The sequence below is a fragment of the Yoonia sp. JB2-21 genome, from assembly GCF_055693545.1.
Map to the genome: position 1 here is coordinate 1,020,712 of NZ_JBVFUC010000001.1, position 459,644 is coordinate 1,480,355.

The 459,644-nt window shown below is 56.0% G+C and carries 442 protein-coding genes, 5 tRNA genes, 13 pseudogenes and 1 riboswitch (2 of these 461 only partly in view); of the genes and pseudogenes, 186 read left to right on the forward strand and 274 right to left on the reverse strand.

Translation table 11 applies throughout. From position 1 onward, the window contains the following. The 6 genes from ACZ1G5_RS05120 to ACZ1G5_RS05145 form a co-directional block, all read left to right on the forward strand. Positions 1-280 carry the final stretch of a rod shape-determining protein gene (locus ACZ1G5_RS05120; RefSeq protein WP_100367661.1) on the forward strand. The gene continues 758 nt to the left of window position 1, outside the view, so only the last 280 of its 1,038 coding nucleotides appear in the window; the start codon falls outside the window, past its left edge; its stop codon occupies positions 278-280. A 25-nt stretch (positions 281-305) separates the two neighbouring features. Beyond that, positions 306-1,229 (forward strand): rod shape-determining protein MreC, encoded by a 924-nt coding sequence (mreC, locus tag ACZ1G5_RS05125; RefSeq protein WP_472731825.1) that lies wholly within the window; start codon positions 306-308, stop codon positions 1,227-1,229. A gap of 121 nt (positions 1,230-1,350) precedes the next feature. Beyond that, positions 1,351-1,761, forward strand: coding sequence for a rod shape-determining protein MreD (locus tag ACZ1G5_RS05130; protein ID WP_472731826.1), 411 nt, complete (start codon positions 1,351-1,353; stop codon positions 1,759-1,761). Continuing rightward, positions 1,758-3,698, forward strand: coding sequence for a penicillin-binding protein 2 (gene mrdA / locus ACZ1G5_RS05135; protein ID WP_472731827.1), 1,941 nt, complete (start codon positions 1,758-1,760; stop codon positions 3,696-3,698). The genes ACZ1G5_RS05130 and mrdA overlap by 4 nt, the downstream gene beginning before the upstream one ends. Beyond that, complete coding sequence (rodA, locus tag ACZ1G5_RS05140) at positions 3,695-4,834, forward strand: rod shape-determining protein RodA (protein WP_472731828.1); 1,140 nt, start codon at positions 3,695-3,697, stop codon at positions 4,832-4,834. Before mrdA ends, rodA begins: the two co-directional genes overlap by 4 nt. Next, positions 4,834-5,766 (forward strand): 2-hydroxyacid dehydrogenase, encoded by a 933-nt coding sequence (locus ACZ1G5_RS05145; RefSeq protein ID WP_472731829.1) that lies wholly within the window; start codon positions 4,834-4,836, stop codon positions 5,764-5,766. Before rodA ends, ACZ1G5_RS05145 begins: the two co-directional genes overlap by 1 nt. Positions 5,767-5,768: 2 nt before the next feature. On the opposite strand, the gene ACZ1G5_RS05150 is transcribed toward ACZ1G5_RS05145, so the two are convergent. From ACZ1G5_RS05150 to ACZ1G5_RS05235, 18 genes and pseudogenes are all read right to left on the reverse strand, one after another. Then, positions 5,769-6,545, reverse strand: a complete 777-nt coding sequence (locus tag ACZ1G5_RS05150) for an SseB family protein (protein WP_472731830.1) — start codon at positions 6,543-6,545, stop codon at positions 5,769-5,771. 441 nt (positions 6,546-6,986) lie between these two features. Continuing rightward, the gene (locus ACZ1G5_RS05155) at positions 6,987-7,583 is read right to left on the reverse strand and encodes a uracil-DNA glycosylase family protein (protein ID WP_472731831.1); all 597 of its coding nucleotides are present in this window, start codon (positions 7,581-7,583) and stop codon (positions 6,987-6,989) included. A gap of 244 nt (positions 7,584-7,827) precedes the next feature. Then, positions 7,828-7,961: pseudogene (locus ACZ1G5_RS05160) on the reverse strand (IS5/IS1182 family transposase); the annotation flags it as partial. Between the two features lie 172 nt (positions 7,962-8,133). Beyond that, a complete protein-coding gene (locus tag ACZ1G5_RS05165; protein WP_472731832.1) occupies positions 8,134-9,168 on the reverse strand; it encodes an alginate lyase family protein in 1,035 nt (344 codons plus the stop codon). Continuing rightward, on the reverse strand, positions 9,165-11,924 hold the full coding sequence (locus ACZ1G5_RS05170) for a hypothetical protein (protein WP_472731833.1): 2,760 nt from the start codon (positions 11,922-11,924) through the stop codon (positions 9,165-9,167). The genes ACZ1G5_RS05165 and ACZ1G5_RS05170 overlap by 4 nt, the downstream gene beginning before the upstream one ends. A gap of 18 nt (positions 11,925-11,942) precedes the next feature. Continuing rightward, positions 11,943-12,566, reverse strand: coding sequence for an alginate O-acetyltransferase AlgF (locus ACZ1G5_RS05175; protein ID WP_472731834.1), 624 nt, complete (start codon positions 12,564-12,566; stop codon positions 11,943-11,945). Next, positions 12,563-13,891 carry an alginate O-acetyltransferase AlgX-related protein gene (locus tag ACZ1G5_RS05180; RefSeq protein WP_472731835.1) on the reverse strand — a complete coding sequence of 443 codons (1,329 nt, stop codon included), beginning with the start codon at positions 13,889-13,891 and terminating at the stop codon, positions 12,563-12,565. Before ACZ1G5_RS05180 ends, ACZ1G5_RS05175 begins: the two co-directional genes overlap by 4 nt. Continuing rightward, entirely contained in the window at positions 13,888-14,646 is a 759-nt protein-coding gene (locus ACZ1G5_RS05185; protein WP_472731836.1) for a hypothetical protein, read from the reverse strand. The genes ACZ1G5_RS05180 and ACZ1G5_RS05185 overlap by 4 nt, the downstream gene beginning before the upstream one ends. Further along, entirely contained in the window at positions 14,639-15,700 is a 1,062-nt protein-coding gene (locus tag ACZ1G5_RS05190) for an alginate O-acetyltransferase AlgX-related protein (RefSeq protein WP_472731837.1), read from the reverse strand. Before ACZ1G5_RS05190 ends, ACZ1G5_RS05185 begins: the two co-directional genes overlap by 8 nt. Before the next feature lie 31 nt (positions 15,701-15,731). Then, complete coding sequence (locus tag ACZ1G5_RS05195; RefSeq protein WP_472731838.1) at positions 15,732-17,180, reverse strand: MBOAT family O-acyltransferase; 1,449 nt, start codon at positions 17,178-17,180, stop codon at positions 15,732-15,734. Beyond that, a complete protein-coding gene (locus ACZ1G5_RS05200) occupies positions 17,167-18,654 on the reverse strand; it encodes a NosD domain-containing protein (RefSeq protein WP_472731839.1) in 1,488 nt (495 codons plus the stop codon). Before ACZ1G5_RS05200 ends, ACZ1G5_RS05195 begins: the two co-directional genes overlap by 14 nt. After that, on the reverse strand, positions 18,647-20,047 hold the full coding sequence (locus tag ACZ1G5_RS05205; protein WP_472731840.1) for a mannose-1-phosphate guanylyltransferase: 1,401 nt from the start codon (positions 20,045-20,047) through the stop codon (positions 18,647-18,649). The genes ACZ1G5_RS05200 and ACZ1G5_RS05205 overlap by 8 nt, the downstream gene beginning before the upstream one ends. Positions 20,048-20,135: 88 nt before the next feature. Further along, positions 20,136-21,209, reverse strand: a complete 1,074-nt coding sequence (locus ACZ1G5_RS05210; protein WP_472731841.1) for a hypothetical protein — start codon at positions 21,207-21,209, stop codon at positions 20,136-20,138. Between the two features lie 25 nt (positions 21,210-21,234). After that, positions 21,235-22,698, reverse strand: a complete 1,464-nt coding sequence (locus ACZ1G5_RS05215; RefSeq protein WP_472731842.1) for a glycosyltransferase — start codon at positions 22,696-22,698, stop codon at positions 21,235-21,237. After that, entirely contained in the window at positions 22,695-24,014 is a 1,320-nt protein-coding gene (locus tag ACZ1G5_RS05220) for a nucleotide sugar dehydrogenase (protein WP_472731843.1), read from the reverse strand. Before ACZ1G5_RS05220 ends, ACZ1G5_RS05215 begins: the two co-directional genes overlap by 4 nt. A gap of 249 nt (positions 24,015-24,263) precedes the next feature. Next, positions 24,264-24,968: a helix-turn-helix transcriptional regulator gene (locus ACZ1G5_RS05225; RefSeq protein WP_472731844.1), complete on the reverse strand. Its 705-nt coding sequence runs from the start codon at positions 24,966-24,968 to the stop codon at positions 24,264-24,266. A 511-nt stretch (positions 24,969-25,479) separates the two neighbouring features. After that, positions 25,480-25,947 carry a hypothetical protein gene (locus tag ACZ1G5_RS05230; protein WP_472731845.1) on the reverse strand — a complete coding sequence of 156 codons (468 nt, stop codon included), beginning with the start codon at positions 25,945-25,947 and terminating at the stop codon, positions 25,480-25,482. A 460-nt stretch (positions 25,948-26,407) separates the two neighbouring features. Further along, a pseudogene (locus ACZ1G5_RS05235) lies at positions 26,408-26,677 on the reverse strand (uracil-DNA glycosylase family protein); the annotation flags it as partial. Positions 26,678-26,814: 137 nt separating this feature from the next. Between ACZ1G5_RS05235 and ACZ1G5_RS05240 the strand changes: the two are divergent. From ACZ1G5_RS05240 to ACZ1G5_RS05260, 5 genes are all read left to right on the forward strand, one after another. Further along, the gene (locus ACZ1G5_RS05240) at positions 26,815-27,474 is read left to right on the forward strand and encodes an ABC transporter ATP-binding protein (RefSeq protein ID WP_472734277.1); all 660 of its coding nucleotides are present in this window, start codon (positions 26,815-26,817) and stop codon (positions 27,472-27,474) included. After that, on the forward strand, positions 27,452-28,999 hold the full coding sequence (locus tag ACZ1G5_RS05245) for a KpsE/RkpR family capsule polysaccharide export protein (RefSeq protein ID WP_472731846.1): 1,548 nt from the start codon (positions 27,452-27,454) through the stop codon (positions 28,997-28,999). Before ACZ1G5_RS05240 ends, ACZ1G5_RS05245 begins: the two co-directional genes overlap by 23 nt. After that, the gene (gene kdsA, locus ACZ1G5_RS05250) at positions 28,999-29,832 is read left to right on the forward strand and encodes a 3-deoxy-8-phosphooctulonate synthase (protein ID WP_472731847.1); all 834 of its coding nucleotides are present in this window, start codon (positions 28,999-29,001) and stop codon (positions 29,830-29,832) included. Before ACZ1G5_RS05245 ends, kdsA begins: the two co-directional genes overlap by 1 nt. Positions 29,833-29,882: 50 nt before the next feature. Continuing rightward, positions 29,883-31,169 carry a mechanosensitive ion channel domain-containing protein gene (locus ACZ1G5_RS05255; protein WP_472731848.1) on the forward strand — a complete coding sequence of 429 codons (1,287 nt, stop codon included), beginning with the start codon at positions 29,883-29,885 and terminating at the stop codon, positions 31,167-31,169. Between the two features lie 65 nt (positions 31,170-31,234). Further along, positions 31,235-31,309: transfer RNA gene (locus tag ACZ1G5_RS05260), tRNA-Gln, on the forward strand. Positions 31,310-32,323: 1,014 nt separating this feature from the next. Here ACZ1G5_RS05260 and ACZ1G5_RS05265 read toward each other — a convergent pair. The 6 genes and pseudogenes from ACZ1G5_RS05265 to ACZ1G5_RS05290 form a co-directional block, all read right to left on the reverse strand. Beyond that, positions 32,324-32,950, reverse strand: a complete 627-nt coding sequence (locus ACZ1G5_RS05265; protein ID WP_472731849.1) for a hypothetical protein — start codon at positions 32,948-32,950, stop codon at positions 32,324-32,326. Between the two features lie 74 nt (positions 32,951-33,024). Beyond that, entirely contained in the window at positions 33,025-33,879 is an 855-nt protein-coding gene (locus ACZ1G5_RS05270) for an IS3 family transposase (RefSeq protein WP_472731850.1), read from the reverse strand. Beyond that, a pseudogene (locus ACZ1G5_RS05275) lies at positions 33,876-34,156 on the reverse strand (transposase). Before ACZ1G5_RS05275 ends, ACZ1G5_RS05270 begins: the two are co-directional and overlap by 4 nt. Before the next feature lie 75 nt (positions 34,157-34,231). Beyond that, positions 34,232-34,619 (reverse strand): annotated as a pseudogene (gene cueR, locus ACZ1G5_RS05280) (Cu(I)-responsive transcriptional regulator). After that, positions 34,616-37,072: a heavy metal translocating P-type ATPase gene (locus ACZ1G5_RS05285; RefSeq protein WP_472731851.1), complete on the reverse strand. Its 2,457-nt coding sequence runs from the start codon at positions 37,070-37,072 to the stop codon at positions 34,616-34,618. Before ACZ1G5_RS05285 ends, cueR begins: the two are co-directional and overlap by 4 nt. A gap of 69 nt (positions 37,073-37,141) precedes the next feature. After that, a complete protein-coding gene (locus ACZ1G5_RS05290; RefSeq protein ID WP_472731852.1) occupies positions 37,142-37,861 on the reverse strand; it encodes a DsbA family protein in 720 nt (239 codons plus the stop codon). A 194-nt stretch (positions 37,862-38,055) separates the two neighbouring features. On the opposite strand from ACZ1G5_RS05290, the gene ACZ1G5_RS05295 reads away from it, so the two are divergent. Beyond that, complete coding sequence (locus tag ACZ1G5_RS05295) at positions 38,056-39,690, forward strand: ABC transporter permease (RefSeq protein ID WP_472731853.1); 1,635 nt, start codon at positions 38,056-38,058, stop codon at positions 39,688-39,690. Between the two features lie 2 nt (positions 39,691-39,692). On the opposite strand, the gene ACZ1G5_RS05300 is transcribed toward ACZ1G5_RS05295, so the two are convergent. The 3 genes from ACZ1G5_RS05300 to ACZ1G5_RS05310 are packed head-to-tail and all read right to left on the reverse strand — an operon-like array spanning position 39,693 to position 43,658. Next, positions 39,693-40,478, reverse strand: a complete 786-nt coding sequence (locus tag ACZ1G5_RS05300) for a carnitinyl-CoA dehydratase (RefSeq protein WP_472731854.1) — start codon at positions 40,476-40,478, stop codon at positions 39,693-39,695. Beyond that, positions 40,471-42,498, reverse strand: coding sequence for an acetate--CoA ligase family protein (locus tag ACZ1G5_RS05305; RefSeq protein ID WP_472731855.1), 2,028 nt, complete (start codon positions 42,496-42,498; stop codon positions 40,471-40,473). Before ACZ1G5_RS05305 ends, ACZ1G5_RS05300 begins: the two co-directional genes overlap by 8 nt. Further along, positions 42,498-43,658, reverse strand: a complete 1,161-nt coding sequence (locus ACZ1G5_RS05310) for an acyl-CoA dehydrogenase family protein (RefSeq protein WP_472731856.1) — start codon at positions 43,656-43,658, stop codon at positions 42,498-42,500. The genes ACZ1G5_RS05305 and ACZ1G5_RS05310 overlap by 1 nt, the downstream gene beginning before the upstream one ends. Before the next feature lie 159 nt (positions 43,659-43,817). On the opposite strand from ACZ1G5_RS05310, the gene ACZ1G5_RS05315 reads away from it, so the two are divergent. Continuing rightward, positions 43,818-44,111, forward strand: a complete 294-nt coding sequence (locus ACZ1G5_RS05315) for a hypothetical protein (RefSeq protein ID WP_472731857.1) — start codon at positions 43,818-43,820, stop codon at positions 44,109-44,111. Here ACZ1G5_RS05315 and bhcR read toward each other — a convergent pair. Further along, positions 44,108-44,935 (reverse strand): HTH-type transcriptional regulator BhcR, encoded by an 828-nt coding sequence (gene bhcR / locus ACZ1G5_RS05320; protein WP_472731858.1) that lies wholly within the window; start codon positions 44,933-44,935, stop codon positions 44,108-44,110. The two genes, ACZ1G5_RS05315 and bhcR, sit on opposite strands and share 4 nt — an antisense overlap. Positions 44,936-45,100: 165 nt before the next feature. Between bhcR and bhcA the strand changes: the two genes are divergently transcribed. The 4 genes from bhcA (at position 45,101) to bhcD (ending at position 49,507) form a co-directional block, all read left to right on the forward strand. After that, a complete protein-coding gene (bhcA, locus tag ACZ1G5_RS05325; protein ID WP_472731859.1) occupies positions 45,101-46,291 on the forward strand; it encodes an L-aspartate--glyoxylate aminotransferase BhcA in 1,191 nt (396 codons plus the stop codon). Continuing rightward, positions 46,291-47,277, forward strand: a complete 987-nt coding sequence (gene bhcB, locus ACZ1G5_RS05330) for a beta-hydroxyaspartate dehydratase BhcB (RefSeq protein WP_472731860.1) — start codon at positions 46,291-46,293, stop codon at positions 47,275-47,277. The genes bhcA and bhcB overlap by 1 nt, the downstream gene beginning before the upstream one ends. A 12-nt stretch (positions 47,278-47,289) precedes the next feature. Then, positions 47,290-48,453 carry a 3-hydroxy-D-aspartate aldolase BhcC gene (bhcC, locus tag ACZ1G5_RS05335; RefSeq protein ID WP_472731861.1) on the forward strand — a complete coding sequence of 388 codons (1,164 nt, stop codon included), beginning with the start codon at positions 47,290-47,292 and terminating at the stop codon, positions 48,451-48,453. A gap of 88 nt (positions 48,454-48,541) precedes the next feature. Next, the gene (bhcD, locus tag ACZ1G5_RS05340; protein WP_472731862.1) at positions 48,542-49,507 is read left to right on the forward strand and encodes an iminosuccinate reductase BhcD; all 966 of its coding nucleotides are present in this window, start codon (positions 48,542-48,544) and stop codon (positions 49,505-49,507) included. Here the strand turns inward: bhcD and ACZ1G5_RS05345 are convergent. The 4 genes from ACZ1G5_RS05345 to rpe all read right to left on the reverse strand — a co-directional run bounded on the left by ACZ1G5_RS05345 (position 49,504) and on the right by rpe (position 53,301). After that, positions 49,504-50,436 carry a sensor histidine kinase gene (locus tag ACZ1G5_RS05345; RefSeq protein ID WP_472731863.1) on the reverse strand — a complete coding sequence of 311 codons (933 nt, stop codon included), beginning with the start codon at positions 50,434-50,436 and terminating at the stop codon, positions 49,504-49,506. The two genes, bhcD and ACZ1G5_RS05345, sit on opposite strands and share 4 nt — an antisense overlap. After that, positions 50,421-51,101, reverse strand: coding sequence for a response regulator transcription factor (locus ACZ1G5_RS05350; protein WP_472731864.1), 681 nt, complete (start codon positions 51,099-51,101; stop codon positions 50,421-50,423). The genes ACZ1G5_RS05345 and ACZ1G5_RS05350 overlap by 16 nt, the downstream gene beginning before the upstream one ends. Next, entirely contained in the window at positions 51,098-52,534 is a 1,437-nt protein-coding gene (locus ACZ1G5_RS05355; RefSeq protein ID WP_472731865.1) for a DUF4153 domain-containing protein, read from the reverse strand. The genes ACZ1G5_RS05350 and ACZ1G5_RS05355 overlap by 4 nt, the downstream gene beginning before the upstream one ends. 89 nt (positions 52,535-52,623) lie before the next feature. Continuing rightward, positions 52,624-53,301 carry a ribulose-phosphate 3-epimerase gene (rpe, locus tag ACZ1G5_RS05360; protein WP_472731866.1) on the reverse strand — a complete coding sequence of 226 codons (678 nt, stop codon included), beginning with the start codon at positions 53,299-53,301 and terminating at the stop codon, positions 52,624-52,626. Between the two features lie 120 nt (positions 53,302-53,421). On the opposite strand from rpe, the gene ACZ1G5_RS05365 reads away from it, so the two are divergent. The 5 genes from ACZ1G5_RS05365 to ACZ1G5_RS05385 all read left to right on the forward strand — a co-directional run bounded on the left by ACZ1G5_RS05365 (position 53,422) and on the right by ACZ1G5_RS05385 (position 58,390). Beyond that, on the forward strand, positions 53,422-53,868 hold the full coding sequence (locus ACZ1G5_RS05365; RefSeq protein ID WP_472731867.1) for a DMT family transporter: 447 nt from the start codon (positions 53,422-53,424) through the stop codon (positions 53,866-53,868). Positions 53,869-53,909: 41 nt separating this feature from the next. Continuing rightward, positions 53,910-54,743: a helix-turn-helix transcriptional regulator gene (locus tag ACZ1G5_RS05370; RefSeq protein ID WP_472731868.1), complete on the forward strand. Its 834-nt coding sequence runs from the start codon at positions 53,910-53,912 to the stop codon at positions 54,741-54,743. Positions 54,744-54,914: 171 nt separating this feature from the next. Further along, entirely contained in the window at positions 54,915-55,814 is a 900-nt protein-coding gene (gene deoC / locus ACZ1G5_RS05375) for a deoxyribose-phosphate aldolase (protein WP_472734278.1), read from the forward strand. Positions 55,815-55,925: 111 nt separating this feature from the next. Beyond that, positions 55,926-56,075: a hypothetical protein gene (locus ACZ1G5_RS05380; RefSeq protein ID WP_472731869.1), complete on the forward strand. Its 150-nt coding sequence runs from the start codon at positions 55,926-55,928 to the stop codon at positions 56,073-56,075. Beyond that, positions 56,072-58,390 carry an aldehyde dehydrogenase family protein gene (locus tag ACZ1G5_RS05385; RefSeq protein ID WP_472731870.1) on the forward strand — a complete coding sequence of 773 codons (2,319 nt, stop codon included), beginning with the start codon at positions 56,072-56,074 and terminating at the stop codon, positions 58,388-58,390. The genes ACZ1G5_RS05380 and ACZ1G5_RS05385 overlap by 4 nt, the downstream gene beginning before the upstream one ends. Positions 58,391-58,460: 70 nt before the next feature. On the opposite strand, the gene ACZ1G5_RS05390 is transcribed toward ACZ1G5_RS05385, so the two are convergent. From ACZ1G5_RS05390 to def (ACZ1G5_RS05470), 17 genes and pseudogenes are all read right to left on the reverse strand, one after another. Beyond that, entirely contained in the window at positions 58,461-59,168 is a 708-nt protein-coding gene (locus ACZ1G5_RS05390) for a DUF1523 family protein (protein ID WP_472731871.1), read from the reverse strand. 10 nt (positions 59,169-59,178) lie between these two features. Beyond that, complete coding sequence (locus tag ACZ1G5_RS05395; protein ID WP_472731872.1) at positions 59,179-59,454, reverse strand: hypothetical protein; 276 nt, start codon at positions 59,452-59,454, stop codon at positions 59,179-59,181. Next, positions 59,454-60,806, reverse strand: coding sequence for a DUF6638 family protein (locus ACZ1G5_RS05400; RefSeq protein WP_472731873.1), 1,353 nt, complete (start codon positions 60,804-60,806; stop codon positions 59,454-59,456). The genes ACZ1G5_RS05395 and ACZ1G5_RS05400 overlap by 1 nt, the downstream gene beginning before the upstream one ends. Before the next feature lies 1 nt (position 60,807). Next, a complete protein-coding gene (locus ACZ1G5_RS05405; RefSeq protein WP_472731874.1) occupies positions 60,808-61,152 on the reverse strand; it encodes a hypothetical protein in 345 nt (114 codons plus the stop codon). Further along, a complete protein-coding gene (locus tag ACZ1G5_RS05410) occupies positions 61,152-61,430 on the reverse strand; it encodes a hypothetical protein (RefSeq protein WP_472731875.1) in 279 nt (92 codons plus the stop codon). The genes ACZ1G5_RS05405 and ACZ1G5_RS05410 overlap by 1 nt, the downstream gene beginning before the upstream one ends. 41 nt (positions 61,431-61,471) lie before the next feature. Next, a complete protein-coding gene (locus ACZ1G5_RS05415) occupies positions 61,472-63,412 on the reverse strand; it encodes an AAA family ATPase (RefSeq protein ID WP_472731876.1) in 1,941 nt (646 codons plus the stop codon). Between the two features lie 3 nt (positions 63,413-63,415). Further along, the gene (locus tag ACZ1G5_RS05420) at positions 63,416-63,676 is read right to left on the reverse strand and encodes a hypothetical protein (RefSeq protein ID WP_472731877.1); all 261 of its coding nucleotides are present in this window, start codon (positions 63,674-63,676) and stop codon (positions 63,416-63,418) included. A gap of 190 nt (positions 63,677-63,866) precedes the next feature. Then, positions 63,867-64,988: a hypothetical protein gene (locus ACZ1G5_RS05425; protein ID WP_472731878.1), complete on the reverse strand. Its 1,122-nt coding sequence runs from the start codon at positions 64,986-64,988 to the stop codon at positions 63,867-63,869. Between the two features lie 67 nt (positions 64,989-65,055). Further along, a complete protein-coding gene (locus tag ACZ1G5_RS05430) occupies positions 65,056-65,259 on the reverse strand; it encodes a hypothetical protein (RefSeq protein ID WP_472731879.1) in 204 nt (67 codons plus the stop codon). Further along, positions 65,256-66,335, reverse strand: a complete 1,080-nt coding sequence (locus tag ACZ1G5_RS05435) for a hypothetical protein (RefSeq protein WP_472731880.1) — start codon at positions 66,333-66,335, stop codon at positions 65,256-65,258. The genes ACZ1G5_RS05430 and ACZ1G5_RS05435 overlap by 4 nt, the downstream gene beginning before the upstream one ends. Before the next feature lie 130 nt (positions 66,336-66,465). Continuing rightward, the gene (locus tag ACZ1G5_RS05440) at positions 66,466-67,266 is read right to left on the reverse strand and encodes a L,D-transpeptidase (RefSeq protein WP_472731881.1); all 801 of its coding nucleotides are present in this window, start codon (positions 67,264-67,266) and stop codon (positions 66,466-66,468) included. A 63-nt stretch (positions 67,267-67,329) separates the two neighbouring features. Next, entirely contained in the window at positions 67,330-67,710 is a 381-nt protein-coding gene (locus tag ACZ1G5_RS05445; protein ID WP_472731882.1) for a VOC family protein, read from the reverse strand. Between the two features lie 214 nt (positions 67,711-67,924). Continuing rightward, positions 67,925-68,314 carry a methionyl-tRNA formyltransferase gene (locus tag ACZ1G5_RS05450; protein WP_472734279.1) on the reverse strand — a complete coding sequence of 130 codons (390 nt, stop codon included), beginning with the start codon at positions 68,312-68,314 and terminating at the stop codon, positions 67,925-67,927. A 30-nt stretch (positions 68,315-68,344) separates the two neighbouring features. After that, a pseudogene (locus tag ACZ1G5_RS05455) lies at positions 68,345-68,823 on the reverse strand (methionyl-tRNA formyltransferase); the annotation flags it as partial. A 50-nt stretch (positions 68,824-68,873) separates the two neighbouring features. Further along, complete coding sequence (gene def, locus ACZ1G5_RS05460) at positions 68,874-69,374, reverse strand: peptide deformylase (protein ID WP_472731883.1); 501 nt, start codon at positions 69,372-69,374, stop codon at positions 68,874-68,876. Continuing rightward, on the reverse strand, positions 69,371-69,832 hold the full coding sequence (def, locus tag ACZ1G5_RS05465) for a peptide deformylase (RefSeq protein WP_472731884.1): 462 nt from the start codon (positions 69,830-69,832) through the stop codon (positions 69,371-69,373). Before def (ACZ1G5_RS05465) ends, def (ACZ1G5_RS05460) begins: the two co-directional genes overlap by 4 nt. Before the next feature lie 3 nt (positions 69,833-69,835). After that, positions 69,836-70,357 (reverse strand): peptide deformylase, encoded by a 522-nt coding sequence (def, locus tag ACZ1G5_RS05470; protein ID WP_472731885.1) that lies wholly within the window; start codon positions 70,355-70,357, stop codon positions 69,836-69,838. Positions 70,358-70,476: 119 nt separating this feature from the next. On the opposite strand from def (ACZ1G5_RS05470), the gene ACZ1G5_RS05475 reads away from it, so the two are divergent. Genes ACZ1G5_RS05475 through ACZ1G5_RS05485 form a run of 3 tightly spaced genes read left to right on the forward strand, consistent with a single transcriptional unit; the run spans position 70,477 to position 72,313 of the window. Further along, positions 70,477-70,884 (forward strand): hypothetical protein, encoded by a 408-nt coding sequence (locus tag ACZ1G5_RS05475; protein WP_472731886.1) that lies wholly within the window; start codon positions 70,477-70,479, stop codon positions 70,882-70,884. Next, entirely contained in the window at positions 70,881-71,087 is a 207-nt protein-coding gene (locus tag ACZ1G5_RS05480) for a helix-turn-helix transcriptional regulator (protein ID WP_472731887.1), read from the forward strand. Before ACZ1G5_RS05475 ends, ACZ1G5_RS05480 begins: the two co-directional genes overlap by 4 nt. Before the next feature lie 56 nt (positions 71,088-71,143). Then, a complete protein-coding gene (locus ACZ1G5_RS05485; protein ID WP_472731888.1) occupies positions 71,144-72,313 on the forward strand; it encodes a MalY/PatB family protein in 1,170 nt (389 codons plus the stop codon). Positions 72,314-72,319: 6 nt separating this feature from the next. Here the strand turns inward: ACZ1G5_RS05485 and ACZ1G5_RS05490 are convergent, their stop codons facing one another. The 8 genes from ACZ1G5_RS05490 to ACZ1G5_RS05525 form a co-directional block, all read right to left on the reverse strand. Next, a complete protein-coding gene (locus ACZ1G5_RS05490) occupies positions 72,320-72,667 on the reverse strand; it encodes a hypothetical protein (RefSeq protein ID WP_472731889.1) in 348 nt (115 codons plus the stop codon). An 89-nt stretch (positions 72,668-72,756) separates the two neighbouring features. Further along, positions 72,757-73,524, reverse strand: a complete 768-nt coding sequence (cobM, locus tag ACZ1G5_RS05495; RefSeq protein WP_472731890.1) for a precorrin-4 C(11)-methyltransferase — start codon at positions 73,522-73,524, stop codon at positions 72,757-72,759. 91 nt (positions 73,525-73,615) lie between these two features. Further along, entirely contained in the window at positions 73,616-75,424 is a 1,809-nt protein-coding gene (gene cobJ / locus ACZ1G5_RS05500) for a precorrin-3B C(17)-methyltransferase (protein WP_472731891.1), read from the reverse strand. Next, positions 75,415-76,116 carry a precorrin-2 C(20)-methyltransferase gene (gene cobI / locus ACZ1G5_RS05505; RefSeq protein WP_472731892.1) on the reverse strand — a complete coding sequence of 234 codons (702 nt, stop codon included), beginning with the start codon at positions 76,114-76,116 and terminating at the stop codon, positions 75,415-75,417. Before cobI ends, cobJ begins: the two co-directional genes overlap by 10 nt. Next, positions 76,113-77,315 (reverse strand): precorrin-6y C5,15-methyltransferase (decarboxylating) subunit CbiE, encoded by a 1,203-nt coding sequence (gene cbiE / locus ACZ1G5_RS05510; protein ID WP_472731893.1) that lies wholly within the window; start codon positions 77,313-77,315, stop codon positions 76,113-76,115. The genes cobI and cbiE overlap by 4 nt, the downstream gene beginning before the upstream one ends. Continuing rightward, positions 77,308-77,943 (reverse strand): precorrin-8X methylmutase, encoded by a 636-nt coding sequence (locus ACZ1G5_RS05515; RefSeq protein ID WP_472734280.1) that lies wholly within the window; start codon positions 77,941-77,943, stop codon positions 77,308-77,310. Before ACZ1G5_RS05515 ends, cbiE begins: the two co-directional genes overlap by 8 nt. A gap of 26 nt (positions 77,944-77,969) precedes the next feature. Beyond that, positions 77,970-79,169: a sirohydrochlorin chelatase gene (locus ACZ1G5_RS05520; protein WP_472731894.1), complete on the reverse strand. Its 1,200-nt coding sequence runs from the start codon at positions 79,167-79,169 to the stop codon at positions 77,970-77,972. After that, positions 79,166-79,582 carry a DUF6732 family protein gene (locus ACZ1G5_RS05525; protein ID WP_472731895.1) on the reverse strand — a complete coding sequence of 139 codons (417 nt, stop codon included), beginning with the start codon at positions 79,580-79,582 and terminating at the stop codon, positions 79,166-79,168. Before ACZ1G5_RS05525 ends, ACZ1G5_RS05520 begins: the two co-directional genes overlap by 4 nt. A gap of 101 nt (positions 79,583-79,683) precedes the next feature. On the opposite strand from ACZ1G5_RS05525, the gene ACZ1G5_RS05530 reads away from it, so the two are divergent. Further along, positions 79,684-80,661: a glutathione S-transferase family protein gene (locus ACZ1G5_RS05530; RefSeq protein WP_472731896.1), complete on the forward strand. Its 978-nt coding sequence runs from the start codon at positions 79,684-79,686 to the stop codon at positions 80,659-80,661. On the opposite strand, the gene ACZ1G5_RS05535 is transcribed toward ACZ1G5_RS05530, so the two are convergent. Next, complete coding sequence (locus tag ACZ1G5_RS05535) at positions 80,626-81,012, reverse strand: response regulator (protein WP_472731897.1); 387 nt, start codon at positions 81,010-81,012, stop codon at positions 80,626-80,628. The two genes, ACZ1G5_RS05530 and ACZ1G5_RS05535, sit on opposite strands and share 36 nt — an antisense overlap. Positions 81,013-81,209: 197 nt before the next feature. Between ACZ1G5_RS05535 and ACZ1G5_RS05540 the strand changes: the two genes are divergently transcribed. From ACZ1G5_RS05540 to ACZ1G5_RS05560, 5 genes are all read left to right on the forward strand, one after another. Beyond that, positions 81,210-81,584, forward strand: coding sequence for a DUF1636 family protein (locus tag ACZ1G5_RS05540; RefSeq protein ID WP_472731898.1), 375 nt, complete (start codon positions 81,210-81,212; stop codon positions 81,582-81,584). Then, on the forward strand, positions 81,581-82,516 hold the full coding sequence (locus tag ACZ1G5_RS05545) for a threonine-phosphate decarboxylase (protein WP_472731899.1): 936 nt from the start codon (positions 81,581-81,583) through the stop codon (positions 82,514-82,516). Before ACZ1G5_RS05540 ends, ACZ1G5_RS05545 begins: the two co-directional genes overlap by 4 nt. Continuing rightward, complete coding sequence (cbiB, locus tag ACZ1G5_RS05550) at positions 82,513-83,412, forward strand: adenosylcobinamide-phosphate synthase CbiB (protein ID WP_472731900.1); 900 nt, start codon at positions 82,513-82,515, stop codon at positions 83,410-83,412. Before ACZ1G5_RS05545 ends, cbiB begins: the two co-directional genes overlap by 4 nt. 75 nt (positions 83,413-83,487) lie before the next feature. Then, positions 83,488-84,654, forward strand: a complete 1,167-nt coding sequence (locus ACZ1G5_RS05555; RefSeq protein ID WP_472731901.1) for a lytic murein transglycosylase — start codon at positions 83,488-83,490, stop codon at positions 84,652-84,654. Between the two features lie 81 nt (positions 84,655-84,735). Beyond that, a complete protein-coding gene (locus tag ACZ1G5_RS05560; RefSeq protein ID WP_472731902.1) occupies positions 84,736-85,896 on the forward strand; it encodes a dipeptidase in 1,161 nt (386 codons plus the stop codon). A gap of 53 nt (positions 85,897-85,949) precedes the next feature. Here ACZ1G5_RS05560 and smc read toward each other — a convergent pair whose 3' ends face one another. After that, positions 85,950-89,405, reverse strand: coding sequence for a chromosome segregation protein SMC (gene smc / locus ACZ1G5_RS05565; RefSeq protein ID WP_472731903.1), 3,456 nt, complete (start codon positions 89,403-89,405; stop codon positions 85,950-85,952). Between the two features lie 303 nt (positions 89,406-89,708). Between smc and cobW the strand changes: the two genes are divergently transcribed. Beyond that, complete coding sequence (gene cobW, locus ACZ1G5_RS05570) at positions 89,709-90,779, forward strand: cobalamin biosynthesis protein CobW (protein WP_472731904.1); 1,071 nt, start codon at positions 89,709-89,711, stop codon at positions 90,777-90,779. After that, on the forward strand, positions 90,776-91,225 hold the full coding sequence (locus ACZ1G5_RS05575; RefSeq protein ID WP_472731905.1) for a GNAT family N-acetyltransferase: 450 nt from the start codon (positions 90,776-90,778) through the stop codon (positions 91,223-91,225). Before cobW ends, ACZ1G5_RS05575 begins: the two co-directional genes overlap by 4 nt. A 2-nt stretch (positions 91,226-91,227) precedes the next feature. On the opposite strand, the gene ACZ1G5_RS05580 is transcribed toward ACZ1G5_RS05575, so the two are convergent. Next, entirely contained in the window at positions 91,228-91,392 is a 165-nt protein-coding gene (locus ACZ1G5_RS05580) for a hypothetical protein (RefSeq protein ID WP_472731906.1), read from the reverse strand. Positions 91,393-91,439: 47 nt separating this feature from the next. Between ACZ1G5_RS05580 and cobN the strand changes: the two are divergent. From cobN to bluB, 6 genes and pseudogenes are all read left to right on the forward strand, one after another. Beyond that, positions 91,440-95,137 (forward strand): annotated as a pseudogene (cobN, locus tag ACZ1G5_RS05585) (cobaltochelatase subunit CobN). 34 nt (positions 95,138-95,171) lie between these two features. Further along, on the forward strand, positions 95,172-95,780 hold the full coding sequence (gene cobO / locus ACZ1G5_RS05590; protein ID WP_472731907.1) for a cob(I)yrinic acid a,c-diamide adenosyltransferase: 609 nt from the start codon (positions 95,172-95,174) through the stop codon (positions 95,778-95,780). A gap of 15 nt (positions 95,781-95,795) precedes the next feature. Then, positions 95,796-96,455, forward strand: coding sequence for a YrbL family protein (locus ACZ1G5_RS05595; protein ID WP_472731908.1), 660 nt, complete (start codon positions 95,796-95,798; stop codon positions 96,453-96,455). Positions 96,456-96,487: 32 nt separating this feature from the next. Then, positions 96,488-96,832, forward strand: a complete 345-nt coding sequence (locus ACZ1G5_RS05600) for a Lin0512 family protein (RefSeq protein WP_472731909.1) — start codon at positions 96,488-96,490, stop codon at positions 96,830-96,832. Continuing rightward, the gene (locus ACZ1G5_RS05605) at positions 96,829-97,191 is read left to right on the forward strand and encodes a Lin0512 family protein (protein WP_472731910.1); all 363 of its coding nucleotides are present in this window, start codon (positions 96,829-96,831) and stop codon (positions 97,189-97,191) included. The genes ACZ1G5_RS05600 and ACZ1G5_RS05605 overlap by 4 nt, the downstream gene beginning before the upstream one ends. Then, positions 97,192-97,815 carry a 5,6-dimethylbenzimidazole synthase gene (bluB, locus tag ACZ1G5_RS05610; protein WP_472731911.1) on the forward strand — a complete coding sequence of 208 codons (624 nt, stop codon included), beginning with the start codon at positions 97,192-97,194 and terminating at the stop codon, positions 97,813-97,815. Here bluB and ACZ1G5_RS05615 read toward each other — a convergent pair. After that, positions 97,812-99,464, reverse strand: coding sequence for a thiamine pyrophosphate-binding protein (locus ACZ1G5_RS05615; RefSeq protein WP_472731912.1), 1,653 nt, complete (start codon positions 99,462-99,464; stop codon positions 97,812-97,814). The genes bluB and ACZ1G5_RS05615 overlap by 4 nt on opposite strands. A gap of 118 nt (positions 99,465-99,582) precedes the next feature. On the opposite strand from ACZ1G5_RS05615, the pseudogene ACZ1G5_RS05620 reads away from it, so the two are divergent. Together ACZ1G5_RS05620 and ACZ1G5_RS05625 are read left to right on the forward strand one after the other, a co-directional pair. Further along, positions 99,583-100,112: pseudogene (locus ACZ1G5_RS05620) on the forward strand (NADPH-dependent FMN reductase). A 112-nt stretch (positions 100,113-100,224) separates the two neighbouring features. Beyond that, on the forward strand, positions 100,225-100,617 hold the full coding sequence (locus ACZ1G5_RS05625; protein WP_472731913.1) for a hypothetical protein: 393 nt from the start codon (positions 100,225-100,227) through the stop codon (positions 100,615-100,617). A 145-nt stretch (positions 100,618-100,762) separates the two neighbouring features. On the opposite strand, the gene ACZ1G5_RS05630 is transcribed toward ACZ1G5_RS05625, so the two are convergent. Continuing rightward, positions 100,763-102,247, reverse strand: a complete 1,485-nt coding sequence (locus ACZ1G5_RS05630; protein ID WP_472731914.1) for a malectin domain-containing carbohydrate-binding protein — start codon at positions 102,245-102,247, stop codon at positions 100,763-100,765. 413 nt (positions 102,248-102,660) lie between these two features. After that, positions 102,661-104,234 (reverse strand): annotated as a pseudogene (locus tag ACZ1G5_RS05635) (gamma-glutamyltransferase family protein). A gap of 177 nt (positions 104,235-104,411) precedes the next feature. Between ACZ1G5_RS05635 and ACZ1G5_RS05640 the strand changes: the two are divergent. The 11 genes from ACZ1G5_RS05640 (at position 104,412) to ACZ1G5_RS05690 (ending at position 116,742) form a co-directional block, all read left to right on the forward strand. Further along, positions 104,412-105,566 carry a thiolase family protein gene (locus tag ACZ1G5_RS05640; protein ID WP_472731915.1) on the forward strand — a complete coding sequence of 385 codons (1,155 nt, stop codon included), beginning with the start codon at positions 104,412-104,414 and terminating at the stop codon, positions 105,564-105,566. A 36-nt stretch (positions 105,567-105,602) separates the two neighbouring features. Continuing rightward, positions 105,603-106,664, forward strand: a complete 1,062-nt coding sequence (locus ACZ1G5_RS05645; protein WP_472731916.1) for an alcohol dehydrogenase family protein — start codon at positions 105,603-105,605, stop codon at positions 106,662-106,664. Between the two features lie 4 nt (positions 106,665-106,668). Next, positions 106,669-107,121 carry a GAF domain-containing protein gene (locus tag ACZ1G5_RS05650; RefSeq protein ID WP_472731917.1) on the forward strand — a complete coding sequence of 151 codons (453 nt, stop codon included), beginning with the start codon at positions 106,669-106,671 and terminating at the stop codon, positions 107,119-107,121. A 100-nt stretch (positions 107,122-107,221) separates the two neighbouring features. Continuing rightward, entirely contained in the window at positions 107,222-107,788 is a 567-nt protein-coding gene (locus tag ACZ1G5_RS05655; protein WP_472731918.1) for a helix-turn-helix domain-containing protein, read from the forward strand. Positions 107,789-107,795: 7 nt separating this feature from the next. Next, entirely contained in the window at positions 107,796-108,179 is a 384-nt protein-coding gene (locus ACZ1G5_RS05660) for a GFA family protein (protein ID WP_472731919.1), read from the forward strand. A 14-nt stretch (positions 108,180-108,193) separates the two neighbouring features. Next, positions 108,194-110,647 (forward strand): GcvT family protein, encoded by a 2,454-nt coding sequence (locus ACZ1G5_RS05665; RefSeq protein ID WP_472734281.1) that lies wholly within the window; start codon positions 108,194-108,196, stop codon positions 110,645-110,647. Further along, the gene (locus tag ACZ1G5_RS05670; protein ID WP_472731920.1) at positions 110,647-111,102 is read left to right on the forward strand and encodes a pyridoxamine 5'-phosphate oxidase family protein; all 456 of its coding nucleotides are present in this window, start codon (positions 110,647-110,649) and stop codon (positions 111,100-111,102) included. The genes ACZ1G5_RS05665 and ACZ1G5_RS05670 overlap by 1 nt, the downstream gene beginning before the upstream one ends. Beyond that, on the forward strand, positions 111,099-111,977 hold the full coding sequence (locus ACZ1G5_RS05675) for a homocysteine S-methyltransferase family protein (protein WP_472731921.1): 879 nt from the start codon (positions 111,099-111,101) through the stop codon (positions 111,975-111,977). The genes ACZ1G5_RS05670 and ACZ1G5_RS05675 overlap by 4 nt, the downstream gene beginning before the upstream one ends. Further along, positions 111,974-112,918, forward strand: a complete 945-nt coding sequence (locus ACZ1G5_RS05680) for a GlxA family transcriptional regulator (RefSeq protein WP_472731922.1) — start codon at positions 111,974-111,976, stop codon at positions 112,916-112,918. The genes ACZ1G5_RS05675 and ACZ1G5_RS05680 overlap by 4 nt, the downstream gene beginning before the upstream one ends. Before the next feature lie 94 nt (positions 112,919-113,012). Then, complete coding sequence (locus tag ACZ1G5_RS05685) at positions 113,013-115,457, forward strand: GcvT family protein (RefSeq protein WP_472731923.1); 2,445 nt, start codon at positions 113,013-113,015, stop codon at positions 115,455-115,457. A 217-nt stretch (positions 115,458-115,674) separates the two neighbouring features. Then, the gene (locus tag ACZ1G5_RS05690; RefSeq protein WP_472731924.1) at positions 115,675-116,742 is read left to right on the forward strand and encodes a Hint domain-containing protein; all 1,068 of its coding nucleotides are present in this window, start codon (positions 115,675-115,677) and stop codon (positions 116,740-116,742) included. 130 nt (positions 116,743-116,872) lie between these two features. On the opposite strand, the gene ACZ1G5_RS05695 is transcribed toward ACZ1G5_RS05690, so the two are convergent. The 6 genes from ACZ1G5_RS05695 to ACZ1G5_RS05720 form a co-directional block, all read right to left on the reverse strand. Further along, entirely contained in the window at positions 116,873-118,216 is a 1,344-nt protein-coding gene (locus ACZ1G5_RS05695; protein WP_472731925.1) for a S41 family peptidase, read from the reverse strand. A 13-nt stretch (positions 118,217-118,229) separates the two neighbouring features. Next, entirely contained in the window at positions 118,230-119,303 is a 1,074-nt protein-coding gene (locus tag ACZ1G5_RS05700; protein ID WP_472731926.1) for a murein hydrolase activator EnvC family protein, read from the reverse strand. Then, the gene (gene gpmI / locus ACZ1G5_RS05705) at positions 119,300-120,814 is read right to left on the reverse strand and encodes a 2,3-bisphosphoglycerate-independent phosphoglycerate mutase (protein ID WP_472731927.1); all 1,515 of its coding nucleotides are present in this window, start codon (positions 120,812-120,814) and stop codon (positions 119,300-119,302) included. The genes ACZ1G5_RS05700 and gpmI overlap by 4 nt, the downstream gene beginning before the upstream one ends. A 103-nt stretch (positions 120,815-120,917) precedes the next feature. Beyond that, positions 120,918-121,388 carry a 23S rRNA (pseudouridine(1915)-N(3))-methyltransferase RlmH gene (rlmH, locus tag ACZ1G5_RS05710; RefSeq protein ID WP_472731928.1) on the reverse strand — a complete coding sequence of 157 codons (471 nt, stop codon included), beginning with the start codon at positions 121,386-121,388 and terminating at the stop codon, positions 120,918-120,920. After that, positions 121,388-121,825 (reverse strand): ribosome silencing factor, encoded by a 438-nt coding sequence (rsfS, locus tag ACZ1G5_RS05715; RefSeq protein WP_472731929.1) that lies wholly within the window; start codon positions 121,823-121,825, stop codon positions 121,388-121,390. Before rsfS ends, rlmH begins: the two co-directional genes overlap by 1 nt. Before the next feature lie 62 nt (positions 121,826-121,887). Next, positions 121,888-122,403, reverse strand: a complete 516-nt coding sequence (locus ACZ1G5_RS05720; protein WP_472731930.1) for a hypothetical protein — start codon at positions 122,401-122,403, stop codon at positions 121,888-121,890. A 66-nt stretch (positions 122,404-122,469) separates the two neighbouring features. On the opposite strand from ACZ1G5_RS05720, the gene ACZ1G5_RS05725 reads away from it, so the two are divergent. Both ACZ1G5_RS05725 and ACZ1G5_RS05730 read left to right on the forward strand, forming a co-directional pair. Further along, positions 122,470-123,006 (forward strand): hypothetical protein, encoded by a 537-nt coding sequence (locus ACZ1G5_RS05725; protein ID WP_472731931.1) that lies wholly within the window; start codon positions 122,470-122,472, stop codon positions 123,004-123,006. Next, positions 123,003-123,251: a helix-turn-helix domain-containing protein gene (locus ACZ1G5_RS05730; protein WP_472731932.1), complete on the forward strand. Its 249-nt coding sequence runs from the start codon at positions 123,003-123,005 to the stop codon at positions 123,249-123,251. Before ACZ1G5_RS05725 ends, ACZ1G5_RS05730 begins: the two co-directional genes overlap by 4 nt. Here ACZ1G5_RS05730 and ACZ1G5_RS05735 read toward each other — a convergent pair. The 3 genes from ACZ1G5_RS05735 to ACZ1G5_RS05745 are packed head-to-tail and all read right to left on the reverse strand — an operon-like array spanning position 123,232 to position 126,056. Then, positions 123,232-124,257 (reverse strand): zinc-binding dehydrogenase, encoded by a 1,026-nt coding sequence (locus ACZ1G5_RS05735; RefSeq protein WP_472731933.1) that lies wholly within the window; start codon positions 124,255-124,257, stop codon positions 123,232-123,234. The genes ACZ1G5_RS05730 and ACZ1G5_RS05735 overlap by 20 nt on opposite strands. Further along, positions 124,254-125,042 (reverse strand): exodeoxyribonuclease III, encoded by a 789-nt coding sequence (gene xth / locus ACZ1G5_RS05740; RefSeq protein ID WP_472731934.1) that lies wholly within the window; start codon positions 125,040-125,042, stop codon positions 124,254-124,256. The genes ACZ1G5_RS05735 and xth overlap by 4 nt, the downstream gene beginning before the upstream one ends. A 21-nt stretch (positions 125,043-125,063) precedes the next feature. Then, complete coding sequence (locus ACZ1G5_RS05745; RefSeq protein WP_472731935.1) at positions 125,064-126,056, reverse strand: asparaginase; 993 nt, start codon at positions 126,054-126,056, stop codon at positions 125,064-125,066. A gap of 198 nt (positions 126,057-126,254) precedes the next feature. Between ACZ1G5_RS05745 and ACZ1G5_RS05750 the strand changes: the two genes are divergently transcribed. The 8 genes from ACZ1G5_RS05750 to ACZ1G5_RS05785 all read left to right on the forward strand — a co-directional run bounded on the left by ACZ1G5_RS05750 (position 126,255) and on the right by ACZ1G5_RS05785 (position 135,776). Beyond that, entirely contained in the window at positions 126,255-126,785 is a 531-nt protein-coding gene (locus ACZ1G5_RS05750; protein WP_472731936.1) for an invasion associated locus B family protein, read from the forward strand. 93 nt (positions 126,786-126,878) lie between these two features. Continuing rightward, positions 126,879-128,057 carry a dual-specificity RNA methyltransferase RlmN gene (rlmN, locus tag ACZ1G5_RS05755; protein ID WP_472731937.1) on the forward strand — a complete coding sequence of 393 codons (1,179 nt, stop codon included), beginning with the start codon at positions 126,879-126,881 and terminating at the stop codon, positions 128,055-128,057. A gap of 679 nt (positions 128,058-128,736) precedes the next feature. Next, on the forward strand, positions 128,737-129,939 hold the full coding sequence (locus tag ACZ1G5_RS05760; protein WP_472731938.1) for an aminopeptidase P family protein: 1,203 nt from the start codon (positions 128,737-128,739) through the stop codon (positions 129,937-129,939). 219 nt (positions 129,940-130,158) lie between these two features. After that, entirely contained in the window at positions 130,159-131,253 is a 1,095-nt protein-coding gene (locus ACZ1G5_RS05765; protein ID WP_472731939.1) for an ABC transporter ATP-binding protein, read from the forward strand. A 76-nt stretch (positions 131,254-131,329) separates the two neighbouring features. Beyond that, positions 131,330-132,436, forward strand: coding sequence for an extracellular solute-binding protein (locus ACZ1G5_RS05770; RefSeq protein WP_472731940.1), 1,107 nt, complete (start codon positions 131,330-131,332; stop codon positions 132,434-132,436). A gap of 69 nt (positions 132,437-132,505) precedes the next feature. Next, positions 132,506-134,020 carry an ABC transporter permease gene (locus tag ACZ1G5_RS05775; protein ID WP_472731941.1) on the forward strand — a complete coding sequence of 505 codons (1,515 nt, stop codon included), beginning with the start codon at positions 132,506-132,508 and terminating at the stop codon, positions 134,018-134,020. Positions 134,021-134,023: 3 nt separating this feature from the next. Next, positions 134,024-134,917, forward strand: a complete 894-nt coding sequence (locus ACZ1G5_RS05780; protein ID WP_472731942.1) for an ABC transporter permease — start codon at positions 134,024-134,026, stop codon at positions 134,915-134,917. A 4-nt stretch (positions 134,918-134,921) separates the two neighbouring features. Next, positions 134,922-135,776: an urea carboxylase-associated family protein gene (locus ACZ1G5_RS05785; RefSeq protein ID WP_472731943.1), complete on the forward strand. Its 855-nt coding sequence runs from the start codon at positions 134,922-134,924 to the stop codon at positions 135,774-135,776. Between the two features lie 66 nt (positions 135,777-135,842). On the opposite strand, the gene ACZ1G5_RS05790 is transcribed toward ACZ1G5_RS05785, so the two are convergent. The 10 genes and pseudogenes from ACZ1G5_RS05790 to ACZ1G5_RS05835 form a co-directional block, all read right to left on the reverse strand. Beyond that, positions 135,843-136,574 (reverse strand): maleate cis-trans isomerase family protein, encoded by a 732-nt coding sequence (locus ACZ1G5_RS05790; RefSeq protein WP_472731944.1) that lies wholly within the window; start codon positions 136,572-136,574, stop codon positions 135,843-135,845. Next, a complete protein-coding gene (locus ACZ1G5_RS05795; RefSeq protein WP_472734282.1) occupies positions 136,574-137,734 on the reverse strand; it encodes a M24 family metallopeptidase in 1,161 nt (386 codons plus the stop codon). The genes ACZ1G5_RS05790 and ACZ1G5_RS05795 overlap by 1 nt, the downstream gene beginning before the upstream one ends. After that, positions 137,734-138,777 carry a pyridoxal-phosphate dependent enzyme gene (locus tag ACZ1G5_RS05800; RefSeq protein ID WP_472731945.1) on the reverse strand — a complete coding sequence of 348 codons (1,044 nt, stop codon included), beginning with the start codon at positions 138,775-138,777 and terminating at the stop codon, positions 137,734-137,736. The genes ACZ1G5_RS05795 and ACZ1G5_RS05800 overlap by 1 nt, the downstream gene beginning before the upstream one ends. Positions 138,778-138,963: 186 nt before the next feature. Further along, entirely contained in the window at positions 138,964-140,082 is a 1,119-nt protein-coding gene (locus tag ACZ1G5_RS05805; RefSeq protein ID WP_472731946.1) for a Gfo/Idh/MocA family protein, read from the reverse strand. Positions 140,083-140,093: 11 nt separating this feature from the next. Next, positions 140,094-140,840 carry a sugar phosphate isomerase/epimerase family protein gene (locus tag ACZ1G5_RS05810; protein WP_472731947.1) on the reverse strand — a complete coding sequence of 249 codons (747 nt, stop codon included), beginning with the start codon at positions 140,838-140,840 and terminating at the stop codon, positions 140,094-140,096. An 11-nt stretch (positions 140,841-140,851) separates the two neighbouring features. Further along, positions 140,852-143,227 carry a beta-mannosidase gene (locus ACZ1G5_RS05815; protein WP_472731948.1) on the reverse strand — a complete coding sequence of 792 codons (2,376 nt, stop codon included), beginning with the start codon at positions 143,225-143,227 and terminating at the stop codon, positions 140,852-140,854. Further along, positions 143,224-144,303, reverse strand: a complete 1,080-nt coding sequence (locus ACZ1G5_RS05820; RefSeq protein ID WP_472731949.1) for an ABC transporter ATP-binding protein — start codon at positions 144,301-144,303, stop codon at positions 143,224-143,226. The genes ACZ1G5_RS05815 and ACZ1G5_RS05820 overlap by 4 nt, the downstream gene beginning before the upstream one ends. Beyond that, positions 144,300-145,196, reverse strand: coding sequence for a carbohydrate ABC transporter permease (locus tag ACZ1G5_RS05825; protein ID WP_472731950.1), 897 nt, complete (start codon positions 145,194-145,196; stop codon positions 144,300-144,302). The genes ACZ1G5_RS05820 and ACZ1G5_RS05825 overlap by 4 nt, the downstream gene beginning before the upstream one ends. A 184-nt stretch (positions 145,197-145,380) precedes the next feature. After that, positions 145,381-146,214: pseudogene (locus ACZ1G5_RS05830) on the reverse strand (carbohydrate ABC transporter permease); the annotation flags it as partial. Positions 146,215-146,396: 182 nt separating this feature from the next. Beyond that, positions 146,397-147,623 carry an ABC transporter substrate-binding protein gene (locus tag ACZ1G5_RS05835; RefSeq protein WP_472731951.1) on the reverse strand — a complete coding sequence of 409 codons (1,227 nt, stop codon included), beginning with the start codon at positions 147,621-147,623 and terminating at the stop codon, positions 146,397-146,399. Positions 147,624-147,818: 195 nt separating this feature from the next. Here ACZ1G5_RS05835 and ACZ1G5_RS05840 point away from each other — a divergent pair, with 195 nt between their 5' ends. Then, positions 147,819-148,865, forward strand: coding sequence for a LacI family transcriptional regulator (locus tag ACZ1G5_RS05840; RefSeq protein ID WP_472731952.1), 1,047 nt, complete (start codon positions 147,819-147,821; stop codon positions 148,863-148,865). 64 nt (positions 148,866-148,929) lie between these two features. On the opposite strand, the gene ACZ1G5_RS05845 is transcribed toward ACZ1G5_RS05840, so the two are convergent. After that, positions 148,930-149,775: an LOG family protein gene (locus ACZ1G5_RS05845; RefSeq protein WP_472731953.1), complete on the reverse strand. Its 846-nt coding sequence runs from the start codon at positions 149,773-149,775 to the stop codon at positions 148,930-148,932. A gap of 90 nt (positions 149,776-149,865) precedes the next feature. Here ACZ1G5_RS05845 and ACZ1G5_RS05850 point away from each other — a divergent pair, with 90 nt between their 5' ends. The 9 genes from ACZ1G5_RS05850 (at position 149,866) to ACZ1G5_RS05890 (ending at position 157,827) form a co-directional block, all read left to right on the forward strand. Beyond that, positions 149,866-150,411, forward strand: a complete 546-nt coding sequence (locus ACZ1G5_RS05850) for a thioredoxin family protein (protein WP_472731954.1) — start codon at positions 149,866-149,868, stop codon at positions 150,409-150,411. Positions 150,412-150,468: 57 nt separating this feature from the next. Then, positions 150,469-151,296: a 2,3,4,5-tetrahydropyridine-2,6-dicarboxylate N-succinyltransferase gene (gene dapD / locus ACZ1G5_RS05855; protein ID WP_472731955.1), complete on the forward strand. Its 828-nt coding sequence runs from the start codon at positions 150,469-150,471 to the stop codon at positions 151,294-151,296. Beyond that, positions 151,297-151,578, forward strand: coding sequence for a hypothetical protein (locus ACZ1G5_RS05860; protein WP_472731956.1), 282 nt, complete (start codon positions 151,297-151,299; stop codon positions 151,576-151,578). Next, entirely contained in the window at positions 151,575-151,904 is a 330-nt protein-coding gene (locus tag ACZ1G5_RS05865; RefSeq protein WP_472731957.1) for a hypothetical protein, read from the forward strand. Before ACZ1G5_RS05860 ends, ACZ1G5_RS05865 begins: the two co-directional genes overlap by 4 nt. Positions 151,905-151,919: 15 nt before the next feature. After that, positions 151,920-152,624, forward strand: a complete 705-nt coding sequence (locus tag ACZ1G5_RS05870; RefSeq protein ID WP_472731958.1) for a heme-dependent oxidative N-demethylase family protein — start codon at positions 151,920-151,922, stop codon at positions 152,622-152,624. A gap of 50 nt (positions 152,625-152,674) precedes the next feature. After that, positions 152,675-153,817 carry a succinyl-diaminopimelate desuccinylase gene (dapE, locus tag ACZ1G5_RS05875; protein ID WP_472731959.1) on the forward strand — a complete coding sequence of 381 codons (1,143 nt, stop codon included), beginning with the start codon at positions 152,675-152,677 and terminating at the stop codon, positions 153,815-153,817. Further along, a complete protein-coding gene (locus ACZ1G5_RS05880) occupies positions 153,814-154,227 on the forward strand; it encodes a GNAT family N-acetyltransferase (RefSeq protein WP_472731960.1) in 414 nt (137 codons plus the stop codon). Before dapE ends, ACZ1G5_RS05880 begins: the two co-directional genes overlap by 4 nt. Before the next feature lie 34 nt (positions 154,228-154,261). Next, positions 154,262-156,517 carry a ribonuclease R gene (gene rnr / locus ACZ1G5_RS05885; protein WP_472731961.1) on the forward strand — a complete coding sequence of 752 codons (2,256 nt, stop codon included), beginning with the start codon at positions 154,262-154,264 and terminating at the stop codon, positions 156,515-156,517. Between the two features lie 83 nt (positions 156,518-156,600). Then, complete coding sequence (locus tag ACZ1G5_RS05890) at positions 156,601-157,827, forward strand: MFS transporter (RefSeq protein WP_472731962.1); 1,227 nt, start codon at positions 156,601-156,603, stop codon at positions 157,825-157,827. Positions 157,828-157,882: 55 nt separating this feature from the next. Here ACZ1G5_RS05890 and ACZ1G5_RS05895 read toward each other — a convergent pair whose 3' ends face one another. Beyond that, positions 157,883-158,290 (reverse strand): DUF1801 domain-containing protein, encoded by a 408-nt coding sequence (locus ACZ1G5_RS05895; protein WP_472731963.1) that lies wholly within the window; start codon positions 158,288-158,290, stop codon positions 157,883-157,885. Positions 158,291-158,411: 121 nt separating this feature from the next. On the opposite strand from ACZ1G5_RS05895, the gene ACZ1G5_RS05900 reads away from it, so the two are divergent. After that, positions 158,412-159,599 carry a lytic murein transglycosylase gene (locus ACZ1G5_RS05900; protein WP_472731964.1) on the forward strand — a complete coding sequence of 396 codons (1,188 nt, stop codon included), beginning with the start codon at positions 158,412-158,414 and terminating at the stop codon, positions 159,597-159,599. Here ACZ1G5_RS05900 and ACZ1G5_RS05905 read toward each other — a convergent pair. From ACZ1G5_RS05905 to ribA, 4 genes are all read right to left on the reverse strand, one after another. Beyond that, complete coding sequence (locus ACZ1G5_RS05905; RefSeq protein WP_472731965.1) at positions 159,579-160,064, reverse strand: hypothetical protein; 486 nt, start codon at positions 160,062-160,064, stop codon at positions 159,579-159,581. The two genes, ACZ1G5_RS05900 and ACZ1G5_RS05905, sit on opposite strands and share 21 nt — an antisense overlap. Next, positions 160,061-160,564 carry an RNA pyrophosphohydrolase gene (locus ACZ1G5_RS05910; RefSeq protein WP_472731966.1) on the reverse strand — a complete coding sequence of 168 codons (504 nt, stop codon included), beginning with the start codon at positions 160,562-160,564 and terminating at the stop codon, positions 160,061-160,063. Before ACZ1G5_RS05910 ends, ACZ1G5_RS05905 begins: the two co-directional genes overlap by 4 nt. Before the next feature lie 48 nt (positions 160,565-160,612). Further along, complete coding sequence (locus ACZ1G5_RS05915) at positions 160,613-161,107, reverse strand: L,D-transpeptidase family protein (protein ID WP_472734283.1); 495 nt, start codon at positions 161,105-161,107, stop codon at positions 160,613-160,615. 89 nt (positions 161,108-161,196) lie between these two features. After that, positions 161,197-162,273, reverse strand: coding sequence for a GTP cyclohydrolase II (ribA, locus tag ACZ1G5_RS05920; protein WP_472731967.1), 1,077 nt, complete (start codon positions 162,271-162,273; stop codon positions 161,197-161,199). A gap of 157 nt (positions 162,274-162,430) precedes the next feature. Here ribA and ACZ1G5_RS05925 point away from each other — a divergent pair, with 157 nt between their 5' ends. Together ACZ1G5_RS05925 and ACZ1G5_RS05930 are read left to right on the forward strand one after the other, a co-directional pair. Continuing rightward, on the forward strand, positions 162,431-163,117 hold the full coding sequence (locus tag ACZ1G5_RS05925) for a response regulator transcription factor (RefSeq protein WP_472731968.1): 687 nt from the start codon (positions 162,431-162,433) through the stop codon (positions 163,115-163,117). Positions 163,118-163,308: 191 nt separating this feature from the next. Next, positions 163,309-163,683, forward strand: a complete 375-nt coding sequence (locus tag ACZ1G5_RS05930; RefSeq protein ID WP_472731969.1) for a rhodanese-like domain-containing protein — start codon at positions 163,309-163,311, stop codon at positions 163,681-163,683. On the opposite strand, the gene ACZ1G5_RS05935 is transcribed toward ACZ1G5_RS05930, so the two are convergent. The 4 genes from ACZ1G5_RS05935 to ACZ1G5_RS05950 form a co-directional block, all read right to left on the reverse strand. Next, on the reverse strand, positions 163,680-164,801 hold the full coding sequence (locus ACZ1G5_RS05935) for a trans-sulfuration enzyme family protein (protein WP_472731970.1): 1,122 nt from the start codon (positions 164,799-164,801) through the stop codon (positions 163,680-163,682). The two genes, ACZ1G5_RS05930 and ACZ1G5_RS05935, sit on opposite strands and share 4 nt — an antisense overlap. 46 nt (positions 164,802-164,847) lie before the next feature. Beyond that, positions 164,848-165,405 carry a hypothetical protein gene (locus ACZ1G5_RS05940; RefSeq protein ID WP_472731971.1) on the reverse strand — a complete coding sequence of 186 codons (558 nt, stop codon included), beginning with the start codon at positions 165,403-165,405 and terminating at the stop codon, positions 164,848-164,850. Between the two features lie 76 nt (positions 165,406-165,481). Then, positions 165,482-166,357, reverse strand: coding sequence for a phosphoserine phosphatase SerB (serB, locus tag ACZ1G5_RS05945; protein WP_472731972.1), 876 nt, complete (start codon positions 166,355-166,357; stop codon positions 165,482-165,484). 104 nt (positions 166,358-166,461) lie between these two features. Continuing rightward, on the reverse strand, positions 166,462-166,752 hold the full coding sequence (locus tag ACZ1G5_RS05950) for a hypothetical protein (protein WP_472731973.1): 291 nt from the start codon (positions 166,750-166,752) through the stop codon (positions 166,462-166,464). Positions 166,753-166,974: 222 nt separating this feature from the next. Between ACZ1G5_RS05950 and phnC the strand changes: the two genes are divergently transcribed. The 6 genes from phnC (at position 166,975) to ACZ1G5_RS05980 (ending at position 173,011) form a co-directional block, all read left to right on the forward strand. After that, entirely contained in the window at positions 166,975-167,784 is an 810-nt protein-coding gene (gene phnC / locus ACZ1G5_RS05955; protein WP_472731974.1) for a phosphonate ABC transporter ATP-binding protein, read from the forward strand. Between the two features lie 56 nt (positions 167,785-167,840). After that, positions 167,841-168,749 (forward strand): phosphonate ABC transporter substrate-binding protein, encoded by a 909-nt coding sequence (gene phnD / locus ACZ1G5_RS05960; RefSeq protein ID WP_472731975.1) that lies wholly within the window; start codon positions 167,841-167,843, stop codon positions 168,747-168,749. A gap of 66 nt (positions 168,750-168,815) precedes the next feature. Next, positions 168,816-169,691, forward strand: coding sequence for a phosphonate ABC transporter, permease protein PhnE (phnE, locus tag ACZ1G5_RS05965; RefSeq protein WP_472734284.1), 876 nt, complete (start codon positions 168,816-168,818; stop codon positions 169,689-169,691). Then, a complete protein-coding gene (phnE, locus tag ACZ1G5_RS05970) occupies positions 169,688-171,001 on the forward strand; it encodes a phosphonate ABC transporter, permease protein PhnE (RefSeq protein WP_472731976.1) in 1,314 nt (437 codons plus the stop codon). Before phnE (ACZ1G5_RS05965) ends, phnE (ACZ1G5_RS05970) begins: the two co-directional genes overlap by 4 nt. A 61-nt stretch (positions 171,002-171,062) precedes the next feature. Continuing rightward, a complete protein-coding gene (locus ACZ1G5_RS05975) occupies positions 171,063-171,680 on the forward strand; it encodes a DapH/DapD/GlmU-related protein (protein ID WP_472731977.1) in 618 nt (205 codons plus the stop codon). 110 nt (positions 171,681-171,790) lie between these two features. Beyond that, a complete protein-coding gene (locus ACZ1G5_RS05980) occupies positions 171,791-173,011 on the forward strand; it encodes a glycerophosphodiester phosphodiesterase family protein (protein ID WP_472731978.1) in 1,221 nt (406 codons plus the stop codon). 65 nt (positions 173,012-173,076) lie between these two features. Here ACZ1G5_RS05980 and phnF read toward each other — a convergent pair whose 3' ends face one another. Further along, a complete protein-coding gene (phnF, locus tag ACZ1G5_RS05985) occupies positions 173,077-173,820 on the reverse strand; it encodes a phosphonate metabolism transcriptional regulator PhnF (RefSeq protein ID WP_472731979.1) in 744 nt (247 codons plus the stop codon). A gap of 81 nt (positions 173,821-173,901) precedes the next feature. Here phnF and phnG point away from each other — a divergent pair, with 81 nt between their 5' ends. The 8 genes and pseudogenes from phnG to phnN all read left to right on the forward strand — a co-directional run bounded on the left by phnG (position 173,902) and on the right by phnN (position 179,452). Further along, the gene (gene phnG, locus ACZ1G5_RS05990; protein WP_472731980.1) at positions 173,902-174,357 is read left to right on the forward strand and encodes a phosphonate C-P lyase system protein PhnG; all 456 of its coding nucleotides are present in this window, start codon (positions 173,902-173,904) and stop codon (positions 174,355-174,357) included. Beyond that, positions 174,357-174,920 (forward strand): phosphonate C-P lyase system protein PhnH, encoded by a 564-nt coding sequence (gene phnH, locus ACZ1G5_RS05995; RefSeq protein ID WP_472731981.1) that lies wholly within the window; start codon positions 174,357-174,359, stop codon positions 174,918-174,920. Before phnG ends, phnH begins: the two co-directional genes overlap by 1 nt. Next, positions 174,920-176,006: pseudogene (locus tag ACZ1G5_RS06000) on the forward strand (carbon-phosphorus lyase complex subunit). Before phnH ends, ACZ1G5_RS06000 begins: the two are co-directional and overlap by 1 nt. Continuing rightward, positions 176,003-176,602: an HAD-IA family hydrolase gene (locus tag ACZ1G5_RS06005; RefSeq protein WP_472731982.1), complete on the forward strand. Its 600-nt coding sequence runs from the start codon at positions 176,003-176,005 to the stop codon at positions 176,600-176,602. The pseudogene ACZ1G5_RS06000 and the gene ACZ1G5_RS06005 overlap by 4 nt, the downstream one beginning before the upstream one ends. After that, on the forward strand, positions 176,599-177,456 hold the full coding sequence (locus ACZ1G5_RS06010; protein WP_472731983.1) for an alpha-D-ribose 1-methylphosphonate 5-phosphate C-P-lyase PhnJ: 858 nt from the start codon (positions 176,599-176,601) through the stop codon (positions 177,454-177,456). The genes ACZ1G5_RS06005 and ACZ1G5_RS06010 overlap by 4 nt, the downstream gene beginning before the upstream one ends. Then, complete coding sequence (phnK, locus tag ACZ1G5_RS06015) at positions 177,453-178,223, forward strand: phosphonate C-P lyase system protein PhnK (protein WP_472731984.1); 771 nt, start codon at positions 177,453-177,455, stop codon at positions 178,221-178,223. The genes ACZ1G5_RS06010 and phnK overlap by 4 nt, the downstream gene beginning before the upstream one ends. A gap of 3 nt (positions 178,224-178,226) precedes the next feature. Next, positions 178,227-178,910: a phosphonate C-P lyase system protein PhnL gene (phnL, locus tag ACZ1G5_RS06020; protein ID WP_472731985.1), complete on the forward strand. Its 684-nt coding sequence runs from the start codon at positions 178,227-178,229 to the stop codon at positions 178,908-178,910. Beyond that, a complete protein-coding gene (gene phnN, locus ACZ1G5_RS06025; protein ID WP_472731986.1) occupies positions 178,907-179,452 on the forward strand; it encodes a phosphonate metabolism protein/1,5-bisphosphokinase (PRPP-forming) PhnN in 546 nt (181 codons plus the stop codon). Before phnL ends, phnN begins: the two co-directional genes overlap by 4 nt. Here the strand turns inward: phnN and ACZ1G5_RS06030 are convergent. Further along, positions 179,434-180,105 carry a DUF1045 domain-containing protein gene (locus ACZ1G5_RS06030; protein ID WP_472731987.1) on the reverse strand — a complete coding sequence of 224 codons (672 nt, stop codon included), beginning with the start codon at positions 180,103-180,105 and terminating at the stop codon, positions 179,434-179,436. The two genes, phnN and ACZ1G5_RS06030, sit on opposite strands and share 19 nt — an antisense overlap. Between ACZ1G5_RS06030 and ACZ1G5_RS06035 the strand changes: the two genes are divergently transcribed. Next, on the forward strand, positions 180,104-181,297 hold the full coding sequence (locus ACZ1G5_RS06035; RefSeq protein ID WP_472731988.1) for an alpha-D-ribose 1-methylphosphonate 5-triphosphate diphosphatase: 1,194 nt from the start codon (positions 180,104-180,106) through the stop codon (positions 181,295-181,297). The genes ACZ1G5_RS06030 and ACZ1G5_RS06035 overlap by 2 nt on opposite strands. Positions 181,298-181,497: 200 nt before the next feature. On the opposite strand, the gene ACZ1G5_RS06040 is transcribed toward ACZ1G5_RS06035, so the two are convergent. Both ACZ1G5_RS06040 and ACZ1G5_RS06045 read right to left on the reverse strand, forming a co-directional pair. After that, positions 181,498-182,565: a tyrosine-type recombinase/integrase gene (locus ACZ1G5_RS06040; RefSeq protein ID WP_472731989.1), complete on the reverse strand. Its 1,068-nt coding sequence runs from the start codon at positions 182,563-182,565 to the stop codon at positions 181,498-181,500. A gap of 96 nt (positions 182,566-182,661) precedes the next feature. Beyond that, complete coding sequence (locus ACZ1G5_RS06045; protein ID WP_472731990.1) at positions 182,662-182,892, reverse strand: hypothetical protein; 231 nt, start codon at positions 182,890-182,892, stop codon at positions 182,662-182,664. A gap of 205 nt (positions 182,893-183,097) precedes the next feature. Between ACZ1G5_RS06045 and ACZ1G5_RS06050 the strand changes: the two genes are divergently transcribed. Continuing rightward, a complete protein-coding gene (locus tag ACZ1G5_RS06050) occupies positions 183,098-183,649 on the forward strand; it encodes a helix-turn-helix domain-containing protein (RefSeq protein ID WP_472734285.1) in 552 nt (183 codons plus the stop codon). 77 nt (positions 183,650-183,726) lie between these two features. On the opposite strand, the gene ACZ1G5_RS06055 is transcribed toward ACZ1G5_RS06050, so the two are convergent. Next, positions 183,727-185,043, reverse strand: coding sequence for a site-specific DNA-methyltransferase (locus ACZ1G5_RS06055; protein ID WP_472731991.1), 1,317 nt, complete (start codon positions 185,041-185,043; stop codon positions 183,727-183,729). A gap of 93 nt (positions 185,044-185,136) precedes the next feature. Between ACZ1G5_RS06055 and ACZ1G5_RS06060 the strand changes: the two genes are divergently transcribed. After that, positions 185,137-186,045 carry a DNA adenine methylase gene (locus tag ACZ1G5_RS06060; RefSeq protein ID WP_472731992.1) on the forward strand — a complete coding sequence of 303 codons (909 nt, stop codon included), beginning with the start codon at positions 185,137-185,139 and terminating at the stop codon, positions 186,043-186,045. Continuing rightward, positions 186,042-187,259, forward strand: coding sequence for an HNH endonuclease (locus ACZ1G5_RS06065; RefSeq protein WP_472731993.1), 1,218 nt, complete (start codon positions 186,042-186,044; stop codon positions 187,257-187,259). Before ACZ1G5_RS06060 ends, ACZ1G5_RS06065 begins: the two co-directional genes overlap by 4 nt. Here ACZ1G5_RS06065 and ACZ1G5_RS06070 read toward each other — a convergent pair. Next, positions 187,256-187,486 (reverse strand): helix-turn-helix domain-containing protein, encoded by a 231-nt coding sequence (locus ACZ1G5_RS06070; protein ID WP_472731994.1) that lies wholly within the window; start codon positions 187,484-187,486, stop codon positions 187,256-187,258. The two genes, ACZ1G5_RS06065 and ACZ1G5_RS06070, sit on opposite strands and share 4 nt — an antisense overlap. Before the next feature lie 87 nt (positions 187,487-187,573). Between ACZ1G5_RS06070 and ACZ1G5_RS06075 the strand changes: the two genes are divergently transcribed. Further along, positions 187,574-187,969 (forward strand): hypothetical protein, encoded by a 396-nt coding sequence (locus ACZ1G5_RS06075; RefSeq protein WP_472731995.1) that lies wholly within the window; start codon positions 187,574-187,576, stop codon positions 187,967-187,969. A gap of 44 nt (positions 187,970-188,013) precedes the next feature. Beyond that, positions 188,014-188,571 carry a metallophosphoesterase gene (locus ACZ1G5_RS06080; RefSeq protein WP_472731996.1) on the forward strand — a complete coding sequence of 186 codons (558 nt, stop codon included), beginning with the start codon at positions 188,014-188,016 and terminating at the stop codon, positions 188,569-188,571. Positions 188,572-188,639: 68 nt separating this feature from the next. Here the strand turns inward: ACZ1G5_RS06080 and ACZ1G5_RS06085 are convergent, their stop codons facing one another. Continuing rightward, complete coding sequence (locus ACZ1G5_RS06085) at positions 188,640-188,825, reverse strand: YegP family protein (protein WP_472731997.1); 186 nt, start codon at positions 188,823-188,825, stop codon at positions 188,640-188,642. Between the two features lie 105 nt (positions 188,826-188,930). Between ACZ1G5_RS06085 and ACZ1G5_RS06090 the strand changes: the two genes are divergently transcribed. Next, positions 188,931-189,257 carry a helix-turn-helix domain-containing protein gene (locus tag ACZ1G5_RS06090; protein ID WP_472731998.1) on the forward strand — a complete coding sequence of 109 codons (327 nt, stop codon included), beginning with the start codon at positions 188,931-188,933 and terminating at the stop codon, positions 189,255-189,257. Continuing rightward, positions 189,199-190,026 (forward strand): ImmA/IrrE family metallo-endopeptidase, encoded by an 828-nt coding sequence (locus ACZ1G5_RS06095; RefSeq protein WP_472731999.1) that lies wholly within the window; start codon positions 189,199-189,201, stop codon positions 190,024-190,026. Before ACZ1G5_RS06090 ends, ACZ1G5_RS06095 begins: the two co-directional genes overlap by 59 nt. Positions 190,027-190,101: 75 nt before the next feature. On the opposite strand, the gene ACZ1G5_RS06100 is transcribed toward ACZ1G5_RS06095, so the two are convergent. After that, a complete protein-coding gene (locus ACZ1G5_RS06100) occupies positions 190,102-191,259 on the reverse strand; it encodes a hypothetical protein (RefSeq protein WP_472732000.1) in 1,158 nt (385 codons plus the stop codon). Positions 191,260-191,682: 423 nt separating this feature from the next. Here ACZ1G5_RS06100 and ACZ1G5_RS06105 point away from each other — a divergent pair, with 423 nt between their 5' ends. Further along, positions 191,683-191,895 carry a hypothetical protein gene (locus ACZ1G5_RS06105; protein ID WP_472732001.1) on the forward strand — a complete coding sequence of 71 codons (213 nt, stop codon included), beginning with the start codon at positions 191,683-191,685 and terminating at the stop codon, positions 191,893-191,895. Positions 191,896-191,918: 23 nt separating this feature from the next. On the opposite strand, the gene ACZ1G5_RS06110 is transcribed toward ACZ1G5_RS06105, so the two are convergent. Continuing rightward, positions 191,919-193,001, reverse strand: a complete 1,083-nt coding sequence (locus ACZ1G5_RS06110; RefSeq protein WP_472732002.1) for a helix-turn-helix domain-containing protein — start codon at positions 192,999-193,001, stop codon at positions 191,919-191,921. Between the two features lie 367 nt (positions 193,002-193,368). On the opposite strand from ACZ1G5_RS06110, the pseudogene ACZ1G5_RS06115 reads away from it, so the two are divergent. The 3 genes and pseudogenes from ACZ1G5_RS06115 to ACZ1G5_RS06125 all read left to right on the forward strand — a co-directional run bounded on the left by ACZ1G5_RS06115 (position 193,369) and on the right by ACZ1G5_RS06125 (position 196,989). Further along, positions 193,369-194,510, forward strand: a pseudogene (locus tag ACZ1G5_RS06115) (phosphoserine transaminase). Between the two features lie 92 nt (positions 194,511-194,602). After that, positions 194,603-196,195, forward strand: a complete 1,593-nt coding sequence (gene serA, locus ACZ1G5_RS06120; RefSeq protein WP_472732003.1) for a phosphoglycerate dehydrogenase — start codon at positions 194,603-194,605, stop codon at positions 196,193-196,195. Between the two features lie 5 nt (positions 196,196-196,200). After that, positions 196,201-196,989, forward strand: a complete 789-nt coding sequence (locus ACZ1G5_RS06125) for a metallophosphoesterase (RefSeq protein ID WP_472732004.1) — start codon at positions 196,201-196,203, stop codon at positions 196,987-196,989. On the opposite strand, the gene ACZ1G5_RS06130 is transcribed toward ACZ1G5_RS06125, so the two are convergent. Then, positions 196,986-198,911, reverse strand: coding sequence for a hypothetical protein (locus tag ACZ1G5_RS06130; RefSeq protein WP_472732005.1), 1,926 nt, complete (start codon positions 198,909-198,911; stop codon positions 196,986-196,988). The genes ACZ1G5_RS06125 and ACZ1G5_RS06130 overlap by 4 nt on opposite strands. Before the next feature lie 84 nt (positions 198,912-198,995). Here ACZ1G5_RS06130 and mnmH point away from each other — a divergent pair, with 84 nt between their 5' ends. Then, on the forward strand, positions 198,996-200,048 hold the full coding sequence (gene mnmH, locus ACZ1G5_RS06135; RefSeq protein WP_472732006.1) for a tRNA 2-selenouridine(34) synthase MnmH: 1,053 nt from the start codon (positions 198,996-198,998) through the stop codon (positions 200,046-200,048). Here mnmH and selD read toward each other — a convergent pair. The 7 genes from selD to ACZ1G5_RS06170 all read right to left on the reverse strand — a co-directional run bounded on the left by selD (position 200,035) and on the right by ACZ1G5_RS06170 (position 207,733). After that, on the reverse strand, positions 200,035-202,131 hold the full coding sequence (selD, locus tag ACZ1G5_RS06140; protein ID WP_472732007.1) for a selenide, water dikinase SelD: 2,097 nt from the start codon (positions 202,129-202,131) through the stop codon (positions 200,035-200,037). The two genes, mnmH and selD, sit on opposite strands and share 14 nt — an antisense overlap. 24 nt (positions 202,132-202,155) lie before the next feature. Beyond that, complete coding sequence (locus ACZ1G5_RS06145) at positions 202,156-202,713, reverse strand: pyridoxamine 5'-phosphate oxidase family protein (protein WP_472732008.1); 558 nt, start codon at positions 202,711-202,713, stop codon at positions 202,156-202,158. Further along, positions 202,706-203,734, reverse strand: a complete 1,029-nt coding sequence (locus ACZ1G5_RS06150; protein ID WP_472732009.1) for a lipocalin-like domain-containing protein — start codon at positions 203,732-203,734, stop codon at positions 202,706-202,708. Before ACZ1G5_RS06150 ends, ACZ1G5_RS06145 begins: the two co-directional genes overlap by 8 nt. Next, positions 203,724-206,108, reverse strand: a complete 2,385-nt coding sequence (locus tag ACZ1G5_RS06155) for an FtsX-like permease family protein (RefSeq protein WP_472732010.1) — start codon at positions 206,106-206,108, stop codon at positions 203,724-203,726. The genes ACZ1G5_RS06150 and ACZ1G5_RS06155 overlap by 11 nt, the downstream gene beginning before the upstream one ends. Beyond that, the gene (locus ACZ1G5_RS06160; protein ID WP_472732011.1) at positions 206,105-206,761 is read right to left on the reverse strand and encodes an ABC transporter ATP-binding protein; all 657 of its coding nucleotides are present in this window, start codon (positions 206,759-206,761) and stop codon (positions 206,105-206,107) included. Before ACZ1G5_RS06160 ends, ACZ1G5_RS06155 begins: the two co-directional genes overlap by 4 nt. A 64-nt stretch (positions 206,762-206,825) precedes the next feature. After that, a complete protein-coding gene (locus ACZ1G5_RS06165; RefSeq protein WP_472732012.1) occupies positions 206,826-207,365 on the reverse strand; it encodes a hypothetical protein in 540 nt (179 codons plus the stop codon). Between the two features lie 8 nt (positions 207,366-207,373). Next, entirely contained in the window at positions 207,374-207,733 is a 360-nt protein-coding gene (locus ACZ1G5_RS06170) for a VOC family protein (RefSeq protein WP_472732013.1), read from the reverse strand. A gap of 250 nt (positions 207,734-207,983) precedes the next feature. On the opposite strand from ACZ1G5_RS06170, the gene ACZ1G5_RS06175 reads away from it, so the two are divergent. The 3 genes from ACZ1G5_RS06175 (at position 207,984) to ACZ1G5_RS06185 (ending at position 210,558) form a co-directional block, all read left to right on the forward strand. After that, positions 207,984-209,159 carry an acetyl-CoA C-acyltransferase family protein gene (locus tag ACZ1G5_RS06175; RefSeq protein WP_472732014.1) on the forward strand — a complete coding sequence of 392 codons (1,176 nt, stop codon included), beginning with the start codon at positions 207,984-207,986 and terminating at the stop codon, positions 209,157-209,159. An 80-nt stretch (positions 209,160-209,239) separates the two neighbouring features. Beyond that, positions 209,240-209,533, forward strand: a complete 294-nt coding sequence (locus tag ACZ1G5_RS06180) for a Dabb family protein (protein ID WP_472732015.1) — start codon at positions 209,240-209,242, stop codon at positions 209,531-209,533. A gap of 155 nt (positions 209,534-209,688) precedes the next feature. Then, positions 209,689-210,558 carry a DUF2927 domain-containing protein gene (locus ACZ1G5_RS06185; RefSeq protein WP_472732016.1) on the forward strand — a complete coding sequence of 290 codons (870 nt, stop codon included), beginning with the start codon at positions 209,689-209,691 and terminating at the stop codon, positions 210,556-210,558. On the opposite strand, the gene yaaA is transcribed toward ACZ1G5_RS06185, so the two are convergent. Further along, on the reverse strand, positions 210,555-211,331 hold the full coding sequence (gene yaaA / locus ACZ1G5_RS06190; RefSeq protein WP_472732017.1) for a peroxide stress protein YaaA: 777 nt from the start codon (positions 211,329-211,331) through the stop codon (positions 210,555-210,557). The two genes, ACZ1G5_RS06185 and yaaA, sit on opposite strands and share 4 nt — an antisense overlap. Before the next feature lie 114 nt (positions 211,332-211,445). Between yaaA and ACZ1G5_RS06195 the strand changes: the two genes are divergently transcribed. Next, a complete protein-coding gene (locus ACZ1G5_RS06195) occupies positions 211,446-212,285 on the forward strand; it encodes a fumarylacetoacetate hydrolase family protein (RefSeq protein WP_472732018.1) in 840 nt (279 codons plus the stop codon). Here the strand turns inward: ACZ1G5_RS06195 and hspQ are convergent. After that, complete coding sequence (gene hspQ, locus ACZ1G5_RS06200; protein ID WP_008231445.1) at positions 212,282-212,608, reverse strand: heat shock protein HspQ; 327 nt, start codon at positions 212,606-212,608, stop codon at positions 212,282-212,284. The genes ACZ1G5_RS06195 and hspQ overlap by 4 nt on opposite strands. An 81-nt stretch (positions 212,609-212,689) precedes the next feature. On the opposite strand from hspQ, the gene ACZ1G5_RS06205 reads away from it, so the two are divergent. Both ACZ1G5_RS06205 and ACZ1G5_RS06210 read left to right on the forward strand, forming a co-directional pair. Then, positions 212,690-213,571, forward strand: a complete 882-nt coding sequence (locus ACZ1G5_RS06205) for an AEC family transporter (RefSeq protein ID WP_472732019.1) — start codon at positions 212,690-212,692, stop codon at positions 213,569-213,571. Positions 213,572-213,646: 75 nt separating this feature from the next. Further along, complete coding sequence (locus ACZ1G5_RS06210) at positions 213,647-214,237, forward strand: transglycosylase SLT domain-containing protein (protein ID WP_472732020.1); 591 nt, start codon at positions 213,647-213,649, stop codon at positions 214,235-214,237. Positions 214,238-214,289: 52 nt separating this feature from the next. On the opposite strand, the gene ACZ1G5_RS06215 is transcribed toward ACZ1G5_RS06210, so the two are convergent. Next, on the reverse strand, positions 214,290-214,895 hold the full coding sequence (locus ACZ1G5_RS06215; protein WP_472732021.1) for a LolA family protein: 606 nt from the start codon (positions 214,893-214,895) through the stop codon (positions 214,290-214,292). A gap of 141 nt (positions 214,896-215,036) precedes the next feature. After that, positions 215,037-216,551: a PstS family phosphate ABC transporter substrate-binding protein gene (locus ACZ1G5_RS06220; protein WP_472732022.1), complete on the reverse strand. Its 1,515-nt coding sequence runs from the start codon at positions 216,549-216,551 to the stop codon at positions 215,037-215,039. 478 nt (positions 216,552-217,029) lie between these two features. Between ACZ1G5_RS06220 and ACZ1G5_RS06225 the strand changes: the two genes are divergently transcribed. Then, the gene (locus ACZ1G5_RS06225) at positions 217,030-217,569 is read left to right on the forward strand and encodes a DUF3833 family protein (protein ID WP_472732023.1); all 540 of its coding nucleotides are present in this window, start codon (positions 217,030-217,032) and stop codon (positions 217,567-217,569) included. Positions 217,570-217,607: 38 nt separating this feature from the next. Further along, on the forward strand, positions 217,608-218,531 hold the full coding sequence (locus ACZ1G5_RS06230; protein WP_472732024.1) for a DUF1963 domain-containing protein: 924 nt from the start codon (positions 217,608-217,610) through the stop codon (positions 218,529-218,531). A 15-nt stretch (positions 218,532-218,546) separates the two neighbouring features. On the opposite strand, the gene yidD is transcribed toward ACZ1G5_RS06230, so the two are convergent. From yidD to rpmH, 3 genes are read right to left on the reverse strand one after another with little or no spacing between them, the layout of a single operon-like run. After that, on the reverse strand, positions 218,547-218,768 hold the full coding sequence (gene yidD / locus ACZ1G5_RS06235; protein WP_472732025.1) for a membrane protein insertion efficiency factor YidD: 222 nt from the start codon (positions 218,766-218,768) through the stop codon (positions 218,547-218,549). After that, a complete protein-coding gene (gene rnpA, locus ACZ1G5_RS06240) occupies positions 218,765-219,151 on the reverse strand; it encodes a ribonuclease P protein component (RefSeq protein ID WP_472732026.1) in 387 nt (128 codons plus the stop codon). Before rnpA ends, yidD begins: the two co-directional genes overlap by 4 nt. 14 nt (positions 219,152-219,165) lie before the next feature. Next, positions 219,166-219,300 (reverse strand): 50S ribosomal protein L34, encoded by a 135-nt coding sequence (gene rpmH / locus ACZ1G5_RS06245; RefSeq protein ID WP_008231458.1) that lies wholly within the window; start codon positions 219,298-219,300, stop codon positions 219,166-219,168. A 298-nt stretch (positions 219,301-219,598) separates the two neighbouring features. On the opposite strand from rpmH, the gene ACZ1G5_RS06250 reads away from it, so the two are divergent. From ACZ1G5_RS06250 to ACZ1G5_RS06265, 4 genes are all read left to right on the forward strand, one after another. After that, positions 219,599-220,330: a TVP38/TMEM64 family protein gene (locus tag ACZ1G5_RS06250; protein ID WP_472732027.1), complete on the forward strand. Its 732-nt coding sequence runs from the start codon at positions 219,599-219,601 to the stop codon at positions 220,328-220,330. A gap of 2 nt (positions 220,331-220,332) precedes the next feature. Beyond that, on the forward strand, positions 220,333-221,751 hold the full coding sequence (locus ACZ1G5_RS06255; RefSeq protein WP_472732028.1) for a dihydrolipoyl dehydrogenase family protein: 1,419 nt from the start codon (positions 220,333-220,335) through the stop codon (positions 221,749-221,751). Positions 221,752-221,769: 18 nt separating this feature from the next. After that, complete coding sequence (locus ACZ1G5_RS06260; protein ID WP_472732029.1) at positions 221,770-223,170, forward strand: sensor histidine kinase; 1,401 nt, start codon at positions 221,770-221,772, stop codon at positions 223,168-223,170. A gap of 61 nt (positions 223,171-223,231) precedes the next feature. Continuing rightward, positions 223,232-223,308 (forward strand) — tRNA-Arg (locus tag ACZ1G5_RS06265). A 743-nt stretch (positions 223,309-224,051) separates the two neighbouring features. On the opposite strand, the gene ACZ1G5_RS06270 is transcribed toward ACZ1G5_RS06265, so the two are convergent. After that, a complete protein-coding gene (locus ACZ1G5_RS06270) occupies positions 224,052-228,395 on the reverse strand; it encodes a hypothetical protein (RefSeq protein ID WP_472732030.1) in 4,344 nt (1,447 codons plus the stop codon). Between the two features lie 323 nt (positions 228,396-228,718). Continuing rightward, positions 228,719-229,237: a hypothetical protein gene (locus ACZ1G5_RS06275; RefSeq protein ID WP_472732031.1), complete on the reverse strand. Its 519-nt coding sequence runs from the start codon at positions 229,235-229,237 to the stop codon at positions 228,719-228,721. 889 nt (positions 229,238-230,126) lie between these two features. On the opposite strand from ACZ1G5_RS06275, the gene ACZ1G5_RS06280 reads away from it, so the two are divergent. The 8 genes and pseudogenes from ACZ1G5_RS06280 (at position 230,127) to ACZ1G5_RS06315 (ending at position 236,679) form a co-directional block, all read left to right on the forward strand. Continuing rightward, on the forward strand, positions 230,127-230,369 hold the full coding sequence (locus ACZ1G5_RS06280) for a helix-turn-helix domain-containing protein (protein ID WP_472732032.1): 243 nt from the start codon (positions 230,127-230,129) through the stop codon (positions 230,367-230,369). 234 nt (positions 230,370-230,603) lie between these two features. Next, complete coding sequence (locus ACZ1G5_RS06285) at positions 230,604-231,299, forward strand: PDDEXK family nuclease (protein WP_472732033.1); 696 nt, start codon at positions 230,604-230,606, stop codon at positions 231,297-231,299. A gap of 380 nt (positions 231,300-231,679) precedes the next feature. Then, a complete protein-coding gene (locus tag ACZ1G5_RS06290) occupies positions 231,680-232,957 on the forward strand; it encodes a transposase family protein (RefSeq protein WP_472732034.1) in 1,278 nt (425 codons plus the stop codon). Positions 232,958-232,986: 29 nt separating this feature from the next. After that, positions 232,987-233,439 (forward strand): hypothetical protein, encoded by a 453-nt coding sequence (locus ACZ1G5_RS06295; protein ID WP_472732035.1) that lies wholly within the window; start codon positions 232,987-232,989, stop codon positions 233,437-233,439. Further along, complete coding sequence (locus ACZ1G5_RS06300; RefSeq protein ID WP_472732036.1) at positions 233,432-234,397, forward strand: ATP-binding protein; 966 nt, start codon at positions 233,432-233,434, stop codon at positions 234,395-234,397. The genes ACZ1G5_RS06295 and ACZ1G5_RS06300 overlap by 8 nt, the downstream gene beginning before the upstream one ends. Beyond that, positions 234,398-234,802: pseudogene (locus tag ACZ1G5_RS06305) on the forward strand (TniQ family protein); the annotation flags it as partial. It lies immediately after the preceding gene. A 3-nt stretch (positions 234,803-234,805) separates the two neighbouring features. Beyond that, entirely contained in the window at positions 234,806-236,251 is a 1,446-nt protein-coding gene (locus ACZ1G5_RS06310; protein ID WP_472734380.1) for a hypothetical protein, read from the forward strand. Positions 236,252-236,253: 2 nt separating this feature from the next. Next, positions 236,254-236,679 carry a hypothetical protein gene (locus ACZ1G5_RS06315; protein ID WP_472732037.1) on the forward strand — a complete coding sequence of 142 codons (426 nt, stop codon included), beginning with the start codon at positions 236,254-236,256 and terminating at the stop codon, positions 236,677-236,679. Positions 236,680-236,914: 235 nt separating this feature from the next. Here ACZ1G5_RS06315 and atzF read toward each other — a convergent pair whose 3' ends face one another. From atzF to ACZ1G5_RS06340, 5 genes are all read right to left on the reverse strand, one after another. Further along, positions 236,915-238,588, reverse strand: coding sequence for an allophanate hydrolase (atzF, locus tag ACZ1G5_RS06320; protein ID WP_472732038.1), 1,674 nt, complete (start codon positions 238,586-238,588; stop codon positions 236,915-236,917). A 123-nt stretch (positions 238,589-238,711) separates the two neighbouring features. Next, entirely contained in the window at positions 238,712-240,340 is a 1,629-nt protein-coding gene (locus ACZ1G5_RS06325; RefSeq protein ID WP_472732039.1) for a dipeptide ABC transporter ATP-binding protein, read from the reverse strand. 5 nt (positions 240,341-240,345) lie between these two features. After that, positions 240,346-241,236, reverse strand: coding sequence for an ABC transporter permease (locus ACZ1G5_RS06330; RefSeq protein WP_298838485.1), 891 nt, complete (start codon positions 241,234-241,236; stop codon positions 240,346-240,348). Further along, the gene (locus ACZ1G5_RS06335) at positions 241,236-242,255 is read right to left on the reverse strand and encodes an ABC transporter permease (RefSeq protein ID WP_472732040.1); all 1,020 of its coding nucleotides are present in this window, start codon (positions 242,253-242,255) and stop codon (positions 241,236-241,238) included. Before ACZ1G5_RS06335 ends, ACZ1G5_RS06330 begins: the two co-directional genes overlap by 1 nt. Next, positions 242,255-243,877 (reverse strand): ABC transporter substrate-binding protein, encoded by a 1,623-nt coding sequence (locus ACZ1G5_RS06340; protein ID WP_472732041.1) that lies wholly within the window; start codon positions 243,875-243,877, stop codon positions 242,255-242,257. The genes ACZ1G5_RS06335 and ACZ1G5_RS06340 overlap by 1 nt, the downstream gene beginning before the upstream one ends. Positions 243,878-244,012: 135 nt before the next feature. Here ACZ1G5_RS06340 and ACZ1G5_RS06345 point away from each other — a divergent pair, with 135 nt between their 5' ends. Then, positions 244,013-244,912, forward strand: a complete 900-nt coding sequence (locus tag ACZ1G5_RS06345) for a LysR family transcriptional regulator (protein WP_472732042.1) — start codon at positions 244,013-244,015, stop codon at positions 244,910-244,912. Positions 244,913-245,525: 613 nt separating this feature from the next. On the opposite strand, the gene ACZ1G5_RS06350 is transcribed toward ACZ1G5_RS06345, so the two are convergent. Genes ACZ1G5_RS06350 through ACZ1G5_RS06375 form a run of 6 tightly spaced genes read right to left on the reverse strand, consistent with a single transcriptional unit; the run spans position 245,526 to position 249,990 of the window. Then, positions 245,526-245,684 (reverse strand): hypothetical protein, encoded by a 159-nt coding sequence (locus ACZ1G5_RS06350; RefSeq protein WP_472732043.1) that lies wholly within the window; start codon positions 245,682-245,684, stop codon positions 245,526-245,528. Further along, positions 245,681-246,112 (reverse strand): hypothetical protein, encoded by a 432-nt coding sequence (locus tag ACZ1G5_RS06355; protein ID WP_472732044.1) that lies wholly within the window; start codon positions 246,110-246,112, stop codon positions 245,681-245,683. The genes ACZ1G5_RS06350 and ACZ1G5_RS06355 overlap by 4 nt, the downstream gene beginning before the upstream one ends. Then, positions 246,102-247,346 carry an agmatinase family protein gene (locus ACZ1G5_RS06360; protein WP_472732045.1) on the reverse strand — a complete coding sequence of 415 codons (1,245 nt, stop codon included), beginning with the start codon at positions 247,344-247,346 and terminating at the stop codon, positions 246,102-246,104. The genes ACZ1G5_RS06355 and ACZ1G5_RS06360 overlap by 11 nt, the downstream gene beginning before the upstream one ends. Then, positions 247,324-248,094, reverse strand: coding sequence for an ATP-binding cassette domain-containing protein (locus tag ACZ1G5_RS06365; protein WP_472732046.1), 771 nt, complete (start codon positions 248,092-248,094; stop codon positions 247,324-247,326). The genes ACZ1G5_RS06360 and ACZ1G5_RS06365 overlap by 23 nt, the downstream gene beginning before the upstream one ends. Beyond that, positions 248,091-248,903 carry an ABC transporter permease gene (locus tag ACZ1G5_RS06370; protein WP_472732047.1) on the reverse strand — a complete coding sequence of 271 codons (813 nt, stop codon included), beginning with the start codon at positions 248,901-248,903 and terminating at the stop codon, positions 248,091-248,093. Before ACZ1G5_RS06370 ends, ACZ1G5_RS06365 begins: the two co-directional genes overlap by 4 nt. Before the next feature lie 40 nt (positions 248,904-248,943). Beyond that, a complete protein-coding gene (locus tag ACZ1G5_RS06375) occupies positions 248,944-249,990 on the reverse strand; it encodes a putative urea ABC transporter substrate-binding protein (RefSeq protein ID WP_472732048.1) in 1,047 nt (348 codons plus the stop codon). Positions 249,991-250,069: 79 nt separating this feature from the next. Beyond that, a riboswitch (guanidine-I (ykkC/yxkD leader) is annotated at positions 250,070-250,175 on the reverse strand. Positions 250,176-250,418: 243 nt separating this feature from the next. Here ACZ1G5_RS06375 and ACZ1G5_RS06380 point away from each other — a divergent pair. The 5 genes from ACZ1G5_RS06380 to ACZ1G5_RS06400 all read left to right on the forward strand — a co-directional run bounded on the left by ACZ1G5_RS06380 (position 250,419) and on the right by ACZ1G5_RS06400 (position 254,056). Beyond that, positions 250,419-251,108, forward strand: a complete 690-nt coding sequence (locus ACZ1G5_RS06380) for a LuxR family transcriptional regulator (RefSeq protein WP_472732049.1) — start codon at positions 250,419-250,421, stop codon at positions 251,106-251,108. 123 nt (positions 251,109-251,231) lie between these two features. After that, a complete protein-coding gene (locus tag ACZ1G5_RS06385; protein WP_472732050.1) occupies positions 251,232-251,612 on the forward strand; it encodes a VOC family protein in 381 nt (126 codons plus the stop codon). A gap of 43 nt (positions 251,613-251,655) precedes the next feature. Then, positions 251,656-252,021, forward strand: coding sequence for a nuclear transport factor 2 family protein (locus ACZ1G5_RS06390; protein ID WP_472732051.1), 366 nt, complete (start codon positions 251,656-251,658; stop codon positions 252,019-252,021). A 40-nt stretch (positions 252,022-252,061) separates the two neighbouring features. Next, on the forward strand, positions 252,062-253,159 hold the full coding sequence (locus tag ACZ1G5_RS06395) for an alpha/beta hydrolase family protein (RefSeq protein ID WP_472732052.1): 1,098 nt from the start codon (positions 252,062-252,064) through the stop codon (positions 253,157-253,159). Positions 253,160-253,606: 447 nt separating this feature from the next. Then, positions 253,607-254,056 (forward strand): hypothetical protein, encoded by a 450-nt coding sequence (locus ACZ1G5_RS06400; RefSeq protein WP_472732053.1) that lies wholly within the window; start codon positions 253,607-253,609, stop codon positions 254,054-254,056. Here the strand turns inward: ACZ1G5_RS06400 and ACZ1G5_RS06405 are convergent. The 12 genes from ACZ1G5_RS06405 to ACZ1G5_RS06460 all read right to left on the reverse strand — a co-directional run bounded on the left by ACZ1G5_RS06405 (position 254,026) and on the right by ACZ1G5_RS06460 (position 268,160). Further along, positions 254,026-254,466 carry a hypothetical protein gene (locus tag ACZ1G5_RS06405; RefSeq protein ID WP_472732054.1) on the reverse strand — a complete coding sequence of 147 codons (441 nt, stop codon included), beginning with the start codon at positions 254,464-254,466 and terminating at the stop codon, positions 254,026-254,028. The genes ACZ1G5_RS06400 and ACZ1G5_RS06405 overlap by 31 nt on opposite strands. Positions 254,467-254,475: 9 nt before the next feature. Next, positions 254,476-254,856: an EndoU domain-containing protein gene (locus ACZ1G5_RS06410; protein ID WP_472732055.1), complete on the reverse strand. Its 381-nt coding sequence runs from the start codon at positions 254,854-254,856 to the stop codon at positions 254,476-254,478. Between the two features lie 311 nt (positions 254,857-255,167). Beyond that, positions 255,168-255,356 (reverse strand): hypothetical protein, encoded by a 189-nt coding sequence (locus ACZ1G5_RS06415; RefSeq protein ID WP_472732056.1) that lies wholly within the window; start codon positions 255,354-255,356, stop codon positions 255,168-255,170. Positions 255,357-255,371: 15 nt separating this feature from the next. Beyond that, a complete protein-coding gene (locus ACZ1G5_RS06420) occupies positions 255,372-255,917 on the reverse strand; it encodes a hypothetical protein (protein WP_472732057.1) in 546 nt (181 codons plus the stop codon). Positions 255,918-256,272: 355 nt separating this feature from the next. Further along, positions 256,273-256,710: a hypothetical protein gene (locus ACZ1G5_RS06425; RefSeq protein WP_472732058.1), complete on the reverse strand. Its 438-nt coding sequence runs from the start codon at positions 256,708-256,710 to the stop codon at positions 256,273-256,275. Positions 256,711-256,713: 3 nt separating this feature from the next. Continuing rightward, positions 256,714-262,665, reverse strand: coding sequence for a two-partner secretion domain-containing protein (locus ACZ1G5_RS06430; RefSeq protein WP_472732059.1), 5,952 nt, complete (start codon positions 262,663-262,665; stop codon positions 256,714-256,716). Positions 262,666-262,679: 14 nt separating this feature from the next. Further along, positions 262,680-264,260: a ShlB/FhaC/HecB family hemolysin secretion/activation protein gene (locus ACZ1G5_RS06435; RefSeq protein ID WP_472732060.1), complete on the reverse strand. Its 1,581-nt coding sequence runs from the start codon at positions 264,258-264,260 to the stop codon at positions 262,680-262,682. A 5-nt stretch (positions 264,261-264,265) separates the two neighbouring features. Beyond that, positions 264,266-265,066, reverse strand: a complete 801-nt coding sequence (locus ACZ1G5_RS06440; RefSeq protein WP_472732061.1) for a tetratricopeptide repeat protein — start codon at positions 265,064-265,066, stop codon at positions 264,266-264,268. A 385-nt stretch (positions 265,067-265,451) separates the two neighbouring features. Then, a complete protein-coding gene (locus ACZ1G5_RS06445; protein ID WP_472732062.1) occupies positions 265,452-266,321 on the reverse strand; it encodes an SRPBCC family protein in 870 nt (289 codons plus the stop codon). 135 nt (positions 266,322-266,456) lie between these two features. Next, on the reverse strand, positions 266,457-267,269 hold the full coding sequence (locus ACZ1G5_RS06450) for an RNA polymerase sigma factor (protein ID WP_472732063.1): 813 nt from the start codon (positions 267,267-267,269) through the stop codon (positions 266,457-266,459). Further along, positions 267,266-267,619, reverse strand: a complete 354-nt coding sequence (locus ACZ1G5_RS06455; RefSeq protein ID WP_472732064.1) for a YciI family protein — start codon at positions 267,617-267,619, stop codon at positions 267,266-267,268. The genes ACZ1G5_RS06450 and ACZ1G5_RS06455 overlap by 4 nt, the downstream gene beginning before the upstream one ends. 28 nt (positions 267,620-267,647) lie before the next feature. After that, positions 267,648-268,160: an SRPBCC family protein gene (locus ACZ1G5_RS06460; protein WP_472732065.1), complete on the reverse strand. Its 513-nt coding sequence runs from the start codon at positions 268,158-268,160 to the stop codon at positions 267,648-267,650. Positions 268,161-268,425: 265 nt separating this feature from the next. On the opposite strand from ACZ1G5_RS06460, the gene ACZ1G5_RS06465 reads away from it, so the two are divergent. Continuing rightward, the gene (locus tag ACZ1G5_RS06465; RefSeq protein WP_472732066.1) at positions 268,426-268,824 is read left to right on the forward strand and encodes a VOC family protein; all 399 of its coding nucleotides are present in this window, start codon (positions 268,426-268,428) and stop codon (positions 268,822-268,824) included. Between the two features lie 5 nt (positions 268,825-268,829). Then, positions 268,830-270,410, forward strand: coding sequence for a sulfatase-like hydrolase/transferase (locus ACZ1G5_RS06470; RefSeq protein WP_472732067.1), 1,581 nt, complete (start codon positions 268,830-268,832; stop codon positions 270,408-270,410). Between the two features lie 127 nt (positions 270,411-270,537). Here the strand turns inward: ACZ1G5_RS06470 and ACZ1G5_RS06475 are convergent, their stop codons facing one another. From ACZ1G5_RS06475 to ACZ1G5_RS06510, 8 genes are all read right to left on the reverse strand, one after another. Beyond that, positions 270,538-274,110 (reverse strand): hypothetical protein, encoded by a 3,573-nt coding sequence (locus ACZ1G5_RS06475; protein ID WP_472732068.1) that lies wholly within the window; start codon positions 274,108-274,110, stop codon positions 270,538-270,540. A gap of 12 nt (positions 274,111-274,122) precedes the next feature. Then, complete coding sequence (locus ACZ1G5_RS06480; protein ID WP_472732069.1) at positions 274,123-280,767, reverse strand: DUF7507 domain-containing protein; 6,645 nt, start codon at positions 280,765-280,767, stop codon at positions 274,123-274,125. Next, on the reverse strand, positions 280,739-282,832 hold the full coding sequence (locus ACZ1G5_RS06485; protein WP_472732070.1) for a hypothetical protein: 2,094 nt from the start codon (positions 282,830-282,832) through the stop codon (positions 280,739-280,741). The genes ACZ1G5_RS06480 and ACZ1G5_RS06485 overlap by 29 nt, the downstream gene beginning before the upstream one ends. A 524-nt stretch (positions 282,833-283,356) precedes the next feature. Then, entirely contained in the window at positions 283,357-285,357 is a 2,001-nt protein-coding gene (locus ACZ1G5_RS06490; RefSeq protein ID WP_472732071.1) for an RNA 2'-phosphotransferase, read from the reverse strand. A gap of 253 nt (positions 285,358-285,610) precedes the next feature. Further along, positions 285,611-285,686 (reverse strand) — tRNA-Gln (locus tag ACZ1G5_RS06495). Positions 285,687-285,761: 75 nt separating this feature from the next. Continuing rightward, positions 285,762-285,839: transfer RNA gene (locus tag ACZ1G5_RS06500), tRNA-Pro, on the reverse strand. A gap of 70 nt (positions 285,840-285,909) precedes the next feature. Beyond that, positions 285,910-285,997: transfer RNA gene (locus ACZ1G5_RS06505), tRNA-Arg, on the reverse strand. Positions 285,998-286,488: 491 nt separating this feature from the next. Further along, a complete protein-coding gene (locus tag ACZ1G5_RS06510) occupies positions 286,489-288,045 on the reverse strand; it encodes an RNA-binding protein (protein WP_472732072.1) in 1,557 nt (518 codons plus the stop codon). 176 nt (positions 288,046-288,221) lie between these two features. On the opposite strand from ACZ1G5_RS06510, the gene rtcR reads away from it, so the two are divergent. Further along, the gene (gene rtcR, locus ACZ1G5_RS06515) at positions 288,222-289,796 is read left to right on the forward strand and encodes an RNA repair transcriptional activator RtcR (protein ID WP_472732073.1); all 1,575 of its coding nucleotides are present in this window, start codon (positions 288,222-288,224) and stop codon (positions 289,794-289,796) included. Positions 289,797-289,934: 138 nt separating this feature from the next. Here rtcR and ACZ1G5_RS06520 read toward each other — a convergent pair whose 3' ends face one another. The 5 genes from ACZ1G5_RS06520 to ACZ1G5_RS06540 all read right to left on the reverse strand — a co-directional run bounded on the left by ACZ1G5_RS06520 (position 289,935) and on the right by ACZ1G5_RS06540 (position 294,911). Further along, the gene (locus tag ACZ1G5_RS06520; protein ID WP_472732074.1) at positions 289,935-291,143 is read right to left on the reverse strand and encodes a mandelate racemase/muconate lactonizing enzyme family protein; all 1,209 of its coding nucleotides are present in this window, start codon (positions 291,141-291,143) and stop codon (positions 289,935-289,937) included. 49 nt (positions 291,144-291,192) lie between these two features. After that, positions 291,193-291,933: an SDR family NAD(P)-dependent oxidoreductase gene (locus tag ACZ1G5_RS06525; RefSeq protein ID WP_472732075.1), complete on the reverse strand. Its 741-nt coding sequence runs from the start codon at positions 291,931-291,933 to the stop codon at positions 291,193-291,195. Next, the gene (locus tag ACZ1G5_RS06530; RefSeq protein WP_472732076.1) at positions 291,930-292,754 is read right to left on the reverse strand and encodes a carbohydrate ABC transporter permease; all 825 of its coding nucleotides are present in this window, start codon (positions 292,752-292,754) and stop codon (positions 291,930-291,932) included. Before ACZ1G5_RS06530 ends, ACZ1G5_RS06525 begins: the two co-directional genes overlap by 4 nt. Continuing rightward, positions 292,751-293,620, reverse strand: coding sequence for a carbohydrate ABC transporter permease (locus ACZ1G5_RS06535; RefSeq protein ID WP_472732077.1), 870 nt, complete (start codon positions 293,618-293,620; stop codon positions 292,751-292,753). Before ACZ1G5_RS06535 ends, ACZ1G5_RS06530 begins: the two co-directional genes overlap by 4 nt. 61 nt (positions 293,621-293,681) lie before the next feature. Beyond that, positions 293,682-294,911 (reverse strand): ABC transporter substrate-binding protein, encoded by a 1,230-nt coding sequence (locus tag ACZ1G5_RS06540; RefSeq protein WP_472732078.1) that lies wholly within the window; start codon positions 294,909-294,911, stop codon positions 293,682-293,684. A gap of 195 nt (positions 294,912-295,106) precedes the next feature. Here ACZ1G5_RS06540 and ACZ1G5_RS06545 point away from each other — a divergent pair, with 195 nt between their 5' ends. The 5 genes from ACZ1G5_RS06545 (at position 295,107) to ACZ1G5_RS06565 (ending at position 300,223) form a co-directional block, all read left to right on the forward strand. After that, positions 295,107-295,769, forward strand: coding sequence for a GntR family transcriptional regulator (locus tag ACZ1G5_RS06545; protein WP_472732079.1), 663 nt, complete (start codon positions 295,107-295,109; stop codon positions 295,767-295,769). A gap of 152 nt (positions 295,770-295,921) precedes the next feature. Next, the gene (locus ACZ1G5_RS06550; RefSeq protein WP_472732080.1) at positions 295,922-297,103 is read left to right on the forward strand and encodes an ABC transporter ATP-binding protein; all 1,182 of its coding nucleotides are present in this window, start codon (positions 295,922-295,924) and stop codon (positions 297,101-297,103) included. A gap of 51 nt (positions 297,104-297,154) precedes the next feature. Continuing rightward, positions 297,155-298,372: an ABC transporter substrate-binding protein gene (locus ACZ1G5_RS06555; protein ID WP_472732081.1), complete on the forward strand. Its 1,218-nt coding sequence runs from the start codon at positions 297,155-297,157 to the stop codon at positions 298,370-298,372. A gap of 55 nt (positions 298,373-298,427) precedes the next feature. Beyond that, a complete protein-coding gene (locus ACZ1G5_RS06560) occupies positions 298,428-299,363 on the forward strand; it encodes a carbohydrate ABC transporter permease (RefSeq protein ID WP_472732082.1) in 936 nt (311 codons plus the stop codon). Beyond that, positions 299,360-300,223, forward strand: a complete 864-nt coding sequence (locus ACZ1G5_RS06565) for a carbohydrate ABC transporter permease (RefSeq protein WP_472732083.1) — start codon at positions 299,360-299,362, stop codon at positions 300,221-300,223. Before ACZ1G5_RS06560 ends, ACZ1G5_RS06565 begins: the two co-directional genes overlap by 4 nt. 2 nt (positions 300,224-300,225) lie before the next feature. Here ACZ1G5_RS06565 and ACZ1G5_RS06570 read toward each other — a convergent pair whose 3' ends face one another. From ACZ1G5_RS06570 to ACZ1G5_RS06590, 5 genes are all read right to left on the reverse strand, one after another. Beyond that, positions 300,226-301,215 carry an ABC transporter ATP-binding protein gene (locus ACZ1G5_RS06570; protein WP_472732084.1) on the reverse strand — a complete coding sequence of 330 codons (990 nt, stop codon included), beginning with the start codon at positions 301,213-301,215 and terminating at the stop codon, positions 300,226-300,228. After that, the gene (locus tag ACZ1G5_RS06575; protein WP_472732085.1) at positions 301,208-302,233 is read right to left on the reverse strand and encodes an ABC transporter ATP-binding protein; all 1,026 of its coding nucleotides are present in this window, start codon (positions 302,231-302,233) and stop codon (positions 301,208-301,210) included. The genes ACZ1G5_RS06570 and ACZ1G5_RS06575 overlap by 8 nt, the downstream gene beginning before the upstream one ends. Then, positions 302,208-303,344 (reverse strand): ABC transporter permease, encoded by a 1,137-nt coding sequence (locus ACZ1G5_RS06580; RefSeq protein WP_472732086.1) that lies wholly within the window; start codon positions 303,342-303,344, stop codon positions 302,208-302,210. The genes ACZ1G5_RS06575 and ACZ1G5_RS06580 overlap by 26 nt, the downstream gene beginning before the upstream one ends. After that, positions 303,341-304,348, reverse strand: a complete 1,008-nt coding sequence (locus ACZ1G5_RS06585; protein WP_472732087.1) for an ABC transporter permease — start codon at positions 304,346-304,348, stop codon at positions 303,341-303,343. The genes ACZ1G5_RS06580 and ACZ1G5_RS06585 overlap by 4 nt, the downstream gene beginning before the upstream one ends. A 103-nt stretch (positions 304,349-304,451) precedes the next feature. Continuing rightward, entirely contained in the window at positions 304,452-306,392 is a 1,941-nt protein-coding gene (locus tag ACZ1G5_RS06590; protein ID WP_472732088.1) for an ABC transporter substrate-binding protein, read from the reverse strand. A 414-nt stretch (positions 306,393-306,806) separates the two neighbouring features. Between ACZ1G5_RS06590 and ACZ1G5_RS06595 the strand changes: the two genes are divergently transcribed. After that, the gene (locus ACZ1G5_RS06595; RefSeq protein ID WP_472732089.1) at positions 306,807-308,249 is read left to right on the forward strand and encodes an aldehyde dehydrogenase family protein; all 1,443 of its coding nucleotides are present in this window, start codon (positions 306,807-306,809) and stop codon (positions 308,247-308,249) included. A gap of 336 nt (positions 308,250-308,585) precedes the next feature. Next, a complete protein-coding gene (locus tag ACZ1G5_RS06600; RefSeq protein WP_472732090.1) occupies positions 308,586-309,590 on the forward strand; it encodes a serine hydrolase domain-containing protein in 1,005 nt (334 codons plus the stop codon). 80 nt (positions 309,591-309,670) lie between these two features. Here the strand turns inward: ACZ1G5_RS06600 and ACZ1G5_RS06605 are convergent, their stop codons facing one another. Continuing rightward, positions 309,671-310,393, reverse strand: coding sequence for a MipA/OmpV family protein (locus tag ACZ1G5_RS06605; protein ID WP_472732091.1), 723 nt, complete (start codon positions 310,391-310,393; stop codon positions 309,671-309,673). Positions 310,394-310,543: 150 nt separating this feature from the next. Here ACZ1G5_RS06605 and ACZ1G5_RS06610 point away from each other — a divergent pair, with 150 nt between their 5' ends. Together ACZ1G5_RS06610 and ACZ1G5_RS06615 are read left to right on the forward strand one after the other, a co-directional pair. Further along, positions 310,544-311,761 (forward strand): helix-turn-helix domain-containing protein, encoded by a 1,218-nt coding sequence (locus ACZ1G5_RS06610; protein ID WP_472732092.1) that lies wholly within the window; start codon positions 310,544-310,546, stop codon positions 311,759-311,761. 169 nt (positions 311,762-311,930) lie between these two features. Further along, positions 311,931-312,113, forward strand: coding sequence for a hypothetical protein (locus ACZ1G5_RS06615; RefSeq protein ID WP_472732093.1), 183 nt, complete (start codon positions 311,931-311,933; stop codon positions 312,111-312,113). Positions 312,114-312,268: 155 nt separating this feature from the next. Here the strand turns inward: ACZ1G5_RS06615 and ACZ1G5_RS06620 are convergent, their stop codons facing one another. From ACZ1G5_RS06620 to ACZ1G5_RS06635, 4 genes are all read right to left on the reverse strand, one after another. Then, complete coding sequence (locus ACZ1G5_RS06620) at positions 312,269-313,537, reverse strand: ABC transporter permease (RefSeq protein WP_472734286.1); 1,269 nt, start codon at positions 313,535-313,537, stop codon at positions 312,269-312,271. A 5-nt stretch (positions 313,538-313,542) separates the two neighbouring features. After that, positions 313,543-314,349, reverse strand: a complete 807-nt coding sequence (locus tag ACZ1G5_RS06625; protein ID WP_472732094.1) for a taurine ABC transporter ATP-binding protein — start codon at positions 314,347-314,349, stop codon at positions 313,543-313,545. A gap of 107 nt (positions 314,350-314,456) precedes the next feature. Next, positions 314,457-315,455, reverse strand: a complete 999-nt coding sequence (locus ACZ1G5_RS06630; protein ID WP_472732095.1) for a taurine ABC transporter substrate-binding protein — start codon at positions 315,453-315,455, stop codon at positions 314,457-314,459. Between the two features lie 299 nt (positions 315,456-315,754). Next, positions 315,755-316,537, reverse strand: coding sequence for an IclR family transcriptional regulator (locus ACZ1G5_RS06635; RefSeq protein WP_472732096.1), 783 nt, complete (start codon positions 316,535-316,537; stop codon positions 315,755-315,757). A gap of 267 nt (positions 316,538-316,804) precedes the next feature. Between ACZ1G5_RS06635 and ACZ1G5_RS06640 the strand changes: the two genes are divergently transcribed. Both ACZ1G5_RS06640 and ACZ1G5_RS06645 read left to right on the forward strand, forming a co-directional pair. Then, positions 316,805-317,683: an NAD(P)/FAD-dependent oxidoreductase gene (locus ACZ1G5_RS06640; RefSeq protein WP_472732097.1), complete on the forward strand. Its 879-nt coding sequence runs from the start codon at positions 316,805-316,807 to the stop codon at positions 317,681-317,683. Between the two features lie 16 nt (positions 317,684-317,699). Further along, positions 317,700-318,101 (forward strand): NAD(P)/FAD-dependent oxidoreductase, encoded by a 402-nt coding sequence (locus ACZ1G5_RS06645; RefSeq protein ID WP_472734287.1) that lies wholly within the window; start codon positions 317,700-317,702, stop codon positions 318,099-318,101. A gap of 48 nt (positions 318,102-318,149) precedes the next feature. Here ACZ1G5_RS06645 and fahA read toward each other — a convergent pair whose 3' ends face one another. Together fahA and hmgA are read right to left on the reverse strand one after the other, a co-directional pair. Beyond that, entirely contained in the window at positions 318,150-319,400 is a 1,251-nt protein-coding gene (fahA, locus tag ACZ1G5_RS06650; protein ID WP_472732098.1) for a fumarylacetoacetase, read from the reverse strand. 12 nt (positions 319,401-319,412) lie between these two features. After that, on the reverse strand, positions 319,413-320,774 hold the full coding sequence (gene hmgA / locus ACZ1G5_RS06655) for a homogentisate 1,2-dioxygenase (RefSeq protein ID WP_472732099.1): 1,362 nt from the start codon (positions 320,772-320,774) through the stop codon (positions 319,413-319,415). Between the two features lie 73 nt (positions 320,775-320,847). Between hmgA and ACZ1G5_RS06660 the strand changes: the two genes are divergently transcribed. Further along, positions 320,848-321,282, forward strand: a complete 435-nt coding sequence (locus ACZ1G5_RS06660) for a MarR family winged helix-turn-helix transcriptional regulator (protein WP_472732100.1) — start codon at positions 320,848-320,850, stop codon at positions 321,280-321,282. Between the two features lie 16 nt (positions 321,283-321,298). On the opposite strand, the gene ACZ1G5_RS06665 is transcribed toward ACZ1G5_RS06660, so the two are convergent. The 21 genes from ACZ1G5_RS06665 to ACZ1G5_RS06765 form a co-directional block, all read right to left on the reverse strand. Continuing rightward, positions 321,299-324,961: an eCIS core domain-containing protein gene (locus tag ACZ1G5_RS06665; protein ID WP_472732101.1), complete on the reverse strand. Its 3,663-nt coding sequence runs from the start codon at positions 324,959-324,961 to the stop codon at positions 321,299-321,301. Next, positions 324,958-326,403, reverse strand: coding sequence for a PASTA domain-containing protein (locus ACZ1G5_RS06670; RefSeq protein ID WP_472732102.1), 1,446 nt, complete (start codon positions 326,401-326,403; stop codon positions 324,958-324,960). Before ACZ1G5_RS06670 ends, ACZ1G5_RS06665 begins: the two co-directional genes overlap by 4 nt. Before the next feature lie 3 nt (positions 326,404-326,406). Further along, entirely contained in the window at positions 326,407-330,642 is a 4,236-nt protein-coding gene (locus tag ACZ1G5_RS06675) for a DUF6519 domain-containing protein (RefSeq protein WP_472732103.1), read from the reverse strand. A 13-nt stretch (positions 330,643-330,655) separates the two neighbouring features. Then, positions 330,656-332,989, reverse strand: a complete 2,334-nt coding sequence (locus tag ACZ1G5_RS06680; protein WP_472732104.1) for a hypothetical protein — start codon at positions 332,987-332,989, stop codon at positions 330,656-330,658. Beyond that, positions 332,989-335,265: a baseplate J/gp47 family protein gene (locus tag ACZ1G5_RS06685; protein ID WP_472732105.1), complete on the reverse strand. Its 2,277-nt coding sequence runs from the start codon at positions 335,263-335,265 to the stop codon at positions 332,989-332,991. Before ACZ1G5_RS06685 ends, ACZ1G5_RS06680 begins: the two co-directional genes overlap by 1 nt. Beyond that, a complete protein-coding gene (locus ACZ1G5_RS06690) occupies positions 335,265-337,814 on the reverse strand; it encodes a baseplate J/gp47 family protein (RefSeq protein WP_472732106.1) in 2,550 nt (849 codons plus the stop codon). Before ACZ1G5_RS06690 ends, ACZ1G5_RS06685 begins: the two co-directional genes overlap by 1 nt. Then, positions 337,814-338,188, reverse strand: a complete 375-nt coding sequence (locus tag ACZ1G5_RS06695; protein WP_472732107.1) for a GPW/gp25 family protein — start codon at positions 338,186-338,188, stop codon at positions 337,814-337,816. The genes ACZ1G5_RS06690 and ACZ1G5_RS06695 overlap by 1 nt, the downstream gene beginning before the upstream one ends. Beyond that, a complete protein-coding gene (locus ACZ1G5_RS06700; RefSeq protein WP_472732108.1) occupies positions 338,188-338,493 on the reverse strand; it encodes a hypothetical protein in 306 nt (101 codons plus the stop codon). The genes ACZ1G5_RS06695 and ACZ1G5_RS06700 overlap by 1 nt, the downstream gene beginning before the upstream one ends. A gap of 8 nt (positions 338,494-338,501) precedes the next feature. Beyond that, positions 338,502-339,038: a phage baseplate assembly protein V gene (locus tag ACZ1G5_RS06705; RefSeq protein WP_472732109.1), complete on the reverse strand. Its 537-nt coding sequence runs from the start codon at positions 339,036-339,038 to the stop codon at positions 338,502-338,504. Then, positions 339,035-340,186, reverse strand: coding sequence for a hypothetical protein (locus ACZ1G5_RS06710; RefSeq protein ID WP_472732110.1), 1,152 nt, complete (start codon positions 340,184-340,186; stop codon positions 339,035-339,037). Before ACZ1G5_RS06710 ends, ACZ1G5_RS06705 begins: the two co-directional genes overlap by 4 nt. A gap of 3 nt (positions 340,187-340,189) precedes the next feature. Next, on the reverse strand, positions 340,190-340,471 hold the full coding sequence (locus tag ACZ1G5_RS06715; RefSeq protein ID WP_472732111.1) for a hypothetical protein: 282 nt from the start codon (positions 340,469-340,471) through the stop codon (positions 340,190-340,192). An 11-nt stretch (positions 340,472-340,482) separates the two neighbouring features. After that, complete coding sequence (locus tag ACZ1G5_RS06720) at positions 340,483-341,181, reverse strand: hypothetical protein (protein ID WP_472732112.1); 699 nt, start codon at positions 341,179-341,181, stop codon at positions 340,483-340,485. Then, positions 341,171-343,060, reverse strand: a complete 1,890-nt coding sequence (locus tag ACZ1G5_RS06725; RefSeq protein WP_472732113.1) for an ATP-binding protein — start codon at positions 343,058-343,060, stop codon at positions 341,171-341,173. Before ACZ1G5_RS06725 ends, ACZ1G5_RS06720 begins: the two co-directional genes overlap by 11 nt. After that, entirely contained in the window at positions 343,057-344,412 is a 1,356-nt protein-coding gene (locus tag ACZ1G5_RS06730) for a Pvc16 family protein (RefSeq protein ID WP_472732114.1), read from the reverse strand. The genes ACZ1G5_RS06725 and ACZ1G5_RS06730 overlap by 4 nt, the downstream gene beginning before the upstream one ends. A gap of 1 nt (position 344,413) precedes the next feature. Then, positions 344,414-345,388 (reverse strand): hypothetical protein, encoded by a 975-nt coding sequence (locus tag ACZ1G5_RS06735; RefSeq protein WP_472732115.1) that lies wholly within the window; start codon positions 345,386-345,388, stop codon positions 344,414-344,416. Continuing rightward, entirely contained in the window at positions 345,385-346,155 is a 771-nt protein-coding gene (locus tag ACZ1G5_RS06740) for a hypothetical protein (protein WP_472732116.1), read from the reverse strand. Before ACZ1G5_RS06740 ends, ACZ1G5_RS06735 begins: the two co-directional genes overlap by 4 nt. An 11-nt stretch (positions 346,156-346,166) precedes the next feature. After that, positions 346,167-346,664: a phage tail protein gene (locus ACZ1G5_RS06745; protein ID WP_472732117.1), complete on the reverse strand. Its 498-nt coding sequence runs from the start codon at positions 346,662-346,664 to the stop codon at positions 346,167-346,169. A 12-nt stretch (positions 346,665-346,676) separates the two neighbouring features. After that, on the reverse strand, positions 346,677-349,142 hold the full coding sequence (locus ACZ1G5_RS06750; RefSeq protein ID WP_472732118.1) for a phage tail sheath family protein: 2,466 nt from the start codon (positions 349,140-349,142) through the stop codon (positions 346,677-346,679). A gap of 12 nt (positions 349,143-349,154) precedes the next feature. After that, positions 349,155-349,376: a hypothetical protein gene (locus ACZ1G5_RS06755; RefSeq protein ID WP_472732119.1), complete on the reverse strand. Its 222-nt coding sequence runs from the start codon at positions 349,374-349,376 to the stop codon at positions 349,155-349,157. Positions 349,377-349,593: 217 nt separating this feature from the next. After that, positions 349,594-350,421, reverse strand: coding sequence for an AfsR/SARP family transcriptional regulator (locus ACZ1G5_RS06760; protein WP_472732120.1), 828 nt, complete (start codon positions 350,419-350,421; stop codon positions 349,594-349,596). A gap of 195 nt (positions 350,422-350,616) precedes the next feature. Further along, the gene (locus tag ACZ1G5_RS06765) at positions 350,617-352,272 is read right to left on the reverse strand and encodes a sulfatase-like hydrolase/transferase (protein ID WP_472732121.1); all 1,656 of its coding nucleotides are present in this window, start codon (positions 352,270-352,272) and stop codon (positions 350,617-350,619) included. A 333-nt stretch (positions 352,273-352,605) separates the two neighbouring features. On the opposite strand from ACZ1G5_RS06765, the gene ACZ1G5_RS06770 reads away from it, so the two are divergent. The 4 genes from ACZ1G5_RS06770 to ACZ1G5_RS06785 all read left to right on the forward strand — a co-directional run bounded on the left by ACZ1G5_RS06770 (position 352,606) and on the right by ACZ1G5_RS06785 (position 354,708). Then, positions 352,606-352,791, forward strand: a complete 186-nt coding sequence (locus ACZ1G5_RS06770) for a hypothetical protein (RefSeq protein WP_472732122.1) — start codon at positions 352,606-352,608, stop codon at positions 352,789-352,791. Beyond that, positions 352,778-353,359 (forward strand): hypothetical protein, encoded by a 582-nt coding sequence (locus ACZ1G5_RS06775; RefSeq protein ID WP_472732123.1) that lies wholly within the window; start codon positions 352,778-352,780, stop codon positions 353,357-353,359. The genes ACZ1G5_RS06770 and ACZ1G5_RS06775 overlap by 14 nt, the downstream gene beginning before the upstream one ends. Beyond that, positions 353,356-353,907, forward strand: coding sequence for a hypothetical protein (locus ACZ1G5_RS06780; RefSeq protein ID WP_472732124.1), 552 nt, complete (start codon positions 353,356-353,358; stop codon positions 353,905-353,907). Before ACZ1G5_RS06775 ends, ACZ1G5_RS06780 begins: the two co-directional genes overlap by 4 nt. A 195-nt stretch (positions 353,908-354,102) precedes the next feature. Further along, positions 354,103-354,708 carry a VPLPA-CTERM sorting domain-containing protein gene (locus tag ACZ1G5_RS06785; RefSeq protein ID WP_472732125.1) on the forward strand — a complete coding sequence of 202 codons (606 nt, stop codon included), beginning with the start codon at positions 354,103-354,105 and terminating at the stop codon, positions 354,706-354,708. 80 nt (positions 354,709-354,788) lie between these two features. Here ACZ1G5_RS06785 and ACZ1G5_RS06790 read toward each other — a convergent pair whose 3' ends face one another. From ACZ1G5_RS06790 to ACZ1G5_RS06805, 4 genes are all read right to left on the reverse strand, one after another. After that, positions 354,789-355,607 carry an ABC transporter permease gene (locus ACZ1G5_RS06790; RefSeq protein WP_472732126.1) on the reverse strand — a complete coding sequence of 273 codons (819 nt, stop codon included), beginning with the start codon at positions 355,605-355,607 and terminating at the stop codon, positions 354,789-354,791. Next, the gene (locus ACZ1G5_RS06795; protein WP_472732127.1) at positions 355,604-356,500 is read right to left on the reverse strand and encodes an ABC transporter permease subunit; all 897 of its coding nucleotides are present in this window, start codon (positions 356,498-356,500) and stop codon (positions 355,604-355,606) included. Before ACZ1G5_RS06795 ends, ACZ1G5_RS06790 begins: the two co-directional genes overlap by 4 nt. Beyond that, positions 356,500-357,621 (reverse strand): ABC transporter ATP-binding protein, encoded by a 1,122-nt coding sequence (locus tag ACZ1G5_RS06800; protein ID WP_472732128.1) that lies wholly within the window; start codon positions 357,619-357,621, stop codon positions 356,500-356,502. Before ACZ1G5_RS06800 ends, ACZ1G5_RS06795 begins: the two co-directional genes overlap by 1 nt. A 73-nt stretch (positions 357,622-357,694) precedes the next feature. Then, entirely contained in the window at positions 357,695-358,783 is a 1,089-nt protein-coding gene (locus ACZ1G5_RS06805) for a polyamine ABC transporter substrate-binding protein (protein WP_472732129.1), read from the reverse strand. A 144-nt stretch (positions 358,784-358,927) separates the two neighbouring features. Between ACZ1G5_RS06805 and ACZ1G5_RS06810 the strand changes: the two genes are divergently transcribed. The 12 genes from ACZ1G5_RS06810 to ACZ1G5_RS06865 all read left to right on the forward strand — a co-directional run bounded on the left by ACZ1G5_RS06810 (position 358,928) and on the right by ACZ1G5_RS06865 (position 370,265). After that, positions 358,928-359,578: a GntR family transcriptional regulator gene (locus ACZ1G5_RS06810; protein WP_472732130.1), complete on the forward strand. Its 651-nt coding sequence runs from the start codon at positions 358,928-358,930 to the stop codon at positions 359,576-359,578. Positions 359,579-359,683: 105 nt separating this feature from the next. After that, positions 359,684-361,060, forward strand: coding sequence for a glutamine synthetase family protein (locus tag ACZ1G5_RS06815; protein WP_472732131.1), 1,377 nt, complete (start codon positions 359,684-359,686; stop codon positions 361,058-361,060). An 8-nt stretch (positions 361,061-361,068) separates the two neighbouring features. Beyond that, on the forward strand, positions 361,069-362,460 hold the full coding sequence (locus ACZ1G5_RS06820; protein ID WP_472732132.1) for an aspartate aminotransferase family protein: 1,392 nt from the start codon (positions 361,069-361,071) through the stop codon (positions 362,458-362,460). Further along, on the forward strand, positions 362,461-363,762 hold the full coding sequence (locus tag ACZ1G5_RS06825) for an NAD(P)/FAD-dependent oxidoreductase (RefSeq protein WP_472732133.1): 1,302 nt from the start codon (positions 362,461-362,463) through the stop codon (positions 363,760-363,762). Positions 363,763-364,147: 385 nt separating this feature from the next. Continuing rightward, entirely contained in the window at positions 364,148-364,318 is a 171-nt protein-coding gene (locus ACZ1G5_RS06830) for a hypothetical protein (protein WP_472732134.1), read from the forward strand. 135 nt (positions 364,319-364,453) lie between these two features. After that, positions 364,454-366,274 carry a membrane protein insertase YidC gene (gene yidC / locus ACZ1G5_RS06835; protein ID WP_472732135.1) on the forward strand — a complete coding sequence of 607 codons (1,821 nt, stop codon included), beginning with the start codon at positions 364,454-364,456 and terminating at the stop codon, positions 366,272-366,274. Continuing rightward, positions 366,275-367,030 (forward strand): MOSC domain-containing protein, encoded by a 756-nt coding sequence (locus ACZ1G5_RS06840; protein ID WP_472732136.1) that lies wholly within the window; start codon positions 366,275-366,277, stop codon positions 367,028-367,030. It abuts the gene before it with no gap. A 7-nt stretch (positions 367,031-367,037) separates the two neighbouring features. Beyond that, on the forward strand, positions 367,038-367,679 hold the full coding sequence (gene yihA, locus ACZ1G5_RS06845; RefSeq protein WP_472732137.1) for a ribosome biogenesis GTP-binding protein YihA/YsxC: 642 nt from the start codon (positions 367,038-367,040) through the stop codon (positions 367,677-367,679). A gap of 17 nt (positions 367,680-367,696) precedes the next feature. Continuing rightward, on the forward strand, positions 367,697-368,551 hold the full coding sequence (gene argB, locus ACZ1G5_RS06850) for an acetylglutamate kinase (protein ID WP_472732138.1): 855 nt from the start codon (positions 367,697-367,699) through the stop codon (positions 368,549-368,551). 64 nt (positions 368,552-368,615) lie between these two features. Then, the gene (locus ACZ1G5_RS06855; protein ID WP_472732139.1) at positions 368,616-369,143 is read left to right on the forward strand and encodes a hypothetical protein; all 528 of its coding nucleotides are present in this window, start codon (positions 368,616-368,618) and stop codon (positions 369,141-369,143) included. Beyond that, positions 369,136-369,741, forward strand: a complete 606-nt coding sequence (locus tag ACZ1G5_RS06860; RefSeq protein WP_472732140.1) for a ferredoxin — start codon at positions 369,136-369,138, stop codon at positions 369,739-369,741. Before ACZ1G5_RS06855 ends, ACZ1G5_RS06860 begins: the two co-directional genes overlap by 8 nt. Beyond that, positions 369,738-370,265, forward strand: coding sequence for a SixA phosphatase family protein (locus tag ACZ1G5_RS06865; RefSeq protein ID WP_472732141.1), 528 nt, complete (start codon positions 369,738-369,740; stop codon positions 370,263-370,265). Before ACZ1G5_RS06860 ends, ACZ1G5_RS06865 begins: the two co-directional genes overlap by 4 nt. Before the next feature lie 311 nt (positions 370,266-370,576). On the opposite strand, the gene ACZ1G5_RS06870 is transcribed toward ACZ1G5_RS06865, so the two are convergent. The 31 genes and pseudogenes from ACZ1G5_RS06870 to rpmC form a co-directional block, all read right to left on the reverse strand. Next, entirely contained in the window at positions 370,577-371,344 is a 768-nt protein-coding gene (locus ACZ1G5_RS06870; RefSeq protein WP_472732142.1) for an amino acid ABC transporter ATP-binding protein, read from the reverse strand. Between the two features lie 12 nt (positions 371,345-371,356). Beyond that, positions 371,357-372,646, reverse strand: coding sequence for an amino acid ABC transporter permease (locus ACZ1G5_RS06875; RefSeq protein ID WP_472732143.1), 1,290 nt, complete (start codon positions 372,644-372,646; stop codon positions 371,357-371,359). A gap of 1 nt (position 372,647) precedes the next feature. Further along, positions 372,648-373,875 (reverse strand): annotated as a pseudogene (locus ACZ1G5_RS06880) (amino acid ABC transporter permease). Positions 373,876-373,998: 123 nt separating this feature from the next. Further along, positions 373,999-375,018 carry an amino acid ABC transporter substrate-binding protein gene (locus ACZ1G5_RS06885; protein ID WP_472732144.1) on the reverse strand — a complete coding sequence of 340 codons (1,020 nt, stop codon included), beginning with the start codon at positions 375,016-375,018 and terminating at the stop codon, positions 373,999-374,001. 216 nt (positions 375,019-375,234) lie between these two features. Then, positions 375,235-375,945, reverse strand: coding sequence for an ATP12 family chaperone protein (locus tag ACZ1G5_RS06890; RefSeq protein WP_472732145.1), 711 nt, complete (start codon positions 375,943-375,945; stop codon positions 375,235-375,237). A gap of 3 nt (positions 375,946-375,948) precedes the next feature. Further along, positions 375,949-376,614, reverse strand: coding sequence for an HAD-IA family hydrolase (locus ACZ1G5_RS06895; protein ID WP_472732146.1), 666 nt, complete (start codon positions 376,612-376,614; stop codon positions 375,949-375,951). After that, the gene (locus tag ACZ1G5_RS06900) at positions 376,607-377,662 is read right to left on the reverse strand and encodes an RluA family pseudouridine synthase (RefSeq protein ID WP_472732147.1); all 1,056 of its coding nucleotides are present in this window, start codon (positions 377,660-377,662) and stop codon (positions 376,607-376,609) included. The genes ACZ1G5_RS06895 and ACZ1G5_RS06900 overlap by 8 nt, the downstream gene beginning before the upstream one ends. Next, positions 377,659-378,018, reverse strand: coding sequence for a fluoride efflux transporter CrcB (gene crcB, locus ACZ1G5_RS06905; protein WP_472732148.1), 360 nt, complete (start codon positions 378,016-378,018; stop codon positions 377,659-377,661). The genes ACZ1G5_RS06900 and crcB overlap by 4 nt, the downstream gene beginning before the upstream one ends. A gap of 31 nt (positions 378,019-378,049) precedes the next feature. Beyond that, entirely contained in the window at positions 378,050-379,360 is a 1,311-nt protein-coding gene (locus ACZ1G5_RS06910) for a replication-associated recombination protein A (protein ID WP_472732149.1), read from the reverse strand. 144 nt (positions 379,361-379,504) lie between these two features. Next, positions 379,505-380,017, reverse strand: a complete 513-nt coding sequence (locus ACZ1G5_RS06915; protein ID WP_472732150.1) for a DinB family protein — start codon at positions 380,015-380,017, stop codon at positions 379,505-379,507. Between the two features lie 198 nt (positions 380,018-380,215). Then, positions 380,216-381,595, reverse strand: coding sequence for an IS1182 family transposase (locus tag ACZ1G5_RS06920; RefSeq protein ID WP_472732151.1), 1,380 nt, complete (start codon positions 381,593-381,595; stop codon positions 380,216-380,218). Between the two features lie 158 nt (positions 381,596-381,753). Then, positions 381,754-382,173: a 50S ribosomal protein L17 gene (gene rplQ / locus ACZ1G5_RS06925; protein WP_472732152.1), complete on the reverse strand. Its 420-nt coding sequence runs from the start codon at positions 382,171-382,173 to the stop codon at positions 381,754-381,756. A 139-nt stretch (positions 382,174-382,312) separates the two neighbouring features. Continuing rightward, positions 382,313-383,329: a DNA-directed RNA polymerase subunit alpha gene (locus tag ACZ1G5_RS06930; protein ID WP_168769123.1), complete on the reverse strand. Its 1,017-nt coding sequence runs from the start codon at positions 383,327-383,329 to the stop codon at positions 382,313-382,315. Positions 383,330-383,440: 111 nt separating this feature from the next. Continuing rightward, the gene (gene rpsK, locus ACZ1G5_RS06935) at positions 383,441-383,830 is read right to left on the reverse strand and encodes a 30S ribosomal protein S11 (protein WP_008236527.1); all 390 of its coding nucleotides are present in this window, start codon (positions 383,828-383,830) and stop codon (positions 383,441-383,443) included. A 14-nt stretch (positions 383,831-383,844) separates the two neighbouring features. Beyond that, positions 383,845-384,213 carry a 30S ribosomal protein S13 gene (gene rpsM, locus ACZ1G5_RS06940; protein ID WP_472732153.1) on the reverse strand — a complete coding sequence of 123 codons (369 nt, stop codon included), beginning with the start codon at positions 384,211-384,213 and terminating at the stop codon, positions 383,845-383,847. Positions 384,214-384,432: 219 nt separating this feature from the next. After that, a complete protein-coding gene (locus ACZ1G5_RS06945) occupies positions 384,433-385,086 on the reverse strand; it encodes an adenylate kinase (RefSeq protein WP_472732154.1) in 654 nt (217 codons plus the stop codon). Further along, positions 385,083-386,441, reverse strand: coding sequence for a preprotein translocase subunit SecY (gene secY, locus ACZ1G5_RS06950; protein WP_472732155.1), 1,359 nt, complete (start codon positions 386,439-386,441; stop codon positions 385,083-385,085). Before secY ends, ACZ1G5_RS06945 begins: the two co-directional genes overlap by 4 nt. A 105-nt stretch (positions 386,442-386,546) precedes the next feature. Beyond that, on the reverse strand, positions 386,547-387,020 hold the full coding sequence (rplO, locus tag ACZ1G5_RS06955) for a 50S ribosomal protein L15 (RefSeq protein WP_472732156.1): 474 nt from the start codon (positions 387,018-387,020) through the stop codon (positions 386,547-386,549). A 478-nt stretch (positions 387,021-387,498) separates the two neighbouring features. Beyond that, entirely contained in the window at positions 387,499-387,774 is a 276-nt protein-coding gene (locus ACZ1G5_RS06960) for a BrnA antitoxin family protein (protein ID WP_472732157.1), read from the reverse strand. After that, on the reverse strand, positions 387,746-388,018 hold the full coding sequence (locus ACZ1G5_RS06965; protein WP_472732158.1) for a BrnT family toxin: 273 nt from the start codon (positions 388,016-388,018) through the stop codon (positions 387,746-387,748). Before ACZ1G5_RS06965 ends, ACZ1G5_RS06960 begins: the two co-directional genes overlap by 29 nt. Before the next feature lie 175 nt (positions 388,019-388,193). Next, positions 388,194-388,382, reverse strand: coding sequence for a 50S ribosomal protein L30 (gene rpmD / locus ACZ1G5_RS06970; protein WP_008236512.1), 189 nt, complete (start codon positions 388,380-388,382; stop codon positions 388,194-388,196). 13 nt (positions 388,383-388,395) lie between these two features. After that, complete coding sequence (rpsE, locus tag ACZ1G5_RS06975) at positions 388,396-388,974, reverse strand: 30S ribosomal protein S5 (RefSeq protein WP_472732159.1); 579 nt, start codon at positions 388,972-388,974, stop codon at positions 388,396-388,398. A gap of 105 nt (positions 388,975-389,079) precedes the next feature. After that, positions 389,080-389,445, reverse strand: coding sequence for a 50S ribosomal protein L18 (rplR, locus tag ACZ1G5_RS06980; protein WP_472732160.1), 366 nt, complete (start codon positions 389,443-389,445; stop codon positions 389,080-389,082). 11 nt (positions 389,446-389,456) lie between these two features. Next, complete coding sequence (gene rplF / locus ACZ1G5_RS06985) at positions 389,457-389,990, reverse strand: 50S ribosomal protein L6 (protein WP_472732161.1); 534 nt, start codon at positions 389,988-389,990, stop codon at positions 389,457-389,459. 9 nt (positions 389,991-389,999) lie between these two features. Next, a complete protein-coding gene (gene rpsH / locus ACZ1G5_RS06990; RefSeq protein WP_472732162.1) occupies positions 390,000-390,392 on the reverse strand; it encodes a 30S ribosomal protein S8 in 393 nt (130 codons plus the stop codon). A gap of 12 nt (positions 390,393-390,404) precedes the next feature. After that, positions 390,405-390,710, reverse strand: coding sequence for a 30S ribosomal protein S14 (gene rpsN / locus ACZ1G5_RS06995; protein ID WP_055295584.1), 306 nt, complete (start codon positions 390,708-390,710; stop codon positions 390,405-390,407). A 13-nt stretch (positions 390,711-390,723) separates the two neighbouring features. Continuing rightward, positions 390,724-391,287 (reverse strand): 50S ribosomal protein L5, encoded by a 564-nt coding sequence (gene rplE / locus ACZ1G5_RS07000; protein WP_472732163.1) that lies wholly within the window; start codon positions 391,285-391,287, stop codon positions 390,724-390,726. Further along, entirely contained in the window at positions 391,287-391,592 is a 306-nt protein-coding gene (rplX, locus tag ACZ1G5_RS07005; RefSeq protein ID WP_472732164.1) for a 50S ribosomal protein L24, read from the reverse strand. The genes rplE and rplX overlap by 1 nt, the downstream gene beginning before the upstream one ends. After that, complete coding sequence (rplN, locus tag ACZ1G5_RS07010) at positions 391,592-391,960, reverse strand: 50S ribosomal protein L14 (RefSeq protein ID WP_113775287.1); 369 nt, start codon at positions 391,958-391,960, stop codon at positions 391,592-391,594. Before rplN ends, rplX begins: the two co-directional genes overlap by 1 nt. Positions 391,961-392,042: 82 nt before the next feature. Beyond that, complete coding sequence (gene rpsQ / locus ACZ1G5_RS07015) at positions 392,043-392,273, reverse strand: 30S ribosomal protein S17 (protein ID WP_472732165.1); 231 nt, start codon at positions 392,271-392,273, stop codon at positions 392,043-392,045. A gap of 3 nt (positions 392,274-392,276) precedes the next feature. Then, positions 392,277-392,483: a 50S ribosomal protein L29 gene (gene rpmC / locus ACZ1G5_RS07020; protein ID WP_472732166.1), complete on the reverse strand. Its 207-nt coding sequence runs from the start codon at positions 392,481-392,483 to the stop codon at positions 392,277-392,279. 500 nt (positions 392,484-392,983) lie between these two features. Between rpmC and ACZ1G5_RS07025 the strand changes: the two genes are divergently transcribed. Genes ACZ1G5_RS07025 through ACZ1G5_RS07035 form a run of 3 tightly spaced genes read left to right on the forward strand, consistent with a single transcriptional unit; the run spans position 392,984 to position 394,396 of the window. Next, positions 392,984-393,283: a type II toxin-antitoxin system death-on-curing family toxin gene (locus tag ACZ1G5_RS07025; RefSeq protein WP_472732167.1), complete on the forward strand. Its 300-nt coding sequence runs from the start codon at positions 392,984-392,986 to the stop codon at positions 393,281-393,283. 54 nt (positions 393,284-393,337) lie between these two features. Continuing rightward, positions 393,338-393,958 carry a TIGR02466 family protein gene (locus tag ACZ1G5_RS07030; protein WP_472732168.1) on the forward strand — a complete coding sequence of 207 codons (621 nt, stop codon included), beginning with the start codon at positions 393,338-393,340 and terminating at the stop codon, positions 393,956-393,958. A 3-nt stretch (positions 393,959-393,961) separates the two neighbouring features. Then, on the forward strand, positions 393,962-394,396 hold the full coding sequence (locus ACZ1G5_RS07035; protein WP_472732169.1) for a DUF1569 domain-containing protein: 435 nt from the start codon (positions 393,962-393,964) through the stop codon (positions 394,394-394,396). A 45-nt stretch (positions 394,397-394,441) separates the two neighbouring features. On the opposite strand, the gene ACZ1G5_RS07040 is transcribed toward ACZ1G5_RS07035, so the two are convergent. After that, positions 394,442-394,993, reverse strand: coding sequence for a peptidoglycan-binding domain-containing protein (locus ACZ1G5_RS07040; RefSeq protein ID WP_472732170.1), 552 nt, complete (start codon positions 394,991-394,993; stop codon positions 394,442-394,444). Positions 394,994-395,193: 200 nt separating this feature from the next. Between ACZ1G5_RS07040 and ACZ1G5_RS07045 the strand changes: the two genes are divergently transcribed. Continuing rightward, entirely contained in the window at positions 395,194-395,646 is a 453-nt protein-coding gene (locus ACZ1G5_RS07045) for a hypothetical protein (protein ID WP_472732171.1), read from the forward strand. 103 nt (positions 395,647-395,749) lie between these two features. On the opposite strand, the gene ACZ1G5_RS07050 is transcribed toward ACZ1G5_RS07045, so the two are convergent. The 19 genes from ACZ1G5_RS07050 to rpsL form a co-directional block, all read right to left on the reverse strand. After that, a complete protein-coding gene (locus ACZ1G5_RS07050) occupies positions 395,750-396,271 on the reverse strand; it encodes an NADAR family protein (RefSeq protein WP_472732172.1) in 522 nt (173 codons plus the stop codon). A 144-nt stretch (positions 396,272-396,415) separates the two neighbouring features. After that, entirely contained in the window at positions 396,416-396,829 is a 414-nt protein-coding gene (gene rplP / locus ACZ1G5_RS07055) for a 50S ribosomal protein L16 (protein ID WP_108813543.1), read from the reverse strand. Between the two features lie 15 nt (positions 396,830-396,844). Beyond that, positions 396,845-397,546, reverse strand: coding sequence for a 30S ribosomal protein S3 (gene rpsC / locus ACZ1G5_RS07060; RefSeq protein ID WP_472732173.1), 702 nt, complete (start codon positions 397,544-397,546; stop codon positions 396,845-396,847). After that, entirely contained in the window at positions 397,546-397,926 is a 381-nt protein-coding gene (rplV, locus tag ACZ1G5_RS07065; protein WP_008236481.1) for a 50S ribosomal protein L22, read from the reverse strand. The genes rpsC and rplV overlap by 1 nt, the downstream gene beginning before the upstream one ends. 3 nt (positions 397,927-397,929) lie before the next feature. Beyond that, a complete protein-coding gene (gene rpsS / locus ACZ1G5_RS07070; RefSeq protein WP_008236480.1) occupies positions 397,930-398,208 on the reverse strand; it encodes a 30S ribosomal protein S19 in 279 nt (92 codons plus the stop codon). Positions 398,209-398,210: 2 nt separating this feature from the next. Beyond that, positions 398,211-399,053 (reverse strand): 50S ribosomal protein L2, encoded by an 843-nt coding sequence (gene rplB, locus ACZ1G5_RS07075; protein ID WP_100367926.1) that lies wholly within the window; start codon positions 399,051-399,053, stop codon positions 398,211-398,213. Between the two features lie 204 nt (positions 399,054-399,257). Further along, complete coding sequence (locus tag ACZ1G5_RS07080; protein ID WP_472732174.1) at positions 399,258-399,800, reverse strand: HEPN domain-containing protein; 543 nt, start codon at positions 399,798-399,800, stop codon at positions 399,258-399,260. Further along, a complete protein-coding gene (locus tag ACZ1G5_RS07085) occupies positions 399,793-400,752 on the reverse strand; it encodes a DUF262 domain-containing protein (protein WP_472732175.1) in 960 nt (319 codons plus the stop codon). The genes ACZ1G5_RS07080 and ACZ1G5_RS07085 overlap by 8 nt, the downstream gene beginning before the upstream one ends. Before the next feature lie 316 nt (positions 400,753-401,068). Further along, complete coding sequence (ltnD, locus tag ACZ1G5_RS07090) at positions 401,069-401,971, reverse strand: L-threonate dehydrogenase (protein ID WP_472732176.1); 903 nt, start codon at positions 401,969-401,971, stop codon at positions 401,069-401,071. Between the two features lie 16 nt (positions 401,972-401,987). Then, positions 401,988-403,079, reverse strand: coding sequence for a hypothetical protein (locus ACZ1G5_RS07095; RefSeq protein ID WP_472732177.1), 1,092 nt, complete (start codon positions 403,077-403,079; stop codon positions 401,988-401,990). 177 nt (positions 403,080-403,256) lie between these two features. Next, positions 403,257-403,553, reverse strand: coding sequence for a 50S ribosomal protein L23 (locus tag ACZ1G5_RS07100; protein WP_472732178.1), 297 nt, complete (start codon positions 403,551-403,553; stop codon positions 403,257-403,259). Next, the gene (gene rplD / locus ACZ1G5_RS07105) at positions 403,550-404,170 is read right to left on the reverse strand and encodes a 50S ribosomal protein L4 (protein ID WP_472732179.1); all 621 of its coding nucleotides are present in this window, start codon (positions 404,168-404,170) and stop codon (positions 403,550-403,552) included. The genes ACZ1G5_RS07100 and rplD overlap by 4 nt, the downstream gene beginning before the upstream one ends. After that, the gene (rplC, locus tag ACZ1G5_RS07110; protein ID WP_472732180.1) at positions 404,170-405,021 is read right to left on the reverse strand and encodes a 50S ribosomal protein L3; all 852 of its coding nucleotides are present in this window, start codon (positions 405,019-405,021) and stop codon (positions 404,170-404,172) included. The genes rplD and rplC overlap by 1 nt, the downstream gene beginning before the upstream one ends. Positions 405,022-405,033: 12 nt before the next feature. Further along, positions 405,034-405,345: a 30S ribosomal protein S10 gene (rpsJ, locus tag ACZ1G5_RS07115; protein WP_008236563.1), complete on the reverse strand. Its 312-nt coding sequence runs from the start codon at positions 405,343-405,345 to the stop codon at positions 405,034-405,036. 265 nt (positions 405,346-405,610) lie between these two features. Next, entirely contained in the window at positions 405,611-406,672 is a 1,062-nt protein-coding gene (locus tag ACZ1G5_RS07120) for a hypothetical protein (RefSeq protein ID WP_472732181.1), read from the reverse strand. 295 nt (positions 406,673-406,967) lie between these two features. Beyond that, positions 406,968-408,143 (reverse strand): elongation factor Tu, encoded by a 1,176-nt coding sequence (tuf, locus tag ACZ1G5_RS07125; RefSeq protein ID WP_472732182.1) that lies wholly within the window; start codon positions 408,141-408,143, stop codon positions 406,968-406,970. 175 nt (positions 408,144-408,318) lie between these two features. Then, positions 408,319-410,436, reverse strand: a complete 2,118-nt coding sequence (gene fusA, locus ACZ1G5_RS07130) for an elongation factor G (protein ID WP_472732183.1) — start codon at positions 410,434-410,436, stop codon at positions 408,319-408,321. Between the two features lie 15 nt (positions 410,437-410,451). Next, positions 410,452-410,922, reverse strand: coding sequence for a 30S ribosomal protein S7 (gene rpsG / locus ACZ1G5_RS07135; RefSeq protein WP_100369680.1), 471 nt, complete (start codon positions 410,920-410,922; stop codon positions 410,452-410,454). 90 nt (positions 410,923-411,012) lie between these two features. After that, on the reverse strand, positions 411,013-411,384 hold the full coding sequence (rpsL, locus tag ACZ1G5_RS07140; RefSeq protein WP_008232574.1) for a 30S ribosomal protein S12: 372 nt from the start codon (positions 411,382-411,384) through the stop codon (positions 411,013-411,015). A gap of 415 nt (positions 411,385-411,799) precedes the next feature. On the opposite strand from rpsL, the gene ACZ1G5_RS07145 reads away from it, so the two are divergent. After that, positions 411,800-412,387, forward strand: coding sequence for a hypothetical protein (locus ACZ1G5_RS07145; protein WP_472732184.1), 588 nt, complete (start codon positions 411,800-411,802; stop codon positions 412,385-412,387). Positions 412,388-412,389: 2 nt separating this feature from the next. Here ACZ1G5_RS07145 and ACZ1G5_RS07150 read toward each other — a convergent pair whose 3' ends face one another. The 8 genes from ACZ1G5_RS07150 to ftrA form a co-directional block, all read right to left on the reverse strand. Continuing rightward, entirely contained in the window at positions 412,390-413,292 is a 903-nt protein-coding gene (locus tag ACZ1G5_RS07150; protein ID WP_472732185.1) for a DMT family transporter, read from the reverse strand. Between the two features lie 45 nt (positions 413,293-413,337). Next, on the reverse strand, positions 413,338-413,745 hold the full coding sequence (locus tag ACZ1G5_RS07155) for a universal stress protein (RefSeq protein WP_472732186.1): 408 nt from the start codon (positions 413,743-413,745) through the stop codon (positions 413,338-413,340). Positions 413,746-413,961: 216 nt separating this feature from the next. Beyond that, positions 413,962-414,702 (reverse strand): class I SAM-dependent methyltransferase, encoded by a 741-nt coding sequence (locus ACZ1G5_RS07160; RefSeq protein ID WP_472732187.1) that lies wholly within the window; start codon positions 414,700-414,702, stop codon positions 413,962-413,964. A 218-nt stretch (positions 414,703-414,920) separates the two neighbouring features. Beyond that, positions 414,921-415,400, reverse strand: coding sequence for a cupin domain-containing protein (locus ACZ1G5_RS07165; RefSeq protein ID WP_472732188.1), 480 nt, complete (start codon positions 415,398-415,400; stop codon positions 414,921-414,923). A 102-nt stretch (positions 415,401-415,502) separates the two neighbouring features. Continuing rightward, positions 415,503-416,000: a DinB family protein gene (locus ACZ1G5_RS07170; protein ID WP_472732189.1), complete on the reverse strand. Its 498-nt coding sequence runs from the start codon at positions 415,998-416,000 to the stop codon at positions 415,503-415,505. A gap of 70 nt (positions 416,001-416,070) precedes the next feature. Then, the gene (locus tag ACZ1G5_RS07175) at positions 416,071-416,487 is read right to left on the reverse strand and encodes a GNAT family N-acetyltransferase (protein ID WP_472732190.1); all 417 of its coding nucleotides are present in this window, start codon (positions 416,485-416,487) and stop codon (positions 416,071-416,073) included. Continuing rightward, positions 416,484-417,236, reverse strand: a complete 753-nt coding sequence (locus ACZ1G5_RS07180; RefSeq protein WP_472732191.1) for a pyridoxine 5'-phosphate synthase — start codon at positions 417,234-417,236, stop codon at positions 416,484-416,486. The genes ACZ1G5_RS07175 and ACZ1G5_RS07180 overlap by 4 nt, the downstream gene beginning before the upstream one ends. 25 nt (positions 417,237-417,261) lie before the next feature. Continuing rightward, on the reverse strand, positions 417,262-418,413 hold the full coding sequence (ftrA, locus tag ACZ1G5_RS07185) for a transcriptional regulator FtrA (protein ID WP_472732192.1): 1,152 nt from the start codon (positions 418,411-418,413) through the stop codon (positions 417,262-417,264). Here ftrA and ACZ1G5_RS07190 point away from each other — a divergent pair. The 3 genes from ACZ1G5_RS07190 to ACZ1G5_RS07200 all read left to right on the forward strand — a co-directional run bounded on the left by ACZ1G5_RS07190 (position 418,412) and on the right by ACZ1G5_RS07200 (position 421,718). Then, the gene (locus ACZ1G5_RS07190) at positions 418,412-419,242 is read left to right on the forward strand and encodes an MOSC domain-containing protein (protein ID WP_472732193.1); all 831 of its coding nucleotides are present in this window, start codon (positions 418,412-418,414) and stop codon (positions 419,240-419,242) included. The genes ftrA and ACZ1G5_RS07190 overlap by 2 nt on opposite strands. 116 nt (positions 419,243-419,358) lie before the next feature. Continuing rightward, on the forward strand, positions 419,359-420,216 hold the full coding sequence (locus ACZ1G5_RS07195; RefSeq protein ID WP_472734288.1) for a DMT family transporter: 858 nt from the start codon (positions 419,359-419,361) through the stop codon (positions 420,214-420,216). 122 nt (positions 420,217-420,338) lie between these two features. Beyond that, on the forward strand, positions 420,339-421,718 hold the full coding sequence (locus ACZ1G5_RS07200; RefSeq protein WP_472732194.1) for an IS1182 family transposase: 1,380 nt from the start codon (positions 420,339-420,341) through the stop codon (positions 421,716-421,718). Between the two features lie 211 nt (positions 421,719-421,929). Here the strand turns inward: ACZ1G5_RS07200 and ACZ1G5_RS07205 are convergent, their stop codons facing one another. Continuing rightward, a complete protein-coding gene (locus ACZ1G5_RS07205; RefSeq protein WP_472732195.1) occupies positions 421,930-422,421 on the reverse strand; it encodes a redoxin family protein in 492 nt (163 codons plus the stop codon). 92 nt (positions 422,422-422,513) lie between these two features. Between ACZ1G5_RS07205 and ACZ1G5_RS07210 the strand changes: the two genes are divergently transcribed. The 4 genes from ACZ1G5_RS07210 to ACZ1G5_RS07225 are packed head-to-tail and all read left to right on the forward strand — an operon-like array spanning position 422,514 to position 425,131. Then, the gene (locus ACZ1G5_RS07210; RefSeq protein ID WP_472732196.1) at positions 422,514-423,728 is read left to right on the forward strand and encodes an NAD(P)/FAD-dependent oxidoreductase; all 1,215 of its coding nucleotides are present in this window, start codon (positions 422,514-422,516) and stop codon (positions 423,726-423,728) included. After that, positions 423,725-424,282, forward strand: coding sequence for a 16S rRNA (guanine(966)-N(2))-methyltransferase RsmD (gene rsmD / locus ACZ1G5_RS07215; RefSeq protein WP_472732197.1), 558 nt, complete (start codon positions 423,725-423,727; stop codon positions 424,280-424,282). The genes ACZ1G5_RS07210 and rsmD overlap by 4 nt, the downstream gene beginning before the upstream one ends. Further along, on the forward strand, positions 424,272-424,925 hold the full coding sequence (locus ACZ1G5_RS07220; RefSeq protein WP_472732198.1) for an HAD family hydrolase: 654 nt from the start codon (positions 424,272-424,274) through the stop codon (positions 424,923-424,925). The genes rsmD and ACZ1G5_RS07220 overlap by 11 nt, the downstream gene beginning before the upstream one ends. Positions 424,926-424,942: 17 nt before the next feature. Next, on the forward strand, positions 424,943-425,131 hold the full coding sequence (locus ACZ1G5_RS07225) for a hypothetical protein (RefSeq protein WP_472732199.1): 189 nt from the start codon (positions 424,943-424,945) through the stop codon (positions 425,129-425,131). Here ACZ1G5_RS07225 and ACZ1G5_RS07230 read toward each other — a convergent pair. The 6 genes from ACZ1G5_RS07230 to ACZ1G5_RS07255 all read right to left on the reverse strand — a co-directional run bounded on the left by ACZ1G5_RS07230 (position 425,128) and on the right by ACZ1G5_RS07255 (position 431,565). Further along, positions 425,128-426,015, reverse strand: coding sequence for a 4-(cytidine 5'-diphospho)-2-C-methyl-D-erythritol kinase (locus ACZ1G5_RS07230; RefSeq protein ID WP_472732200.1), 888 nt, complete (start codon positions 426,013-426,015; stop codon positions 425,128-425,130). The genes ACZ1G5_RS07225 and ACZ1G5_RS07230 overlap by 4 nt on opposite strands. Then, on the reverse strand, positions 425,972-427,669 hold the full coding sequence (locus ACZ1G5_RS07235; RefSeq protein WP_472732201.1) for a tetratricopeptide repeat protein: 1,698 nt from the start codon (positions 427,667-427,669) through the stop codon (positions 425,972-425,974). The genes ACZ1G5_RS07230 and ACZ1G5_RS07235 overlap by 44 nt, the downstream gene beginning before the upstream one ends. 275 nt (positions 427,670-427,944) lie before the next feature. Continuing rightward, entirely contained in the window at positions 427,945-428,451 is a 507-nt protein-coding gene (locus tag ACZ1G5_RS07240) for a hypothetical protein (protein WP_472732202.1), read from the reverse strand. Then, a complete protein-coding gene (locus tag ACZ1G5_RS07245; RefSeq protein WP_472734289.1) occupies positions 428,448-429,689 on the reverse strand; it encodes a bifunctional folylpolyglutamate synthase/dihydrofolate synthase in 1,242 nt (413 codons plus the stop codon). Before ACZ1G5_RS07245 ends, ACZ1G5_RS07240 begins: the two co-directional genes overlap by 4 nt. Positions 429,690-429,718: 29 nt before the next feature. Beyond that, the gene (gene accD / locus ACZ1G5_RS07250; RefSeq protein WP_472732203.1) at positions 429,719-430,660 is read right to left on the reverse strand and encodes an acetyl-CoA carboxylase, carboxyltransferase subunit beta; all 942 of its coding nucleotides are present in this window, start codon (positions 430,658-430,660) and stop codon (positions 429,719-429,721) included. A 59-nt stretch (positions 430,661-430,719) separates the two neighbouring features. Further along, complete coding sequence (locus tag ACZ1G5_RS07255) at positions 430,720-431,565, reverse strand: lysostaphin resistance A-like protein (protein ID WP_472732204.1); 846 nt, start codon at positions 431,563-431,565, stop codon at positions 430,720-430,722. Between the two features lie 173 nt (positions 431,566-431,738). Here ACZ1G5_RS07255 and ilvD point away from each other — a divergent pair, with 173 nt between their 5' ends. The 5 genes from ilvD (at position 431,739) to ACZ1G5_RS07280 (ending at position 435,932) form a co-directional block, all read left to right on the forward strand. Beyond that, complete coding sequence (gene ilvD, locus ACZ1G5_RS07260) at positions 431,739-433,475, forward strand: dihydroxy-acid dehydratase (RefSeq protein ID WP_472732205.1); 1,737 nt, start codon at positions 431,739-431,741, stop codon at positions 433,473-433,475. Positions 433,476-433,479: 4 nt separating this feature from the next. Next, positions 433,480-434,097, forward strand: coding sequence for a dihydroxy-acid dehydratase (locus ACZ1G5_RS07265; protein ID WP_472732206.1), 618 nt, complete (start codon positions 433,480-433,482; stop codon positions 434,095-434,097). Positions 434,098-434,158: 61 nt separating this feature from the next. After that, the gene (locus tag ACZ1G5_RS07270; RefSeq protein ID WP_472732207.1) at positions 434,159-434,932 is read left to right on the forward strand and encodes a DUF6478 family protein; all 774 of its coding nucleotides are present in this window, start codon (positions 434,159-434,161) and stop codon (positions 434,930-434,932) included. 12 nt (positions 434,933-434,944) lie between these two features. Beyond that, positions 434,945-435,316 carry a hypothetical protein gene (locus tag ACZ1G5_RS07275; RefSeq protein WP_472732208.1) on the forward strand — a complete coding sequence of 124 codons (372 nt, stop codon included), beginning with the start codon at positions 434,945-434,947 and terminating at the stop codon, positions 435,314-435,316. A 124-nt stretch (positions 435,317-435,440) separates the two neighbouring features. Further along, the gene (locus ACZ1G5_RS07280; RefSeq protein WP_472732209.1) at positions 435,441-435,932 is read left to right on the forward strand and encodes a fasciclin domain-containing protein; all 492 of its coding nucleotides are present in this window, start codon (positions 435,441-435,443) and stop codon (positions 435,930-435,932) included. 177 nt (positions 435,933-436,109) lie between these two features. Here the strand turns inward: ACZ1G5_RS07280 and ACZ1G5_RS07285 are convergent, their stop codons facing one another. The 3 genes from ACZ1G5_RS07285 to ACZ1G5_RS07295 all read right to left on the reverse strand — a co-directional run bounded on the left by ACZ1G5_RS07285 (position 436,110) and on the right by ACZ1G5_RS07295 (position 438,517). After that, the gene (locus ACZ1G5_RS07285; protein WP_472732210.1) at positions 436,110-436,574 is read right to left on the reverse strand and encodes a hypothetical protein; all 465 of its coding nucleotides are present in this window, start codon (positions 436,572-436,574) and stop codon (positions 436,110-436,112) included. A 120-nt stretch (positions 436,575-436,694) separates the two neighbouring features. Next, positions 436,695-437,537, reverse strand: a complete 843-nt coding sequence (locus ACZ1G5_RS07290) for a sugar phosphate isomerase/epimerase family protein (protein WP_472732211.1) — start codon at positions 437,535-437,537, stop codon at positions 436,695-436,697. Continuing rightward, positions 437,534-438,517: a fatty acid desaturase gene (locus ACZ1G5_RS07295; protein WP_472732212.1), complete on the reverse strand. Its 984-nt coding sequence runs from the start codon at positions 438,515-438,517 to the stop codon at positions 437,534-437,536. The genes ACZ1G5_RS07290 and ACZ1G5_RS07295 overlap by 4 nt, the downstream gene beginning before the upstream one ends. A 295-nt stretch (positions 438,518-438,812) precedes the next feature. On the opposite strand from ACZ1G5_RS07295, the gene ACZ1G5_RS07300 reads away from it, so the two are divergent. Both ACZ1G5_RS07300 and ACZ1G5_RS07305 read left to right on the forward strand, forming a co-directional pair. Next, the gene (locus tag ACZ1G5_RS07300; protein WP_472732213.1) at positions 438,813-440,837 is read left to right on the forward strand and encodes an FAD-dependent oxidoreductase; all 2,025 of its coding nucleotides are present in this window, start codon (positions 438,813-438,815) and stop codon (positions 440,835-440,837) included. Positions 440,838-441,042: 205 nt separating this feature from the next. Then, complete coding sequence (locus tag ACZ1G5_RS07305; RefSeq protein ID WP_472732214.1) at positions 441,043-441,948, forward strand: LysR family transcriptional regulator; 906 nt, start codon at positions 441,043-441,045, stop codon at positions 441,946-441,948. A gap of 68 nt (positions 441,949-442,016) precedes the next feature. Here ACZ1G5_RS07305 and ACZ1G5_RS07310 read toward each other — a convergent pair whose 3' ends face one another. From ACZ1G5_RS07310 to ACZ1G5_RS07325, 4 genes are read right to left on the reverse strand one after another with little or no spacing between them, the layout of a single operon-like run. Continuing rightward, entirely contained in the window at positions 442,017-442,955 is a 939-nt protein-coding gene (locus ACZ1G5_RS07310) for an OmpA family protein (RefSeq protein ID WP_472732215.1), read from the reverse strand. Next, a complete protein-coding gene (locus ACZ1G5_RS07315; RefSeq protein ID WP_472732216.1) occupies positions 442,952-443,518 on the reverse strand; it encodes a peroxidase-related enzyme in 567 nt (188 codons plus the stop codon). Before ACZ1G5_RS07315 ends, ACZ1G5_RS07310 begins: the two co-directional genes overlap by 4 nt. 5 nt (positions 443,519-443,523) lie before the next feature. Continuing rightward, positions 443,524-444,249, reverse strand: coding sequence for a GNAT family N-acetyltransferase (locus tag ACZ1G5_RS07320; protein WP_472732217.1), 726 nt, complete (start codon positions 444,247-444,249; stop codon positions 443,524-443,526). Then, entirely contained in the window at positions 444,246-444,968 is a 723-nt protein-coding gene (locus ACZ1G5_RS07325) for a competence/damage-inducible protein A (RefSeq protein ID WP_472732218.1), read from the reverse strand. The genes ACZ1G5_RS07320 and ACZ1G5_RS07325 overlap by 4 nt, the downstream gene beginning before the upstream one ends. A 42-nt stretch (positions 444,969-445,010) precedes the next feature. On the opposite strand from ACZ1G5_RS07325, the gene sfsA reads away from it, so the two are divergent. Further along, positions 445,011-445,712, forward strand: coding sequence for a DNA/RNA nuclease SfsA (gene sfsA / locus ACZ1G5_RS07330; protein ID WP_472732219.1), 702 nt, complete (start codon positions 445,011-445,013; stop codon positions 445,710-445,712). Positions 445,713-445,837: 125 nt separating this feature from the next. Further along, positions 445,838-446,644 carry a type I methionyl aminopeptidase gene (map, locus tag ACZ1G5_RS07335; RefSeq protein ID WP_472734290.1) on the forward strand — a complete coding sequence of 269 codons (807 nt, stop codon included), beginning with the start codon at positions 445,838-445,840 and terminating at the stop codon, positions 446,642-446,644. On the opposite strand, the gene ACZ1G5_RS07340 is transcribed toward map, so the two are convergent. Continuing rightward, entirely contained in the window at positions 446,595-447,824 is a 1,230-nt protein-coding gene (locus ACZ1G5_RS07340; protein ID WP_472732220.1) for a Hint domain-containing protein, read from the reverse strand. The two genes, map and ACZ1G5_RS07340, sit on opposite strands and share 50 nt — an antisense overlap. A gap of 249 nt (positions 447,825-448,073) precedes the next feature. Here ACZ1G5_RS07340 and ACZ1G5_RS07345 point away from each other — a divergent pair, with 249 nt between their 5' ends. Next, positions 448,074-449,102, forward strand: coding sequence for a TRAP transporter substrate-binding protein (locus ACZ1G5_RS07345; RefSeq protein ID WP_472732221.1), 1,029 nt, complete (start codon positions 448,074-448,076; stop codon positions 449,100-449,102). A 242-nt stretch (positions 449,103-449,344) separates the two neighbouring features. After that, complete coding sequence (locus ACZ1G5_RS07350) at positions 449,345-450,628, forward strand: O-antigen ligase family protein (RefSeq protein ID WP_472732222.1); 1,284 nt, start codon at positions 449,345-449,347, stop codon at positions 450,626-450,628. Between the two features lie 11 nt (positions 450,629-450,639). Here the strand turns inward: ACZ1G5_RS07350 and ACZ1G5_RS07355 are convergent, their stop codons facing one another. Then, positions 450,640-451,638 carry a polyprenyl synthetase family protein gene (locus ACZ1G5_RS07355; protein WP_472732223.1) on the reverse strand — a complete coding sequence of 333 codons (999 nt, stop codon included), beginning with the start codon at positions 451,636-451,638 and terminating at the stop codon, positions 450,640-450,642. Positions 451,639-451,694: 56 nt separating this feature from the next. Between ACZ1G5_RS07355 and ACZ1G5_RS07360 the strand changes: the two genes are divergently transcribed. From ACZ1G5_RS07360 to ACZ1G5_RS07370, 3 genes are all read left to right on the forward strand, one after another. After that, positions 451,695-451,910, forward strand: a complete 216-nt coding sequence (locus ACZ1G5_RS07360) for a putative signal transducing protein (protein WP_472732224.1) — start codon at positions 451,695-451,697, stop codon at positions 451,908-451,910. Then, positions 451,907-452,662 (forward strand): tRNA1(Val) (adenine(37)-N6)-methyltransferase, encoded by a 756-nt coding sequence (locus tag ACZ1G5_RS07365; RefSeq protein WP_472732225.1) that lies wholly within the window; start codon positions 451,907-451,909, stop codon positions 452,660-452,662. The genes ACZ1G5_RS07360 and ACZ1G5_RS07365 overlap by 4 nt, the downstream gene beginning before the upstream one ends. A 117-nt stretch (positions 452,663-452,779) precedes the next feature. Then, a complete protein-coding gene (locus ACZ1G5_RS07370; RefSeq protein ID WP_472732226.1) occupies positions 452,780-452,947 on the forward strand; it encodes a DUF465 domain-containing protein in 168 nt (55 codons plus the stop codon). Between the two features lie 36 nt (positions 452,948-452,983). On the opposite strand, the gene ACZ1G5_RS07375 is transcribed toward ACZ1G5_RS07370, so the two are convergent. The 4 genes from ACZ1G5_RS07375 to ACZ1G5_RS07390 all read right to left on the reverse strand — a co-directional run bounded on the left by ACZ1G5_RS07375 (position 452,984) and on the right by ACZ1G5_RS07390 (position 457,169). Then, complete coding sequence (locus tag ACZ1G5_RS07375) at positions 452,984-453,925, reverse strand: transcriptional regulator GcvA (protein WP_472732227.1); 942 nt, start codon at positions 453,923-453,925, stop codon at positions 452,984-452,986. A 316-nt stretch (positions 453,926-454,241) separates the two neighbouring features. Further along, entirely contained in the window at positions 454,242-454,967 is a 726-nt protein-coding gene (gene phbB, locus ACZ1G5_RS07380) for an acetoacetyl-CoA reductase (protein WP_472732228.1), read from the reverse strand. 70 nt (positions 454,968-455,037) lie between these two features. Continuing rightward, the gene (locus tag ACZ1G5_RS07385; RefSeq protein WP_472732229.1) at positions 455,038-456,213 is read right to left on the reverse strand and encodes an acetyl-CoA C-acetyltransferase; all 1,176 of its coding nucleotides are present in this window, start codon (positions 456,211-456,213) and stop codon (positions 455,038-455,040) included. 149 nt (positions 456,214-456,362) lie between these two features. Further along, positions 456,363-457,169 (reverse strand): EAL domain-containing protein, encoded by an 807-nt coding sequence (locus tag ACZ1G5_RS07390; protein ID WP_472732230.1) that lies wholly within the window; start codon positions 457,167-457,169, stop codon positions 456,363-456,365. 67 nt (positions 457,170-457,236) lie between these two features. Here ACZ1G5_RS07390 and ACZ1G5_RS07395 point away from each other — a divergent pair, with 67 nt between their 5' ends. Continuing rightward, on the forward strand, positions 457,237-457,839 hold the full coding sequence (locus tag ACZ1G5_RS07395; RefSeq protein WP_472732231.1) for a DNA-3-methyladenine glycosylase I: 603 nt from the start codon (positions 457,237-457,239) through the stop codon (positions 457,837-457,839). On the opposite strand, the gene ACZ1G5_RS07400 is transcribed toward ACZ1G5_RS07395, so the two are convergent. From ACZ1G5_RS07400 to ACZ1G5_RS07415, 4 genes are all read right to left on the reverse strand, one after another. Next, a complete protein-coding gene (locus ACZ1G5_RS07400) occupies positions 457,826-458,266 on the reverse strand; it encodes a molybdenum cofactor biosynthesis protein MoaE (RefSeq protein ID WP_472732232.1) in 441 nt (146 codons plus the stop codon). The genes ACZ1G5_RS07395 and ACZ1G5_RS07400 overlap by 14 nt on opposite strands. Then, positions 458,266-458,511, reverse strand: coding sequence for a molybdopterin converting factor subunit 1 (moaD, locus tag ACZ1G5_RS07405; protein WP_472732233.1), 246 nt, complete (start codon positions 458,509-458,511; stop codon positions 458,266-458,268). The genes ACZ1G5_RS07400 and moaD overlap by 1 nt, the downstream gene beginning before the upstream one ends. Next, the gene (gene pgsA, locus ACZ1G5_RS07410; protein ID WP_472734291.1) at positions 458,508-459,185 is read right to left on the reverse strand and encodes a CDP-diacylglycerol--glycerol-3-phosphate 3-phosphatidyltransferase; all 678 of its coding nucleotides are present in this window, start codon (positions 459,183-459,185) and stop codon (positions 458,508-458,510) included. Before pgsA ends, moaD begins: the two co-directional genes overlap by 4 nt. Positions 459,186-459,260: 75 nt before the next feature. Further along, a protein-coding gene (locus ACZ1G5_RS07415) for a class I SAM-dependent DNA methyltransferase (RefSeq protein ID WP_472732234.1) crosses the window boundary here: on the reverse strand, positions 459,261-459,644 show its 3' portion. It continues 345 nt past the right edge of the window; 384 of the gene's 729 nt are visible here — the last part of the coding sequence; its start codon lies beyond the right edge, outside the window — the gene reads right to left on this strand; the stop codon is at positions 459,261-459,263.

Consider the following 459,644-nt stretch of genomic DNA (forward strand, 5'->3'; position numbering starts at 1 on the left):
GGTCGCCGAAGCCCTCGCTGAACCAGTCCAGCAAATCTGCGAAGCGGTGATGACCGCCCTCGAAGCCACCCCGCCTGACCTTGCCGCTGACATCGTCGACCGTGGTGTGATGCTGACGGGTGGTGGTGCGCTGTTGGGTCAGCTTGATCTGGCACTGCGTGAACAGACAGGATTGGCCATCTCCGTTGCCGACGAGTCACTCAATTGTGTGGCATTAGGCACCGGTCGCGCACTGGAATATGAAAAACAGCTGCGGCATGTGATAGACTACGACAGCTAACCTATCGACCGGGGAAGATACGCCCTTGGCACGTGACAAGAACAGCGAAGATTTCGTCGGCCCGATCCGCAGACTGCTGGTCGGGGTTTTGGTCTTGGCACTGGTGGGTCTGTTTTTGGTGTGGCGTATCGACAGCCCCCGCGTAGAGCGCCTGCGCGCGACAGTGATCGACGCGGTTGTGCCGTCGTTTGATTGGGCCATGGCCCCTATCACGGGAACCGCCAACCTGATCAGCGATTTCGAAAGCTATCAACAACTGCGCGCGCAGAACCAAGATCTTCGGCGCGAGTTGCAACAAATGAAAGCCTGGAAAGAGGCGGCACTTCAGCTTGAACAAGAAAACGCCAAGCTTTTGGATCTGAATAATGTGAGCCTTGATCCGCAGCTGACCGTTGTCACCGGCGTTGTCATCACCGACAGTGGGTCCCCGTTCCGCCAATCGGTTTTGATTAACGTGGGTGCGCGTGACGGTATCGTTGACGGGTGGCCAACGATGGATGCGATCGGATTGGTCGGGCGCATCGCAGGTGTTGGCCAGAATAGCAGCCGTGTCATGCTGCTGACCGATACATCAAGCCGTATCCCCGTGACCATTCAACCCTCTGGCCAAAAGGCGATCCTTGCGGGTGACAATTCACTGACCCCCCCGCTTGAGTTTCTTGATGACACTGCTTTGGTGCGTCCCGGCGACCGGGTTGTATCGTCGGGTGATGGCGGTGTTTTTCCTGCGGATTTGCTGGTGGGCCAGGTGGCACTTGGCACTGACGGGCGTTTGCGGACACGGTTGGCTGCCGACTATCAACGCTTGGAATTCCTGCGCGTCCTGAGATCACAACCCCACGAAGAAATCCCCGACCCGAACAATCTGCTCGCTCCTGAAGCTGAATTTTTTGGTCCTGCTGGCATCAATCCTGCATCTCTGAGCGCATCGGAGCTCACCGATGGCTGAGCGTGCAGACGGCAAAACATGGATAAACCGGGGGCTTTTTGTCCTATTGGCCTTCGTCTTGATCGTGACTGATCTTGTTCCCCTGGATATGCGTCCATCGCTTTGGGCTGGCCCCGACCTGATGCTGGCTGCCACGCTGGTATGGGTGGTGCGCAAACCTCGCTATCTGCCAGTATTTGTGATCGCTGCGCTATTTCTGATCACCGATTTCCTTTTCATGCGGCCTCCCGGTTTATGGGCCGCATTTGTTGTCATCCTGACCGAAATAATCCGCCGCCAGAACCGCGATTTTCGCAATATGCCGATTCTGGTGGAATGGGGAACGATTGCGTTTGGCATCGTGGCGATCACTCTGGCAAATCGCATCATCATCGCCATTGTGATGACACCGCAGGCGCCGTTGGCCCTCACGCTTATTGAAATGGTCTCAACAATACTGGTGTATCCTGTTATCATGGCAGTTGCGCACTTCTGTTTTGGGGTTTCGCGCACAGCACCCGGCGAAATTGGCAGCAGAGGGCAAGTTTTATGAAGCGCGCCCCAAAGGACGTCATTGCGAGTAGCAGGATAATCGGGCGTCGCGCCCTTGTCATGGGCGGCGTGCAGCTTGGGGTCATTGGTGCCTTGGGGTATCGGCTACAATCCATGCAGGTCGAGCAGGCAGATCAGTTCCGTCTTTTGGCTGAAGAAAACCGGATCAATATTCGTCTTTTGCCCCCTGCCCGCGGCATGATCTTTGATCGCAACGGATCAGCCATCGCCGACAACGAACAAAACTACCGCGTTGTCATGGTCCGAGAGGACGCGGGTGATGTCGGCGAAGTCCTCGCGAAGCTTACAGAAATTGTGGACATTGATCCTGATGATTTGTCGCGCGCGATGGATGAAATGCAGCGCCGATCACCCTTTGTCCCGGTGACAATCGCTGATCGGTTGTCGTGGGAAGACGTCGCACAAATCAACCTTAACACACCCGCCCTGCCCGGCATTCAGGCCGAGGTCGGCCTTAGTCGCGTTTATCCGTGGGGTGCGGACCTTGCGCATGTGGTGGGTTATGTCGGGCCGGTCAGCGACTTTGATCTCAGCCGTATCGAAGATCCTGACCCTTTACTGCAAATTCCAAAGTTCCAGATCGGCAAGACGGGAGCCGAGAACAAGCTAGAGCAAACCTTACGTGGCAGCGCCGGCACACGCAGGATCGAGGTCAATGCAGCCGGTCGGATCATGCGCGAGTTGGATCGCCAAGAAGGTGACCCCGGCAAAGACATCCAGCTGACGCTCGACAGCAGATTGCAAAGCTATGTGCAGGCCCGCATGGATGGTGAATCCGCGGGTGCTGTGGTCATAGACCTTGAAAATGGTGATCTGCGCGCGGTCGCGTCGGCGCCCGCATTTGATCCAAACCTGTTTGTGCGCGGTATCTCTGTCCCGGATTGGACGGCCCTGAACGAAGACAAGTACCGCCCGCTTGCCGCAAAGGCAGTTCAGGGCACTTATCCGCCGGGATCAACGTTCAAGATGGTCACGCTGATGGCTGCGATGGAGGAAGGTTTCGTCGCCGCGGATGAGACCGTCTATTGCCCCGGCTTCACCGACGTCTTCAATATTCGCTTTCACTGCTGGAAGCGTGGCGGTCATGGCAACATCAATCTGCATGAAAGCCTCAAGCAGAGTTGTGATTGCTATTACTACGAGATCGCCCAGCGCGTCGGCATCGACAAAATGGCCGAAATGGCGCGTAAGCTGGGGCTGGGCGTCCGGCATGATCTGCCCCTGTCTGCCGTTGCCGAGGGGCTTGCCCCTGACAAGGAATGGAAGGCCCGTGTACGGGGCGAGGACTGGCGTATCGGTGATACGGTCAACGCCTCCATCGGGCAGGGCTACGTGCTTGCCTCCCCCTTGCAGTTGGCCGTCATGACGGCGCGGATTGCGACGGGTAAGGTTGTAACCCCGCGGCTGGTCCGTCTGATTGATGGTGTGGAACAACCCTCCGGGCTGGGCGAAAGCCTTGGCGTTAACGAAAACACGCTGCGCCGGATCCGCGCGTCAATGGAAGATGTTTGCAACCACCGCCGTGGCACTGCCTATCGCTCGCGGATCGTCGACGAAACGCACAAAATGGCCGGGAAAACAGGAACAAGTCAGGTACGCCGGATCACGCCAGAAGAACGCGCGGCAGGCGTCACCAAGAACGAGGATCTGCCATGGGAGCGCCGCGATCACGCACTTTTTGTAGGCTACGCGCCCTATGATAATCCGCGCTATGCGGTGTCCGTTGTTGTCGAACATGGCGGCGGCGGTTCACGTGCCGCCGCGCCAATCGCGCGCGACATACTATTGCAGGCCCAATTCGGTGGCCCGCCCCCGCTGGAAGCATATCCCGCCGGTGTCCGTGATGAAATCGCCGAGCAACAGCGCCGGATTCAGGCACGTAGCGCACCCGGCGCCCGTGTACAGAGCCGCGCATGAGCTATCTTGAGTACAATACCAAATACGTCCCGACTGGGCTGCGAAAGTTGTTGTATCTTAACTGGCCAATCATCCTGCTTTTGTGTGCGGTTGCCAGTGCTGGCTTCTTGATGCTGTATTCCGTCGCAGGCGGCTCTATGACCCCGTGGGTTGAACCACAGATGCAAAGATTTGCTCTTGGCATGGTGCTTATGCTGATCGTCGCGACAGTTCCGATCTGGTTTTGGCGAAACATGGCTTTCGTGGCTTACGGTGGATCGCTTTTGTTGCTGTTGGGGGTGGAGTTTTTTGGCGAAGTACGGATGGGCGCGCAGCGGTGGATTGATATCGGATTTATGCGACTGCAACCCTCTGAGTTGATGAAAGTCACGCTTGTGCTGTTTTTGGCCGCTTATTACGACTGGCTGCCCAACAAAAGGACCTCGCATCCGCTGTGGGTCATTCTGCCGGTTATTTTTATACTTGCGCCTACGATGCTTGTACTGAACCAGCCCGATCTTGGCACCGCGCTTCTACTTCTGCTTGGCGGCGCGACTGTTATGTTCCTCGCGGGTGTCCATTGGGCCTATTTTGCGACCGTGGTGGGCGGTGGTGTCGGTGCCATTGTCGCCGTTTTCCAAAGCCGTGGCACCGGATGGCAATTGCTGAAAGACTATCAATACCGCCGCATTGATACCTTTTTAGACCCCGCCAACGACCCGCTGGGGGCCGGTTATCATATCACGCAGGCCAAAATCGCTTTGGGTTCGGGAGGATGGACTGGCCGTGGCTTCATGCAGGGCACGCAGTCACGCCTCAACTTCCTGCCAGAGAAACACACTGACTTTATCTTCACCACCTTGGCCGAAGAATTCGGGTTTGTTGGCGCTTTCACCCTGCTGGTGCTCTATTTGCTGATTGTCGCGTTTTGTATCGCATCGGCCTTGGGCAATCGTGATCGGTTTGCCTCTCTGCTGACCCTCGGCATTGCCATGACATTTTTCCTGTTCTTTGCTGTCAACATGGCGATGGTAACGGGGCTCGCGCCGGTGGTGGGTGTGCCGTTACCCTTGGTCAGCTATGGCGGATCGGCAATGCTTGTGTTGTTGGTCGCCTTCGGTTTGGTGCAAAGCGCACATATCCATAGACCCCGTTGATGATTAACGTCCTCTTTTCCGCGCAGTCCGAACGTTGGGACGAATACGAACGCCCCTTAAGCGAAGCGCTCGCGCAAGCTGGCTTGCAGGCGAACCTGTCACGTGACCACAGCCCCGCAGATGTTGATTACATTGTTTTCGCGCCCAACGGCCCGGTCACGGATTTCTCGCCCTACACCAAAACCAAAGCAGTGATGAGCCTTTGGGCCGGTGTTGAAACAGTCGTCGACAACCCGACCCTGACCCAGCCCTTGTGTCGGCTTGTGGATGAAAGCCTGACCAATGGGATGGTCGAATGGGTAGTTGGGCATACGCTGCGCCATCACTTGGGCATGGATGATCATATCACCCAGCAAGACGGGACATGGCGTGACTTTGTCTATCCGCCCGTTGCGGCCCACCGCCCTGTTACCATCCTTGGCATCGGCGCGCTCGGTGCTGCCTGTGGTCAGGCACTTCACCGGCTTGGCTTTCCGGTCACGGGCTGGAGCCGTCGTCAGAAAGACATCCCCAACCTCACTTGCCTTTATGGCAATGATGGGTTGCGCCAGGCGCTCAAAGGGGCGGAGGTCGTGATCTTGCTGCTGCCGCAGACCCCCGAGACCGAGAACATTCTGGACGCTGCACATATGGATTTGTTGACACCGGGCGCTTTCATCATCAACCCCGGTCGCGGTCCGTTGATTGATGATGACGCTTTGCTTGCAGCCCTTGGTACTGGTCAGATCGGCCACGCGACCTTGGATGTCTTCCGCACAGAGCCCCTTCCGCTACATCACCCGTTCTGGGCGCACCCCAAAATCACCGTAACACCGCATATCGCGTCCAGCACACGGCCGGACACGGCCTCAAAAGTGATCGCCAAAAATATCGCGCGCGGTGAAACCGATCAGCCATTCTTATATGTGGTTGATCGGTCGTTGGGCTACTAGAACTAGCAGAGTTTGGGCGGCTTTGCCGGATCCATACCGGGCGCGCCGGGGACGTGCGGCATCTCTGGCTCTGGCAAATCGAACCGCAAACCGACCTTCGCCAAATGTGCTGCAAGCGGATCACTTGCCCGCACAAACAATACATCCATAACGCCCGCATCGATCCCCGAAAATGTCAGCGCCTCGCTTGCGGCCGAGGCCAGCGCTTTCTCTGCACCGTCAACCGCATCAACAAAAGCAAGGATATGCCCGCGTGCGCCGTCCTCGTAGGTGGCCGCGGCCAAGTAGGCAAAGCGGGCCAATCCCGCCGCAATGGCAAGTTTGCGATCAAGCCCCGCGACGACAGCCTCTGGCAGTCCGCCGGGCGCGGAGACTTCGGTCAGACGTGCCTCTGTCTCATTTGGACCATGCGCCAAGGTCGCAACCAACCAATCTATGGCTTCAGCCGGGATCAGCATCGCGGAAGGCGCCACGTCGAGGTTCAGCGCCACCCCGATCCCCTGCCCGCCCAGCATTTCCGCCAGCGCACGGCCGGGAAGACCCGCATAGGGGGCCGCACGACCCACAAATTGCGACAGTCGCTCTTCCCGGTCAAAAACAAGCGCAAATCGCTGATCTTCGATTTCAAACAGCTCTGGCGTAATCTGGTCGCCGGCGGCCTCTTCGCCCAACAACATGAATAGCTCAGTGTCAGCAAGCCGTTCATAGAACCGCAGGCGCGCCGCGTCATCGTTTGGTGCGGCTTCCATTGCGGCATGCGCTTCATCAAGATCGGTCATAGCAGTGTATCTTTCACGGCGGTCTTCAGTTCTGGCAGCAGGTCAGCTGCGAACAACTGATTTTTTCTTCAACCACCCGGTATTGCGCGATGAGGGATGAGGCAAGGGAAAGACGCGCGGTGCAAGGTCGCGCCGCCCTTGAACAGTCCGTGTTATACCTGCGCCTTTGCCCAAATGCCAACGATGGGCGTCACTTCCGACCAACAGGGGCAATGGCACATCGCCCAGTGCGTTCATCACCCTATCATGCCAAGTCGCCTGACAGATCAGCGACGGTGGCAAGCCCGAATCCTTGGCGTCATAGCCGGAAAAAACGAGATTATGTAACAATCAAACTGTGCATTCTTGGGATATCCATTTGACATAGGTATTTTGTCAAAAATTTGGTTCTTAGGCATCTATGGACAGTTTCCAGCCAGTATCTGCCCTAAGAAATGCGCATTACTTCGAACCAGACACACATAAATTTTGCCTCACGCTTTGCCGTATTCTTGGAACGACATCATCTTCAAACCAAGGGTTTTGCCTAAGCCATCTGTTATTTCGCGGACTTGGGTGGGGCAGTACAAAGAGCCGGTTTTCGCCTTCGGAACATTTTTTGACCGCTTCGGTAACAGTCTTTCCCTTCAGGTGGGGCAGGTGCCAAGCGATGGCATAAGCACCCAAAAGCAAAGTCAACTCGACCTCCTTGAGCGCCTCCATAGTTCTGGCTCGCCAGGTCTTCGCGCAAATTTCGGGTGGAGGTTTATCCCCCGAAGACCCTGCACCTGGAAAGCAAAGTCCCATTGGGAAAATGCCGATCTGGGGATCTGTGTAAAAGGAATTTTTATCAATCCCAAGCCAGTCGCGCAAACGATCCCCAGAAGGATCGTCAAAAGGGCGGTTTTTGAAATGCGTGATACGCCCGGGAGCTTGCCCAACAATCATGATTTTTGCTCGCTCATCTAGCTGAAAAATAGGTTTAGGACCAAGCGGAAGGTTGTTGCAAAGCCTGCAAGCCTTCATCTCTTTTTTGAGCTTATGAAAGTCCTGTTGCATCCATTCCCACCTAAGCAGGTTCGACAACTGCAAACCCAAATATTGAACGCACCGTATTGTTCATACTTCTTCGTTCATGTCAGCAATGCGCTGTCTCAACCGTTTGTCGTGTCACAAGTTCGGCTTGGACTAAGCCAATTTAGACATGGCCTGACCGTAAGTCACCATTGTTTGAGTTTTTCACAAAAAGTACGGCGGTCGGTCCTTGGCTCTTCTACTTGTTGCGCGACTGCATAGCTCCGCGTTCCTCATAGGCTGTGGACGCATCGCGCCAGCGTATGCCATTGCGATTGATGAATATAATGCCGCTTAACACAGGCCATTCATTGCCGCGACATTTACCATCGGACTGCGGGGAAAGAACTCAAGACGTGCCATCTGCGCTTACGTCAGCCGCAAGAGATCAGACGTATTTACCGCTCGGTTTTCGAGCCGTCAAACTCGCCAACGCTTGGAAATCAATCGGTACTCAACAGCATGTGCGCGCCTATGGCGTTCGGCTTGATCAAACAGAAATCGCACCAGACACTTCACGTAGTTTCTCAGAGCATCATTCAAAGCCACGCCAAAGCAAAGACTGATTGCCGCCCAACTTACTATGACTCAACGGGCGAAAACTCTCAGCCAGCGTCTCCAACTCAGGATTGGGGGACAAAATCAGGTAGGCCTCTAACCACGCCATCTCAAAACTATCAAGCGTATCAGTACCGTCAAAATAGCTTTGGACCTCGCCGGAATACACCTCGCTCGCCTTGCCGTCTGCGATGTCATCAACTGCAAATGCCACGATCCGGTCCAACGCATTGTCGCAGACCCCTTTGATTGACATGCCCTGCTGTTCCAACAGCAATGTGGTCACAACAAGCGGTGTGATGGCGTGCAACTGATAGTGCAACGCGTATTTCCCGCGGCGCATTTCCTGAGGTAAACTGCCGTCTTCGAGCGCCTGACATTGCAAGAAAGACGCTGACCACGCAGACCAGCGCAGTGCTACCGGATCATCAGTAATGTCAGCGATCAAGTTTACCGCCAAAGTTGCCCAAGCCCGCAAATTACCGCGCTTGGCCCCGTGGGTCGCATCCTCTTCCCAGAACAACATTTGTTCGTTGATACGCGCGCTCAACCATGTCTCAATCACTGCCCGCTGCTGCGGATCGGTCGAATAGGGTGCCGCTTGGCGATAGGCAAACGCAAACCCCGCCAAGCGCGACCCGATCGAAAAATTCGCGGTGATCGTCTTAAGCTCAGAGAATGCATCGGCCTCAGCCCAAACCGCCATTTGAGCGATCAGGCAATCGGCCTCGGCGACACGTTCATCACTGCCCGCGGTGATCGCATTGGCAATTCGGGTCAGGTCACGCAGAAAATCGTCAATCGGGCCAAGCGCCGCGTTCACCTCTGCGTTCCCTTCCTCATCGATGTCAGATCGCGACACGCTGTCGTCGGTGTAGCGGCTGCCATAACTGAGCGAAACAACAGGTTCAGGCGGCACAGAGCAGGCCAAATCATCCTCATTTGCATAAACATGATTGGTTTGGGTCAGCATCATGCCCGCCCCTATGAGCGTCGAGACCATTTTTTTCATGTCGCATCCTCAAGACTCAGAAGTGTTGTGATCGCGCGTGCTTTCTCTGATCCGCCCTCGGCTGCGCGTTCCAACCAAATCATGGCGTTTTCAGGGTCTGGTGCAGTGCCCAAACCAAAGGCAAGTGCGTAGCCAAATTCGGTCATCGCTGTCGTATCGCCGCCTTCTGCCGCCTGCGCCAACCACTGGGTCGAAGTTTCCAGATCGTCCGCCGTAGACGCTGTTTCACGCAGATACATCGCGTAGGTCCGCATCGCGAAAACATCGCCGGAATTGGCCGCAACCAGATAGGCTGCAGGCATATCCACCTGTGCCGAAATCAAGGCTTGTGTATCTTCGTCAGTACGGCGAAAGCGGCCCAGATAGCCGGGCAAAACAGCCGCATTCGAATGGGCCATTGCATCGCGGATCATTGTCGCCGCGCGATCAGGGTCATAGCCGGTCGTTGCTTTGTTTAGCGACATGGCGAACAGGCCGCGTGCTGCAGTCTCATCACCCAACGCAAAGGCGGTCTCAAACAGCGTTTCTGCTTGGGTCACGGCATCCGGCGTCCCAATCGCATAGTGTCGCTCGGCCAAATCAACCATCGCCCAAGCATTCGCGCCTGTGAGGTTCTGCGCGATCCGCATCCACTGGGCTTCCTGCGCGGTATCGCCAATATCACGTGAGAGATCTGCCATCGCCATGACGTTTTTATAGTCACATGGCATCGCGCTGACTGCACGCGCGATATAGACATCACGCTCCAGAGACGCCACATGCGGGACGGCGAACACGAGAGCATCAAAATCACCGTTCGCCGCAATGACATCTGCATATTTTGCATAGGTTTGCGCCCCGGTCGGATCATCGGCATTCAGCGTCGCCAGAAGCTTTATCGCAGCACCTTGCCCGGCCCGCGCAGGTCCTTCCAACAAGGCCTGCACCTGCTCTACACCATCTGATACATCGCTTTGATAGTCCAAAATCGCCTGGGCCAATTCCAACGCAGCATCAGCACCCGACCGCAAATATTCGCGCCGCAACAGATCAAACGCCACAAGCCGTTGTTCAGGGTTCTGGGCCAGCTCAAATTCCAACTTGGCAAGCGCGCGCAACACATCAGGGAACTGCCCCGAATATTCTGCCCAAAACGCGCGAATATCCGGCGTAGCATTTGGCGCATAATCAAGGTGCTTGAGGTAGCTGGCCAGCGAAGTCGGCCGTCCATATAGCGCTTGCGATTGCAGAGTCGCAATCATCAGTGCGTTCTCTTGTGCGGTAAGCGAGATCAGTTCTTGCGCCGATAAATCCAAGTTGGCTGAAGCAGTTGCTGCTTCTTGCAATCGCCAATGTTCGGCCTCGGCCAAGCGCGGGCTGTCAACCGCTTGACACATGAACGCGCCATAGAGGTTCTTGGTCGGGGTGATCCCGCCCAGCGTCGAAACCGTCTTACTCAGCAGATCGACAGCACGTTCGAAATCACGGGGATCACGCCGCGCAATCAACATCGTTGCCAACTCGCTGATGCCTTCAGTATCGCCCAGTTCAGCGGCGCGTTCGAACAACGCTATCGCCTCATCCTGACCGGCCCAACGGCCCCGCTCAGCCATCACAAGCTGCGCCAGTCGCGTGAAAACCCAACCGGGCGCATCATCCAGTTCCGCCAATGTTTCCAACGCTGCAACGCGCTCTGCCTCTCGTCCCGGATATTCATCGGCGTAGGTTTCAAGGAACAGCGCAACACGGGTCAAACCTGGACGCTGTCCCGAGGCAGCCGCCATCTGAAACAACGCAAATGCGCGATCAAGGTCCTTGTCCACCAAAGCACCGGTTTCATAAAGGCGCCCTAACTCGATTTGCGCATATGGCAGCCCCGCATCGGACGCTTGGCGCAGATACTGCAACAGCTGTGCGTTATCTTTCTCAAAACTCTCGGCACGCATATGGTATTCAACCACTTTCCATGCAGCATTCGCATCGCCCAGATCCGCGGTAAAGCGGAACCAATCATGGGCCAATTGCGCATTGCGCTGTACGATTTCGCCGTTGTGATATTCACGGGCGATCCGCGCCGTGCGGTCGCAGATCGTATCGTTCATTTCACCTACCAATGAACCAAACGCCATCGTCACGGCCAGATCAATCGGCACGTCCCACCCTGCGGGTGCATTGCCATCCAGCGCCATCTGGCTCAGCATCAAAAGCGCATCAGCATTGCCGGCATAGCCGGCCTCCAACAGCAGCGCGTCGGCGCGGTCAACATCACGTTCAATCCCGATCCCATCACGGATCAGCCGGGCCAGAATATTCTTCAAACGTGGCGACAGCCCATCGGCCTCTGCCGCCAATTGCACAACCAATTGCTGATCACGCAGGCCGGAAAAATCACCTGCCGCCTCCATCGCAGCGATACGGGTGACCAGCGCATTTGGTCCTGCAAAGCCCGGGTCTGCGTCAACCAGCCGGGCGATCATTACCTCAATCGTATCCAGCCAATGGACCGGATCGATTTGCTGCAAGCGCCTGATATCGCGCTTGATCAACGTGGGCGACATATCCGGCAAACGTCGCTGATCCCAACTGCCCCACGTCGCAATGGTGACGGCTTCGGGTTCGCGTATCACGCATACGGCGGTCGGTGCTATTTCTGGCGGTCGGAACTCCAAATCAAGCGCAGCACCGTCTTGCGCGAACCCAAGCCCGGGCAAACAGGCCGCAATCAGCAGGGGCAGCGCCCTAAGTCTATTTTGAGAATTCCACCGATGAAATGTCATGCCAGTCTCCGACCGATTCTATTTGAGATAGCTGTTGTTCGATGCAATCGCGGTGTAGCCACCATCCGCCTCGGTCAGAACAATGGACACGCCAGCACCGCGTTGCAGGTCGACCCCAGCAACGGTTGCAATAGTCTCACCAGCCATACGGACCTCGAAATCCAGCGTCAGAGGCGCGCGCAAGCTGACCGTTTCACCCGACATAGATGCCACATCACCAACCGCAACAGTGTCGGCCAAAGGCACATAAAGCTCGATATTTTCAGCGTCTGAAAGATTGTACAGCGTCACATCAGCCTTGGCGGGATCATTCACGATCGCGTCTTGGACAATTTCAACCGTTTGATCATCAAGCATGATCAGCGTGTAGTGCTTGCTTGGGCCAGCCTCGAGCGACGTGGACCCGCGAGAGATGCTAATATCAATATCACCGGGCATCACGTTGACGAAACCAGATACGCCAGTGTCGATATCGCGCAGTGTCGTGCCATCAATGGCAACAAAACTTTGACCCGGCGCAACAACACGCACAAAGCTGGAGTTGGGGGCAAAGACGTCTTCATAAAGCCCATCGTCATTGGCGAAGGCAGAAGTGCCACAAAGGGCTGTGATTACGGCGAAAGCGAACAGGGAATGTTTCATGATTTTTCCTCTAGACTGTGAGTGGTGCAGGCGAAAATACGGGGTTCAGAGGCAAACGGCTCGGACATCGTAAAGGTCACAGATTGGGCGCCATCCTGCCAAAGACCGGTCAGGGGCATGTAAAACCGCCCTGTCCGGGTCAGGCGCGCGCCGCGCACGATCGATTTGGTGCGTGAAACGCCATCAGCAGAGCGAAAGACAAAATCGGCCTCCAACCCCACTGACCGATTGGTATCAACCAATAGCGTGTCAGCCGGCCCAAGATCATAGGCAGAGAGGTCGACCTCAACGCTTGTTGCGGTCGCTGTCGCGGGCAATTGGTACGTGCAAGTCTGACCGGCAGCAGCGATCAATTCTCGCATTGGTTGGTCGCCGTATTGCGCCAGGTTATTGTAAATCGGGTTTTCCCATATCAGGAAGCGAGGCCGGGTTTCTTGAAATTCCGCAGAGGTCAGATAGGATAGCATCGCACCATATTGGTTCCCACCAGTCAGGGCGTAATTGACGACCTCAAGTTCGGTGTATTGTGCAATAAATCCAGGAAAGTTGTTAATTGGGCTGTCGGAAAACGATGTGCCGGCCAGCGCAATCTGGACCGACGCCTCGGCCTCACCAAATAAGTCTAGTCCACCCTCGGCCACGCCTTCAGATTGGATTTGTTCGGTCTGATAAATCGTCGAAACTGCCTCTGGCAGCGTGGAGGTACAGTGTTTTTGCAAAATCCGGCGCATACCTGAAAATGCGATATCATCACCCTGCGGTACCGTCTCAAACGCCGCAGGCGTCATGTCATCGTAGCCAGGCAAAGCGCGGATCGTCTCTGCAATCGCGCGGGCCGTTTCGCGTGCACCGCTGGCGGACCAGTGAAAGTCCGCCTTGAAGAACGGCAAGTCATCTACTGGCGCGCCCAACATTGCAGCGCGCGCATCGACCGCGACCACACCAACCGCCGCTAAGCGTTCCAAGATATCGTCGTGCACCTGCGTTGCGATCTCTAAGTCGAACCCATAAAGTGACGCGGCATCCGGCAAATGCTCGGGCATCGTCACGCTTTTTGTCGGGATCGGGACATAGATGAGTGTGGTACCACCTTCGGCCAATGCTTCTGACAAAGCCGCCAGATCCGCGACAATTTGATCCGAAAACGGATGCGCCATGCGTAAATCCGCGTTGATACGAAAGAACACGCCGTTCTTGCCCTCGATGGCGGGGAGTTCTTTGTTCTGCTCCAGCCCGGAACAGCCAAAACTGGACGGTTCCTGTTGCGCCAGCGCCAATCCGGGTGCCGCCATCAGGCCAAAGGCGAGGATCGTTAGCAATCTCATTGTGTTACCTCCAAACGGGCGGTTGCAAGCCTGCGCTTTGCGTCTTTCAAAACAGGGATCAGGTTTTGTGCGGTCACTTGGGTCGTCAAAGACGAAGACGTGAGCGCCGTCTGCAAAAGCCCGTCAGTCCGCTCCAAATCTGCGTCTGTGCTGGCCGGATCGCGCAACAACATCACAGCGAGTTGCAAAGCCAACTCTGCCCCGGCATCCCCGCTGGCACGGTCCACGATCGCAGCCAATTCGCTGTCCAACGCCCCAAAAGGTGCACCCTGGCTGTGATACCGAAAGACTGCGTCAACCGCATGGGAGTTGCCCGCGCGCGCGTAGGTCAGAATGACGTTCTTGAAGACATTTAAACGGCGCGGCCCCAGTTCACCTTCAGGCATCCTGTCTATCGCTTTGATCAAATTGACGATCGCCCCGCCACGGCCAGTCGCCGCCGCCATGCCATAGTAGTGGGCCACGTCACTGGCGCGCACGCTGTCACCTTGGCGGTCGAGCCATTGGGCAAACCGCAGTGCGGCAAACCCGTCACCGATGTCAGCCAAGGCACGCAACTGCACCGTCGAAATCCGCTGGCCTGCGGCCAAGGCACGGCGTGCCGCGATCAGTTCCTCTGTTGGCAATTCAGTCGAAGACCGGACACCGCGTACCATCTCAACAGTGATGCGGTGCGGTTCAACGCCGTCTTGTGCAACCAACGGAGTGCTGACACAAAAAGCCAAATAGGCGGGGATCACTAGCGCTCTAAGCATCGCCAACGGCCTTCGCCTCAACCACTGCATCCAGAAGTTCAGGGTCGCTCAAGTACCGTACCGGGAACTCCCAGATCACCACCGGGGGCGGCGCGGTAGCGTCCAATTGATCCAAGAACAAATCCATCGGCGCAACGGGCCCTTGGCCTTCGCGCGCGTAGTTGATGACATCCTGCGACAACGCCAGTTTCAGCGCCTCAACAAAACTCCAGTTTGGGTTCGCAGAATAGCTGGTGCCGACCAAAACCAATGGGGCGGGCCCGTTGTCACCGAATAAATCCAAGCCAGCTTCGGGCGCTTCGCCGGCAATCGCCACATAAGGCACAACCGTTTCGGCTGGCAATCCCACCGAAGGGGCAAGGCCATCTGACGTCACAAAGGACACCAAATCACCGATGAAGGTCACAGGCTTCTCATCCTTGCGGGTAAACGCTGTCTCCCCCACAGCAATCAAGTTCGAAGCCGCAACAGCATCCGCCGCCGCCGCGGCACCGGCATCTGTCCAATGGGTGTCAGTCCGAAAAAATGCATCAGTTGTCGCTGCCAAAGCCGGATGCGTATCGACATGCGCGATGCCCGCAGCCGCCAAAGTGGACAGGAACCATGCATATGTATCGGCACTGTCACGGGCCTGATCCACAGCGCCAGAATGATCGCGCAGCACATCCAGTTTCGCAGGCACCGGGACCACAACCAGTGCGCTCCCTACTTGCTGCAATCGCGCATCAACGTCTGCGATCCATGTCAAAGCATCTTGGGCTAACGCCCCTTCAGGCGCAACAGGGCGAAATTCTTCACGGGTAAACAGCCACCCTTTTTCGCCTGCTACAACGCCGTCGCGCCCTTCGTTCAGCAGCACATAACGGGCCGCACCCACCAGCCCGACCGCCGGTTCGCGATGCGGCAGATTTGCGCGGTAGAGCGTATCAACCTCTGCCGTAAATGCGCCTTTGAGGAATCCATCAATGCTCGGTCCATCCACATCAGAACGCAACAAAGCGATATTCGCAAAGATTGCATACCCAAAGAAAGCAATGGGAAGCAGCAGTTTCACAGCGACTATTTTAGACATTATCTCGCGCCTCTCAAAACTGGAAATACAGGAAGGGTGAAAAGCTCTGCTCTGCGAGCTTCAGCACGGTGAAAGCGCCGATGATCAGCACCATCAAGGTCGCCGTCATCTGCAGCGCAGAATTGGCCACCGCCACGCCGCCACCATTGATCTGGACATCCGCATCGCCGTAAGCGGCATGCAAGCGCGGTTCGATAAACACGACGCCAGCCGCAATAAACGCCAGCGTCATGCTTTCGCGGGTCACCGACAACCAAACCTCGGGGTCGCCCATGAAACCGTTCAACCCGATCATGCCGCCGTAAATCTCAAACGCCTCGCCGACATGGGTCGCACGGAACATGATCCAACCTATCAGCACGAAAAACAGCGTCAGCGGCAAAGCATACCAATGGTTGGCTGCACGCCGATCCCAGCCCAGATAGCGTTCAGCGGCCAGCAACCCACCATGCCAAAAGCCCCAAAGCACAAAGGTCCAGTTCGCCCCATGCCATAGACCACCAAGGACCATCACGGTCATCAGATTCACATATGTGCGCACGGCCCCTTTGCGGTTCCCACCTAGCGAAATGTAAAGGTAATCGCGCAGCCAGTTCGACAGCGAGATATGCCAACGCCGCCAAAACTCTGTGATCGACCGGCTGATATAGGGAAAGCGGAAGTTCTCCAAGAACCGGAAACCCATCATCTTGCCCAGACCAATCGCCATATCGCTATAGCCGGAAAAGTCGAAATAAAGCTGCAGCATATAGGCCATCGCCCCGGCCCAAGCGAGCGCCATGCCAGGGTTTTCGGTCGCGAAGGCAAGGTCAGCCAGTGGCGCCACCGCATCGGCCAAAATAACTTTCTTGCCCAACCCAATCAGAAACCGCGCCAGCCCGTCGCAGAACAACTCGACCGAGTGATCCCGCGCGCGAAACTGATCCTCAAGGTCTTTGTAGCGCAGGATTGGCCCCGCAATCAGTTGCGGGAACAACGCAATAAACGCCGCAAAATCTATGAACCCGGCATCTGCGGTCGCATCACCGCGATGTACGTCAATCAGATAGCTGAGCGCTTGAAACACATAGAACGAAATCCCGATCGGCAGGATCAACTGCCAATGAACGCCAAGACCCGCAGCATCCGTACCGACCAGAGCGGCAAAACTGTCGATAAAGAAATTGAGGTACTTGAAAACGCCCAAAACGCCCAGACAGCCGACAACACCAAGGGTGAGATAGACCTTGCCCCGCTGCGTTCCGCGATGCTGCGCGATCTTTTGACCGACCAGATAGGTAAACACAGTGGTAAGGAATAGCAGCCCTAAGAAATCCACCCGCCACCATGCGTAAAACACGTAAGAGCCAAGCAAAATCGGGTAAGATCGGAACCGCGCGGGCGTCAGGTAGTAGACCCCTAAGAACAGCGGTAGGAACAGGAACAAAAAGATTCTGACGAGAAAACCATCAGCTATCCCCATCCCAAAGACAGGTCACAGCTTCGGCGCGAAAACTCTCCACAGCACCTGCCGCGATCTCAATCTCTTCGGCACCTTGTAAGTCGCCAACGATCCGATGCGCTTGGGTCGTGATATCTCCGCCCAGAAAACGTGGGAACTGTTCGCTAAAATCATTGCCCGCCAGCAGCAACCTGTCTGCCGAGCTTGACGCCAGCCCAGTGCGGTTGCCCACAAAGATGTTGTGCGCCACAACAGTGTCGGTCCCGCTGGCTTGATCCCCAACAAACAATCCAGTGCTACGGTTTCCAAGGAATGCATTCGCAACGACATCGCTCTGACGACTAGCGCGAACAATCGCGCCTTTCTGACCGTTGCTGATGGCAATGTTGCGAGTGACAAATGCGCAATCGCTATCCGTCACGGTGATCCCTGCCTTGGCGCTATCCCAGACAAAATTATCCGCAATCACGGTATTGGTGCTGGCACGGTCCACGGTAATGCCCGCCCGTGTTGCAGCCATCACAACATTACCTGTTACGTGCGTATCGTCGGATCGGTCTGTGATGCGTAGGCCGCTGCTCAGAAACAGATTGCCACTCACATGGCTTTGCTTGGCAGCGCGTAACGCCAAATCGCTCGGCGTTGTGCTCGCAAATAGGTTGTTTTCGACGACCGCACCCGTCGTACCAATCAGTGTCAGATCACCGCCGTCCTGCAGAATGCTATCGCGGATAAACGATGGCCCAATCGCGGCATAAAGCCCCCGGTTGGATACCGAAAAACCCGAGAATAGCGCGGTTTCACCGAAGCCAAGTGCTGCGATAACAGCGTTCGAGACACGTGCCATACCTGTACCGGCTGTCGTCACAAAGGGCGCAAACATCGGCACCTGCGGGTTCACTTCCGCCGTGCCTGCGACGGTCGCGCCATCAATAAACAACGCACCAAAATTGGCGAGAAAGGCACCATCACTGCGACTAAGTAACAAGGTATCGCCTTGCTCGAGCACCAACGCACCACCGGCTAGAACCACAAGCGGCGCACGCAGAATATCGCCATCCATCATGGCACGCGCCTCAGGCTCCGTGGCTAACCAACGGCGAATATCGGTCAAGCTGCGCTGACCACCTTGCACTGCGATCACCTGCGGCACCTCGGCCGACTGTGCACGCACAACGGACAGTTGGTCGTTGGCTCCCGCCGAGATCGCCAATTGCACCAGCGCAATGCGCAAATCAATCAGTTGTACAGACCCTTCAGTAAAAGACACAGCAGGCGGCAAAGCTTGCGCATCAATCTCAACATCGCCCAATAAATTCTGTGCATCGGCGATCATTGATACCGGGTCGGCACCACGCATCGCACGTTCCATCAACGACGGATAAAGATCATCCACCGCTAGCTCTAACGCCTGATAGCGCGCCAGACCTTCCCCGAAGGCCGGCGCGCACATAATTCCGGCAATCAGCCACATATGCCAAACAGCTTTAAGCATGGGACATCCGACCCAGTTCCAGCTCAGACGCCACCGAGGTCCTCATCGTCACCAAAATCACATCAATAGTATCATTCGATGTATTCGTCAGCGCGACACGCGCGTTCACATCCAGCAAAATCCGCTCGCCATTCGCTAGGCTGCGGCGGCTGAACCCATCAAAAAATTCCAAACCGCCGCGCCCGGTAATGATCTGTCGCCCTGGGAGCGGATCGATCGAGATCGACGATCCCGCATTGATCTGCAGCACTGTCATTTCGTAGTCGCGCGAGGTCATCACCTGTTGGCTGCTGCCCCACTGATGTTGGCGCGCAAGGTGACGAACAGACTCCCGGCGTGTCTCGGTCTTCAGTGTCTCAACCACTGATTTCACGTCCTGACACTTGCCCCGCGCTGTCACCAGCAACGCATCCGGTGTGTCCACCACGATGACATCTGACATCCCCACAACCGCAACCAGTCGCTTGTCAGATCGTACCAGCGAGTTGCGCGTATCTACGGCGATCACATCGCCTTCAAACACATTGCCGTCTTCATCCGCATGACCAATTGCATGCATTGAAGTCCAACAGCCTACATCACTCCATTCCACATCAATCGGAGCAAGCGCCACAGATTTGGCGTTCTCAAAGATCACGCGTTCTGTCGGTTCATTGACAGCACGACGGAAGCTGTCGGGGTGCAGGGTCAGGGTGCTCTGGACATGCTCGCCCATCTCAATTGCTTGACCAACGGCCTTATGGGTTGCAGGTTCAAGGCGTGCGAATTCATCAATGATGGTCGATGCTGCATAAAGCGAGATCCCCGACGCCCAGTACGACGCACCTGAATTGACCAACGCGACAGCTTTGCCAATAGGCGGCTTTTCCACAAACTCCGCCACGCGGTGCAAACCATCATAGTTGGTAAACGGTCCGCCATCTGTGATATAGCCATAGCCAATCTCAGGATAGGTCGGTTTGATCCCAAAGGTCACAATCCGCCCTTCATAGGCCGCACGTCGCATTGCAAAAATTGGTGTGTTTAGGTTACCCGCGATCATGTGATCAGACGGCAGAACCAACATCAGCCCCTGCGGCTGCTCTCCCGATAGCACCATCGCTGCCGCCAGCACTGCAGGTCCGGTATTGCGCGCCATCGGCTCGCAGATGATTGTTGCATCGCATTGAATCTGGTCTAACTGCTGCTGCACGGTCTGCTTGTGCTGCACAGCGGTCACAACAATCGGTTTGCCGTACCCTTTGCTACGATGCCGCTGCACCGTCGCCTGAAAGAACGTGAGCGACCCATTGCCCGCCACCGGCTGAAACTGCTTGGGGCTTTGCGTGCGCGACATTGGCCACAGGCGCGAACCCGTTCCACCGCAAAGAATAACTGGCGTAATGTCCTGCATATTATCAAAAATTCCTGTGTATACGCTTTGATGAGAAAAGCGGTTTGCGATCAGCATTTGGAAGGTGCAGTGCTAGTTTGGTGCGCGGCTATGTGCCTCCGGTAAGATGCGATAAAACGGGGCGACGAAAGCGCAGGCGCGCTGGTTGATCTACGGCCATTGCGGCACTATCAAGATCAATGGGGGTAATCTGTGCGGTCAGCAGGTTCACATTCTGCGTGCCGTCAGCTGGTTCAGTCAGATTGACTTTTACTGGTACGATCTGCCCATCGCTCAATACCAATTCCGCTTGATCGCCAGCCAACAAACGGGCCGCGCCCTCAAAACTGATCTGTGTTGTGGCCTCAACCGATGCATCGCTACGCACCAGTTTGATAAGTGGCATCCCTGCGAGGATCGTGGCCCCTTCATAAAAGCCCGGCAACACCTGCATTTCGCATTCACACGGCATCTGCACGCTGAGCAAGTCGCCGGAAATGGCGCTGATGGAATAGGCGACCTCACCAAACCGCGCTTGATCATTGGCATAAGAAATCTGGCCAGCCGCTGTGGCGCGCAGCGTATCGCCGCTGATCCCCAGTGTCACAGGCCGGGCCTCATAGCTGAAGATGAACCGGTCTTGAATAACATTCGCGGCCAGAAAAATCAGACCTGCACCCAGCCCCAAAACTGCAAGATGCCGAACGCCATTACCAAGCCTTTTGGTCAATCCGGGCGTCGCGGCGGGCGCTTTCTCTTTAACCTGTGTTGGGCCGGTATAGCCCAAGAACCGGCCCACCGTGACCAGATCACCGGCCAAATGACTGTTCATGATGTACCGCAGCGGGGCAAGATGGCTGCCCACCGGATCACAGAACCGCAGTGAGATATCTGCGCTATCTGACGCACCGACCTTCTCAACATCAACCTCTGCATAGAGATTCACCGAGAACCCTTCAAAATCAAACCTCAGAACTGCCGTCTCGCGCGCACCATGCCCTGCAGGTGGCAGCAACCCCGACACATTGGCGTGCGTGACCGAGATCGATTTGCCCTCCATCCGCCGCTCACCGACCTGCACGGTAAAGGGGATCTGAAGCTGGGGGTGTTCGTCTTGGTAAATGAACCCATTCGAGATTTGTGTCTCAGGTTCAAGGATCAGCGTCGCATCCGTATCGCTCATGGTTTATTCCTATTCTTAGCGGTCATTAGACTACGCCGGTCAGGTATAGGACGCCGATCATCAGCCATCCCAAGGTCAGTATGTGAAGGTAAGAAGAGCTTGCGCCAATCACGCGGCGACCGAGTGAAACACCCTGCACAGAGCCGCTGCCACCCTGCCGTGTCCATTTTTGACGGTCCAATCGAAACAGCACATAGCTTTTGACCATCGCGCCGTAGAGTTGGCCGAAGTACAGCAGGCCGGTGTAGACGATGGGAAAGCTACGGCCCCGAAACAGGCAGATAACCGTACAGAAAATATATCGGGTCAGCATGACCCAGGCGATGTAGCCGGGGATCACAAGAGGATTGAAGAAGATCGCCGCAACAATCGCGCAAAGCGGGCCGGCCAGCGTTGTCCAGATCGACAGGCGTTGATCAAGGATGGACCACCACGTAAAAAAACCGATCCGCGAAATTGGCAATTCCAGCGCACGGCCGTTTGTGCGCAGCATATTTCCAAACCAACGCACCATCAAAACAGAGGCACTTGCGAAAAATGTGGGCTTTGGCTGCGTCTCCATAGAGCTGCTGGCAACATCCGGCAGATAGGCCAGCTCATACCCGTTTTTCATCAGCCAGTACCAGGTGGATTTGTCATCACCTGTCAGGAAGTTCACCCGACCCAGACGCCAGTGATCAATGTAGTCGTTCTGCACCGCATCAATAAAATCGCTATCGGTCGCAAGGTTCCCGCGAAATACCGACATCCGGCCCGTCAGCGTCAGCACGCGATTGCTCAGCCCCATTGAACACATCATCACCTGCCGCTGGTCAAAGCGCAGCTCAAACCAGTCACGAAACAACCCCGGCTTGGGGATCTCAACCTCTTCGTCCGTCGTCAGCGCACCGACCTTGGGATCGGTGAAAATAGGTGCTGTCTGCGCCACGATATCCGCAGGCACACAGCTATCGCCATCCACGAAAATCACGATGTCATGCGGTGTCGGGCAGGCCCGCGCAATGAGGTTCAGCGCCTTGGCCAAAGCATCGCGCTTCCCTGTTCCGGGGATGCGATCAATGATTAGTTCCACAGACGCCATATCCATAGGCATCGTTGCATAGAGCTGACGGATAAGCCGCTCATCGGCACCATCCACAACGGATGCCACAATCGTCGCTCCATTCTCTGATCTGGCCGCTGCCAGAAAGATACTGCGATAGACGGGTATCGTGACATCGGCATCGATCTTGTAAGATGTGGTCAGAAAAAAAGCATGCGCCCGGTGACGCTGTGCCGCGTAGGTGGCGAAGGCACTTGCCTTGCGGCGAGGATAGGCGATTAGCCGAAAGATGATCGCGCGCGTAAAGTTGATGATTGCCCAACTGTACCGCCACGCGCCGAGCATACCTATGACCAACAAGGCCTCGCGCGCTTCACCCAAGAGCGCGGCAGGCACCATGGAGGCCAGCAAGACGATCACCGACAGATATGCCAGATGCGCAATCACCAGCAGATGCCCTCGTAACCATCGCCGCTCACCAGATCACGGTTGATGCGTGTCAGATCGACCATTGGTTTGGATTTGGAAGCGGCACCCAACGGGCCGACGGCATCTTTGTAAAAGTTCCCAACAACAATCGCATCAGATCCGCTAATCAACGCCGACAAATCCGGCACCAACCGATCCTTTAGATCCGGCACTACATCATTGCCGCGCCCAGCAGTCGAGTTATCGTTGGCATAGGCCTCTTGTACGAATGGGTCATAGACCTCGACCGCGACGCCAGATTTGATCAGCCGTGCCGCAAGTTCCGCCAACGGGCTTTCACGCATATCATCCGTTCCAGGCTTAAAGCTGATGCCTACAAACCCAACCTTCTTGGCATTTGAACGCACGACCAAAGTCTGCGCCTTCACAATCTGCGCTTCATTGGCATCAAGCACTGCGTTCAACAGGGGCGCAGGTGTATCATTCACCTGCGCTAGATGCCGCAACGCACGCACATCCTTGGGCAAACAAGAGCCGCCAAAAGCAAAACCCGGGCGCATGAAATAGGGGGACATGTTGACCTTCAGATCAGAGCACAGGATTTCCATCACCGTCTGACCGTCTAACCCGCAAGATTTGGCGATATTGCCAATCTCATTGGCAAAAGTGACCTTCACCGCTCGCCATGTGTTTGAGGTATATTTCACCATCTCAGCAGTACGCACATCGACAGTATGGATCTTACAGTTCAGGTCAGTGTTCAGTTCCGTCAGGATCGCGCGGGTCGGATCATCCATTGCACCAAAAACGATCAGGCCGGGATCGTAGTAATCCTCGATCGCTGTGCTTTCGCGCAGAAACTCAGGATAGTAGCCCATCCCGAAACCCTGCCCTGCGACCTTACCTGACGCAGCCTCCAAGACGGGCACACAGGTGGCTTCGCTACTGCCAGGCACGATAGTCGAGCGGATGATGACAGAATGAAAACTGTCTTTTTTCGCCAAAGCCGCACCAATCGTTTGGCAAACGGCTTCCACATATTTCAGACCAACGGACCCGTCAGGCGCGCTTGGCGTGCCGACACAAACAAAAGAAGCATCGGTGTTGGTAATCGCGTGGTCAACGTCGTCGGTGGCGGTCAAACGACCCGATGCTACAACGCTCGCGACCAATTCATCCAAACCATTTTCGACGATTGGCGACTTGCCATTATTGATCGCATCAATCTTGCCAGCATCGACATCCACAGCAATCACGTCATGACCATCCTTGGCCAAACACGCGGCCGCAACGACCCCCACATACCCAATCCCAAAAATGCTAATGCGTGCCATTAATATCGCCCCTGAAAACCGACGACCGCTTTTGAGTCGCCTTCGCTGTAGACGATGCTGTGCTGCAGCAATTTTGGTTAGTCAGGAAAAACCCTACAGAGTGAGGGAAATTTTAACTATCCATAAAGCATTGAATAATAATACATAAAAAATATATCCGTTACGCTTACCATGCTGCAGCGCAGCAATCTTCAAAAAAGATAGCCACTTCAGCAGATGCAGGGACGGCCTCTCGCGCATCGGCGCGGGTTAGCCGAGCCAACCTTGCTCAAGGACGTAGTCAACCAATTGAGAGCGGTCATTGAGGCCCAGTTTCTGGCTAGCACGGGCTTTATAGGTGTCGACGGTTTTGCTGCTAATACCCAGATCATAGGCAATCTGTTTGGCGCTCAATCCACGTGCGAAACTGATGACAATCTCTTTTTCACGATCGCTGAGAATTTCCTCTGATGGCTGGTCAGCCAGCATAGGCCGCAACTGCGAACCAAAGTCTTTGTCAAAGTAGACACCATCATCCAGCACGGCCTCGATCGCGACTTCTAGCTGATTCAGTGTGGCGTTCTTTGAAACGCAACCCCGAAACCCCGACTCCATCACAGCGCGCAACATCGACAGATTCACAGTAAAGCTGTAGCCAACCAATCGGGTATCTGCATGCGCCATTCGCATATTGCGGCTAAAATCCGATAGGTCGTTTTGCGCTGACAGATCAAGGTGTGCCGGATCAACAATCAAGATGTCGGGTGCAAACTCTGTCACCGCTGCAGGCAAGTTAGCAGTCTGATCGACATAGCGGCATTCTAGTGACGGTTGGTTGTTGAGGTGACCCGCTAAAACCTCTGACAAGACTGGATTACGGTCAGCGATCAGCACCAGGTTTCGCGATGAGGTTGATCTTTTCTTCAGCGTCTTAGTGCCAGACGCACCAATTTCGGGGGGTTTGCGCAGTTCCATAAAGGACTAGGGCTCCTAGTTATTGCTGCGCTCTTCTCCTCCCCGATCAAGGCGCAAATGAAATAATAGTATGAATTTGTAAATTCGGTGCCCATTGGCCCCATTTACCGTGACTTACACCCTCTTGAATATGGCATGACCAACTCTACTTCCTCGTCAACAATTATTGATGACCTGTCTAACATGACAAAATAGAAACGGTATGAATACAAGAGTTTACCCGTTACGGCAGATTCATGCCTAAGTCTTGCTCAGTTGGGTATAAATTAACCCGTTTTTGAAAAAACTGTAATTTCTTGGCGTTTGACCTCTCCGTTTGATGGTGCGATCTCGTCCTTGGAATAGAAGGAAGTATTATTCGTTGGGTACGTCGCTGGAGCGCAGCGCCAAGAGCCGACTTTGCCATCGAATATCAAGCGATTGTCCCTGACTAAAATCGTCAGATGACTGCAAAGAGCGCAGATTCAACAATGCTGCGCTGCCGATGAACGGCCGCTTTCGACCTTACAGATTATTTAATCAAATCACCGCTTCTCAGAGCTTTGGTCAAGGTGTCGCCCCAAACAACCTGACCTCTTTGCCGTTCTCCCTTTAAAAGAGAACACCAAACGCCGTTGACGCAAAACAATAGAGTTTCGGTGACTGACATGAAGCGTTCTTGCTGCGCACGATCTTCAAATCTCTCTAGGCTTTGTATCTTAATTTTGGGCAGCACGGCGGCCATGTCTGCCCAAGGATACGACTCGAAGTCCGGGACTTCGAGCGGTTGCAGAATTTCGTTAATTCGCCAGTTTTGGACACCGGTGTCGTTTCGATCATGAAGATCAAGCTTGAAAGGGGTGCCATTTGGCCCGGTTACGACAACTTGGATTCCATCAAAGCGAACTAGAAGGTAGCTATGGGCATGATCAAGAGCGAACGCATTGTGAGTTGACAAAGAAATGGATGGATCGCTGGTTAATACTGTCTCGTATTGCACGTCCGGCTAGTACTCCAACCCGTCAGCCGTATAGTAATGAACGACGTTACTTTGGTTATATTGGACCTCTTTTCGATACACATATCCAACGGGACGAGGCGGCACTCTCCAAAGATTATTTTTCATTTCATGGGCTCCCGTTGTGCTCATATTATGTCTTTCTAACTACCAGTTTCTTGTGGCATAACAAAACTCGACCCGCTTTGACGCCGCTCGACTTCATGCATCCGACAGCAGTAAAGTTCGGCGGAAAACCCTTAGCGCCGATCGTAGCGGATGGTTGGCTTTCCGCCGTCCTTTGCAGAGAACATCTATCTAACAGTGGGGTCGCTTACGGATCCCGCATTGGCCAGAAAAGTTGCGATATTTGACGTCTGCGCGCATCTGGCCAACGCCATGTAAGACCTCTTGTACCAGTACAAGTGCTGAGCCTGGATGCATAAACCCATCTCAACAGAAGATAACAAAATGCCATCGGCACGATTGCAATGTGGGACCAGCCATAGAATGTTCGTGAAGTAATATGCAGCCACTCACGCAACCGATCATCTGACCGGTCGCTAAATGGGCAGCCGCTTTGCTGGACCCGCGAGCCGGGTGCCTAACTGGCGATCAGGATACGAGGCCTTTTGTCGAACCACACAACCGGACGCGGTTGATGTCGGGTTGCCGTTGCGGCAAATCGCTCTGCACACAGGCGACACAGAGAAATCTCTTCTGGAATATCCAATTCATTCAAACTCTTTGATCACACGACTGTCGCTGTATTCATGCCGCAATGTCGCGGTATGGAAACCGGAATAAGCATGTTAACCTAATGCTGTTATGTATCAGAGACCATGCCGAGCGGCGGTCAACGGGATCAAAATGCTAGAGTTTGCGGAAGTCAGCAAATCGTTTTGGACAGGAACGCAGCGCAAGGTCATCCTTGATCGCGCGTCTTTCCGCGTGGAGTTGGGCAATTCTCTTGGTATCCTTGCCCCGAACGGCACTGGGAAGACCACATTGATCAACATGATGTCAGGCTTGGAAAAGCCCGATGAAGGGACGATCAGACGCACCTGCCGTGTATCGTTTCCCCTTGGGTTCATGGGCGGGATGGAAAGTGCTCTGTCCGCGATGGAAAATTGCCGGTTTATTGCGCGGCTTTACGGCCTTGATCCTGACTATGTTGAGGCATTCTGCCGGTGGCTATGTGGTCTGGAAGAGTACTTTGATATGCCGGTTGGCACCTATTCGTCCGGCATGCGTGCGCGCTTCTCATTTGCGCTGTTGCTCGCCCTTGATTTTGACATGTACCTGATCGACGAAGGCATGCCCGGATCAACAGACGTTGAATTCAATCGCAAAGCAGGCGAAATTCTGCGAGAGCGGCTGGAGAAAGCGACCGTGATTATCGTATCACACCAACCCGGTGTGCTAGAAAGACTGGTGAAGTCGGCGGCAGTGCTCAAAAACGGGCAACTGCATATGTTTGACACCTTGGAAGAGGCGAGAGTGCTTTATGACTACCAAACCCAAGGTTAAAAAGTTCCGCATTCGGCGGAGACAAGACGGTGAGGTGACGTCGGCTGAGGTCGAACCGGTCGCGGAATCAAAGGAGCCGTCACACGCAGAACAGATCGCGGCCATCAGCAAAGAAGGGTTGACCGGTCGTCAGCTGCGCATGGCCCGGCGTGTCGCGCTGAAGAACGGGTTCGAGGCCTCTTCGGACTATGACGCCGTGCGCCAGTTGCGCGCTGCTGGGATTGACCCGTTTCAACGCAGTTCCGTTCTTGAGCTGGTCAAGCCTGATAGCGCCAAATTGCCCGGTAAGCGCGGCCGCATTCTGTTGCCGGATACCACCGATGAAGATGGCATTTCGCTACCGACAACCAACAACCAGGACGTCCTGAACCGCAACGCATCTGAAATTCGCCAAATCCAGCGCGATATCGCAAGCCGGCGCAAGCGTAAGTTGGCCCTGCTGTTCACCCGGCTGTCGGTGTTCATCTTTCTGCCAACGTTTCTGATTGGCTGGTATTTCTACAACATCGCGACACCGATGTACGCGACCAACTCGGAAATCGTGATCCAGCAGGCGCAGCCGCAAGGCGGCGGGCCACAGGGTCTTGCGACGTTGTTCCAGGGTACGTCGATGGCCACGCAGCAAGATAGTATCGCGGTGCAATCCTACCTCGCCTCTCGCGAAGCGATGTTGCGTCTTGATGCCGATTTTCAGTTCAAGGAACACTTCAGCGACCCGTCGATCGACCCTATTCAGCGCCTCGAAGAGAACGCCACAAATGAGGAAGCGTTTCGCCTCTATACTGATCACGTCAAGATCAGTTACGACCCGACCGAGGGGTTGATCCGCATGGAAGTGATCGCCGCCAACCCGCAACGCAGCTATGAATTTTCTGAGGCTTTGATCGGTTACGCAGAAGAACAAGTTGATCAACTGACAAGCCGGTTGCGCGAAGATCAGATGCGCGGCGCGCGTCAAAGCTATGAAGAAGCCGAGCAACGGCGCGCGGACGCGTTGGCCACGTGGCTTGCCATTCAGCAGAACTTTGAACAGATCGACTCGTCAAGTGAAACGTCGGCACGCATGAGCCAGATCAATTCTCTGGAAAGCGAAAAACAACGACTTGAGCTTGTCTTACAGTCACGTCTGAACGTAGACCGCCCCAGCGAGGTGCAAGTGCAGTCGTTGCGCGACCAGATCAACATTATTGATGAAGCAATTGTTGCGATGCGGTCCGAATTGACCGGCGTCAGTGGGGATGACGATTCACTCGCTGCGCGCAATACTGAATTGCGCACCGCCGAGGAAAACTACACTTTCCAAACTGCGATGGTCCAACAGGCCCTGACCCAAATGGAGACAGCGCGGATTGAAGCCAACCGTCAAGTCCGTTACCTGTCGCAAAGCGTGCGACCAATTGTGCCTGATCAGGCAACCTATCCGCGTGCTTTTGAAAACACGATCCTGGCGTTTTTGATCCTCTCGGGTGTTTATCTGATGATTTCGATCACGGCTTCGATCCTTCGCGAACAGGTAAGCTCTTGATGCAAAAAGTTGAAATTGGCGCGCTGACTGTCAGTAATGACCTCCCACTTTTGGTCATCGCGGGACCTTGCCAGTTGGAAAGCCTTGACCACGCCCAAATGATTGCTGGCAAGATGGCCGAGGTTTGCGCAGCGCATGGCGCTCAGTTTGTTTTCAAGGGCTCCTATGACAAGGCCAATCGTACCTCGGTAGATGGAGTACGCGGTCTTGGCATGGACGAAGGGTTGAAGGTCATGCAGTCGGTCAAAGACACCATCGGGTGCCCTGTGCTGACGGATATTCACAGCCCTGATCAATGCACTACGGTCGCTGGTGTCTGTGACGTCATGCAAATTCCGGCCTTCTTATGCCGCCAAACGGATCTGCTGTTGGCAGCGGGTGAAACAGGTGCCGTCATCAACATCAAAAAGGGCCAGTTCCTTGCCCCTTGGGATATGAAAAATGTTGTGGCAAAGGTCGAAAGCACTGGGAACAAGCGCATCATGCTGACGGAACGCGGGGCGTCTTTTGGATATAACACCCTCGTCGCTGACATGCGGTCACTGCCGACGATGGCGCGTACTGGCTATCCGGTCGTTATGGATGCCACGCACTCAGTACAACAACCCGGCGGCATGGGTGGGTCATCGGGTGGCCAACGAGAGTTTGCGCCGGTCATGGCACGCGCGGCCGTGTCTTTGGGCATTGCTGCGGTATTTATCGAGACGCATCAGGACCCGGACAGCGCGCCATCGGACGGACCAAATATGATCCCGCTAGACCAGATGGACGCCGTGATAAAAAGTCTGATGGCCTTTGATGCCTTGGCAAAGGCTGATCCGTTGCGGGTGTGACAGGCGCATTTTCCCTGCTATGAAGCGGCATTGCCAGACGGATTGATATAATGCGCTTTCTTGTTGTCTTTGCCCTGTTTCTGACCCTCGCGACACCGTCTTTCGCGCAAAGTGCCGATGGCCCCATCACCACCGTGAACTCGGCCCAACAAGATGCCGATATTGCGGAACGTATGCGCGAAATCCTCAATGAATTGGGTAACTACGGCGATGTGACAGTCACCGTGAACGAAGGTGTTGTCACTTTGCGCGGCACCACGACATCGGCGATTGATGCTATCGCACTTGATCCACTTGCCGGACGTATCCAAGGCGTCGTCGCTGTCCGCAATCAAGTCACCGAAACAACCGACATTGCTGAACGGCTCAACCCAGCCATTGAACGATTTCGATCGCGTATTGATCAGTTTGTGGTGTTCCTTCCGTTGGCACTGATTGCCGCCGCCGCTTTTGCGTTGGTCGTCTTTGTGGGTTTCGCCATCGCACGTTTGCGCCAACCTTGGGAAAGGCTCGCGCCAAACACCTTCATTGCTGAAATTTATCGCCAACTGTTGCGTCTGGCATTTGTCGTTTTCGGCATCGTGATAGCGCTTGATATCCTGAATGCCACGGCGCTGCTCAGCACGATCCTGGGTGCGGCTGGTATCATCGGTCTGGCCTTGGGGTTTGCGGTCCGCGACACAGTCGAAAACTTCATCGCCTCTGTGATGCTGTCGTTCCGCCAACCGTTTCGGCCAAATGACACGGTTGAGATCAACGGTGACATCGGCAAGGTCATCCGCCTGACAAGCCGCGCCACAATTCTTTTGTCTTTCGATGGCAATCATATCCGCATCCCCAACGCGACCGTCTTCAAGAGCAGGATCATCAACTATAGCCAAAACGCAGAACGTCGGTTTATGTTTTCTATCCTAGTCGAACGCGACGCAGATCTGCACGAGACGCGCGCAATGGCCGAAAAGACGGTGCAAGGTCTGCCCTTTGTTCTTGGCGAACCTGCAGCGCAGACGTGGATCGAAACATTGCATCCTGCCGGTGTGGAATTGGTGGTCACCGGATGGGTCGATCAGAATGCGACGTCCATTGTGCGTGGCAAGGGCGAAGCGCTGCGCCAAGTAAAGCTGGCCATTCAGGCCGCTGGCATCACGATCCCCGACGCAACACAGGCCATACACCTGACCCGTGACGCAAAACTGGCGCCTACAGAGCCACTCGAAAGCACCCAAGTCGAAACTGTTGACGCCAGTGAGGACGCCGCTTTGGACCGCATCGTGGACGCTGAACGTGAAGAAGAAATCTCTGAAGACCTTCTGCGCGAAGACAGTCTGAAAGAATAGCGGCATTTCTTTGCAAAACGGGGCTTGAACCGACCCCGCCTTCGCAGTATCTAGCCCCTCGCTGCTGGGATGTAGCCAAGTGGTAAGGCAACTGTTTTTGGTACAGTGTACCGTAGGTTCGAATCCTACCATCCCAGCCAGCTTTTCTCTGTTGTTGTGTCGTCCGGCATGAATCCCCACTTGTCCGGCTAGAGATCCCACTTTCGTCGGGTAAGAACGCATCTTTGCAAAAGAAGTTTGGGTTTGGAGAGTATCGAGAGTTTTTAGCCGCCTTTGCACGAGTTCCTGAAACGCGCTCGGACAAGCAAGTTATGAAAGTCGTGACTCAGTTGGCAGAGCAGCTGACTTTTCAACAGTTGTTCGGCGGCTCAAAAGCACCAGATCTCACTAAGACGGCTGCTTGTTGTCGTTGGACCATAAGAACGCAGGTTTGGAGCATAAGCTTGCAAATCCGGTCATTTGGCTAGGTTTCAACGTTAGTTTGATACTGCGATCGGGATGACTTACCGCTTTGGACTAGTCGAAACGATCTTGGCGCTTCGTTACCTTGGTAAGGTAATCGTTTTAGGTATAGCGCTCCGCAGGTACGAAGCCTGGTGATTGAGTCAAGACCAAAGCGAAAGGGTCAAAACAAAAGACACTCGAATCGCCACGCTTGCATCGCCGTCAGCGTGCTGCATAGTCAACCTGGATCTGTCGCGGTTTCTGCTCGGCTAACGCGCCACCAACAGCAGACTATGAGAGTTTTCCGCCGCTTCCTGCGGCTTTTTCTTTGCCTTTTTTACCTGAGAGTCAGGTCTTACCCGGACAAAACTTCGACTCTAGATGACTGGCCCGCAAAATATGTTATTTTATCAGTATGTTAAAAAATGATCAGACTCCGATTTTCGCCGGACGCCACATCTGTTGTGACATCCGGCGAGAGTTGGCACTTATCCAGCGAGACTTGGCACTTTTGTCGGGCAAGAATGGAACTTCCGTCAGATTTGAAGGATTTTAGGGCCTTTTGTTTACGGAACTGGCTTGCTTGTTCGTTTACAAAAACTGTCCCTGCACAAGAGTATCCGGTCCGTCTTGGATTCGGCACCTGCGGGCGGGAAGCGGGAGTTCGCTGCGGGAGCCCTGCAATCAACCAAACGCACCAAAGCGGACCTTTATTGCGCCGCGAGAAACTGCATGATCTTTGATCGGCGTTTAGATAGGTAAGTTGCGTACCCGTCCAAAAGCGAGATGGCATTAGCGTCATCTGTTGACGAAGCACGTTTGTCCGCAACCTCTTTCAAAGCCTGCTCCACAGATGGCGGCTTGGCGTTTAGAGACATGAGGCGGTTTGCGAGATCGATATCCGTCTCTTGAGTTATCTCGGATGGTAGAGAAGATCGGCGTTCATTGTAGATTATGCGCTGCGCCAGCTCTCTTAGCCTGTCGTCTTCAAAACTACGTGCTATTTTTGCTCGTTCATCCCAGGATGCAGCGTGAAATCTGTTGCAAAGGGTGATATCGCTAGAGCTCGAAAAACCAGAATAGAGCTTCTCTTCGACGTGTGTCGGCTCAGGATACACCCGGCGAGACTTACCGAATATGTCAGCGAGGCGTGCCCTAAAGCGATGATCTTCAACGATTTGCGCGGCACGATCTTCAAGCGCCTTGCATGACAGCCCTCCTAGTGGTTCGTCTGAGGTTTCCCAGAGCGGCATCATCGTCGGACCAGCATTCGTTCGGACTCTGCGGAGAGGACTTGGTTTGCTTGATATTTCTGCCGCCAATTGTTCATCCGACATAGAAGCGAGATCTGCTACCGACGTGCTTAGGTTGAGGTGCCCCTAGTTTCCTAGACGCCTGCTTGTTTCATTTTCTACTGTTTCATTTCATAGTCAACAGGCGACAGCATGCCGTTGTTCGTGTGTTTGCGTGTTGGGTTGTAGAACATCTCAATGTAATCGAACACATCCTGCCTTGCAGCATTGCGCGTCAGGTACGTCCGCCGCCTGATCCGTTCTCGTTTCAAGAGCTGGAAGAAGCTTTCTGCCACGGCGTTGTCATGACAATTCCCACGTCTGCTCATGCTGGCATCCAGATTATGTTTGCCAAGGAACGATTGCCACTCTGTGCTTGTGAACTGGGAGCCTTGATCGGAGTGGACCATGACTTTGGTCTTCGGTTTGCGCCGCCACACGGCGCTCAGCAGGGCTTGCAAAGCGAGGTCGGTTGTCATGCGTGATTGCATCGACCATCCGACCACGCGCCTCGAGAACAGATCGATGACGACAGACAGATACGACCAACCTTCGTGGGTTCTGATGTAGGTAATGTCGGTCACCCAGACGGTGTCAGGTGCATCCACCTCAAATTGTCGATCCAGTGTGTTGTCTGCAACCACAGCAGGCTTGCCACCATATCGACCAGGGCGGCGTTTGTAACCGATCTGCGCCGAGATGCCTGCTAAGCTGGTCAAACGTGCAACACGGTTCTCTGAGCAGGTCTCACCTTGATCCAAAAGATCATCGTGCAGTTTGCGGTAGCCGTAGACCTTGCCGCTGTCAGCCCAAGCTTGCTGGATCAGTTCTGTCTGACGCGCATCTTCAAGCGCACGCTGGCTTAACGGTTCTTTAACCCATGCGTAGAAGCCACTGAAATGCACAGCCAGCACGCGACACATCGACCGCACAGAAAACTCTGAACGGTGAGCCTCTATGAACGCGTACTTCACTGAGACTCGCGCGCGAAGTACGCGGTCGCCTTCTTTAAGATTGTCCGCTCCTCGGTAACCCGGGCCAGCTCGCGCTTCAATCGTTTGATCTCTGCGGCCTGTTCCCCGACCTCCGATCTAACACGTGGTGACTTCGCAAACTGGGCCTTCCAAGTGTACAGCGACTTGGTGCTAATCCCCAGCGCTCAGCCACTTCGCTGACCGCATATCCACGCTCAACAACCTGCGCTACCGCGTCCTGCTTAAACTCATCCGTAAACCGAATGCCCTTGTTCATATCCGTCTCTCCTTAGTTCCAAAATTACCAAGCAAAGCGTCTACAAATCTAGGGGCACCTCAACTCTGTCAGGTCTTAGACTTGCCCCAAACTGTTGAGTATGGGGCAGTTTGGTCGGTTGTCACCGGCGCAGTCACGCACCAATAAGGACAGCGTTTCGTGCATGTTCTTCAGGTCTGCGATCTTTCTTTCGATATGGCTCAGGTGCTCTTTTGCTATCTTACGCACGTCAGCGCTCGCACGATCGGTATCTTCCCATAAAGCAAGAAGGTTACGACAATCCTCTATCGTGAAACCGAGCGCTCGGGCGCGGCTGAGAAAGGTGAGCTTGTGCACATCGTCATTCTGAAACACGCGATAACCATTCGAGATCTCGCTTTGGTTTCACAAGGGCAATATCTTCGTAATAGCGGATTGTCTTGGCCGGCAGGCCCGTCGCCGCAGATGCATCTCCGATGTTCATGAAACCTCCATTGACGCAGGCGCGATCCACCGTAGCCGCAGCGCATTTGACAAGACAAAGATACTCGACAAGGCCATCGCCCCAGCCGCGATCATCGGCGACAGCAGCGAACCCCCGAAGATATACAGAACGCCCGCAGCCACTGGGATGAGGGCCGTATTGTAGGCAAATGCCCAGAACAGGTTTTGCCGGATGTTTTGCATGGCGCGCTTGCTGATCTCGAACGCATTGAGCACGCCAAGGATATCGCCCGACATCAGCACGACGTCTGCGCTTTCGATTGCGATGTCTGTCCCCGTCCCAATCGCGATCCCCACATCGGCAGCGGCCAGTGCGGGCGCGTCATTGATACCATCACCAACAAAGGCGATTTGCTCACCGCCCGCTTGGAATTTTTGCACAGCGGCGACTTTACCGTTTGGCAATACTTCGGCCACAACGTGGTCAATGCCCAATTTGGCGGCAATCGCGTTGGCCGTCACAGCGCCGTCGCCGGTGACCATTGCAACCTGCAATCCCATTTCCCGCAGCGCCCTCACTGCCCCGCCAGCTTCAGGTTTGACCGGGTCGGATACCCCAATCAGGCAAGCCAATCGTCCGTCCACAGCAGCATAGAGCGGCGTTTGCCCTTGTTGCGCAAGTTCTACCGCCTCGGCGGCCAATATATCCGTCGCGATCCTCTCATGCGTCATGAACCGACTGGCACCTATGGTGATTCTGCGCCCCTCTACCGTGCCGACCACGCCAAAGCCTGTTTCAGATCGAAACTCTTGGACGTCTTGCAAGGCCAAGCCCCGGTGTTGTGCGGCGCGCTTGATGGCACCTGCAATTGGATGTTCCGACAGCGCCTCGACGCTTCCAATCATTTGCAACAGGCGATCTTCGTCAAAATCGGCGACAACGCTCAGCACTGTCAGTTCTGGACGCCCGACCGTCAATGTCCCGGTTTTGTCAAATGCAACAACACGCACATTTTGCAATGATTGCAGCGCATCGCCCTTTCGAAACAGCACGCCCAATTCCGCGGCCCGTCCGGTGCCGACCATGATGGATGTGGGCGTCGCCAGCCCCATCGCACACGGGCAGGCCACGATCAGGACGGCAACACCGGCCACCAAAGCATAACTCAGGGCCGGTTCGGGACCAAAGGCAAGCCATGCGATCACAGTGATGACCGCCGTTAAGATCACGACGGGAACAAACCACATCGTGATTTTGTTCACGAGGTCCTGAATGGGCAACTTGGCACCCTGCGCATCTTCTACCATGCGGATAATCTGTGCCAGCGCGGTCGCATCGCCTGTCTTGGTCACATTGAAAGTCAGGCTGCCTGCCCCGTTCACAGTGCCGCCGATGACAGCTGCCCCTGCCTGCTTTTCCACGGGTACGGGTTCACCGCTGATCATGCTTTCGTCGACATATGACCGGCCATCTGTGACTTCGCCATCCAGCGCAATCTGCTCGCCGGGGTGTACCCGGACAACGTCACCAACACTGATCTGCGCAATTGGTCTTGTCGCCGCCTTGCCGTCTTTGAGGACTGTCGCGGTTTGGGGTTGCAATCCAATCAGCTTGCGTATCGCCTGCCCGGTTCTGCCCTTTGCGCGCGCTTCAAGAAAGCGGCCCAAAAGAATGAGCGTGACAATAACTGCGGCGGCTTCAAAATAGACGGCCCGCGTGCCTTGCGGCAGCAAAGCTGGCCAAAAGGTCGCAATCGTCGAAAACCCCCAAGCGGCCCCGGTCCCCAAGGCCACCAAAGCATTCATATCAGGGGTGCCCTTGAGCAAGGCAGGAAGACCCTTGGTAAAGAAGCCCCGGCCCGGCCAGCACAAGACAGCCGTGACCAGCAGAAACTGTAAGAACCAGCTGGTTTGCATGCCGATTGTCTGATGCACGATGGCATGGACGCCGGGCACAAAATGGCCGCCCATTTCGACGATAAAGACGGGTGCGGTCAGGATGGCAGCAATCGTCAAATCACGTTTGAGACGCGCTGCTTCCTCATCTTTATGGTTTGATGACGCATCATCACTTTGCCGAAGGGCGGCGGGATATCCTGCGACAGTCGCCGCAGATGCGAGTTCAGCAGGCGTTGTCGCTTTCACAAGATAGGTCACAGCGGCTGTCTGGGTGGCCAAATTCACCGTGACGTCCACGACGCCGGGGTGGTCCGCCAAAGCATGCTCCACCCGTCCGACACAAGACCCGCACGCCATATTCGTAATCTGCAAAACGGCCTGCTCTTCTTGCGCAGGATAGCCAGCACCCTGCAATGCATCGGCAATCTGGGCGATGGTTGCCGCATCGTCGAAATGCACGGAAGCCGTTTCACTGGCTAGATTGACGGAAGCGTCGCGCACGCCTGCAATGCTTTCAAGCGCAAGCTGCGCCCTGCGAACGCAAGACCCACAGGACAAGCCGGTCAGTTGTAGTTTGATATCATGCGTTGCCATAGGGTGATCCAAATCTGCGTTGGACCACCATATGGGCCTTCCACTTACTGGAAGGTCAAGGGGCTATCTTTAATCGCCACGTCGCGTTGTTTCAAGATAGCCCTGCAGATCAGCGAGGGGAACTGCCCCGGGTACAAGCGCGTTGCCAATAACGAACGCGGGTGTACCGGTAAAGCCAAGGCTTTGCGCCAATCCACGCGAGGTTTCAATATGTGCAGTCACTTCTTCACTTTGCATGTCTTGTGCAAGTTGATCCACGTCGAGCCCGATGGACCGCGCCGCTGCCATAACGGACGCTTCCTGCGCGCGGCCGCGCATTTCCATCAAAGCCCAGTGCATTTCCTCATACTTGCCCTGCGCACGCGCCGCGAGAGCCGCGCGCGCAGCAAAGACCGATCCTTCGCCCAGAATTGGCCATTCGCGATAGACGACGCGTACTTCGTCATCCGCTGCTAAAAGCGCCTTCACATCAGCAGCAGCACGTTTGCAATAGGGGCAATTGTAGTCAAAGAACTCAACAATAACGGCATCACCGTCAGCATTGCCCATGACTGGCGCGTTGGGGTCATTCTCGAGAAAGGTGCGCTGCTGTTGCAGAACCTCTGCTTGCGCAACGGCCTGTTCTTGATTGCGCTGCTGTTCGACGATCGCAATGGCTTCCATGATGATCTGTGGATTCTCCAGAATAGCATCAAGTGCCAATTGCTTGATCTGCTCTTCTGTAAGCTCTTGGGCAGCGGCACCAAACGGCAGTGTCGCGATTGCAAGGGCGGCCATGAAAATGCGCATGTTATGTCCATGTATTAAGAGGCGTGGTCAGTTCGCTGATATACAAACATTTCACGCCGACTTTCACCAGACACATCTGCGTAACCGGGTGCCCTTATGATGCGGGATAAAGCCGCATCTCTCCCAAACCCAACTTGCCCCTCACCCGCCGTTCAGATTACTTGCAAGCCATGAAACAGGTCGCGGCCCCCAAAATGACACGTAGCGCGCTGCTGAATGGCGGCTTTGTTGGCATCGCCGCTATCGTGACCGCCCTCTGCGTCATCCCCTATCTTGGGGTGGTCGCCGCTGCGACTTCAGGATCTTTCGACACGCTGTCTCATTTGGCGGACACCGTATTGGTTCGATATACCTTGACCACAATTGTTCTCGTGACCTTGGTAATGATCGGGAGTGCCGTCATCGGGACCTGCGCGGCGTGGCTTGTGACGATGACGGATTTCCCCGGGCGCCGCTGGATGGAAATTGCGTTAGCCCTGCCATTGGCCTTCCCGGCCTATGTGCTTGCCTATGGCTATACGCATATTCTTGACCACCCCGGGATTGTGCAAACCCTGCTGCGGGACATGACCGGATGGGGTCCCCGCGACTATTGGTTTCCCGAAATCCGGTCTTTGGGCGGTGCAGTTCTCATGCTGACGCTGGTCCTTTATCCTTATGTATACCTTTTGGCGCGGGCTGCTTTTGCCGCGCAGGGCGCCAGCACTTTTCTGGCTGCACGTGTTCTTGGGCGGTCCCCCTTCAAGGCCTTCATGCATGTGTCGATGCCAATGGCGCGACCGGCGATCGCATCTGGTGTCATGCTGGTCGCAATGGAGACGATCGCCGATTTTGGCACCGTCGCTTACTTTGGCGTGCAAACCTTTGCCGTTGGTATCTACACAAGCTGGTTTACGATGGCTGACCGGGCCGCGGCCGCACAATTGGCGCTTGGATTGCTTAGCTTCGCCCTTCTTCTGGCGATGCTGGAGCGCGCCAGCAGAGGTGGAGCGAAATACGCCAATGGGCGGCGCAATGCACCGATGCAGCGCCTTCAGTTAAGCAAGGGGCAACAGACTAGCGCCGCCATTTTCTGCCTTATCCCAATCACTCTGGGCGTGGTTCTTCCGGTGCTTGCGCTAAGCGTAATGGCCATTGGCTCAGAACAGGATTTGCTGAGCCCCCGCTATTTGGGCTTTATGCGCAATTCATTGATGCTTGCAGGCATCGCAGCCGGGCTAACGGTTTTAGCGGCTTTGGTTTTAGGTACTTTGCACCGTGTCGGTGCAAACCGGCTGACGGGAACATCGCTCTATCTTGCGCGGATTGGCTATGCGGTTCCCGGCGGCGTTATTGCTGTGGGCCTGTTGGTGCCATTTGCCGCCTTTGACAACGCCTTGGACGGTTGGATGCGGGCGACCTTTGATGTGTCGACAGGATTGCTGTTCACAGGATCCATATGGCTGCTCATCTCGGCCTATTTGATCCGGTTTCTTGCCGCAGCGCTCGGCGCATACGAAGGGGGTATCGCAACTGTCGGACCCAATATGGACGCAGCGGCGCGCACATTGGGTCAGGACATGCCCGGACTGGTCCGCCGCGTGCATATGCCATTGCTGCGAACCAGCCTTCTGACTGCAGGTTTGATCGTCTTTGTTGACGTGATGAAGGAGTTGCCAGCAACACTGATCATGCGCCCGTTCAACTATGATACACTCGCGGTACAGGCACATCGGCTCGCGTCCGACGAACGGCTAGAGGGCGCGGCAGTACCAAGCCTTGTCATCGTCGCAATCGGATTGATCCCGGTGATCCTGCTTTGCCGCAGGATTGGGTCAGGGCGCGCTTAGGGTCATTTCCCTTTCCAAACCGGGTCACGCTTTTCGGCAAAGGCCCGGGCACCTTCTAGTTGGTCTTCTGAGTTATATAGCGTTTCGACAGTCGCAAACTGGCTTTTCGTAATGCGATTCATCGCGTCCTGAAACTTCATATCCTCGGCCTCGCGTACGACCTCTTTAAGTGCGGCGTAGACCAATGGTGGCCCGGACGCGATCAGCGCCGCCATCTCGCGCGCCTCATCCATCAATTGATCTGCTGGGACGACGCGGTTGATCATCCCCCAGCGCGCGGCTTCCTCCGCATCCACCCAACGTCCTGTCAGCAACATTTCCATCGCGATGTGATACGGGATGCGCTTGGGGAGTTTCACTGACGCCGCATCGGCCACAGTCCCCGACCGGATTTCCGGCAAGGCAAATGTTGCATGTTCCGCCGCCAACAAAATATCCCCTGAAAGCGCCAATTCCAGCCCGCCACCACAGCAAATGCCGTTGATTGCCATGATCACTGGCTTGTTCAGACGCGGCAGTTCTTGCAGGCCGCCAAAGCCCCCTACACCATAATCGCCATCCACCGCATCACCTTCGGCAGCGGCCTTGAGGTCCCACCCGGGGCAAAAGAACTTTTCACCGGCCCCGGTCACAATCGCGACCCGCAGTTCCGGGTCATCACGGAAACCGGCAAAAACGTCGCCCATAATCCGGCTGGTCGCCAAATCAATCGCATTGGCCTTGGGCCGGTCCAGCGTGACCTCCAGAATATGGCCGTCGCGTTTGGTTTTGATGGGGCCGTCAGTCATGGCGTTCTCCTGTCGTGATAAGGGCATCCGCGGCAACAGCCCAGCTCGGGCCACACATCAGCGGGTTGATTTCGATTTCAAAAGGCATTTCCGCCATGACATAGGATTGCACGGCAAGCACCGCGTCAATGATGGCGTTCTGATCCACGGGTGGGGCACCCCGATAGCCGTTCAGCATCGGCGCAATACGCAATCGCCCAAGTGCCTCGCGCAGATCATCCTTTTGCACGGGCAAGACCATATTGACGCTATCAGACATGATCTCGGTCAATATGCCGCCTGCCGCGATTGTCAGAACATAGCCATGTGCGGGGTCCAGCACGACACCGATCAGTAGTTCTAAGGTCGCCTCAGTCACCATCTGTTCCACCAGAAACCGGGTGGCGGGCATTGCATCGGCGGCAGATAGCAATGCGGCTTCATCGGTAATCCCAACAACTACTGCGCCAACTTCGGTCTTATGGGCGACCCCTTCGCCTTTCAGCACAACAGGATAGCTCAGTTGCTCCGCCGCTGCCGCCAGCCCCGCCTTGTCAAGCACCCGCGATGATTGCGGGACAACTAGCCCATGTACCGCCAAAGCCTGCTTTGCCTCCGCCTCAGACAAGACCGCAGGTGCGGCGATCTGCGGCATCACAAAGACATCGCAAGAGCCATGCCCAACGCGCGCGGCAACCCCGATTGCTTCAATCGCCTCGACCGCCCCGCAAAGCGGCAAGACACCCTGCGCTACCAGCCTTTGCGCAACCTCCTCTGGCATCGTCTCGACCAGTGAACTGAGAACGGCAATCGGTCGTCCCCTCTGCTCTTGCGCCTTTGTCACGGCGTTCAGCACTAATTGCCAATCAGGCGATGTGCAGCGATCAGGTCGCGGGAAATCCAGGATGACGACACCCAGCGCCACGGCGTCTGACATCATTGCAGCAAAGGTTGCGGTCATCGCTTCTTCGTTACCCCAGATGAATGTGTGGTAATCCAGCGGGTTCGACAGCGTCACGATAGGCCCAAGCACTTCGCGCAGGATGGTTTTTTGCTTTACAGACAACGGCGGAAAGGTAACCGCACTGCCATGCGCCATGTCACCAATCAGGCTTGCTTCTCCGCCAGAGCAGGACATAGACGCAATGTTGGCCGTCTTTAACGGCCCCACAACATGCAACAACTTGAGCGTTTCAAGGAAGGCTGACAGGGATGAAACCCGCCCGATCCCCAAGCGATCAAACAGGGCGCTGGCCCCGGCATCACTGCCCGCAAGCGAGGCTGTATGCGAAATCGCGGCCTGTTGGGCCTGTTCGGATTGGCCGGTTTTCAGTGCAACAATGGGCTTGCCCAAGTCGCGCGCCACCTTCGCCAGATCAACCAGCGCGCCCAGATCATCAATCCCCTCGATATAGAGGCCCAGTGCCGTCACCTTGGGATTGGCTAACAGCGTCTTGCCAATCTCGGACAGCCCGGTCTGCGCCTGATTGCCCACGGTGACAACATAGGCCAATGGCAGGCCGCGCGCCTGCATGGTCAGATTGATCGCGACGTTCGAGGATTGCGCGATGATCGCCACACCGCTGTCCGTCAGCAAACCGCCATGCTGATCGGGCCAAAGGGCGACGCCATCAAGGTAGTTCAGAAAGCCATAGCAGTTCGGCCCAATAATCGGCATGTCGCCCGCTGCCGCAAGCAAGGCCGCTTGCAACGCATCACCGTCAGACACCTCATGCACCGCCTCGCGGAAACCCGAGGCAAAGCAGATCGCGCCCCCGGCACCAATCCCAGAAAGGGTGCGAACGGCATCTATGGTGGCATGGCGGTTCACACCGACGAACACCGCGTCGGGTGCTGTGGGAAGATCGACGATAGAGCGATACGGGGTCTGCCCCGCAACATCATCCTTCGTCGGATGCACAACCCAAATATCGCCTGCGAAGCCGATCTTCTGGCACTGGCGGATCACGTCGCTTCCCCACGCGCCACCGCCGATCACAGCAATCGACCCCGGATTGAAAAGCCGAGCCAGCCTGTCCATCAGGCCCCCAAGGGGCGCAGCAACTCGCGGCTGATGATGTGGCGCTGAATTTCAGAGGTCCCGTCCCAAATGCGTTCAACACGGGCGTCGCGCCAGAACCGTTCAATTGGGAAATCACTCATCAGCCCCATGCCGCCATAGATTTGCAAGGTGGCGTCAGTGACGCGGGCCAACATCTCGGTTGCATAGACTTTTGCCGAAGCGATTTCGCGATTGGCCGACAGCCCTTGGTCCAACCGCCACGCAGCCGAAAGTGTCAGCATATCGGCTGCATCAATCTCAGTAATCATATCGGCGATCTGAAAACTGACACCCTGAAATTTGCCAATCGGCTGGCCAAACTGTTCGCGTTCGGCGGCATAGCTGAGGGCGTAGTCGAAACAGCGGCGCGCCCGGCCCACTGACATGGTCGCCACGGTAATCCGTGTCGCATAAAGCCATTCGTTCATGACGGCAAAACCGCCATCAACCTCGCCCAGCACTTGGGCGTCTGGCAGGCGGCAATTGTCGAAATCAAGGATGCAGTTCTTGTAGCCACGGTGACTGACCGAGGCATAGCCATCCCGCACCTCAAACCCCGGCGTGCCGCGATCCACAAGGAATGTGGTGATCCGCTTCTTGGGGCCGCGCGGGGTTTCATCAACGCCGGTCGCCACAAAGACAATGAAGAAATCAGCGTGATCCGCGCCAGAAATGAAGTGTTTGGAGCCATTGATCACCCAATCGCCCCCATCGCGCACGGCACTGCATTTCATGCCGCGCACATCCGAACCCGCGTCCGGTTCCGTCATGGCCAGCGCATCCATCCGTTCACCGCGCACGGCAGGCATCAGATAGCGTTCTTTTTGGTCGCCCTCACAGGCCATCAGGATGTTCTGGGGACGACCAAAGAAATGATTGAGTGCCATCGACCCACGACCCAACTCGCGCTCAACCAGTGCAAAATCGACGTGAGACAGACCCGCCGCCCCAACTTCCTGCGGGAAATTGCAAGCATAGAAACCTAAATCAATCGTCTTGCGCTTGATTTCATCCGCGATCTCCTGCGGGACCTCGCCCGTGCGCTCGACCAGGTCTTCATGCGGATAAATCTCATGCTCAACAAAGGACCGCACGGTGTCGACGATCATTTGCTGTTCTTCGGTCAAGCCAAGCTGCATGGTGGGCCTCGTTCGGGTATTGCGCCCGAAACCCTACGAAGCAGCTTTCAAAAAGTCATGCAGAATTGTGGGAGTGTCGAAGAAATCTATACCATGCCAAAAATTTGCCGTTTTCAAAGCAAATGCTAAGCTGGCGCGACATCAACCAAAGAGGCCAGCATGTTTGGCAATTGTTCTGAGACTGTCAGTATCCTCGAAGCCATTGTTTTTGGTGCTGACGACGCCTGTATCATGCTGAGCACGGAATCCATCCTGACGGCATTTGCAGCCTTCATGGCGCTGGTGGTGATCGCCCAGTTCATTGCGCGTAGGCTGTGGGCGAAATTGACCGGACCACGGGCGTCGACGCCCATCTTTGATGACGAAACGGTCGAAAATGCACCGCTCACGGACCATCCCTATCGTGACGATCCCAACTATCAAGACAGCGCGATCCGTCCTTCACGCCGCTAACCGGCGGGCCGCAAATTCCCGCCAATCGCCCTTGTCAACTGCGCGGCGGCGTCCATCACCGGCTGCGCAAGCAGCGCGATCCGCTCTTCGGTAATCCGTGACGTTGGTCCAGACACAGAAATTCCTGCAACGGCTTCACCAAACACGTTGAACACCGGGGCCGCGATGCAACGCATGCCGATATTGCGCTCTTCTGCGTCAATCGCGTAGCCGCGTGCTTTTGCTGCGTGCAAATCTGCGATCATTGCTTCTGGATCCGTCAGAGTGTGCGGCGTGAACTGCTCCAACTGCCCAGCCGCCAGCACCTGTCGTTGGCGGCGATCATCCATGCGGCACAGCAGCGCTTTGCCAATACCAGAGGAATGCATCGCCGACGCTGTTCCGGGCGGAAAGAACGCCCGGATCGTTGCATGCGTTTCCACCTGACCAAGAAACAAAACCTTACCGTCCCGCTCAATGCCAAGGTTTGCTGTCTCACCTGTGGCCTCCATCAACTCACGCATAATGGGACGGGCGCGTTCAACAAGCGACGTACGGCGCAGAAAATGCGATCCGGTGATAAAGGCCCCCGGGCCAATATTCCACTTTTGGCTTTGATCATCAAAATCAGCAAAACCATGACCCTGAAATGTCGTCAGGACCCGATAGACAGTAGCGGGCGATTGGCCCAAAGCACCCGCCACCTCGGATAAGGTTGCGCCCTGCATCTCGCCCAGTTGAACAAGCACTTCAAGCGCGCGATCCAGCGACTTGATGGTATTCTGCGTGCCTTTATCGTCCCACGCTTTTGGACGGCCGCGCCCTCTTTTGATGTCGTTTTCCATATCATTATTTTCGCTTTTGAAAATTCATTTCACTTTATGAAAAAAATAACTGCATGACAATAAACAAAAATTTCCGTGAATTTCGTTTTGAAAAATAATTTCAAAAAAATTGGCTTACGCTGGGTCGTCTGACAAAACAGGCTCAACCCAATGGAGGATTGGAAGATGAGTTTTCAGAACCCAGTATTTATTCCCGGCCCGACGAATATGCCCGAGGCTATTCGCAAGGCCTGCGACATGCCAACAATCGACCATCGGTCGCCATTGTTTGGGCAAATCCTGCATCCGGCTCGGGCTGGCGTTCAGGAAATCCTGAAATCTGAAACAGCCGAGATTTTTATCTTTCCCTCTACAGGAACAGGTGGCTGGGAAACGGCGCTGACGAACACGCTGTCGGCCGGTGATACAGTACTCGCGGCACGTAACGGTATGTTCAGCCACCGTTGGATCGACATGTGCCTGCGGCATGAACTCAACGTCAAAATTGTCGAAACGCCGTGGGGCCACGGTCTGCCCGCTGGTCAATATGCCGAAATCCTGATGGCCGACACCGAACACAAGATCAAAGTTGTACTGGCAACGCACAATGAAACGGCCACTGGCGTGAAATCTGATATCGCTGCCGTCCGTGCGGCATTGGACGCAGCCAATCACCCAGCCATGCTGTTTGTCGATGGCGTCAGCTCGATCGGTTCGATGGATTTTCGTTTTGATGAATGGGGCGTTGATGTTGCCGTCACGGGATCGCAGAAGGGCTTTATGCTGCCTGCTGGCCTTGCGATTGTTGGCTTCAGCCAAAAGGCGTTGGATGCCAGCAAGACGGCGCAATTGTCGCGCACATTCTTTGATATCACTGACATGACCAAAGGTTATGCTGCGAATGCCTATCCATACACGCCCGCAGTTGGCCTGATGAACGGCCTGCTGCTGGCAACAGAGACGCTTCTCAAAGAAGGGCTCGACAACGTCTTTACCCGCCACAATCGGATCGCATCGGGTGTGCGTGCTGCGGTTGGCGCATGGGGGTTGGAACTGTGCGCAGCATCCCCGGATGTCTACTCTGACACCGTCAGTGCGATCAAAACGCCCGAAGGTTTCAACGCGACCGACATCGTGACCCATGCGGCCGATAAATACGGCGTGGCTTTTGGTGTTGGTCTTGGCGAAGTCGCTGGCAAAGTGTTCCGTATCGGTCACTTGGGCAGCATGACAGATGTGATGGCGCTGTCGGGTATCGCAACAGCCGAAATGTGCATGGTTGACCTTGGGCTTGATATCAAACTTGGCTCAGGCGTTGCAGCAGCGCAAGAATACTACCGCGGTACGACTGGCGTCAGCCTGAAGGATGCAGCGTAATGAAAGATCACAGCGACATGTATATCCCCACCTATCAGGACGTCTGCGATGCGCATGTCCGGATCAAACCATACATTCACAAAACCCCGGTTCTGACATCGGAGTATCTGAACAACCTCACCGGAGCCGAACTGTTCTTTAAGTGTGAAAATTTTCAGAAGGCCGGTGCTTTTAAGGTCCGCGGCGCCTCAAATGCCGTATTTGGATTGTCAGACGAAGCCGCAAAGAACGGTGTCTGCACACATTCGTCAGGAAACCACGCTCTATCGCTGTCTTATGCAGCAGGCCGCAGGGGCATTCCCTGCAATGTCGTGATGCCGCGCACTGCGCCGCAAGCGAAGAAAGATGCGGTAAAAGGGTATGGCGGGATCATCACAGAATGCGAACCCTCAACAACGTCCCGTGAAGCAGTCTTTGCTGGTGTGCAGGCTGAAACAGGGGGGGACTTCGTACATCCTTATAATGACCCACGGGTTGTCGCGGGTCAGGGCACTTGCAGCAAAGAACTGATGGAACAGATGCAAGAAGAACACGGGGGCGACCTTGATATGGTGGTGGCACCCATTGGCGGCGGCGGGATGATTTCAGGCACTTGTCTGACTTTGTCCAACATCGCCCCAGACGTGCAGATTATCGCCGCCGAACCCGAGCAGGCCGATGATGCCTATCGCAGCTTCAAAGCGGGTCATATCATCGCAGATGATGCGCCTGTCACTGTAGCCGATGGTCTAAAAGTGCCGCTGAAAGACCTGACATGGCATTTTGTCAGCAACCATGTGTCCGAGATTTTCACAGCGACCGAGCAAGAAATCATCGATGCGATGAAGCTGACATGGCAACGCATGAAGATCGTGATGGAACCCAGCTGCGCCGTGCCGCTGGCGGTCATCATCAAGAACAAAGACTTTTTCAAAGGCAAACGCGTTGGTGTCATTGTCACCGGCGGCAACGTAGATCTCGACAAACTACCTTGGATGCAAGGTTAAGGGAGAAGAACCATGAATGATATGAGCAACCTCAAAAACCTCGAAGTCGGTTATGACGTACCGGCCCTGCCCGGCATGGACGAAGCGGATATCCAGACGCCCTGCCTGGTACTGGACCTGGATGCGCTGGAACGCAACATCAAGAAGATGGGCGACTTTGCCAAGTCGCATGGCATGCGCCACCGGGTGCATGGCAAGATGCATAAGTCGGTGGACGTAGCCCTGTTGCAGGAAAAGCTGGGCGGATCCGTTGGTGTGTGCTGCCAAAAGGTGTCCGAGGCCGAAGTCTTCGCGCGCGGCGGCATCAAGGATGTGCTGGTCTCCAACCAAGTGCGTCAGCCAGAAAAGATCGACCGTTTGGCGCGTCTGCCCAAGCTGGGCGCGCGCGCGATCTGCTGCGTGGACGACATCGACAATGTGGCGGACCTGTCTGCCGCTGCGATGAAGCATGGCACCCAGATCGAATGCCTCGTCGAAATCGACGTGGGTGCAGGCCGCTGTGGCGTGCAATATGGTCAGCCCGTTGTTGAACTGGCGAAAGCCATTGATGCCGCACCGGGCCTGAAATACGCAGGCATCCAGGCCTATCAAGGCGCCATGCAGCATCTTGATTCATATGAAGAGCGTCAGAGCAAGACCCAGATCGCGATTGATCAAGTGGCTGAAACGCTGGAGATGCTGAAGGCAGAGGGTATTGAGAGCGACATCGTCGGCGGTGGCGGCACTGGGTCTTACTACTTTGAAAGCGCCTCAGGTGTGTTCAACGAATTGCAGTGTGGGTCCTACGCCTTCATGGACGCCGATTACGGACGCATCCTCGACAAAGACGGCAACCGCATTGACCGGGGCGAGTGGGAAAATGCGCTGTTTATCCTGACATCCGTGATGAGCCACGCAAAGGCCGACAAAGCCATCGTAGACGCTGGTCTGAAAGCGCAATCAGTTGACAGTGGCCTGCCCACAATCTTTGGGCGCACCGACGTGGAATACGTCAAATGTTCCGACGAACACGGCGTTGTCGCTGACCCTGACGGTGTGTTGAAGGTTAATGACAAACTCAAGCTCGTACCCGGTCACTGTGACCCGACCTGCAACGTGCATGATTGGTACGTTGGCGTGCGCGACGGCAAAGTAGAAACGCTGTGGCCAGTATCGGCACGCGGCAAAGCCTACTGATCTTAGGACCCTCCGGGGGAAGTTTGATTGGACGAAGAAAGACAAAGGGTCGGTCGCAGGGCCGGCCCGAATTTTAAGGAAGACCAAGATGATTATCGTTCCCGAAAAAGAGATGGCAGGCCTACTGAACCGTGCTGATGCCTTTACCGCTGTAGAAAGCGTTTTTGCGTCAATGTCCAAAGGCGACGCATATAATTTTCCCGTAATCCGCGAGGCCATCAGCCACGAAGATGCGCTCTACGGCTTCAAAGGTGGGTTCGATAAGGCAGGGATGGCACTGGGCCTGAAGGCAGGTGGGTATTGGCCCAACAATCTTGAGAAACACGGGCACATCAATCACCAGTCAACCGTCTTTTTGTTCGACCCCGATACAGGCATGGTCAAGGCAATGGTGGGTGGCAACCTGTTGACGGCACTGCGGACCGCGGCGGCCTCTTCGGTTTCCATCAAGCACTTGGCACGCAAAAATGCGAGGGTCATGGGCATGGTGGGTGCGGGCCATCAGGCGACGTTCCAACTGCGTGCCGCCCTAGAACAACGTGACTTTGAGAAAGTCATTGGCTGGAATTACCACCCCGAAATGTTGCCCAATATCGAAAAGGTCGCGCAAGAGGCAGGCGTTCCTTTTGAGGCAGTAGAGCTTGACGGTATGGCCGAAGCTGACGTCGTGATCTCCATCACCTCCACCTTCGCCCCGACGATCATGGCAAGCCACATCGCCCCCGGCACGCATATCGCCTGCATGGGCACCGACACCAAGGGCAAGCAAGAGGTCGAGGCAGCCCTCTTGGCGAACGCCACCGTCTTTACCGACGAGGTCGCGCAATCCATCAGCATCGGTGAGGCGCAGCACGCGATCGCCGAAGGCCTGATCCAGCAAAGCGATGTGAATGAACTGGGTGCGGTCATCAACGGCACCCATCCGGGCCGGACTTCGGACGATGAAATCACCATCTTTGATGGCACGGGCGTGGGCCTGCAGGATTTGGCGGTTGCGTCTTCAGTCGTTGATCTGGCGGTTGAAAAAGGGATCGCAACAATCGTTGATTTCTAAACAGGCAAGCTGATCTCAAACGCGGCACCCGGCTGATCCAACAGCTGGATGTCAGCACCCTGCGCCCGCAACATCCGCTGCACAATCGGCAAGCCCATGCCTGTGCCACCTGCTGCGCGGCGCGTGGTAAAGAACGGATCAAATATGCGATCTCGATTGCCTGCGCTGATCCCCGGACCATTGTCGGCCACGATCAGCACATCACCCTCAAGATGAAACGCCACTTCCGTGGCACCATGGGCCAAAGCATTGCCCATCAAATGGGTCAGCACGACCTCCATGACCTGCAGGGGCAATTGCACAATACCATCCGCCGTCATTGTGGCGGCGGGATATCCACGCAAGGCTTCCGACAACAGGCAGGTGCCCGCAGGCACAACCTCTTGCGCGCGGGCCAAGGCGCGCTGACCGTCCAGCAACGCTTCCATCCGTTGCGTATTTTCGGTGATCCCCTGCAAGAGCTTGGCACGATCTGCATCTGCCAGGTCAGGGTTCTGTAACAGTTCAGCCGCACCTTGAATGCCTGTCAGCGGAGACTTTAGTTCATGCGTCACATGATCAGCATAGGTGCGCAAAACAGCCTCGCGCCCCCGCAAAACAGAAGTCATTTCCAGCAGCGCCCGCCCCAATTGGGAAAACTCAGGCGTGCCAAAATGCGTTGGCGGATCGGCCTCACCCTCTTGCCGCGCATAAGCGGTCAACGCGCGCACGGGGCGCAAGACCAGACGCCACAGTAACGCCCCCAAGATGCCAGTCGCCACAAAGGCCATCATCGCGATCATGCCCGAGGTTTCACGCCACCCCAGCACCCCACCTGCAACCCGGAAATAGGCAATACCAACCAGCGGCAAAAAGAAAACCGCTGCCAACGTGCCCCCTAGAACCAACGCCAGAGGGGGGCGCCATTTGGCCGTCACACGCCGCGGCATGCGCCCATCCTGATGCCAACACCGTGCACCGTTTCAATCGCGTCCGGACAACCCGCGCTGGCAAGCTTGCTGCGCAAATTACGCAAATGGCTGTCCATCGTCCGGTCACTTACGTTGATATTGGTGCCGTAAATCGCATCAACCAATTGCGGGCGTGACATGACGTGGTCAGGGCGTCCGATTAGACGTTCCAGCAGGTCCATCTCGCGCGAGGTCAGCGTGACAGTAGCGTCATTCACATGGCATTGATGTCGGGCAGGATCGACACTGATGATACCACGGCGCATCACCGCCTGTTCCGCGACCTCACCGTGGCTGCGTTTCAGGATCGCACGGACCCGTGCCACCAATTCACGTGGCGAGAACGGTTTGGAAACATAGTCGTCCGCGCCCAGTTCCAACCCTACAACCCGGTCAATCTCATCCGCTTGGGCGGTCAGAAAAAGAATCGGCACGTCAGAGGTTTTGCGCAACGCACGGCACACCTCTAACCCATCCATCTCTGGCATCCCTATGTCGAGGATGATCAAGTCTGGGCGCAGGCTCTCGGCCTTTTCCAGCGCCACGCGACCATCTTCCGCCTCGGCCACACCCAGCCCCGCTTGGGTCAATGCAATCCGCACGACATCGCGAATTTGGGCATCGTCATCAGCAACCAAGATCATTGTGCTTCCTCCAGTGCCGCCAAACTACGGCGCAGACGCGCATTGCGGTAGCCCCATTCGCGCCAATCGTCACGTTGCGACAAACGGGTTTCGCTATGAAAGCAAAGATGCTCGTTCGTGGTTTCCTGATAGGCGATGATCGCGGGAACGGCCCCTTCGCTCAAAAGGCAAAGATAACGGTCATTCTCACGATCATCGGCAAGATTATGGCGGGCGATATGCCCATCGATGTTCACCAGATTGCACAGATAGATCGCCAGGAGGCCCAGCCCAAAGGCGCGTTGCAAGAACCACCCAACGCTATGGCGGCCAACCATCTGCATGATGATCAGAACAAGTCCCAAAGCCACAACAATCATCCAGACAAAGGCCGCGACCCGCAATCGCGTCAGCCCGTAAACATCAACATAAAGATCCAGTCGCAGGATGGATGAAATCACCAAGATCACAGTTTGGGCAATCCACAGATAAAGCAACCGGCGCACGCCGGACCCAGTGCCCAGATAAGGCTGCGCCATCAAAGCAAACATGCCCGCCATCAATGCTGTCGCCAACAATGGATAGGCACCGCGATGCGCGTAGTTGGCGTAGGTCATACCTTGGGGCAAAGCGACACCGCCCCAAAGAATGCCGATATCCAGTGTCGTTTGAACCATGAAAATCACATTGAACGTCACAAGCGCGCGTCCCACTGACCGTTCGTTTAACAATCCAGAGCGACATCTGCCGATCACGCTCGGCTTGCGGCGTGTGAGCGACGGCATCATCTGCACAAGCCGCAGAAGCGGCCAAGCGATGAGGACCAAGACAACCCAGAAAACGACCCGCTCGGTTCTGGGCAGAAAGTCGAGATCAAAATCACCCAAGGCCAGAAACCAACGGTCGATTAGCGGGTTTGCGGCCATAAGCAGGATCAGAAAGATGCCACCAACACCCACAGGCAGAGCCCAGTCAAAGAGAACCTGACGGAAGCTTCCCTTGGACGGTGCCGCAACACGGATAGCCAAAGCATCGCGGACGGACTGGCCGATGCCATAGCCTGGCAAACGTACCACCGCGCGCCAGAGGGCTGCATCCTCCAAATGTTGCGTGGTGACCATGACGCCAAAGACATAAAGCCCCAGCAATGCCACCAACAGGGTGTTGATTTGCACAACCTCGACCAGTGGCAATACTGCCAGCAGCAAGACAGCAGAGGCCCGCACCAGACGCCCGGCCTCCAGCCGATGCAACACTGTCAGAGCAATCGCGCCACCCATCGCCAGCATCCAAACTGCGATGCCAAATCCCGGCCGCACGCCCCAGATCAAGAAATCCGCCAATATCAAGGCTGCAATCAAGACAGGCCACGCCCGCAACCCCCGCGGCGGCACCTCGTCATCCAACCACCACGCGTCCTTCGCAATCCGATGCGGAATTCCTCGCACAACCATAACTGTCCCTTTCTGTTCTTGTCAGAAAGGACCTACGGGGATGGCGTGCAAAGCCACCTGCGCAAACGTGCAGTTTTTATGCAGAAGGCTTAGATGGCGTCGCGAATAGCGCGAATATTCTCGCCGTAAGGGGCCGGATTAGTGACAGACCCACCACGGAACACGGCGGAGCCCGCGACCAGAACATCGGCCCCCGCAGCAGCCACCAAAGGTGCGGTCGTCGGATCAATCCCGCCATCGATCTCGATGTGAATGGGGCGGTCACCGATCATCTCGCGCAGCTGGCGCACCTTCTCAACCTGACTGCGGATGAATTTTTGGCCACCAAAACCGGGGTTCACAGTCATCACGCAAACCAGATCAACCATATCCAGCAGCATCTCAACCGACGACGCTGGCGTGCCGGGGTTCAGTGCGACACCTGCCTTGGCCCCCGCCCCGCGGATTGCCTGCAAAGTGCGGTGAATATGCGGTCCGGCCTCGACATGGGCGGTAATGATATCAGCGCCAGCCTCGGCGAAGCCTTCGATGTAGGGATCAACCGGCGTGATCATCAAATGAACGTCCATGACACCTTTGATATGTGGCCGGATCGCAGCACAGGTCGCAGGGCCAAAGGTGATGTTGGGCACAAAATGACCGTCCATGACATCCACATGGACCCAGTCAGCGCCTTGAGCCTCGACCGCCTCACACTCCAGCCCGAAGTTCGCGAAATCAGCGGACAGGATCGACGGGGCGATCTTGATGGAACGATCAAATGGCATGGGGCACCTCAGTTGCTGTTGTTCGCGCCATAGCATGATGTCGTCAGGGTCCGGAATACCCGCATTGCCTAAAATTCAGGCAGCGCGCACGCTGATTGGTATTTTAGTGAGGGTATTTTAATGAATTTTCTTATTATCTCAGTAACCATCTTGATCATCGGCGTTGGTGCAGCGCTCGCCTTTCAGGCACCCATCAACGCAGCTTTGGCCAACAGTATCGGAGATCCGGTCTGGGCTGCGGCCATATCATTCGGTGTCGGTTTCTTATTGCTGAGTGCCATTGCCATAAGTCGGGGGACCAGCCCCGGTTTGACCGAATTCCGTGCTATCCCGTGGTGGGCGCTGACGGGTGGCGCGCTTGGGGCAATTTGGGTACTAGCTGCGATTTGGTCAGTGCCGCGACTGGGGGTCGTCACCATGTTTTCCGCCATGATCCTTGGACAAATGATCGCTGCTCTTGCTATCGATTCTGCCGGCATGCTTGGGCTGGCCGCACGCGATATCAGCGCGACGCGGATCGCATCAGTCGGCTTTGTCGCTTTGGGCGTTGTTCTGTCATATAGATAGATTTGTGCTGCAACGCAGAAAAACATGTGCTAACGGAACCTATGGCACAGAAACTGTATCACAAAGATATCTTGCAAGCCGGCGCCCAGATCCATCTAACCCGCGCAACCTTGACTGCGGCACGTCCTAAATCTCTGCACGATCATGACTTTTTCGAACTGTTTTGGGTGCAAAACGGCAAAGTACGGCATCATTTGGCGGACCGGACGGATACGCTGGCAGAAGGTGATGTCGTGTTTTTGCGCCCCGGCCAGAAGCACGCTCTCCAAGGGCGCGGCGAACACGCGCTTGTCGTGTCGCTTTGTGTGCACCCGACGACGGTCAAGGCGCTCGCCAGAAGGCACCCAAGCGTCAATGGCCACCTTTTCTGGTCGCAAAACGGCCCGGTTCGGACCCAACGGGATATCCGGCAATTGGCGACACTGAATCATGCAGCGGTACAGCTGGAAAACAGCCTGTGTGACACATTGGCGGCCGAAGCATTTCTTCTCCCGCTTTGTGCAGATCTGACGGCTGACGCTTTTGCCAGTGACGTCCCCTTGTGGCTGGCCAAGGCATGCCGCGCGGCAAGGACGCCTGAGGTATTTCGTGAAGGCTCTGCCGGATTGGTCAAAATCGCAAACAAGGCGCACCCGCATGTCAGCCGCAGTATGCGCAAACATCTTGGACTGACGCCGTCAGATTACGTGAACCAAATTCGCATGCAGCACGCCGCCCGTGCCCTAACAACAGACAGTGAGCCGATCAGCGAAATTGCGGCGGACTGCGGTATCCCGAACATGTCCCATTTTCACAAGCTCTTTCGGCAGGCCTATGGACTTACACCGCTACAGTACCGTCAAAAGTTCCAAAGGCAGGTCGTGCAGCCGACTTAATATTTGATCATTCGGTCAAAACTTGCCAATAGAGGGTCAAAGTGCCACGCTTATCCGGCACCGCAGGAGGCCACCTTGCAGACCACCCAGACCCCAACACTTGCAACATCTCAGTTGCCGCAGATCCACGAACCACGCAACGACGGCGTCCCACTTGACCTTGATTGGGTCATGGCGGTGCAGGCGAATACCTCGGCCATCGAAAGGCGGGCAAAGACACTGCCCGGCAGGCGCAGTGTGAAGAAAGACTACCAAGCCGCATGGCTGTGCAAGGCTGTCAGCCTGATGGATCTGACCACGCTTTCAGGTGACGATAGCGAAGGCCGCGTGCGCAGGCTTTGCGCCAAAGCGCGCCAGCCCGTTGCCGAACCGATCCTTAATGCACTTGGCATGAAAGGCCTGACAACTGGGGCAATCTGCGTCTACCACGATATGGTGCCAACAGCGGTTGATGCCTTGCAAGGGACCAACATTCCGGTTGCGGCCGTCTCCACCGGCTTTCCCGCAGGTCTGTCACCCTTTCACTTGCGGATTGCTGAAATCGGCGAAAGCGTCGCCGCCGGTGCTGCGGAAATCGACATCGTGATCAGCCGCCGCCATGTGCTGACCGGCAACTGGCAAGCGCTCTATGACGAGATGAAAGAGATGCGGGCCGCCTGCGGCGATGCCCATGTCAAAGCGATCCTTGCCACAGGCGAGCTCGGCACGCTGCGCAACGTCGCGCGGGCCTCACTGGTCTGCATGATGGCGGGGGCGGATTTCATCAAAACCTCGACCGGCAAAGAACCCGTCAATGCGACCCTGCCCGTCACCCTGACCATGATCCGCGCAATCCGCGATTATCAGGACCGGACAGGGATCAAAGTCGGCTACAAACCCGCGGGCGGGATAAGCAAGACCAAGGACGCGCTGGTCTACCTGAGCATGATCAAAGACGAACTCGGCGACCGCTGGCTGCAACCCGACCTCTTTCGCTTTGGCGCGTCCAGCCTGCTGGGCGACATTGAGCGGCAACTCGAACATCACGTCACAGGGGCCTATTCGGCGTCTTGGCGGCACGCGATTGGATGAGCGATGAAACTGCTCCAAATAACAGCTATGATTTGCTGCGGTATGCCCCAGGTTGTCCATGCGGAAGAAAGCGAACTCAAACTGATGAGAAATTCCACCTTGGACCAATCAATGCGTATCCATGTAGCCACCTTCGATACCGATAACGGAGCCGAGTACAATTCCGGTAACTGTTGGATCGCTGCTGACTTGTTCCAGAACCAAGAGGGTGTGAAGGTCCGCTATTGGTGTGAGCCTTCCACCGAGGAGGACGATCAATGACCATCAAAGAAATCTTCGACACCATGGACTACGGCCCCGCCCCCGAAAGCAGCGCTGAGGCGCTAACTTGGCTCGCCGACCGTGGCGGCATCGCAGGCCACTATATCAACGGCAAATGGGGTCCATTGCGCGATGACTTTGCGTCCAACAACCCGGCAACTGGCGTAAAGCTGGCCGGTGTGACCAAAGGCACAGCCGAAGAGATCGCGACAGCCGTTGCCGCCGCCCGCAAAGTGCAGCCTGCATGGGCCAAGTCCGGCCACAAGCGCGCCCGCGTCCTCTATGCCATTGCCCGTTTGATGCAAAAACATAGCCGCCTGCTGGCCGTGATGGAAACCTTGGACAATGGCAAACCGATCCGCGAAAGCCGCGACATCGACGTGCCGCTCGCGATCCGGCATTTCTATCACCACGCAGGCTTTGCCCAATTGATGAAAGCCGAACTGTCCGATCGCGAAGCGCTGGGTGTGTGCGGGCAAATCATCCCTTGGAACTTCCCCCTGCTCATGCTGGCGTGGAAAATCGCGCCTGCTTTGGCGATGGGCAACACGGTGGTCCTGAAACCGGCGGAATACACATCACTCACCGCAATGATCTTTGCCGAGATTTGCACCGAAGCAGGCGTGCCACCCGGTGTTGTGAACATTGTCACCGGCGACGGCGAAACGGGGGCGGCTTTGGTTGATGCGGCTGTCGACAAAATCGCTTTCACCGGCTCCACCGAAGTCGGGCGCAAAATTCGTGAAGCGACCGCCGGATCGGGCAAAGCGCTATCGCTCGAACTGGGCGGCAAATCCCCCTACATCGTGTTCGACGACGCAGATATTGACAGCGCCGTCGAGGGCCTCGTCGATGCGATCTGGTTCAACCAAGGCCAAGTCTGCTGCGCCGGCTCGCGCCTGCTGGTCCAAGAAGGGATTGCTGACAGGTTCTATGCCAAGCTCAAGACCCGCATGGACGGGCTGCGCATCGGTGATCCGCTGGATAAGTGCATCGACGTCGGTGCCATTGTGGATCCAGTGCAACTGGACCAGATCACCCGCATGGTCAGCGCCAACACAGAAGGCGAAACCTATCAGACCACCGCGCCAGACGGGTGTTTCTATCCCCCCACCCTGATCACAGGTCTGTCGCCCGCATCCACCTTGATGCAGGAAGAGATCTTCGGTCCGGTGCTAGCCGCAACAACCTTCCGCACACCCGTCGAAGCAGTCGAAATTGCAAACAACACACGCTACGGGCTCGCCGCATCAGTCTGGTCCGAAAACATCAACCTCGCCCTTGATATTGCGCCGAAACTGGCCGCTGGCATCGTTTGGGTGAACGGGACCAACATGATGGACGCGGCCGCCGGATTTGGCGGTGTGCGCGAAAGTGGGTTCGGGCGCGAAGGCGGCTGGGAAGGTCTGGCAGGCTATACTAAGCCAAAAGGCACAGCCAAACCGCTGAAGAAAATCGACGCCTTCACAACCGAGGACGGCCACCCTGCTGATCCGCTGGACCGGACAGCCAAGCTCTATATCGGGGGCAAACAAGCGCGCCCTGATGGGGGCTATTCCAACCCGGTCTATAGCCCGCGCGGCAAACTTTTGGGGCATGCCTCGATCGCCAACCGCAAGGATGTCCGCAACGCGGTTGAGGCCAGCAACGCAGCCAAAAGCTGGTCGAAAACCACAGGCCACTTACGCGCACAAATCCTTTACTACATCGCCGAGAACCTATTGGCGCGCGCCGATGAATTCGCCACACGTATCAACCAGATGACAGGCGGGCGCAGCGGCGCTGATGAGGTCGAAACCAGTATTCGCACCCTCTTTACCTATGCCGCTTGGGCAGACAAATACGACGGCCAAGCCCATGGTGTGCCCATTCGCGGGGTCGCCTTGGCGATGAAAGAACCGGTCGGCAATCTTGGCATCCTTTGCGATGACGCAGCACCACTTGCCGGACTAATCAACGCCATGGCCCCGGCTATCGCCATGGGCAACCGCGTGATCCTTGCAGCCAGCGAGCCATTCCCACTGGCTGCGACCGATTTCTATCAAGTGCTAGAAACCTCTGATGTACCCGCAGGTGTGGTGAACATCATCACCGGCAGCCATGCCGAGCTTGCGCCGACATTGGCCAAACACCTCGACATTGATGCAGTCTGGTCATTCTCCAGCACTGATCTGAGCGCAGAGATTGAGAAGGCCAGCGCCGGGAACCTCAAACGGACTTGGGTGAACAACGGCAAGGCCGTCACACCCTCAACCGCCGCGTACCTTGCCGCCAGCACTGAGGTCAAAAACATCTGGATCCCCTACGGCGAATAGCCCCTGATCTTCTCATGTTCAAAAATACCTCGGGGGAGCCGTAGGCGGGGGCAGCGCCCCCAAGCAACACTTATTTGACAGGACGGTTCTTGTTCTTATCGCGCCAGGTGCCCAACCAACGGCTGATCCGGCCCTTGCGTTCTGCCACACCGGCCTGCACCTCATCATATTGATCGCCCGCCGCATCGAGCAGCGGATCAACCGAGCGTTCGCGAAACTGCCGCCACGCCGCCCGGATGAAGACGATGGCGACCGCCAAAAAGACGAAAAAGAAAATATTAAACCACGGAATAATGCGCACATCCGGGCTGTCGACCGGTTCGATATTCACTGCATTTGGAAATATGGACAGGAACGGAATGCGCCAGCCATAGTGCGTAATCACAGCCCAGTTGCCATCACCGCTCCCAGTGAACCGCCCGGCTTGGACAGTCGCCTGTCCATGCAGGTTCGAGCTGTCGAACTTAAAATAGGGTGGCCAAATCCAGCCAGTGTCCTCGTTGCGATAGACCATCGTTTCAGTCGTGTCACGAGGGATAAATCCTAGCAGGAACGTCTCTTTCTTCTCGGTAAAAATGTAGAAAATATCACGGTTTTCCAGCTCAGCACTACCGCTGTCCGCTTGCGCATAGAACCAACGATTGAATGAGCCAAAGTCAGTGCGGCGCGGCTCCGCCTGGCTGATCTGCACGATGTCGTGCTGCGGCAAAACATAGTGCAGGAAGGACCCCGCCAATAGCAACGCCAGCACCCGAACGACCATCTTGAAACGTTTCATGTCAAAATCCTCAGTTGGCGTTGATGGTATAGACAATCGCAGTAATCACAACGGTCGGCACCACATAGACAAGACCGATCAATTTGGGCCGGATTGAGTTGTTGTAAGCTTGCATGCCCTGCAACACAAAAGCGTCACGCGCGCCTTTTTCGCCACCATCGGGGTGTTGTTCATCAAACTGATCTTCCAGCCGCTCTTTGCGGACCGACCGCGAATAGAGCGAGACAGAAAAATAGATGACACTCAGCCCGATAAACCCAAAAACCACGAGTTTGATAAATCCCATCAGCGTCTCCCCCTCGTCACCGCGCTCCACGGTCCGACGCGCGATATCAAATCAGGCTGCGTCACCCGCGGCATTTCTGTCATCGAAGCCTCATGTCCGAACAGTGCCTTTCGCGTTCCTGCTTTATCGACTTGGTACTCGCGGTCAAGAAAATCTACGACATAGGTCCGCTTTTCATCGGTCCAACCGGCATAAGCACGGTAAAAGATTTCCTTGTGGCAGATAAAGAGCTGGCGAATGTCCAGCGGTGTTAGTTCGGCCAGCAGCATGTTCACAAGGTCCGCATCAGGATGTTTCTTGGCTCGCAAGGTATAGAAGTACGCGGGATGCTCTGACGTAATTGTTGGCCACGGTCCGTCTTCTTCGGCCCAGCGCACAAGGGCCGCCAGCCCTTGCCAGGCCTGCGGCAACCGCTCGGCATACTGACGGCCCAACCGACGTAGATCACGGCGGGTAGCCCCTGTAAGGTCTTCTTTCATTTCAGCCGCCACCGAGGCGACGATGAAGTCCATCTTTTGATGCAAAATGGCAGCTGAATCGACGCCGCGCGCCTCCATGATCGGCTCCACCAAATCATTCAGCGTCAGGAACTTTGCAATGGCGGAACGGTCATTGAGATCACAGGTGAACGGGATCGGCAGATCACCAATATCTTCTTTTGCGCCCGCGACAATCGCGGCGGGATGCGGCACGCCACGAAAGACATACATGCCGCCAAAATGATCGGTCCAAAAGTTATCTTGCAGGAATGACATTTGACGCAGCGCGACGGGGTTGCGCACGACATCGCCGGTCTGCTTGGCCATACCAATCATCTGCGCGATCAGGACGTCATCGTGCCATCCGTCAGGCTCATCCTTGAAACGATCTATCATCTCCCCCAGCTTAGCTGCCGCAGCGACCGTTCCGCTCGTTGTGTCCGCCTCAACCCCGATTTTTCGGATATCAAATAGCTTTGCTGGCGTATCCGCGAGGTACACCGAATTGACCAGTTCTCCCGCAACAGCATCACGCGCAGTCAGGGCAAAAAGCTGCGCGCGGTTTTCCTCGATGAACTGCCGCAAAATACCGCGAGAGGTCGAGAACTTAGCATTCAACAGTGGCGCACTCGCCTGCTCTGTGCTGAGCAAGATAAACTGGCGGTTAACGCCTTGATGATTGAGGTAAAGCAGATCACCCAGCTCATCACCAATCTCAGGAGAGTATCCAGAAATATCAATATGGAACACCTCTAGGGCCGTTTGACGTCCCGAAAGATGTTTCAGCGCACGATTGTACCGTTCCACCAGAACCGGAGAGTCCACCCGGATCAGATTGCCAAACATCAATCCTTTTTCGATCAAGCGATGCATCTTACCACGTCTCCTTGACCCATTTGCGCGGCAAGCCCGCGACGGACAACAACATGATGGGCGCCCAGATGATGCCCGAAATCAATCCCAGTTTTCCAAAGAACTGGATGTTGGCTAGAATACCGGGTTCTGCGATGTCTGCGACGCTCAGACCCTGCCAGAGGTAAAGGCAGAAGAAAAACAATGCCGAAATCACAAACAGCAGCACCGTAGATAGGAAAGCATTCAGCATAAGGGGTGCTACACCTTCTGGCAGGACAAAGCTCAGCAAGCGTGGCACTGCGAATGCGGTGACAGCGAGCAAGAGCGCCGGAAGAAATAAGCTATCAGAGAATACCTCACCCATCACAAGGACTCCCTTTTAGTGGCCCAAAAACTGAGGGAGTATGCAGGCATCCAAAAAACAGCCAGATAAGCCGTCAAAATGCCGGTATATTGTATTGCCTGAATCGCCGTTTCAAATGTGACGCCATTCAAACTTACAAAGACCGAAAAGAACGCAGCGACAACGACGGTCACGCCAGTCATTTTGACCGCACCCATCAAAAAGCTCATTCTAGGTGCGATTGTGCTTTCAACGTTTGCACGCTTTGCATTGACGGCAAAACCAATACCAAGGATCACGAGGACAAGAATGGATATCGCATAAAGGATGATAAGAACTATCACCCCTTCCCCTCCAGATACCGCTTCTTGGCAATCTCCTGTCTGCCAAAGTCACGGACCATATTTTCAATCGCGACCTCATCCGACTTATCCGCATAACGGAATTCACTGTCCGCATAGCGGTTAATTTCCTGCACCACCATGTCGACCGTGATCGGTTGACGCAGCTCTGAAATCATCCCCTTCTTGGTGTCATAATCCTTGAACAGGAATAGATCAGGCTCTTCCATCCATTCATCCGGCAGTTCAAAATCCATCGCCCGGACCTTTACCGCATCGGTGATGTTCTTGATCGCGCGACCGGTAAACCGGGGGTCTGCTTCTTGAATACCCTTCAGGTAGGTGCCCAGCTTTGCAATCGTATCCAACTCACCAACCTCACCATGGACCTTGTCAAACACCCGCATCAGCCCCTCTTCATGCGGCCGCGCATGACCTTCGAAAGACGCAGCAACCGCCTTTTTGATCTCTTGCGCACTGAATACCTCATGCGCACCCACGGGGATGTCATGGTTCTTGCCCATCAGCAGATACAGGATGTCGATATAATCGTCGCGCGTCTGCGGCCCATCCACCAAGAAGCGCGCGCCGGCACGCTGGCGCAGCGCATCATCCACATTTTCTGGATAGTTCGAGAACATGCCAAAGGTGCAATTCCCGCGGACAACCGTATTGGCCCCCGCAAAGCTTTCCATCAGCACGGCGGTAATCTCCAACTGCCCGGCAGATGACTGACGATCACCACGCTTACCGGCCAACTGGTCAATATCGTCAATCGTTCCAAAGCCGATCACACCGGGATCCAGCACATTGTTGATGAAGGCCTTCGCGTTCTGGCCCGACTTACCCTGATAGCTGTCGATATTATCAGTCGAAAGGTTCTGATACCGAAACGGATAGCCTGCAGTCTGACAGTACTCATTCACCAGCCCCGCCATCATCTGGATCAGCGTAGTTTTACCGGTGCCGGGCGCGCCATCGCCCATAAACGTAAAGATAAACCCGCCCAGTTCGGCAAAAGGGTTCAGCTTGCGTTCAAAATCATAGGCCATCAGCATTTTCGACAACTTCATCGCCTGATATTTCGCGATATGGTTGCCCACAACCTCATTGGGCTTCTTGAAGGTCATGGTCAGGGCAGAGCCCTTAGCCTTACGCGCGGGCGTGAAGCCTTGGACAACAAAATCATCTGCCTCAACCCGCCAAGACGCGGCATTGAACGACGCCAAACGCCCCGCAGTCGAGGCACGCAGGGCGACTTTCTCCATCAGCTTCTCGGCAAAGGCCAACATGGTCGCGATCAGGGTCGGCTCATCCTTGGCGAACTGGCCCAGCTTTTGATCCAACTCCCAAATCGCACCATGCAGGGCGAGCGGGGCATTGTCGGTCAGAACCTCGTCCACGCTACCGACATCAACGCTCTGCTCACCCGCTTGGGTCGCCAGCAAAAATGACGTCGCATTGGCAAACGTATAAAGCGCGACCAGCGACTCTGCCGCCAGATACTCGCCAAACTCAACAGAGCGATCTTGCGGCAAGCGCCCTTCCAGATTGATACGCTTCAGTTCGGTCAGGGCGGTCTGATCGGAAAACGCATCGGCAACAGTCAAAGCAATCGACAGGGCCCGGCGCAAGGCATGCGCCACCGCCGCCTGCGCAGGCGAGGTCAGCGGATCATCGTCGTCGCTCTCGGCAATCCGGTCCAACAGGCGCACGCCACCCGAAGGGGCCGACGTCCGCGACAAAAGCCCCGGCGTGGTTGAGCGGAAACGACGACGGGCGGCTGCAACATCGGGCGATTTCTCGGGCGTCTCCAAAGATAACCGCGCTTTCGCCAACCGCGGCGCGTGGTCAAGCTGCATCAACATCTCTGCTGCAGGAATGTAATGCTTGCGGATATCGTCTTCACGCAGCTCCATTTGATCGCTTGATTGGCTCATTCGTTATCCCTCTTTGTCTGCGACCGCATCGTCAGCGCGCAATTCTTTCCACATATGCGCATGCGTTTGCTTTGAATACACACCAGTTACGGTCACTTCGTTGCCATAGCAAACACGGACGTAGTCCAAACCGGCGAGCGCACCCCCACGTATCTTTTGGATACAAGCGGTACCGCTAACAGGTCCGTATGAAATATCTGGCCGAACACTTACAAATCCCTGATTTTCCAACGCACTACGCGATGTGTCGACACGGTCATTCACGATATCGTCTCCGCTGGGGTACACCAAGTTTGTGCAGCCTGCCAAAACGGCTGCGCTAACAAGGCAAGTTTTATTCAGGATTTTCGATACTCTCAAAATATACGCTCACTAAGAATGGCTACCGCCTCTATCAAATCGTCAAACGTCTCAACATAATCCGCGCAACGCGCCTCAGGTATCGTGATCTGCCCTATTTATAACTCAGCACCCGCCCGCTTTCGCTCACCACAAACTTGCGCACATCGCGAAAGCCCGCAGGGTTGCGTTCTGCCAGCGCCTGATAGGGCCGCTCTGGCATAATCAAAGACCGCTCCATCCGGGTTGCACCCGCTTCGGCACCGCCACCCTCAAAGGGATCAAGCGCGAATATCTGGCGTTCCACCGATCCAAACCAGCCGGTTTTCACGTTTTCAACGCGTTCGGATATCAATTCTTCCTCGGTCCACACCAACGCCCAGTCTTCGCCGTCCGGCGCGTTGGCAGCCTTCAACACATCCCGCAACGGCCCTGACTGCCGGGTAAAGGCATTGCTGTACATCGGGCCTATGTGAAACCGGCGCAGACGTGTCGGGTGTAGGTCGCCGAAATCCTCATCAAACCCCTTCGCAATTGTCAGCAGCTTTAGGTGTGCCAGCGACTGCGCCATAAGATGCGCTTGCGCCTCGGGCCAGCGACGCTCGTCCTTTGGCAAGCCGGTACGCCCTGTATCTTCGACCTCCATCAGATAGATCGTCGGCAGGTTCACCTGACTGTCATAAACCGCCCAATGCACCAAGAAACGGCGACGGTCCGCATCATTGCCCAACCACACAGACTGTGGATCATTCCGCGCCCAAAACTGGTCACCGCGCGAAAGTTCCTCGTAATACAGCCGCTGCGACAAAGCATATTGCAGCTTTGTCGGGATTTCCTGTTCACTCAGGATCACCCGCACCATCTGGTCTTTCAGCGCAGCAGCACTCGGTTGCGCTTCCAGGTGGCGATCCGCCTGCAGCGCATCATTCGCCATCTCCAACAGCTCTTGATAGACGGGAAAGCCGCTCTCAACCCGGTCAAACGTCAGGTTGCCGGAATGGGCAAAGCGCCCCGCAAAATGGTACTTGTGCGACAGTGCGGTAAAGGTCCAGTTGAGGCCCACGAGATAGCGGGCCATCACCTCAATCTCTTTGCGACCAAAACGGCCTTCAGCCTCCATCGTTGCGGCAACCTTCGTCAGGTAGCCCGTGATTTTGGAAAACTTGCCAAAATACCGGCGCGTAACGCGGGTATCTTCCAGCTTCATGTGGTCGGCTTGGAGGTCAGGTGTGGTCATGGCTCAAAGCGACCCAAAACTACGCCGGAAACTGCCGTCAGTCAGAAAAAGCAAATCACTGCCCACTTCAGCCACCCCCTGACCCATCACCCGACTTACCAAAGCCACTGCGATCAGCGCCAGCATCACCACTAACATAAGCGAGAGCGAAGATACCGATTACTATACCAGGGATATACCAGTAAAACGGCGCACCCAGAAACGCGCTCAGCCATATCGCCACGCCGCCGATACAAAGCAAAACAAGCGCAACCTTAAGTCGGCGCTTCATTCCGCCCCATACTGATTGCTATCGTGCTTCCGGACAATCTCCTGGAAGCGACGGACAAAGCGTTCATCCGCTTTCGCTTTCTGCTCCAACACTTCGCGGGCAAAGACCATATGGTCCTCGTGCGCTTCCAACATATCGGTCATCCGGGCGTTCGTGGCCGACCCAATCGCCGCCATCGCTGACTGCGCCTCTTGGTCGGTTTTCACGCCAATCTCGTTGATTTGGTGCGCCACATCCTGCTGCTGTGCGGTCTTCAACGACTTCGACAAAGCATCATAAAGGACAACGCGCTGCTTGGTATCTGTCTGCAGTTTGTTGATCAGCACCATCTGTGTGGCCGCCTGGTTCTGCAAACTGTCGATCCAGGTTTTGCCCTTTTCGATATAGCGCTCAAGCGTCTGGGACTTCGCCAGTTGCACCTGTTCGTTTTGCACCATCTCGTTGTACTGGCCATTCAGCGCGGCCAATTCTGTTTCCAGCTTGGTGCGCGCAGCGGCATCCTGTTCAACGGAAATCTTGTTCTCAAGCGCGATAATCTTGGGGTCCATCGCAAGGATATCTGTGCGCAGGGCCTCCAATTCGCCCACGGTCATCTCACGCTCTTCCAGCGTACCACCAAGGTTCTTTTCAACGCTGGCCTTTTGTTCGTTCAGAACAACCAGCTGACCTTCAAGCAGCTTCATGATCACGTCGGATTTGCTGATCAAATCCTGCAATTTGTCATCAATGGATGCTGTGCGCATCCGTTCCTGACGCATGCTGTCCGCTTTGCCCTTGCTGAAAAAGCCGACAAGGCTTTCCATACCGGTCTTGGATCGCATTTCGTCAAAGTCTTTGGAAAAGGCCGTTGTGACGTCATCAAGACCCATGATCAGTTCAGCAATATTGGCATTCATCAGCTCGGTATGGGCATGCACGTCTTCCAAACTGGCGTTTTCGATATCAACTGAGATATCAGTGCCTTCTGCCATCTTGGTGCGTGCTGTCTCAATCCGGCTGGTCAGCTCAGAGATTTTGCTTTGTGCCTCGGCAACCTGTGCCTGGCTGTCCTTAATCTGTGTCTCAAAATTCGCCATATACGATCCCTCATTTTTTCTTTGATAACAGATACGTAAGCACTGTTGCCGTAGTTTTCAACCTAGGGCCGTGCGAATGCAGGCCTTTTCAGGCGCAAGTTTGACCCGGTATCGACATAAAGAAAAGGCTTTATACGTCGTCAAAAACAGGTGGGCGGTCAGAAGCCTCGGCCTCTGGCCCAAGCAATTCTTCGGCAGAGATGATCTTGGGCGGCAGTTCAATCCCGCGGCCAAAATTCTCTGGATCGACCCGCATCGACTCTTCTGGTGATCGGATAACCACCTTCATCGGTGCCTCTATCTGATTGTAGAGATGAATAACGTCCTGATTGAACATCCGGATACAGCCCGCCGATCCTGAGTTGCCGATGGACTCAAGATCATTCGTGCCGTGAATGCGATAGTGGGTGTCACGACTACCCCGGAACAAATAAAGCGCGCGCGCGCCAAGCGGGCTGCGCAATCCGCCCGGAATACCGGCGCGGAAGTCACCATAAACCTCTGGTTCTGTTCGCAACATATTCTGTGTTGGCGTCCATCCCGGCCATTTACGTTTAATTTTCATGGTTGTCGTGCCGCGGATTGAGCGGCCCGCCCGGCCCACACCAACAGGATAACGCGTCGTCGTCCCATCCGGGCGCACGTGGTAGAGAAACTTCGCATACGGGTCGACGTCCAGCGTATTGGGTGCGGCTTCGCCATTATATAGCCCCGACATACGACGATTGACGCCCTGCAAATACTTCGACGGGATGCCCGGCAGGATAAAGCCAGAATCCTCAATCGGGCCGTAACCTTCTATGAACGACGCCTCCTGCTCAGGCGTTGGCTCAATCTCAGTGCTTGGCACACGCGGCGCACAGGCGGCCGCTGTGCTTGCCAGGGCCATTGCCGCAAAAGACCGGCGGCTTAAATTCGTCAAAAACGTCATCTGTTCACCTTGGAAATTCCGAATCCCCTCATAACACTCTGACCGAGAAGGGCAAAATGCTACTCAGGCGAGTTTTCGCAAATCTGTATGACGTCGTAACATGCGGGTGACAACACCCAACGAGCGGCCATCGGGGTATTCGGCGGGCCCCTTGATGTCAGGCTTATTTCCAAACAGAATCAAAGACATAGATTGAATGGCCATCCCCCGTGCGCCACCATGTACCACCTCGGGTTCGATTGTCACACCATGCAATGACAAGTGATCGCGCACAGCATCGTGATCGAATGGACTTGTTGCGATGCAAACATGATCAACATTGCGCCCGCCAGCGATTGGTGGAATGGCAGCGGCGGCACCCGGGTGAATGGTATGCTCATGCGGTGTCCCAAACCGGACAGCACGGCCGATCCGTTCGGCGCATATGAAGGTGAATGAGATCATCCGCCAAGACAACGTCACCCGCTAACGAAATAACGATATGTCCCTTTACCAGCAGCCAAGCCAAGGCCACCTGCGCTGCCGTTGTCCCGTGATCACCGGCATAACTTGCCCGGTTCCACGTCGCGAGATCCGCTACATGGAATTGATCTGATTTCGGACAGACCCTCGCATCGATTGCAGCAACCTACAACGATTACGTAAGGATATCGAAGAGTTAACCCAGCCGATCACCAAGATCGAGCCCCTTCAACACCTCGTCGGCAGGCATCGCTTTCTTGCCCGGACGTTGCGCCACCGTGACCTCAACCGCACCATTTCCGCAGGCAATCGTGAATCCACCCAGCACCTGCCCCGGTTGACCTGCACCATCGGCGATCCGTGATCCCAGCAGCTTGAGCCTCTCACCATTCACTTCGCACCAAGCGCCAGGGAAAGGAGACAAACCGCGGATCAACCGATCAACCTGATTTGCAGGTTTGGCCCAATCAATTCGTGCCTCGGACTTGTCGATCTTGGCGGCATAGGTCACGCCAATCTCTGGCTGCATTTGCGGGCGCAGATCAGTCAGTCTCTCAAGCGCTTGAACGATTTGCTCAGCACCCATCCGCGATAGACGATCGTGCAATGTGCCGGTTGTTTCTTCGGCACCAATCGGTGTCGCCGCGCGCAGCAGAACCGGCCCAGTATCCAGACCAGCTTCCATCTGCATGATGCAAACACCGGTTTCTACATCCCCCGCCATGATCGCGCGGTGAATGGGGGCCGCCCCCGCCACCGAGGTAAAAGCGAGGCGTGAATGTTCAGGCACCCCGCCTTAGGTGCATCCAAAATCGCCTGCGGCAAGATCAGCCCATAGGCCACGACGACTGCGACATCTGCGGCTAGTTCGGCAAACGCCGCCTGCTCGTCTTCGCCTTTCAGCGAGACAGGATAGCGGACCTCCAGTCCCGAAGCTTCCGCCCGTACCTGCACAGGCGAAGGGCGGTCTTTCTTGCCGCGCCCTGCCGGACGTGGCGGCTGACAATAGACGGCCACGACGTCATGGCCGGCATCCACCACCGCATCCAACACTGACACCGAAAAATCAGGTGTCCCCATAAAGATTATACGCATCGCCCTGACTTTCTTCGTCCAATCAAACTTCCGCCGGAGGCAATCCGACACTAGCCACGTCGCGCCTTCGCCGATTTCTTAATCAACATATCCCGTTTCACCCGCGTTAGGTGATCAAAGAACATCTTACCGGCCAAATGATCAATCTGATGCTGCACCGACGTGGCCCATAACCCGACAAAATCCTGCCGGTCCCACTGCCCATCAGCATTCAGAAACCGCACCGTAACAGCGCGGGGCCGCGTGACCTTGGCCCAAACCCCCGGCAAATTGGGTGAGCCTTCTTCGTGATCGCGCGGTTCAACACTGCTATGTAGGATGGACGGGTTTGCCATCCGAATAGCCTGCCCGCGTTCTTGCGAAGCATCCACAACCGCCAAAGCCATATCAACGCCCAACTGCGGCGCGGCCAGCCCGACACCGGGCATCATATCCATGGCCACAATCATCTCATCCCAAATGGCGCGCACGTCATCGGTGACCTCGGCCACCGGTGTTGCAGGGGTGCGCAAAGCCGGATGTGGCCACATCACAAAGGGGCGGTGTGTCATTGCAAGGTTCCTGTCTGGGTGATCAGCCTACCTTCAAGGTGATCGAACTCGTGACAAATACAAACAGCTTCCACGCCATCAAAGCGACCCTGTTGCCATGCGCCTTCCAGATCCTGCCATTTCATGTCGATCCAGATCGGACGACTGACATCAAAACTCTTTTCAGGGATAGATAAGCACGCTTCGGCCCCAACCCGTTCTTCCTCAGACCGCGCTGTGATCTGGGGGTTCACAAAGATCATCGGCACGGGATCAGCTTCTTTCCATGTGGTATCCACAACAAAGACACGGGTACTGACGCCTATTTGTGGCGCGGCCAAACCACGCCCCGGTGCGGCATACATCGTTTCAAACATATCGCGGATTAGGCTCGCCAACCCCTCATCAAAGGCCGTCACGGGCGCGGCCATATCCTGCAATATCGGATCACCCTCAAAGCGCAGCGGACGGATAGCCAAGGCCTAGCCCCGCGCCATTTCGCGTTTCAGCTTTTGCATCTTGCGGGTGATCATCTGGCGCTTCAGCGGCTTAAGGTAGTCGATGAACAGCTTGCCATCCAAATGGTCAATTTCATGCTGGACACAAGTGGCCCACAACCCGTCAAACCGTTCGCGCTTGGTTTGGCCATCAAGGGCTAACCATGTCACTTCGACCTCTGTGGGCCGCTCTACATCTGCGAACTGCTCCGGGATTGAAAGACAGCCCTCCTCGTAGACGTTGGTGTCCTCCGAAGTCCAGACGACTTCAGGATTGATCAGAACCATCGGTTCGGGCGTGGCATCATCGTCTTTTGCGCAATCCATCACCAGGATACGGCTCATCACCGCAACCTGTGGTCCGGCCAGGCCAATTCCCGGGGCATGATACATCGTCTCAAGCATATCATCGGCCAACCGGCGCAAGTCATCAGTCACATCTGCAACAGGTGTCGCCACCTTCTTAAGACGTGGATCGGGGTGAATAAGGATATTTCGCAAAGCCATAGCAGTGATTTAGGCCGCAACTTGCAGAAATGCAAACGCTTGAGCGATGTAACCTTGACGTTACATATCAGCGCCACTATGTAACCCATAGGTTACTCAACACGCGAAAAGGAGAAGTCATGTCTGTAAACCCTATCAGCCGCATCCGCCTTTTTGGAAGTGCAGCAATTGTCATTGCGACACTCGCCGCTCTTGTCGCGGCATTCCTGTCGATCGGGCCATCAGGACTGGTCTGGGCTGGTATCATCGGCGCGGTCGCACTTGGCTATGCAGCACTTTCGTTCATCCTGCACCTGCGGTACCCCGACGCAGCAGAGGCGGCCTGGGATGAACAAAACACCATTGCCCATCGCGACAGCATCATCTTTGGCTTTTGGGCCGTGCTTTGGGTCTTTCTTGCTTTTTTGGCGCTCAGCCTGACGGGCCGGATGGACCCTGCCGCAGCATTCTACTGGTTGGGCCCAGTGCTGGGCGCTGTGCCACCGGCGCACTACGTTGTTTCGGTCCTGCGGGGCCGGGCCGAATGACAACAAAGCTGATCGTCCACCTGCGTGCACACCGCACGCAGGCCAATCTAACCCAGGCGGAATTGGCCAATCTGATCGGCGTTTCGCGCAAAACGATCAATACAATCGAAAACGGCATCTTCACTCCTTCAACTACGCTCGCCCTGACACTTGCCGATGCGTTGGATTGCAGCGTGCACGATCTGTTCGCACTGCCGGAATAGCGCTTGCACTCGCCGCCGTGCCGCTTAGCTTGACGCGGTGAAGACAGGAGTAAGCCATGACATTCGACCACGCCCCAGATCGCCGGAACACACATTGCGTCAAATGGGACAGCATGGAGGCGCTTTATGGCGTCAGCCCGGATGAAGGTATCTCGATGTGGGTGGCCGATATGGAATTCGCTGCCGCCCCCTGCATCCAGAAATCCGTGCAGGATATGGTCGATCACGGTGTCTATGGCTACTTCGGCGACGACGGCAAATATAAGGCGGCGATCCAGTGGTGGATGGAAACCCGACACAACTGGGCGATTGATCCGGCGTGGATTTTCACCACCCATGGGCTGGTCAACGGCACAGCGATGTGCGTCGACGCCTTCACCAACCCTGGCGATGGAATTGTTCTGTTTACGCCCGTCTACCACGCCTTCGCCCGCGTGATCGAAGCCGCTGACAGGCAGGTTGTCGAATGCGAATTAGTGAACACCAACGGCCGCTATGAGATGGATTTCACCGCCTACGACGCTCAGATGACCGGGAACGAACGGATGGTCATCCTCTGCTCACCGCATAACCCCGGCGGGCGGGTCTGGAGCAAGGCCGAGTTGCAGGCCGTTGCCGCATTCGCCAAACGGCATGAGTTGATCTTGGTTTCTGACGAAATCCACCATGATCTGACGATGCCCGGCCAAACCCATATCCCAATGGCCCATATCGACGGCATCACGGACCGTTTGGTCATGATGACGGCCACGACCAAGACGTTCAACATCGCAGGCAGCCACTCTGGCAATGTCATCATCGAAGACCCCGACCTGCGCGCGCGCTTTGCCAAGCGCATGGCCGCACTGGGGCTGTCGGCGAACAGTTTTGGACTGTTCATGGCCACCGCAGCCTACTCACCTGAAGGGGCCGCTTGGGTGGACGCGCTCTGCAGCTACCTTGACGAAAACCGCAAGATTTTTGACGCAGGGATCAACGCTATCCCCGGCCTGTCATCGATGAACCTAGAGGCGACATATCTCGCTTGGGTCGATTTCGCCGGTACAGGCATGTCGCGAAAAGAGTTCACGGAACGCGTGCAGGACAATGCCAAAATCGCCGCAAACCATGGACCCACTTTCGGTACAGGCGGGGATAGTTTCCTGCGGTTCAATCTTGGGGCACCAAAGGCACAAATCAAAGATGCCGTTCGTCGTATGCAGACTGCCTTCGCGGATTTGCAATAGGGTGGGTCAGCGGCTGATCAGCCCCGCAGGCACAAAGTCTGGACGCACGAAATCTGCCGCAGGCTCGGTCGCAACAGGCGTGGCCCATTTAAACTCAAACACCCGCTCGAAATCTTCATCGACCGAAGACACCACTAGGCACGTATAAAGATGCTTTGGCCCATCATAGATATCGACATGACCGCGCAACCGCTCTGACCCGTCCAGATCAAGGGCAAAACCCCCATCCCAAAACCGGCGAATGCGATAGGTGTCATCACCATCGTGGACCGACAGACGGTCTTTGCGCTTCAGTGCAGCTTTGCGCGCTTCTTCAAGACCCTGACGTACGGCGTCAGGCAAAAACGTATACATAACAAGCCCCTCCAGACTACGCAGAAGATGGCCCGATAAAGGTAAAATTCAAATGACAAAATCCGCCGCGGTGCAGAAAGCCCTTATTCTTATACCTTCACACGGGGCCGCAACACATGCGGCTTGGCCGCATCATAAAGCGCCGAATCAGGAAACCCATGCGAATCGGCCAAAGCAGGCCCCACAAGGATCAGCGCTGTCCGCGTTATCTTGGCCGTACGCACCTTCTCGCGCACATCCGTAAGCGTGCCGCGAATGATCATCTGGTCGGGCCAACCCACGCGGTAGATCACGGCCACCGGACAATCCGCACCATAATAAGGGGCCAACTGCCGCTCAATTTCGCGCAATGCACGAATGCCCAGATGGATCGCGAGCGTCGCACCGGTGCGCGCAAAATTCTCAAGCGTCTCACCCTCAGGCATCCCCGTCGATTTCATCGACATACGGGTCAAAATGATCGACTGGGCCACCTCTGGCACCGTCAATTCGGTCCCCAATGCAGCAGCGGCAGCGGCATAGGCCGGCACACCGGGAATGATCTGGTAATCAATCCCATCCGCCTTCAACCGCCTGATCTGCTCGGCAATCGCGCCATAAAGTGATGGATCACCCGAATGGACTCGGGCGACATCCTGCCCTTTGGCATGCGCATCCAAAATCGCGCCATGGGTATCATCCAACGTCATCGGCGCGGTATCCATCACCAGCGCACCCTCAGGCGCACAAGCGACAACCTCAGCAGGCACAAGTGATCCGGCATAAAGACACACCGGACATGCCCCAATCACCCTTGCGGCCTTCAAGGTCAGCAGTTCCGGATCACCCGGACCGGCCCCAATAAAGTAAACGGTCATGGCAAGACCCCCATCTTTCTATGTCCGATCAAACTTCCGCCGGAGGCATCGGGATGGCGGGTGGGGCGTCTTTGGCGCCAGCCAAACAGCGTCATCCCGCCAGATCCCCATCAATCTTACGAGCATAACCACGCGGGGTGTACATCCGCGGGCCCTCACCCAAAGCAGCCAAGCGGGAATGCGACGACCCAATCAAAACAACGGTCAGCATATCCACCTCATCCACTTCGAGCGCATCCAGACGGCGATAACGCACATGCTCCTCCGGACGACCCAAAGATGACGCCAACATAACCGGCGTATCCGCCGGGCGATGCTGCAATAAGATATCACGTGCCTCCGCCAGCAGGGTCCGCCTGCGCATCGACACCGGATTATAAAAGGCAATCACAAAGTCACCTTCCGCCGCCGCCTTCAATCGCTTCACAATATCGTCTCGCGGCGTCAGCAAATCCGACAGCGAAATCGCACAGAAATCATGGCCTAATGGCGCACCGGCGCGGGCAGCCGCCCCTTGCAACGCACTCACACCGGGTGAACACACCACTTCAACCCGGCGTGCTGCATCCGTCACACCCATCTGATCCGGGCCACGATCCAACAGTTCGAACACAAGTGCTGCCATCGCATAGATACCCGCATCACCCGAACAGACCAAAGCCACGTTCTTGCCCTGCCCCGCCTGCTCCAGCGCATAGCGGCAACGATCCTCTTCACCACCCAACGGAAAATCAGAGCGCTGTTTACCGACAGCCAAAGGTCCCATCAAATCAATATAAAGGCCATAACCCACCAGCTCTTCCGCCTCAGATACCAAGCGCGACACCTCCGGCGTGCGCCAAGCTGCCTGACCGGGGCCAATACCCACAACCGACAAACGCCCACGGGCCCGGCCCTCAAACCCCACCAAAGGCTCTGGCGTCACAACCAAGGCACAGGTGGCATTTGCTGTCTTGCGCTTGGCGACCAAGAACTCGCCCGCGTCGCCCGCTTGCGCCAAGGCCGCGGCCTCAGATACGCCATGCGTGCCCACCTCGGCAAAAACGACGTCAGAGGGGTTCTGCAACCGGGGCGTCTGCGCCTCCAAGGCGTCCGCCTCGAACAAGCGCAATGGCACGCCCAAATCAGCAGCCAATGCGACAATCGCAGGTTCATCCGCCTTCAGCGAAATCGTGTTGACAGAATGCACTGCCTCCGGTGCCACACCTGCCTCCTTCAAGACACCCGCGACCAAATCCGCCAATTCCTCGGTCGGACAATTGCGCGCACAGCCAACCCCAAGGGTCAGGCGTTGCGGCGCAAATTGCAAATGCGCGCGGCCCAAATCATCTTGCTGGTCCATGGTGCAGGACAGGCGCAAGCCGTCACCTTTCGGCAAATCAGCCAACCAAGGCGCATCGCCAATCACCTCAGCCCCACCACCTGCGAGCAACCCAGCCATTGCCGCCTTCGCATCCGTGCGATTGACCAAGCGCCAACCAGCGGGCGGTTCATCCAATGCAATCCCAAGGGCGACATCTCCCGCCGTCGTCACAGCGGACACCGCGTCCAAAGCCGCAGCAATCTGCGCCGAGAGCTTATTCGCACCCCGATGCCCGCCCAGTAGCGGCACAACAACGGCCCCGTCATCAGACACAGAAATCACCGGCGGCTCGGTCGTTTTATCGGCCAGAAGCGAGGCGACGGCACGGATCAGAATACCCGAGGCACAGACGCCAACAATCGGCACACCTGCGGCAAATAAATCCCGCACATGGTCCAGCGCATTGGCAAAGAACGCATCCGCTTGATCAACCCGGCCTTCACGGCCATGGACCTGCGCACCAAGGGTTGCAGCCACGCGACGCGCAGTCGCTTCACCAGAGCGCGAAAGCGCCAGAACAACGGGTTTCAAAGCCAAGGATCGGCCCCTTTTGTTAACAATATCATCGAAAAATACGGCGCCCTTTCGGGGGCGTCTGCAAGCGGCAGCACCACTTCTTCGGGCAGCGTGGCCCGTTCAACGTAAACAGCATCCGCAGTCAGCCCAAGGTCATCAATCACGGCCCGGATTTTTGCCAGATGGCGACCCACCTTCATGATCACAACGCTTTCCGCACCTTCAATGCGCGCGCGCAACTCTGCCTCGGGCAAAGGCCCCGGCAGCACCGTCAAACGCTCATTACGCGCGGCCAAGGGCATGCCCGCGCGCGCGGCGCATGCGGTGACAGAGGTGACACCGGGAACGACCTCAACGCGGTAGTCTGCGGACAGGCGCGCGAAAAGATACATGAACGAGCCATAGAAAAAAGGATCGCCCTCGCACAAACAGATAACATCTTGTCCTGCGTCCAAAGCGGCAGCAATCTCTGCAGCGCCTTTGTCATAAGCCGCCTGCGCTGGCCCGCGTTCCACCGACATTGGCACATCCATGACGATCTCACGCACGTCCGGCGCAATCAAGTCAGCCGCAATTGCGCGGGCAAAGCTGGCAGCACCCGCCAGCGTCGGATAGGCCACTACTTTCGCACCCTCAATCAAACGCGCAGCGCGCAGTGTCATCAGATCAGGCGCACCCGGCCCCAACCCAACTCCATAGAGAACCCCTGTCATCGCTTCACAAGGCTCCATTGCGTGACGGGCATCAAGGGCCGCCACCCGGTCAGACGCCCGACAGGTTCAGCGCGATGGATCGACAGCTTCACCAGATCACCGCCATGGGCCTTGTGTAGAGCGATCAGTTCCGCCTCGCTTTCCAAAGTCACAGCATTCGCCACCAAGCGGCCCAATGGGCGCAAGGCGTCCCAAGCGGCGTCAAATGTTTCCCGGCTGAGACCACCACCAATGAAAATCGCATCGGGCGCTTCCAACCCTTCCAATGCCTCGGGAACAGAGCCCTCAACCAAGGCCAGTTTCGGCACGCCCAACGCCAACGCATTGGCGGCTGCCATGGCGCGCCTGTCCGCACGCGGCTCAATCCCAACCGCACGGGCATAGCGCGCCGCGCGCATCCATTCGATGGCCACTGATCCGCAGCCGCAGCCAATATCCCACAACAGGGCGCCGCGCATGGGCATAAGCTTGGCCACCGTGGCCGCACGCACCTCTTGTTTGGTCATCGTGCCGTCGGACTGAAACAAATCATCCGCCAAGCCTGGCACACGCGGCAAAAGGGCGGCATCCGGGGCGGCAATGCACTGCACGGCGAGCGTGTTAAACGCAGGCACCGTATGATCCCAACTATCGGCCCGCCCATCAAAGCGCGCCTCATCCTTGCCGCCCATCGCAGCCAGAACTGTCATCTTGGATTGACCAAAGCCACGCGCGGTCAGAAAGGCCGCGATCTGTGCCGGTGTCTCGGCCCCCGTCGTCAGGACCAGCAATTGCGCATCGGGCTGGATAAAGGCGATCATCTGCTCAACTGGGCGGCCATGCACCGTCAGCGTTTCAACATCGGGCAACGACCACCCCATGCGTGCAGCAGCCAGTTGAAAAGCAGAGAGCTGCGGGTGATAGATGATCTCTGCAGGATCAATCGCGCGGCCAATCCTTGCACCGATTGAGAACCAAAGCGGGTCACCGGTTGCCAGAACAACGACGCGCTTGCCGCGCAAGCCTTCAATCGTAGAAATCAGCGCGTCAAAGGGGCTGGGCCATGCCAATCGCTCTGCCGACAGGTTTTCTGTCAGCGTGTGATGCCGCTCACCCCCGATGATGATCTCGGCGGCCTCAACAACTGCTTGGGTGGCCGGGACCAGACCGTCCATCCCGTCTTCGCCGATGCCAACGATATGTAGCCAAGGTTCAACCATCTTCAGGCAACCCCGCAGCTAGTGCATTCACGGCGGCTGAGGCCATGGCCGATCCACCACGCCGCCCGCGCAAGGCCACATAATCGCAACCGCGCGGATTGGCGGCCAGTTCGGCCTTGCTTTCGGCCGCACCGACGAAGCCGACTGGGAAGCCCAAGATCACCGCAGGCTTGGGCCAGCCTGCGTCCAGAAGTTCAAGCAAATGAAACAAAGCTGTCGGCGCGTTGCCGATTGCAACAACAGCGCCCTCAATCTGGTCATGCCAAAGCTCTACCGCCGCAGCAGAGCGGGTATTGCCGATCTCTTGCGCGCGGCTGGGCACCGATGGGTCGTTGAGCGTCACGATCACTTCGTTCTGCGATGGCAGATGCCGACGAATGATGCCTGCGCCAACCATTTCGCAATCACACAAGATCGGCGCACCCGCCCGCAACGCTTTATGCCCCGCTTCCGCCGCACCTTGCGAAAAGGCCAACCGATCCGCGACCTCAACCATCCCACAGGCATGGATCAACCGCGTGATCAACGGCTGCATCACAGGCGCAAACCGCTCCAGTCGCGCCTCGGACCGGACGGTCGCAAAGCTTTGCGCATAGATCGCTGAGGGGTTGGTTTCATAAGGGCGCAAGTCGCGGACTTTCACTTAACCAAGACTTACGTCTTGGCTTTGGTTTTACGCGCGCTTTCCGGTCCATGCGGGTGTTTGGCATGGGGGTAAGGGGCGTGGTGATGGTCGTGATCATGATCGTGGTGGTGATGGTGATCATGGTCGTGATGATGATCCGCAGCCTCTAGGCGGCACATGCCGGTGCAGAAGGTATCGCAAAGCGCGCAATCAGCCACGTTTGAACCCGGCGCATTTGCCCCTTGCCCTTCGACATGGTGGTGATGGCTTTCCTGAACAGCGCCAACCTCACCCTCAAAACCCAGCACGGCGGTGCGATATTTGCACAACACACAAGTCGGTGGCGGAACGGCCCCGAAAGCCGGATGCGCGCGATCTTCGGCGTTGATATGGTGATGGCCGCCCTCTTCCAGCGCCAGCACCTGACTGCGATACCCGCAGATGCCGCAGTTGGGTGGCGGGGTGTCGCTGACCTGTTCCATGATCCGTTCAGCAAAGGTTTCCAGCACTTTGGGATGGTCGCCCAGATAGCCCGCTTTGACAAATTGAATGTCCGGGTGTTCTGCGGCGACCTGATCGGTGAAACCATAGATCCGGTCAATCAGAATGCCTGAAAACAGGAAATAGGGGAAAACAATAACCCGCTTGTAGGGCAAGCGCGCCACATGTTGCAGGCACGGCTCTACCAGCGGGAAGGTCACCCCGGAATAACCAACCTCGCACCAGCCAAAACCCATACCCTCTTGCAACATCCGCGCGATCTTGGACACATTGCCATTGGCATCCGGGTCAGACGCGCCGCGCCCGATGACCACAAGGCAAGTTTCGGTCAAAGGCATCTCCCCGTGATCGGCATTGGCCTGATCGACCGCATCCTGAATGCGACCCGCAGCGGCGGCAATCATCTTCGGATCAACACCCAACTCGCGCCCGTACTGCACCTTCATATCGTGTTTGGCGGCATAGGTGTTCAGGACCGTGGGAATATCGTTCTTGGCATGCATGGCCGCAAACAGCATACCGGGCACCGCCAAAATACGCTCGCATCCTGCCTCGCGTAGCCTGTCCAAACCGTCGCGGATGACCGGGTTTGCGAATTCCAGATAGCCATAATCAGTCAGCCAATCATCCGGCAGATAGGCGGGCAGCTTGTCGGCGAGGGTCGCAAACTCATCCACCGCTGATTGGCTGCGCGATCCGTGACCGCAGATCATGACGCCGGTCTTCATGCAGTTTCCTCTTCCATCTCTTCTTCGGGTTCGGCTTCCTCTTTGACCTTTTTACCCTTCAAAGCGCCCCAGATTGCCGCCAATCCAGCAAGCCCGATTGCGGCGCCCGCAATCCAATGGTCATGCCCGGCAACATCTGCCCAATGGCCGGGGTGGGCCATGGCAGCAGAGCCAGCAAATACAAACAAGACTAAGAATAGTGCGCGCATCGGCGTCCCCCGTTTCATTACATGGCAAGAGGCCCCGTATCCCGGGTCATGACGATGCGATGTCTGGTCCCCGTTTTGGGTCGACCGTGCCATCTCCAACCTCTCTGGCCCAATTTGGGCGTCGTCTGCGGCGGGTATAATCGTCAGGGCAAGGCAGGGCAAACGCTTAAACGACGCATATGCGCCAAAGCGCGGCAGAGGCATAGATGTGCGCAGATGCACGGTCTATGCGCTGTGAAAGCTGTTTGTTCGTTAACCCGACGGCGCTACGTCCTGAGCAAGTAAACGAAGTAGGAGCGGAAATAATGGGGCAGCTTGTGGACGGCGTTTGGCATGACGTTTGGTACGACACCAAAACAACCGACGGCGCATTCGTGCGTAAAGATGCGCAGTTCAGAAACTGGATTACGGTTGATGGGTCCGCTGGACCCTCTGGGGATGGTGGCTTTCCTGCCGAACGTGGCCGCTATCACCTCTATGTTTCGTATGCTTGCCCTTGGGCCCACCGCGCCTTGATTTTCCGCCAACTCAAAGGGCTGACTACGCATGTCAGCATTTCGGCTGTGCACCCCGACATGCTATCGGATGGCTGGACGTTTGAGACGGACGATCATGGCGCAACAGGCGACACACTCTTCGGTCTCCCCTTTGCGCGCGACATCTATATCAAGGCGTTGCCTGACATGAACGGGCGGGTGACTGTGCCAATCTTGTGGGACAAAGAGCGTGGGACCATCGTGTCAAACGAAAGCTCTGAGATCATCCGTATGTTCAATTCCGCTTTCAACGACATCACCGGCAATAAAGATGACTATTGGCCGGAAGAGTTGCGCGATGCCATCGCACCAGTGAACGACCGCATCTATGACACGCTCAACAACGGGGTGTACAAATCAGGATTTGCAACATCGCAAGAGGCCTATGACAAAGCCATATATCCGCTGTTCGAGACACTTGACTGGTTAGAGGCGCGACTGAGCGACAACCGCTACTTGATGGGTGATCAGCTGACCGAGGCTGATTGGCGGCTCTGGACAACGCTCGTGCGGTTCGATCCGGTCTATCACCTGCATTTCAAATGTAACCGAAAGCGCATCGCCGACTACCCCAACTTGTCAGGCTATACGCGCGAACTGTATCAAATGCCCGGTATCGCAGAGACGGTGAATATGGAACATATTGTGCGGCACTATCACTATAGCCATGAGACGATTAACCCGCACCGGATATTACCCATCAACCCGGTACTAGATTATGCGGCACCTCACGGTCGTGACGGCTGAAGCCGTAGTGGTGCACGATGGCGGCAAGGTCCCTGGGGGGGTTGCCGTCTTTATCAGCGCCCGCGCATTGGCGGCATGACTAAAGATTGACCCGTCCGAAAAGAATGTCGTGTCTGTGACAAAGACGACATTCGCACTTGGCTGGCGGAACTGGACGAGATCGGCGACCGCAAGCGCGCTGCCGTTTGCCAAAACAAGATCAAGGACAATGACATCAAAGGGTGTGGTTTCGATGGCATCAAGCGCGTCTTCCGCGCTGTGCACAAGCGACACCACCACTTCCAACCGCTCAAGATGGCGCCGCCAGACGCCCCCAAGGCCTTTGTTTCGTTGCACAATCAAAGCGCGCATAATGTCTCCAGTGTTCAAACGTGTATCGGCGCAAATGCGCGCAGTTTCATACCGTCTACAAACACAGTCATGCCCTATTTATTAACGAAGTGTTAATGTCGCCGGCGACCTACCCCAAAAGGCAGGTACGTTCACAAAAGCTTGTACAAACGGCAAGAATCCGCTTGAAAGCGTGACGAAATAACAGGCGATAAGATATGACAACGTGGATCACAATTTGCGACACCTGCAAATGCGACGGGTGGAGCGACACTGACATGGCGCAGACCGATGGTGAGTCGCTGGCAACCTTGGTCGAGGCCGCGGCAAGCGGACTCACTGATGTGAAGACGCGGCGGGTCTCTTGTCTGATGGGCTGTAAGAAAGCCTGTAACGTGGCCGTCCAAGGGCAAGGCAAACTGAATTACACCTTGGGCGAGTTTGAGCCAACAACCGAGGCCGCGACCGGTATTGTGGCCTACGCGATGGCACATGCGGGCTCTGAAACGGGCCAGGTTCCCTACCGGGAGTGGCCGCAGGCCGTCAAAGGCCACTTCGTGACACGCCATCCACCGCTGCCCAAAGACGAATGAGTGAAAAGCGCGATCACGGCGGCGGCCTTGATGCCGCGATAAAGGCCTATGGCGGCACACGGCAAAGCTGGCTTGATTTGTCGACCGGCATCAATCCGGTGCCCTACCCCATGCCGACATTGCACAACGATGCATGGACGGCCCTACCCGATGAAGCCGCGTTCACCCGTCTGTATGCGCTGGCGCGCAGCTTTTGGAATGTCCCACCAGAGGCTGACATCATCGGGGCGACGGGGGCATCCGCGATTATCGCCGCATTGCCCCATGTGATCCCGGGCCGCGATGTTTGCATTCCGGGTCCGACCTACAACGAACATGGGGCGGCTTTCGCGGCAGCAGGGTGGCGTTTAGTGCAAGACCGCAGTCACGCGATGGTCGCCGTGCATCCCAACAATCCGGACGGTCATATCTGGCAAGTCAATGACGTGGATGCTGCCTATACCGTGATTGACGAAAGCTTCTGTGACGTCGCACCCGATCAATCATTGATCACTCTGGCGGCCCGCCCGGGTACGGTTGTGCTGAAAAGCTTTGGTAAGTTTTGGGGGCTTGCGGGTCTGCGCCTCGGATTTGCCATTGGCGACCCCGCGGTCATCGCGAAATTGACCGATCTGTTAGGGCCATGGCAAATCTCAGGACCGGCGCTGTCGATCGGAGCAGAGGCCTTGGCCGATCCGATGTGGGCGGATGAGACACGCGAACGGCTGACAGATGATGCGGCCCGTTTGGATGCGCTGATCACACAAAACGGGGCAAAGCTTGTTGGGGGTACACCCCTGTTCCGACTATACAAAGTCAAAGACGCCAAAGCAGCCCAAGACCAATTGGCCAAAGCGCATGTCTGGTCACGTGTCTTTCCCTATGCATCAGATTGGTTGCGTCTTGGGTTGCCTGCCCCTGATCGCTGGGCGCAATTGGAAGCCGCGTTTTGACCCTGATCCTGGGCATGTTGCTGGACGCGGTGTTGGGTGAGCCCCGTTGGCTATGGTCGCGTGTGCCCCATCCGGCTGTCTTGATGGGTCGTCTGATCGGTTGGTGCGACACGAAGTTCAACAAAGGCGCGCACAAGCGGTTGATGGGTTTCATGACAATCGCAGAACTCTGCGTCCTGGCGGGGGTCGTGGGATGGCTGATACAACTGGTTCCCGGCTATGTGGTCGATGTCATCATTCTGGCGATCCTGTTGGCACAAAGGTCTTTGGTGGGTCATGTACAGGCGGTCGGGGACGCCCTGCGCCTGTCACTTGGCGATGGGCGGCGCAGCGTCGCCATGATCGTCGGGCGCGATACCAAAGATATGGACGCGGCCGCAGTCGCAAGATCCGCAATCGAAAGCGCTGCTGAAAACCTGTCAGACGGGATCATTGCACCGATATTCTGGTTCGCGGTCGCGGGCGTGCCGGGTCTGCTTATCTATAAGGTGACCAATACGGCCGACAGCATGATCGGGTACCGCACACCAAAGCATGAAGATTTTGGCTGGGCGTCAGCGAAACTGGATGATCTTCTCAACATCATTCCCGCACGTCTGACCGCGCTGTTGATCTGGGTGGTAACGTCACGATCCAACGCCCACCAAATCCTGCGTGAAGCCCCATTGCATCGGTCCCCAAACGCAGGGTGGCCAGAGGCCGCGATGGCGCATGGCACAGGTGTCGCGCTCAGTGGTCCGCGCAGCTATGGCGGAGAACAACGGGATTACCCCTTTGTGAACGGCACCGGCAAGCGCGAACTGGACGCTGATGATATCGACACAACCGTCACCGTGCTTTGGAAAGCATGGGGGCTTTCGCTGGCTATCGCCGTTTTGTTTGCATTGCTCACGTGATCCCAAAACAGAACCACACTTGCGCTGCCACCCACCCCTGATACGCTCGGCAATATTCAAATGTCGGAGATCAACATGCGCGCAGCAGCCCTTGCCCTTTCGTTTTTCGCCAGCGCGGCGACCGCACAAACCTGCGGCGGCCCGGTGAACGCTTTCATCGATGGCGTCAAAACAGAGGCACGGGCCACCGGAATACCGGCACAAACAGTTGACGCGTTCTTTCAAGGCGCACGGATTGATCAATCGGTCATCAACGCAGACCGCGCGCAAGGTGTGTTTCAACGCGACTTCATCAGCTTTTCACGCGCGTTGATCAGCCAGAACCGCATTGATAACGGGCGCGTCTACAGCCAGCGGAACAACAACACGTTCAACGCCATCGAGGCGCGCTTTGGCATCCCGCGCGGCGTGCTTTTGGCGTTTTGGGCTTTTGAAACCGACTATGGCCAGGTTCAAGGCAACTTTAACACCCGCAACGCCCTTTTGACGCTTGCGCATGATTGTCGCCGGCCGGGGCTATTCCGCCCACAATTGATCGCCGCGATTGAGCTTTACCGACGTGGCGGCATGAACCCCGCCACAACCACCGGCGCCTGGGCAGGTGAGATCGGACAACTCCAGAAACTGCCGCGCGAGATTGTGCGCCAGGGTATGGACGGTGACGGCGACGGGGTCGTTGATCTGCGGGGCTCTTCGGCCGATGCGTTGATGACCGGGGCGAACGTCCTGTCCTCGCTAGGGTGGCGCGCGAATGAACCCTGGCTTCAGGAAATCGTGGTGCCTGCTAATCTTGATTGGTCACAAACAGGACTTGATCACAAAGCAACGGTCCGCGAATGGGCCGCACGTGGCGTACGGGCCCGGACCGGGTCACTTGGCCCTGCCAATCTGCAAGCATCCATCCTTTTGCCGATGGGCCGGAATGGCCCGGCATTCATAACCTACCCCAATTTCGACGTCTATTTTGACTGGAACAAGAGCTTTGTCTACGTCACGACAGCTGCCTATTTTGCAACGCGTCTGAGTGGGGCACCGGTCTATAATGCCGGTAACTCGTCAGCCGCGCTGAGCGGCGCACAAATGCAGCAATTGCAACAGAAACTAACGCAGCGCGGTCATGATGTTGGCGGCATTGACGGGATTTTGGGGGCGATGACGCGGGCCGCCGTGCAAGCGGAACAGGTGCGGCTTGGTTTGCCCGCTGACGCGTGGCCCACGCTGGATCTGCTCAACCAACTCTAGGTTACCGCCACGTCATGCAGGCCCGGTTTGCATTTCGGTCTGCGTTCAGCCTCTATTCGAATTACCGCTGGGGAGTGAAAAATGCGTCTGCTAAAAATTCTTGTGGGATTGGTTGTCCTTGCACTCATCGCATTTCTGACTTTCGCCCCCGGTTATGTCGAAAGTGGCCGAAATGCCGTGTCGGACATTGGCCCTCATCCTGTGTCAGCCGAGGCGCGCGCACTTCATGACCAACTGGTGATCGGCGACTGGCATGCCGATACGCTTTTGTGGAAACGCAGCCTGCTGGATCGTGCCGACCGGGGGCACGTCGATGTACCCCGCCTTATCGAAGGCAATGTCGCGCTGCAAATGTTCACCGCGGTCACCAAAAGCCCCGCAGGCCAAAATTACCAAGACAATTCCAGCGAAGCCTTCGACAACATAACACCTCTCGCCATCGGTCAGCTTTGGCCGCCCCGCACATGGAATAGCCTGCTGGAGCGTGCGCTCTATCAGGCGGAGCGGCTGCACAACTACGCCGATGCGTCGGGTGGACAGCTACGCGTCATCAAAACCCGCGCAGAACTGGATGCTTTGCTTGCAGATCGCGCCGCTGGACAGGTTGTGGTGGGGGGGCTGCTTGGCATCGAAGGCGCGCATCCGCTGGAGGGGGATATCGCGAACCTTGATAAGATCGAAGCTGCGGGGCATCGCATGATTGCGCTTCAGCATTTCTTTGACAACGCATTGGGTGGATCCCTACACGGCCAGGGTAATCATGGGCTTACCGACTTCGGACGCGAGGTTGTGGCCGAGATTGAGCGGCGCAATCTGATCCTTGATGTCTCACACTCATCGCCCCAGGTGGCGTGGGACGCGCTTGCAATGACGGATATGCCGATCGTGGTCAGCCATACCGGGATCTACAGCGTTTGCCCGACAAAACGGAACTTCCCTGATGATCTTATGCAGGCGATTGCGGCCACTGGTGGCGTGATCGCGATTGGGTATTGGCGCGATGTCACATGTGATGAAAGCCCTGCTGGCGTGGCCGCCACGATCCGCGATGCAATTGCGCTCTTGGGCGAGGATCACGTTTCCCTGGGCTCTGATTTTGATGGATCGGTGACAACTGGCTTTGATGCCTCCGAAATGGCTGCGCTGACCCAAGCCCTGATTGATGGCGGTCTCAGTGAAACTCAAATTCGCAAGGTTATGGGCGAAAATATGGTCCGGGTACTCCAAGAACGATTGCCATAGGGCCCCCGCACGGGCTGGCGGGTGGGGCGTCGTCGTCAGACGCGCGGCACCGGTCAGGCCACCATCGCAGCTGCGCGTTTAAGGTCCACGGACACCAGCTGCGAGACACCCTGCTCGCCCATTGTGACACCAAACAGCCGGTCCATCCGGCTCATCGTGACGGCGTGGTGCGTGATGATCAGGAACCGTGTTTCGGTACGCCGGGTCATTTCGTCCAGCAGATCACAGAAACGGGTGACGTTGGCATCATCCAGCGGCGCATCAACCTCATCTAGCACACAGATTGGCGCGGGGTTCGCCAAGAATACAGCAAAGATAAGCGCAAGAGCGGTCAAGGTCTGCTCGCCACCCGACAATAGTGACAAAGTGCTCAGCTTCTTGCCGGGCGGTTGGCACATGATCTCAAGTCCAGCCTCAAGCGGATCATCTGATTCCACCAAAACCAGCTTGGCCTCGCCCCCGCCAAATAAATGTGTAAACAGCAGGCCGAAGTTCTCATTGACCTGCTCAAAGGCGGTCAACAAGCGTTCCCGACCTTCTTTGTTCAGGCTGGCAATTCCTGACCGCAATGCAGCAATCGCCGCTTCAAGGTCTGCTTTCTCGGACACAAGCGCATCGTGCTCAACCTGCACTTCCTTGGCATCCTCTTCAGCGCGCAGGTTGACAGCACCCAGGCTGTCGCGTTGGCGTTTGAAGGCGTTGACCTGCCCTTCGATCACCTCAGACGCAGGCATCTGATCGACGTCCGTGTCCAATGTCTCCAGCAGCTTGTCCGGGGTCACGTCCTGCGCTTCCATGATGCGTTCGGCGGCATAGGCGACCGTCTCTTTCGCTGCATCTGAGCGGGCTTCGGATCGGGCACGGGCCTCGCGCGCCTCAGAGGCTTGTCGCTCCGCTTCGCGCTCTAGATGACCCGCGTCACGCAGCACCGTGTCGGCCTCGGCCAGCTTGTCCGCTGACGCCTTGCGGCGCGTCTCGGCCTCATCAATTGCATCAGCCAGCTCAGCACGCTTTGCGGCAATTTCCTCAGGCGCGGCCGTGGCCTCGGCCAGTTCCGCCTCGGATTCGGCCTTGCGCTGCGCGAGCTCTGCCGTCCGCTTGTTGGCCGTTTCTAACCGGTGTTTCCACCCGCTGATTTCCTTGGTGATTTCCTGACTACGCTTGAGACGCGCCTCACCCTCGCGGCGCACCTCATCATGGGCCGAGCGGCGCGACATCATTGTGATCCGTGCGGCCTCAACGGTCATTTTGACATCATCGACCGATGCGCGTGCTGTCTCAAGATCTCCTAGGTCTTCCGCCGCTTTTTCCGCCTCGGTCAAAGACCGCCTTGCGTTCACGGCCTCTTCCTCATGACGTTTGACGGCCAGACCGAGACTTTCCAACTTGCCTTGCGACAGATTGCGGTCCGCTTCGGCCCGGCTTGCGGCACGATTGGCGTCTGCGACGGCACGATCCGCGTCACGACGCGCCTGACGGGCCGCATGGTCGGCCTCGGTCTGTTCTTTCAACAGTCCGGTCAGTGCCTCATGCGCCTGTGATGCACCCATTGCTGTGGCAGAGGCTTCTTCCAGATCCCTCTTCAATTCGGTCAGACGGTTCAGCTGTTGCAATCGCAAAGCGGCCGCCGACGGGGCGTCTTCGGCACCGGCGCGGAACCCGTCCCAGCGCCACAGATCGCCCTCGACCGAGACAAGCCGCTGACCCGGCTTTAGGTCAGCCTGCAATCGCGCACCATCGGCAGCATCAACAAGACCAACCTGGCTCATTCGTCGCGCCAACACCTCTGGCACCGTGACATAATTGGTCAGGGCCATGACCCCGTCCGGCAATGTCTGTGCAGCGCCGTAACTGGGCAGCAACGCCCAGCCAGATTTTGCCGATGCGTCCACTTCGGGTGCACGCAAATCGTCGGCCAAAGCCGCACCCAAGGCCTTTTCATAGCCGCCCTGCACACGCAGCAAATCAAGGACCTGACCGCCTTCGGCCGTGTCACGTTCCACCAGCTTCGCGAGCGCAGCCACCTCGGCGCGGAGCGCGTTTGCTTCGCCCTCGGCCTCTGACCGCAATGCACGCGCGTCGCTTTCGCGCGCTTGTGTTTCTGCCCGTGCGCTTTCCGCATCGACCAGCGCTTTATCGGCCGCCTCAGCCGCCGCGACCGCGGCTTTCTCGGCGTCTCCAGCCGCAGCAAAATCTGCTTCGGCCCGGCCCAGCGCCGCTTCGGCCTCTGCCATCGCCGCTTTTGCACGCGCCGCTTCTTCCTCGCTTTTGGCAAGTGTTGTGCGATTGTCGTCCAACAGACGCTGCGCAGACTGGTGCCGCGCCGCAAGTCGCGCCACATCCTCGGTCAGTTGTGACAGATCGGCCTCGCGCTGTTGCAGCACACCCGCCGCCTCGCGTGCACCGGCCTGGGCTTCTTCCAGACGTGTATCATGGCCCTGACCGGCCTTTTCGATCTCGCGCGCTTCCCATTCCAGTCGTTCGATCGTTTCGCCGGCGTCTTTATTCAGCCCGTTTTCCCGGTCGATGTCATGGGTCAGTTGCTCGATACGGCCGCGCAGCGTTTCGATCATCTCAAGCGCCCGCTGTTCCTGATCTTTCAACGTGTCACGCTGGACCTGTAAACGCTGAAGCACCGCAGCCGCTATTGCCTCTTCCTCACGCAATGGCGGCAATGCTTCTTCTGCAACCGTTCGTGCCTTGGCTGCTTCGCGCGCGGCCTTTTCTGCCTGCGCGGCAGTCGTCGTGCGTTCACGCAACTGTTCCGACGCCGCCAACAGCGCCTCATCCGCCTCTTTCCAACGACGGAAAAGCAACATGCCTTCAGCGCGCCGCAGTTTGTCACCGATTTCGCGATAGCGCGCAGCCTGCTTTGCCTGACGGGCAAGTTGCCCCAGCTGCGCCGCCAACTGTTCGATCACATCGTCAACGCGGGTCAGGTTTGTTTCTGCCCCTTTCAGCTTCAACTCAGCCTCATGGCGGCGCTGATACAGGCCCGAAATGCCAGCCGCTTCTTCCAGAATACGGCGGCGGGCCTTGGGTTTTGCGTTGATCAGTTCCGAAATCTGTCCCTGGCGAACCAGGGCTGGCGAATGCGCCCCGGTTGACGCATCCGCAAAGAGCATCTGAACATCACGGGCGCGTACATCCTTGGCACCTACCTTGTACGCCGATCCAGCATCCCGCGTAATTCGGCGAATAATTTCAAGATTGTCGTCATCGTTGAACGCAGCGGGTGCCAGCCGTTCACCATTATCAATGACCAACGACACTTCAGCAAAATTCCGTGCTGGCCGCGTGGCAGCCCCGGCGAAAATCACATCTTCCATCCCGCCGCCGCGCATCGCCGTCGGGCGGTTTTCACCCATGACCCAGCGCAAGGCCTCCAACAAGTTCGACTTGCCACAGCCATTCGGCCCCACAACACCCGTGAGACCATCAGCGATGATCAGATCGGTGGGGTCGACAAAGCTTTTGAAGCCATTCAGTCGGAGTTTGCTAAAGCGCAAGATGTTTGCCCGTGTGATTCCTCAAGGTACGAAAGCATCACCTCCCGCAGCATCGCGAGTCAACGCCCCGGACCCCGCATGTGCTATGTTCCGCCATGTTATCCACAAGATATTGCGGTTATTGGCTTGGCTCGCGCTGAAATGGCCCGTTGGTGGCCGCAGAGTAGCTTACAAAGGTCGATTCCCAACCAGACACCCCGTCCGGCGAGGGTACAAACGCGGCAACCAGACACTCGGCTCTTGAAACTTACCGCAGGTGACGCGACAACCATCCCGCATATGCTTTTTGATAGGACACACGACATGCCCGCCAAGATCCCAGCTACCGTCGTCACCGGCTTTCTCGGCGCAGGAAAGACCACGCTGATCCGCCACATGCTGCAAAACGCACAAGGCAAGCGGATCGCGCTGATCATCAATGAATTCGGCGACCTTGGTGTCGACGGCGACATTCTCAAGGGCTGCGGGGACGAGGTTTGTACAGAAGACGATATCGTCGAGCTGTCCAACGGCTGCATCTGCTGCACCGTCGCCGATGACTTCATCCCCACGATGGAAGCGCTATTGGCCCGCGACGACAAACCCGATCATATCGTGATTGAAACCTCCGGCCTTGCCTTGCCGCAACCGTTGGTGCGCGCTTTCAACTGGCCCGGCATCTCCACCAAAGTGACCGTCGACGGTGTCGTGACCGTTGTGGATGGCCGCGCCGTCCACGACGGCCAGTTTGCGCATAACGTGGCTGCCGTGGACGCCCAGCGCGCGCAAGATGAAAACCTAGATCACGAAACGCCATTGTCCGAGTTGTTCGAAGATCAAGTCGCCTGCGCGGATATGATCGTTGTGAACAAGACCGACCTATTAGAGGCGTCCGAGGCAGAAACCTTGACCAGCAAACTGAAATCTGAGTCCCGCAATGGCGTCCAAGTCATCAAAGCGTCCATGGGCGCTTTGCCAGTGGATGTCCTCTTGGGCCAAGGGATCGGCGCCGAAGGTGACCTCGCTGCGCGCCACGAAGTCCACCATCACCACCACCATGATGATGATGACGAAGACGATCACCACCATGATCATGAACACGAACATGGCCACGACGAATTTGAAAGCTTCATCGTCACCCGCGGTGAAATCGCCGACGCAGACGCCTTTTCCGCACAGGTGGCCGACGTGATCCGCGCCCACGGCATCCTGCGCCTCAAGGGTTTCGTCGCCATCGCAGGCAAACCCATGCGCTTGACACTGCAAGCGGTCGGTCCGCGCGTGGATACCTATTTTGACCAGCCGTTCGGGGACGCCCCCCGTGAAACCCGTCTGGTGGTCATCGGCGAAGCAGGTCTTGATCAATCGGCAATCAGTGCCGCCCTGCAAGCATGATCATCGTCGAACGGACAGACCCGCATCACCCGCAGGCAACCGCCTTGCTGCAGCAAAGCCACGCCTTGATGCAAAGCCTGTTTCCGCCAGAAGATAACTACTATCTGGAGATCGACGATCTGGTCGCGCCCGACATCTATTTCTTCACGGCGCGTGAAGGCGATACGTTTCTTGGAACAGGTGCGCTCAGGGTGAAACCCGACTATGGCGAAGTGAAGTCGATGTTCGTCTCGGAGGCGGCACGCGGCAAAGGCGTCGCCGCGGCTCTCTTGCGTCAAATCGAAGACACTGCGGTTGAAGAAGGCGTCACCATCCTCAAGCTAGAAACCGGCAATGTGCTGCATGCAGCGCATCGGCTCTATGAGCGCCACGGCTTTACCAAATGCGGCGTCTTCGGGGATTATATCACCGCCAACAGCTCCATCTTCATGGAAAAGCCCCTGTGACGTTACTTGGCCTTCTTCGCCTCAGCCGCCGCTTTCATCCGGGCGAGCAGTTCTTCCTTACTTACACGCTGGCCAAAGGGCTTCTTGTTGCTGCCATGGGCATTATGCTCTTGGTGTTTCGGTGCTTTCTTACCCAATTTCGGCGCTCCTGCGGCTTTGTAATCCATGGTCGTGACCTCTTGTTCAGACGGCTCCTAACACGCGGGATCGTTAGATGCACCTGCTAGCAGCCACCCCCGGTGCGATCTCTGACGGCAGCGAACCTGTTGATCTGGGGCAGACGCCTGCGGACGTTGTGATCATCTCGGCAGCAGACACGGAACTCGCCGCCCTTTCAGACGCACGTGCAGAGATGGCAGACCCGCCAACCCTGCGGCTGGCCAACATGATGCATCTCACGCATCCCATGTCAGTCGATCTGCATCTCGACAATTGCGCCACCAAATCACGGCTGGTCATTGCGCGTATCTTGGGTGGTGCCGGCTACTGGAAATATGGGCTGACCCAATACGCCGCGCGTCTGCGCGAAGCAGGCATTCCCTTCGCAGCCCTGCCCGGCGACGACAAACCAGACCCAGAATTGCGCGAACTGTCCACGGTCAGCGGCGAAGACTATGACACACTCTGGTCCTACCTCGTTGAAGGGGGGCCAGAAAACAGCACCAACCTGCTGGCCTACGCGAACACCATGCTGGATGGCGGCGATAAACCAACTGCGCCCGCACCGCTGTTGCGCGCTGGCGTCTACTGGCCGGGTGCAGGCATCGCGGACCTATCAGCGGCGCAAGCCGGATGGAACAAAGACGCCCCCATCGTGCCGATCATCTTCTACCGCGCGCTGGTCCAAGGCGGTGGGCTCAACCCGGTCAACCGGCTCACCCGCAGCCTATTGCGCGCAGGGCTGAACCCGCTGCCCATCTTCGTGGCCAGCCTGAAAGACCCCGTCAGCACGGCGACCCTGCACCAGCTCTTTGCCAAAGCCCCGCCCGATGTCATCCTCAACTGTACGGCCTTTGCCGTCGGCAGCCCGCATGACGGCGACGAAAGCCCGCAAAACCCGTTACTCAGCAATGACGCGCCCATCTTTCAAGCCATCCTCTCAGGCGCATCCGAGGCCACATGGGCCGAAGGCCTGCACGGCCTCACCGCCCGCGATATCGCCATGAACGTGGCCTTGCCAGAGGTGGACGGGCGTATCCTGTCCCGCGCGGTCAGCTTCAAAGGCGAGGCGTTTTTCGACGAGGCCACCGAATGCCCCATCGCCACCTACCAAGCGCGCGGCGACCGGATCGACTTTGTCACGCAGCTGACCAAAAACTGGGCGAGCCTGCGGCGCACGCCACCGGCGACAAAGAAGACAGCCCTCATCCTCGCCAATTATCCCAACAAAGACGGGCGGCTCGCCAACGGGGTCGGCCTCGATACGCCTGCCGCCACGATCCACGTGCTGAACCTACTGAAAGCCGAAGGGCACGACGTCACACCACCTGCGGATAGTGCGGCGCTGATGGCGCAAATCATGGCCGGACCAACGAACTGGCTGACAGATCACGCCGACAAAGAAGGCGGCGAAATCCTCCCGCTCGGCATCTACAACCAATACTTCGAAGCGCTTCCTTGGGACGTCAAAGACCAAATCACCACGCGCTGGGGCACACCTGACCTAGACCCTTTTCTATGTCCAATCAAACTTCCGCCGGAGGCTCCGACAGACGCCGCACAAACAGGTTTCGCCCTGAGCATCCACCGCTTCGGCAATGCGGTCGTCGGCCTGCAACCTGCCCGCGGCTATAACATCGACCCGACCGATACCTACCATTCGCCCGATCTGGTCCCACCGCACAATTACCTCGCCTTCTATTTCTGGCTGCGCCACCACTGGGGTGCCGATGCCGTCGTTCACATGGGCAAACACGGCAACCTCGAATGGCTGCCCGGCAAGGCGGTGGCGCTGTCGGAAACCTGCTGGCCCGAGGCCGTCTTCGGCCCCACGCCCCACATCTACCCATTCATCGTGAACGACCCAGGCGAAGGCACCCAAGCCAAACGGCGCACATCAGCCGTCATCATCGACCATTTGACTCCCCACTGACGCGCGCCGAAAACTATGGACCACTCCGCGACCTCGAAGCACTGGTGGATGAATATTACGAAGCCGCCGGCGTCGACCCGCGCCGAATTGACCATCTACGAAAAGAAATTCTCTCGCTGTCCGACGTCACAGGTCTCGCAAAAGACGCAGGTTTCACGGGCGACAAAGACGGCGATCTTGGCAAACTCGATGCCTACCTTTGCGAACTCAAAGAAGCGCAAATCCGGGATGGGCTGCACATCTTTGGGCAATCCCCGACCGGCCAACAAGAACGCGACCTCGCGATTGCTTTGGCACGGGTGCCACGCGGCGATGGAAAAGCTGGTAATGCCTCGCTCTTGCGCGCGCTCGCAACCGACCTCGCCCTCACTATCGACCCGCTCGATTGCGACATGGCAGGCACGCCGCCTGAAAAACCCGACGCTCTGACCGATGGCACAACATGGCGCACCAACGGCGACACCATCGAAAGGCTCGAAGGCCTTTCGCAACGCCTGATCACCGGCGAAGAGCGCCCGCCAGGGCCGATGAGCGCGGCGGTGCTTTCCGAGATAACAACGCATATCCTACCGACGGTAAAAGCCTGCGGCGACGCCGAAGGCACAGCCCTACTTACTGCACTCGCGGGTAATTTCGTCCCCCCCGGTCCGTCTGGCGCACCGACACGGGGCCGCATGGACGTCCTGCCAACGGGACGCAACTTCTACTCCGTCGACAGCCGCGCGGTCCCTACCCCAACCGCTTGGGCCTTGGGCTGGAAATCCGCCAATCTACTGATCGAAAAACACCTGCAAGACCACGGCGACTGGCCACGCGCCATGTTGGTTACCGCATGGGGCACGGCGAACATGCGCACCGGCGGCGACGACATCGCGCAAGCGCTCGCGCTCATGGGCGTCAAACCCAAATGGGACAGCGCCAACCGGCGCGTCACTGGTTTCGAAGTCCTGCCCCAGTCAGTGTTGGGCCGACCCCGCGTTGATGTGACTTTGCGCATCTCTGGCTTCTTCCGCGATGCCTTCCCACAGCTGATCGCATTGGTCGATAGTGCCGCACGCGCCGTGCAAGACATGAACGAACCCGCCGACCTGAACCCAGCCGCCGCACGCGCCAAACAGGGCGAAGACCAAACCCGCGTCTTCGGCTCCAAACCCGGCGCCTATGGTGCCGGACTACAAGCGCTGATCGATGAACGGATCTGGGCGGACAAATCTGACTTCGCTGAGGCCTATCTGGAATGGGGCAGCTACGCTTACGGCAAAGGCGCTGAGGGCCGCAAGGACCGCAAAGCCTTTGAAGCGCGGCTGTCAGAGGCCGAAGCGGTCGTGCAAAATCAGGACAACCGCGAACATGATATCCTCGACAGCGACGACTACTATCAATTCGAAGGCGGCGCGGCGGCAGCGATCAGCACCCTGCAAGGGCAAGACCGCCCCATCTACCACAACGACCATTCGCGCCCTGAACGCCCGGTGATCCGGACGCTGGACGATGAAATCGGACGGGTCGTCCGGTCTCGCGTCGTGAACCCCAAATGGATCGATGGCGTCAAACGCCACGGCTATAAGGGCGCGTTCGAAATTGCGGCAACGGTCGATTACCTTTTTGCCTTTGCGGCCACCACGGGGGCCGTGCGCAACCACCATTTCGATCTGGTGGAAGAGGCCTTTATCAAAGACGACGCCACCCGTGATTTCATCGCCGATGCCAACGCCCCCGCGCTGAGGGAAATCGCCCAGCGGCTGCAAGAAGCGATTGACCGCAAGCTTTGGCAACCCAAATCCAACTCTGCCCGTGCGCGCATCGCCGGGTTGCTGTAGAGTGGGCGCAACCCACCGAACGAAAGTACCAATCATGACCGAAGACACAGACCGTCACGCCATGAAGATGGCCAAGAAAAAGGCCGCCCGCGACAAGATCATGGCGACCAAAACCGACAAAAAGGGTTTGGTCATCGTCCATACTGGCAAGGGCAAAGGTAAATCATCTGCGGCCTTCGGCATGATCTTTCGCTGTATTGCCCATGATATGAAATGCGCCGTCGTGCAGTTCATCAAGGGCGGCATGTCCACCGGCGAGCGTGACCTGATCTTGGCCAAATTCAGCGACACCTGCGCGTTCCACACAATGGGCGAAGGGTTCACCTGGGAAACGCAGGACAAATCCCGCGACACCGAAATGGCGCAGGCAGCTTGGGCCAAGGCCAAAGAGCTGATCCTGGATGAAACGAACCACATGGTGCTGCTGGACGAGATCAATATCGCCATTCGTTACGATTATGTCAGCGCGACTGAGGTGGTGGCTTTCCTGCGGGATCACAAACCCGAAATGACCCATGTGGTCCTGACGGGACGCAATGCGCATGAAGACCTGATTGAACTCGCCGATCTCGTGACTGAAATGGAACTCGTCAAACATCCCTTTCGGTCTGGTATCAAGGCGCAAATTGGCGTCGAATTCTGAATTCGGGTCCGCATCGTGCTTTACCTCAACCCAAAAGATCAAATCGCGGCTGGCATACAACGCTTTGTTTTTCTGCATCCGCAGGACCATCGCAAACTGGTCAAGGTGCTCAAACCGGCAAGTGACATGCGTGTGCGCAAAAGCTTTAGCGGCAAGATGGATCGCTTTTTTCCAAGCACACGCATCCGGCAGATCCGCAAGGAATATGAAGAATACCTTCGCGTCATGCTGCGCCACCCCAACCCTGATTTTCATCCGCCAATCGCCCATATGTTCGGTTTTGTTTCAACCAATCTCGGGCTTGGTTGTCTGACGGAAAGGGTGATGGAGCCGGATGGCACATTGGGACGGACCTTTCGCCAAAGAGTTTCGTCTGGCACATTGACGGATGAGGATCTTGCGCTGACAAATGATGCGATTGGCCGGATTTACGATTGTCATATTCGCGCCGGCGATATGAATGCCAAAAATCTGGTCATTGGGCATCGCTTTGATGGTGACGAACTTGGCCCGCGCGAATGCGTACTGGTCGATGGCTTGGGCGATATCTTTGCCATTCCTGTCAGGTCACTATCAAAATGGACGAACCGGATTGGCCTTGATGACAGCTGCGCGCGTTTGGCCCGTAAATCAAAACTGAAATGGAATGCCAAGACGCGCCAGATTTACCGCTAGGCCGTGCAAGAACTTCAAAGAAAGGTCATATCATGCCCAAACACCGCGTCCTGACTGAATTTGGTATGGGCACCAGTCTGCGTCGGCAGGACTATACCCAAGCAGCACGGCGCGGACTACAGGATGCGCTATGGCATAACTCGATCAATATGGCCGAGCTCTTTGGTTTCCCCAAAGAGGCGATGTTGATCGATGTTGAGGTTGGCGTCCAAGAGCCCGATCAGGTTGACAAGGAAAGCCTGCTGGATATTTTCCCCTACGGTCAACCGACCATCACCGTGCACCACGGTGGTCTGGATATCCCCCGCCCTGATGGCAAACCGACTGTCATCGCCAATGTGGCCATCAATGTGTCGTTTGAGATGGAGCGCACGTGATGGAACAACGCGTCATTATCGAAATGGGCATGGGCAACGATCTGCATGGTATGGACTATCAAAATGCCGCACGGCGCGCAATCGAGGATGCAATCCGGCATTCAACCTTGCCGATCTTCGACAGTATCAACCTTGATCACAAGGAAATGCGCGTGCAGGTCATTGTCGCCGTACAAGAACCCAACCGCATTGACGCCGACGCGCTGAAGTCCGGCCTGCCCCGTGGCCGCGCTGAGGTGCGCGTTGTCAAAGGTGGGCTGAACATTCCCAACCATGAAACCGGCGATACCGCCGTCGTGGCGACAGCTGCGGTTGAAGCTTTTCTACCCTCGCAGACTGGCAAATGGGCGCAAACCTGAATGGAGTTATCGCAAGCACATCGCGACGCATTGCAGGACATTCTGCGTTGGCGGCGCGATGTGCGCCACTTTCTGCCCGACACCATCCCTGACGACGTAATTGAGCGGCTACGCCTTGCGATGGACATGGCACCATCTGTCGGAAATGCCCGGCCGTGGCGCGTCTTACACGTCAGGACGGATGAGCTGCGCCGTGCGGTGATCGCGAATTTTGCGGCGGCCAATGCAAAGGCTGGCAAGATTTATGATGATGAAAAACGGGCGCACTATGATGCGCTCAAGCTGGCGGGCCTCAAGGAAGCCCCGGTTCATCTGGCGATCTTTACCCAGACAGAACCACACGCAGGTCATGGGCTTGGACGCCAAAGCATGCCCGAAATGCTGGCCTATTCAACTGTTGCCGCCATCCATACGCTTTGGTTGGCAGCGCGGGCCGAAAATATCGGCGTCGGCTGGGTGTCGATCCTTGATCCTTTGGGGATCAGCAATGTACTGGGGGTACCTGACAACTGGGAATTGACCGGATACCTGTGTCTGGGCAAGGCCGCATCTGACGATGACACCCCGCTACTGCACCGCAATGAATGGCAGCAAAACACCGCGACAGTCTGGCAAGAAATCTAGGGTTTAAGCGCCGCCGCGCGCACCGCGCTGAGGGTGGCACCGGTGGCAAGCGCTTCTTCATCCACCTGACATTCGATCACTGCAACTGTGCCCGATGCCTGCGCACGCTTGAACGCCTCCGGGAAATCAGCTGAGGTTCTGACCACCTCGCCATGCCCACCATAGGCGCGCGCAAGGGCCGCAAAGTCCGGGTTCTGAATGGCCGTCCCCGATACGCGCCCCGGATAGGTCTTTTCCTGATGCATGCGGATTGTACCATAGCGCCCATTGTTCATCACGATGACAATGGGCGTTGCGCCATGTTGGACAGCCGTTGACAACTCATTGCAGGTCATCTGGAAACAGCCGTCGCCGGCAAGGCAAATGACGGATCGGTCCGGATGCTCCAAAGACGCTGAAATTGCGGCAGGCAAACCATATCCCATGGATCCCGACGTCGGCGCAAGCTGGGTGCCATATTGCTTGTAGACGAAGTAGCGGTGCAGCCAAGCGGCATAATTTCCCGCGCCATTGGTCAAAATGGCATCATCGGGCAAATGATCAGAAAGCCATTTGATCACATCTTCCTGCTTTAAGGCACCCGGACTTTCTTGTGGTCGCAACCAGTCTTCGTAGTCAGCGCGCGCCGCACTCGTCCATGTCGCCCATTCCCCCGCATGCTCGGCATTTGCAAGCGCGCGCAAAACGGCGGGCGCGGTCGCGTTGACGGCAACATCGGGGGTGTAGACCCGCCCCAGTTCGTCGGCGTCTGCATGCACATGAACGATCCGTTTTCCAGGATCAGCAGGATCGACGAGCGTATAACCTTGGGTTTCAATATCGCCAAAGCGGGTGCCCAGAAGGATCAGCGTATCAGCGTCGCGCACACGCTGGGCCAGCCTGGGGTTCACCCCTACGTTCAAGTCGCCGACATAGTTGGCATGGTGATTGTCCATATAGTCCTGACGGCGGAAACCTGCGGCGACAGGTACTTGCTGGCACTCGGCGAAGACCTGCAAATCGGCCTGCGCCTGCGCGGACCAATGCGGCCCGCCGGCAACGATCAGCGGCTTTTCAGATTGTGCCAACTCGTGAAGAATTGTCTGCGCAATGGTTGTGGGCAATGGCTGGGCAACCGTCTCGGGCATGCGCAGATCAGGGACATCCGCTTGCGCGCTAAGCATGTTTTCAGGCAAGGCTAAGACGACTGGCCCGGGCCTGCCTGACATCGCCACCCGGAACGCACGACCGATGTATTCGGGCAAGCGATCCGTATCGTTGACCTGCGCGACCCATTTTGCCAGACCGCCAAAAACCTCTTTATAGTCAACTTCCTGAAAAGTCTCGCGGTCCGTATGCCGATTGTCGATCTGTCCGACAAACAATACCATCGGCGTGCTGTCCTGCATCGCAATGTGAATGCCTGCCGCCGCATTGGTCGCGCCCGGACCACGGGTGACAAAGCAAACACCCGGCTGGCCGGTCATTTTACCGTATGCCTCGGCCATCATCGCGGCACCGCCTTCTTGGCGGCAGACGATGTTGGGAATTCCGCTGTCGTAAAGGCCATCCAGAGCGGCCAGAAAGCTTTCGCCGGGGACGGAAAAAACCCGCTTGACGCCAAGCTTAACCAACTGATCGCTCAGTATTTTTCCGCCATGCCGGATCATGCCAGCCTCCGTTTTATTGTGGGATTACAATGTGCCAACCTGCGCGGCCTTGCAAGCCTTGTGCTGGCCAGCGCGCACGCCTGTGCTACCTTTGCTGAAATCAGTAAAGGGACGCACCATGACCACACTTCTTGGAATTTCAGGATCTCTGCGCAAGGCATCAACCAACACGCTTTTGATGCGCAACGCGGCAGAGATTTTCAACGCCGATGCATTCATCGAGGCTGACATCAATCTGCCGCTCTACAACGGTGATCAGGAAGAGGCCGAAGGTATTCCGGCATCAGTGCAAAAACTGTCCGACCAGATTGCGGCGGCGGACGCTGTGATCATCGCAACCCCCGAATATAACAAGGCAATTTCGGGATCGCTCAAGAACGCACTGGACTGGGTCAGCCGCACGAAAGGCGGGCCTTGGAACGGCAAACCGGTGGCCATCATGTCGGCGGCCGCGGGCCGCGCGGGGGTGAGCGCGCGCAGTTTTCACTGCGTCTAGCGATGATGGCTTTTCGCCCTGATATCCTGCAGGGGCCAGAGGTCTTGCTGGCCAATTCCAGCAACGAATTTGACGAAAACGGCAAACTGACCGGCGAGATTTATATCAAAATGCTGACGGAACTGATGGATGCGTTGAAGGCCCGCATTTGACGTACATATCGCGTACAGAACCTGTACATACACTGTACATACACTGCGTACTGGCAATCGCATCTGTCTGATCGTAGAAACAGCAGACAACCGACGATAAGTGGAGACCGATATGGCACGCGGCGCAGGCGGAACAGACGGCGGAACCGGCACATTCCTGATCGGGCTGATCATGATGGTCGGCGGCGGGTATCTGTTGTTGAACGGCATTGTGGTGCGGCCCAACTTTGGGATGGGGTCGCGTGTCTTCGGTGTCGGTGGCTTTACCATCACCTCAGGCATGGTGCTGATCCCATTTATGTTTGGCGTCGGGATGATTTTCTACAACTCCAGAAACTGGCTTGGGTGGGGGATCGCCGGGGCGTCACTGGTCGCGCTGATCTTTGGCGTTATCGCGAATATGACGCTACAACTGCAACGGATGAGCGCGTTTGATTTGATTGTTATACTGGTGTTGCTGGTTGGTGGGATTGGGTTGTTTTTGCGGTCGCTCAGGGCGGGCTAAATCAGGTCTCGACACAGATATCTGCGATACAGCCGACGGCGCGGATGACGACGATCGGTAAGTTGATGTTTCCAAGAAAAATCGAAATGATCCCTAAACTTAGCAAGGCCCGTCGCGCCGGGACAAGCGCGACGGGGTACGCCGATCAAAAGCTGAGATCGTCGTAGAGTGAGCCAACTTCAAATGTTTCGCCGAGTGCTCCTTCAGATTCCCAGATTGCAAAACCGGCCAATTTGGCATTTTGCACATCCCCAACTGCGCGGATACTCAGCGACCCGTCTTCAACGGTGACTTGTCCGACTAGATCAAGCGCGGTTTGAAAGCCTGCCTCTTCAGCGAGGTCCAGGTCGTTGAACACAAGTTCATCTTCAATATAGATGTCGATTACTCGTTTGCCTGCTGTTTGTGCGCCGCCCCAAATCTCGGCGAGGTTTAGTTCGACATCAAAGGTGCCGTTTGCGACGTCGGTTTCATAGCTAAGCGTCTTGGACCATTTTTCTGTCTGATAAAGACTGTCATCGGTTGTGCCAGCAATATCGGCATTCGTCGCAAATGCGCGACCGTTTTCAACGGCATCTGCTTCATACGCAACACCATTTGCGGCTGTGAAGGCGCCACCGCCTGCGTTCAGGGCGTAGACCAAGGTTGGCGCTTCCGGCGCCGTATGCTGGTCAGAGACATTCAGCACTGCAAACAACTCATCGTAGGAGGCAACTTCCCCTTCGGCTTGTGAGTTAGCGAACAAAAGGATTTGCTCGGTTCCATCGTCTGCAACGACGAAATTGGTGTCTACATCGACACTAATTTGTCTTTGGTTCACCGCAAAATTATACAGATAATCAAAGTCGTAGGTGGAGTTATCGCCCGCGATAGAGACCGTGTCTTCTTCGCTGAAGTCATTCACGGTGACAACGCCATTGTCCGCCGTTGGCGTAAGTTCAAAGGTGTCCGCTTCCGGTGTTCCTTCACGGGTAAATCCGTCCGTGACGTTCAACACCGCAAACAACTCATCGTATGCAGCAACCTCTCCTTCGGCTTGTGAGTTTGTGTAGAGAAGTATCTGTTCGTTACCGTCGTTATCGGTGACAAAGCCGGTGTCGACATCGTCTGCAATCTGTCTTTGGTTCACGGCAAAATTGTACAAATATTCAAAATCGTAGGCGTCGTCCGCGATAGAGACGAGATCTTCTTCACCAAAAGCATCAACGGTGACGATGCCGTCGTCTGCCGTGGCTGTCAGTTCGTAGGTTTGAACCGTGGAAGTGCCTGCATCTTCCAGCACAAAATTGTAGAGCGGACCTGTCCCGTCTTCGCGGTCACTTAGACCAAATTCAAGGGATCCGTCTGACGGATCATGCCCTGTTCCGACATTGATCGTGAAAACATTGTCGACCGTGTCGCGGTCGAAGATGTATCGGCCGTTGGCATCGCGCGGGCCATCATCATCATGAATAATGATAGGATAAGCCTGACCCATAAAGGTAACAGCATCAATATGGCGTCCGTTGCTCCATTCACCCTGCGTATCAAGCAAGCGGTCATAGTTGAATTCAAGATAAAGTTCTCCGCTGACCGGATCGTATGTTGCGACCGATAGAGGAGAATAGTGATCTAGCGCCAGTTCGTACATTTGCTTGCCCTTTCCGAAGCTCTGTCAGGTCAACATGCTGTTTGCATGACCGGTGTTCAGTCAATGGCAGGCGAAAGGTGTGTTGGCAGACGCAAGAACGCGCTTGTTTCGACAATCCGACTGAGCGGAAACTCTCGTAAGCAGTTTCCACAAATTTCGGTGTCAAGCCACGCAGGCGTCATCGGCTATACTATGGCCTAAAGAAGACATTTTTACAAATAATTTCAGCATCTTACAGATCACGAATATCGAAAAAAGGCGTCAGGCTGCGGCAGCAGCCATAACCCACGCGAAGAAGGCGCTCGCAGGGGCGCATCCCGCATGAGACATGGACGCAATCGCAGCGAAATCATATTTTGGCTGCGCAATCGATCGATGGTTATTCGGATTTTGCGCGTCCTCTGACGACCCCATCAATACCCAATCGCGCACCCATCTTTGCGCGGGTCGCTCCCCCTTCCAGCACCCCGTTTTCATGCAGCAGGATCGCTTGTGATCCGCCAATAGCTATTTCGGGCCGCTGCACGTTGTGCCCCAGATCGCTCAGCTCTGCTTTGACCGCATCGCTGTAGCCGTCTTCGACATTGAGCATGTCAAACTCGGCAAAGCATCGCGGCGCGTCCATCGCCGCCTGGGGTGACAGGCCGAAATCGGTGATGTTGCTGACGTACCGTGCGTGCCCCGTGGATTGGTACTGCCCGCCCATGACGCCGAAGGGCATCAGCACTTTGCCCTCTTTTTTCAGTATCGCAGGGATGATTGTGTGCATGGGCCGCTTGCCGGGGCCGACCTCGTTGGGGTGCCCCTCTTCCAACGTGAACCCCGCGCCCCGGTTCTGAAACAGGATGCCGAATTTGTCCGATGCGATCCCCGATCCGAACGAGTGGAAGATCGAATAGATGAGCGAGACGCACATACGGTCTTTGTCCACAACGGTGATGTAGATCGTGTCTTTGTGAACCGCCTCGGCCCCCGGCAACCCGGCGGGCATGGCTTTGCCGGGGTCGATGAGGGCGGCGAGGCTGGCGGCCGTGTCGGGCGACGTCATGTAATCCAGCCGCGTCATGTAGTCGGGGTCCGACAGGAAGCGGTTGCGGGTGTCATAGGCGAGTTTTGTGGCCTCCGCCTCGATGTGCGCGCGTGCGGCCCCCCATGGGTCCATCCCCCCGATGTCGAAGTGTTTCAGCATGTTCAGCAGCAGGATCGCCGTGGCCCCCTGCCCATTGGGCGGATGCTCGTACAGGTCCAGCCCGCCGTAGTCGCCCATGATTGGATCGGTGTAGTCGCAGGCCGTATTTGCGAAATCCTCCAGCGTGTGGCTGCCGCCCAGCGCCCGTAGGCTTGCGACCATGTCCTCGGCGACTTCGCCCTCATAGAACCCCTCGCGTCCGTCCATTGCGATCCGGCGCAAGACCTTGGCCTGTTCCGGTGCGCGGAACAGTTGGCCTGGCCGTGGCACCGCCGCGTTCAGCAAATAAAGATCGCGGGCATGACCAGAGAGGTTGTCGACCGCGTTCGCCCAGTCAAAGGCAACACGTTCAGCCACGGGAATACCGGCCTCAGCATAGTGAATGGCCGGGGCAAGTGCTGCCTTCAGACCCAACTTGCCCCAGTTTTTGGACAGGCGGCAAAATGCGTCAACCGCCCCAGGCACCGAAACAGCGTCCGCCGTATAAGGATCAATCACATCACCCTTGGCGCGCAGTTTTTCGGCATCAATTCCGGCAGGCGCACGCCCTGATCCGTTCAGGGCCACGACCCGATCTTCGCCGGGCGGCGTCATCAGCACAAAGCAATCCCCGCCGATGCCGGTCATTTGCGGCTCGCATAGCCCCAGCAGGACCGCCCCGGCGATAGCCCCGTCCATCGCGTTGCCGCCCGCTTCCATCATTTGCACCGCGACTTTGGCGGCCAAGGGGTGTGATGTCGCGCACATGCCGTTGGTGGCATAAACGGGTGAGCGGCCCGGGTGTTGGAAATTGCGCATGAGAGGTGTCCTTGTTCGCGTTGGGGTGAAACTAACGCACCAAACGGTCAGTGCAATGCCGGGGCCTGCATTTGGCACGGCTTCGGCATGGGGCATTGCTGCAAATTGATCGGTGACTTGGGCTTTTGCTTTGCGTCTCCAAAGTTTAGCCTAATGTCCAACAAGAGGAGAATTATGATGCGTGATGTGTATATTACCGGGGCGGCCCGCACGCCGATGGGCGGCTTTCAGGGTGTTTTTTCTGGTGTTGATGCACCCGTCCTTGGCGGGGCTGCGATCAAGGCAGCACTTGCACAAGCAGATGTTGCCACCGTCGATGAGGTATTGATGGGCTGTGTCTTGCCTGCTGGTCAGGGGCAGGCCCCCGCGCGACAGGCCGGATTTCTGGCAGGCCTTGACGAAAGCGTACCGGCGACGACGCTGAACAAGATGTGCGGCTCTGGTATGAGAACCGCGATGATGGCGTTTGACCAAATCGCTTTGGGTGGCGCCCAGACCATGGTTGCAGGTGGAATGGAAAGCATGACCAATGCCCCCTATCTGATGCCCAAGATGCGCGGCGGCGCGCGGATTGGGCACCAAACCGTGCAGGACAGCATGTTTCTGGACGGGCTTGAGGACGCCTATGACAAGGGCCGCTTGATGGGGACATTTGCCGAAGACTGTGCGGAAAAGTTCCAGTTCACCCGCGACGCGCAAGACCAATATGCGATCGCGTCCCTGTCCAACGCGCTGGACGCTGAGCGGTCGGGTGCGTTTGACAATGAGATCACGCCGGTGACCGTCCATGCCCGCACTGGTGAGGAGGTCATCACCCGTGATGAACAACCCGCAAAGGCCCGGCCCGAAAAAATACCAACCCTGAAGCCCGCATTCCGCCCCGATGGTACGGTCACGGCAGCGAATGCATCAAGCATTTCGGATGGTGCGGCGGCCTTGGTTCTATCGTCAGATCGCGGTGCAGCGCGCGCGCGTATTCTGGGCCATGCCAGTCATGCCCAAGCACCGGGATGGTTTACCACTGCCCCTGTCCCTGCTGCGCAAAAGCTGTTGGCCAACATCGGTTGGTCCGTCGATGACGTCGACCTTTGGGAAGTGAATGAGGCCTTCGCCGTTGTCCCTATGGCATTCATGCATGAGATGGGCATTGCCCGCGACAAGGTGAACGTAAACGGCGGGGCATGCGCTTTGGGACATCCGATTGGGGCTTCTGGCACGCGCATTATCGTGACCTTGCTTAACGCGCTGGAGACCCGCAATCTGACGCGCGGTGTCGCTGCCATATGTATTGGTGGCGGAGAAGGCACAGCAATTGCGATTGAGCGTCTCTAGGTTCTGGCGAAACCCGGGCCAAAGCGAGAGAACTTCATGAACGACACGACTGTGATGCGCGGCGTCATCTTGACCGGGCATGGTGGACCTGAGTGCCTGGAATGGCGCGAGGACTTGCCGCGACCTGTGCCCGCGTCCGGTGAAGTCCTGATCAAAGTGGCGGCTGCGGGCGTGAACAATACCGATATCAACACACGCGTTGGGTGGTATTCCAAAGGCGACGGCAATGCCGATGATGCCAGCTGGGCAGGAGCACCGCTGCAATTCCCGCGCATTCAGGGCATTGATGTCTGTGGGCATGTCGTCGCCGCCGGTGATGGCGTTGACCCATCACGCCTTGGTCAGCGTATCTTGGTCGAACCCTGCTTGACCGAGGCCAAAGGCCAGACTTTGGATCAGCCGTGGTTCTTTGGCTCCGAGTGTGATGGTGGATTTGCGGAATATTGCACTGTTGCGGCCCGTCACGCCTATCCGGTCGACAGTAGCCTTCGCAGCACCGCGCTGGCGTCCTTCCCCTGTTCCTATTCAACGGCTGAGAACATGCTGACGCGCACCGGCCTGCAAAAAGACGAGACCGTGCTGATCACCGGTGCCTCAGGCGGGGTGGGTTCTGCGGCGGTCCAGTTGGCAAAGGCGCGCGGCGCACATGTGATCGTGATTACAACGGCCAGCAAAGCACAATCCCTCATCGACATCGGCGCAGATCAGGCCATTGATCGTGACCGGGACTATCTTGAGGCTCTGGGTGCAAACAGTGTTGATGTCGTTGTAGATTTAGTCGCCGGCCCAAAGTGGCCGGCCCTTTTGGATGTCCTGCGCCCCAAAGGCCGGTATGCGGTTGCGGGGGCCGTTGCAGGACCAATTGTGTCGCTGGATGTGCGCACGCTCTACCTCAAGGACCTGAGCTTTTACGGCTGCACAGTGTTGGAACCAGAAGTGTTCGCCAATCTGGTCAAACTGATTGAAACGGGTGCGATCAAACCGCTTGTCGCGGCGACCTTCCCGCTCAGGGATATCAACGCGGCGCAGAGCGCCTTTACCGACAAAGCCTACACCGGCAAGATCGTGCTATCCGTCGCACATGACGAAGGAGCCTGACGCCATGCGTGTCAACTATGATGACCTACACCAAACGATTGCCGCATTGACGGAAGCTGAGGATGATCAGATCGCCCTGATGGCGACTGTGGCCTGCGAGGTCCATCACAGCGACGACCGTTTTGACTGGACCGGGTTTTACAGGGTCACGGCACCCGAAGTGCTAAAGATTGGCCCCTATCAGGGCGGGCATGGCTGCCTTGTCATTCCATTTCACCGCGGTGTTTGCGGTGCGGCTGCCCGAACTGGCGAGGTACAGCTTGTCCCGGATGTTGATGCCTTTCCCGGACATATCGCTTGTGCCAGCAGCACCCGGTCTGAACTGGTCCTGCCAGTTCATGACCGTACCGGTGCGCTAATCGGTGTCTTTGATATCGACAGCAACCAGCCCGACATCTTCTCGCATGACGATGTTGTGGGACTTCAGCGCGTGCTGAAACTTACCTTTGAAAAGTAGTGCATAGCTGACATACTCTTGGCGCGAACTGTGCAAAATAATACGAGAATGGGTAGGACAAACGACATGAACTGCAACGACGTTTTTTCATGGACCCTTGATGCCTGACGGTCGGATTACAGTTCCGACGCTTGGCGCCGATGTCCGTGCTTTGCGCAAAGCACGAAAAATGACTTTGGTTGATCTGGCGGACGCATTGGGGCGTTCTGTCGGATGGCTTAGTCAGGTAGAGCGGGACAAGTCACATCCAGCCATTCTCGACTTGGATCGCTTGGCCAAAGCACTTGATGTTTCAATCTCTAGCTTCCTTCAGGTCGGTGTCGCACCGGGAGAGGAAGGCCATATCGTCAGGTCCCATGCGCGCCGCCCGATTGGCAGCCGCACCGAAGGATTGACCGAAGCGTTGTTGTCGCCAGACCTGACCGACGACTTTGAGGTGATCCATTCAACATTTGCACCGGGGTCCAGCCTGCCAGAGCCATTGACACGCCCAACCCAAGAGGTCTGCTACATCGTCACCGGCAAGTTCGATATTTCGCTGGACGGTAAACGCTTTACCGTGGAAGCGGGCGACAGCTTTCGATTGCGCGGAGAGGAATTTCAGTGGTGGAACCCCTACCATGCACCGTGTGAGATCGTCTGGGTGATCTCACCCCCGGTCTATTGAGTTTGCCATGACACTGCATGGCCGTTGCGAATGTGGTTCTGTTGCATTTGATATCGCCAATGCGCGCGAAACGGTGACGTTTTGTCATTGCAGCCAGTGCCGCCGCACCAGCGGACACTACTGGGCCTCAACACGCGCCACTGTTGAAGATGTCACATTCACTTCTGACGCTGATTTGGCATGGTATCAATCGTCCGATACAGCACAGCGTGGATTTTGCAAAAAATGCGGTTCAAGTTTGTTTTATCAGCCCATTGGCGCAAATCACCTAGGGATTGCCGCAGGTTGCCTTGACCTGCCGACGGCGATGGCACCTGCTAAGCATATCTTTACCGCCGACGCTGGCGATTATTACACTATTCCGGACGATGCTCCGCACGTCCCCGACTAGAGAGAGCGATGAATATGGCTGAGTTCCCGACGACTGCGCGTGTTGTGATTATTGGTGGCGGTGTTGTGGGCGTATCTACACTCTATCACCTTGCCAAGATGGGCTGGACCGACTGTGTCCTGCTGGAAAAGAACGAGCTGACCGCTGGCTCTACTTGGCATGCCGCTGGCAACTGCCCGAACTTTGCCCCCAACTGGGCCGTGATGAACATGCAGCGCTATTCGCTGGATATGTACCGGTCGTTGGCGGATGAGGTCGACTATCCGATGAACTATCACGTGACCGGCGCACTGCGTCTGGGCCACACAAAGGAACGTCGGCAGGAATTTGAACGTGTCGCGGGCCAAGCCAAGGGTATGGGCCTGCCGCTTGAGATGATCGGCATTGATGAGGTCAAGAAATACAACCCATTTGTTGAAACGCATGATCTGTCTGCCGTCTTGTGGGACCCTCTGGATGGTGACATTGACCCCGCACAACTGACCCAAGCGCTGGCCAAAGGGGCCCGTGATCTGGGTGCCAAGATTGAGCGTTTTTGCCCAGCAACCGGCGTGACCCAGAAGGATAGCGGCGACTGGATTGTGCATACCGAAAAAGGTGACATCACCTGCGAAAAGGTTGTGAATGCCGCCGGTTACTATGCCGCCCGCGTGGGTGAGTGGTTCAAACCCTTCGGCGGTCGCGATGTGCCGCTGACGGTCATGTCCCACCAGTATTTCCTGACCGAGGAAATTGATGAGATCAAAGCCTGGACCAAGGAAAACGGCAAAAAGACCCCGATGATCCGCGATGTAGATAGTTCCTACTATCTGCGGCAGGACAAGAACGGCCTGAACCTTGGCCCTTATGAGCGGAATTGTAAGGCACACTGGGTCACCCCGGAAGACCCGATGCCGAATGACTTTAGCTTCCAGCTGTACCCGGACGATCTGGACCGTTTGGAATGGTATATTGAGGACGCGATGGAACGTGTGCCGGTACTGGGCACAGGTGGTGTTGGCCGCAATATCAATGGCCCGATCCCTTATGCCCCTGATGGTCTGCCGATGGTTGGCCCGATGCCCGGCGTGAAGAACGCGTTTGAGGCGCATTCCTTTACCTTTGGCATCGTCCAAGGTGGTGGCGCAGGCAAGGTCATGGCCGAATGGTTGACTGAAGGCGAGACCGAGATGGATATGTGGTCCGTCGATCCGCGCCGTTACACTGATTATGCGGACGAAGACTACTGTCATGCCAAGGCACTCGAAACCTATGGCCATGAATATGGCATGCACTTCCCCCACAAGATGTGGCCTGCTGGGCGTGACAAGAAGCTGTCACCCGTAGACGCGAAGGTTCGTGCGCTGGGTGGCCAGATGGGCGCTTACAACGGATGGGAGCGCGCCAATTGGTTTGCCAAAGATGGCGATGATACCTCTGTCGAGACGACCGAGACGTGGGAACGTGAAGGCCCATGGAAAATCCGTGTGAAGGAAGAGTGCGAGGCCGTCCGCGATGGCGTCGGCGTTCTGGACCTGCCCGGTTTCTCGCGCTTCAATCTGGAAGGTGAAGGCGCTGCTGAATTCCTACGCGGCATGATCGCAGGTGCGCTGCCCAAGATCGGGCGCATGAATCTGGCGTATTTCCCCGATAGCCAAGGCCGCATCCTGACCGAGATGTCATTGATCCGCCATGCTGAGGATCATTTCACACTGATCACTGCGGCCTCGGCCCAATGGCATGACTATGACATTTTGGACAAATATCTGCCCAAGGGTCTGACGCTGACGGATATCACACGCGATTTCTCGACCCTGATCGTGACCGGCCCCAAGGCCCGCGATCTGTTCACCGCGATGGGCACGGATGCTGATCTGACCCTTGGCTGGTTGACGCATCAATCTGCCACGGTTGCAGGCCAGCCTTGCAAATTGGCCCGTGTCAGCTTTGCCGGTGAGTTGGGTTGGGAAATTCACGCCCGTATGGACAAGATGCCAGCGCTGTATGATGCGGTTCTTGCCGCTGGGGCGACGCCATTTGGCATGTTCGCGCTGAACGCGCTGCGCATTGAAAAGGGCTATCGCGCGTGGAAGGGCGATCTGTCCACCGATTACACCCTGCTGGAAGGTGGGATGGAGCGGTTCGTGAAGTTTGACAAGCCGCAGGATTTCCCCGGCAAGGCCGCTTTGCTGAACGAAAAGCAGCAAGGTCGCAAAAAGGGTTTTGCAATGCTGACAATCGACAACCCCGGTCCGGCGGATGCGCCATATATGTCGCCGATCTGGGTGGGTGATGAAAAGGTTGGCGAAACCACCTCGGGCGACTGGGGGTTCCGTGTGAACAAATCCATCGCACTTGGCATGCTGCGGTCGGATGTGAATACACCCGGCGGCAAGGTCGAGGTTGAAATTTACGGAGAGCGCTACACAGCGACAGTCGAAGGTGATCAGCCGTTGTGGGATCCGCAGAACGAACGTATTCGCGCCTGATGCTGACCGCACCGATGAAAGACCTGATCGCCACGTTCCCTTTAGGGTTCGTGGCGACAGTGACTCCGGACGGTGCCCCAGCCGTGTCGCCGAAGGGCACTTTTGTCATCCTTGATGATCACACGCTTGCCTATGGCGATATCCGGTCGCCCGGCACCCGCCGCAATCTTGCTGGAAATCCGTCAGTTGAGATCAACTTTCTTGATCCGTTCAAGCGCAAGGCGGTGCGCGTCAGTGGCACAACGGTTCTACACCCCAAGGGAACCGATCAGTTTGCACAGATGCACCCCCAATGGCTGGCGGTATTTGGCGATCTGGCGAAGCGAATTTCTTCGCTTGTACAGATAGACATAACTGCCGCTTCTGAGATATGGACTCCTCCTTATGATGATGGCGTCACGGAAGATGACCTGATTGCCATCTACAAAGATAAATTCGGAGCCATCTATCCGTGACAGACATTATCTTCCTTGACGGCGGTATGGGCCAAGAGCTTGTGCACCGTGCAGGCGATCGTCCAACACCGCTCTGGTCGACCCAAGTGATGATCGACCACCCCGGTCTGGTGGCGAAAGTGCATGCCGACTATGCGCGCGCCGGGGCAACGGTGCACACGACCAACACCTATGCGATCCTACGAGACCGGTTGGACGGCACCGGCATGGAAGGCAAGTTCGAAGCGCTCTACGCAGCCGCACTCGACGAAGCCAAAGATGCGGGTGTCCTTGCCGGATCAATTGGCCCGCTTGGCGCGTCCTATCGCCCCGATCTTTTGCCACCACATGACACCGCCGTCGCAATCTATTCCGAGGTTGCCAATATTCTTGCCCAGCGCGTCGATCTGATTATCTGTGAAACCGTTGCATCGGTCGCGCATGCGCGTGCAATCCTCGCGGCGACTGTTGCGACAGGCAAACCCGTCTGGCTGTCGATGACAGTCAATGATCAGGACGGTACGCTGCTGCGGTCTGGCGAACCATTGGCGGATGTTCTGCCGATTGCGGGTGAGGCTGCGGCCCTTTTGGCCAATTGTTCGTCGCCAGAGGCGATTGATGCCGCCGTGGGTGTGCTGGCAACTGGCGACAAACCTTTTGGTGCCTATGCCAACGGCTTTACCCAAATCAGCGAAGGGTTCCTGCGCTCCAAGCCAACCGTCGACGCCCTGCGCGCCCGCGAAGACATGGGGCCAGAGGCATACTCCGCGTTTGCGATGGGATGGATCGCGAAGGGCGCCACGATCGTTGGCGGCTGTTGCGAAGTTGGCCCCACCCATATCGCCCACATGGCCGGCGAGATCGCAGCAGCTGGTCATCGTGTCGTCGCGCCATGACGGCGACTTGCGTCTTTGATGTTTTTGTCGCTGACGGGTTTATTCTGACGGAATTCGCGGGTGTGGTCGAAGTGCTTCGTCTGGCCAACCGCATCAATGGCAACCCGCTATTTGATTGGCACGTTCGGTCCACCAACGGTGGTACTGTGACCGCCAGTAGTGGTGTCACGGTCGCATCAACCCCGCTGCCGGCGCGCCCGGAAGCTGACTATTTATTTGTGCTTGGCAATTCGGACCCCAATTGCCCCGATTTGTCGATGAGCGGCAAGATATCTGCCTACACCAGCCGTCAGGCCCGGGTAGTTCTGCTGTCAGAAGCCGCAAGCCGCTATATCGCCGATATCAAGGATGACGCTGGCAACCACACCACCCATTGGGAAAATCGTGCGGTTCTGATGGAGCGGCTGGGCCTTTTCGACACCAAAGCAACTTTGGCCGTGGATACAGGTGCGATCATCACATGCGCCGGCATGGGGTTCACCTTTGATATCGCCTTGTCCATCGCAGGCCAGCACGCCTCTTCTGCCACGATGACAACGGTTGCCGATATCCTGCTGCATGAACGGGTCCGGCATTTCAATACGCTCCAACCCTTTTCTGGCAAAGAAGTCACGACGACAGGTGATGCGGCGCTGGATGCCTGCATCGCCTTGATGCAGGACAACATGGAAGTTCCCCTGCCCATCAGTGAAATCGCGACAAAAACCCGGCTGTCGAAACGCTCTTTGGAACGCAAGTTCAACCGCCTGATGAAGACCACCCCCAACGGCTACTACCGCGGGCTGCGGTTGAACAAGGCCAACAATCTGCTGCTTAATACCGATCTGCGGATCAATGAGATCGGGCTGGCCTGTGGTTTTCCAAGCGGGTTTACAACAATTTATCGGCAGGCCTTTGGGATGACACCAAATGCGGCCCGCAAGAAAGGTCGCAGGCAATAGTGAGTTTGCGCCAAGACTGGCGTTTTTGCAGCAGAGTAATATTTTGCAAACTGACACAAAAAAGAGTGCTCTTTAGTCAACGGGAATCGCGTCCATGCCTACACTTCCAAATCACGCGCGTGTCGTCATCATTGGTGGCGGGGTTATCGGTTGTTCAGTGGCCTATCATTTGGCCAAACTGGGATGGAAAGACGTTGTCCTGCTGGAACGTAAACAACTGACGTCTGGCACCACATGGCACGCGGCTGGCCTCATTGCGCAACTGCGTGCGACGGCGAATATGACGAAGCTCGCGAAATATAGCCAAGAGCTTTATGGCAACCTGGAAGAAGAGACTGGCGTTGCGACGGGTTTCAAGCGCTGTGGCTCGATCACTGTTGCTCTGACTGACGAACGTAAGGAAGAGATTTTTCGCCAAGCAGGCATGGCCCGTGCCTTTGGCGTCGACGTAGAAGAGATTTCGCCGGAAGAGGTGAAAGCCCGCTACGAGCACCTGAACATTGATGGTGTGACCGCTGGTGTTTACTTGCCCAAAGATGGCCAAGGTGACCCTGCCAACATCGCACTGGCGCTGGCCAAAGGCGCCCGTCAAAACGGCGCGTTGGTCGCGGAACGCACCAAAGTCACGAAGATCAACAAAGAAGGCCGCCGGGTTCAGTCTGTTGAGTGGGAACAGGGTGGCGACACCGGCACCATCACCTGCGATATGATCGTGAACTGTGCAGGTATGTGGGGCCATGAGGTGGGGCGCATGGCGGGCGTGAACGTGCCTTTGCACGCCTGCGAACATTTCTACATCGTGACTGAGGCGATTGAGGGGCTGACCCAGATGCCCGTTCTGCGCGTGCCGGATGAATGCGCATACTACAAAGAAGACGCAGGCAAAATGCTCTTGGGCGCGTTTGAGCCTAACGCAAAGCCTTGGGCGATGGACGGCATCCCTGCCGATTTTGAGTTTGACCAGCTGCCTGAAGACTTCGATCATTTTGAACCGATCCTAGAGGCCGCTGTTGAGCGTCTGCCCATGCTGGCCGAGGCTGGCATCCACACGTTCTTTAATGGCCCCGAGAGCTTTACCCCCGACGATGCCTACCACCTTGGTCTGGCGCCTGAGATGGACAACGTCTGGGTCGCTGCTGGCTTTAACTCTATCGGTATTCAATCTGCCGGTGGCGCAGGTATGGCCCTGTCGCAATGGATGGACAGCGGCGAAAAACCGTTTGATCTGGGCGACGTGGATATCAACCGCATGCAGCCGTTTCAGGGCAACAAGACCTATCTGTTTGAACGGTCCAAAGAAACGCTGGGCCTGCTTTACGCCGATCACTTCCCCTTTCGCCAAAAGGCGACCGCGCGCGGTATCCGCCGCACGCCGTTCCACGAACATCTGCTGGAACGCGGTGCTGTCATGGGCGAATTGGCCGGGTGGGAACGTGCCAACTGGTTCGCCCGCGAGGCCCAGAAGGCCGAATATGAATACAGCTGGTCGCGTCAGAACTTTTTCGACAACGTCCGCGAAGAGCATATGGCCGTGCGCCAGAACGTCGGCATGTATGATATGTCGTCCTTCGGCAAAATCCGCGTTGAAGGCCGCGACGCGATGGCCTTTATGAACTACGTGGGTGGTGGCGACTACGATGTGCCCGTGGGCAAGATCGTCTATACGCAGTTTCTGAATACCCAAGGCGGGATCGAGGCGGATGTGACCGTCACAAGGATTGAGGAAAACTGCTATCTGGTGGTGACCCCTGCGGCGAGCCGCCTTGCCGATCAGACATGGATGCGCCGTCATCAGGGTGATTTCAATGTAGTGATCACCGATGTGACAGCGGGCGAAGGCGTGCTGGCGATCATGGGCCCCCGGTCGCGTGAGTTGTTGCAGGCGGTGTCGCCCAATGATTTCTCGAATGAGGTGAACCCGTTCGGCACAGCGCAAGAGATCGAGATCGGCATGGCCGTCGCCCGTGTACACCGCGTGACCTATGTGGGTGAGCTGGGATGGGAAGTTTACGTGCCATCCGACATGTGTGGCCATGTCTTCGAAACCTTGGCAACTGCCGGGTTTGATTTTGGCATGCGTCTGTGCGGGATGCATATGATGGATACCTGCCGGATGGAAAAAGGCTTCCGTCACTTTGGCCATGACATCACATCAGAGGATCACGTTCTGGAAGCGGGCCTTGGCTTTGCGGTGAAAACCGACAAGCCCGACTTCATTGGTCGTGATGCCGTGCTGCGCAAGCGTGAAAATGGGCTGGAACAGCGTCTAGTGCAATTCATGCTGACCGATCCTGAACCGCTGCTCTATCACAATGAACCGATTGTCCGTGATGGCAAAACGGTCGGCTACCTGTCATCGGGCGGCTATGGCCACCACCTTGGGGCCGCGATCGGCATGGGCTATGTGCCTTGCAAGGGTGAAAGCGTGGCCGAATTGCTGGCCAGCGACTTTGAGATCGATGTGATGGGGACACGGGTCAAGGCGCAAGCGCAGCTGAAACCGCTTTATGATCCGAAAAGTGAGCGGGTGAAGGTCTAACGCGGGTCGTCGATTGCGGGGGCAGTTGCTGTCAGATGGTGTTGTCGTCGTACGATGGGTTTCAGTCCAAAATACGCTCAGCAGCGGGGCGGCCAGCACCCCACTTCAGCCCCCACAAGATGCGCAGACCGCCCGTTGGACCCGATATAATGGTCAGTTAACGCTTGACTTTTGCACGTCCCGATTGCGTTAGTAGAGCAGATGTTGGGGGAACAGCGTGCCATTCTTATGGGTGTATAGTCCAAGCGATTTTGTTCAGCCGCCGCCGGCTGAGTCTGGCGGAGCTGCAGCGGGAACGCCGGTTTTTACGCTAACACTGGCAGCAGGTGCGACGCCCACACTTGTCGAAATTACAGACAATACAGATACCGTTTTTGACGAAACTGGGACTGAGGAAACTCTGACCAACGCAATTGATTTGGATGGCACACCATATGCCGCCGGGACGACCATTCATACGTCATACGATCTCATCAACACGGGCTCTGGGCACAAAGTTACTGGCATTCATTTTGGGGGTGACGGATTCCAGCAAGGCGCGATCCAAGGCTTGGCATCGTCGATTGAACTGGTCCCCGGCGTCCCATACACATTCAACACCGAACGCACCTCATTCAATCAAAACAATCAGTTCACAGACTACTTCGCGTGTTTTGTTGGTGGCACCCTTATCGAAACTGATCAAGGTCCGGTCCCCGTAGAAAACCTTAAGGTTGGTCAGAAAGTCATCACGGCGGATGGGACCGCCAAACCGCTCCGTTTGATCCTGACACGAGAACTGTCATTGGCAGAACTGACAGAGAAACCCAATCTTCTACCCGTCAGAATAGCGGCAAAAGCACTGGGTCAGGGCCTGCCTTACCGTGATTTATTCGTTTCGCCGCAGCATAGAATGGTGATCTTTTCCCCTATTGCAGAGCGCATGTTTGGTACTGACGAAGTATTTGTCGCTGCAAAGAAACTCTCAGAGCTTCCCGGTATAGATATACAGCCAGCAAGTGCGGGCATTGCATATTTTCATCTTCTATTTGACCAGCACGAAGTCATTTTTGCCGAGGGGGCACCAACCGAGAGTTTTTTCTGCGGGAAAATGGCATTGGCGGCGTTGCCTGACGAAACCAAGCAAGAGATCTTCGCGCTCTTCCCGTCGTTGTTGGATGCATCTCTGACCACAATAAGTGCCCGCACGATACCCAACGGATTACGTCAAAAAAAGCTGGTTCTGCGCCATCTCAAGAACAACAAACCGCTCCTGGATGAACGAACAGCAAAGCGGCTGATCTGACGCTTGGATGCATATTCAACGGTCTGTTGCTTCAGAAAATACTCTTTTGTCTGAACGGTAGTCATTGGCCGCGGAGTGGGCAAAGTCGCTGATATCGCGCCCTACACCCACTTTTCCCATGCGCTGATCCTTACGGATCAACCAGTGCCGTTGGCCCCAGCGCGTTCAGCCCTTTGAGAATATCAATCGCATAGGCCAGTTGATAGTCATCTTCACGCAGTGCTGCTGCCGTTTCGGCCCGTGCCCGATCTTCTTCGATCTGACGGATTTCGTCCTCGGTCAGACTGTCGTTTTCCAGCGATCCGCGCAGGCCCGCCTCTGACCGCTGTGCAGCATCTTCGTCTTCTTCAACCTCGTCCAGACTAGACTGAGGTTGTTCGACAATAATGTCGGGCGAAATGCCGAGCGACTGGATCGAGCGACCCGAGGGCGTATAGTAGCGGGCGGTTGTCAGGCGCATCGCACCATCTTGGCTAAGCGGCACAACGGTTTGGACCGATCCTTTGCCAAATGAATTTGTTCCCACAACAATCGCGCGACGGTGATCCTGTAACGCCCCTGCCACGATTTCGGATGCCGAGGCAGAGCCACCATTGATCAAGACGACGATCGGCTTGCCCATCGCCAAATCACCGGGGCTGGCGTTAAACCGGTCCCCATCTGCGGCTTCGCGTCCGCGGGTCGAGACGATTTCGCCCGCATCAAGGAAAGCGTCCGACACATAGACCGCCTGACTGAGCAGGCCGCCGGGGTTGTTGCGCAGATCAAGAACGAACCCATCGACATTTTCGATGCCCCCTGCCGCAGCGATCTGTTCGTCGATCCCTTCGCGCAAATTGGGGAAGGTTTGTTCGTTAAAGGTCGTTACCCGCAGGACAACGGCGTCGCCCTCGGTCCGACTGCGCACCGCAGTCAGTTTGATGGTGTCGCGAATAATCGAGACATCAAATGGTTCAGGCTCGCCTTCGCGCACGATTGTCACGATGATTTCCGCACCGACAGGCCCACGCATCAGGCGCACGGCGTCGTCCAAGGTCAGACCAAGTACGCTTTCACCGTCAACGGCAGTGATAAAGTCCCCCGCCAGAACGCCCGCAGCTTCCGCCGGGGTGCCGTCCATTGGCGAGACGACCTTGACCCACCCTTCTTCCTGCGTAACCTCAATACCAAGCCCACCAAATTCGCCTGATGTGCTGACGCGCATGCGCTGTGCGGCCTCTGGCGACAGATAGCTGGAGTGTGGATCAAGTGACGTCAGCATGCCGTTGATCGCAGCCTCGATCAGCTCCCGGTCATCAACCTCTTCAACATAATTCGACCGTATCCGTTCAAAGATATCGCCAAAAAGATCAAGTTGTTCGTAGACGCTGGTATCTGATTGCGTGTCTTGCGCCAAAAGCGGCCCTGCCACCTGCGTCGTCGCAACCAATCCAAATGCAGCGCCACCAACGGCAGCCAGTATCAACTTCTTCATCACGTTTCCTTACCTACTCCAACGCAAACCATGCATCGGGGTTCACGGGACTTTGCCCTTGTCTGACTTCAAGATAAAGGGCTTGGGCCTCCTGCCCAGCCGCATTGCCCAAATTTTCGGTCAAAATCCCGTCATTATATCCGGCACCATCCCCCAAAAGCCCGATTGGCGCGCCTTGCGGCAGGACCTGGCCTGCCTCTCCAAACACCTCTGCAAAGCCCGCAAGGACGAATAGCACGTCTGCTGCCGGTTCAAGAATGACCACATTGCCGTAATCCAGCAGGGGGCCCTGAAACAGAATGGTAGCGCCAACAGGTGCCGTCACCAATGCCCGTGGTGGCGCGCCGATACGTACGCCGGGCCGCCCACTGTTATCATCGGGCAGCACGATACCTGCGACCGGCAAGGGCAAATCGCTGCTTGGGGTCAGCGTGTTGGTTTCATCTGGACGCCCCTCTGCAACGACAGTCGCGAAATCGCCAAGCGTTTCTGCGCTGGCCACCAAAAGGGCGGTTTGCACCGGGTCATCTTCAAACCGTGCAGGCAAATCCGTGCGTTCCGACACGGCCTGCCCCAAAGCTGCACGCGCAGTTTGCGCGCCTTGCAGCCCATCCGCGAGGGTTTGCGCGGCTGTCTGCTGTGCGGCACGCAAAGCTTTTGTTTCGGCCAAGAGTGTATTCAGGCGCGCAACCTCTGTTTCCAGACCGGGGGTCAGATCCGCCACCAGCATACCGGCGCGGGCTGTATTGACGGGCCCCTGCGGGTGCGTGCGCAGGACGGGAAGTGGTGTCTTGCTGATCGCCGACAAAACCCCCAACAACTGCGCAAACTCTTCGCGGCGCAACAAAAGCTCATCTGCCAGAATAGCCTCTTGCAGAGCTGTTTCGCGCTGTTCCGCGCGCATTGCCGCCAATCCGGCCTCGTAGGCCTGAACAGTCTGCGTGAGTGCCGCAATCCGGTCACGTGCGCCTTCTGCGGCCTGCAATTGCGCCTGTGCCGCCTCCAGCTGCGACGCTGCATCCAGCGCTGTCTGCTGACCAAGCGCCACAGAGCCAAGACACATCAGAAGGGCGGCAATCCGTATCATGTCTCGATCAGGCTCCGCCCTGTCATTTCCGGTGGCAGATCCAACCCCATCAGATCAAGGATCGTCGGTGCCAAGTCCGCCAGACGACCGTTCCGCAAGGTTGCACCCTCAGGGCCGCCCACCAACGCGACCGGTACGGGGTTGAGCGTGTGGGCCGTGTGCGGCCCGCCAGTTTCGGGATCAATCATGGTTTCGCAGTTGCCATGATCTGCGGTGACGATCATCGCACCACCCGCCGCCTTCAACGCCGTCAACACCTGCCCCAAGCCACTATCGACCGCTTCGCATGCTTTGATGGCAGCGCCCAGATCACCTGTATGCCCGACCATATCGGGGTTGGCATAATTGGTGACGATCAGGTCGTAGCCCGCTTTGATGGCTTTGACAAAATGCGTGGTAACCTCGTCCGACGACATCTCTGGTTGCAGATCATAAGTCGCAACCTTGGGCGATTTTGGCATATGGCGATCTTCACCCGCTTCTGGCGTCTCGACGCCGCCGTTCAGAAAGAAGGTGACATGCGGGTATTTTTCGGTTTCGGCAAGACGGAACTGACGCAAGCCATGTTTGGCAACCCAGGCGCCCAGCGTGTTCTGGATATCGCGCTTGGGAAAGACGGTGTCGAACCAGACATCATGCTTGTCTGAGTAGCTGACCATGCCCAGAAGGGCGGCGAGCTTTGGCTGTTTGCGCGCGAAACCATCAAAATCCGGATCCGCAATCGCCGCAAGGATTTCGCGGGCGCGATCGGACCGGAAGTTGAGGCAGAACAGACCATCGCCGGGCGCGACACCGGCATAGTCGCCAACAACCGTGGCGGGGATAAACTCATCCGTCTTGTCTTGGGCATAAGCGGCACTGATCGCCGCGGCCGGCGTATCTGCATGATCGCCCTGCCCATTGATCATGGCCGCATATGCGGTTTCTACCCGCTCCCACCGATTGTCGCGATCCATCGCATAGTAGCGGCCGATCACCGTCGCGATTTTTGCGCCCGCTGGCAGGCTTGCTTCGAGCGTCGCCATGAAATCCATTGCCGACGATGGTGCCACATCCCGCCCATCGGTGATCGCATGGATCGCAACGGCCACGCCTGCATCCGTGATCGCCTTGGCGGCGGCAACGACATGCTCAAGATGCCCATGAACGCCGCCATCCGACACGACCCCCATAAGATGCGCCGTCCCGCCATTGGCTTTCATCTTGGCAATGAAGGCCAACAAAGCCTCTGCCTCAAAGAAGGACCCATCCTCGATAGAAAGCTCAATCTGCCCCAGATCCATTGCGACAACACGGCCTGCGCCAATATTTGTGTGGCCAACCTCGGAATTGCCCATCTGGCCAGATGGCAGGCCAGCGTCATTTCCATGTGTCAAAAGCTGCGCATGAGGCCCTTGCATCACCGCATCAAAATGGGGGGTGTTGGCCTGCTTGGGTGCATTGCCCGCGACCTCGTCGCGCAGACCCCAGCCATCAAGAATACATAGAACAACGGGTTTTGGTGCAGGCATGCGAAGGTTTCCTCAATCTTTCTTGGTTCTCTACCGCAGGTCACGTTTCAGGGAAACCACCCTGCGCTATCATCTTGCCCAAAAACTCTCGCCGGAGGCATCCTCAGGCCCGATGATAAGGACCACCGGCAAGAATTGACGCACTCCGGTACAGCTGTTCAGCCAACATCACCCGGACCAGCATGTGGGGCCAGACCATTTTACCAAAGCTGAGCGACGCATCCGCCCGCGCGCGCAAGGTGGGATCAATGCCATCCGCGCCACCAATCACAAAGCTGACGTCCTGCCGCCCTTGGTCGCGCCATTCAGCGAGAAGGGCTGCAAAGTCCGGCGAGCGCATGAGTTTGCCGCGCTCATCCATTGTACAGATCAAAGCGCCATCAGGCACAGCGCGTTCCAGTAAAGCGGCCTCGGCTGGCATCCCACCACCCTTTTTGTCTTCCACTTCGATCAATTGCGCAGGGCCAAGCGCCAAGGCCCGGCCTGTCCGGTCAAACCGGGTCAGGTAGTCGTCATAAAGGTCACGCTCGGGCCCTTTGCGCAAACGGCCCACAGCGCAGATCTGGACGCGCATCAGACGGCGGTCGCCGCCCCGGGCTGCCACATCTTTTCAAGCTGATAGAACTCGCGCACTTCGGGACGGAAGATGTGCACGATGATATCGCCCGTGTCGATCAGCACCCAATCGCCAATGTCTTTGCCTTCGGTCTTGGGGATGACCCCGAAATCCTGTTTGACTTTTTCGGCCAGCTTTTCAGCCATCGCCGTGACCTGACGTGTTGAGCGCCCCGACGCGATGACCATATAGTCACCGATTTCGGACTTACCGCGCAGATTGATCTGTACGATGTCTTCGCCTTTGTCGTCTTGCAGAGATTTCAAAACAGCCGCCAAGAGGCTTTCGCTGTTCGCAGATTTCGAAGCGGTCATTGCTGAGGCTCCGATGGTGGCTGGTGTTCCAGCCGCTGTAGAAAGAGACAGTTCATTGTCCTCCTTAAAGCACGTCGTCATGGCCCCGACGCGAGGGCATAGTTGAAAAGTAGCAATGCCCGGCGCATTTTTCAACATTTCGCTTAGGGGCAGACGGCCATGTCGCGGATTTCTTCTACCGACGCAACAGCAGAAAGCGGCCCGTTGCGCACCAGTGGCAGGAATGCACCGCCCGTCTCAAGGCGCAACCGCACGCTGACGCGCGCATCCGTGGCCGGGCCCGTGCCGGTCAAACACGGCGACAAGGTCACCGCTAAGGACCCGTTTGTAGCGGCATCATTTTCAGCGTTCCATCGCCGCGCGGTCGCTTGCAAGGCGCGCACCGCGACCAGATCAGCAGATGCGAAACGGTATATCGAACCTTCGCGTTCCAACATAAAAACGTCGGACTGAGCCTCTTGCGTATCAGAGCGCGCCACGCTGAAGATGAATTGCGCGCTTCCCGGCTTGATGTCGATGCCGGCAGGCAACGCCAGATCAACCGCAAAGCCCGCCGGATCAGCGGTCGTCGGGGATAGTCCGCTTGGGCGCATCGCAGTCGACGGGACAATGCTGCCGCAGGCCGAGAGAACGATGATAGATAGTATTATGAATCGCATACGAATCTCCTTTGACAAGGTATTTTTATTGTTTTACGATAAATTATAGAAATCGAAAGGTGAAAAATGTCCAAGCTAGAGCATGTTTCGAAATGGGCCGCCATTCTGCGCGGCATCACGATTGCAGCAATGGTGGTTCTGCCCGTGGCAATTCTTGGCGGACTGTTCACGACGCCATTGGTACCTGAGGCCTTGAATGGCACGCTTCATGGTGCGCCCGTCTCACCAGATGCCACGCAGGGACAGCTGATCACGGTTGTTGTTCTTAATCTTATCAGCCCCTTGATCCTGATCTTAACGCTGAATGAAATGCGCAAACTCTTTGGCGCTTATGTCGCAGGTCAGGTGCTGACCGAGAACAGCGCGCGGCTGATCCAGCGGATAGGTCAGGGGTTTCTGGCGTTGGCCATTGTTCCGTTTATCCTGCGGCCCATCCAGACGGTTTTGCTCACCCTCGCCAATCCACGTGGCGAACGCAGCTTCGCTATCGGCCTAGACAGCGATATGATTTTCTTTGCCCTGTCAGGTGGATTGATCATGATCATCGGTTGGGCCATGCGCGAAGCCTCTGACCTCGCGGCAGAAAACAAGGCCTTCGTATGAAGGATCTCTCGATTGTCGTTCGCCTTGATGTGATGCTCGCCCTGCGCAAGATGAAGTCCCGGGATCTGGCGCAGGCCGTTGGCATTACCGAACAAAACATCAGCTTACTGAAGTCTGGCAAGGTCAAAGGCATCCGCTTTGAGACCCTCGCCAAGATTTGCGCCGTGCTGGAGTGTCAGCCGGGTGATTTACTAGAGGCCGCTGAATTAGCCGATGACGCAGACTTTATGCGCGCGGGTCGATGAAAGCCTTACCGTCAGGCAGCCCCAGAACCTCTGGCAGTTTGGTCATCGCGTCGGATAGCGGCACAACCCCTGCAACATCCGTTTTCCATGCCCCCTGCACAAACCGCTCCTGAATTTCCGCGAACGCGGCAGGAACGCGCCCCGGATCGACGGATTTCATCCACCGGGTCAACCAAAATCCTTCGATCTGCTTGCCACGAAAAATCATCTGACCCAATTCGGTGAGCGCGGGTGCGTCTGTCGACAGCTTGCCATAATTGACCCAACGCGCATGGCTGGGCATCGCAAAAAACAGATCAGCGATGAACTGGTCGCCGACGGCATCCAGCAGGATGCGCGGCTTGAGCGTTTTGAAGATGGCTTGCGCCATCCCCAGCGGATCAGCTTGAGCGGTGGCGATCACCTCTGCTGCGCCAAGTTCTTTCAGTGCCGCCGCCTGTTCTGACCGCCGCACGACAGCAATGGGCTTGATGCCGTGGTCGCGGCCCAAGGCGATCAGAAGCTTGCCCAGCTGTGAACCGGCCGCGTTGAGCACGAAACTATCCGCGCCACTGTCCTTGACGATGTCAAACATCGCGATGGCAGTCAGCGGGTTCACCAACTGCCCGGCGGCATCAGTGTCCGACAGGTCAGGGCGACAGGGGACCAGCCCACTGGCGTCTGTCATTGCATATTCTGCCCATGTGCCGGACGCCGTCGCAAAGAAGCTGACCCGTTTCCCATCCAGAGCACCACCGCCAGCGACCACTTCGCCCACGCCTTCAAATCCAGCCGGCACACCTTTGATACGCGGCTGACCGTATTCACCTTTGATGAAATGGATGTCCGAGGGGTTTACGGCAGCTAAAATCACTTTGATCAGCGCCTGTCCCGCGCTGGGCGTCGGCACCGGGATCGTCTCATCCGCCAGAAATGGCGTCAGGTCCGTGATATGGGGCCCCGTCTGCGTGCCTGCATACCCGTCTCGGGTTTGGATCAGAGCACGCATGGTATCGGGCAATGTCATAGATCAAACGTCGCAAAAACCGGCGCGTGATCGCTGGGTTTTTCCCATCCACGGGCGTCGCGCAGCACCCGACTGGAGTGGGCGGCGTTTTTGATATCCGGCGTCGCCCAGATATGATCGAGCCTGCGACCCTTGTCCGCGGCATCCCAATCCTTGGCGCGGTAGGACCACCAGCTATAGAGCTTGCCTTCGGTAATATCGTTCCGGGTGACGTCGGACCACGCGCCAGCATCCATCACATCAGCAAAATGTTCCACCTCAATCGGGGTGTGGCTGACCACTTTGAGCAGTTTCTTGTGGTCCCAGACGTCATCTTCGCGGGGTGCGATGTTCAGATCACCGACAAGGATGGATTTTTCAGGTTTGGCTGCATGATAGGCGTCGCGCATGTCGGTCAGATAGTCGAGCTTGTTGCCGAACTTCTCATTCACTTCACGATCCGCAACATCGCCGCCAGCTGGCACATAGTGGTTGTGGATCGTCACGCCATTCTCCAATCGGCCAGCGATATGGCGCGCGTGGCCAAGCTGCGCGTAATCCTCTGCACCCGCCTCGACCATTGGAATTTTGGAAAAAATTGCGACGCCGTTGTACCCCTTTTGCCCGCGCGCAACCATGTAGGTATAGCCCAGCGATTGGAACTGCTCGAGCGGGATTTTGTCCACCGGGCTTTTGCATTCTTGCAGGCACAGCACGTCTGGGGCCTCGTCGCGCATCAGCTTGGCCACGATGTCTTCGCGCAGGCGGACTGAGTTGATATTCCAAGTGGCTAGCGTGAAGGGCATAATTTCGGCTTTCGATTTGGGTTATGCGACAAGCGCGTTTGCAGGAGTGATATACCCAGTCTGCGTGCCGCGCCAATTCTTAACGGCGGGTTTCATCCGGGCAATGGTAGCGGGATGCGCTGCATCCAAGACACCCAGTTTGACCAGGATCGCGGCAATCGCCGCCTCGCTCGCGCGGGTCGCGCCATCGGCGATCTTGAGCGCAACACCGAGGCGTTTCTCAGGGACAATCGCGATAAAAACACCCTCCGCCCCTGTCTTGACAGCAACTTTGCCATTCATTGCCCGCATCAGGTCGGTGCAGGCGCGGGTTTCGCCGGCGACCAGTGCGGGATAGGTTGCCATCGCCTGCGTCAGTCTGGCGGCAGCCGTGCTGCGCGTGTCTGAGCGGTCTTGCGCGCTTGCGAAAAACGCCATCGCCCGGGCGAGCCCGTGGACCGTGCAAGCGTGGTTCGGCGCAGAGCATCCATCGATCCCGAACATAGGGCTGGTTTCTTGCGTGACCTCCTCGAACGCACTTTTGCAGGCTTGCTGTACGGGGTGGTCAATCTGTTCATAGTCAGGACCCGCTTTGAGATGTTGGGTCAGCGTCAGAAAGCCCGCGTGCTTACCCGAACAATTGTTATGGATCTGGCAAGGGTCCGCGTGGGCGCGGATCAGATCATAGCGCGCATCCTTGTCGCTTGGCATTTGCGCGCCACAGCGAAAGGCATCGTCGGACAGCCCCAGATCTTTCAACCATGCGCCCACCCGATCAGTGTGAATAGCTGCACCTTGATGCGAGGCGCATGCGAGTGCCAGTTGTGCGTCCGTGAGATTGGCCCCTGCCCCGCTTTCCAAAAGCGGCAGAGCCTGAAGCATCTTGCATGATGATCTTGGAAAGATGATTGCCGCCGGATCCCCCCACGCCGCGACGATCTGACCCGTATCATCGCACACAACTGCGTGACCCTGGTGGACGCATTCGCGCAGGTCTCCGCGCCAGACTTCGACCAGATCAACGGGATTTGCCATTCTTTTGCCTTTTTGGATTGTATATGTCGTTTGTGTAGCGCAGAGCACGTCGCAAAGAGGGCTTTCCCCTGAGGGCGGATTTTTGCTATGCTCTACGCTATCGAGTTGAACAACGCCTCGCTAGTCGAAAAGGTGCCGCCAGATGCGCCGCAGACCAGATGAGGCATCCAGAGGCAAGGACAGCTTGGAGGCTGTAATATGATTTTGAATTTTTCGCGTATGATTGGTGTGTCACTGGCACTTTTGACGGCAAACGCAGCTGTCGCACAGGAAGAAAGCGACAACCGCGTCTCGGCCAGTACGGACTGGAGTGTTTTTGTGGAAAGCGACCCAACCGAATGCTGGGCCGTGTCCGCACCCAAAGAAACCGTCAACTCCCGCGATGGCAATACCGTTGACGTCCGGCGCGGAGATATCCGCCTGATCGTCTTTTATCGCCCGTCCGAAGATGTCAACGGACAGGTCATGTTCACCGGCGGCTATCCTTTCGCCAACGATTCAACCGTCAGCCTGCAAGTCGGCGAAACAACATTCCAGATGTTCACCCAAGGTGAAACCGCTTGGCCTGCAACAGCGGAAGACGATGCAAAATTTGTTGCCACAATGAAGCGTGGCGCCAACGCTGTTCTGACAGGACGTTCCGGTCGCGGTACGCAAACGCAGGACACCTTTAGCCTTTTGGGCTTTACCGCTGCTGTTGAAGAAGCCGCGAACCGCTGCTCTGGCTAAGCTGCAAATCAGGTTTATGAAAGAGGCGGTTTCCTTGTGGAAGCCGCCTCTTTCTCTTATATCCCTCCAGAACCCCAACCGAGAGATCGTTTTATGGACGCCAAGGCCCCGATCACGCAGGACGTGCTGACCATTCCGCGCAAGCTGCCCGATGGACCGCTCAACCTGATTGGTCTGTCGCGTGATCAGATGCGCGATGCGTTGATTGCGGCTGGTACGGCTGAAAAGCAGGCGAAAATGCGCGTTGGCCAAATCTGGCAATGGATTTACCATTGGGGCGTGCGTGACTTTGATGCGATGACCAACCTGTCCAAAGACTATCGCGCGATGTTGGCGGACACTTTTGTCATCGCACTGCCAGAGGTTGTGACACGTCAGGTATCAGACGATGGCACCCGCAAATATCTTGTGCGCATCGCGGGCGGGCATGAGGTTGAAGTTGTCTATATCCCCGAAACCGATCGCGGCACATTGTGCATTTCCAGTCAGGTCGGCTGCACGCTGACCTGTTCGTTCTGTCATACGGGCACGCAAAAGCTGGTGCGCAATCTGACAACAGCCGAGATTGTCGGCCAGATCATGGTCGCCCGCGACGACCTGGGTGAATGGCCCGCACCCGGAACCCGCAACACCGACGACGCGCGCCTTTTGTCCAATATCGTGCTGATGGGCATGGGTGAGCCGCTGTATAATTTTGAAAACGTCCGCGACGCGATGAAGATCGCCATGGACCCCGAGGGGATTTCGCTGTCGCGCCGCCGCATCACGCTGTCGACATCTGGTGTGGTGCCCGAGATTGCGCGCACGGCGGAAGAGATCGGATGTCAGTTGGCCGTGTCGTTCCATGCGACGACAGACGAGGTGCGCGACCGCCTTGTACCGATCAACAAGCGCTGGCCGATTGCAGAATTGCTGGACGCCTTGCGCGTGTATCCCAAGGTGTCGAATTCGGAGCGCATTACCTTTGAATATGTCATGCTCGACGGTGTGAACGACAGCGATGACGACGCGCGCCGCCTGATCAAACTGATCGAGGGGATCCCGGCCAAGATCAACCTGATCCCCTTCAACGAATGGCCCGGCGCACCTTACAAGCGCTCTTCCAACAACCGTATCCGCAAGTTTGCCGATATCATCTATGATGCAGGCTATGCCTCGCCCGTGCGTAAACCGCGCGGTGAAGACATTATGGCGGCCTGTGGCCAGTTGAAATCAGCGACGGAACGCACACGCAAGTCCAAAGCGCAGATTGCGCAAGAGGCCGGACTTTAACCCGCCGTTTACCATGCTGGCACATGGTTGCGGGATGAAACAGTGACGCTTCGGGTGCCATCCGGGATGGTTTTGACCCTCAGACAGATCGCGGAGGATCAGGATACGTGTGTAAGCGACGTGCTCCACAGCGCCCATCAAACGCGACTTGTCTAGGCCCACTGGCCGCGAGCGCTTCTCGCTGATGATTTGTCCTACGCAATCCCTTGGGGTTGAACGCCAGATATGTTTGAACTCTACATTAAAACACTGATCCAAATTAGTAGAGCAGACCTTTGCTGGGATCGCAGCGAAGGTGCCGGAAGAGCCCAACTCGGACATCGTGTTTTCATACAGCACCCGCACACAACACGAAAGATAGCTTCACGTGCGCAATCATTGCTGCTGTCAGGCAACCTTCGGCTGTGCAATTCCTGCTTGGCCTTACAATGATCTGTAACGCGGTGCTTTCAGCATTTTTCCAAGCACCGCTATCACCTTGCGTGATTGATCAGTTTTGCCTTGCCAGCTGAACCCAAATCTCGCAGCATAAGGGTGCTGGATTGACGATGGCGTCGTCATAGCAATGCATTGCACCTGCACCCCAACCATCCTGAACGCCGGGATCTTGCTTTGCCGCTGCGTTGTCAGGAAGGTTTGCATCCCTTCACGCGCACCGGCGCTGACTGAAGGAACTAGGATGGCACGCCCACAACACTACCGCTTTCACCAAGGTGAAAAGGTCCTCCCGTTTTCAAATGCTGAATATGACGGCCGGCTTGCCAAGCTGCGCGCCACGATGGCCGATGAAGGTGTTGATGCTTGCGTCTTCACCTCGATGCACAACGTCGCTTACTATTCCGGCTTTCTTTATTGCGCATTTGGCCGGCCCTATGCACTGGTTGTTACCCAATCCGAAAGTGTAACCGTCAGTGCGGGCATTGACGCGGCCCAGCCGTGGCGCCGCAGTCATGGCGACAACATCACCTATACAGATTGGGAGCGGAACAACTATTGGCGCGTGATCGTATCGGTCACCGGCATAAGCAAGTCCATCGGTTACGAGGGCGATCACATCAGCATTGCGCAAAAGGCGCTTTTGGATGAATTTCTGCGTCCAAACGCGAGCAAAGACATCGCACCCGCAACGATGGTTCAGCGGATGCATAAATCTGTTGCTGAAATCGAACTGATCCGCCATGGCGCGCAAGTGGCCGATGTGGGTGGTTATGCGATCAAGGATGCGATCAAGGCGGGGACCCGCGAAATTGATGTTGCAATGGCTGGTCGCGACGCAATGGAGTTGGAGATTGCCAAGCGCTTCCCGGATGCAGAATACCGTGACACGTGGGTCTGGTTTCAATCAGGCCTTAACACAGACGGCGCGCATAACCCTGTGACGGGGCGGGTTTTGGAACGCGGCGACATTCTAAGTCTGAACACGTTTCCGATGATCTCTGGCTATTACACAGCGCTTGAACGCACGTTGTTTGTGCAAGAGATCGACGCCGCCAGCCTGAAGATTTGGGAAACGAATATCGCTGCCCATGAGTACGGGATGAGCCTACTGAAACCCGGTGCCACCTGTGCTGAGGTCACCCACAAGATCAACGCGTTCTTCGAAGAGCATAACCTGCTTCAATATCGTAGTTTTGGCTATGGTCATTCGTTCGGCGTTTTGTCGCATTACTACGGCCGCGAGGCTGGGTTGGAATTGCGAGAGGACATCGACACGGTGTTGGAACCCGGCATGGTCATCTCGATGGAGCCGATGCTGACCATACCCGAAGGTCAGGCCGGGGCGGGGGGTTACCGCGAGCATGATATACTTGTCATCAACGAAAACGGGAACGAAAATATCACTGGTTACCCATATGGACCAGACTTCAATATTGTTGGCTAGGGTTATGCAGGAAGGTTGGCGCGGTCCCCTGTTTCACGCCGGCCCTCTAAACAGGGATACGGACATAGCCAACGAGTATGTGTGGTGTACCTTACGTCGTCCTGGAACACACTTGGTTATGTCCTTGCGTTCTGGTTCGTCATTTTGCACCCTTCCTGCAAACTGTTCAGCGGCACTGGCCGATAAGATGCAAATTGCACCGAAGGGAAACCATACCCGATGTTAGACGCTAGAGACGCCTTTGTTGCCTTCGAACGTGTGCAAAAAAGCTATGACGGCGAAACACTTGTGGTTAAGGACCTCAATCTTGCGATGCCGAAGGGTGAGTTTCTTACGATGTTGGGACCATCAGGGTCCGGCAAGACGACCTGCCTGATGATGCTGGCCGGGTTTGAAACAGCCACCCACGGCGATATTACGCTGGACGGCGTGTCGATCAACAATATCCCGCCGCATAAGCGTGGCATTGGCATGGTTTTTCAGAACTACGCGCTTTTCCCGCATATGACAGTGGCCGAAAACCTGTCGTTCCCGCTTGAAGTGCGGAAAATGGGCAAGTCAGAGCGTGAGGAAAAGGTCAAACGCGCCCTCGACATGGTGCAGATGGGCAGCTTTGCGGGTCGTCGTCCAGCGCAGCTATCAGGTGGCCAGCAACAGCGTATCGCATTGGCCCGTGCGTTGGTTTTTGAACCAGAGTTGGTTTTGATGGACGAACCGCTCGGCGCGCTGGACAAACAACTGCGCGAAACCTTGCAGTTTGAAATTACAAATCTGGCCCATGATCTGGGGATCACCACTGTCTACGTCACCCATGATCAGACAGAGGCGCTGACCATGTCTGACCGTGTTGCCGTTTTTGACGATGGACGAATTCAGCAGCTCGCCTCGCCGGATGAGCTTTATGAGAAACCCATGAATAGCTTTGTGGCCCAGTTCATTGGCGAAAATAATACACTTGATGGTGTTGTGCAGGAGATTCAGGGCGACACCTGCATCGTCAAACTGGATAGCGGGGACATCATTGATGCGGTGCCGGTCAACGTGAGTGAAGTTGGCGAACGTACGAAGGTCTCTATTCGGCCAGAACGTGTCGAGTTTGACGGCGAGCGGCTGCATGCCGATGCGCATACGCTCAAGGCTGAAGTGCTTGAGTTTATCTACATGGGTGACATTTTCCGCACCCGTCTGCGTGTCGCTGGTACCGATGAATTTGTGATCAAGACACGTAATGCGCCCGATCAAAGGCGGCTTAAGCCGGGCGAGATGATCGAAATCGGCTGGTTGGCGGAGGATTGCCGCGCGCTGGACGCCTGAACGCAATAAGGAATTACGGTCGCCCGGACCGTGGTTCTTCAAATACCAAACCGGGCAAAAACTATGGGAGAAAATAATGAAAACCAAGATCAAATTGATGGCCACGACATGCCTGACGCTGACCGCAACAGTGGCTGCGTCAGACGGGCATATGGCCGATGAACTGACAATCGTTAGCTGGGGCGGGGCTTACTCAAACTCGCAGCAACAAGCCTATCACAACCCCTATATGGAAAACACAGGCATCAACATCATCAACGACGAAAGCTCGGCCGAGGCTGTGGCGAAACTACGTGCGATGAACGAAGCAGGCAACGTCACTTGGGATGTTGTTGACGTTGTTGCATCCGATGCGATCCGCCTGTGCGACGAAGGTCTGGCGCTGGAAATCGACCATGATGAGCAGTTGGCGCCGGGCGATGACGGCTCAACCGCGTCAGATGACTTTGGTGATTTGCTGGTATCTGACTGTTTTATCCCACAGATCGTGTATTCGACAACCGTTGGCTATCGCACTGATCTTGTGGGCGACACAGCACCGACCGACATTTGCGCGATCTTTGACACGGAAACATACCCCGGTCAGCGGTCACTTGAAAAGCGCCCGATCAACAACATGGAGTGGGCACTGCTGTGCGACGGCGTTGCCAAAGAGGACGTCTATGACGTTCTGGAAACTGATGAAGGTCAGGCGCAGGCCTTTGCCAAGCTCGACACCATTAAAGACAGCGTTGTTTGGTGGTCTGCTGGTGCGGATACACCACAGCTATTGGCCGATGGTGAGGTCGTCATGGGTTCAACCTATAATGGTCGTTTGTTTGCTTTGATCGAAGAGCAGAACCAGCCGGTTGCCATGTTGTGGGACGCGCAGGTGTTCGACCTTGATGGTTGGATCATCCCCACAGGCCTCAGCCCAGAACGCGAAGCGCGCGCGCTGGACTACGTTCGGTTTGCCACAGATACGCAGCGTCTGGCAGATCAGGCGAAATACATCTCTTACGGTCCGGCACGCGCATCATCCGCACCGTTGGTCGGTCAGCACGCCGATCTTGGTATCGACATGGCCCCGCACATGCCAACTGACCCTGCAAACGCGGAGAACACGTTCTTGTATAACTACGAGTGGTGGGCAGATTATCGCGATGATCTGGACGCAAAGTTCCAGGCGTGGTTGACACAGTAAAACCAAAAACATCAGGGGTGTCGCCATGTGTGGCGCCCCTGATATCTGTGGCCGCAGGGAGCGTGTGATTTGACAGAAGTATTGGCAGCAGATGGTCGCCCGTTGAAGGCATCACTGAACCGCGCTTTGCGCCGCCAGAAAGTCCGCGCGCTGGCTCTTATTGCACCTTTGTTGATTTTTATTCTGGTGTCCTTCGTGATGCCGATTGCTGACATGTTGTTCCGATCCGTCGAGAACCAAATCGTATCGGAGACGTTGCCGCGCACCGTCCAAGCCTTGGATGGGTGGGATGCCGACAGTGGTGTGGCCCCAGATGAGGATGTTTTCGCCGCCCTTTACATCGACATGGCGTTGGCGACCGAATATAAGACTCACACGCGTCTGGGCAGCCGCCTTAACTATGAACTGACTGGAATTTCATCGCTATTTCGCAAGTCGGGCAGAGGGGTTGGTCGGTTTGATACTGATGTCTACACCGATGCCTTCCAAGACGCTGACCCCACCTATGCTGACCCCGCCCAATGGGACGCATGGATGACTGATGAGGCGGTACGCGATGCTTTGCCCCAAACCGCCGCAACCTATGACGCATGGGCGCAGATGATCGTTGAGGCAGAGGATGATATTCCTGCCGAAGAAGAGCCTTGGGATTTTGTCTATACCGCTCTTTACCAAGATGCCGTGGCCGGGGCGGCCTTGCCAATCGCTGTTGATCTGGCTGGCGTGGAGCCCGTGTCACTGCAAGCGCAGTTTGCCGATGTAGACGATGACTGGCTGGACCCCGAGGTCTGGCAAACCATCAAGATCTACGCGCCTGAATACACCAGCGGGTACTTCCTGAACTCCGTTGACCTTCTCAAAGGTCCTGGCGGGATCGAAGCACGCCCGGAGAACGAACAGATCTATGTCACCCTGTTTATCCGCACGATGATCATGTCGCTGTCGATTATGGTGATGTGCGTGCTGCTGGGCTATCCGATCGCATGGCTGTTAGCGAACCTGCCGGACCGAAAGGCGAACCTGTTGATGATCCTTGTGTTGCTGCCCTTCTGGACCTCGCTATTGGTGCGTACGTCTGCGTGGAAAGTGCTGTTACAGCAACAAGGTGTGATCAACGATATTCTGGTCTGGGTCGGCATCGTGGCCGACGGTGGCCGCCTGCAACTGATAAACAACCAAACCGGCACGATAATTGCTATGACGCATATCCTGTTGCCCTTCATGATCTTGCCGCTTTACTCGGTGATGAAGACGATCCCGTCCAGTTACCTGCGGGCGGCCAAATCGCTTGGTGCTACCGATTGGACCGCCTTTTGGCGCGTCTATTTCCCGCAATCTGTGCCGGGCATCGGGGCGGGGTGTATCCTCGTGTTCATCCTGTCCATCGGGTACTACATCACGCCGGAACTGGTGGGCGGGACCAAGGGTGTCTTTATTTCAAACCGGATTGCCTATCACATCTCAAGTTCACTGAACTGGGGTTTGGCGGCGGCGCTTGGCACCATCCTGCTAGCTGTCGTGTTGATCCTTTATTGGGTCTACGATCGGATCGTGGGCATCGATAACGTTAAGTTGGGGGGCTAGATCGTGTCAGCATTGCCGCCATATGCGTCCACCGGGCAGCGGGTCTGGTACTATAGTTTTCGCATAATCTGCGGGATAATTTTTTTCTTTCTGATCGCCCCCATCATCGTGATCATTCCGCTGTCGTTCAATGCCCAGGATTTCTTTACCTTCACGCCCGAGATGCTTTCGTTGAACCCCAAGGGATTTTCGACCAAACATTACGAGGATTTCTTTACCAATTCCGACTGGCAGTTGGCGCTACGGAATTCACTGAAAATTGCGCCGGTGGCCACGTTGCTGTCGGTAACATTGGGGACTTTGGCGGCGATCGGCTTGTCGCAAAGCCATGTGCCATTTCGACGAGCGATTATGGCGATCCTCATCTCGCCCATGATCGTGCCGTTGATCATTTCCGCGACGGGCATGTATTTCTTTTATTCCAACCCATATATCCCCACACCCTTTGGCAAGATCGAGCTGCCGTTCACCCTGACGGGCACTTATCTGGGCGTGGTACTGGCCCATGCGGCCCTTGGCATCCCTTTTGTGATCATCACCGTCACCGCGACCCTAGTGGGGTTTGATCAGTCACTGACGCGGGCCGCGGCCAATATGGGTGCGGGGCCAGTAACCACATTTTTCCGGGTACAAATGCCGCTGATCCTTCCTGGCGTTGTCTCGGGTGGATTGTTCGCCTTTATCACGTCGTTTGATGAGGTTGTTGTGGTGCTGTTTGTGGGCTCTGCCGGGCAAAAAACGCTGCCATGGCAGATGTTCACCGGTCTGCGCGAGCAGATCAGCCCAACCATTCTGGCGGTCGCCACCATCCTGATTGGGCTTTCGGTCTTGCTGTTGTTTGTGCTCGAACTCTTGCGTCGCCGATCAGAGCGGTTGCGCGGCATGTCGCCAGGCTGATGCGATGAAACTGGTTACACCCGAATTTGATGCTCCTGATGATGCGGAAACGCGCCGCGCTGTTACTCCGGTGATCTGCTATCCGCCTGACGCACTGCCTGCACCACCATTGGCGGACCTGCGCAAAGGCGCGCAGCTGTCGGGTCAAATCACGGCCGCCCCGCGCGAAGCGGCCTGCATTGACGTCCCTGCAGGTTGCTTCTTCCGCATCACAAGCGTGGATGGTCCACAAGTGGGTGATTTGAACCTTTGGGCCAAGTCCGACATCACCGAACGGTTCTATTCTGGCAAGACGCGCGCGCTACATGGTACGCATTTGTCGACTGGCGATCGGATGTGGTCGAGCTTTCCGCATTTGCGCCCGATGGCCACGATCACTGCCGATACGCTTGATTGGTATGGTTTTGATGCCTACGGTGGGTCTGTCCATGATGTCATCGGAACGCGCTGCGATCCTTATACGGGGCGGCTGTTGTCAGGGCATGACTACCACCATTGCTGCCACTCGAACCTGACCCGCGCTTTTGCTGATCACACTGGTTTGTCATTGCATGAGGCCGAGGCGCATGTGCATGACGTCCTGAATGTGTTCATGTGCACCGGGTTCACCCGCGACACCGGCCAGTATTTCATGAAAGCCAGCCCTGTGCGCCCAGGTGACTATCTTGAGTTTCGTGCTGAAATTGATTTGATTGTGGGTCTGTCCGCCTGTCCGGGCGGCGATTGTTCGGATGAACATTCATCCGACAAAACCACCTGCTATCCACTTTTGATAGAAGTTTTTGATCCCGGCCACGCCGCAAGGCAAGCCCATCAAATACCACTATCATCGGCCTATGATGGCAGCCACGGGAGGTAGCCTGACAGCATGTGCAGCTGGACACCGACACATACATGACCACGAACGTGTCCGGCAGCTGCCTGCTTATGTGCCCCGCTGAAACAATGTCCCAACACCCGATAGCGACATCCCCGGGCTTGCAATTTCACCCAGATGCCATGCGAGAACCTGATTGCTCGACAAAACAGGTTTGTTGAGTTGCTTCTCGATCTGCGCGATCACATCCAATGTTCGCAAGTTAGTGCAAGACAAAAACACGGCCTCACAATCCGGGTTTTGACCAACGTCAATTGCTGCTATCTTGATCGCATCGGGCAGAATGCGCACCACTTTTTCTTCTACTGGCTCGTCGAAACTTGTGAACTGGGTGACGATAATACCGGCATGGGCCAACACTGCGCGCAGCCGATCTGAAACGGCCGCGATATAGGGGCTGACCAAGCCGATGCGGGTTACCTGCAATGTCTTGCATGCTGCGATCAGAGCAGAAACAGGCTCAGTTACAGTTGGGGTAGAGACACCGGCTTGAACAAGCGCCGCGATGCGCTCTGCGCCGATCTGAGCTGTGCCGGAGGTGCATCCATAAGCGACGGCTGCAAGTTTGGCTCCCATTGGAAGCAAGCTGGCAGCCTGCGTCAGCGCAGTCTCCATTGATTGCAGGCTATCAGGTGTTACTCTCTGTCCAGAGGGGACTCGTGTTACGAGGAATTCGACATTCTGTGGAAGAAGAATGCGCATATCGCGTTCAAGCGTTTCATCGGATTGCAGGACGATCAGGCCAATCTGTGTGGGGCGATGGTCGACGGATACAGGCACTACAAAATCCGGATTTGGTGATCTTGCGGCGTAGACAGATATTCCGCGCCGCCATCGCGGATCACAACGTTTTCTTCATGCACCATGATCTTATTATTCGTTAACTTTATCGAAGGTTCCAGCGTCAGCACCATGCCTGGGGCCAACAGGGTGTGATCGACAGCGACAATAGATGGCCATTCGGTTAGTTGCATGCCCAGGCCATGCCCAACACGCCCTACTTCCATCGGCAGCCCATCCGGGTTGGTGATTGCATTCATAGCGTAGAACAGGTCAGATATCACTGCGCCGGGCTTGGCGGCCTCGCGTCCAGCCGCCGCAGCATCAACCAGTCTTCCATGAGCCAGCTTAACTGCATCGGATGGGAAACCCACGCTGAAGTTGCGATCAAAGTCGCAAAAATACCCATCCCACACGAGCCCCGTGTCCAGCATCAGCACGTCACCTTTGGCCAGTGTCTTGTCTGTCGCTGGCGAAATAACATCGCCATAGCCACCTTGATCTGCCGCACCTGCAAGGTAAGGTACCCAATCGGCACCTTCATCCAAACAAAGCGCCTGAAAGGATCGGAACACGCGCGATAGCGACACCCCAGTTCGGGCAATGTCAGATACGCGATCAAAGGCCCGATCAGCGATCTGAGCGGCGATCCGAATTTTGTCAATCTCGGCCTCAGATTTGATTGTGCGTAAGTGCTGCGTGATGCAGTGATCAGACTGAAGGACTCGCGTTTCAAGCTCTCCCTCAAGCGTCTTGAGATCGCGCAGCGGCATACGCACATGGCTTTCCATCTGGTCTGCAATGCCAATCTGACCTCCCACCGGGGTAACTTCGCGCAGGGCCTCAGCAAGCAGCCCAATGCCGTCATCTTCGAAATTTGGCGCTTGCCAAGTTCGTATGTCCTTGATCCAAGTTTGGCCCATCAAATGCGCGCCAATCAATGGAATGACCGCGATTGGCGCGCGGTCTATGGGTACGATCACAAACCAGGGGCGGGTAGGGCTTTCCCAAAAACGGGTCAAAAACCCTGTGTAGTATCGCACCTCTGGCTCAGTCGTGAGCAGAATTGCTGACAATCCGGCTTCTGCCATGAGGTCTTGCGCGGCTCTCGTCCGCTGTTCAAATTCAGCATCCAGAAAGCCACGTCGCGGGGCGGGCATCATGTTGCTTCTTCGCTGAGGATGACGAGCACACGAGACTCTTCAGACAAACCCAATGCCGCGCGATCAGCTTGCGCGGCCAGCAAGCCAGCGAAACCAGCTGCGCCAGACGATGTTGATGCGTATCCGGCAGCGGCGCAAGCGGCACTTCCTGCGGCGCCCTCAGCCTCTGTAATCAGGACGAAATCATCTGCGTCATGCGCCAGTCCTTTCAAAGCGATCAACGACGGTTCTTTGCAATCTAACCGTCCCATTTGTGAACTTGGTCCGGTTGTGATCTGCGGGCTTCCAGCCTTGATCGACGCAAAGATTGCGGGTGCCGCGTCAGGCTCAACCACAATGATCCGTGGCACGTTTCCCCATGCTTTGCGAGCATAAGCTGCACTCGCCGCGGCCAGCCCACCAACCCCTGCTTGCAAAAAGATATGACTGGGTACAGCGGGCATCTGTGCAATAGCTTCATGCATCAAAACCAGATAGCCCTCCATCAGCGTGTGAGGCTTGTTGCAATATCCGTCCCAAGAGCTGTCAGAGAGAAGGATCCATCCGTTTTCTTTGGCTGCAGCGGCGGCACCCGACATACTTTCTTCATAAATTGCACCATGCCTGCGTACGTCCGCACCTAGTCCACGTAGTCGATCTGCGAATACCTCTGGTACTGTATCAGCAAGAAAGATCACCGCCCGCGCGCCGAACGCCTGCGCAGCTGCGGCAACCGACAGGCCGTGATTGCCGGCACTTGCGGTCACATAGGTTTGGCGCGACACGTCACCATTATGAGCGTCGACCGCAATGACATAGGCCGCCCCCAAAGCTTTGAAGCTACCCAGCCCCATCCGGGCGCGCTCATCTTTCATATGGACGTGACCCACGCCGGCTAGCTTGGCGAGTTCAGGATCGTTTTCCAAAGGGGTTTCGCCAGCAACAGGACAGTGCGACAAAAGCGACAAAGGACGAGCCGCGTCGACACTCGGCGATGGCATATGCGCAAGAGTCTGGATCAATGCCGCGGTTTGCGTGACAGGTTTATGTAAGAACTCCATTCCACATTGCTAACAGCTCGCTACAGATAGCCAAGGCACAAATGTGGCGCTTTAGATAGTGTTACAACTGAACCAAGGGGTGGTGAACGGCCGATTGTTAGTTTCGTCAGACTACTAAGCACGTCACAGGCGCAGGTTTGCTGCCCCGTTTCCGGGGCATGCACACCGTTACCTTATGCCAAACATCTAGACGAGCAGCGCGCGCGCCTCGTCCGGTGACAGAGCCGCAGGACGTTCACAGGTGGTTGTCAGATCAACAAACCGCCGCTCCGCGCCTGCTTTTAGAATACTGGTCATCACGTCAACCGCGTGCACAGCCAAGTCGATGTTGCATCGGTACGCGCGACCCTCGGCGACGCCGGTTGCCATATCGGCCAGACCAGCACAGCGATAGTTCGCCAGATCATCCTGATTTGGCACGCCAAAGGGATGGTCCCAAGCAGGCAAGGCGCTGATTTCCTGGTCCTGCCCACCAATCTCGACCGTGCCACCAAAGAAATTCGGATCAGGGACAAAGATCGACCCGGTTTCACCGTAAAGTTCCATGTTCGCGTGCCGGTGTGCCCAGACATCCCAGCTGGCCCCCAATGTCACAGTGGCCCCATTTGCGAAATCAAGCAGCGCATGGATGTTTGTTGGGGTGTTGACCGGCACCTTTTCCCCCAAGCGATCCCCATTGCCGATGGTCCGTTCTGTGAATGTCGCGGTGACCAGCGATGTGACCGATTTTACCGGACCCAGAAGCTGGATCAGGTTCGTCACATAGTACGGCCCGATATCCAAGACCGGCCCCGCGCCGGGCTGATAAAAGAAGTCCGGGTTCGGGTGCCAGCTTTCCATGCCATGCCCCATGACGTGGCATGTCCCGCCAATGATTTTTCCCACATCGCCTGCATCAATCGCCGCGCGCGCCTGCTGGTGCGCCCCGCCCAGAAACGTATCCGGTGCCGACCCAATAGCAAGCCCTTTGGCCGCTGCCAGTTCGCGGAGTTCTTCGCCTTCTGCCAGCGTCAGGACCAAGGGTTTTTCCGAATAGGCGTGCTTGCCAGCCTGCAGGATTTGTCTGGTTACCGCAAAATGCACGTCCGGGATCGTCAGGTTCACGACTACATCGACGTCCGCTGCCCTTAGCAGATCCTCGACGGTTTCGGCCCGCACGTTATAGTCTGCCGCCCGCGCATGTGCGGCATCCATGTTGATGTCCGCCACTGCCACGAGTTTCAGCGCTTTGAACAAGGGGGCAAGCCCGAGATAGGAGGTTGAGATATTGCCGCATCCGATGATGCCAACGCCAAGCTGTGTCATAGTTTGTTTCCTTAGAAATTCTGAATGGATGCAAGACTACGTGTCGCAAAACGCACGTCATCTGCTGGGTTGTCATGTTCAACCACATAGTGATCGACACCTGCGGCCTTGAGTGCTGCGTGGACGCCGGCCCAATCCATGATCCCGTGTCCGACATCTGCCCAACCGTCTTCGTCGACGCATTCACCATCAGGGGCGATATCTTTGACATGCACTGCCGCTAACCGATCTGCATATTTATTGATCCAGGCCACCGGATCATGTCCGGCAACGCGCACCCAGCCCAAATCGAGTTCTAGTTTCATGGTCCCAGATGCAGCTGCGATCAGGTCAAGGGGCAGATCGCCCTGCGGCGTGGGCGTGCACTCGAAATCATGGTTATGCCAACCAAATTGAACGCCTTCAGTCTCAAGCCGCTTGCCCACCTCGGCCAACCGCTTACTAAATGCAATCCAGCCTTCGCTATCGGTTGGCCGCGCATCAGCCGCAACATAGGGCGCAAAGACCTTTTCGATCCCCAATGTCTTGATCGTGTCCAGCGTTCGTACAGGGTCATCTTCTATCATGTCCAACCCGATATGGCTGCTGGTCATCCGCAATCCGTTTGCATCAAGCTCTGCCTTGAGTGCTGCCACGTCACTGAACAGGCCGCCAAATCCTTCGACTTCGCGATAGCCCACTTTGGCCAACATTTGCACCGTCTTGGGCAGCGGTGGATGGTTGCGAGAGCAATATAGCTGATAAGAAATCCGGGGCATGAACAGCCTTTCTATGCGTAAGTGGCGCTGTGCAGATCGCGCAGCACAAAGGTGGGTGTGTCATCGGGATCACTAGCGGTGAAGGTGACTGTGCAATCCTCGCCGGGCAGTAGCGTGAACGCGTTTTGGTCAAATTGTCCGGGTACATCCGCCTCAACCGCAACAAATAACGCGAGGCTTTGGGCCGTGATCGTGATCTGATTGCCGGTGACCTGATGCGTCAGTTGCGGTGGCAGCAGGTCATAGTCTTTGTATGGACGCGGCGCGAAAATATCCGTATGCGCCGCGCCGTCGGGCAAGCACCAGCGGACGTGGAGCATTTCATCGGATCGCAAATCTGCGGCGTTGATCGTAAACAGATCCAATGCTGCCTGTTCCAAGGTGGCGGTTACTGCCCCAAGCTTGCGCAGCTTACCGGCCATAGTCACGGCATTGACCTCGATCATCACCTCTTGCGAGACGGGCACATCATTGATCCCCCGCAGCACAATTTGGTCGTTGAACGGCAGGGCGGTCACCAGCACGGGCGCATAGAATTCACGAGCCATGTGATGCAGCAGCTTCCAGTCGCCGCCGTGATCGAGCGACGCCCATGAACACACCGGCCATGTATCATTGAGCTGCCAGATCAAAGTTCCCATGCAATGCGGTTTCAGGCTGCGCCATTGGGTTACCGCTGTCTTGATCGCCACTCCTTGCTGGACCTGAGACAGATAGACAAAATCATCAAAGTGTTTGGGCCAGCGGAAATAGCGGAACATTGTCTCGGCAATGCGTGCATTGCCGCCTGCGTTTTTCTGGTGTGCCTCCAGAACCGGCGCCGCGATGTTTTGATCCTCGGGGGCGGCAAACCTGCGGATGGCGTTCATCGACGGATAGCTTTGGAAGCCGAATTCGGAACAGAACCGCGGTGCGACATCGCGGTAGTGATCAAAGTCGCGTCCTTCGTGCCAGACCGACCAGAAATGCATGTCGCCCGATCCGTCATTGTGCCAGGCATCGTTGAAATCCAGCGGGCCGGGTGACGGTGAAGATGGCCACCAAAGCGCGTCAGGGTCCACGGACTTTAGCGCCTGTTCAAGCATTCTGTTCAGCCGGTCGTAGTTCACTAGATAGCGGTCACGGTCGGCCCGCGTTTGTTCAAACCACGTTAGCGCACCGATCAGTTCGTTGTCACCACACCATAAGGCAAGGCAAGCGTGATGCTGCAATCGTTGAACGTTTTCAACGACTTCCGCGCGCACATTTTCAAGATAGTCGTCGTCTGACGGGTAGATATTGCACGCGAACATAAAGTCCTGCCAGACCATCAGACCCAGTTCGTCGCAGATATCGTAGAACCAATCGTCTTCGTATCGCCCGCCACCCCAGACGCGGATCATGTTCATGTTCGCGTCCAGCGCCGACTGTAAAAGGTCGCGGGTTTTGGCAGGTGTGATCTGGCCGGCAAGCGCGTCGGCGGGAATCCAATTGGCCCCTTTGGCAAACACATCCCGCCCGTTGACACGGAATTTGAAACCAAGCCCTGCCGCATCTTTTTCGGTGATCAGTTCCATCTTGCGCAGACCGATCCTGCGCGTCGAAATTGCAGGTCCTGCGGTCACTGACAGATCATAGAGCGGTTGATCACCCTGCCCTGCGGGCCACCAGATTTTTGGGTCTTTGATGTGTACGGAAAGCGTACATACGCCGTACATACACTGTACGTACACCGTATGCCCCGCAATCGTGGCCGAAACTTCGCCTTCAAAATTGGACACAGTCACCTTTATCGCAAGATGCACCCCGTCGCCGGTGTGATCCTGCGTGACCATAACCCCGTCTATGCGCGGCGCTGTCGCCTGCTCAATCCGCATATCGCCATAGATGCCAAAGGGTGCCAGCGCGATGTTCCAATCCCAACCATAATCGCATTGCGGCTTGCGCAGCAGATTGACGTTGGGGATTGGATTATTGCTCTCTTGGTAAGGCAAATAGAATGGCTGTGCGTCTTGCAGTTTCGCCGCATGTGCGATGGAATTTTTGAAGCTCACACGGATCGTGTTGGTCCCGGCTTTTGCGATTTTAGAAAGGCTGACCCGAAAGGTGCGAAAGGCGTTGTCGCACGTCAAAACGAGGGTGTCATTCACGACAACCTCAACAATCGTATCGACCCGGGACAACACCAGATCAACATCGGTATCGGTCAATTCAAACGTCCGGGTCGCAACCCAATCGCGCTCCGCGATCCAGCGCAGATTATATTCGTTGCGCCCCCAATAGGGATCAGGGATCAGCCCCGCATCATGTAGTGCGCTGATACCATCGGTGGGCAAATTGATCGGACAGGCATAGTCCCCACTGTCATCTGACAGGGACCATTCACCCGCCAAGTTGAGTGGCTTCACAAACGGTCCTCGGTTGCTTTGTCAAAGAGCGATGCGCGCGATGGATCAACACCAATTGCTATGGTCTCGCCTTGTTTGACGGTGGCTTGCCCGTCCATGCGGATGCGGAAATTATGCTGACCCAGTTGCGCATAAACGAGAGTGTCAGAACCCATTGGTTCGACCAGATCGACCTCAATCCTGAACTGGAGTGGCGCGTTTTTGACCAATTCGCCTGTCACCACGTGTTCTGGCCGGATACCGATCACCGCGGGACGATCAGCGGTTTGGGGGGCTGCGAAGTCGTATCCAGTCATTGGCATGACCATGTCGTCGACTTTGAAGGTCCCGCCTTCCAGATGACCTTCGAGGAAGTTCATCGACGGGCTGCCGATGAAATCAGCCACGTAGAGGTTGCGAGGTTGGTTGTAGATCTCATCCGGCGTGCCAAGCTGCATGATGGCCCCGCCTTTCATGACCGCGATCCGGTCGGCGAGCGTCATCGCTTCGACCTGATCATGCGTCACGTAGATCATCGTGTTTTGCAGCTGGTTGTGCAGGCGTTTCAACTCGACGCGCAGATCGACGCGCAGCTTGGCGTCAAGGTTCGAGAGCGGCTCATCAAACAGGAACACATCGACGTCCCGCACCAGTGCACGCCCAATCGCGACACGCTGGCGTTGGCCACCTGACAAAGCACCCGGTTTGCGATCCAGTAGCGGCCCGATTTGCAGGATTTCTGCTGCACGCGCGACCCGCTTCTCGATCTCATCCTTGGGGAGCTTGGCGTTCTTAAGCCCAAACGACAGGTTCCCCTTCACCGTCATCTGCGGATAGAGCGCATAGGATTGGAACACCATCCCGATGCCACGTTCTGACGGTTCAGCCCATGTGACGTTCTTGCCTTTGATGTGGATTTGGCCGTCGGTGACTTCGAGCAGACCCGCGATACAGTTCAGCAAGGTGGATTTGCCGCAACCGGACGAGCCGAGCAGCACAAGGAATTCGCCCTCGTTGATGTTCAGGTCAAGGTTTTGCAGAACCTTGACCGCCCCGAAGGCAAGATCGAGTTGTTTGATTTCTACGGAATAGCTCATCCTTTGACGGCCCCTGCTGCGATGCCCCGAACGAAAAGCTTACCGGATGCAAAATAGATAACGAGTGGCACAAGGCCGGTGAGAAGTGTGGCCGCCATATTGACGTTGTATTCCTTGATGCCCTGCACCGAGTTCACGATGTTATTTAGCTGGACCGTCATCGGATATGTCGCCGGTTTGGTGTAGATCACGCCGAAGAGAAAATCGTTCCAGATGCCGGTGACCTGCAAAATAATCGCCACCACAAAGATCGGCAGCGCCATCGGCAACATGATCTGAAAGTAAATCCGCCAGAACCCGGCCCCATCGACGCGAGCGGCTTTGAACAGCTCTTCGGGGACGGAGGCAAAGTAGTTGCGGAACAGAAGCGTCAGGATCGGCATCCCAAAGATCGTGTGCACCAGAACCAACCCACCCAGATCACCCATCAGACCGATTTCGCGCAGCAGGATCACGATAGGATAGATCATGGTTTGGTAGGGGATGAAGGCCCCAAGGATGAGGATGGTAAAGAACACCTCGGATCCTTTGAACCGCCAGTTTGATAGGGCGTAGCCGTTCACTGACGCAATCGCGATGGACAGCACCACGGATGGGATCAGGATATTGACCGAGTTCCAGAACCCCCGCGAAAGGCCGTCGCAGTTGACGCCCGTGCAGGCCTCTGACCATGCTTTGACCCACGGTTGGAACGTGACCTCTAGCGGCGGCCCAAAGACATTGCCAAGCCGGATTTCCGGCATCCCTTTGAGTGAGGTTACAACCATCACGTAAAGCGGCAGCAGATAGTACATACTGACCATGATCAGCGTGCCATAGAGGAAAATATTGGCACGGCTGAAGCGTTTCTTGGGCTTGGGGCCGCGCGGCCCTGTCAGTGCGATATCAGTCATGCTGTGTGTGCCCCTTGACGAAACGCAGATAGAAGGTGAGTGCGCCGGCGGCGATGGCAAAGCAGACCAACGCAAGCAACATCGACAAACCGAAGGACCATGTCACGACCACTGCAACGGCGGTGGCGAGCGTGATCAGCACAAGCGCCATCATGCCAAGGAAATGCAGGATGCGCATGCCTTTGCCGAATTCCAGATAGGCCCATGGGATCAGGATGATGATCACCGAGACCAGCATCATGGTGGAGGCCGCGAACCCCTGGCCCAAATTTTGCGCCCGGAACATATATTCGATCACGTATTTTGCCGGCACTTCAGAGCTGATCCCCGGCCCGCCGTTGGTTTGGGCGACGACCAGATCGTAAAGCTTGATGATGCCCGAAGCGATCAGAACCAGTGAGGTGATGAACACCGGCCGCATCATCGGGATCACGATGCGGATGTAGGTTTTTGCGGTGCCGATCCCGTCAACCCGAGCGGCTTTCCAGATGTCTTCGTCAATGCCGCGCAGGCCCGCCAGCATGATGCACATGATCAGCCCTGACCCTTGCCAGATACCTGCGATCAATAGGCCGAAAATGACGGTGTTGGGGTCGTTGAGAGGATCGAAGCTGAAGCTGGTCCAACCCCATTCCCGCACCAGATTTTGCAGACCCAGATCGGGGTTCAAAATCCACTGCCAAGCGATCCCGGTGACAACGAAGGACAGTGCAAAGGGATAGAGAAAAATCGTGCGAAACGCGCTTTCACCGCGGATTTTGCGGTCGAGCAATGCGGCCAGAATGAAACCAATCGTCAGCGTCAGGATAAGCGAGCAGATGCCATAGAGCGCGAGATTGGAGATAGAGATGAGCCAGCGCGGGGTATCCCACAGCCGCTCATATTGATCAAAGCCAACCCAGTTGAGTTTGGGCAAGAGTTTTGATCCCGAAAATGAATGGACCACGGTCCAGAGCGTGCCACCCACAAAGACCACCATTGCCGTCAGGATCATCGGGATCGAGGCGATTTTGGCCATTGGATTGCGGAAAAGGCGTATCGGACGTTTGGCCCCTTTGACGCTATCCAGCGCTCCGTCTTCTACCACTGACATGGTGGCTCCCCTTGTTTGGCGACTTGGCCTGACTGATGCGGACCTTTGCGCAGGCTCCAAACGGCCCACCTGACGGATCAGGCAGGCCGCTCGGGAGGCGAGTGGTATTAGTCGGCGGCTGCGATCAGGTCAGCATAGCGCGCTTGGGCATCTGCCGCTGGCATGTCGCCGGACCAGAACTCAGCCATCAGATCTTCGATCTGTGTCTGTGTATCTGCGGACAGCGATTGGTCGCCGGATGGCAGGATGCCCCCGTCAGCCAAAATGCCGAGGCCCTTTTGCATGCAGCCGTTGGCCGCTGCCATGTCAATGTCACCGCGCACTGGCAGGGAGCCTTTGGCGAGGTTGAATGACACTTGCACTTCGGGGGATATCAGGAGCGCGGCCAGTTCTTTCTGAGCCGCTGTGATTTCTGGATCATCGTTGGCGGGGAAGTAGAACGCGTCACCGCCAGTATCGAGAATTTCGTTCAGACCCAGGCCCGGCAGACAGGAATAGTCTTCGCCTTCGACCTGTTCAGCAACAGAGAATTCACCCTGCGCCCAGTCACCCATCAGCTGTGCGCCAGCCATGCCGGTAATGACCATGTTGGTCGCTTGGTTCCAGTCTTGCACGTTGCTATCGCGCGCCAGTTCACGGGCGTTAGCGACCGCTTCGAACACGGCTGTATACTCCGGGCCACGTGCAACGTCAGCGTTCTTGTTTACTGTGACTTCACGCCATGCATCTGTGCCAGCAACAGCGATGGTGATCGCACCAAACGCCAGATTTTGCTGCCAACCCTGCTGACCCATTGCGAGGGGGACCAATCCTGCTTCGGCCAGAGCCGGGGCAGATGCCACAAATTCGTTCCAGTCTGCAGGAACGGGCTGACCCGCCTTTTCATAGGCTTCGTGGCTGAGCCAGAGCCATTGCGCAGAGTGGATGTTGACAGGAACGCAATAGATGCGGCCATCAAGCGTGCAGCTGTCAAGCAACGAGGAAGGGTTGACGATATCCGCCCAACCACCCGCTTCGGCGACGTCTGTGAGGTCGAGCATCAGGCCGGCCTCGATCAATTCTTCGGCCTGTCGGCCGTGGTTCAGCTGGGTCGCACCCATTGGGTCACCGCCCAAGATGCGGCTGATAATAATGGGGCGCGCTGTCCCGCCGGACCCGGCGATTGCGCCATCAACCCATGTGTTTCCGGTTGCGTTCCATGCGTCCGCAAATTTGCCAACGGCTGCCGCTTCACCGCCGGATGTCCACCAATGCGTGACTTCCAGTTCAACAGCGGATGCCGCCGATGCGCTGACGATGGCCGTCGCCGCGAGTAGTTTTGTAGTGAGTTTCACGATTCTCTCCTCCCTGGTTCTAAATCGTTGTAGATGAGCCTATAACGATTTAGATTGACCTCGCAAGACAAATTAAGCAAACATTAACCACCACCGGCGATTGGCATTTAACGCTTTGTTCTAATGCTGTTTTTGATCCAAAGTCGCGACCAAAGGCACCCAAAAAACGGATGCCCAAACAGGAGAAACTTCGTCATGCCGGAACGCAAAGCACCTACTCGCCTTGCAGCCGCGCGCGCGCCGTCGGATGCCAAGCCGACGCTAAAGACCATTGCGCGCATGAGCGGCTTGGCAGTTCCGACTGTGTCGCGTGCACTGAACGACGCACCCGACATTGGCAGTGAAACCAAGAAGCTGATCCGCAAGATTGCGCATGAAATTGGCTATGTCCCAAACCGCGCTGGTGTGCGCCTACGGACCGGGCGCACGAATGTGATTAGTCTGGTGATGTCGACAGAGCATGATTTAATGAGCCATACCGCCCGTCTGATTGCATCCGTTGCAAGTGGCCTGCGCGACACGCCATTTCATCTGGTCGTCACACCGTTTTTCCCGGATCAAGACCCGATGGAGCCCGTCCGTTATATCGTGGAAACCGGATCCGCCGACGCCGTCATCATGAACCAGATCCAGGCCGAGGATCCGCGTGTGGCCTATCTGATGGACCGCAAGTTTCCTTTTGCGACCCACGGGCGGACGAACTGGGCCGATCAGCATGCCTATTATGATTTCGACAATGGCGCTTTTGGCAGTCTTGCCGTCAAACAGCTGGCAGCGCGCGGCCGCAAGAACATACATGTCGTCGCCCCGCCTGCCGCCCACAATTATGCGCAGCATATGATGGCCGGTGTTCTGGAAAGCGCAAAAGCAGCAGATGTGAATGTGACGATTGCGCAGAATATCACCAGCGATACCCCCAGCGCCGACGTCGTCGCGGACTTGCGTTCCCTGCTGCAAGAGCGCCCGGAAATTGACGGCGTCATCACGGCTTCAACCTCATCTGCGATGGCTGCGGTTGCCGCAGTGGAACAGCATGGCGCGCAGGTCGGTCAGCAGATTGATGTCTTTTCCAAAGAAGCGATGCCATTTCTGAAACTGTTTCGTGCGGATATTCTGACGATTGCAGAACAGGTTAATACGGCTGGCGATTTCTTGGCAAAGGCCGCTATTCAGGCCATTCGCAACCCCGACGACACCCCGATGCAAGCGCTGGAAGTCCCCTCTGATATCGTTTCTGCTTGATCAATCGACGCAACGCGCGTTGCATGATGAGGGCCATTGAGAGCCCCCACCAGCTATGCCTATCCTAACGCCCCGGGATGACACCGCGCTTTTCGCCTTTGCCTTCCCACGTTGCTAAAGCCTCCATCGCCTCTTCGGCGGTTTCGACAAAGCGGAACAGCTTCAGGTCATCGGCCGAGATGGTTCCTGCGTCAGCCAGCGCGTCCCAATTGATGATCTTTTCCCAAAAAGATTTCCCGAACAACAAGAACGGCACCTGTTCCATCCGTCCGGTCTGGATCAGGGTCAGCGCCTCGAATGTTTCGTCCAAAGTTCCAAAACCACCCGGAAACACACAGACGGCAGACGCGCGCATCAGGAAATGCATCTTGCGGATCGCAAAATAATGGAAGTTGAAGCAAAGCTCTGGCGTGACATATTCGTTTGGTGCCTGCTCATGCGGCAAAACGATATTGAGCCCGATAGAGCGCCCGCCGGCCTCTTGGGCGCCGCGGTTGCCCGCCTCCATCACGCCGGGACCGCCACCTGTGACGATCACATCATCTGTGCCGCCGGTTTCCAGCGACTTGGCTGTCATCATGTGCGCAAAGCGGCGCGCTTCTTCATAATATTGCGACAGGTCCGCCAGAGTTTGGGTGCGCGCACTGTCTTTCTTGGCGGGCTCTGGGATACGTGCGCCACCAAACAGAACGATAGTCGAATTGATGTCCGCCTCATTCATCAGCATTTCCGGCTTGAGAAGTTCCAACTGCAACCGTACCGGGCGCAATTCTTCGCGGCACATAAAGTTCTCGTCAGCAAAGGCCAGCGCATAAGAGGGCGCACGTGTTTGCGGTGTATCGGGGATATGGCTAGCCGCCTCGCGGTCTTGGTGGCTGTCGCGGAACGGGTGGTGACGGTTGTCTTTCATAAAATCGGTATCCTGCCTTGTTTGCGGCCAAGCTTGCCTGACCGGGCCCAAGATGCAATGCAAATACGCAGAAACGTGAGAGGACACGCCATGCTGTTGAAAACCCCAATTTGCGATTTTGGAGCCCCTGCCCCGGATTTTTCACTCGCGACGCCAGACGGGGTGACTCATTCCAGAGACAGCTTGATGGGTGAAAACGGGCTGTTGGTCGCCTTTATTTGCAACCATTGCCCCTATGTCATCGCAATCATCGAAAGGCTGGTAGCCGACATCCAAACCCTGCAAGCCGAAGGCATTGGCGTGGCCTGCATCATGTCGAATGATTGGGCGGCGTATCCCGCAGACAGTCCTGAGAATATGATGCGGTTTGCCGCGACCCATGGTCTGACCGCGCCCTTTCTGGTCGATGCGGATCAGTCGGTTGGTCAGGCGTACGGTGCCGTTTGCACGCCGGACTTTTTTGGTTACGACGCGCAGGGCGGATTGCAATACCGTGGCCGCATTGATGATGCCGGCATGGGTGATCCGTCCGGACGCACCCCGGAATTGGTCAATGGGATGCGTCTGATCGCTCAGACCGGGCATGGGCCGGAGATGCAAACACCCTCAATGGGATGTTCGATCAAGTGGCGTTGATTGATGCGCCCTGCCCCGCTAGAAGCCTCTGAAATCATCTGACCGGAGAGCCCCACCATGTCCAATGCCACCCTAGAGACCGCCATCGAAGCCGCGTGGGATGCCCGCGATACCATCAACACCGCCACGCAGGGTGAGGTCCGCGAAGCCATCGAGGACACGCTGAACGCTTTGGATAGTGGCAAGCTGCGCGTAGCGGAAAAGCTGGACGATGGCAGCTGGCATGTAAACCAATGGGCCAAGAAGGCGGTTTTGCTGTCCTTCCGCCTCAATGACATGGAGCCGATCTCTGGTGGCAACGGCGGAACAACCTGGTGGGACAAGGTGCCATCCAAATTTGACGGTTGGGGCGAAAACCAATGGCGCGACGCAGGCTTTCGCGCTGTTCCCGGCTCTATCGTGCGTCGCTCGGCTTATATCGCCAAGGACGTGGTGCTGATGCCTTCGTTTGTGAACCTTGGCGCCTATGTAGATGAAGGGTCTATGGTTGATGGCTGGGCCACTGTCGGGTCTTGCGCACAGATCGGCAAAAACGTGCATTTGTCCGGTGGTGTGGGTATCGGCGGCGTTTTGGAGCCAATGCAGGCGGGCCCAACGATCATCGAGGACAATTGCTTTATCGGGGCCCGGTCCGAGGTTGTCGAAGGCTGTATCGTGCGCGAGGGCTCTGTCCTTGGCATGGGTGTGTTCATCGGTCAATCGACCAAGATCGTCGACCGCGAAACCGGCGAGGTCATGTATGGCGAGGTACCCCCTTATTCGGTGGTGGTTGCAGGCTCTATGCCCAGCAAGAACAACATCAATCTGTATTGCGCTGTGATCGTGAAACGGGTGGATGAGAAGACCCGTTCGAAGACCGGCATCAATGATCTGCTGCGGGACTAAGTGATCATCAGCCGCATAGTCGCGCGCAAGCGTATTGCGGCTGGCGTGCGCCCGTCGTTCAAGGCGGCATGGCTGCCTGTCGCCGCAGATATCGTGATCATCTCAGTTTTGCTGGCCGCTCTGTTTTTGCCTGCCGTGACGCTGACCACGGTGATGAACCTGACGCTGTTCTGGCGTATCCTTGCGCTGATGCTGGTGATCTACGCGCCTTTGCAGATTGTCATCATCGTCTCGACGATCTGGGCGGTTCGATCGCGCTGGGAAGAGAAAGAGACCACATGACCAAGAAAGAAAGTCGCCAGCAGGTCTATACCCTGCTTGTCGAGGTGGGTCGCAACGCAGGCGACGGTCTGCCCGAAGAGGCCACGGGTGCGGCCCTGATGTGTTACGCCAGCGGCGTGGATGAAGCCGAAGCTGTCCGTGAAACAGTGGCGATCCTCAAGCAAGCCGATTTGGCCCCGCTGGATGTCTCCGGCTATGGCACCTTGGACGAGCGGCTGGCCGAGGGGCATGATATTTCGGACGATGAAAAAGCGCTGATGCAACGTGCCCGCGCAGAAAACAGCGTGATCGTCGCACAAATGACCCCGTTCTTTGACAAGGTCTAGGCGACGGGGGCCGTGATGGTAATCTTGCAAGACGCGTTACCCGATGCGCATACTACCGAAGCCCAACTGCCCGGCACGATGCCTTGCGGTGCAGATGACTGGTTGCGTGTCGACGACGCCTATGCCCGGCAGATGGCCTACCGCGCGCAATTGATGGCAGCACGTAAGGCTGCGGTCCTCTCTGAAGACACGGCCACCTTGGAAACCGGTCAGGAGATTCTGACCGAGGCGTTGAAAATACTGCCCAATCGGGGGTTTTTGGTGTCAGACAGCAGCGTCACGTGCCCGGACGCACGGACCGTCCCGATTGATTGGGATGCACCGCTGCACACACTCGGCCATCTGGTGCAGGAAGATATTTGCGTGCTGGAAAAGCGCGGGGCAGAGCATGTCATGACCAGCGCAGTTCTTTGCTTTCCGGCCAATTGGCGACTGGCCGAGAAAGTCAATCGCCCTTTGACCGGCATCCACGATCCGGTTGATGAATATGACGACAATATCGCCCGCCGTGTGCAACGCCTGTTTGATGGGGTGCAGGTCGGCAGGCCGCTCTGGCGATTTAACAAACTGCGCTATAGCGATGCGGACCTGCATCAACCCTACAAGAAGATGGATGGGCAGGAGACACCATTCACCCGCTCCGAGCGACAGTGCATCTTACGATTGCCACGCACCGACGCGGTTGTGTTTACGATCCACACCTTTGTTGTCAGCGCATAAATTGCATCCCCGGCCCCTTCCCGCTAGCCATGGGGCAAAGGAGACCTGATATGCCAACCGATCCCGTTGCCTTGACCGCCGACCTTGTGCGCTGTCCCTCCGTCACCCCCGAGGAAGGCGGCGCATTGGTGCTGCTGGAAGATTTGCTGGCCAAGGGCGGGTTTACCTGCACCCGCGTGGATCGTGGGGGTATTTCCAACCTTTATGCCCGCTGGGGCCGTCGGGGTGCCAATCGGACTTTTGGCTTTAACGGGCACACCGATGTTGTGCCGTTGGGGGATGAGGCCGCTTGGACGATGCCCCCTTTTGGGGCCGAGATTAAAGATGGTTATCTTTATGGGCGCGGGTCCACCGATATGAAATCTGGTGTCGCCGCCTTTGCCGCTGCGGCGATTGATTTTGTGAATGAGACCCCACCGGACGGCGCGGTCGTTCTTGCCATCACTGGCGATGAAGAGGCTGACGCCCTGGATGGTACCACCGCCTTGTTGGACTGGATGGATGCCAACAATGAAGCCATGACTGTCTGTCTGGTGGGCGAGCCGACCTGCCCGGATGTGATGGGTGAGGCGATGAAAATCGGACGTCGCGGGTCCATGACTGCGTTCTTTACGATCACTGGGCAGCAAGGCCATGCCGCCTATCCGCATCGTGCCAAGAACCCGATGCCTGCGATGGCGCGGCTGATGGATGTCTTGTCATCGCGCGCGCTGGATGAGGGCACAGATCATTTTGATCCGTCGTCCTTGCAGGTGCTGACCATCGATACCGGCAACCCGGCCACCAATGTGATCCCGTCGCAAAGCAAGGCCTGCGTGAACATCCGCTTCAACGACGCCCATGATAGCACAGGCCTGCAAACATGGATGCAGCAAGAGGCCAATCGTGTTGCACAGACGTTTGGCGTGCGGGTCGACATGCAGGTGAAAGTGTCCGGCGAAAGCTTTGTCACGCCGCCCGGAGAACTGTCTGATCTGGTAGCCTGCGCCGTCGAGGCCGAAACCGGACGTAAACCAGAATTGTCGACATCGGGTGGCACATCGGACGCACGGTTTGTCAAAGCCCATTGTCCAGTGGTCGAGTTCGGTCTGGTCGGAAAGACCATGCATCAGGTGGATGAGCGTGTCGCAGTGGACCAGATCGGCCAGTTGAAAGCCATCTATACGCGGATTTTGCAGGATTACTTTGCATGATCAAAGTTGTTACGGACTACGCGCCCTGCATTGCATTGCGCCGACGGGTGTTCATTGATGAACAAGGGATCGCAGAGGCGGATGAAATCGACGATTTTGATCCGGTGGGTGTGCACTTGCTGGCTACTGTCGAGGGCCGACCGGTGGGAACGGCCCGCATTCTGATGGATGGCTCTATCGGCAAGATTGGTCGGATTTGCGTGCTGCCTGAACAGCGCGGTACGGGTCTGGGTGCGGCTTTGGTGAATGCATCAATGGACTATCTGCGCGACCAATCTGGCACGACTCATGCCAAGCTGGGCGCGCAGGATCATGCTATCGGGTTCTATGCCCGCCTTGGCTTTGTCGCGACTGGCCCGTTTTATGATGACGCAGGCATCCCTCATCAGGACATGATCCGAGAGTTGTGATGACGCCCGCACGCGGTCGTGCTAGGCGGGGATCATGATACGTATTCCTTCCAAAGCCGAAATCCTGTCGTGGATTTCCGAACACCCCACCAAAGCCGCCAAACGCGACATCGCGAAGGCCTTTGGCATCAAAGGGGCCGCGCGTATTGACCTCAAACGCCTGCTCAAAGAGCTGGAAGAAGAAGGCAAGCTGACCAAGCGGCGCAGTTCCTACCGCGATGCCGAGGAGTTGCCGCCGGTGGCGGTGCTGGAAGTGGTTGGTGCTGATGGTGATGGCGATCTGTTTGCCCGCCCATTGGAATGGAAAGGCGAAGGGGCCGAGCCGCGCATCTTGATGATGCTGCGTTCGAGCGATCCCGCACTTGGGCCGGGCGACCGCATCCTGGGCCGCCTGACCGTCGACAAAACCGAAGACCACAGCCACACCGCCCGCATGATCCGCCGCATCGGCACGAACCCCCAGCGTATTCTGGGGGTGTTTCGGCAAGCGTCGGAAGGGGGCCGTGTCCTGCCCATCGACAAAGGGTCTGACAAGCAATGGACCGTCGCGGCGGGTGCCACGGGTGGCGCGAAAGATGGCGAATTGGTCGAGGCCGAGCAAGCCGGGCCAAAGGGCCGGATGGGCTTGCCCAAGGCGCGTATCGTCGCCCGATTGGGTGATCCAACAGAGCCGCGTGCAGTATCGCTGATTGCCATTCACCAGCACGGCATCCCCGATCATTTCCCCGATGAGGTTGTGGCAGAGGCGGATGCGGCCAAGCCCGCCGGTCTGAAAGGCCGCAAGGATTTGCGCGACCTTCCCCTTGTCACCATCGACCCGTGGGATGCGCGCGACCATGATGACGCTTGTTTCGTGGAGCCTGATCCTGACCCAAAGAACGCGGGTGGTTTCATCATCTGGGTCGCGATTGCCGATGTCGCCCACTATGTCACCCCCGGTTCGGAACTGGACCGTGAGGCGCGCAAGCGTGGCAACTCGACCTATTTCCCTGATCGTGTTGTGCCGATGCTGCCGGACCGTTTGTCTGGCGACCTATGCTCGCTGCACGAAGGTGTCGAGCGCGCCTGTCTCGCCGTGGCGATGCGCATTGATGCGGTGGGGAACAAGATTGACCATGTCTTTCATCGTGGTTTGATGAAATCTGCCGCCTCGCTGAACTACGAGGAAGTGCAAGAGGCCGTTGATGGCCGTCCAAATGACAAAGTTGCGCCGATGATGGATGACATCATCACGCCGCTTTACGATGCCTACGCCGCCTTGATGAAAGCGCGCGCCCAGCGCCAGCCGTTAGAGCTGGACCTGCCAGAGCGGCAGATCGTGCTGGATGATGCGGGTAAAGTGACTTCGGTGAATTACAAAGAGCGTCTGGATGCCCACCGCCTGATCGAAGAATTTATGGTGCTGGCGAATGTCGCTGCTGCTGAGACGTTGATCGCAAAGAAGTCGCCGCTGCTGTTCCGGGTGCATGAAGAACCTAGCCCCGAAAAGCTGGAGGCGCTGCGCGAGGTCGCGAATGCATCGGGCTTGGTTCTGGCCAAAGGGCAGGTTTTGAAAACCGCCCATCTGAATAAGCTGCTGAAAGGGGCCACTGGCACCGAAAATGATGAGCTGATCAACATTGCCACGCTGCGGTCGATGACGCAGGCCTATTACTTCCCCGAAAACTTCGGCCACTTTGGCCTCGCGCTCCGGGCTTATGCCCATTTCACCTCGCCCATCCGGCGCTATGCCGACCTGATCGTACACCGCGCCTTGGTCGCGTCGCATGGCTGGGGCGATGATGGGCTAAGCCCGTGGGATGTGGAGCATCTGACCGAGACCGCCAAGCAGATCAGCGATACGGAACGCCGGTCGATGACGGCAGAACGCGACACGACAGATCGCTATCTTGCAGCCTTCCTATCGGATCGGATCGGGGCGGAACTGACCGGGCGGATTAGCGGGATTGCGAAGTTCGGGGTCTTTGTGAAGCTGGATGAAACCGGGGCTGATGGGATGATCCCGATCCGCACGTTGGGACGCGAATATTTCCACTATGATGGGGACAGCCAGACCTTGATGGGGTCTGACAGCGGCATGGTGATTGGCCTGGGGCAGCGGGTGACCGTCAAACTGGCCGAGGCGGCCCCGGTAACAGGCGGGCTAATTGTTGAATTGCTGACACTGGAAGACCGGGTGATGCCGCGTGGGCCATCGCGCGGGCGGGGCAAGCCGCCAAAGCGCAAAGTTGGGTCAGCGCGCAAGAAGGCGGCGAAAACGGCGCGGAAGGTGAAACGGACGCGGAAGTAGGGAGGTAAATGACCGCTTGGAGCCCAAAGTTTCTTGACTGCTGCGGGATGGCGAACGGCAGCTTTATCAATTAACTCTTCAGCATGTTTTCTTCGTCTCGCTACAATCCACACCAACTCATTGTTCTCTTCGTGTGTGTAGGGATATTTGCGCTTGGCCAGTTTCACCGTGCGTCAGGAGGCGTGTTCACTCCAATCCTAATGGATCGGTTTGCGCTATCTGCTGCGACAATCGGTGGTTTGGTTTCGGCCATGTTCTTCGCCACTATCTTGGCGCAGGCACCCTTTGGTGTTGCACTGGACAAGAAGGGGCCACGTATTGTCCTGAGCCTTTGCATTTTGATTATCGCAATTGGGACTGCAATTTTTGCCTTCGCCAACAGCTTCGAAGGGATGCTTCTATCCAGAGTCTTAATCGGGATTGGGCTCGCCGCGATGGGGGCCGCAACGCACGTCATCATCGCACGGAACTTCACAAGCAATGACTTTGGTTATGTCAGTGGTTTGGTCGTGACACTTGGCGGGATTGGTGGGTTGCTTGGGACGTATCCTCTCGCCTTTGCACTTGAGCGAATGTCATGGCCAGTCATTTTTTCAGGCGTGGCTGCGACAACGCTTCTGCTCTCCCTTGTTGTATTTCGTTCCATAAAGTCTGGGACAACAGAGACAACACAAACCGATACGGATGCTGCCAAACAGGGGTTTCTCACGCTCCTATCCCAACCAGAGTTCCTGAGGATACTTGTGTTGGGTGCGGTAACATATGCGCCAATCACTGCCATCACCGGTCTGTGGGGAGGCCCCTACCTGCAAGACGCAATAGGACTTTCTCCAGAGCAGGCGGGTGGCGTTCTATTGCTCTTGTTCTCGGCCGCTATCGTCGCAGGATATGCTTTCGGGCTAATGGACCGGAGGGCCAAATCAAGAAAGCGCGTGATACTTACAGCCGTCTGCCTTTCCGGATCAATGCTTATCCTGCTGGCCGTTCTGAAAACATCCAGTCCAACAACCTCAATCACCCTCCTGTTGGCTATGGTCTTTCTCCAACAGTTCTATATCCCCCTAGGTGCACACATGCGACGGGCAGTTCCCGACCATATGCTTGGTCGAGCATCGACTTTGCTTTCGCTTGTTTCTGTAGCTGCAATCCCAGCCATGCAACTCGGCTTTGGTTCAGTCCTTGATGTTGCGGCCAATGCGGGATTTGACGTTGAAACCCAATACCGGATTGCTTTTGGTCTTATGGGGGCCCTCATACTTATATGCGGTTCTGTTTACATATTCTCAAAAAAAGTAGATGACATTCAATGAGGGAATCTGCGAAGCAGTCATTTGCGCAAACACAGCGAAATCACTCTTTGTCCGCTTAACCTTTTACCAAATGATACGTCAGCCCATGCCGGACCAGCAGCCTTAGCCGGTCTGTCACAATCTCATCGGGGTCTTTGAAGATCACGGCACGGTTCCCTTCGATCTTATCCTCATTGGGAAACGTCGCCGCATAGCTGCTGATGATATTGGTGCTGCAAGGCGCAAAGATCGCGGTGCCGCCGCCTTTGGCCATGCCGACACGCAGGGTCGTTCCTGATTTCGTCTCTGGTGTCAGATAGGCAGGTTGTCCCCATTTCAGGGTTTCTTCGATCTGGCCTGTCTCTGGGATGGTGCCCGCCACCTCAAAGATGAGATCACGCAATCTGAGTGCCATATCGCGTTCTGCTTTGGGGAAACCGGCAAAGACATTCGCCACTTTGTCGCTGGAAAAAGGATGTTTCATCACGATGCCGCCTTTCATGTCGCTGTCTCCGAGCTTACCGGCAAAAAGCCGCACCGTGAACAAGAGTTGATTACAGCCCGCGTCACTTTGCTATAACCTGAAGAAAAAACAGGAGGCGGAAATGAAACGCAGGCAATTCATGGCAACCGCAGTATCGGCGCTGACCGTGCCGCATCTGGCAGTGGCGCAAAGTGCGGGTTTTCAAAACTGGATCGCGCGGTTTCGGGGCCGTGCCCGGTCAGCAGGCATATCTGATCGCACGTTTGATGCGGCCTTCGCGAATGTCCGCTATCTGACCGATAGCGTAGAGCGTGACGGCAATCAGGCCGAGTTTGTCCGGCCTATGGCCGATTATCTGGCCACAGCCGTGTCGGATGCGCGCGTCAGCAATGGCCGCGAACAGGTCCAGCGTTATGCAACGCTCTTGTCCCAGATCGAGGCCCGCTTTGACGTGGAACCGCATGTAGTCGTGGCCTTTTGGGGGATGGAGAGCAACTATGGCGCGCGGCGCGGCGACACGCCTTTGATCTCGACCCTTGCGACATTGGCTTACGATGGACGGCGCGGCGCCTTTTTTGAGAACCAGCTGATTGCCGCGCTGAAAATCCTGCAAAACGGGGATGTTGCGCCGCGCAATATGACTGGATCATGGGCCGGTGCGATGGGACATACCCAGTTCATGCCAACGTCCTACGAGGCCTATGCTGTCGATTTCACCGGTGATGGACGACGCGACATCTGGTCCGACGATCCCAGTGATGCGTTGGCGTCAACGGCGGCCTATCTGCGGCAGTTCCGCTGGCGCAAGGGACAGCCTTGGGGTGTCGAAGTGCGCTTGCCATCAGGCTTTGACTTTAACCAAACCGGGCGCAGTGTGACCCGCGCCCCAACCGACTGGGGACGTCTTGGGGTGGTTGGCGTTGATGGGCAGCCTGTACCAAACTACGGAGATGCGACGCTCAGCACGCCGACAGGTGTCGGTGGACCTGCGTTTTTGTTGTTCCGCAACTACGACGTAATCAGTCGCTACAATAACGCAGAGGCGTATATTTTTGGCGTTGGACATCTGTCGGACCGCATTCGCGGTGCTGGCCCGTTCCAAACCCCGTTTCCGGCGGATGAGCGGCGATTGCGCCGTTCCGAGCGGCGCGAGTTGCAGCAACTGCTGACGAATGCCGGGTTCTCAACGCAAGGGGTCGATGGGCGGATTGGGCCGAATACGCGCAGCGCTATTCGCGCCTATCAACGCACCGTCGGCCTGCCGCCGGATGGTCATCCGTCAATGGCTTTATTGCAAAGGTTGCGGTGAGCAGGGCCCGCCCTGCATGCAGCTTGTGATCATGTCCAGGACCGCCTGACTTGGCTCTTCGAAGATCAGGCCGCCACATGGGGACGCTATCATAGTAACTGGCGGTTCGGTGGCGCGCACGAAATAGAGCGCATCCACACCGCTGCGTGCAGACCCACACCAGACACTGGCGCAGGTGATCTGCAAGATCACGTCGCTGTAGTAGTCATTGGTGAACCCTTGACGCGTCAGGCCTTTGCCCGCGAAACGCGCCGCGATTGGCGCGGGGTCAGCGCCCTGCTGTGACAAATCACGGACCGGCAGGTCGTCGGGATCAAAAGACAGCTGTCCATAAAGAACGAAGTAGCCGTCAGCCGAGGCCGCCACGTTCTGGAATGTCTGTATCGGATCGGGCCGCATGCAGCTAAGGGCCTGTGCTTGTGCACTGACAGTTGCAAGAGCGGCGGCTAACAGAAGAGGTTTCACAGGGCGGCTCCGAATTCTTCGAGGACCTGTTCATACACGACGCGCTTGAATGGGACAATGCTGGCCACGAGTTTATCGGGCGCCATCCATTGCCATGCTGTGAACTCTGGTGTCTCTGTCTCAAGGTTGATCTGGCTGTCCAGTCCGTGGAACCGCATCAGATACCACTTCTGCTCTTGTCCGCGATACCGGCCCTTCCAAATGTTCGGCACCAGCTCATGCGGCAGATCATAGCGAATGAGCCCCATGCTTTCAGCCTCGATCGTGACCAGATTGGGGGGTACGCTGGTTTCTTCTTCCAATTCGCGAAGTGCAGCATCGCGGGTCTTTTCGCCTTTATCAACGCCACCTTGCGGCATCTGCCACGCATCTGTGTCGCGGTCTTTGCGTTGGGCCACGAAGACATGCCCGCGCGGATTGACCATCATAATGCCCACGCACGGGCGGTAGGGAAGTTCGGAAATTTCTTGGGGTGTCATGAATGGGCCTTGGTGTTTCATTGGGCGTCCCTTGCTGCAGTGACCCAAGTTTATGCGCGATGCCAGCAGTTATGCGATAACAAGTCGGGTTTCATGCCGGATACGGGCCGCGATCCAACGCAGATGATCGGGCCTTAACGCCACACATCCGGCCGTCGGGCGACCCGGCCCGCGCCACGCGTGGATAAAAATCGCGGAGCCCCGGCCCTTGACCGCATAAGGCCAGTTCCAATCGGTCAGAATGACAAGGTCATACATCGGGTCTGCACGGCGCAAAAGCTCATGTTTAAAGGCATGCGGGGCGCGTACCATCATGTTGTAGTCGGGGTCTTTTATGTCATCTGACCACAGGTCAAATGGGCCGATTGGCAGGGCCCAATCCGCGGGTTTTGCCATGCGATCAGCCCGGTAAAGCATGCCCACAAGACGGTGGGTACCCCGTGGTGTTGCACCATCCCCTTCGGCCTTACGTGAAGTCAAACCACCCCGCCCAATCGTGCAGGGAAAACGCCTGTTCATAAACCGCAAATGGGTCGGTGTGAGGACAAGGTCGGTGTGTTTCATATTGCCGGATAAACCATAGTTTATGTTTGTGAGAGCGTCCCAACCGCCCGTTTCAAATGGCGCCTGCTTCATGTGGCGACGCCCGGAGACTAAAGCAAATGGCCTGACTTCGCGGCCTTCGTTGCCAGATACGCGTGGTTATGTTGGTTTTCGCCCACTTTCAGTGGCACGCGTTCTTTTACGTCAATTCCACAGGCACCCATCTTGGCGACTTTGGCGGGGTTGTTGGTCAACAGTCTGACCGCAGAAAAACCCATTCGCTTCAAAATCTCGGCGCCGATCCTGAAATCGCGTTCATCATCGGCAAATCCAAGCCGGTGGTTCGCCTCGACCGTATCAAACCCCTGATCCTGTAGGGAATAGGCGCGCATCTTGTTGGCAAGCCCGATGCCGCGCCCTTCTTGGTTGAGATATAGCAGGACCCCTGCCCCTTCGGTTCCCATTTGCGCCAGCGCGCCGCGCAACTGCGGGCCGCAGTCGCATTTCAGCGATCCCAGCAAGTCACCTGTGAAACAGGCCGAATGTAACCGCGACAGGACCGGCTTTGCGCGGTCTGGCTGGCCGATCTCGACCGCGTAATGCTCTTCCGCGCCATCATCGGGGCGAAAGATGTGCAAACGGCCGGCCTCGGACACATCCAACGGCAACCGCGCAGAGATGATCGGGTTTAATGGGCTTAGCCCGGTATCGAGCACAGCGTTCGCTGGAATGAGTGTCAGGTTGTTTTGCTTGGCGAACTGCACCGCGTTGTCCAAGTGCAGGACGATCACAGCAGGCAAAAGACGCGCGGCCTTGACCAATGCAATCGCCGCACGATGCAGATCTGCAGCGCCTTCGCGGACCGATTGTAGCGGGCCCTTCATCGGTGCGCGCAGGTCATCGGCTGGATCCGCAATGGCCCGCACCCAATTTAACGTCGCATCTGGTGGAAGAACAATGCGCGCGATGTCGCCATCGTAAGCGCGTGCCTTCAGCGTATCGGCCCGCCACCCTGTGACGGCCAAAACAGGGGCGCCGCCCAAAGTGCGCAAATCGGCGAGCCGGGCTGCGTCCAGCGTCTCGGCTGCCAAAACTACTGCGCCACCGTCCAGCACAATTGGCACGCCCATGCGCAAATCTGCGCGGGCGCGGGCCAGTCTTTCTGTAATGTCCGGGGCGAATGCCATGCGTCTCAGCCTCTGATTTGTTTCAATTCATATCCGTTTGCGCGCGAAAGTGAAACATTTGCACGACAAATCACACGTCCGTGTGAAACTGCGAATGGATTGGTTGTTTGAAACGTAAACAGAGCACAAATCTAATCACGTAACGAAGGAGGATGTCATGGGACAACTCAAGAAGATTCTACTGGTCGACGACGACGACGACCTGCGCGAAGCACTTGGTGAGCAATTGCTGATGACCGAAGACTTTGACGTCTTTGAGGCAGACGATGGTGCGAGCGCCATGGTGAAAGCCAAGGAAGGTCTCTACGATCTGATGATCCTTGATGTGGGCCTGCCTGACACGGATGGCCGCGAGCTTTGCCGTGTGATGCGCAAGCAGGGTGTGAAGTGCCCGATCGTGATGTTGACCGCGCAAGACAGCGATGCTGATACCATTTATGGTCTGGACGCTGGCGCAAACGATTACATCAGTAAGCCGTTCAAATTCCCCGTTCTTTTGGCGCGTGTCCGCAGCCAGTTGCGCACCCATGAACAGTCCGAAGACGCTGTTTTCCAGCTTGGGCCGTATACGTTCAAACCAGCCCAAAAGCTGCTTGTGACAGAGGACGAAAAGAAGGTTCGCCTGACCGAAAAAGAGACGAATATCCTGAAGTTTCTCTATCGTGCGACCGAAGGTGTCGTCGCCCGTGATGTGCTCTTGCACGAGGTTTGGGGCTATAATGCCGGCGTGACCACGCACACATTAGAGACACATATTTACCGTCTTCGTCAAAAAATAGAACCAGATCCGTCAAATGCGCGCCTTCTTGTGACCGAATCCGGTGGCTATAGATTAGTGGCGTAGAAGTACTCCTCCCGGTGATCAGGCCCCTCCCTGTCGGGTCACCGGGCTCCCAAGAATCCCGCCGGAGATCGGGTTATATCTCCACCTCCCTGTTGGACTTGCCCGGACCTTGTGTCCGGGCTTTTTTTTGGCTCTGGCTATTTGGAACCGAGCGCTTACTTACTTGTATGACATCACAAGGGAGAGTTCCGATGAAAGCAGCAAAAGATTTTATGGACGAAGCGAACGCCGTTGTCCCGCGGATGAGCGCCGAAGACGCGGTTGCCAAATACAATGCCGGTGGCGGTGTATTTGTTGATGTGCGCGATAGTGGTGCGATTGCAAAGACCGGTACAATCAAGGGCGCGCATCGCATCGCGCGCGGCATGATGGAATTTGTCGCAGATCCCGCGACGCCGTTTCACAACGACGCGCTACAAAAAGGCGCCCATCTTTATCTGATCTGCGGTGCGGGTGGGCAGGCCGCTCTTGCTGGCAAGACGCTCAAGGACATGGGTTTCGCACATGTGACCAACATCGGTGGCTTTGGCGATTGGAAAGAGGCAGGCGGCCCGGTCGAAGACTAGCCCAGCGCCTGATCCCAATCGGCGATCAAGTCACCGATATCCTCGATCCCGACAGACACACGGATCAGGTTTTCCGGAATGCCGGTGTGCGGTTCAATCGTGTGCCGGTGTTCCACCAGGCTTTCCACGCCGCCAAGTGACGTGGCACGCAAGAAAAGCTGCAGGTTCCCGACAACGCGCAGCGCGTCGGCACCATCCCCCTTGACCAAAACCGAAAGCAGACTGCCAAAGCCGCCCTGCATCTGCCGTTGTGCAACGTCAAACCCGGGATGCGATGGCAGGCCGGGATAAAACACATCCGCAACCGCCGGATGCGCCAACAGGTGCGCGGCCAGCGCTTGGGCGTTTTGTGACATCCGCTCGACCCGCAGGGGCAGGGTGCGCATGGCACGCGTCAGCATCCACGCCTCAAACGGGCCAAGGATTGCACCGGCCATTTTCCTGTCCGTGCGGATCATATCCCAGATTTCAGTGTTTTTCGTCCGGGCCGACAGCACCCCGGCAAGCACATCGGAATGACCATTGATCGCCTTGGTCGCTGAATGCATCACGATGTCAGCTCCGTGGTTGAGCGCCCGGGTCAGGATTGGGGTAGCCGCTGTACCATCAACGACCAATGCCGCTGTCGTAGCATCCGCGACAGCGCGCAGGTCAACCGTCTTGAGCCACGGATTTGAAGGGGTTTCTACAAAAACCAAGTCAGCCGCCTGTCCCTGACATGTCGCGACCAAATCATCCGCATCAACTTCGATCAGTGTGATGCTGCGCCGCGCGCAGAAATCCCTGACCCACGCCGTCGTGCCCCAATAGATGCCGGACTGCAGGATCGCGGTGCCGCCATTTGGCAGGGTCCGAAACACAGCTGCTATCGCTGCCATGCCAGATGGGAACAGAAACGTCTCTTCTGCGCCTTCCAGCGCGCGTAACACTTCTTCTGCCTGACGCAGATTATCGGAGTCCGCGCGTGAATAAATATTGTCAGGCCTTATCAACTGATAGTCTTCATCCCGGAGATATGTCGTCGAAGGCTGCAATGCAGGCACGACGCCGCCTGATTGCGGATCAAGTGCGCCAGCCGCATGTGCGGCAAGGGTAGCCGGTTTCAATGTCTTATCCATGCTGCTTTGTGCCGTGGACCCGCGCCAAAGCGCAAGCCCCCAAGCGTCACATCATCAAAGCGCCAACAGACCGCTCGGTAAAGACGCGCACGTAGTCACCCGGCGATGACCCCGCCCAAAAGACCCATAGGCGCGTCGGCTGTTCTTCGTCGATCCAGACGTAGTCACCCCGTTCAAGACCACGCAGTTCAGTGCCGATGTAGGTCACGCTGTTGTTGGCCAGAAAATCCGTTGCGGCCATCGTATCCTGAAACGCTGCAATCCCTAAGATCGGCGCATCAAAGTCGACAAAACCAATATGCGACCCTTCCGTGCCATCAAAGAACACATAATGGCTGGCAACTTCGGTGCCGGCAGCGAGCAGCCCTGTCTCGCTCCCGATATCGACACGCACCGGCGCATCCAGAACAATGTTTTGATCTTCGTTGAACGCATAAAGATTGTCAGTGTTGAAGTTATCTTGCCCCACAGCAAAGGGGGCTTCTGTTTCCAGAATGACAAATTCCCCGTCGCCTTCCTGCTGAACGATGTCACCGTCAACGACGATGGCCATCACAGGGGACGCAATCACCGCGCAAAGAATAGTCAGTCCAAAAAGCCGCATCACATCCTCTGAGCCCTAACCCCACCCGACTGAGTTAGGGCAAAGCTGTCGTAAGGCCAATCCGTCCCGAAACCTGCTAGGTCACGAAGGCGTCACGGCTGTAGCCTTGGATGTACAACAGCGCTGTCAGATCGCCGTGATTGATCCGCACGTCGCACTGCTCTTGTACGGTTGGTTTGGCGTGCAATGCGACCCCGGTTCCGGCCAGTGTCAGCATCCCCAGATCATTTGCGCCATCGCCGACGGCAAGAACGTCTTGCGGGGAAATCCCCAACCGCGCGGTGATCTCTTGCAGCGCCTCGACCTTTGCGGCTTTGCCCAAGATGGGTCGGCCAACCTCGCCGGTCAGTTTGCCGTCCGCCGCGATCAATGTGTTCGCGCGGTTCTCGTCAAATCCAAGAGCGGCCGCGACACGTGCTGTAAATGCTGTGAAACCGCCAGAAACAAGCGCCGCATAAGCGCCATTTGCCTTCATGGTGTTCACCAACTCATACCCCCCCGGCATATGGCTGATACGTTCATCCAACACCTGCTCGATCATCGTCTCTGGCAGGCCTTTGAGCAGGCCGACACGCTCGATCAAGGCGGCTTCGAAATCAAGTTCGCCGTTCATGGCCCGTGCCGTGATGTCGGCGACACGCGCCCCAACCCCGGCCTCGGCGGCCAATTCATCGATACATTCCTGACGGATCATGGTGCTGTCCATATCAGCCAGTAGCATCTTCTTGCGGCGGTCCTTGAGCGGCTGCACGACCAGATCGACGCATGCATTTTGCAGATCGGTCCAGACATCCCACTGATTGTCCGGTGCGACCGGAATTGCAAACTCTGCGGCTTCGTCCACGGCCAGCCAGTTGGCATCGCCCCCGCCCCACGCGTTGCGCAAACTGTCCACCAGCGCGGCATCCAGATTACGTTCGGTGGGTGTCGTGATCAGTGTGACGATCTGCATGGCGGACCTCATTATAACAATGCGCATGGTCTAGCGCCGTCCGTCCCGGGGTGCACCCCCAAAGTCAAAATACGCAAAGACACCGGGCAAGCGGGACCGGGCCCTTAGGCCGGGTTTGCGCCCAAACCTTCCCAATGTTCGCCCATTGCGACAATGCAGGATGTTCCGTTGGCATAACTTTGCAAGATCAGCCAATCGCCATTCCGGGCCGTGACCCAGATTTCAAGCATCGTTTCGGGATCGCGCAGACCCATGCCCTGACGCTCCGCGCCCCAGACCTGTTTGAGAGTTTCGGTCATCCGGGCCTTGTCATCGCAACTGACATCGGACATTTCCCCAAGCCCGCTGACCGGCAGGGCAAAGCAAACGAGGAACAGATATGCGAACCGTTTCATCATCATCAAAGGTTAGCTGCTGGTGTCGCAAAATGTAACGTTTTTATGACGACCTGTGGATAAACTGCGACTGATCGACCACAACGTCGTATCACGCGCCCCTGCTTACAGAGTGCTGCGCCGTGTCATCTTTCCGTTGCGCAGTTGTCAGAAAACTGAATCAAAAGCGTCACGAAGCTGTCGCCTTGGTCCCATATCCGCCTCTCAAAACATGGGGACGATATGCTGCAAATCGACAAGCTGACCAAACGCTTTGGGGATAAGACGGCCGTGGATGCGGCTGATATCTTGATCGACAAACCGGCCATGATCGGGATCATCGGACGCTCTGGTGCGGGCAAATCCACGCTGCTGCGCATGGTTAATCGCCTCAGCGATGCGACGACCGGCACGATCACCTTCGAAGGTCAGGACGTGACGGCATTGCGGGGGACAGCCAAGCGAAACTGGCAATCGCGGTGCGCGATGATTTTTCAACAGTTCAACCTCGTGCCACGGATGGACGTTGTCTCGAACGTGCTGCATGGCACGCTGAACAGGCGATCAACCTTCACGACGATGTTCAACCTTTATCCGCAGTCGGACATCCACAGGGCGATCGAAATTCTGGATCGCCTTGGGATCGCTGAGCAGGCCCCCAAACGGGCCGAAGCCTTGTCAGGCGGTCAACAGCAACGCGTCGCCATTGCCCGCGCCCTGATGCAAGATCCCAAGATCATTTTGGCCGATGAACCCATAGCCAGCCTCGATCCGATGAACGCGCAGGTCGTCATGCAATCCTTGCGTACCATTCACGAGGAAGATGGTCGCATGGTCATCGCCAACCTGCACACGCTTGATACTGCCCGGCGTTATTGCGACCGCGTGATTGGTATGCGCGGCGGCCGCATCGTATTTGACGGCACACCCGCACAACTGACGACCGGTGTTGCGCGTGACATTTACGGTGCGGGCGCGGATTTTTCCGAGGCCGCCACATCGACCGAAATCGAAACACTGGACAGGTCAAAAGGGCCCAAAGTCTACGCCTAAGCCAGTTCTTCCCGCGTTTTTCGCGGGCCACCTTCATCAACCCAACGGAGATAAAGATGAAAAAGACCCTCGTCGTGGTGCTTGCCGCCACCGCCCTGAGCACCGGCGCTTCTGCCCAAGAGATCACAGAGTTCCGCATTGGCATTCTGGGCGGCGAAAACGCCCAAGACCGGATGAACAATTATCAGTGCATGGTCGACTACACCACCGAAGCCCTTGGTGTTGAGACCAAACTGTTCGCGCCTGCCGACTATAACGGCGTGATTCAGGGTCTGTTGGGTGGCACCATCGACATGGCTTGGCTGGGCGCATCATCTTACGCTGCCACATATCTGCAAGACCCCGAGGCGGTCGAGCCTGTATTGATCAAGGTTAACCTCGACGGTTCTGTTGGCTATCATTCAATCGGCTTTGCCCGCGCGGACAGTGACATCGCGTCACTGGAAGATATGCAAGGTAAGGTTTTTGGCTTTGGTGATCCGAACTCGACCTCTGGCTATCTGATCCCCTCTATCGAAATTCCGCAGTATGCCGCGGGCATTACAATGGAATCCGGTGAGTACTTCGGCGAAGTGAAATTCACCGGCGGTCATGAGCAGACAATCGTGGCCGTCAACAATGGCGATATCGATGGTGGCGTGACCTGGGCCGACGGCCAAGGCAACTGGGAAGACGGCTATAACTCCGGCGCACTGCGTCGCGCTGTGGATGCCGGTCTGGTTGATATGAACGACCTTGTGCAGATCTGGCAATCCAACGTCATCCCCGAAGGCCCAGTTGTCCTGCGCAGTGCGCTGCCCGATGAGGTAAAGGCGACCATGACCACGCTGGTTGACGCGCTGTATGAAAACGACCCCGAGTGTGCATATGGCGTTGCCGCAGGCGATACGCTGGGCTTTCAGCCCGTCACCCACGACATGTACGAAAGCATCGTCGAGGCCCGCAAAGCCAAGATCGGCGGCTAAGCAATTTTCATGACGCATCCGGTAGCCCTTTTGGGGCTGCCGGTATTTCTTTGTCCGGGGTTCGCAATGGCAGACATATCACTTGGGCGCGCACCACAAGGCGTGCACAGCATTCAATCCAGCTATACTGCACAGCTGCAACGCCGCAGGCTTTATGGTGGACTAACACTTCTGATCTTCATCATGCTGATGGTGTCGGGCTTTAACCTCGCCGACGACCGCAATGCGGGTGGTTTCTGGGAAGGTCTGCACCAGATTGGCGACTATCCGGCGGATGTTTTGTCAGAAGCCTGGGAAAAACGTGCCAACCTGCCCGGTCTGATCGCCAAGTACTTTCCCGCGTTGGTGGAAACGATCAATATCGCAGCCGTCTCGACCCTGATTGGTGCCATTGGCGGGCTGTTCTTATCACTTCTGGGGACCCGTGGTCTGGCTAAATGGCCGCGACTGATCCCGCTCTTTCGGCGTATCTCTGACATCATGCGCGCAGTTCCTGAAATCGTCATCGCGCTGGTGCTGATCTTTGTTCTTGGCGGCGGTCCGGTGCCCGCGATGATCGCCATCGCGATCCACACCGCAGGTGCGCTTGGAAAGCTCTTTTCCGAGGTTGCAGAGAATGCCGACCTTAGACCCGTAGAGGGGTTGGCCTCGACCGGGGCTACGTGGTCGCAGCGCATGCTGCTGGGCGTGCTGCCGCAAGTCGCCCCAAACTATGTCAGCTACGCTCTGCTGCGTTTTGAAATCAATATTCGTGCCTCCGCGATCCTCGGCTTTGTCGGCGCGGGTGGCCTTGGCTATGAACTGCGCAATGCGATGGCGTGGGGTCCGGGGCGTTTCGACGAGGCTGCCGCAATCTTCATCCTTTTGTTCGGGACCATCGTCTTTTTTGATCAGGTCTCAAGCCACACCCGCAACCGTCTGACCGAGGGGCAAGGCCAATGAGCGTGACAGACCTCAATTTCGTCAAGCAAGAGACCGAAGGGCTTTTTCAGCGCAAGCGCCTGATTGGTTTCGGCATCCCCGCTATTATCGCGGTGTACCTTGTCTACATCTTTTTTGCATTCGATCTGCCGGGTCTGGCGCAGCGCGCCAATATGAACAACGCGGTGACGCTGGCCTCTGATAGTTGGTCACATAAGGTGCATGTCACCCGTGATAACCGGTCTGGTGAGGTAACCTACTCTTTCGAAGGCGAGCGCAAGGGCACCTACCCCGCAGGCCAGAGACCCGATTGGATCAGCGGTACCGACGTTATCGTCATCGACCTTGGTGGCGATCATATCGTGCGGTATCTGCCGGACAATCGGACCGAGATCGAAGTCCCCGGTTTTCCTTTGATCGCGGTGCAAGCCGAAGGGCGCAATCTTGTGACAAACCTGCCCCAAGAGTTGCCGGACTGGATTTCTGCGTCGAACCGGCGCGTTGGCATCACCACACCAGAGGGCCGCATCACGTTGACAGGGGCACGCACCGAGGTGTTCAACTATTTCCCCGGTTGGGAGTTGTTCTGGTTCACCCTCGACAGCCCCTATCACGGGCACGGCCTTGGGACGATCCTGTTCGGTGCGCGGCTGGATCCAGACCGGAGCAACATCACTGGCGCAGTTTCAGACTGGTGGAACAATGCCATGTGGCGGCACAAGGATGTGGCATGGGCCATCGGCGAAACGGTCCTGATGGCGTTTCTGGGCACCATGGGCGCTGCGATGATCGCACTGCCGCTGTCTTTTCTGGCAGCCAAGCGCTTTTCCCCGATCATGCTGGTGCGTGCCGGCGCACGGCGTGTATTCGACTTTGTGCGTGGTGTGGATGCGTTGATCTGGACAGTCGTACTGGCCCGCGCTTTTGGTCCCGGCCCCATGACCGGCGCATTGGCGATCCTGATCACGGACACCGGCACATTTGGCAAAATCTTCTCGGAAGCGCTTGAGAATGTGGACGGCAAACAGATCGAAGGCGTCGCTTCGACCGGGGCCAAGCCATTGCAGCGTTACCGTTTCGGGGTGATCCCGCAAATCGTTCCGGTGCTTTTGGCGCAGATCCTCTACTTTTTGGAATCCAACACCCGGTCCGCCACAATTATCGGGGCGATCACCGGAGGCGGCATCGGATTGATGCTGACCCAGGCCATTCAAACCCAGAAGGACTGGGAAGAGGTCGCCTACTATATCATGCTGATTATCGTCATGGTGATGTTCATGGACTGGTTGTCGGGTTGGCTGCGCGGCAAGCTGATTGGGCGCAAGGACTGATGACAATGGAAGACACCGGGACGTTCTTTCGCTTTACCAGAAAAAAGGGAGGTGTTTGACCGTGCCCCGCCTTAGTCCTGACGCGCCCTTCATCCATCCCGAATGCGAGATTACCGACAGCACTTTTGGTGCCTACACCGAGGTCGGCAAAGGCAGCCGCGTCGCGCATTCTGTATTTGGTGACTATAGTTATTGCGACCGTTTCGCCGACATTGCCAACGCACGGATCGGCAAGTTTGCCAATATCGCAGCGTTCAGCCGGATCGGGGCGACAGACCATCCGCTGCATACTGCGGCATGTCATCACTTTCTGTATCGCTCTGACGACTATTGGGACGATACTGCGCGGGACGCCTCTTTCTTTGCACACCGCAGATCACGGGTCGCCCATATCGGGCATGACACCTGGATCGGTGCTGGTGCGATGATCAAGCCAGAGGTCACATTGGGTGATGGGGCCGTTGTCGCCGCCGGTGCTGTGGTGACCAAGAATGTGGACCCCTACACCATCGTCGCTGGCACCCCGGCCAAGTCATTGCGTTTGCGACAACCGCGCGAGATCGCAGATCGTCTGATGGCGTTGGCATGGTGGCATTGGGACCACGACGCGCTGCGAACCGCATTGGCAGACTTTCGCAGCCTGCCAGCCGCGGCATTTCTGGAAAAGTATGGCGGATAGTCCTGACCGATTTTACCAGCGTCGAGTTTTGAAAAACTGTCAAGAAACCGACACGCCAGTGTCATGCAAGACATCACATATGAGCGCGGATAAACACGAAGGAAAATTCCATGCTCCGCACGTCTACTCTTGTTCTGGCTTGTCTGGTGACGACGCCTGTTGTCGCGCAATCTGTCGATGGCAGCGTCACATATGGCCCGCGCCCGCACTATCTGATTGATCGTATGGCAGACGGTCCGCTGAAAGATCAGCTACAGTCCTGCCGTACCCAAGAGGCCCGTACATCGCTGTTTTCGATTGGTCACCGTGGAGCACCGATGCAGTTCCCTGAGCACACAGTGGAATCGAATGTTGCAGCGGCGCGCATGGGTGCAGGTATTCTTGAGTGCGACGTGACCTTTACAAAGGATCTGGAGCTGGTCTGCCGTCATGCCCAGAACGACCTGCATACGACGACGAATATTCTTGCCACACCATTGGCTGAGACCTGCACCACGCCGTTTACGGCCGCTGACGGCGACACGTCGGCGACGGCAGAGTGCCGGACGTCCGAGATTACGCTTGAAGAGTTCCGCACGCTGACGCCCAAGATGGACGCCGCAGATGGATCCGCCACAACCGTCGCGGCCTATTTGGGTGGAACAGCGGACTGGCGCACAGACCTATATGCAGCTCAGCCCGCGACCTTGATGACCCATGCAGAGTCGATTGCCCTGTTCCAGTCACTTGGCGCGAAATTCACACCAGAACTGAAGGCACCATCGGTCGAGATGCCTTTCAATGGCTTCACCCAGCAGGACTATGCCCAAAAATTGGTGGATGAATATAAGGCCGCGGGCATTCCGCCCGAGGACGTCTGGTTGCAGTCATTCAACCTTGACGATGTGCTTTACTGGATCGAAGCCGAGCCCGCCTTTGGTGCGCAGGCGGTCTATCTGATGGATGAGTATGACATTGATGGCTATTCGCCCATGGATGCCTCAACATGGCCTAACAGCATGGAAGAACTGAAATCCATGGGCATCAATTATATCGCGCCACCAACGTGGATGCTGGTGACAACCTCGGATGATGGCGAGATTATCCCTTCTGAGCTGGCTGTTCAGGCGCAAGACGCCGGTTTGAATATGATCACCTGGACCATTGAACGCTCTGGACCGCTGACAAACGGTGGTGGCTGGTACTACCAGTCTATCGCGGACATCACCAATAGCGACGGGGTGATGTATGACTACATCGACGCGCTGGCGCAGGATGTTGGTGTTGTGGGTATCTTTTCTGACTGGCCTGCAACTGTGACCTACTACGCCAATTGTATGGGCATGGAATAGGGCACCCCTTTTTTCAGATTTGGACACCAGAAACCCCCATCCTTTGCGATGGGGGTTTCGCGTTTTCAGCCGTCGTTGGGGTCGGGACCCTCTTCGTCCAAGGTAAGCGTCACCCGGTCACCGGCAAACCATGTCCGCCCATATTCAACCGGCATCCCGCTGTTGTCCACATTGACGCCGGATGATCGCAAAAGCGGGTCGCCCTGCGTCACCTGCAAGTGCAAGGCCTGCGTCGCCGTCGCACGCACAGCCGTCAGGCGGGTCGAGGCACGGGTGTAATCGGTGATGCCTTCGGCATGCAGCGCATCGGTGACACTGCTTTTGTGCTGCAAAGTCACCGCGATGCCAGGCAAACGCGCGGCGGGAAACAAGCTTTCAAAGACCGCAATTGGCTGACCATCGGCAAGGGATAACCCGTGATAGGCGCAAACCGCATCGCCGGGCGGGATGCGCAATGCCGCTGCTTCGCCTTGGGTGGCTGCGCGTTCCTCGACCTGCAACACGCGTTTTTCCGGCCTGCGCCCTGCAGCAATCAGATTTTCATGAAACCGGACACGTTTGCCGATTGGATAATCGGTGGGTGTGGCCGCGACAAAGACACCGGCACCACGGCGCGTGCGGATCAACCCCTCATCGACCAATGCTGAAATACCGTGACGCACGGTATGGCGATTGACACCGAAGCGTTCGGCCAAAAGGGCCTCTGTCGGCAGTTTGTCACCGGGGCGGTAACGCCCTTCGGCCAAATCGCCACGCAGGGCATGTGCAATGGCCTTCCAGATCGGTGTTTTGGCGGACTTGTCATGCAAAATTCACAAAACTCCTCTGTCACTGCCGGGTGATTATGTTAGAATATGTATAGTTGTATAGAATACGGAAAAGTTGTCGAGATGAAAGATACGTCTCACCAAGAAAACCCAAGGAAGGCATGGATGGCCCTGCTGGCCAAGGCCCCGCAGGGCCAGGTCGCAGCCTTGCTGGATGCCGCCGTCACACGCCCGACTTTCAGATGGCTTCGTGCACCAGAGATCGGCAGCACGATGGTTCGGGGTCGCGCAGGTGCGACCGGTGCCCCGTTCAATCTTGGCGAAATGACAGTGACCCGCTGTGCGCTGACGCTTGAAAATGGGGCGGTCGGTCATGCCTACATTCAAGGCCGCAGCAAAGCCTGCGCCGAAGCGGCGGCGCTGGTGGATGCACTGATGCAAACAGAGGTTGCCGACACATTGCGCAAGGCGGTATTGGACCCACTGCAACAGGCCCAAGACACCGCAAAAGCAACACGCGCGGCCAAGGCTGCCGCCACGAAAGTGGATTTCTTCACGATGGTCAGAGGAGAGGATTGATGCAAGCAGAGACCTTATCGGGTGGCTTCGCAGAGCCTGCGATCCAGTCAGCACAGGCCTTTCGTAGTGTCATGGAAGCGATGGCACGTCCCGGGACGTTGCAAAACATCAGCGGTGCAGAACCTCCCGCGCCCTTATCCAAAGCGGCAGGGGCCATTTTGCTGACGCTCTGTGATACGGAAACACCCGTGCACTTGGCTGGTGACGCAGATTGCGAGGCTGTGCGCAATTGGGTGGCATTTCACACCGGCGCACCAATCGCCGGACCATCCCATTGCGTGTTTGCCGTCGGGACGTGGCAGGCATTGGCACCATTGTCAGCCTATCCCATCGGTACGTCGGCGTACCCTGACCGCTCTGCCACGCTGATCGTGGAATGCACAGACCTTGCCGCCGCCGGTGCCATCCTTACCGGTCCGGGCATCAAGACAAGCGCCGCCTTGTCGCTGCCGGAAATAAAGGCGTTTCAGATCAACAGCAGGCGGTTTCCCTTGGGCCTCGACTTCATTTTTGCCTGCAATAGCCAACTGGCAGCCCTGCCCAGATCAATAGAGGTGTCCTGATGTATGTCGCTGTCAAAGGCGGAGAGCGCGCGATTGAAAACGCCCACGCCTGGCTTGCCGAGGAGCGCCGTGGCGATACTGACGTCGCAGAGCTCAGCATTGCGCAAATCCGAGAGCAACTGAGCCTGGCCGTTCATCGTGTCATGGCGGAAGGATCGCTTTTCGATGCAGATCTGGCGGCATTGGCCATCAAGCAGGCACGCGGCGATCTGATCGAGGCGATTTTCCTAATCCGCGCCTATCGCACCACCCTGCCACGCTTTGGCGTCTCTGAACCGGTGGATACCGGCAAAATGGCGTGCGACAGGCGCATCTCTGCGACGTTCAAGGACCTCCCGGGAGGTCAGGTGCTGGGGCCAACATTCGACTACACGCACCGTTTGCTGGACTTCAAATTGGCCGCAGACGGCGAAGCGCCAAAGGCGCCGACACGCGAAGCCGCATCCGAAGGCGTGCCGCATGTGACGGCATTCCTGAACCGCGAGGGCCTGATCGAAGACGCGCCACACGACGATACCCCCGCCCGATTTGACCCGTGAACCATTGGAGATGCCTGCCGAACGTGCCCTGCGTTTGCAGGCGCTCACCCGCGCTGATGAGGGGTTCACACTCGGGCTCGCATATTCCACGCAACGCGGCTACGCCCGCAATCATGCCTTTGTCGGAGAGCTGCGCATCGGTAGCGTTCCGGTCGAGATGGATATCCCTGAACTGGGTTTTGCTGTCGAGATCGGCGAAGTGGTGCTAACCGAATGCGAAACGGTCAACCAGTTCAAAGGCTCAAAGACCGAACCGCCCCAATTCACGCGCGGCTATGGTTTGGTCTTTGGCCAGTCCGAGCGCAAAGCGATTTCGATGGCGCTGGTTGACCGTACTCTGCGCTGGGAAGAGTTGGGCGAGGATTTTGAAGGCGCCCCCGCGCAGGACGCCGAGTTCGTTCTTTATCATGCAGACAATATTCAGGCGACGGGCTTTCTCGAACATATCAAGCTACCGCATTACGTCGACTTCCAGTCAGAGCTTGAGTTGGTCCGCAAACTGCGCCGCGAGGCTGGCGCGCACCACGTACAGGAGGCCGCAGAATGACCATAGGCAACGTCGTCTTCGACATCGGTGGCGTGTTGGTTGATTGGCAACCCCATCTGGCTTGGGTTGATGATCTGGGAACGGAAGGTGCGCATGCCTTTATGGATCGCATCGCGTTCGATCGTATCAACTTTGCTTGCGATGCCGGTGCCCGGTTCGGCGATGCCGCGGCGCGGCTTGCAGACCCAGAAGATGCAAAACATCTGGCAAACTATGTCCCCCAGTATGGCAGGACAGTACCCGATAAGATCGCGGGCACATGGGACGTGCTTTATGCGCTGCGCGACAACAGCGTTCCGCTTCATGCCATAACCAACTGGTCAGCAGAGACATGGCCGGAAGCCATTCAGGTTCACCCTGAATTGGCAGAGGTCTTTGACACCACGGTCGTCTCTGGCGAGGTCGGCATCGTGAAGCCCAGCGTCGAGATTTACCGGCTTTTGTGCACACACGCCGGGGTGCGCCCGGAAACATGTGTCTTTATCGACGACGGCCTGCACAATTGTATCGGCGCGCAGGCCGCAGGCATGGACGCGATCCAGTTCACAGACGCCGATAGTTTGCGCATGCAACTTCGAGATCGGGGACTGCTATGACCGACCAAGCCTATAATTTTGCCTACCTTGACGAGCAAACCAAACGGATGATCCGCCGCGCAATTCTGAAAGGCCTTGCTGTTCCGGGCTATCAGGTGCCCTTTGCCAGCCGCGAGATGCCAATGCCCTATGGCTGGGGAACAGGTGGCGTACAGGTTTCGGCCGCTGTGCTGACGCAGGACGATACATTCAAGGTGATTGATCAGGGTGCCGATGACACGACAAATGCCGTTTCCATCCGCACGTTCTTTGAGCGTACCGCAGGCGTCAAGACAACCACTGCGACGGCCCAAGCATCGGTTATTCAAACCCGCCACCGCATCCCCGAAGAGCCCCTGACCGAAGGGCAGATCCTTGTCTATCAGGTGCCGATCCCCGAACCGCTCCGCTTTCTGGAGCCGCGTGAGAGCGAAACCCGCAAGATGCATGCTCTTGAAGAATATGGCTTGATGCACGTGAAGCTTTATGAAGACATCAGCCGCCACGGTCACATCGCGACTTCCTACGCCTATCCCGTAAAAGTCGAAGGCCGCTATGTGATGGACCCTTCGCCGATCCCGAAGTTCGACAATCCCAAGCTGGGCGACATGGCGGCGATCCAGCTCTTTGGCGCAGGGCGCGAACAAAGGATTTATGCGCTACCGCCCTACACACAGGTGGTCAGCCTTGATTTCGAAGATCATCCGTTTGATGCCTCTAAAGCCGACCACCCCTGCGGGCTGTGTGGTGCTGAAGACAGCTATCTTGATGAGGTGATCGTCGATGACGCCGGTGGGCGGATGTTCGTCTGCTCTGACACTGATTACTGCGAGGGCCGACAGATGGCAGGCCACAAGGGAAAGGACGCGGCATGACACCTTTGCTGTCGGTATCCGGTATTACCAAACGCTATGGCGCGCATATCGGGTGTTCCGATGTGTCATTCGACCTGTTCCCCGGCGAGGTCATGGGCATCGTGGGCGAAAGCGGTTCTGGAAAATCTACCTTGCTGAACTGCATGGCGGGGCATCTGGTCCCGGATGCGGGGAAGGTCGTGTTCGATACCCGTGCTGATGGCCCAAAAGATACCATCACCATGTCTGAGCCTGAACGCCGGATGCTCGGCCGTACCGACTGGGCCTTTGTGCATCAGAACGCACGCGACGGTTTGCGCATGGGTGTTTCGGCGGGCGGCAACGTCGGTGAACGGCTGATGGCTGTGGGGGAACGTCACTATGGTGGCATCCGCGACAAAGCCACAGACTGGCTAGGGCGGGTAGAGATCGACGCGGCCCGCATAGATGACCGGCCCACAACATTTTCTGGCGGTATGCAACAGCGCCTGCAGATCGCCCGCAATCTGGTGACCGGACCGCGACTGGTGTTCATGGACGAACCAACCGGTGGGCTGGACGTGTCCGTGCAAGCGCGCCTGCTTGATCTGCTTCGGGGTCTTGTGCGGGACATGGGGCTATCGGCGATTATCGTCACACATGACCTTGCTGTTGTGCGTCTGCTTGCGGATCGTCTGATGGTGATGAAATCGGGGCATGTGATCGAGGCCGGATTGACCGATCAGGTGCTTGATGACCCACAGCACGCTTACAGCCAACTTCTTGTCAGTTCCGTTTTGCAGGTGTGACCCATGATTGAACTCAAAAACGTCTCGAAAACCTTTACGCTGCACAATCAGGGCAGCGCCATTATCGAGGTCATCAGCGATGTGTCCTTGGCGGTCGCCAAAGGAGAATGTGTGGCACTGACCGGGGCGTCAGGTGCCGGTAAATCCACCTTGATGCGCATGATCTACGGCAACTATCTGACGCAGAAAGGTCAAATTCGCATCGGCGATGTTGATCTGGTTCAGTCCGCCCCGCGCGAGGTGATCGCTCTGCGCCGTGACGTACTGGGGTACGTCAGCCAGTTCCTGCGCGTTGTGCCGCGTGTCCCGACACTCGACGTGGTCGCAGAACCCCTGCGCGCTGTCGGCGTGTCACGCGAAGATGCGCAAGCGCGTGCGCAGGCGCTGCTGACACAACTGAATATCCCGCAGCGGCTCTGGTCTTTGTCGCCGACCACATTTTCAGGTGGCGAACAGCAGCGCGTGAATATCGCCCGCGGCTTTGCGCATACCTACCCCGCGCTATTGCTGGACGAACCCACCGCAAGCCTTGATGCAGCCAACCGCGAGGTCGTGCTTGCGCTGATCGAAGAGGCCAAGGCCCGAGGTGCAGCGATCATCGGCATTTTCCATGATGAGGCCGCCCGCGACCGCGTCTGCGACCGTGAAATTGACGTTAGCTGCTTTACCCGCGGACAGGCAGCATGACCCAAGGGCGTCTCATTGCGGTTGTTGGCCCATCAGGTGTTGGCAAGGACAGCGTGATGGTGGGCATCCGCGATGCGATGCCACAGATCCAACTGGTGCGCCGGGTGATTACCCGCGACCCGGAATTGGGCGGCGAAGACTATGATGCGGTGTCAGACGCAGACTTTGACGCTTTGGTCAGGGCCAGCGCATTTGCCGTGCATTGGGATGCTCACGGGCTTCGGTACGGCATCCCCAGCGGCGTAAAACATCAACTGGACAAGGGTATGGATTGTCTCGTCAACTTCTCTCGCAAGGCCTTAGAGGAGGCCGCCGCGATTTTTCCGCGGTTCATGGTTCTGAACATTACGGCACAGCCTAACACGCTTGCCAAGCGACTTGCGGCACGCGGACGCGAGACCGAAGACGAAATTGCGAAACGTCTGGCGCAAGGGGCAAAACCTTTGCCAACAGACCTTCATGTGATCAACCTGCCCAACGACGGCCCGTTGTCCCAGACCATCACGCGCGGCGTCACGCTTCTTCAACCAGCAAGGGCGTAACGATGGATGATCTCAAAATGCCCATCCTCACGCTCTCCGCACAAGGCAATCTGATCCATGACGAACGGTGCGGGCAATGCCGGCAGAGCACGCCGCAGTTCATCGGACCAAGTAACAAGCGCATCTTGGGGCAGCCTGCCCGACAGTGTCAGGTGAAACCGGAATTCTTCGATCACATAAGGGTAGCCCCAGTCCATCAAAAGCGCCTCTTGTCGCGAACTGAGACCCGCCTGTCTGCGTTTGGCAAGCTCGGCGTCGGATGCGGGGGCGCGGTAGGGGTCAAGCATGCGAACACAAGCCGCCGCAACCCGCTGCAACTCACCGGTATCACCGTGCGGCGTCAGTGCCAGAAACTCACCCAGCGACCGCAACGCCAGTCCATCGCAGGCGGCAGGTGCCAGCGATGCGGCCAATTTCGAGGTCGCGGCTTCGAGAGCGTCAAGCGTATGCCCCCGCTGCAATCGGAACGGCGGCTTCAAGGTGCCATGAAACCCATATTTGCGCGGTGTCATCGTGATGTCATGCAAACCGGGCAAATCAGGCTGTGCAGCCGCACAGCCCTGCGCAACATCCCACCCCAGCCAGGCCGCGCCAAAATCAGCCAGCGGCCCTTGTGGCGGAACATAGTAAATCGCAAATCGAGAATATGACATGAATTCCCCTTTCATCGCGGCCTCTTTGACAAACTCTTGTGACAGCGACATGTCAGACGATCTGTGCCTTGCCAATGCACAACTGGTCTTGTCAGACCGGGTGGTGACAGGCGCAATCACCATAGAAAGCGGTGTGATCACGGACATCGTGGAAGGGCATCAGGTGCCGATGGGCGCGATAGATTGCGCCGGCGATTTCGTGCTGCCGGGACTGGTGGAACTGCATACCGACAATGTCGAACGCCACATCGAACCGCGCCCCTCTGTGGACTGGCCCCATCTGCCTGCACTGATTGCGCATGATGCGGAACTGGCCTCGACCGGTATCACGACTGTGTTTGATGCGATGCGTGTAGGTTCCATCCATAGCGGCAAGGGGCGTTACATCGATTATGCCCGCAAGCTGGCGGATGAATTGCTGGCTGCCCGCGCGCAAGGCCTGTTCAAAATTAGTCACTTCCTGCACCTGCGGGCTGAGATTTGCTCAGAAACCTTGCTGACGGAATTGGCCGCTTTCGGGCCGGAAGACCGCGTCGGCATCGTCAGCCTGATGGACCATACGCCCGGACAGCGACAATTTCGTGATTTGTCAGTGCTAAAGACATATGTCGCCAAAAAGCGCGGTATGGACGACTCTGAATTTGCAGCACACGTCAAAAACCTGTTGGCGCTTCAAGGCCGCTTTGGGGCGAAACATGAGGCCGGTGCCGTGAAAGAAGCAGGCCGCCTTGGTGCCGTGCTGGCCAGCCACGACGACACGACAGCCGATCATGTAAAAACGTCATCGGCCAACGGTGTCGGCTTTGCCGAATTTCCCACAACCCAGGAGGCCGCAGAGGCATGCCGCGGCCACGGCATTGCCGTGATGATGGGTGCGCCGAACTTGATCCGTGGGGGGTCCCACTCGGGCAATGTCGCCGCCAAAGATCTGGCAAAGGCCGATCTTCTCGACATCGTCTCGTCTGACTATGTGCCCTCGGCGCTGTTGTTATCTGCTTTCCATCTTGCACGGGTCTGGGATAATCTGCCCCGCGCCGTCGCCACAGTGACCTGCAATCCGGCCAAGGCCGCGCGATTGGGTGACCGCGGCGCGCTTGAACCGGGGTTGCGCGGCGATGTCCTGCGCGTGCGCATCGTTGGTCAAACACCTTTGCTGCGTGGCGTTTGGAGCCAGGGCAACAAGGTCGGATAGCTCTGTGGCCCTGTCTGTGCAGCGGACACCGCTGCAGCGGTTTTACGCGGATAGGAAACATGCGCTCCTAGAATGCCGACATTTACCCCAATCGCTGGTGTGTTTGCCTGTTGCTGTTTTTACTGGGGTTCCGTATGTCCGGCGGTGGGACACCCTTCCCCAACGAAGGGTCATGTTCATTTCCATTTTCCTTATATTTTTCAGTTACTTGCCGTTCTCTCAGTTTCGTCTTGTGTCAGATTTGTGCCAAATAGCACATCAATGACGGTCGGATCATCCATTGCGTGAGCGTAGTATTTCATCACCGTAGCAACGTCTCTCCAGCCTCCCCGAACCGCGACAGTTTTAGGATCAATCCCTGCCTGCAACATCGAAGTAGCGAACCCGTGACGGCAACAGTGTGGAGACAGTTTTTCGATCCCTGCACGACTCACAACGTTGTTCCAGACTTGGCCGACACTCTGACCAGAAGCATACTTGAAAACCAAATCCGCCGGATTTCGGTTTGACGGAATTCGCTCTAACGCGGCGACCACAGGTGACGAAAGGTGAGCAATACGTCTGCTCTTAACCTTAGTTTGATTGATAACAGCCACTTTTTTAAAGATGTTCACATCATCCCAGGTTAGCGCGCAGGCTTCGCCCCGGCGCGCCCCCGTTCCAAACATGAAGAGGCAAAGCGCCGCAAGATGAAACAAATCATCTTGAACGGCTTGAGAAGCAAACGACTCTACCCATTCGCGGGTGACTGGTATCTTTGTATCCGCGTCAACTTTGAAGCGCTCCACTTTCAACGGCAAGCACCAACCCAATGCAGCTGAGTGGTTGATGATCGCTTGCGCGGGCGCAATCCCTTGTCTGTTCCGTGTCGCGTTAGATCCGTTGGGATAGAGGCGTCGGGCCATCTGGCGAATGGCTTCGCCTGTAATCGTCGCAACAAGCGTGTTTCTCCAATGGTCTTCGATCAAATTGAGAAAACGATCCTCGCGCCCAGCTTGCCTGTACGCGATGGCAGCCTGTGCGAAAGTCAGCGTTGCCCCTGGCCCATCAAGATGACTTTTCCAAGCTTTCGCTTCGACCTCGGCTGCGATCCGCTCCGCGATCCTTTTGTCCGCTGTGCCCGTAGGGCCTCGTAATCGCCTACCGGCAACTGTGCCCCGGTAACTGTAGAGCTTGTTCCGTTTGAAGACCTTGAGCGGCATTCCATTGCCTCCATGAACGCGACCACGTGATGATCTAACATAATGACTTTCTGACCAATTTTGCAAAAGCAGCCGAGTTCTCTGACTGTATCGCTTACAAAACGAGGCGAAGCGCCAAGTTTCTCGGCCAGCGCTTTTGGCGTTGTATGCGTCGGGACAATATCAGCCATCAGTCCCGTCCGCGATATCAGGAACTGATGACGTACCTTGGGACGACTTTATCAATGTCTCAAGCTGAACCGGCGTAAGAAGCATCAGCCTACCAAACTTGTGGAACTGTCCAGTTTGGCGTGCCCTAGAACGGATCAAACGCGGTGAAACATGCACCCCGTGTTCCTTGAGGCTTTCGCTCCATGCTTCGGGCGTTTTCCCATGATTCAATAATTCTGACATGTGGCACCTGCTTAATCTACGAACTCTTGCAAGTTGTTACAGACTTCCAGTAACGTGCAAACACGTTCCGGTAAAATACTACATTTTAGGAACATTCGTTCCGATACGGGAGAGACTGATGTGCGCGTTTAAGATTGCAGGAAGTGGCGACCCAGAAGACACTATGGACGGCAAGGAGTACCAAAAATTCTTGGACCGCCAGCGCATGGAGGCGAGATACGGGCCTGATACGCCGGTTCATGACAACCTGCTCCGATTTCGCATCCGGAAAAGGTTGAAGAAGCGACAGATAGCGGACCTCATGGGAGTAACGACACGCACCTACTACGCCTACGAGAAGGGTACGCGGGCCATTCCATCCGATGCGCTCGTCAAACTGGCGACACTGACCAGAGCAGACCTAAACGAAATTCTTATGGGACGGCCAGCGTCAAACCAAGCTCAGGTGATGAAGTCAGGCCTAGAGGACATGAGGATCTTGGATGGTTTGTTGCGATCAAACTACCCAGAGCTTAACGAAGAGGACCGTCACAAGGTTACCCGAAGAATTGTCACCACTGACTGGGGTGATTTGCCGAGAATGCACCCAGAGGCAATACGTCGTGCCGTGGCGCAAACGACCATGTATCGCGATGAGCCCTTAGAATTGCGCGCTCCGCCGATGCTTGAAGACTTTGAAGGAAGCGAAGACGATTACGAGCAAGCTCTGAAAGACTGGCACCAGCTGGTCGATGACAATTTTGGCAAGCCTGACTAATTCGACTCATTGGGGCCACACGTAGGTACCGGGCCACTGGAAATGATTGTCAGAGTTCCTTTCAGAACAATCAGGAGCTAGCCAGCAGACGCTACTAAATTACCCGCCCGCCGTTGTAAAACTAGTTGCTCCAACTCCGAGAGTTTTTTGTTTGTAAGCGACCTACCTAGTCTTGGCGGCACATAGATTGCCTCAAATCCACCGCCACCTACCCAATTGGCCTGTTGAGTAATCCCGTTTGGATCGACACCTTCTACCACAGCCTGAAGCCGTGGAAGCGTGAATCGTGCGAATGTACTGTGGCTGCGTTCGACCAAAACCCAGCGACGTCTCATTTTGTGGGCAGTTGCTGCGGTCGTACCGCTCCCTCCAAACAAATCCACCACCAGCTCACCAGGTTTGCTAGCGACATGAATTATGCGTTCCAACAGTTCTTCAGGCTTTGGAGTGTCAAAAACCGCCGCCTCAGGAAAGAGCGCCATCAAATGGCGCTTGGCATCATCGTTGGTGCCAGTTTCGGCCGTTCCCCAAATGGTGAAGGGCACCAAGCCTCTTAATTGGTGACTGAAGAGCTTTATCCGTGGCGAACCTGCACCGCTCTTAGGGAACCAAATCCTATCCTCAGCCAATAGTTGTCGATAGGTTGGTTCGGTAGCATACCATGATCTGCCCCTGGGTGGCTTCAAAACATCCCCCGAAGGCGTTTCGATCGGATATTGCTGAGCAGCACGATATCCGGGAGCCGTGAACGGCGCATCTGCCCAGGGACCGCGAGGATCATCATCCCTGTTCTTGAGGTGCGCGTTGTCTTTTTCGAGCAAGTTTCTAGAAGTCTTCCACTTCCTCGGTCCGCTCGGCGCATATACCAACAGAGTGTCATGGTTGTTTGAAAACGCCGTCCGGGACTCTCGCGTCGTTCGCTTCTGCCAGATAATGGATGAAACAAAGGCTCCTTCGCCAAACACTTCATCCATCACAAATCTAGCCCGGTGAACCTCGGCGTCATCAAGGTGCACCCAGATGCTCGCGTCGTCTGACAAGTGTGGTTGCAAAGCAAGCAACCGGTCGCGGAACATACTTAGCCACTTCGAACGATCTAAGGCGTCGTCATATGCACGTACATCAGCATTCGTGTTAAATGGCGGATCAATGTATACAAGTCGGATTTTGTCTTCAAGCACATCAGTATGATGAGACAGAGCCTCAAGAACGTCTGCGCCATCCCCTATCGCCATAACATTTGACGAAGGAAGCGGCATGTCTCCGCCAAAACTGTGCACGTTAAGTGCTTCATTGAGAATACTGTCGGACGGCTTCACCCATTCATAAGCTCGGGAGCCAGACGCAAGCAACGCCAAGTCCTTGTTCTTCCAATTTAGAGTAACTTCTGCCATGTAGCCTCGATAAGTAAGGAAGAATCCTTGCCAAAAAGTGCACGTAGCGCGTTGATCGCGCTCTTGGGAACCTTACACAGTGTCTAGAATCAAATGAGCAGAAACTCTAGTAATTTTGTAGAAAACGGGCCTACCGTGCAGCCAAATGCCGAGGCACCACGGAAACCCTTCATACGATGGGTAGGCGGCAAAACAAGGTTGCTACCGCGCATCCTTCCCCATGTACCAGGCACAATTCGAGACTACTACGAACCGTTCCTTGGTGGTGGAGCCGTCTTTCTTGCTTGTAGGCCGAAGATCAGTGGCCGCGCCAATCTCGCAGACCTGAATGATCATCTAATCTCCGCTTGGATCGCATTGAGGGATGAGCCCGCAGAACTAAAGCCCTTGCTTGATTGGTATCTTAAAAACGACAGTAAAGAATTCTACTATGAAGTTCGCGCGTCAGTCCCCGAAAGTCCTTTGGAAAAAGCCGCCCGCTTCCTATACTTGAACGGCGTATCTTGGAACCATCTGTGGAGAGAAAACTCTAAGACCGGTGCCATGAATACCCCTTGGGGAGACCGAAAGTTCAAGGGCTTCACCGAGGCTGACTTGAAAGAAATCGCGGTTGTGCTTCGCGGCACAAGAATTTCGAACTGCGACTTTCGAGAACTAGTCTCGGGCGCCCAAGAAGGTGACTTCGTTTACCTTGATCCACCGTACCTACCCATTTTTTCAAAGCCCAGCATCGAAAAGGAACCCACGGCCAAATTTAACAAATATACAGCCAAAACTTTTGAGCTACCCGACTTAATAGAACTGGCTGAAGTTTGTTCCAAATTGAGCGAACGCGGTGTGCATTGGATCATGTCAAATCGTGACACCGAAGGCGTACGTGATTTGTTTGCCGGGAATGAAATCGTTAGCTTCACTGCCCATCGAGCCCTCGCAGCGCAAAGTCGTCGAGAAGTAGAGTCACACAAGTCGCCAGAAGCTATTGTAATTGGGCGAGCAAGATGACCATGCAGCAGGTTGAATGGGTCTTAGTTGTTCACTACGGGAAATCGGCCCATCGAGCAGCCTATGGGCGTTTGCCAGGACAGACCTACACCAAGGACTACATACAGCTGTCTAGGAAAGCCGACTTCATAAGCAGCTTGGAGGCGGCGTTCCCAGAAATTGCGGACGGTAAAGAATCCATCGCAATCGAATTTCATTGGCCTTCAGGATCGGCGACCGGGAAGCTGTTTAGGCGATCAGCAGATCGGCCTCATCTAGCTTGGGAAACCAATAGTGCGCCACCTCCATGGAAAATGTCGCTACATCCAACGGAACTGACTGTTGAAACGATCCTAGGCAACCCAGAGCACACCACTGCCACTGCCGCTGACAATGAATTTGCCAAGATGGTGTCCTCAGGTTTTGGGCAACCATTTTTGCTGGCGGTCAAGTTAAGAAACGAAACGCAAAAGCTTCACTTGCGAGTTCACATCGACACGCCGAGCGAGGGTTTTGAATGGGCTTCCTTGGACTTGGCACCACAACCGATTCAAGATCTGGCAGCCAGCACATCTCAAAACTCGGCCCTAGCCTGGCGATTGTTCTCCGCAGATGGTGAAGGGTCAGTTCTGCATTTTGATCCAAGTAAAAAGACCAATCCTTGGAATGATGAGCCTGATGGAGGAACAGGCCAAGAGGTAGTTCTGCCTGCGCATCTTGTGTCATCTGTGCTGCCGCTTTCCTCTGTGGCAGACAGCGACGCTTCAGCAGAAGTCGCACCGCTTTCCAAGGACGAAGTTTCTTTGTTTGAAGAGAGCTTGAAGATTGGAAGTTACGAGGTCGCCGATTCCAGTGCGACCGTAAAGACACGCGGTAGTGCTCAACGGGTGTTCGCAGATGCGGTGAAAAGGAACTACGGCCATCGCTGTGCGCTGACTGGTATAACCAGTCGTGAATTCCTTATTGCATCGCATATCGTACCTTGGAGCGCAGACGAAACCATCCGCTTGGATCCTTCCAATGGGATTTGTCTTTCCGTTCTTGTAGATCGAGCTTTCGAAGTAGGATGCTTGGTTGTTGATGACGACTTAACGGTTACTGTCAATTGGGGGAAAGTTGGCGAGGACAATAAGCTTAAGGATGCGTTGAAGGAATTTGACGGGTCAAAACTTGCCACTCCCATCTCTCATCCCCCAAAGGTCGAGTATCTCCAGCGCAGACGAAAACTGCACTAACCCTTGACGTTCTGCTGAACAAATAGCTCGTAGACTTCCAGCTCCAAAGCATCAGCGATCCGGACAACCGTCTTCAGCCCTGGATTTCGCTCACCACGTTCGATCCCGCCTATGTAGGTTCGATCCAGATCAACGGCATGGGCGAAGCTTTCCTGTGAGTAGCCTCGCTCCTTGCGAGCTGCCCGAAGGTTCTCGCCAAAATCCCGCACTGTGAAACGATTGTCCATCCTTCCTACGGGCAAGAAAGATGTTTTATCGTCTACGGACTTATCGTATCATTTTTGTGATAGCTGGCTTCTTCGGGAGATTTTCGTGTGTTTGACTATTTTCAGGACGGCAAAATCGAACAAGACACTGAACAGTTCTTCGAACTGAAGGAAATCGCGCGAGCGCGTCTCGGTGTCATTAAACAGATGGCCGGTGGGGGTGCATTGGCGAAGCTGAAGCGCCACATCGCCCTGTCAAAACTCAACGCGCTCTTGTCGTTCTACGGCTGGGCCATTCGCCGCAACGGCCAGATGTTCGAAGTCAGGGTACGAGGCGAGCCGGTCGATCTGAAACTTAGTGAACGGCCACAGCACCCCCACGGCAGCATCGAGGATATCAACGAACGGGCCCGACAGTTCTACATAAACACTGGCATCGTGATGGATCCAACGAATGGTAAGCGACTGCCCCATTCTGAACGCGCTCGTTTTGGCATCACCTAAACCTGAAGCCCCCCTTTGCTTCCTCTGAACTCCGAGACTTCACAATGACAATCTGGTACACTTCAGACCTGCATTTCGGCCATGAGAACGTGATCGAGTTCTGCGATCGACCGTTTAAAGCGGTTGAGGAAATGGACACCGCTCTGCTGGCGAACATGCGCAAGCGTGTGAAGAAGGGCGACGAGATTTGGATTTTAGGAGATTTTGCCTTTGGCCCGAGGGCAAAAGACCGCTTTTACCTGTCGTACCTCTTTGGCAAAATTCCCTGCAACAAGCGGCACCTAGTTGTTGGCAATCATGATGCACAACCAGTCTTAGACTTGCCTTGGACATCAGTACATCATCTGGCTGAGGTCAGAGACGGCTCGCTAAAGCAGAACAACACTCTTTGCCATTACCCAATGGTCACTTGGAACCATTCTCGGCGGGGGGCGCTTCAACTTTTTGGCCATGTCCACGGCAACTGGATGGGCAGCCGCAATTCGGTGAATGTTGGAGTCGATGTTTGGGACTATGCTCCGGTGACGATGAATGAGATCGAGGAACGTGCGCGAGATCTGTCGGTTAATCGAATTTGGGCCGAGGCTGAGGCCATGGCGTGACTTCATCTTTGAATAGACTACTGATGTCAGTGTGGAGCGATCGGGAGGATGATCGCTCCACATCCTGATTACGACGGGGTGCATGTCATCCCGTTGCGCCGTGCATTCGAAATACAGTCGGACTTATTAACGTAGCCTTCCGTAGAAGCGCCAACAATCCGGCCATTCGATGCCGTGCGCCGCCAGCGCCAGTCAGAAGCAGTACTCTTGTAGATTTCCCAGGTGTCGCCACCGGAGATGCAAGTTTCAGCCATAATGGCCTCCTATTTTCACTTCAAAAATGTATAGCTCGTACTACACTTGCCTGAAGTACTACGACCGCTATACTCGAGTCAAGCGTTTGAGCGACGAAAGCACCCATGTCTGAAAAATTTGGCGAGAAACTTCGAAAAGTCAGGACCGATAGGAAGAAGACGCTAGAGGAACTGGCGACAGCTATCGGCAGCTCCAAGGCTTATGTCTGGCAGTTGGAGAACAAGAAAAACGCTAAACCGTCTGCAGAACTTCTTCTCAAAATCTCAAATTATCTTGGCGAGTCACCTGATTACTTCCTCGACGACGCGGCTAGTGAGCGTTCCGAGAACCAAGTAGAGGACGCGTTTTTCCGTAAATTTCGAACGCTGTCTGATGAAGACAAGCGATACATTGATAGAATTGTTTCGGGACTCGATGGCAAAGAGAGCTGACCCGAAGAAAGAAGCCATACGGCTTACGAAGCTATGGCAACAATATGGGCCAAACACATATCCCCTCGATCTGGATCAGCTGGTCGACGGCGCAATACTGACCAGCGATTTTTCTGATACCCTTGTGATCGACCGCAATAGGTTTGACAGCTTTGAAGGTTCACTCGTTCGAACAAAGGGAACTCGAAAGTGGACCGCACTCCTGAATACTGAGGTGAAGAATACAAGACGTCGTCGATTTACGTTTGCCCACGAACTTGGCCACTTCATGTGCCATCGGGAATTGCGGGACAAGTTTGAGGATAGCGAGGAAACGCTGAACGACTTTCAGGACGACATCGAAACAGAAGCTAATGTTTTCGCATCTTGGTTGTTGATGCCTGCAAACCTCATCAGAAGCGAGTTTGGTGCCGTGCAATGGGAAACCGACTCTCTACGCGAAATCGGCAATCGGTTTGAATGCTCATTGCAGGCAAGCGCATTAAGGTACGTTCGCTTAAGTCACAAGCCGATTGCATTCGTAGTGTCTCGTGATGGAATGATATTATGGGCAGCAAAGAGCGATGCTGCACCTTACATGGCGAGCTATTGTTTTGGTGATGATCTGCCGACCGGGTCACATGCTCTAAGCTGCCATCAAAGCAATGAAGTCGATGTCGAGAGGCAAGCCGTTGGCCCGGTCTGGAACGACTACCACCACGCTTTTGAAAGCCAATATTTTGATCAGTCAGGTCGGGGCTATCAATACACGTGCATTGAATTTCAATAGGTTGGTTGCGTTTTGCCGAACAGCAGCTCTTTTCTGTTGAGCAGCTAGACAGCTAAGAAACCGAGAGCAGCAAATTCATGGTTCCGGAGATTGCGCATATTTCGTCTTCATTCTGGGTTTCGGTTTGTCGCCCCAGTCGAAGGGTTCGCTTTCAGGGGACGCCGCCGCCCACTTTTTGTCAAAGGCGTTTCGAACCGTCGCCATCAACTGTCTAGGCAGTACCGTCTTCAGCACTTCGAGGAGCAGGCGAACAATCCCGCCTTGGCGCTTAACATCAGCGCTGAGCCTTTCATTCTCCAGCTTCATTGCAGTGAATTCTTGAGCCTCCGAAGACAAATAGGATTCTGTCATCGCAGCAGCGTCTGCCTTCGCTTTTTCCATGGCTCGCACCAAGAACGCCTCGGCTTCGTTCTTTGCGGCGTCCTCGGCGGCGGCACGCGCCTCTGACAAGGCTTGCTCGTTTGCCTTCTCAATAATCTTCGCAGCTACCCTCTGATGACAATCCTCTGGATCGACCTCAGGCTCTTCTGTGTCTAGCTGGCGTTCCACCTCGGCCAAGAGCTTTTTCTGCTCCTGTTCCGCCGCATAATCTTCCGGCGACAACCGATCAGGATCTCGGCCATTCTTTTGTTTGCCCCGCTCAACTTCATACTTGTCACCGGCATGTGCCTTCAGGTGCTCGAACCAAGCGTCTTGAAGGGCCCGTCCCTGGAACTCAGCCGCATCGTTCCAAACCATCACCGGCTCTCCATCGCCGTCGAAGACGGGCTCAAATTTTTTCGTCTTTTTGTTCTTTACTTCCTTCCGCCGCTCGCCATAGCGGGCGCGGGCATTTTCTTTCGAAAACTTGGACAGCGAAATCCACTGTTCGGCACCCTTGGAAGCCGTGTGCTTCTCGTACCTCGGTGCAAAAAAGACATCGACCCCATGCTGTCCTTGCTCATCCCGATCAATCCGCGCATGAAAGACGGCGTTGCCACCATACGTCTGGTTGACGAAATCAACCGCAATGGCGAGCATCATACGCTGATTGTGATCCGTTACTTTGAAATCCGTTGGGAACTGCATGAAGCCATGCAGGAATTCCTTCTTGGCGCTAGCGTTCTTCCTTGCACCAGCCACATGCGCAGCGCAGGCGTCCATGATCGTGAACTTCCGGTCTTTGGGCTTTTCCTCGATGCTAGCCAGGATTTCATTGAGCCGACGGTCCTTATCAGTTGATCGTTCCTTCACCGTTTCGACAGATGGGTCTGGCGCGTTGGGCCCCGTATATGGCGAGTAGACGTATGGGCGAGCGTCTCGTATGCTACGGCGCATACCGGCTCTGTCGTTGCGTTCTTCGTGTTGCTGCATAGCCGCGCCATAGGCTGCGTCATGAGCTTTGACCCGAGCTGCTCCCGACTTACCCACAACCGAAACCTCCTGTTCTGTTACTCTTTTGAAAAAGAGTAACCCGCTTACCCTTTTTTATCCTGCCGTTGGCCGTCCCAAAAAGAGCGGTCGAGGGTGCCCCTTCGATCCCACTCCGGCTTCGCCTGCGCTGATCATTCTGATCTTTGCCTGCCACCCTTTGGGTGGCGCAAAACCCATCCCTCCCCTGCCTTCTGGCGGGCGATGTCTGGATGGGTTTTGCTAATGGTGGCCATAGGATATTGATTGCGTCCAACTGAATTGACATCATTGCTCACCCGCCTTGGGGCTGCGCACGATGAGACGCCCCTTCCCGGGAACCTCGCTGGCATCGACAACCGTTCTGCCGCACTCGCAGGATGCCATGCCGATGGTGGCACCGGGCGGTACATGTTGGCGAAACTTCGGATGCCAGCTCTCAGCGACCGTTCCGCAGAGATTGCAGCGGATGCCGAATGACTTGCGTGGTCTATTGGAACTCATCACCTCATCCCCTTGCTCAATTTGCTCACCGCGTAGATGAATCCCACAAGGTTGAGCTTGCCGACCTTTGCTTTCTTGATGAGCCCGCCAAGACAGGCCGCAGGGTTTCTCGGGAATTGATCTGAAAGCGGGGACAAGCCCATGTTTCTATGGATCAGGATGATACAAAGCGCTGTGCGTTCCGGCCCCAGAACGCGATTGTCACAGGCAATTCGCCAAGTTCGATCATCGATGCCTATCGATCTGGCAATCTCATAGGCGGCATTGATCACACCCCGCCAAGAATAGTCGCCATACATTTCTAGGCATTCTCGGAAGTGCGGTGACGCCAGCGACATCGCTTGGTGTGCAGTGACGCATTCCGCCACTTCATCAGGCCGATACAGAAATTTGGTTTTTTTGGTTTGTACTATAGGTACTTCAAAATCTTCTCTGCCGTCGGAAGATTTTTCCGAACGAGGGTCGGTTTCGAATGCCTTTGCCAGAGCAGCTAGCGCATCTCGGATTCGCTCCAACGAAGCCAGATCTTTGACCACGGCAGTCCGGCCTTCCGGTAAAATGCTCTGTGCTTCACCAAGGACATCCGGGCAGTTCAAATGCCGGATCTGCCGGTTGATCTCACGGATTTCACTGCGGCATGATTCGATTGCATCTTTGTGCAGGCGAATAGCTTCAGCCTCAGCCAACAGCTCTGCGGCTTGTTCGATGATCGGGGCCAAGTTGATACCAAACACTTTGCGAAGGGTTTTCTCTCCCTTCCCATCGCGCAGCCCGTCACGCCTACCATTTGCTTTTGGGTGCCTTGAGACCAACTGCGCATCTTCCAGATCACGTTCGATCGAATGAACGGTTCGTTCTGTGCATGTCAGCTCTTCTGCTAACCCGCTCACTTGATGCCAGAAGCCGCAAATACGGCCTGGCTCATAATCCTGATCCCTCGTCCATTTATCAAAAGCGTCGGCGAGGTAGCGGATTGCAGAAGTCTTCAACCCACGAGCTTTCAATGCGGGCTTTATCAAGCCGATAAACCGGGATCGTTGGATTCCAACCGGCAAACCGCAATGCGATAAAGTTGCGCTCATGACGTCACCTGCCTTGCCAGAAATGGGCGGCATGAGTATGTTCCAGTAGAAGAAGACTTTTCGAATTGGCCGTTGAGGTGAGTGCCAGCTCTCTCAACGGTTTTTCTTTGTCTGATGTCCCTACATCGCCGTTTCCAACGAAGTGAGCTCCACGATTCCCGGATCAGCCATGGCAGAACAAAGCACGATCTGCTTGTGTCAGATTTGTGCCAATAGGAAACATGCGTTCCTGCATCGTTCTGCAAAAGGCTGCATTTACCTACAATGCAAACACCTTTGCCTATTGCTGTTTTTACTGGGGTTCCGTATGTCCGGCGGTGGGACACCCTTCCCCAACGAAGGGCGCATATCTGTGAGGATACCACTGATGGTTACGACTAAACCGGCGACGCGGCCGGTCAATCCGCGTTTTTCTTCTGGCCCTTGCGCCAAACCCCCGTTTGGAAACTTGATGCATTGCGTGACGCCCCCTTGGGTCGGTCGCACCGTGCCGCTGTCGGTAAGGCCAAACTGGCCGAGGCGATTGACCTGACCCGCGAGGTTTTGGGCGTGCCTGCGGATTACCGCATCGGCATTGTGCCTGCATCGGACACCGGCGCGTTTGAGATGGCGATGTGGTCGCTGCTGGGCGAACGACCGGCTGAGATGGTCGCTTGGGAAAGCTTTGGTGCGGGCTGGGTCACGGATGTGGTCAAGCAACTGAAGATCGACGCGACAGTGCATACGGCAGAATATGGCGAGATCGTCGATATGGCTGCACTGAACTATGACAACGACGTTTGCTTTACGTGGAACGGCACAACATCTGGCGTGCGCGTTGTCTCTGGCGATGTGATCCCCGGAGACCGTGCCGGTTTGACGCTGTGCGACGCGACCTCTGCCGCCTTCGCGCAGGACCTGCCGTGGTACAAGCTGGATGTGACAACTTTCTCGTGGCAGAAGGTCATGGGCGGTGAAGCGGCACATGGGATGTTGATCCTGTCTCCGCGCGCCGTGGAGCGGCTGGAAAGCTATACCCCTGCGTGGCCGCTGCCCAAAATCTTTCGCCTGACCAAAGGTGGCAAGCTGATCGAGGGTATTTTCCGGGGTGAGACGATCAACACGCCGTCTATGCTGGCGGTTGAGGACTACCTTGTTGCCCTGAAATGGGGCCGATCCATCGGCGGGTTGGATGCGCTGGTGCATCGGGCCAATGCGAATGCCCGCGCGATCTGGAATTTCTGTTCTGAGCACGCCTGGATCGACAATCTCGCGGTGGATAAGGCGACACGGTCGAACACCTCTGTCTGCCTGAAATTCACCGATGATCGCATCATCGACGGTGCCGCATTTGCCAAGGCCGTCGCCAAGCGGCTTGAGGCTGAGAATATAGCCTTGGACATCGGCGCCTATCGCGACGCCCCCGCAGGATTGCGCATCTGGTGTGGTGCTACGGTCGAAACGTCCGACATCGAAGCCATGTTGCCGTGGCTCGAATGGGCGTTTGAGGCTGAAATTTCCAACCAATAACCACCCGTCCCGGATCTGATCCCGGACCTCACCCAGAGGCTCCGGATCAGGTTCGGGGCGCGGATCACTCATTTTTCTAAAGGAGCGGCATCATGGCCCCCAAAGTACTTATCTCTGACAAACTTTCCCCCGCAGCTGTGCAGATCTTCAAGGATCGCGGCATTGATGTGGATTTCCAGCCTGACCTTGGCAAAGACAAGGACAAACTGCTGGAAGTGATCGGCCGATATGATGGTCTTGCCATCCGGTCTGCCACCAAAGCGACTGAGAAAATCATCGCGGCGGCTGACAACCTCAAGGTCATTGGCCGTGCCGGGATTGGTGTCGACAACGTCGACATCCCTGCTGCGTCGAAGAAGGGGATCATCGTGATGAACACGCCCTTCGGGAACTCCATCACCACCGCCGAGCACGCGATTTCCATGATGATGGCGGTGGCACGGCAAATTCCCGAAGCGAACGCATCCACCCACGCCGGGAAATGGGAAAAGTCCCGCTTTATGGGCGTGGAACTGACGGGTAAGACGCTCGGCGTCATCGGTGCCGGTAACATCGGGTCCATTGTCATTGATCGTGCGCAAGGTCTGAAGATGAAAGTCGTTGCCTATGATCCGTTCCTGTCCGAAGAACGCGCCACAGATATCGGTGTTGAAAAAGTTGAACTGGACGAACTGCTGGGCCGTGCTGATTTCATCACGATGCACGTGCCGCTGACTGATCAGACCAAGAATATCCTGTCCGAAGAAAATATCGCCAAGCTGAAAAAAGGCGTCCGCATCGTGAATTGTGCGCGTGGTGGTCTGGTGGATGAGGCGGCCTTGGCCGAAGCGCTGAAGTCGGGCCATGTGGCAGGGGCTGCTTTCGACGTCTTTGCCGTTGAGCCAGCCACCGAAAGCCCGCTTTTCAACCTGCCTAACGTCGTTGTCACCCCCCACCTTGGTGCGGCTACGACCGAAGCACAGGAAAACGTGGCCCTGCAAGTCGCCGAGCAGATGTCCGATTACCTGCTGACAGGTGCTGTGCAGAACGCGCTGAACATGCCTTCGGTTACGGCTGAGGAAGCCAAGGTCATGGGCCCTTGGATCAAGCTGACGGGCCACTTGGGTAATTTCATCGGACAGATGACCGATGAGCCGATCAAGGCCATCAACATCCTGTTTGACGGTGAAGCCAGCGACATGAACCTTAAGGCGCTGACCGCAGCGACAATTGCCGGGATCATGACGAAAGCAAACCCTGACACGAACATGGTCAGCGCGCCGGTTATCGCTAAGGAACGCGGGATCAAAGTCTCGACCACCAAGCAAGATCAATCCGGTGCGTTTGAGGGTTATGTGAAGGTCACTGTAGTCACTGAAACGCGCGAGCGTTCTGTCGGCGGCACGGTCTTCAGCGATGGCAAGCCACGGTTTATCCAGATCAAAGGCATCAACATTGATGCCGAGATTGGGGAACATATGGTTTACACCACCAACGAAGACGTGCCGGGCATCATCGGTGCCTTGGGTACCACGATGGGTGCCAACAACGTCAACATCGCGAACTTTACGCTGGGCCGCTCCGAGGCCAAAGGCGAGGCGATTGCCTTGCTTTATGTTGATGAGCCGGTACCTGCCCCTGCACTGAAGGCGTTGGAAGAGACAGGACTGTTCCAACAGGTCAAAACACTGACCTTCAACGTCTGATACGCATGACCCCGATTTACGCCATCGGCGACATTCACGGCCAGAAAGAGATGCTGGATCATGCGCTGGCGCTCATCGCAGCGGATGGCGGTGACGATGCGCAGATCGTGTTTTTGGGGGACTATACAGACCGCGGGCCGGACAGCCGGGCCGTGGTCGAGACCTTGATTGCGGGACGGGATGCAGGGCGTAACTGGACCTTTCTCAAAGGTAATCACGACCGTTTCTTCACCCGGTTCGTGCGTGAGGGGGTAGAGCATGATCCGCGTGTCAAATCCGGGATCAGTTGGTTGAACCCACGGTTGGGCGGGTCAACCACGCTGGCGTCATACGGTCTTGAAGGGGTGATGCATTTTGCGCCACATGCAAAAGGCACGTTGGAACGACTGACCCACTTTGAGGGACCAACCGGTTCCATAGACCCTGTTGAACTACAGAAGATGGCGCAAATTGCCGTTCCTGCGTCACACGTCGAATTTTTGGAAGACCTGCCATTGCTCCACCAAACCGACGATCTGATCTTTGTCCATGCCGGTTTGCAAATGCAGCTGCCGCTTGAATGGCAAGACCCCGAGGATTTGTTGTGGATCAGGGATGGGTTTTTGGAAAGCCGCGTCGATTATGGCAAGCTGATCGTGCATGGGCATACCGCCCTTGATCACCCGCAGCATTTTGGTAATCGCGTCGATTTGGACGGCGGGGCCGGCTATGGCGATCCATTGATCCCCGCCGTTTTTGAAGGCCGCGATTGCTGGACTCTAACCGATCAGGGCCGCGTACCGCTCACACCTTAATCCCGCCGAATAACCCCGGTTACTGCCGCGGCCCCAATCGCCGTCACGATCCAACCAAGTGCGATCAACCACCACCGCGCCCACCAGAGCCACCAGCCCCAAGGGCCGCGAGTAGTGGAGGGTGCCCATGCCGCCTCTTGCCCCAGCGACACAATCGGGACGACCAGATCAACCGCGTAGGACACCGCATTGAACGTCTCATAGTCGCGTCCGGGGGTCAGGATAGTCGTGCCATCCGGGGCGAGCATATATTTGTCAGACCAGACTTTCGCGGGGTTTTGGATGTTGGGGTCTGTTGCCAATGTTTGCCAGCTTTCAGACATCAGGACGGGACCGGCGGTCGGCGCAAAATCCCCCTCCTCCCACGACTTGTCCGCAAGAAACCAGCCGATAAAGACCAAGGCCAGCAGCATGTAGAAACTGCGTTCCGGCTTGTGCCCATAGCCCACAACCAGACCGAAAATCCGGTCCGCGATCACGCTACCTGCATTGCGCCAACTCACACGGATCGCCGCCCAGCGCTGTTCATCACGAAACTGCTTTTGCGCATAGTCCAGTGTCATTTGGCTTACATTCAGCGTGTCGGCACCTTTGGGATGCAACACAGCCAACCGCGCAACATGCGGATCGTTGGGACGGCGTTCCTGCAACTCTGAAATCGCTTTTTGCCGGGCGTCACCCGCCAACAGGCTGGCCGCCAAAAGCGACTTGCGCCATGCACGCTCGCGCCGCCAGCGCGCGCGCGACGCTTTGCGCTGTTCTTTTTCCTTGGCCACCATAATGGCGCGCGCGTCTGACCGATGGCCGGTCTCGCGCAGCAGCTTCGCCAATTGCTCGTAAGGTTGCGGATAGAACTCCCGGCGAGACACAGCCCCTTTTTGCAACCAGTCGAGCCGGTCCGGAACATCAATCCCGCCGTGCAGCACGTCATAGATGAACCCGCTGAGGTAAAGCCTATCGCAAAGTGCCCAGCTTTCCGGATCATCCCATAGATCGCCCACATGCGCAGATGTCAGATCAACTGCACCCACAACCCCCTTGATGCGCCGCCAGATGAAACCTTCGCGCACGATCAGGCGTTGGGCGTTCAGCGCGTGCCCTTCGGCATGGCGCATCGTGGCGTGGGTACAATCAAGCACACCGTTAATCTCTGCCCCCATAAAGCTGACTTCGCCGTCTGTCGTGGCATAGCGCAGGAATGCATCACCGCGCACCTGAATGCTTTGGGCGTTCAACGCGTGCCCTTGGGGGTTATGGAAAGCGACGCCAATGACCACCAACTGCCCGCCGATTTGTGCGCCAAGCAGGCTGACTTGACCGGTGGCTGTCGTCCCTTCCAACAGCACACTGCTGGCGACTTTCATGCCTTGGGCCTTGAATGCGGATCCCTCGGGATGCCGCAAAGTGGCTTGCGTACATGACAAATGCCCTTTGATGTCACTGCCGGACAGCGAAACCTTTCCGTCGATCCGACTACCGTTCAGCGTCAGGTTCCCGCTGATCTGAATGCGTGCCGCATTGATCCCATCGGTCATCGTGCAGCCAACGATGGCGAGCCCATCGGCCTGCAATTGCACCATCTGCGCCCGTTCGGCGAAGTGGCAGTTGAAGAAATCAATCGGACCGCGGGCGGTGGTAAAGCTCAGATCCAGTTTGCCCGCGATCCATGCACCATTGACCGTGATGCCGGAGGGTTGCGTGACGAAATCTTTGCAGCCACCCAAGATCAGATACCGCAGCAAGGCCGCACGGATCAAAACGCCGGGGGCCTTCAGGTTCGGGACCGCCAGGCCCACCCTTGCCGTTGTCCCGGCCTGCGCACTGTCGAGCAGGATAATCTCTGCCGGGGTCAGCAGATCGTTGTCACGCAATTGCACAACTTGTGCCCAGCGCGTGATCAGATGCAGGTCTTCAAAACTCATGGGTGCAGGCTATGGCGCGGGACGCGGGCTCGCAATGGGTATTCGGCCCTTTTGCCCGTGGCCCAAGTACCGTAGACCATTGCAATGCCAATTGAATTGACCAGCCTTGATGCAATCCTGAACCATGGTTTTGACACCGTGATCGATGTGCGCTCGCCTGCCGAATTTGCCGAGGATCACGTCCCCGGCGCGATCAATCTGCCCGCCCTGTCAAACGAACAACGCGCCCAAGTGGGCACGATTTACAAGCAGATCAGCCCATTCGATGGCCGCAAGATCGGTGCCGGCATGGTCATTCGCAATGTGGCCGATCACATCGACGGCCCCCTGAGAGATAAGGACGGTGCCTGGCGACCCTTGGTGTATTGTTGGCGCGGTGGACAGCGGTCCGGTGTCTTCTCAACCCTGTTATCCGAGATTGGGTGGCGCGCGGACACGATCAAAGGCGGATATACCGCCTTTCGCCGCGTGGTGAAGACCAGCCTCTATGATGTCACCCTGCCCCATCGGTTTGTTCTGTTGGACGGTTATACCGGCACCGCAAAGACCGAAATCCTGCCCCGTCTGACCGCGCGCGGGGTTCAGGTGATTGATCTGGAGGGTCTGGCCCGCCATCGCGGATCGCTCTTGGGTGGAATGGCTGGCGGACAGCCGACCCAGAAGACATTTGAGACAAGTGTTGCTGTGGCATTGAGCAAGCTGGATCCGACACGACCCGTCGTTGTCGAAGCAGAAAGCAGCAAGATCGGGCGCATCGTGATCCCAGCTGCAGTCTGGTCTGCAATGCTGGCGGCCCCTCGGGTTGTCGTTCAGGCACCAGAAGCCGCACGCGCCACCTATTTGGCCAAGGCCTACCGCGATGTCATCGAAGATCCAAAGATCGTCGAAGAAAGACTTGCACCGCTCCGCCGCGTGCGCGGCCATGCGACCGTGGACCGGTGGATTGCACTATCAAAGGCAGGTGCGCTGATTGATCTGTCTCATGCGCTGATGGTTGACCACTATGATCCGGCCTATGCCAAGTCACGGCGCATAGACGAGCGGGAGGTGCTGGCAGAAGTCGCAGTCGACACGCTCGATGACGCAGGACAAGAACGTGCCGCTGATGGTATCGCCAAGGCAATTAGCGTGTTTTGATCGCTGTGCCCTCTGTGATCTCACCAATGATCGCCGCGACATAGCCTGCGTCCCGGAGTTTGTTGACCATCGCGTCCGCAGACTTCTCGGGCACCGCCGCCAGCAGTCCGCCTGCGGTTTGCGGATCAAAGAGCAAATCGAAACTCCGCCCTTCGACGATGCCTGCCCCATCCCGGTTTTCGGCAAAGAGTGATGACCGCACGCCGCTTTCAGACAACGCCAACGCGCCATCCATCGTCGGGATCGCATCCAAATCTAACGCTGCACCCACCCCAGAGGCATCACATATTCCGCGCAAATGCCCGGCAAGGCCAAAGCCGGTCACGTCGGTCATCGCATGGGCTTTACTGAGGATTGCAGACGCTTTCGCCTGATCCTGCACCATCAGATCAAGACAGCTGATCACGTCTGCCCCTTGTGCTTTGCCAACCATCTCTGCGGCCATGATCGTGCCGCTGCCAATTGGCTTGGTGATGATCAGCCTATCACCGGGCTTTGCCCCAGCTAGCATGATCGGTGACTTGATCAGCCCCGTGACCGTAAAGCCGATGGTCAGCTCATCCCCAAGCGAGGAATGCCCACCGATGATCTTGGCTCCGGCATCAGCAAAGACCTTTGCGGCTGTCTCCATAATCTCGGTCATCGTCCGTTCTTGCAACGCGGACGACATACGCGGCAGGATCAAACTGGCCGTTGCCGCCTGTGGCTTTGCCCCCATCGCCCAAATATCGCCCAGCGCATGCACAGCCGCGATGCGCGTCATCAATACCGGGTCGTTGGTCAGCGCGCGCAGGTGATCGGTGCTCATCACTTGGCCGGGCTGGAGCTCTGCCGCGTCATCGCCAAAGTGATCCGCCAGAACGTTTTGCAGCGCTGTGCGACCCACCTTGGCCCCGCATCCGCCGCACATGGGTTTGTTGCCCAAGGCCTCTTTCACGCCCAGCGCTATCGTGCGTGGCAACTTTGGGGCGGCCATAGGTTGCAGCGTGTCAAACTGGTCCATGAATTTGCGGTCGATATAGTCTTTGAGTTTCCAAAGCAGCGGCCCTTCACGGGCGGTGCCGAATTTCTCGGCGAGGGCGGATTTGTCGCCCAGTGAAACCAGCTTGAGATAATCACGCTGTGGTTTATAGGGCCGCATCGCCCCACCCGACAGAACGGCACGCAGGTTATCAAACAAAACCGGTGCTTCGCGCACAGCATACACGCCAGCTTTGGGGCGGGGGTCATGGCTGAGATGGGCGCAATCGCCGACAGCAAAGATGTCCGGCGCGCTGGACTGAAGATTGGCATCGACGGTGATAAACCCTTCGTGCAGATCGACACCGATCCCGGCAATCCAGTCATGCGGCTTGGCCCCTGCGGCCCCTGTGGTGAAATCGCTGCGAATGGTGCGCCCGTCCCGCAGTACGACACCCTCTGCAAAAATCTCGGTCACTTCGGCGTCTTCAATGATTTCGATATTGCTGGCAGCCAAAGCCGCCAGCATCTTTTGTCGGGCTTTGTATCCCAACGCGGTCAGGACACGGCTCTGGTCAATCAATCGGACGGTTGGTTCTTTGTCGCGCAATGCATGTGCCATCGCCATCGCAAGCTCTGCCCCGGCAACGCCGCCCCCGATAATTGCAATTTGGGGCGCATCAGCCTGCGCGCGAAACGCATCCCACCGTGATGCGAAGATACCCAACGGCTTGGCAGGAACGGCATGCGCAGAAAACCCCGGCAGATCCGGCATTGCTGACGTGATGCCCACGTCGACAGCGGCAACGTCATAAGCCACCGAAGGACGGCCGTTGACGGTAACGGTTTGGCCATCTGTATCAATACCCGTCGCATAGCCGTTGATCATCCGGGCCCCTGCAAAGCGCGCAAGTTTGACCAGATCGATGTCCAACTCTGCGCGGGTATAGTGCCCCGCGACAAACCCTGGCAGCATCCCTGAATAGGGGGCTGTTGGTCCGGGGTTGATCACTGTCAATCGCACGCCTGGCAATGGGTTCATCCCCCAGCTGCGCAGCACCAACGCATGGGTATGACCCCCGCCGATCAGTACGAGGTCGCGCGTAAGAGGTAGATTGTTCATATCGGTGTTGTAACTGTCGTGTCGTTAGGGTGAAAGCCACTGTCCGCACCAATGACTGACACGTGAAAAACTGACACGACGATGCGCAGCCCCAAGATGAACAACGTCGATGGTCGCGATGGCACAATGCAACACCGCAAATGTATCCGGATCAGGGTCTTTGACATAATCAAGAGCCGTCTTGATCGCGGTTCCGGGTGGTGGTGTCACCCCGTAGGACTGTTGTGCGTGATCGGGGATATTGTTCCATAGCGCCTGTGTTTCAGCCCCGGAACGGATTGAGACGTCTGCCTGCAAACGGATTTGCATGTCCTGTTTTGCATCCCAAATATGCAGGGCGGCCCGGGGGACGGCCCGCAGGCTTTTTATCTTGTCGGAATAAAGATCCGTATGGACGGTCACGACACCCGCTTCACGATCTGCGGTGCGCAAGACAACGGTCCGCGCCTCGGGCCAACCGTCGGGTGAGACCGTTGCGAACGTCGGCCTGCGCGCAGGATGTTTGGCATCGGCGACGGCACGGCCAAGTGTGCTCCAGACTCTGGACAGGATATCCTCTGCGGTTTCAAACCACTCACTCATAGCCTGTCATCTCCAGATATCCGACACCTTCGTGGCTTCCGGTCACCCGGACCGGCCCTTCCCAATAGGGTACGCTGGTCGTCATCCAAGCGTCTTCATTGATCGCCTGCACTGTCACATCCACCTGTTGCGCAGGCAATTCGACACGCCACCTTATGGGAACGTCGTCATCGTTCACGGCTAGCGGTGTGGCGATCAGAGCGCCATCTGTATAGGGGGTCGTTTGCCCATCTGGTGTCACCCAAGTCGCCGACGTGAAGTTGTTTCCGTCGGTTTGCTGCAACCGAAATCCCATCATTTTGTTTCCATCGTCAAATGAGAGCGAGAACCAGTCCCAACCGGTTTGATTGTCCGCCAAGGGCTGCGACGACCATTCGCGGTCAAGCCAAGCGTTGCCCGTCACAGCGACATCGCCATCAGGCAATTGCAACGTGCCTTCGATAGCAAAGAACGGTTGGGAATAGTAGTAAGAGGCCTGCCCGGCCGCTGATTTGACCGAATATCCACCGTCGCCGTGAAAGATCAGCGGCCCTTGGGCCGTCAACGCCATATCGTAGGCGAAGGTCGACCCACTTGCCGTCATGCGCAGCGTATCCCAGTCGCCGCGCAACACCCAATCGTCGATCCAAGCCTCGAAGGGGTCCACCGTGACCCCCGCTTGGCCGATACCGCCGCGCGCCAGCCGCTCAGACACGTAGTGATCGGTCGGTGTCGTCACTGCGGCATGGCCCATCCACAACTGAGGCGCAGTCCAGCCGTCGCCCGTCTCGGGGGCCAGCGCGGACCGAAACAATGTCCATTGCAGCCCATAGGGTGTGCCGTCGTCTGATGTGAGGTTCGCCGTCAGATACCACCATTCGATACGGTAATCGGGATGGGCCCCGTGGTCCGCCGGAAAGTCAAATTGCGGCTCTGGCTGGGGCACGCTGAACCCCGCAGCGTCGGTGCCAAGCCCGGCAAAGCCCTGTGCAACGGCTGCGACAGGCAGGCAAATCGCAAGAACAAGCATCCTAACGTTCATTGGAAAAGACCTTCAATAGATCCGCAGGCGGCGTGCGGGCCAGGCGTCTGGCAGGCCAAAGTGCGGCAAGTGCTGCTGCCAGCAAGGCAAAAAGCCCCAACCGGGCATAATCCATCGGGAACAGATACATCGGCAACTCCCACCCAAAGGCGGCTACATTGACGACTGCCAGCAAGGCCCATGCCAAAGCAAGTCCAAGCGGCAAAGCGAGGACCGCAGTCAGCAGTGCCAACATCACGGCGCGAAGCAGTTCCAACCGACCTATTTGCTGACGTGTCATGCCCATTGCCCATGCCGGCGCCAGCTGCGGGACGCGCATGCTGGCCAATGTCAAAAGGCTCATCAGGATTGCAAAGCCCGCAACCGCCAGCGTCAACACGTTCAGTGCTGTTGTGACGGTGAAAGTCCGTTCGAAAATGGCCAGTGAAATGGCCTTGATATTGGCTTGGTTGACGGATTGTGTCGCCGGGATGCCCGTTGCGTCTTCCAAACCCGATACAAACGCGGGCACAGCCACCGGGTCTATGCGCACGCCATAATTCTGCGGTGTCACCGCGGGATAGAGCAGGCCGAAGACGTCTTCGCCGATCACCGCCTGCCCGATGGGATTGCCGTAGTCGCCATAGACACCCGCGACGGGAAAGGACCTGTCTTGCAAGCGGATCTGATCGCCGACGTTCAAACTGGCCCGGCGCGACAGTTGTTCGTTGATCAGGATTGTCTGCCCGCCAAACGTGCTGTCCCACGGTCCATCGGTCTGCTGCAAGAACACCCAGTTGTCACGATAGGTTGCGTGGTCGCGGGCGCCGAAAACCTCTGTCTGGTATCCCGCGATTTCAATGTCCACATTTTGAATGGGCAACAGGATATCCGCCCGCCCATCCGCATAAGCGATCAGCGCGGCGGACTGCGCTTCGTTTTCAGTGCGCACATAGAGTTCCGATGCAAGCCGCTGGTCGAGAAAATCAGTGAATGTCAGTCGAAAGCTGGACACCATGGTTGAGACACCAACATTTGCCGACATTGCCAAAAGCAGCGCCATCAACGCCAGTGACAGCCCCGGCAACTGTTGCCGTGTGTCCGCCCAGAACCATTGCGCGGTCACTGATTTCGCGATCCCGCTTGATCCTGCTAAAACCCGATCAAGGATCAGCGGCAAGCCAAGTGCGGCACCGATCAAAAGTGATGCGAGCAGGGCAAAGCCGCCAATCAGGCCATTTGCCGTGAACATCAAAACAGCTGAGACACACAGCAACAGGATCGCCGCACTTCCCTGAAAGAGTGCGCGTCGCCCAGCCGCCATCGCCAAGGCGCGCGGTTGCGCCGCCGCCAGTAAAGGCATCTTCGCCATTCCGAACAGCGCGCCACCGGCTGCGACCGCCGTACCCCCCAGCGCGATGGCCAGACCTGACAGCCACCACACAGGACGCAATTGCAGCGTGCCAGATACCTCTGCGCCGTAAAGGCCGCGCAGTGTTGCCGCGACATCGGGCAACAAGAGCGCGGCAATCACATAGCCCAGCGCCACGCCGATGACCCCGGCAACAAACGCAAAGACCATCAGTTCAACCGCCATCAGGATCACCAACTGCCGCAAAGGCAGACCGAGCGCACGCAATGTGCGTACCACGGGGCGTCGTTGTTCAAATGCCAACCCGATGGCACCGTTGACGATGAAGATGCCCACCGCAAACGATAGCAGGCCAAATGCTGTCAGGTTCAGGTGAAAGCTATCTGTCAAACGGCCAATATCACTGCCGCCTTGTGCGGGTTGCAGGCTGAGTTCTGGGACGAGTGTGCCCAAATCTGTCCGCCCCTTCGGTTGGGCTGGTAAGACAATCAAACTGTCGATCTCTCCCGGCCGCTCAAGCAAGCGCTGCGCAACACCAATATCCGTGACAGCAGTGTTTGGCGCCGCTTCTGGCGTTATGACCACATTGAGACCATCCAAACGGATCGCTGTCTCAGCATTACCAAAAAGCTGACCTTCGCCGGAAAGAAATGCGGCGATATCGGTGCCTTCAGCCGGTGCCACAGGACCAAGGCCCAGCGGTGCGGTCAGGGGTTCAATCCCGACGATCCGCACCTCATCCAGCCGACCCTGCACAACGGGGCTGACCAACCAACCATCGCGCCGCAATCGGATGTAAGTGGCTTGCGTCATCGGTTGCCCATCGCGGCGGACCAGCCTGTCGTACTGCCCCTCGCCCAATGTGGCGGCGGCGGCATCATAGCTGGCGCGGGCCTCTGCGTTGACTGCCTGAACACCGGACCAGAGTGCTGTTGCCAGTGCCAAGCCCGCAAGCAATGTGAAAAGCTGCAAGGGATTGCGCCACCAATGCGATAGCAATGCCTGCAACGTGGTACGTGTCATGCCACCTGCCCACTGCGCAGATGCAGACGGCACGACATGCGTTCTGCCAATCGCTCTGAGTGGGTCACCATCAACAAGCCTGCGCCCGTCTCAGACACCAGTTCCAACATCAGCGCCAGAACCGCCTCTGCCGTCGTTTCGTCCAGATTTCCCGTCGGCTCATCCGCCAGTACGATCCGCGGCTTGGGCGCCAAGGTCCGGGCAATCGCGACGCGCTGCTGTTGACCACCCGAAAGCTGTTCAGGGTATTTGTTCAGCTGCGATGTCAGACCCATACGCGCAGCCAAGGCATGTGTCCAATCGGGATCATAGCGCCCTGCCAAACGGGCCTGAAAGCCGATATTGTCGATCACCCGCAGGCTGGGGATCAGGTTGAATTGTTGAAAAACCACGCCAACGGTGCCACGGCGCAAGGCCGCCCTACCGTTGTCGTCAAGCGTTGCGACATCGCTGCCATCAACAATGATATGGCCCGCATCGGGTGTATCCAGACCGCCAATCAGGTGCAAAAGCGTACTTTTGCCGCTGCCGGATTCGCCTGTCAGGGCGAGGGTCTCACCCGCATCCAACGTCAGATCAATGCCGCGCAGGACCGCGAAAGGGCCGTCAGCGGTTTGATAGGTCTTATGTATGTTTTGAACAGTCAGCAGCATGGTTTCTTGGGTCCTCGGTCTGAGGTAACACACCAAATCGATAAGGAAACGTCTGTGCGGCCGATTAACCGCCGATTAGTGCGATTTGCGTGCCTGCCGGGTCCTCAACGACAAGGCATTCGACATAAGAAACGCTGCGATTCCACACCACATGATGGCCTGATTGGCGCAGCCGCGCGGCGACATCTTTCAAGTTGGACAATGGAAAAGCGGGCAGTGCCTTGGTGTCGAATGGAAAATTCGGCTGTGTGCCAAAATAGATTTGGCGCGTCCCGCTGACGGCCCAAAATCCGTCTTGGTTCTGGGGATAATCCGGGGCACGCATTTCAGTCAAACCCAGTTCCCCGAGGTAAAAGGCCCTTATTGCCGGCTCTTCGTCGGGTTCCATCGGGATAAAGGTTTTCTGAAACCGCGCATTTTGCTGCGCCGCATCCCGCCCCGCGCTGAACGCCATATCGGGACCACGCCGTCGGAGCTTGGGCCGGGGGTCCTCTTCCTTTTCATCTTTCTCGCGTTGCTTGAGGCTGCGGTAGAGCCAATAGATGACCATCAGAAAAACGACCAAAGCAGGTGAAATATCAAAGGGAAGGGCAGCGGCCTGCATGATGTCGATTAGGTCTGACCAATAAATTCAATGCGATTTCCAACGGGATCGACCGTGAAGAAACGCGTCACCTTTGGCAAGGTGGTGTCATACGTTGCTGTGTGACCCTTTTTGGCAAGGGTACGGGCCAAACCATCCAGGTTATCAACCACGAAGGCCGGATGTGCCTTTGTTGCCGGGTGAAATGCGGGGTCGACACCAAAATGGCAGTCCAACGCGCCAGCCCGCGCCCAGAACCCGCCCCGTCCCCGCAAAGCTGCGGGTTTGTCAACTTCGACCATGCCCAGAAGCCCGCAATAAAATGCACGCATCTTGTCTTCTTGTCTGGCAGGCAAGGCCAATTGGATATGGTCCAAAGCAACAATCATTCTAGTCTTTCCCGTTCTTGTTCCGCCCGTTCCCAAAGCGCACCAGCACCCAGACAACAGCAATGAAAACAGCGACGATCACATAAGGATTGCCCCCGGTTAGATCTTGAAGCATCAGCGTCTCCAAATTGTATACTGTAGTATACTATTTGGATCTATTTCGCAGTTTTTCAAGTTCTGCCGCCACGTCTTACTGTTCTCTTGCTGTATCTGAGATACCACAATGTCAAAGACAGACAGGAGGGCTGAGATGACCGATATTGTGATTTTGGGTGGCGCGCGGACCGCTATCGGAACCTTTGGTGGATCCTTGGCAGGGACATCGCCGATCGAACTTGGGACGATTGCGGGCAAGGCAGCACTCGACCGTTCAGGCGTTGAGGGTGCGCAAATTGGCCATGTTGCCTTTGGCCATGTGATCAACACCGAACCCAAGGATATGTATGTCAGCCGGGTTGCCGCGATGAATGCGGGCGTCCCTGAGACGACCCCAGCCATGAACGTCAACCGGCTTTGCGGGTCGGGCGTGCAGGCTATCGTATCTGTCGTGCAATCACTGATGTTGGGGGATGCAGAGCTCGGACTTGCCGGAGGTGCCGAAAACATGAGCCGCTCCCCCTATATCATCTCGGACCAGCGCTGGGGTGCGAAGATGGGTGATATCCGCACACAAGACATGATGCTGGGCGCGCTTAACTGCCCGTTCGGCACCGGGCACATGGGTGTTACGGCAGAAAATGTCGCGGGCGAGCATGGCATCAGCCGCGCCGATCAGGATGCATTTGCCTTGCAAAGTCAGGAACGCGCGGCGGTTGCGATCGCAGCAGGGTATTTTGACAGCCAGATCACGCCCGTCCCCGTCAAGCGGCGACGCGAGATGGTCGATTTTGTGACCGATGAGCATCCAAAAGCGACCACGATGGAAGCACTCGCCGGTCTGCGCCCCGCCTTTCAAAAGGACGGATCAGTCACCGCTGGCAATGCCTCTGGCCTGAACGACGGCGCAGCGGCACTTGTGCTTGCAACCGCCGATGCGGCAGCAAATGCCGGTCTGACGCCAAAGTTCCGTATTTTGGGATACGCGCATGCCGGTGTCCGCCCAGAGGTCATGGGCATTGGTCCCGTTCCCGCAGTGGCGAACTTGCTGGTCAAAACCAAACTTACAGTCGACGACTTCGATATTATCGAATCCAACGAAGCTTTTGCCGCTCAGGCGCTGGCGGTCACACATGAACTTAGGCTTGATCCCATGCGTGTTAATCCAAATGGCGGCGCAATTGCTCTGGGTCATCCGGTGGGTGCGACCGGTGCAATCATCACGGTAAAGGCTATGTATGAGTTGGAACGTACCGGCGGGAAGCGCGCATTGATCACGATGTGCATCGGCGGCGGTCAGGGGATTGCACTGGCCATTGAGCGGATCTGACGCGGGTCCGGCCCTTGCAACCGTTGCACAGTCATGTTTCTACAGCACCGCAAAGATGATCCCTGATAAGGCCGCCAACTGTGACTGTCCGCCCTCCCCTTCGCCATGTTGTCTTTTTCAGCGCTAAGGACAAAGCGGACTTGCCACAGATTATCGCGGGGCTGGAGATGCTGGCAGACATCCCACACAGCAATACATTTGAAGTCCGGCCCAACACGCAAAACGACGCGCTTTCCTCCGAAGTGGATGTGATTGTCTATGCAGAGTTCGCGAATGCAGAGGCGTTGGCGGCATACAAGGCACATCCCATCTATGAAGCGTCCATCAAGGCCGTGCGGCCATTGCGGGATATGCGGATTGCTGCAGACTTTTAGTCAGTAAACCCCGGGTCCGTCATCGCAGACAACCCGTAGCTGCGCTTGTTGCGGCGATGACACGTCAGTCAACAATATCTCCGTCAAGGTCGGATTTCAGCAAAAAATCGCTCGCTTTTTGTCTGGCAGCAACGAATAGTCGGATGTGTGGGGGCATGTCACCGTACCAGCCAGAGAGTACCGATATGCCACAAGTATTACGACTACTGACGCTATGTTCTTTTTGCGCAATGTCTCTGCCCGGTGTCGCCGTGGCGGATGAAAAGCCGATCTATGATCAAGTTGTAGAGATCGTGGCGTCAGAGCGTGGAACCGTGCGACGCTGGGCGTATCCGCCAAAGCTGACCGTTATCCATGATGGTGAACCGCATCGCGAAAAGATCCATGGGCTGGTTGATATGGTGAATTCCCAAGTGCCTGATTTCCCCGGGATCGGCGCAGTCGAGTTTTTTGATCTGAGCCAATTCGAGAGACGTTTGGCCGGCAATGCGCAGTTTCGCATGCCGGCGGCTGACTATGATGGTGTTGCGGGATCGATTGTGCGGGCGACCTTTGCCGGTGAACAGGAAGATCAGGATATCAATGTCACAGGCAGCATCTTCATCTTTCTGACCGGTCTTGAAGACGGCATCACCTTTGGCGCGCTGACCCAAAGCACCAAGCGGCTCAGCCGGCAATTTGCAGAAGGCGGCGATATGCGGTGTTACTTCAACCTCATGTCGCTGAACGATGAACTGCGCGCTGGTTTCATTTTCCTTAATATGGACGATGCGCTGACACCTGTTGCAGAGTGTCTGTACGAGGAGTTCATGCAAACGCTGGGTTTGCTGAATGACTCACAAGGCTCATCAGTCTTTACTTTTGACAATACAGGAACTGTCCGCGAAGACCGCGGGCCCGATTTCCAGCTGCTGCGCGCGCTTTATAGTCAGGATATCAACGCAGGAGACGAGGCGCAGAAAGTGGCCGATGTCTATCTGAACATCACCCAACCACGGTTGGTGGGGGCCGTCGCCCAGCCCTAGGTCGCTGTTGGGTAGTCTCTGAGGAAGACCCATTTGTCGCCTTCTGACAGGTCAGCGTCAAAGGCATAGCCGCCGGACGCGAACCCTTTAATGCCTTCCGCCTCAGTCACCCGGTTTTCGACGACGAACCGCGCCATCGCGCCCCGCGCGCGTTTTGCAAAGAAGCTGACGATGCGGGGCTTTTCGTCTTTCAACTCCATAAAGATTGGTGTGATCACCCGTAGCTTCAGGGCTTTGTGGTCTGCCGCGCCAAAGTATTCCTGACTGGCGCAATTGATCAAGGTATCGGTTCCCACGGCCTCGGCCTGTGCGTTCAACGCTTTGGCAATCGTGTCACCCCAGTAGTCATAAAGCGATTTACCGCGCCGGGTTTTCAACCGGCTGCCCATTTCTAGCCGGTAGGGTTGGATGGCATCCAGCGGACGCAACAGACCATAAAGGCCTGACAAGATACGCAGGTGATCCTGCGCCCATGCCATATCGGCATCGCTCAGTGTTTTGGCCTCAAGCCCCTGATAGGTGTCACCGTTGAATGCCAGAGCCGCAGGCTTGATGGCATCTTTCGCCGGATCCGCCGCAAACACCTTGAACCGGTCCCGGTTCAATCGGGCCAAATCATCTGAAATGCTCATCAGACCTTTAAGTTCTTTCAACGTCAGGTTCTTGGCGGTCTTGGACAAGCGCACCGCATCTTCCTGAAACTCAGGGGATGTGGCGGTCACGTCAACGGGATCCATGTCGAGGGATTTGGCGGGGGAAACAACAACAAGCATCAGAGCATCCTTTTGATCTTGGGGATGGATGTAACATGGCCAGCTTCATTGACCACCCCTCTGGCATGCCAAGGTGGGTGCGGCTATGCATTTAACCAACAAAGGAGCCACCTTATGAAACTATGCCGGATCGAGACATCAAAAGGGATCAAGCCGGGCGCTGTCGACCTTGACGGCGATATTCGCGATTTATCCGCGCATCTTGACGATGTCACTACGGCACAGATCGCGCCCGACGCGCTGGACCAGCTCGCAAAGGTCAACTTGGGCACGCTGCCAGTTATCAGCGGCAAGCCCCGCCCATTTCTACGCGATACGGGGCGTGTGTTCTGTATCGGTTTGAACTTCTTTGATCACGCAGAAGAGATGAACATGCCGATTCCCGCGCATCCGATCCTCTTTATGAAAGCCTGTGCCGTGACCGGGGCCACCGACCCGGTGATCATTCCCAAGGGATCTACCAAGACAGATTGGGAGGTGGAGTTGGGTGTTGCCATCGGCAGCCGCGCGCAGCATGTCACCGAAGACGTGGCGTTGGATCATGTCGCCGGATATTTTGTCGGGAACGACGTGTCAGAGCGGCATTTTCAGATCGAGATGGGCGGGCAGTGGGTCAAGGGTAAGTCCGCCGACAGCTTCGCCCCCGTTGGTCCCTACTTGGTGACCAAAGATGAAATAGCGGACCCGCAAAACCTTGCCATGTCGCTTGATGTGAACGGGCGGCGCATGCAAACCGGATCAACAGCGACGATGATCTTTTCCGTCCGCCAGATCGTTGCACATGTCAGTCAGTTCATCACGCTGCATCCCGGTGATCTGATCCTGACCGGCACGCCGCCGGGCGTAGGCGGTGGACAAAAACCGCCATGCTTTCTCAAGCCCGGTGATATCATGACAACGAAGATCGAAGGGTTAGGCGCGCTGCACCAAGAGGTGATCGCGTTTGACGACTAGTTCAGTTGAACCTGCAACGGGTACTGCCCATCCTCGAACGGACCAAACAGATCATCCAGATCAGGGTGATCCACCGGCTCGCCAGAGTAGTCAGCTACGAGGTTCTGCTCAGACACATAAGCGACGTAAAAGCTCTGATCATTTTCGGCCAGAAGATGGTAAAACGGCTGATCCTTTTTGGGACGGCTGTCCTCGGGAATTGCATTGTACCATTCATCAGTGTTCGAAAACATGGCGTCCACGTCAAACACCACCCCGCGAAAAGGGTGCTTGCGGTGACGGACCACTTGGCCAAGATGATATTTAGCACGCGTTTTGAACATGATCTTCCTATTTCGAGGCAATATACGTCCGCTGCCGGTGCAAAGTCCACGCCTGCAACCAATTATTAAAGGAAACAGTCTGTGAACCTCGCCCTGACAGTGCTCAATATCACCGCGCCAGTGTTCCTTTTGGCGGCGGTTGGATTTGTCTGGGTCAAGCTGGGGTTTGAGTATCGGGTCGAATTTGTCACCCGCATGGCTATGACCCTTGCAGTGCCCTGTCTGATCTTTGTGGCGCTGATGAATATCGAGGTCGCGCCACAAGCGCTCGCTGCTTTGTCGCTGGCGTCTTTCGTGGCCTACGGTCTTGTAATGATCGGTTGTTTTGTCGTTGTGAAGGTGGCGCGACTGGACGTGCAGACCTATCTAGCACCGCTGATTTTTGGCAATACCGGAAACCTTGGTCTGCCGCTCGCGCTGTTTGCATTCGGTGAAATCGGGCTGGGTTATGCCGTTGTCGTCTTTGCGATCATGGCAATTTTGTCTTTTACCATAGGCATTTGGATGGTTGCCGGTGCGGGATCTCTGCGACGTGTTATCCAAGAGCCATTGGTTGGGGCCACATTGCTGGGTGCACTCTTCTTGTGGCGGGGCTGGGAAACGCCAGAGTTCCTGACCAATGCAATCGAGTTGATCGGCCAAATGGCGATCCCGATGATGTTGATCACACTTGGTGTCGCTGTGGCACGGCTGGAAACCAAGGCGATGACACAAGCTGTTGTCTTGTCCGTGATAAAGGTCGCGATCTGCGGGGCTGCGGGATGGCTTGCGGCCACTTGGTTTGGCCTTGACCCGATTGCCGCTGGTGTCCTGATCGTGCAAGTCGCAACACCCGTCGCGGTCACATCCTACCTTTTGGCCGAAAAGTACGGTGCAGATGCGCAACCTGTTGCTGGGCTGGTTGTTGCCTCAACCTTGCTTTCGGTGATCGTTTTGCCGCTGATCCTTGCATTTGTGATCTGATCTGGCCGCCTTAGGGATTCACAGGCAGTCCGCAACACGCTATGCTAAGAAAAAACAAAGAAAAGCGAGAGGCAGATGAGCAGTATCTTTCGCGCAATGGCATGTGTGTTGCTTCTGGGAAGTTGCGGCGGCGGATCGGGTGAATTCTCGGCGCCACGGAACTTGGATGATGCCTGCAGTATTGTGTCCGAGCGCCCCGAATATCTTCGTGCTTTCAACGCGGTTGAACGCAAGTATGGCGTGCCTGTGCCAACGCTGATGGCGATGATCTATCAAGAGAGCAAATTTATCGGCAACAACCGAACCCCACATCGCTATGCACTGGGCGTCATCCCGGTTGGGCGTCAGTCGTCGGCCTTTGGGTACAGTCAGGCGCTTGATGGCACATGGGAAGAATACCAAGACGGCCCCGGCGGCCGTCGCGCGCGCCGCGATGATATTGACGACGCGACCGACTTTATGGGCTGGTATATGGTGCAAACGGTGGAAGAAACCGGTGTGCCAATAAACGACACGCGCAACCAATATCTGGCCTACCATGACGGACGGACAGGGTTTAACCGGGGAACCTATCGTTCCAAAAGTTGGTTGGTGCGTATCGCCGGAGAGGTCGAGGCCCGCGCGGTGATGTATGACCAGCAGCTGCGCGCCTGTCGCAAGCGATGACATGAAAAAGGCGGCTCTGACGGCCGCCTTTCCTATCATATTCTGCCCATGATCAACCTTCGCGATTACGCGTTTCAGCCCGAATGTTGAACAGGATGTCACGGATCGCGCCGCCTGAAATCAGATCATTCAGGATGACGGTTGTTTCGACACCAAGATCATCCGTCACAACCCACTGGCGCAATTCGATAGGATTGGCCGTAAACACCATCTGAATACTGCCGTAGTTCGGATTGTCGGGGTCCTGCGCTGTGACGCTGGTTGTTGTGCCGTCAGATGACACATCTGTCACCATGCGCGCGCGTTCCAGATCAACATTGGGTGCCAGAATAATGCTCAACGGCGTTTGGTTCAGCGGGTAACGCTCTGGTCCGGTGTTGGAACGCGTGTCAAACACAGCTAATTGGCCGCCACTTGCCAACACCATCGAGTCAGACGGTGGATTATATTCAAACCGAATACGACCAGGCCGCTTGATGTAGATTTGCCCCGTGTAGAGGGTTCCGTCAGAGTTAATCTGCGTAAAGCCCCCTTGCGCTGTCTGAAGCTGGTTCAGATAGGCAGATATTTGAGACAAGCTCAGCTGCTGTGCGGAGACGGCACCGGCGTAAAGCGTCAATGCAGCCGCTGCGATGATGGATAGGATACGTTTGCTCATGTCTTTTACCTATGTGGCTGGGCGTCGAAATGCACCCTTTGGATAACCGATACAACAGCATTTGATCTGCTGTTAAGCGATATCACGCCACATGTTTATCAATAGCGGACGCAGAAATACGAATAAAAAAGGGTTTTTGGGCTAGCGCACCCACACCTCAACACGCGTGTAGTCAGAACCGGCCACCTGCCCATCGATGCACGTCACCTTCGAGACATCGCCGAAACCAAACGACGACAGGGTGACGCTATTCGCCGCGATCTCATCAGCGGCGATCTGTGCAAAGACATCTTGCATCTGGGCGGCTGATGCGACGGACGCCGCGATCGCGGCGTCACTGCCAGCCGTTGTTTCAGCGATACCAACGAACGCAACTTCGCGACCTGAAATGGCGGGGTCTGAAAGTGCCTGAGCCAGATCAATCATCATTCCACGGTTCCACGCGCCCTCTGGTCCACTTGTCGCCCCACCAATGAGTGTCGGTGACAAGCGATCCGCATCAAACAGCACCTGAAACATCTCAGCGGCCGCGTCACGCTGTGACACATCTAGTGATGCGTCCAGCAAGCCGGTAAGGCGTGCATTTTTTTCTTCGCCATCTTGCAGCATAGTGCTTTTTTTGAAGAACCCTTCGCGTTCCAGAAGCCCTTGTGCAACGTCAGACGATGCGAAATCGAACAACTGCGGCACCAGGGGCGTTTTTGCTGCACGACCATAGTTGACCATGATGGGACGGACCAAAGGGTAGTCGCCAGACACGATGTTAAAGGTTGTTGGCATAACCGGCACACCACACGACCCCGTCACCGGGACAACCAGATCAGGATTGGCGTTCTGAGAACTCATAATGCTGACGCTGCCGGGGAATTGGTTAATCGATGCAACGATCCCGCTTTCCTCAGACATCGTGAGGATATTGCTTGCGATCTCTTTGTCTGCTGGCTCCATGACAAGGCTTAGGACGTCCGAAGCGATAAGCGAACTTGGCGGCATCTGAAGCGGTAAGATGTTGACGTCGGCACCGCCGACCTGGGACCAATTCGTCACTTCACCGGCAAAGATACGCGCCAGCTCATTCATGGAAATCCGAGAAATTCCTGCGTTTGGCGCCACAACGACAGAGAAGGAATTCAAACCAAGCAGCTGATGGCTAAGGTTCGCCGCATCCGCCCAACCCGACGGGTCAGAGAACTCCGCCGGAGCGGTACCATTCAGCGTAAAACTCTGAATAGTCAGATCGCTGTCCTCGTCCGATGCAGCGAACGCAATCTGTGCAGTTTGCGCGCCATCCCCGCTGACAAGCGCGATATCACCGTTGGGTTCAAGCGTGACGTTGGAAGAATTCTCACTGGCAACCGCGAATGCACCTGACACTGTGCGATACAGTGTTGCAAACATCGGTGAAGCAAAGCCGATCGTCATCTCATCGGATGCGGGTTCAACCGCTGTTTCCCGGCTTTCGAACATGCCTTGGAACGCATCCGCCGTCAGGCCAAATGAGTTGGAGGCCACGGTTTCAAAACACCCAATGCCGAAACACACAACCTCAGATGCAGGCACACTCACCGGACCGACAGACGTCTGAACGCGCAGCATCACCCCGTTGAAGTCAATGATCTCACCCTCAACGGTGATAAAGTCATCGGGAGAACGCAATTCAACGTCCTGTGCAAGAAGCGCAACAGGCGCTACGGAACATAACAGAATACACGCAATTCTAGTAAGCATTTCTAAACAGCTCCAGCAATCTGTCGGTATTTGAATTCAGTGATGACCCGTAGTAGAGCATCGAAAGCTGGCAAAACTTGGTTGGTTTCCCCTATTTTCCCAAATTCTGCGATACCCCTTGAGAACCTAACATGCCTTGTTTCCTTGGCAATGCTGCAACTGCAAAAATCCCGTGAGCGTAGCCTCCACACAATTGCCACATTCGGCCGCGCGCAGGTCCGTAATCCTTTAGGGCGGCAAGCCGTCAAAGAGGGGGCCGCCCTGCAGCTGCCGGATAACCTGGTGAGATCTGCAAGCCGACATGCCTGTGTGAATTCGGTCAAGAGCGCGGCAGGATCTTGATGTTTTAGCCAAAGGCATCCGAAGCCGCCTTTCAGACGTAATAACAACAACACTGGAGAATATGATGCGCCTTATCCTTGTTGCCGCCTTTGCCCTGCTTGCTGCCTGTGCCGGCAAACCGTCATTTGACGATCCTAACCTGAGTGACCGTAAGTTGAACCTTGAAGAGTTCTTCGATGGTGAGTTGGTCGCCTATGGGCAATTTCAGGATATCCTTGGTACCGTGCGTCGTAGCTTTGTTGTCACGCTCAATGGCGATTGGAATGGCGAGCGTCTGCGGCTGGTTGAGGATTTCGTCTATGAAGACGGATCGACCGAGCAACGCATCTGGACACTGACCAAGACGGGCGACGACGCATGGGTTGGCACCGCCCCCGGCGTGATCGGCGAAGCGACAGGGATGGAACAAGGCGACCGCTTCAACTGGAAATACGAGATCGACCTGCCCATCCCATCGGCCACGGGCGAGACCGAGACGTTGCGCGTGACATTTGACGACTGGATGTGGTTGTTGGCGGACGATCGCTTGCTGAACCTAGCTTATGTGAAGCGGTATGGGTTGGATATCGGCATCGTTACGATATCATTTGAAAAGGCTAGCTAGGCTCCCTACCTACCCCGTAGGTTGTTGGGAAGTAACGGATGGTCCTGTGGGTTTTTGTCGGAGCGGTTGCTCTCTACGTTTTGTTTCGGATTGTCCGCGCGCGGTTTGAAAACGCCAAAGTGGAAAAACACAAGCGTGGGCGCAAGCCGGTTTTGCTGGGTGAGGTAGAGGCAGCAACCGCCGAAATGGAGCGGCATACGCTGCCTATGGCGTCACTGACACCCAGGCAAAGCGACAGCATTGCGACGATGGATACAAAATTAGGTGGCCAACCGTGGGTGCCTGACGCGTCACATGAATGGCCCCTCTCTGCGACAGGCGTTCCGTTGAGTTTCCTGGCGCAGATCAACTTTGAGCAAATGCCCCCTATGGACGATTTTCCCACGGTAGGCGTTTTGCAGGTATTTGCAGACGTTGCTGCGACCCTGAATGACGAAGGCTGGCCCAGCCATACCAAGCCGAACGCACCCATATCGCATCACGTCGCATGGTACCCTGACCCCAAAGGCGGACATTTTCTTGCGCGACCCGAAGGCATGACCGCCTATCCCGACGAAGCATTGGTGTGCGATGGCGGGGTGCCGTCAACTGGACTAGCTGTCGATGTCGCGATCCACTCCATTCAACCGCCAGTCTACCATTTGCCTTCGCCCAACTCCGAGATTTGCCATCAGGAAGCCCGCCCGATCAAAGGCGCAGACACGAGAAAAGCTATTCGCCGTTTGCAAGACCGCAGCTTTGACCTGCAGCAACGACAGGGCGTTCACCGGATCGGCGGGCACCCCATCTTTCTGGGCAACGATGTCCGACGAATTGTTCATGATGATGGTTTTGATCGCGTCCTGCTTCAACTGCGGTATAGAAATGACGCCAAAGATGTCTTTCCAATCCGCATGACGCTTGCATTTCGCAAAATGACCTGCGAGGTGGACAATTGGGCAACGCGCGGTTCTTTTGGGTGAAAGACTAGCGACCGTCTAGTCCGGTACGTTATCAATCCCTGATCCACCCCATGGATGGCAGCGCAGGATACGCCGCACGGTCAGGTAGCTGCCTTTGATCGCCCCGTGCTTTTCCAACGCTTCCAGCGAGTAAGCCGAACACGTGGGCTGGTACCGGCAACTCATCCCGACCCATGGGGACAGTACCATGCGGTAAGCCCGGACCGGCAGCGAGATGATGTAAGCAAAGGGGCTCATCCGTGGACCTTTTTCATCGCACGCCGCATATCAGCGACCAACGTGTCAAAAGGTAGGGTCGCCGTTGTGTCTTTGCGACCCACCAGCACATAGTCCCACCCGTCCCGGCCCATTTTCGGCAGCACAATGTGGGCCACTTCGCGCAAACGCCGCTTGGCCCGGTTGCGGGCGACAGCATTGCCGACTTTCTTGGAACAGGTGAAACCAACGCGGATGCCCGTCGCCTCGCCATCGGCGCGCTTACGGCCTTGCAGGTGGATGCCGGGGGTGCCCTGCCTGTGGGCGTGAGACGCGCGCACAAAGTCGGCGCGCTTGGTCAATACGCAAACAGAAACCGCCGGAGCGCCCTGATCAGGCCCAACCGGCGGTTTCAAATCGGTCAAAACGGCTGTTGCGCTTACGCGCTCAGCTTCGCGCGGCCCTTGGCACGGCGATTGTTCAGGATCTTGCGACCGGCCTTCGTGGCCATACGTGCGCGGAACCCGTGACGGTTCTTGCGAACCCGGTTTGATGGTTGGAACGTGCGCTTCATAGCGTGCTCTCCGGTTAATGGCCAAATCCACGACGGGGATTCGAAGCCGAACTACATTTCAGACCCGTCCTTTAGAGGGGGTGGCATGCCATGTCAACGCAAGGGGCGGGCTGAAACTGCAACAATTCCCATATTTCGATCACGTCAATTGTTACAGTCTTCACGGGCGCACCCCGTAAAACTGAAACATCAGGGGTGCTTTGCATCAATGCGCCGTGAGGTGGGTATCGCAAAGCGCGCGATCGGGTCATCTAACCTGCAACCAAACAGACACCGCTACACCCATAGGACCCGAGAGATGACCGATATGACCGAAGCCCCTGCCAACCCGATACTCAAAAAGCTGCCGCTGATCATCATCGGCATTGTCGCCCTCTTGGGTGCGTTTTTCCTGCGTGATTACCTGACGTTCGAAGCGTTGGCCGAAAACCGAGAGACCCTCCTGAGCTTTCGGGATGCCAATTATCTGCTGACCGTTTTGGTCTTTATCGCAGCCTATGTGGTGATTGTTGCCTTTTCCCTCCCCGGGGCAACAATCGCTACACTCACCGGTGGTTTTCTGTTCGCAACCTTCCCCGGCGCGCTGTTCAACATGACAGCGGCCACCATCGGCGCGACAGCAATCTTTTTGGCCGCCCGCTGGGGGTTTGGTGAAAGCCTTGGCAAGAAACTGGAGAACTCCGACGGTGCTGTGAAGAAAATCAAAGACGGCATTGATGAAAACCAGTGGTCGATGCTGTTTCTGATCCGCTTGGTCCCCGCCGTGCCCTTCTTCCTTGCCAACCTGATCCCGTCCTTCCTTGAGGTGCCGCTGCATCGCTTCGTGATTTCAACCTTCCTTGGTATTATCCCCGGTTCCGTGGTCTACACCTCTGTCGGTGCGGGCTTGGGCGAGGTTTTTGCCCGCGGCGAGACACCGAACCTCGGCATCATCTTTGAACCACAGATCATCTTCCCTATCATCGGCTTGTGCGTTCTTGCCGCTCTCCCCATTGCGATCAACGCCATCCGCGGCAAGAAAGGCCTGTAATCATGAACCGTATCAAAACAGATATCTGCATCATTGGCGGCGGCTCGGGTGGTTTGTCCATTGCGGCCGGTGCGGTCCAAATGGGCGCTAAAGTGGTCCTGCTCGAAGGTCACAAGATGGGCGGTGACTGCCTGAACTATGGTTGTGTGCCGTCCAAGGCGCTGATCGCATCCGCCAAACAGGCCTATGCCATGAACCACGGCGCGCCCTACGGAGTAGGCGAAGTTGAAGCGCAGGTCGATTATGGCGCGGCGAAGGACCACGTTCACGATGTGATCGCCACCATCGCCCCGGTCGATAGCGTTGAGCGTTTCGAAGGCCTTGGTGTGCACGTGATCGAAGAATTCGGCACATTCATTTCCAAAACCGAAGTGAAAGCTGGCGACAACATCATCGAAGCACGCCGGTTTGTTGTCTCAACAGGCTCTGGCCCATTTGTGCCGCCGATCCCTGGTTTGGACACGGTCAAACACTATACCAACGAAGACATCTTTGATCTGCGCGAAAAGCCAAAGCATCTGATCGTCATCGGTGGTGGGCCCATCGGCATGGAAATGGCGCAGGCGCATCGCCGTTTGGGCTGTGCCGTCACGGTCATTGAGGGTGCCAAAGCCTTTGGCAAAGACGATCCCGAAATGGCGGCCTTTGTGCTGGAAAAGATGAAAGACGAAGGCATCAATATTGTTGAAGAAGCCCAAGCCGAAAAGATCAGCGGCTCAGGCGGCACGATCACCGTGCACACACCCAAAGGGGATTTCACGGGCTCGCACCTGCTGATGGCCGTGGGCCGCAAGGTGAATACCGACAAGCTTGATCTGGATGCCGGCGGGATTGCGCACGACCGTGCGGGCCTGAAAGTTGGGCCGGATCTGCGGTCTGTCACTAACAAAAAGGTCTATGCGGCCGGTGACGTCGCAGGTGGCCTGCAGTTCACCCATGTCGCGGGCTACCATGCTGGTGTTCTGATCCGCTCCATGCTGTTTGGTCTGCCGTCCAAGCAACGCACCGATCATATCCCTTGGGCGACGTATACGGACCCCGAACTGGCACAGGTCGGTCTGACCGAAGCGCAGGCCAAGAAGAAGCACGGGGCCGCATTGGAAGTGGTCCGCTTCGACTTCCACCACAATGACCGTCTGATCGCAGAGCGGAAAAACAAGGGACTGATCAAGGTGATGGTCGTCAAGGGCCGCCCCGTCGGTGCATCCATTGCAGGCCATATGGCAGGTGAATTGATCGGCATGTGGGCCATGGCCATTGCCAACAAAATGAAGATGTCAGCCATTGCAAACACCGTTCTGCCCTACCCCACTGTCAGTGAGGTTAACAAACGGGCCGCGGGTGCCTATTTTAGCCCAAGACTTTTCGAAAGCCCAAAGGTAAAGGGTATCGTAGGCTTTGTGCAGCGCTGGCTGCCATAGGCCCTTAGGCGAGGTAGTATGACCAACTCACTTTCAGGTCGATTTCTGATCCTCACGGTGATCTTCGTGATGCTGGCCGAGGTTTTTATCTTCGTGCCCTCCATCGCGCGGTTTCGTGAGGATTATTTGCTAGCGCGACTCGAGCGTGCGCAGATTGCGTCACTTGCTCTGGAAGCGGACGATATGATCAGCCCCGCCCTGGAAGCTGAACTGCTGAAGAACGCCGAGGTGTATAACGTGGTGTTGCGGCGCGACCAAATCCGACAGCTGGCTTTGTCTTCGCCGATACCCTCGCCGATTACCGAAACCTACGATCTGCGCGACCCAAGCAGCATGACGCTGATCGCAGATGCCATGCGGACCCTGTTCAACAGCGAAGAACAAATCATCCGGGTTATCGGCAATCCTGTGCGCGACGGCGGTCTCTTGATCGAAGTCACAATGGATGAAATGCCACTGCGCAATGAGCTTTTGGCCTATGGTCGCAATATTCTATTCTTGTCTGCGTTTATCTCGATCATCACGGCCAGCCTGTTGTTCATTTCGGTCCAGATATTCCTTGTGCGTCCGATCAAAGGCGTGGTCACCCATATGCAGGCCTACGCCAAGTCGCCTGAAGATGCCCGTCAGATCATCACCCCATCTGCCGGTGTACGAGAACTGCGCGACGCCGAGGAATCCCTGAAAATGATGCAAACCCAACTGACCGGTGCGCTCAAACAAAAGGAGCGCCTCGCACAGTTAGGTGGCGCTGTGGCAAAGGTAAGCCATGATTTGCGCAACATACTGACCTCCGCGCAGCTTTTCACCGATCGTATTGAATCCTCGGATGATCCGCTGGTCAAACGCATGGCACCAAAACTTGTCAACTCGATCACACGGGCCGTGAACCTGTGTGAAACAACGCTGGCCTTTGGACGTGTGGATGAACCCGCTCCGACTCTGGCGCGCGTCAACCTTGCAAGCATTGTTGGTGATGTGATCGACAGCGAACGCCTGGCTGCGGGTGACTATGAATTGTCATTCTCCGAGGACATTCCGGCATCCATGACCCTGCGCGCCGATGGAGAGCAGTTGTTCCGCGTGATCTTCAACCTTGTGCGCAATGCGCGACAGGCCATCATGGCGACCGGCAACCCCGGCGAGATTTGCATCAAGGCGGTGGAAGACGACCAAGCATGGTGCCTGACCATCACCGACACCGGGCCCGGTTTGCCCAAAAAGGCGCAAGAACACCTCTTTCAGCCGTTTCAGGGTGGTGTACGCAAAGGCGGCTCGGGCTTGGGGCTCGTGATCGCCGCAGATCTTATTCGCGGCCACGGCGGACGGTTGGAGCTGAAACAAACAGACGAAAACGGGACCGTGTTCATGTTGCAACTGCCCAAAGAAGACCTCGCGCTTGCTCCGGCGGCCGAATAGAGAAAGAATCTCAATTGGCCCTTGCATCGCGGGGCGGTCAGGTCTAAATCCCCCGATACGCGGATTGGTAGCTCAGCTGGATAGAGTACTTGACTACGAATCAAGGGGTCGGGGGTTCGAATCCTCCCCAGTCCGCCATTTTTCTCTTTGTGAGACGACACATAGTTCTGCCTTTTGCGACAGACCTTTGCCTTTCCCATCCATCTCAGTGCATCGGCTCATTCTTTGTTCCTTCCAATTGGGCCAGGTTTTCTGAACAACCGCTGAAAGCGGCTTGCTCTGAAACCTTGCCACGTGGCGAACGCGGATGGGGGCGAGGCAATGCTATTCGATAGGGGTGGAGCGGCCCGCAGCCGAAGGCGAGGACACGGCCCTATCTAATGGGGTTGCCCGAGGGGAAGGCTGCGCCTTCACCCTGATGTGACGCAGCGGCGTATCGCGCTTGCGCGAACCCCCAGGAACCAGAAAATCTTAAGTGTGGCAGGACAGAGGCCTGCCTCGACGGCGGGAACCTGACTTTCGCTGCGGGTGCGAGAGGCCATTGATCATTTTGACAAAGCGGACGTTGCCGCAAGCATATCGACGTTTGCTGCGTTAGCGATTTTGCCTTGGATGCACCCGTAAAGACAGCACTTGTGTCACCAAGTACAAACCCGAAATTGAATTTTTGAGGGTCCATGCAGCCTGACTGACCTGCCCCCCGAAACGCCGGACATTTCAGGGGAACAGATCAGAAGCTAAACGAAATTTGCCAGACTTGTTCGGAGATGGTGTCGATTGAACAAAAATAGCTCCGTACTGAGGTAAGCGGTGACGCGGCAATGATAGGTCTAGTTAAAGGCGGCTTTGTGCTAGACCATCGTATCTGCCGTTTCGCTTATTTATGCCGGTTCTGGATCCCAGCCAATTAGTCCGTCGTACGTGAATGACAGAAACACTGAAATTTGTCGTCCTTCATCATCTCGTGTGAACTTATCCAATGGCGTAATCTTTGCGAATAGGCCCGAACCAAAGTCAATCATCGCAAACTGGGGACCCCGGTATCCTGTCATAGTACCCTTAACTCTGGCTAACTTTTGTGCCAGCTTTTTAACTTCCTCAGGGCGGGCTTTCTTGATCGTCGACGGTGGGTCAAAATCTAAATCATTCCTAAAATGAGCCAGTCGCACACCATCTCCGGCCTTGACCAACCAGTCATATGACCATGAGCGGCTCCCAAATGGCCGGTTTGCCTGCGCGACATGAATCCATCGAACAGTTTCAGCAGCTAATGCCTCTCTTGCTCCGTATGATGAGTGCCAGCGGAGAAAATTTAGGGCAAAGAGATAATAGGGAGGTTCGACAGAACCTGGGTTTAACCCATGCCAATCCAAAAGTCGCTGAATAGCGATTGTAACGTCAAATTCAGTCAAATGACGGTAGGCTGCAAACCAACGCCTAATATCGGCATCTCGGACACCTTGTTGCTCCGTGTTTTTTTCCATCATCAAGGCGATAGTGCGTAGATCCCCTTGAGTCATTGAGTTCCAGTTGCGATTTGAACGTGCAAAAATCGCTGCTGAAAGTGCACGTCGAACACCGACATCCTCATAGCGTGCGGCCAACGCTTTGAGATCTGCAACCACTCTTTCAGTTTTCCCATAGACCAAGTTCCACTCAGCAATCGTTTTGCCTGCCCTTACCGAAATATTTGGGCGATTTCGCAACATGTCTATGCTGTCCTCAGCAGTAGAGAGAGCGTTCATGTATGCAGATCTTGATCGAGGTTGCAGAAACTGAGCCAAGTTGGTTGAATTCGAAAGGGCCTGGGACATCCGTAAAAGGATTGCTGATGTCTGAATCGTCCCTACCAATCCATGCTCGCTTGTCCGTTTGAGGACGGTCGAACGTTCAAATTTATCTATCGCTGTTCGATAATCGCTTAAAACTGTCGCCTCTACACTAGCTAATGGAGAGCCATCGATACTGGCCTGCCTTAATACCTGCTCCATACGAACCCGGTGGGACATGCCGGATATGTGAACCAATGCGGCGTCATCCTGTCCCTCGGGCATTTGTTCAGCAAATGTTGCTAACCGAATAGCATCATCAACATCTTTTGGTTCTTCGTACATCAAATGACGTGCTAAATGGGCAGAGTAATGCGGCTCCCTAGGCCACAATCGCACAATGTGCTTAAAAATACTCCGTGAAAGGTCTGCGTTGGCCAAGTCGTTAATCAGTAGGGAAAAGCGGCCTTGGCTCGGTATGCCCCCCACTGATAAGTCGACATCAGCACTTATTGTACTGTCGATGTCACGCGTAATGAACAATGCTTCGATTAAGTCTTTAATCCGATCTGTCTCACGATTATCAAGCTTCTGTATCTGGGAGAGCAGTGTCTTTGAGAATAATGAGATGTCGGCACGCCATCCTTGTTCGCTCCTAGCAAGTTTGGCTAATACAAGCATTGCTAAAAGATGGTGCGAAACGCGAATGAACGTTCCCGTGCGAAGAAAAAATACCGATGGCTCTTCCAGATAGAGGCCATCACCTTCAACTTTATCGTAAATCTCGAAGAATTCCTGCTCAGGGAAACCGGACGAATAATACAAAGAAACAAGGCAAAGGGTTGCCAGAAGTTCTCTATCCGTTTGGTTTTTGGGCCTCGTTGCAATTTCTGCCACTAGGTTCTCTACACCAGAAAAATTTTCTCCAAATGCGGTTAGTCCGAAGAAGAATGGGCTTCTCTGGTCAGTAGAGTTCTTAGAGTTCGCAAGCCTACGAATCTGTTCTCGTTTTTCTTCGCTTCGTACTTGCTCTAGGTAAGCATCACGAAATAATGCAGTTTCAAGGTCATCTAGCGTTGCAGACAATACTTTATCGTTCGGCTCCATCTTGGTAGTACGGCCCACCCACAGGAATACGGCGCGTGTATTATCTTCTCGAAGTTGTTGTAGTAGCCCTTCTCGCTCGCTTTCCGTTACTATTGTCGCCTCCATGACAACTAGCAGTGGAAGTGAGGAAAACTGAAAAATATCGCGAAGGTATGAAGCAGTATCGCGGCTTAGTTGGTCGACAATAACCGTGGGGTAAGACTCCATAGAATTCCAAGCAATTCGTTTTGCTAAAGTTGTTCCACCCGCACTTGGTTCGTGAAGCAAGTTGATTGTTCGGTTGCTTGAGGCTTCTATGGCCTCTTCAATTTTTCGAGAAAAATAACTTAGCGCTACACTACGCGGAACATCAAGTTCTTGGGCCAGCTCAGCCCACTCAATCGGCAAACCACGGCGAAAATCGACGCCAAAAGCTCGATCGTTTGGAAAACTTTGCGCGCGTGCACGATACACAATAGTTAGGTCTCTACAGGCACGTAATAGAAGGCCTTCGGGTATTGGCTCTAGCTTCACACCATTTGACCCCCGGCAGGGTATCAACCCCTGAGTCGTATCAATGGGTGTTGCAGCTCGTTCATCTTTCAAACTGGACAGTACCGTGCTGGTCTTTAGTTGGTTTGCTTTAACGCCTTCAATTTCCGGTAATGCACGAAGGTCATCAACAATGACCAGAGGGGCCATATGCTGATGGAAATTTGTATCCATCATCTCAACAGTAATTCTGAAAATGGATTCAGGGATACCGTCCGCGAGAACTAAACAGCGGACATCATGCGGGCAAAGCTGATCGGCTATTTTTTGAAGAAGACCTTCCAAAATACCTTTGTGCGTGCGCCTCCAGTCCTGAACCGTTGAACTAGGCGGATAATCTGAGATATCACGACGGCCATTTGCGAAATACCATATCGCACCGCGTTCGAGCAGCTTCAGGTCTGGTATGGGTTCTCCTGGCCAAGACTGCCTAAAAACGACGGAGCTTGCTTCTTGTTCATAGTTTGACGGCGCGGATGTTCTAAAATCGACTATAAGGTTCCATTTTGTTTCTGCTACATCATTGGGCAGTTCGTCTAAGTTCTCGCCTATAACGAGAACATTAAAACTAGCGGCGTCAAACTTTAGTCTAATACCTTGGGCTTCGTTCACCACATCAGCTTCTGAGTTCGTGGTGGATGGCCATGGCACGGCTGGACAATCTGGATATACCTGAGAAATATCCAGACCAAGTAGTGCAAACGCGTGCTTAAGATAAACAGCAGACCATATGTAAGATTGCGCAAACTGGGCGGCTGAAAGACCACCAGAACCGCTGCCTTCGCGAGGAACTTTATGCAAAAAGCCCAAGCCTGCGGCTACTTGCGCTAACTGCATTTGCAGCTGCAGGTCGTCCCTGCGGTCACCATACTTTTGTACAGCTAACTCCATGGCTTTCGGGCGTGCCTCTAAGATATCTTCAAGCCAACCGCGCTCACTCGGTTCGACTGATGTTGAAACATCCTCTGTCGCTAATCCCTTTACCAAAGTGAACCACCGACGAGCACCTAAGCCACTTAATGATCGAAGAAGAGTCGCCAACTCAAGATAAGCATGATCATAGAAGAAAGGGCTGTTTGGCTTGTATGTTGCAAAATCAATCAAGTTGACCTCGCTTACGTCGGCATTCTGATCAGCTTTAATGAACAGGTTCTGACTATGGCAATCGCCGTGAATTGGTCCTGTAATTGGTCGAATTTGAGGCTTGCAGTTAGCGGATCGTGCAAAAAATAGGGGGTTTGGTAGAAGTTCGTCTCGATAAGAGAATATTGGTGCATCGACCATTTCGGGACCGATAAATTCCGAGATGTGGTCGTCAATACGACCACCTTCGTTTGGTTGAAGTTTGTACGTCAAGAGGCTTTGAATAACTTCGTTTGCAGGTTGTTGTTCTCCCAAGCTGTAGAGATTTGGTGTCCAGGCGATCTGACAAAATTTTCTATACGCAGATCGAAAAAGGGAATGATCAGCGACGAGTGGTCTCCAAGCAATCCGAGACTGCCCTGCAATTTTTATCAGCATGCAATACTGGGTCTCGAAGCTAAGACACAAAACTATGGCCGGTAAGTTGCCGCCAAATGCCCCCTGGTCTAGTGCTTTCTTGTGAAGAGTTTCTTCGCTATCCCAATCAACGGCGAGGTTGTCGATTTTTAGGATATGAATGCCGTCAATATCGCCAGAACAATCTACGATTGCGACAAGCGCACCAGATTTGCCCATGGTTAGCCGTTCACGCACAGTAACGGTTGTCCCAGTTTCGGCTTTAATCTTTTCCAGGGCTAAATCCAGAACATCCTGAAAGTCGTCAGTCTTCATCATTGATCACTCTTCATTTTTCCCATTTTTGCTTAACGATCTGAGGATAGCAATGCAATTGCACAGCCGACCGAAGAATGTGTGGTCGGCCAAAGAATTTGACCAGCGACCTTTTGGACCGAGAAGACCGCCCGCAAGGATGGACATACATCGTAGCAACAAACGGTCCTTTGCGCCGTTCTTGCCTGCTTTAAGCCAGATCAATATGGCAGATTTTTTGCCTGTTGCGACGAAATACGGCCAACCTTTTGTCACTGTCCGCTTTGCGGGCTGCGACTGCAGCATGGCTAGAGTGGAGCGAATGACCGCAAAGGGCCGAATGTAACTCAAATGCTTCGAGATAGTCGTTCATCTCCATCAGCGGCGATTTCCTCGAAGAAGATATCGAGAGTCTGAAACAAGTCCCATCGATCAGCCTGCAGCCGGGCCGCAACGCCATCGATAACTTGTAGTTCCAGATCGGCTGCCCGCGAACCTTTCCACAATGTATCAGCAAGCGCGATTATAAGCTCTTCGAACGAAGCACTCATGCTGGCGTATTGTCCGTGGCTCCGACAGCACCGAGCGATCTTGGCGTCAACGCCATGTTCTATAAGCAACTTTTCACCTGCGGCTTCATGCAGGTTGCCGCCTTTTTCAAGCTCGGTGGGGTGAACGATTTTGCCCGCATCATGTACCGCAATGCCGACTTGAACGAAGAGTTTATCGTACTGAACCCCAAGGTCATCGAGCTTTGAAATGACTTCACCCCCGACTTCCCCAACCAATTCGAGGTGTTTTATCAATCGCCTCGATGCACCTAATCGTTCGAGCAAGTTGAAGGCGTCTTCCGGAGATTCCAGCACGTTTAGCTCCAAACCGTGTTATCGGGCATGGGAGTAGGCTCACCTTTTGTGGCCTTCAAGCCCGCATCAATCTGTCTGGGCTCGGAGCCGTCAGTTGCTGTCGCAGCGAGAAGTGGATAGCGGTGTCCCAAGTCCCAAGTCCCAAGTCCCAAAACCTGAGGCCGAAATCACTTCTATGACGTGTCAAAGGGTGCTGTGGAAATCGAATATGGTGCGCCTTTTTCTGCATTCGTTTCACTCAGAAACCCATTTTCCACCAATGACTTTTTCGCTGTCTCCCAACGAACTTGCAGTTTGCGCGCGACCGCGTTGATTGTTTTTCGTTCAAGCACGGCTCTAGAGATCTGGCTCTGTGTAGGTTTTGGCCAGCGCTTTCCACGGCATAGTTTGTACCCAGCTTCTCTAAGTTTTTTTGAAAGGTTGGAAGGGTGCATTCGAATGCTGGCGGCAATGTCAGATATTCGTTCGCGCTGCTCGTACCGGACGAACAGGGCTCTCAGGTAATCGATCCCTGCTAATTCCATAATCTTCCTGACGAGATGGGGCGTTACGCCATGACTTCGGGCTAAAGACTGGTGATCGCTGCACAATGCGTACGATTTCCGGACGGCCTCAAATGCGTGGAAGTGCAAGTGATTTTGGTCATCAAGGATGCTTATGAATCGCTGACCTTCGAATTTGCACGTGCTCAGTCTCAAAGCTGTTTTCCTTCATCTCCTGCAAAATGGGCCAAGAACCGCACTGTTTGCAACCAAAAATGTGAACATCTTATAACGAGTGCCACAGCTATCTCTTGTAGGGTAAGATCATGATAAATAACGTAAAATTTGACTCAACGGCAGCCGCGTGCGAATAAAAGTAAATCTAGTGACAAGCAAGGTTGATACTGATGCACCGGCCAACACCCACCGATCTTCGGAAACATGAGAGAATCAAATTCGAGCTGCGGTTGGTGGGTAGTTCACTTGCCAAGGTGAGCCGCTCTCTGGGTCTGGCGCAGAGCACAGTGTCGGTGGTTTCGATGGGGCACGGCAGGTCGCATCGTATTCAAGAGGCCATCGCATCTGAGTTAGGCAAGAGCCCACAGGAGCTTTGGCCCAAGCGCTATCGGGCAAAAGGAGCAACGGCATGATTTAAGAGAAATTAGTATGAAGAAGTAAGGCCCCGAGAGCTGTAACTCATCGAGGCCTGTATACTAAGTGTCGTTATCGAACCGACGCTACCTTCTTCCACCGACACATCGGCAAAGTCAACTGTTTCGTGCCTGAACGGGCCACGAAATCAACGACGCTTTGTCTAACTCAATGGACAAATTAGAAGGTGGGGCGGGCCTGCTGCCAAACGCTGTGACTTCCCCAAAGAAACAATGAAAGATGATATTTTTGACTGCGGTGCTGACGTTGCACCGCTACCAAGCCGTGCGACGCGACGGATTGCCAAACGATCAAAGTACAGCTCGCGGGGCGGCATCGTTGTCCAACTCCCAGGATGGGTACGTCCAAGGATCGTTTGCTTTGAGAGCAAGCTCGAGCAGCGCGTGTTGTTCCTGCTGCTGGCTCGCGGTGATCTTATCGATCTGTGGGAACAACCTCCTGCTATAACTTACTGGGACGAAGAAGGTCGTCGACGCACCCATTTCATCGACTTCTTGATCCGGCTCTCATCAGGCCGACGCGTCGCGATCGCGGTGAAGCCAGCAAAACGGGCTTCACGCATTGGCTTTGTTCGAGACCTTCAGTGCATTCGTAAAGCTATGACTAAAGACTTCGCCGATGATCTGGTTCTGATAACAGATCAGGATTTCACTAAGGCTGAAGCGTTGAACGCGGAGAGATACCATGAATTCTCAAGGTCTAGGAATGAGGTGGCGTTTGAAAGTCTCAGAGACGCCGTTCGATCAATGTCATTCCCAACATCTGTGGGAGCGTTGGCTAAATCTCTAGATGCAGGAGACCAGAGTTTCAGGACAGTCTTCATCGCGATCTACGAAGGCCTGTTGTCGAGCGATAGAACGATGCCAATTGATATGGACACCCCCGTTCATCGCGGAGCTGTTCAATGACAAATCTCATGCAAATATCTCCGTTCGCGAGACTGACAATCAGTCCACATACCTATCGAAATGCCGTTGCAACGGAATCTGGGTGCTCGTTCGAAAGAACAGACCGACCGGGCGCACAGATTTACTTTTCGTTCGAAAAGTTGCGCGAATTGCTAGCTCAGCCGGAGAACTCTCTTGAGCCAGATTATTTCATATTTGAGCGCCACGAATTACGGGCAACTGGTGTTATCGCAGCAGTTGGTATGCTCCCTGACGATGTCAAGTCTGAGGTAGTGTGGCGCTATGCATACGTCGAAATTGCACTCCAATTTGAAAAAGCGGGACGGTTGAAGCGAACCGAGTTTTCAATCCAAGTTATGATGGAGGAAATCGAAAGATGCGTGAACAAGCAAGCCGGGGCGGCGCAGGATGGCTGGGTTCCCAAACGCGCTGGACGGAAAAAGGAATTTCGAGCGCCGCCGTGCGCGAGAACGCTCTTGGAGTGGGTGCGCCGTTACGAATGCGCAGGAAATTCGCCACTAGGACTTGTTCCTAGAACATTTCGCTCGGGCAACTGGAAAGATCGTTTCAGCCTTGAAGAACTGCGCCTTTTGGGAAGCTGTATCGGTTGGTATTTGACACGCGACCGAAGGTCCAAACGACAAGTGGCGGATGACACCAAGACGCGGTTCGAAGCTGAAAATGCGGATAGAGTAGAGAAGGGTTTGCCGCCACTCCGCGTGCCATCCAAACGAAAAGTCGAGCGAGACATTGCGAAGCTTGATCCTTATTCAACATATGCGCAACGGCATGGAGTGGACGCCGCAAACCGTAAATTTATGCTTTATGAGGAAGGGATCGACGCGAGCTATCCGATGGAGTGGATCGAGATCGACGAATGGCGCGTTGATTTGATTTCAATATTGGCGGAACGCGGCGCACTTGATCACTTGTCCGCAGAACAGCTTGCAGAACTTCCGCGAGGTCGTCGCTGGCTCTATCTCGCCATCGACTGTGCAACCCGCTGCGTCGTCGGTATGCGATTGGCCATTACGCCGAACGCGCAAGATGCAATTGCTCTGTTGGCTAACATTACGCGCGACAAGACCGATCTTGCGATAGCAGCTGGTTGCAACTCAGCCTGGGCTCATTTTGGTGGCTTGAAAACGGTCGCAACCGATCTGGGGGCAGCATTTGTTGATGACAACTTTCGGACTGCCATTTTTGATGCGCTCGGTTCGCCTGAGACACCGACAGGCGGATTGCCGCAATTGCGGGCGCGTGTGGAAAGGATATTTGGCACATTTGGTACCAATCTGATGCCCGGTCTTGCAGGCCGAACGTTTTCAAACCCAAAGGACCGTGGTGACTATCCATCACAAGAAATGGCGTCGATCACCGATGACGCTTTGATGCAAATGCTCATCTTGTATGTCGTGGATGTGTATCACAATCGAGCGCACCCCGGTCTCGGCGGCGAAACGCCAAACAACTGCTGGAAGCGTCTGGCAAAGGAGAAGGGCGTCGTTGCGGATGTTCCAGAACGGACCCGTCGTCGTGCATTTGGTAAACAACTTAAGCGAAAAGTGACAGGTCGAGGCGTGCGTGTCTTCGGTATAGATTACACCTGCAAAGCGCTTCGTCAGTTCCACCTGCACAACCATCAAACGCAGATCTAAGGGTCGATCTCACTGACTTGGGCTGGGTAATGGTGCGCATTGGTGATGAATGGTTTCACGCGATGGCACTTCAGACATGCTTTGAAGGGGTCTCCTACGATGAATGGCAAGCCGCTGCTAAGGAGTTGAGACTTAAGTACCGCGACGAAGCCATGTTGCAGGAAAAAATTGTAGCCGAGGCACTTGCCAAAATTGCCGCAGTCAATGCTGCAGAACAAAGGACGTTCGCCACGCTGTTGCGTAATGTCACTCCTGCGGGCCTGGCACGTGGTGAGGAGGATCTTTTTCTTGGGTTGTCAATTGATCCTGAAGATCCTGGAAACCTCGACTTACCTCCTGATGACGATTTGTTTGGCCACGTGGTTCCGGTGCCCAAAATTGACAATGGGGGCGGCAGCGCAACTGTCGCAATCGAACTCACCACCGATAGCGATGCTGACAACGAAGACGTGCCTCTGAATTGGAGCTTTGACGATGAATGATCGCAAGGACATCCATCGTCGTCTTGCTCTGCTGCGCCACGATTTCGTTCGCAACGAGCCGTACCACAGCTTCTCTGATCAGTTTGATCGTCAGTTCCAGAGACGGCTTGCAGCTCAATCTTTGGAGCTCACTGAAGAGGCGAGAGCAATCGCCGTGATAGGTGCGGCTGGGAGCGGGAAGACCAGGTTAGTCAAACGCGCTCTCGAGCAAAATCAAGACCTGACGGATCCTAAGGATGGGGATGAGCTTATCGACTATATGCGCATTATCGTTCCCGCATCTGAAACGATGAAGAACTTGGCGATCCTTCTGCGGGAGAAATTGGGTTACGAGTCTAAGCGCAAAAGTGACAACGCATCTGAGATTTGGCGACAAGTTCACGTTCAGCTCAGAAATCGGAGAACATTCTATATCCATTTGGACGAAGCGCAGCATTTGATTGCGAGTCCGAATGAAAATGTTCGTGCAGGTGTCGTAGACAGACTGAAAACTCTGTTGAACAATGATACTTGGCCTGTTGGGCTGATCCTTTCGGGCACACCGAAATTGCTCGAGATGCTAAATTCTGACCCGCAACTTGGGCGTCGTGTAGATCTTGTGAAATTACCGGCTATCAGCCGGGTTTCGCACGCTAAGGAAGTTCAGGCGATAATTTCTGCATATGCCGCAAAAGCCCAAATTTCACTCAGCGAAGATTTGGATTTCGATGATTTGGTGCCTAGGCTCATCCATGCTGGTGCGAATGAGTTTGGGAACACGATAGCCATGCTTGGCTTTGCTCTCGAAGATGCACTACTGGAGGGGGCCGCCGAATTGAACTTAGGTCACTTCTCTGAAGCCTTTCGACGGACGGCTGGCTGTGTGCCAGCTCTCAACATCTTTGTCGCTGCGGACTATTTGAGCATCGATGCGCGCAAAGTGGTCTGGGATCACTTCTCCAAATTTGGAGGGAAATAAATGGCAGAAAATTTCCGTCTCATTTTCCCACTTAAGCGCTTTGAAACGGCAACGTCCTACGTCTCGCGTTTGACGAGATATTGCGGGCTGCACGAGCCTCGCGTTCTTTGTTTGGACCTTGGTTTTCGCTGGCAGGACTTTGTTCGTGGTGACGATGACCTCCTTGAGAAAATCGCAACGATTGGCGGTGCATGCCCGAGGGATATGAAACGCTGGGCCGTGCGTACAGTTGACAAAAATCGGTTCGAGGTTTGCGGCCAAAGGGCGACTAAGACGTCTTTGGTTCGTTCGCGCCTGCGTGTTTGTCCGCGATGTCTGATAGAAGATCATCAAAATGGCGGCAGATATGGTGTTTTCCGTCGGGTCGTATGGCATTTCTGGTCGATCCGGACATGTCCGGTGCACAATGTGGCGCTTGTTGTCGTTCCGCCTGAACTGCACACGCTCCACAACTATGACTTTGTCGGACAGGTCCTCAAAAACTGGGCGTTTATCAATTCTCAAGCGGACAATGGCGCAAGTCATAAACCTACAGAGTTTGAGCAGTATATTTCAGATCGGCTTGACGGCGCAGCATCCAACCCGTTCCTTGATAGTATACCGATGCATGTCTCAGCCCGGCTGTGTGAGGTTCTGGGATTTGTGATCCAGAACGGCCCTAAACGCAGAATATCTGAAGCGACAGATGATGGCCTCCGCTTGGCTGGTCAAACCGGTTTCGAGGCTTTGCGGAGCGGGGAAGATGGGCTGTATGCAGCTTTAGAGGCGATGGTAAGTCCAATTGCGCTACGCACGGTGCGGCATCAGTCGGACTTTGGAGCGTTCTTTGAATGGTTGCGGACATCGTCAATGGGTGAAGACTTTGAAATGTTACGCGACAAGGTGCGGGATTTCATTTTTCGCACATATCCTTTTCGGGAAGGCGACACCGTCCTTGGTAAAGCCTGCCCATCGCGAGCTGTGTTCACCATTTCCGGTGCATGGCAATCATTGGGCATTCAACGCCACAGGATGAACAGGATATTGCTGGCCGAAGGCCTGGCACACACGGATGTGGCGGACAATTCAGTACGACTTCGTGAGGGGCTGAAGTCGGAGGCCATCGATGATCTGAGGTGCCGGTTCGCGTCCCGGCTGAACGCGATTGAGGCTCAATCGGTGATGGGCGTAAGCTTGGAACTTCTCAACCAATTGCGGGATCATGGCATTGTCACGACCACTGTGGATGCTCTCGATCAAATTCCTAAGTTTGACCGTGACGAACTGGAACAGCTGTTAGCAAAACTGAGCGCTTGGGTCACGGAAACGCAGCCTGATGGAACAGATATGGTGTCCATTATCGACGCGACACAGCGTGTGAGATGTCCGCTTACAGATATTGTTAAGCTGATACTTGGTGGAAAGCTGACGCAACTATGTCGAAATGCAGAGATGTCTGGACTAGCGGCATTCCGCGTCAATCTGTCCGAGCTACGTGCGGCCCTGCCGCAATTTGAGATGCCAGGGGTCACAAAAGGGGATGCATCCAGACGCCTTCGGGTGAACTACCCGACAATAAATTTCTTGATTGCTGACGGCGTGTTGATTGAGCGACGCTTGCGAAATCCGCGCTCTCGGCAGTTCTTGGATGCAGTTTGCAGTGAGAGCTTGACTGCATTTGAGGCGAAGTTTGAGACATTGGGTCAACTTTCAAAACGCTATCGTAGGGCATCGGGTCCGTTTAGTTCACATCTGGAAGCCAAAGGTATCTGCCCGATCGAAACGCCTGACGGGATAAGTTTGTATTATGAACGCAAGGGGCTTGAAGGGCGTTTGCGAAGGGCGAGTATTATCCCACCATTGGAAGAGGTCTGAACATGATGAACGACGTTGAAAACGACAAGAATGAACTGCCTCATCACCCAGATCGTCATGCAATCGATGATTGGATGCTGAATGGGCCAAAGAATGGGCGGATCGAGGAACTTGTGAGAGAGTTGACACTTGGGCTGGGGTTGCGGCTCAGTGTGGTCGAGGACATCATCGTGAACGTCCTTTTAGCGCAGCGGAATATCTCCAAACGGTGTGATCCTGCGCTTGAAGGTAAATCGGGGCCTGAAATTGGCGCAGTGCAGTTGGCCAACGATGTGGCGGCGCAGTTCAAAATGTTGAATGAGGCTTATGCAACCGGATCTGCCGAAGCCATTGATGCAGCTGTCATTAAGGTCGCAGAAGCGCGCCGCATGAAATCAAGCGGGATAGCCGATATGTTAGCCTCATATTCTGACGACGACGCGTCTTGAATGGTCATTGTTGCTGGCACCGACAACGTCCATCACTCAACCTGAGGGCGGTTAACATAACACCCCTTCAGCGACGTTCTAGCTTCGTTTTTATCGGAAAATTCTCGCTAAAGTTGTTGCGATGGTTGATCAAACCGGCCACTCAGCTGCAGCTATTTCAAGGTACGAACAGCGGACAAAGCCGATTTGTGCAGGTGCGGCAAGCTTTTCATAGCATTAGAAGCGTGAGCTCAAGTCAATCTGCCGCTTCAGGCACCGGCACATGTTGCAGCGCCTGATACTGCCGCCAACCGCCCAGATGGGTGATGTCGTCAGCGCCTTGGACACCTGTTGTCTCAACGAGGAAACCATGCGCCTTCGCACCGCTTTCCAGCTCGACTGTGCCGATCGAGAGGGGCGCTGGAATTCCTTCCAGAAATCCACCCACCGCCGTTTTTGGAAGCGCCCATACTTCCAGATCGATATGCGATCCCTTTTCAATTCTTAGCAGTCCTGGCCGCTGCGGTGGGCCGCCAGCAAGTGCGTACAGCCGATAGCGCGGCGCGGTGCGTGTCGCTTTGAGCAACCGGCCGCCGCGCGACGTCAATTCACTGTTCAGTGCCATGCCGGACATATGCGCGCCGCAGACCGCTATGGCGATCTCCTCGTCTGTCGCTTGTGTCGGTGAATCTGCTATGGTTTCCCCGGCAAATTCTGCTGCGACACTGGCGATTTTTGCATCATTCCCACTGGGCGCAAGCAGTGTGACAGAACCTGGACGCCCGTCGCTACGTAGGTCGGACGGGACTGCGATACCGCACATGTCCAGAAGGTTCACAAAGTTCGTATAGGTGCCAAGGTTCGAATTTGGTGTGACGGGGTCCGCGTCGAGATCGGCTGTGGAATAGAAGGTCGGGATGGTGGGGACGCAGAGCATATCAACGCCTGCCATCATATCGCGCGCTGCACGTTCAAGGTCTTTGAGGCGATACATTCCCCGAAAGGCATCGGCTGCGGAAAGCTGTTCGGCAGCGCCAATGATTTTGGCAGTGGTTGGGTGGAGCGCGTCTGGCTGATCGCGCATCAGGTCTGCGACGACTGTATAGCGTTCGGCAACCCAGGCACCTTCGTAAAGCATCTCCGCGACAGCATAAAATGGGCTGAAATCAAGCTCGACAATGCTGGCTCCAAGCGCCGTGAGCATTGCAAGACTTGCCTCAAAAGAGGCTGCCTGGACATCATCGCCGAAGAAAATGCGTGAAGCCGCGTCTGGGACGCCAATGGTCAAGGACGGCGGACAGGGCTGTACGTGTCCTGCTGCGATGGGCTTTGAATAAGCATCATCTACGTCTTCGGCACAGGCCACCTGAAAGGCCGCAAACGCGTCTGTCACATTGGTGGCGAAAATCGAAATCGTATCAAGCGTACGGCAGGCTGGCACCACGCCTGTGGCCGAAAGCGCCCCTAGCGACGGTTTGAGACCGACGATATTGTTCAGCGCAGCCGGCACGCGGCCCGATCCTGCTGTGTCTGTTCCCAGTGAGAACGTGACGAGGCCGTGCCCCACCGCCACACCTGACCCGCTCGATGAACCGCCGGGGACAATGTCAGGGTCAATCGCGTTGCGCGGCACACCGTAAGGTGAGCGCACACCGACAAGGCCAGTTGCGAATTGATCAAGGTTGGTCTTGCCGATCACCAAGGCCCCCGCAGCGCGCAGCTTTGCTACTACAAAAGCGTCTTGCTCCGGCGTGTAGGCATAGGCGGGGCAAGCTGCCGTCGTCTGGATGCCCGCGACATCGATGTTATCTTTCGCCACGAATGGCACGCCCCACAGAGGTTGTTCAGCGGAACGTGCAGGCAAAGCATCGGCCTCCGCGATCACGTCTTCCATGGGGCGCAAATGGATGAAGATTGCAGGATCGTTCACCGCGTCGATCCGACGATAGACTTCGCGGACAATATCAGATGGCGTGGCACCCCCAAAAAAGCGTCTTGCAGGGCTGTTAGTGTCAAAGGCATGTCATGGGTCATAGATCTGGGCTTTCGATATTTAGGCGGCAACGGGATTTGGCGGCTGGGGCGCGGCTTCAATCAAAGAACGGGTATAAGCGTGGCTGGGATTATCCATCACGGCAGCCGTGGGACCGCGATCCACGATTTCGCCGTGCTTCATAACAAGCACTTCATCGCAAAGCAGTCGGACCACGTTCAGGTCATGGCTGACAAACAGATACGACATTCCCATCTGCGCACGCAGGTCAACAAGCAAATTCAGCACGATCGCCTGAATGGATACATCCAGCGCCGCCGTCGGCTCATCAAGGATGAGGAGTTTTGGCTCCAATGCAATCGCGCGGGCGATGCCGACACGGGCCTTTTGACCACCCGATAGCTGGTGCGGGAAACGGCTGAGAAGCGGCTGTGGCAGGCCAACAAGTTCCGCCAGTTCGGCGATCCGCGCGTTAAGCTTGCTGCCACGCATTCTGGCGATCCGTGCAAGCGGTTCAGCAATGGCCGAGGCTGCTGTACCACGTGGGTTCAAACTGTCTGTCGCATCCTGAAACACCATCTGGATTTCGCCGCGCATGGGGTGACGCATAAAACGGGCCGAGGGGGTGGCCGCAATGTCCTGTCCGTCGAACAGGATGTTTCCGGACGTTGGGTCCTGAAGGCGGACGACCATCTCAGAGGTGGTGGATTTGCCGCTACCGCTTTCGCCAACGAGACCGAGGGATTGACCGCTTTTGATTTGGAACGAAATGCTTTTGACAGCCTGCACCGGACCGGATTTGCCGGGGTAGGTCTTCACCAAATCACGCACCTCAAGAAGGGGGCGATCGTGGACCTTATGTGCAGGCTCAGCGGTCCGGGTTTCCGGGGGAAGTAGGTTGCGGATTGATGCGCCAACACGGGGCGTAGCGTCCACCAGTTTGCGTGTATAGGCGTGCTGCGGATCCGTAAAAAGCTTCTGCGGGTCACCTTCCTCGACGATCAGCCCATCTTTCATGACGACAATCCGGTCGCAATATTGCGACGCAAGGCCAAGGTCGTGAGTGATCAGGATCATGCCCATGCCGCGTTCCCGGGCCAGGTCGCCCACAAGGTCCATGACAGCCTTTTGTGTCGTGATGTCGAGGCCTGTGGTGGGCTCATCTGCAATGAGGAGCTGTGGTTTGCAGGCAAGAGCGATGGCGATGACGATCCGCTGGCACATACCGCCCGATAACTCGAACGGATAAGCATCATAGCGCGCCGCAGCATCGTTGATCTTGACTGCTTCCAGCGCTGCGATGGCTTTAGCCTTGGCGTCTTGCCTTGTGGCCTGTGCATGACGGATCAGGACGTCCTCGACCTGATGCCCGACGCGCCGGATAGGGTTCAAAGCCGCACGCGGGTTTTGGAAGATCATCGAGATTTCACGTCCGCGTATGTCGCGCATGTCCCTCTCGGACGCCGCGCGTAGATCCATCCCGCCATAAACGACTTCGCCTGTGCGGATTTCACCGCCCGCATCAAGGATGCGCATCAGCGCGTAGGATGTGACAGATTTGCCCGACCCGCTTTCGCCGACGATGCCAAGTGTCTTACCCTTTGCAACATCAAGGGAAATGCCGCGCACTGCATTGACTTCGCCCTTGCGGGTCTTGAACGCGACGGAGAGATCTTTAATCGACAGCATAGGTCTCAGGTCCTTTTCCGAGGATCAACGATATCGCGCAGACCGTCGCCAAGCAGGTTGAATGTGAACACGGCCAGCATCAGCCAAAGACCGGGGAAGACAGCGAGCCACCATTCACCTGACACGATGAAGTTTGCCCCTTCGGCGACCATGATTCCCCATTCCGGCGTTGGCGGTGCCACGCCGAGCCCGATAAAGCTAAGGCCCGCCGCATTCAGAATGGCCCAGCCGAGGTTCAGCGAGACCTGCACCATCATCGGTGGCAAGGAGTTCGGGAAAATATGAACCGCAAGCACGCGCAGATCGCTGTTCCCGGCGAGCTTTGCCGCCTGCGCAAATCCAGAATGGCGACGAATGTTGACTTCGGCACGCACAAGGCGCGCATAGAAGGGGATATTGATGATTGCTGTGGCGTAGATGATGTTCTCGACAGTATTGCCAAGGGCCGCGACAACGCCCATCGCCAGCACAAACAATGGGAACGCCATAATCGTATCAAGGCATCGGTTCAGAACTGCATCCAGCCAACCGCCCCAATACCCCGCGATGGATCCGAGGATTGAGCCGATCACAAAGCTGAGTGCAACTGCGGCAACCGAAATAGTGAGGTCCAGTCGCGTGGCGACGATGACCCGGCTGAATACGTCGCGCCCAAGGTTGTCCGTTCCAAACCAGTGATCCCAGCTTGGTGCTTCCAACGCGCGTGCTGCATTCGTGGCCAAGGGATCATAAGGAACAAGCGCCGGACCAAAAAATGCGCATCCCAGGAAGAATGCGAGCATCGCAAAGGCAAGCATCGTGACCGGGTTGTCGCGCAGCACATAGACGATATGTCCAAGCGTCGTGTCGCCCTTGCGGCGCGTCGTGTCAGGAGTTGATGCAGTCATATCAGCCATCAGTTCAGCCCGATACGCGGATCAATCAGCGCATAAGCGATGTCGATCACAAGGTTCAGGGCAACAAAAAGGAGTGCCATCGCAAGGACGAAGCCTTGCACGGCGGCATAGTCCGAAACCACCAAGGCTTCGACCGCGTAGGAACCGATGCCGGGCCAGGCAAAGACCTTTTCGACCAGAACGTTTGCTCCTAGCGTAAAGGAAAAGACCATCCCGAGCGTTGTGACGACGGGCAGCAGCGCGTTTCGGAACGCATAGCCAAACAGCACTTTGCGGTCGCTGAGCCCAGCCGCGCGGGCGGTACGGATAAAGTCCGAGGACAGTGCCGACAGCATCGCGGCACGGGTCATCCGTGCGATAGGTGCCAGTGTGAACAGCGCCAGAGTCGTCGCGGGCAGGATAAGCTGCTTCAGCGCACCCAGCCAGGTTTCCCAGTCGCCTGCGAGAGCGGCGTCGATCAGGTAGAAACCCGTCACATTTGGTGGCGACAGATAGATGAAATCGAGCCGCCCAAGAGGTGAAGGTGCGAGACCCGCGAGGTAGTAGAAGATGTAGATCAACAAGATGCCGGTGAAGAACGTCGGCATTGACACCCCTGCCGTCACAAGGACACGGCAAAGGTGATCGACCCAAGTGCCCGGCCGCGTTGCCGCAAGCACGCCAAGCGGGATCGCAATGGCGCAAGAGAGCAAAAGCGCCACCAGCGTCAACTCCAGCGAAGCAGGCAGACGTGCACCCAAATCAGTAAGCACGGCCTGTCCGGTCGTCAGCGAGGTTCCCAAATCGCCACGGGTCAAATCGCCAACATAGTAAAAGAACTGCTGAAAAAGCGGTTTATCGAGACCAAGTGTCTCTCGGATTTCTGCGATGGATGCCTCATCGGCGGCAGGACCGGCAAAATAGGCAGCCGGATCACCTGGGAGGGCGCGCGTGAGCAGGAATGAAATCACGACAACGCCCATCACCACTGGGATTGCCTGGGCCACACGGCCCAGGATCATTTTGCTGCGTGCGGCCATCAGCTTGTGGCCGTGGTCAGCGGACGCACGTCAAGCTGACGGTGGAACCAGAACTCGTAACCTGCCGCATCATTCATTGCGACGTTCAAGGCTGGCTGCCAAAGCGGAATACGTGGTAGGTCCTCAAACGCAATTTCAAACATCCGCTTGATGTTGGGTGCGTAGGCTGGATCATCCATGGGGATGTGCAGCGTGCTGTCGACCAACGTCTCGATTTCTTCGTTGAGATAGTTGGATGAGTTGAACAGGTGACCGTTCTTATACGCCCAGAAGAAGTAGTAATCAGGGGTGTTCAGCCAGCCACCGAAGTTCTCAAGATGCAAAGGCAGGCGCTTTTCGACCAGCGCCGCAGTGCGCCAATTCGCTCCGGGGATTTTCTCGATCTGGGTGTTGATCCCGATCTCCCCAAACGCCTCTTGCAACAAAAGCGCTGTGGGTTCCATCCAGTCTGCCAGACCAAGACTGATTGAAAGCGGCACTTCGAAACCCGAGGCAAAACCGGACGCGGCCATGTGTTCTTTGGCCTTGGCGAGGTCCGTCATGTAGGGCGACTTTCGTGGCCATGCCGTATCGGTGATCTCAGCCTCTCCACCCCACATAGGCGCACCCCGGCCATAGGCTGCGGTTTGGAAGATGGCTTCATAAGGAATGGCATAGGCCAGTGCCTTGCGGACATTCGCGTCTTGGAAGGGCTCGAAATTGAAGTTCGGGCAAAGGCAGTGGATGCAGTTCTCGATCGGTGTGGAATAGACATCCACACCGTCCATTGCATCAAGCTCGGCGGCATCCTTGTTGGGAATGTTGAACGACATCTGCACATCGCCCCGTTCAATCAAAGCACGGCGGGTTGCCGGGCTTGGCACCTCGCGCACGATCACGCGCTCAAAGCCGGGCAGCGGCCCACCAACCCAAGCGTCGTTGCGTTCATAAACAAGCTGTTGACCTTGATCCCAACGCGCGACCTTGAAAGCACCAGAGCCTGCAGGCGTCATGTGGAGATATTCCATGGCCCAAGGATCGTCATCGGTCGCATTGGCCATTGCGACTTCGGAGTTGATGATGAACGGCACAGGCACTGCAAGGTCTGGCAGCGTCAATTTGGAAGGCTTGTCCAATGTGATGACAAAGGTTTCCTCGTCCGCAGCCGCGAACTGATCCGGACGCTCCAGCCCGCCAGCCTTCATCTGCACTGTTGGGAAGCCCCCAGCAGAGACTGCGCGGTCAAACGACCACTTCACGTCCGCCGCGGTGACCTTGCGCCCATCCCAGAACGTCGCATCCGACTTGATCTTGAAGGTCATCGTCAGGTCATCATCCGAGATGGTCCAACTTTCGGCCAGCTCAGGCACAATCGTGTCGTAGTCGTAAGACAGCCCGCCACCAGGCGCGTCTTTCGTGCCGAAGCTGACAAGCCGGTCATAGCAATTGACAGCCACCTGATAGGAGGCGCGATTGGTGCCGGTGCGGTGCAGGTCGAGACTGTTAATGGTTTGGCCTGAAACGACAACGATGGTGCCGCCAGTCTGCGCGTGAGCAGGCATCGCCTTGAGAAATGGCAACATTGCCGCGCCCATCGTTGTGCCGGTCAATTTGAGAAAATTTCTGCGAGAAGTGTCCGTCATGGCAAGTCCTTTGCGAGCAACAAGAAGATTGCTTTTTGTTTGACACTGGCCAGTGCTGCGCACAAATGCTAAAGTTGAAGCAGAGTGATGCAAAAAATGCAGCGCTTAGATGTCACTCCTGCCGGGACACGTATCATGCGCCATTTGCTCATCTACGACATGATCGAGGCTGTGCATCGCTCTGGGTCCATTCGGAAAGCGGCAGAGGATACCAATATTACCGCCTCAGCGCTCAACCGACGCATACAGGCGTTTGAGGAAGAGTTTGGATCCGAAATTTTTGAGCGCCTTCCCAGAGGCATGAGGCTTAATCCTGCGGGAGAGCTGCTCCTCCACCATATCCGCCTTCAAAGGCAGGATCTGATACGCGTCCATAGCCAAGTAGCAGACCTGTCAGGTGTGCGGCGCGGACACGTCAAGATCGCCTGCTCTCAAGCGCTTCTTCCATACTTTCTGCCGCGCGAGATTTCAAAGTATCGCGCCGAGTTTCCCGATGTCACATTCAGCGTGAACGTGCGCGACCGTATTCAGGCAGAACAGGATCTGGTGACTTTCGAAAGCGATCTGGCACTGGTGTTTGAACCAGCGCATATGGTCAACTTTGAAGTGCTGCACGCGGTTCATCAACCGGTCATGGCGGTGATGTCGGCCGCGCATCCATTGGCTGATCGCAAAAGCCTGCGGCTGCGGGAATGTCTCGAATACGACCTCGTTTTGCCTGCCAGACAATTTGGCGTGCGCGTTCTTCTGGATCAGGCCGCGGCGCGATTTGGTGGAAAGCTCGAGCCCGCGCTAGAAACCGATAGTTTCGACATGGTGCGCCATTTTGCAGCCTATGGTCACGGGATCGGGTTTCAGATTCCCGTTGGCTTGAACGCTCTTGCCCGCCCGGACATGTCCTTCGTTCCAATCGCCTCGCGAGACGTTGCGGGAGGAGAACTCTACCTCGGACATCTCAAAGGACGCACCTTGCCAGTCGCCGCGCTAAAGTTCGCAAATCAGGTCAGGATGGCACTATCGCGGGCACAAACGTGATGTCAGGTTCGGCCTGTTCTCCGACAGAGTCGTTCTCAATGCAACTGCGGCAAGTCTTTTGCTGCGTGCGCGTACAGCATGATACTACAATGACCGGGTTGGGCTCTCTGCCGCCGTTAGCCGCATAATCTATGAACGGCCGCTTTGCCGAGGAAGGCAAAGCTATGAGTCGCAAAAGGTAAGAGTGATGTGTCTCCCATTTTGTGGGGTGGACAAAATCAATGACTTAGCGATGTGAAAAAGGTAAAACTATGTGTCGCCCCACACTCTTGTAAGTTCAAAGTTGCGGGCAACTTGTCCTATCGGGCATTAATTTGTTCTGTACAGGCAACCAAAATGTCCAAATTTTTGATATTGGGCCGCCGCTTCTTCGCCTGGTGATCAAGGTTTCTGGGGTGGGCGGAAACCGCGCTGCCTGAATGCCGATCGAGGAGCGTTCTTAGACTTTCGCTGCACCGGCGAAACTGAACTACGGTTGCGCCCCCTCAGCCCATTGTAGACCTCTCATCACTCACCATTGCAGTCTATTCGAGCAGAAGTTTTGGAACGCGACAGAAGTATGAGCGCGTTCGGGTGTGTTCATCGCACAAGGCGTTTCAGCATCCATCCGCTGTTATTTCTTTCGCACACGTTTCCGAACGAAGGCTGCGACGCCGACTGCTATAACAGCGAACCCGGCAATGAGTGGCACCATTGAGGTGGCGACCACCACCTCATGGTGTGCCAAGGCTGGTGTCGCCAGCAAAGTGAATGTGGCTGTCAGATACCTCATGAGACGTCCTCTGCGGCGGGGTGCTGCTGCAGAAAGCTGCGCAGGTCGTTGACCTGTTTGGCCTTCAGGGAAACATAGACAAAACCCAGATTGGTCCGCTCTGTCACCAGGTCACCTGGATAGGGCAAATAGGACAGTTCTTGTGATCCGAATGAGGGTGAGGCGGTGCCAACTTGCCACTCAGTTGTCAGTTGCACATCGACGAGTTTCATCTTCGGGCCACCGTCGGGGGCGTCGATCTCTAGCGGCACCCCGGCAAGTCGCAGATAGGACATCTTGTCTTTGGCCCCGACGAACCCATCAATGAATTGCGTCGTGAGGACCTGCAGTTCCTCTGCCTTGTCGGCATCGGGCATATGACTGTGTAGATGATCGCCATCATGGCTGTGGTTATGGCCGATGTGACCGTTCACGATATCATGTGGCATTGGACCACCGCTTTCCTTCAAATTCGCCATGAGGGATTTCAACGGGTTTATCGATATGCCGCTTGTGTGCACCCATCTTTCCGCTGGCCACGAGGGAGCCCAACACATCCACGATCACCCGTGTGCCCATCAATGCGGTGATCTCGGATTGGTCGTAGGGTGGTGCCACTTCAACCAATTCCATCCCGCAGATACCCTCTGCTGCCACTTTTGAGGCTAGCGCGAGCGCTTCACGCGGTAAGAAACCACCCGGTTCGGGCCAGCCGGTGCCGGGGACAAAGCCGCAGTCGATGCTGTCGATATCGAAGGACATATAGACCATGTCCACACCGTCCCACGCCATCTCCAGCGCCATCTCGGCGGTCTTATCGACGCCCATCTTTTCCATATCGCCCATGGTGATGATGTTCGTCTCACGATCCCGCGCGACCTTGACTGCATCGCGCGGCACCTGCCAGCCGCCGATGCCGACTTGCACGAGGTTTTTGGCAGGTACGTTTGGCAGGTTGGTGGAATGGAACCACGGTGTCGTATGCATCCGCTCATCCAGATCCTTTTCCTGAATGTCGGCATGGCGGTCGAAATGCACGATGCCGATTTTCTTGGAGGTACATTCCGCAATGCCGCGTACACAAGGGAACCCGATAGAATGGTCCCCCCCGATCATGATTGGCAAAGATCCGGATGAGGCCACATGGCTGACGGCACGACTGATCTGGTCAAATGTCTTTTCGATATTGGCTGGGATCGTGAACACATCACCTGCATCGCACAGTGTCATCTGCTCACGCAGATCGACCGCCATTTCATAGTTATAAGGCGTATAAAGCGCCGAGATTTTGCGAACGCCCTGCGGTCCGAACCGGGTGCCGGCGCGATAAGTTGTGCCCCCGTCAAACGGGATGCCAAGAACAGTGGCGTCATAGTCTTTCACCTCCGTCACATCCTCGGCGTAGGGGGCCTTGAGGAACGTGTTGATACCCGCGTAATGCGGCAGCTCACCGCGTGCGAAAGTGGGGATGGATTTGTCTTCAATGCTATCGGCACCCGTCAGGCCCATGCGCAGCGCCCATTTGCGTTCCTCCGCCCAACCGCTGCCGGGAATGTCTGCCTCGGCCTGCATGGCCTTCCAGCCGCGCAGTTTCGTCATGTCAGGATGGTGATGCCGCACCGCCTGATGCCGATGGTCACGCGGGTGGTGCGAGCGTGATCTATCCGTTGGCCTGTAGAACATGGGTATCCTCCTTGAGTTTTTGATAGGGGATGCCGCCATCGCGGGCATCAAAGTCGTAAGTGATTGTCGCCCCATAGCGGGACGGGTCATGCGGGTCCCAGCGGGGCTTGTCGAAGACAAGCACGCGGTCGCCCAGCTTGAAGGCTTCTTCCAAATCATGGGTGACCATGAAAACGGTCATCCCAGTCTCGGCCCGCAGGTCTTGCAGGAAGTCATGCATCGACAGCCGCGTGCCAGGGTCCAGTGCGCCAAAGGGTTCGTCCAGCAGCAAAACGCGCGGTTTCGCGGTCAGCGCCTGACCAATGGCAAGCCGCTGTTGCATGCCACCTGACAGGGTTGCGGGGTAGTTACCTGCGACATGATCAAGCCCGATACGTTTGAGCGTAGCGTCGGCCCGTTCGCGCGCCGCTCTTGCCTGCTCTCCGAAAAACCGGCCCCACCCAGACCGCAGACTTTCGCCCGCCACAATGTTTTCACGGACGGTCATATGCGGAAAGACCGAGTATTTCTGAAAGACCACTCCGCGATCCAGCCCCGGCTCTGTCGCGGGGGGCGCATCGGCAATCCGCACCTCGCCGCGCGTCGGGCGTTCTTGTGCCAACAACAGCCGCAGAAACGTGGATTTCCCACAACCCGATGCGCCGACAATGGCGATGAATTCACCCTCATCGACCGTCACATTGACCCGTTCAAGGATGGGCCGGTTGTCATAGGTCTGAAAGATATCCTCGACCGTCACGAAGCTCATAACCCTTCCTCCGCCCAAGGGAAGAAACGGCGCGAGGTCCAGCGCAGCAGCCAGTCGATGGTGAAGGCGAGGATCGTGATCCATATCACGTAAGTGAGGATCACATCCATCGCGAGGAAGCGGCGCACAAGAAAAATGCGGTAGCCAAGGCCCAAATCAGAGGCAATCGCCTCTGCCGCGATCAGGAACAGCCACGCGGGGCCAAGCGATAGCCTGACCGCCTGGATCAGACGTGGCATCACCTGCGGTAACGCCACGCGGACGGCAATCACCCATGTGGATGCGCCCAGCGTTTGCGCCTTGACCAGCAATTCTTGCGGAATTTCCAGCGTGCGTTGGCTGAGGTCGCGAATGATGAACGGCAACGTGCCGACGACAATCAGCACGACCTTTGACAATTCGCCCAACCCAAAAACGATAAACAAGATGGGTAGCAGGGCCAAAGGCGGGATCATCGACAATACTGCCACGAATTGTGCCAGTAAACTGCGAACCACCGGCAGCAATCCGATCAACAAGCCAAAGATCAAACCAAGTGACGCTGAAATACCAATACCCAGCCCCAGCCGTTTCAGGCTGGCCCATGTATCGTGCCAAAACAGGATGCGGCCGCTGCGCCTATCCCCTTCGGTTGCCAGCCGCAGCATCGTTTCACCGATCTTGCTGGGCGCAGGCAACAGCTTGTCTGACGGGTTCGCAGCCAGCCGGATGTCAGATGCGATCGCATAGACAACCAAAGCCGCCACGAAAGGCAGCAAAACAAGGAACAGCGCCAGCGGGCGTCCGGGCTTTATGTTAATCAGGCGCATCAGCGTGGAGGCCCCGGGTCAAACCCGGGGCGCGGTCCGATTACAGGCTGCCGTCGGCGGCCATTTGCATGTAGGTCGTATCAAAACGGAACTGCACGTTGCCCGCATCACCTGTGATGCTGCCATCGGGATATTCCACGCCGACGAAATCCGCAGACGGTGCGCCTTCGCCCAGAATGCCCTTATCGAAAAGGAACGCGGCCACGTTGACCATCGTGGTGGCCAGCTCTGGGCTTTGCGTGAATGCGACCGCATCGGCAGGGTCATAGAACATCTCGGTCGAGGCAAGCTGCGCTTTGTATCCGGCCAGATCGGTACCCGAAGCCTCTGCCATTGCCGTCAGCACCTCTTCATTGCCCGCCGCCATCAGCGCCATCAGCTCATACCATGCACCGGCCATTGCTTTGCCAAAGTCCGGGTTGGCTTCAAGCGTTTCAGTGTTGACCACCATCAGGTCAATAATCTCGCCCGGAATGTCAGAGCTGTCGAAAACCTTGGTTGCGGCGGGGTCTTCCAGAATGGTGGATACCAGCGGGTTCCATGTGACGACCGCCTGCACATCATCTGTGGCAAAGGCGGCAATCATATCGGCGTCAGATGTGTTGATGACACCTTCAAGGTCGGCTTCGGATAGCCCGACACTGTCAAGCCCACGTGCCAGCAGGTAGTGAGAAACAGAAAGCTCTACCAGATTGACAGGCATCCCAGCCAATGAGGTTAGATCGCCCTCACCTTTCAGGATCACCGCGTCATTGCCATTGGAAAAATCGCCAACAATCAGGGCGGTGCTGTCAACGCCGCCACCGGACGGGATGGATAGCGTGTCCATGTTGGTGGCTGATACGCCGTCGAATTCACCGGCGGTATACTGGTTGATCGACTCGATATAGTCATTGATCTGCACGATCTCGATATCAATGCCGTATTTGTCGGCCCAGCGGTCCATGATTCCGCTCTCTTCGAGATAGCCCCAAGGCATCCAGCCGACATAGATCGACCAAGCGACTTTGAATTCAGTTTTTTCTTGCGCGGCAGCCCCAGTGGCAAGGCCCAGCACGATGGCTGCGGTTGTCAAAAGCTTTTTCATTTTCGGTCCCCATTGGTTACACAAAATGGAATGACCGCGAGGAGGGCATCGTCGGAGCGCGGGTCAAACCAGCGCAGTAGCCTCCCGGGATTTTGCCCCGCCGTGTACCGTTCGGGATTGACCGAACAGCGATACCTCTCGGACCAGACCCAGCAAACAGCGGCGGAACCCTAGATATCCTGCACGGTTTAGCGAAGCGGAGACGTGTTTCCCGATCAAGTCATGAACTGTACTGCGAGGCCGCAATGCGAAAAACGCCTAATCAATGTGCCTTATTTGTGGTTCGTGACTATTTTTAGATCAATATCTTGAGCGGCGATTGATGCCCGACTGCCATGTTAGTGCACAAGAGCATTCCCTACTTGGTTTCATACAATTATACATGCTGAACCAATATCTTCGATATATGGGGTGATGTTCTGGTGAGAATGACAAAAATCGACTTGACCTCTTGCTCTGTTCAGGAGGCAATCCAGCGGTTAGCTGATAGTTATCAAGTTGAATATGTGACGCTCCACCTTTTTCGGTCTGGTGAGGATGCGCAGAACAAGCCTTATGTTCGCACCAACTATCCCGACGCTTGGGTTAGCCACTATTTGCTGAACGACTACGTACGGATTGATCCTATCCTGCAAATGGCCGAGCAGATCGCCGGGCCATTTTGTTGGTCATCAATTACACCCCAAGGGGAGCAGCGAGAGATGATGGCACAGGCCATCAACCATGGTTTGGGTCAAACTGGATTTAGCGTACGCCATGTAGATTCCATTGGCCGCCGCAGCGTGCTGTCATTCAATGCACGTCACGCAAAGGGTGGCGACAGTTGGAAGCCATATCTGCCAGAGATGCGTGAAGGATTGATCCAGCTGGCGCATGAAATTCATCACATCGCATTAGCCGAGATTTACGTGGGTGGTGAGGCGCTGCCCCAGCTTTCACCGCGCGAGATGGAATGTTTAAAGTGGACGGCCGAGGGCAAAACCAACACCGATATTGCCGTCATTCTTGACCTGTCAGAGCATACCGTGCGTGGTTATCTGAAAGATGCGCGCATGAAGTTGGACTGCGTCACGCTTGCACAGGCTGTTTCCAAAGCCTCTTCAATTGGGTTGATCTAGCACGCCGATCATCTGCACCTTTGCCAGCCCCCACAATTGCGGGGATTTCCCGAAAAATGTCTGCCGCTTAGGTTTTGACCCGTTCCGCACAAGCAGGACGTATCAAAAACAAGAGGACATGACATGACAAATATGAATGCAGTTGGGTGGTTCGACATCTATGTGGATCAGATAGAGCGCGCTGAAGGTTTCTACAAAACAGTTCTGGATGCCGAGATGGAAGACATGATTGACCCCACCGGTGCGACCGAAATGAAGAGTTTTGTTTCAAACATGGGTGCCTATGGCGCAGCGGGCGCTTTGGTCAAAGCCCCCTATGCCAAGCCAGGGCCAGGTGGTACGCAGATCTACTTTTCTGTTGAAGATTGCGCGACGCAACAAGCCCGGATCAAAGCAGCGGGCGGGCAAGTGATCCGCCCTAAGTTTTCCATCGGAGAGTTCGGTTACGTCACACTGGCACAGGACACCGAGGGCAACATGATCGGCTTCAATTCACTGAAGTAAGCCCATCCCAAATTCACTAGAGAAGGAAAAACCAATGTCCCAATTGGACGATCTGAGCACGGCCATCGAAACCTATTTCGAAGCAATTCATGAATGCGACGTTAAGAAGCTAGATGATATTTTTCATCCTCAATCCAGCCTCTTTGATGCAGACAACGGCGAGATCTTTGTCGAGTCGATTGACAGTTTTCGTGCCGATGTGGCCGATCGAAAATCTCCCAAAAGCGCCGGCCAGGCGTTGGAAACAGAGATTATCGCAATCGATTTTCTATCACCGCTCAGCGCGACAGCAAAAATTCGTATCCGCGCGCATCAGAACGTCTTTTTGGATCACTTGGGGCTTGTGAAAGGAAGCGCGGGTTGGAAAATCGTTTCCAAAATCTGGCACCTCGAAAAGATCTTGCCGTGATCGACCGAGGTGCCAAATTCACCCGATGAAAGGAAAAGAGATGTCCAAATTCACTCAATTTACAAAATTATCGTCGGCCGCATTTGTGGTCATGGCCGTTGGTTGGGGTGGTTACGAAGTCTTTCGTCCCGCCTATGACGGGATTGTGGGGATCGCGAGGGACAAGGCTTATGCCCCGGTGCGCGACACGCATGTCACCTTCAACATCTGGTATCCTGCCCGGCCCGGTGGGAAGGTAGTGACCGTTGGCGGGAACGGGGTTTTCTTTGGTACCGAGGCAGGTCGGAATGCACCGCGGCGTGACGGGACATTTCCCTTGGTCCTCATCTCGCATGGGGCCGGTGGAAATGCTGGGCAGTTCGGTTGGATTGCTTCGGAGTTGGCCGAAAACGGATATGTCGTGGTAATTCCCAACCATCCTGGCACAACCAGCGGCAATGCCAATGCGGAAGCCGCAGTGCGGGTTTGGGAGCGGCCACAAGATGTGACAGCTGTGCTTGATCATATGATCAATCATCAAGATGAGTTTAATTATGTCGACTTTGACAATACGGCTGTTGTTGGTTTCTCCGCCGGTGGCTACACCGCATTGGCTGTGTCAGGGGCAAGGGCTGATCCAGAACAGTTGCAGACGTTCTGCGATGAAAGTGATCACGGCATGTCAGATTGTGCGTTCTTGCGGCATTTTGGGATCGATCTGCATCAGATTGACCTGACACCTGCGGCGCAGGATCTAAGGGACGTCCGCATAAAAACAGGTGTCATCGTCGACCCCGGGATCATCAGCACGATCACATCCGAAAGTTTGTCGGACATCGAAATTCCGCTTTTTGTCATCAACCTGGGGACAAACGAAAGCGTTCCGGCAGGGGTACATGCATTGGAGGCATCGCAATTAATCCCTCATGCAGAGCACATGTTTGTCCCGGACGCCACGCACTTTAGTTTTCTTGCAGAATGCAAAGAACGCGGCCCTGAAATCCTTGAGAAAGAAGGCGAACCAGACCCACTATGCGAAGATGGAGGCGGTCGTAGTCGAGGTGCAATTCATGATGAATTGGCCCAAAGAATTGTCGGCTATCTTGACCAGTTTCGTGGAAGTTCTGCTTCGCATGCTGCGGCCACAGACACCGAATGATCGAGGAAGGTCTGTCACCCGCCAAAATTAAAAGCTTCTGTTTGACCGCGTCAGCGCCCGGAAAATCGCAGCTCTTGGCCCAGTTTACCGTTCTTTGGCATTGCCACAAACGTCGGCGTTTGAAGACCCCGGTTCCAGTTTTTTGAAGAACATTCGACGCCGTTCTGAGCCGAAAAATATAGAATTCCCATCACGTTAAGCAAGGCACCAGTACCATGCAACGCTAAGCAATTCCCTTTGACCTTCGATGTGAGCTATCTTAATCGTCATCATATGAATTCCCCTGAGAAATCGAACATCACCATTGAGGAACCACTGGAGGATCTTGCGTGGTTCGCGTTCCACACTGCGGCCGCCACCTGCGATCCGAAATATGGATGCTCCGATTACCATCGGTTTTTGAGCCTCGCACGGCTACTTTCGCGAGGTGCGAAGCCACCGCGGGGCATGTCGTTTTTTACAAAACACTTTGCCGGATTGGGCCACGAGGCTCAGACAGTACGTATTTTGTTGGCCGGGGCCGCCGATATTGGGTTGCCTACTCTACTGGCGAACGCCGCTTTCGCAGCGGGTCGCATTCCGTCGATCACGGTCGTTGACCGCTGCGCGTCGCCGCTGGCACAGATTGCTGAGCTGGCAGCGCGCACCGGGTTGGACATCACCACCTATCAAGGTGAACTCGACAATACTGAGAACAACGCCTTTGATGCAGCGATCACGCATAACGTAATGGCGTTCCGTAACATCGATACAGATACCCTATGGGACGCCAAAATCTACGCAGCACAAACACGCCAGACTATGGGAGAAGTCGTCACCGAAGCGTCGCAAAGGCTGATCTATGAAGAAGACGGGACAGAGGATGATCACTCCCACATATGCGCCCCTGTTCTATAGTCATGCCGATCATGCGGGTGCGCATAGTAAGTTGGTATGTAGGGCAATTGCTCCGCACCACCTTTGTCTAAGGCGTCAAAGGCTGGCTTTAAACTCGCGTAATCAAAGAAGACAAAAGCCCGAGGATTATAAGGAGACGCACACTCTAGTACGTGCTCTCCAAATTTTTCGTGACGTTGATGCAGGATGCAATAATCATCATTGTAACCCATGAGACATTCTTTATCCGCCCATGATGATGGTGGCGGAATTTGATTATTCCAGTCACCAAGGCGGTATCTCTTATACAACTGCGCCACCCAGTACAAGTGTAATGCACAGGGTTGACCATCCATCACACTTTCTAAGATTATGGATGTAGCCTTCGGGAAGTTGTATTCTTTCCAGTCGTCCTCAGTAACCTCACGCATGACTATTCCTCACTCAAATACTGGGTAGAACGTGATAATGTTATCGCCATTACGAACATATTCTACAGTTACGCCACTTGGGATAACAACTCGAGGATTACCGCATGGTGCAGCAGAGGTCGCGCCCGTCCGGAGTCCTTGTGAGAACTCATCAACAATTCTCTGATCACTCCAGCCATCAGGGAATAGCGTTGTCTGTCCGCCGTTATTTGACTTAACTTGGCCATTAATTTCGACTTCTGCTCGACGAACACCTCCATGACCAACTTCTTGGTATGGGGAAACATCAATTGGATGTGACGCTGTCGGTCCCATCGGCATAGCCAACGCGCCGAAAGCAGTGACCAGCACCGCAATGATCAAGCCGATGATATGACGCCTGGATCTCATCGTATTTCTAACAAGCTAACCTGTTGCCAAAGTGAGCATTATCGGAAAATTGTCTGATTTCACGCTGCCCCTTAACTTTACTAAAGCCCCAGCCATTGTTTGGCTGTCGCCCACTACAATGGGCGTTACACTTAGGTCAGCTTTCGTCACGAGAAAAAGGTTCGTCGGCTGATCGCCACAAACACTTTTGTAACAGACACTCTCTTTATCTTCGGCAATTTTTTCTATGTCCACAATCATTTGGAACCCTATCAATCTATTGGTGATTGGAAGCCACAAGCGTTAGCTGCCGCATGCGCACAACGGTAAGGTTAGCCATATCTATTCATCAAAATAGCTTCGAAACGTTCATGATTTACCAAATCAATATCTGCGCTGGTATGAGTTCCATTGCGCATCCTGTTCCATGCATTGACAATTTCGGGATCAGCATCGAAACGCCGCAGCCCATCATCCAGTTGGTGTCGATCTAAGAACAAATGACGATAGGCACGATCCACCGCTCCTCTGCTAAGTCAGGTGTTTTGTGCAATCTCGTCAACACCGCCACCAGTACGGCGCATTTGTCCGTAAAACTCTTCTGCTAAGTCCCAGCCTTCCGCGTCCAACCTGCTGAGCGTTCTCGCGCCAGTGAACGCCTCGCCTGCACTATTTGCACCATCCTCAACAATCCTCACACCACCCAGACCGTCTGCGGTGACCTCGATCACCTCGTCGCCGCGCCGCAACAGGATGCGTGCGCCGTCACCCAGCAGAGGGATCAGCCCAGCAACGGCACCAAGGCAGGTGCCCCAGCCGACGGCCGCGGCACATTCGGCGGCCCCTTTTGTATCCCCAAGGATCGGGGTGAAATCGATGACAACGCCCATGCCCGCAAAAAAGCGCTCGATACCCGCAAGGTTCTCTGAGCGCCGTGCGGCATCTGCGGCGATACGCTGGACCTCGCCATCAAACGCCACCTGACAGGCTGCGGCACTCAGACCACTGCACGATGTCGCGGCAAACTCCTCGCGGAACTGCGCACCCGCGCGTTCCCATGCAGCGGTAAAATCAGGAATCAAGCTGTCTTGCTTGACGGTTGCCGCGGTGCTTTCAGCCGTGAGAGGGCTTACTGGTCTAACGTCGTCATTTTGAATGCTGCTAGCAGAAGTTGCCAGAAACAGCATGCAAAAAAAATGAGGTATCGGATTAAGGACATAAACCATGACTAACTGGTTTATATCAGCGTGGCTATTGTCGTGCTGGAACCTTTGCGCAAGAATCTCGAAGATCGGTGGCAAATCCCGATCCGCAGCATCGATCCAGATACCCTGTGGGACGCCAAAATCTACGCAGCATAGGCAAAACAAACCATGGGTGAGGTGGTGACCGAGGCGTTGCAAAGGTGGGTCTATGAAGACGACGAAGGGGGCGGAGTTAAAGCCTTGGTACCAAACCTTTAGTCTGCAAAAGACTGTATTGCTTCAGCCCATCAACCACGACTTCTGGCACTGCTTCGCTGACAGGTGCAGGCATTTCTGCTATAAGACCTTGCTGCTCAAAAGCTGCTTTGCTGACTGCACCAGTCGCATAGCACGCCAGATCAATCGCTGCGATTGCTCGAGGGTCGTCATCTACATTGTAGATTTGTAGTCCTAAGCCAACATCCATATCTTCATCATCAAGGTATTGGCAGATTTTAGTGGCAGGTAAATCTTCGCCATCCAAAAAACGCTGGACCAACAGTAAAGACTTATCAACAGCAGTCATAGCTGTTGGATAGTTGGATAAAACAGCCGAGGCATTTTGCGCCATTTCCAACAGCATTTTATTTTGATCTTTTGGATCAAGTGACAAGAAGTCTGCTTCGTTCATGTTTTACTCCACAATTGCACCACCACGAACAACAAGCTCTTGGACACCAGGCCGTGCAACACCACCATCAGAAGTAATGCGGACTGTAACGCCTGGATACCGATCACTGAACTGCTTTACGACACCCGCAGGTACATTGGGATTGGTAAGACCCTGATAACAAGCAGTACAAACACCAGATTGATTTGAAATATGAATATTCACAGTTCGTCCGTTCAACTGGGCAGCAGTTAAACCAGAGTCATCAATCTGACGAGCTATGCCATTAAAGATGTCTTCCTCAGCATGTCTGGTGAAAAGTGCATTTGTCCGTGGAGATTGGATTGGCCTATTCGTCCCATATAATTCATCAAGCGAAGGCAAACCTGCATCATTTCTGACCGTGGGGGAAATTCCTTCAAAGGTTTGCCCCTCTAGGCCAGGAATATCTGTTCTAGCCGCACCAACTGTGTTTGAGTCCGTCAGGCCGCGCTGAGCGCGAATTGCGGCAAGGTCATCCGCATTGGCTACTGTTCTATTTGTGGCCACCCGCACCACATCGCCAGAGTCGGTCAAGACCTCGACACCTTCGTCGCTAGACCGTATCGTTCCTTGGACAGAATCGCCCCCCATGCGCAACAGCACCCGGCGACCGTTCTGCAGCATATCCCCTGCCGCGCCCAGCGCCTCAATGGATGCGCCGGCACATGTGATGGTATCACCGGTTTGGATGCAGTCATTTGCCGCAATGACCCCACCAACCCCAGGCAAGTCACGCAGCAGGTCAACAAACGCCTGATCCGCCTGTATCTCATTGGCAACGTCGATCATGCATGCCGCATCTTGTCCACATTGCTGCAAGATAGTTTGTGCATTTGCGACATTTAGCTCGGCTCGAACGAGCGCCCAATCCTGCGGCTCAAAGGTCGGTCCGACAGTCCCGCCACGGGCGCCGAATATCGCCAATAGGCCGACATTGGTACCAGCGTTGCGTTTCAAGGCACCCCCGATGATCTGGCCCGCATCCTGATCATCGCCGATGATCGCGCGGAAGTCGTCAAGGCTTGCTACTTCGGCAAGATGTCCCTCAACACAGTCCCGCGTGATACAACTGGCAAGCGCCTCATCGTTGGCCAAGGACCGTGCGACCATTTCGTCGCGAATGCTCAGAAGCTCTTCTTCAGAGCATTCACCATCGGTATTACAATCAGCGATACGATCCGCGAGCACATCAAGATCAGTATGCCCCAGATAGTTATGCTGCGCCCCACTCTGCGCGATGTTCGCCGCGTTGCTGACATTCACGGCCTGTCCACCTGACGTGGCATAGCCCACGGCAGCGCCCAGCAGGTTGGCCTGTCCGGCGACATCGTTTTTCCAAGTTGCGTGAACGGCGAAATACTCTTCATCCGACTGCCCAACCAGACGGTCCGGAGCACCCTCCTGCATCCCCGCAAACACCGACTGCGCAATCCCTGCTGCCGCCCCTGACGCGCAGTTGCCGCCCAAGCCCTCAGCCGCTGCACACCCCACCGCACCATGTAGCAGCGCATGCGGCACACTGCCTTCGGCATACTGCCCCGCTGTCACACCATTGCCAATCCCGCTTTGCAGATCGGCCATCACGAGGTTCACGGCAGCACCTTCCAGACTGCCCCGGAATGCATCCAGGAAATCAACCTCATCATGGACAGCGCTCGTCAGACCCGCAGAGACTGTTGCGTCGATCCCGCGTTCCACCAGATTGGCAAAGTTCAGATCATCGCCAAAGCCGATGGCCTCCTCTGCCCAGCCCATCCCGGCCCAATCACCACCCAACGTCTCGAGGTCGATACCGGTGGTCAGCCCCGCCGTCAGCCCAGACAGGCTGGCCGTTTGGAGGATTTCGGACATGTCGATGTCGCCAGCAACCATGCCAGCCCCGGCTTCCACGACAAACGTGGATGCAAAGGCCGAGGTCGCAGCGGTTGCTGTCTGGCCTATCGCCTCAAAAAACGCCATGCTCTCAAAGCCGGCTGACATCCCCTGCGTTACCAGTATCGTCACCAGAGCCTTGAACGCAGGGTTCAGCGCGCGTTGGCGGTCATAAAAATGATAGCTGACCAGCTCAATCGGTTCGTTGATCGTGTTGTCACGGCCCAGAACCCCGTCGAGATAGGCATATTCCGCACCGTCCGCACCTGTCGGCAAGGCGACCTGACGCACGAGGAATTCACCTTCTTCGGTCCATGCGCCACCCTCGCGCCAGTGCAGGTTCTCTTCGTCGGCACCCGATTCCCATTTGTCGTCTGACCCACCCTGCTCCTTCGCGGGTGAATCGATCCGCAGATAGGCGTTGGCGAGCATTGACCGCCCGTTCTCGGCCTCGGTCGTCCATGTCGCGGGATGTGCGCTGTCAAACAGCGGGTCGCGGATGGCGGACAACACGATCTGCGAATTGGGATCAAGGGTCACGCCACCTGCGGCGGCGATCCGGTTAAAGACCACGCTTTCGGAAATATCCTCGACCGTGGTGTCGGTCATAATCACACCGTTGTCGCGGTGAGTGAACGTAAACCGATAGTCCTGTTCGATGGCGGCCAAAAGGTAGGTTGTGCCGCTGACCTGAGTGACAAATTCGCCCCCGGCGTTGAAATCCACCGCTGTCAGGGTTAGGTCTCCGCCGGAATTCAGCGCGATATCACCGGCAGTATTGGCAAACACACCACGGGCGATGTCGTGTGCACTTTTCGTTGACGTATCGTTGCTCACAAGTCCCCAGATCGTGCTGTTCTTCCGATAGCTTGTTTCGACAAAGATATCGAAGGGGGCAGCAAAGACCGAACTGCCGTTGACCGATACCATGGCAAGTTGGCCAGGTGCCATGTCTGCGCCAGCCACACCGGGTATGGTAAAGCGGCTGCCTTCGACAAAGATGTTGTTGTCGGCCACGCCGGTGATTGATGCGGCCTCGATATCGACCACTTGATTGGTCACACGGGTCGTCATTGTTTCGCGAACTTTGGTATTGAAACCCAAGAATCCGGATTTTTTGCGGCGGTAGTCACGGAAATACAGATCAGACACAGCCGCCAGCAACAGATCACCGTCCTGGGCAATCATGCCAACGCTGCCGCCTGCCGTGATATTGGCCCCTTTTAGCAGAATGTCATTCTGACCTGCGACATTGCCCGATGACATCAGCAGGACGTCACCGCCCGCCATAAGGTTCGTGGTCAGGTGATCAACGCGTTCCACATAGTTGCGGTTTGATCCTGACCGATCGCCCTTGGCCGAGGCCAGCCGCAGCACGCCGATGTTGATATCCCCTCCGGCCAGAAGCGTGATGTTGTCACCCGCTGCGATGCGCGCGCCGCCGGTTGTGATCGCATCGCGCGCCGTCAGCACAAGCGTGCGGCCCGCCTCCAAAGTTGCGGCTGGCAGACCAACATCTTCGCGGTCGGTGCGCCCGCGCCGTTCCGTCACCAACGTCTGCGCGCCTGTCACAATATCGATGTTGTTGCCAACGACGGCAATGTTCTGGGCCGATATCGTGCCGCCGGTCGAGCGGAGCGTATCACTGACAACGATGCTCAGATCGTTGGTCGCCCGGATGTTGCCAGAATTGTCAAAGTTGCGCGTGCGTACATTCACATCGCGCCCGGTGATCATCGCGCCGTTCAGGCCCGCAAACCGGATTTCGGGGTTGGCCAGATAGACCTTTGGCGCAAGCACACGTTCGCCGTTGATCACCGTTTCTTCGAGCCAGATGATGTCACTGGTCAGCGCCCCGATCTGGTTGGGGGTCAACGCGACACCTGGTGTCAGATCGAGGTTTTCCAGCGCGTTGATGGCGTTGTCATACATCGCCGCGATCTGTGCGCGTTCATCAATGCCGGTCGTCAGGATCAATTGACCCAGCAACGCTTGCAGTTGTTTACGGATAAACAGCGCTTCGGCATAGGCGTCGCCAAAGCGGCGCAGCTCGGGATCATACTCAATCGCCTGAATGAAATAGTCCGACGAGACGAACTGATCGAGGTCGATAAATTCAGGGCGCGTTTCGACAAGGAACGCCGCATCCGGGTCCCGGTTCGTCACCAAAAGATCGGGATTGCCAAGGGAGTCGACATTGATCGTGGTCAGATCTGTATTCGTGGGCCCCTCACGGCTGCCGGTGACCGCTGTCTGAGCACCGTTCTGAAGGTATCCGCTGATATTGGTCAGATCGAGCGTGCCACCCGCCTCAATAACGCCAAAGTCAGCCCCGACAAACGTCAGCGTACCATTGTCATTGCGAAAATAGTTCCGCCCTACATTTGTCAGCGTATCAGCATCTATGCTGATGTTTCCAAAGGCCGAGATGCTGCTGAACTGGTTTGTCGCATCCACCGCGTCGATTGCAATGTTACCGGCAGAGATGATGCGCGATGGCGCGCTTTCATAGTCGAATGCATCTGACTGCCGGATTTCTTCATAACAGGTCTGCCGGTCGCAGGTTCCGTCTGCAACGGTGCCATCCGTGGTGATGTCCGCCGTTGTGACAGGTGCCGCCCGCGTGTTTGAAAAATTCACAGCGGCAATGCTGATCCCGCCGCCAATTGTTTCAACCACCCCGCCGAATTGGTTGCTGAACGCGGAAGCCATTGCGTTTTCATCACCACGGATCGCAATGCCATTATTGCTGATAATAGTACCACCATTGTTGGTGATCGTCGCATCGCTGCGCAGTGTCAGGCCGGTATCACCAAACATCAGCCCGTCATTGGTCAGATCAAGGCTGGTGGTCACCAAAAGACGTCCATCGGTCGATGCAAGCGTGCCCATATTGATCAGACTGTCCGCGTCGACATCGAAGTTCTGAACGGACGTAACATCCGCCCCGCTGCGGATCCGGAACGCACCCGCGACATCCAGATCGAACCGGGTCGCGGTGATTTCACCACTCGCCCCGACGTCCAGATCGCCGCCGACGTTCAGGATGGCGGTACTATCGGCGACCAGCTTGGCGTTGGCTTCCAGCACCAGATCTTCTGCGCTCGCAACATCCACTTGCTGTGCGACGACGTTACCCTGCACAACGACCCGCTCAGTACTGCGTGCAGTCAAATTCTGGCTGGCGCTGGCGTTGTTCATCACCAGACGGCCATCAGCCGTGATGGTCATGCCCCCTGCATTGGCTGCCATATCACGCGGGGCGCGCACGCCGACCCCATCCTCGGTCGAGGTGATCGTGATGGAATTCGCAAACATGCCGCCAAGGGCGGTGGAATCGATAGCCAGCGATGGTGCAGTCGACCCATCATCGGCCTTCTCGGTCACTTCGCCCGTTGCATAAAGCACATCATTGCGCCCCGCCACGATGCGAATACGCTGACCCTGCACAACGCCCCCGACCGTAATCTCGCGCGAAAGCAGATCGAAGGTGGTTGTGTCGGATGCATCCAAACCACCCGTCCCGATAACAACAGCACCACCATCAACCGAAATTCCGGTGAATGCATTGCCAGTATAGGTCGGCGTGCCGGTGGTAATTGTCAGCTGATCGGTGTTGATAAATCCGCAGCCATTGCACGTGATCCCGTTAGGGTTGGCCACGATCACATCCGCCTGTTGCCCGCCAACTTCCAGAAAACCGTTCAGCAAAGATGGATTGGTCGAGGTTACCTCGTTCAAAATAATCCCAGCGGCGCCGCCGCTCAGATTACCATTGCCTTGAATCCAGCCGCCCAGTTGGGTGAAGGCCGGATTGGTGTCGACGTTGTTGAGGATCGCACCGCCCGGCCCGACGCCGAACTCGGTGTATGTATTGTGCGACACGCCATTGGCATCAGGCGTGTTGATCATCACCATTGGCAGGCCGTTGGCGGTATCTATGACCTCCGGTCCTCCGCCATCAGCCACAATCTGTTGGGCCAGCACAGGTTGCACAGTGACAAGGCCGACGCACAGCGCTGACACCACGTTGTTGAGGTATGTCCTGATCTTGCGTGCCATCCTAAATACCTTCGTCAAAATCGGGCCGAGAGTGAAGCCACAAAAATACCATCCGGCGGGGTCGCATCATTGGGCATGCGCAACACCTCCTGATAGCCGATATCCATCGAAATTGTACCGCCTACTGTGCGAAACCCAACGGCAGATCCCACCAGCGGTCGCGCCCAATCGTCATCATCCGTCTGCACGCCACCAGCATCGAGGCCTGCATAAGCCTGAAGGCTGCCAAACCAGTCTGTCTTGCCCGTATTCATGGTCCATGCCACATCATTGCGCCAAACAGCGCCGGTGCTGCCCGCAAAAAGGCCCGCATCGGTGGCGTCAAAATCCAGTGTCTTGGCACCACGCACCGACGATAAACCACCCACGGTCAACTGATAGGCCCCGTAAAGATCATCATCACTATATTGACCGCGCAGCACCCCCGTATAGCTCAATTGCCCGCTCTCCAACTGCCATGGGCGAAAGAAGCTTAACTCAAAATCACCCAACTCAAACTGCGGGTTGGGTCCGACCAGCGGATCAGCGGCCTCTTCTGCACCAAAAATTTTCAGACCTTGTTCATAGCCAACCCGAGCCGTCAGACTACCCCCGAACAGGCTACGTTCATGTTCCAGATCTATGCGGGCACTTGACAGCGCCCGGCTCGATGCGTTGATTTTGATCCCTGCAATGCGGTTAACGTTGTCGCGGTATTCCACCGTCGTGGACAGCGTGGTTTTGCTGTCCTGATTGCGATGCATGACGCGGGCAAGGCCAATATCGGCGGTATTGCTCCAGCCATCGGTGCCAACGGCATCAATGTCGCCGAGCGTATCAGTCTCATAACTGGAATATCTGTAACTGCCCGTCAGCGTCCAACGGCCATAGGGAAAGCGCACCGAACCACCAATGTTCTCGGTTGCCGCACCACCGTTGTCGAAAGCAAACGGATACGTTTCGACACCGCGCGCGTAATTTAACGCCCAGCTTTCATTCAAACCCAGCAGATGATCCCAGGTCGCATCGAGTGTACTTTGAAATTCACCCCGACCCTCGGTGCCCTGATTGTTCGCGCCAATCCGCACCGTCCACGGCTTGGCCGCCGTCGCCGTCACCTCAAGCACTGACTGACCCTCTTCGTCGCCCGCGCTGATCTCCATTGTGGCACCATAGGCAGGCATGCCCCGGATGATCTCCAACCCCTGCTCGATCTCGCGCAGATTGGCGGACTTGCCGACAAGGTTGGGAAAAACGATAGCCTGCCAGACCGGGCGTTCTTCGCCGTTGAACCGCACTGCGGCCAACGCGCCCTCAACCACCGTGATATCCAGCGACCGATCTGCGATATTTTGCTCTGGCAGATAAGCGCGCGCCGTCACATAGCCGCGATCAACATAAAGGAAGGTGATCGCCTCCAGCGCGGCATTGATCCCTTCAATATCCAGACATTGCCCGCGATAGGGCGCTAGCGCACCGTCCACCGCCATGGCAGGTAGCAATGTGATCCCAGTAACGCCGATGTCGTCTATCGGGATACAGGTCACCTGCGCCTGCGCAGCAGTTGTCGTCAAAAGCAGTGCGCCGGCTTGCAGCGCTGACCGGGTATGTAACATCAGGCTCAGTTCTGATCCGTCTCAGAAAGGATGCGTGCCTCGGTCCACTCACGCGCCAACCGCTGACCTTCGGCCACCTGTTCGGCTGTTAGCTGGGCCTCGATCTCATCGCGCAAGACACCGGCATCGGTTAGACCACGCACCACGGCAAGATTGGCGTAGGAGTAAGCGGTCACCGGATCGGGTGACGCACCCACCATCAGCAGCTTGGCATATTCATACATACCACCGGCATTGCCCAGATCGGCGGATCGCTTCAGATAGGTCGCCGCCTGCGCAACATTCCCTTCATCCAGCGCCGTCTGACCCAACACGTTCATAGCCAGAATATTCCCCTGATCCGCAGCACTCTGCCAGTAGGTCAGGGCCCGCACATCATCCGCGTCCACCCCGCGACCGGCACGGTACGCCAAACCACAGTTCAACTGACCGTCCGCATCGCCGTCATCGGCAGCCGCGCAAAGCAGTCGCGTCCCTTCAACATAGTCGCGCAAAAGCACGCGCCCTTCGTGATACATCAATCCCAAACGCACCTGCGCTTTGGTTGAGCCGCCTTCGGCTGCGGCGGAATAAAGGTTAGCCGCCCGCATTTCATCCTGCTCTGTCCCAAGTCCGAGCTCAAAAAGGCGGCCTAGATAGAACGCGCCCTCTGCATCACCGGTTTCATAAGCAGCGGCAAATTCAGTCGCAGCCCCCGACACATCCCCCGCATTCAACAACTCGACGCCCGTCGCCACATCAGCTGAGACAGAAATCGTCCACAAAGAGGCAACAATGCACAAAGAAGAGGTGGGAAAATAACGCATGTCAGAGCCGATCGCTATAAGTGAAAGAGGTTATGGATAAAACAACCCAAGGACGAATCGTCAACCCAAAATTAACTAAGTCTTAACCTTCGAAAAGGTGCGATCAAAAGAGTGGGATGGCACCGCAACACATCCGTTGCGCAAAGAACGCCTCTAACAAGCCGGACGGTACGCGCGCATGGCACATTCAGCCAAAAGAGACACGTTTCAGTGGAAAGTTCAGACAGGCATTTCTTGATGATCCGCAAGGCCGCTTGGATTGTACGGGCAAAAACGTCTCGGCCAAAGGCACGCGAACATAGAGCATGTCGCTTTGAAAGACTGGAACAATTGAAGCAAATCGGCGGACCTGATGGCCCGCCGGTTTTTTGTGTTCGGGCGGTGACTATGCCAGCGCAGCCATGTTTTTGAGGCCAAGTTCGTAGGTTCGGCCAAGCATCCGATCCATGAAGAGGCCAAAGATGCGGAAGATCGGGTTGAAGCCCATGTCGGACGTCACCGTCCATGTCACACGGGCACCAGTATCATTTGCTTTGGCTTCAATTGTTTGAACGGGTTTGCCCATAGCACCCAGATCAATAAGATGCGTGACGCTCGTGGCGGTCATGTCGGTCACCGTCTGAGTGCCTTTGCCTTCTTTGCCCTCGAACCGGAAGCCGGAGCCCACGCCCGCAGCCGGGCCAAATGTTGTGATCTGTAGGTCGGGGTCGGTGGTGCAGTAGGGGTTGAACGTCTGGAAGCCTTCGGTGCTGGCCACCCGTGCGATCACATCTTCGGGCGTCATATGGACATCTGCTTGGCGGGTCACGACGACCTTGCGTGGCAGCAGCATTGCAATCAGGAAGATGGCGGCGATGATGGCAAGGATTGTGAAAAAGATGGTCATTGGCTGGTTCCTTTCAGTCTGTTGGTTCAAGAGGGTGTTTCTTTCCCTTCTGCACACATGACGAAGTCCAAAGCGCCCAATCGACACCTCAAGACATTTTTTTCGCAAATTCTTGATTTTTTCTTCCAACCACCGCTGCGACGGACCGTCAGTGCATAGCAAAATGGCTGCATTGTAGGCCTCGGCGGCCTCTGCCACGCGGCCCAACTTTGCAAAGCAATGCGCCCGCACGGCATGGAAAGGCTGGTATCTGTCAAGACCGTCAAAGTCGATCAACTCCAGCATCTTCAGTCCCTCAGCGGGACCTGCGTCTTCGGCAACAACGGCGGCCCGGCTCACCGCTCCGCCGATAGAGGGATAAGCCTTCATCAGCCCGTGATACAGCTGTGAAAGAGCGCGCCAATCGGTTCGGCCTGTCACGGATCGGGCGGCATGCACGGATTGGATTGCGGCCTCCAGCTGAAAGCGTCCGGGCAGGTCTGTCCGCGCCCGTTTGATCGAAGCCTAGGTCAACAGGCCGATTGACCGATCAATGAGCTGCGTATTCCAAAGACTGGTTTCTTGTTCGGGAACAGGCACCAGAACGCCCTCTTTGATGCGGGCATCACGTCGCGCTTCGATCAGACCGATGAGGGCGGTCAGACCCAAAGCCTCTGGGTTTTCAGGCGCCAGTTCCATCAGAACATTCGACAAAAAGAACGCTTCATGACTGATATCACCGTCGCCCTCCAGCCAATCGACGGCATAGGCTCCGTAGACGGCTTCAAGCACAGCACCCATTCTGTCTGGATAGGCCTCGGGCTGGGGCACAACAAAGGGAATGCCCGCCGATTTTATTTTCTTCTTGGCGCGCACAAGGCGCTGCGCCATCGCGGAAGACGAAACAAGAAACGCCTTGGCGATCTGTTCAGCGTCCAGACCTAAAACGGTCTGAAGCATAAGCGGGGTGCGGATGCCCACATCAATCGCAGGGTGCGCGCAGACAAACAGAAGCTTCAACCGCTCGTCCAGTTGGGTCTCTTGGGGTTCGATTGCTTGTGCGTCAGCCATGTCATTTACCTCGTCTGTAATGATCAAACGGGCATCACGGCGCGCCTGATCGATGCGTCTGTTCTTGGCCACGGTCAGAAGCCAAGCTTCTGGTTTGTCGGGAATGCCGCGTGCGGGCCAGGTTTTCAAAGCAGCGACAAACGCATCAGCCAGCGCGTCTTCTGCTGCGATAATGTCACCAGATCGGCTGGCCAACATCGCGATCAATTTGCCATAGGCGGCGCGGGCAACGTCTTCTGCCCGCGCCTTGACTTTGGTCGTGCTCACACGCTGCCCATAGCAGAAGCGCGGATTTCAACTTTGCCATAGTGAACGGCGGGACATTTCTCGGCCCATTTCAACGCTTCATCGAGGTTTTCAACCTCAATGGCGAAGAAGCCACCCAGCGTTTCCTTGGTCTCGGCAAAGGGGCCGTCCTGGACCTGCTTTTCGCCGCCAGCAAGCGTGATGGTCGTGGCGGTTTCGGCCGGGTGCAGCCAGTCTGTGTCAATGAAGACGCCAGCCTCTTGTAAAGCGCCAATATATTGACCGAAGATCTCTTTGGATTTTACCCAATCCTCTTCGGTCATATTGGCAGACATTGCAGGGTCAGAATAAAGCAGAAAAGTATAACGCATTGTTTTAGGTCCTTTGTAAGTGGTTAGATTAAGCCGCAGCGTCGGCGATATTGGCAAGGCCAAGTTCAAAATTCGAACCGATCATACCATCCATGAACAGCCCCATGACGCGAAAGGCAGGGTTCATGCCAAGGTCAATATCCATCGTCCATGTCACCTCGGTGGCGCCATCGATTGCGACCGCAGAGATCGCCTGTGTTGGTTCACCCAAGGGACCAAGATCGAGATCAAAGGTGACTGTGTCAGAAGTGACCGCGGCCACGGTCTGTTGACCGGCACCGTCCTTGCTTTCAAAAGAAAACCCCGATCCAACGCCCGAAGCCGGGCCAAACATCGCGACCTGGAGGTTTGGATCTAGGTTTTTGTAGGGATTGAAGGTTTGGTAACCCGTATTCGACGCTGCAAGTGCGATCACAGCCTCTGGGGCCACGTCAATCATAGCAGAGCGTTCAATGCTGACGTGGCGCGGCAAAGCCAATGTGCCAACAGCCAAAGCGGCAACCCCGCACGCCATGCAAAAAGTGATTTTCTTGATATTCATAACTTCGTCCTCTCGTTCATGTTTGAGAAGGGCCATCTGGCCTCTTCACTCACATGACGAACGAAACTCCTGCTGATCGACATCTGCGGGAAAAAAGGTCAAAAAAATCCCAAGCCAAGCTGATCACGCGATAAATCGTTGAACTAAAGATGCAGCAGCACGGCCCGCGAACATAATATCGCGCCCTTGCCAAACTCTCGGTTGGGGGGTGTTGCGGACTGTGGGTCCGTCTGCCACTTTGTGCACAAATGATAAGGATGTTCCGATGATGGGCACAAGCAAAGCACAAACGGGACGCCAGACGATCACACCATATTTCACCGTCCGCGATGCCGCCCGGTTGATTGACTTTCTAGTTGCGACTTTTGGGGCCACCTTAATCAAAGAGAACAAATATGACGACGGTCGCATGCAACATGCGCGCGTGCTGATCGGTAGCTCTTTGATCATGCTGAATGAAGGCACGGATGACTACACTCCGAATGTTTCGCAAATGCACTTGAAGGTAGAAGACGCAGACAGAACATATCAGTTGGCGCTGCACTTTGGTGCCACCAGTCTGATGGATCCAAACGATCGACCGCACGGAGAGCGAATGGCCGGTATTACTGACCCATGTGGTAACATCTGGTGGATCGCGTCACCGCTACAGAACGCAGCATAGAACCCATGGTAGATCGCCCAAATATTGTTGTCATTGTCGCCGACCATGTTGCCTTTGCCGGCCACTACCGACAGGACAGATATGACTATCGCTGGCCCGCCCTGGAACGTATCGCAGACCAAGGCGCATGGTTTGAGCGCGCCTATGCGATCACGCCTGTTTGTACGCCCTCACGGGCGAGTTTCCTTACAGGTAAACGCCCCGACAAGCATGGATTAAGGTGGAACTCTGAATATCCAATTCCTCACAATCGCAAGGAATTTCGGGATGATGAAGAACTATATTCGAAGCATTTGGCCGACGCAGGCTATGACAACTACTATTTCGGCAAGTGGCACTGCGGCGTCAATAAAACTGCCGAGGACTATGGACTAAAGGGCTGGAGCCTTCCTGAGTATGGCAATCTTTATGCTTGCGATGCGTACAAAAACTATCTCAGTGACATTGGTGAGAGCCAGCCCAAATGCTTGATCGAGCACCATTTGTTGCAGCCCGAACTGAACGGGACCGAGGTGCTGATGGATCCTGCCGAACCGTGGGACTATATGGATGGGGCGGGTGTCCTTTTGGGTTCCCCTGAGGTGAATGAACAGTTCTTTGTCGCGAACTTGGCGTGTGACCAGTTGCAAAAGTTGGCCGGCAGCACGCAACCCTTCTCCGTGGTCGTCAGCATGTGGGGACCGCACCACCCCTACTACCCAAGCCAAGCTTTTGCGGACCTGATCGACCCTTTGGACATCCCACCCTATCCGAGTTTTGATGAAGACCTCAGCGGTAAACCTTGGCGGTATCGCATACAACGGGACCTGCGCTGCCAACATCGCGCTTTTGAGCGCTGGCCAGACTGGAAGACCTGGCAAACCGTTCTGGCCCGGTGCTACGCCGCAGGGCTGCAAACGGATGCCGCAATTGGAAAGATCTCTGATCAGCTTGAAGCGCTGGGATTGTCGGAAAACACCCTGTTGGTGGTAACAGCGGATCATGGTGATGGGATTGCAGCGCATGGTGCGGGTTGGGACAAATATTCCACCTTCTCAGAGGAGGTTGGGCGCATCCCGCTGGTCGTCAAATACCCCGGCAAAATCAAACCCGGACAGCGTGTCTCTGCGCCCGTTAGCCTGCTGGATGTAACCGCGACTATGCTGGACGCCGCTGATGTGGGAGAACTTGCCCACCCGCTGCCCATTGACGGAGAGACCCTTGTGGGCATCGCTGACGGCACAAATTCACGGGATGCCTTGTTTTGCGATCATTTTGGACATTCCGGGGACATTAGTTTCCAGAAAATCCTTTATCTGGATGGTTGGAAATACGTCTCGGTTTGGGGCGACGACGATGAACTTTATTGCCTTGATGACGACCCTTTCGAAATGGACAATCGTCTGGATGATCCTGCAACCTTCAGCCGGCAAAGTGTCATGCGGGACATGATCATTGCTCACATCGCCGAACGACGCGGGCAAAGAAGCAAGTGGAAACCAGCCGCATTCTGGGAAGATGGCATTGTGTTTTCATCACCAGAATGGCCGCGCGAAGAGATCTTGCAACTCTACAAACTTCGGACGCAACAAGGACACCCTGTCTGATGACCTCATTGCGGCGAGTGGTACCGCGGGCCGGACTGCGACGGTGAACAGGCTGCTGTCGTCGTTGGGATGCGGCAAATCTGAAATGCAAAGCCGCGCCGGGGTCCGAACCCACAGAGAGCTGTCATCAAAACTTGGCTACCAAGTTCAAGAACACGCCCTGTGCATCATAGTTCAGATCGGTCATGTCGTCAGACACCCGACCCCATTCATAGCCAACCCCAATCTTGGCGTTGTTGCCAATGTGACGGTAAACCCCAAGCAGCGCGCCGGTTTCGACCACGTCAATTTCATGAGTCAAGGATCCGCGCAGTTCACCAAACACGTCCCACTTGTGCACAACATGCCAATCCATGCGGGCAATCGCCAGTGATGCCGTGTTTGTCGTAAAGTCCTCTGTGCCGCGCGCTGCAACGTCCGAACTGCGATAGCCATACTTGGCACCGAAGGTCAGCGCCGTGCTCAGGTCATAGGTTCCATCAATCGAGAACACGTTGCTACGTTGTGACGGCCCTTCGTCATCACCCGCCGCGTTAACTTGGTCTTCGCCAGGTAAGTCCCGCAGATGGGTATACTTCAGCAGCAGGTTGAACCGCTCGTTGTCAACGGGACGGTACGCATAGCCCAAAGATGCTTCGAGATATTCGCCATCGCGGAATGCCGCTTCGTCGCTTTTGGAATAGAGCGCATCAAGATCCATCAGCAGACGCCAGTTGTCGTTGACGCGGTGTTCGTATCCCGCAATCAGCGCCCACGTTTCGCGGTCCTGCGCGACGCCGTCCCCGTCTTCTGTGCGGTACTCCAACCGAACACGCCCTGCGTTTAGGTCTTGGTTGGTATAGGCCGCCCCAAGCGACAGTGCAAAGCGGTCAAAGTCGCCCGCATTCTGGTCGCGCACACGCCCGTTTTCGATCCCGCCAGAGACTGTCCAAGCGGATGTCGGTGTATAGGTCACACCAAAGGCGCGCGTCAGCGATTGCTTTTGGCCAAACAGATCCAGGTTGCTTTCTGTGTACATGCGCGTTTGATCCGACAGGCGATAGTTCCCGCCCAGAACGAAGGTCCCATCATCGCGCCCGACCAAATCACTGCCAGCACCAGAGCGCGTTGGATCAAGCGTGTATCCAAGATAGGTCACATTATCAGGCGTTACCGCATAAGTTAGACGCAGACCGGCACCAACGCCTCCTGCCCCGTCAGAGATTTCACCCGAGGCCGTGATTTTTTCGCTCAGTCGTGCTTCACCGCCGACCCCTAGCCTGCTGTTGTCATCCAATCCGCCAGAGCGGCTGAGTGTGCCTTGCCCATAAACATAGGCTGCCAGATCATCGTCGGGTGCATAGTCAAGCCGCAGCGCAACGTCGGTGCGTTCACCGGTTTTGTTCGGATCGCCCGCAGTCACCTGATCAACAAATGCCAAAGCGGCGGTCACCGCCCAGACATCAGTGAGATCGTACGTCCCGCGCAGTTCCGCTGTATTCTTGCGATCACCGCCATCTTTTTCAAATATTTCGGCAGCAAGTCCCAGGATGAGCCGATCCCCGACGCCAAATTCGCTATCAACGCCGATCAACACCTGATCTTCGGTGATGTCTTCGGACAGCGTGCTAAAGCCGTTTTCTTTGGTCTCATAGTACAGATCTACAAAGCCGGGACGGTTCGCCCCGAAATCCGTCAGATCAATATGCGCGTCGAGACGCGCCGCGCTGGCGCGTGCGCCATCAATGCCACCGTCCGCGTCAATTGTCAGACCACCATCTGTGGAATTGGACCGGCCAAAGCCCTGCCCTTCGGTCTGTGCCAGCTCCGCACTGATGAAACTGTTCGCCCTGACGTTCGCCAGCAAATCAACACTGGCCATTGTTTGGTCCGCAACACCGGTCGTTTCGCGCATCACCGTCGCACCAAGGCGGGCATTATTGCCGATCCACCCCTCGGCACGGCCGCCGATGGCCGCCCCATCAAGGCTCGCGCCGTTTGGTGTATATTCATACTGCGCGACCAAATCGACGTCATATTCGCCAGAACCGCTGGTGATCTGCGAACTGCCTGCGGCGGTCGACGACAAAGGCTGGGCAAGGATGACGACACCTTGAATATAGTCAACTTCGTAGTCGATACCTTCCTGAAGGGTCACGGTATCGATGATCCGGCCCGTGTCCGGGTCAGTGATGCGCACACTCATTGCGGCAGTACCGCCTTCAATATCCTGACGCTGCAAGAAATAGACCGACCCACCCGTACCGCGCAGAATATCGCGCTGCGCGATCGTGTCAGGCTGGGCTGCGTATCCCACCACGCTGGCCTTTGCATCGCCGTTCGTTGTCACAGACCGCGTGCGTGCCGCAGCCTCCAATCCGTAGAGCGAACGGGTATTGGACAAGAACTGATGACTGGTCACGCCTGCCTTAAAGTCACCCCATGTGACGCGGCTGACGTCATTTTCCACACGGAGATAGAACCGCCCCTGGCTGGGTGTGTCATCAAATGATGTGCTGTCATCACCGTAGGTTGGGTAAAGGTCCTCGGTATCCAAACGCCGCAGAAAGCTGCGTGGGTCGCGTTCGCCCAGACGTTCAAAAGCCTGATCCAGCGGACCGTCACCAGTATCAACAGACGAGGTAATCGTGAAACCGCCCGCTGTCCGCCCTTTGGCGTAGTAGGCAAGACGGCCATTAAGATATGTGTCTTCGTAGTCCGGTGAGGTCTCATACAAATCATCCTGTAGGCGTACGCCATATGTTAAGTCGGCGATGGCTACGTAGAACCACTCCTGTCGGGGGACCTCGACATCACGAATGATCTGGCGCCCGCCGGCGTTTACCGTGATGATCTGATCGCCTGGCGGCACGATACGTGTCACCACAAAGCGGCCCGAAGCATCAACCGGAACTGTTTCGCCCATAACGGTGACAAATCCCCCCGGTGCACCGCCGTCGCCGGTCGCTGTGACCATGCCGCCCGAGATGGGGATATTGCGCAAGCGCGCATTATCTTCGCCTTCCCCTGCGGCCGTCAGCGCGGCACCAACACTGTCGTGGGTTTCAAATGCGTCCGTCGTGCGAGCCAGCGCCAGAGGTTGCGTTTCGTCAAAGCGGCCCTGCGCATCGTAGACCCGCAAAACATAGGCAAATTCACCACTGCCAACCTGCGGCATTACCCATCCAGCCGTGCCGTTTGGTACGGTTGGTACGGTTGGTACGGTTGCAATGACCGGATTGCCACGGGCAGATTGATCAATGATGCGGATCTCTGATCGGGTAATCCAAGCCGGATAGTTGGCAGAACTGCGAAAACTGACTGCTTCGCCCGCACGATAGCTGCCGCGTAGGTCTGCCGTCGCCACATTCAGGATTGGGCGTATATTCAACCCATCATAGCGCACATCGACATCGACGTTGTTGGCAAAAACATCTGCCCCACGCTGCGGGTCACGCGGCGCGGGCGCACCTGCGATGGTCTGATCCTCAATCGAGATTGAAAAACCGGTGTCGGCGAAACTCCCACCAGGTGCCGTTTGTACCCGTTCAGTGTTACGGCCCAGCGGCATTTCAACGACGACTTCGGCATTGTTGCGTTCACAATCTGCCGGGATCGGCACTATGATTGCATCACAGTTTTGCGCGAAGACAGGGCTGGCAAGTGTGACAAGCGCTGTAGTCTGCAAAAGCAGGCGGGCGGGGGATACCAGATATTTCATCACACTCTCCAATTACTGACCGGGCCGAACGATGGCTTGTTCGGTCGTCAGTTTCACGCGCCCAACATCGGACCACTCATTGTCGATATATCGCTGCACCAAATCCATCATGCGGCGGGCCTGCGCGACCTCAGCGCGGTCAGCTGCCGCAGACACATGGAAGGATAATCGCAGGTGTGACGGCGTGTCCGCGATCTGCGGCAACAAGGTTCGAATGCCCTGGGCCAACCCTGCCGACAAAGCCAGGCCACCGTCCGCACGCACAAAGCCGTTGGCATTCAGATCAACGCGCACCAAACGGCTGATTGAAACACCAAAGTTCATCTCGATCATCTTGCCGGGTGTCAGGCGCATGACACGAGGGTTTTCCGTCGTCAGACGATACCCGGACGGCAGCGACGCTGTGTCGAGCTTGAGGATGTAGTTGGTCCCGCCGTCCGCAGGCAGTGCCGCGCAGGGCACGCTGAAGCGTCCAAACTCATCCGTTGTAATGATGGTGCCATCTACTGTTGCCAGACGCACCCCGGGGACACCGGGTTCATCTGTTGGCGCTTCGGCGAGATCGGCACCAATCTTGCTGCCGTCGTAGCTTTGGTCGCTGACAACCGTGGCTGGGTCGAATGGCGCATCCTGATAGCCGTTGCCATTATGGTCATGGAACACTTTACCGATGACTTCGCCACAATCAAAAATCGGCTCTGGCTGGAGACGTACAGCTGCCGTGGCTGCGGCCGTCAGTGCGTCGCCGGTCGCAGCGTCAACGATATTGACGACGTTCACCAGATCACCGGTATTTGACCCGCTAAGCACTGTGGCCGACAAGGTCGCGGTAACAGTCGTCAATGGTGGTATGACCACATCTTCCCAACGCACAACCGCACCGGTCACACTGACATCAGCCGGGCTGCCTTCGTAGGTCGCACTATCGACAACGTAGAGCATCCCTGCGGGCAGCGTATCAACGATATCCACAGGACCAACATTGAACACACTGTCGTTGGTAACCGTGATTGTGTAGGGCACCGTCTGACCACGCACGACGACATCCGCCGTTGTCGTCTTGGACAATGTCAGGTCAGGGTTGTTGCCCAAAGATGGCTCAAGGCGTAGTTCGGTCGGGTCATCTGTGTTGTTGCCGTCATCATCGTTCCCGTCGTCTGACCGATCCTCAATCGACCCCGGAACATTTGGAATGCCAACCGGGAAATCCGGAACAGCAGTAGCCAGCACCGTATTCGAAACGCCACCGCGCGTGACGGCATCAACGTCAAGAATGAATGTGGCTTCATAGGTGGCTGTTTCGCCCATCACCAGGTTGCCTTCGGCTGAACCTTGGTTAGCAGAGACAAAGTCCGGACCGCTGGTCAGCGTCAATGGTTCGCCGTCAATCGCGGTGAAATCATCGTCCAACGCCAAAACGCCCACAGACACGTTGCCTGTGTTTTCAACGGTGATCGTGTAGCGCACAGTGTCACCGACACCTTCAATTCCGTCGCCGTTGTCGATGACTTCCTGGGTCTTGGTTGTCTCAATTGAGGGGCGTGCAAGTTGCACAACCGTTTCTGTCGTTGTGTCGCAGATCGACGGGAATTCGATGCTGCAGATCTCATATGTGACCGTGTAGATCCCCGCAGGGTTCCCTGGTGCCAGCGTGATGAGGCCTGTGGCCGGGTCCAACGTCAATTCTGGGTCGCTTTCCAAGACGGTGATGTCCACTGTATCCAGCGTTGCAGGGTCACCGCGGAAAAGGTCATTTCCGAGAACCGATGTTGTTACGCCACCATCAGTGGCAAACGGCGGATAATCTTCGGGGTTCGCCTCGACGTTGGCGACGTTGGCCGTTTCACTATCGCTGTCTTCAACGGTGGATGGCGTACCTGACACCTGGTCAAAATACCCGCCCGTCACGGTCGCATTGTTAACGACAGTTCCGCGCTCGATATCATCGGCATCAATTTCATATTCGGCGGTGTAAGTGTCGGTATCGATACCCATTGGCAGCAACTCGGGGATCGGATCGCCCGTCAGGGCAACACCTGCGAGCGCATCTGTCACCGTCACATCGGTTAACGTGACATTGCCTGTGTTGGTTATGACAAAGGAATAGACGACGCTTTCACCGGGAACAGAACCGTCCTCGAACGCGCTGACGTCGGCGATTTTGTCCAGCGTGATAGCCGGGTTTTGCACCAAAGGTACGATTGTCGGATCATCATCTGTATTGGTGGTGCCGGATAGGTCATCCACGTCTGGACCAGAACCAGCAGGCGGTGTGCCCGTCACGGTCGCTTGGTTGAGGACCTGACCAGCGTTGATGTCCTCCTGCATTACCTCATAGCGTGCCGTGAATGTGTCAGTGTCCACGGCCATGGACTCCAAACTGACAATCGGGTCGCCCATAATTTCGATACCGGGCAAAAGGTCTTCCAAACGGACGTTCGTCAGGGTCGTGTTCCCGGTATTTGTAATCGTGAACGCGTAGGTGATGACATCACCAACTTGTGCGGGATCACTGACCAGGCTGTCATCGGCCACTTTGACCACAGCAATCGATGGCTGACGATCAAGTGGCAGGATCAGCGGATTGTCATCCGCGACTGTATCGCCCGACAGGTCTGTGGGTGTGTTGCCGTCGCCATCAGTACCTTCAACACGGGCCTGATTTTCAACCTGGCCGACATCAAGATCCGTATCTTTGAGAACATAGGTCGCCGCATAAGTTGTGTTGTCGGTGACCCCGGGTTCGAGCACCGGAATGGGCGCCCCGGTCAGCACGATATCCTCCAGAGGGTCGGTCAGCGTCACATCGTTCAGACGGACATTGCCCGTGTTCTGGATCGCAAAGTTATACGTCACCGTCTCGCCCACCTGTGGCGGTGAGGACAGCTGGGACGTATCAATCGTTTTGATCACCGCAATGCCGGGCACTTTATCCAACGGCGTCTCTAGGACGTCATCGTCTTCGTTTGTGTCGCCGCTCAGGTCAGATATCTGATCATTGCTGGGGTCATTTGCGGTAACTGACCCTTGGTTTCGGACCAATCCGTCTTCGATGTCTTGCTGAAGAAGATTATAGGTTGCCGTGAAGGTGGTAGAGTCAGATGTTTCAGGGTCCAGCGTCAAAATCGGTCCGCCCGACATGGTCACACCGGGGAAATTATCGGCCACGACGATGTTTGACAGGATTTGGTTGCCGGTGTTGGTCACTTCAAAGCGGAAGATCACAAGATCCCCCTCTACAGGCGGCACGGACAGGTTGGTGACATCGACACGCTTGATCAAAGCAATTGACGATACTTGATCCAAAGGCGTGATCAGGGGTGCGTCGGTATCGTTGTCCGCTCCGCTATCGTCCGTCACATCAGGACCCAAGGGCGGTGTGCCAGAAACAGTAGCAAGGTTTTCAACTTCACCAAGATTCAAGTCATCCTGTGTCAGCGCGTAGGTTGCGGTAAATGTCGTGCTGTCCACCTCGCCTGCGTCCAACGAGATCGGACCGCCTGACAGAACGATGCCGGGCAAACGATCCGTGATCATGATATCGGTAAGCGTCACGTTCCCGGTGTTCGTCACCGTGAACTGATAGTCGAGGAAGTCACCCTCTTGCGGTGGTGTCCCCAAGCGGTCGGTTGTGACTGTCTTGATCAGGGCGATAGATGGGTCTTGTGCCAATGGCACAACAACGGGGGCGTCTGCGTCGAAGGTTGGACCCGACAAATCGGTGGTCGGGTTGCTACCGGGGTCTGTCCCGGTGGCAGTTGCCTGATTGCGCACTTCGCCCGCATTAATGTCGTCGGCATCAACTTCATAGGTGGCGGAATAGGCGTTCAGGACCACTTCACCCGGTGCCATTTCCGCAATCGGTGCGCCGACAAGGACAATGCCCGGCAATGGATCAGTGACAGTAACATCGCTCAATGTCACATTACCGCTGTTGCGCAGCGAAAACGTATAGGCAATCTGGTCCCCGACAAGCGTGGGGTCCTGGATGGTGTCGCTGACGACTTCCTTGATAATCTCGACACCGGGGACTTGAGCAATCGGCGTTACAATTGGGCCGTCATCCCCGTCCGCATTGCTTGTGCCAGACAGATCATCCACCTCGGTGTCATAGACGTCCTGACCAGTGGCAGTCGCTGTGTTTTCGACCAGGCCATTGTCGATGTCATCTTGTGTGATCAGATAGGTCGCGGTGCGTGTGACACTGGTGTTGAACGGCAGATCACCGATCATCGGATCCACCAACATAATCCCCTCCAGCGGATCAGTGATGACCACATCAAACAAATCCATATTGCCGGTGTTGGTGACCGTGAATGTGTAGGTAATCACATCATCTTCTGCAGGCGGGCTTGAGAAAGCAGTGGTATCGGCCTCTTTGATAATCGCGATGCCTGGGTTGAACACTGGGCCAACAAGCGTTGGATCATCTTCACCATCATCATTCCCGACACCATTGCCGTTGGCATCCGCATTGCCGCCTGCGTCAGAAATGTCCGCCAACAGCGGATTGGTCGCTGAGGTTTGACCCGACAGCACACCTTCGCCGGTCACGGTGGCTGAGTTTGCATACCGGTCGTCGCCAGCAATGATCGGCGGCAGCGGGTTTGTTGGCTGCACGCGCAAAGTTACGTCGATCCGGCAAATCTGGTTTGGGGTCAACGTAAAGCCCGAACCAAGTGTTGTATCAGCAGCGCCGGTAAAGGCCGTATTGGCGGCCCCCGGGCCACAGTTTGATGTGGGCGAGGTTAGGATCGTGTATTCACCAGCGTTCAGCACACCGCTCGTGTATGTTCCGAAAGCGGGTGCTCCGCCCTCCAGAATATCTGTGACAACAATATTTTCGAGCGCTTCAAGGCTGAAGTTTTCGATCCGCATGCGGAATTGCTGATCAAATGATCCGTCGGGGTTCACAACCGTCGGGCCGCGCGCCTCTTTGGCAATGCCAATCCGGGCGATTGGCACAACCGTAAAGTCATAGCCGGTCAGGTTTTCATCGTCGCCAATGCTTACCTCTGAAATCAGGACATCAGAGGTGCTGACACCGTTGCCGCCCTCTGGGTAGCTGCCGCCATCGTCTTGAAAAGCTTCTGCAACCGTGCCGCGGCTGACCGTGTAGATGCCTTCCGGCAAAAGCCCAAAGGAATAGTTGCCGTCGGCGTCCGTCGTGGTTGTCAGGGTGATGATCGCACCGTCGGGCGTTTCGCCAATCAATGTAATCGTGACACCCGCAACCCCGGTATCAGTTGTCTCGGCAACACCATCATCGTTGAAATCGCGGTAGAGTGTACCAGTAATGGATGATGCATTGATGACGACATCGCCGCTGCCGGTGTTGTTGGTGCTATCGGCGTCCAGCGACGTTGTAGCGATAGAGGCCGTGTTCGTGAATGTTTGGGGATCAGACGTCACCGTAACCACCCGAACAGGGACGGTAATATCCACGATACCGGGCTGAACAGTACCGCCAGAAAAGTCCTGATCAAAAGTCCCTAGATCACAGGCAAAGCTGTTTTCACCCGCAACCCCACTACAGGTCGAGAGCGTGACAGACCCCTGAACAAGCGCAACAGTCGGTGTCCCCGTCAGCTCCATTCCGGCGGGCAGTGTGTCAGACACGACAACTTCGTCAGCTTCAACAAGACCGGGACCGACATTGACAGCCGCACGAATAGTGAAATTGAAGGGGTCGCGCAAAGATATGGTGCCGGGATCTGCAACCTTGCTTGTGATTTCCACGTCAGAGCGGGTGCGCACCGTGGTTCTTTCTTCGACCGTGTTGTTGCTCAGGTTGGCGTCATAGCCCGCCAGCGTTTCGCTGGATGAAACAGACGCAATGTTGGTTGCTGTTCCTTTTTCCTGACCTTCAGCTGTCACTTGCAGCACAATGATCTCACCCGCTGGCAGATAAGGGTACGTGCACGTCAATGTACCGCCTATTTGACCACCGGCTGGGATCGCGGGTGTACATAGTTCAGTGCCGGGGTCTCCATCCCCATCTTCGACAGAAAGGATCGTCAGGTTGCCAGGGGGCAAGATATCTTCAACAACGATATTTTGCGTCGCAGATGGACCAAGATTGCGAACAGTGACCGAATAAACTGTCTCTTCATTATAGGCGACGGGGTCGACGGACTCTGTTTTCTGGATCAGCAGATCAAGCGATGCAGGCCCAATGGTAACATCAACTGCGGCAGTTTCGTCGCCAACGCCCACTTCGATGGTATCAGTCGCAACAGAGGCATTGTTGGTAACAGTCGCATCAATCAATTCGAAATTGGGGCGAACCGAAACGGTGACCGTTTGCTGAGTCCCGTTTGGAACATCACCAATTTGACATTCAATAAGATTGTTGGTCGGGCTTGTGACCGAATTCGCGGCGGGCTGGGTACCACATGACCCCGCTGATGCAACAGCGGACAGGAATGTCATATCTGACGGCAGAACGTCAGTGACGACCATGGCTTGGGCGGTGCTCAACCCGTCATCTTTGTTGATCGCCGTAATCACATAGGTCAGCAACTGGCCAGCTTCGGCCTCTGTTGCACTAACGGCTTTTTCGACGGTGATGTCGGCGCGACCTTCAACATTGTACGGCGCGGTCGCCTGGTTGTTGTTGCGGTTAATATCAGGGGTCCCAAAAGAAACTGCCGTCACTGTATTTGTACGCCCCCTCTTCACCACCAGGGCGCACGTCAACAGTGATGACCGGGCAGTCAACGCCTGGGGAACACACGGCAAGGCTGGCGATGTTACAGCTCAGTTCACGACCAGTGTCGCCGATGGGGGCGGTGGTACAGTTTGCATCCGCCGCCGAGATATTGGCAAAGGAAATGGCGTCAAAGCCCGGGTTTGCACCAGTATCATCAGAATTGATCAGGCTTAGGATCGAGTCGCGCACACGCACATCGGTTGCAGTGTCAGGGCCCAGGTTGATGACCTCGATGTCAAACGTCTGGAGATCGCCCGCCGGTAGACTGGAAAGGTTTGCAGATTTGGCGACAGTGATATCGGCCGAGTCGGTGGGAATTTCGCCGGTACCACCATATGAAATCGTATCGTTTGGCCCAAATTCATCCGGCAGGTTTGCGCCTGCACCGGTCTCTACAATCGCTGTATTCGTGAACGCGCCGGGGGCTGTCACTTCAACGGTGACAACGGCCGCAGGCGTGGTTTCATCGGGGCCAAGCGCATCTGCACCGCTGAAATCACGGGTACAGACCAATTCAGTTGCCCCATCGCCGACCAACGGGACAGGTGCACAGGTCCAGCCTGCAACAGATGTCACAGTCAAACCAGCAGGCACCACGTCGCGCAGGACAATTTCGCCAGTGTAATCGGTGTTGCCTTCGTTTGTGGCGGTCAGGTCAAAGTCATACTCTTGCCCGACGACAAACAATGCAGGCTGAATGCCCGTCTTACCAACTGCAAGGTCGATAAATGGCTCTTCGATCACCACACCGCCGTCACCGTCAGTGTCGTTGAATACATTGGGATCCGGCACATCGGGCGATGTGATCGTGGCAAAGTTTTCAGCAAGGCCCTCGCTTTCGATCAAGACCTCAATGACGATATCGCCCAAGGGCTGCATGTTGCCGGGTGACGCGCCGCTTGCTTTGTTACATGTCACTTCGCCGGTGCCTGCATCAAAGGCGCATGTCCAGTCGCTGCCCGCCGCCGGCGTCACCGATTGGATGACATAGTTTGACGGGACCGTGTCAGTAATTGTCAGGTTGGTGGGAACTTCGCCAGTGTAGCTGGGTGACAGTGTAAATGTCGTTGTATCATTGACCAAAAGTGGGCTTTCGCCGGCAACGGATTTTTCAATGCCGACGTCGCTCCCTGATGTGATAGTGATTTCAGGGGTGATGCTGTTGTTGGCAATATCCGGATCGCCGGAGGTGCCGCCCCCGATCTCTGCAAGACCGGTGACCGTTGATCCGCCACCCGTGATAACCTGTGCCGTGAAGGCCAGATCGACACTGGTACCAACCGCAACTGGACCGGGGATCAGGCAGGTGTAGGTTTCGTCGCTTAGCGTACATCCGGCCGGTGCAACGAAATTGTCGAGGCCCTCTGGCTGCGTGAACGTGAACTCTAGGTCAGAAACGTCATTTGGACCGTTGTTGGTGGCCGTGAACACATAGTCGATCACTTCACCAGACGCAGCCGTCGGGGGCGCAGCCACGGTCAAGACAACGTCTGCGCCCGCTGTCAGCGTCAGGACCCTGGTTTGAGTGTTGTTATCCGTGTTAACATCTTCTTCGCCATCTGCGTTTGTCGTCGGGATGGAGACAGCCAGCGACGTGCTACCAGCCTGCGTGGTCAGGATGTCAAAGGACAAATCCGCAGATTCGCTTGATGCCAGCGCGGGTACATCACAAGTGACAGTCGCCCCTGCCGCTGCGGGCAAGGGCGTACAATTTGTGATTGTTCCGCTAAAGGATTCAAACGACGTACCTGCGGGCACAACAATGTCGATGGTGTTGGCAAGAGCCGGATCAAAGCCGTTGTTGGTGACAGTGATCGGAACCTCAAGCAAACCACCGGCCGGTGCCGGCGTGACACTGCCATCGACATTTACCAGCCAGTCAATGTTTTGGGCGGTCGCAGCGGTCGCAAAGACAAGGAAGAGGAACTGTACAAGAATGACTGTGGTATACTTCCAGATGGCCCCCAGTTTTTGTGAACATCTGCTAGCGACTGAACCAATCTCATTCATATTGTAACCGTCCGCTCCAAACCGATTTCCTTATAGATATCCACAAGGTTGAAAATATCGATGCCGTTGCAACCGAGCTAAATTGTGGCACCCGGATCAGCATCCCGCATGCAAAATGACTAGTATGGTATTCAAGCAATCGTCAGGGGAAAAAATTGGTTTTGGCGTCAGAAGCGAAAAAGCATTAACCATTTGTTTTTCAACAATTTTATTATGTCTTATTTGTGACTTATTCAGGGCGAAATAGGGCAGGCTTTTCGCTGCCGAAAAGCCCTAAATCTTGGATCCGGATCTGAAGGAAACGAAGGCCGCGCGTCTGTGCGTGAATTGCCAATACCAACACACGTTCTCCAAGTCTGGCATACCAATTGGATAAGCGAACTTGGCAGCGGTCGCCCGTCCATCCGTGACGCAATGCGGATGCCAAACTACTTGTGTCATTGAAGCGCAATGAACGACCTTAGAAGAGGGCGTTCACGATCGAAATGCTATCTGGCCGCTGAACCAAACGCGGAAAGCGCACATCAAGCGCGCTTTCCTTTCTTTTTCTTATTCATCCAGAACGGCGGCACGTCACCGGCCATCATGCAGCCGTAGGGGTCGATATGGTCGACAATATCCGCCAGACCAAAGCTATCGATCTGACGCACGACAGACGCCGCGTTCTTGTAGGACGACGGCAGCTCTGACGCATCAATGCCGCCCGCCGGAAAGCGGATATCAAGACCTTTGGTCTCTGCCTCCAGCGCCTGCTCTGCCGTCATCTCGCCCATCCGACGCTTATGCTCAGACCGCGAGAAATTTCGCCCGGCACCATGTGGCGAAAACCCCAACGCATGATCGGCATCCTTGCCGCGCACGACCAAAACAGGTTCCGACATGTTCAGCGGGATCAGCGTCAGCCCAGTCGCATCAGAGGCATAGTCTCCCCAAGCAGGCGTCGCTCCCTTACCGTGATAAAACAGATCACCCCGTTTGAAGACGAAGTTATGTTCGTTCCAGAACCGCTCACCGGGTTGCGCCCCTGACGCTTCCACCGTCGCCTGATGAATGGCGTTGTGGTTGGCCTTGGTCCATTTACGGATCAGTTGGAGCGCATCCCAATAGTCTTGGCCATCCTGCGTATCGGCCGGAATCCAAGCGTTCTGTTTCAGTGTTTCAGGCGACAGCTTTTTGCGGTGCTTCTCCGCCACCTCCATGCCCAGTTTGTACAGCACAGCACCCGGCCCGCGCGACCCGTGATGGGTCACGATTGCAGTGCGTCCGGTATTGCGTGACTTGCCAATAAACAGGAAGTGGTTGCCATCACCTTGGGTGCCCAGATGCGCGACCGCCATGCGCAAAATCTTGGGGTTGTTCAGGAACCGGTTGTCCCGAAACGCATCCATCAACTTTTGCGACAGGGTAAAGCGCTTGCCATTCTGACGCCCACCGGGGCCGAAATGCGTGATCTTTTCAGCCGCGTCCAGAACCACCTTTGGATCAGCCGCGCCCAGATCGGTCATCATGACCGAGCAACAGATATCGGCCGAGTGCATGCCCGGATGAATTGCGTTCTTGGCCGCAATAACACCACCCACAGGGATTGTGCCGACGGGTCCAGCAGGACAAGCATCGGGCATCACAGCAGCCGAAACAACGGTCGGCGTGCAGATGACAGCCGTCATCGTCTCGCGCACTTGGGCAAGATTTTTGACCTCATCGGCATCATCAGACGCTTCGATGTTGAAATGAAACGGCACATCGCCTGCGTTTTGCAACGGCAGCGTTGGCGGCGGCGGTGGGGGTTTCATCCCGTCCAGCTTGGCACGAATCTGATCGGCACCATAGCCCGCCGACGACGCGGCCTGCGCGATTTCAAGAAGGCGGGCAAAGTCAGGACCGGGGATATGACCCCAGTCTTTGAGATGCGTGCCAGTGATTGTTGTCTGTGTCATGTCTTCTGTTCCAGCCGCCCTTGCGGCATTTTCTTCAATTCGTAAGAAATTTACGGGCACGTGATCTGTCAGCCAAACCCCATTGTCCGCTTGGTAAAATTGATAGCCCACATCATGCATCGCGCATGCGTCAACGATCAGGATCACTGGCGCACCATGGCGCCCACCAACCTTTAGCGCAGTGTCACGATCCGCTGAAAGATGCACCTGCTGGCGTGACATCGGGCGCAACCCTTCGGCCATGATCACTGGCAAAGTGGCGTCCGCAGTGCCATGAAAAAGCTGGGTCGGCGGCTGGACGGCAGCAACCGCAAGGTCAACCTGCACGGAGTGCCCTTGAGCCGCCCGGATCAATTGGCCGTCATCCGACAGTGTGAACCGCTTCTTGTCGCTTGTGGCAACAATTTCGCGAAGTTGGTCCATGCTTGTTGGCAACCCTGCATCCGCAAGGCCATCCAGCACCATATCAACCGCGACCCATCCCTGCACATCCAAAGTCAGCGATAGATTCTCGGGCGTATGGCGAAGCACTTGGGCCAGCAGACGGCTGACCTTTTGCATTTGTTTTTTCTCTTTTTGTGTCATCATCTTCACTCTCAAATCAAACCATTCCCAGAACAAGGTGTTTGCAGGATGAATTTCCGCCACCAGATTGCTCTGGGCTGGGGTTGAACCAGCACGGCCCGCGGGCCCACCCCGCAAGGGGCTGCGTCTACCTGTAATCCTGCAGGCATTTCCGATCATGGGTCCGGGGGACAAGGGTTCGTGAGATGCCTTTCGGCGACCGTTTCAAGCGATGTAATCCCACGGACATTCCCCCCGGGTGTTTCCTTTCATACCTTGGCTGGAAGGACAGGGTTCGAACCTGTGACCTGCGGTACCAAAAACCGATGCTCTACCAACTGAGCTACCTTCCAATGATGGAGGACAAGGGTGTTGTGAGACACTGACATTTGGAAGATGTAGTCCCACAGGCATTCCTCCTGTTTCGTTGGTCAGGGATGGAGGATTTGAGCCTCCGATCTCCGCAGTCCAAGTGCGGCGCTCTATCCGGGCTGAGCCAATCCCTGTGATGTCAATCCCCGGCGACAAGGGAAGGGTGAAACGTTACGCGCTCTCTCCATCTGAGCTATCCTGCCATGGGAGCAGGAGTGGGGCTCGAACCCACGACTTCGACATTAGAAATGTAGTTCCAACCAGCATTCGCCGGATATGTTTGAACCCTGACGACAAGGGGTAAGAAACAGTCTGGGGTCCCGCCCCCATTTCCGCAGAAATGGTTTTCCGTCTGGGCGCCTGCAAAGAGAGGAGTTGAACCTTCTAGGATGCTCCCAATGTTGCGCAATGTAGTTCCTTAGGCATTCGTCAGGGTATGTCAGTCTTGGCAACAAGGATGTGATGAAACGAGGGGGGAGTACTCTATCCACTGAGCTACACCGCTCCGGTTGTCCCGGCTGCGGTGGCGGGATTTGAACCCGCGACCTTTCCCGTGATGTAGTTCCATCGGCATTTGCCAAATGTTTGTTTGTCAGTTCCGGCGACAAGGCGGGGTGAAACGATAACTGAGCTACATCATTCACACGATGGCGAGGCTTGAATTCGCGACCTCCGATCCCTGTCGATCGGCGCTCTAACCTGTAGTTCCACCAGCATTCGCCGGAATGTATTCCTTTCAATTCGTATCACTCGGGTCAGGCGATAACCGCCTGACCCACATGTTTAGACCTCGATGGCCGCGATCTGGTCGACCCAGTGGTCCGGTCCCATCTCGCCACCCGCAAAGGCCGCGATTTGGTCAAAGACCGTGTCCGAGAACCCGCCGATGTTGAGAACATCGTCGCGTTCTTTCGCTTGGGTCGTCCCGTATGGGGCGATATCGACACAGACCAATTTGGCCGTTGGGTTTCGCAGTTTCAGCTTCTCCCAAGCAAGCATCATCACCGTTCCGTTGTTGCCATAGGCGGCATGCGCCCACGACTGGTTGTCCGACACCATGATCACCAGATCGGGGGCACGCCCCTTGGCCAGCAACCATTCCAGCGGAGCGGCACAGTTCGTCCCGCCACCCCATTGTTCCGCCAAACGCGCCGCGTTTGTCAGGATCGTGTCGCGTGGTTCCAACCGGATATCGCGCACCTTCACCTCAAACGGCAACACCGTTGCCGAAGGGTTCCGACGCAAGACGGCCGCAGCAACCAGCCCCGCCACATCAACAAAACGCGTCGCTGTGGTGGCACCCTTCCGGTAACCTGTGACAGCACCGGACATAGAGCCCGACACGTCAGGGCAGACGACAACCTGACCGCGCAGCTTTGGTACGTTTTGTACCGAAAGCTCCATCGCGTCATGCAACGCCTCACGGATCTCGACCGGCATCTCCGCCGACAACGCCTGATAGGCCGTCATCAACTGGTACGGAAATACCCGTGCCTTGGCGATCAAAGCCGGATCGCGCAAACGATCCGCGATCATGCGACGCATCTTTGGCAGGGCCAAAACCCCGTGCCGCTGGAACGTGTTCAGGTTCATACGGGTCATCTGCCAGGATGCATTTTCAGCGATCCCCGCCCACTGTTTTTTGGACAGCGCAAGCTGCGTCAGCATCTGGAACGGAACATCCGGCACACGGCCACGTCCCGTTTCTTTGAACCGCAGGAAATCCTGCATATTTTGCGGCAACAGTGCCACGTCACATGGGCGCCCGATGATCCAAGCGAACAAGGCCTCGCGGGCTTTGTTGTTTGGCTTCGGGTGCACCATCTTGATCACGTCAGCCAGCGACGGGTCGTTGCCCACATTGGCCTGCAACAGCGCCCGATCGGACGCGTTGATCAACCAATTCGCAACCATCCGCTTTGGCGCAGAACCCAGCGATTTCCGCCCTGTCTGCCCCGACCGCATGATCTGCACGAACGTCCGCAGCATCTTGCCGTTGTCGACAACCCGCCCGAAAGCACGCTGAAACAACACCGGATCACGGCCTGCAAGCACCGCCAGCAAGAACGCTGGCATGTCCTTCATATGACCGGACTGGCGGGTATAGATCGCCGCCTTCGCCAAGAAGGACGGATCAACCTTTTGCGCCAGTTCCAGCGTGCGAACCAGTTCCTTCATCGGATCCTGGTAGAATGTCTGCCCGAATGTCCCCGTCATCGCGACTTGGGCCAAGGCATGTGCATCATCGTATGCGTAGGCCGGTGCCCCCGCCAAGTTCTTGGTGGAAGCTGCCGGAAGCAACCGGCCTTTCATTGATGCAAACACGGATTTGTTTGCCATTGGCTTTGTCCTTCTTGCGTTTCAGTGAGGTTGTTTTCACCCAGATCAGCGCCAAGCAGAAGAAAAAACGAAATTCGTATAAGTTATTGATATTAAGTTATTTTATTAGAATATCCTAAATATGGTCACAGAAAAGCTATTGCTTGGTATAAAATTTTATCAGTATGGATAGCCCTATGAAAAAGAATGTTGTTATTGGCTTTCTGGGCACGAACCTTGATGCAGGCAAGCGCCGTCGGTGGCGTCCCTCGGTCCAGATCAATGACCATCCTGATTTTCCGATTGCCCGGCTAGAGCTGATCCATGACCGCCGCTGGACCGGGCTTGCCACCAAGATCAAAGCTGAGGTGGAAAACAGGCAGGCCGATACAGAAGTGCTGTTGCATCAGATTGATATCCAGAACCCCTGGGATTTTGAGGAAATGTACGGCGCGATGTTCGATTTTGCCCGCGACTATGGGTTTGATGACGAACGCGAAGACTATCATGTGCATCTGACGACAGGGACACATGTGGCCCAGATATGCTGGTTCCTACTGACGGAGGCTCGTCATATCCCGGCCAAACTCGTCCAGACTGGCCCGCCCCGTGGTGACGACACGGGCCCGGGTACCTTGCAGGTCGTCGACCTTGATCTTTCGAAGTACAACCGGCTGCAACAGCGGTTCGATCTGGTCACGCGCGAATACAATACCCTGCTCAAAGGCGGTATCGACACCCGCAACGACGCCTTCAACGCGATGATTGACCGGATGGAGGTTGTGACATCGAACTCTGATGCGCCTTTGCTGCTGATCGGACCAACCGGTGCGGGGAAATCCGATCTGGCGGCCCGGCTTTACGAACTCAAACTACAACGGCGCCGGATCAAAGGGCGGCTTGTACATGTGAATTGTTCAACGCTGAAGGGCGAACGGGCGATGTCCACGCTGTTCGGACATCGCAGGCAGGTGATCCCCGGCGCGGGTGCAGACCGGCAAGGGTTACTACGTGAAGCCGATGGCGGGGTGCTTTTTCTTGATGAGATTGATGAACTGGGTCTCGATGAACAGGCCATGATCCTGCATGCCGTCGAGACGGGCAAATATTTTCCCTTGGGGTCCGATTTTGAGGTCACCAGCCGGTTTCATCTGATCGCAGGGGCTGGACGTAACTTGGCCGAGTTAGTCGCCGCAGGCAAATTCCGGGCTGACCTTTTTGCGCGCCTGAACCTTTGGACTTTCAGCCTGCCCGCTTTGCGCGACCGGCCAGAGGATATTACGCCCAACATCGCGTTTGAACTTGCGCGCGTCGAAAAGCTGCTGGGCAGTCGCGTCACCTTCAATGCCGATGCGCAAACCAGCTATCACAAGTTCGCAACAGATCCCGGCACGCTTTGGCCGGGTAATTTTCGCGACCTGAGCGCATCTGTCCAAAGAATGTGCACGCTTGCACCACGCGGCCGGATCACGCTTGCCATGGTCGAAACCGAGATCGCAACGATCAAAAGCACTTGGGCAGAAGCCAGTCGCGACCCTGACATGCAGCTTATTACCAAATATCTCGGTGCTGCGGCCGCGGACATTGATGAATTTGACCGCGTCCAATTGGCGGCGGTGATCCGTGTGTGCCAAGAAAGCGCGAGCCTTAGCGCGGCAGGGCGCAGGCTATTTGCCGCGTCCCGTGCAGCCAAGACCAGCCGCAATGACGCTGACCGTCTGCGCAAATACCTTGACCGCTTTGGACTGGATTGGGCAACCTGCAACGCATAGGGACGGACGTTTTCGCCCCCGGTGGGAAACAGGTAACGGTGGCAAGTACAACATTTGTAAAAATAGGTGCCCGCACTTTACCAGACGCGCGCGCCGGTGCCATGTCGCTGCTGGTGGCTCATTGTAAATAGCAGCTGCCTACCAGTTGGTCACAGAGCCGTCACGGCGTCTCAGCAGCGGTGAGTTCCAGAACTTGAACGACAACGCCTGAACACGTTCTTCGTCGATATCAACGCCCAGTCCGGGCCCGTCCGGCACGTCGAACGTCGTGCCGTTGCGTTTGATCTGTCGAACAAACACGTCATCTGCATCATCGACCGTATAGACACCATCTGATCCTACTCGCACCTCCAGCCAAGCAAAATTTGGAACGGCAGCCCCCAAATGTACGCTGGCGGCTGTGCAGATCGGTCCCAGCGGATTATGGGGCATAAGATCAACATAATGTGCTTCACTCATCGCAGCGACTTTGACTGCCTCGGTCAGACCGCCGACATTGCAAACATCAACGCGGTTGAATTGGTGAATGTCACCTTCGATAAAAGGACGGAACTGCCATTTGCTCGAAAACTCTTCACCAATCGCGAAGGGGATGTCGGTCAGGCGGCGCAGGGCCACATAGGCCTCTGGTGTTTCGTCGCGGATCGGTTCTTCTAGAAAATCCAGAGTGCCGGATGGCATACGCTGGCAAAAGGAGGCGGCCTCTGCCACCGACAAGCGGTGGTGCCAGTCGATACCGAGCGTAACGGCATCGCCTAAGGCGGCACGCACATCGCAGCACATCTGTGCGGTCGGGGCGATATGTTCACGCGGCTCAAAGGTCGTCATGTTACTGAGGTCGGGGAAGATGCGAATGCAGGACCAGCCCTGGTCGGCCAGCGCCGTGGCTTGATCTATTGTCGTCTCAAAACTGGTTGATGCGGTACTGGCAAAGGTCGGAACACGGTCACGTTGCTTGCCACCAAGCAACTGATAGACAGGCACGCCCCAGGCCTTGCCTTTGATATCGTGCAACGCAATATCGATTGCCGACAGGGCCGCCTGCAACACGCGCCCACCTTCGAAATATTGGCTGCGATAAATCCGCTGCCATATCGCGCCAATATCAAAGGCGTTTTCGCCGGTCAGGATTTCTGTGAAATGCTGCACGGCACCAATCACGGCCTTTTCGCGTCCTGACAACCCGCTTTCGCCCCAGCCGTAGATGCCGCAATCCGTCTCAACCTTGACGATCAGTTGATTGCGGCCACCCACCCACACCGCATAGGGCTTGATTGCCGTAATCCGGGGCATTGATGACAGGGTGGCAACCGCGGCAGGGGCAGCAGAAGTAGTTTTGACGGTCATGCCTGAATGCTCCGATGTAATTGAAGAAGGAAATGAGAATGGCCGGGCATCAGTTCAGCCCACCCAACTTGGCGGACATACCGTGGTCGGCAATAACTTCGCTACCGGTCAGGGCGGCGGCCGCGTCAGACAAAAGGAACGCCGCGACGCATCCGATTTCGTCGACCGTGGCAAAGCGGCCCCTGGCGTGCCAGCTGTTGAAAGTCTCTATCAGGTCCGGCTCCCGCTCGGCGATTTCCCGGACCTTTTCGGTCAGAGCCAGTCCGGGGGCCAGCGCGTTGACGCGGATGTTATGCACACCCAGGCTCCAAGCCAGCGCGCGCGTCATGGCGACAATCGCACCCTTGGTTCCTGCGTAAGCCTCGTAGCCGGGCGCGCTTGCCCGCGCGTGGTTTGATGCAACATTCACAATCGCACCGTCACCGGCCGCTGCCAGCTTGGGCGTCAAGGCCTGGATCAGCAACAGCATAGCGCGCTGATTGACGGACCAAAGCTGTTCCATTTCTGACAGGTCCAGATCGGCCAGCGGTTTTTGAATGGTGATGCCTGCGTTGTTGACCAGACCGTTACAGCCATCAATTGCTGCCACCGCCGTTCGGATCGCGTTGGGGTCGGCGATATCAACCTGTACGAACTCTCCCCCCGTGTCGGCGATCACGCCTGCACGGCTGGCATCGACCTCAAATACAGTTACCTTTGCGCCGGCGGCCACACATTGCCGCAGGATACCCAGACCAATGCCCGCACCACCACCTGTCAGCACGATATGCTTGCCAGTCAGATCTATCATTTGACCGCCCCCGCTGTCACACCCGAGACAATGCGCCGTTGGAAGAAAACGAAGAGGATCAACAACGGTAGCGAGCCAAGAACCGCAGCCGGGAATAGCTGATCCGGCTGGACGTTCAGATTTCCAAGAAAGCGGTAGACGCTGATCATTACTGTGAATTTCTCGGGAGAGGTCAGCAGCAATAGCGGGTAGGTAAAGTCGTTCCACACCATCAGCGTAACAAACAGCGACAGTGTTGCTGTGGCCGGCCCGAGCAGCGGGCGGATGATATACCAATAAATCTGCCAGTCGTTACAGTTGTCCAGGCGGGCGGCCTCTTCCAGTTCCCGTGGAATGGCCCCGATGAAACTGGTGTAGAAGAAGACCGCCAGCGGCAGGTTAAGTGCCGTAAATGCGATGATGATGCCCAGATAGCTATCCAACATGCCAAGACTGCGGAAGATGACATAGATCGGGGTAATCGTGACAAAGGGTGGCGTGGCCAGCCCCAGTGCCACCAGCATAATGACGCCGCGGGTAAACCTGTTGGTGCGACGCGCCAACGGATAGGCAGCCATCGACCCCAAAAGTGCCACCAGCACCGTTACCGCAAGCGTGATACTCACCGAATTGAAGACTGAACGTAGATAAGACATCTGCGACAGTGCGTTGGCGTAATTGCCAAGATAAAGCGTCTCTGGCAGGCCCAATGGTTTTTCGACAATCTCGGCGGCTGTGCGAAATGACATCGCAATCATGTAGATGACGGGCGTCAGCATCGCCAGCACCACCATCAGAACAGGGCCTTGCGCCGCCCACGATATGAATCGACGCAGGCTCATGTTACGTTCTCGCGGCGACGCAGATAAGTGTTCTGGATCACGGCAACGATGACAACAAGGATCAGCATGATGATCGACAACGATGAGGCAAAGCCGAATTTGTAGGACCCAAACAGGTTGTTGACGATTTCAAGGCTGAGCGTGTTGGTCGCCCGGTCTGGCCCGCCGCGGGTCATGATGAAAGGCAATTCGAACGTCTTTAGCGTTCCGACAGTCGACAAGATAATGTTGACCGTGAAACTGGGCGCAAGCAGCGGCAATTCCAGATACCGGAACCGCTGCCAGGACTTTGCACCGTCAAGGCGCCCGGCCTCTTCGATATCTTTTGGGATGTTGGCGAAACCCACCAGAAAGATTGCTGTGGTATAGCCCACGAACATCCAGACATGGGTGAAGGCAATCGCATAAAGCGCGGTGTCCGGGTCGCCCAGCCAACCGCGCGCAAGGCTTTCCAGTCCGACAGATGTCAGGACCGCATTCAGCCCGCCAGAAAATGGCGAGTAAATGAATTGCCAGACGTAGCCCACAATCACAAACGACATCATAGCTGGCGTGAAAAGCGCGGCGCGGCAAAAGTTGCGGATCGCTGGCATCCGGTGCAGCAACGCCGCGAATATCAACCCAAGCAGGGTCTGCACCACCACGACGATAAGCGTGAATTTCAATGTTACCCAGACCGCATTGGCATAGCGCGACCGCGATGCAAAACGTTCATAGTTTTCAAGGCCAATGTACTCGGCCGCACCAACACCACGGAAATCTGTAAAGCTCATTTGCAGTGACAGGGCGATTGGATAGACAAAGAAACACGCAATTACCAGCAGCGCCGGGGCAGTAAACCAATAGATGCTGAGGTTGCGTTTCATGACATAGGCCTTTTGGCTGCAAGGGTGCGGCGCGCCCGTTTGCGCGCCGCAACTTTTGACATCAAAGCGCGTCTTCGACAGCTTCGTCCCAACGTTCCAGAACAGCGTCGTTGGGTTTGTCGAGATCAAGCAGGAAACCTGTCAGGCTGTCCCAGATTTCCTGTTCCAGTGGCTTTGGCCAATCAAGCACAGCAAACGGGTACATGATCACGCCACCGTCGACGCGCGCCTGATCATAGGGTTTGGCCATATCGGGCGTACCGCTCGCGCCGCCCTGAAATGGGCTGTAGGCGCTTTCCGCATCCAGCATCTTTTGCAGGTTTGCAGGTTCTGCGAAAAATTCGACAAATTTAGCAGAGGCTTCGGGGTATTCGGTTTGCGCACTGATCGACCAGCCGATGCCAAACAGATCAAGCGCGACACCGCTTTCATTGTCGGACGGGATTGGCGCAAAGGCAAAATCAAGGCCTTCCACACTCGAGAAATCGCCGATGTTCCATGCACCTTGGGGCATCATGGCAAAGTTGCCCGCCTTAAATTCGGTCAGAGCCGTCGACCATGGATCAAGGCCTGCCTGCGCGTCAGGATCCAGACAGTTATTGTCGACCAGCCCGCGTATCAGATCGATCGCACCATTGAAGGCGGCAGACTCGACAAAAGTTTCTTCTGCCATGCCAAGTTTCGCTGCAGTCTCGGTCTGTTCCAGTCCGTTTGCGATGACAAACAGCGGAGCAGAGAAGCCGCCGGTGAAGATCAATGGTTTGATCCCCGCAGCGTCCAGCGCCTGACAGGCCGCGTGCAATTCATCAATCGTTGTTGGTGCGGTATCGACACCAGCTTCGGCCAAAAGACCCATATTCACAAAATTACCCATGCCGATGACCTCCAGCGGCATGATATAAACCGCGTCACCGGACGTGACCGACGGCACAAGAGAAGGTTCGAGCCTGCTATACCAGTCAGAGTCTGTGCCGAGATCAGCCAGCAATCCGGCTTCTGACCAAATCGAAACAAGCGGCATGTCGGTCATCATGACGTCGGGCGCGTTGTTCCCCTGCAAGCGCGGCGGCAACACAAGGTCGGTATCAAGGCGGCTGATGTAGGACAGCTCAACGTCGATATCCGGGTTTGCTGCCTCAAAATCCGCGATCAATTCTGGCAGTCCCGCCGGTTCGGCCTCATTACCTTTCCAGGCGGTGACATCAAGAACAACCTGCTGTGCAATGGCGGCCTGCGCACCAAGAGACACGGCAAGCGCAGAGCCGAAGAGAAACTTGCTTGTGGTCTTCATTTCGGTAGTCCTTCTCCCATTTCATATATTATTTTTAATTGTTAGTTATATATTATGCTCCTTGTCAATGCCAGTTTTGGCATCTAGGGTCCTTAAAATATCCAATGCAGGTGTTTTCGCATATCGTAGGGCGTGCGTACGGATCGGCCCAATGGGCCAGTCACAGTCAGAAGAACCGGGGGATCGGACCAAAATATGGCAAAGAACAGCAGTGACAGCCTTTCAATCTATGCACGTGTCCTCGCTGACATTGGCGATGGTGTGTTTCCGGGCGGCACACGGCTAAAGGTTCAGGATCTTGCCACGCGCTATGGCACATCAATTATCCCGGTCCGCGAAGCGCTGCGCTTGTTGCAAGGCGAAGGGATTGTAACGATTGCCCAGAACAAGGGGGCGACCGTTTCTACCTTTGATGCCGACTCTCTGCGCGACATCTTTGAAGTGCTACAATTGATGGAGCCCTACTTTGTGGAGACCTTCGCAAAGAGCTGCACTGAAGCGGACCTGGCAGAGCTTGAAAAGATACAGTCAGAGCTGGAGCAGACATCCGTTGAGGAAAAGCCCAAATTCACGGGTCTGGATCTGCAGTTTCATGAATTCATTGCCCGAAAACACTACAATGGTCGCGCCTTCGGCATCTGGAAACTACAACGCCGCATTCTGAATGCACTGGCGATGAGCGTCCCGATCTCGCGCGCGCGCCATGCGGAAATTCTGCAAGAGCACCGCGATTTACTGGCCGCATTCCGCGCCAGCGACACCGACGCCGCAATTGTCTGCATCAAAAAGCATGTGCGTGGTGCAGGTGATCAAATGTATTTGCAGCTAAAAACAAACCGCAATCAAGCGAACGCCTGATACTAAATAATATATAATTTTATACGAGTAGTAGATTATATATTGATTCAAAGAATATTATATGATTGTGTTGATGCGCGGTGACTGACGGTCGAGGAGGACCATCAGCACAGCGGGCGACGCCGTGCGCCTGACATGATGACGGGGGAAACATGGCGACTGTCAGCCTTAAAAATCTATGCAAATCCTACGGTGGCACCGATCAGCAGGCGCTGACGGACCTGTCGCTTGAGATTGCCGACGGCGAATTTCTGGTGCTCGTCGGCCCTTCGGGTTGTGGCAAATCAACAGCCTTAAAAATGATCGGCGGGTTGGAAGAGATTTCCAGCGGCCAGGTGTTGATCGGTAATCAGGTGGTCAACGACTTTGCCTCGCGGGACCGCGACATCGCGATGGTTTTCCAATCCTACGCACTCTATCCGCATATGTCGGTGTTTGATAACATCGCGTTTCCCCTACAGATCGCTAAAGTGTCTCAAGACGAAATCGCGCGCCGCGTTGCAGACGTGGCCAAGACACTTCAATTGGAGAACTACCTATCGCGCAAGCCCGGACTACTGTCTGGTGGCCAACGGCAACGCGTTGCAATGGGTCGTGCAATCATCCGTCGCCCATCCGTCTTTTTGATGGACGAACCGCTGTCCAACCTTGATGCCAAGCTGCGTGTAAAGATGCGTGCAGAGGTCGCTCAAATCCAGCGCAAGCTGAATGTGACAACGATCTACGTCACCCATGATCAGGTCGAGGCGATGACCATGGGCGACCGCGTTGCGCTAATGCGCGACGGCATACTGCAACAGGTTGCCAGCCCCGATACCATGTATCATGAACCGGCAAATACATTTGTCGCATCATTCATCGGCTCGCCCGCGATGAACCTTTTTCGCGCCCTCCTCAGCCCGGACGCGACGCAGGTGCGCCTTGGGGATCAAACATTGTCGATCCCCAAGGCCGCCCGCGAAAAATATGACCTGATCGAAGAATGCGCTGGGCAAGATGTCATTGTCGGCATGCGCCCCGAAGATCTTGAAGACGTGGCGCTCAAGACCGATCATCCCGTAGATCAAGTGCTGTCGGCCCCTGTTGATCTGCTGGAATCGCTTGGCTCGGATCACATGGCACATGTCGGCCTTGGCGCTGCCACCGTTCAGGTCGGTGAAGATGACGACGAATTGCGCAAGGTCGCATTAGATGATCGCGCGCAATCTACATGCATTTGCCGCTTTGCCTCACAATCCAAGGTTCGGGCAGGTGACATGGCGCGTGTCGCGGTGGCCTGTGACCGCCTGCATTTCTTTGACCCAAACACCGGACGCGCCCTGCGCGCCACATAACCAAGCGGCGCGGGCTGGAGATGCCGGCGCCACCAACAGGAGGAGACGAAAATGAAAAGATCAGTTACCGCCGGGCTGCTGGCCAGCGCGCTGTCGCTTGGGGCTATTGTGCCGGCCTTTGCGCAAGAGGTCACGCTGACGATGTGGCACAACCATCCGGAATGGAAAGACCGCGCACAGGCGATCCTTGATGCGTTCGAGGCAGAGCACCCCGACATCAAGATTGAATTGGAAGAAATTGCTGGGACCAACTATTCGGCGCGACTGAACACTGCCCTTGCCGCCGGCGAGGCACCTGACCTTTTCGGCCTGCCTGCCGGTCCAGAAACGCTTGCCGCCGCACAGGCAGGCTATGCGATGGAATTGACCGACAAGCTTGATATCTCAAGCCTGCGCGATGCTGCCGCAGATGCTGTTAATCAGGATGGGTCGATCTGGGGTGTCCCCATACTCGGCACCTATTCCGTTGGTCTGTATTACCACCGCAACATCTTTGATGATCTGGGCATGACGCCGCCCACTAATCAGGAAGAGTTCGTGGCCATGTGTGCCGCGATGAAAGAGCAAGGCGTCACACCACTAATCGTGCCTGCATCGGACGGGATCGTACCGTCTTTCATGTACATGATGATGACTGCATCTGTGTTGGGCGTTGATGGCTTTGCCGCGCTGCGCCGGGGTGAGCGCAAGTTCACTGACCCTGATCTGCTGGAGGCTGCCAATTTCCTGCAACAAGTCGGCGATTGCATGCAACCTGGTGCTCTATCGACACCCTATGTCGAAGGCAAAGCGCTCGCCGCACTTGGCCAAGGCGCGATGATGCCGGGCGGATCGGCCGACTATGCCGGCTATCAAGAAATTAACCCTGATGTTGACCTTGGCGTCGTGCCCTTCCCTGCTGTGGGTGACAACAACCCTGCCACAGTAATGGGTCTGGAGTATATCTATCTGGTGAATTCCGGGACAGAGCATCCAGAGGCGGCAACGACATTCCTGCAGTGGATGATGGAAGATCAGGCACAGCAGATGGTTGTCGATACCATCACGATGAGCACTAACAAGAACGTGGTCCCCGCCGAGAACCGCATTCTGGAGGAATTCGTGGATGCCGCCCGCAGCAACGACATGCGTGTGTTCTATGAACTGCCGGAAACCGGCAATGTCTGGTCGGTTGCCCAACAAAACACAGCTGCCTTGTTCCTAGGCGAAATGACGCCAGAGGAATTTGCAACCAAAGTTCAGGATGCCGTAATCCCAAGCGGTCACTGAGCCGTTGGGGCTGCCTCCCCCGCGGCAGCCCCGCATTTCTTTGAGAGCCAATGTCATGACAGAACGCAGCACCCCAAAAACCCCTTCGCAGTTCTCGCTGCGCTATGGTCACTTGTGGTTCGTACTGCCGGGCTTTGTCTTTTTTCTCGCAGTGATGCTGTTGCCACTGGCCTTTGCCTTCGGCATCTCCATGACCAATTGGTCAGGGTTGGGCAATGATCTGTCCTTTGTCGGACTGGCCAACTACGCCGAGATCCTGACCTATTGGCCGTTCTACCGTGCCGCCTTTCATAATGCGGTGATCTTTCTGGCAATCCTCGTATTTCAACACACGATCGGCCTTTATCTGGCTGTGCTGCTGAACGACAAGCCGCGGTTTATGCAGTTTTATCGCACGGTCCTATTTCTGCCGGTGATCATGTCATTGGTGGCCACCGGCTTTGTTTGGACGCTAATGCTGTCCCCCAACATTGGCCTGATAAATCCCATGCTAGAGGCAATCGGGCTGGGCTTTCTGCAAGGTCAGTGGTTATCAGAGCCGCGCACAGCCCTCGGTGTCATCATCTTTGTGACCGCTTGGAATTCCATGGGCTGGTCTATCATTATTTATCTGTCCGGCCTGCAGAACGTGCCGGAAGAGCTCAAACAGGCGGCCGAAATGGATGGTGCCAACAGTCGGCAGGTCTTCTGGCGGGTGGTCTTTCCGCAGCTGTCACCGGCCTTCACGGCGCTGACTGTGCTGACCTTTATCGGCACGTTCCGTACGTTTGACGTGGTCTATGTGCTGACTGGCCCATTGGGTGCGCCGAACTTTGGGACCGACGTGCTGGGCACGCTGATCTATCGCACGGCCTTTGGCGGGTCGTCTTTTTCCAGCGCCGAGATCCGCTTTGCCTTCGGTGTTGCAATGGCGCTTTTAATGATGGTGGTGATGGCTGGCATTTGCTGGGGTTTGATCCGCATCCTGCGCCGCCGGGAGATTGACACATGACCACACAACCACAATTGCAACGCAGTCAGGGGCAGTTTGGCCTGCTATTGGGCAAAACCGCCCGCACAGCTGTGCTGGTTGTCGCCTCGCTGTGGGTGCTGGGACCGATCCTGTTCATGATCGTGGCCTCGTTCAAATCGGTGCCAGAGTTCTTTATCAACCCTTTTGGTTTGCCCACGGAATGGCGAATTGACAACTACAGCCGTGCCTGGACTGACGCGCAACTATCGCTGACCCTGCCGAACACTATCATTGTCACCACGGTCGCCGTGCTGATCAGCACTGTGCTGGCCACAATGATCGCATACGGCCTTAGTCGGAAGGAAAAGAAATGGGCGATGGGGCTTTATACCCTGTTTGTGGCCGGCCTTTTGGTGCCTGTCCATGCGATCATTCTGCCTCTCTTTATCGTGTTGAAAGCTGTGGGTCTGTTCGGAACGCTTCTGGCACTGATAGTACCCTATATCGCGATGGGTCTCCCGCTGGGGGTTCTGGTGCTGACACCTATTGCTGCTGCATTGCCGCGCGATCTGATTCATGCCGCCCGGATGGATGGAGCCACGGAATGGCAGATTTTCTGGCGCATCGTCATGCCACTGATGAAACCGGGGCTGATTTCTGTCGCGATCCTGAACGGGGTCTGGATGTGGAATGAATTCTTCATTCCCCTGATCCTCGCATTCAAGCCAGAAGTGCAAACCATGCCGGTGGGCATCGTATCCTTCATCGGGGCCTATTCAACGGAATGGGGTCTTGTTTTCAGTTCGGTCGTGGTCTCGACCCTGCCGGTGGTCATTGCCTATCTGTTGATGACCCGGCAGTTCCAATCCGGGCTAACAGCTGGAGCGGTGAAGGGCTAGGATCAGATGTCACCGGCGTAATGGCAAAGTACATCGGCACCGTGGATGGTCCGTTTGGGTGGCACCACGGCGCGGCATAGGTCCGTCGCATGCGGACACCGGGTCGCGAATTTGCAGCCCTGCCCTGTAACGTCCCCTTCAGCCAGCGCCATCTGCGACCGCGCTTTCTTACGGTCGCGGGCGCGTGGATCCGGGATTGGAACCGCATCCAACAGTGCGCGAGTATAGGGGTGTTTGGGCGCGCGAAACAGCTCTTCCGTGGTGGCCAGTTCAACGATCTGACCAAGATACATCACCGCAATGCGGTCACAGATATGCTCAACCACGGCCAGATCATGGGCGATGAAGATATAGGTAAGGTCAAACTGTTCCTGAAGGTCTTGCATGAGGTTCAGCGTCTGCGCCTGGATCGAAACATCAAGGGCCGACACCGCCTCATCCGCGATGACCAGTTCAGGATTGGTGGCCAGCGCCCTGGCGATGCCAAGGCGCTGGCGCTGCCCGCCGGAAAACGCGTTGGGGTAGCGCAACAGGAACTCCGGTCGCAGCCCGACCTTGATTAGCAGATCAGAGACACGATCCGCCAACGCCTGCCCCCGCAAACCTTCGGATTTCTGTAGGCACTGGCCCACGATGTCGATGACGCGCAACCGGGGGTTCAGTGATGACTGCGGGTCTTGGAACACCATACGCATATCGCGCCAGATGGCTGTCAGCGCTTTACGGTCGCTGCCCACCAGTTCAGCAACAGGCTTTTCTTTCCGCTGCAAGGTAATGGTCCCAGCAGAAGGTGCCAACACGCGCATGATGCAACGACCCAGAGTGGTCTTGCCTGATCCGCTTTCGCCAACGATGCCGAAGGTCTCACCGCGCCGAACATCGAAAGAAACGTCATCGACGGCACGGACCGTGGCGGTTGGCTTGCCAAAAAAACCACCACCGATGGGAAAATGCATATCAAGGTTTCTGACTGTCAGGATCGCATCAGACATTGGTTTGCTCCGCCACATGCAGGAAACAGGCGACCTGTTGACCGTCCTTGCGGATCAAGGGTGGTTCGGCTGCATCACAGGTGCCTGGCATCGCCTGATCGCACCGGGTTCGGAACGGGCAGCCCGAGGGGCGGGCCAACGGATGCGGTACCATGCCCCTGATCGCGGGCAATCGTGCCTGTTTGGCCGCGCCAATCTTGGGCACGGACTTCAGTAGGGCACGGGTGTAGGGATGCTGGGGATTTTCAAAGACAGAATAGACATCGCCGTATTCGACCACCTTGCCCATATACATCACGGCCACATCCTCGGCCACTTCGGCGACGACGCCCAGATCGTGGGTAATTAACATCACACCCATCTGGTGATCTTCCTTGAGCTGCGCGATCAGGTCCAGCACCTGAGCCTGTGTGGTCACGTCAAGGGCTGTTGTCGGCTCATCCGCGATCAGCAGCTTTGGCCGGCATGACAGCGCCATGGCGATCATGGCGCGCTGACGCATGCCGCCGGACAACTCGAACGGATAGGCCTCGAACCGTTCGGCAGGTTTCGGGATGCCGACCTGATCCAGAAGGTCAATGGCCGCGGCGCGGGCCTCTGCCTTGGTGATGTTACGATGCAGTAGAATGGTTTCGGTGATCTGTTTGCCGATCTTGGTGATAGGACCAAGTGACGACATCGGTTCCTGAAAGATCATCGCGATGTCCTGCCCCCTAATCTGGCGCAGCACCTTCGACCCGCTGCGGGTCTTTGCCAGATCAACCTCTGCACCGCCCGCATTGCGATAGATGATCTGACCATCAACGATCCGCCCCGGGTGATCGACAATGCGCAGGATGGAGCGCGCCATGATGGACTTACCGCAACCGCTTTCGCCCAAAATGCACAGCGTGCGATTGCGGTGCACATCAAGATCCACGCCGTCGACGGCCTTGACCACACCGTCATCGGTAAAGAAATGGGTTTTCAACCCGCGAATTCGGACAATTGGTTCACTGTGCATGGGGATCAGCGGCATCTCGTAGGCCGTCTCCTAGAAAGTTCAGCGCAAGCACGGCAACGACGATCATCGTGCCCGGCGCGATCAGAAGCCACGGGGCCTCGATAATGGTGCGGATGTTCTGTGCTTCTTTCAACAATGTGCCCCAGCTGATGATGGGCGGTTGCAGGCCGATACCCAAGAAAGACAGGGACGTTTCCGCAAGGATCATCAACGGGACGGCAAGCGTCAGAGAGGCGATAATGTGGCTGGAAAAGCTGGGTACCATATGGCGACGAATAACCTCCCAGTCAGTCAGCCCGTCCAGACGGGCAGCCAGAATGAAATCCTCGTTGCGCAGTGATAGGAACTTGCCGCGCACTTCGCGTGCAAGCGACGTCCAACCGATCATTGACACGATCAGCGTGACAACAAAATAGGTACGCAGCGGTGGCCAGCCCAACGGTATCGCCGCCGCCAGCCCCATCCACAACGGGATCGTCGGAATAGAGCGGATAAACTCGATCAGGCGCTGGATAATATTATCGATCCAACCGCCGTAGTAGCCAGAGATGCCACCCAAAGAGACGCCAATCACCAGTGACACCAGAACGCCCACAAGGCCAATCGACATCGACACCCTTGTGCCCATAATGATCCTACTCAGAATATCGCGGCCCAGCCTGTCAGACCCAAAGAAGTACACGCTGTCATCCGGGTTCACCGGACCAAACAGATGCCGATTGGTGGGGATCAGACCAAGAATTTTATAGTCGAACCCTTCAACGAACAACCCCAGCGGGATGATCTCCTCTGGGTCATCGGCATAGGATCGGCGCATCGTCGCCTGATCAATCTGCATCTTGCGCGCTTTGGCATGTAACTGAAACTGGCGGTCGCCATTGTCCCCGCTCACAAACAAATGAATTCCTTGCGGCGGTGCAAAGATGGCGCGCCGGTTGGTATCACCCGGTGCTTGCGGCGCAAAGAACTCGCCAAACAAAGCCAAAAGATAGACCAGCGCCACAATCCAAAGGCTGACATAGGCCACCCGGTGCCGCCGGAACTTGCGCCACATCAGTGCCCACGGGCCAAGCAATGCGGGTGTGACCACGTCATTGGTCGCGTTAGTGATATCGGTCTGGGTCATTGGTATCTAATCCTTGGGTCGATCCACGCCAGAAGGAGGTCGGAGATCAAAGTGCCCAGCACGGTCAGCATACTGACAATCAGGATCAGCGACCCGGCCAGATACATGTCCTGCACCAAGAGTGCGCGGAGCAGAAGCGGGCCCGTGGTCGGCAGGTTCATCACCACGGCCACAATGATCTCGCCAGAGACCAGCGTGGGCAGAATCCACCCGATGGTTGACACGAAAGGGTTCAGCGCAACGCGGACAGGATAGCGCATCAGCAGCTGAAACTCTGACATCCCCTTGGCCCGGGCAGTCACCACATAGGGACGGTAAAGCTCATCCAGCAGGTTGGCACGCATGATCCGGATCAGCGCCGCAGCGCCGGATGTGCCGACCACCACGATGGGCATCCAGATACGTTTGAGCAGGTCGACAAACTTGTCCCAGCTCCATGGCTGGTCGAGGTATGCGGGGCTGACCAATCCACCAACAGACTGGCCGAAATATTTGAAAGCCACATACATCATGACCAGCGCCAATAGAAAATTCGGCACGGCCAGTCCGATGAACCCAAAAAAGGTCGCGGCATAATCCCCAAACGAATATTTGCGTACTGCGGAATAGATCCCGATGGGCAAGGCCACGATCCAGATAAACAAGAGCGTCAGCAGCGAAATCCCAAATGTCCAACCCAACCTGTCCCAGATCAGATCATTGACGGGCACGTTCTTTTCGAAAGAAATGCCAAAGTTGCCTTCAAGCAGAATGCCCTTCATCCATTTGAAGTACTGCACGTACATCGGCTGACCCAATCCGTATTGGTCGCGCAGCGCCTGCATGGTCCCGTCATCCAGACCGCCGCTGTCGTTCAGCTCTGCCGCCAATGTGTCCAGATAGTCGCCGGGCGGTAACTGGATGATCACAAAGGTCACGATCGACACCAGAAAGACGGTCGGGATCATGTACAGTATGCGCCGATAAAGGAAGCCAAGCATGCCAGACCTTTCCGATCGTCCCATGAAGGTTGGAGTAAGGGTGGCAAAGATCAGTCAGGGAGGACCAGACTGATCTTTACCGGTCTTGTCACCCGGCGCGTGGTTTGTGCCGGGTGAATGCGATATCTCAGGGCAGGTTTGCACCGCCCTCGAAGTAAAATTGCGCAGTGTAGGGGGCGGGTGTCCAAAGTTGCCCTGCGATTGGCATTGGATCGGGATAGTTGCGCAGATTGTTACGCGCGATCCCAAAGGCGCCATCACTTTGCATCAGGCCGATGGTCAGCAATTGACCCGCCGCCTGATCAATCAGGTCTTTCAGTGCCGCCTCTTGGACGGCCGGATCGGCAGATCCGGTAACCCCTTCATAGGCTTCAAAGAGAGCCTTGATATTGGCAGGAGGCTCGGTCCCGGTTGCTGGGTCAACACCCCATGCGGCCCATTCCGGTGCCCAGTAAACCGCCTGACCACGTGGCAAATAGCAATCGGGATTGGTGTAGGCGTCATTCAGACCGCCCGGACAGTTCCAGATGTAGCCGTCATGTTCTGCGTTGGAGGCAAGCTCTTGCAGACGGGACCGGTCAGATGCCCGCACCTGAATATCCAACCCGACATCTGCTGCATATTCGGCCACCAACTCCATTACATCCGGGTACTGAAAGCCAAAGACATCAGCGACAAGAAACACCAGCGTAAGCCGTTCGCCGTCTGGGCCAAGGCGGAACCCATCACCGTCTTTCTGATCAAGCCCCATGCCGTCCAGCAGCGCATTCGCGGCATCGGGATCGAAGGCAGTGAACTGGGTTGACCACTCCTCATTATAAAGCGGCGACAACGGATGTGGCGAGGTTTGCACAGGATTGCCAACACCCAGATAAACGAGATCGATGATTTCCTGCCGGTCGATGGCATGGCTAAGCGCTTGCCGGAAGGCTAGCGTGTTGACGATTTCGTTCTTGATTGGATCAGGATTGTTCAGGTTCAGCATCAATGCGGCTTGCGACGCACCGATGTCACCCACCTGATAAAAACCATAGCTTCCGCGGTCTTTGTTATCGGTCAGCGCGGCCAGATTGGCAGGGCGACCAATGTGGCGGGCCATATAGTCAATCTCGCCATTGAACGCCTTGAGCAGAATCGATTCAGGGTCTTCCACCTGATCCCATGTCACCCTATCGATGTAAGGCAGTTGGTTGCCCTCGGCGTCGACCTTCCAATAATAGGGGTTGCGTTCGGCCACCATGCGCTGGGTCGAACCATAGGGCTCGACAATATGCCAAGGGTGCAGCGTGGGCCGGTCGGCGTTCTGCCAGAAGATCGGCGTGTGCATTGGCCCGGCCTTGAGGTTGAAGAGCGCCACCCAATCTGCGGCGGCAGGCTCTGCCTCCACCAGCGCGGCGACCTCGGTGTTATAGTCGGCATGGAACTGTTCCAGATAGTGACGTGGATAATTCACGACATAATAGCCAAAGCCATAAGCCATATTTTGCAGGAACAACCCATTGGCTTCTGCAAACTTGAACTCAACTGTCGTGTCGTCGATCTTGGTCACTATGACGGGACCACCTGCGCCAACATACATCGGGTGTTTTGACGGGGTCAGGCGTTCATCCGAAAACACTTCGTACCAAAACATAATGTCATCAGCAGTGAACGGCGCGCCATCAGACCACTTCATCCCGTTACGCAAGCTGAAGGTAAAGGTCGTGGCATCATCCGACACTGTATAGCTTTCGGCGATATTGGTCTCGACCGTCGACCAGTCCGCGCTCCACCGCACAAGATTTTCGTTGCTGATCAGGCGGACCATGTTGTGCTGATCGCCACCACCAAGGATCGCACGGCGCAGGGTGCCCCCGTATTCGCCAATGCTGTCCAGCGTTTCCTGAACCATCGGTGCAGCCGGCAAGCGTTCTTCAAGCGGTGGCAAGCTGCCAGCTGTGACCAGCTCTGTAAGTACCGGCGCCTCGTTATAGTCTTGCGCAAATACCGGCAAAGCACCGGCCACGGCAAAGCAAAGCGCCGCTACCGTTCCTGTCAGCGCAGCCCGTAGTGGGGGCGTATTTCTCATGATCTCTCCTCCGTCTGTTGTCCGGCCCGAGTGATCGGATCCGGCTCCCCTTGCATCACAGGCTCCTCCGCCATTTAAACTATTTATGATGCATTTATAATATATTATTTGTATGCGTTCATTAGATGTTGACGCAAGAGCAATTCTGCAAGTTCATGCGATATTCGCGTAGCCAATTGAAATACATATATAATTTCACGACACTATTGGCCCCTTTGCCAGTTCACTTGGTCATCGGTGGCCACAAAAGGCGGACAAACGGACGCCGAAACTCGTGGCCGACCACCATTCAAAGGATTGTTTGCGTGATGCTTCGGCCTCAGGAACGCTGCGCAATTAGATAACATATTATTTGACACATTTAATATTATAATAAATACCTAGCGCCGACACAAATTGCGAGAGGTCAGCACAATGAAAACCTTTGCCCCCTATATTGACGGTGCTTGGCTGACAGACCTTGGACGCGAAACCATCGTGGTGACCAACCCCGCGGATGAAACAGAGATTGGCACAATCCCTGACATGACAGCCGAGGATGCGGATCGCGCGGTCGCTGCTGCAAAAAAGGCGCAGGTCAGCTGGGCTGCTATGTCAGCCAATGCGCGCGCGACCGTCGTCAGAAAACTGGCTGATCTGATGGCCGCTGCAACAGATCATCTTGCCGAAGGACTCACACGTGAACAAGGTAAACCCTTTGATCAAGCCAAGGGAGAGGTGGGCGCAGCCGTCAATTTTCTAAGCTATGCCGCAGAGCATGCCCGCCGCATTCGCGGTGACATCATGCCATCGGACAACACCGATGAAGAAATCATGATCCGCCGCATGCCGCGTGGCGTGGTTGTTGGGCTGACAGCTTGGAACTATCCACTGGCACTTGCCGCTCGCAAGATGGGACCAGCCCTGATTGCTGGGAACACTTTCATCCTGCTAAGCCATGAAATCACGCCAATTGCCGGGCTGGAGCTTGCCAAACTGGCCGAGAGGGCCGGACTGCCCCCCGGCGTTTTCAACGTCGTGACCGGCCGCGGTCCAGTGATCGGTAAGGCGCTGGTGTCACATCCTGACACCAACATGATCACCATGACAGGATCCAGCCGGGCCGGAGTCGAAATCTACCGGGCGGCATCCGACAAGCTGAAGTTCCTTAGCCTGGAGTTGGGCGGCAAGGCCCCTTTCATCGTATTGGAGGATGCCGACATCGACGCCGCCGTCGCTGCGGCCGTCACCGCGCGCTACACCAACTGCGGTCAGATCTGTACCTGTGCGGAACGCATCTATCTGCATCGCGATATCGCTGATGCTTTCACTGCCAAGTTCATTGCCCAATCGCAGGCTCTGACAATTGGCGATCCGATGACCAACCCTGATATGGGACCCAAGGTCAGTGAATTTGAGGCGCGCAAAGTTACACAAATGGTCGAGGCTGCCATCGCAGCGGGGGCCGAACCCTTGTTGCGTGGCGGATTGCTGCAAGACGGGTCCTATAGCAAAGGGCATTGGCTGGCCCCAACCGTCTTGCAGGTCACAGACAACAGCGCCGCGATCATGCAGGAAGAGGTATTTGGCCCTGTGGCCCCTTTGATGGTGGTTGACGATTTCGACCAAGCGATTGCCCTCTCCAATGATAGTGCTTTTGGCTTGTCAGCCTATCTTTGGACCGCCGACACCAAACGGATCATGCAGGCTCCGCGCTTGTTGAAATACGGTGAACTCTACATCAACCGCACCAATGGAGAGCAGGTACAAGGCTACCACACCGGCTGGGGTCTATCGGGCACGGGTGGCGAGGACGGGCATCACGGGTTTGACGCCTACTTCAAAAAGCAAACCACCTATCTGAATTGGGGCGACTGATGACCCGCATCAGCAACATCACCGGATGGTAATGGATCGCAGCCAGCGTCCCTGTTCCGCTTAGCTTATGCAGGCGTCGATTCAGGAAATACAGCGCTCGCCCTCTCTGCCCAGGTCCGCGCTCACCCATATGCGCGGCAAACTGGGTCTATCCCATCGCACAACACACGACACCTTTCGTCGGCATCCATTATCAGCAAATCCGCAACCGCTTCAAACAACGGCACAGCATTGTCTAACCCTGCCGGGCGGGGCGACTTCCTGACCCTAAGCATGCAGCGTTTATCGACCCAAGACACCAATTGGGTACGACATCGACTATTCAGGAAAATCGCTATGATGAACCGACGAACTTTCTCTGCCACAAGCTTGGCAACACTTTTGACGTCTGGCGCAGGCGCACTGCAAGCAGCGCCCGGAGTGCCCGGCTATCAAATTGCGGAAATCAAGGAGGGGCGCCTCTCGTCTGGATATGGGGGTATGGCGACACCGCAAGCTGCCGTAGACCACAAGACGCTTTTCCAAGTGGCGTCCTGTTCAAAAACTGTAAATGCACTGGCCGTCATGACCCTGGTACGTGACGGGCGCGTGGCACTTGACCGCCCCGCAAACCAACACCTGCGCCGTTGGCAACTACCAGGGCCGCGCGGCGCTGATGCAACCGTCGCCGAATTGATGTCACACACAGCCGGGACAACCGTTGATGGTTTCGCTGGATATGGACCAGACGAAACATTGCCCAGCCTGATGGATGTCCTTGCGGGCCGCGCGCCTGCGAACTCTGCCGTCGTTCGCACACGTCGCAGGATTTTCGGAGGTTTCAGCTACAGCGGTGGCGGCACGACCGTACTGCAAGCATTGATTGAAGACGTCACCGGAACTGACTTTTCAACATTTGCCAGGACGGCAGTCTTGGACCCGATCGGTGCGACGCGTGCAACATTTGAGATAGAGCCAACCGCAGCGTTTGCGCATGGATCATACAGCAACGGTCAGCCGCTGCCCGGCGGCTTTAGACGACACCCCGAAAGCGCTGCCGCTGGACTTTGGGCAACCGCATCAGATCTTGCAAAGGTTCTGCACGGGGTTGTCCGGTCACTCAATGGCCAACGCGACGCAATTCTTCCTGTCGCGTTGGCCGAGCGCATGGTCACACCGGTCAGTTGGGGCTCCGGTCTTGGGGTATTTGTACATCCCGGGCCAATTATCTCACACGACGGACGCAATCACGGCTTTGACGCGATTGTCGCGGCAGAGCTTGAAACCGGCAGAGTGCGTGCCGCTGTGACAAACCAGAATGGTGCGATTGATGGCTATATGGATCAGGTCACGTCGCAGTAACCGCAAACCAGTATCCAATCTCGATATATTACGGCTGCTCTCAAGGTTTCAGAGCAGCCGTTTTCTGTTTGCGGCCAGCTTCAAAAAGACATCACCACGCCTAGCCCAATCCCGAACACGTCCGACTTGTCAACAAGCGGGCTGTCGGCATTGCGACCCAGATCTTCATATTCAATCACGCCAATGGCAGATACGCTCTGCGTGATTGGATAAATGGCGGCCATGTTTGCAAAGACCGTGGTAGTCTGGTCCGCGGCATATGCTGATCGGGTTGCGGTGACTTCATCCGCAAAAACACCGTAAAGGTACTGGTTCAAATCCTCGTCCCGGTACCGTGCGCCGACCTCTGCGCTTACGATAAAGTCGCCAGTAGCGGTGGCATACCCAAAGGCGACATTCGCTTCGATCCCTCCATGTGCGTCCGAAACGTCCGTCATTGCATCCAACAATACATAGGCGTTGCCAAAGTCCATTTGCGCACTGAGCCCTGCTTCGACTGCGCCTTCGCGCTTGAGGTCGTCAAACAACGGGTCCTTGTCCGGAAATGCCGGGCCCTCACGGTAGCCAAGAACAACAGAGACTGACCCTTGCTGAAGATCGAGGACGTCATAAGACACACCATCCAGACCGAAAGAAAGCCTCTCGGTCTCATAGGTCAGAAATGGAACAAGACTACCGGTGTCGTCCTCTCCCTCATAGGTGCCGGTCGTACCGACCCCCAAAATGCCGATGGTCCATTCGCCGTCGGCATAAGCCCCTGTCCCGATGCAAATCACCGCACCTGTGAGGATCTGTTTCAACATATTTTCTTCCTTGATTGAGATGGTTGTTTCCCCTCAATCAGCAGATAACAGTTCTATGTCGTCCATCTTGGCAGGGTTGGACAGATATTTTCGCGCGCGGCACCCAGATTGCCCTCTGGTCTCCGGGCCGTGTTTGAGACAGGTTGCGGCATGGAACAAATCATCATTGAAATCACGAGTACGGCCACAATTGCGATTGCCTTGTTTGGTATCGCTCTTTGCCTGTTCCAGACAAAACATTTCAATGTCAGTCGTAACTTTGCGATGTTTTTGGCTGCGGTGGCACTGAACAACACGCCGGACGCATTCAGGCGTATTCTTGATAGAACAGATGAAGATCTTGTTCAGCTGGTGGATCTTATGATTTGGTTTCCCAGTTCGTTGTGCCTTGCCCCGTTTTTCTGGATCTACGTCTATTCTTTGACATCACCGACGGGGCAAGGGCCCGTGCGCCTTTATCGTCATCTTCTTCTGCCTGCTTTAGCGGTACTTACCGGACTGCTCATCGCGGTGACGCGAAATGATGTGCTGACCCTGCTCGATGATGACGCGATATCAGCAGCCTCTGACTGGTCACTCGTGTTGCTGAGTATGGTGGCATTGCTGCAGTTGACGATCTACGTACAAATTGCCGGCTATCTGATCCTGATCGTCCGCCGCTTGATGCGCTACCGTATCATGTTACGCGATGTGTATTCGAGCACCGAAGAACACGAGCTTCGCTGGATCTACATGATCGGCGGTCTTGGAGCGCTATTTTGGCTGATCGCGGTGTGGACGCAGTTTCTGGCACTGGACCCGCAGCGGACAACTGTATCGGCCTTCGTTTTCGGCTTTGGCGGTATCACCGGTCTGGCCCTTGTTGCCACACTGACATTATGGGGTTTGCGGCAGCGTCCGCCTTTGGTGCCCGACGTGGGCGATACGCCTTCAACATATAGTAATGAAGCGCAAACGCCTGAACAGCGCACAGGAAAATATGAAAAATCTGCCCTCAACCCCGAGGCGTCGGCCCGAATTGCGCGAAAGCTGCGGGCGGCGATGGAGACGGACCAGTTGCACCGCGACCCGAACCTGTCGCTTTGGGCGCTCGCCCGGCATGTTGGCGCCTCTCCCAACTATATTTCCCAGACCCTCAGCGAAGTGATCGGCGCGAGCTTTTTTGACTTCGTGAACAGCTACCGCATCGCTGAAGCAAAAGAGCTTCTGGCAAAGACAGATGATACCGTTTTGGCAATCACCTACGAGGTCGGCTTTAACGCGCGGTCATCATTCTACAACGCCTTTAAGCGGCTGACCGGTCAAACCCCGACAAGTTATCGAAAAGCGCTGTCTCAACCTGTTGGGTTGGACGACAGACAAGGGTGATGGTGCGAGAGAGGGTCCAGTAAAACCGATCCGGAGACATCTACGCCCCTTACCACTCACAACCACACACGAAAACGACGAATAGCCTACCGCATGCAGGTGCACTTTTGGGATCTCGGTCCTGGCATCTGTTGCGGTGGGTGTTGCTTACAATGAGAAAGATACAACAATGAAACGATACCTACTTCTTGCCGCCCTTGGCCTTAGCGCTTGTGAAACACCAGCAGAGATTTCCGCCCGTGAACAAATCGACGCCGCTTGCATGGCCGGCGACTTACAGGCCTGCGCCGCTGTACAGCAGAGGGTCGCAGCCGAGAACCAAGCGCTTGCAACGACAGCATCGGGGCTCTGAGGCGATTTAGCAGAACTGGCAGGAGCGCATGCGGCCAGAGGCGGTAGAGCCGTCGTCTGCACCGCCCACCTTGCCCGAATGTCAGTCAAGTCTTGACCGCCAACATATAAGGGCCCCGTGGGGCCCTTATCTATATTTACGTTTGCAAGAGTGATTTAGGATTTGCCCTTCCAAGGCACCAGCAAGCGCTCTGCCCAGCGCATCAGCATATCAATCCCAAAGCCGATGACGCCGATCAGCAGGATGCCAAGGATGACGATATCTGTGTTCTGGAAGCGCGAGGCGACCATGATCATCATGCCGGCACCTTGTTCCGCTGCGACCAGTTCGGCGGCAACCACGGTGCCCCAACAGACACCCATCGCAACCCTTGCACCGGTGAATATCTCTGGCAGAGAGTTCGGTACAATGACGTGGCGCATGATCTGACGTTTGTTGGCACCCAATGAATAGGCCGCATGTACCTTAGAGATGTTCACACCGGAGACACCCGAGCGCGCAGCGATGGCCATGATCCACAGAGCAGCCAGGAACAGCAAGATGATCTTACCGGTTTCGCCAATGCCAAACCAAATGATCACAAGCGGGATCAGGGCCAACGGCGGCACCGGGCGCATGAATTCAACGATAGGGTCAAACCAGCCACGAAACCAGTTGCTCAGGCCCATTGCATATCCCAGCGGGATACCGATCAGCGCACCAAAGAAGAAGCCAACAACAACGCGGAAGAGAGAGTATCCGAGGTGTTGCCAAAGTGTGAAGTTCCGAAAGCCCTCATCCACAATCTGAATGGTGCGGGTCCACACCTGTTCAGGCGGCGGGAGATAAAGCGGTTCCATCTGCCATCCACGGAACGGGGCCACATTGGGCGTCCCCCTGTCGGACAGCGTGACAGCACCATTCTCGATCTTGACCGTTTCACCGGGCGCGATAGCCTGACCGTTGATTGCCACGACTTTCGCGCCGGCGTCTCGGCCGATCTCATCGTTGCTGTCTACACGTACAAGACCTGTCCGCCAGACAGCGATTGCAGCACTATCGTTCTTTGCAAATCCTTCGCCAGCTTCGACCTCTGGTGCATCTGTGTCTTGCTCACGCGGATGGACAACAACAGTGACAGTTGCATCGTCGCGCGACCCGTCTTCTGCTTCTGCGGTGTAAGTAAATTCGAGGTTACCCAGAAACGGTGCCGGAGCATGCAAGAACTTGGGCAGCAAGGCGGACCCGGTGAACATGCCCCAAATCAGAAACAGCGTCAGGATCGAGATAACCCCAGCCCACCTATTCGGACGGACGGCGCTTTCATCCCCAAACGTCACTGTCTTGAGCGACGTGTAATCCTTGATCGTTGCGCGGTGTATGATCTTTGTGACGATAACGAAGGCAGCGATGAAAATGCCGATATAGATGCCAAGAACGAAAATACCGGTCATTGTGCGTTCTCCGTGCGGCCCATGATCTCTTCTTCCATGTCCCAGATCATCGCGAGGATCTCATCGCGTGTTTCGCCAAACTTGGGGTGTTTCTTCACGTCGCGCAGGTCCTGACCCACGCCCATCTCCGCGAATGGCAGTCGGTACTCTGTATGGATTCGTCCCGGCCGGGGTGCCATCACGATCAGACGCTCGCCCAGCAACAATGCTTCTTCAACGGAGTGGGTGATCAGGATGATGGTCTTGCCTGTCTCTTTCCAAAGCTTCAGAACCAGACCTTGCATCTTTTCACGGGTCAGCGCGTCCAGCGCGCCCAGCGGTTCGTCCATTAAGATCACATCAGGATCATTGGCAAGGCAGCGGGCCAGTGCGACGCGCTGTTGCATCCCACCCGAAAGCTCATACACGGCTTTTTCTTTGAATTCTTGAAGTCCCACCACGTCTAACAGGTGGTCGACTTTTTCCTTTTTCTCGGCTTTTGGCATGCCTTTCATCGACGGGCCAAAACCGACGTTCTCGCGAACGGACATCCACTCAAATAGGGCGCCTTTTTGAAACACCATCCCACGTTCTGCGTCAGGCCCCGCGATTTCATGGCCGTTCATCACAATCTTACCGCTCGTTTGCGCCAAAAATCCTGCAACGATGTTGAGAAGCGTTGTTTTACCACAACCGGATGGACCTAGTACGCTCATCAACTCGCCTGGTTTGAGGTCAAGCGACACGTTCTGAAGCGCTTGAACAGCACCACCGTTGGGCAGGTCGAACCGCATGGAAATATCTTGAATGGAAAGTCCGGACACCGTGATGTTCCCCGTCTGCAAAAAATTTTTTCCGCAGCTATTCTTTGCTGCTTTGAAAGAGAACCCGGCACCTGCGTGCCGGGTTCGGTTCTGCGAAGCGCCTTGGCTTACATGTCGCGTGCAGCTTCAAGAGGTGCAGTGTTCAATGCACCTTCATAGCTGTCGAGTGCGCTGTCGATCGAGCCGGCTTCCACAAAGACGTCTGCAACACCCTTCATGAATGGTGCAGCGGTGCCGCCCAACCATGCTTCGGACAGCTGGTCTTCGATGGATGGGAAGGACATGGTCGAAATCGCGCTCCGCGCATCTTCCAGATCCATACCCGCTTCCTGAGCGATCACGGCCAGCATTTCGTCGGTTGGATTTGAATTCCATTCAGCGTTTGCGTCTGCCGTTACTTTCAGGAACTTCGCCAGTGTATCACCGTTTTCTGCCGCAAAGGATGCAGGAACAGAAGTCACGTCAAACACCAGGATACCGATCTCTTGCTTTGCAGTACCATCAAGAAGAACGTCACCGACTTCCTGCATACGCGCCCAGCCACCGCCGTAGCCACATGCGAAATCAACGGCCTTTTGTGCCAGTGCGTTTGCACCTTCTGGCGGAGGCATATCAACGATCTGCAGGCTGTCGAGCGGCACACCGAAGTGGTCCATCTGACGGATAAAGCTGTAGTGCGCGGCAGTTCCAAGTGGAACGGCCACTTTCTTGCCGGCCAGTTCGCCTGCTGATGCCAGGTCAATTTCAAGATCAGAGTGCACGGCGCAACCTTGGTTTTCCGCATAGCTGACGGCGACGTCAACCAGCTGAAGATCTTGACCGCCGGATGCTGCAACCACAAAAGGTGGCAAACCTTGGCTCAGTGCGATCTGAACGTCACCGGATGCCATCGCAGCCGACATTGCAACACCGGTTTCGAACGAAACCCAGTTCACTTTCATGCCAAGCGCTTCGTCATATGTGCCAGCGGCCTTTGCGACCATCATCGGCATTGGCCACTCAAGGAAGTAGGCCACGGTGATCTCACCATGGCCATCAGCAGAAGCGGTTGTGGTGGACAGTGCTGCGGCGACGCCGAGAACTGCGCCTAGAATTGTCTTTTTCATCGTTTTCTCCCAGTTGGATATTTCGCGTGCTTATGTGACGCTTTTAGTTTCGCAATGCGAAACTATCATTTCGCAAAACAAGATTAGGAATGAATCATTCAGGCCGTCAATTATTTTCTTTCGCCCTGCAATGCATGGAAACAAGGCGCACGGATCCTTTCAAGTCTTTCCCGAACGAGACCATACAATGGTCAAGTGCCCGGCGCAGCATGCCAGTTTGAGACACACTATCAGTCCAAAACGCCAAATAAGCTAGCGTTTCGCAAAACCGACTGCCCCAGTCGTACGGCCGATCACCATCAAAGATCAGGCACGCCCGACAAATCAGGCGCGATACCACCGATCATCCCGGTGACTTGGCGCGTCGATGCTATTAATTCATCACTCCACCCCATCAGATCCTCGATCGTGTGCCGGGGGTAGGACGACCACATGTTAAGAACTGCGATCGCTTCGCCCATGTAGTTGAAAATTGGGGCGGATATTCCAAGGAAATGGTCGTATTCCTCGCGATCATTGCGGGCATAGCCGTGTTTTCGGACGAACCGGAGCTCTTGTTTGAAATCTGTCGGGTTGGTGATTGTCCGCGCGGTCAGTCGTGTGAAGTCATAGTCGTGTAGTTTGGCGTCGAGAATCGCTGATGGCCAAAATGCCAGCAGGGCCTTGCCCGACGCAGAACAATGCACAGGTTCCCGCAGGCCGGGCCGCTGCACGCCACCCATCGCCTGCGACGATTCAAGGACGCGCAAATAGACGACCTCCATACCGCTTGGCACACCAATCGTCACATTTGCGTCAAACAGGCGTTGCAGGCGGATCATCTCGTCCAATGCGATTTCTTGAATGTCGTAACCGCTGTAAGCATTGCGGACCAAGTCAAACACCCGTGAACCAAGCAGATACACTTTCTGCTGGCTTTCAAAGCGGAGCACATTCTCTTCGACCCCGATCGCTAACAACCTATGGATCGTACTCTTGTTCAGGCCGGTTTTCGCGACAATCTCAGAGAATGTTAGCGGCTTCTTTGCTTCACTGATCACCGAAAGCAGAGCCAGAAGCTTGTGAACGATAGAACTTTGCATTTCAATGGGCCTGACTGTGCCGGTGGCTGACTTTATGCGATGAGCGACGACCCGAGCAAAACAGCAATCTGATACAAATGGAACAGTTTTCTCGTATTCCAAAACTTAGTGGGTGTGAGGTCTTTCAGTGCGAGCAGCAGGCTTTTTCATGATCAGCAGCTCACAACAACGCGTGGAGTGAAGTGCACGTTGACGGATTATCAACCGAGGATTAGTTTCTTTTAACGATACTATAGTTTTGCAATGTAAAACACATCGGAGAGCCTGTTGGCGATACCTGTCAAAGAGGAAATTCACTGGACGGTCACGGCGTCGGCTGCCCCCGCACTCCAACAACTCAACGGCACGTTGAGCGTTGACGTTCTTGTCGTCGGCGGAGGTTTAACGGGGTGTCGTACAGCGTTGGGACTGGCTGACAGTGGCGTGTCTGTGGCCTTGGTTGATAGCAAGGATGTGGGATGGGGTGCATCGGGACGTAGCGGAGGACAGTGCAACCCGATCTGGCGGAAAACGCCCGAAGAGATCAAAAAGATGTTTGGCCCATCGCAGGGCGAAACTCTGATCCGAACGACACTTAAGTCCGCCGACGACCTGTTCACTGATATCCGCAGATTTGGCGTCGATTGCGACGCCGTGCAGGCCGGTTGGGTACAGGCAGCGCACACAAAAAGGGCTGTCACAGCTATGCGTCGGCTTGGCGAAGCCTGGTCAGCCGCCGGCGCAGATATCACCGAAATCGAAGGCGATACTGTCCAAGAGGTCAGCGGTTCGCCGGCCTATCGCTGGGCCCTGAAACACAGCGCAGGCGGGCATGTGCAACCCCTTTCTCTGACACGGGGCTATGCCAAAGCGGCCATCGCACGCGGCGCACAGATGTTCAAAGGCACAGCAGTGACCAAACTGGAACGCCGCGATGGAAAGTGGCGGGCCACGACGGCCAATGGTGAAATCACCGCGGAAAATGTGGTGTTGACTACGAATGGCTACACAACAGACCTATGGCCTCACTTGCGCAAAACGTTTCACCCGCTGGTCAGCGTTTCATTCGCAACGCAACCGCTTAGCGCCGAGCAGCAGGAAACGGTGCTGCCCGGGTCGGTGACAGTCTCGGATTCTGCGTCTGGCAATCTATTACGCACGCTATGACCGCGATAAACGGCTGATCTTCGGCTGTGTTGGCAGCACGGACCACGCCGATATGCTGAGTTTTCAGCGGTTGCGCGGTGGCCTGCGCACCGTCTTCCCACACATTGCCGACATCCCGATCGCACGCAAATGGGCCGGACGTATCGCTGTGACGCCTGAAATGATGCCACACTTGCATGAACCCGCGCCCGGCGTGCTGGCGGGTCTTGGCTTTAGCGGACGTGGGATTGCGATGACGTCGGTCATGGGACGCACGCTATCGAACAAGTTGCTGGGCGCGCCTAACGATGATCTGCCGTTCCCGGTGCGTCCCATTGCGCCAATTCCCATGCATGGGTTGACGAAACGCCTGATCCCGCTGGCTGCCCCCGCCATGACGATCAAGGACAAATTTGATGCGTTCACGAATGGCGCATGACACAGGTCACACGGATCGACCTAGTCGGAAAGCCGCCCAATTCTTGCATTAGCTTGTTGTAGGAAACCGACGGGCCGGTCTGACGGTACCGGCACAAGTACCAAAACCAATCTGAAATCCATCCCCTTTTGCAGCGCCATACAGCGTCAAAGTATCGCCGTCTTCGATAAAAGTACGCGTTTCGCCAGTATCAAGGCGCAAGGGCTCCGTGCCGCCCCAGGTAAGTTCAAGCAGGCTGCCGCGTTGCGACTTGGCGGGGCCAGAGATCGTGCCGGATCCCAACAGATCACCAGCAGATATCGGACACCCTGAGGAAGCATGATGCGCCAATTGCTGGGCTGCGGAATAGTACATCTCTTTGTAGTTCGTTTGCGTAATCGTCGTCGCGCGCCCTTCGGCTGGTGCCATTGTAACCGCGAGATCAATGTCAAAGAGCATTGGTCCCGGTTCTTGCAGATAAGGTAAAAGGTCCATTTCTCGCACTGGGGTAGTCGTGCGGAACGGCTCTAGCGCCGCCGACGTCACGATCCACGGGCTGATTGAGGTGGCAAAGGCTTTCGCTTGAAAGGGGCCAAGTGGCTGATATTCCCAGGCTTGGATGTCACGTGCGGACCAATCGTTCAGCAGGACATACCCAAAGATCATGGCATCGGCTTCGGCCACCGTGACGGGTCGCCCCATATCGGTACTGCCACCAATGACGGCACCCAGTTCCAATTCGATATCCAGTCTTTTACTCGGACCAAAGGACGGCATCAGGGCATCGGGTGCCTTGATTTGGCCATTGGGCCGGATGATGTCAGTGCCCGACACCACAACCGAAGAGGCACGCCCGTTGTAACCGATGGGCATATGCAGCCAATTGGGTGGCAGCGCATTTTCCGGCCCACGGAACATCGTTCCGACATTCGTGGCGTGATGCATGCCTGCATAGAAATCAGTGAACTCCGATACTGCGAAGGGCATATGCATCTGTGCGTCTGACTGCGCAACCAGCGGCGCTAGTGTGTTCCCCCCCTCGCCAAGCAAGGTGATGACCTGCGCCCGCAAATCCCCCCAGGCTGCCGGACCAAGATCCATTACGTCATTCCAGTAAGGCAGAGCAAAGATCGCACTGTCATCAACGCTGATAAGTCCCATGTCACCAGCCGCAGCAAGGTCAAGGATCATATCACCAATCGCGACGCCGCAGCGCAGGTCATCGTCACCAACAGAGAACACGCCATACGGCAGATTGTTCAATGGAAACGGCGTTTCAGCACTATTGGCCGAGGCAACCCAGCTTTTCATCAAAGGCATATCTGGCAGGTCCTATTTCTTGCCCGGGGTTCCGTCGAACTTCTTTTCGATGTCGGCCCAGCAGTCGATATAGTCGTCCTGCAACGGGGCCTCATCGGCGGCGAATTTTGTCAGATGCTGCGGAAAGCGCGTTTCAAACATAAACGACATCGTATCAGCAAGGTATTCTGGACCCAGATCGGCATTCGAGGCACCCTCAAAGGCGGTCTTGTCCGGCCCATGCGGCAGCATCATATTGTGGAGAGACATGCCACCCGGCACAAAGCCTTTGGGCTTGGCATCGTAAACCCCATGAATATTACCCATCAATTCCGACATGACGTTCTTGTGGTACCACGGCGGGCGAAATGTATCTTGGGACACCATCCAACGGTCGCGGAACAACACGAAGTCGATATTTGCCGTGCCTTCAACCCCTGATGGCGCCGTCAGCACCGTAAAGATCGAGGGATCAGGATGATCAAAAAGGATCGCCCCAACCGGGCAATAGTTACGCAGGTCGTATTTACAGGGTGCATAGTTGCCATGCCATGCAACAACGTCGAGCGGCGAATGACCGATGTGGGTTTCATGGAACTGACCGGCCCATTTGATCGTGACCGTTGACTGTACATCACGGTCCTCGAACGCTGCTACGGGTGTTTTGAAGTCGCGCGGGTTGGCCATGCAATTTGCACCAATGGGCCCTCTGCCGGGCAAAGCAAACTTCTGCCCATAGTTTTCGCAGACAAAACCGCGCGCGGGGCCGTCCAGAACTTCGACCCGGTAAAGCAAGCCGCGTGGGATTACCGCGATTTCCTGCGGTTCAATATCAATGACACCCAGTTCTGTGCAAAACCGCAACCGGCCTTCCTGGGGAACAATTAACAACTCACTGTCAGCGGAATAGAAATACGCATCCACCATGCTTTTTGTCACGAGATAGACATGTGACGCCATACCAACCTGAGTGTTGACATCACCCGCTGTTGTCATGGTCCGCATGCCCGTTAACCATGTTAGCGGTTGGTCCGCGTGCGGGATCGGATCCCAACGGTATTGACCCAGCGATGTTACGTCAGGATCAACCAGCGGGGCAGATTTCCAATAGGGCAGATCAATCTTGGTGAACCGATGGGTATGCTTGACCGATGGGCGGATGCGATAGCACCATGTTCGTTCATTTTGATGGCTGGGCGCGGTGAACGCTGTGCCTGACAACTGCTCACCATAAAGGCCGTAGTTCACCTTTTGTGGTGAATTCATACCTTGCGGCAAGGCCCCCGGAAGCGCCTCTGTCTCAAAGTCATTGCCAAAACCCGGCATATAGCCCGGATGCGTACCAACTTGGGTAGACGCGATGTGCATTTCCGTTGGGGCGGCACCTTTGTTCATCTGATGATCCTCATGGTCACTGTCGAAAAGCTAGTAGTTGCAAATGTAACTAACAATATCTAATTCCATAAAGATGACAGATGACCCCAGCTTCGATCTCCGCGACTTCATGCCTTACCTGCTGAACCAAGCAGCAGACGCCACAGGCCGCGATTTCGAGGGCTACTACAAAGCCAAATATGGCATGCTACGTACCGAATGGCGCGTCGTGTTTCACCTTGGTCGCTATGGCCGAATGACAGCCAAGGACATCTGCGGTCGCGCGCGCACGCACAAAACCAAGGTCAGCCGCGCCGTGCGTGCCCTAGAGGACAAACGCTATTTGGTCCGCGAAGAAATGTCCGATGACCGACGACATGAGATGTTGGAACTGACCAAGGCCGGCAAACATGTTTTTGCCGACCTCTACAACGAAGCCCAGCGCTTTGACGATGCCATGATGGCAGAGTTCAGCACAGAAGAGCGCAGGCAAATTCGCCAATTTCTTATCAAGATTGCCAAGCTGTGAAGCCAACGATCCAGCGTCAGAAAAACCGGTCAGCCGCATCATCCGCAAGCTCACGACCGCTCAGGCTTGGGGTATCAATAACAATGTCATCAAGCGAAAACTGAAGCCCCTCCTTTTCGCTCCACTTGGCGGGAACTTCCAACCCCATGCTAAGATTGGGACCAAACCGGCCGAGCTCTCGTCTGCCCATGTCCCAAGTCTTTTCGCCCAGATAATCCACCCCGGCCGCAAGTTCGGCCCACCCGGTAAACACCAGCTCTGGCTGAACCGAAGCCTTGCCTCTTGCTTCAACCTCTAGACCCTCTGCCTTGCTCCAGCTGACATTCACGGTCGCCGACGCATCAGCACGCAGCGCCGCTTTTGCATCAATCCCAATTGTCCCGCGCGCATAAAGTGCTGTCGCCCTTGCGATCAGACTTACATTAGCACCAAGCACCAGACCGGCATAGGCGGGCATCTCAAAGGTGGTTGTGCCCGTGACCACAGCCTCATCGGGCTTGTCCAAATCCATTTCTGCGGCGATTTTTGAGTTGGTCAGCTTGCCAGGCCCGACATAGGCCACATAGCTGAACGACCCCCCGACCCTGCCATTGATGCCGACTGACACTGGCCCGACACCAACCGAGAAAATCGGGAACTCTGGCGATTTCAGATCAACCAACGGTTTGGTTGGCGAAAAGTCCTTCTTCTTGAAAAGCTCGTAGTCCTTCGCCAGAGCAATCTCACCAAATACTGTAATGCTGGCGTCCGGCTTAAGCTCAATGGATGCCGTGCCCTTGATCACGTCGCCAAAGGTGATCGTTGCAAACCCCTTGCCGTAGACCGTGAACGCGTCGGTTGGAGGACCCTCAACAACGTTACCCTCTTCGTCCATCGGAGCATTGGTCGCGGTGAAAGAAATGCCACCCTTGGCCGGCCCTTTTGCCACCGCCAACAGACCGCCGATTGTGAGTTTTTCGCCGTCCACGGCGACCATAAGTGTGCCGGTGGCTCCGGCGATGTCGATGTCTGCGGTCCCTCTGCCGCCAAACCCCCACGCACCTGTTTCCGGGTCCTGCGATGCAAACAGCGATGCTTTGGCCGATTTGACACCGGGAATATTACTGACCGGAAGCGGGATGTTATCCGCACCGAGCTTCAGCCCGTCTTCGGTAGTGTAGGTCATGGAAACAACGGTTCCGGCCAATGGACCCTTGAGGGTCACATGCCCGTTGCCGGTGATCGCGTCCCTTGTGAAAGTCACCAAGAACTTGCCACCGCTGACGCCCGGGATCTTCCCGTCACCAATGCCTGCATCAAGGGTCAGGCTCAGCGTGTCGTTGGTCAGATTATATGTGACACTGGCCTCCGCGGGATCAAGAAAATCAAGCGCAAAGTTAAACGTGCCACCAAGGACAGTGTTCCCATCCTCGACCCGTGCCTCAACCGATCCACTTCCCAAACGATCAATCTCAAACGCCGCCATCCCGCTAAGGAACGCGCCGTTTTCGCCGACACCTATTCTGATGCTCGCCTCTGTGACAGATACCGGCCCGAGGCTCAGCTTCTCGACGGGCACGGGAACATCGACAAAGATGTCATTGCCCAACAAATGAATTGGAAAGCTGAAGTCCTTCAAGAGTTTCTTGGTTGCGAGAACAGAACCGACGGCCCACAGCATCCCGTTTTCATTGACGCCACCTTCATCGAATGAAATCGGGCTTGTGTTGCTCAGATGGGGTTTGAGTGCCCGGATCGCTTTTGTCAGGTTGCCCGTGTCCATCTGGCCGGCAAAACCCCCACCGTCAATTGCCGACACCCCGATGCCGTTTTCACCACCCAACTGGGTCTCAAAGCGCTTGCCTTCGTCATCGACCAGCGCCTTTCCCCTTTTGCGGCGGAAGGCGGTACCGTGGATCCGTGTGACATAGGGGCTTTTGACCTCGGCTGTATTGACCTCAGCGGATGTAAAATCAAATCCGCCCAGAAACCCTTTTGCACGCCCGTCCGGTTGCACCGATCCATCTTTGTTGACCTTCATGCGGCGGCGAAATCCACCTCCGGCACCAAAGAACAAATTCACGATGTCCGGGGTCACCGGTTCACCGTTTTCGTCCGTCATTTTGATACCTTCGGCGATCAACTCCTTATGGGTCATCACTTCCAGATGTTTAAGGTGAAGGCCCTCGCGTATTTCGCTGGCCAGCCAATAGGGTCCCTTTTGGTTCTTGATCTTGAGGTTCTGATAGCCCTTGAAACGCAGCGTCCAGTTTTCGCCCGCCGCCCCGGATTCAAAGCGCTCGAAGGTCGGCTTTTTCGTCGCGCCCCCGTCGCCAAAATGACCTTTCTTATCAATATTTGCGATGCCTTGCTGAATGTCACCGCGCAACGCATTTGCAATCTTTGCGCCTGAACTTCGGTTTGCCGACGCATTGAGCAGCCAAAAGTTTTCAAAGTCGTCAAGCCCGCCAAGCTGCAGTTCAAGCGAATGGTCGACATCAAAACCATAGCTGGGCTTTTTGCCGTGACGGTCCCAGTGTGGAATCTTAAGGGTCTTGCTGTCAGCAAGCTGTTCAACGGTACCAAAGAACAGTTTTTTCGCATTCGACGCCTTCTCACCGTCCAGCCGCAGGTAAAATATCCGTTCGTTGCCCTTTCCTTTTAGCGAATGTTTCTCATCCCAGTTCTTAACCTCGCGGGGGATCAGATTGACCAGCGACGGCTCAATCTCTGTCTCGGATTTCTTGAGGAACAGTTCCTTTGCCCATTCGCGGCTGGCGTATGTGTCCCGTGATGAGGATCCCTTGAACTCAAAATCGCCGCCGGGTTCCAATGGGCTTCCCTTCCCGGAAACGCCCGGATGCGGGGCTTCGGTGCTTCCTTTCGGCTTACCGCCAATCTTTGGGATGCGCAGATTTGCAAATTCAATGACCCCGCCACCGCCAGATTTTGGCGTGAACGTCCCTCTATTGTTTTTTGTTTTGAACGGCTTGGGCGAAAGATCTTCTTCGACCTTATCGTCGTTTTTGGTTTTCGGGGTCTGATTGGGATCATTGTTGCGCTGGATCGCTGTTGTCTGCGCCAAAGCACCCAGTCCACGCTGCTGTTCGGTATGAACCAATTCATGCGCCAAGAGCCGTTGTCCACCCAATGTCGCCGGTTGGTACTGCCCTGCCCCGAAGAATACATCGCGTCCAACCGTGAATGCATGCGCGCCAACATCCTTTGCTGCTTTGGCCGATTGCGCGGTATTGTGAATGCGGACATCCCCAAGTCCGGTGCCAAGTCCGTGTTCCATCGCCTGACGCGTGGGTGCATCCAGTCGCTGCCCTCCCGCAGCACGCATGCGTCCAATTGAGGCTTCAGCGCACTGCGGCGCCACACTCGGGCCCGCGGCGGCGCGCTGGACCGTGGTTTCTTCTTCATCCAGCTCTTCAGCGCGTGACTTCAGATCAGAAGAGGTCGTTCCCGCCTTTTGCGCCCGCTGGACGGCCCCACTTGTTAGGCGCGAAATACTTGGTGCCGCGGCCGGTGCCATCTGACCGGTGCGCGACATCGCGCGATCGGCCAAACGATCCGCTTCCATTTCATAGCGATCCCGTGCCGGACCAATGGCCAACTTGGGCTGCAAAACCGGGCCCTTGACCTGCCGTTTCGGTTTGTCCTTGGCCTGAAGCTGAGGTGATGCACGCTGGTTCACACCTCGCGCGCCTCCATGATCGTCGCACCAATGCGTTTTGCCGCATTTGCAAGCTGCACGGACTGGGTTGCCGTCAGATCTTTGTCCAGCTTGCGAAGATCAGGCCCGCTCATCTCCATCAGTTCTTTCATCTTTGCCAGACTGGTTACATTGCCCCGCAACGTGCTGATTGCGTCGGATGAAACACCTGCGTCAGTCACGCGGCTATCAACGGCCATGTTGGCGATTAGGCTGGCAACATCTGCGCGGGCCTCGCCAACCCCAACCACCAGATCGACGGGTCGATCCAGGTTTGTCGTTTCACCCTTCTGCGGTCTGTGGGCAAGAATGATGCCAGCGTGCTGCACGTCCTTCTGATAGGACACATGCCCGATCTTGAAGCCCATTTCAGTCAGCTTTGGTGCGATTTCGCGAAAACTCTCCCCGGTGAAGTCCTGCATGGTGAGCGTCTTGGTTTTCCCCTCAACGGCTGAGACGGTCAGCTTGACAGTCGCTCCGCGATCAACCTTCTGGCCGGCGCCGGGTGCCTGTTCCAACACCTGACCCGACGGGAGGGGCGACGCGCTGTCTTCGACAACATCAAAATCAAGACCTGCGGCACGCAGGCTGAATATCGCGTCTTTCACGGACATAGTTTTGACCTGAGGCACATTCACCTGGTCCGCCACCGCAACCTTCAGCAACACTGATGATCCGACAGACAGGCGCGCGCCCTTTTCGGGCGATTGCGCCAGAATTTGACCTGCCGGTTGCGCGTTGGTGCGCACATCCTCGATCTGAAGGTTCAGTTTAACCCCGGCAAGCAGGTCCTTGGCAGCCGATACCGTGGTGCCGATCAGTTCGGGGACCTCGACATTTGCGGTATCAAGGGGATCGACGATAGGTTCTTTTGTACTGATAGCATTGGCCAAATCCAGCTCGATAAAGCTTGGTGTTTCGGCGGTGACCGGTGTGGTGGCGAGTAGCCCCCCACCCCCATCAGATACGACCATACGGGCCTGCGCGATCAATTCCTTGTTCGCGCGCAAAACAAAGCTACCCGCTTCATCAGTCACAGCAAAACCCTGCGAGACCCCTTGCTGATCAATCAGATCCAGACGCAGGCCGGCCTTGCCCAAACCCGCTTCGCTAAGCCTGCCTTGCAAGACCTGCACACCATCGACCGGGCGGATTTGGCGGATTTGTTCGCGTTGCATCTGCTTCTCAACAGCACCATTTCTTGCCGTGACCGCCGCAATCTTGGCGCGTAGCACTTCACTGCGCTTGGTATTGCCGCGTGCGTCGGCCCGTTTGGCATCGCGCTCCAACTGTTTTGCGCGGGTTTTTGAATGGCTCGCCCCGACATTCATCGACCCAACGCGTGACATAGCGTTAAACTCCGGAAGCGCCGTGAGATCGGCAAGATCATCGGTGCGGGGCGCTTTTGGCGTCATGCTTTTCATGGCTTACTTCCTTCTCAAATGTGATGTTTGGGCGTCAAGAAACGCGTAAGCGCCAAGGCGGTAGTCCACGCTATTATGTAACCGTTCGCGCATCGCTTCCTGATCCTTGGCGTTCTGCTCGGCCAGACGCTGGCGTGCTTCCAGGGTCAGTCGGAAATCCGCCTCTTGTCCGCGTTCTTTGCAGTCATCAAAGTTACAGTTGTCGTTGCCTTCCAAGGCACCGATGCAGAGACACACCGTGGTACCTTTTGATACGCAGGTGTTGGCTTCTGGTTGCTGCGCAAACACCATCCCAACTTCTTCGACCTTCTCGACTTTGCGCTGCACATAGCAGTGCTGTAGGCCTTCATCGCGCAAACAGGCCTCGATCTGGTCTGTGGTCCACAGCACATCGTCCCTCAGCGGCAGACGGAAATCGCGCACCCGCACCAGTTCTGCGTTGGCGCAAGGGACCACCTCTGGCCAAGGCTGCGCGGTCATTGGGCCGTCAGTGGTGGGCGTATCCGCTGAGCCGGTCGGTTCTGACAAAATGGCATCTGCCGGGATATTCAGGACCGACGGGCCACCTTCACCGCCATTGTCAGTATCTTCCTGATTAAACGAGTCAAAAATGCCTCCGTTCACCGTGAGATCCGACAGATACTTGCCGATATAGTCGCAGCGCAGGCTCTCGATGTTTGGAAAGAACCTTTGGAAGATGATCTCGCCAATAGACTGATTGTCTGTGGAAATAGCAAACTGTCCGCCTGTGCCAAAGAATGACGTTGCAATAAAACAATGTGTGCCTTGGTTTGACGTCTGATTGGCGGCAATGATCGCATAGGCCCAGCCCGAGAACCGACATTGGGTGAGCGTTTCCTGCATCCTGTTGCCTGTCATCCTGACACTCGCGCCCAACGCCATTGCATTCACCAATGCCTGCGGCGCACCGCGATCGATTTCGATCTGATTATCAGCCATGCCAACATCATCGAGGCTACTCACCAGAACAGAACTGGTAATCGCACCAACCCTGCTAGGTTTCGGCATCAGGTTCACCTGGTTGTCGTTGAACAACGTCTCTCCGCCAACACGGATCTCTGCGTCCTGACCATCGGGGAAGATATCTGTGAACTCTTCCAGAAAACCCACGTTGAACACAGACACCGCTGAGCCGCCCAATATCTCAATGGCGATTTCGGCAAGCGCGGTTGAGACGTTAGCAAAGGTCCCACGCGAGATATTGTTGATCAACAACAGCGAGGCAATAAAGGCCCCGAGGCCTGGTCCCGCGATATTCGCATTCAAGAACTGGCTCAGTATCTGGGCAAAGATCGTCGGATCACGCAGCGCGCCGATCAGACGATTGTTGTTCACCATTACAGGACCAAGTGCGACGACTTTCAGCGCCTGTCCATTCGGACTATCGACAAAATTCTGGGACATGGACAAGGCAGCTCTGCGCGACGCCACTGCCGCAACGGAATCTGGGTTTTCCGCATCGTAACGCGTGACGCACCAGCCAACATTGATGCCCCCAAAACGACCCGGGGCATCTTCGCCGGGTGCTCCGTTTCCGTAAATCTCGTTGTTGTTAAGTGTCGCACCCTCCGCATAAAGGACGAAAACCCCACAGAGGGGTGCTTCGCTGGCAGAGCCATTGTCGCAAATCCGGTTCCGATCAATGACCAGATCATCCACTGCGGCCAGCGCAATGCCTCCATAGCTTTGGGTATAGGCGCGCGACAAGCCGGGGGTTGCAAGGTCGCCTGTCAGATTGTTGCAAATCAGGTTGTCCGCGATCCGTACCGTACTGAGCGCGATAAAGTCGTCAAACTGATTGAGGTCGAAGAAGTAAAACACCGAAATCCCGGACAACCCCATGTTCCTGATCGCATTGCGTTCAATCGTCAGATTGGCGATCTCTCCGCCGGAAACAGGTTCCCACTCTGTTTGCGATGAAACCGTGGGCGGGGTCACACCATAGTCAAACACAAAGCAACCGGCTTCGTTGATGGTAACGTCAAACCACCAAGACCACGGCGTGATCGTCACCGTGCTATCGCCGGCGATCCACTCAACATGGCCAAGCGTGATCCCGTTGCCCTTGCCACCTTCGATTTCATTGTCGCGGATGATGACATCTGTCGAACCGCCGCCAACATGCAGACCACCCATCGGGCGGAGTTCTGTTGCGATCTCTCCGTCCAGCCCGATCCGGTTTCCGGTGATCCGCAGGTCATCGCCAAGCACAAACACTGCCGGATGCAGACCCATCAGAGGGTCCTGCGAACGTGACACGCTGAGCGCCCGCATCGCGATGCGGCAATCTGAGATGATCGTTTCCGCACAATCATTCAGCCAGATGGCGGCCTGATCACGCCCACGGACCACCATCTTGTCAAAGGTCAGTTCGCGCGATGCATCATCTGCCGGTGTTGGTCCGTCATCTGCGCCTGCCATGATGACGGATCGATCATCGCCCTCAATGTCAAAATTCGTCAGTTTGATGCCTGACGCATTGGTCAGGGTCAGCGCCGGTGCGCCAGCTTCTGCCCGCCAAACAGTCTCGGATCCACACCCGGAAATCGTGATGTTGGACCGTCCGTCAATCGTCACGCTTTCGTTGAAGGTGCCGCGCAGCAGACACACTTTGCCACCATCCACCGGCAAGCGACTGATTGCATCAGCAATGGAATTGGTATCACCGTGGCTTTCTTCGCCATCTCCGACGGTCACTTCGCAGCAGGTTTCCACATGACAAAGTTTGCGGAATTTCTCGCGGCAATCATGCACGATCGGAAGTGCCGACCCGGCAATCGCCGCGGCCGTCCATTCAACAATCGCCAGCGGCGCAACATGCCGCATCGGTCCCATAGGCGGGGCGGGCGGCGGTGTCTCGATTGTGTCGTCAACCAATCGCCACGGCGTGACGATATCTGGCGCATTCGGTCGCGCCGCTGCCACCCAGAAATCCCCCGGCACCCCATAGGTCCCGACGGATGTCTGCAAGAACTGCACCGTCAGGCCGGTATCGCCCAAAGCAATAATGGTCGACGTCAGGTCAGTGTCACCCGGCGCTGGTGCCTGATCGGGGATCAGATGATCGGGATTATCCGCATCACCGGTGCCGCCCGTCCAAACACGCAGATAGAAATACGTCGGGACCGTATCGTCCATTGGATTTATATTGTCCGCACCATCACCGGCAAACCACGCATTCCACGCAGGATCCAGTTCGTGGTCAATCAGAACCTGACCCGAAGACGGATCATAGTCGCTGGTGACATTGGCAAAGGCGCCCAATGGCTCAGCCAGCTTTTCACCGTTGGGCAACAAGGTATTCCAACGCAAAAGCTCGACCGTTTGTCCCGCCAACGGATGCGCATGCACGTCGCGGGGCTGCGTGACAAATGACACCTGCGTGCGGGGCGGAATTGGCGGAACGGCGGCGGGATCGCCGGCCACGGCATCCAGCCTGACGCGGTAGAGATGCGAGGCATTGTCACGTCCCCAGATAAAACGATTGGGACCGGTCAACTTTACCCGGAATGTTTCGTTTTCGGCACCCAGAAACCCGCCCTGAACCTGCGGGGCACAAAGGTCATCGCTTACGCCCGTGTCCGCAAAATCAACGGTCAGACCTGCGCCGCTGACCAGCGCCTTCGTGTCGGGATCAAACGTGAAGTCCGGGAAAGCAGCATCCATCGCATCCTGACAGCTATCGGCGCTATCCTGAACCACATGCACGCGCTCCATCCGGCGCCGACGTCCAGCACCATCTGCACCAACGATCGCCCGCTCAAAGAGTTCACTATCCTCGGTCGCGCTGACATCCTGTTCCCACCCTTCAAGATAGACAAAGTCGAACTGGGGTGCGTTCGGAATGTTCGGGAGAACAGTGGGACCTTCTTGCAATTGTAACCAGTCCGGCTGACTGAGGAACGTGGTGTTCTCTGGGTTATCGTACCGTCGACCGCCGATCCAGTAGGTTCCAGTTGCGATGTCAAAGTCGTATGTGGATACGCCATCAGCTATGCCATCACCATCAAGATCGTCACCGGTGAAACCAATCTTGAACCCCTCATCAGGGGTACCGCGCGCGCAGATCAACTCTTGCACAACACGCCTGAGTTCTTCGGCCTGTAGGTCGGTACCCTCGTTCAATTCGCTATCGAGCGGGACGCGCCCTTGCTGTTGGCGCAGGCTGACGTAATTCTTGGCTCTTTGGAACGAGTCTCTGGAAATATCTAAAGACAAAACGGGGTCTCCTTCAGGTCTCGAAGACAAGCTGGGTGATAGTATTGATCGTGGTGAACTCGGACAGCTTGTAGACAAGGTCATCACGTTTGATTGGATCGAGCGCCCGATTATAGGCTCCCATTTCAGATGTGTTTTCGGCGCCGCGGCGGATGTCTTGTGGTGTTAGTTCGCTCAGTTGCACAAAGTCGGGATCACCAAAGCGGCGGCTCAGAAACAGGCTGGCAGGCAGACCGCCGGGAAACTCCAGCGACCGATAGGCATTCGCCAGACCTATGCTGGCGCTCTCTTGCGCGGCGCTATAGCGGAAACAACTGCCTTGTGGATCAAGCGCCTCGACCGTGCCATCGATCAGGCTGTCTTCGATCAGATATCGCGCGGCTGTAATGTCGCCGATCACTGTGGACCGGGCCATTTCCAGCGTTAGGTGACGGCCCAGAAACGCTGGTGTCCCCCGGCGTCCGCGTATGACACTGTCGAAGATGCAAACACGCGTACCGCTGCACCGGTCATAGGCGCCGATGGCCTCCTCAATAGGCCCGGTCACGCAACGATCCAAAGTGATCTGGTCAATGTCGCCCTCGATCATCAGGCGCACGAACGGCAACACGAAAACCTCGCCCGCGGTGACTTGCGCACGCACACCGCCGGGGTCCAGCGTCATGTTGCGCAATGTGACGGAATTGAATGCTCCGGCCAGCACAATGTCACATGCAATCGGGCTTGCACCGGCAATGGGCTGGGTCGTCTGCCCCTCTTCGATCATGCCAAGCCAAAGCCCATCAAGGGTAAGATCAGCACCATCTGGTCCGTCGATGACAAACCGTCGGGCGCCGTCTACTGTGCTGGCTTCCATGCGGATGTACGGACGCTCGGCATTGCGCGCCTGCAACGTCATACTATCCGTCAGCGTCAGGGCGTCGTCAGGCACATGCAGATAGGTTCTGCTGTCAGGCATCATATTCACCCCCGCGTCCGGGAATGTGAAATCGGTGATCGGCAGATGCGCACCGCTGTCCACGGCACCCGGTGCGGTCCAAATGACCGCGTCCGAGGCCAGACCAGCAGACCGCTCATGTGTTCCCGCGCCCACCGGCCAAAATCGACCTTCGTAATAGCGCCGCACATGAAGATCACGATCCGGATCAAGGTCGAGCACACGACCGCTTTTGGGATCAACCAACAGCTCGACCCAATCTTCCGCCTCTGGCACATCTGTGATCCACGTATCCAGATTGCCGCCAAACTGGGTTGCCGATCCCAACGACGCGAGGGGGATTGGTCCGAAGGCAAGCTCAATGACGCCATCTTCCGTGAACTGCCCCCGATTGCTGGACGCACGCAAGGACCCGGAAATGAGCGCGAGACCCTCTGCTGGGGTCAGTTCCAACGTCGGATCATTGGCCGCTTGTTGTTTGAGCCCGGTGGCCCGCGCGATCAGCGCGGCAGCAGTGCGGAAACTTTGCCCTTCCAGCATCTGTAGCTCAGGCAACCCGACAGCATCAAAAACGCTGCGATCAAAATCATAGCGCCCATCATTATAGAGGCGGCACTTCAGGGGTTGCCGAATTTGCCATTCCTCTCCGGTTTTGCAACCGTCATTCGCAGGACGCCCCGGAATGAACAGCGCGATGTCACGCCCGGATGGATCAAGCGTATAGCGACCAGAACCAAAACGGTGTGGGGTCACACCGTTCAGTTCAAACGCTGCTTGCCGAAAAACATGCAGGTTGACCTTGGGCACATTATAGCGGCCATCGCGCCCTCTCAGCTGGCGGAAGTCCGGAAAATGCGCCACATCATCAAAGGCACCAAAGGCCGCGTCGCCCACACGCGCATGTGTCAAACGGGCCAGACCATGTTGCGGTGTCTCACTAATAGGCCCGATTTTTGATGGGCAATCCAAACTGTGCCAGTTGCGGAACAACCGCTTAAAGGCCTCTTGCGGGACCGCATCCCATCCAGCGATATCCTCGACCAGCAGCGTCAGTAAGGCGACTGTGCCCGCCATGCGGCGATACTTGATCGTGTTGCCAACATCCGCGCGACGCCCTGCCGTGTTCTGCTCTGAAATCAGCCGGGTGCCGAACAGCTCTCCTATGTACGGGATTGCCCAATCGTCACAATCTTCGATGCTGGCATCGGCCCATAAGCGGTCAACGCTCCGCCGACTGTCGGCAACGGCTTCGCCCAAAACACCGACAAGGCCGCGCAACGCATCCGGCGAGACGGATTTTGGGTCTTCGTCACGATAGATGGCTGGGATCAAACGCCATATCTTTTCGGCGTAGTATGCATCATAGCCATCTTCTGCGGTGCGCAGTGCTGTGTTCGTCTCTATCGCCATCAGAGCACACTGATCCTTCCAGAGAAGTCGAAATAGGTGCCCGCGCTCGCTTTCAACGCCCACGGCATGTCAATTCCATTCACACGCATCGATGGTGCGCTTGCGACGCCCGCCACCGTCTGGATCGCTTTGACTAGAACAGAGCGATAGAGCACCCCACCAATGGGTATTATGTGCAGACCAAGCGTCTCATCCGCGAGCCGGGCGGCAACGGCGGCCTTCGTGTCGGCGCTGTTGTGATCGGGTTTCGCTTCAACACTCACCGTAAGCGATTTGGCGATGCTGGTGGCGAGGATCACCTGCACAAGTGTGCCGTCAGCTGCCATGCTGACCAACCAATCCTTGAGTTCATTAAAGTCCAGCCCGCCATCTTCAATAACCCAAATCGTGACGACAGCCCGTTGCAGCGTCACATCCCAGGCCCAGCCAGCCGCAGTGTTCAGCACACCCGGAAAGCCAGACGCCAGCGCTTCGAAATCCTGCACCGATACTGCTTTGCCAAGTGTCAGTATCTTTGCAGGCGCGTTTTGCTTGATGTCGGCGGCAGCTTCCGCATCTGCGCCCCCCGTCGCTCTGAGTGGGTTCAGAACTTTATCAAGGCCCTTCACGGGTTTTGCAGTTTGCTTGATGGCACCCGGCGGCGGTTTCGCAGCCCCCGCACCCCAGCGGTAATTCGCGACGATGTTGCCAACACCCGACGTCGGGCGGGCACCACGCAGACCGTCGCCGAAGACCACGGTGGTTTTGCCTTCTTCGTCTTCTTCAAGCACAAAAAACCGATCGCTTGGTTTGGCAGTGTAGAGCGTGCTGGCGTAGTGCCAAACAACGCCGTCGACATAGACATCAATCAGCGGTCGTATGCCGGATGTTGATGCAGCGTCCTCAATCCAACTCAGCGGTGCCTTCTTCAACTGAAATCGGTTGACCGGACTGGCCGCGTTGCCGGACCCAAGGACCTCTCCACCGACGGACTCACTGCGCACCGCTTCGATCACATTGCCGAAGATCTTGAGCGGCGCCACCAAAGGTGCCTCAAACGCGGGTCGGCCCAGGTTTGGAGCAAAGCGATAGTCCCGGCGCCGCACACCGCGGATCACTTCGCCGTCGAACTGCTCGCTAAGCGGGTTTTGCCCTTTCATCACGAAGGGCCCAACCTCATTTTGATCCAACCGCACTTTTGGTTGGTGCAAATCCATGTCACCAGCTAGATCGCTGATTGTGATTTCGGTTTTCGCCGGTGCGCGCAACCGACCCACGCGAATAGGATTGAAATGAACACGGTAATCCGTGTTGTCATCCAGAACCGAAGCATCAAACCCGGCGTGGTTGATGCGGCTCACGGGCACTTTCACCTTTGGTGTGGACTCTATCGGTAGATCCAAATCAACACGGTCAACGCCGGCAATCTCAAAGGGATAGAGCCCCGTCGCCGTTTCCAAAACAGCCAGTTCACCGGGTTTGAGTTGCGGGTAGAGCGCATCCAGCGTCAGCCGAACAGGGTCCCAGCCGTGGGTGAGTGGCGACTTGGACGCCGCAAGCCCCATGAGCCGCATTTGAACTGCGGACAGCAGGGTCCCATCTGCCACCTCAAAAGGTTCTTCCAACTCGACCTCGGTGAACACGCGCTCATCAGGACCGACGAACTTTGACACTCCTGCAATCTGACTGGCGTGCGCCGGAACACCATCCACACGGAAAGCCACAATTCCCCGCCGCGGCACCCCGTTGTCCTTTGGTCGCAAAAGAACTCGATCTGGATAGATATCATCCTCTATCGGTTTCAGATCCCAGACGTTGCGTGCCGGATGAACGGTGTAGGGGCTAAGTGTTTCAAAAACCTGTGGTGGTTCATCGTCAAAGCCTTCAGATCGAAAGCCGGTCCCGACCGGAAGGCTGATCGCCTCACGATCTTTCGCCTCGATCACCAAGGTGGTTGTCGCCGAAAGCGCCGGGCGCGGCTTATAGCCCAACAAACCAGTGATCCGCTTTGTCGACTTATCACGCTGCGCGGTGCCCAAATAGTACTCACCTGCGATCTCTGCATCATAAAAGCGCGTCACATCAGCAACATAGGCCCACATATCCAAGATCATCACGCCCAGATCCTGCTGGCCGTCAGTGCTCCAACCATCCAGCTGAGGATGACGCGCCACCGAGGCCAGAAGGGCAGATTTCACCTCTCCAAAACCTATGTCCTGCAACGGCAGCCGGGACAAACCCGGCGGAATATCCAGACAGGGGTGATCGGTTTTTGCATCACATGGACAAATCGCCATTACCCACCTCCATGCACTGAAATTTCGGCGTATCCGCGCTCTGGGCGTGCGGGATCATTTGCGAGTTGGAAGATTTGATGCGGGGCCGTCGTCAATCGTGCCGGCAGTGGTTCAAAATCGCCAAAGCCTCGGCGGCGAGCCAATATGCTTTCAACCGCGCGTACACCGGGAATACATTGGATCGCAGCCTCTAGTTCCGACCGGATCAGCGGTGTCCCAAAAGTAAAGTTATCCGGATGGAAAAACGCGTTAGCGCCACGCGTTAGCGTTTCGGTAATCTTCCGCATCAGCCCAGCGTTTGAGACATGCGGCATAAGGCAGACGTCGATCTCTAGGTCGATGGCGATATATTTTGGATCCCGCAAACAAACCTGTCGGCCCGCCATGCGGATGCAATCAAGTTGCTCATTAACGCTTTCGCGCATCGCAGGGCTGACGACCAAACTGCCGATGGGGTCAACTGCGGAAAAGTCAGTCATCCATGTCCCTGTCCAACGGGACGTCACATTTGCTTGCTGGACATCGTCACGACGCTCCAGAATTTCGCGGTAATCCTCGTTCTGGACAGCGCGCAGCAGGATTGCACGAAAGGCCTCGGGTGCATTCATTCGTACGCTTGCAAGGCTTTCCGGCGCACGTGCATTGGTAATCGGGAATGGGTTTGTGACACTGGTGATTTCGGGAACCGGTGCGGCCTGTTCAGGAATGGCAGGGTGAACAACGCTATCAACTGGCAGGTTCGCGGCTGGACCGGGCGCGGTCAGATAGCGTAGTTGGAAAATTGTGCCTGCTGCGGGGCTAACACCAAATGCACGATCCCCAAACCGGATCGTAAAACCTTCTGCATTTGCGTAGTCGCCAAGAACAACATCGCCTTGCGGCCGGTCAAACCGCGCCACCTCATCCCAAAGACCATGTTCAAGCGTGTATTGCCGATCTTCGGCATCCCCGCGCAAGACGGTTTCAACAAACGTCCATTCCAACGCACCAACAGGATTGGCGAAATTCACCTCGTTAGGTGTCGTAAGATCCGGGGTCACTTCAAAAAGGGCCATTGCTGGGACCTGACCGCCGTCACCCGGCCCCCAGGCCACGCCCGCTTCAACACTTTCACTCAGCCCGTAGCGCAGCACGGCACTGCGTCCCGCGCCTGAACAGGCACCTTGTCTTTCGATAACCTGCGGAAGTGCGCGGATTTTTCGTTCCTGTGCGGTATCAATCCCCAAAAATGTGGAAAGCACAGCGTCGTCATCACCCACCCGAAACGTCTCTGTCACCGTCTCACCAGCAACGACCGGGGCCACGTTGAGATAAGCATTTGCCTCCTCAATCGGCATCTCAAAGGGTAGCGCTTGGGCATTTTCCCAAAAGACTTCGCAGAGGGTCGTTCCCGCGGGCGCAAGCAGGTCATCGTAGCTTTCGGCGCGGGTGATTGTCACTGCCCAGGATCGGTTCGGTTCGTCCGGAGCGCCTAAACCCGATCGCAGGATCATCCGGCGTCCTTCCCAAAACCGCGCCGGGATCAAAGTGCCCGGCGGGGTTTCAACAGCACTTGGTAGCCCAATTTGAAGATAGGCGCTGGTTGCGCCAATCCGCAGGCAGGGCGCGTCACTATCGGACAGATAGAGCGGGATTTCGTTCCATGCTGGATGCACCCATGTGGCCTGTGTCACTTCGAACGGGATTGCGCCGGCGTCTTCTCGCAAGGCAAAAACCCTTGCAGGAGAACCGCCATCAACACCCGAGGCGGGCGTCAGGGTCACGCCAGCATTTACCCCGAACGCCAGCTCGGTTTTTGCCGCTTCACCATTGTCGATTTCATAGTCGACCAAACGCGCAAGCTGGGCCACGCTTTTGCGCTGCGTCGCCGTCTCCAGATAGGCCTCTGCTGCGTATCTGTCTTGGGTATAGGCGAGTTCATCACCCAGATGCGCCAATATCTCCAGCAACATCATCGCCTGATCGGCTTCGACGCGCGCCTCCCACTCAGGATAGTGCTGTGCTGCAAAATCGAGCAAAGCCCCGCTAAGCGAACTGAAGTCCCGCGCGAGATAGTCTATCGCGACATTTGCGATGTCTTCTTCCGGACAATCGCAAACTGGTTTGCAATCGGTTCCAGATGGGCAGGCTTGCTTGAACGAAAATGCCACCTCGTCAAAAAAGCGGTCCATGAAATCATGGTCGAACGAGAACGTGAAAATCGCCGCACTGCCGGGTTCAGCGACCCTGACCTCAAGCGCCTGCCGCGTTTCACCGTTGAATGTGGTGTCAATCCATTGGGCCGTTTCAATAGTGCTCACCTCACCCGTTTCCCTGGCAACGATCGACAGCTGCGCAAGCATCGGCGGATCAAGAAAAACACCGGTATTTGCATTGGGGAAGCGGCGTGTCGCGATATTGTCAGGATCAACAACATCACGTGGATCAACGAGGAAAAACAGATGCAGGACGTCTTGTTGTGTATGATCAAGGACTTGCACAAAATCCAGACCCGTCAACGGCGGCGGCGTCTGAAGGCATAGTCGGGTCCGGCGCGAAAGCTCTGTCATCAGACCACAAGCTCCACATTCAAAAACCGCTGCTCGCCATTGGCGATCACGGTGTATTCCACTTCAACAAAAAGGGTGGCGTTATCCGCGCGTGCCTCAACCGCCGCGACCTTGATAAAGGCGGCCAGCCACCGGGTCAGCGCCTGATAGACCAGCGCCTTGCTATAGGTCGCCGCCGCAGCAGAGTTGCCGTTGAAAAGCATCGCGCGCAAATTTGACCCCAGCGTCGGACGATTGATCCGCTCACCCTGGTCGGTCAGCAGGACCTGTCGGATCAGCTGCCGAATGTAGGCATCATAGTCCGCAATCTCTCTGGTCCGGGCAGACCCTGTATCAATCGAAAACGGGAAATACATGGCGTTTAGCTGTGCCATCACAACGCTTTGACCCCGCTATCCGATTGATTGAGTTTCAGGGGCCCCGTTGGTGCCGGCACAGCCGAAACACCCGCACCGACGGATGTTGTGGTCAGCATCGGGATGCCATTGACCTTGCAGCGTAGCGTGCCCAGCACCCACGCACCTGTCACCGACGCACCCGAGAAGGTGGGCACATCAGTTTGCAAGCCAATCGCACCCTTTGCGGTCTTGACCCGTTGATTGGTGCTCACCACCGAAGACGCAGGAGAGCTGGTGCTATCTGCAACAGCGCCTTCAATTGCATCGACTGGATTGCCCATCACTTCCCCTAGGTTACTGAAAACGCGCCGTTATTGACGTCAAAGCCACTGGCACTCAGTGACAGCTTTCCGCCATTCGCTGAGGCGCTCACATCGTTTGCCTCCAGCTTGATCTCGCCCCCGCCAATCGTCAGCGTTGTGCCGTCGCCGGTCTCAATGGTAACGACGCCGTTATCATCGTCGAACTTCAGCACCGCCCCATCGGTGCGCAGCGTTTTGACGCCCGGCTTGGCCTCTGCGGTATCGACCTGATTGTCAGCCCAGAAACAGCCCACCCAAATGGGGTGATTGGTGTCGCCGCCTTCGAACTCGACCCAAACACCTGCATCCACCGGCGGCATTGCGAACAGACCCACGCCCTGACCGGCATAGGGCACACAAGGGTTCGCCCATATCAGTTGATCTTTCATCACGTTGGGCACCCGAACCTGAAGCCGCCCACGACCACTTGGATCCTCGTTGGACGCAACGAAACCACGGTATTTTCCAAAATGTCGCTCTTGCAGGGCGGCATAAAGATCCTCAAGCTCTTCTACCGGGTTCATGCTGCTTCTCCGATAAAGTTCGAGCGTAAAACCACGTCCATCATATGGTCGGCCGCATTGATCACGTGGGTCACCGATTTGACCTGATAGGGAATGGAATATTCAGCGCCCGCCCCCTTCACGTCGATCAGATCATGGGGTGACAGGACAGCGCCAAGCATATGCGCCGAGGTGGACACCTTGGCTTCAACAAACCAGCTGGCCGCGCGCAGGGCCGCATCTTGGCGTCGGGTCTGATCCTCGCCGGTTCCCGGACCGGCCGGGGCGACGGTCCGCGTGACACCGTCCAACACCCGCAAGGTCGGACCGTCTCCTTGGGTGTCTGCGTTTTCCTCGGAAGAGGTCTGTTCTTCGGCACCACCAGCCAGATCAACACCTTGGCCATCCGCGCTGTTGGGGCGTTCGGCATCAATCTCTGCTGTGAACAAATTCACGTTCGGGCAATCGTCCCCAATGACATTGACGCGGAAAGTCGGCCCCTCGTCACTTGGAATCAGGGCAAAACCGCCGATGTTAAAGGCACCATCGGGCACCTGTGGCGAAATCCGAAAATGCGCATGTTCGGTGATCTCGGCTACACCCGTCAGCGGATTGGGCGGGGCTGTTTCATAGCTGATCCAAAAATCAACGCCGTTCTCAGATGCAATCTTGTTGAGGAATGCAAAGTCGGTACCGCGCTGGTTCAGCTGGTCCTCGTCGTCATAGGTCTTGTCCTGCACGTTTTTGACGTCAGGCACAAAATCATACCCTGCAAGCACGCTCTTGACGATGTCGCCTTCCGGACCGGTCCAGTTGATCTGAAAGGTCTCGCGATCCATTTCAACCTGCCGGCTGAGGCAGTGGGCCTCGACCCACGATCCTGGTCCGCCCAGTTGCGACGATGTCTTGACCTGCGTAACGCGCCCGCGCACCAGGCAAACCTTCTCATTTCCATTCGCGACCATGATGCTCATCATTGTGTTGGCGGTCAGTTCATTGCGCCCGGAAACGGCGGGCGTTTCGCCGCACAGGTCATCCTCGAAACGCAGCGCGAACTTGGCCGGTTTGTTCAGTTCCTGCTCAACCCGCACTTCGGCCAGCCACTGGGCGACCTCATCCGGCAAGGGCTTGTTGTCATCACCAAAAAGGATTTCTGCGCCAAAACTCATCGCTTACCGCCTGACCGGAATTTTGATGCGGCGGGCATCCGTGAGTGTATCGGGGCTCATTGCATCGTTCAGGCGCGCGATGCGCCAATACCCGGTGTCATGATCAAGATAATGCGACGCCAAATGATCAAGCCGCTGACCATCACGCCGCAGATGAACACCCAGTTCGCGCACCGGCGGAATTTCTGCCGGGGTTAAGGCACGAACGTCGCGTCCCAACCGATCCGTGCTGAGGTAAACATCCGCATGTTTGACGTAGCGACTGGATTTATCAAACGGGGCCATTGTGTCTCCTTCTAGAACGGCAGTGCGCCGACAATTGTCTTTGCAGAGGTCGCAATGTTCGCCACCGCAAGGATGTCTTCTTGCAGTTTGGTAAAGTTGTAAGTGCCGACTGCGATCTCGGTTGCGGCGGTCTGCTTGCACTTGAAAACGTCAGGCGTCAGGACTGTCATTTCGATCTGAACCGTCGCCATGTGAGGATAAAGAAACTGGGTGAATTCCTTGATCTCGACGGACATTGCTGTGACCCGAATAGGGTAAATGATCCCGGGACCAAGAATGAGCAGGACAATCGGAACCGTTGGACGTTCCACGGTCGCCGCATCATTGCCAGCCAAGGCCTGCGCAGAGGCCACAAGGTCGCCAAGAAGTCCCTTGGTCGGTTGCGTCAGTTTCTGCAGGGCCGCAATTTGGGGTGCGACTCCGGTCGCGACCGCCGGTGGGAAACTGTCCTCCATGTCGTCGACAGCAGATAACTCTAGCGAGAATGAAAATTTTTCTTGCGGTGCATAGGGCTGAACCGTGGGTGCCTGCACGCCGCGGCTGGCTTGATCCACTTCGAATGGGTTCCAAACCTCCCAGTTGCGCGACATGGTGGCAGGATTATACTGAAAGGCGATGATATTGGGGATTGGCAGAACAACATCATCAATGATCTGCACGAAAGCACCGGGGATCACAGAGGGCGTGCGCGCGTAACCACTAAGCGACATAGCTGGCCTCCGCATCATCACGCGACAGCAGAAGCTTCAGGTCGTTTGGCATCGACCGACCTTCTTTTTTCATTTCGCGTTCGGCGGCACGCAAGAACGCCAACTGGTCCAGCGCCTTTTGCGGCTCTGCTTTGCTACCCAATGCCGCGAAATGGGCGGTAAGCACCGCACTCTTGATCTGGGCGGGAGAGAAATCAAAGCGGTCGGCACACAACTCAAGGCCCGGCATATCTTCGACGCCAAAAAGAATGCGCGCGAACTGCTGCCAAAGCGCAAGGCGTTGGTTTTGATCCGGCTTGCGGAAACCAATGCTGTGCCGCATCCGCCGAAAAAATGCTTCATCAATGTTTCCGCGCTTGTTGGTGGAGAGGATGACCGGACCCTCATAGGCCTCGATCAATTGCAGCAGGTGGTTGGTGTCGCTGTTGGTGTGTCGGTCAATGCTATCGGTGCCGTCTGACCGCTTCGCAAAAAACGTGTCAGCTTCGTCAAAAAAGAGCATACAGCCGAGCCGGTCGGCCCGCTCAAAAACCTTGCTGAGATTTTTTGCCGTTTCACCAATGTATTTGCTAACCGTGCGGCTGACGTCAATCACCAGCAATGGTAAGCCCAGCGCACCCGCTACGCATTCGGCAGCCATTGTCTTGCCAACGCCGGGGGGGCCAGAAAACAGGGCAATCGGGGCCGCATCGCGGGCAAAAAGGCGATGCACCTCGGGACGCGACAACAACGTGCTGCGCAATCTTGCCTCATCAGCGAAATTCATCAACTGATCCACCACGCGTGCGTCCAGTATCATGTCGTCCCATGACACAGATGGCCGCCGCAGACTGCCAACTTCGGCCAGCTCGTATGCGACACGTCCGGTTTCCTCTGCGATGGTGCCATCGGCACGGACCAACAGGGACTGTCGCAAAAGCTCGGCCGCAGATGCCCCTTGGCAACTGAACGGCAATTGTTGGCTGCCCGTGAGTGTTTGCCAATACTGATGCCGCAGCGCAGGTGTCATCGCTGGCAGTGACACAACAAAGTCCACCATCCCATCGACCGGCGCGGGCGCATGATCGCTCAGCAGGATTTGCAACGGCACATAGCCACCGGGCGAAGACCACGCCTCGGGCGGCTTTGTCCAAATCGGCAGCATATCTGTCAGAAACGCAAACCGCTGCGCTTCCCAAACCGGGACATCGCCAAGAAGCAGCCCCTCGCGGCCCATTTGCTGTGCCAAGGCTTGCGCGGCAAGAGACCTACCGGTCGCCTGAGTTCCCAGAATGACCAAACGTACGGCACCCGCGCGGGCCTGCATCTGTGAGATGTCATCAATCCACGCCCGCAGGTCCCAATGCGGTAGAACTGCATCGACCGGTGTCGGACGTGCCAGACCTACCAACTGCGCGCTAAGGCTTGCTTTGCCAGCATAGAAATCCACGATCCGGGCGTCTGCCGCAAATCCGGGCGCAGCACCCGACGGTTCAGCAACGGCGTGCAGCATACCCCACCGCATCAGCACGCTTGTAGGCCGACAGATTTCACCATCAGGCAAACCATAAAGCCGTCGTGCCAAGGCTTCGGTCGGCATGGGGCGCCAGGGCTTGCCTTGTATCTCGGCAACAATCGCTTCCAGTGATGGGTCATACCGAACAGCAATGGCGAGATCCAACATGGCCGCTTCTGCGCTGTTCAGGCGAAACTGCTCGACAAGCTTTGCCCGCATCCCACGCCGGGGTGCACTCTCCAGGTTGAGAATACCATGAAATGCAAAGGCGGCCTCTGGCGTGTCCTGCGCGGGTTCTGTGGCCAGAAACTGGGCGCGCGCCGTCAGCCGCGCACGTGCGTCGTGCACGGCCCAATAGGCATCGGTCTCAAAGGTGATACTCATGGCCCAGCCTCGATCCAGAACGGTTGACTTTCGGCGCCATCAACAAAGAGCTGCACAGAATGTGCCCCTGTAAGCGGTGCGGGTAAGTGCGGAAGTATGAAAAGATGATCGGACTGCCGAACGTATGTCCCTGGCGCAACCGGCTGTGGGTTTGCGGTATCCTCGGTATAATACTGGCCATCCGTCGCGAGCGTGATCTCAGCGGTCGTCAGGTCCGTGACGGCTTCGACATTCACACGAAATACGTTGGCGACAGGACCAGTCTCATCGATGATCCGCACCCCAAGAGGAACGGCAACCTTGCCGGCGTCATAGACGTTCTCCAAGCGTACGGTGCCTTGCATCCGGTATGCGATGACCTCGAGCCCGAACTCTGGTCGTCCCGGAACAACCGGCTGCGGGTTCGATCCTCCGACACCATCAGAAATGTTCAATATAGCCTGCGGAACAAAACTGATTTCGCCTGTCTCAAACTGTACATCCCAGTCAGGGTTCAACGCGGCATCAATTTCAAAGCTTGTTCCGTTCTGGATCAGGCTCAGCCGCCGCGCATCTCCGGCGGTCAGGTTATCACCCGTCAGACGAACGCGGTCCTGCGCCGCGTTGGGCGCTGCCCAGAGAACCGCCCGCGCAGGAACGACATCAAGCGATTGCGCGCCCAAACCTGTCTCGACGGGCATATCAAAGCTTAACAGCGCACGTGATCCCGTGAGCCGTGCAGCAGAGGAGGCTTTGACATAAAGGCCAACATCGAAAACAGTGCCGCTTGCCACTGTGGGGATTTCCGGTTCAAGAAACATCGTGCGGACTTCGTAATATGCCGACAGCCGCGGGGTTTTTTGTTCCTCGGTGGACCAAAAGTTAATGTTGTCTTCGGGTTCCAGATTGCGCAAGGCCACTTCAATGCGGTGACCGCTGCTTGCAAGATTATCCGGCATGATTTGCTGCGGAACGCCGCCATCAACAAAGGGCAAGGCAAGCGTGTTGTTGATCACTGGGAAATCATGAAGGCTTTTCATGGCCGCACTCAGGAACTCTTGCACCACTTGCGCATTTGGCAGGCCATTCGATTCAAGATGTGCGGTCATGATGTAGAACAATCGCAGCGCCATTGGTTGACCGGCAATGGCCGGAACAAGGTTATCGAAGCCGACTGCGTTACGATAAGTCGGGTCCTCTGACACGTGATAGAGATGCAGATTGATCACCGGGACCTGATCTGTGGTAACTTCCTCTGGCGGCAAGAGTGTCACGTCTATGTCGCCTTCGCCAAAACCGTACATCCGCCGGATATTGAACCAGACAAGATTGCGCATCGCGGTGGACACATCAAAGATGGAGGCTTGCAACATCTTAGAGCCTTCTCATGCCAAAGATGCTGTTCACCCGCCGCCGAACAGGTAAGGCGCCGATTTTCGAGACACTCTCAGCGGTGATCGGCCCCGACTTGGGGCGGGTCTGCTGCTGTTGGCTCTGGGTGGTAGGTTTTTCCACGATCCGTTCGACGATCTTCTCAACGGTTTCAACCGTAGGCGCCGGCGACACGTCCGGTATAGCCGTCTCGATCTCTGGCACGACAGGCATCGGCGTAGGCGGACGCACCGGTAAGACATCTAACTGCTCGCGGCGCGGTTCTTGCGGAGCCACGGGGGGCGGCGCGGTGGCTCCCGGCAGATCGGGTGTGGGAGCAGCAGTTGGTTCAAAGTCCTCTTGCTTCGGCCAAAAGGAGGGGCGAAGCGGCGTTGCCGCGGGAGCCTCTACCGAAGGGGCAACAGATGGCGCCGGCACCTTTGCTGTTGGCGTCACATGCGCAGGCGTACGTGCGTCAGGTACAACAGTATCAAGAACCGGATCATGGGTTGGGGGTGCGACCTCAGCTTGTGCGACAACGGGCGGCCTTGTTTCGACAATGACTGTTTTCTCTTCCGTTGGATTGTCTTGCGCGCGCGGTTTGTCCTGCGCCCTGAGTGCCGCAATCGGGTCAAACTGTGGCGTCGCAGCCTGCACGTGACGTCCCGGATCCACGGCGATATCGGTGTAAGGTCTTGGCGCTGGAGAGGCCGCACTTTCAATCCCTCGGCTTGGCTCGGTATTCAGCGGTGACGGGCGTGCGACGGGCGCATCGTCAGGCAAAGAGAACCCCGCATCAGGCAGTGTATCAGTCACGGGAACATCGAATGGCAGCCCCAAGCCACGAAAGGCCGGCGTGTGCATCCGCTGATCATGGGCTGCCAAAGGAGAGGTCGTTCGCGCCAGGGAATTAGCACTCGGTGGCGTGACGTTCGCACCGACACCACGATCAAGCAACCGTTGTATAAACCCGCTCATGAGACTGCCCTCACACGCGGACGTTCAGCCACGATCAGGCCTGCCATCTCCCGACGTTGCGCGCGGGTAAGTCCGAGGATTTCATGCAAGGACCAATGATAGGTCTTGGCAATCAGATGCACTTCGCGCCACAGGAACGCGGCCTCGCCTGCCAGCGTATCCACAAGATATTGCGCCATATCAAAGCGGACCAAATTGGCAGTCTTGCACTCCGGGCACGCGGTGTTGATGTCTTGGCTCAGGATCGGGCCAGCGGCGGCGAGTTCCCCCTGGAGCGCTTCAGTGTCGAATGTGCCCTTGATCAGGCAGGCGCGCATCCATGCATCTTGGTCGCCTGGATGTAGTTTTGACAAATCGCTGACACGCGGCAAGCGGATGACGCGCCCGGACGGTGTTCTCAATTCACCCCAATGGTCACCTGCAAAGTCGGCGGCGCTGGCCCAAGCCTGCTCTTGGAAAGTCTTCAAGCTCAACGCAAATTCGAAAGGCTCATCGCACGCACGGCAACGCGCCTCGCATTGCACAGCATCGTCATACAACTGAGCATAAAGCGCCGCGAGCGCGGCATCGCATTCTGCAAGCGTCAGATCATCAAACGCGACAGGATCATAATGCCGCCAGATCCCGGTGACAAGTGATGCCAGCAATCCCGAAGCACAGGCGGACACCTCACCTTCAGCATTGGCAATCTGCGCCTCTTGCACCCCCCTAAGGGGCGCAAAAGCAAAACGCGTTCCGCAAGGTGCGATATGGTTAGAGCCAGTCACCTGTCGGACCTCTAGAACTCAAGCTCTTCGACAACGGCTACATCGCGAGAGAAGCCTTCGTTCTGCAAGACGATCGATTCAAAGGCGACAGCATTCCCGTTGGAATCCAACTCTGGCACCGCCGTCATTTCGCTGACCCAACAGCGAAATACCTGCCAGCTTAGAACCTTCACACCTTGCAAGTTATAAAGATCAATCGTGATGTCCTTGCGAAAGTTTGCAAGGCTAACGCCGCCGTCACCTTCGGTGGAGTAGACAAGATTTGCCCAATCCTCAAACGCATGGTCATGACTGAGACCACGTTCCAGCGTGATAGGTTCGAAGCTTGTGACACCTGGCGTATGCCGTTTCGTCGACAAATCCCCCCCATGCCGGTGACTGACCACTTCGCGGGTTGCTTTCAGGCCACTGACCTTGCTGACACCTGCGACGACAAGACCATCCCACACGACGCGGAATTTGAAGTTACGGTAAGGATCAATGCGGGTTGCGTTGACTGTAAATTCCATTGCGACCTCCTGTTACACTTGCGCCTGGCCGGCGATCTGGCTGAGCGTCAGCACGACAAATTCAGCGGGTTTGAGGGGCGCAAACGCCACGGTCACATTAACGATCCCGAGGTTGATGTCCGTCGGCGTGGTTGTTGTTTTGTCGCAAATAACAAAATAGGCGTCTGATGCCTTTTCGCCCTTGAACGCGCCTTGACGATAGAGGCCATTCATAAATGAACCGGCCGCCAGTCGTATCTGCGCCCATAACGGTTCGGCATTCGGTTCAAACACCGCAAAACGTAGACCGCGATACAGGCTTTCTTGAATAAAGTTCTTGGTCCGCACAACATTTGAGTACTTGTTGTCTTGGTCACCGGAGCCGTCGAACCCGACAAGCGACCGCGCGCCCCAACTCAAAACACCCGATGGAAACAGACGAATTGCGTTCACAGCCAAAGGGTTAAGAACACCATTCTGGTCATCACTCATGGTGTATTCGACACCGGCGACGCCGCGGATCGTGGCCTCTACACCCGCGGCAGCCTTCCAGACCCCACGCGTGCCATCTGTACGCGCCATCAACCCGGCAATGGCGCCTGATGGATCCTGACGCGTGCCATCCGCCATCACAAGCCCCGGCCAATAAACGGCAGAGCTTTTGGTTTCCAAACCAACCCGCAAGAGATTTGCGCCATCGCGGGCCCGATCCACGGAACTCCACGCGTTCACAGGATCGGTTGAAGGCGCATCAACCAAGAGGAAAGCGCGTTCCTTTGCGCAGACGCTGCTGCCCAGGTTGAACGCGGCCTTGCGATCTGCATCTGACTGCTCGGTCGTGCCATCATGACAGCGCGGCAGAACCATGATGTTAAACAGGTCTACGTCCTCGGACAGTCTATCGAATGCAGCGCGATAATCCGGCAAGGTCGGCACCGTGCCATCGTCGCCATCAACGGCAGCAGCGCGGTCCTGATAATTACCTTGTCCGGCGGCGCCATTGGCACGCCCAAGCGTGTAGGCTTTGACGTTAAAGAGTGCTTCAGTGCCGTCGAAAACGGCCCCTGCGGCCTCCAACGGTGCTGTAATTGGATTTGAGAAATCCGCATCCGAACTTTGTACTGCTAGATTTGCATCAGCGTCAGAACCATCTAGCGCTGTCTTGATCACGATGCGAAAACCCTGCACGGACACAGTCGCCGCTGTGCCAAGGTCAGTGCCAAGCGCTGTCGCGATCGCGTTCAGGTTCTCGCGAATGTTCAGCATGGACCCCATCGCGCTGTCGGGTGCCACGGGTTGATAAACCGTCCCCTCGCGCATGGCCCCCGCGGCGGAATAGTTCACCAGCTCACCGTTGCCAAAGGCCAGTTGGGTGGAATGCGTCGCCCCGACATGGGACACGTCCGCTTTGGGCAGAACCGAGAATGCCGTCAGCCGGTCAATGTCACCACCGCCAACGGCACCACTCACGCGGCTGGCCAGCCCGTTCGGGGCGGGTCTGGTTGCGGCAAAACGGTCCAGGTAAACCGCGCCCTGCGATTCTGTCATCATAAGTGGTGCGGTCAGATCATTCGTCGTTCCGGGAACAAACTCAAATGAATGGTCATTGCAGCTCAGCACCATCTGGCGCCTGTCATCAGCGTTGTTAGCTGCCCAACTGGCCACAAAATTGGCTGTCGGAACTTCGCTGGCCAGCGCGGTGTTAATTGCATCCGTGATTGCCGTCGCCATCGCCGTCATGGATTGCGTGTTATCGAGCGATACGGACACCGGGATAGCGGCCCCTTCATCAATGCGTACCTGCAGGCCGAAGGTGCCATTTGGCGTTGCAGGGGCGAGGCCCAGACGCGCATGCATGATGTCGCGTGTGTCGGTTGTTGAGTCGGGGAAAATAATCCCGCCAAACAGCGTGCTTGGGGTGCCCGCTGCCGGTGGCGTCGATACATTTTCAACGGAAACAAGCGCGGACTGGATATCAACAATCGATTTCACATAAGCGGGGTCGCTAGGGTTCATCGAAAGATTGGTGAAATTCTCGACGTCATCCTCTGACACCGTACCGGTCGTCGACACATTCCGCCGATATATCCGCAGATTGAACCGGCTCTCGGGCGAGATGGAGTCGTAACTTACTTCTACCCGGATGCGGTTGCCGGCAATTCCGTGACCCTTGGCAATGAATTGCAAGGACGCGGCCTGCGCTTCATCGTTCACTTCGATCAGGGCCTGGACCGCGTTATTTGCAATGCGGGTGATATAGGCCTGCCCACCACCGTTATCAAAATACAGTTTGACCTGCGGCAACATCTCACCGCCTGCGGGCCCCGCACCAAAGTTTCGTTCATAGTCCTGCAGGTTGAATACTTGCTTGGGGGCATTGAGCGGTCCGCGCTCGGTCATGCCCACAAATGCTGTGATTGATGTGGCAACACCGGCCACCGCACGGGCGCCTGAGCTCTTCTCGCGCACATACACACCGGGATAAGTCGGATTGATCATGAAAGACCTCTCTTAATGCGGTTTGGATGACGACGCGGGCGGCGTCTCCGTTTCGTTGAGCGCTTGGCGAATTGCCGAAAACGCGTCCGTCAAGGATTTGAAATGGTGGGTCTGCTCGCGGCTGACGTCTTCCACACGCACGCGGCGTGGCATGTCATGCCAGCCTTTGGGTGCCTGAACACGCACCACAAATGAGCGTGTCCCGGGGTGTGATGGAAGGTCAGTTTTTTGCACCGGTTGCAATCCGTCGTTGGTTTCAAATCCCTTTCAGGATGTAACGACGTTAGGATGCGGCTCTTTTGATTCACTGACGGATCAAACACGCGACGATCACATGCCGATCCCAGTTGCCCACCAAATCGGTCACAGTTGCATCACAGACTGATCAAAGACACGAAAAAACCCTCCTAGGTCATAGGAGGGTTCAGATATGTCATGTTCTGCTTGGTCGTCAGGCGGGTACGCAGAGGGCGGATCCAATGGGTTCAGTCTGAATATGGAACGGGCGGTTATCGCAAGGAGACGGACCACTCAAACGCGAAGCCAGTGCGATCGTTTCCGGGAGTGGTTCGATATCCAACTCAGCGCGTAACAGGCGCTTGAGCCGTCTGAACTGCATAATGGCCTGTGCCCGTTGCCCATTCAAAGCATAGAGTAACATGACATCACGCTGGATGTTTTCCCGAAACGGATCGGCGTTCAGAATGGCACGGCCCCATGTCAATGCTTTGGCAAATTCCTGACGTTCGGTCGCAAATGCCATCAGATGATGGAGCGCCTGCACCCAGATCTCATGATATTTTTCCCGCAGCGGCAAAATCCAATCTGTCGAAAACCCATCCATAAAAGACCCACGGCAGGCGGCGACGGCTTCGGTCAGTTGCTCTTCCACCACGGAGGAGCCCTCCGATTGGGTGCGGCAGCGCTCCGCCGCAACCACAGCTTCCTCGAGTAGCACGATATCCACGGCGACGGCATCTTCGACCGTCAGCCGCACCAGGCCATCCAAAGTGACGACATGCATCCCCTCAAATGACGCAAGCGCTCGCTTCACGCGCCAGACGGCAGTGTTGAGCGACGAGTTTGCTTTTTGGTCGTCGGTGTCCGGCCAAAGCCCTTCGGCGATGCGTTCTCGGCGCAAGCCACGATTGGCATGTGCAGACAGCATGAAGAAAAGCAATCTGGTCTGTCGCGTCAGCGATAAATGCTGGCGTTGACCGCCAATCCTAACCGCAGGTGTGCCCATCAGGGACACAACAACTTCTTTGGTGGAACTCATGAAATACACTCCCCCCAACGTCTAAAAATATACAGACCCGAAAAATAATGGGTCCCTGAAATATAAGCCTAGGGTGGGCTAATTTTGAGATTCTCACAAGACAGGAATTCCTGACCGACTGTCGTAACGACGGATCCCTCTGCCTTGCAGTACATCAAAGCAGAGGGATCAAGATGCCGGTTCGCCGCGCAAAAGCTACTTCTCAGGTAGCTTCGGTGACCTTCCAACATAGTGGGTAATCAATGCCTTAGGCACCTCTGTGCCATCATACATAAACGGAAGGACACCTTTTAGCCCGGCCTTGCCACGCATATCGATAATCGCCTCGTCGGACTTTGTGACCCGCTGCGACATCCGGCGACCCCATTGTGCCAAATACCCGTAAAGCCGATCAAGCGTCTCGGCATGCGTGTCGGTTTTGCCCAGGTCAACGAATTCATCAGGATCAGTCTTGAGATCAAACAGCATCGGCCGAAAGCCCCCTTCGGCATGCATCATCTTGAACCGTCCATCGAAAACCATGAACAAGCGGCAATCGCGCGGTTTCAGGCAATAGTCATCTGACAACTCCCCACCAACAGGGCTGGCTGAATAGTCGAACTCGCTGATCAGATACTCGCGCCAGCGCGGTCGCTTGCCCGCCAACAACGGCAAGAGCGAGCGGCCTTCGAGGATATGTTCGGGCACTTCACCGCCCGCGGCCTCGACGAACGTCGCCGCGATATCGAGGCTTTCCACCAACGCATCGCTGGTTTTGCCCCGCGTTGCATTCGCGTCGCGCCGCGGATCATAGATGATCATCGGAACCTTCGCGGACTGATCATGAAACAGGGACTTCTCGCCCATCCAGTGATCACCCAGATAGTCGCCGTGGTCTGATGTCAGAACGATCATCGTATTGTCGATCTCACCGGTTTCTTCGAGATGGTCTAGAATACGCCCCAAATGATCGTCGCATTGTTTGATCAGCCCCATATAGGCGGGGATCACCTTTTGGCGGACCTCTTCGCGTTGAAACGCCTGACCCACGCGATTGAACATGTAGGCGTTAAAGACGGGGTGGGTGTTTTCCAGTTCCATCTCGTGCCGACGTGGCTCCGGCACATGTTCGGGGCCGAACATGTTGTGGTAGGGCGCGGGCACGATATAGGGCCAGTGCGGCTTGATATAGCTGACATGCGCGCACCAGGGGTCTTTGGCCTGTTTCATGAAATCAATGGTGCGACTTGTGAGCCAGGCAGTCTCAGAATCCTCTTCATGGATATGCGCCGGCCTGTCAGCGTTTTCATACATCCAGCCCGATGCAATGCGATTGCCGTCTTTCACGCCAGCATTGGCATGATCTGCCCACGGATTGTCCGTATCCGTATATCCCTTTTCCTTGAGGTATTCGTTATAAGGCGAGCGGCTCTCGTCATACATCCCCTTGATACCTTCTGCCCAAAGGCCGTCGTCGCGGATGTAGATGTCAAACCCGCACTCTGCCTGCCGCGCGCCGATCACGCTATCCGCGTCAAGGCCCAGTCGCTCCATACCTTCGACGTCGGCCTCCATGTGCGTCTTACCGATCAACCAGCAATCCATGCCCGCTTTGCGCAGGTGATCGCCCAATGTCAGCTCACCCACGCGCAATGGGAAGTTGTTCCATTGGGCCCCGTGGCTTGACGGGTAGCGCCCTGTGTAAAACGACATTCGGCTGGACCCGCAGATAGGTGACTGAACGTAAGCATTTGTGAATCGCAGGCCCATTGCAGCCACCCGATCAAAGTTCGGTGTTTGCAGATGGGGGTGCCCCGCGCAGCTAAGGTAATCAAAGCGAAGTTGGTCGTACATGATGAAGAGAATGTTCATGGGAATGCGTCCTTTTGAATGTTGCGACAGGAGCATGGAGAATTAGCCACGCGGATCATATGAGGTCTACGCATGAGCAGATCATTCTATTCTGTGATCGGCTCGAAAACAAAAAATATAAATACTCACAAAGCGTTACGCCGGATCGTCATGCGTCACGCCAAAATTTATTCCATTTGGTCAAATTTATTTCGACCTCGCGAGAATAGTTTCTAACGACAGTGCGTAACCCTTCCAAGCCGCTTTGATTGCCGCGGCAGCAAACATCAAAACTGGAAGTCGTTGAACCACACCGCCCCATTGACCAGCCCTCCCCGACACACCCGCTTTGCTGTGGCGACCCCATCCCACCTGATTTCACCGGTCGCACTTATGCTGGGATTGATGAGCTATCAGTCTGCTTTTGCACAAGAGGCCGTCGTGGTCGCTGATGGAGAGGTTGTCACGGATACGGTGATGATTGATGGCGACAGTGACAGCGTCACAGTTGAGGCAGGCGGGATCATTGATAACCGATGAGGATGATGGCGTCAATTCTACCGGGGACGGCAATGTCATCGTCAACGATGGCACAATCACAACGTTGGGCATTGATGCCACCGGTATCGAAGCTGCAGGCAACGCTGTCGAGATCACAAACAATGGCGATATCACCTCTGGTGATGGTGGTATCATTCTGAATGGTAACGACGGGCAGGTCACCAACGCAGGCACCATCGGCGGTGGTACAATCACCGACGATGGGATCGAGGTTAACGGCGACAATGCGATCATTGTGAATACAGAAACCGGTGTTGTCGCAACGAGTGGCATTTCGTCTGACGGCATAGAAGTTGACGGTGATTTTGCCGATGTGACCAACAACGGCTTGGTGTCCACGACCGAGACCGGTTCCAACGGTATTGATGTCGACGGCGACAACGCGACCGTCGTCAACAATGCCACGCTGGACATTGATGGGTCCGACTCAGAAGGGATCGTCGTGCTGGGGAATGATGCAGTGGTCGTAAACAACGGCAGGACAGCAAAAGGCTTACGTTCGACACATCCATCATCGATGGCTTGGAGACAGCCACGGCCGAGATGACCGGCAAGTTTCTGAGTTTTTCGGCAAACGCGACCGGCTTTGTCAGCCCTTTGGGCATCTTCGAGGTGCGCCCGTCGAGCGAACTCAACTACACCATCAACGCCTTTGACGCCTTTGAAGAAAGCGGGACGCGTGGATCGAACCTCAGCGTTGACAGCCGCATCGCGCAAACGCTGAGTGCACGGCATCAGATCGGCCTCGGCTACACGTTTGGCGGCTTTGACGCCGAGTTTCGCGGCGGCATTGATGGGCGGATGAGCAGCGAAGAAGATTATGAAGCGCGCACCATTCACACGACAGCCGAAGGTGTACAGTTCAGCGATCCATTCACCATCGACCACGCGGACGCCGAAACATTTTTGGGCGGGTTTGTCGGGGTGCAGGCAATGTTCGCCTTAGACAACGGGCTGACCTTGAAAGCTGACGCCGAGTATCTGCGCGGGGCGCATGCCTTAGGCCCACCAGCAACACGTCAGTGGTGGCAATCGAAATCCGACTCACCCTGGTATTTGTTCCTCGTTAAGCTGCTCGGAGATGAAACGGCGTGATTTCCGGCGCCAAAAAGCACCAAGATACTCTCAAAACAGAAACAATATACAACCCAAGGCAACTTTGTCCGCCTCAGGAATTAATGGTCCAGTTTTTTTGACAGTACTGCGACTGAAGCTTAACACTCGCTTTACCATTGGTGCATTTCCGCCTGATGGCTGGTGATTGATGAGTATCATTGGAAGGACACATTAATGCTAAGAACACTTGCTTTGAGCTTTGCTCTTATTCTTGGTTCGTTATCGGCGGCAAATGCCGCAACCTATCGGATCGACGGATTCCAAAACCTTGTTGATGAAGGATTTGGCTCCACACTTTTCCACGAGGCCACAGGCTGTAACGGCATGTGCGGTGCTATTGCAGATCAGGCAACCGGAACTGGTTCTGGCTGGTGGAACTCCGGCACGGGCGCTATCAGCTTTGTGATGGACCTTGTTGGTGGCGGTACAGCTACTGCTGTTGGAACGCTGAACCTGACAGATCGTCAGGACGGCACTGCCGTTGGCATCGCTGGCCTGTTTAACATCATCATTGACGGGTCTATTCACGGCAAAGATGGCGACTACGATTTCATCTTTTTCGACGCTGCTTTCAACCCAGTTGCCAACTGGTTTGATGATGGCATCGTGGGCCTTTGGGGCGCTGGTTTCCAAGGCGAAGAAGACGGATCAAGCCTTGGTGTCGATTTCAGAATTGAAGTCGCCGCTGTGCCACTGCCTGCTGGTTTGCTCCTGCTTCTCAGCGGTCTTGGTGGTTTGGGTCTGATCAGCCGGCGCAGTAATCGCCCGTCTGTAGCCTAACAGTATTCGTGGCGCGCAAGCGTCGAGCACTGAAACGAGAAAGCCCCGACACATGTTGTGTCGGGGCTTTTTATTTTGGTTCAACCCGACTGTTCGGCCATTTGCTCTTCTCGTTTGCGGCGCACGACGGCCCGCTTTGTGGTCAGCGAAGCGGCGACTGTTCCAACGGTGACCAAGCCAATCAAGATCGTCGACAAAGCGTTGATCTCTGGACTTACGCCCAGTCGGATGGAACTGAACACCTTAATCGGAAGGGTTGTCGCGGATGGCCCTGCGACAAAGGACGCGATCACCAGATCGTCCAGTGACAGGGTTAAAGCCAGCAACCAGCCCGAAATCACCGCCGGTGCAATAATGGGCAAGGTAACAAGACGGAACGCCTCAAACGGCGTACAGCCAAGATCAAGCGCCGCTTCCTCCACCGACCGATCAAAGCTGACGAGCCGCGAACTGACCACGACGGACACGTAGCACATTGAAAATGTGGCGTGCGCCAGCACGATGGTGAACAACCCACGGTCCAGCCCGATCGAAATGAACAGCAAAAGCAGCGAAAGACCTGTGATCACCTCTGGCATCACCAATGGGGCGTAGATCATTCCAGAAAACAAGGTACGCCCATAGAACCGCCCGCCGCGCACCAGCACGTAGGCCCCCATCGTGCCAAGGATCGTCGCAATAATGGATGAGAAGAAACCGACCTTGAACGTCACCCAAGCTGCATCAAGGAAGGCTTCGTTCTGCAACAGCTCCCCATACCATTTGGTCGAAAAACCACCCCAGACGGTGACCAGGCGGCTTTCGTTGAAGCTATAGACGATCACAATAATCATCGGGATGTAGAGGAACGCGAAGCCCAGCGTCAGCGAGGTCGCGTTGAACCATGTCAGCCGCCTCATGTCTCGGCCTCCATGATCTTTTGCTCGTTGCGTTGGTATAGCACGATCGGGATGATCAGGATCAGCAGCAGGATCACGGCAACCGCACTGGCAACGGGCCAATCGCGATTTGCAAAGAATTCCTCATACAATACCTTGCCGATCATCAGCGTATCAGAGCCGCCCAACAGTGACGGGATCACGAACTCGCCCAGCGCTGGGATGAAAACAAGGAAACAGCCCGCGATGATGCCTGCCTTGGACAGCGGGATAGTGATACGCCAGAAGGCTTCCGTCCGTGAACACCCCAAATCCTCTGCCGCTTCCAGCAGCGACCCGTCCAGTTTGATCAGTGTGGCATAGATCGGCAGGATCATGAACGGGCAGTAGGTGTAGACGATACCGATATAGACAGCGATATTCGTGTTGATGATCGCAAGCGGTTCGTTGATTAAACCAATCCACATTAGGAACTGGTTCAGCATGCCTTCCTGGCTAAGTATGCCGATCAGCGAATAGACCCGGATCAGAAAGCTGGTCCAGAACGGCAGGATCACCAAAAGCATCAGGGTTGGCTGCCATTCCGTCGGCGCATTCGCCATCCCATAGGCAATTGGAAAGCCGATCAGCAGGCAGATGAAGGTCGAAATCAGCGCGATCTGCACACTGGACAGATAGCTTTTCCAATAAAGATCATCGGTGGCCAGAAACTCAAAATTCTCAAAATCCAGTTGCGATACCAGATCCCGCATCCCTGCCCAGCCTTCGGATAGTTCCAAGGTCGGCGTGTAGGGCGGGATCGCCAGAGCGATGTCAGACAAGGATATCTTGAAGACGATCAGGAAGGGCACCAAAAACAGCGCCAACAGCCAAATGTAGGGGACCGCAATCAGAGAGAGACGGCGCGGGTTCATCAGCTGTCCAACACGATGCCGGCTGTGTCGCTCCATGACAGCCAGACCTCATCGTCCCAGGTAAATGGCAGGCTGGCGCGGCGGCGCGAGTTGGCCGCTTGCGCCTTGATCACGATGCCATTGGGTAGCTGCACGTGATAGGTGGACAGGTTGCCAAGGTAGGCAATGTCGAGGACTTTGCCCTGCACCACATTGTTCCGGTCGGTCGGCTTTTCCGCCGCAATCGCCACCTTTTCGGGACGGATCGCAAAGCTGACCTTTCCATCACCCATCGGCTTTGATGGCGTACCAATGATCGGCGGCTGCCCTTCGGCCCATGTGATTGCCATCACTTCGCCCTGCATCTGGCCGTGACCTGCGATGATATTCACGTCACCAATAAAGTCCGCCACATAGGTGCTGTTGGGGGCCTCATAGATACGTTCCGGCGTGTCGACTTGTTTTAGCTTGCCATGATCCATCACCGCCACGCGGGATGCGACAGTCATCGCCTCTTCCTGATCATGGGTGACAACGACAAAGGTGGTGCCAGTCTTTTCCTGAATGTCCATCAGCTCAAACTGGGTGTCTTGGCGCAGCTTTTTGTCGAGGGCCGACAATGGTTCATCCAAAAGCAACAGCTTGGGCGCTTTCGCCAAGGCCCGGGCCAAGGCCACGCGTTGACGCTGTCCACCGGATATCTGCTCTGGCTTGCGCTGACCGAACTTTTCGATTTGCACCAGCCGCAGCATTTCCTTCACCCGCGCGTCAATCTGATCAGCAGGCAGCTTGTCACGTTTCAGGCCAAAGGCGATGTTGTCATAAACGGTCAGATGCGGAAACAGCGCGTAGGACTGGAACATCATGTTCACGCTGCGCTTGTTGGGGGGAATGGGGCCGATATCCTGCCCGTCCAGCATGATCGTGCCAGAGGTCGGCGTTTCAAACCCGGCCAGCATACGCATCATTGTCGTCTTGCCACAACCTGAAGGGCCCAGCAGGGCGAAGAATTCCTTTTCAAAAATGTCGATGCTGAGATCATCAATCGCGGTAAAATCACCAAAGCTTTTGGTGACATTGCGAAACTGGATCAGGGGTTTTTCGGCAGGATCATTCCAAGGCGCAAAAGCGGATTCAGGCATAGATGATCGGGCCTCAGATCTGGGTCTGTCAAAGCGCCCCGGCCCAGCTGGGCAGGCCGGGGCTGGTGTTACTTTAGGTGCCGGACTTCACACGTGTCCACATCCGCGTGACGAACCGCTGCGCGCGCGCGTCATAGGGGGTGGTGGTATAAAGTGTCTCAAGCGTCGCCTCATCTGGATAGATCGCCAGATCACCAATCACGTCTTCGACCAAAAATGGCTTCGAAGCGGCGTTGCCGTTGGCGTAGTAGACATAGTTCGACGCAGCAGCCATGTTTTCCGCATCCAAGATGAAATCAAGGAATGCATGCGCACCCTCGGGGTTTGGCGCGTCGACTGGAATGGCCATCTGGTCAAACCACATCAAAGCACCCTCGACCGGCGCATTGTATGCAACTTCAACGCCATTGTCGGCTTCCCACGCGCGGTCACGTGATTGCAGGATGTCGCCGGACCAACCGAAGGCCACGCAAATATCACCGTTGGCCAAGGCCGAGATATATTCAGAGCTATGGTACTTCTGCACGAAAGGACGCACAGCAGACAGGATCGGCTCTGCCTTCGCCAAGACATCTTCATCTTTGCTGTCTGGGTCTTCGCCGATGTATTGCAAGGCCGCCGGAATAATCTCTGATGGCGCATCAAGGAAATGCACGCCGCAAGCGGCCAGCTTTTCCATGTTTTCGGGGTTGAACACCAACTCAAGTGAATTGATCGGGGCGTCTTCGCCCAAAATCTCGGTCACCTTATCAACATTGACGCCTAGTCCCGTGGTACCCCACATGTAGTTGATCGAATAGTTCCCGCCGGGATCATAGGTTTCGGTCCGCGCTTCCACTACGTCCCAAAGATTACCGATATTGCTTAGCTTGGACTTATCCAATTCCTGAAATGCGCCTGCCGCTATCTGGCGCTGTAGGAAGGTTGCCGTTGGAACCACAACGTCATAGCCGGACCCGCCCGCAAGCAGCTTGGTCTCCAACACTTCGTTGCTGTCAAACACATCGTAGATCAGCTCGTACCCGGTTTCTTCCTCAAACTTGGTGAGCAGCTCTTCGTCAATATAGTCGGACCAATTGTAAACCCGTACTTCTTCCGCCCAACCTGCCTGAGCAGCAAGCACAACCGCCGCAAGCGCGGTGCAGGATTTCGTTTTGAGCATGTAAACCTCCGTTGGATTGTCCCGTAATCGCAAGCAGCTTTGATGAAATCCTAGGCGTTTGCAATCCTGATGGTCTGAATTTGATAGGTTTTGACATCATCTGAGGGATGTGAAATCAAAATTGCCTCAGAGGTAGGCACCAATATGAACCAATTGGCGACCAAAAAGCCGGAACATGAAACCATTTACCTGCGGGTCAAGGAGATGATTCTCTTTGGTGAGGTGGTACCGGGGCAGCCGGTAACCATTCATGGACTGGCCGAGACTATCGGCACCGGAGTGACCCCCGCCCGCGAGGCGATCAGACGCCTGACCGCCGAAGGCGCGCTTGTCACCCGCGAGAACAGGCGCATCGAAGTGCCCGAAATGACTGCACACAGACTAGAGCAGATCGAACTGGTGCGTATGACTGTAGAACCCGCTTTAGCACAAGCTGCGGCAGATCGCTGTAAATCACATAATATCAGTGATCTAGTAGAACTTGATGGGCGCGTGGATCAGGCAATCGCAGAGGGAGACGTCCGCGGGTATCTTGAAGCAAACTATCGCTTTCACTTCTACCTCTACGCCTTGGCAGATGCTCATATTCTGCGCCGTGTCGCCGAAACACTGTGGTTGCGTATCGGCCCGTCCTTGCGGGTCGTCTGCGGCCGCTATGGCACCGCCAACCTGACCGACCATCACCGTGCTGCCACGCAAGCCTTGCAAAACGGTGATGCCGCTGGCACTCGCGACGCGATCGCCAAAGACATTCGACAGGGTATGGAATTTGTACGCCCGACAACATCCGATTGAACGTATCATGTTGGGCAGAAGCCCCCGATTGACTAACCCCTAACTTTTGATCAAATTATCGAAAGTGGTTGCCGAACCGCCCATTTTCGCGCCTAGGAGGCACCGATGTCATCAGCGGACAGATACAACTGGCAAGACGCGCTCTCGGATGAGTTTGTCGCCTACGCAAAGGGCGAGAAAATCGACGGGGTGGAATGCATCGTGCCTGACCTGGTTGGCACATCGCGCGGCAAAACGATGCCCACCAACAAGTTCAAACCAAACGCAGAAATGGCCCTGCCTATCTCACTATTTTACCAAACGATCTCTGGCGAATATGTCGACATGGATATCGACAACCAGTGGCTGGAAAAGGACATCGTTCTCAAGCCGGACATGACGACTGCCTGTGCGATCCCTTGGGCCGAAGACCCATCGCTTCAGGTGATCTGCGACATGTTCAACCGCGACGGCACAGCGCTTGCTATTGCCCCGCGCACCATTTTGAAAAACGTCATTCAGGCTTACGCGGACAAGGGCTGGACCCCTGTGATCGCGCCAGAGTTGGAATTCTACCTGACGACCCCCAACCTCGACCCCAACGACCCCATTGAAACCCCTGTGGGTCGGACCGGCCGCAAGGTGCCTAGCCGTCAGGTCTATTCCATGGTGGCCGTCGATGAATATGGTCCGGTGATCGACACGATCTATGATTACGCCGAACATCAGGGCCTTTCCATCGACACGCTGATCCAAGAAGGCGGCGCGGGCCAGATCGAGATTAACCTAATGCATGGCGACCCCCTGCATCTGGCCGATCAGGTGTTTTACTTCAAACGGACGATCCGCGAAGCGGCGTTGAAGAACAACGTCTTTGCAACCTTCATGGCCAAACCCAAACGGGATGAACCCGGAAGTGCGATGCATGTGCATCAAAGTGTGGTTGATACGGAGACAGGGCAAAACATTTTCTCGAACGCCGATGGATCCGAGACCGACCTGTTCCGTTGGTTCATTGGTGGCTCGCAGGAATATCTGATGCAGATTGTCCCGCTGCTGGCCCCTTACGTGAATTCCTACCGTCGCATCACCGTCGATGGGCAAAGCGCACCGGCCAACCTCGAATGGGCCACCGATAACCGCACCACCGGACTGCGCGTTCCGCATTCCGGGCCGGAGGGGCGCCGCCTCGAAAACCGCGTGATCGGGATGGACTGCAACCCTTACATCGCCATCGCCGCCTCATTGGCTTGCGGGTATCTGGGTATACTCAACAAGGTCGAACCCCGCGCTGAAGCTACAAAAGAGGTGTGGGAAGCCGAAGTGCCCCTGCCCGCCAGTCTGCGCGAGGCGCTTGAACTCTTTGAAGAAGCCACTGACATTCGTGCGCTGATTGGCGAAGAGTTTTGCCGCCTCTACGAACAAATCAAACAAGCCGAAAACGAAGAGTACCAGCGCGAAATCTCGCCCTGGGAACGCCGCCACCTTCTTTTGAACGTCTGAGGTCACCGATGAACATCCTTGCCAACTACCCCCCGACCGACGAATTGCAGGCGCTTGATGCAGCCCACCACCTGCACCCGTTCACCCACGCCAATGCGCTGGCCGAAAAGGGCGCGCGCGTCATCACATCCGCGAAAGGCGTCTGGTTGAAAGACAGCGAGGGGGAAGAGATCATCGACGGTATGGCGGGCCTGTGGTGCGTCAACATCGGTTATGGACGCGATGAACTGGCCGAGGCCGCTTACCGCCAGATGAAGGAACTGCCCTACTACAACACCTTTTTTCAAACGACTCATGTGCCCGCATTGATGCTGGCCAAAAAACTGGCCGAGCTTGCACCAGAAAACATGAACCAGGTGTTCTTTGCCAGCGGTGGATCGGATGCCAATGACACCAACATCCGCCTTGTGCGCACCTATTGGGCCGAAAAGGGCCAGCCAGAGCGCGATGTGATCATCTCGCGCTGGAATGCCTATCATGGCTCGACGATTGGCGGCACATCCCTTGGCGGAATGAAGGGCATGCACGGCCAAGGCAGCCTGCCCATTCCCGGCATTGCGTTTATCGACGAACCCAATTGGTGGGCCGAAGGTGGCGACTTGACCCTCGAAGAATTCGGGTTGGAACGCGCGCGCCAGCTGGAAGAGAAAATCAAGGAAATCGGGCCCGACAAAGTCGGTGCTTTCATCGCAGAACCCATTCAGGGTGCGGGCGGTGTAATTGTCCCGCCCGAAGCCTATTGGCCTGAAATCCAGCGGATTGTGAAGAAATACGACATCCTGCTGATCGCCGACGAAGTGATCTGCGGCTTTGGACGCACCGGCAACTGGTTCGGTTCTCAAACCGTTGGCATTGAACCCGATATCATGACAATCGCCAAAGGGCTGTCCTCTGGCTATATCCCCATCGGCGGGTCCATCGTATCGGATGAAGTCGCCACCGTGCTGCGTGAAACTGAATTCAACCACGGCTATACCTATTCCGGCCATCCCGTGGCTTGTGCGGTCGCCCTCGAAAACCTGCGTATTTTGGAAGAGGAAGGCATTGTCGACAACGTGCGCAACGTGACCGCCCCCTATCTGCGCAAAAAGTGGGAAGCCTTGGCCGATCACCCACTCGTCGGCGAGGCAAAGATCGTTGGTATGATGGCATCCATCGCCCTAACCCCCGACAAGGCAACCCGTGCCGCCTTCCCCGACCCCGGCACCGTTGGTTTCATGTGCCGCGATCGGTGCTTTGCCAATAACATCATCATGCGTAGCGTGGGCGACCGAATGATTATTGCGCCGCCCCTGTCTATGACCTGCGACGAGATCGACATCCTGATCGCGCGCGCAACCAAATCGCTGGATGAATGCTATGAAAAACTGAAAGCCGGCGATATGCTCAAGGCCGGTTAAATGGACCTGCTGACCGCAAACGACCAGCAAGGCGAATACCCGCGGTCCTACTATGCTGAGACCGCAACGCACCTTGACCGGTTTCCTGCCGCGGTAGGGGATTTAAACTGTGACGTTTGCGTGGTCGGGGCTGGTTTTACGGGGCTCTCAACGGCATATCATCTTGCCCAGCGCGGCTATGACGTTGTGGTGCTAGAGGCCCAGCGCGTTGGCTTCGGCGCTTCGGGGCGCAATGGCGGGCAGGTCAGCATCGGCCAGCGGCGCGAACAGGACGAGCTTGAGGCGATGGTGGGCAAGGACCATGCGCATCAGCTATGGGATATCGGATGTGACGCCGTTGATCTGGTGCGCGATCTTTGTGCGACAGACGAGGTGCAAACGACATTCCAACCCGGCATCATCCATACGGTCAATCGCAAGCGGGACTACAAGCACACCCACGCATTCGTTGCACACATGCAGGATCACTATGGCTACGACGAAGCCCGCGTGCTGGAACGCGACGAATGCCGCGCAACTGTCAATTCACCCGCCTATCATGGTGGCGTCCTTGATATGGGGTCAGGTCATGTGAACCCGCTCGAACTGGTGTTGGGGCTGGCACGGCTGGCGGTCAAAGCGGGGGCGCGCATTTTTGAAGGCACCAAGGTTGAGGGCATAGCGGAAGGTGAGCCAGCCTTTGTGAAGACGGCAAAGGCAAAGGTCAAAGCGCGTTATGTCGTCTTGGGCTGTAATGGCTACCTCGGGACGATGCACAAACACGTCGCCGCTCGTGTCATGCCCATCAACAACTTCATTGTATCCACCAAACCAATGGCACCAGAGGCACAAGAGGCGATCATCGCAAACAACTATGCGGTTGCCGACAGCAAGTTCGTGGTGAACTACTTTCGCTTTTCCGAAGACAACAGGCTGTTATTCGGGGGCGGCGAAAGTTATGGCTACAAATTCCCCCGCGACATCGCCGGCGCGGTCCGCCAACCGCTTTCCGAAATCTTTCCTCAACTGACAAACGTCGAGATTGACCACGCATGGGGTGGCACGCTTGGGATCACGATGAACCGGATGCCGCACTATGAACGGATTGGCGGCAATATCCTGACGATGTCAGGTTTTTCAGGATCGGGCGTCGCGCTGGGGACGCTGTCAGGGCAAATCGCCGCTGACGCGATCGCAGGACAAGCCGAAAGGTTCGATGTCATGGCCAAAGTGCCGACAATTCCCTTTCCGGGTGGACCAAGGTTTCGGTCACCTTTGTTGGTGCTGGCAATGCTCTGGTACAGCATGCGGGACAAATTATAGCCCGGACGATCATGTCATTCACGGATGACAGTGGGATGACATTCTGCCACAGCAGGCCAAATTATGTTGACGCTTACGGCAAGTTGTTTGCTTTCTGGCCCACAATAGCCCATTAAGCGGGTGACTTTAGGTCAAGCTTAATGAAACTCGCTGCCCGAGTACGCTTGTAAGAGGTCGTCGGGCTGTTTGCATTCACAAATAAGGCAAAGGGTGTGTTTTTCGGCACCAAACCGACACACTGACTAATATGAAACTGTGCAAAAAACTGATTTTAAACGATTTTTACGTTTTCTATCCAATTGATTCATTGGCCAAAATGCGGCCCCATTTTGACCCAGATACGCGGCTAGCCTCTAAGCAACTGTTGTGTGAAAGGTAACTTCTTATGAAAAATATCTCGCAATCCATGACCCCGCGCGAAGCAGCGCAAGCATTTTATGGCCAAGACGACAAATCGTTTTCCGACATGGTGGCCAAGCTTGCTGCGAATGATCCGCGCCTGAAAGAAGTCTTCAAAAGTACGCGTCAACGCTTCATGGACGCCAAGAAGTCATAAACAGACGTTGCAGAGCAGCGATGCCGCTCACAACTGCTTCAAACCGTCTAATATCCCTGAAAACAGCTTGACCTTTCGGTCCTTGGCAGGTTGAAGAAGTCCCAGACTTTTCTAAGGAATATGGGCGGTTTTCAGATGGACGACCAGAACAAGAACCTCATCTTGGCGACGGTGCTCAGCTTTGCTGTAATCGTGACGTGGACGACACTGTTCCCGCCCGAGGAACTTCCGATTGATCCAACAACGCAGACCGCCCAAACGCTGGACGATCCTACGCTGCCTGCCGCTGATCCAGCAGCGCCCGCAGCCACAACACCAACCGAAACGCCAGAACCCGCCGCAGAGGCACCGCGAATTGCCATCGAAACTGATGAATTCAGCGGTTCCATCTCATTGCGTGGGGGTCGCATCGATGATCTGGCGCTGAATAACTACCGCGAAACGATTGACGATGATGCCGCAGTTGTTCGGCTACTCAAGCCCGTGGGGGAGCCCGGAGCCTACTTTGCATCATTTGGATGGACGGCGACCGACGGGTTGGACGCTAGCGCAGTACCCGGTCCAGATACGCTTTGGGCGTTGGAAAGCGGCGATACGCTGACCCCAGTCACCCCGGTGACCCTGTCATGGGACAACAACGGCGGCCAAGTATTCCGCACGCAAATTTCGGTCGATGACGCCTTTATGTTCACTTTTGAGCAAAGCGTCGAGAACGCAACAAGCGACCCCGTCTCAGCCCGTCCTTACGGCCTGTTGCGTCGCCACGGACAACCCGAAGACCTGAAAAACTTCTTCATCCTGCACGAAGGCATGGTGCGGATGACCGATGGTGAGCTGGAAGAAACCGGCTATGACGACATTACAGAATACGCCGTTGACCCGCGCGAACGCACACAGGCAGAACGTCTTGATGTCGGCACATCTGGGTGGATTGGCTACACCGACCACTATTGGATGACAACGCTCATCCCAGAGCAAAACACATCATTCCGCTCTACATCCAAGTACTTTGATGCGCGTGATCTCTACCAAGCCGAAGCCGTGATGCCGATTGAGACGGTCGCGGCGGGTGAAACAGCCACCGTGACAACGCGTTTGTTTGCCGGTGCAAAAGAATGGGAAGAAATCCGCAACTACGAGAATGAGGGCGGCGTTGATGGTTTCCTTGATAGCATCGACTGGGGTTGGTTCTTTTTCCTGACCAAACCGATCTTTGCGCTGCTTCACTACCTCAATATCGTTATCGGCAACATGGGCTGGTCGATTCTTGCGCTGACCGTGATCCTCAAGATTATCGTGCTGCCACTGGCCTACAAATCCTATGTGTCGATGGCCAAAATGAAAGAGCTGCAACCAGAAATGGAAGCGCTGAAAGAGCGGACCGGCGACGACAAGCAAGCCATGCAGCAAGGCATGATGAAGCTTTACAAAGATAACAAAGTGAACCCCGCCGCCGGGTGCTTGCCGATCCTTCTGCAAATTCCGATCTTCTTCTCGCTCTACAAAGTGATCTTTGTCACGATTGAGTTGCGTCACGCACCATGGATCGGCTGGATCAAAGATCTTAGTGCGCCAGACCCCTCTTCCTTTATCAACCTGTTTGGGCTTCTGCCGTTCGCAGCACCGGAACCCGGTTCAATCCTCGCCCTGATCTTTATCGGCATCCTGCCCATCATGTTGGGTGTTTCCATGTGGCTGCAGCAAAAGTTGAACCCGGCCCCAACAGACGCAACCCAGCAGATGATCTTTGCTTGGATGCCGTGGGTCTTCATGTTCATGCTGGGATCGTTCGCATCCGGTTTGGTCCTTTACTGGATTGCCAACAACATCATCACCTTCATTCAGCAGTACACAATTATGCGCAGTCATGGGGCCAAGCCAGATGTGTTTGGCAACATCAAAGCCAGTCTGAAGAAAAAGTCAGCAGCCCAGTCTGACAGCAAAGAGGGCAAGTAGATGACCCATGTCGCCGCTCTGTGGCGGCATCCGATCAAAAGCCATGGGCGTGAACAGCTCGATGCGGTCAAGCTGGTTGCGGGGCAGACAATGCCGTGGGACAGGCATTGGGCTGTCACGCATGAGGCCAGCAAGTTTGACCATGACGATCCGCGCTGGGTCATGTGCCGCAACTTCATGATTGGTGTGGCCACGCCCGGCCTCGCGGGCATCTGGGCGAACCTTGATGAAGAGACTGGGACAATAACCCTACAGCACGAAGCACGTGGTGCGCATCGCTTTCAACCGGACAATCCCGACGATTTGCAAGGGTTCATCGACTGGGTAACACCGCTTTGTCCACCCGACAAACGCCAGCCACGCACCATCGTATCAGCACCAAACCGCGGCATGACGGACAGCAGCTATGCCTCAGTTTCCATCATGAATTTGGCGACCCACAACGCCGTTGAGGATCAAGTCGGGCATCCGCTTGAGTTGGAGCGCTGGCGGGGAAACATCTGGGTCGACGGGCTTGATGCGTGGGGCGAGTTTGACTGGACCGGGCACACAGTCCGCATTGGCGAAGCCGAGCTGAAAATAGAAGAACCAATCCGCCGTTGCATGGCCACCGCCGCCAACCCGCGGACCGGACGACGTGACGCCGACACGCTAGGTGCACTCCGTAACGGTTGGGATCACCAGCATTTTGGCGTCTATGCCACCGTCAGTAAGGGCGGTAATGTGGCCTGCAATGATACGGTCGAGGTAATCTAAAGTGGAAATGCGTTTTCCGGAGGTACAAGAACCTGACGCGCCAGAACGCGAAGCTGGCCGCTTGCTCTTTGCTGGCGATACCGACTTCGTCAAAGGTGTCGTCGCAATGGACGGCCTGCCCCCGGCGGACCGTATCGAAGTCTGCTTTGCCGGACGGTCCAACGTGGGAAAGTCGTCGTTGATCAATGCGCTCACGGGACGCAAGGGGCTGGCACGCGCGTCAAACACCCCCGGCCGCACACAAGAGATCAACTACTTTACCGCAGGGGACATCTACGTCGTTGATTTGCCCGGATACGGATTTGCCAACGCGCCCGTTGCCGTGGTTGAGAAATGGCAACGTCTTTTGAAGCAGTACCTCCAAGGCCGGCAGACCCTCAGACGCGTGTTTGTCCTGATCGATGCACGGCACGGAACAAAGGCCGTCGACGAAGAGATCATGTCACTGCTCGACAGTGCTGCGGTCACATTTCAGGTCGTGATGACGAAGGTCGACAAACTCAAGGGCAACGCATTGCAGGCATCACTCGACAAGACCCGTGCAGCTTTGGCCAAACACCCTGCCGCCTTTCCAGAGTTGATCCTGACGTCCTCAGAAAAGGGCGACGGTATCCCTACGCTCAGGGCCGTCATTGCGGGCATCGAATGAAGACAAGGACACAAGATATGAACCGCGATTGGATTGCCACTGCCAGCACCCTGAGCCAAGCCCTGCCTTACATGCAGCGTTATGCGGGCGCGACTGTGGTGATTAAACTGGGTGGACATGCGATGGGCAGCGACGAGGCCATGCGCGGCTTTGCCCGTGACGTAGTGCTGATGCGGCAGGTCGGACTGAACCCGGTGATCGTGCATGGCGGCGGGCCGATGATCAACGAGATGCTAGGCAAGCTGGATATCAAATCGGAATTCGTGAACGGCAAACGGATCACGGATCAGGCCACGATGGATGTGGTCGAAATGGTGCTGTCGGGGCAAGTAAACAACCGCCTGGTGCAAGCGATCAGCGAAGAAGGCGGCAAGGCCGTCGGGCTATCTGGCAAAGACGCCAATCTGATGATCTGCACACAGACCCATGCGGACCTTGGCTTTGTCGGCACGCCCACGACGGTCGATCCAACGATCCTGCGTGATCTGCATGCAGCACATGCGATCCCCGTGATTGCGCCCCTTGGGATGGGCCGGGACGGCGAGACATTTAACATCAACGGTGACACAGCTGCGGGAGCCATCGCAGGCGCTCTGAAGGCAGACCGGCTGCTGCTGCTCACCGATGTCGAAGGGGTAAAGGACAAGTCCGGTCAGGTCCTGACCGAAATTGACCCCAAGATCATCCCTGATCTGATCGCCGATGGCACCATTGCGGGTGGTATGATCCCCAAAACGGAAACGGCACTGGCGGCCATGAACGACGGCGTGCGCGCCGTGGTCATCCTTGACGGGCGCGCGCCCAATGCTTGTCTGTTAGAATTGTTCACCGATCACGGTGCAGGCTCTCTCATTCGGCGTCCACGCGGCTAAGATTGCACATTTGGCGATTGGCACATTGGTGTTATCCTCGCGGCATTTCAGACAAGAGGATTTTATGAAACATTTGCGAAACGCCGCCGTTTTCACCGCCGCCCTATTGATCGCCAGCCCTGCCACAGCACTCGATAGTTGCTTGATCGGGGAGTGGACCGCAGACCTAGATGACCTCGCCACACTGCTCACCAACAGCGGCATGCCCGGCACCGCAACGGCCCTTGGCGGGTCGGCGACGCTGGCAATCTATGATGACGCGCGCATGGTGACCAAAATCAACGAGCTGGCCTTGGAAGTGGCGGTTGACGGTATCCCGCCCACCCAAATGACGATGACCGGCTTGAATGAAGGCGTGATCGAGGCCGATGAGGGCGCTTTCCTGATCGTCATCGACAGCTTTGAGATGGTCAGCGAGGCCATCGTGCTGGGCGAACGCATGACGATCCCACTGGATGAAACCACGGCACCCATCGGCTCTGCCTTGGGCGATTATACCTGTAGTGCTGATGAGGTGCTCTTCGAGGCAGAGAGCGGCAGCGATGGGGTTGTACGCATGCCACGGCGCTGGACCCGGCTCGCGGATGGATGAAATCGACCAACTGCTCGCGCCTTTGGGGCTGCGCACCTTGGGCGATTGCCCGGACGGGGGCATGACGATTACCCTGATCGGGCCGGATGAGCCCCGTTTCTGGGGCATCTTCTGCGACAGCCCGGAATATCGCGATGGTGCGCCAAACCCGCTGGATCGCTGGTCAGCGCGCGTGCTGACCGCTGTGGCGGACGAATTAGAGGCCGAGGCGCTCTTTCCCTTTGGTGGCCCGCCCTACGCCCCCTTCTTCACATGGGCCAAGCAGACGGGGCGGTTCTGGGCTTCGCCCATCGGGTTTCTGGTGCATGATGAAACCGGGTTGTTCACGTCATTCCGGGGTGCGATCCGTTGGCGCAAGCCAACAGAGGTTGGAACCAATCCGCAACCTTGCGTCAGCTGCGCCCAACCCTGCGCAACGGCTTGCCCCGTCGGCGCCTTCGATAACGGTTATGACGTCGTCGCCTGCAAAGCGCATGTCCGGTCCGACGCTGGCACCACTTGCCGCACCCAAGGCTGCCTTGCGCGCAGGGCTTGCCCTGTCGGCCAAGGTACGCGCCTGCCCGCCCAAGCCGCATTTCATATGGAGGCCTTTTTGTGACCCTGCGCCTGATCCTGATCCGCCACGCGAAATCTAGTTGGGACGATCCTTTCGGGGATGACCATGCGCGCGTGCTGAACAAGCGCGGGCAGACGTCAGCCAGCGCGATTGGAGAATGGATGGCGCAGGAAAGTTATTTGCCGGATGTGGTGCTCTGTTCGGACGCGGGACGGACGCAAGAAACGGCCGACCTGATCTTTGCCGGCCTCGCCCCCAAACCGCGCTTGCAGCTTTCAGGCAACATCTATCATGCGGCCCCCGATACGATCCTTGAACTGGTCAAGACGCAGACGGACACCACGGTTGCGGTCATCGGGCACAACCCCGGCATCGGGATGCTGGCGAACGCGCTGGTGCAGTCAGCCCCCGCACATCACCGGTTCAGCGACTACCCAACCTGTGCGACGACAGTGATCGACTTTGAGGTTGAAGCGTGGGGGCAGATCAGGGCTGGGGCGGGGCAATGCAAAGCCTTTGTCGTGCCACGTGATCTGATCGGCACGGCGAGCCATGATATTGAGTAGGTGTTTTGTCGGATGACCGCTATATGCGGACTAAGCGGTCATTCGTTTTGGTCGTGTCAGATACCACATCGAACAACCGCCCGGCCCCGTCCGGGCATCGCCCGACCTCCCCCGGAGGGCGATTTTGCAGCGTTTCAACATACTTGAAGGTCGAGGTCATTGAAATGCGTTGCCAAGCCGTGATGTTGGTGCCCTCCAGGTCGGGCGATACCCGAACGGGGCCTGCGTTACACTTTGGGCTCAAAGCCGACCTTCACAAACAAAAAAGCCCCGGCTTTCACCGGGGCTCTTTCAAATCACTTCCGCAGTCTCTAGTGACCCAAAATCTGGCTCAGGAACAACTGAGTCCGATCAGATTTCGGATTATTAAAGAACTCTTCTGGTTCGTTCTGTTCCACGATCTGACCTTGGTCCATAAAGATTACGCGGTTGGCGACCTGACGGGCAAAGCCCATCTCGTGCGTCACGCAAAGCATGGTCATACCTTCCTCGGCCAGCTCGATCATTGTGTCGAGCACCTCTTTGATCATCTCGGGGTCAAGCGCCGATGTCGGTTCGTCAAACAACATGATGCGTGGGCGCATGCAAAGCGAGCGCGCAATCGCCACGCGCTGTTGCTGACCACCGGACAACTGACCGGGGTATTTGTCGGCCTGCTCTGGGATTTTCACCTTTTCAAGAAAATGCATCGCCGTTTCTTCGGCTTCCTTCTTGGGCGTTTTACGCACCCAGATCGGGGCCAGCGTGCAGTTCTCAAGGATCGTCAGATGCGGGAACAGGTTGAAGTGCTGAAAGCACATGCCAACCTCTGACCGGATCTTGTCGATATTCTTGAGGTCCGAGGACAGCACAGTGCCATCCACCTCAATCTTGCCTTGCTGGTGCTCTTCCAATGCGTTGATGCAGCGGATCAGCGTCGATTTACCTGACCCGGACGGGCCGCAGATCACGATCCGCTCACCCTGATAAACGGACAGGTTGATATCGCGCAGAACGTGGAACGACCCGTACCACTTGTTCATGCCTTCGATCGTAATCGCCAGCTCGTCCGAGACTTTCATTTGTGTTGCTTCGGCCATGATATCAGCCTCCTATCGGTGGTCGGTTGCGAGCCTGCGCTCCAACCATTGTGAGTATTGTGAAATGCCGTAGCAGACGATGAAGAACAGTAAGGCTGCCGCGCCGAACAGTTCCCAGTAGACGCCTTGCCATTCGACCGACGCGAGGATCGGACCACGGATCATGCCAACCAGATCAAACATCGAAATGACCGAGACGAGTGTGGTGTCTTTGAACAGACCTACCGCCACGTTCACGATGCCCGGAATGGAAATCTTGAGCGCTTGTGGCAGGATGATCAGACGCATGGATTGGGCATAATCCAGACCAAGACTGTCACCCGCCTCATACTGCCCCTTTGGCAAAGCGGCCAGACCACCCCGGATCACCTCGGCGATATAGGCGGCCGAGAACATCGTGATCATGATCACAACACGCAAGAACAGATCAACGCCAGAGCCGGGCGGGAAGAAGTAGCCCAACATCACGTTTGCCACGAACAGCAATGTAATCAACGGCACACCCCGGACAAATTCAATGAAGATGACGCAGATGTATTTGATGATTGGCATGCTGGATTGACGCCCCAGTGCCAAGGCAATGCCAATTGGCAAAGACAGCGACACGCAAGTGACACCCAGCATCATGTTCAGCATGAACCCACCCAGATCACGGCTTGGTACAGACCGCATGGCCCCTTCCGTGATTTCCGTATCCGGGATGATGTAGCCACCGAGCGTGAGCACGACAAAGAAGGTGACCACACCGCCAAAGAAACCAAGTGCAAAGCTACGCGTGACGAACTTTTGGTAGAAAATCACACCCGCAGCAATCGACACAAGCGCCAACAACGGCCCCATAATGGACCCGCCCCAGATCAGCCAATAGGCGATAAAGGGATAGAGCGCTGTGAAGATCAAAAGCTTGCGTGGCAGATCAAAGAACAAGACCGGTGCGGCTGCAAAGAACAGCAAGGCAAAGGCCAGTCCGGGACGCCAATAGAGGTCAGTGGGGTATTGGAAGCCAAACAAGAGCTGGTTCCAACGCTCGGTCAGGACTGCAAAACATGCCCCTGTCGCGCCATCCAGCATCTCGCGGCAGACCGCTAGGCTGGGCGACGTCCAGATACCGTTCGCCATCCACGGCACTGCGCCGCTGAGGATCTTGTAGATCACAAAGATCGCCACGATGGTCAGAAGCCCATTGGCGGGTGTCGCAAACAGATTATCCTTGATCCATTTCGTCGGTCCCGCCGCATTCGGCGGCGGTGCCAGTTCAGGAAGGGTTTCAGTGCGAACGAACGCGATTGTACGATCAGCCATCTTAGCGCTCCTTCAGCTTGATTGCGTTGTTGTAGACGTTGATCACCGCAGAGATCAGCAATGAGATCGTCAGATAGAACAGCATCAGCAAAAGGATGCATTCAATCGCACGGCCCGTCTGGTTCAGCGTAATGCCACCCAATGTCGCCGTCACATCCGCATAACCCACCAAAATCGCCAAGGAAGAGTTCTTGGTGATGTTGAGATAGTTGGAAATCAACGGCGGGATGATCACCCGCAACGCCTGTGGCAGCACAACAAGGCTCATGATGCGACCAGGGCGAATGCCCAGCGCACCTGCAGCTTCGGTCTGGCCCTTCGATACGGCCTGAATACCTGCGCGCACGTTTTCTGCGATAAAGGCACCGGTGTAGATCGACAGGGCAAACCAGATGGCGATCAGCGGACCACCGACCTTGATACCACCCGCAAAGTTGAAACCTTTGAGTTCGGGGACTTCAAAGCTCAGCCCAAGGATCAGGAACAGCGCGATGATCGGACCAAACCAGATTGCCAGATTGGTCAGCAATGTCGCCGGACGCTCACCGGTTGCTTCTTGAATGCGGGTCGCACGGGCGGTCACGGCACGGGTGCCGACAAAGGAACCAACCAGAATGGCCAGCACCAGCAAGAAGTCCGTCGCTCCACCGAACCCACGCTCAAAGAATGGCAGCGGGACATAGACACCGCGGTTCGTGAAAGCCGCAAGTCCAAGGAACATGGACGATGTCGCATCGTCACCACGAAATTCTCTTGGCCCCGGCAGCACGGCGATCATGATCGTAAAGATGATCAGGACCCAGATCAGCACAGGGATGTTGCGGAAAATCTCAACATAGATGGCCATCAGCTTGCGCACGAGCCAGTTATTGGACAAGCGCAAGACACCGGCCAGAACGCCAAAGATTGTCGCGGTCACACAGGCCAGAAATGACACCAACAGCGTATTCAAGATGCCAACAAATGCAGCGCGAAGATTCTGTCGATTGACTGGTGTACTCGATCAGACGTTGGTTGATGTCGTAACCCGCCGGTGCGCCCAAAAAGGCAAAATCGATATCAAGACCTTGGGCGGCAAGGTTGGTGAATAGATTGTTGATCAGATAGCCGATGGCCAATGCCAGTACGATGAACGCAATCGCCTGAAACGTATAGGATCGATAGCGGGTATCGTTGATGAGCATTGACAGGCGAAATGACCCCTGTGGTGGGTCTGTAATCGACGTCATTAGAATTTCCCCGTTGTGTCAGCGCTGTGTGGTTGCTTTGCGCAACTCGTCTAGGCCGATTATGTGGTCGTCTTGGTGAAAGGGCGCGGTCTTCACCGCGCCCTTTGATCTTATCCGTTTTCCTTAGCGGAAAGGTGGTGTGTAGAGCAGACCACCATCTGTCCACTGCGCATTCAGACCACGCGCCAGACCGATTGGTGTATTCTCACCGATGTTCTTTTCGAACAGCTCGCCGTAGTTACCACCAGCGGCAATCGCGTTCTTGGCCCAATCTGCTTCCAGACCCAGCATCGCGCCCAGTTCACCTTCGGTACCCAGCAGGCGGTTAACTTCGGGGTTGCCTGTTGGTGCGGCTGCCAGCTCTTCGATGTTGGCAGATGTGACGCCCAGCTCTTCAGCTGCGATCAGTGCGTTCAACGTCCAACGTACGATATCACCCCAGTCGTTGTCGCCGTGGCGGACAAGCGGGCCGAGTGGCTCTTTTGAGATGATTTCTGGCAGCAGAACGTGGTCTGCCGGGTTCTCAAAGGATGCACGTGTTGCAGCAAGACCAGATGCGTCAGTTGTGTACACGTCACATGCGCCAGCAAGGTACTGAACCTGTGCTTCGGCGTTTGTCTCAATAGGAACAGGCTCGTAGCTAATGCTGTTGGAACGGAAGAAGTCCGCCAGGTTCAGCTCTGTTGTTGTGCCTGTCTGGATGCAGACAGTCGCGCCATCAAGTTCTTTCGCGGACGAAACACCCAGATCACGTGGAACCATGAAGCCTTGGCCATCATAGTAGTTCACACCAGTGAATTCGAACTTCAGGTCGACGTCACGGCTGAATGTCCATGTTGTGTTACGTGCCAGCACGTCAATTTCGCCTGAAGCCAGCGAAGTGAAGCGTGTCTTGCCCGTCGTTGGAACAAACTCAACAGCGTCTGAGTCGCCCAAAACAGCGGCAGCAACAGCGCGGCAAACACCAACGTCAAAACCAGTCCATACGCCGTTCGCATCAGGTGATGCAAAGCCGACCAGGCCAGTTGTCACGCCACAGTTCAGCACGCCACGTTCTTTGACGTCATCCAACGTCGCTGCGGATGCCATGCTTGCGGCAAGACCAGCAACAGTCAGTGCGCCGTAAAATGCGGTTTTTTTCATTTTTACCTCTTCCTGAGTTTCCACCCCGCTAGGGTGGCCAATTTTTATCCCGTCCCGATCGACAGTCATGATGAATGAGCAGGGACCTCCCAACTCAATGCACAAAGACTTTGTTTATTCGCCGGTAGAGTCAAGAGTGGGCGGCAGAAAACAAGGGGCAATTACCGCGAAATCAGGCGGTTTTTTTGCTGTTTGCCGCGAAACGAACTGTTTCCTCTAAGCGATGGCCAAACGGTAAAACTTTGCGGCATCAAAAAATGCATCCCGCTTAACGGTTTCCGCTACGGCAGCTTCTTCATCCTCGCCCCATTGCTCGATTTGCCAATGCTCATCGATGCGCGAAAGCAACCAAGCCTCTTCAGTTGCAATTGCATCTTTGGTGATCGCAAGCGCAAGGATCAAAGACCCGGAGATACTGATCAGATCATGCACAGCAGCCAAGGCAAAGTCGTCAAAGGCCGCAACCTCGGCTTCCAGCCTCTGCAATGCGGCCGGTTTTTGCATCACATGCATGACGCCCTCACCCACAAAAAGCCGCGCATTGAGGGCATCGGCCGCCCAATCTAGCATCGGATCCCAGCCATCGGCCTGCCGCCGGATCAAACCATCGGGTCCGGCAGCGCGGTAACACAGCAAGTCGCTATCGCCATATTCAGAAAGCAGTGCAATGACCTCTGCGCGTTGCGTGCGTACCTTATCAATTGCCGCATTTGCACCACGCGTGACCGGCATCGTACGCGGGTCAACGACATCATCCTGCGCGTCCCATTCCAGTGCAACGGCCTCGGCCATCGCCATCGTTGGCAAAATCAAGGACGCCTTCGCCGGGGTCCTCACCAGACGTCCATCCAGCTTGACCGTGAACCCGCCATCACAAGTCTCTGCCTGGGCCCTTTCCCAAAATCGTTTCGGTTGCCAATCGCTCATCTCTCAGTGCCCTATCAATTGGTCCACAACGCCGGCGAGCGCTGCAAAATTATCAATCATCGCGTCAGGCTGGAGAGTATCAGCGGCATGATAGCCCCATGTGACGCCGATCTTCTTGATCCCAGCCGCCCGCGCCATATCCATGTCGTAGGTCGTATCGCCCAACATGACAGCCTTTTGCGGCGCAACACCCGTTTCGTTCAGCGCCGTGAGGATCATTGCTGGGTGCGGCTTGGACGGATGATGGTCGGCCACCTGTTCAGAATGAAACATGCCTATCAGGCCATGCCGTTCCATAACCTTGTCCAAACCACGTCGCGATTTGCCGGTCGCCACGGCAAGCAAGGTGTGATCCTGCGCAAGCAACACATCCAATGCCTCACGTGCACCGGGAAACAGCGGCCCCATCTCCTGATTGTCACGACGCAGGCTGACAAAGGCATCCTTATAGGCTATGACCAACCGACCGCGCTGCGCGTCATCTGTATCCGGGCAAAGCACGCGGAACGCTTCAGCCAATGACAGCCCTACGATGGACAAAACGGTTGCTCGATCTGGCATGACCAAACCCTCGGCCTGAAACGCCAGTGCCATCGCGGCCATAATCTCGGCCTGACTGTCGACGAGCGTGCCGTCGACGTCAAAGATCACCAGTCTCAAGTCACTCATCGGGCATATTGAATGGATCTACGGGGGCATGGCCCACGACCCAACCCACAAAATCCCACGTATTTTGCATATGCTCTGGCAGTGGTGCTGTCAGATGCAAGGTCGCCCCTGTCGCCGGATGCTCAATCGTCAGGCTGCGCGCATGCAGGTGCAGCTTGCGCCCAATCTCGCTGCCCATGCCAGCGCCCCAGCCATCGCCAAGGTTTTCCTGACCGGAGCCACCGTATTTGCCATCACCTACAATCGGATGCCCGATCTCGGCCATATGTGCGCGCAGCTGATGGGTGCGGCCCGTGATAGGCACCAAAGCACACCATGCCGCACGGCTCGCCAGCGTATCCATCACGGCGTAATCAGAGGTGGCACGCTTGGCCCCCTCAACACTGTCCAGATCACGTGGATGAACGCAGCGCATTTTCTCATTCTCGCCACCACGCCCATGACCGGGGGCTTTCACCAGACCATATTTGATGGTCCCCGCACGCGGATGCGGCACACCGGCAACGGCAGCCCAATAAATCTTGCGCGTCTCGCGGTGCTTCAGGTTCTCGGTCAACTGCTTGGCCATCATGCGCGTCCGCGCCAGCAATAGAACGCCAGAGGTATCCTTATCCAGACGATGCACCAACCGGGGCTTCTCGTCGTAATCAAACATCAGCGCCTCAGACAGCCCATCAACATGGCGGGTCGTCTTGGACCCGCCTTGCGTCGCCAGACCGGGGGGTTTGTTGATGGCGATGATATGGTCGTCTTTGTAGATCACGCACGACTGGATCAACTTTGCATCCGCCTTGGTCACACCGCGCTTGGCAAGGTTGGCAGCGGCGGCGGCCTCTTCCTCGGTTGGCAAAGGGGGAATACGCACCGTCTGGCCCACCTCAACACGGGAATTCGACTTCACGCGGCCACCATCAACACGCAGCTCACCCTTGCGGCACATCTTCTCAATCCGCCCTTGGGTCAGATGCGGGAACAGACGGCGCAGATAGCGGTCAAGGCGCTGGTCGCCATCATCAGGGCCAATGACCCGGGTCTGCACACCACTCATGTTGTTATTCCTTTGGCAAGCCACAGGCCCGCAAAACAGGCGAGAATGGACAGGATGACAGAGGCAAAGACGTATCCGCCCGCCGCCGTCATCCGCCCGGCCTCAACCAAACGCATCGTATCCAGTGAAAACGCCGAAAACGTCGTGAAGCCACCCAATAGGCCGGTCATCAAGAACGGCATCCACTGATGCAACCCGCGCGCGGCCAGCAAGACCCAGAGAAGGCCAATCGCAAAAGAGCCAATCACATTCACTGCCAGTGTCCCCATCGGAAAGGCCACAGCCAACCCGACAAAGTAGCGCAGCACAGCGCCTAAGGCCCCACCAAGGGCGACAGAGATTACTGGTGTCATCATGGCGCTGCTCTGACCGCTTGCCGCGCGATTGTCAATTCTTGCTGCGCTTGGCACGCAGGCCTGCAAAGAAATCGACGCGCTTTTTCAGATCGCGCTCAAAGCCACGATCGACAGGCACATAATAGACGCCGCGTTTCATCATTTCGGGGAAATAGTTCTGCCCACTAAAACCGTCCTCGGCGTCATGGTCATAGTTATAGCCCGCACCAAACCCCTGCTCTTTCATCAGCGTGGTCGGCGCATTCAGAATATGCGCAGGCGGTGGCTCTGACCCGGTCTGCTTGGCCGCCGCAACAGCGCCCTTATAGGCCACATAGGTCGCATTCGATTTCGGCGCGAGCGCGAGGTAGGTCACAGCCTGCGCCAAGGCGAGCTCGCCCTCAGGGGACCCCAATCGCTCATAGGTTTCCCAAGACTGCAAACACACCGCCTGCGCCTGCGGATCGGCCAGCCCGATATCTTCAACCGCCATGCGGGTAATGCGACGGGCCAGAAAACGCGGGTCCTCGCCGCCTGCCAACATGCGGGCGAACCAATAAAGAGCGGCGTCCGGGTCTGATCCACGTACTGATTTATGCAGGGCGCTGATCAGGTTATAATGCTCATCGCCGGATTTATCGTATTTGACGGCGCGCTTCATCAGGCGCTTGGTCAGATCGTCGGTGGTTAGTTTGGCGTCGGTCTTCCAGGCACTCACCTGCTCAATCAGGTTCAGCAAAGCGCGACCATCGCCATCCGCCATTTCCAGCAAAGCATCGCGGGCGGGGCCATCCAATGGCAGCGGCTTGCCTAATTCCTTCTCGGCCCGCTGGGCCAGCAGTTCGAGGTCCTTGAGGTCCAACCGGGTAAGGATGAACACCTGTGAGCGGCTCAGGACCGCAGCGTTCAACTCAAAGCTGGGGTTCTCGGTGGTGGCCCCCACCAAAAGGATCGTGCCGTCTTCCATATAGGGCAAAAACCCATCCTGCTGGGCTTTGTTGAAACGGTGGATCTCATCCACGAACAGCAAGGTGCCCTTACCGTTCTGGCGGCGCATCTTGGCGGCCTCGAACACTTTGCGCAGTTCTGGCACACCGGTGAAAATTGCGCTGATCTGGACGAAATGCAGGTCGGTCTCATCGGCCAGTAGACGTGCAATGGTGGTCTTGCCCACACCGGGCGGGCCCCAGAAGATCAGCGACGACAGCGAACCTGAAGACAACATCGTGCCCAACGGCGCATCCGCACCCAGTACCTGTTGCTGGCCGATTACCTCGGACAAAGCCTGTGGGCGCAAACGGTCTGCCAGCGGACGCGAACCTGCCGGGGTATCGGTTGGGGTGCTGTCGAAAAGGTCGGCCATAGTCCTCAAAGATATGTTCGGAGCGCCGCTTGATTGCAAGCTATCACATCTGTCGGGCTTCCCGAGAACTCAAACAGGTCGGCTGTGCGGACGCAGCCGACTTTCGATGCTGATGCCTGAATGACCGCTCTTCCCATACCGACATTATGAAAAGTCGGCGGGGGTCACCAACAGATCGGTGCTTTCCGTAGCCAAACCAAATGCCGTCAGTAGCGCGTGAGCTTGGCCACGGTGGTGGGTCTGGTGATTGAAGAAATGTGCCACAAGCCTCCAAGCGGGTTGCGTTGACTTGCGAGTACGTGTCGTATTCCACCACGTGAAATCAGCCGCGAGCCACGCTTCATCCAGATCACGCGCCCAACGTAGAATCGTTTCATCAAAGGTCGCGCGATCTGTTTTCAGTATTTGCCAATCTTGATATGCAAGTCCCCTACCTTGATCATCTTCCAAAACAGTCGCTGGCGTACCAGCAAACCTGTTCATCCAAACACGGTCCGCCCAAAGAATGTGCGCAAGCGTCGTATGCAACGATCCAAAAAATGCGCTTCGATCTTCTTTCCTTTGTTTGTCATCAAGGGCATCTGCTGCCTTGTAGAGACGGCCGTTCTGCCAGTGATTGTAGCGTGCCATCAACAACGCGTGGGCCGGTGAGATCATTAGATCATCCTCCTGTTTATTACAGAACTAGTAGCATGCCCCTTCGAGGGGGCGAAACAGCTTGCATGTCGGAATCAAATTTACGGCAAAGCTACCGTTCGAGCGCCATGCAGCATCATGCACTTTGGGCTGATTGTGTTGAAAAACTCGGTTTGAGAAGCGCGATGATGTGAGTGTTTATTGTGGCTGGCGTCGATCTTATGTCATCGCGGGGCGCATTGGGCGCAGTTTGGCGAGTTTGCGGAGGTTTTGGGCGGTTGCGGCGAGGAGGAATTCGTCTTTCGCACCGTTTGGTCCGCGCAGACGCAGGCGGTCGAGCCGCATGATCTTCTTGAGATGGGCGAAGAGCATTTCGACCTTCTTTCGTCGTCTGCTGGCTTCGGCATATGCGTCTGTCTTGGCGATCTCGCGTGCCTTGTCACGCGCCGCCTCATGGACATGCCGTGAGACAATGCGGGCATCTTTGTTGGGCGTGCAGCGTTCTTTGAGGGCGCAGGTGGAGCAGTGTGTCTTGCTGGCGTAGTACCGTTTGATGCCATCCTTACTAACGCCGATGCGCGGGGTGCGCATCTTACGCCAGTACTTCTTGAGGGGTTTGCCACCAGGGCAGGTGTATTCGTCTGTGGCTGGATCGTAGCGGAACTCGAGATTAGTGAATGTCCCGTCTTTGCGATCTGATTTGTCGATCACTGGAACGTGCGGTTCAATGTCTTGATCGACCAGCCAACCCAGCATGTTGCCTGAACCATAGGCGGTGTCCGCTGCCAGCCGGTCTGGAAAAAGATCGAACCTGTCTCGCGTGCGGGTCAGCATTGTTTGGGTTGCCCCAACCTCAGCCGGACGGATGGCGCGGGTCGCCTCGACATCCAGAATGATCGCATGGTCAGTATCGATCAGATAATTGGTCGAATAGGCAAAGAATGCTGGTCCTTTCAACGCACCTGTCCACTGGCTGGCGGGATCAGAGAAGGATGTGAACTTTGGTGTCGTATCGCTTGCGGCACCAAATGCGGCGTCATCCAATGTCTCAAGATATTCCCGCACGGCTCGCGGAACGACCGCCGGGTCGATCTGCGCGGCCTCCCATTCCGCCTTTGACGCTGAGTATTGCTTGTTGGCATCGGCCTGGATGATGCTGGCATCTATCGCAAAGGTCTCGCCGCCAACCAAACCCTCAGCCATGCAGCGCTCCACGACCGTCTCAAATAGATGGCGGAACAGATCGCAGTCACGGAACCGTCCATGCCGGTTCTTGGAGAAGGTTGAATGATCGGGGATCGAATCTGACAGATCGAGTTTGCAGAACCAGCGATATGCGAGGTTCAGATGCACCTCTTCGCAGAGCCGACGCTCGGACCGGATGCCAAAGCAGTATCCAACCAGCAGCATGCGGATCATCAATTCCGGATCAATCGATGGGCGGCCTGTGTGGCTGTAGAAATCCGTCAGATGGGCGCGAATGCTGCTGAGATCAACGAACCGATCAATCGCACGCAGCAGGTGATCTTGCGGGACGTGATCTTCAAGCGAGAACTCATAGAACAAGGCCGCCTGCGCTTCCTGCTTCGGTCCCATCATCGCAATCAACCTCCAGTATGAATACCGAAATTGAATCAGCGATCAGCTCGCCAAACAAGCAGAGTTTTTCAACACAATCGGCTCAATCCAGACATTCATCAAAACAAAAGGCCTCGCAAAACATGCGAGGCCTTTCAAAATTCTTCAGTCAGAAAAACTTAGTCTTCTGCGTTCTCGTACTCAGCCAAGCGCGCCTTATCAGCCGCACCTTTGGCATCGACGTCGCGGTCGACGAATTCGATGATCGCCATCGGCGCCATGTCACCATAGCGGAAGCCCGCCTTGATGATGCGGACATAACCACCCTGACGCTCTTTGTATCGGGGGCCGATGACGTCGAACAATTTCGCTGTGTGCATTTCCTGCTTCAGCTGTGCATTGGCCTGGCGACGCGCGTGCAGATCGCCGCGCTTGCCAAGTGTGACCAGCTTTTCAACGATCCGGCGCAGTTCTTTGGCCTTGGGCAGTGTTGTTTTGATCTGCTCATGTTCAATGAGCGAGCCTGCCATGTTCGCGAACAGCGCTTTGCGGTGTTCATGGGTGCGGTTTAGGCGGCGGTAACCTCTTGCGTGACGCATGTGATAGTCTCCATTTTGTATTAGGATGGGCCGATGCGATGCGCGTCGCTGGCTCCGTTATTGGGGCGGAATTGCCCAAGGTTTTCCCCGTATACAGACGGGCATTTGGTGTAAGGTGGGTTTGAACCCACCTTACGTTTTAAAACTGATCTTCGAACTTCTTCGCCAGATCTTCGATGTTGTCCGGTGGCCAGTCCTCAACGTCCATGCCAAGGTGCAGACCCATGCCAGACAGCACTTCTTTGATCTCGTTCAAAGATTTGCGGCCAAAGTTCGGTGTGCGCAGCATTTCTGCTTCGGTCTTCTGGATCAGATCGCCGATGTACACGATGTTGTCGTTCTTGAGGCAGTTCGCCGAACGGACAGACAGTTCCAGCTCATCCACCTTCTTGAGCAGAAGCGGGTTGAACTCAAGACCATCATCATCCGCGCCAGTCTGTGCGGACTCTGGCTCATCAAAGTTGACGAAGATCGACAGCTGGTCCTGCAAAATGCGGGCTGCGTAGGCAACCGCATCATCAGGTGTCAGCGACCCATCGGTTTCAACCTTCATGGTCAGCTTGTCATAGTCCAGCACCTGACCTTCACGGGTCGGCTGCACGTCATAGCTGACTTTTTTGACTGGCGAATAGATCGCATCGACGGACATCATACCGATCGGTGCATCTTCTGGCTTGTTCTTGTCAGCGGATACATATCCCTTACCGGTATTCACGGTCAGTTCCATGTAAAGGTCAGCGCCATCATCAAGGTGACAGATCACGTGGTCCTTATTCAGAACCTCGATACCCGCAGTCTCAGAGATATCCGCAGCGGTCACAACGCCCGGGCCTTTGGCCTGAACGGACAAACGCTTGGGTCCTTCGACCTCCATACGGATCGCCACACCTTTGAGGTTCAGCACGATGTCGGTGACGTCTTCACGGACACCGGACACGGATGAAAATTCATGCAGGACGTTGTCGATTTGCACGGCAGTGATGGCAGCACCCTGAAGGGATGACATCAAAATGCGGCGCAGGGCGTTGCCCAATGTCAAACCAAAACCACGCTCAAGTGGTTCTGCGATGACGGTTGCCTGACGCGCGGGGTCGTTGCCCGGCTTTACTTCCAATTGAGTTGGCTTAATCAACTCAGCCCAGTTCTTGTGGATCATATGTCCCTCCATACTCGTCTGCCTTCATGGTCCAAAAGGGCAAACACCCGAGGTTAAAATGACGGATTGGGGCCGTGCAAATAGCACGATCCCCAAGGCGTTTGGATTGTCTTAGACGCGGCGACGCTTTGGTGGGCGGCAACCGTTATGGGCCATTGGGGTCACGTCACGGATCGATGTGATGTTGAAACCAACAGCGGCCAATGCGCGAAGTGCGCTTTCACGGCCGGAACCAGGACCCTGCACTTCAACCTCAAGCGTTTTCACGCCGTGATCTTGTGCTTTCTTGCCTGCATCCTCAGCAGCCATCTGGGCTGCATAAGGTGTGGATTTCCGCGAACCCTTGAAACCCATGGTGCCGGCAGACGACCAAGAAATGGCGTTGCCCTGCACGTCAGAGATCAGGATTTTTGTGTTGTTGAAAGAAGAATTCACATGCGCAACACCAGCTGCGATGTTCTTGGAAACCTTCTTTTTGGTGCGTTTTGTATCACGTGCCATTGATCAAGCCTCCCTTATTTCTTCTTACCGGCAATGGCCTTTGCAGGGCCCTTGCGTGTACGCGCGTTTGTGGATGTACGCTGACCACGGACAGGCAGGTTACGGCGGTGGCGCAGGCCACGGTAGCAACCAAGGTCCATCAAACGCTTGATGTTCATCTGTGTGTCACGACGCAGGTCACCTTCAACAGTCAGGTTGGCGTCGATATATTCACGGATCGACAGCACTTCTGCGTCAGAGAGCTGGTTAACACGGCGCGCGCGGTCAATCTTGACCGCTTCGCAGATTTCTTCGGCTTTGGCAGAACCAATACCGGTAATGTAGGTGAGGGCGATTGGAACCCGCTTTGCAGTCGGGATGTTTACGCCGGCAATACGTGCCACGTGTGCAATTCCTTTTCGTTGCGGGTCCGTCATTCCAGACCCTTTTTTCACAACGGAAGCCCGGACCTGTAAGGGCGCCGGGCTGCGTCATATCGAGGTGTTCTGTGATGTCAGGGCGCGACCCTTAGCCACAAATTGATTCCCCTTAGGGATGGCGCTGTTTAGGGGGCATTTTGGATAGGGTCAAGACACCATTCAAGCGGACGCCCAAGGGCCCGGCTACGCGCTTTGGCGCAACGCCGATGCGATACTTGTGGCGACATCATCCATGCTGGCCAAACCATCAACGGATTTCAGATCACCCTTGGCATAGTAGTACCCAACCAATGGGCTGGTCTGCTTGTAGTAGGCCATCAGCCGTACACGCAGGCTTTCTTCATTATCGTCGGGACGACGGCGGAAATCAGAGGCACCGCAGTTGGTGCATTTCTTGTCAGCCGGGATTGGCTTGGTGTTGTCGTTGTAAACCTCACCACAGGCCCCACAGGTTGATCGTGCGGTGATCCGATCGACAAGTGCGTCATCATCCACCTGCATCTCGATCACGCAATCAAGGTTCTCGCCCATCTCAACCAGCAGATTGCCCAAAGCATCGGCCTGCGCCAATGTCCGTGGGAAACCATCAAAGATATAGCCGCCTGCACTTTGGTCGGCTTCCAATTGTTCGCGAATAATCCCGATAACAACCTCATCAGGCACAAGATCGCCGCGATCCATAATCTCGCCGGCTTTCTTGCCCATCTCGGTTCCCTTCTGCCGGGCGTCACGCAACATATCACCGGTGCTGAGTTGCACCATGTTACGTTCGTCCACAAGCTTGCGTGCCTGTGTCCCCTTACCCGCCCCCGGCGGTCCCAGCAGAATGATATTCATCGACGCGATGGCCCTTTACGTTTTGAACTACGCTTGCCACGCAACTGAGACTTCTCAATCAGGCCTTCGTATTGATGTGCGACCAGATGAGACTGGATTTGTTGGATGGTGTCCATACCAACCGACACAATAATCAGGATCGACGTACCGCCAAAGTAGAACGGAATGGCCAGCTCGGCCCGGATAATCTCTGGCAACAAAGCAACAAGCGCCAGATAACCCGAACCCAGCACCAGAATACGTGTCACCACATAATCAAGATACTCCTCAGTCTTTTTACCGGGGCGAATGCCCGGCACAAAGCCGTTCTGATTCTTCAGGTTCTCCGCCACATCCTCGGTTTTGAAGGCCACTTCGCGGGTGTAGAAATAGGTGAAGAAGATAATCATGCCGCCAAAGAACAACAGATACAGCGGTTGACCGGGACCAAACAGCGCGAGGATCGTTGACATCAGCGGGCCGGAAGCACCGCCATTAAATGTGCTGATCGTGGTCGGCAGCAATAGCAAAGCAGAGGCAAAGATCGCAGGGATAACACCAGCCGGGTTCACCTTGATCGGCAGGTGGCTGGTCGAGCCGTCGTAGACCTTCATCCCGCGCTGTTGGCGCGGATACTGAATGTGGATCTTGCGTAGGGAGCGTTCCATGAAGACCACAAAGGTCAACACAACGGCCAGCATGATAATGATACCAATGACCACCAGCGGGCTAATCGCACCAGAGCGACCCTGTGACAGGAACTGTGCAAGGGCTGCCGGGATTTCAGCGATGATACCAACAAAAATGATCAACGAAATACCATTGCCGATACCGCGTGCGGTGATCTGTTCACCCAGCCACATCAGGAACATACAGCCACCGACGATGGTAATGACCGTGGAGGCCTGGAAAAACAGGCCCGGGTCAGCGGCCAAACCGCCAGCCTCAAGACTAAGCGCCAGACCATAGGCCTGCGCCGTCGCCAGAACGACCGTGAAGTAGCGGGTGTATTGGTTCAGCTTGCGCCGCCCCTGCTCGCCCTCTTTTTTCAACTGCTTGAGCGGTTCCCACATGGAGCCCAGAAGCTGCATCACGATGGATGCAGAGATGTAAGGCATGATCCCAAGGGTAAAGATCGCCATCCGGCTGAGCGCACCACCCGTGAACATCGACAGGATGCCACCGATACCAGATTGGGCATCTTCCATGAATTGTTGCAGGGCGATGCCATCAATGCCGGGGACAGGGATAAAGGTCCCAAGGCGGTAGATGATCAACAAACCAAGCGTAAACATGATGCGTTGACGCAGTTCAGTTGCTTTGCCGAAGGCGCTCCAACTGACGTTGGCTGCCATTTGCTCTGCTGCAGAAGCCATATGGGTCTCTTTTTATAAGAAACGCCGCAAAACCGTTCCCCGGTTCGCGGCGTTTGGGAAAACATGAAGAGTTATGTAAGCGACCGAAGGGTCGCTCACAAGGTCTTACTCAGCCGCTGCCGGTGTTGTGACGGTCAGTGAGCCGCCAGCTTTCTCGACCGCTTCAACAGCGCCTTTGGAGGCACCGGTGACAGCAATCTTGGCTTTAGCTTTGAAATCACCTTTCGCAAGAACGCGGATACCGTCCTTTTTGCGACGGACCAAACCGGAGGCGACGAGCGCGTCTTCGGTGATATCAGCTTTGACGTCGATCTTGCCTTCGTCGATGAATTTCTGGATCAGGCCAAGGTTGATCACGGCGAAAGTCTTGCGGTTCGGCTTGTTAAAGCCACGCTTTGGCAGACGCTGGTAGAGTGGCATCTGGCCGCCCTCATAGCCTTTGATGGCTACGCCGGAACGTGACTTTTGACCTTTGATACCACGGCCACCGGTCTTACCTTTGCCGGAACCTGCACCACGGCCAACGCGCGTTTTGCGGGTGGTTGCACCGGGATTGTCGGATAATTCATTCAGTTTCATGTCGCTTCTCCTTTTGCCGGAATTGGCCCCCAGCGACGGGAGCGGCCAAACACGGCGTTTGCGGTTGTGAGTCGGAGGCGATTGCCTGCCGACTGGTGGCGTATAGACGGATGGCGGTGGTGGATCAAGTGGGTGATGCAACGGACGGCGGGGCAATATCCCGGTTTGACGGAATTGGTGGTTAACGCTCAAGAAAAACAGGGATGAGAAGCGTACAGATGACGTACGCGATGCGTACAGAACCTGTACGTACAGGTGTACAGGTTTTGCTGGGTTAACGGCGCGTGCGGTGGGATGGGTTAATGCGGCGTTAGTGATTGGCGGAACGGAAGGGCAGCGGCCGACCTGGAGGCCTTGGAAGGTTCGCTTGATGCACAGCATCGCCAAAGTCGCAAATGTCAGGTCATAGTGAGACGTCGCAAAAGCGGCCTCTTGGGGGAGGTCGGCTGCTGCCCGGGCAAGCCGGGCGGTGCAGTGATTAGGAAGCGCGCTTTTTTTGCGCCTCTACATAAGCCTTTAAAACAGCGTGCATGCGAGTCAAATGACCCCCACCCTGCTGTTTGAAAAATTCGAGAACATCAGGATCGACCCGCAGGCTGATCGCTTTCTTTGCCTTGGGCATAACGAGTTGAGCATCGTCCCAGAACTCATCGGGCAAATCTTCGCCCTTCTTCCGTTCAGCAGGTACAGAAATCTTGCCCGCGTCCTTCATGGCGCGGAGTTCATCAAGAGATGCTCTCTTTGTATTTGGCATAATCTTTGCGGCCTCCTTGCCAAGCTGAGATTAGTCTGGTCACTTCGCCTCGATCTGTATGGACAACGATATAGGGATCGTCGCCCACTAACCCGAGAGAGATGAAACGCAACTCACCATAGTCTTGCCGGGTATCGGGCTGCTTTAGGATCGGTCCATCAAAGATCAGGGCCGCAAAAAGTAGATCGACACCATGTTTTTCGATATTCTTTGCACGCTTATCTTCATCCCATTCAAACTGCACTGCACGTCTCCATGATAAGCAGAATTTTCTTAATCATGACTCCGCAAGTGCAGCTGGAAGTACATAATGTATATACAATATCAACTAGCAAGTCAAACAAAAAACGCCCCGCAGATCCCTGCGAGGCGCTCTCATTCCAAACCGTAAGGTGGATCGTGATCCACCTTACCCCGACTTAACCTTTTTCTTCGATGATCTCGACCATGTGGCTGATCGAGTTCACCATGCCGCGGACGGACGGTGTATCTTCCAGCTCTTTGGTGCGGTTCATCTTGTTCAGGCCCAGACCGATCAGCGTGGCACGCTGTTTGGCGGGGCGGCGGATCGGGGAACCGATCTGCTTGACGACGATTGTTTTAGCCATCTGTCAAATCTCCTTACGCGTCAGCTTCAGCAGGTGCTTCGGCCGCAGGGGCCTCGTCACGCTTGGGCAGAATATCGGCAACCTTCTTGCCACGACGCTGGGCGACGTTGCGGGGTGATTGCTCTTTGCCAAGACCGTTCATGGTGGCGCGGATCATGTTGTAAGGGTTCTGCGAACCGATGGACTTGGACACAACGTCCTGCACACCCAGCATTTCAAACACGGCACGCATTGGACCACCGGCGATGATACCGGTACCAACGGGGGCTGTGCGCATGACCACTTTACCGGCGCCGTGACGGCCCTCGATATCGTGGTGCAATGTGCGACCATCGCGCAGTGCAACGCGGATCATCTGGCGCTTGGCTTGCTCAGTGGCTTTGCGGATCGCTTCAGGAACTTCCTTGGCCTTACCCTTACCAAAGCCGACACGGCCTTTTTGGTCGCCAACAACAACAAGTGCGGCGAAGCCAAAGCGCTTACCGCCTTTGACTGTCTTGGAAACACGGTTGATTGCGACCAGACGGTCGGCAAACTCCGGTGCTTGCTCTTCACGGTTACGGCCGCGGCCGCGGTTTTCACGTTCTGCCATTGATGGCGTCCTTTATATCATTGGGCATCTGCCCGATTGTCCAATCACGGTGGCACAGGCCCCGGATCATCGAAGCCGGAGCTTACGCCCCGGCCTACGCTTGTCTTAGATCTTCAAACCACCTTCACGGGCCGCATCGGCCAAAGCTTTGATCTTGCCGTGAAACAGGAAACCACCACGGTCGAAGTAAGCAACCTCGACACCGGCTTTCTTGGCGCGCTCTGCAATTGCAGAACCCACTTTCGAAGCGGCTTCGATGTTGTTCTTGCCGACCACGCCCAGATCTTTTTCGAGCGAAGACGCAGAGGCGATTGTCACGCCGTTCACGTCGTCGATCAGCTGGGCGCTGATGTTCTTGTTTGAGCGGTGCACCGACAGACGGGCACGGCCTTGGTTGGCTGTGACGCCACGAAGCTTGTTCCGAACGCGCATGCGGCGCTTCAGAAACAGTTGTCTCTTGCTGTTTGCCATTTTTGCGTTCCTTACTTCTTCTTGCCTTCTTTGCGGAAGATATATTCGCCTTTGTACTTGATCCCTTTGCCCTTGTAGGGCTCGGGCTTACGCCAAGCACGAATATTCGCCGCAACCTGACCAACCTGCTGCTCGTCGATACCTTCGACGATGACATCAGTTGGCTTCGGCGCTGTGACTGTCACACCTTCAGGCACTTCAAAGTTGACGTCATGGGAATAGCCCAGCGACAGCTTCAATGTGTTGCCCTGCATCTGTGCACGGTAACCAACGCCCGACAGTTCAAGTTCTTTCTTGAAACCCTCGGAAACGCCGGTGGCCAAGTTTGCGACCATTGTGCGGCTCATGCCCCACTGCTGGCGTGCGCGCTTGGATTTGCCGCGTGGTTCAACGGTGACAACATTGCCATCAACGCTGATGGTCACATCGTCAGTCGCTTTGAAGCTCCGGGTCCCCTTAGGGCCTTTCACTTCAACGGTTTGACCTGACACAGAGGCAGTAACGCCAGAGGGCAGCTCAACCGGTTTTTTACCAATACGAGACATGATATCCCCTTAGAATACAGTGCAGAGCACTTCGCCGCCAATATTGGCGCTGCGTGCTTTTGCATCCGACATCACACCCTGCGAGGTGGAGACAATCGACACACCCAAGCCCTGACGGACAGATGGGAGGTCATTGGCGCTCAGGTAAACGCGACGGCCAGGCTTGGAAACCCGCTTCACTTCGCGAATGACTGGGTCACCCTCGTAATACTTCAGCTCGATGTTGAAAGCAGGATGGCCATCTTTGCCGTCCTTCTTTTCATAACCGCGGATGTAGCCTTCGTCGGAAAGCACATCCAGCACCCAACCACGCAGTTTGGACGCAGGTGTTTCCACCGCTGCCTTGCCGCGCATCTGGCCGTTGCGGATACGTGTGAGCATATCACCGATAGGATCGTTCATAATATGTGCTCCTTACCAGCTTGACTTGACCATACCGGGGATTTCGCCATTGGAACCAAGGTCCCGCAGCGCGATCCGGCTGATCTTGAGTTTGCGGTAATAGGCGTGTGGACGCCCGGTGAGCTGGCAACGGTTATGCAAACGGGTCGCAGAGGAGTTGCGTGGCAGTTTAGCCAGTTCAAGTGTTGCCTTGAACCGCTCTTCTACCGCGATCTCTTTGTTGTTGATAATCGCCTTCAAGGCCGCACGCTTTTCGGCATACTGCTTGACCAGCTTTTCACGCTTCACTTCGCGTGCGATCATGGATTTCTTAGCCATATCTAATTTCCCCTCAGCTGTTGAACGGCATGTTGAAAGCTTTCAACAGTGCCTTTGCTTCAGCGTCAGTGTTCGCTGTTGTGCAGATCACGATGTCCATGCCCCAGTTCTCATCTATCTTGTCGAAGTTGATTTCTGGGAAGATCAGGTGCTCTTTGATGCCGGTGGCATAGTTGCCGCGGCCGTCGAAGGATTTGCCGGATACGCCGCGGAAGTCGCGGATACGTGGCATAGCAACAGTGATCAGGCGATCAAGGAATTCAAACATACGGTCGCCGCGCAAAGTCACCTTTGCACCAAGCGGCATGTCTTCACGAACACGGAAACCAGCGATGGATTTCTTGGCGCGTGTCGTCATGGCCTTTTGACCAGCGATCGTTGTCAGATCTTCCTGCGCGGTTTTTGCTTTCTTGCTGTCACGGACAGCTTCTGCACCGCAGCCGATGTTCAGGACGATTTTGTCCAGCTTCGGGATCTGCATCTCGTTTTTGTAACCGAACTCTTCTTTCATCGCACCACGGATGGTGGATGCATAAAGGTCCTTGAGACGGGGGCTATAGTTTGCAGCATCAAGCATCAGATCACATCCCCTGTTGTCTTGGCGAAACGCACCTTGTTGTCGCCATCCATACGGAAGCCAACGCGGGTTGCTTTGCCATTCTTGTCAACGATTGCCAGGTTGGACAGTTGGATCGGCATCGCCTTTGGCGTGCGGCCACCCTGTGTTGCCTGAGATTGCTTTGTGTGACGGATCGCAATGTTCAGACCGTCCACGATCGCCTTGCCGGATTTCGGGTCAATGCTGGAAATCGCACCAGTCTTGCCTTTATCCTTGCCAGTCAGAACGACGACATTGTCACCCTTGCGGAGTTTCGCAGCCATTACAGCACCTCCGGAGCAAGTGAGATAATTTTCATAAAGTTCTTTGCGCGCAACTCGCGAACAACTGGGCCAAAGATACGTGTACCCATTGGTTCGTTGTTGTTATTGAGGATGACAGCAGCGTTGCTGTCAAAGCGGATGGCGGTGCCATCTTCGCGGCGAACTTCTTTGGCGGTGCGTACGACGACGGCCTTGCGGACGTCACCTTTCTTTACGCGACCACGTGGAATGGCTTCCTTCACCGAAACAACAATGATGTCTCCAACACTGGCGTAACGACGGTGAGAACCACCCAGAACCTTGATGCACTGAACACGGCGCGCGCCGCTGTTGTCAGCAACATCCAGATTAGTCTGCATCTGGATCATTTGGTTTCCTTTTCCGACCTATGAGCAAATCCCGATTTCTGTCCGGGGGCCCAGGGTTTCGATTGAACCGGGTGTTACTGCCTTAAGAGGCAATAACCTCCCAGCGTTTGGTTTTCGATTTCGGCGCACATTCCTGAATGCGGACTTGGTCGCCTACGTTGAAAGCGTTGTTCTCGTCGTGAGCACGATATTTCTTCGACTTACGAATGGTTTTCTGAAGCAGCGGGTGCTTGTAGCGACGCTCAACCGATACAGTGACGGTCTGAGCATTTTGGTTGCTTGTGACAACCCCGGCTAGGATACGCTTAGGCATAGATTAAGCCTCCTTGGCAGCAGCTGCTGCTTTTTCGTTCAGAATAGTTTTGACCTTGGCAGCGTTGCGGCGGGCCGCACGGATGCCTGCTGTGTTTTCAAGCTGACCAGTGGCCTGCTGAAAGCGCAGATTGAAGGATTCTTTTTTCAGGTTCACCAGCTCATCACGGAGCTGATCGGGCGTTTTATCCCGCAGTTCATTGGCGTTCATGCCATATTCCTTTGTCAACATCACCGGCAGGCCGCACGCAGCGTGACCCGATTCCCGGTGGAGTGGGGGTAGAAGGGGGCCGTATAGGGGGGTTGGGGCTGTGTGGCAAGGGGGTTAATCCAGCGCACTTCGTGTTTTCACGACCTAAACGCGTACACTCCTTTAACACTGTGCACAGTCCACCATATATACTACAAGTCACGGGACAAAGATTTCAGGAAATACAATGTCAACCGCAGTCAAAACAACTTCTGTGAAGGGTGGAAAAATCACACGTGACGCCAAAACAGGGCGTTTCGTAGAGGTACATACCAATACGGGTAAACATGTTGCTCGTAGGACCACGGTTACGACCGTGAAGGAGGCTTCCTCAAAGCGCAGTGCTGCGCTGAAGCGTTTGGCGGATAGGTAGGCGGCGGCACTACCGAATTACGCTGGCAGACGCCTTCACCGCGCATGATGAAGCTTTGACGTACGGTGGTCGAGAAGGTGTGACGAGTTTGCATCTAATTGAGTCTGCTTTGGCACGTGCATACTCAGGATACCATCGTCCGATCCATCGCAAAGCGGCAGCAATTTTGCATAGTGTAGTGGGCAATCACGGCTTTACGGATGGAAACAAGCGCACAGCATGGCTTCTGGTGGAAATTCTGATTGAGCGTAGTGGGTTTCACCTCTCTATCGCCGATGACGCACCTATTGATGATCTCGTTGTCTCCGTCGCAGACAATCAAATGACATTTGAAGAACTTTGCGCATGGTTCAAAGCACGGATTAGCACATCCAACACCGCGACCTGAGCCACGTCACAACTTACACTCGCCCCGCCCATCAGCATCCGTTAAAACCACGCCATGACCCAAATCAAATCGCTCTTCGCGACCCGCCTCTATCACGCCAAGCTCTCGGCCCATGGCACCCTCATCGACCCGTCCGAGCTTGAGAACTCCTGCCTTGTTATCGCCGACGACGATGAAGCGGGCCAAGACTGGTGCGAGGAGAACGGCTTTCCGGGCTACACCTCTTATGCATCACTCAGCGACCTGCCCTGGCGCTTCCCGATCTTCGCCGATCTGGTCAAGGTCCTCGACGCCCATGTTGCGGCTTTCGCCGAGGACCTCCAATTCGACCTTGGCGACAAGACACTGCAACTCGAAGATATCTGGATCAACATCCTGCCCGAAGGCGGTATCCACACCGGCCACATCCACCCACATTCCGTAATCAGCGGCACGACCTATGTGGCCATGCCCGACGGGGCGAGTGCGATCAAATTCGAAGACCCGCGGCTGGCGATGATGATGGCCGCGCCCACACGGACGCGCGACGCACGGGACGAGTTGCGCACGTTCTTCTACGCCAAACCGCAGGTCGGTGACGTGCTGCTGTGGGAAAGCTGGCTGCGGCACGAGGTGCCGATGAATATGGCCGAGGATGACCGGATTTCAGTGAGTTTCAATTACAGTTGGGGGTAGAGCATGACTGACATCGACCGCGCCTTTGCGCGACTGGAAGGGCTGGATCTGTCCGCCATCGGAAGCACGGGCGACTGGGGGCTCGGGCGCATGTTCAGCCACCTTGCGCAAGGCGTTGAATTTTCGATGCATGGCTATCCGGTGCAAAAGCCCAAGCTGTTCCAAGCCACAGTCGGCACCCTGGCGTTCAAAGTTTTTGCGGCGAAGGGAAAGATGTCTCACGGGCTCAACGAACCGATCCCCGGCGAAGTCGTCAGCGAGATCAGCGCTGCAGACGGGTTGGGGCTTTTATGGACATCGCTCGAAACATTCCGGGACTTTGACGGGGTATTGCAGCCGCATTTTGCCTATGGCGGACTGAACAAAGAACAGTTCGGCAAAGCACACCTGTTGCACATCGAAAACCATCTGCAAGAGGTAGGGCCCCGCGCCAGCTGACGCATCAGAGGCGCAGCTGACACAGGTGCACTGGTCGTGGCGGGCCTAGCTAAACCAGCCTTTGACACGACCCCAGGCAGATTTAGGTGGCTCCGCCTCGGCCGCTTGGGCCGTCTGAACCACCTCAACACCTTTGATGTCTGGCAGTGGCTCGGCCTCAAAATGTTCTTCGTCCGGTTGGACAGCGGCCTGCTGAACGACCGTATCCGTGATGATTGCGGCAAAGGTGTTTAGCTTGGCCAAAGTCGCAGGGCCGGCCATGCCATCCTCAACCAGCCCGAAAGAGGCCTGAAACTGCTTCACTTTCGCCTCTGTGCCGCTACCAAAGATGCCGTCGGCATCAATACCGAGGCCTTCTTGCATTTTCTTCACCTGCGCCCCGCGTGACCCTTTGCGCAGTAAAATCAGTTCTGGCAGGCCGATGGCAGCAAAGGTGTCGGGCCCGGCGATGCCGTCAGCAGCCAACCCATTTGCGGCCTGCCATTCCTTAAGCGCCCGCTCGGTGCCGGGGCCAAAATCGCCGTCATCGGTGATGCCCAGTTTCTTTTGCAACCGCTTGACCGGCGCGCCCTTAAGGCCGCGTTTGAGGATAGACATAATCAGGTTCCCTTTCGTTTCTTTCGTCCTTGGCGCAAAGGTTAATCCTTCTTGGGCCTTGGTGCGAGGGGGAAACATGGGATCGCTAAAGCGCGGCCGCCGGTTTGCCCTGTCTAGGGGGAAAAACCGGCATGACGTCACCTTGGCGTACCAACCTTAGGTCCGCTAATGTCGTTTCTCCCCAGAAAAAAGGAGATGCTATGTGGCGCAAAGCCCTGTTAAATCTATTTGTCGGAACGTTTATTTTCATCATCGGCGCCATTTTTGCCGTACCTGCGAAACACTTTTTAACCAAATCCGAACCCGTCTCATTGATCGTCCTGCAAGTTGACGAAAAACGCGACAGCGACGGCGACCGCATGTACCGGCCCGTGTTCGGACTTGTGACAGATGCGCGCCCGAGACCAGAATATTCAGGCTCGATCTGGGTATCACCAAAGCCGCACCAACCCGGTGATATTGTCGACGGCGGCTATATCGCCGAGACGGGCGAAATGCGCAGCACCAAAATGACCAAGCGCACATTCTGGATCGGGCGGATCGTGCAAGCCTTCGGGCTTTTGCTATTGGGGCAAGGTGTGTTGATGTTCTTTGGGTTTCCCGAGATCATACCGGTGCGGGTCGGTAGGCGGCAGCGCTATCGACGGTGGTGACTGATACACACGATACCGGGCGGTGCCCGGTGAGGCCGGGCGGGACTAATATTAACTGAGCATCAAATTGGCATGAAAAGAGAAAACGCGGTGACGAACGCTATCATTTCTTTTCTGGCGCGATTGACGCAACCTCATCTGGGAACTCTTGGGCCAACTGTACTCTGACCTGCGTTACAATTTGCCCCAAAAGGTTCTTTCCCGGCCACCGATCAGACGGCGTTTCAATGGCCGTTGTTTCATCTAATCCAATGCCCCAAATCACATCAAGCGGACTGGCCTCAACAAGCACCTTGTCTCCAGTCTGGAAGAGCTTACGGCGCAACCCCTTGTTCTGCGCAAATTTGGCGTAATTGATAGACCTAACGATGCTTTCCCTATTCTCGCACCACACCCGCTCATTGAAACCGCGCACCTGCCGACCGAGCGCTTTTTGCTTCCCCGGATCCGTAGCAGTCAGTATCGCATCCGCAATCTCTGCATCATCAAAAAGCAACGCCTTCTTATACATCATCGCCTGCTCCGCAGTCGAAAAGCGCACTCCATCCAGCTCGAATTCAGCGTGTTGCCACTGACTAAAGGGGCCGTTCCAATAGAAATGATATGTGGCAGAATTATCGGTCATACGGTTCTATAGCACCAACCCTCAAAACGAAAAGCCCCCACCGATCTCTCGGCAGGGGCTTTTTATCTCTCGCGTGTGCGGCCCGCGAGTTTGCTGCGCAAATTCGCTACACCGCACCCCGTCAAATCCTGCGGATTTGACGGTTTACCAATCTTCGCGAACAATCGTCCGTGTCTTGATTGGCAGCTTCATCGCAGCAAGGCGCAGGGCCTCGCGTGCGATTGTCTCGTTCACGCCGTCGATTTCAAACATGACGCGGCCAGGTTTGACCTTGCATGCCCAAAAATCGATGGAACCTTTACCCTTACCCATACGAACTTCGACGGGTTTGGACGTCACTGGAGTGTCCGGGAAAATCCGGATCCAGACACGGCCCTGACGCTTCATGTGACGCGTCATGGCACGACGTGCAGCTTCGATTTGACGGGCTGTGATCCGCTCGGGCTCAATGGCTTTGAGGCCATATGTCCCAAAGTTCAGGTCAGAACCGCCTTTGGCTTCACCCCGGATACGGCCTTTGTGCAGTTTCCGGTGCTTTGTACGCTTTGGCTGTAGCATTTAAATCAGCTCCCCTTAGCGACGTGGGCCGCGAGGGACAGCGCCCTCTTGCAGCTCAGCATGTTTGCGGTCGTGCGCTGATGGATCGTGCTCCATGATCTCACCTTTGTAGATGAAGACCTTGATGCCGATGATCCCATAAGGCGTCATCGCCTCATACAGTGCATAGTCGATGTCAGCGCGCAATGTGTGCAGCGGCACGCGACCTTCACGGTACCATTCTGTGCGGGCAATTTCTGCACCACCCAGACGGCCGGCAAGGTTCACACGGATACCAAGGGCACCCATGCGCATCGCGTTCTGAACCGAACGCTTCATCGCACGGCGGAACGACACACGACGCTCAAGCTGCTGACCAATGCTTTCGGCAACCAAGGCTGCGTCGAGTTCTGGCTTGCGGACTTCAACGATGTTCAGGTGCAGTTCAGATGCGGTCAGTGCAGCAAGCTTCTGACGCAGACCTTCGATGTCTGCACCTTTCTTGCCGATGATCACACCAGGACGTGCTGCGTGGATCGTCACGCGGCACTTTTTGTGCGGACGTTCGATGATCACGCGGCTGATGCCGGACTGTGCGCATTCTTTCTTGATGAAAGCCTTGATCTTTAGGTCTTCCAACAAAAGGTCGCCATAGTCTTTGGTGTCAGCGTACCAGCGGCTATCCCAGGTGCGGTTGACCTGAAGACGCATACCGATCGGGTTTACTTTGTTACCCATTATGATTGCTCCTCAACTTGACGCACCTTGATGGTGATCTCTGCAAACGGCTTGATGATCTTACCAAAACGGCCACGGGCCCGAGGGCGTCCGCGCTTCATGGTCAGGTTCTTACCGACATAAGCCTCTGCGACGACCAGTTCATCGACGTCAAGGTTGTGGTTGTTTTCGGCGTTGGCGATGGCCGACTGAAGACATTTCTTCACGTCGTCCGAAATCCGCTTCTTCGAGAAAGTCAGGTCAGTCAGAGCCTGCTCAACTTTCTTGCCGCGGATCAGGCCAGCAACGAGGTTCAGCTTCTGCGGAGACGTGCGAAGCATGCGCAGTTTTGCCATTGCTTCGTTATCGGCCACGCGGCGGGGATTTTTATCCTTGCTCATGGCTTATTTCCGTTTCGCTTTTTTGTCAGCGGCGTGACCGTAGTAGGTCCGTGTTGGCGAATATTCACCAAACTTCTGACCGATCATGTCTTCGCTGACGTTAACAGGGATATGCTTCTTGCCGTTGTAGACACCAAAGGTGAGACCAACGAACTGAGGCAGGATAGTAGAACGACGCGACCAGATCTTGATCACTTCGTTGCGGCCGCTTTCGCGGGATGCTTCTGCTTTTTTCAAAACATAGGCGTCCACAAAGGGGCCTTTCCAGACGGAACGAGCCATAATTAACGACCCTTCTTCTTGGCATGACGCGAACGCACGATAAGGCGCTGCGATGCTTTGTTTTTGTTACGGGTGCGCTTGCCCTTGGTGTCTTTACCCCAGGGTGTGACAGGCGTCCGACCACCAGATGTGCGACCTTCACCACCACCGTGCGGGTGGTCGATCGGGTTCATGGCAACACCTCGGACACTTGGGCGGATGCCCTTGTGACGGGTCCGGCCCGCTTTACCAAAGTTCTGGTTTGAGTTGTCAGGGTTGGACACAGCACCAACAGTGGCCATGCATTCCTGACGGATCAGGCGCAATTCGCCAGAAGACAGACGGACCTGCGCATAGCCACCATCACGACCCACAAACTGGGCGTAGGTACCGGCTGCACGGGCGATCTGGCCGCCTTTGCCTGGCTTCATTTCGATGTTGTGAACAATCGTACCGATTGGCATGCCGCTGAAGGGCATGGCGTTGCCGGGCTTAATGTCAGCCTTGGCCGATGCGATCACCTTGTCACCAACAGCAAGACGCTGGGGGGCAAGGATGTAATTCTGTGTACCGTCTTCGTACTGGATCAGCGCGATAAATGCGGTGCGGTTCGGGTCATATTCGATCCGTGCGACAACAGCGGACATGTCCAGCTTGTTACGCTTGAAATCGACGATGCGGTAAAGACGCTTTGCGCCCCCACCAATACGACGCATAGTGATCCGTCCGGTGTTGTTCCGGCCGCCCGATTTGGTCAAACCCTGAGTAAGGGATTTGACAGGACGTCCTTTCCAAAGCTCCGAACGGTCGATCAGCACCAGCCCACGCTGGCCCGGCGTCGTCGGTTTGTACGACTTGAGTGCCATGTTAGCTTCTTCCGTTTGCTTGGCGGGCCCGCAGTGCGAACCCTGATGTTATAGGCCCCCGTAGGTGCCCGGTTGGATGTGTCGGGGAGAACCCCGACCTACGTAGGCCGGGGTTTTCCCCGGCATTCCGCAATACCACAAAGACCCCGGAACGAATCCGAGGCCAAGCGATTGCGGGGATGTAGCAGGGAGGGGTGAGGGTGTCTACCCTTGTTCGAAGGCCAAAACAAAAGTTCGAACAACGTACTGCGCGACCCGGTGCGACTCGTAAACATCTTGGAAAGTGGCGCTTGTAGATCGTTCGTGCGCGTAGTCATTGCGCCACTTGAAAAGATTACCGTAACTTCTGGTAAGGTCTTTTCGAAAGCGTCTCTCAACCAAATCTCTTCGTTCTTGATATAGCTTATGAAACACCGTTCGATCTTTGTCAGGCGCTCGTGGATCACGCCAGCCTTCCAAACCAAACTTCAATGAATATGCTTTTAGGTTATCCAAGGAAATCCTTGCGTTCATTTTCGCAAAGTCTCCTTCGACATGAAACTGATACTTCGGGTGAAATCTACCAGCGTAGTCGATCAATGTTTCTCGAATAATACCTTCGTAGGTAGCGACAATGGTGACTGAAAACATTCCTGCAAGTTCGCTCCTTATCTGACGGTCTGTTGCAGTATCCTGATCTAGTCTATGGTCGATGCTTCTCGCCAAATCTCTGATATGTTTAAAATTCGCTTCAACAAGATCAAGCATTGGTCGTCAAAAGCTCTTCTGCGATTTCTCTACGCGTAGTGACTTGTTCCAGACTAGTAGTGTTTGACGTAAACGCGTCTACAAACCTGTCGTCTGTTACCAATTGATTATAGGTGGCAGGAGAAAACGCTCCCTCTGCCGTCAGCTCCAACAGGACCCCCATGACAGCCTCTAAGGTCGCAGCGTTCAACAGTCCTCGGGGACGGAACGGTCGCTCCAACGCACTATTCGCTAAGGCCGCAGCCTTCTTAAACGCAGGACCAAATTTCTTTGCTCGGGCACTATCAAACGACCTGTTCTCCGCCATCTCGCGCGATAAAAAGTCCTTCATTGGTGGTGAGTAGTTCTGAATGTTCTCAAACAACGCAAAGAGCCTCAGAACCAACTCAATGTCGCGTTGCTTTGGATCAGGGTCAGGCTTTCCATAAATTGCCCGCCAATTCTCGTCCGTATTGAGCTCTTCCAAGTTCTGCAAGATGGGACCACGGTAGACTGCATTTCGAATTTCCTGAGCATTCAAAGGCTGTCCACCAGTATTCAGGCGCTCAAAAATGTGGTAAACGCTCTCTGGCTGTTCTTCTTTGGGAGTTAATTGCTTGACCGTTACGCCACGGAGGCTCGTGTTTTTCAGTTTTCGCCTGGTACGGTCATCTAGATTTTCAAATGCTAAACCCTCAAGGTCCTTACGTTGCTCCAAACCGGAAAGCCTGAAGACTTTTCGATTTCCCGATGCGTTGGCAGGACCAAAATAACCTTCAAAGAAATAAGCTATTGAAGTTATTCGTTGCTGCCCATCGATGACTTCCAGTTGTCCGTCAGTATTCTCATAAAAGAACACTTGCGGGACCGGCAGACCAATCGCAAAAGATTCGATTAACTTCGAGGCCCGCTTTACATCCCAAACATACTTCCGTTGGTAATCAGGCACTACAATATCGTCACTCCAGAACATTGACGCTAACTGGTCGAGGCTCCAATCGGTCGCTGTAACAACTATATTGAATTCGACGGTTGAGGTCTCTGTGACTGAGTTCTATCGCATCATCAGTGACTAAATCATCCTGTTCGAGTGCAGCCATATCTTTGTCCTTTGTTGCGCCAATGAGCGAGCATCGGTAGGCGGCGATGCCGTCTCTTGTCACACTCGCTTAAATTGTATCGCTGAACAACAACAAAGGCAGATACTTGAGCAAAAGCCCTTCCGCGTGCGGCAACCTTTGCATCGCCGGGGAGAACCCCGGCCTACGTAGGTCGGGGTTCTCCCCGACCTACCCCTCCCCCGGCAACCTCACCCCTACCTGCCCCGCATAGACCTTCGCCACCGCTGCATCATCCTCGCCGCCCAGCCCTTGCGCTGCCGCCTCCATGAACTGCCCCAAGGCCGCTTGCGTCACCGGGGCGTCGAACCCCGCCTCACTCGCGATCTCCAGCACGATCCCAAGGTCTTTGGGCCAGATGTTGACCGCACTATGCGGCGTGTAATCCCCCGCCACGATATGCGGTGCGCGGTTTTCCAGCATCCAGCTGGTGCCAGCGCATTCGGGGATGACTTCGACAAATTTTTCAGGGCTGACGCCTTGGGTCATGCCAAAGGTCACAGCCTCGGCCATTGCCGCGATATGCACGCCGGCCAGCAACTGATTGACCGCTTTCATGGCCGAGCCCGCCCCCGCCGCATCGCCCAGGGTAAAGACCTTTTCAGACATCGCATCCAGCACAGGCCCCGCGGCAGCAAACGCCGCAGGCGTGCCAGAGGCCATGATCGACAAACGCCCCTGTGCCGCCTTCGCCGCACCACCCGAAATCGGCGCATCCAGATAGTGCACGCCATGCGCCTCACACCGCGCGGCCATATCCCGCGCAAAGGCGGGCGGCACGGTCGCACAGGCCAGCACAACGCTGCCCGCTTTCATGTTTGGGACAACGCCCTCTTCCCCGAACAGGACGGCTTCGGTCTGCGCTGCATTCAGGACCACCACGATGACGGCATCAACGTGGCGTGCGGCCGCTGTCAGGGCACCCGGCGCGCCACCCTCTGCCAAAAACCGCGCCATCTGGGTGGGGTTCACATCAAAACCGTGGGTCTGGTGACCGGCGGCAAGAAGGGATTTGGCCATGCCGTATCCCATTGACCCCAAACCGATGATGGCCACTTCCAATGGCGTGCTCATGTTGTCGCCCCCTCTTTTACAGGCCCCATATGCGATCAAATGACGTCTTGGGCAGGCATTTTTTGTCGAAGACAGTGTCTGTCTCATCACCGCGCCACACCACAAGTCCGCGCGTGGTGTCCGAGACATCCGCAGAATCTGCACCCAAAATGATCTCATAAGCATAATACACCTGATAGGTGAAATCGCCGTTCTGAAAATCAATATACCCGAAGCGGGACGTCCCTGCCCCATTGTCGGCCAGCACGGTTACGTCGCTGGCATCCCGCTGCATTTCCAGTTCGGCCTCCTGCCCGATGCGTGCGTACCGATAGGTATAGATGCCGTTCTGATGGGTGACCGTGACGTCATGGGTGCCACCTTCAAGCTGGCAATAGAAAACCGTGTGCGCGGGTGCCCTTGGCACGGTTTGGGATAAGGTATCGTGATCAAAGGACCGCGCCTGAATGGCCTGCCAGCCATCATCCTGATAATAGTTACAGTAGGTCGCAATCATATCGGGATAGCGCGCGCGAAAGGTGGCAAGGTCCGCCCCATCATGGCTTTGGTCTATTTGGCATTGTGGGATTGTGTCACTCAGTTCCGGCGGTCTGACCTGCATATAGAAACGCAAACTAAGCTGTTCGTCGTTGATCCGGTAAAACCCCAAGCCACGTTCGCAACAGCTTGACCGGCTGTCGGCCACGACAAATCCGCTCTTGTCCAAGTAGAAGCCAGAGCCATTCACCTGCCCCATCGTGACAAAGGTGTCCTGCTCCGGATCAAAGCGATAGATATCGTAGTTGCCGTTGACCATGCCAATCGGCGTAAAGAAAACAAGATCAGCCCAGCCATCTTGATCGACATCCATCAAATAGGGGCGTCTTTGACTGCGGGCCTGAAAGCTTCCATCCGCGTCACGCCCGATATCGACGACATAGTCATCGGCTGACGGTGCCCATATGAGCCGATGCAGCGTCTGGTGGGTGATCCAGTTCAAGCTGCAAGGCCTGTCAAACTGACCGGAAGAGGCCGGATCATCGCAACGGGCCAGACCCTCATCCGCATGTGCGATGGTTGCGAACACGAGCATAATGATCGCTGCCACAGTACCTGTCATCAAACGCATCATTGCCCTCATCTATGTTGCCTGTGACCTGCTTATACTGATTGCCCCGGCGCGCAAAATACATTGCTGTTGCGGATGCCGCACCGACGAGTGTCAATGCCAGCTTGCTCAAACAGCGCGCAACAAAAAAGCCCCCGGTTTGCACCGAGGGCTTTCTTAAGTTGATGCGACGTCTGATCAGAGACCAGTGGATACGTCAATTGTGTTGCCTTCTTCCAGCGTCACATAGGCTTTCTTCACGTCTTTGCGTGTACCCAGCTGCCCGCGGAAGCGCTTCACTTTACCTTTGGTGATGGATGTGTTGACCGCTTTGACCTTCACACCAAAGAGGCTTTCAACAGCTTCCTTGATCATCGGCTTATTGGCGTCGATTGCCACTTCGAAAACAACGGCATTGGCTTCAGACGCCATGGTTGCTTTCTCGGTGATGATCGGCTTGCGGATCACATCGTAATGTTCTGCTTTGGCGTTCATGACAAACGAGCCTCCAGAGCTTCGACACCTGCTTTGGTCAACACAAGTGTGTCGCTGCGCAGGATGTCGTAAACGTTGGCACCCTGAGATGGGAGAACGTTAATGGTTGTGATGTTGGCGGCGGCCTTTTTGAAGTCAGCGTTGACTTCGGAACCGTCGATGATCAGCGCGCGCTTCCAGCCCAATGCGCCGACCTGTTTGGCCAAGGCAGAGGTCTTGGCGTCTTTGACATTGATGTCATCGACAATCACCAGCTCACCTGCCGCAACTTTTGCAGACAAAGCGTGCTTGAGACCAAGCTTGCGGAACTTCTTGGGCAGATCGTGCGCGTGGCTACGGGGTGTTGGACCCTTGTAGATACCACCGGAACGGAAGATCGGTGCACCGCGCGAGCCGTGACGTGCGCCACCTGTGCCCTTTTGGCGATAGATCTTCTTGGTGGAATAGCTCACTTCGGAACGACCCAGCACATCGTGTGTACCTGCCATTGCCTTGTTACGCTGCCAGCGGACGACGCGGTGCAAGATGTCCTTGCGCGGCTCAAGACCGAAGATTTCGTCGTTCAGTTCGACGGAACCAGCTTTCTTGCCGTCCAGTTTGATTGCATCAGCCTTCATTATTTATCACCTTCTTCTGGCGCGGCATCATCTGCCGAGGCTTCAGTTGTGGCGTCTGCTTCAGCAGCTTCCAGTGCGGCCTGTTCTGCTTCGGCTGCGGCCTTTGCGGCGGCTTCCTCTTCAGCGGCGGCAGCGGCGGCAGCTTCTTCAGCAAGACGCTCTGCTTCTTCCGCCATGGATTTCAGACCAGCAGGGTAGATCACGTTCTCAGGTGTCGGCTTTTTCACCGCATCCTTGATTGTGACCCAGCCACCCTTGGAGCCTGGAACAGCGCCTTTGACCATGATGACACCACGGTCAGCATCTGTCTTGACGACTTGCAGGTTCTGGGTTGTGACTTTCGCCGCACCCATGTGACCGGCCATCTTCTTACCTTTGAAGACTTTGCCCGGATCCTGACACTGACCAGTGGAACCGTGCGAACGGTGTGAGATCGAAACACCGTGTGTCGCGCGCAGACCACCAAAGTTGTGGCGCTTCATCGCACCGGCAAAACCTTTACCGATGGATGTACCACAGACGTCAACATACTGACCCTCAAAATAGTGGTTCGCTGTCAGCGTCTCACCTACATTGATCATGTTCTCTGGGGCAACGCGGAACTCAGCGACCTTGCGCTTGGGCTCAACCTTGGCAGCAGCAAAGTGACCGCGCATCGCTTTGGATGTGCGCTTTGCTTTGGCATTGCCTGCACCCAGCTGAACAGCTGTGTAGCCGTTCGTCTCGGGCGTGCGCTGTGCAACAACCTGCAGGTTTTCGAGGGAAAGAACGGTGACAGGGATCTGCTTGCCGTCTTCCATGAACAGCCGGGTCATGCCGACCTTCTTTGCGATAAGTCCTGTACGGAGCATATGATCTACCCCTTATACAGAAATCTGAACGTCAACACCGGCAGCCAGGTCGAGCTTCATCAGCGCGTCTACTGTTTGTGGTGTTGGGTCGATGATGTCGAGAAGGCGCTTGTGTGTGCGGATCTCGAACTGATCGCGGGATTTCTTGTCAACGTGGGGGCCACGCAGAACGGTGAACTTTTCGATCTTGTTTGGAAGTGGGATCGGTCCACGCACTGAAGCGCCTGTGCGCTTTGCTGTGCTGACGATTTCCTGTGTGCTTGCATCAAGCACCCGGAAATCAAACGCCTTAAGGCGAATACGGATGTTTTGGCTCGCTGCCATGTCATCACCCTTAAATAACCGCGTTTCGACCTTCAGAAAATATCATCCATCGCAAATCGCGTTCGAGCCGAAGGCGAGAGGCAGCGAATTGTGATACATATCTGGTCGATATGCGGGCGGGTCTTAACGGATTGGACGATAGAGGCTCATCCCCTACCCTCGTCGCGTCTTTGGTCCAACGTATAAAGGGCACGCACGGCGTACCCCTGTTGGATTTGGGTGCTATAGGGGAGTCGGGGGATGTGGCAACCTCTATTTTCATACTTCAGAGTAGATCTTTAGCGTTAAGGTCTACCTTCACTGAAATGATTTTCGCTATTCGTGCGATCAGCCCTTCGCTTGGGCGTACATTGACACTTCTTCGGATAGTTTTGCCATCTTCGGTCAATTCCATCGAGAATTCACCCTCCATGATGTACCCGTTTGATTTGAATGCTTCCATCATTTCGCTTAGGCCGACAGTCTCTTCCAAAATAGAGTTTTCGGATACTTCGTGCCCCTGTTTGGCTGTCAAATCAAAACCAGAGCCGATCGCGCTCTTACTGGTAGTACCCCGATCAATCAGCCCTAAGGCAAGGCTATCTGCCGGTGGGAAAAAATACTGATATATTTGAAGCTCTTTTAATCGGTTTTGCACTTCGTCGATATTTTTTGTTGAGCCAAATAAATCCCAATCATCCTCCGACAATTCATAAGTAGGAACAGGGCAAATACCATGTTCGCGATCGGCGGCTAGCGAGTCAGTCAATGAGAACTGAGTTAACACATTTACAAATAGCTGGCTAAGATCATCCGCTTCACCTCCGCCGAATATGTTTTCCCAATCGAGAGCCTGAAATTGCTCAATCAGGTTGAAGATATGGTTGCTTGTCGGCAGCGTGCTTCGCTGCGCGTCTTGCCACATCTTCGAAGCTGGTTCACCAAAAGTCGCACTCAGTTGGTTCTTCATCGCCTCCTCGTTGTCGGCAGCACCCTTAAGCGATGCAACCGCGGCCAACTTAGAAAAGTCGAGACTTCCATTTGGCAAGAAAAAAGCTTTTCTTGCAGTGTGCGCCAAATCAAGCGCCGTGGGGCGTGCAACTAGAACTCGCATGTCTGGAAGAGTCTGCTGTATGTCGACACGCAGCATTGCAGCAATGCGAGGATTGTAGTCGCCGGAGACAACAATAAGACGATTTTTGGTCTCATCGACACCAAGCGCTTGGATAGGATGCACTAAACCACTCGCACCAACAATTTCTGTTGCCTCTCGGTACTCTGACCCAAGCGCAGTACAAAAAGACTCCCAAATCGGCGGCTTTTCTACGGCATTGATTTCATCGGTCATAGGTACACTCCTGCAATGAATACTCCTCGCTCTTACAATCACTTAAGCGCAAAACCAGCAATCACCAGCTAATTCTCAGTATAATCAATAAAAGGCCGCCTCCTTCGGCAAACAGCATTTCGTTTGTCTTTCCATGTGTCGGGGCAGGCCCCGACCTACGGTTTACTGTCTCGTTTGGACCATTGATTCAAATCAAAAGGCCGCCCTATTTCTGGAGCGGCCTTTTTTTGTTTGGTCATGCGGTGGGTTTTACCCACCCTACGTAGGGTGGGTGCAACCCACGCGTATGTGCCGATTACTCGACGATCTTCGACACAACGCCGGCACCCACGGTGCGGCCGCCTTCGCGGATGGCGAAGCGCAGGCCGTCTTCCATCGCGATGGGTGCGATCAGCTCGACGTTGAACTTCAGGTTGTCGCCCGGCATCACCATCTCGGTGCCCGCGGGCAGCTCAACTGTGCCTGTCACGTCAGTCGTACGGAAGTAGAACTGTGGACGGTAGTTGGCGAAGAACGGCGTGTGACGGCCACCCTCTTCCTTGGTCAGGATATAGGCTTCGGCTTCGAACTTGGTGTGTGGCTTCACGGAACCTGGCTTACACAGGATCTGGCCACGCTCAACGCCTTCACGGTCAACACCGCGCAAGAGCGCACCGATGTTGTCGCCAGCTTCACCGCTGTCCAGCAGCTTGCGGAACATCTCGACGCCTGTGCAGGTCGTCTTGGATGTGTCGCGGATACCAACGATTTCGATCTCGTCGCCCACGTTGATCACGCCACGCTCAACACGGCCGGTCACAACAGTACCACGGCCAGAGATCGAGAAGACGTCCTCGATCGGCATCAGGAACGGCAGGTCAACCGCACGGGCCGGTGTTGGGATGTATTCATCAACAGCCGCCATCAGCTTTTCGATGGATTCCTTACCGATGTTGTCATCACGCTCTTCCATCGCGGCCAGGGCCGAACCAGGGATCACAGGGATGTCGTCGCCAGGGTATTCGTAAGAGCTTAACAATTCACGAATTTCCATCTCGACCAGTTCGAGCAGCTCTTCGTCGTCAACCTGATCGACCTTGTTCATGTAGACAACCATGTAAGGGATGCCCACCTGACGGCCCAAAAGGATGTGCTCGCGGGTCTGTGGCATCGGGCCATCAGCGGCGTTCACAACCAGGATCGCGCCGTCCATTTGCGCCGCACCGGTGATCATGTTCTTGACGTAGTCGGCGTGGCCGGGGCAGTCGACGTGGGCGTAGTGACGTGCTTCTGTCTCATACTCAACGTGCGCGGTCGAGATCGTGATCCCACGTGCCTTTTCCTCTGGCGCGCCGTCAATCTGGTCATAGGCCTGGAAGTCACCAAAGTACTTCGTGATCGCCGCTGTCAGTGTCGTCTTGCCGTGGTCAACGTGACCAATCGTGCCGATGTTCACGTGCGGCTTATTACGTTCAAACTTTTCCTTAGCCATGAGAGGCCTCCTTATTAAGTTCCGGCGGTCTATTAATCTCGCCTATGTCTTTTCTGTTGGCGCCACATTCATATTTGCGGGTGGCGCCAACTTTGATTCTTCGTCAGCTTTCTCAAGCATTTTTGCCAATGACCTGCGGGGTTTGCTTCCCTTTGTAGGAGACCCCAACCGGCCATTAGGCGTATTTTGCTTGGATCTCCTCAGATATATTTGATGGCACTGGATCGTAGTGGTCAAACTGCATCGTAAACTGCGCGCGGCCCGAGGACATGGAGCGCAGTGTGTTGATGTAGCCGAACATATTCGCCAGTGGGACCATTGCGTCGATTGCAATGGCGTTGCCGCGTGTGTCCTGACCCTGCACCTGACCCCGACGTGAAGTCAGGTCACCGATGATACCACCGGTGTATTCTTCAGGTGTGATCACCTCGACCTTCATGATCGGCTCAAGCAGTTTCGCGCCAGCTTTGCGCATGCCTTCACGCATACACATACGGGCTGCGATCTCAAACGCCATGATGGACGAGTCAACGTCGTGGAATTTCCCGTCGATCAAAGCCACCTTGAAGTCAATCACAGGGAAGCCAGCCAATGGGCCGTTATCCATGACAGACAGGATGCCTTTTTCAACGCCCGGGATGTATTCCTTGGGCACAGAACCACCAACGATGCGGCTCTCGAAAGAGTAGCCTTCGCCCGGCTCTGTCGGGGAAATGATCATTTTCACTTCGCCGAACTGACCAGACCCACCAGACTGCTTCTTGTGGGTATACGTATGCTCGACCTCGTGACCGATGGTCTCGCGGTACGCCACCTGAGGGGCACCAATGTTTGCCTCAACCTTGAACTCGCGCTTCATGCGGTCGATCAGGATATCGAGGTGCAATTCGCCCATGCCCTTCATGATTGTCTGACCGGATTCCAGATCAGTTTCCACGCGGAAGGATGGATCCTCGGCAGACAGACGCTGCAAGGCAATGCCCATCTTTTCTTGGTCGCCTTTTGTCTTTGGCTCAACAGCGATCTCGATCACAGGATCGGGGAACGTCATTGTTTCCAAAACAACAGGGTCTTGCGGATCACAGATTGTATCACCGGTTGTCGTGTTCTTCAGACCACCCAGTGCGATAATGTCACCAGCGAACGCCTCAGAGATTTCCTCGCGGTCGTTGGAGTGCATCATCATCATGCGGCCCACACGCTCTTTGTTCCCCTTGGTGGAGTTGAGCATCGTGTCGCCCTTGGTCAGCTTACCGGAGTAGATCCGGGTAAACGTCAAGGAGCCCACAAATGGGTCGTTCATGATTTTGAACGCAAGACCAGAGAACGCCATGTCATCATCCGCACGGCGGGCAATGTCACGGACTTCGTCGTCATCGCCGGGCTTAAAGCCCATGTAGTCAACAACGTCGAGCGGGCTTGGCAGGTAATCCACAACAGCATTCAACAGCGGCTGCACACCTTTGTTCTTAAATGCAGAGCCACCCAACACAGGCACGAATGCCAGTGACAGACACGCCTTACGGATCAACGCACGCAGCGTTGGGACGTCAGGTTCGTTGCCTTCAAGATAAGCTTCCATTGCGTCGTCGTCTTGCTCAACAGCAGCTTCAACAAGCTTTTCGCGCCATTCGGCAGCTTGGTCAGCCAGATCCGCACGGATCGGTGCTTTGACCCAAGACGCGCCAAGGTCTTCGCCTTGCCACAACCACTCTTCCATGGTGACCAGATCAACCAGACCTTCGAGTTGGTCTTCCGCGCCAATTGGGAAAGCAACCGGGATCGCGCGTGCGCCGGTGCGGTCCTCGATCATTTCGACGCACTTGAAAAAGTCGGCGCCGATTTTGTCCATCTTGTTGACGAAAACCATACGCGGCACTTTATAGCGGTCGGCCTGACGCCAAACGGTTTCTGTTTGCGGCTCAACACCTGCGTTGGCGTCAAGAACACAAACGGCACCGTCAAGCACGGCCAACGAACGCTCAACCTCAATAGTGAAGTCAACGTGACCGGGGGTGTCGATGATGTTCATACGGTGCTTGGGGCTGTCTGCCTCTGTGCCGTTTTCAGTGCGTTCCCAGAATGTGGTTGTCGCAGCAGAGGTGATCGTGATGCCACGTTCCTGCTCTTGCTCCATCCAATCCATGGTGGCCGCACCATCGTGCACTTCGCCGATGTTGTGGGATTTGCCTGTGTAATACAGGATACGCTCGGAACAGGTGGTCTTACCGGCGTCGATATGCGCGATAATGCCAAAGTTGCGATACAGTTCGAGGGGATAGTCGCGTGCCATTTTGGTGCTTTCCTCTTACCAGCGGTAGTGGCTGAACGCTTTGTTCGCGTCGGCCATTTTGTGGGTGTCTTCACGCTTTTTGACGGCTGTGCCGCGACCGTTGACCGCATCCATCAGCTCGCCTGCAAGGCGCTCTTCCATTGTGTTTTCGTTGCGCTTTTTCGCAGCAGCAATCAGCCAGCGGATGGCCAGTGCTTCGCGGCGCTCGGGGCGGACTTCGACGGGCACCTGATATGTCGCACCACCGACGCGGCGCGAACGCACTTCGACGGCTGGCTTGATGTTATCAAGGCTCTCGTGAAAGACCTCTACCGGGGATTTCTTCAGCTTGTCTTCAACGCGATCAAAGGCGTTGTAGACGATACGTTCGGCGACGGATTTCTTCCCATCAACCATCAGGTTGTTCATGAATTTTGTCAAAACCAGATCACCAAACTTGGCGTCTGGCAGGACTTCGCGTTTTTCAGCGGCGTGACGACGTGACATGCGCTTCTCTCTTTTGTTTTCGGGCGTGTCGGGGGAGCCCCCGACCTACGGATGGTGGGTAGAGCGGGGTTCACCCCGCCATCCCGGAACTTACTTCGGACGCTTCGCGCCGTACTTGGAACGACGCTGCTTACGGTCTTTGACACCTTGGGTATCAAGCACACCGCGCAGGATGTGGTAACGCACACCTGGAAGGTCTTTTACACGGCCGCCGCGGATCAGAACCACAGAGTGTTCCTGAAGGTTGTGGCTTTCACCGGGGATGTAGGAGATGACCTCAAAACCGTTTGTCAGGCGCACTTTGGCGACCTTACGCATAGCCGAGTTCGGCTTCTTTGGTGTGGTTGTGTAAACGCGTGTGCAAACGCCGCGTTTTTGTGGGCAGCCTTCCATGTGCTGCGACTTTGACTTGGTGACTTTCGGCTGGCGCGGCTTGCGGATCAGCTGCTGAATCGTTGGCATCGTTTGATGTTCCCATCTATTCACATATGCGTCCGGCAAACGCTGGTTTCAAAACGTGCATTCACTTCGGAAAGCACAAAAATTCCGCAGTCAAACCCTTACCGGAGGTTTGGTGCGGTGCGTTCCAGAGGAACAAAGCTAAAGGCGCTCGGTTCTTGGCCACGACGTGGTATGATATCGGGACTGTGAAGGATGCTCTTCGGCCCGGATGAGCGGCGTATAGGTGGAGTCGTCTAGCCTGTCAACAGCGCCATCCGCCCACATCGGCCAGCGACGACCTGCAAACGCGATCACACTGATAACAAAGGCTGCTATCGCATATCAACCGGACTTTATTGCTTAGCAGACGGGGTCACCACCATCGTGGGTTTCAAGGCGCAGTTTTGCCGCCAGCACTCATGATGGAGATACCTCAATGGTCCGTACCGCAGTCAGCCTGATCACACTTGTTGCCCTGTCCGCCTGCAGCGTCGGCACCTCCACGGCGACGCCTAACCCTGCAACCGTCAATCGTACAGATATGAACGCCGCACTCGCAGAGGCAAATGCGATCAGCACCGCGCCGCAGACAAGTTTTGGCAATCTGCCCACCGGAACCGTGAACTACACCGGCAAGTTGGGTGCAGATGTCAGTGGTGATGTGAATGGCAGCATTCTAGGCGATTTGAATATGAATGTTGGATTTGCAAATAACACCGTTCGCGGATCGGTGAACAACATCAACCTGCTGGATGCACCAGAACTTCCAGACCAGCGCCTTGCCGGTCGGCTGAACCTTGATGGTGTGGAAACGGCGGGTCAGATTGACTCCTTTGCGTCCGGTGACCTTTCTGCGGTGAACAGCAACGGCGCAACGATTGATACACAAATGCTGCTAATCCTTGACGGGCAGGTCCGCGATGATTTCGGGCGTGGGGATGCGGTTTTCGGGGCTGCCAGTGGCCAAGCGGAAGGCGACGTGAACTTTGACGTAGAAGGTGTGTTCTACGGCAGCCGCGACTGATGTTATCGGTTCTGGTCCGGCACAATCCTGTGTCGGATCTTGAGCTGCGTTTCCCGGTACAGGGTGAAAAGCCCTGTCGCGACAACGATCGCTCCACCGATCAACGCCAGCGCATTTGGCCACTCGCCAAAGATGATGACACCAAGAACAAGGGCCACCAGAAGGCTCGTGTATCGAAAAGGGGCGACAAAACCAATCTCGCCAAAGCGCATCGCACTCGCGGATGCAATATAGGCAAAAATCATAAAGCTCATCGCACCGGCGAGTTGTAAACCCGAGGTGACGGTCAACGGCTGCCATGCAATGAAGAGGGATCCAACCGCTCCCAGCCCCATGACACCGATTGCCGCGATAAGAGCCACAAAAACCGAAGGCACGGCATGCGACATCCGCCGCATGGCAATGTCGCGCATGGTGGCACAAGCAACGGCGCCAAGCGCATAAAAGCTGTAGTTGCTGAAATCTGCGCCGCCGGGCTGGATAATCAAAAGAACCCCGATGAACCCCACAAAGATCGCGGTCAGGCGTCGCCAGCCCAGCGCTTCGCCCAGTATCAGCGCAGCAGCAAGGCTGACACTCAGGGGCAGCACCTGCAAAATCGCGCTCACGTTGGCGATGGGCATGTTGAACAGCGCGGTCAGAAAGAAAAATGTGCCGCCGACCTCACCCAAGGTACGCAGCAGCAAGAGGGCCCAGTCGCGCGGTGGAAATCGAAAACGTAACTGGCCCAACATGCGGCAAGCGATCGCGAGAAAGACCACCGCGCCGACGCCACGAAGAAAAATCGCCTGAAACAGTGGTAATTCATCAGCCAAAGCCTTCATGAAGGCATCGTTGAAGGTATAGGCGCACATGGCGCCCACCATAAAAAGTGCGCCTCGGATGTTGTCAGACAAGACCGGCATAAGGCTGGCCTATCAGCGGGATGCTAACGAGGCCAGCCTTATCCCTTAGCGCAGTACATGCACCGCGCATTTGGCGTGGCGCACCACCTTTGCCGCAGTTGATCCCAACAGGTAATCCTGCATGCCCGGCTGGTGGCTGGCGATGATGATCAAATCCACATTATTATGATCAGCATGGTTCAGAATGGTTCGCGATGAATGCCCGTCAACCACCAAAATTGTGGCGTTGGGGAACCCTTCTGTCAAAGAAGCAAGACCTTCGATGACTTGCGCCTTGGTGTCTGCCAGATGGCTTTCCGGTAAATATTGGGTCGCATAGGCGGGCAATTGTTCCAGCACATGCAAACAGGTGATTGTACCGCCTTCCGCGCAGAGGGTCTTGGCGATTTCCATCGCGCCTTGGGCATTACGATCAGCTTCGAATGAGACGGGAACGAGGATGTTGTTGTACATGAGACAGCTCCTTTTGGTTGCCCTCATGATACAAGTAAGCAGGACAGGACGCCTTGATCTGCGTCACGGATATGGTGGCACGATGTTAAGACGTTTTGAGACAGAGCCAGCAGACAGCAGGCGCGCTTGTTACAATGAGTATCTAACCACGCAACCCTCGGGTTTGCGGGACAAAGCGGCAATTCGCTGCGGCTGCGCCAAGGTCTGCTTTATGCGTTATCGCGAAGTTTGGGCAAGTACCGTGAACGTACCCGGTAGCTTTTGATCTTCCCAATCTGGATGTTCCTCAAATTGTACTATTTGGAAACCATTTTTCATCAATGCAGTGAAGATCTCACTGAGTGTCCAGAAGCGGTACAAGCACTTGCCGAGTGAGGCTCCGACAGTATCTGGGTTGGGTACGTCGGCTTCCACCATATCCACCGAGAAATAGTCTTGCGGCCCATCCTTCCAATAAAGCTTGCGCTGCAGTGGATGAAATTCGTTCAAGATCAGCACCCCATCTTCAGCAACGAGATGACGCATGATCGAAAAAAACTGTTCGATATCTTGATGATAGTGAAGAATGCCCAGCTCAAGAACGAGCGCATCAAATTTGTAAGGCAAATCAAGCGATGCCGCCTGTATGATATCGCAAAGCACGTAGTCTATCGAGACGTTCGCAGCAGTTGCCAATTCTGTGGCGTAGCGGCGGTTGTCTTCTGCGAAGTCGATGACATGAACGTCCGCGCCCATGATTGCGAGAGCAACAGCAACCCGACCATGCGAGCCCTGTATGCTACAAATACGCTTCGCTTCTGGTGTTCCTAGAAATGGCAAAATGCGACGAACTGGATGTTGAGGTTTGGATATGATCCGCCCAGCCTCAGCTTCGGGAGGGCCAAACGCTGAAACCCACGCGTCATATCGTGAGGCGTTCCATGATCTCTGATTGTTCTCCGTCGTTTTGGCCATCATTTGGAAATCGTACCTTACTACCGAAGTTCTAAAAGTAGGTCGTCAGATTTGCATAGATACCAAGCGGGATTTCTATGCCGTTCCCGACGTCGAGACTGTGATTCAATCAAATCCCCAAAGTCCCGCTGAGGACATTCGCGCGACCGCAGCGAAAGCTTACTTCGCCCTGCATAACAGAAAGAGGTCAGTCAGGACCGTTTTTGCTGAATAGGCGAGCGTCAGTCCGCGGTATCCAAAGACGTGATGTGAGCAACATCCACCAAATCGTTGGGCCGACCAGCGCAGCAGTAGAGACGTTTGCCGTGATCGGGGTAGTCTATTATGTCTTCCTGAAGCCGTTGGCCGATGACGAGAAGGCGCAGTGGTTCATCGCCAGTGTTGCGAATTTCATGGGCTGGCCCGCCTTTGGGGTAACCGATGAAATCTCCCGCATGGATGGCATAGGTGTCGTCGCCAGTACGCGCAGTGCCTGCTCCGCTCAGAACGTAGATGGCTTCATCTTCACAGGCATGAACATGATATTCAGTGCTCTTGTCCCCGGGAGCGACCTCAAAAATGTTTATTCCAAGAGTTGTCAGACCCGTGACATCCCCTGGTGAGGAAACGGTTCTGCGTGCTTCCGGATTTATCGGATGAATGCGCAGCACAACGGGCAAGGTGGTGAGGGCGGCTGCGGTAAAATGGAGGCGGTTCGGCATTTCAAAGCTCCTTTTCTTCAATGAGGCGATACTCTGACAAAGGGGAAGAGATGTGATGTCCGCGCGCTATGCTTGTTATTGGTGTCCTTTGCCTTCGCGCTCTCATCTCGCTGCATCGCGCAGAAAGACCGGTAGATCATTTGCGGGCGGTTGCGCAGGAATTTGATACATCATGTCGTTAACGAACCCACGATGGTAGGTCGCATGATTGACGACGTGCGACAGTATCTCTTCGCGCGTCATTGATCCTTCTGTGCCGTCGACGAACTTGAACGTCACAGTTTCGCAAAAGTCTTGCTCGGGTAGTCCCGCGGCGAGATCAACGTACCAAGCGTTCATGGCTATTTGCGCACTGAAGAGGTCTTCCAGCGATGGTGTGTCGTCGGTGTTACGCGCTGTATAGCCGTGCGCCTGACCTGTCAGGTGATGGCGGAAAATATCGTCGACCACAAAGACGTGGTTCAGCGTTTTCAGCATCGTGCCGAAATTGGTCGGACGTTCCTTGGTGACCTCATCAACAGGCAAGGCCAAAAGCGATGGAAACGTAATCTCGTCCGCCCAAGCTTTGTAGCGGGTGAGCATTTTGATGGTGTTGGACATAGACTGTCTCTGCTGCTTTCATACGATGTTTATTTTGGCGCCATACGGGTCCCGATCCCGTTTATTTCGATCACAGTGATTTCTGCATATCGATCCGGTGGTGTCCGTCGGGAAAATCAAACCGTGAAAACTCTTCATATCCGTAGGATCGGTAAAACGTCTCGGCCTGCCACGAATAGGTATACAGCAAGGCTTTTGTGGCACCGCGCGTTCGGACTTCTTCTTCGATGCCTTTCAGCAAATCAGACCCGATGCCAGTCCCGCGAAGATCATCATCAACCCAAAGCCCACGAACTTCGAGCGCGCCGAGATAGACATGCCCTCGACCGCCTGCACTGATGCGGGCACCGTCTCGTAAGACCAAGCTAAAGGTCTGCACATCCCAACCGCTTGCCTCTTTGTTGTATTCACCAAACCGAGAAGAGTATTCCGCATAGGACTCCGCGTCAGGTTCTACGCACTCGAAGTTTCTTGATTGGCTTGTCATACGCTGTCCGATTTGGTGGTGCAGGACAGAAGATAACGGCGAACTGTTTCAGCCATCCCATACGTCACAGTATCGCAGAACAGCGCATGACCGATCGAAACCTCAGCGATGGACGGGGCGCGGGCGATGAGGCGCGCGGCTCCGTCAACGGTTAGATCGTGCCCGGCGTTCACTACGAGGCCGTGCTCCTTCGCCTCCGTGACGGCCTCGATCAGACGATCAAGCTCCTGCTTTTGCGCGTTAGCGTCGTGATATGACCCGCCATAGGGGCCAGTATATAGTTCAACCCGGTCTGCCCCAGTTTTGGCGGCAGATTTCATTTGTTCCGAATCCGGATCGGCAAAGAGCGCAACACGGTGTCCGTTCGTCTTAAGATCGCGGGTAACATCACGAAGCATTTCACCCTTAGACGTAAAATCCCAGCCATGATCACTGGTGGATTGCTCTGGGGTATCGGGCACCAAGGTCACCTGATCGGCCTGCACATCGCGAACCAATGCAAGAAACCGAGCATCAGGGAAGCCTTCTACGTTCAACTCGCGGCCTGGGAATTCGTCGGTCATCATCGTGCGCAGATTGTACACATCGCTGGGACGTGTGTGGCGTTCGTCAGGTCGCGGGTGCACCGTTAGACCCCCTGCGCCGGCCTCCAATGCGATCCGGCCCAAAGCCACGACATCTGGCCAAGCGTGGTCGCGTCTGTTGCGCAGTAATGCGGCAACATTCATGTTGACCGAAAGCAGTGTCACGTTGGTCTCCTCCTGCCGTTCAGCGTCAATTGGCGCCCTTATTGCTGCCGAACATGGCCCTGTATTTTGACGGCGACGTTCCACGTCGTTTCCGGAATTCACGGCGAAACGTTTCCCCGCTGCCAAATCCTGACAGCTTGCTGATGTTGTGCAACGCGATATCCGTCGTCTCCAACAGGTCTACCGCGTGTGATACGCGCGTTGTTGTCAGCCATTCTAAAGGGGTGTGACCTGTCGTTTCCCGAAATTTCCGCATAAAGGTGCGCGGTGTCAGGCCTGCGGTGTCTGCCATTCGGGACACAGTCCATTGTTGGTCGGGGTTCTTGCGTATCATGTCCAATAACGGTGCGATCCGCCCGCCAAGTTCGTGTGAAACCGGTGCGGTCAGAAACTGCTGTTGGCCGCCGTCACGATGTGCTGGAAGCACAAGACGTCTGGCAACGGTATTAGCCACGGCTGCCCCGTAATCTTGCCGGACAATATGCAGGCAAAGATCCAGACCGGCCGCTGAACCCGCCGAGGTTAAAATTGATTGATCCTCAATGTAGAGAACATCAGCCTCGACCCGAACGTTCGGATACTTTCGCGACAGGATATTCGCGTACCGCCAATGGGTTGTCGCCCGTTTGCCGTCCAGCAAGCCTGCCGCCGCGAGAACGAATGCACCTGAACAGATTGATGCGATCCGCGCACCATTTCTGTGGGCCGTCCTGAGAGCAGTGATTAAATCTTGCGGTACAAGGGCATGCGCATCGCGCCAACCAGGAACAAGAATGACGTCTGCTTTGGACAGCTGTTCAAGGCCCGCCTCGGCCATAACCTGTATACCACCGATGGCCCGTAACGGACCCGTTTCTGCAGCCACAGTGGTCAGTCTATACCAATGCTCAAATTCCGGTCTTGGAAGCCCGAACACTTCAAGCCCAATCCCATACTCGAACGCGCAAAGCCCGTCGTAGGCCAGAAGACAGACTAGGGGAGTATTGCGTGCCGAAGGGGCCGGAACGCCGTGCGCAGTACGCTCTCGGTTTACTCTTTGTCTCTTTGGCATAATCTGACCGTATATTGGCATTTTCGCCAACATATCGCAGAAAGATGGCGGTGCCACAATGAGCCCGCACGTGTATCTTGGACCTATATTCAGTTGCGGCACATCAGCTTGGACACCGATACACATGACACTCACATCGCAGCCCCGTTCTGTGGAGAACCAGACCTTCTCAATCTGTTTGGCCCAAATCCTAAAGGCTGACGTGGATACTATTCCAGCCGCACCCAGCGGGCTTGGCAGGGAGGGCATCGGTTGGTGGTTGGCCGCGCAAAACCTCGCCTTGATCCCTGTCCATCAACCCGCGTCATTTGAATGGGCCGGATGGTGGATCGCGCGATTGGAGGGCTGTGACGGCTATGTCGTGATGGCTGGAACGCCGTCTGGTGTTGCATGGGTTCCGAAAGGCGTCACGTGCGGAAACGGCGCTGTCGTTGAAGGATGGGTTATCGCCCCACCGGCTTTATCATTGCCGAGGCGGAATGCAGAATCTGGTACTGTTGAAGAGATTTATCGCTTTGCAGAGTCGGGCGCACCCGCAGAACCCCTGTCGTCAGCACTGTTGATCGCAGGCGTCGGAATTGACGGCGACCGCTACGCGCTTGGAAAGGGCCACTTTCAAGGCGAGGGCCGTTGGGGTCAGGCGCTGACGCTTATTGAAGTAGAAGCAATCGAAATGCTTGAAACCGACCATGGTGTGATCATGCCGGCCGCCGATGCGCGTCGGAACATCGTCGCGCGAAACATCGACCTCAACGCGCTCATGGGAAAGCGGTTCTGGGTCGGTGACATTTTGTGTCAGGGATCAAGGTTGGCCGAACCCTGCGCATGGCTGCAAAACACAACACCACAGGGGATGCTGCGCGGTCTTGTCCATCGGGGCGGTTTACGTGCCGACATTTTGGAAGGCGGAGTTGTCCAAGTTGGAGATGCCATTGTTGCTCACCCAGAAACTTGAATTTCGCCATCGTAACAATGGCGTGGATGAACACCCAAAGTCGGCTAGCCGCTGTTTTGACATGTCTGTAGTCGATCGCAGAAAAAATGATTTTGAACCGCAGCTTTGCCGCGCACATGTTGCTCCTATCGGCGTGTATTGCTTGGGGCGGATCATATGCTGTCGGGCGGTTCGGTTTAAGCGAAGGGTCGGCATTATGGTTGACACTTTGGCGGTGGGGGCCTGGCGCGCTGGTTTTTGCGATCTATCTGATGTGGACGTGGCCAACCTATGGCGTCAAAATTCGCCGGAACCTTCCACGTCTTACCTTAATCTCAACGTTAGGTGTTGTCGTCTACCCGACGACGCTGTTCGTGGCTGTCGCACACACCACTGCCTTAAATGCATCGCTGTATTTGGCCGTAACCCCTGTGCTGATTGTGTTGATGTCGTCGATCATCTGGAAAGAGCGCATTGGAACAATCGGCGCGTTCGCAGTCTTATTTGGCTTACTTGGGGCGCTTATTTTGGTTTTCCGAGGGAGCGTAGATGCCTTTCTCGCGTTCCAAATTGCCAGCAGCGACGTGTGGGCAATTATGTCTGCGCTCGCATGGGCCGGGTATTGTGTATCCTTGCCGCTAAAGCCTTCAGGACTAAGCGAGGTATCGTTTCTTGCCGTACTGATTGTCCTTGGCAGCGCGGTTTTGCTTGTATTGGCGCTGACAATAGGTGGCGAAATTCCCATGCCCGACACGCCCGTGGTTGCGAGATCGATGATATATTTCGCGCTGTTCCCATCCATTTTCGCGTTCTTTGCTTGGAACTTGGGAACGTCCAAATTAGGGCCATCCGTCGCGGCACCCTACAATAACCTAGTGCCGTTTTTTGGTGGGGCGCTTGGTGTCCTGCTACTGGGTGAACGGATTGAGAGCTATCATCTTTGGGGTGGCGGATTGGTTGTCCTTGGTTTGGTCCTGAACGGCTTTCGTCGCTAGAAGCAGTCATTCGTCCGGTGCGCAGCATTTGACACATTGGGCTGATTGTGTTGAAAAACTCTGCTTGTTTGGCGAGCTGATCGCTGATTCAATTTCGGTATTCATACTGGAGGTTGATTGCGATGATGGGACCGAAGCAGGAAGCGCAGGCGGCCTTGTTCTATGAGTTCTCGCTTGAAGATCACGTCCCGCAAGATCACCTGCTGCGTGCGATTGATCGGTTCGTTGATCTCAGCAGCATTCGCGCCCATCTGACGGATTTCTACAGCCACACAGGCCGCCCATCGATTGATCCGGAATTGATGATCCGCATGCTGCTGGTTGGATACTGCTTTGGCATCCGGTCCGAGCGTCGGCTCTGCGAAGAGGTGCATCTGAACCTCGCATATCGCTGGTTCTGCAAACTCGATCTGTCAGATCCGATCCCCGATCATTCAACCTTCTCCAAGAACCGGCATGGACGGTTCCGTGACTGCGATCTGTTCCGCCATCTATTTGAGACGGTCGTGGAGCGCTGCATGGCTGAGGGTTTGGTTGGCGGCGAGACCTTTGCGATAGATGCCAGCATCATCCAGGCCGATGCCAACAAGCAATACTCAGCGTCAAAGGCGGAATGGGAGGCCGCGCAGATCGACCCGGCGGTCGTTCCGCGAGCCGTGCGGGAATATCTTGAGACATTGGATGACGCCGCATTTGGTGCCGCAAGCGATACGACACCAAAGTTCACATCCTTCTCTGATCCCGCCAGCCAGTGGACAGGTGCGTTGAAAGGACCAGCATTCTTTGCCTATTCGACCAATTATCTGATCGATACTGACCATGCGATCATTCTGGATGTCGAGGCGACCCGCGCCATCCGTCCGGCTGAGGTTGGGGCAACCCAAACAATGCTGACCCGCACGCGAGACAGGTTCGATCTTTTTCCAGACCGGCTGGCAGCGGACACCGCCTATGGTTCAGGCAACATGCTGGGTTGGCTGGTCGATCAAGACATTGAACCGCACGTTCCAGTGATCGACAAATCAGATCGCAAAGACGGGACATTCACTAATCTCGAGTTCCGCTACGATCCAGCCACAGACGAATACACCTGCCCTGGTGGCAAACCCCTCAAGAAGTACTGGCGTAAGATGCGCACCCCGCGCACCGGCGTTAGTAAGGATGGCATCAAACGGTACTACGCCAGCAAGACACACTGCTCCACCTGCGCCCTCAAAGAACGCTGCACGCCCAACAAAGATGCCCGCATTGTCTCACGGCATGTCCATGAGGCGGCGCGTGACAAGGCACGCGAGATCGCCAAGACAGACGCATATGCCGAAGCCAGCAGACGACGAAAGAAGGTCGAAATGCTCTTCGCCCATCTCAAGAAGATCATGCGGCTCGACCGCCTGCGTCTGCGCGGACCAAACGGTGCGAAAGACGAATTCCTCCTCGCCGAAACCGCCCAAAACCTCCGCAAACTCGCCAAACTGCGCCCAATGCGCCCCGCGATGACATAAGATCGACGCCAGCCACAATAAACACTCACATCATCGCGCTTCTCAAACCGAGTTTTTCAACACAATCGGCTCAGAGCCGCCATTCACACAATTGACGCAACAATCGCACCGATACGCGAATGTATCACGCCGTTGTTCTATTGATATGCCGATGCAGAACGCGACCCAGTCGTTGGACCACGCCCTTTCTTTTGTGCCAAAAACTGATGGGTTATTCCATGGCGGACAGCAATGTCTCACCTGCGGAAATCTCGCATTCACCGGGGTTGCCCTCGGCGTTCAGGATCTGGACGACACCATTGTCGACCAACATCGAATAGCGCTTGGAGCGGTTTACAAAACCCACAGGTGGCGCGCTGAAGTTCATGCCAATCGCTGTCGTGAACTCGCTTTCAGCATCCGCCAGCATCGTGATCCCGGCGGCTGTCGCGTGGGTATTCTCGCCCCAAGCCTGCATCACAAACGGGTCGTTGACCGACACGCAAATGATCTCATCCACACCCTTGGCTTTGAAATCATCAATCGTGACCATAAAGCTGGGCACATGGGCCGTTGAACAGGTGCCGGTATAGGCGCCGGGCAAGCCAAAGATCACAACCTTGCGGTTCTCAAGCTTGTCGGACATCGCCACTTTTTCAGGTCCGTCGTCGCCGATGATCAGCAATGTTGCATTTGGCAAGGTGTCGCCAGTGTTGATAGTCATAAAAATAGCCCCTGTTCGCAATTGTGTCTTGTAACGCTTCACATATAGAGTTCGGCGAAACAAGAGCCAGACATACACAAAAAGGTACCCCCATGACCCACGTTGTTGTTGTAGGCGCTGGCCAGGCCGGTGCATCGCTGGTTGCAAAGCTGCGCAATGAGGGGTTTGACGGTGACATCACTCTGATCGGTGCCGAAAAGGTGCCGCCCTATCAGCGCCCACCCCTGTCAAAAGCTTATTTGCTGGGGGAAATGGCGGAAGAGCGGCTCTATCTGCGCCCGGCGGAATTCTATGCCGATCAAAACATTTCGCTTCGGCTGGACACACGCGTGACTGGTATTGATCGCGACGCCAAAACAGTCACGCTCAGCGATGGTGAGACGCTTGCCTATGACGAACTGGCCCTCACTGTCGGCGCGCATCCGCGCACTTTGCCAGCGTCAATCGGCGGAATGCTGGATGGCGTCTTTGCCGTGCGCGACCTCAGCGACGCGGACGCGATGGCCCCCGCCTTCGCCGCAGGCAAGCGGGTGTTGATCATCGGTGGTGGGTACATCGGGCTGGAAGCGGCGGCGGTCGCGTCAAAGCTGGGGTTGCAAGTGATCTTGGTAGAGATGGCCGACCGCATCCTGCAGCGCGTGGCGGCCCCGCAGACGTCCGACTATTTTCGCGCGCTCCACCAAAGCCATGGCGTTGATATCCGCGAAGGTGTCGGGCTGGATCGTTTGTTGGGCGAAACCCATGTCACCGGCGCGAAGCTGACCGATGGCACAGAGATCGCGATTGATTTTGCGGTCGTCGGCGTCGGCATCAACCCTGCCGCCATACTTGCCGAAAGCGCGGGCCTTGATGTTGGCAATGGCATCACAACGGATGCCTACGGTCGCACATCCGATCCTCATATCTGGGCGGCTGGCGATTGCGCGTCGTGCGAATTCAGGGGGCAGACAATCCGCCTTGAAAGCGTCGGCAACGCGATTGATCAGGCAGAGGCCGTTGCGGTCAACATAGCAGGCGGAAACGCACCCTATACGCCAAAACCTTGGTTCTGGTCGGATCAGTATGATTGCAAGTTGCAGATCGCGGGGCTGAATATGGGCTACACGGATGTCTATGTGCGCAAAGGCGACGCCGCTGGCGTACAGTCAAACTGGTATTACGACGGGAACACCCTGCTGGCCGTTGACGCAATGAACGACCCGCGCAACTACATGATCGGCAAACGCCTTATCGAAGCAGGGCGCAGCCCTGACCCTGCCCTGCTCACTGATCCCGCCACGGACATGAAAGCGCTGCTCAAACCGTGAGGATCATTGGCGGCACCCATCGTGGTACGGCGCTGGCCGCCGTTGGCAAAGGCGACACCGGTGCGCATCTACGCCCCACGACCGACCGCGTCCGGGAAAGCCTGTTCAACGTCCTGCAAGGCGGTCGGTTTGGTGACCCGATAGCGGGCGCGCAAGTGCTGGACCTTTTCGCCGGAACCGGAGCTTTGGGGCTTGAGGCGCTCTCGCGCGGCGCGGCTCATGTAACCTTTGTGGAAAACGGGCGCGTCGGTCAAAAGCTGATCCGCGAAAACGTGCAAAAGCTGCGCAGGCAGGGTGAAACAACCCTGCTGGGCGCAGACGCCACGAAACTCCCCCAAGGGCAGCCCTGCAATCTTGTGTTCCTTGATCCACCCTATGGACAGGATCTTGGCGGCAAGGCCTTGCACACGGCCCAGACCGCAGGCTGGATCGCGCCGGATGCCCTGATCGTCTGGGAAGAAGACCGCGCCCAGATCGCCCCGCAGGGTTTCCTCAGCCTTGACCAAAGGCGCTACGGCGACACCTGGATCAGCTTCATGCGCCATGCATCCTGAACTGGTGATCTTTGATTGCGACGGTGTGCTTGTAGACACCGAGGCGGTGACGAACGTCATCATCGCGGATTTCTTGGGGCAGCACGGCCTGATTATGCCGCCCGATGAAATCATCACACTCTTTTCCGGCGGCACAATGGCGTCAGTCGGGGTCGAGGCCGCAAAGCGCGGGGCACAATTGCCCGACGGCTGGCTGGATCAAATTTACGGTTTGGTGTTCGATAAGCTAAAACAGGGCGTCGCGGTCATAGAGGGGGCCACAGACCTAATCGACACACTGGTCGCGCATGACATCGCTGTGGCCATCGCCTCCAACGGTCCAATGCAAAAGATGGAGATCACGCTCAAACCATCCGGCCTATGGGAACGGTTTGAGGGACGCATTTATTCGGGCCACCGGCACGGACCAAAGCCCAGTCCCGATATGCTGTTTCAGATCATGCAGGACATCGGCGTGACAGCAAATCAGACCGTGATGATCGACGATATGCCTTCTGGCTGCCGTGCGGCGCAGGCGGCAGCTGTGCGGTGTTACGGATATGTCGCGGACGGTGATCCGACGCGGTTGGATGGGACGGATGCGATCAATGTCACCAGCATGACAGCCGTCGCCCAAGCACTGGATTTGCCGGACTTGGGATAATTGGCTAAGGTTCCAGCATGACGGACGCCACCGATTTCAGCAGTATCTCACGGGTCGCCAAGCAGCAGACCCCCAGCATGCCACTGCCTGCACCAGTGCCATTTGGCGTGCCCGTCCTGATTTCAGACTGCGCTAATCCACTTGCCGGGGAAACCCTGCTCAGCTTGTTGTGGAAGCGGATGGATCAATCCTCGGACGCTGACTAAAGTACCTCTGCCGGGGCAACCCACCATCCCATTTCGGCCACCTGCACGATCCGGGCCACATGCCGGGCCGTGGCCATATCCTTGACCAGCGCAAAGCAGGTTGCTCCTGATCCTGACATGCCAGCGACAGAGACGGCGGGCAGAGATTTCAGCTTGGCGATGGCTTTCGTGATGTCCGGCGCAATTACCTCTGCCGGGGCTTGCAGATCGTTGCGTTGGGCGGCCAGCCAACGCGCGAATGCGTCATAGTCCAACCCGTCAGGTAATTGCGTCATCGGCGTCCCGTCTTTGGTCGCAAGCCCTTTGAATACATGCGCTGTCGGCACCTCGACCGGGGGACGGACCAGAACTAACGCGCATTGAGGCAATGCCGCGACCGGCGATAACACATCCCCAATCCCCGACATGCGAACAGGACGCGGCGCATCGACACAGACGGGAACATCAGCGCCCAAGGCCACGACCTCTGCGGCTGTGGCAGGCAAGGGTGCGACGCTCCAAAGCTCGGCCAACATCGCCAAGGTCGCCGCCGCGTCCGATGATCCGCTGCCAATTCCAGCGGCATGTGGCAGGTGTTTTTCAAGGGTCAGGGCAGCACCCTGCGTCACCCCCCGGAACGCGCGCAATGTCTCGGCTGCGCGCATCATCAGGTTGGTATGATCGGTGGGCACGCCTGTCGAAAACGGTCCGCTGACCGATATTCGCAAATCAGGGGCAACACTCGCGCTCAGTTGATCCGCAACACCAGCAAACACCACCAGACTGTCAAGCAGATGATACCCGTCGTCGCGTTGACCGGTCACATGCAAGGTCAGGTTAACCTTGGCTGGGGCTGTGGCTTTAATCGTCGCCACTGGCAATTCGGATCGGGGCAAGCCCCTCATCCACCAGAACCAGATCTAACCCACGCTGCAACTTGTCACGGATCCGAAGCACTTCTTCCTCTTCCGGATCAAAAGACAAGGCGCGCTGCCATTGGAACCGGGCCTCGATCTCGCGGCCCACGGCCCAAAGCGCATCACCCAGATGGTCATTGATCACCGGATCAACCGGCACCAGTGATGCCGCGCGTTCAAGATGCACGACAGCCTCTTCATAGCGACCAAGCTGGAAATAAACCCAACCCAGGCTGTCTACAATTGCGCCATTTTCAGGTCGCGCTGCTGCCGCCGTCTCAATCATGCCCAGCGCTTCATCCAGCTTCTCACCGCGTTCAACGAGCGAGTAGCCCAGATAGTTCAACACTTGCGGATGATCCGGCTGCAACGCCAATGCGGCACGAAAATCGGCCTCTGCATTCGGCCAATCGTCAACTTTGTGATACGAAATCCCGCGGGTATAGTGCACAAACCAGCGGGCCCGGTGATCTTCGTCATAAAGCTCAAGGGCACGCGTGTACGTCCCGATTGCATCACCGTAGCGTTCGGCCTGCCGCAAAGTGTCACCTTTGGTGGAGTAGACCTCTGGCAAGTCAGGGTGGCTGCGGGTCAGCGCCTCAAGCACCTCGATTGCAGCATCGCTGCGGCCCGCATCGCGCAAGACCTCTGCCCGGCCAAGTTCAGCGGCGTGAAAAGATGGATCATCACGAGGAACAGTCCGGTAGGCCGAATTGGCAAGATCATATTGGCCCAGTTCCTCAAGCAAACCCGCGGCCATCAAGACAGCCGGGGTATGTTCGGGCCACAAGTATGTGGCAGCACGGGCATAAAGCAGCGTAAATTGCTTGGGGGCTTCATCTTGAACGAGGCCCGCAATCAAATGAAACAGATCAGCCAGTCCCTGTTCAGGGGTCCGCACGGCGCTGTAGGCAACCGCATCACCAGCCGCAATCTGGTCGCGCAGCGCAACGACACCTGCATCAAGTTGACTGCCGAAAATGCCATCAATAATTGCCAGCGCATCGTCGTTGCAGCCCAGCTGGCTGAGGATTTGCGCATGGGCGATCGCGCTTTGACGACTATATCGCATACCACCCGGCATCTCAGCGGCAAAGATCGCCTCTGCCCCCTCGAAATCACCGACGGACGCCAGCGCATACGCCTTGTGCGTCATGCCATAAACCATCATGCCATCAGTTTCGATCGCTTGATCAAAGCTGGCAATCGCCGCAGTCATATCACCCTGCCCGAGATGCGCCCAAGCCTGCGACAGACCGTCAACAAGTGGCCCCACGCTGCGTCCCGCTTCAAGCGCCGTAAAGATCCCGGCCCAGTTGCCGGACTTGGCATCGGCAACCTTCAGCGTCAGATTTGCGACCTGACTGTCATAGCCTTGGTCGACGATAGACTGCGCAATCGGTATCGCGCGTTCAAATTGCCCGAGTGCGATAAATGACACCATCGCGTTTTCCAGCAGATAGGCATTAGAGGGATCCGCAATCAGACCTTGCGAAAAATATTGCGACGCTTGCACAAAGTCGTTTGCAATCCCGGCCTGACGGCCTGCCAGATAGGCCCCCGCATCCGGATCAGAAAAGGATGGGCCAGAACCCACAATCGCGAGAGCCGTCAAAGCCCAAAAAAATGAACGTTTCAACACAGTTTCGTCATACCCTTCGCTGGCAGTCGTCGCACCCTAGTCAGCGAAACGCTTGCATGCAAACGCGACAAAGTCGCGGCGGCAAATTGTTGCGGGTTTGGCATTTTGGCAGCGGAACAGCAGGGGTACAAAAAACAAAAAGACGGATCTTTGCGACCCATCTTCTTGCCCTGCCAATACTGCTCGCCCACGCCTATTAAATATGGCGCTTCACGTTAGAAGCGACACTAAGCGATGAAGTGATCTCGGCGTCAAGGGACTGATTCGCGAATCGGTCAACTTGTTGGGGCGTAAACCCGACAAAGTGGGTCAACGGGCACCGGGCTGACAAGGAATGGCGTCTCAGGCGGCATTCCACTTTCTTCCACCCAAACGCCATTCAGGCAAAAATCCTGTGCGTAGTTGCCAAGGTTAAAACCAAAACCCGGATTGCCACAGTCGGTGGCCGTACCGTCCGCATTCCACGCCTGGCTGACACCAAGGCCCATTTCGCCCGGCGTCATGAACACGCTGCGCCCTGGATCATAATTCAAAAGCCACGATGCCCCCTCGGCCCGTGTGCTCATATCCCATTTCCCCAACAACTGACTGTTTTGATATCCGGCAATCTTGAACAGCGTTACATCGTCTTGGGTGACAACCGGTTTGTTAAGCGCGCTGGGATTGATCGTCATCTGCCCGGTCATCGTATAGCCATTCGCCCCCTGCCAGCAGAAATAGAAATCTGCGGCGTTGGCCTGCGTGCCGACAAGCGACAGTGCGAAGGCCAGATGCCGGATCATGCCGCATTCTCCCGCATTACGTGCCCCGCAAGATAGAGCGACCCGCAGATCAGGATGCGCGCATTTGGCTCAGAGTCCTTGATACTCTTGATCGCCCGCCAGATATCCGGGGCCTCCATCCCGGGCAAACCAACTCTTTCGGCCTCCGTCGCCGTTTCTGTGGCCGTCAGCGTTGCCGCTTCACCGGGGATCGACACGGCGGTCAGACTTTCGGCGATTTCCGAAAGATGACGCAGATACCCTCCCACATCCTTGGTCTTCAACATCCCGCAGATCAAATGAGTCGGGCGGTCAGGCTGGCCGCGTAGCGTGTCCGCCAAGGCTTTGCCTGCCGCCGGGTTGTGCCCACCGTCCAACCAAAGCTCGGCCGGGGCTGCCCAATCCACCAACGCCCCTTGGGTCAGTTTTTCCATTCGTGCAGGCCAATAAGCTTGGGTCACCGCAGCCTCGCAAGCCGCCTCGTCCTTGCCCAAAGCGCGCAGGGCGGCAATCGCGGCACCCGCATTGCTGACCTGATGTGGTCCACGCAGGTAAGGCATCGGCAAATCAATCAGTCCTGTCTCATCCTGATAGATCAGCCGATCACGCTCAGTGCTCACATGCCAGTGCTGACCATACGCCAGAAGCGGCGCGCCGAGCGTCGCCGCCCGCGCCTCGATCACTTCCATCGCCTCATCATGTTGTGGACCAACGATACAGGGCACGCCGCGCTTCATGATGCCCGCCTTTTCACCCGCAATCGCAGCCAATGTATCACCAAGGAACTGTTGATGGTCCAGATCAACCGGGGTGATAATCGTAATCGCCGGATCAGAGATCACGTTCGTCGCGTCCAGACGACCGCCAAGGCCAACTTCCAGCAGCGTGTAATCAGCAGGTGTTTCAGCAAAGGCCAACAAACCGGCAACAGTCGTAATCTCAAAGTACGTAATCGGCGCGGGTCCGTTCGCTACATAGCAGCGATCCAGCACATCCGTCAGTGCCTCTTCTGTGATCAGGGCACCAGCCAGCCTGATACGTTCGTGAAAACGCGCGAGATGCGGCGAGGTGTAGGCATGCACGCGCGACCTGCCCGCCTCAAGCCCGGCGCGGATCATCGCCTGGGTGGATCCCTTGCCATTGGTCCCGGCCACATGCACGACGGGCGGCAATCGGTCTTGCGGATTACCCACAGCCTCCAGCAGCCGCCAGACACGATCCAAGGTCAGATCAATGACCTTGGGGTGCAGGGTCATCATCCGTTCCAGGATCACGTCCGACGATTGGGTCACTTGGCGTCTTCCGGGGTGATCGGGTCTTCAAGCTTTAGCGTGGCTTCAGACGTAATCTCTGGCGCGGGCAGATCACCCTTCACAGGCGGCTCTTGCTTCATCAGCAGGCGTACAATCGTCACCAGCTCATCCTTGAGAGCGGTGCGCATCGTCACGCGGTCCAGCATCCCGTGATCCAGCAGATATTCGGCGCGCTGGAACCCTTCGGGCAGTTTTTCCCCAATGGTCTGTTCGATCACGCGGGCACCGGCAAAGCCAATCAGCGCGTTGGGTTCTGCAATCTGAACGTCGCCCAGCATCGCATATGACGCGGTCACGCCACCCGTTGTCGGGTGCGTCAGAACAACAATATACGGCAGGCCTGCTTCTTTCAGCATTTGCACCGCAATCGTTGTACGCGGCATCTGCATCAGACCCAGAATGCCTTCTTGCATCCGTGCGCCACCAGCTGCCGAAAACAGGATCAGCGGGCGTTTGAGTGCAATCGCACGCTCAGCAGCAGCGACAATCGCGTTGCCGACATACATCGACATTGAACCGCCCATGAAGGAAAAATCCTGCACTGCAACGACAACACCGGTACGGCCCATCTCGCCCTCGGCCACCAGCATCGCATCGCGTTCTCCGGTTTTCTTGCGGGCCTCTTTGATGCGGTCGGTATAGCGTTTCTGATCGCGGAAATGCAGCGGGTCCGCAACCGGCTCAGGCACATCAACCTCGACAAAGACACCGCCATCAAAAATCGACCGCAGACGATCCCGCGCGCCAATTGCCATATGGTGATCGCAATTCGTGCAGACGTTCAGATTGTCGGCCAATTCGCGGTGAAACAGCATGGTGCCGCAGTCATCACACTTCGTCCACAAATTGTCCGGCACTTCGCGACGCGAAAAGAGCGAGTTGATGGTGGGGCGGACGTAGTTCGTAATCCAGTTCATAAGCGGGCCTTCGCACGATGTTCAGCCTTTGAGATATGACGGAGCGTCACGAATTGCAATCAGCGCCGCACGGCAATCCGCGCCGCCAGCCACATGATCGCAACAGAGATCAGCATCGTCAGCAATTGAAAGATGACCCAAGGTGTGAACAAGGCCTCAAATCCATAACTATATAGCGCAGGGTCCTCATAGGGATACAGAAACAACGCCAATCCTGACGATGGCCAATCCTTCACACTGACGATCAGCAAGGCAAAGGCGTTATTTGCCAGATGCAGGCCGATGGCTGCGCCTAGGTTTCCCGTCCGCGCGGTCAGATCGGCACAGGCCAGGCCCAGAAACGTGGCCCAGATCGCCCAGATGGTGCCCTCTGCCGCACCATTCCCGTTCCAAAAGTGTAACATGCCAAACATCGCCGATGGCACGAACATCCAGACCCAACGACTTCTGGAGATACAGGCGAGCTGCTGTTGCAGGTAGCCGCGAAAAAAGATCTCTTCGGTGCCGACCTGTATCAGCAAGGCAACCAAGGCAAATGGGATCAGCGTCACCCATGCGCCAAAATTTCGGACTTCCGCAAGATCGCCGATATTGATCCACGGCGGCAACAGTTCCAAAATCAACAACCAAATCGCAACGGCCCATGACACGCGGATCAAGTCGCGTTTCGCCGCCGCGGCAGGCCCAATCAGCGACCAGAACCCCCGTCCGTGGATAAGGCGCAGCAAGATCAGAAACCCGACCCCGGATATGCCAAAAGACGCAAACTGCGTCAGCGTCCCAAATGCGGTCACACCATCGTAAAACGCATCCACCGCCGCCTGCGTTGGCAGGAACGCCGCAAAAATGCGGGGGATAGAGCAAAGACGATCTCGAAGGTGACAACCATCAGCAAGACGCGCCACATCTCGCGGGCGTGCCAAGCGGGGCGGATAAACCCGCGATGTGCTGCATAGGGATCGGCCATTGCGCGACATTATCCCACGCGCGACCAACTGCAACGCCTGTTTGGAGGGCTTGCGCCGGACCTGCCCACTATTTAGACCCGTTTCAACGAGTTCGCGAGGAGACACCCCAGATGCCCAAAGATCATCCGGTCGATAAGACTAACCTGCCCAGCCGCCATGTCACCGAAGGCCCGTCGCGCGCGCCGCATCGGTCCTATTTTTATGCAATGGGTCTGGATGAAGAGGCGATCAAACAGCCTTGGGTTGGTGTCGCAACCTGCTGGAACGAGGCGGCACCTTGTAACATCGCGCTGAACCGTCAGGCGCAATCGGTCAAACTGGGCGTCAAAAAGGCCAACGGGACACCGCGTGAGTTTACGACAATCACCGTCACTGACGGCATCGCAATGGGTCACGAGGGCATGCGTTCGTCGCTCGCCTCGCGTGAGGCGATCACCGATACAGTTGAACTGACCATGCGGGGCCACTGCTATGACGCCTTGGTCGGTTTGGCCGGTTGTGACAAATCCTTGCCCGGCATGATGATGGCGATGGTGCGTTTGAACGTACCGTCTGTCTTTATCTACGGCGGCTCCATCCTGCCCGGTCGTTTGGACGGCAAAGATGTGACCGTGCAGGATGTGTTCGAGGCTGTGGGCAAGCACCAAGCAGGCAATATGTCTGATGCAGAACTGGAAGTGTTGGAGCGGGTGGCATGCCCATCTGCCGGTGCCTGTGGTGGTCAATTTACGGCGAACACGATGGCCTGTGTGTCTGAGGCGATCGGTCTTGCGCTCATGAATTCATCTGGTGCGCCCGCCCCATACGAAAGCCGCGATCAGTATGGCATCGCGTCGGGCGAAGCCGTGATGAACCTGATTGAAAAGAACATCCGCGCACGTGACGTGGTGACCCGCAAGTCACTGGAAAATGCGGCCCGCGTTGTGGCCTGTACCGGTGGGTCCACCAACGCTGGTCTTCACCTGCCTGCGATTGCACATGAAGCCGGCATCGACTTCGACCTCTTTGATGTTTGCGACATCTTCCGTGACACACCTTACTTCGTGGATCTCAAACCCGGCGGTCAGTATGTGGCCAAGGACCTTTATGAAGCAGGCGGCGTACCTGTCGTGCTGAAGGAACTGCGCAAGGCCGGTCTGATCCACGAGGATTGCATGACCGCATCGGGCCGGACCATGGGCGAAGAGCTGGATATGATCGAAGGCGAAGCCGATAACAAAGTCATCTACTCCATCGAAAACCCGCTGACGCCAACGGGTGGTGTTGTCGGGCTCAAAGGCAATCTTGCCCCCGAAGGTGCGATTGTGAAGGTCGCGGGCATGAACACGCAAGAGCAATCCTTTACCGGTCCCGCCCGTTGTTTTGAGTCTGAAGAAGAAGCATTTGAGGCCGTGAAAGCCCGCCAATATGAAGAAGGCGAAGTGCTGGTTATCCGCAACGAGGGCCCATCAGGTGGCCCAGGCATGCGCGAGATGTTGGCAACCACAGCGGCGCTGTCGGGCCAAGGCATGGGCAAGAAGGTTGCGCTCATTACTGATGGTCGTTTCTCGGGTGCGACGCGCGGGTTCTGCGTGGGCCACGTCGGGCCAGAGGCGGCACATGGCGGCCCGATTGGTTTGTTGGAAAACGGCGATGTGATCACGATCAACGCGATCACAGGCGAGTTGTCGGTGGATCTCAGCGACGAAGAACTGGCGACACGCAAGGCCAACTGGAAGGGTCCCAAAGAGACGATCTATGCGTCCGGTGCCCTGTGGAAATACGCCCAGTTGGTTGGCGGTGCCCGTTTGGGTGCCGTAACGCATCCCGGCGCAAAAGACGAAAAACACATCTATATGGATCTTTGATCGCATGATCCGCCCCCTCATCGGGTTTTGTGCAGCGCTGAGCATCACTGCCTGCGCCGAACCAGACAGTACGCCGACACGCTCTGTATCACTTGGGCAAGGAGAGGTTATTGCAACCTCTCCCGCCGGCTATTGCATCGACGATGTCGCAAGCCAACCGGCGAATGATTTTGCCGTTCTGACGCCCTGCATGTCCTTAGGCACCGATGATGACATCCCAGAGCTGATTGGATTTGCGACCGTTCAGGTCGGCCCAGCCGAAAGCGGCAGCATCGCCACAGATGAGATAGCGCTACGAGACTATCTGATCACAGATGATGGCATAAGCCTGCTCAGCCAAACGGGCGACGCAACAGAGGTCAACGTGCTGTCGACGCAGGCCTCTAACAGTCAGGTCATGATCCACTTCTCCGATGAAGGTCCGCCGCCCCTCGCGGGGCTGCAGCGTGAAGAATGGCGTGCGTTTGCGAATGTAAATGGCCGGTTGGTGACAATTGGCGTGCGTGGATTAGAAATGGCACCACTTCAAGAGGGTCCCGGGGCGACGTTGCTAAAGTCGATACTTGCAGGTGTCCAAGCCGCCGCGACCGTCGGCATAGATGGTGATACCCCAGACGTCTGAACGGTTTTCTTTGCCGTGCTTGTTTGGCACACTCCGGCTAGATAGAGGACAGCTGCCCAAAATGCCTTTCCCTTTGCCCGGCCCTATCGACAGATACCTTCAGCGCCGCGTCATTCGGCGCTGGCGCGAGGAAACACGTGCAACAGCGGACATGTCGCTGACGACGCTTGATCGCAAAAACGAAGTCGCCACAAAGCTGCTGCGCCACGTCAGTGCGTTCAAGCTAGAGGCCGACAGCCGCCTTGCACTCCCCAAGATCGGCTCTTCTACATTCCCAAATCCACCCGGGACCGATTGGGCTTGGCGTCCGAAACCTTGGCGTGCTCACGTCGCTGCGGGTGGGATCGCCCCGGCGCTGTCAAAAATGGAACTGACCAATGAGTTGGTCATTTTTCACGACTGCCGACGCGCCGAAGTCAGTCTTCGCCAAGACCGCAACAGCCGCGAAACAGATCTGGCGCCGTTTTCTGTCGCACTGGAAGTCTTTCATTTCGAGGGGAGCTACCTGTCACTTGTGATCGAGGTACCACGCGCGTCCTGCGAAGGTCTGCGCAAGCGCCATCTGATCCGGCTTGCTGCCATTATCGAACGTGAACAGCCAACAGAAATTCACGCCCGGCTGAACGTAAAAAACGGCCCCAACACCGAACAGCTATTGCTGACACTTCCCAGCAACGCCGCCGAAGCTATCGTCGAATTTGATCTCGCCTATAGCGGGCTGAACGAAAAGAGGGCTGATCGCATGTGGGTCGATCTGCTGATCGAGAAGCCCGCGATGAACAAGATCACCTTCCGCGACCTGACGCTTTGTCGATACCCGCGGGCCGATCTTTAGGAAAAACATGCGATGGGCACATATCACTTCATAAATACGCAAATCAAAGGCGGCGTTTGGCAGGGTGACTTTGTCGGGGCTGAAGGGGCACACCCACATCTCGTCGTCACGCACCTTGGCGCGCCCCTTGATCATGTGACGTTTCATCATGATGACACGCTTGATGTGTGGCGGGTGTCAGTGCCGATCCCGCCCGCCTTGATCAATGATGGCGTTCAAACTTTTGTGGTCAGCGATGCGCAACAAAAGACGTTGACCAGTTTCACCATCGTGGCGGGTGAACCGCTCGCGGATGATCTGCGTGCTGAAATCGCGCTTCTGCGCGGGGAACTGGAACTGCTGAAAAAGGCCTTTCGCAAACAGCGCCATGAAAATAACGACTGACTACGTACAACGTGCGCTTTTGGATGCATATAATACGATACATAAACTCATTGTCAGAATGACAACCAATCCTGATCTCGTTCCGTAACAAGCTTGTTAACAGGGACTCGAAAGGACCAATACAATGAACCGTCGCTTTGCTATTAAATCTACCATTCTCGCTGTGGGTGTTGCCGCTGCCGCCGCTTGTGCACCCATGATGGAAAAAGAGCCCGATATCGTCGATATCGCTGCATCCAACGGTAGCTTCAACACACTCGTCGCTGCCGTGACTGCCGCAGGCCTCGTCGATACACTCAAGAGCGAAGGTCCCTTTACAGTCTTCGCCCCAACTGATGCCGCCTTCGCAGCATTGCCGGCTGGCACCGTCGACAGCCTGCTGTTGCCAGAAAACAAGGATCAGCTTGTTGCGATCCTGACGTACCACGTCGTGCCGGGGGCTGTGACATCCGACCAACTGGCCGGTCAGCACCTTGATGTGGCTACCGTAAACGGCGCAGAAGTGCGCGTGAACGGAAGCAATGGCGTGAAAGTCAACGACGCGACCGTAACAACTGCGGACATCATCGCCTCCAACGGCGTGATCCACGTGATCGACAGCGTTCTGCTGCCTTAAGCACTGACTTCATCTGGCCGCTTACTCTCCCCCGATGCGCGGTCGGGTGGCCCGTCTGGGCGCATGAGACCCCACCGCTGACAGGCGGTGGGGTCTTTTTTGAGGGCTTGTGCAATTGGAAGGTTAACCAGGTTCAAGCAAAATCAAAGCGCACGCCGCTTCCAGCAGACAACATATTCAGCAGTCCAACGTCACCACCGAATAGACGGCGCGCCCGTAGCCGGTGATCCAGTTAATCTGATCATCCGATCTACATTGCGTAAGAGATCTAACCGTACGCAGAATGCTTTCATCGCTGGACTGCGGTTCAAATCTCCAAATCGTATCGACACGTTGACCAACGATGAAATTGTGTGCGTCAACACGCACTTGCATGAAACCCATTGCAAAATCGTCGACTTGAACATTCAGCAACTCTGGCGCTGCGAAATATGTTCTGCCACCGTCCGCGGCCTGAATTGCGGCATCTTGCAGTGGCGTAGAAACGCCGGTCTGCTTGAACTGATTTGTATCTATTTCATAGACCGGTAGCGCGGATGTGCCCGCGTTTGTCGGTGTATCAATTGTTTGGGTACTGGTTGGCGTGTTGGTACATGCAGTAAGCAAAGCGATCGCAAAAACAATGCTGAGTGTCTTGTTCATTCCCGTTCCTCAATAGAGCGATGTTCATCGGTTCAATGCAACCGGACATAGCAGTGCGGTGCGATTCATCAAAGTCTGAACTCTTTTGCAGGGTGCACAAATGACTGCGGTTAGCGAGGTCTACCCATCCCCGCCAAGCTCATCCCAAATCTCCCGCACCCAGCCTTTGATCACCTGCGCCTCGGCCCAGCGATCTGACATCTCGCGCCCATCTGGCCCAGTCATCGCATACTCCGGCGGCCCCAGTTCGCAGACAAAGATGCAGTCGCCTGACGGATTGCGCGCACGCCAATCAGCCAGCCCTTCGCGCCACCAACCTTTGAATAGCTCCACCCATTTCTGATGCTGGGGAAAGTCCAGTTGCAATTGGATTTGCTGTCGTGACGCCACCCGGCCTTGAAAGCTGTCTGATCGTTGCAGGATGCGGCTCATCAACCCAAGGTCATGATCGGACAGCGGAAACCAAAATTCGCGGTCCACCACGTAATGCGACAGGTCCGCACAAATCCGCATGTCCGGGATACGGTCCAGCAGTTGCAGCGTGGTGTAAAGGTCGTTGGTAATGCAGTTCCGGTGCGTCTCAAACTGGACAGGCACGCCGATGCGGTCGGCCATCCCCATCCACGTCTCAATCACCGGCACCATATCGTCGAGTGCAATAGGCATGACCTGCCCGATCACATCAACAAAGGGCGCGCCGAAATCAGCGGCCATATGCAGCGTGTCTTCCAGGCTTTCGATGGTCTTGGGAAAGGCCACGATCAGCGGCGTCAGCCCATTCGCTTCCATATGGGGCCGCACCGCATGGGCGACGGCCACATCCGACGCGCCCAGATCAATCGCCATGCCGTCAAAGCCTGCGCCGCTTACCATTTCACAAACCTGATCATAGGGCAGTTTCACGCCCGTCTGGTCATGCGGCTGCATCGCCCAAAGCGAGGTGTAGACCTTTAGTCGCCTCACTCGGCGGGCATCCGTGTCACGCGGCCGCCACTGCGGGGGATGATCCAGACTTCATCCATCGGGTATTGGCTTTCGTCTTTGGCCATCAGCTTGCCGATGACCTCACGCTGAAATTCCAGCCAACCCATGCGGTGGACTTCGCCTGCTTTGTCCTCGATCCGGTCGTTCAATTCGCGCAGCTTCCAGAACGGCACGGCAGGAAACGTGTGATGCGCTGTGTGATACGGCATCTGCCAGCACAGCCAGTTTTGTAGCGCATTGGCGCGGGTGGATCGGGTGTTTTCCATGATGTCATTCTCATGGGACAGCCCCAGATGCTCGATCGTGTTTTGCAACTGGTGGATGGGTTTCGACAGGACCATCGGGATGATCCAGAATGTCAGTGCAGCACATGATGAAAAGAGCACCGAAAGCAGCGCAATCACGGCATAGCCCAGTACATGCAGGCGGCTTTCAAAAATCACGCGGGCTTCTTCCTCGGTGCGGATGAAAGGTTCAACAATCACCCCATAGGCGCGGCGTGACACGCCCAAGACGCGATTACGCCAATAGGTGATCCCGCTTAGCCACAGCAGATAGGTGGTCAGCGTATAGGGTTCGCGCACCAATTCGCCATCGCGATCCCAGTCTTGGGTGTATTGGTGATGCGCGAAATGCATGATCTGGTCGAAATCGCGGGGGAATATCTGGATGAACCCGATGATGCGGCCAAAGACCTCATTCAGTTTGCGGGTTTTGAAGACCGTCGCATGGGACAACTCATGCTGGGCGGCATAGAGAAAATTCAACAAAACACCCAAGGCCAGCCCGGTGACCCAAACCCAACCCGTGCCCATCGCCATCGCGTGCAGAATACCCACGACAAAGATCGCGCCCATATGACTGGCCATTTGAAGGCCACCTTGCAGGTCGGACCGTTCTGACAACGCCCGCAGTTCGGCTGGCGTCAGCAGCTTGCGCCGGGAAAAGCTCGCTTCCATTTCGCACTCCAATTGATTGGCCAAAGCCTAGCCAGTCGCCCGTCATTGGCAAAGTGTTAACAACTGCGCAGCGCACGCAGCGTTAACCATGGGCAACCTGTACAACTGTACATACAGCTTCTGTACAGCAAATGTACGCATTCTGCATCCGCCAAACCCCTGTTTTTCAAAGCTGTTAACAGCGCGCAGCCTTGTCCGGCCATCCAAAGGCCACATCGCGTTAACCTCTGACGCCACGTTGAGGATGACGACCGCCTCACATTTCGCCATGATTGCCAAAAGCGGAGGCACTTTCATGACCCAATATCCCCATCTTCTGTCCCCCCTCGATCTGGGCTTCACGACGCTGAAGAACCGCGTGTTGATGGGGTCGATGCACACCGGGCTGGAAGAGACAAAGGATTGGAACCGTGTGGCCGAGTTTTATGCCGAACGCGCCCGTGGCGATGTCGCATTGATGGTCACAGGCGGGATGGCTCCCAATACCGAAGGCGGCGTATTTCCGGGGGCTGCGGGTCTTTATTCGGATGAAGATATCGCGAACCACCGCATCGTGACCGACCGGGTGCATGACGCCGGTGGCAGGATCGCGATGCAGATTTTGCACGCGGGCCGATATGCCTATTCGCCCGCCTGTGTCGCACCCTCCGCTGTCAAATCCCCGATCTCGCCTTTCCCGCCCAAGGAATTGGACGAGGCGGGCATTGAGAAACAGATCAGCGACATTGTCACCGCCGCGACCCGCGCAAAAGAGGCCGGGTATGACGGGGTGGAGGTGATGGGCTCTGAAGGGTATTTCATCAATCAGTTCCTTGTCACCCACACCAACAAGCGCACGGATCGTTGGGGCGGATCATACGAAAACCGCATGCGCCTGCCGATTGAGATTGTACGCCGAGTGCGCGAGGCGGTCGGAACCGACTTTATCCTGATTTATCGGCTTTCAATGATTGACCTCGTGCCAAACGGATCAACATGGGAAGAGGTCGTGCAACTGGCCAAAGCTGTTGAGGCGGCAGGTGCCACAATGCTGAATACCGGCATCGGCTGGCATGAGGCGCGCATCCCCACCATCGCGACGTCGGTGCCGCGCAGAGCGTTCACCTGGGTCACCAAAAAGCTGATGGGCGAAGTTCATATCCCGATCATCACGTCCAACCGCATCAACATGCCTGAAGTCGCCGAAGATGTGCTGTCGGATGGGTGCGCTGATATGGTGAGCATGGCGCGCCCCTTCCTCGCAGACGCCGATTTTGTCGCGAAGGCTGCTGCCGGAAAAGCCAAAGAAATCGCCCCCTGCATCGCCTGCAACCAGGCCTGCCTTGATCATACATTCAGTGGCAAGCTTTCATCCTGCCTTGTGAACCCGCGCGCTTGTCACGAAACGGAACTGACGCTTGAACCTACAGCCGCGCCAAAGACAATCGCAGTTGTCGGCGCGGGTCCGGCCGGGCTTTCATCTGCGCTTGCCGCATCAGAACGGGGCCATTCCGTCACCATATTTGATAAGGCCGAAGAAATTGGCGGCCAGCTGAACATGGCCAAGCAAGTGCCCGGCAAAGAAGAATTCTGGGGGCTGGTCGATTACTATCGCACAATGGTCGCAAAGGCAGGCATCACCCTGAAGCTTGGCACGACGGCAACAACAGACGCTCTGGCCGATTTTGACGAGATCATCATCGCCACCGGTGTCGCACCCCGCGATCCCGAAATTCCGGGGCAAGACGGCCCAAATGTGCTGTCCTATATTGATGTCCTGCGCGGAAAGGCCAGCGTTGGCAAAACGGTCGCGGTGATTGGCGCAGGCGGCATTGGCTTTGACGTCGCCGAATTCCTCGTCACTGATGACAGCCCGACAGCGGACCTTGATGAATGGCTTTCGGAATGGGGTGTCGATGATCCTGCCACGACACGCGGCGGTTTGCGGCCCGAAGGGCCAAAGCCGGATGCGCCGGTCCGGCAGGTCACGTTGCTGCAACGCAAGTCCGAGAAGCTGGGTAAGCGACTGGGCAAGACGACAGGTTGGATCCACCGGGCCGGGCTTCAAATGAAGAATGTCCAAATGATTGGTGGCGTGAACTACGAAAAGATTGATGCTGAGGGGCTGCATATCAGCCACGGCGAAGCACGCGAGAACCCAAAGGTGATTGCGGCTGATACTGTTGTGCTTTGCGCCGGTCAGATCCCGCAGCGCGCTCTTGCCGATGAATTGATCGCGCAAGGCCGATCCGTTCACGTCATTGGTGGTGCAGACGTGGCAGCCGAACTGGACGCAAAGCGTGCCATTGATCAGGGAACACGATTGGCCGCCCGCCTATAGGTTCGTCCAATTGCGACGGCTCTGGGCCGGCGCGGAAACGTCAATTCCCTTTTCTATATAGCATTTTCCCAAGAAACAGCTGTTTCCGCATCGGCACCAAAACTGATTCATACCCCGGTATTGTCAGGCATTTGTCCCATTCCTGCCTGATTTCACCGTCAGACAATCAACAACGGTATCAAAATAAGCGTATTGGGAAACTCATATGGATCGTCTGACGGAAATGGAGGCCTTTGCCACGGTTGTGGACCAAGGCGGTTTTACAGATGCAGCCAAGAAAATGGGTATTTCCAAGTCCGCTGTTTCCAAACATGTCTCATCACTTGAAGCGCGCCTTGGCGCACGTCTGCTCAACCGGACGACCCGCCGCGTGAGCCCAACCGAAATCGGTCTGGCCTATTATGATCGCGCCCGTCGTGTGCTGAATGACGCTGGCGAGGCTGATGCGTTGGTCACGTCCATGCAATCTGCGCCTTCGGGCCTGTTACGCATCAGCGTTGCGACCGACTTTGGTGTGAATCATCTTTCCCCCGTTCTGGGCGACTTTCTGGCTGAATTCCCTGATATCACAGTGAATATGGCTCTGAATAACCGCTACGTTGAGCTGATTTCAGAAGGGTTTGACATGGCCGTCCGCATTGGTGAGCTGGAAGACAGCACGCTGCGCGCCCGCAAACTGACCGAGACAACAAAGCGTATGATCGCGAGCCCCGCTTATTTTGAGCAATACGGCCGCCCCGAAAAAATCGACGACCTGAATGAGCATAAGTTGCTGCACTATTCCAACCAGGCAAACTCTGCCGTTTGGAAACTGACAGCACCATCAGGCGAAAAACGTCAGGTTCGCACAGCCGGTTGGCTGACCGTGAACGACGGGCAATCCTTGCTGAACGCTTGCGTTGGCGGTCTTGGTATCGCCTATCTGCCCAGCTTTCTTTATGCCGACGCCATGAGCCAAGGGCTGGTTGAGGTCGCAATCCCCGATCTGCCGGTTGAGACCCAAGGCATCTATGCGGTCTATCCGCCGGGCCGCTTTACGCAGCCTAAGGTCCGCGCCTTCATCGACTTTCTTGCACATGCTTTCGTCGATAAAGGCCCCGATATTTGGTAATTTTCCCAAGGTGTTCTGTCACCTCACTGGCGCGGCCGCGTTTTGGCCGCGCTTTTTTTGTGTCACGCCTACTCTTGCGTTGACGTAACAATCACCTCGACCCGCCTGTTCGCCTCGCGGCCTGCTTCGGTCAGGTTCGTGGCAATCGGAGCAAGATATCCCATGCCTTCGGCTTCAAGCTGATTGCGGTCAACGCCATAATCGCTGACCAGTCGTTCAAGAACAGACGCCGCACGGCGTTTCGACAAGGCGATGTTTGCGTCCAGTGACCCCGCGGAGTCTGTGTGCCCGACAAGCGCAACAGTCCGGTCTGGAAAGCGACGCAGGTAGTCGGCCAGTGCCTGCAGCGATGGGTAGTCTCCCTCACTGAGTTGAGCCGACCCTGTCTCGAAACTCAAATCATTCAGGACGGACCGCCCCACGTCGGTCAACTGATCCGGCAATCCGGCATCAGGTGCCGCACCAAAGGACCGCAGCGCCGGCGCTTGCGCCGATGCAATTGTGCTTGGCTCCTCTGTCAGAGGTCCGATATGCGTTACCTGAACAAATCCAGCCTCGGCGGTTCGGCTGGCAAAAAGCGTCAGGTGTTCGGGGCCGTCCGGCCCGGTTCGTTCTGCCGCCAGAAACCGAAAGTCACCAAGATTGATCCGCATCTCGGGCGGCGGCAGTGTCACGATCCCAAAGCGAAAATCAAAGCCACCGCAAGCTTCGGTTTGACACTCAAAGATGATCCGGTAGCGGCCATTGCGGAGCTGTTCACGCAAAGGTCGGACCAGTTGCAGCGTCGTCAGGGCTGCGGCTTCGATCCGCCAGGCCTGTTGGGTCACCTGCCCCTCAACCGTCTGCACCGGTAGGCCATCATTTTCCCAGATACCCATTGGCAGATCATAGCTATCTGCCGGGTTGATCACCTCGGCCTGCAAACTCGCATTGCTTGGAAAATCCAGTGTCTGCGCCTGTGCCACACTACCGGCAACGGCCAAAAGTGCGGCAAAAAAGCGGATCATCGGGCCTGCGCGTGATAGTCGTCGTTGGGGCGCATATCGGTGGCCGAAGCGATCCGATTGCTCATGTTGTAAAAACCCGTGACCGCTGCGATATCCCAGATGTCGCGGTCCGAAAATCCGACCTGACGCAAAGCATCACGGTCTTTTTCTTCGATCTTGGCGCTGGCGACTGTCATCAATTCTGCGAACTCGAGCATCGCCTTTTGGCGTGCATCAAGCGGTGCCACCCGCCAATTCATTACCAGCATTTCCCCAAGCTGCGGATCACCAGACAGGTGACGTACCGCGGCCCCATGCGCTGTCAGGCAATAGTAGCATTTGTTAATGGATGACACGGTCACCGCGATCATCTCGCGTTCAAGTTTGGAAAGCCCCGAATCCGCCAGCATCACATCGTTATATAGCGCCGTAAAAGCGTTCAGCTTGTCGATATCAAATGCATAGGCCTGCAGCACATTGGGGATCATCCCCAGCTTTTCTGTGCAGACATCAAAGTATTTTTGGGTCGCGTCTGGCAAGGGATCCACCATCGGCAGATCAAGGGCGGTAGGTTGGTCAGTCACGCGTCTTACTCCGGCAAGGTCCGATAGTGATAGTGTCCCACAAGCGTCATGCCGAGGGAAGAGTAGAGACCGTTGGCTGCCTCATTGGCTTGCGTGGTCACCAACGTCAGATAGTCGGCACCATGGCTTTGTGCCCAAAACGCCGCTGCGCGTGTCAGGTGTTTTGCCAAACCCTGTCTGCGGTATGCTTCCGCGACTTCCAGCGCATGGATCATCGCGCAGTCCGCGGCGATCCCGACATAGACGGTGCCCGCTGGCCGGTCATTCAACCGCCCCAATAGCGTCGTCTTGGGTTGACGCGCGCGATCCATCACATCGAGCCGACCTTTCCCAATGCCGCCTTCGGCCCAAACCTCGGCCTGCACAGCCAGCGGTGGCCAGACCTCAAACGCCGTTACCGGCGGGGGGCGTTCAGTGGCAATGTCCTGCGCTGGGGCTGCGTACATATTGACAGGGTCTTTGATCACATAACCACGCTCTGCGAGCATCTGATCAAGTGCCTCTTCACCTTCTCGGATCATGAAAAGCGGCACCTGCCCCGCTTCGCGCATCGCATATTCGGCTTCCGGCAGATCAAGCTCATTCGCGGGAAGCTCGGCTGTAGCTGCAGTGACCCGGCTACTGCCACTATCATCCAAGCGCACAGACCAAGGGCCCAGCGCCTGTTTGGCAGAGGCAGGCCATGTTCCCTCAATGACGGCATAGAGTTTTTTCGCGGTTGGAAAGCTCATGCTGCGAATGTCGCCTCAAGCGCGGCCATCGCGCTATCAAGGGTGTTGGCATCACTGCCGCGCACCACCACGTTGGATCCATAAACGCCATCCTTCTGGAATGGATAGGACCCCACCGACAGATCAGGAAAATCCTGCGCGAATTGTCCCAGTGGCCCGGCGATATCGCCCTCACCCTTCATCAGTCTGAGAGTACGCGACAAGAGCGGCGCACCACCCGTCAGTTTGGGCAACACACTGGCGACCATTGCCTTGAACACAGAAGGTACCCCCGCCATCACATGCACGTTGCCGAGGGTGAACCCCGGCGCGGTGCTGACCGGATTGTCGATCAAGTCTGCTCCATCAGGGATACGTGCCATTCGCAAGCGCGCCGCGTTCAACTCTTGCCCCGAACGGTCATAGTGCGCTTGCAAAAGGGTCCGCGCATCGTTGCGCACATCAATAGGCACGTCGAAGGCTGCGGCGATGCAATCTGCGGTAATGTCATCATGCGTCGGCCCGATCCCGCCACTGGTAAAAACGTGGTCATATCCGGATGAAAGAACTTTGGTTGCGGCGATAATTGCATCGCGATCATCGCTCACTACCCGCACCTCTTTCAGGTCAATCCCGATCTCGGTCAATTGTCCTGCCAGATAGTGCATATTCGCATCCCGCGTTCTGCCAGACAGAATCTCGTCTCCAATAACAAGCATGGCAGCAGTGGGGTTCGGCATCGGGTTCTTCTCCTGTCTGATCTAACAGGTTATAGCGCCCTTATGGAATTTGCCACGCCTCTTATCCCCGCCCGTCTGATCAAGCGCTACAAGCGGTTCCTTGCGGATGTGCAGCTTGAAGACGGGCATGAGGTGACCGCCCATTGCGCCAATCCCGGTTCAATGATGGGGCTGGCAGAGCCGGGCACAAAGGTCTGGCTCGAACCGAACGACGACCCCAAGAAAAAGCTCAAATTCGGATGGCGTCTGGTGGATCATGAGAACGGACATTTTACCGGCGTCGATACCTCTGTTCCGAACCGCGCGCTAAAGGCCGCACTGATGGCCCATGAGGTGCCGGGATTGCCCGCTTACGATCTGGTGCGCCCTGAGGTCAAGTACGGTGAAAACAGCCGAATTGATTTTCTGCTGAGCGGTCAGGGTCCCGATACCTATGTTGAGGTGAAAAGTGTCACGCTCTCACGTCAGCCGAAATTGGCTGAATTTCCTGACAGTGTGACGGCGCGCGGAGCCAAACATTTGGCCGAGTTGGCGCAAATGGCACAGCAAGGCCATCGGGCCATCATGTTCTATCTGGTGCAACGGACTGATTGTGACGCTGTCACCTTGGCCGGTGACATTGACCCAACCTACCGATCTGCTTTTGAGCAAGCCACCGCAGCAGGCGTGACGGTGCTTGCGCAATCCTGTATGATCAGCCCTGCGGCAATCACACTTGGGCGTCGCATCCCGTTCAAGCCCTAGAAATCGCCGCCCACTTCGCCTATGTGGCCAAGCAAGAAACATAAGGAACGACCCTGTTGGAAACGAACGCAGCGCACCTGACCAAAGATGGCATCCGTCTGTACCAAACCGGCGATTTTGCGGGTATGGCAAAAGCCGGGGCGCTGGCCGCCGAGATTTTGGACCGGATCGCAGAGCATGTTGTGCCGGGTCAGACGACAGGCGAACTGGACCGGTTGATCACGCAATGGGTCGATGATGCGGGCGCGGTTTCCGCAACCATCGGTTATAAAGGCTATCAGCATGCAAGCTGCATTTCGGTCAACAACGTCGTGTGCCATGGCATTCCCGGCGCTCCAGTGCCAAAATCCGGCGGCGAAACCGTTTCCAAAAACCTCGAGAAACGTCGCGACAGCGACATTTTGCAGAACGGCGATATTCTGAACATTGACGTTACGGTCATCGTCGATGGATGGTTTGGCGACACGAGCCGGATGTATGTGGCCGGCACCCCTTCAAAGAAGGCCGAGCGCCTGATTCAAGTGACCCATGACGCGCTGATGAAAGGGATCGAGGCTGCAAAGCCCGGCAACACTTTTGGCGATATCGGTCATGCAATCCAGCTTTATGCGGAAAGTCACCGCATGTCGGTTGTGCGCGATTTCTGCGGACATGGGTTGGGCCGTGTGTTTCACGCCCCACCCAATGTTGTTCACTATGGTCGCCCCGGCACAGGCGCACGGCTTGAAGAAGGCATGTTCTTTACCATTGAACCGATGATCAATCTGGGCCGTGCAGGGACCAAGGTCCTTGCCGATGATTGGACGGCGGTTACGCTCGACAAATCGCTTTCCGCGCAGTTTGAGCATTCGATCGGAATTACCGCCGACGGGTGTGAAATCTTTACGCTTTCGCCATCTGGTCGCTTTCATCCGACATCCGAAAATCCGTAACCGCCATCGCGGGCCGCAATAAGGCTTCGCCCGCCCTGCGCGTCTGTCCTACCGTCAAGAACGGTCGGGCCATTTTTGGTGGCCCTGACTTTTGAGGCTGGTGTGCCAGAATAGCAAGCCTGTGCCTGATCGGCAGGGTCGCCATTGACACCTCTCCCGGGTAGAAGCTTTCGGTCGGGACACCGTTTGCATAGATGACCGCATGTTTGCGAAGAAGAATATGATGATAGGTGGCCGACCGTGCGCCTTTCTTGACCCGCACCAACCGCCGGTCTGTGAGGCCGCGTGCGGGGGCCAGCACTTCTGTTCCACTGTGATCAATCATCAGAAAACGGTGTTGGGGTGAGACAACCAACGGCACCTTTGGCAAGGCAGGACCCAGACTGCCCGGTTTGAATTCGATTGGCCGCTCTGCAGACCGTTTCTCATCCTTGAAGTCGATGGTCGTGGCACCTACCCACAAAACTGCCTGTGGGCCATCATCTGCCGTGATTACCATATCTCCGACGGCCAGATCCTCGACCGCTGTTGGTCCCGCAATGGTCGAAATCATCGCACCGGTCACAAAACAAGGAACAAATGCTGGCCCATATGTATAGGTGTCAGTTGCCGCATCATATTGATAGGAAAACCCCGCACCCGGATCATCCTGTACGGCGTCGCCCTCAATGGTTCCGACCAGCGTCGCCCCCGTCGGGAACCCTGAAACAGACGTAATGGCCGATGCCCCCGACGACATATTGAAGACGATGAATTCACCGCTGTTAGGATTGTACAAGGCGACAGACTCTGCCGCCCCGCCGCTGTTACCCTCAGTCAGAAGATTGGTATTCGGATTGCCCATCCCGGATTCAAGGCCGCCCTCCGACGCCTCCTGCGCAAAACCGAGGGTTCCCGTGATCTCATTGATCACAAAAAGCGTTTCGCCAGGATCCAAGACAGTTCCTGCTGGAAACGTGTGGAACAGCCCGTCTTGCGGGGAATCTTCTGCGCCGCCGCCGGTGGAATCCGACCAAATCTGCCACCCCGAGATGTCCAGAGGTGCCGCATTGGTATTGGTGACGGAAATGAATTCATCTTCCTGCGTGGCGGTACCATCGAGGTCCGTATCGAATTCGGGACCGCCGCTATTGTCAGGCATAATTTGCCCAAAGATTAGGCCATCAAGGTTGATTGGCATGCAACACCCCCAAAATCGTCGCCGACCGCCGAGCCGTCCAGTATAACCGAATCGTTAACACTTTCGTCGTACGCTTGCCCAGAAAACAAGAATTCCGATCAGCATAATAGCGTCATTTCGCCCTTGGTGAGCGGAATCGAGGCGTTTTTCTTGCGAACGACTTGCAACTGGCCGCGCCGATGCACATATAAGACACGTCGCTAGCGGTGACGCCTTTCCCCCCACAATTTGAAGAAAAGGATGCACCCTATGCACCTCATGAAATCTGCCGCTATGGTGGCCGCCCTTGGCCTGTCTGCAACCTCCGCTCTCGCTCAGGACGTGACGCTGCGCTTCCAACACTTTGTGTCACCAGCTAGCGCAAATCCTACCTATTTTATGCAGCCTTGGGCTGATGCCATCGAAGAACAGTCGGGTGGTCGTATCAAAGTCGAGCTTTATCCATTCATGCAATTGGGCGGGTCTGCCCCGAACCAGTTTGACCTGATCCGCGATGGCGCGATTGATGGTGGTTGGGTGATCCCCGGCTACCAGCCGAACCGCTTTCCAGAGGCAGAAGCGATGGAATTGCCGTTTATGACCAGCAAGTCTGGCGAAGAGGCAAGTGCGGCTGCATGGGAGTTCACGCAAGAGTATCTGATGGATGATTTCGCCGATGTGCATGTCATTGCAGCCCACATGCATGGGCCGGGTATCGTGCACAAGCGTGGCGCATCGGTTGAGACAGTTGAGGATTTCGCTGGTCTGAAACTTCGCGGCCCGTCGCGGCCCGCGACGCTGCTACTGGAGGAACTGGGTGCGACCCCGATTGGGATGCCCGTACCGCAGTTCCCAGAAGCACTGTCGCGTGGAGTCGTCGATGGCGGTGTGATTACATGGGAGATGTCACCGTCCCTGAAACTCGATGAGTTGACCGATAGCCATACCGACGTGGCAGGTGATCAGGCGCTTTATAACCTCTACTTCATCTGGGCGATGAACAAAGACGTCTATAACAGTATGCCCGACGATCTGCGTGCAATCATCGACGCCAACTCTGGCATGATGGCCAGCAGGTGGGCGGGTCGCGCGCATGACACCGGCGATGTTGTCGGACGCGACCTGATGGCCGCGAACGGCAATGAGATCGCACAACTCTCCGAGGCCGAAACCGCCCGGATCAAAGCTGTGGGTGCGGATGTCACAGACGCCTGGATCGCTGAAATGGATGCAAAGGGTTATGACGGTGCGGCGCTGGTTGCCAGCGCACAGGCCGCAGTCGCCGCGAATATGAACTGATCTTTTGTAAGGCAGGGACATTGGTCCCCTGCCTTACCACCGCTTGATTACGCGGCGAGATAAGTACAGCAAATGGCGTGTGCCCTTTGCTATTACATCCTGTCATTTTCCTGTTAATTTAAGCATCATCACGCGCTAACACGCAGAGATCAGAGTTATGCTTCACGAATAGGGGGTACTCACTTGGACCGAAATTTTGCTGGCGTCATGTCAGCGCATTCACTGTTTCTGCCATGAAGAGAATGATCATCGCCAAGCTGGAACCGCAGCTCAACGCCCTTTGCTTACTTGTACTGGCATTCATCCCCTTCAACATGCTGGTCACCCCAATTGTTGATTTTGTTGTTATCAAACCTGGAGACACGAACTGGACCGTAAGCCTGTCTGCGTTCGTCTTTGTCCTGAGCGCGATGCCATTTCTTGCTTTGACATTGCTTCTCTTGCGCACCCGCCATGAGGTGCTTTTTTTGCGATGCTTCGTTGCTTTGTTTGTCTATGGCTTGCTGATCACGCTCTACTTCGCAGTCGATTTATTTTATCCGATGTTTGGGTTCGCATCAGTCTTGGGGGCGACACTTGTTGGGGTATTGTTCTACGTTTCGGTAAGAGATCGAATTGTGTCGATTAACGTCGTTTTTTACAGTTTGGCTCTGGCCTTGTTCTTTGTGGTCATGCCTTTGCTCCTTGTACAAATTGACCCGGAGCGTTTTGCGCTGCTGGCAGAAGGCATAGGTGCTCAACACATACTCTACGGCTATGAAAATCCGCGTGCTGTGGGTTGGCTCTGCACCATTAGCGTATCTTTGTTGACGACATATCTTTCAACGCAAGGAAACAAAGACCCTATCAACCCTTTGTTCCCGTTGCTGATCATCGTCTCATCGACAACGTTGTTTTGGAGCGGTTCGCGAGGTGGTGTCGCTGCATTTTCTGTCAGTTACTTTCTGGTGCTTGCGCTTTCAAAAACTCGCAATCGCGCCGGTACTGTCGTATCTCTTCTGTCGATCGCCGTTGGAGGTTTCATTTCAACTTTTGCGCATCTTCCTTCCTCGTCCTTCAGTGTCTTCTCTAGGATTAGTGAGAACCTTGGGCAAGAAGGTTTAGCAACCCTTAGCTCTGGGCGAAGCAAGCTCTGGCAGACCACGATATCGTATATTCAGGAGCGCCCGGTGACCGGATATGGCTTCTTTCCACATAAAGACTTGTCCGAATTTATTGCTGGAAGCGCGCATAACTTCGTTCTCGATATTTGGCTGTGGTTTGGTGTGGTTATTGGAACGCCCGTATTGGTGGCTATCCTAGTATTCTGGCTGAAGGTTCTTAAATTTTTTCGAACGACCAACGATCGTAATGTCTCGGCACTTTTTTGTTTGATAACGACTCTAATGGCGTACAGCATGGTTTCGGGCCCATACGCTAGAACATTCCCATTGCTTCTTTTTGCGGTTGTAGCAGGCACTCTACTCGGCCTTCGCGCATCAATCACAGGCGTACGAATCGACAAAACTCAATTCGGAGCAATTTGATACATGCAGCCTCAAGTAATGCGCGCGACAACATAGTCGGCCAGATCAACCAGCATCTGCTTCAAAGCATGATCAGGCACCGCATCCAAAGCTGACTTTGCCTTCTCTGCCCATGCCAGAGCATCTTGGCGGGTCTCTTCCATCGTACCGTGCTTGGCAAGCAAACTGATCGCGTGATCAAGATCACCATCTTCTTGGCGACCTTTCTCTATCGTGCGGACCCAAAAGGCGCGTTCTTTGTCGTCAGCCGCCGCAACGGCGCGGATGACAGGCAACGTCAGCTTGCGTTCGCGGAAATCATCGCCCACGTTCTTGCCGGTTGCTTTGGTCCCGCCATAGTCAAGCAGGTCATCGACAATCTGAAAGGAAATCCCCAGCGCATCACCGTAATCATACAGCGCTTGTTTTGTTGCAGCATCCTGCCCCGCGATCTCACCACCGACTTCCATTGCGGCAGAAAATAAGGCGGCGGTCTTGCCGCGGACAACTTGCAGATAGATCGCCTCTGTCGTGGCCAAATCACTTGCCGCAGTTAGTTGCAGGACCTCGCCTTCCGCAATCGTGGCGGCGGCATTTGCCAGAATATCGAGGACACGCATCGATCCGGTCTCAACCATAAGCTGGAACGACCGGGCAAACAGATAGTCACCGACCAGAACGCTTGATGTATTGTCCCACAGCAAATTCGCGGTCGGCCGCCCACGCCGCTGGCTGCTTTCATCAACGACGTCATCATGTAGCAGGGTCGCGGTATGAATGAACTCTACCGTTGCAGCCAAATGCACATGATATGGCCCGTCATATCCGCACATCCGTGCCGCAGCCAATGTCAGCATCGGGCGCAAACGTTTCCCACCGGCTTCAACCAAATGCGCTGTGACTTCGGGGATACGCGGCGCATGTTCTGACGCCATCCGTTCGCGGATCAGTGCATTCACGGCAGCCAAATCATCGGCCAAAGCCTCTGCCAGCTGTTCGTGGGGTTTTGTGGCTGCCGTATCAAGGCTCATTGAAGTTTCCGTCATGTGAATAGACAACGCGCAGCGCGCATATTACGTCTCAGAATATGAAAGAGCTTTTGCGCACCAACGACCCGACAATTATCGCTTTTGCAACCGCCCTGCTCGACAGCGAGGGTATAGACTGGTTCGCCTTCGACGTAAATATGAGCGTACTGGAAGGAAGCATAGGCATTATGCCGCGGCGGTTGATGGTTTTGGACCGCGATCTGTTCATGGCAGAGGCCGTGATGCGCGATGGCGAGATTGATCTGGGCCGGTGACGGATGTACTGACCCATGATGAGTTTCTTGGCGGCAAGATCCGTGTCTGGCAGCCGCGCAAGGGCTATCGCGCCGGGGTTGATCCGGTGCTGTTGGCTGCGGCAACGTCTGCAAAATCGGGCGATACGGTGCTGGAACTTGGCTGCGGCGCTGGCGTTGCTTCGCTTTGCCTATCGGCACGCGTTGCCGGTTTGCAGGTCATGGGAGTTGAATTACAACCGAACTACGCGGCGCTTGCGGAACGTAACGCAAAGGAAAACGGCGCCCGTTTCGACGTGGTCACAGCAGACTTGCGGTACTTGCCCGTAGATCTGAAACAACGGCGGTTTTCTCATGTGATCATGAACCCACCCTATTTTGACCGCACCGCCGGTACTGTCGCCGATGACACAGGGCGGGACATCGCACTGGGGGGTGATACGCCGCTGGCTGACTGGCTGACAATCGGCGCAAAAAGGGTTGGGCCGCGCGGTTATCTGACGATTATCCAACGTATGGAAAGACTGCCCGAGGTGATTGCAGGGCTGACCGGCAAACTGGGCGCCTTCATCGTGCGACCTATCGCCGGGCGCCAAGACCGCGCGCCGGAACAGTTTTTGCTGCAAGCCCGCCAAGAAGGGCGCGCCGGATTTCGGATGGCCCCCACCCTCGTCATGCACAAAGGGGCTGTCCATGCTGGTGACGCAGAAAGCTATACTGCCGAGGTGACAGCCGTTTTACGAAATGGCGCGGAATTACCCATCTGGCCTTAACACTTCAGCAATCTCTGGGTGCGACGCTTTGCTTATGTCGAATTGCTGCCGTGCAGCGTGACAGAACACGACAGATGTGCTGCAATCAGTGGACCATCAACCTAGAGGAGTACGACAATGAGCTTGAGTTCGCACCTACAGGAACTGAAGAAGAAGCACCAAAACCTCTCGGAGCATGTTGAGATGATGCAGCGTCGCCCAGCGTCTGACGATCTTGAACTCGCAAAACTTAAGAAGCAGAAACTACAGCTCAAGGAAGAGATCACGCGCCTGAGCATGCACTAACTTTTCACACACGGCAGTGGCCCTTGCTGGCCACTGTCACAGCAAATCACTTGCGTTGATCAGCTTTCGGCCTTCGACGAGCCGTTTGGAAGACTGGATTTCCTTTAAGACCCAAGCTTCAAAAGCTGCCACATGCGGGCGCTTTTCATTGCCCGCTGGACAGATGAAACGGTACTGCGCCTCCGAGATCAGCCCAATTTCAAATGGTGCGACCAATTGACGGTCTTCAAGCGCCCGCGCGACAAGGGACGCGCGCCCCAAGACGACGCCCGCGCCTGCAACCGCGGCGTCAATTGCGTGATCAGCCTGTGAAAACCGTGGGCCGTGTGAGGTATCAGCCTCGACCTGCGCAGCCCTCAGCCATGCATCCCAACCCGTTGGCAGCTGTAGAAAGTTAATGGAATCGTCATGAATGAATGTCGCCCCAGCAAGCTTTGCTGGCGTGTCGAATTCCTTTGCGAGTTCCGGTGTCATCATCGGCGTCATCCATTCATCAAAAATGGGACGCGAATAGACGCCCTCGTCACCGCCAAGGCCAAAGCGGATCGCCACATCAACCTCATCACGATCAAAATCGACAATCCGTAGAGTCGCCGAAAACCGCAGATCGATCTCTGCGTGTGCCTGTGCAAAATCATACATGCGCGGCGCCAACCACTTGGATGTAAAGGCCGGCCCGGCCGTCACGGTCAGCACACCACTATCAGTTAACCTTTTTGTGCTACGCCATGCGGACGACAGCGTTGTAAAGGCGTCAGTTGCACCTGGGGCAAGACAGCGCCCCGCCTCTGTCAACTCCACCGCACGATTGAGGCGGCGAAAGACGGGTTGCCCCAAATCTGCCTCTAATGCCTTAATTTGATAGGACAAGGCGGCAGGTGTGACGTTAAGTTCGTCAGCAGCTTTCGCAAATGACATATGGCGTGCTGCGGCCTCAAAGGCACGCAAGGCGGTGAGTGGGGGCAATCTATCTGACATGTTTCAGTTTAATACAGCTTAACTGAAGGGATAGAAAGTCTCGTTTGTCGGGGCGGCTCAATACACCCATATTAGGGACATCAAGACACATACAAACACATCAAGGAACGACATCATGTACGAGACAACAACAAGCCCCCGCATCCGCGCAGGTATCCAGCGCGCGCACCACGAGCGTGCAGAAGCACTGCGCAACGCGATCCGTTGGTTCACGCGCCGCAGCTAAGATTTTCGCTCCGGGTATCGCGATGTATCCGAACGAAAAAGGGCCACGCCTGATCAGCGTGGCCCTTACTTTTTCATCGGTCTGCTTGGCTTACGCCAAATACTGACCACCGTTTGCTGACAGCGTCGAACCGGTCACAAAACCCGCATCGTCGGATGCCAGGAAGCAGACCGCGCGTGCAATCTCGGATGCTTCGCCAAGGCGACCAACTGGGATTTGCGGCAGGATCACTTCGTTCATTACCTTTTCAGGGATCGTGCTCATCATTTCGGTATTGATGTAACCGGGTGCTACGATGTTCACCGTAATGCCCGCACGCGCGCCTTCTTGCGCCAATGACTTGGTAAAGCCAATGTCACCAGCCTTGGTCGCGGCATAGTTTGCTTGGGCGAACTGACCCTTTTGGCCATTGATCGAAGAAATGGTCACGATGCGGCCGAACTTGCGTTCACGCATGCCGCCCCACACATTGTGGGTCATGTTGAACACGCCATTCAGGTTGGTGTCGATACATTCATGCCATTGCTGCGGCGTCATTTTGTGGAACGGGGCGTCGCGGGTGATGCCTGCATTGTTGATCAAAATCTCGACCGGACCAAGGTCTGCTTCGATCTGGGCGATGCCAGCCTGACAGGCCTCATAGTTCCCGACGTCCCATTTATAAGTCTTGATGCCTGTTTCGGCAGTAAAGGCCGCAGCCTTTTCATCATTGCCCGCATAGGTTGCAGCAACAGTGCAACCCATGTCCTGCAATGCTGTTGAAATAGCTGCGCCAATTCCGCGCGAGCCGCCCGTGACGAGTGCGACACGTCCCATAGTAATTCCTCCTCAGGTGTTCAATTGATTGGGGTGTAGGCGGCGCTGCGCTGCACCGCCTTGATCTGGATCAGGGGCGCTCAACGCAAAGAGCTACGCCCATGCCGCCGCCGATACACAATGTAGCGAGACCCTTTTTGGCGTCGCGGCGCTTCATTTCGAACAGCAGTGTATTCAGGACGCGACAACCGGACGCACCGATCGGGTGACCAATTGCGATGGCACCACCGTTTACGTTCACGATTTCCGGGTCCCAGCCCATTTCCTTGTTCACAGCACAGGCTTGTGCGGCGAATGCTTCGTTGGCTTCCACAAGGTCAAGATCACCAACGGACCAGCCCGCTTTGTCCAACGCTTTCTGCGATGCGTAGATTGGACCCACACCCATGATGGATGGGTCAAGGCCGGCTGTCGCATAAGATGCGATGCGGGCCAAAGGTTCAATCCCGCGCTTTTCAGCTTCGTCCGCAGACATCAGCAATGTGGCGGCAGCACCGTCATTCAGGCCAGAGGCGTTGGCCGCGGTAACCGAACCCTCTTTGGTGAAAGCGGGGCGCAATTTTTGCATTGCTTCCATTGTGGCGCCGTGGCGGATGTACTCGTCTTTGTCGACCACGATGTCGCCTTTGCGTGTCTTGACGGTGAAGGCTGCGATCTCATCGTCGAACTTCCCAGCCTTTTGCGCTGCTTCGGCCTTGTTCTGTGACCCAACAGCAAATTCGTCTTGCATGTCGCGCGTGATCTGGAACTTTTCCGCAACGTTTTCAGCGGTCTGGCCCATGTGATAGTTGTTGAAAGCATCCCACAGCCCGTCACGGATCATGGTGTCGATATACTTCATATCGCCCATTTTCTGACCGGCACGCAGGTGTGCGGCATGTGTGGACAGCGTCATGTTTTCCTGACCACCGGCGGCAACGATTGACGCGTCGCCCAGTTGGATGTGCTGTGCGCCCAGCGCTACCGCACGTAAACCGGACCCGCACACTTGGTTAATGCCCCATGCCGCAGATTCTTGTGGCAGACCCGCGTTGATGTGTGCCTGTCGTGCCGGGTTTTGCCCTTGGGCGGCAGTCAGAACCTGACCAAGGATCGTTTCGCTAACTTCGGACTTGTCAACACCGGCACGTGCGACAACCGCCTCTAGTACGGCGGCACCAAGATCATGTGCAGGTGTGTTGGCGAATGATCCGCCAAAACTGCCTACGGCGGTGCGGGCGGCAGATGCGATAACGACGTTGGTCATAGGTGGTCCCCTTCAGTTTATCCTCGGACAAGAGGGTGCCATCTACACGTAACAGGTGCAAGGCAGTCCAAACTCATCACTTGCCGCGCTGGGTAATCCGAAAGTTGACGTAGGGCAAATCAAAGCCCCTATGCGCTTAGTGCAAATCGTTAAAGTGTTAACGACGGGACGCCGAAATGATATCCTTGCATGCAGTCCACGCCAAGTTGATTGAGATATGCTGCCTCTGCCGCGGTCTCGACCCCATCAGCAACAGCAAACATTTCGAACTGATGCGCCACGGTGATCAACGCCTCTGTCAGCACCTGATTGTCAGCGTCGCTGTCGATCCCACGAACAAAGCTTTTATCAATTTTCACCAGATCAAAGAAAAACGATTTCAGATGCCGAAACGCGGTGAAACCCGCCCCAAAACCGTCAAGCGCGAACCCAACGCCTTGCGGCTGCATCTCACTCATGAAGCGGATGACGTTTTCATGCAGCATCATCGCTGATGTTTCACTGATCTCAAAAATAAGGCGATCCCCCAGAAGGTTACGATCCAGCAAGCCCTTGTCGAGAATGCGTCGCCACTCACCATCCCCGATTGACCGCGCGGAAAGGTTTACCGAAAGACGCAGTTCTGGATTTTGTCGGAGTTGACGCAAAGCCAGATCAAGCGTCAGGCAGTCAATCTGCCGGCCCAACTCTGTCTCTTCGATCAGCGGCATGAAATGGGCGGCGGGGATAATGCGTCCGCCCTCATCAGACAGGCGCACGAGACCTTCGTGAAACGCCACCATATACTGTCGGTCCGCCGTCACAACCGGATGAAAGGCCAATTGTGCCCGCCCGGCCAGCAAGGCATCGCGCACCAATTTGGTGATATCTGCATCGCGGCTGGCCATTGCATAGATCAGTGGATCGACCAAGGACTGCTCTTCAATTTCCGCGCGGCTGAGCGTGGTATTTTGCATCTTGGCCCTCCATACTGACCTGATGAGCATGCCCGAAAGCGGCTAACAGCAAGTTAAGGATAGCCAGATGGCAGAGCGATGCGGTTGGGCCGGACCAGAACAGATTTATATCGACTATCACGACACCGAATGGGGCGTGCCTGAATATGACAGCCGCACCCTTTGGGAAAAGCTGATTTTGGATGGGTTTCAGGCGGGGTTATCTTGGATCACAATCCTGAAGAAGCGCGAAAACTTTCGTGCGGCATTCGCGGGTTTTGATCCCAATGTGATCGCCGAATGGAGCGACAGGGATGTGAACCGTCTGCTTGATGATGCCGGCATCATCCGCCACCGCGGTAAAATCGAAGCGGCCATTGGCAACGCCCGGGCATGGCAAGAGATCGAAGCGCGCGAGGGGTTCGATCGGTTCTTGTGGAACTACATTGACGGCATGCCCTTACAAACGCCCCATGCAGACCGGGCGTTGATCCCAACACAAACCCCCTTGTCCACGCAGATATCAAAAGACCTCAAGAAAGCGGGTTTTCGGTTCTGTGGCCCAACAATTGTTTACGCGTTCATGGAGGCAACAGGTTTGATCAACAACCACCTGACAACCTGTCCGCGTCATGCACCATGTGCGGCACTGGCACGCGATCCAGCAGAAGTGTGGCCTACCAGCGCCTAAGCGCGTCTTCGTCGGCGTCTTTGGCCGCGACCCAAGTCGCGCCTTTGTCTGTGACTTCCTTTTTCCAGAACGGCGCGCGCGATTTGAGATAATCCATCAGAAAATCCGCAGCCTCAAAGGCCGCTGCGCGATGGGCAGCGGCGGTCGCAACCATCATAATCGGTGTGCCGGGCTTCAACGAACCGTAGCGGTGAATGACCAGCACGTCGGTCATGTTCCAACGCGCAACTGCTTCATCTGCAATCTTGGTTATCGCGCGCGTGGTCATGCCGGGATAATGCTCGATCAGCATTTCTTGCAGATCCCCTTGGGTGTCGCGGACGATCCCTGTAAAACTCACCACCGCGCCCACGTCACGACGATCACAGGCAAAGGCATTCAGTTCCGCACCGCTGTCAAACGCATCTGCCTGAACGCGAACGGTCATCAGCCGCCCGTCATCGGTGGAAAAAACGCGACCTCACGTACACCGGCCAGGGGGGCATCAAAATCGGACAGTTCCTGATCAAGCGCCACCCGCAGCGCGCTAACGTCGGCAAAGGCTGCCGCATAGCGTTCCTCGCGGGACTTAAGTTCTGCAATAAGCTCGCTGACGGTCGCAGCATCCGTTTGCACCGTTTCCTGCGGAATCCCGATCCGTTCGCGGACCCATGCGAAATACACAACATTCATGCGTTTGTATCTTTCAGATAGGGCACTGACTTACGGAAATAATCCCAGCCTGTGATCAGAGTGAGAACACCCGCAGCCCACAAAAGCAAAATACCGCCCCACCAGCTAAACCACCATCCTTGATACTTCCACCACAACCCAAGCTCATCAGGGCCATCGCCAGAGATTGCGGCAAGAAACATATCTTCTGTCATCGCGACTGACTGAATATGCAAATAGTGCTCAAAAGCCCCATTTGAAAACAGAACTGCAATCGCCACCATTTGCGCCGTCGTTTTCCATTTGGCAAGTTGGGTCACCTTCAGTGTACCCGCGGTATCCCCCAAAAACTCACGCAGGCCGGACACAAAGACTTCGCGAAACAAAATTATGGTAGCAGGTAAAAGAATCCACGGGTCCAGCCCATCAAAACTGGCCAAGGCCGTAATCATCAAAAGCGCGATGATGACCATGGCCTTGTCGGCAATCGGGTCCAGCATCGCGCCAAGTTTGCTTTCCTGCTTCCAGGCGCGCGCAAGATAGCCGTCCAGAAAATCCGTCAAAGCCGCGACCACAAAAAGGATGAGCGCGAACCAATCCGCCCAGGGTCGCGCAAAGTAGAGAAACATCACCACGACGCCAGGTGCTGCGGCAAGCCGCAGGATGGTCAGGATATTTGGCAGGTTCAATGTCATAAAGGTAGTGGTAGCGCGGGTTGCGCGGGGATGCCAGTAGGCTTCGTCAAAGCGCATCTCTGTGACAGGATCGTCCTACGCGCCTTTCTGCCAAACACTGATATGTTTTGTGCTGAGGCGATCAAAGGGTGACCGATCCCAATCCGCCCAGCGATGTTCCAGTTCCATCCCGGCCAAGCGTGCCATCAGGTCCATTTCGGCAGGCCATGCATAACGAAACGGGACACTGAGTTGTCGCGTATTCTCTCCATCAGGCCAGACATGGACGGAACTGTATTGCTGGGTCGCGACATCAAAAACATCCGTTCCCATGTGGCCCGGATCAGCCGCGAAAGTGAGTTTGGTTTCCCCGAAAGGCAACCTTTGCAGCGGTGGTACCAGAGTCTCAACAACAAACCGCCCGCCCGGCGCAAGATGTGCGGCGGCGTTGGCAAAACAGGCGACCTGCGCGTCCTGCGT

Bases quoted from the DNA above. Each gene is read 5' to 3' on its own strand.
- ACZ1G5_RS05130 (WP_472731826.1), top strand. From the start codon at position 1,351: ATGCTGGCTGCCACGCTGGTATGGGTGGTGCGCAAACCTCGCTATCTG.
- mrdA (WP_472731827.1), top strand. From the start codon at position 1,758: ATGAAGCGCGCCCCAAAGGACGTCATTGCGAGTAGCAGGATAATCGGG.
- rodA (WP_472731828.1), top strand. From the start codon at position 3,695: ATGAGCTATCTTGAGTACAATACCAAATACGTCCCGACTGGGCTGCGA.
- ACZ1G5_RS05145 (WP_472731829.1), top strand. From the start codon at position 4,834: ATGATTAACGTCCTCTTTTCCGCGCAGTCCGAACGTTGGGACGAATAC.
- ACZ1G5_RS05150 (WP_472731830.1), bottom strand. From the start codon at position 6,545: ATGACCGATCTTGATGAAGCGCATGCCGCAATGGAAGCCGCACCAAAC.
- ACZ1G5_RS05155 (WP_472731831.1), bottom strand. From the start codon at position 7,583: ATGCAACAGGACTTTCATAAGCTCAAAAAAGAGATGAAGGCTTGCAGG.
- ACZ1G5_RS05165 (WP_472731832.1), bottom strand. From the start codon at position 9,168: ATGAAAAAAATGGTCTCGACGCTCATAGGGGCGGGCATGATGCTGACC.
- ACZ1G5_RS05170 (WP_472731833.1), bottom strand. From the start codon at position 11,924: ATGACATTTCATCGGTGGAATTCTCAAAATAGACTTAGGGCGCTGCCC.
- ACZ1G5_RS05175 (WP_472731834.1), bottom strand. From the start codon at position 12,566: ATGAAACATTCCCTGTTCGCTTTCGCCGTAATCACAGCCCTTTGTGGC.
- ACZ1G5_RS05180 (WP_472731835.1), bottom strand. From the start codon at position 13,891: ATGAGATTGCTAACGATCCTCGCCTTTGGCCTGATGGCGGCACCCGGA.
- ACZ1G5_RS05185 (WP_472731836.1), bottom strand. From the start codon at position 14,646: ATGCTTAGAGCGCTAGTGATCCCCGCCTATTTGGCTTTTTGTGTCAGC.
- ACZ1G5_RS05195 (WP_472731838.1), bottom strand. From the start codon at position 17,180: ATGGGGATAGCTGATGGTTTTCTCGTCAGAATCTTTTTGTTCCTGTTC.
- ACZ1G5_RS05200 (WP_472731839.1), bottom strand. From the start codon at position 18,654: ATGCTTAAAGCTGTTTGGCATATGTGGCTGATTGCCGGAATTATGTGC.
- ACZ1G5_RS05205 (WP_472731840.1), bottom strand. From the start codon at position 20,047: ATGCAGGACATTACGCCAGTTATTCTTTGCGGTGGAACGGGTTCGCGC.
- ACZ1G5_RS05210 (WP_472731841.1), bottom strand. From the start codon at position 21,209: ATGAGCGATACGGATGCGACGCTGATCCTTGAACCTGAGACACAAATC.
- ACZ1G5_RS05220 (WP_472731843.1), bottom strand. From the start codon at position 24,014: ATGGCACGCATTAGCATTTTTGGGATTGGGTATGTGGGGGTCGTTGCG.
- ACZ1G5_RS05225 (WP_472731844.1), bottom strand. From the start codon at position 24,968: ATGGAACTGCGCAAACCCCCCGAAATTGGTGCGTCTGGCACTAAGACG.
- ACZ1G5_RS05240 (WP_472734277.1), top strand. From the start codon at position 26,815: ATGCTAGAGTTTGCGGAAGTCAGCAAATCGTTTTGGACAGGAACGCAG.
- ACZ1G5_RS05245 (WP_472731846.1), top strand. From the start codon at position 27,452: ATGACTACCAAACCCAAGGTTAAAAAGTTCCGCATTCGGCGGAGACAA.
- kdsA (WP_472731847.1), top strand. From the start codon at position 28,999: ATGCAAAAAGTTGAAATTGGCGCGCTGACTGTCAGTAATGACCTCCCA.
- ACZ1G5_RS05255 (WP_472731848.1), top strand. From the start codon at position 29,883: ATGCGCTTTCTTGTTGTCTTTGCCCTGTTTCTGACCCTCGCGACACCG.
- ACZ1G5_RS05265 (WP_472731849.1), bottom strand. From the start codon at position 32,950: ATGTCGGATGAACAATTGGCGGCAGAAATATCAAGCAAACCAAGTCCT.
- ACZ1G5_RS05285 (WP_472731851.1), bottom strand. From the start codon at position 37,072: ATGGCAACGCATGATATCAAACTACAACTGACCGGCTTGTCCTGTGGG.
- ACZ1G5_RS05290 (WP_472731852.1), bottom strand. From the start codon at position 37,861: ATGCGCATTTTCATGGCCGCCCTTGCAATCGCGACACTGCCGTTTGGT.
- ACZ1G5_RS05295 (WP_472731853.1), top strand. From the start codon at position 38,056: ATGACACGTAGCGCGCTGCTGAATGGCGGCTTTGTTGGCATCGCCGCT.
- ACZ1G5_RS05300 (WP_472731854.1), bottom strand. From the start codon at position 40,478: ATGACTGACGGCCCCATCAAAACCAAACGCGACGGCCATATTCTGGAG.
- ACZ1G5_RS05305 (WP_472731855.1), bottom strand. From the start codon at position 42,498: ATGGACAGGCTGGCTCGGCTTTTCAATCCGGGGTCGATTGCTGTGATC.
- ACZ1G5_RS05310 (WP_472731856.1), bottom strand. From the start codon at position 43,658: ATGCAGCTTGGCTTGACCGAAGAACAGCAAATGATCGTCGACACCGTG.
- ACZ1G5_RS05315 (WP_472731857.1), top strand. From the start codon at position 43,818: ATGTTTGGCAATTGTTCTGAGACTGTCAGTATCCTCGAAGCCATTGTT.
- bhcR (WP_472731858.1), bottom strand. From the start codon at position 44,935: ATGGAAAACGACATCAAAAGAGGGCGCGGCCGTCCAAAAGCGTGGGAC.
- bhcA (WP_472731859.1), top strand. From the start codon at position 45,101: ATGAGTTTTCAGAACCCAGTATTTATTCCCGGCCCGACGAATATGCCC.
- bhcB (WP_472731860.1), top strand. From the start codon at position 46,291: ATGAAAGATCACAGCGACATGTATATCCCCACCTATCAGGACGTCTGC.
- bhcC (WP_472731861.1), top strand. From the start codon at position 47,290: ATGAATGATATGAGCAACCTCAAAAACCTCGAAGTCGGTTATGACGTA.
- bhcD (WP_472731862.1), top strand. From the start codon at position 48,542: ATGATTATCGTTCCCGAAAAAGAGATGGCAGGCCTACTGAACCGTGCT.
- ACZ1G5_RS05345 (WP_472731863.1), bottom strand. From the start codon at position 50,436: ATGCCGCGGCGTGTGACGGCCAAATGGCGCCCCCCTCTGGCGTTGGTT.
- ACZ1G5_RS05350 (WP_472731864.1), bottom strand. From the start codon at position 51,101: ATGATCTTGGTTGCTGATGACGATGCCCAAATTCGCGATGTCGTGCGG.
- ACZ1G5_RS05355 (WP_472731865.1), bottom strand. From the start codon at position 52,534: ATGGTTGTGCGAGGAATTCCGCATCGGATTGCGAAGGACGCGTGGTGG.
- rpe (WP_472731866.1), bottom strand. From the start codon at position 53,301: ATGCCATTTGATCGTTCCATCAAGATCGCCCCGTCGATCCTGTCCGCT.
- ACZ1G5_RS05365 (WP_472731867.1), top strand. From the start codon at position 53,422: ATGAATTTTCTTATTATCTCAGTAACCATCTTGATCATCGGCGTTGGT.
- ACZ1G5_RS05370 (WP_472731868.1), top strand. From the start codon at position 53,910: ATGGCACAGAAACTGTATCACAAAGATATCTTGCAAGCCGGCGCCCAG.
- deoC (WP_472734278.1), top strand. From the start codon at position 54,915: ATGGCGGTGCAGGCGAATACCTCGGCCATCGAAAGGCGGGCAAAGACA.
- ACZ1G5_RS05380 (WP_472731869.1), top strand. From the start codon at position 55,926: ATGCGTATCCATGTAGCCACCTTCGATACCGATAACGGAGCCGAGTAC.
- ACZ1G5_RS05385 (WP_472731870.1), top strand. From the start codon at position 56,072: ATGACCATCAAAGAAATCTTCGACACCATGGACTACGGCCCCGCCCCC.
- ACZ1G5_RS05390 (WP_472731871.1), bottom strand. From the start codon at position 59,168: ATGAAACGTTTCAAGATGGTCGTTCGGGTGCTGGCGTTGCTATTGGCG.
- ACZ1G5_RS05395 (WP_472731872.1), bottom strand. From the start codon at position 59,454: ATGGGATTTATCAAACTCGTGGTTTTTGGGTTTATCGGGCTGAGTGTC.
- ACZ1G5_RS05400 (WP_472731873.1), bottom strand. From the start codon at position 60,806: ATGCATCGCTTGATCGAAAAAGGATTGATGTTTGGCAATCTGATCCGG.
- ACZ1G5_RS05405 (WP_472731874.1), bottom strand. From the start codon at position 61,152: ATGGGTGAGGTATTCTCTGATAGCTTATTTCTTCCGGCGCTCTTGCTC.
- ACZ1G5_RS05415 (WP_472731876.1), bottom strand. From the start codon at position 63,412: ATGAGCCAATCAAGCGATCAAATGGAGCTGCGTGAAGACGATATCCGC.
- ACZ1G5_RS05425 (WP_472731878.1), bottom strand. From the start codon at position 64,988: ATGACCACACCTGACCTCCAAGCCGACCACATGAAGCTGGAAGATACC.
- ACZ1G5_RS05430 (WP_472731879.1), bottom strand. From the start codon at position 65,259: ATGAAGCGCCGACTTAAGGTTGCGCTTGTTTTGCTTTGTATCGGCGGC.
- ACZ1G5_RS05435 (WP_472731880.1), bottom strand. From the start codon at position 66,335: ATGGCGAATTTTGAGACACAGATTAAGGACAGCCAGGCACAGGTTGCC.
- ACZ1G5_RS05440 (WP_472731881.1), bottom strand. From the start codon at position 67,266: ATGACGTTTTTGACGAATTTAAGCCGCCGGTCTTTTGCGGCAATGGCC.
- ACZ1G5_RS05445 (WP_472731882.1), bottom strand. From the start codon at position 67,710: ATGATCTCATTCACCTTCATATGCGCCGAACGGATCGGCCGTGCTGTC.
- ACZ1G5_RS05450 (WP_472734279.1), bottom strand. From the start codon at position 68,314: ATGGGTGCTGAGCAAATCGTTCAAGCGCTTGAGAGACTGACTGATCTG.
- def (WP_472731883.1), bottom strand. From the start codon at position 69,374: ATGACACACCGCCCCTTTGTGATGTGGCCACATCCGGCTTTGCGCACC.
- def (WP_472731885.1), bottom strand. From the start codon at position 70,357: ATGGCTTTGCGAAATATCCTTATTCACCCCGATCCACGTCTTAAGAAG.
- ACZ1G5_RS05475 (WP_472731886.1), top strand. From the start codon at position 70,477: ATGTCTGTAAACCCTATCAGCCGCATCCGCCTTTTTGGAAGTGCAGCA.
- ACZ1G5_RS05480 (WP_472731887.1), top strand. From the start codon at position 70,881: ATGACAACAAAGCTGATCGTCCACCTGCGTGCACACCGCACGCAGGCC.
- ACZ1G5_RS05485 (WP_472731888.1), top strand. From the start codon at position 71,144: ATGACATTCGACCACGCCCCAGATCGCCGGAACACACATTGCGTCAAA.
- ACZ1G5_RS05490 (WP_472731889.1), bottom strand. From the start codon at position 72,667: ATGTATACGTTTTTGCCTGACGCCGTACGTCAGGGTCTTGAAGAAGCG.
- cobM (WP_472731890.1), bottom strand. From the start codon at position 73,524: ATGACCGTTTACTTTATTGGGGCCGGTCCGGGTGATCCGGAACTGCTG.
- cobI (WP_472731892.1), bottom strand. From the start codon at position 76,116: ATGACAGGGGTTCTCTATGGAGTTGGGTTGGGGCCGGGTGCGCCTGAT.
- cbiE (WP_472731893.1), bottom strand. From the start codon at position 77,315: ATGGTTGAACCTTGGCTACATATCGTTGGCATCGGCGAAGACGGGATG.
- ACZ1G5_RS05520 (WP_472731894.1), bottom strand. From the start codon at position 79,169: ATGAAGACCGGCGTCATGATCTGCGGTCACGGATCGCGCAGCCAATCA.
- ACZ1G5_RS05525 (WP_472731895.1), bottom strand. From the start codon at position 79,582: ATGCCTCTGCCGCGCTTTGGCGCATATGCGTCGTTTAAGCGTTTGCCC.
- ACZ1G5_RS05530 (WP_472731896.1), top strand. From the start codon at position 79,684: ATGGGGCAGCTTGTGGACGGCGTTTGGCATGACGTTTGGTACGACACC.
- ACZ1G5_RS05535 (WP_472731897.1), bottom strand. From the start codon at position 81,012: ATGCGCGCTTTGATTGTGCAACGAAACAAAGGCCTTGGGGGCGTCTGG.
- ACZ1G5_RS05540 (WP_472731898.1), top strand. From the start codon at position 81,210: ATGACAACGTGGATCACAATTTGCGACACCTGCAAATGCGACGGGTGG.
- ACZ1G5_RS05545 (WP_472731899.1), top strand. From the start codon at position 81,581: ATGAGTGAAAAGCGCGATCACGGCGGCGGCCTTGATGCCGCGATAAAG.
- ACZ1G5_RS05555 (WP_472731901.1), top strand. From the start codon at position 83,488: ATGCGCGCAGCAGCCCTTGCCCTTTCGTTTTTCGCCAGCGCGGCGACC.
- ACZ1G5_RS05560 (WP_472731902.1), top strand. From the start codon at position 84,736: ATGCGTCTGCTAAAAATTCTTGTGGGATTGGTTGTCCTTGCACTCATC.
- cobW (WP_472731904.1), top strand. From the start codon at position 89,709: ATGCCCGCCAAGATCCCAGCTACCGTCGTCACCGGCTTTCTCGGCGCA.
- ACZ1G5_RS05575 (WP_472731905.1), top strand. From the start codon at position 90,776: ATGATCATCGTCGAACGGACAGACCCGCATCACCCGCAGGCAACCGCC.
- ACZ1G5_RS05580 (WP_472731906.1), bottom strand. From the start codon at position 91,392: ATGGATTACAAAGCCGCAGGAGCGCCGAAATTGGGTAAGAAAGCACCG.
- cobO (WP_472731907.1), top strand. From the start codon at position 95,172: ATGACCGAAGACACAGACCGTCACGCCATGAAGATGGCCAAGAAAAAG.
- ACZ1G5_RS05600 (WP_472731909.1), top strand. From the start codon at position 96,488: ATGCCCAAACACCGCGTCCTGACTGAATTTGGTATGGGCACCAGTCTG.
- bluB (WP_472731911.1), top strand. From the start codon at position 97,192: ATGGAGTTATCGCAAGCACATCGCGACGCATTGCAGGACATTCTGCGT.
- ACZ1G5_RS05615 (WP_472731912.1), bottom strand. From the start codon at position 99,464: ATGATCCGGCATGGCGGAAAAATACTGAGCGATCAGTTGGTTAAGCTT.
- ACZ1G5_RS05625 (WP_472731913.1), top strand. From the start codon at position 100,225: ATGGCACGCGGCGCAGGCGGAACAGACGGCGGAACCGGCACATTCCTG.
- ACZ1G5_RS05630 (WP_472731914.1), bottom strand. From the start codon at position 102,247: ATGTACGAACTGGCGCTAGATCACTATTCTCCTCTATCGGTCGCAACA.
- ACZ1G5_RS05640 (WP_472731915.1), top strand. From the start codon at position 104,412: ATGCGTGATGTGTATATTACCGGGGCGGCCCGCACGCCGATGGGCGGC.
- ACZ1G5_RS05645 (WP_472731916.1), top strand. From the start codon at position 105,603: ATGAACGACACGACTGTGATGCGCGGCGTCATCTTGACCGGGCATGGT.
- ACZ1G5_RS05650 (WP_472731917.1), top strand. From the start codon at position 106,669: ATGCGTGTCAACTATGATGACCTACACCAAACGATTGCCGCATTGACG.
- ACZ1G5_RS05655 (WP_472731918.1), top strand. From the start codon at position 107,222: ATGCCTGACGGTCGGATTACAGTTCCGACGCTTGGCGCCGATGTCCGT.
- ACZ1G5_RS05660 (WP_472731919.1), top strand. From the start codon at position 107,796: ATGACACTGCATGGCCGTTGCGAATGTGGTTCTGTTGCATTTGATATC.
- ACZ1G5_RS05665 (WP_472734281.1), top strand. From the start codon at position 108,194: ATGGCTGAGTTCCCGACGACTGCGCGTGTTGTGATTATTGGTGGCGGT.
- ACZ1G5_RS05670 (WP_472731920.1), top strand. From the start codon at position 110,647: ATGCTGACCGCACCGATGAAAGACCTGATCGCCACGTTCCCTTTAGGG.
- ACZ1G5_RS05680 (WP_472731922.1), top strand. From the start codon at position 111,974: ATGACGGCGACTTGCGTCTTTGATGTTTTTGTCGCTGACGGGTTTATT.
- ACZ1G5_RS05685 (WP_472731923.1), top strand. From the start codon at position 113,013: ATGCCTACACTTCCAAATCACGCGCGTGTCGTCATCATTGGTGGCGGG.
- ACZ1G5_RS05695 (WP_472731925.1), bottom strand. From the start codon at position 118,216: ATGAAGAAGTTGATACTGGCTGCCGTTGGTGGCGCTGCATTTGGATTG.
- ACZ1G5_RS05700 (WP_472731926.1), bottom strand. From the start codon at position 119,303: ATGATACGGATTGCCGCCCTTCTGATGTGTCTTGGCTCTGTGGCGCTT.
- gpmI (WP_472731927.1), bottom strand. From the start codon at position 120,814: ATGCCTGCACCAAAACCCGTTGTTCTATGTATTCTTGATGGCTGGGGT.
- rlmH (WP_472731928.1), bottom strand. From the start codon at position 121,388: ATGCGCGTCCAGATCTGCGCTGTGGGCCGTTTGCGCAAAGGGCCCGAG.
- rsfS (WP_472731929.1), bottom strand. From the start codon at position 121,825: ATGACGACGTGCTTTAAGGAGGACAATGAACTGTCTCTTTCTACAGCG.
- ACZ1G5_RS05720 (WP_472731930.1), bottom strand. From the start codon at position 122,403: ATGCGATTCATAATACTATCTATCATCGTTCTCTCGGCCTGCGGCAGC.
- ACZ1G5_RS05725 (WP_472731931.1), top strand. From the start codon at position 122,470: ATGTCCAAGCTAGAGCATGTTTCGAAATGGGCCGCCATTCTGCGCGGC.
- ACZ1G5_RS05730 (WP_472731932.1), top strand. From the start codon at position 123,003: ATGAAGGATCTCTCGATTGTCGTTCGCCTTGATGTGATGCTCGCCCTG.
- ACZ1G5_RS05735 (WP_472731933.1), bottom strand. From the start codon at position 124,257: ATGACATTGCCCGATACCATGCGTGCTCTGATCCAAACCCGAGACGGG.
- xth (WP_472731934.1), bottom strand. From the start codon at position 125,042: ATGCCCTTCACGCTAGCCACTTGGAATATCAACTCAGTCCGCCTGCGC.
- ACZ1G5_RS05745 (WP_472731935.1), bottom strand. From the start codon at position 126,056: ATGGCAAATCCCGTTGATCTGGTCGAAGTCTGGCGCGGAGACCTGCGC.
- ACZ1G5_RS05750 (WP_472731936.1), top strand. From the start codon at position 126,255: ATGATTTTGAATTTTTCGCGTATGATTGGTGTGTCACTGGCACTTTTG.
- rlmN (WP_472731937.1), top strand. From the start codon at position 126,879: ATGGACGCCAAGGCCCCGATCACGCAGGACGTGCTGACCATTCCGCGC.
- ACZ1G5_RS05760 (WP_472731938.1), top strand. From the start codon at position 128,737: ATGGCACGCCCACAACACTACCGCTTTCACCAAGGTGAAAAGGTCCTC.
- ACZ1G5_RS05765 (WP_472731939.1), top strand. From the start codon at position 130,159: ATGTTAGACGCTAGAGACGCCTTTGTTGCCTTCGAACGTGTGCAAAAA.
- ACZ1G5_RS05770 (WP_472731940.1), top strand. From the start codon at position 131,330: ATGAAAACCAAGATCAAATTGATGGCCACGACATGCCTGACGCTGACC.
- ACZ1G5_RS05785 (WP_472731943.1), top strand. From the start codon at position 134,922: ATGAAACTGGTTACACCCGAATTTGATGCTCCTGATGATGCGGAAACG.
- ACZ1G5_RS05795 (WP_472734282.1), bottom strand. From the start codon at position 137,734: ATGCCCGCCCCGCGACGTGGCTTTCTGGATGCTGAATTTGAACAGCGG.
- ACZ1G5_RS05800 (WP_472731945.1), bottom strand. From the start codon at position 138,777: ATGGAGTTCTTACATAAACCTGTCACGCAAACCGCGGCATTGATCCAG.
- ACZ1G5_RS05805 (WP_472731946.1), bottom strand. From the start codon at position 140,082: ATGACACAGCTTGGCGTTGGCATCATCGGATGCGGCAATATCTCAACC.
- ACZ1G5_RS05810 (WP_472731947.1), bottom strand. From the start codon at position 140,840: ATGCCCCGGATTTCTTATCAGCTATATTGCTCTCGCAACCATCCACCG.
- ACZ1G5_RS05820 (WP_472731949.1), bottom strand. From the start codon at position 144,303: ATGAGCTATTCCGTAGAAATCAAACAACTCGATCTTGCCTTCGGGGCG.
- ACZ1G5_RS05825 (WP_472731950.1), bottom strand. From the start codon at position 145,196: ATGACTGATATCGCACTGACAGGGCCGCGCGGCCCCAAGCCCAAGAAA.
- ACZ1G5_RS05840 (WP_472731952.1), top strand. From the start codon at position 147,819: ATGCCGGAACGCAAAGCACCTACTCGCCTTGCAGCCGCGCGCGCGCCG.
- ACZ1G5_RS05845 (WP_472731953.1), bottom strand. From the start codon at position 149,775: ATGAAAGACAACCGTCACCACCCGTTCCGCGACAGCCACCAAGACCGC.
- ACZ1G5_RS05850 (WP_472731954.1), top strand. From the start codon at position 149,866: ATGCTGTTGAAAACCCCAATTTGCGATTTTGGAGCCCCTGCCCCGGAT.
- dapD (WP_472731955.1), top strand. From the start codon at position 150,469: ATGTCCAATGCCACCCTAGAGACCGCCATCGAAGCCGCGTGGGATGCC.
- ACZ1G5_RS05865 (WP_472731957.1), top strand. From the start codon at position 151,575: ATGACCAAGAAAGAAAGTCGCCAGCAGGTCTATACCCTGCTTGTCGAG.
- ACZ1G5_RS05870 (WP_472731958.1), top strand. From the start codon at position 151,920: ATGGTAATCTTGCAAGACGCGTTACCCGATGCGCATACTACCGAAGCC.
- dapE (WP_472731959.1), top strand. From the start codon at position 152,675: ATGCCAACCGATCCCGTTGCCTTGACCGCCGACCTTGTGCGCTGTCCC.
- ACZ1G5_RS05880 (WP_472731960.1), top strand. From the start codon at position 153,814: ATGATCAAAGTTGTTACGGACTACGCGCCCTGCATTGCATTGCGCCGA.
- rnr (WP_472731961.1), top strand. From the start codon at position 154,262: ATGATACGTATTCCTTCCAAAGCCGAAATCCTGTCGTGGATTTCCGAA.
- ACZ1G5_RS05890 (WP_472731962.1), top strand. From the start codon at position 156,601: ATGTTTTCTTCGTCTCGCTACAATCCACACCAACTCATTGTTCTCTTC.
- ACZ1G5_RS05895 (WP_472731963.1), bottom strand. From the start codon at position 158,290: ATGAAACATCCTTTTTCCAGCGACAAAGTGGCGAATGTCTTTGCCGGT.
- ACZ1G5_RS05900 (WP_472731964.1), top strand. From the start codon at position 158,412: ATGAAACGCAGGCAATTCATGGCAACCGCAGTATCGGCGCTGACCGTG.
- ACZ1G5_RS05910 (WP_472731966.1), bottom strand. From the start codon at position 160,564: ATGAAACACCAAGGCCCATTCATGACACCCCAAGAAATTTCCGAACTT.
- ACZ1G5_RS05915 (WP_472734283.1), bottom strand. From the start codon at position 161,107: ATGAAACACACCGACCTTGTCCTCACACCGACCCATTTGCGGTTTATG.
- ribA (WP_472731967.1), bottom strand. From the start codon at position 162,273: ATGGCATTCGCCCCGGACATTACAGAAAGACTGGCCCGCGCCCGCGCA.
- ACZ1G5_RS05925 (WP_472731968.1), top strand. From the start codon at position 162,431: ATGGGACAACTCAAGAAGATTCTACTGGTCGACGACGACGACGACCTG.
- ACZ1G5_RS05930 (WP_472731969.1), top strand. From the start codon at position 163,309: ATGAAAGCAGCAAAAGATTTTATGGACGAAGCGAACGCCGTTGTCCCG.
- ACZ1G5_RS05935 (WP_472731970.1), bottom strand. From the start codon at position 164,801: ATGGATAAGACATTGAAACCGGCTACCCTTGCCGCACATGCGGCTGGC.
- ACZ1G5_RS05940 (WP_472731971.1), bottom strand. From the start codon at position 165,405: ATGCGGCTTTTTGGACTGACTATTCTTTGCGCGGTGATTGCGTCCCCT.
- serB (WP_472731972.1), bottom strand. From the start codon at position 166,357: ATGCAGATCGTCACACTGATCACGACACCCACCGAACGTAATCTGGAT.
- ACZ1G5_RS05950 (WP_472731973.1), bottom strand. From the start codon at position 166,752: ATGAAACGGTTCGCATATCTGTTCCTCGTTTGCTTTGCCCTGCCGGTC.
- phnC (WP_472731974.1), top strand. From the start codon at position 166,975: ATGCTGCAAATCGACAAGCTGACCAAACGCTTTGGGGATAAGACGGCC.
- phnD (WP_472731975.1), top strand. From the start codon at position 167,841: ATGAAAAAGACCCTCGTCGTGGTGCTTGCCGCCACCGCCCTGAGCACC.
- phnE (WP_472734284.1), top strand. From the start codon at position 168,816: ATGGCAGACATATCACTTGGGCGCGCACCACAAGGCGTGCACAGCATT.
- phnE (WP_472731976.1), top strand. From the start codon at position 169,688: ATGAGCGTGACAGACCTCAATTTCGTCAAGCAAGAGACCGAAGGGCTT.
- ACZ1G5_RS05980 (WP_472731978.1), top strand. From the start codon at position 171,791: ATGCTCCGCACGTCTACTCTTGTTCTGGCTTGTCTGGTGACGACGCCT.
- phnG (WP_472731980.1), top strand. From the start codon at position 173,902: ATGAAAGATACGTCTCACCAAGAAAACCCAAGGAAGGCATGGATGGCC.
- phnH (WP_472731981.1), top strand. From the start codon at position 174,357: ATGCAAGCAGAGACCTTATCGGGTGGCTTCGCAGAGCCTGCGATCCAG.
- ACZ1G5_RS06005 (WP_472731982.1), top strand. From the start codon at position 176,003: ATGACCATAGGCAACGTCGTCTTCGACATCGGTGGCGTGTTGGTTGAT.
- ACZ1G5_RS06010 (WP_472731983.1), top strand. From the start codon at position 176,599: ATGACCGACCAAGCCTATAATTTTGCCTACCTTGACGAGCAAACCAAA.
- phnK (WP_472731984.1), top strand. From the start codon at position 177,453: ATGACACCTTTGCTGTCGGTATCCGGTATTACCAAACGCTATGGCGCG.
- phnL (WP_472731985.1), top strand. From the start codon at position 178,227: ATGATTGAACTCAAAAACGTCTCGAAAACCTTTACGCTGCACAATCAG.
- phnN (WP_472731986.1), top strand. From the start codon at position 178,907: ATGACCCAAGGGCGTCTCATTGCGGTTGTTGGCCCATCAGGTGTTGGC.
- ACZ1G5_RS06035 (WP_472731988.1), top strand. From the start codon at position 180,104: ATGAATTCCCCTTTCATCGCGGCCTCTTTGACAAACTCTTGTGACAGC.
- ACZ1G5_RS06030 (WP_472731987.1), bottom strand. From the start codon at position 180,105: ATGTCATATTCTCGATTTGCGATTTACTATGTTCCGCCACAAGGGCCG.
- ACZ1G5_RS06045 (WP_472731990.1), bottom strand. From the start codon at position 182,892: ATGTCAGAATTATTGAATCATGGGAAAACGCCCGAAGCATGGAGCGAA.
- ACZ1G5_RS06050 (WP_472734285.1), top strand. From the start codon at position 183,098: ATGGAGGCGAGATACGGGCCTGATACGCCGGTTCATGACAACCTGCTC.
- ACZ1G5_RS06055 (WP_472731991.1), bottom strand. From the start codon at position 185,043: ATGGCAGAAGTTACTCTAAATTGGAAGAACAAGGACTTGGCGTTGCTT.
- ACZ1G5_RS06060 (WP_472731992.1), top strand. From the start codon at position 185,137: ATGAGCAGAAACTCTAGTAATTTTGTAGAAAACGGGCCTACCGTGCAG.
- ACZ1G5_RS06065 (WP_472731993.1), top strand. From the start codon at position 186,042: ATGACCATGCAGCAGGTTGAATGGGTCTTAGTTGTTCACTACGGGAAA.
- ACZ1G5_RS06070 (WP_472731994.1), bottom strand. From the start codon at position 187,486: ATGGACAATCGTTTCACAGTGCGGGATTTTGGCGAGAACCTTCGGGCA.
- ACZ1G5_RS06080 (WP_472731996.1), top strand. From the start codon at position 188,014: ATGACAATCTGGTACACTTCAGACCTGCATTTCGGCCATGAGAACGTG.
- ACZ1G5_RS06085 (WP_472731997.1), bottom strand. From the start codon at position 188,825: ATGGCTGAAACTTGCATCTCCGGTGGCGACACCTGGGAAATCTACAAG.
- ACZ1G5_RS06090 (WP_472731998.1), top strand. From the start codon at position 188,931: ATGTCTGAAAAATTTGGCGAGAAACTTCGAAAAGTCAGGACCGATAGG.
- ACZ1G5_RS06095 (WP_472731999.1), top strand. From the start codon at position 189,199: ATGAAGACAAGCGATACATTGATAGAATTGTTTCGGGACTCGATGGCA.
- ACZ1G5_RS06110 (WP_472732002.1), bottom strand. From the start codon at position 193,001: ATGAGCGCAACTTTATCGCATTGCGGTTTGCCGGTTGGAATCCAACGA.
- serA (WP_472732003.1), top strand. From the start codon at position 194,603: ATGGCCCCCAAAGTACTTATCTCTGACAAACTTTCCCCCGCAGCTGTG.
- ACZ1G5_RS06125 (WP_472732004.1), top strand. From the start codon at position 196,201: ATGACCCCGATTTACGCCATCGGCGACATTCACGGCCAGAAAGAGATG.
- ACZ1G5_RS06130 (WP_472732005.1), bottom strand. From the start codon at position 198,911: ATGAGTTTTGAAGACCTGCATCTGATCACGCGCTGGGCACAAGTTGTG.
- mnmH (WP_472732006.1), top strand. From the start codon at position 198,996: ATGCCAATTGAATTGACCAGCCTTGATGCAATCCTGAACCATGGTTTT.
- selD (WP_472732007.1), bottom strand. From the start codon at position 202,131: ATGAACAATCTACCTCTTACGCGCGACCTCGTACTGATCGGCGGGGGT.
- ACZ1G5_RS06145 (WP_472732008.1), bottom strand. From the start codon at position 202,713: ATGAGTGAGTGGTTTGAAACCGCAGAGGATATCCTGTCCAGAGTCTGG.
- ACZ1G5_RS06150 (WP_472732009.1), bottom strand. From the start codon at position 203,734: ATGAACGTTAGGATGCTTGTTCTTGCGATTTGCCTGCCTGTCGCAGCC.
- ACZ1G5_RS06155 (WP_472732010.1), bottom strand. From the start codon at position 206,108: ATGACACGTACCACGTTGCAGGCATTGCTATCGCATTGGTGGCGCAAT.
- ACZ1G5_RS06160 (WP_472732011.1), bottom strand. From the start codon at position 206,761: ATGCTGCTGACTGTTCAAAACATACATAAGACCTATCAAACCGCTGAC.
- ACZ1G5_RS06165 (WP_472732012.1), bottom strand. From the start codon at position 207,365: ATGCAGGCCGCTGCCCTTCCCTTTGATATTTCACCTGCTTTGGTCGTT.
- ACZ1G5_RS06170 (WP_472732013.1), bottom strand. From the start codon at position 207,733: ATGATTGTTGCTTTGGACCATATCCAATTGGCCTTGCCTGCCAGACAA.
- ACZ1G5_RS06175 (WP_472732014.1), top strand. From the start codon at position 207,984: ATGACCGATATTGTGATTTTGGGTGGCGCGCGGACCGCTATCGGAACC.
- ACZ1G5_RS06185 (WP_472732016.1), top strand. From the start codon at position 209,689: ATGTCACCGTACCAGCCAGAGAGTACCGATATGCCACAAGTATTACGA.
- yaaA (WP_472732017.1), bottom strand. From the start codon at position 211,331: ATGCTTGTTGTTGTTTCCCCCGCCAAATCCCTCGACATGGATCCCGTT.
- ACZ1G5_RS06195 (WP_472732018.1), top strand. From the start codon at position 211,446: ATGAAACTATGCCGGATCGAGACATCAAAAGGGATCAAGCCGGGCGCT.
- hspQ (WP_008231445.1), bottom strand. From the start codon at position 212,608: ATGTTCAAAACGCGTGCTAAATATCATCTTGGCCAAGTGGTCCGTCAC.
- ACZ1G5_RS06210 (WP_472732020.1), top strand. From the start codon at position 213,647: ATGAGCAGTATCTTTCGCGCAATGGCATGTGTGTTGCTTCTGGGAAGT.
- ACZ1G5_RS06215 (WP_472732021.1), bottom strand. From the start codon at position 214,895: ATGAGCAAACGTATCCTATCCATCATCGCAGCGGCTGCATTGACGCTT.
- ACZ1G5_RS06225 (WP_472732023.1), top strand. From the start codon at position 217,030: ATGCGCCTTATCCTTGTTGCCGCCTTTGCCCTGCTTGCTGCCTGTGCC.
- ACZ1G5_RS06230 (WP_472732024.1), top strand. From the start codon at position 217,608: ATGGTCCTGTGGGTTTTTGTCGGAGCGGTTGCTCTCTACGTTTTGTTT.
- yidD (WP_472732025.1), bottom strand. From the start codon at position 218,768: ATGAGCCCCTTTGCTTACATCATCTCGCTGCCGGTCCGGGCTTACCGC.
- rpmH (WP_008231458.1), bottom strand. From the start codon at position 219,300: ATGAAGCGCACGTTCCAACCATCAAACCGGGTTCGCAAGAACCGTCAC.
- ACZ1G5_RS06250 (WP_472732027.1), top strand. From the start codon at position 219,599: ATGACCGATATGACCGAAGCCCCTGCCAACCCGATACTCAAAAAGCTG.
- ACZ1G5_RS06255 (WP_472732028.1), top strand. From the start codon at position 220,333: ATGAACCGTATCAAAACAGATATCTGCATCATTGGCGGCGGCTCGGGT.
- ACZ1G5_RS06260 (WP_472732029.1), top strand. From the start codon at position 221,770: ATGACCAACTCACTTTCAGGTCGATTTCTGATCCTCACGGTGATCTTC.
- ACZ1G5_RS06270 (WP_472732030.1), bottom strand. From the start codon at position 228,395: ATGATGAAGACTGACGACTTTCAGGATGTTCTGGATTTAGCCCTGGAA.
- ACZ1G5_RS06280 (WP_472732032.1), top strand. From the start codon at position 230,127: ATGCACCGGCCAACACCCACCGATCTTCGGAAACATGAGAGAATCAAA.
- ACZ1G5_RS06285 (WP_472732033.1), top strand. From the start codon at position 230,604: ATGAAAGATGATATTTTTGACTGCGGTGCTGACGTTGCACCGCTACCA.
- ACZ1G5_RS06295 (WP_472732035.1), top strand. From the start codon at position 232,987: ATGGTGCGCATTGGTGATGAATGGTTTCACGCGATGGCACTTCAGACA.
- ACZ1G5_RS06300 (WP_472732036.1), top strand. From the start codon at position 233,432: ATGAATGATCGCAAGGACATCCATCGTCGTCTTGCTCTGCTGCGCCAC.
- ACZ1G5_RS06315 (WP_472732037.1), top strand. From the start codon at position 236,254: ATGATGAACGACGTTGAAAACGACAAGAATGAACTGCCTCATCACCCA.
- ACZ1G5_RS06325 (WP_472732039.1), bottom strand. From the start codon at position 240,340: ATGCTGTCGATTAAAGATCTCTCCGTCGCGTTCAAGACCCGCAAGGGC.
- ACZ1G5_RS06330 (WP_298838485.1), bottom strand. From the start codon at position 241,236: ATGGCTGATATGACTGCATCAACTCCTGACACGACGCGCCGCAAGGGC.
- ACZ1G5_RS06335 (WP_472732040.1), bottom strand. From the start codon at position 242,255: ATGGCCGCACGCAGCAAAATGATCCTGGGCCGTGTGGCCCAGGCAATC.
- ACZ1G5_RS06340 (WP_472732041.1), bottom strand. From the start codon at position 243,877: ATGACGGACACTTCTCGCAGAAATTTTCTCAAATTGACCGGCACAACG.
- ACZ1G5_RS06345 (WP_472732042.1), top strand. From the start codon at position 244,013: ATGCGCCATTTGCTCATCTACGACATGATCGAGGCTGTGCATCGCTCT.
- ACZ1G5_RS06350 (WP_472732043.1), bottom strand. From the start codon at position 245,684: ATGAGGTATCTGACAGCCACATTCACTTTGCTGGCGACACCAGCCTTG.
- ACZ1G5_RS06355 (WP_472732044.1), bottom strand. From the start codon at position 246,112: ATGCCACATGATATCGTGAACGGTCACATCGGCCATAACCACAGCCAT.
- ACZ1G5_RS06360 (WP_472732045.1), bottom strand. From the start codon at position 247,346: ATGTTCTACAGGCCAACGGATAGATCACGCTCGCACCACCCGCGTGAC.
- ACZ1G5_RS06365 (WP_472732046.1), bottom strand. From the start codon at position 248,094: ATGAGCTTCGTGACGGTCGAGGATATCTTTCAGACCTATGACAACCGG.
- ACZ1G5_RS06370 (WP_472732047.1), bottom strand. From the start codon at position 248,903: ATGCGCCTGATTAACATAAAGCCCGGACGCCCGCTGGCGCTGTTCCTT.
- ACZ1G5_RS06375 (WP_472732048.1), bottom strand. From the start codon at position 249,990: ATGAAAAAGCTTTTGACAACCGCAGCCATCGTGCTGGGCCTTGCCACT.
- ACZ1G5_RS06380 (WP_472732049.1), top strand. From the start codon at position 250,419: ATGACAAAAATCGACTTGACCTCTTGCTCTGTTCAGGAGGCAATCCAG.
- ACZ1G5_RS06385 (WP_472732050.1), top strand. From the start codon at position 251,232: ATGACAAATATGAATGCAGTTGGGTGGTTCGACATCTATGTGGATCAG.
- ACZ1G5_RS06395 (WP_472732052.1), top strand. From the start codon at position 252,062: ATGTCCAAATTCACTCAATTTACAAAATTATCGTCGGCCGCATTTGTG.
- ACZ1G5_RS06400 (WP_472732053.1), top strand. From the start codon at position 253,607: ATGTCGTTTTTTACAAAACACTTTGCCGGATTGGGCCACGAGGCTCAG.
- ACZ1G5_RS06405 (WP_472732054.1), bottom strand. From the start codon at position 254,466: ATGCGTGAGGTTACTGAGGACGACTGGAAAGAATACAACTTCCCGAAG.
- ACZ1G5_RS06410 (WP_472732055.1), bottom strand. From the start codon at position 254,856: ATGAGATCCAGGCGTCATATCATCGGCTTGATCATTGCGGTGCTGGTC.
- ACZ1G5_RS06425 (WP_472732058.1), bottom strand. From the start codon at position 256,710: ATGAACGAAGCAGACTTCTTGTCACTTGATCCAAAAGATCAAAATAAA.
- ACZ1G5_RS06430 (WP_472732059.1), bottom strand. From the start codon at position 262,665: ATGGCACGCAAGATCAGGACATACCTCAACAACGTGGTGTCAGCGCTG.
- ACZ1G5_RS06435 (WP_472732060.1), bottom strand. From the start codon at position 264,260: ATGTTACATACCCGGTCAGCGCTGCAAGCCGGCGCACTGCTTTTGACG.
- ACZ1G5_RS06440 (WP_472732061.1), bottom strand. From the start codon at position 265,066: ATGCGTTATTTTCCCACCTCTTCTTTGTGCATTGTTGCCTCTTTGTGG.
- ACZ1G5_RS06445 (WP_472732062.1), bottom strand. From the start codon at position 266,321: ATGAAGGCTTATCCCTCTATCGGCGGAGCGGTGAGCCGGGCCGCCGTT.
- ACZ1G5_RS06455 (WP_472732064.1), bottom strand. From the start codon at position 267,619: ATGCGTTATACTTTTCTGCTTTATTCTGACCCTGCAATGTCTGCCAAT.
- ACZ1G5_RS06460 (WP_472732065.1), bottom strand. From the start codon at position 268,160: ATGAATATCAAGAAAATCACTTTTTGCATGGCGTGCGGGGTTGCCGCT.
- ACZ1G5_RS06465 (WP_472732066.1), top strand. From the start codon at position 268,426: ATGATGGGCACAAGCAAAGCACAAACGGGACGCCAGACGATCACACCA.
- ACZ1G5_RS06470 (WP_472732067.1), top strand. From the start codon at position 268,830: ATGGTAGATCGCCCAAATATTGTTGTCATTGTCGCCGACCATGTTGCC.
- ACZ1G5_RS06475 (WP_472732068.1), bottom strand. From the start codon at position 274,110: ATGAAATATCTGGTATCCCCCGCCCGCCTGCTTTTGCAGACTACAGCG.
- ACZ1G5_RS06485 (WP_472732070.1), bottom strand. From the start codon at position 282,832: ATGAATGAGATTGGTTCAGTCGCTAGCAGATGTTCACAAAAACTGGGG.
- ACZ1G5_RS06490 (WP_472732071.1), bottom strand. From the start codon at position 285,357: ATGATGACACAAAAAGAGAAAAAACAAATGCAAAAGGTCAGCCGTCTG.
- ACZ1G5_RS06510 (WP_472732072.1), bottom strand. From the start codon at position 288,045: ATGGCAAACAAATCCGTGTTTGCATCAATGAAAGGCCGGTTGCTTCCG.
- rtcR (WP_472732073.1), top strand. From the start codon at position 288,222: ATGAAAAAGAATGTTGTTATTGGCTTTCTGGGCACGAACCTTGATGCA.
- ACZ1G5_RS06520 (WP_472732074.1), bottom strand. From the start codon at position 291,143: ATGACCGTCAAAACTACTTCTGCTGCCCCTGCCGCGGTTGCCACCCTG.
- ACZ1G5_RS06525 (WP_472732075.1), bottom strand. From the start codon at position 291,933: ATGATAGATCTGACTGGCAAGCATATCGTGCTGACAGGTGGTGGTGCG.
- ACZ1G5_RS06530 (WP_472732076.1), bottom strand. From the start codon at position 292,754: ATGAGCCTGCGTCGATTCATATCGTGGGCGGCGCAAGGCCCTGTTCTG.
- ACZ1G5_RS06535 (WP_472732077.1), bottom strand. From the start codon at position 293,620: ATGAAACGCAACCTCAGCATCTATTGGTTTACTGCCCCGGCGCTGCTG.
- ACZ1G5_RS06540 (WP_472732078.1), bottom strand. From the start codon at position 294,911: ATGAAGACCACAAGCAAGTTTCTCTTCGGCTCTGCGCTTGCCGTGTCT.
- ACZ1G5_RS06545 (WP_472732079.1), top strand. From the start codon at position 295,107: ATGGCAAAGAACAGCAGTGACAGCCTTTCAATCTATGCACGTGTCCTC.
- ACZ1G5_RS06550 (WP_472732080.1), top strand. From the start codon at position 295,922: ATGGCGACTGTCAGCCTTAAAAATCTATGCAAATCCTACGGTGGCACC.
- ACZ1G5_RS06555 (WP_472732081.1), top strand. From the start codon at position 297,155: ATGAAAAGATCAGTTACCGCCGGGCTGCTGGCCAGCGCGCTGTCGCTT.
- ACZ1G5_RS06560 (WP_472732082.1), top strand. From the start codon at position 298,428: ATGACAGAACGCAGCACCCCAAAAACCCCTTCGCAGTTCTCGCTGCGC.
- ACZ1G5_RS06565 (WP_472732083.1), top strand. From the start codon at position 299,360: ATGACCACACAACCACAATTGCAACGCAGTCAGGGGCAGTTTGGCCTG.
- ACZ1G5_RS06570 (WP_472732084.1), bottom strand. From the start codon at position 301,215: ATGTCTGATGCGATCCTGACAGTCAGAAACCTTGATATGCATTTTCCC.
- ACZ1G5_RS06575 (WP_472732085.1), bottom strand. From the start codon at position 302,233: ATGCCGCTGATCCCCATGCACAGTGAACCAATTGTCCGAATTCGCGGG.
- ACZ1G5_RS06580 (WP_472732086.1), bottom strand. From the start codon at position 303,344: ATGACCCAGACCGATATCACTAACGCGACCAATGACGTGGTCACACCC.
- ACZ1G5_RS06585 (WP_472732087.1), bottom strand. From the start codon at position 304,348: ATGGGACGATCGGAAAGGTCTGGCATGCTTGGCTTCCTTTATCGGCGC.
- ACZ1G5_RS06590 (WP_472732088.1), bottom strand. From the start codon at position 306,392: ATGAGAAATACGCCCCCACTACGGGCTGCGCTGACAGGAACGGTAGCG.
- ACZ1G5_RS06595 (WP_472732089.1), top strand. From the start codon at position 306,807: ATGAAAACCTTTGCCCCCTATATTGACGGTGCTTGGCTGACAGACCTT.
- ACZ1G5_RS06600 (WP_472732090.1), top strand. From the start codon at position 308,586: ATGATGAACCGACGAACTTTCTCTGCCACAAGCTTGGCAACACTTTTG.
- ACZ1G5_RS06605 (WP_472732091.1), bottom strand. From the start codon at position 310,393: ATGTTGAAACAGATCCTCACAGGTGCGGTGATTTGCATCGGGACAGGG.
- ACZ1G5_RS06610 (WP_472732092.1), top strand. From the start codon at position 310,544: ATGGAACAAATCATCATTGAAATCACGAGTACGGCCACAATTGCGATT.
- ACZ1G5_RS06615 (WP_472732093.1), top strand. From the start codon at position 311,931: ATGAAACGATACCTACTTCTTGCCGCCCTTGGCCTTAGCGCTTGTGAA.
- ACZ1G5_RS06630 (WP_472732095.1), bottom strand. From the start codon at position 315,455: ATGAAAAAGACAATTCTAGGCGCAGTTCTCGGCGTCGCCGCAGCACTG.
- ACZ1G5_RS06635 (WP_472732096.1), bottom strand. From the start codon at position 316,537: ATGCAAAGTTCTATCGTTCACAAGCTTCTGGCTCTGCTTTCGGTGATC.
- fahA (WP_472732098.1), bottom strand. From the start codon at position 319,400: ATGCCTTTGATGAAAAGCTGGGTTGCCTCGGCCAATAGTGCTGAAACG.
- hmgA (WP_472732099.1), bottom strand. From the start codon at position 320,774: ATGAACAAAGGTGCCGCCCCAACGGAAATGCACATCGCGTCTACCCAA.
- ACZ1G5_RS06660 (WP_472732100.1), top strand. From the start codon at position 320,848: ATGACAGATGACCCCAGCTTCGATCTCCGCGACTTCATGCCTTACCTG.
- ACZ1G5_RS06670 (WP_472732102.1), bottom strand. From the start codon at position 326,403: ATGAAAAGCATGACGCCAAAAGCGCCCCGCACCGATGATCTTGCCGAT.
- ACZ1G5_RS06680 (WP_472732104.1), bottom strand. From the start codon at position 332,989: ATGGCGATAGAGACGAACACAGCACTGCGCACCGCAGAAGATGGCTAT.
- ACZ1G5_RS06685 (WP_472732105.1), bottom strand. From the start codon at position 335,265: ATGGCGATTTGTCCATGTGATGCAAAAACCGATCACCCCTGTCTGGAT.
- ACZ1G5_RS06690 (WP_472732106.1), bottom strand. From the start codon at position 337,814: ATGACAGAGCTTTCGCGCCGGACCCGACTATGCCTTCAGACGCCGCCG.
- ACZ1G5_RS06695 (WP_472732107.1), bottom strand. From the start codon at position 338,188: ATGGCACAGCTAAACGCCATGTATTTCCCGTTTTCGATTGATACAGGG.
- ACZ1G5_RS06700 (WP_472732108.1), bottom strand. From the start codon at position 338,493: ATGGGCAATCCAGTCGATGCAATTGAAGGCGCTGTTGCAGATAGCACC.
- ACZ1G5_RS06705 (WP_472732109.1), bottom strand. From the start codon at position 339,038: ATGAACCCGGTAGAAGAGCTTGAGGATCTTTATGCCGCCCTGCAAGAG.
- ACZ1G5_RS06710 (WP_472732110.1), bottom strand. From the start codon at position 340,186: ATGAGTTTTGGCGCAGAAATCCTTTTTGGTGATGACAACAAGCCCTTG.
- ACZ1G5_RS06715 (WP_472732111.1), bottom strand. From the start codon at position 340,471: ATGGCCCCGTTTGATAAATCCAGTCGCTACGTCAAACATGCGGATGTT.
- ACZ1G5_RS06720 (WP_472732112.1), bottom strand. From the start codon at position 341,181: ATGTCGCTTAGTGGTTACGCGCGCACGCCCTCTGTGATCCCCGGTGCT.
- ACZ1G5_RS06725 (WP_472732113.1), bottom strand. From the start codon at position 343,060: ATGAGTATCACCTTTGAGACCGATGCCTATTGGGCCGTGCACGACGCA.
- ACZ1G5_RS06730 (WP_472732114.1), bottom strand. From the start codon at position 344,412: ATGTTGCAAGCCTCCATCTTTGATGTGTCCACCGCGATGCGCAATCTT.
- ACZ1G5_RS06735 (WP_472732115.1), bottom strand. From the start codon at position 345,388: ATGAGCGGGTTTATACAACGGTTGCTTGATCGTGGTGTCGGTGCGAAC.
- ACZ1G5_RS06745 (WP_472732117.1), bottom strand. From the start codon at position 346,664: ATGGAATTTACAGTCAACGCAACCCGCATTGATCCTTACCGTAACTTC.
- ACZ1G5_RS06750 (WP_472732118.1), bottom strand. From the start codon at position 349,142: ATGATCAATCCGACTTATCCCGGTGTGTATGTGCGCGAGAAGAGCTCA.
- ACZ1G5_RS06760 (WP_472732120.1), bottom strand. From the start codon at position 350,421: ATGAGTTCCACCAAAGAAGTTGTTGTGTCCCTGATGGGCACACCTGCG.
- ACZ1G5_RS06765 (WP_472732121.1), bottom strand. From the start codon at position 352,272: ATGAACATTCTCTTCATCATGTACGACCAACTTCGCTTTGATTACCTT.
- ACZ1G5_RS06780 (WP_472732124.1), top strand. From the start codon at position 353,356: ATGACCGGCAAGTTTCTGAGTTTTTCGGCAAACGCGACCGGCTTTGTC.
- ACZ1G5_RS06785 (WP_472732125.1), top strand. From the start codon at position 354,103: ATGCTAAGAACACTTGCTTTGAGCTTTGCTCTTATTCTTGGTTCGTTA.
- ACZ1G5_RS06790 (WP_472732126.1), bottom strand. From the start codon at position 355,607: ATGAGGCGGCTGACATGGTTCAACGCGACCTCGCTGACGCTGGGCTTC.
- ACZ1G5_RS06795 (WP_472732127.1), bottom strand. From the start codon at position 356,500: ATGAACCCGCGCCGTCTCTCTCTGATTGCGGTCCCCTACATTTGGCTG.
- ACZ1G5_RS06800 (WP_472732128.1), bottom strand. From the start codon at position 357,621: ATGCCTGAATCCGCTTTTGCGCCTTGGAATGATCCTGCCGAAAAACCC.
- ACZ1G5_RS06805 (WP_472732129.1), bottom strand. From the start codon at position 358,783: ATGCTCAAAACGAAATCCTGCACCGCGCTTGCGGCGGTTGTGCTTGCT.
- ACZ1G5_RS06810 (WP_472732130.1), top strand. From the start codon at position 358,928: ATGAACCAATTGGCGACCAAAAAGCCGGAACATGAAACCATTTACCTG.
- ACZ1G5_RS06815 (WP_472732131.1), top strand. From the start codon at position 359,684: ATGTCATCAGCGGACAGATACAACTGGCAAGACGCGCTCTCGGATGAG.
- ACZ1G5_RS06820 (WP_472732132.1), top strand. From the start codon at position 361,069: ATGAACATCCTTGCCAACTACCCCCCGACCGACGAATTGCAGGCGCTT.
- ACZ1G5_RS06825 (WP_472732133.1), top strand. From the start codon at position 362,461: ATGGACCTGCTGACCGCAAACGACCAGCAAGGCGAATACCCGCGGTCC.
- ACZ1G5_RS06830 (WP_472732134.1), top strand. From the start codon at position 364,148: ATGAAAAATATCTCGCAATCCATGACCCCGCGCGAAGCAGCGCAAGCA.
- yidC (WP_472732135.1), top strand. From the start codon at position 364,454: ATGGACGACCAGAACAAGAACCTCATCTTGGCGACGGTGCTCAGCTTT.
- ACZ1G5_RS06840 (WP_472732136.1), top strand. From the start codon at position 366,275: ATGACCCATGTCGCCGCTCTGTGGCGGCATCCGATCAAAAGCCATGGG.
- yihA (WP_472732137.1), top strand. From the start codon at position 367,038: ATGCGTTTTCCGGAGGTACAAGAACCTGACGCGCCAGAACGCGAAGCT.
- argB (WP_472732138.1), top strand. From the start codon at position 367,697: ATGAACCGCGATTGGATTGCCACTGCCAGCACCCTGAGCCAAGCCCTG.
- ACZ1G5_RS06855 (WP_472732139.1), top strand. From the start codon at position 368,616: ATGAAACATTTGCGAAACGCCGCCGTTTTCACCGCCGCCCTATTGATC.
- ACZ1G5_RS06860 (WP_472732140.1), top strand. From the start codon at position 369,136: ATGGATGAAATCGACCAACTGCTCGCGCCTTTGGGGCTGCGCACCTTG.
- ACZ1G5_RS06870 (WP_472732142.1), bottom strand. From the start codon at position 371,344: ATGGCCGAAGCAACACAAATGAAAGTCTCGGACGAGCTGGCGATTACG.
- ACZ1G5_RS06875 (WP_472732143.1), bottom strand. From the start codon at position 372,646: ATGGCTGATCGTACAATCGCGTTCGTTCGCACTGAAACCCTTCCTGAA.
- ACZ1G5_RS06885 (WP_472732144.1), bottom strand. From the start codon at position 375,018: ATGAAAAAAACCGCATTTTACGGCGCACTGACTGTTGCTGGTCTTGCC.
- ACZ1G5_RS06890 (WP_472732145.1), bottom strand. From the start codon at position 375,945: ATGAGCGATTGGCAACCGAAACGATTTTGGGAAAGGGCCCAGGCAGAG.
- ACZ1G5_RS06895 (WP_472732146.1), bottom strand. From the start codon at position 376,614: ATGAGTGACTTGAGACTGGTGATCTTTGACGTCGACGGCACGCTCGTC.
- ACZ1G5_RS06900 (WP_472732147.1), bottom strand. From the start codon at position 377,662: ATGAGTGGTGTGCAGACCCGGGTCATTGGCCCTGATGATGGCGACCAG.
- crcB (WP_472732148.1), bottom strand. From the start codon at position 378,018: ATGATGACACCAGTAATCTCTGTCGCCCTTGGTGGGGCCTTAGGCGCT.
- ACZ1G5_RS06910 (WP_472732149.1), bottom strand. From the start codon at position 379,360: ATGGCCGACCTTTTCGACAGCACCCCAACCGATACCCCGGCAGGTTCG.
- ACZ1G5_RS06915 (WP_472732150.1), bottom strand. From the start codon at position 380,017: ATGATCTCACCGGCCCACGCGTTGTTGATGGCACGCTACAATCACTGG.
- ACZ1G5_RS06920 (WP_472732151.1), bottom strand. From the start codon at position 381,595: ATGATGGGACCGAAGCAGGAAGCGCAGGCGGCCTTGTTCTATGAGTTC.
- rplQ (WP_472732152.1), bottom strand. From the start codon at position 382,173: ATGCGTCACGCAAGAGGTTACCGCCGCCTAAACCGCACCCATGAACAC.
- ACZ1G5_RS06930 (WP_168769123.1), bottom strand. From the start codon at position 383,329: ATGATCCACAAGAACTGGGCTGAGTTGATTAAGCCAACTCAATTGGAA.
- rpsK (WP_008236527.1), bottom strand. From the start codon at position 383,830: ATGGCACGTGATACAAAACGCACCAAAAAGAAGGTTTCCAAGAACATC.
- ACZ1G5_RS06945 (WP_472732154.1), bottom strand. From the start codon at position 385,086: ATGAATATCATTCTGCTGGGACCGCCGGGGGCGGGTAAGGGGACACAG.
- secY (WP_472732155.1), bottom strand. From the start codon at position 386,441: ATGGCTTCTGCAGCAGAGCAAATGGCAGCCAACGTCAGTTGGAGCGCC.
- rplO (WP_472732156.1), bottom strand. From the start codon at position 387,020: ATGAAACTGAATGAATTATCCGACAATCCCGGTGCAACCACCCGCAAA.
- ACZ1G5_RS06960 (WP_472732157.1), bottom strand. From the start codon at position 387,774: ATGCCAAATACAAAGAGAGCATCTCTTGATGAACTCCGCGCCATGAAG.
- rpmD (WP_008236512.1), bottom strand. From the start codon at position 388,382: ATGGCTAAAACAATCGTCGTCAAGCAGATCGGTTCCCCGATCCGCCGC.
- rpsE (WP_472732159.1), bottom strand. From the start codon at position 388,974: ATGGCAGAACGTGAAAACCGCGGCCGCGGCCGTAACCGTGAAGAGCAA.
- rplR (WP_472732160.1), bottom strand. From the start codon at position 389,445: ATGGCAAACAGCAAGAGACAACTGTTTCTGAAGCGCCGCATGCGCGTT.
- rplF (WP_472732161.1), bottom strand. From the start codon at position 389,990: ATGTCTCGTATTGGTAAAAAACCGGTTGAGCTGCCCTCTGGCGTTACT.
- rpsH (WP_472732162.1), bottom strand. From the start codon at position 390,392: ATGAACGATCCTATCGGTGATATGCTCACACGTATCCGCAACGGCCAG.
- rpsN (WP_055295584.1), bottom strand. From the start codon at position 390,710: ATGGCTAAGAAATCCATGATCGCACGCGAAGTGAAGCGTGAAAAGCTG.
- rplE (WP_472732163.1), bottom strand. From the start codon at position 391,287: ATGCTTGATGCTGCAAACTATAGCCCCCGTCTCAAGGACCTTTATGCA.
- rplX (WP_472732164.1), bottom strand. From the start codon at position 391,592: ATGGCTGCGAAACTCCGCAAGGGTGACAATGTCGTCGTTCTGACTGGC.
- rplN (WP_113775287.1), bottom strand. From the start codon at position 391,960: ATGATCCAGATGCAGACTAATCTGGATGTTGCTGACAACAGCGGCGCG.
- rpsQ (WP_472732165.1), bottom strand. From the start codon at position 392,273: ATGCCTAAGCGTATCCTAGCCGGGGTTGTCACAAGCAACCAAAATGCT.
- rpmC (WP_472732166.1), bottom strand. From the start codon at position 392,483: ATGAACGCCAATGAACTGCGGGATAAAACGCCCGATCAGCTCCGTGAT.
- ACZ1G5_RS07030 (WP_472732168.1), top strand. From the start codon at position 393,338: ATGACCCAAATCAAATCGCTCTTCGCGACCCGCCTCTATCACGCCAAG.
- ACZ1G5_RS07035 (WP_472732169.1), top strand. From the start codon at position 393,962: ATGACTGACATCGACCGCGCCTTTGCGCGACTGGAAGGGCTGGATCTG.
- ACZ1G5_RS07040 (WP_472732170.1), bottom strand. From the start codon at position 394,993: ATGTCTATCCTCAAACGCGGCCTTAAGGGCGCGCCGGTCAAGCGGTTG.
- ACZ1G5_RS07045 (WP_472732171.1), top strand. From the start codon at position 395,194: ATGTGGCGCAAAGCCCTGTTAAATCTATTTGTCGGAACGTTTATTTTC.
- ACZ1G5_RS07050 (WP_472732172.1), bottom strand. From the start codon at position 396,271: ATGACCGATAATTCTGCCACATATCATTTCTATTGGAACGGCCCCTTT.
- rplP (WP_108813543.1), bottom strand. From the start codon at position 396,829: ATGCTACAGCCAAAGCGTACAAAGCACCGGAAACTGCACAAAGGCCGT.
- rpsC (WP_472732173.1), bottom strand. From the start codon at position 397,546: ATGGGTAACAAAGTAAACCCGATCGGTATGCGTCTTCAGGTCAACCGC.
- rplV (WP_008236481.1), bottom strand. From the start codon at position 397,926: ATGAGCAAGGATAAAAATCCCCGCCGCGTGGCCGATAACGAAGCAATG.
- rpsS (WP_008236480.1), bottom strand. From the start codon at position 398,208: ATGGCTCGTTCCGTCTGGAAAGGCCCCTTTGTGGACGCCTATGTTTTG.
- rplB (WP_100367926.1), bottom strand. From the start codon at position 399,053: ATGGCACTCAAGTCGTACAAACCGACGACGCCGGGCCAGCGTGGGCTG.
- ACZ1G5_RS07080 (WP_472732174.1), bottom strand. From the start codon at position 399,800: ATGCTTGATCTTGTTGAAGCGAATTTTAAACATATCAGAGATTTGGCG.
- ACZ1G5_RS07085 (WP_472732175.1), bottom strand. From the start codon at position 400,752: ATGTTCTGGAGTGACGATATTGTAGTGCCTGATTACCAACGGAAGTAT.
- ltnD (WP_472732176.1), bottom strand. From the start codon at position 401,971: ATGAGCACGCCATTGGAAGTGGCCATCATCGGTTTGGGGTCAATGGGA.
- ACZ1G5_RS07095 (WP_472732177.1), bottom strand. From the start codon at position 403,079: ATGCGTTTGATGACAGGTACTGTGGCAGCGATCATTATGCTCGTGTTC.
- ACZ1G5_RS07100 (WP_472732178.1), bottom strand. From the start codon at position 403,553: ATGAACGCCAAAGCAGAACATTACGATGTGATCCGCAAGCCGATCATC.
- rplD (WP_472732179.1), bottom strand. From the start codon at position 404,170: ATGAAGGCTGATGCAATCAAACTGGACGGCAAGAAAGCTGGTTCCGTC.
- rplC (WP_472732180.1), bottom strand. From the start codon at position 405,021: ATGCTCCGTACAGGACTTATCGCAAAGAAGGTCGGCATGACCCGGCTG.
- rpsJ (WP_008236563.1), bottom strand. From the start codon at position 405,345: ATGGCAGCGAGCCAAAACATCCGTATTCGCCTTAAGGCGTTTGATTTC.
- ACZ1G5_RS07120 (WP_472732181.1), bottom strand. From the start codon at position 406,672: ATGACCGATGAAATCAATGCCGTAGAAAAGCCGCCGATTTGGGAGTCT.
- tuf (WP_472732182.1), bottom strand. From the start codon at position 408,143: ATGGCTAAGGAAAAGTTTGAACGTAATAAGCCGCACGTGAACATCGGC.
- fusA (WP_472732183.1), bottom strand. From the start codon at position 410,436: ATGGCACGCGACTATCCCCTCGAACTGTATCGCAACTTTGGCATTATC.
- rpsG (WP_100369680.1), bottom strand. From the start codon at position 410,922: ATGTCACGTCGTCACGCCGCTGAAAAACGCGAAGTCCTGCCAGACGCC.
- rpsL (WP_008232574.1), bottom strand. From the start codon at position 411,384: ATGCCAACGATTCAGCAGCTGATCCGCAAGCCGCGCCAGCCGAAAGTC.
- ACZ1G5_RS07145 (WP_472732184.1), top strand. From the start codon at position 411,800: ATGGTCCGTACCGCAGTCAGCCTGATCACACTTGTTGCCCTGTCCGCC.
- ACZ1G5_RS07150 (WP_472732185.1), bottom strand. From the start codon at position 413,292: ATGCCGGTCTTGTCTGACAACATCCGAGGCGCACTTTTTATGGTGGGC.
- ACZ1G5_RS07155 (WP_472732186.1), bottom strand. From the start codon at position 413,745: ATGTACAACAACATCCTCGTTCCCGTCTCATTCGAAGCTGATCGTAAT.
- ACZ1G5_RS07160 (WP_472732187.1), bottom strand. From the start codon at position 414,702: ATGATGGCCAAAACGACGGAGAACAATCAGAGATCATGGAACGCCTCA.
- ACZ1G5_RS07165 (WP_472732188.1), bottom strand. From the start codon at position 415,400: ATGCCGAACCGCCTCCATTTTACCGCAGCCGCCCTCACCACCTTGCCC.
- ACZ1G5_RS07170 (WP_472732189.1), bottom strand. From the start codon at position 416,000: ATGTCCAACACCATCAAAATGCTCACCCGCTACAAAGCTTGGGCGGAC.
- ACZ1G5_RS07175 (WP_472732190.1), bottom strand. From the start codon at position 416,487: ATGACAAGCCAATCAAGAAACTTCGAGTGCGTAGAACCTGACGCGGAG.
- ACZ1G5_RS07190 (WP_472732193.1), top strand. From the start codon at position 418,412: ATGACACTCACATCGCAGCCCCGTTCTGTGGAGAACCAGACCTTCTCA.
- ftrA (WP_472732192.1), bottom strand. From the start codon at position 418,413: ATGTGTATCGGTGTCCAAGCTGATGTGCCGCAACTGAATATAGGTCCA.
- ACZ1G5_RS07195 (WP_472734288.1), top strand. From the start codon at position 419,359: ATGTTGCTCCTATCGGCGTGTATTGCTTGGGGCGGATCATATGCTGTC.
- ACZ1G5_RS07200 (WP_472732194.1), top strand. From the start codon at position 420,339: ATGATGGGACCGAAGCAGGAAGCGCAGGCGGCCTTGTTCTATGAGTTC.
- ACZ1G5_RS07205 (WP_472732195.1), bottom strand. From the start codon at position 422,421: ATGACTATCAACACTGGCGACACCTTGCCAAATGCAACATTGCTGATC.
- ACZ1G5_RS07210 (WP_472732196.1), top strand. From the start codon at position 422,514: ATGACCCACGTTGTTGTTGTAGGCGCTGGCCAGGCCGGTGCATCGCTG.
- ACZ1G5_RS07220 (WP_472732198.1), top strand. From the start codon at position 424,272: ATGCATCCTGAACTGGTGATCTTTGATTGCGACGGTGTGCTTGTAGAC.
- ACZ1G5_RS07225 (WP_472732199.1), top strand. From the start codon at position 424,943: ATGACGGACGCCACCGATTTCAGCAGTATCTCACGGGTCGCCAAGCAG.
- ACZ1G5_RS07230 (WP_472732200.1), bottom strand. From the start codon at position 426,015: ATGAGGGGCTTGCCCCGATCCGAATTGCCAGTGGCGACGATTAAAGCC.
- ACZ1G5_RS07240 (WP_472732202.1), bottom strand. From the start codon at position 428,451: ATGATCCGGCATCTGGCCTTCGCACTGTCGCTTGTCGGCACGCAGGCC.
- ACZ1G5_RS07245 (WP_472734289.1), bottom strand. From the start codon at position 429,689: ATGATGACCCTGCACCCCAAGGTCATTGATCTGACCTTGGATCGTGTC.
- accD (WP_472732203.1), bottom strand. From the start codon at position 430,660: ATGAACTGGATTACGAACTACGTCCGCCCCACCATCAACTCGCTCTTT.
- ilvD (WP_472732205.1), top strand. From the start codon at position 431,739: ATGCCCAAAGATCATCCGGTCGATAAGACTAACCTGCCCAGCCGCCAT.
- ACZ1G5_RS07265 (WP_472732206.1), top strand. From the start codon at position 433,480: ATGATCCGCCCCCTCATCGGGTTTTGTGCAGCGCTGAGCATCACTGCC.
- ACZ1G5_RS07270 (WP_472732207.1), top strand. From the start codon at position 434,159: ATGCCTTTCCCTTTGCCCGGCCCTATCGACAGATACCTTCAGCGCCGC.
- ACZ1G5_RS07275 (WP_472732208.1), top strand. From the start codon at position 434,945: ATGGGCACATATCACTTCATAAATACGCAAATCAAAGGCGGCGTTTGG.
- ACZ1G5_RS07280 (WP_472732209.1), top strand. From the start codon at position 435,441: ATGAACCGTCGCTTTGCTATTAAATCTACCATTCTCGCTGTGGGTGTT.
- ACZ1G5_RS07285 (WP_472732210.1), bottom strand. From the start codon at position 436,574: ATGAACAAGACACTCAGCATTGTTTTTGCGATCGCTTTGCTTACTGCA.
- ACZ1G5_RS07295 (WP_472732212.1), bottom strand. From the start codon at position 438,517: ATGGAAGCGAGCTTTTCCCGGCGCAAGCTGCTGACGCCAGCCGAACTG.
- ACZ1G5_RS07300 (WP_472732213.1), top strand. From the start codon at position 438,813: ATGACCCAATATCCCCATCTTCTGTCCCCCCTCGATCTGGGCTTCACG.
- ACZ1G5_RS07305 (WP_472732214.1), top strand. From the start codon at position 441,043: ATGGATCGTCTGACGGAAATGGAGGCCTTTGCCACGGTTGTGGACCAA.
- ACZ1G5_RS07310 (WP_472732215.1), bottom strand. From the start codon at position 442,955: ATGATCCGCTTTTTTGCCGCACTTTTGGCCGTTGCCGGTAGTGTGGCA.
- ACZ1G5_RS07320 (WP_472732217.1), bottom strand. From the start codon at position 444,249: ATGAGCTTTCCAACCGCGAAAAAACTCTATGCCGTCATTGAGGGAACA.
- ACZ1G5_RS07325 (WP_472732218.1), bottom strand. From the start codon at position 444,968: ATGCCGAACCCCACTGCTGCCATGCTTGTTATTGGAGACGAGATTCTG.
- sfsA (WP_472732219.1), top strand. From the start codon at position 445,011: ATGGAATTTGCCACGCCTCTTATCCCCGCCCGTCTGATCAAGCGCTAC.
- map (WP_472734290.1), top strand. From the start codon at position 445,838: ATGGCAAAAGCCGGGGCGCTGGCCGCCGAGATTTTGGACCGGATCGCA.
- ACZ1G5_RS07340 (WP_472732220.1), bottom strand. From the start codon at position 447,824: ATGCCAATCAACCTTGATGGCCTAATCTTTGGGCAAATTATGCCTGAC.
- ACZ1G5_RS07345 (WP_472732221.1), top strand. From the start codon at position 448,074: ATGCACCTCATGAAATCTGCCGCTATGGTGGCCGCCCTTGGCCTGTCT.
- ACZ1G5_RS07350 (WP_472732222.1), top strand. From the start codon at position 449,345: ATGATCATCGCCAAGCTGGAACCGCAGCTCAACGCCCTTTGCTTACTT.
- ACZ1G5_RS07355 (WP_472732223.1), bottom strand. From the start codon at position 451,638: ATGAGCCTTGATACGGCAGCCACAAAACCCCACGAACAGCTGGCAGAG.
- ACZ1G5_RS07360 (WP_472732224.1), top strand. From the start codon at position 451,695: ATGAAAGAGCTTTTGCGCACCAACGACCCGACAATTATCGCTTTTGCA.
- ACZ1G5_RS07370 (WP_472732226.1), top strand. From the start codon at position 452,780: ATGAGCTTGAGTTCGCACCTACAGGAACTGAAGAAGAAGCACCAAAAC.
- ACZ1G5_RS07375 (WP_472732227.1), bottom strand. From the start codon at position 453,925: ATGTCAGATAGATTGCCCCCACTCACCGCCTTGCGTGCCTTTGAGGCC.
- phbB (WP_472732228.1), bottom strand. From the start codon at position 454,967: ATGGGACGTGTCGCACTCGTCACGGGCGGCTCGCGCGGAATTGGCGCA.
- ACZ1G5_RS07385 (WP_472732229.1), bottom strand. From the start codon at position 456,213: ATGACCAACGTCGTTATCGCATCTGCCGCCCGCACCGCCGTAGGCAGT.
- ACZ1G5_RS07390 (WP_472732230.1), bottom strand. From the start codon at position 457,169: ATGCAAAATACCACGCTCAGCCGCGCGGAAATTGAAGAGCAGTCCTTG.
- ACZ1G5_RS07395 (WP_472732231.1), top strand. From the start codon at position 457,237: ATGGCAGAGCGATGCGGTTGGGCCGGACCAGAACAGATTTATATCGAC.
- ACZ1G5_RS07400 (WP_472732232.1), bottom strand. From the start codon at position 458,266: ATGACCGTTCGCGTTCAGGCAGATGCGTTTGACAGCGGTGCGGAACTG.
- moaD (WP_472732233.1), bottom strand. From the start codon at position 458,511: ATGAATGTTGTGTATTTCGCATGGGTCCGCGAACGGATCGGGATTCCG.
- pgsA (WP_472734291.1), bottom strand. From the start codon at position 459,185: ATGACATTGAACCTGCCAAATATCCTGACCATCCTGCGGCTTGCCGCA.